General features: G+C 60.4%; 444 protein-coding genes, 7 tRNA genes and 1 other RNA gene (1 of these 452 running past the window's edge). 228 read left to right on the top strand and 224 right to left on the bottom strand.

The genetic code is table 11. The features are described 5' to 3' along the window. Window positions 1-303 precede the first annotated feature (303 nt). The gene (locus tag R1W01_RS06545; protein WP_317275162.1) at window positions 304-771 is read right to left on the bottom strand and encodes an Lrp/AsnC family transcriptional regulator; all 468 of its coding nucleotides are present in this window, start codon (window positions 769-771) and stop codon (window positions 304-306) included. 140 nt (window positions 772-911) lie between these two features. On the opposite strand from R1W01_RS06545, the gene R1W01_RS06540 reads away from it, so the two are divergent. The 4 genes from R1W01_RS06540 to R1W01_RS06525 are packed head-to-tail and all read left to right on the top strand — an operon-like array spanning window position 912 to window position 4264. Continuing rightward, the gene (locus R1W01_RS06540; protein WP_317275161.1) at window positions 912-1946 is read left to right on the top strand and encodes a zinc-dependent alcohol dehydrogenase family protein; all 1035 of its coding nucleotides are present in this window, start codon (window positions 912-914) and stop codon (window positions 1944-1946) included. A gap of 3 nt (window positions 1947-1949) precedes the next feature. After that, window positions 1950-2750: a pyrroline-5-carboxylate reductase gene (gene proC, locus R1W01_RS06535; RefSeq protein ID WP_317275160.1), complete on the top strand. Its 801-nt coding sequence runs from the start codon at window positions 1950-1952 to the stop codon at window positions 2748-2750. Then, on the top strand, window positions 2747-3073 hold the full coding sequence (locus R1W01_RS06530; protein ID WP_317275159.1) for a hypothetical protein: 327 nt from the start codon (window positions 2747-2749) through the stop codon (window positions 3071-3073). The genes proC and R1W01_RS06530 overlap by 4 nt, the downstream gene beginning before the upstream one ends. Window positions 3074-3079: 6 nt before the next feature. Then, window positions 3080-4264: an aromatic amino acid transaminase gene (locus tag R1W01_RS06525; protein WP_317275158.1), complete on the top strand. Its 1185-nt coding sequence runs from the start codon at window positions 3080-3082 to the stop codon at window positions 4262-4264. Between the two features lie 874 nt (window positions 4265-5138). Here R1W01_RS06525 and R1W01_RS06520 read toward each other — a convergent pair. The 3 genes from R1W01_RS06520 to R1W01_RS06510 form a co-directional block, all read right to left on the bottom strand. Beyond that, the gene (locus tag R1W01_RS06520; RefSeq protein WP_317275157.1) at window positions 5139-5837 is read right to left on the bottom strand and encodes an HNH endonuclease signature motif containing protein; all 699 of its coding nucleotides are present in this window, start codon (window positions 5835-5837) and stop codon (window positions 5139-5141) included. A gap of 224 nt (window positions 5838-6061) precedes the next feature. Further along, window positions 6062-7780, bottom strand: a complete 1719-nt coding sequence (gene herA / locus R1W01_RS06515) for an anti-phage-associated helicase HerA (RefSeq protein ID WP_317275156.1) — start codon at window positions 7778-7780, stop codon at window positions 6062-6064. A 23-nt stretch (window positions 7781-7803) separates the two neighbouring features. Next, window positions 7804-9084 (bottom strand): SIR2 family anti-phage-associated protein, encoded by a 1281-nt coding sequence (locus R1W01_RS06510; protein WP_317275155.1) that lies wholly within the window; start codon window positions 9082-9084, stop codon window positions 7804-7806. A 602-nt stretch (window positions 9085-9686) separates the two neighbouring features. Between R1W01_RS06510 and R1W01_RS06505 the strand changes: the two genes are divergently transcribed. Continuing rightward, window positions 9687-10097, top strand: coding sequence for a DUF6634 family protein (locus R1W01_RS06505; RefSeq protein WP_317275154.1), 411 nt, complete (start codon window positions 9687-9689; stop codon window positions 10095-10097). A 643-nt stretch (window positions 10098-10740) separates the two neighbouring features. Here R1W01_RS06505 and R1W01_RS06500 read toward each other — a convergent pair. The 5 genes from R1W01_RS06500 to R1W01_RS06480 form a co-directional block, all read right to left on the bottom strand. Beyond that, window positions 10741-11100, bottom strand: coding sequence for a helix-turn-helix domain-containing protein (locus R1W01_RS06500; protein ID WP_243612694.1), 360 nt, complete (start codon window positions 11098-11100; stop codon window positions 10741-10743). Then, window positions 11097-11294: a type II toxin-antitoxin system RelE/ParE family toxin gene (locus tag R1W01_RS06495; RefSeq protein WP_317275153.1), complete on the bottom strand. Its 198-nt coding sequence runs from the start codon at window positions 11292-11294 to the stop codon at window positions 11097-11099. The genes R1W01_RS06500 and R1W01_RS06495 overlap by 4 nt, the downstream gene beginning before the upstream one ends. Window positions 11295-11409: 115 nt before the next feature. Further along, the gene (locus R1W01_RS06490) at window positions 11410-13281 is read right to left on the bottom strand and encodes a hypothetical protein (protein ID WP_317275152.1); all 1872 of its coding nucleotides are present in this window, start codon (window positions 13279-13281) and stop codon (window positions 11410-11412) included. Between the two features lie 324 nt (window positions 13282-13605). Further along, a tRNA-Asn gene (locus R1W01_RS06485) sits at window positions 13606-13680 on the bottom strand. A 79-nt stretch (window positions 13681-13759) separates the two neighbouring features. Beyond that, complete coding sequence (locus R1W01_RS06480) at window positions 13760-14674, bottom strand: MBL fold metallo-hydrolase (protein WP_297755300.1); 915 nt, start codon at window positions 14672-14674, stop codon at window positions 13760-13762. A 39-nt stretch (window positions 14675-14713) separates the two neighbouring features. Between R1W01_RS06480 and R1W01_RS06475 the strand changes: the two genes are divergently transcribed. Continuing rightward, complete coding sequence (locus R1W01_RS06475) at window positions 14714-16033, top strand: ATP-binding protein (RefSeq protein WP_297755297.1); 1320 nt, start codon at window positions 14714-14716, stop codon at window positions 16031-16033. Between the two features lie 24 nt (window positions 16034-16057). Here R1W01_RS06475 and R1W01_RS06470 read toward each other — a convergent pair. Then, window positions 16058-16134 (bottom strand) — tRNA-Ile (locus R1W01_RS06470). Window positions 16135-16242: 108 nt separating this feature from the next. Between R1W01_RS06470 and purM the strand changes: the two genes are divergently transcribed. The 3 genes from purM (at window position 16243) to rnd (ending at window position 19131) form a co-directional block, all read left to right on the top strand. Further along, window positions 16243-17289 (top strand): phosphoribosylformylglycinamidine cyclo-ligase, encoded by a 1047-nt coding sequence (purM, locus tag R1W01_RS06465; protein WP_243612699.1) that lies wholly within the window; start codon window positions 16243-16245, stop codon window positions 17287-17289. Further along, window positions 17286-17882: a phosphoribosylglycinamide formyltransferase gene (gene purN, locus R1W01_RS06460; RefSeq protein WP_297755291.1), complete on the top strand. Its 597-nt coding sequence runs from the start codon at window positions 17286-17288 to the stop codon at window positions 17880-17882. Before purM ends, purN begins: the two co-directional genes overlap by 4 nt. 91 nt (window positions 17883-17973) lie before the next feature. Further along, window positions 17974-19131 (top strand): ribonuclease D, encoded by a 1158-nt coding sequence (gene rnd / locus R1W01_RS06455; protein WP_297755288.1) that lies wholly within the window; start codon window positions 17974-17976, stop codon window positions 19129-19131. 18 nt (window positions 19132-19149) lie between these two features. On the opposite strand, the gene R1W01_RS06450 is transcribed toward rnd, so the two are convergent. Continuing rightward, window positions 19150-19656 carry a hypothetical protein gene (locus R1W01_RS06450; RefSeq protein WP_297755285.1) on the bottom strand — a complete coding sequence of 169 codons (507 nt, stop codon included), beginning with the start codon at window positions 19654-19656 and terminating at the stop codon, window positions 19150-19152. Window positions 19657-19779: 123 nt separating this feature from the next. Between R1W01_RS06450 and R1W01_RS06445 the strand changes: the two genes are divergently transcribed. Next, on the top strand, window positions 19780-20190 hold the full coding sequence (locus tag R1W01_RS06445; RefSeq protein ID WP_297755282.1) for a SufE family protein: 411 nt from the start codon (window positions 19780-19782) through the stop codon (window positions 20188-20190). A gap of 6 nt (window positions 20191-20196) precedes the next feature. Here R1W01_RS06445 and R1W01_RS06440 read toward each other — a convergent pair whose 3' ends face one another. From R1W01_RS06440 to R1W01_RS06400, 9 genes are all read right to left on the bottom strand, one after another. After that, window positions 20197-20418: a ribbon-helix-helix domain-containing protein gene (locus R1W01_RS06440; protein ID WP_243612703.1), complete on the bottom strand. Its 222-nt coding sequence runs from the start codon at window positions 20416-20418 to the stop codon at window positions 20197-20199. Next, window positions 20415-20594, bottom strand: a complete 180-nt coding sequence (locus tag R1W01_RS06435; protein WP_243612704.1) for a DUF4169 family protein — start codon at window positions 20592-20594, stop codon at window positions 20415-20417. The genes R1W01_RS06440 and R1W01_RS06435 overlap by 4 nt, the downstream gene beginning before the upstream one ends. Then, entirely contained in the window at window positions 20594-21988 is a 1395-nt protein-coding gene (gene fumC, locus R1W01_RS06430; RefSeq protein ID WP_297755278.1) for a class II fumarate hydratase, read from the bottom strand. Before fumC ends, R1W01_RS06435 begins: the two co-directional genes overlap by 1 nt. Window positions 21989-22092: 104 nt before the next feature. Next, entirely contained in the window at window positions 22093-22566 is a 474-nt protein-coding gene (locus R1W01_RS06425; protein ID WP_243612706.1) for an SspB family protein, read from the bottom strand. Between the two features lie 63 nt (window positions 22567-22629). Continuing rightward, window positions 22630-23892 carry a chromate efflux transporter gene (chrA, locus tag R1W01_RS06420; RefSeq protein ID WP_297755274.1) on the bottom strand — a complete coding sequence of 421 codons (1263 nt, stop codon included), beginning with the start codon at window positions 23890-23892 and terminating at the stop codon, window positions 22630-22632. A 77-nt stretch (window positions 23893-23969) separates the two neighbouring features. After that, a complete protein-coding gene (locus R1W01_RS06415; protein ID WP_297755271.1) occupies window positions 23970-24395 on the bottom strand; it encodes an ester cyclase in 426 nt (141 codons plus the stop codon). 78 nt (window positions 24396-24473) lie between these two features. Next, window positions 24474-24825, bottom strand: a transfer-messenger RNA (tmRNA) gene (ssrA, locus tag R1W01_RS06410). 122 nt (window positions 24826-24947) lie between these two features. Next, on the bottom strand, window positions 24948-25124 hold the full coding sequence (locus tag R1W01_RS06405; RefSeq protein ID WP_317275151.1) for a hypothetical protein: 177 nt from the start codon (window positions 25122-25124) through the stop codon (window positions 24948-24950). A gap of 34 nt (window positions 25125-25158) precedes the next feature. Continuing rightward, on the bottom strand, window positions 25159-25893 hold the full coding sequence (locus R1W01_RS06400; protein WP_297755268.1) for a FadR/GntR family transcriptional regulator: 735 nt from the start codon (window positions 25891-25893) through the stop codon (window positions 25159-25161). A gap of 207 nt (window positions 25894-26100) precedes the next feature. Here R1W01_RS06400 and R1W01_RS06395 point away from each other — a divergent pair, with 207 nt between their 5' ends. The 15 genes from R1W01_RS06395 (at window position 26101) to R1W01_RS06325 (ending at window position 39123) form a co-directional block, all read left to right on the top strand. Then, window positions 26101-26619: a DinB family protein gene (locus tag R1W01_RS06395; protein WP_297755265.1), complete on the top strand. Its 519-nt coding sequence runs from the start codon at window positions 26101-26103 to the stop codon at window positions 26617-26619. Window positions 26620-26690: 71 nt separating this feature from the next. Continuing rightward, complete coding sequence (gene acuI / locus R1W01_RS06390; RefSeq protein ID WP_297755262.1) at window positions 26691-27686, top strand: acryloyl-CoA reductase; 996 nt, start codon at window positions 26691-26693, stop codon at window positions 27684-27686. Window positions 27687-27759: 73 nt separating this feature from the next. Beyond that, the gene (locus R1W01_RS06385) at window positions 27760-28185 is read left to right on the top strand and encodes an HIT family protein (RefSeq protein WP_243612713.1); all 426 of its coding nucleotides are present in this window, start codon (window positions 27760-27762) and stop codon (window positions 28183-28185) included. Between the two features lie 195 nt (window positions 28186-28380). Continuing rightward, window positions 28381-28815, top strand: coding sequence for a hypothetical protein (locus tag R1W01_RS06380; RefSeq protein ID WP_297755259.1), 435 nt, complete (start codon window positions 28381-28383; stop codon window positions 28813-28815). A gap of 111 nt (window positions 28816-28926) precedes the next feature. Beyond that, window positions 28927-30150: an aminotransferase class V-fold PLP-dependent enzyme gene (locus R1W01_RS06375; RefSeq protein WP_243612715.1), complete on the top strand. Its 1224-nt coding sequence runs from the start codon at window positions 28927-28929 to the stop codon at window positions 30148-30150. 78 nt (window positions 30151-30228) lie between these two features. Continuing rightward, entirely contained in the window at window positions 30229-31437 is a 1209-nt protein-coding gene (locus R1W01_RS06370) for an SAM-dependent methyltransferase (protein WP_297755253.1), read from the top strand. Next, window positions 31437-31886: a TrgA family protein gene (locus tag R1W01_RS06365; RefSeq protein ID WP_243612717.1), complete on the top strand. Its 450-nt coding sequence runs from the start codon at window positions 31437-31439 to the stop codon at window positions 31884-31886. Before R1W01_RS06370 ends, R1W01_RS06365 begins: the two co-directional genes overlap by 1 nt. Before the next feature lie 5 nt (window positions 31887-31891). After that, window positions 31892-33016 carry an NUDIX domain-containing protein gene (locus R1W01_RS06360; protein WP_297755249.1) on the top strand — a complete coding sequence of 375 codons (1125 nt, stop codon included), beginning with the start codon at window positions 31892-31894 and terminating at the stop codon, window positions 33014-33016. A 54-nt stretch (window positions 33017-33070) separates the two neighbouring features. Next, the gene (locus tag R1W01_RS06355) at window positions 33071-34105 is read left to right on the top strand and encodes a cysteine synthase A (RefSeq protein ID WP_297755246.1); all 1035 of its coding nucleotides are present in this window, start codon (window positions 33071-33073) and stop codon (window positions 34103-34105) included. An 8-nt stretch (window positions 34106-34113) separates the two neighbouring features. Continuing rightward, a complete protein-coding gene (locus R1W01_RS06350) occupies window positions 34114-36456 on the top strand; it encodes a DUF3772 domain-containing protein (RefSeq protein ID WP_297755243.1) in 2343 nt (780 codons plus the stop codon). After that, window positions 36453-37172 (top strand): alanyl-tRNA editing protein, encoded by a 720-nt coding sequence (locus tag R1W01_RS06345; protein WP_243612721.1) that lies wholly within the window; start codon window positions 36453-36455, stop codon window positions 37170-37172. Before R1W01_RS06350 ends, R1W01_RS06345 begins: the two co-directional genes overlap by 4 nt. Before the next feature lie 52 nt (window positions 37173-37224). Next, window positions 37225-37314 (top strand) — tRNA-Ser (locus tag R1W01_RS06340). A 374-nt stretch (window positions 37315-37688) separates the two neighbouring features. Further along, the gene (locus tag R1W01_RS06335) at window positions 37689-38276 is read left to right on the top strand and encodes a YgiT-type zinc finger protein (RefSeq protein ID WP_317275150.1); all 588 of its coding nucleotides are present in this window, start codon (window positions 37689-37691) and stop codon (window positions 38274-38276) included. Window positions 38277-38440: 164 nt separating this feature from the next. Continuing rightward, window positions 38441-38740 (top strand): HigA family addiction module antitoxin, encoded by a 300-nt coding sequence (locus R1W01_RS06330; protein ID WP_317275149.1) that lies wholly within the window; start codon window positions 38441-38443, stop codon window positions 38738-38740. 5 nt (window positions 38741-38745) lie between these two features. After that, a complete protein-coding gene (locus R1W01_RS06325) occupies window positions 38746-39123 on the top strand; it encodes a hypothetical protein (RefSeq protein ID WP_317275148.1) in 378 nt (125 codons plus the stop codon). Between the two features lie 135 nt (window positions 39124-39258). On the opposite strand, the gene R1W01_RS06320 is transcribed toward R1W01_RS06325, so the two are convergent. The 4 genes from R1W01_RS06320 to R1W01_RS06305 all read right to left on the bottom strand — a co-directional run bounded on the left by R1W01_RS06320 (window position 39259) and on the right by R1W01_RS06305 (window position 42431). Further along, the gene (locus R1W01_RS06320; protein WP_317275147.1) at window positions 39259-39654 is read right to left on the bottom strand and encodes a hypothetical protein; all 396 of its coding nucleotides are present in this window, start codon (window positions 39652-39654) and stop codon (window positions 39259-39261) included. Then, a complete protein-coding gene (locus R1W01_RS06315) occupies window positions 39651-40967 on the bottom strand; it encodes a recombinase family protein (RefSeq protein ID WP_317275146.1) in 1317 nt (438 codons plus the stop codon). The genes R1W01_RS06320 and R1W01_RS06315 overlap by 4 nt, the downstream gene beginning before the upstream one ends. After that, window positions 40964-41416, bottom strand: coding sequence for a DUF2924 domain-containing protein (locus tag R1W01_RS06310; protein ID WP_317275145.1), 453 nt, complete (start codon window positions 41414-41416; stop codon window positions 40964-40966). The genes R1W01_RS06315 and R1W01_RS06310 overlap by 4 nt, the downstream gene beginning before the upstream one ends. 340 nt (window positions 41417-41756) lie before the next feature. Then, the gene (locus tag R1W01_RS06305; protein WP_317275144.1) at window positions 41757-42431 is read right to left on the bottom strand and encodes an XRE family transcriptional regulator; all 675 of its coding nucleotides are present in this window, start codon (window positions 42429-42431) and stop codon (window positions 41757-41759) included. Window positions 42432-42533: 102 nt separating this feature from the next. Between R1W01_RS06305 and R1W01_RS06300 the strand changes: the two genes are divergently transcribed. From R1W01_RS06300 to R1W01_RS06195, 22 genes are all read left to right on the top strand, one after another. Beyond that, window positions 42534-43205, top strand: coding sequence for a hypothetical protein (locus tag R1W01_RS06300; RefSeq protein WP_317275143.1), 672 nt, complete (start codon window positions 42534-42536; stop codon window positions 43203-43205). A gap of 277 nt (window positions 43206-43482) precedes the next feature. Then, complete coding sequence (locus R1W01_RS06295) at window positions 43483-43707, top strand: helix-turn-helix domain-containing protein (protein WP_317275142.1); 225 nt, start codon at window positions 43483-43485, stop codon at window positions 43705-43707. Next, entirely contained in the window at window positions 43704-44033 is a 330-nt protein-coding gene (locus R1W01_RS06290) for a hypothetical protein (RefSeq protein ID WP_317275141.1), read from the top strand. Before R1W01_RS06295 ends, R1W01_RS06290 begins: the two co-directional genes overlap by 4 nt. 23 nt (window positions 44034-44056) lie before the next feature. Next, entirely contained in the window at window positions 44057-44542 is a 486-nt protein-coding gene (locus R1W01_RS06285) for a hypothetical protein (protein WP_317275140.1), read from the top strand. Then, entirely contained in the window at window positions 44539-45402 is an 864-nt protein-coding gene (locus tag R1W01_RS06280; protein ID WP_317275139.1) for an ATP-binding protein, read from the top strand. The genes R1W01_RS06285 and R1W01_RS06280 overlap by 4 nt, the downstream gene beginning before the upstream one ends. Then, entirely contained in the window at window positions 45392-46120 is a 729-nt protein-coding gene (locus tag R1W01_RS06275) for a hypothetical protein (protein WP_317275138.1), read from the top strand. Before R1W01_RS06280 ends, R1W01_RS06275 begins: the two co-directional genes overlap by 11 nt. Next, window positions 46117-46350: a hypothetical protein gene (locus R1W01_RS06270; protein ID WP_317275137.1), complete on the top strand. Its 234-nt coding sequence runs from the start codon at window positions 46117-46119 to the stop codon at window positions 46348-46350. The genes R1W01_RS06275 and R1W01_RS06270 overlap by 4 nt, the downstream gene beginning before the upstream one ends. Before the next feature lie 164 nt (window positions 46351-46514). Further along, window positions 46515-46715, top strand: coding sequence for a DUF6511 domain-containing protein (locus R1W01_RS06265; RefSeq protein ID WP_317275136.1), 201 nt, complete (start codon window positions 46515-46517; stop codon window positions 46713-46715). Between the two features lie 10 nt (window positions 46716-46725). Next, window positions 46726-47499: a hypothetical protein gene (locus R1W01_RS06260; RefSeq protein WP_317275135.1), complete on the top strand. Its 774-nt coding sequence runs from the start codon at window positions 46726-46728 to the stop codon at window positions 47497-47499. Next, window positions 47496-48779: an ATP-dependent RecD-like DNA helicase gene (locus R1W01_RS06255; protein ID WP_317275134.1), complete on the top strand. Its 1284-nt coding sequence runs from the start codon at window positions 47496-47498 to the stop codon at window positions 48777-48779. The genes R1W01_RS06260 and R1W01_RS06255 overlap by 4 nt, the downstream gene beginning before the upstream one ends. 14 nt (window positions 48780-48793) lie before the next feature. Then, window positions 48794-49099, top strand: a complete 306-nt coding sequence (locus R1W01_RS06250; protein ID WP_317275133.1) for a hypothetical protein — start codon at window positions 48794-48796, stop codon at window positions 49097-49099. Continuing rightward, window positions 49096-52038, top strand: a complete 2943-nt coding sequence (locus tag R1W01_RS06245) for a toprim domain-containing protein (RefSeq protein ID WP_317275132.1) — start codon at window positions 49096-49098, stop codon at window positions 52036-52038. Before R1W01_RS06250 ends, R1W01_RS06245 begins: the two co-directional genes overlap by 4 nt. Window positions 52039-52190: 152 nt before the next feature. Next, window positions 52191-52679 (top strand): hypothetical protein, encoded by a 489-nt coding sequence (locus R1W01_RS06240; protein WP_317275167.1) that lies wholly within the window; start codon window positions 52191-52193, stop codon window positions 52677-52679. A gap of 5 nt (window positions 52680-52684) precedes the next feature. Continuing rightward, entirely contained in the window at window positions 52685-52888 is a 204-nt protein-coding gene (locus R1W01_RS06235) for a hypothetical protein (RefSeq protein ID WP_058122440.1), read from the top strand. Continuing rightward, entirely contained in the window at window positions 52878-53303 is a 426-nt protein-coding gene (locus tag R1W01_RS06230; protein ID WP_317275131.1) for a DUF6362 family protein, read from the top strand. The genes R1W01_RS06235 and R1W01_RS06230 overlap by 11 nt, the downstream gene beginning before the upstream one ends. 134 nt (window positions 53304-53437) lie before the next feature. After that, window positions 53438-53692, top strand: a complete 255-nt coding sequence (locus R1W01_RS06225; protein WP_317275130.1) for a type II toxin-antitoxin system CcdA family antitoxin — start codon at window positions 53438-53440, stop codon at window positions 53690-53692. Continuing rightward, entirely contained in the window at window positions 53680-53970 is a 291-nt protein-coding gene (locus tag R1W01_RS06220) for a CcdB family protein (RefSeq protein WP_317275129.1), read from the top strand. The genes R1W01_RS06225 and R1W01_RS06220 overlap by 13 nt, the downstream gene beginning before the upstream one ends. Window positions 53971-54471: 501 nt before the next feature. Beyond that, a complete protein-coding gene (locus R1W01_RS06215; RefSeq protein ID WP_317275128.1) occupies window positions 54472-54696 on the top strand; it encodes a transcriptional regulator in 225 nt (74 codons plus the stop codon). Beyond that, window positions 54693-55076 carry a type II toxin-antitoxin system death-on-curing family toxin gene (locus R1W01_RS06210; RefSeq protein ID WP_317275127.1) on the top strand — a complete coding sequence of 128 codons (384 nt, stop codon included), beginning with the start codon at window positions 54693-54695 and terminating at the stop codon, window positions 55074-55076. The genes R1W01_RS06215 and R1W01_RS06210 overlap by 4 nt, the downstream gene beginning before the upstream one ends. Before the next feature lie 180 nt (window positions 55077-55256). Further along, window positions 55257-55790, top strand: a complete 534-nt coding sequence (locus R1W01_RS06205; protein ID WP_317275126.1) for a hypothetical protein — start codon at window positions 55257-55259, stop codon at window positions 55788-55790. 451 nt (window positions 55791-56241) lie between these two features. Next, window positions 56242-57573: a site-specific DNA-methyltransferase gene (locus R1W01_RS06200; RefSeq protein ID WP_317275125.1), complete on the top strand. Its 1332-nt coding sequence runs from the start codon at window positions 56242-56244 to the stop codon at window positions 57571-57573. Between the two features lie 97 nt (window positions 57574-57670). Beyond that, window positions 57671-58102: a VanZ family protein gene (locus R1W01_RS06195; RefSeq protein ID WP_317275124.1), complete on the top strand. Its 432-nt coding sequence runs from the start codon at window positions 57671-57673 to the stop codon at window positions 58100-58102. Window positions 58103-58126: 24 nt separating this feature from the next. On the opposite strand, the gene R1W01_RS06190 is transcribed toward R1W01_RS06195, so the two are convergent. From R1W01_RS06190 to R1W01_RS06170, 5 genes are all read right to left on the bottom strand, one after another. After that, window positions 58127-58396, bottom strand: coding sequence for a DUF3489 domain-containing protein (locus tag R1W01_RS06190; RefSeq protein WP_317275123.1), 270 nt, complete (start codon window positions 58394-58396; stop codon window positions 58127-58129). A 92-nt stretch (window positions 58397-58488) separates the two neighbouring features. Continuing rightward, a complete protein-coding gene (locus tag R1W01_RS06185; protein ID WP_317275122.1) occupies window positions 58489-58890 on the bottom strand; it encodes a hypothetical protein in 402 nt (133 codons plus the stop codon). A gap of 15 nt (window positions 58891-58905) precedes the next feature. Next, window positions 58906-59253 (bottom strand): hypothetical protein, encoded by a 348-nt coding sequence (locus R1W01_RS06180; protein WP_317275121.1) that lies wholly within the window; start codon window positions 59251-59253, stop codon window positions 58906-58908. 102 nt (window positions 59254-59355) lie between these two features. Continuing rightward, entirely contained in the window at window positions 59356-59640 is a 285-nt protein-coding gene (locus tag R1W01_RS06175; RefSeq protein ID WP_317275120.1) for a hypothetical protein, read from the bottom strand. A gap of 11 nt (window positions 59641-59651) precedes the next feature. Beyond that, window positions 59652-59834: a hypothetical protein gene (locus tag R1W01_RS06170; protein ID WP_317275119.1), complete on the bottom strand. Its 183-nt coding sequence runs from the start codon at window positions 59832-59834 to the stop codon at window positions 59652-59654. A gap of 24 nt (window positions 59835-59858) precedes the next feature. Here R1W01_RS06170 and R1W01_RS06165 point away from each other — a divergent pair, with 24 nt between their 5' ends. The 9 genes from R1W01_RS06165 to R1W01_RS06125 all read left to right on the top strand — a co-directional run bounded on the left by R1W01_RS06165 (window position 59859) and on the right by R1W01_RS06125 (window position 67757). Then, window positions 59859-60149: a hypothetical protein gene (locus tag R1W01_RS06165; RefSeq protein WP_317275118.1), complete on the top strand. Its 291-nt coding sequence runs from the start codon at window positions 59859-59861 to the stop codon at window positions 60147-60149. 3 nt (window positions 60150-60152) lie between these two features. Then, window positions 60153-60650 (top strand): hypothetical protein, encoded by a 498-nt coding sequence (locus R1W01_RS06160; RefSeq protein ID WP_317275117.1) that lies wholly within the window; start codon window positions 60153-60155, stop codon window positions 60648-60650. Beyond that, window positions 60556-62619, top strand: coding sequence for a terminase gpA endonuclease subunit (locus R1W01_RS06155; RefSeq protein WP_317275116.1), 2064 nt, complete (start codon window positions 60556-60558; stop codon window positions 62617-62619). The genes R1W01_RS06160 and R1W01_RS06155 overlap by 95 nt, the downstream gene beginning before the upstream one ends. Before the next feature lie 5 nt (window positions 62620-62624). Further along, the gene (locus R1W01_RS06150; RefSeq protein ID WP_317275115.1) at window positions 62625-64247 is read left to right on the top strand and encodes a phage portal protein; all 1623 of its coding nucleotides are present in this window, start codon (window positions 62625-62627) and stop codon (window positions 64245-64247) included. Further along, window positions 64244-64504 (top strand): hypothetical protein, encoded by a 261-nt coding sequence (locus R1W01_RS06145; RefSeq protein ID WP_317275114.1) that lies wholly within the window; start codon window positions 64244-64246, stop codon window positions 64502-64504. The genes R1W01_RS06150 and R1W01_RS06145 overlap by 4 nt, the downstream gene beginning before the upstream one ends. Then, window positions 64501-65847, top strand: coding sequence for a S49 family peptidase (locus R1W01_RS06140; RefSeq protein WP_317275113.1), 1347 nt, complete (start codon window positions 64501-64503; stop codon window positions 65845-65847). Before R1W01_RS06145 ends, R1W01_RS06140 begins: the two co-directional genes overlap by 4 nt. Before the next feature lie 16 nt (window positions 65848-65863). Further along, entirely contained in the window at window positions 65864-66235 is a 372-nt protein-coding gene (locus R1W01_RS06135) for a head decoration protein (protein WP_317275112.1), read from the top strand. Window positions 66236-66350: 115 nt separating this feature from the next. Beyond that, window positions 66351-67382 carry a major capsid protein gene (locus R1W01_RS06130; protein ID WP_317275111.1) on the top strand — a complete coding sequence of 344 codons (1032 nt, stop codon included), beginning with the start codon at window positions 66351-66353 and terminating at the stop codon, window positions 67380-67382. 81 nt (window positions 67383-67463) lie between these two features. Further along, complete coding sequence (locus R1W01_RS06125; protein WP_317275110.1) at window positions 67464-67757, top strand: addiction module antidote protein; 294 nt, start codon at window positions 67464-67466, stop codon at window positions 67755-67757. 9 nt (window positions 67758-67766) lie between these two features. Here the strand turns inward: R1W01_RS06125 and R1W01_RS06120 are convergent, their stop codons facing one another. Further along, window positions 67767-67949 (bottom strand): hypothetical protein, encoded by a 183-nt coding sequence (locus R1W01_RS06120; protein WP_317275109.1) that lies wholly within the window; start codon window positions 67947-67949, stop codon window positions 67767-67769. Window positions 67950-67975: 26 nt separating this feature from the next. On the opposite strand from R1W01_RS06120, the gene R1W01_RS06115 reads away from it, so the two are divergent. The 29 genes from R1W01_RS06115 to R1W01_RS05975 all read left to right on the top strand — a co-directional run bounded on the left by R1W01_RS06115 (window position 67976) and on the right by R1W01_RS05975 (window position 93161). Beyond that, a complete protein-coding gene (locus R1W01_RS06115; protein WP_165809763.1) occupies window positions 67976-68389 on the top strand; it encodes a hypothetical protein in 414 nt (137 codons plus the stop codon). Next, window positions 68386-69198, top strand: a complete 813-nt coding sequence (locus tag R1W01_RS06110) for a hypothetical protein (RefSeq protein ID WP_317275108.1) — start codon at window positions 68386-68388, stop codon at window positions 69196-69198. The genes R1W01_RS06115 and R1W01_RS06110 overlap by 4 nt, the downstream gene beginning before the upstream one ends. Before the next feature lies 1 nt (window position 69199). Then, window positions 69200-69739, top strand: a complete 540-nt coding sequence (locus R1W01_RS06105; RefSeq protein WP_317275107.1) for a phage baseplate assembly protein V — start codon at window positions 69200-69202, stop codon at window positions 69737-69739. Window positions 69740-69752: 13 nt separating this feature from the next. Further along, window positions 69753-69965: a hypothetical protein gene (locus tag R1W01_RS06100; protein WP_317275106.1), complete on the top strand. Its 213-nt coding sequence runs from the start codon at window positions 69753-69755 to the stop codon at window positions 69963-69965. A 9-nt stretch (window positions 69966-69974) separates the two neighbouring features. After that, window positions 69975-70400: a GPW/gp25 family protein gene (locus R1W01_RS06095; RefSeq protein ID WP_317275105.1), complete on the top strand. Its 426-nt coding sequence runs from the start codon at window positions 69975-69977 to the stop codon at window positions 70398-70400. Continuing rightward, window positions 70397-71284, top strand: a complete 888-nt coding sequence (locus R1W01_RS06090) for a baseplate J/gp47 family protein (RefSeq protein ID WP_317275104.1) — start codon at window positions 70397-70399, stop codon at window positions 71282-71284. Before R1W01_RS06095 ends, R1W01_RS06090 begins: the two co-directional genes overlap by 4 nt. A 10-nt stretch (window positions 71285-71294) precedes the next feature. Further along, entirely contained in the window at window positions 71295-72554 is a 1260-nt protein-coding gene (locus R1W01_RS06085; RefSeq protein WP_317275103.1) for a phage tail protein I, read from the top strand. A gap of 3 nt (window positions 72555-72557) precedes the next feature. Then, window positions 72558-74864, top strand: a complete 2307-nt coding sequence (locus tag R1W01_RS06080) for a hypothetical protein (RefSeq protein WP_317275102.1) — start codon at window positions 72558-72560, stop codon at window positions 74862-74864. 22 nt (window positions 74865-74886) lie between these two features. Further along, window positions 74887-75057, top strand: coding sequence for a hypothetical protein (locus R1W01_RS06075; protein WP_317275101.1), 171 nt, complete (start codon window positions 74887-74889; stop codon window positions 75055-75057). A gap of 4 nt (window positions 75058-75061) precedes the next feature. After that, window positions 75062-75868 carry a hypothetical protein gene (locus R1W01_RS06070; RefSeq protein ID WP_317275100.1) on the top strand — a complete coding sequence of 269 codons (807 nt, stop codon included), beginning with the start codon at window positions 75062-75064 and terminating at the stop codon, window positions 75866-75868. 40 nt (window positions 75869-75908) lie between these two features. Then, a complete protein-coding gene (locus R1W01_RS06065; RefSeq protein WP_317275099.1) occupies window positions 75909-77156 on the top strand; it encodes a hypothetical protein in 1248 nt (415 codons plus the stop codon). Between the two features lie 11 nt (window positions 77157-77167). Beyond that, window positions 77168-77704 carry a phage major tail tube protein gene (locus tag R1W01_RS06060; RefSeq protein WP_093321578.1) on the top strand — a complete coding sequence of 179 codons (537 nt, stop codon included), beginning with the start codon at window positions 77168-77170 and terminating at the stop codon, window positions 77702-77704. A gap of 8 nt (window positions 77705-77712) precedes the next feature. Beyond that, window positions 77713-78030 carry a phage tail assembly protein gene (locus R1W01_RS06055; RefSeq protein ID WP_317275098.1) on the top strand — a complete coding sequence of 106 codons (318 nt, stop codon included), beginning with the start codon at window positions 77713-77715 and terminating at the stop codon, window positions 78028-78030. A gap of 108 nt (window positions 78031-78138) precedes the next feature. Next, window positions 78139-80577 carry a phage tail tape measure protein gene (locus R1W01_RS06050; RefSeq protein ID WP_317275097.1) on the top strand — a complete coding sequence of 813 codons (2439 nt, stop codon included), beginning with the start codon at window positions 78139-78141 and terminating at the stop codon, window positions 80575-80577. Next, the gene (locus R1W01_RS06045; RefSeq protein WP_317275096.1) at window positions 80577-81008 is read left to right on the top strand and encodes a phage tail protein; all 432 of its coding nucleotides are present in this window, start codon (window positions 80577-80579) and stop codon (window positions 81006-81008) included. The genes R1W01_RS06050 and R1W01_RS06045 overlap by 1 nt, the downstream gene beginning before the upstream one ends. After that, window positions 80996-81223 carry a tail protein X gene (locus R1W01_RS06040; RefSeq protein WP_317275095.1) on the top strand — a complete coding sequence of 76 codons (228 nt, stop codon included), beginning with the start codon at window positions 80996-80998 and terminating at the stop codon, window positions 81221-81223. The genes R1W01_RS06045 and R1W01_RS06040 overlap by 13 nt, the downstream gene beginning before the upstream one ends. 12 nt (window positions 81224-81235) lie before the next feature. Then, window positions 81236-82321 carry a hypothetical protein gene (locus R1W01_RS06035; protein WP_317275094.1) on the top strand — a complete coding sequence of 362 codons (1086 nt, stop codon included), beginning with the start codon at window positions 81236-81238 and terminating at the stop codon, window positions 82319-82321. An 18-nt stretch (window positions 82322-82339) separates the two neighbouring features. Beyond that, complete coding sequence (locus tag R1W01_RS06030; RefSeq protein WP_165809745.1) at window positions 82340-82651, top strand: phage holin family protein; 312 nt, start codon at window positions 82340-82342, stop codon at window positions 82649-82651. A gap of 73 nt (window positions 82652-82724) precedes the next feature. Next, on the top strand, window positions 82725-83657 hold the full coding sequence (locus tag R1W01_RS06025; RefSeq protein WP_317275093.1) for a TIGR02594 family protein: 933 nt from the start codon (window positions 82725-82727) through the stop codon (window positions 83655-83657). Further along, window positions 83657-83887 (top strand): hypothetical protein, encoded by a 231-nt coding sequence (locus R1W01_RS06020; RefSeq protein ID WP_317275092.1) that lies wholly within the window; start codon window positions 83657-83659, stop codon window positions 83885-83887. Before R1W01_RS06025 ends, R1W01_RS06020 begins: the two co-directional genes overlap by 1 nt. Further along, the gene (locus R1W01_RS06015) at window positions 83884-84141 is read left to right on the top strand and encodes a hypothetical protein (protein WP_317275091.1); all 258 of its coding nucleotides are present in this window, start codon (window positions 83884-83886) and stop codon (window positions 84139-84141) included. Before R1W01_RS06020 ends, R1W01_RS06015 begins: the two co-directional genes overlap by 4 nt. A 163-nt stretch (window positions 84142-84304) precedes the next feature. Continuing rightward, entirely contained in the window at window positions 84305-84766 is a 462-nt protein-coding gene (locus R1W01_RS06010) for a hypothetical protein (protein ID WP_317275090.1), read from the top strand. Further along, a complete protein-coding gene (locus R1W01_RS06005) occupies window positions 84763-85470 on the top strand; it encodes a hypothetical protein (RefSeq protein ID WP_317275089.1) in 708 nt (235 codons plus the stop codon). The genes R1W01_RS06010 and R1W01_RS06005 overlap by 4 nt, the downstream gene beginning before the upstream one ends. Before the next feature lie 12 nt (window positions 85471-85482). Further along, window positions 85483-87972, top strand: coding sequence for a LamG-like jellyroll fold domain-containing protein (locus R1W01_RS06000; RefSeq protein ID WP_317275088.1), 2490 nt, complete (start codon window positions 85483-85485; stop codon window positions 87970-87972). Window positions 87973-88037: 65 nt separating this feature from the next. Beyond that, entirely contained in the window at window positions 88038-90587 is a 2550-nt protein-coding gene (locus tag R1W01_RS05995; RefSeq protein WP_317275087.1) for a LamG-like jellyroll fold domain-containing protein, read from the top strand. A 13-nt stretch (window positions 90588-90600) separates the two neighbouring features. Then, window positions 90601-90900 carry a hypothetical protein gene (locus tag R1W01_RS05990; protein ID WP_317275086.1) on the top strand — a complete coding sequence of 100 codons (300 nt, stop codon included), beginning with the start codon at window positions 90601-90603 and terminating at the stop codon, window positions 90898-90900. Window positions 90901-90903: 3 nt separating this feature from the next. After that, on the top strand, window positions 90904-91530 hold the full coding sequence (locus R1W01_RS05985; RefSeq protein ID WP_317275085.1) for a hypothetical protein: 627 nt from the start codon (window positions 90904-90906) through the stop codon (window positions 91528-91530). After that, window positions 91527-91874 carry a hypothetical protein gene (locus R1W01_RS05980; RefSeq protein WP_317275084.1) on the top strand — a complete coding sequence of 116 codons (348 nt, stop codon included), beginning with the start codon at window positions 91527-91529 and terminating at the stop codon, window positions 91872-91874. The genes R1W01_RS05985 and R1W01_RS05980 overlap by 4 nt, the downstream gene beginning before the upstream one ends. Window positions 91875-92609: 735 nt before the next feature. Next, window positions 92610-93161, top strand: a complete 552-nt coding sequence (locus R1W01_RS05975; RefSeq protein WP_317275083.1) for a hypothetical protein — start codon at window positions 92610-92612, stop codon at window positions 93159-93161. 38 nt (window positions 93162-93199) lie between these two features. On the opposite strand, the gene R1W01_RS05970 is transcribed toward R1W01_RS05975, so the two are convergent. From R1W01_RS05970 to R1W01_RS05960, 3 genes are read right to left on the bottom strand one after another with little or no spacing between them, the layout of a single operon-like run. After that, window positions 93200-94384 (bottom strand): DegT/DnrJ/EryC1/StrS family aminotransferase, encoded by a 1185-nt coding sequence (locus R1W01_RS05970; RefSeq protein ID WP_317275082.1) that lies wholly within the window; start codon window positions 94382-94384, stop codon window positions 93200-93202. Window positions 94385-94387: 3 nt separating this feature from the next. Then, window positions 94388-95035, bottom strand: a complete 648-nt coding sequence (locus R1W01_RS05965) for an acetyltransferase (RefSeq protein ID WP_317275081.1) — start codon at window positions 95033-95035, stop codon at window positions 94388-94390. Further along, window positions 95032-95628, bottom strand: coding sequence for a sugar transferase (locus tag R1W01_RS05960; RefSeq protein ID WP_317275080.1), 597 nt, complete (start codon window positions 95626-95628; stop codon window positions 95032-95034). The genes R1W01_RS05965 and R1W01_RS05960 overlap by 4 nt, the downstream gene beginning before the upstream one ends. A gap of 119 nt (window positions 95629-95747) precedes the next feature. Here R1W01_RS05960 and R1W01_RS05955 point away from each other — a divergent pair, with 119 nt between their 5' ends. The 3 genes from R1W01_RS05955 to R1W01_RS05945 are packed head-to-tail and all read left to right on the top strand — an operon-like array spanning window position 95748 to window position 96894. Further along, on the top strand, window positions 95748-96011 hold the full coding sequence (locus R1W01_RS05955) for a hypothetical protein (RefSeq protein ID WP_317275079.1): 264 nt from the start codon (window positions 95748-95750) through the stop codon (window positions 96009-96011). Further along, entirely contained in the window at window positions 96008-96742 is a 735-nt protein-coding gene (locus tag R1W01_RS05950; RefSeq protein ID WP_317275078.1) for a hypothetical protein, read from the top strand. Before R1W01_RS05955 ends, R1W01_RS05950 begins: the two co-directional genes overlap by 4 nt. Before the next feature lie 2 nt (window positions 96743-96744). Next, window positions 96745-96894, top strand: coding sequence for a hypothetical protein (locus tag R1W01_RS05945; RefSeq protein ID WP_317275077.1), 150 nt, complete (start codon window positions 96745-96747; stop codon window positions 96892-96894). A gap of 173 nt (window positions 96895-97067) precedes the next feature. On the opposite strand, the gene R1W01_RS05940 is transcribed toward R1W01_RS05945, so the two are convergent. The 15 genes from R1W01_RS05940 to R1W01_RS05870 all read right to left on the bottom strand — a co-directional run bounded on the left by R1W01_RS05940 (window position 97068) and on the right by R1W01_RS05870 (window position 116527). Continuing rightward, window positions 97068-98318, bottom strand: coding sequence for a glycosyltransferase family 4 protein (locus R1W01_RS05940; protein WP_317275076.1), 1251 nt, complete (start codon window positions 98316-98318; stop codon window positions 97068-97070). A gap of 4 nt (window positions 98319-98322) precedes the next feature. Next, on the bottom strand, window positions 98323-100137 hold the full coding sequence (locus tag R1W01_RS05935; RefSeq protein WP_317275075.1) for a glucosamine 6-phosphate synthetase: 1815 nt from the start codon (window positions 100135-100137) through the stop codon (window positions 98323-98325). A gap of 232 nt (window positions 100138-100369) precedes the next feature. Next, the gene (locus R1W01_RS05930) at window positions 100370-101413 is read right to left on the bottom strand and encodes a glycosyltransferase family 4 protein (protein ID WP_317275074.1); all 1044 of its coding nucleotides are present in this window, start codon (window positions 101411-101413) and stop codon (window positions 100370-100372) included. A gap of 71 nt (window positions 101414-101484) precedes the next feature. Further along, window positions 101485-103353, bottom strand: coding sequence for an asparagine synthase (glutamine-hydrolyzing) (asnB, locus tag R1W01_RS05925; RefSeq protein WP_317275073.1), 1869 nt, complete (start codon window positions 103351-103353; stop codon window positions 101485-101487). 361 nt (window positions 103354-103714) lie between these two features. Continuing rightward, complete coding sequence (locus tag R1W01_RS05920; protein ID WP_317275072.1) at window positions 103715-104914, bottom strand: hypothetical protein; 1200 nt, start codon at window positions 104912-104914, stop codon at window positions 103715-103717. A 107-nt stretch (window positions 104915-105021) separates the two neighbouring features. Continuing rightward, window positions 105022-106290, bottom strand: a complete 1269-nt coding sequence (locus R1W01_RS05915; RefSeq protein WP_317275071.1) for a lipopolysaccharide biosynthesis protein — start codon at window positions 106288-106290, stop codon at window positions 105022-105024. Window positions 106291-106293: 3 nt separating this feature from the next. Beyond that, window positions 106294-107403, bottom strand: coding sequence for a DegT/DnrJ/EryC1/StrS family aminotransferase (locus R1W01_RS05910; RefSeq protein ID WP_317275070.1), 1110 nt, complete (start codon window positions 107401-107403; stop codon window positions 106294-106296). Next, complete coding sequence (locus R1W01_RS05905; RefSeq protein ID WP_317275069.1) at window positions 107373-108254, bottom strand: hypothetical protein; 882 nt, start codon at window positions 108252-108254, stop codon at window positions 107373-107375. The genes R1W01_RS05910 and R1W01_RS05905 overlap by 31 nt, the downstream gene beginning before the upstream one ends. 27 nt (window positions 108255-108281) lie before the next feature. Further along, entirely contained in the window at window positions 108282-109220 is a 939-nt protein-coding gene (locus tag R1W01_RS05900) for a Gfo/Idh/MocA family oxidoreductase (RefSeq protein WP_317275068.1), read from the bottom strand. Window positions 109221-109224: 4 nt separating this feature from the next. Further along, window positions 109225-110553, bottom strand: a complete 1329-nt coding sequence (locus R1W01_RS05895; protein WP_317275067.1) for a nucleotide sugar dehydrogenase — start codon at window positions 110551-110553, stop codon at window positions 109225-109227. A gap of 61 nt (window positions 110554-110614) precedes the next feature. After that, window positions 110615-112033: an FAD-binding oxidoreductase gene (locus tag R1W01_RS05890; RefSeq protein ID WP_317275166.1), complete on the bottom strand. Its 1419-nt coding sequence runs from the start codon at window positions 112031-112033 to the stop codon at window positions 110615-110617. A gap of 61 nt (window positions 112034-112094) precedes the next feature. Next, entirely contained in the window at window positions 112095-112454 is a 360-nt protein-coding gene (locus R1W01_RS05885) for a MarR family EPS-associated transcriptional regulator (RefSeq protein ID WP_317275066.1), read from the bottom strand. 453 nt (window positions 112455-112907) lie between these two features. Beyond that, window positions 112908-114005, bottom strand: coding sequence for a plasmid partitioning protein RepB C-terminal domain-containing protein (locus R1W01_RS05880; protein WP_317275065.1), 1098 nt, complete (start codon window positions 114003-114005; stop codon window positions 112908-112910). Window positions 114006-114025: 20 nt separating this feature from the next. Next, the gene (locus tag R1W01_RS05875; protein WP_317275064.1) at window positions 114026-114904 is read right to left on the bottom strand and encodes a ParB N-terminal domain-containing protein; all 879 of its coding nucleotides are present in this window, start codon (window positions 114902-114904) and stop codon (window positions 114026-114028) included. A 72-nt stretch (window positions 114905-114976) separates the two neighbouring features. Then, a complete protein-coding gene (locus R1W01_RS05870) occupies window positions 114977-116527 on the bottom strand; it encodes a recombinase family protein (RefSeq protein WP_317275063.1) in 1551 nt (516 codons plus the stop codon). Window positions 116528-116742: 215 nt separating this feature from the next. Between R1W01_RS05870 and R1W01_RS05865 the strand changes: the two genes are divergently transcribed. The 3 genes from R1W01_RS05865 to R1W01_RS05855 all read left to right on the top strand — a co-directional run bounded on the left by R1W01_RS05865 (window position 116743) and on the right by R1W01_RS05855 (window position 118333). After that, on the top strand, window positions 116743-117255 hold the full coding sequence (locus R1W01_RS05865) for a transcriptional activator RfaH (protein ID WP_317275062.1): 513 nt from the start codon (window positions 116743-116745) through the stop codon (window positions 117253-117255). A 61-nt stretch (window positions 117256-117316) separates the two neighbouring features. Beyond that, the gene (locus R1W01_RS05860) at window positions 117317-117919 is read left to right on the top strand and encodes a DUF433 domain-containing protein (RefSeq protein WP_317275061.1); all 603 of its coding nucleotides are present in this window, start codon (window positions 117317-117319) and stop codon (window positions 117917-117919) included. 24 nt (window positions 117920-117943) lie between these two features. Continuing rightward, complete coding sequence (locus R1W01_RS05855; RefSeq protein WP_317275060.1) at window positions 117944-118333, top strand: DUF5615 family PIN-like protein; 390 nt, start codon at window positions 117944-117946, stop codon at window positions 118331-118333. A gap of 979 nt (window positions 118334-119312) precedes the next feature. Here R1W01_RS05855 and R1W01_RS05850 read toward each other — a convergent pair. The 10 genes from R1W01_RS05850 to R1W01_RS05805 form a co-directional block, all read right to left on the bottom strand. Further along, window positions 119313-119936 carry an HAD family hydrolase gene (locus R1W01_RS05850; RefSeq protein WP_297755238.1) on the bottom strand — a complete coding sequence of 208 codons (624 nt, stop codon included), beginning with the start codon at window positions 119934-119936 and terminating at the stop codon, window positions 119313-119315. A gap of 97 nt (window positions 119937-120033) precedes the next feature. Next, a complete protein-coding gene (locus R1W01_RS05845) occupies window positions 120034-121179 on the bottom strand; it encodes an iron-containing alcohol dehydrogenase (RefSeq protein ID WP_297755236.1) in 1146 nt (381 codons plus the stop codon). A gap of 41 nt (window positions 121180-121220) precedes the next feature. Beyond that, on the bottom strand, window positions 121221-122597 hold the full coding sequence (locus R1W01_RS05840; protein ID WP_297755234.1) for an aldehyde dehydrogenase family protein: 1377 nt from the start codon (window positions 122595-122597) through the stop codon (window positions 121221-121223). A 5-nt stretch (window positions 122598-122602) separates the two neighbouring features. Then, window positions 122603-123967 (bottom strand): glutamine synthetase family protein, encoded by a 1365-nt coding sequence (locus tag R1W01_RS05835; protein WP_243612725.1) that lies wholly within the window; start codon window positions 123965-123967, stop codon window positions 122603-122605. Beyond that, on the bottom strand, window positions 123955-124722 hold the full coding sequence (locus R1W01_RS05830) for an N-formylglutamate amidohydrolase (RefSeq protein WP_297755229.1): 768 nt from the start codon (window positions 124720-124722) through the stop codon (window positions 123955-123957). Before R1W01_RS05830 ends, R1W01_RS05835 begins: the two co-directional genes overlap by 13 nt. Continuing rightward, window positions 124722-127166 carry an FAD-dependent oxidoreductase gene (locus R1W01_RS05825; RefSeq protein WP_317275059.1) on the bottom strand — a complete coding sequence of 815 codons (2445 nt, stop codon included), beginning with the start codon at window positions 127164-127166 and terminating at the stop codon, window positions 124722-124724. The genes R1W01_RS05830 and R1W01_RS05825 overlap by 1 nt, the downstream gene beginning before the upstream one ends. Beyond that, the gene (locus R1W01_RS05820) at window positions 127163-128062 is read right to left on the bottom strand and encodes a choline kinase family protein (protein ID WP_317275058.1); all 900 of its coding nucleotides are present in this window, start codon (window positions 128060-128062) and stop codon (window positions 127163-127165) included. Before R1W01_RS05820 ends, R1W01_RS05825 begins: the two co-directional genes overlap by 4 nt. Then, window positions 128059-130062 (bottom strand): ABC transporter permease, encoded by a 2004-nt coding sequence (locus R1W01_RS05815; protein ID WP_317275057.1) that lies wholly within the window; start codon window positions 130060-130062, stop codon window positions 128059-128061. The genes R1W01_RS05820 and R1W01_RS05815 overlap by 4 nt, the downstream gene beginning before the upstream one ends. Continuing rightward, on the bottom strand, window positions 130059-131054 hold the full coding sequence (locus tag R1W01_RS05810) for a quaternary amine ABC transporter ATP-binding protein (RefSeq protein WP_411028146.1): 996 nt from the start codon (window positions 131052-131054) through the stop codon (window positions 130059-130061). Before R1W01_RS05810 ends, R1W01_RS05815 begins: the two co-directional genes overlap by 4 nt. 127 nt (window positions 131055-131181) lie before the next feature. Then, window positions 131182-132123: an ABC transporter substrate-binding protein gene (locus R1W01_RS05805; RefSeq protein WP_243612731.1), complete on the bottom strand. Its 942-nt coding sequence runs from the start codon at window positions 132121-132123 to the stop codon at window positions 131182-131184. 211 nt (window positions 132124-132334) lie between these two features. On the opposite strand from R1W01_RS05805, the gene R1W01_RS05800 reads away from it, so the two are divergent. Next, window positions 132335-133105, top strand: coding sequence for a DeoR/GlpR family DNA-binding transcription regulator (locus tag R1W01_RS05800; protein ID WP_243612732.1), 771 nt, complete (start codon window positions 132335-132337; stop codon window positions 133103-133105). Window positions 133106-133113: 8 nt separating this feature from the next. Continuing rightward, window positions 133114-133890: an inositol monophosphatase family protein gene (locus tag R1W01_RS05795; RefSeq protein WP_317275055.1), complete on the top strand. Its 777-nt coding sequence runs from the start codon at window positions 133114-133116 to the stop codon at window positions 133888-133890. Between the two features lie 65 nt (window positions 133891-133955). Here the strand turns inward: R1W01_RS05795 and R1W01_RS05790 are convergent, their stop codons facing one another. Continuing rightward, window positions 133956-134885, bottom strand: coding sequence for a phosphotransferase (locus tag R1W01_RS05790; protein ID WP_317275054.1), 930 nt, complete (start codon window positions 134883-134885; stop codon window positions 133956-133958). A gap of 9 nt (window positions 134886-134894) precedes the next feature. Beyond that, window positions 134895-137318 carry an FAD-dependent oxidoreductase gene (locus R1W01_RS05785; RefSeq protein WP_317275053.1) on the bottom strand — a complete coding sequence of 808 codons (2424 nt, stop codon included), beginning with the start codon at window positions 137316-137318 and terminating at the stop codon, window positions 134895-134897. Between the two features lie 176 nt (window positions 137319-137494). On the opposite strand from R1W01_RS05785, the gene R1W01_RS05780 reads away from it, so the two are divergent. The 3 genes from R1W01_RS05780 (at window position 137495) to R1W01_RS05770 (ending at window position 140470) form a co-directional block, all read left to right on the top strand. Further along, window positions 137495-138478 carry a GlxA family transcriptional regulator gene (locus R1W01_RS05780; RefSeq protein WP_317275052.1) on the top strand — a complete coding sequence of 328 codons (984 nt, stop codon included), beginning with the start codon at window positions 137495-137497 and terminating at the stop codon, window positions 138476-138478. Between the two features lie 50 nt (window positions 138479-138528). After that, entirely contained in the window at window positions 138529-139278 is a 750-nt protein-coding gene (locus tag R1W01_RS05775; RefSeq protein ID WP_243612737.1) for a DeoR/GlpR family DNA-binding transcription regulator, read from the top strand. A gap of 184 nt (window positions 139279-139462) precedes the next feature. Continuing rightward, the gene (locus R1W01_RS05770) at window positions 139463-140470 is read left to right on the top strand and encodes an NAD-dependent epimerase/dehydratase family protein (protein WP_317275051.1); all 1008 of its coding nucleotides are present in this window, start codon (window positions 139463-139465) and stop codon (window positions 140468-140470) included. A gap of 12 nt (window positions 140471-140482) precedes the next feature. Here R1W01_RS05770 and R1W01_RS05765 read toward each other — a convergent pair whose 3' ends face one another. Genes R1W01_RS05765 through R1W01_RS05755 form a run of 3 tightly spaced genes read right to left on the bottom strand, consistent with a single transcriptional unit; the run spans window position 140483 to window position 142862 of the window. Next, window positions 140483-141613 carry a DegT/DnrJ/EryC1/StrS family aminotransferase gene (locus R1W01_RS05765; protein ID WP_317275050.1) on the bottom strand — a complete coding sequence of 377 codons (1131 nt, stop codon included), beginning with the start codon at window positions 141611-141613 and terminating at the stop codon, window positions 140483-140485. Between the two features lie 5 nt (window positions 141614-141618). Continuing rightward, on the bottom strand, window positions 141619-142269 hold the full coding sequence (locus tag R1W01_RS05760; protein WP_317275049.1) for an acetyltransferase: 651 nt from the start codon (window positions 142267-142269) through the stop codon (window positions 141619-141621). Then, window positions 142266-142862 carry a sugar transferase gene (locus R1W01_RS05755; RefSeq protein WP_317275048.1) on the bottom strand — a complete coding sequence of 199 codons (597 nt, stop codon included), beginning with the start codon at window positions 142860-142862 and terminating at the stop codon, window positions 142266-142268. The genes R1W01_RS05760 and R1W01_RS05755 overlap by 4 nt, the downstream gene beginning before the upstream one ends. Before the next feature lie 118 nt (window positions 142863-142980). On the opposite strand from R1W01_RS05755, the gene R1W01_RS05750 reads away from it, so the two are divergent. The 3 genes from R1W01_RS05750 to R1W01_RS05740 are packed head-to-tail and all read left to right on the top strand — an operon-like array spanning window position 142981 to window position 144286. Further along, complete coding sequence (locus R1W01_RS05750; RefSeq protein ID WP_317275047.1) at window positions 142981-143244, top strand: hypothetical protein; 264 nt, start codon at window positions 142981-142983, stop codon at window positions 143242-143244. After that, complete coding sequence (locus R1W01_RS05745; RefSeq protein WP_297758888.1) at window positions 143241-143969, top strand: hypothetical protein; 729 nt, start codon at window positions 143241-143243, stop codon at window positions 143967-143969. Before R1W01_RS05750 ends, R1W01_RS05745 begins: the two co-directional genes overlap by 4 nt. Beyond that, window positions 143966-144286, top strand: a complete 321-nt coding sequence (locus tag R1W01_RS05740) for a hypothetical protein (protein ID WP_297758890.1) — start codon at window positions 143966-143968, stop codon at window positions 144284-144286. The genes R1W01_RS05745 and R1W01_RS05740 overlap by 4 nt, the downstream gene beginning before the upstream one ends. A 105-nt stretch (window positions 144287-144391) precedes the next feature. Here R1W01_RS05740 and R1W01_RS05735 read toward each other — a convergent pair whose 3' ends face one another. Then, a complete protein-coding gene (locus tag R1W01_RS05735; protein ID WP_297758893.1) occupies window positions 144392-145366 on the bottom strand; it encodes a glycosyltransferase family 2 protein in 975 nt (324 codons plus the stop codon). A 199-nt stretch (window positions 145367-145565) separates the two neighbouring features. On the opposite strand from R1W01_RS05735, the gene R1W01_RS05730 reads away from it, so the two are divergent. From R1W01_RS05730 to R1W01_RS05715, 4 genes are read left to right on the top strand one after another with little or no spacing between them, the layout of a single operon-like run. After that, window positions 145566-146999 carry a lipopolysaccharide biosynthesis protein gene (locus R1W01_RS05730; RefSeq protein ID WP_297758896.1) on the top strand — a complete coding sequence of 478 codons (1434 nt, stop codon included), beginning with the start codon at window positions 145566-145568 and terminating at the stop codon, window positions 146997-146999. Window position 147000: 1 nt separating this feature from the next. After that, window positions 147001-148575, top strand: coding sequence for a GMC oxidoreductase (locus tag R1W01_RS05725; protein WP_297758899.1), 1575 nt, complete (start codon window positions 147001-147003; stop codon window positions 148573-148575). A 48-nt stretch (window positions 148576-148623) separates the two neighbouring features. Beyond that, on the top strand, window positions 148624-149658 hold the full coding sequence (locus R1W01_RS05720) for a glycosyltransferase (RefSeq protein ID WP_297758902.1): 1035 nt from the start codon (window positions 148624-148626) through the stop codon (window positions 149656-149658). Window positions 149659-149665: 7 nt separating this feature from the next. Continuing rightward, window positions 149666-150517: a glycosyltransferase family 2 protein gene (locus R1W01_RS05715; RefSeq protein WP_243612749.1), complete on the top strand. Its 852-nt coding sequence runs from the start codon at window positions 149666-149668 to the stop codon at window positions 150515-150517. Here the strand turns inward: R1W01_RS05715 and R1W01_RS05710 are convergent. Together R1W01_RS05710 and R1W01_RS05705 are read right to left on the bottom strand one after the other, a co-directional pair. Continuing rightward, window positions 150480-151487: a glycosyltransferase family 2 protein gene (locus R1W01_RS05710; protein WP_297758906.1), complete on the bottom strand. Its 1008-nt coding sequence runs from the start codon at window positions 151485-151487 to the stop codon at window positions 150480-150482. The two genes, R1W01_RS05715 and R1W01_RS05710, sit on opposite strands and share 38 nt — an antisense overlap. Before the next feature lie 21 nt (window positions 151488-151508). Next, window positions 151509-152993 (bottom strand): NAD(P)/FAD-dependent oxidoreductase, encoded by a 1485-nt coding sequence (locus R1W01_RS05705; protein ID WP_297758908.1) that lies wholly within the window; start codon window positions 152991-152993, stop codon window positions 151509-151511. A gap of 188 nt (window positions 152994-153181) precedes the next feature. Between R1W01_RS05705 and R1W01_RS05700 the strand changes: the two genes are divergently transcribed. Further along, complete coding sequence (locus tag R1W01_RS05700; RefSeq protein WP_243612752.1) at window positions 153182-154153, top strand: UDP-glucuronic acid decarboxylase family protein; 972 nt, start codon at window positions 153182-153184, stop codon at window positions 154151-154153. Window positions 154154-154194: 41 nt separating this feature from the next. Here R1W01_RS05700 and R1W01_RS05695 read toward each other — a convergent pair whose 3' ends face one another. Next, a complete protein-coding gene (locus R1W01_RS05695) occupies window positions 154195-155286 on the bottom strand; it encodes a hypothetical protein (RefSeq protein ID WP_317275046.1) in 1092 nt (363 codons plus the stop codon). 323 nt (window positions 155287-155609) lie between these two features. On the opposite strand from R1W01_RS05695, the gene R1W01_RS05690 reads away from it, so the two are divergent. The 5 genes from R1W01_RS05690 to R1W01_RS05670 all read left to right on the top strand — a co-directional run bounded on the left by R1W01_RS05690 (window position 155610) and on the right by R1W01_RS05670 (window position 162885). Further along, a complete protein-coding gene (locus R1W01_RS05690; RefSeq protein ID WP_297758914.1) occupies window positions 155610-156122 on the top strand; it encodes a transcription termination/antitermination protein NusG in 513 nt (170 codons plus the stop codon). Window positions 156123-156210: 88 nt separating this feature from the next. Then, window positions 156211-157641, top strand: a complete 1431-nt coding sequence (locus tag R1W01_RS05685; RefSeq protein WP_297758917.1) for a hypothetical protein — start codon at window positions 156211-156213, stop codon at window positions 157639-157641. Beyond that, on the top strand, window positions 157634-160030 hold the full coding sequence (locus R1W01_RS05680; protein ID WP_297758920.1) for an acylphosphatase: 2397 nt from the start codon (window positions 157634-157636) through the stop codon (window positions 160028-160030). The genes R1W01_RS05685 and R1W01_RS05680 overlap by 8 nt, the downstream gene beginning before the upstream one ends. Before the next feature lie 405 nt (window positions 160031-160435). Beyond that, the gene (locus R1W01_RS05675; protein WP_317275045.1) at window positions 160436-162400 is read left to right on the top strand and encodes a nucleoside-diphosphate sugar epimerase/dehydratase; all 1965 of its coding nucleotides are present in this window, start codon (window positions 160436-160438) and stop codon (window positions 162398-162400) included. After that, on the top strand, window positions 162397-162885 hold the full coding sequence (locus R1W01_RS05670) for an NUDIX domain-containing protein (RefSeq protein ID WP_279391764.1): 489 nt from the start codon (window positions 162397-162399) through the stop codon (window positions 162883-162885). The genes R1W01_RS05675 and R1W01_RS05670 overlap by 4 nt, the downstream gene beginning before the upstream one ends. Before the next feature lie 10 nt (window positions 162886-162895). Here R1W01_RS05670 and R1W01_RS05665 read toward each other — a convergent pair whose 3' ends face one another. The 16 genes from R1W01_RS05665 to R1W01_RS05590 form a co-directional block, all read right to left on the bottom strand. Further along, the gene (locus tag R1W01_RS05665) at window positions 162896-163717 is read right to left on the bottom strand and encodes a cell envelope integrity protein TolA (protein ID WP_297758927.1); all 822 of its coding nucleotides are present in this window, start codon (window positions 163715-163717) and stop codon (window positions 162896-162898) included. 2 nt (window positions 163718-163719) lie between these two features. Next, the gene (locus R1W01_RS05660) at window positions 163720-164100 is read right to left on the bottom strand and encodes a biopolymer transporter ExbD (protein WP_317275044.1); all 381 of its coding nucleotides are present in this window, start codon (window positions 164098-164100) and stop codon (window positions 163720-163722) included. Window positions 164101-164106: 6 nt separating this feature from the next. Then, window positions 164107-164484: an ExbD/TolR family protein gene (locus R1W01_RS05655; protein ID WP_297758932.1), complete on the bottom strand. Its 378-nt coding sequence runs from the start codon at window positions 164482-164484 to the stop codon at window positions 164107-164109. 5 nt (window positions 164485-164489) lie between these two features. Continuing rightward, window positions 164490-165161 (bottom strand): MotA/TolQ/ExbB proton channel family protein, encoded by a 672-nt coding sequence (locus tag R1W01_RS05650; protein ID WP_243612762.1) that lies wholly within the window; start codon window positions 165159-165161, stop codon window positions 164490-164492. A gap of 162 nt (window positions 165162-165323) precedes the next feature. Beyond that, on the bottom strand, window positions 165324-166109 hold the full coding sequence (locus R1W01_RS05645) for a heme ABC transporter ATP-binding protein (RefSeq protein ID WP_297758935.1): 786 nt from the start codon (window positions 166107-166109) through the stop codon (window positions 165324-165326). Window positions 166110-166113: 4 nt separating this feature from the next. Continuing rightward, entirely contained in the window at window positions 166114-167169 is a 1056-nt protein-coding gene (locus tag R1W01_RS05640; RefSeq protein ID WP_297758938.1) for a FecCD family ABC transporter permease, read from the bottom strand. A 24-nt stretch (window positions 167170-167193) separates the two neighbouring features. Then, window positions 167194-168063: a hemin ABC transporter substrate-binding protein gene (locus tag R1W01_RS05635; protein WP_297758941.1), complete on the bottom strand. Its 870-nt coding sequence runs from the start codon at window positions 168061-168063 to the stop codon at window positions 167194-167196. Further along, the gene (locus R1W01_RS05630) at window positions 168060-169112 is read right to left on the bottom strand and encodes a hemin-degrading factor (RefSeq protein WP_297758944.1); all 1053 of its coding nucleotides are present in this window, start codon (window positions 169110-169112) and stop codon (window positions 168060-168062) included. The genes R1W01_RS05635 and R1W01_RS05630 overlap by 4 nt, the downstream gene beginning before the upstream one ends. 224 nt (window positions 169113-169336) lie before the next feature. Next, entirely contained in the window at window positions 169337-170887 is a 1551-nt protein-coding gene (locus tag R1W01_RS05625) for an acyl-CoA dehydrogenase family protein (RefSeq protein ID WP_297758947.1), read from the bottom strand. Between the two features lie 3 nt (window positions 170888-170890). After that, the gene (locus R1W01_RS05620) at window positions 170891-171355 is read right to left on the bottom strand and encodes a DUF3237 domain-containing protein (protein WP_317275043.1); all 465 of its coding nucleotides are present in this window, start codon (window positions 171353-171355) and stop codon (window positions 170891-170893) included. Beyond that, window positions 171355-172227: an amidohydrolase family protein gene (locus R1W01_RS05615; RefSeq protein WP_243612768.1), complete on the bottom strand. Its 873-nt coding sequence runs from the start codon at window positions 172225-172227 to the stop codon at window positions 171355-171357. Before R1W01_RS05615 ends, R1W01_RS05620 begins: the two co-directional genes overlap by 1 nt. A gap of 15 nt (window positions 172228-172242) precedes the next feature. Then, on the bottom strand, window positions 172243-174060 hold the full coding sequence (locus R1W01_RS05610; RefSeq protein ID WP_297758952.1) for a feruloyl-CoA synthase: 1818 nt from the start codon (window positions 174058-174060) through the stop codon (window positions 172243-172245). 3 nt (window positions 174061-174063) lie between these two features. Beyond that, window positions 174064-174546: a MarR family winged helix-turn-helix transcriptional regulator gene (locus tag R1W01_RS05605; RefSeq protein WP_297758955.1), complete on the bottom strand. Its 483-nt coding sequence runs from the start codon at window positions 174544-174546 to the stop codon at window positions 174064-174066. Between the two features lie 4 nt (window positions 174547-174550). Continuing rightward, entirely contained in the window at window positions 174551-175318 is a 768-nt protein-coding gene (locus R1W01_RS05600; protein WP_297758957.1) for a crotonase/enoyl-CoA hydratase family protein, read from the bottom strand. A gap of 11 nt (window positions 175319-175329) precedes the next feature. Beyond that, window positions 175330-176094, bottom strand: coding sequence for an SDR family NAD(P)-dependent oxidoreductase (locus R1W01_RS05595; protein WP_297759181.1), 765 nt, complete (start codon window positions 176092-176094; stop codon window positions 175330-175332). 145 nt (window positions 176095-176239) lie between these two features. Beyond that, window positions 176240-176656 carry a MarR family transcriptional regulator gene (locus R1W01_RS05590; protein WP_317275042.1) on the bottom strand — a complete coding sequence of 139 codons (417 nt, stop codon included), beginning with the start codon at window positions 176654-176656 and terminating at the stop codon, window positions 176240-176242. Window positions 176657-176819: 163 nt separating this feature from the next. Here R1W01_RS05590 and R1W01_RS05585 point away from each other — a divergent pair, with 163 nt between their 5' ends. Further along, a complete protein-coding gene (locus R1W01_RS05585) occupies window positions 176820-178733 on the top strand; it encodes an FAD-binding monooxygenase (RefSeq protein ID WP_297758963.1) in 1914 nt (637 codons plus the stop codon). Window positions 178734-178769: 36 nt separating this feature from the next. On the opposite strand, the gene R1W01_RS05580 is transcribed toward R1W01_RS05585, so the two are convergent. Beyond that, a complete protein-coding gene (locus R1W01_RS05580) occupies window positions 178770-180434 on the bottom strand; it encodes a sulfatase-like hydrolase/transferase (RefSeq protein WP_297758966.1) in 1665 nt (554 codons plus the stop codon). Window positions 180435-180609: 175 nt separating this feature from the next. Between R1W01_RS05580 and R1W01_RS05575 the strand changes: the two genes are divergently transcribed. From R1W01_RS05575 to R1W01_RS05565, 3 genes are read left to right on the top strand one after another with little or no spacing between them, the layout of a single operon-like run. Then, window positions 180610-181794: a M24 family metallopeptidase gene (locus tag R1W01_RS05575; RefSeq protein WP_297758969.1), complete on the top strand. Its 1185-nt coding sequence runs from the start codon at window positions 180610-180612 to the stop codon at window positions 181792-181794. A 40-nt stretch (window positions 181795-181834) separates the two neighbouring features. Further along, window positions 181835-183013: an acetylornithine deacetylase gene (argE, locus tag R1W01_RS05570; RefSeq protein ID WP_297758972.1), complete on the top strand. Its 1179-nt coding sequence runs from the start codon at window positions 181835-181837 to the stop codon at window positions 183011-183013. 17 nt (window positions 183014-183030) lie between these two features. Next, entirely contained in the window at window positions 183031-183891 is an 861-nt protein-coding gene (locus R1W01_RS05565) for a YihY/virulence factor BrkB family protein (protein ID WP_243612777.1), read from the top strand. Here R1W01_RS05565 and cls read toward each other — a convergent pair. Then, window positions 183886-185289, bottom strand: a complete 1404-nt coding sequence (cls, locus tag R1W01_RS05560; protein ID WP_297758976.1) for a cardiolipin synthase — start codon at window positions 185287-185289, stop codon at window positions 183886-183888. The genes R1W01_RS05565 and cls overlap by 6 nt on opposite strands. Before the next feature lie 157 nt (window positions 185290-185446). On the opposite strand from cls, the gene R1W01_RS05555 reads away from it, so the two are divergent. Further along, entirely contained in the window at window positions 185447-187042 is a 1596-nt protein-coding gene (locus tag R1W01_RS05555) for an AMP-binding protein (RefSeq protein ID WP_297758979.1), read from the top strand. Window positions 187043-187235: 193 nt separating this feature from the next. Here R1W01_RS05555 and R1W01_RS05550 read toward each other — a convergent pair whose 3' ends face one another. From R1W01_RS05550 to R1W01_RS05540, 3 genes are read right to left on the bottom strand one after another with little or no spacing between them, the layout of a single operon-like run. Continuing rightward, window positions 187236-188318: a methyltetrahydrofolate cobalamin methyltransferase gene (locus tag R1W01_RS05550; protein ID WP_297758982.1), complete on the bottom strand. Its 1083-nt coding sequence runs from the start codon at window positions 188316-188318 to the stop codon at window positions 187236-187238. A gap of 10 nt (window positions 188319-188328) precedes the next feature. Further along, window positions 188329-189255: a methylenetetrahydrofolate reductase gene (locus R1W01_RS05545; protein ID WP_297759184.1), complete on the bottom strand. Its 927-nt coding sequence runs from the start codon at window positions 189253-189255 to the stop codon at window positions 188329-188331. 26 nt (window positions 189256-189281) lie between these two features. Continuing rightward, a complete protein-coding gene (locus R1W01_RS05540; protein WP_243612781.1) occupies window positions 189282-189578 on the bottom strand; it encodes a virulence factor in 297 nt (98 codons plus the stop codon). A gap of 233 nt (window positions 189579-189811) precedes the next feature. Here R1W01_RS05540 and R1W01_RS05535 point away from each other — a divergent pair, with 233 nt between their 5' ends. Both R1W01_RS05535 and R1W01_RS05530 read left to right on the top strand, forming a co-directional pair. Then, entirely contained in the window at window positions 189812-190924 is a 1113-nt protein-coding gene (locus R1W01_RS05535) for a Ppx/GppA phosphatase family protein (RefSeq protein ID WP_243612782.1), read from the top strand. 78 nt (window positions 190925-191002) lie between these two features. Then, complete coding sequence (locus R1W01_RS05530) at window positions 191003-191719, top strand: RlmE family RNA methyltransferase (RefSeq protein ID WP_243612783.1); 717 nt, start codon at window positions 191003-191005, stop codon at window positions 191717-191719. Here R1W01_RS05530 and R1W01_RS05525 read toward each other — a convergent pair. After that, on the bottom strand, window positions 191716-191916 hold the full coding sequence (locus R1W01_RS05525; RefSeq protein ID WP_317275041.1) for a hypothetical protein: 201 nt from the start codon (window positions 191914-191916) through the stop codon (window positions 191716-191718). The genes R1W01_RS05530 and R1W01_RS05525 overlap by 4 nt on opposite strands. Before the next feature lie 248 nt (window positions 191917-192164). Between R1W01_RS05525 and R1W01_RS05520 the strand changes: the two genes are divergently transcribed. The 4 genes from R1W01_RS05520 to R1W01_RS05505 are packed head-to-tail and all read left to right on the top strand — an operon-like array spanning window position 192165 to window position 195992. Then, entirely contained in the window at window positions 192165-193031 is an 867-nt protein-coding gene (locus tag R1W01_RS05520; RefSeq protein ID WP_243612785.1) for an FAD binding domain-containing protein, read from the top strand. After that, window positions 193028-193507 carry a (2Fe-2S)-binding protein gene (locus R1W01_RS05515; RefSeq protein ID WP_243612786.1) on the top strand — a complete coding sequence of 160 codons (480 nt, stop codon included), beginning with the start codon at window positions 193028-193030 and terminating at the stop codon, window positions 193505-193507. Before R1W01_RS05520 ends, R1W01_RS05515 begins: the two co-directional genes overlap by 4 nt. Then, entirely contained in the window at window positions 193507-195741 is a 2235-nt protein-coding gene (locus tag R1W01_RS05510; RefSeq protein WP_243612787.1) for a xanthine dehydrogenase family protein molybdopterin-binding subunit, read from the top strand. The genes R1W01_RS05515 and R1W01_RS05510 overlap by 1 nt, the downstream gene beginning before the upstream one ends. 5 nt (window positions 195742-195746) lie before the next feature. Then, window positions 195747-195992 (top strand): MoaD/ThiS family protein, encoded by a 246-nt coding sequence (locus R1W01_RS05505; RefSeq protein ID WP_243612788.1) that lies wholly within the window; start codon window positions 195747-195749, stop codon window positions 195990-195992. Between the two features lie 57 nt (window positions 195993-196049). Here the strand turns inward: R1W01_RS05505 and R1W01_RS05500 are convergent. Continuing rightward, window positions 196050-196139, bottom strand: a tRNA-Ser gene (locus tag R1W01_RS05500). A gap of 121 nt (window positions 196140-196260) precedes the next feature. On the opposite strand from R1W01_RS05500, the gene R1W01_RS05495 reads away from it, so the two are divergent. Next, complete coding sequence (locus R1W01_RS05495; RefSeq protein ID WP_297758992.1) at window positions 196261-197106, top strand: DUF2059 domain-containing protein; 846 nt, start codon at window positions 196261-196263, stop codon at window positions 197104-197106. 2 nt (window positions 197107-197108) lie between these two features. Here R1W01_RS05495 and R1W01_RS05490 read toward each other — a convergent pair whose 3' ends face one another. After that, complete coding sequence (locus tag R1W01_RS05490; protein ID WP_243612790.1) at window positions 197109-197480, bottom strand: GFA family protein; 372 nt, start codon at window positions 197478-197480, stop codon at window positions 197109-197111. Window positions 197481-197756: 276 nt separating this feature from the next. Between R1W01_RS05490 and R1W01_RS05485 the strand changes: the two genes are divergently transcribed. The 7 genes from R1W01_RS05485 to R1W01_RS05455 all read left to right on the top strand — a co-directional run bounded on the left by R1W01_RS05485 (window position 197757) and on the right by R1W01_RS05455 (window position 203436). Next, window positions 197757-198392, top strand: a complete 636-nt coding sequence (locus tag R1W01_RS05485) for a 50S ribosomal protein L21 (RefSeq protein WP_243612791.1) — start codon at window positions 197757-197759, stop codon at window positions 198390-198392. A gap of 25 nt (window positions 198393-198417) precedes the next feature. Continuing rightward, complete coding sequence (gene rpmA / locus R1W01_RS05480; protein ID WP_243612792.1) at window positions 198418-198687, top strand: 50S ribosomal protein L27; 270 nt, start codon at window positions 198418-198420, stop codon at window positions 198685-198687. Between the two features lie 83 nt (window positions 198688-198770). Further along, window positions 198771-199364, top strand: a complete 594-nt coding sequence (locus R1W01_RS05475; protein ID WP_243612793.1) for a LysE family translocator — start codon at window positions 198771-198773, stop codon at window positions 199362-199364. A 13-nt stretch (window positions 199365-199377) separates the two neighbouring features. Then, the gene (locus tag R1W01_RS05470; protein ID WP_243612794.1) at window positions 199378-199917 is read left to right on the top strand and encodes a GNAT family N-acetyltransferase; all 540 of its coding nucleotides are present in this window, start codon (window positions 199378-199380) and stop codon (window positions 199915-199917) included. A 79-nt stretch (window positions 199918-199996) separates the two neighbouring features. Next, the gene (gene obgE / locus R1W01_RS05465) at window positions 199997-201043 is read left to right on the top strand and encodes a GTPase ObgE (RefSeq protein ID WP_243612795.1); all 1047 of its coding nucleotides are present in this window, start codon (window positions 199997-199999) and stop codon (window positions 201041-201043) included. Then, entirely contained in the window at window positions 201031-202137 is a 1107-nt protein-coding gene (gene proB, locus R1W01_RS05460) for a glutamate 5-kinase (RefSeq protein WP_297759000.1), read from the top strand. The genes obgE and proB overlap by 13 nt, the downstream gene beginning before the upstream one ends. 33 nt (window positions 202138-202170) lie before the next feature. Then, a complete protein-coding gene (locus R1W01_RS05455) occupies window positions 202171-203436 on the top strand; it encodes a glutamate-5-semialdehyde dehydrogenase (RefSeq protein ID WP_297759003.1) in 1266 nt (421 codons plus the stop codon). A 6-nt stretch (window positions 203437-203442) separates the two neighbouring features. Here the strand turns inward: R1W01_RS05455 and R1W01_RS05450 are convergent, their stop codons facing one another. Further along, window positions 203443-204045, bottom strand: a complete 603-nt coding sequence (locus R1W01_RS05450) for a histidine phosphotransferase family protein (RefSeq protein ID WP_297759006.1) — start codon at window positions 204043-204045, stop codon at window positions 203443-203445. Between the two features lie 32 nt (window positions 204046-204077). Between R1W01_RS05450 and R1W01_RS05445 the strand changes: the two genes are divergently transcribed. The 5 genes from R1W01_RS05445 (at window position 204078) to tsf (ending at window position 207905) form a co-directional block, all read left to right on the top strand. Beyond that, window positions 204078-204269 carry a DUF3553 domain-containing protein gene (locus R1W01_RS05445; RefSeq protein WP_297759008.1) on the top strand — a complete coding sequence of 64 codons (192 nt, stop codon included), beginning with the start codon at window positions 204078-204080 and terminating at the stop codon, window positions 204267-204269. Between the two features lie 113 nt (window positions 204270-204382). Further along, window positions 204383-205162 (top strand): GNAT family N-acetyltransferase, encoded by a 780-nt coding sequence (locus R1W01_RS05440; RefSeq protein WP_297759013.1) that lies wholly within the window; start codon window positions 204383-204385, stop codon window positions 205160-205162. Further along, window positions 205159-205992, top strand: coding sequence for a lysophospholipid acyltransferase family protein (locus R1W01_RS05435; RefSeq protein ID WP_297759016.1), 834 nt, complete (start codon window positions 205159-205161; stop codon window positions 205990-205992). Before R1W01_RS05440 ends, R1W01_RS05435 begins: the two co-directional genes overlap by 4 nt. A 190-nt stretch (window positions 205993-206182) precedes the next feature. Next, window positions 206183-206956, top strand: coding sequence for a 30S ribosomal protein S2 (gene rpsB, locus R1W01_RS05430; RefSeq protein ID WP_297759020.1), 774 nt, complete (start codon window positions 206183-206185; stop codon window positions 206954-206956). Between the two features lie 73 nt (window positions 206957-207029). Then, the gene (gene tsf / locus R1W01_RS05425) at window positions 207030-207905 is read left to right on the top strand and encodes a translation elongation factor Ts (RefSeq protein WP_243612803.1); all 876 of its coding nucleotides are present in this window, start codon (window positions 207030-207032) and stop codon (window positions 207903-207905) included. Between the two features lie 375 nt (window positions 207906-208280). On the opposite strand, the gene R1W01_RS05420 is transcribed toward tsf, so the two are convergent. From R1W01_RS05420 to R1W01_RS05360, 13 genes are all read right to left on the bottom strand, one after another. Then, the gene (locus R1W01_RS05420; protein ID WP_243612804.1) at window positions 208281-209045 is read right to left on the bottom strand and encodes a LuxR family transcriptional regulator; all 765 of its coding nucleotides are present in this window, start codon (window positions 209043-209045) and stop codon (window positions 208281-208283) included. Next, the gene (aroQ, locus tag R1W01_RS05415; protein WP_243612805.1) at window positions 209042-209488 is read right to left on the bottom strand and encodes a type II 3-dehydroquinate dehydratase; all 447 of its coding nucleotides are present in this window, start codon (window positions 209486-209488) and stop codon (window positions 209042-209044) included. Before aroQ ends, R1W01_RS05420 begins: the two co-directional genes overlap by 4 nt. A gap of 139 nt (window positions 209489-209627) precedes the next feature. Beyond that, entirely contained in the window at window positions 209628-210896 is a 1269-nt protein-coding gene (locus tag R1W01_RS05410) for an FAD-binding oxidoreductase (RefSeq protein ID WP_317275040.1), read from the bottom strand. 111 nt (window positions 210897-211007) lie between these two features. Then, window positions 211008-211697 carry a phosphate regulon transcriptional regulator PhoB gene (phoB, locus tag R1W01_RS05405; protein ID WP_243612807.1) on the bottom strand — a complete coding sequence of 230 codons (690 nt, stop codon included), beginning with the start codon at window positions 211695-211697 and terminating at the stop codon, window positions 211008-211010. Between the two features lie 24 nt (window positions 211698-211721). Beyond that, complete coding sequence (gene phoU / locus R1W01_RS05400) at window positions 211722-212435, bottom strand: phosphate signaling complex protein PhoU (RefSeq protein ID WP_243612808.1); 714 nt, start codon at window positions 212433-212435, stop codon at window positions 211722-211724. Between the two features lie 14 nt (window positions 212436-212449). Next, a complete protein-coding gene (gene pstB / locus R1W01_RS05395) occupies window positions 212450-213247 on the bottom strand; it encodes a phosphate ABC transporter ATP-binding protein PstB (RefSeq protein ID WP_243612809.1) in 798 nt (265 codons plus the stop codon). Between the two features lie 17 nt (window positions 213248-213264). Beyond that, window positions 213265-214629: a phosphate ABC transporter permease PstA gene (gene pstA, locus R1W01_RS05390; RefSeq protein ID WP_243612810.1), complete on the bottom strand. Its 1365-nt coding sequence runs from the start codon at window positions 214627-214629 to the stop codon at window positions 213265-213267. Beyond that, complete coding sequence (gene pstC / locus R1W01_RS05385) at window positions 214626-216122, bottom strand: phosphate ABC transporter permease subunit PstC (protein WP_243612811.1); 1497 nt, start codon at window positions 216120-216122, stop codon at window positions 214626-214628. The genes pstA and pstC overlap by 4 nt, the downstream gene beginning before the upstream one ends. An 87-nt stretch (window positions 216123-216209) precedes the next feature. Then, window positions 216210-217238 (bottom strand): substrate-binding domain-containing protein, encoded by a 1029-nt coding sequence (locus R1W01_RS05380; protein ID WP_243612812.1) that lies wholly within the window; start codon window positions 217236-217238, stop codon window positions 216210-216212. Window positions 217239-217366: 128 nt separating this feature from the next. Further along, on the bottom strand, window positions 217367-218401 hold the full coding sequence (locus tag R1W01_RS05375; RefSeq protein WP_243612813.1) for an ATP-binding protein: 1035 nt from the start codon (window positions 218399-218401) through the stop codon (window positions 217367-217369). Between the two features lie 151 nt (window positions 218402-218552). Continuing rightward, window positions 218553-219074, bottom strand: a complete 522-nt coding sequence (locus tag R1W01_RS05370; RefSeq protein ID WP_243612814.1) for a gamma carbonic anhydrase family protein — start codon at window positions 219072-219074, stop codon at window positions 218553-218555. Further along, entirely contained in the window at window positions 219074-219715 is a 642-nt protein-coding gene (gmk, locus tag R1W01_RS05365; protein ID WP_297759036.1) for a guanylate kinase, read from the bottom strand. Before gmk ends, R1W01_RS05370 begins: the two co-directional genes overlap by 1 nt. Before the next feature lie 9 nt (window positions 219716-219724). Further along, window positions 219725-220615 (bottom strand): YicC/YloC family endoribonuclease, encoded by an 891-nt coding sequence (locus tag R1W01_RS05360; RefSeq protein WP_297759038.1) that lies wholly within the window; start codon window positions 220613-220615, stop codon window positions 219725-219727. A 204-nt stretch (window positions 220616-220819) separates the two neighbouring features. Here R1W01_RS05360 and R1W01_RS05355 point away from each other — a divergent pair, with 204 nt between their 5' ends. Further along, window positions 220820-221431 (top strand): PAS domain-containing protein, encoded by a 612-nt coding sequence (locus R1W01_RS05355; protein ID WP_297759041.1) that lies wholly within the window; start codon window positions 220820-220822, stop codon window positions 221429-221431. Between the two features lie 76 nt (window positions 221432-221507). Here the strand turns inward: R1W01_RS05355 and R1W01_RS05350 are convergent, their stop codons facing one another. Next, window positions 221508-222875, bottom strand: coding sequence for a class II 3-deoxy-7-phosphoheptulonate synthase (locus tag R1W01_RS05350; protein ID WP_243612818.1), 1368 nt, complete (start codon window positions 222873-222875; stop codon window positions 221508-221510). A 159-nt stretch (window positions 222876-223034) separates the two neighbouring features. Between R1W01_RS05350 and R1W01_RS05345 the strand changes: the two genes are divergently transcribed. Continuing rightward, window positions 223035-224039 carry a GlxA family transcriptional regulator gene (locus tag R1W01_RS05345; RefSeq protein ID WP_243612819.1) on the top strand — a complete coding sequence of 335 codons (1005 nt, stop codon included), beginning with the start codon at window positions 223035-223037 and terminating at the stop codon, window positions 224037-224039. Here R1W01_RS05345 and R1W01_RS05340 read toward each other — a convergent pair. After that, window positions 224036-225118 carry a PQQ-dependent sugar dehydrogenase gene (locus R1W01_RS05340; RefSeq protein WP_297759044.1) on the bottom strand — a complete coding sequence of 361 codons (1083 nt, stop codon included), beginning with the start codon at window positions 225116-225118 and terminating at the stop codon, window positions 224036-224038. The two genes, R1W01_RS05345 and R1W01_RS05340, sit on opposite strands and share 4 nt — an antisense overlap. A 169-nt stretch (window positions 225119-225287) precedes the next feature. Here R1W01_RS05340 and R1W01_RS05335 point away from each other — a divergent pair, with 169 nt between their 5' ends. The 5 genes from R1W01_RS05335 (at window position 225288) to R1W01_RS05315 (ending at window position 230501) form a co-directional block, all read left to right on the top strand. After that, a complete protein-coding gene (locus R1W01_RS05335; protein ID WP_243612820.1) occupies window positions 225288-226472 on the top strand; it encodes an ABC transporter substrate-binding protein in 1185 nt (394 codons plus the stop codon). A gap of 93 nt (window positions 226473-226565) precedes the next feature. Continuing rightward, window positions 226566-227348 carry an ABC transporter ATP-binding protein gene (locus R1W01_RS05330; protein WP_243612821.1) on the top strand — a complete coding sequence of 261 codons (783 nt, stop codon included), beginning with the start codon at window positions 226566-226568 and terminating at the stop codon, window positions 227346-227348. Window positions 227349-227396: 48 nt separating this feature from the next. Further along, entirely contained in the window at window positions 227397-228104 is a 708-nt protein-coding gene (locus R1W01_RS05325) for an ABC transporter ATP-binding protein (RefSeq protein WP_243612822.1), read from the top strand. 88 nt (window positions 228105-228192) lie between these two features. Next, window positions 228193-229203 carry a branched-chain amino acid ABC transporter permease gene (locus R1W01_RS05320; protein WP_243612823.1) on the top strand — a complete coding sequence of 337 codons (1011 nt, stop codon included), beginning with the start codon at window positions 228193-228195 and terminating at the stop codon, window positions 229201-229203. After that, on the top strand, window positions 229200-230501 hold the full coding sequence (locus tag R1W01_RS05315; protein ID WP_297759049.1) for a branched-chain amino acid ABC transporter permease: 1302 nt from the start codon (window positions 229200-229202) through the stop codon (window positions 230499-230501). Before R1W01_RS05320 ends, R1W01_RS05315 begins: the two co-directional genes overlap by 4 nt. Before the next feature lie 65 nt (window positions 230502-230566). Here R1W01_RS05315 and R1W01_RS05310 read toward each other — a convergent pair whose 3' ends face one another. After that, on the bottom strand, window positions 230567-232144 hold the full coding sequence (locus tag R1W01_RS05310; protein WP_411028145.1) for a helicase HerA-like domain-containing protein: 1578 nt from the start codon (window positions 232142-232144) through the stop codon (window positions 230567-230569). Window positions 232145-232562: 418 nt separating this feature from the next. On the opposite strand from R1W01_RS05310, the gene R1W01_RS05305 reads away from it, so the two are divergent. After that, the gene (locus R1W01_RS05305) at window positions 232563-233144 is read left to right on the top strand and encodes an invasion associated locus B family protein (protein WP_243612826.1); all 582 of its coding nucleotides are present in this window, start codon (window positions 232563-232565) and stop codon (window positions 233142-233144) included. A gap of 71 nt (window positions 233145-233215) precedes the next feature. On the opposite strand, the gene R1W01_RS05300 is transcribed toward R1W01_RS05305, so the two are convergent. The 4 genes from R1W01_RS05300 to R1W01_RS05285 are packed head-to-tail and all read right to left on the bottom strand — an operon-like array spanning window position 233216 to window position 237458. Further along, complete coding sequence (locus R1W01_RS05300) at window positions 233216-234424, bottom strand: beta-ketoacyl-[acyl-carrier-protein] synthase family protein (protein WP_243612827.1); 1209 nt, start codon at window positions 234422-234424, stop codon at window positions 233216-233218. 27 nt (window positions 234425-234451) lie between these two features. Next, a complete protein-coding gene (locus R1W01_RS05295; RefSeq protein WP_243612828.1) occupies window positions 234452-234709 on the bottom strand; it encodes an acyl carrier protein in 258 nt (85 codons plus the stop codon). Between the two features lie 31 nt (window positions 234710-234740). Then, the gene (lpxD, locus tag R1W01_RS05290; RefSeq protein ID WP_297759058.1) at window positions 234741-235832 is read right to left on the bottom strand and encodes a UDP-3-O-(3-hydroxymyristoyl)glucosamine N-acyltransferase; all 1092 of its coding nucleotides are present in this window, start codon (window positions 235830-235832) and stop codon (window positions 234741-234743) included. Window positions 235833-235859: 27 nt separating this feature from the next. Then, window positions 235860-237458 carry a murein L,D-transpeptidase gene (locus R1W01_RS05285; RefSeq protein ID WP_297759060.1) on the bottom strand — a complete coding sequence of 533 codons (1599 nt, stop codon included), beginning with the start codon at window positions 237456-237458 and terminating at the stop codon, window positions 235860-235862. Between the two features lie 316 nt (window positions 237459-237774). Between R1W01_RS05285 and R1W01_RS05280 the strand changes: the two genes are divergently transcribed. Next, window positions 237775-238341 (top strand): YcbK family protein, encoded by a 567-nt coding sequence (locus tag R1W01_RS05280; protein ID WP_243612831.1) that lies wholly within the window; start codon window positions 237775-237777, stop codon window positions 238339-238341. Between the two features lie 349 nt (window positions 238342-238690). On the opposite strand, the gene R1W01_RS05275 is transcribed toward R1W01_RS05280, so the two are convergent. From R1W01_RS05275 to R1W01_RS05170, 22 genes are all read right to left on the bottom strand, one after another. Continuing rightward, the gene (locus R1W01_RS05275) at window positions 238691-239353 is read right to left on the bottom strand and encodes a cytochrome b/b6 domain-containing protein (protein ID WP_243612832.1); all 663 of its coding nucleotides are present in this window, start codon (window positions 239351-239353) and stop codon (window positions 238691-238693) included. After that, window positions 239346-240968, bottom strand: coding sequence for a tetrathionate reductase family octaheme c-type cytochrome (locus R1W01_RS05270; RefSeq protein ID WP_297759066.1), 1623 nt, complete (start codon window positions 240966-240968; stop codon window positions 239346-239348). The genes R1W01_RS05275 and R1W01_RS05270 overlap by 8 nt, the downstream gene beginning before the upstream one ends. Before the next feature lie 125 nt (window positions 240969-241093). After that, window positions 241094-241735 (bottom strand): ChrR family anti-sigma-E factor, encoded by a 642-nt coding sequence (locus R1W01_RS05265; RefSeq protein ID WP_243612834.1) that lies wholly within the window; start codon window positions 241733-241735, stop codon window positions 241094-241096. Beyond that, a complete protein-coding gene (locus R1W01_RS05260) occupies window positions 241732-242316 on the bottom strand; it encodes a sigma-70 family RNA polymerase sigma factor (protein WP_279391765.1) in 585 nt (194 codons plus the stop codon). Before R1W01_RS05260 ends, R1W01_RS05265 begins: the two co-directional genes overlap by 4 nt. Before the next feature lie 108 nt (window positions 242317-242424). After that, on the bottom strand, window positions 242425-243300 hold the full coding sequence (gene rfbA / locus R1W01_RS05255) for a glucose-1-phosphate thymidylyltransferase RfbA (RefSeq protein WP_297759070.1): 876 nt from the start codon (window positions 243298-243300) through the stop codon (window positions 242425-242427). Continuing rightward, the gene (gene rfbD, locus R1W01_RS05250; RefSeq protein WP_297759072.1) at window positions 243297-244148 is read right to left on the bottom strand and encodes a dTDP-4-dehydrorhamnose reductase; all 852 of its coding nucleotides are present in this window, start codon (window positions 244146-244148) and stop codon (window positions 243297-243299) included. Before rfbD ends, rfbA begins: the two co-directional genes overlap by 4 nt. Beyond that, entirely contained in the window at window positions 244145-245197 is a 1053-nt protein-coding gene (gene rfbB / locus R1W01_RS05245; protein WP_297759075.1) for a dTDP-glucose 4,6-dehydratase, read from the bottom strand. Before rfbB ends, rfbD begins: the two co-directional genes overlap by 4 nt. Then, the gene (rfbC, locus tag R1W01_RS05240; RefSeq protein WP_297759078.1) at window positions 245194-245760 is read right to left on the bottom strand and encodes a dTDP-4-dehydrorhamnose 3,5-epimerase; all 567 of its coding nucleotides are present in this window, start codon (window positions 245758-245760) and stop codon (window positions 245194-245196) included. The genes rfbB and rfbC overlap by 4 nt, the downstream gene beginning before the upstream one ends. 69 nt (window positions 245761-245829) lie before the next feature. Beyond that, window positions 245830-246747, bottom strand: coding sequence for a heparin lyase I family protein (locus R1W01_RS05235; RefSeq protein ID WP_297759079.1), 918 nt, complete (start codon window positions 246745-246747; stop codon window positions 245830-245832). 200 nt (window positions 246748-246947) lie between these two features. Continuing rightward, window positions 246948-247024, bottom strand: a tRNA-Arg gene (locus R1W01_RS05230). Between the two features lie 97 nt (window positions 247025-247121). Next, complete coding sequence (locus tag R1W01_RS05225; protein WP_297759082.1) at window positions 247122-248138, bottom strand: methyltransferase; 1017 nt, start codon at window positions 248136-248138, stop codon at window positions 247122-247124. A 120-nt stretch (window positions 248139-248258) separates the two neighbouring features. After that, entirely contained in the window at window positions 248259-249479 is a 1221-nt protein-coding gene (locus R1W01_RS05220; RefSeq protein WP_297759083.1) for a cysteine desulfurase, read from the bottom strand. Then, window positions 249479-250060: a Yip1 family protein gene (locus tag R1W01_RS05215; RefSeq protein ID WP_243612842.1), complete on the bottom strand. Its 582-nt coding sequence runs from the start codon at window positions 250058-250060 to the stop codon at window positions 249479-249481. Before R1W01_RS05215 ends, R1W01_RS05220 begins: the two co-directional genes overlap by 1 nt. After that, the gene (locus R1W01_RS05210; protein WP_243612843.1) at window positions 250057-250542 is read right to left on the bottom strand and encodes a YIP1 family protein; all 486 of its coding nucleotides are present in this window, start codon (window positions 250540-250542) and stop codon (window positions 250057-250059) included. The genes R1W01_RS05215 and R1W01_RS05210 overlap by 4 nt, the downstream gene beginning before the upstream one ends. Further along, window positions 250542-251837 carry a Fe-S cluster assembly protein SufD gene (gene sufD, locus R1W01_RS05205; RefSeq protein ID WP_297759087.1) on the bottom strand — a complete coding sequence of 432 codons (1296 nt, stop codon included), beginning with the start codon at window positions 251835-251837 and terminating at the stop codon, window positions 250542-250544. Before sufD ends, R1W01_RS05210 begins: the two co-directional genes overlap by 1 nt. After that, complete coding sequence (sufC, locus tag R1W01_RS05200) at window positions 251837-252592, bottom strand: Fe-S cluster assembly ATPase SufC (RefSeq protein WP_297759090.1); 756 nt, start codon at window positions 252590-252592, stop codon at window positions 251837-251839. Before sufC ends, sufD begins: the two co-directional genes overlap by 1 nt. A gap of 45 nt (window positions 252593-252637) precedes the next feature. Further along, window positions 252638-253249 (bottom strand): hypothetical protein, encoded by a 612-nt coding sequence (locus R1W01_RS05195; RefSeq protein WP_243612846.1) that lies wholly within the window; start codon window positions 253247-253249, stop codon window positions 252638-252640. Further along, a complete protein-coding gene (locus R1W01_RS05190) occupies window positions 253250-253570 on the bottom strand; it encodes a heavy metal-binding domain-containing protein (protein ID WP_297759093.1) in 321 nt (106 codons plus the stop codon). It lies immediately after the preceding gene. Next, window positions 253567-253773: a hypothetical protein gene (locus R1W01_RS05185; protein ID WP_243612848.1), complete on the bottom strand. Its 207-nt coding sequence runs from the start codon at window positions 253771-253773 to the stop codon at window positions 253567-253569. The genes R1W01_RS05190 and R1W01_RS05185 overlap by 4 nt, the downstream gene beginning before the upstream one ends. Before the next feature lie 30 nt (window positions 253774-253803). Then, window positions 253804-255327: a Fe-S cluster assembly protein SufB gene (gene sufB / locus R1W01_RS05180; RefSeq protein WP_243612849.1), complete on the bottom strand. Its 1524-nt coding sequence runs from the start codon at window positions 255325-255327 to the stop codon at window positions 253804-253806. Window positions 255328-255344: 17 nt separating this feature from the next. Beyond that, a complete protein-coding gene (locus R1W01_RS05175) occupies window positions 255345-256388 on the bottom strand; it encodes a cysteine desulfurase family protein (RefSeq protein WP_297759098.1) in 1044 nt (347 codons plus the stop codon). Beyond that, on the bottom strand, window positions 256385-256846 hold the full coding sequence (locus R1W01_RS05170; RefSeq protein ID WP_243612851.1) for an Rrf2 family transcriptional regulator: 462 nt from the start codon (window positions 256844-256846) through the stop codon (window positions 256385-256387). Before R1W01_RS05170 ends, R1W01_RS05175 begins: the two co-directional genes overlap by 4 nt. A gap of 158 nt (window positions 256847-257004) precedes the next feature. Here R1W01_RS05170 and R1W01_RS05165 point away from each other — a divergent pair, with 158 nt between their 5' ends. The 6 genes from R1W01_RS05165 (at window position 257005) to typA (ending at window position 261499) form a co-directional block, all read left to right on the top strand. Next, entirely contained in the window at window positions 257005-257661 is a 657-nt protein-coding gene (locus R1W01_RS05165) for an alpha/beta hydrolase (protein ID WP_297759101.1), read from the top strand. Between the two features lie 9 nt (window positions 257662-257670). Continuing rightward, on the top strand, window positions 257671-257901 hold the full coding sequence (locus R1W01_RS05160) for a hypothetical protein (protein WP_243612853.1): 231 nt from the start codon (window positions 257671-257673) through the stop codon (window positions 257899-257901). Beyond that, window positions 257898-258479, top strand: coding sequence for an HD domain-containing protein (locus R1W01_RS05155; protein ID WP_297759105.1), 582 nt, complete (start codon window positions 257898-257900; stop codon window positions 258477-258479). The genes R1W01_RS05160 and R1W01_RS05155 overlap by 4 nt, the downstream gene beginning before the upstream one ends. A gap of 116 nt (window positions 258480-258595) precedes the next feature. Continuing rightward, window positions 258596-259216, top strand: a complete 621-nt coding sequence (locus tag R1W01_RS05150; protein WP_297759107.1) for a YitT family protein — start codon at window positions 258596-258598, stop codon at window positions 259214-259216. A gap of 66 nt (window positions 259217-259282) precedes the next feature. Further along, window positions 259283-259618 (top strand): DMT family transporter, encoded by a 336-nt coding sequence (locus R1W01_RS05145; protein WP_243612856.1) that lies wholly within the window; start codon window positions 259283-259285, stop codon window positions 259616-259618. Window positions 259619-259678: 60 nt separating this feature from the next. Then, window positions 259679-261499 (top strand): translational GTPase TypA, encoded by a 1821-nt coding sequence (typA, locus tag R1W01_RS05140; protein WP_243612857.1) that lies wholly within the window; start codon window positions 259679-259681, stop codon window positions 261497-261499. Window positions 261500-261610: 111 nt separating this feature from the next. Here the strand turns inward: typA and R1W01_RS05135 are convergent, their stop codons facing one another. The 3 genes from R1W01_RS05135 to recA form a co-directional block, all read right to left on the bottom strand. Next, window positions 261611-261898, bottom strand: a complete 288-nt coding sequence (locus tag R1W01_RS05135; RefSeq protein ID WP_243612858.1) for a DUF1330 domain-containing protein — start codon at window positions 261896-261898, stop codon at window positions 261611-261613. 78 nt (window positions 261899-261976) lie between these two features. Further along, complete coding sequence (alaS, locus tag R1W01_RS05130) at window positions 261977-264649, bottom strand: alanine--tRNA ligase (RefSeq protein ID WP_297759116.1); 2673 nt, start codon at window positions 264647-264649, stop codon at window positions 261977-261979. Window positions 264650-264809: 160 nt separating this feature from the next. After that, a complete protein-coding gene (gene recA / locus R1W01_RS05125; protein ID WP_243612860.1) occupies window positions 264810-265892 on the bottom strand; it encodes a recombinase RecA in 1083 nt (360 codons plus the stop codon). A gap of 194 nt (window positions 265893-266086) precedes the next feature. Between recA and R1W01_RS05120 the strand changes: the two genes are divergently transcribed. After that, window positions 266087-266683: a gamma-glutamyl kinase gene (locus tag R1W01_RS05120; RefSeq protein WP_243612861.1), complete on the top strand. Its 597-nt coding sequence runs from the start codon at window positions 266087-266089 to the stop codon at window positions 266681-266683. Here R1W01_RS05120 and R1W01_RS05115 read toward each other — a convergent pair. From R1W01_RS05115 to guaB, 3 genes are all read right to left on the bottom strand, one after another. After that, window positions 266665-269037, bottom strand: a complete 2373-nt coding sequence (locus R1W01_RS05115) for an ATP-binding protein (RefSeq protein ID WP_297759119.1) — start codon at window positions 269035-269037, stop codon at window positions 266665-266667. The two genes, R1W01_RS05120 and R1W01_RS05115, sit on opposite strands and share 19 nt — an antisense overlap. Before the next feature lie 99 nt (window positions 269038-269136). Then, window positions 269137-270291, bottom strand: a complete 1155-nt coding sequence (locus tag R1W01_RS05110) for an RsmB/NOP family class I SAM-dependent RNA methyltransferase (protein ID WP_297759122.1) — start codon at window positions 270289-270291, stop codon at window positions 269137-269139. Further along, window positions 270291-271739: an IMP dehydrogenase gene (gene guaB / locus R1W01_RS05105; RefSeq protein WP_243612864.1), complete on the bottom strand. Its 1449-nt coding sequence runs from the start codon at window positions 271737-271739 to the stop codon at window positions 270291-270293. The genes R1W01_RS05110 and guaB overlap by 1 nt, the downstream gene beginning before the upstream one ends. Window positions 271740-271985: 246 nt before the next feature. On the opposite strand from guaB, the gene R1W01_RS05100 reads away from it, so the two are divergent. Both R1W01_RS05100 and R1W01_RS05095 read left to right on the top strand, forming a co-directional pair. Beyond that, on the top strand, window positions 271986-274037 hold the full coding sequence (locus tag R1W01_RS05100; RefSeq protein WP_243612898.1) for an ASKHA domain-containing protein: 2052 nt from the start codon (window positions 271986-271988) through the stop codon (window positions 274035-274037). 106 nt (window positions 274038-274143) lie between these two features. Next, window positions 274144-274217: transfer RNA gene (locus tag R1W01_RS05095), tRNA-Gly, on the top strand. 8 nt (window positions 274218-274225) lie between these two features. Here the strand turns inward: R1W01_RS05095 and pgi are convergent. Genes pgi through zwf form a run of 3 tightly spaced genes read right to left on the bottom strand, consistent with a single transcriptional unit; the run spans window position 274226 to window position 277980 of the window. Then, complete coding sequence (gene pgi, locus R1W01_RS05090) at window positions 274226-275848, bottom strand: glucose-6-phosphate isomerase (RefSeq protein ID WP_297759125.1); 1623 nt, start codon at window positions 275846-275848, stop codon at window positions 274226-274228. An 18-nt stretch (window positions 275849-275866) separates the two neighbouring features. Further along, on the bottom strand, window positions 275867-276538 hold the full coding sequence (gene pgl / locus R1W01_RS05085) for a 6-phosphogluconolactonase (RefSeq protein WP_243612866.1): 672 nt from the start codon (window positions 276536-276538) through the stop codon (window positions 275867-275869). Further along, window positions 276535-277980 carry a glucose-6-phosphate dehydrogenase gene (zwf, locus tag R1W01_RS05080; RefSeq protein WP_243612867.1) on the bottom strand — a complete coding sequence of 482 codons (1446 nt, stop codon included), beginning with the start codon at window positions 277978-277980 and terminating at the stop codon, window positions 276535-276537. The genes pgl and zwf overlap by 4 nt, the downstream gene beginning before the upstream one ends. A 170-nt stretch (window positions 277981-278150) precedes the next feature. On the opposite strand from zwf, the gene R1W01_RS05075 reads away from it, so the two are divergent. From R1W01_RS05075 to R1W01_RS05065, 3 genes are all read left to right on the top strand, one after another. After that, window positions 278151-279092 (top strand): radical SAM protein, encoded by a 942-nt coding sequence (locus tag R1W01_RS05075; protein ID WP_297759130.1) that lies wholly within the window; start codon window positions 278151-278153, stop codon window positions 279090-279092. A 99-nt stretch (window positions 279093-279191) separates the two neighbouring features. Further along, window positions 279192-281924 carry a DNA gyrase subunit A gene (gyrA, locus tag R1W01_RS05070; RefSeq protein WP_297759134.1) on the top strand — a complete coding sequence of 911 codons (2733 nt, stop codon included), beginning with the start codon at window positions 279192-279194 and terminating at the stop codon, window positions 281922-281924. A gap of 259 nt (window positions 281925-282183) precedes the next feature. Continuing rightward, window positions 282184-282717 (top strand): hypothetical protein, encoded by a 534-nt coding sequence (locus R1W01_RS05065; protein WP_243612871.1) that lies wholly within the window; start codon window positions 282184-282186, stop codon window positions 282715-282717. 5 nt (window positions 282718-282722) lie between these two features. On the opposite strand, the gene R1W01_RS05060 is transcribed toward R1W01_RS05065, so the two are convergent. The 3 genes from R1W01_RS05060 to R1W01_RS05050 form a co-directional block, all read right to left on the bottom strand. Beyond that, window positions 282723-284198, bottom strand: a complete 1476-nt coding sequence (locus R1W01_RS05060) for a carboxypeptidase M32 (RefSeq protein ID WP_297759139.1) — start codon at window positions 284196-284198, stop codon at window positions 282723-282725. A 3-nt stretch (window positions 284199-284201) separates the two neighbouring features. Further along, window positions 284202-285350 carry a heme A synthase gene (gene ctaA / locus R1W01_RS05055; RefSeq protein ID WP_297759142.1) on the bottom strand — a complete coding sequence of 383 codons (1149 nt, stop codon included), beginning with the start codon at window positions 285348-285350 and terminating at the stop codon, window positions 284202-284204. 87 nt (window positions 285351-285437) lie between these two features. Then, window positions 285438-286184, bottom strand: coding sequence for an RNA methyltransferase (locus R1W01_RS05050; protein WP_297759187.1), 747 nt, complete (start codon window positions 286182-286184; stop codon window positions 285438-285440). A 204-nt stretch (window positions 286185-286388) separates the two neighbouring features. Between R1W01_RS05050 and R1W01_RS05045 the strand changes: the two genes are divergently transcribed. Genes R1W01_RS05045 through R1W01_RS05030 form a run of 4 tightly spaced genes read left to right on the top strand, consistent with a single transcriptional unit; the run spans window position 286389 to window position 289615 of the window. Then, on the top strand, window positions 286389-287009 hold the full coding sequence (locus R1W01_RS05045) for a thiamine phosphate synthase (protein ID WP_297759145.1): 621 nt from the start codon (window positions 286389-286391) through the stop codon (window positions 287007-287009). A 23-nt stretch (window positions 287010-287032) separates the two neighbouring features. After that, window positions 287033-287926: a PfkB family carbohydrate kinase gene (locus R1W01_RS05040; RefSeq protein WP_297759147.1), complete on the top strand. Its 894-nt coding sequence runs from the start codon at window positions 287033-287035 to the stop codon at window positions 287924-287926. After that, the gene (locus tag R1W01_RS05035; protein ID WP_297759150.1) at window positions 287923-288864 is read left to right on the top strand and encodes a pseudouridine-5'-phosphate glycosidase; all 942 of its coding nucleotides are present in this window, start codon (window positions 287923-287925) and stop codon (window positions 288862-288864) included. The genes R1W01_RS05040 and R1W01_RS05035 overlap by 4 nt, the downstream gene beginning before the upstream one ends. A 52-nt stretch (window positions 288865-288916) precedes the next feature. Further along, complete coding sequence (locus R1W01_RS05030; RefSeq protein WP_243612877.1) at window positions 288917-289615, top strand: DUF502 domain-containing protein; 699 nt, start codon at window positions 288917-288919, stop codon at window positions 289613-289615. Here the strand turns inward: R1W01_RS05030 and R1W01_RS05025 are convergent. Both R1W01_RS05025 and R1W01_RS05020 read right to left on the bottom strand, forming a co-directional pair. Beyond that, on the bottom strand, window positions 289608-290648 hold the full coding sequence (locus tag R1W01_RS05025; RefSeq protein WP_297759155.1) for a patatin-like phospholipase family protein: 1041 nt from the start codon (window positions 290646-290648) through the stop codon (window positions 289608-289610). The genes R1W01_RS05030 and R1W01_RS05025 overlap by 8 nt on opposite strands. A gap of 63 nt (window positions 290649-290711) precedes the next feature. After that, on the bottom strand, window positions 290712-291485 hold the full coding sequence (locus R1W01_RS05020; RefSeq protein WP_297759158.1) for a 3-hydroxybutyrate dehydrogenase: 774 nt from the start codon (window positions 291483-291485) through the stop codon (window positions 290712-290714). A 321-nt stretch (window positions 291486-291806) separates the two neighbouring features. Between R1W01_RS05020 and R1W01_RS05015 the strand changes: the two genes are divergently transcribed. Then, entirely contained in the window at window positions 291807-293621 is a 1815-nt protein-coding gene (locus R1W01_RS05015) for an extracellular solute-binding protein (RefSeq protein ID WP_411028144.1), read from the top strand. Here R1W01_RS05015 and R1W01_RS05010 read toward each other — a convergent pair. The 3 genes from R1W01_RS05010 to R1W01_RS05000 form a co-directional block, all read right to left on the bottom strand. Continuing rightward, window positions 293618-294970, bottom strand: a complete 1353-nt coding sequence (locus R1W01_RS05010) for a cytochrome P450 (RefSeq protein ID WP_297759161.1) — start codon at window positions 294968-294970, stop codon at window positions 293618-293620. The genes R1W01_RS05015 and R1W01_RS05010 overlap by 4 nt on opposite strands. Continuing rightward, window positions 294967-296184, bottom strand: coding sequence for a hypothetical protein (locus R1W01_RS05005; RefSeq protein ID WP_297759164.1), 1218 nt, complete (start codon window positions 296182-296184; stop codon window positions 294967-294969). The genes R1W01_RS05010 and R1W01_RS05005 overlap by 4 nt, the downstream gene beginning before the upstream one ends. Before the next feature lie 71 nt (window positions 296185-296255). Continuing rightward, window positions 296256-297011 carry a cytochrome c biogenesis CcdA family protein gene (locus R1W01_RS05000; protein ID WP_243612883.1) on the bottom strand — a complete coding sequence of 252 codons (756 nt, stop codon included), beginning with the start codon at window positions 297009-297011 and terminating at the stop codon, window positions 296256-296258. Between the two features lie 93 nt (window positions 297012-297104). Here R1W01_RS05000 and R1W01_RS04995 point away from each other — a divergent pair, with 93 nt between their 5' ends. Further along, complete coding sequence (locus R1W01_RS04995) at window positions 297105-297329, top strand: sulfurtransferase TusA family protein (protein WP_243612884.1); 225 nt, start codon at window positions 297105-297107, stop codon at window positions 297327-297329. A 173-nt stretch (window positions 297330-297502) separates the two neighbouring features. On the opposite strand, the gene R1W01_RS04990 is transcribed toward R1W01_RS04995, so the two are convergent. The 7 genes from R1W01_RS04990 to purC form a co-directional block, all read right to left on the bottom strand. After that, window positions 297503-300289, bottom strand: a complete 2787-nt coding sequence (locus tag R1W01_RS04990; RefSeq protein WP_297759168.1) for an Rne/Rng family ribonuclease — start codon at window positions 300287-300289, stop codon at window positions 297503-297505. A gap of 624 nt (window positions 300290-300913) precedes the next feature. Then, window positions 300914-302248, bottom strand: a complete 1335-nt coding sequence (locus tag R1W01_RS04985; RefSeq protein WP_243612886.1) for a sigma-54-dependent transcriptional regulator — start codon at window positions 302246-302248, stop codon at window positions 300914-300916. Between the two features lie 8 nt (window positions 302249-302256). After that, window positions 302257-304014, bottom strand: a complete 1758-nt coding sequence (locus tag R1W01_RS04980; protein WP_411028143.1) for an ATP-binding protein — start codon at window positions 304012-304014, stop codon at window positions 302257-302259. A gap of 37 nt (window positions 304015-304051) precedes the next feature. After that, window positions 304052-304720: a phosphoribosylformylglycinamidine synthase subunit PurQ gene (gene purQ, locus R1W01_RS04975; protein ID WP_297759172.1), complete on the bottom strand. Its 669-nt coding sequence runs from the start codon at window positions 304718-304720 to the stop codon at window positions 304052-304054. 12 nt (window positions 304721-304732) lie between these two features. Continuing rightward, complete coding sequence (locus tag R1W01_RS04970; RefSeq protein ID WP_243612889.1) at window positions 304733-305776, bottom strand: alcohol dehydrogenase catalytic domain-containing protein; 1044 nt, start codon at window positions 305774-305776, stop codon at window positions 304733-304735. A 3-nt stretch (window positions 305777-305779) separates the two neighbouring features. Further along, window positions 305780-306010 carry a phosphoribosylformylglycinamidine synthase subunit PurS gene (purS, locus tag R1W01_RS04965; RefSeq protein WP_243612890.1) on the bottom strand — a complete coding sequence of 77 codons (231 nt, stop codon included), beginning with the start codon at window positions 306008-306010 and terminating at the stop codon, window positions 305780-305782. Between the two features lie 93 nt (window positions 306011-306103). After that, complete coding sequence (gene purC, locus R1W01_RS04960) at window positions 306104-306868, bottom strand: phosphoribosylaminoimidazolesuccinocarboxamide synthase (RefSeq protein ID WP_243612891.1); 765 nt, start codon at window positions 306866-306868, stop codon at window positions 306104-306106. Window positions 306869-307027: 159 nt separating this feature from the next. Between purC and R1W01_RS04955 the strand changes: the two genes are divergently transcribed. The 4 genes from R1W01_RS04955 (at window position 307028) to R1W01_RS04940 (ending at window position 310854) form a co-directional block, all read left to right on the top strand. After that, a complete protein-coding gene (locus R1W01_RS04955; RefSeq protein ID WP_243612892.1) occupies window positions 307028-307342 on the top strand; it encodes a DUF1476 domain-containing protein in 315 nt (104 codons plus the stop codon). Between the two features lie 138 nt (window positions 307343-307480). Beyond that, window positions 307481-309364 carry a phosphatidylglycerol lysyltransferase domain-containing protein gene (locus tag R1W01_RS04950; protein ID WP_297759175.1) on the top strand — a complete coding sequence of 628 codons (1884 nt, stop codon included), beginning with the start codon at window positions 307481-307483 and terminating at the stop codon, window positions 309362-309364. Between the two features lie 34 nt (window positions 309365-309398). Beyond that, window positions 309399-310412: a betaine--homocysteine S-methyltransferase gene (gene bmt, locus R1W01_RS04945; protein ID WP_317275039.1), complete on the top strand. Its 1014-nt coding sequence runs from the start codon at window positions 309399-309401 to the stop codon at window positions 310410-310412. Window positions 310413-310599: 187 nt separating this feature from the next. Beyond that, window positions 310600-310854, top strand: coding sequence for a hypothetical protein (locus R1W01_RS04940; RefSeq protein ID WP_243613743.1), 255 nt, complete (start codon window positions 310600-310602; stop codon window positions 310852-310854). A gap of 7 nt (window positions 310855-310861) precedes the next feature. Here R1W01_RS04940 and R1W01_RS04935 read toward each other — a convergent pair whose 3' ends face one another. Further along, the gene (locus R1W01_RS04935; protein ID WP_297756007.1) at window positions 310862-311956 is read right to left on the bottom strand and encodes a PA0069 family radical SAM protein; all 1095 of its coding nucleotides are present in this window, start codon (window positions 311954-311956) and stop codon (window positions 310862-310864) included. A 203-nt stretch (window positions 311957-312159) separates the two neighbouring features. Here R1W01_RS04935 and R1W01_RS04930 point away from each other — a divergent pair, with 203 nt between their 5' ends. Then, window positions 312160-312858: a corrinoid protein gene (locus tag R1W01_RS04930; protein WP_243613745.1), complete on the top strand. Its 699-nt coding sequence runs from the start codon at window positions 312160-312162 to the stop codon at window positions 312856-312858. A 75-nt stretch (window positions 312859-312933) separates the two neighbouring features. Further along, window positions 312934-313572: a DUF1638 domain-containing protein gene (locus R1W01_RS04925; protein WP_297756008.1), complete on the top strand. Its 639-nt coding sequence runs from the start codon at window positions 312934-312936 to the stop codon at window positions 313570-313572. A 4-nt stretch (window positions 313573-313576) separates the two neighbouring features. Here R1W01_RS04925 and R1W01_RS04920 read toward each other — a convergent pair whose 3' ends face one another. Beyond that, window positions 313577-314263 carry a hypothetical protein gene (locus tag R1W01_RS04920; RefSeq protein ID WP_297756009.1) on the bottom strand — a complete coding sequence of 229 codons (687 nt, stop codon included), beginning with the start codon at window positions 314261-314263 and terminating at the stop codon, window positions 313577-313579. 96 nt (window positions 314264-314359) lie between these two features. Further along, on the bottom strand, window positions 314360-314983 hold the full coding sequence (locus R1W01_RS04915) for a helix-turn-helix domain-containing protein (protein ID WP_243613748.1): 624 nt from the start codon (window positions 314981-314983) through the stop codon (window positions 314360-314362). Between the two features lie 65 nt (window positions 314984-315048). Here R1W01_RS04915 and R1W01_RS04910 point away from each other — a divergent pair, with 65 nt between their 5' ends. The 4 genes from R1W01_RS04910 to R1W01_RS04895 all read left to right on the top strand — a co-directional run bounded on the left by R1W01_RS04910 (window position 315049) and on the right by R1W01_RS04895 (window position 318873). Beyond that, window positions 315049-316572 (top strand): class I adenylate-forming enzyme family protein, encoded by a 1524-nt coding sequence (locus tag R1W01_RS04910; RefSeq protein WP_297756010.1) that lies wholly within the window; start codon window positions 315049-315051, stop codon window positions 316570-316572. After that, window positions 316569-317210, top strand: a complete 642-nt coding sequence (locus R1W01_RS04905; protein WP_297756011.1) for a DsbA family protein — start codon at window positions 316569-316571, stop codon at window positions 317208-317210. The genes R1W01_RS04910 and R1W01_RS04905 overlap by 4 nt, the downstream gene beginning before the upstream one ends. Continuing rightward, entirely contained in the window at window positions 317207-317596 is a 390-nt protein-coding gene (locus R1W01_RS04900; protein WP_297756013.1) for a potassium channel family protein, read from the top strand. The genes R1W01_RS04905 and R1W01_RS04900 overlap by 4 nt, the downstream gene beginning before the upstream one ends. A gap of 68 nt (window positions 317597-317664) precedes the next feature. Beyond that, window positions 317665-318873 carry a multidrug effflux MFS transporter gene (locus tag R1W01_RS04895; RefSeq protein ID WP_297756014.1) on the top strand — a complete coding sequence of 403 codons (1209 nt, stop codon included), beginning with the start codon at window positions 317665-317667 and terminating at the stop codon, window positions 318871-318873. Between the two features lie 126 nt (window positions 318874-318999). Here the strand turns inward: R1W01_RS04895 and mfd are convergent, their stop codons facing one another. Further along, complete coding sequence (gene mfd, locus R1W01_RS04890) at window positions 319000-322452, bottom strand: transcription-repair coupling factor (protein WP_297756015.1); 3453 nt, start codon at window positions 322450-322452, stop codon at window positions 319000-319002. Between the two features lie 18 nt (window positions 322453-322470). Continuing rightward, window positions 322471-322995 carry a component of SufBCD complex gene (locus R1W01_RS04885; protein WP_243613754.1) on the bottom strand — a complete coding sequence of 175 codons (525 nt, stop codon included), beginning with the start codon at window positions 322993-322995 and terminating at the stop codon, window positions 322471-322473. Window positions 322996-323110: 115 nt separating this feature from the next. Between R1W01_RS04885 and hemB the strand changes: the two genes are divergently transcribed. Continuing rightward, a complete protein-coding gene (gene hemB / locus R1W01_RS04880; protein WP_243613755.1) occupies window positions 323111-324112 on the top strand; it encodes a porphobilinogen synthase in 1002 nt (333 codons plus the stop codon). A 113-nt stretch (window positions 324113-324225) separates the two neighbouring features. Further along, complete coding sequence (locus tag R1W01_RS04875) at window positions 324226-324789, top strand: YSC84-related protein (RefSeq protein WP_411028142.1); 564 nt, start codon at window positions 324226-324228, stop codon at window positions 324787-324789. Between the two features lie 72 nt (window positions 324790-324861). On the opposite strand, the gene R1W01_RS04870 is transcribed toward R1W01_RS04875, so the two are convergent. Further along, window positions 324862-325734 (bottom strand): NAD(P)-dependent oxidoreductase, encoded by an 873-nt coding sequence (locus tag R1W01_RS04870; RefSeq protein ID WP_243613757.1) that lies wholly within the window; start codon window positions 325732-325734, stop codon window positions 324862-324864. A gap of 81 nt (window positions 325735-325815) precedes the next feature. On the opposite strand from R1W01_RS04870, the gene R1W01_RS04865 reads away from it, so the two are divergent. Then, window positions 325816-328278 carry a penicillin acylase family protein gene (locus R1W01_RS04865; protein WP_297756016.1) on the top strand — a complete coding sequence of 821 codons (2463 nt, stop codon included), beginning with the start codon at window positions 325816-325818 and terminating at the stop codon, window positions 328276-328278. Window positions 328279-328336: 58 nt separating this feature from the next. Here R1W01_RS04865 and hflX read toward each other — a convergent pair whose 3' ends face one another. The 4 genes from hflX to trkA form a co-directional block, all read right to left on the bottom strand. Beyond that, window positions 328337-329608, bottom strand: a complete 1272-nt coding sequence (hflX, locus tag R1W01_RS04860) for a GTPase HflX (protein ID WP_297756017.1) — start codon at window positions 329606-329608, stop codon at window positions 328337-328339. After that, window positions 329608-329847 (bottom strand): RNA chaperone Hfq, encoded by a 240-nt coding sequence (gene hfq, locus R1W01_RS04855; RefSeq protein WP_008204623.1) that lies wholly within the window; start codon window positions 329845-329847, stop codon window positions 329608-329610. Before hfq ends, hflX begins: the two co-directional genes overlap by 1 nt. 130 nt (window positions 329848-329977) lie before the next feature. Continuing rightward, window positions 329978-331495, bottom strand: a complete 1518-nt coding sequence (locus R1W01_RS04850) for a TrkH family potassium uptake protein (RefSeq protein ID WP_297756018.1) — start codon at window positions 331493-331495, stop codon at window positions 329978-329980. 7 nt (window positions 331496-331502) lie between these two features. Further along, window positions 331503-332879 carry a Trk system potassium transporter TrkA gene (trkA, locus tag R1W01_RS04845; protein WP_243613761.1) on the bottom strand — a complete coding sequence of 459 codons (1377 nt, stop codon included), beginning with the start codon at window positions 332877-332879 and terminating at the stop codon, window positions 331503-331505. 144 nt (window positions 332880-333023) lie between these two features. On the opposite strand from trkA, the gene R1W01_RS04840 reads away from it, so the two are divergent. After that, complete coding sequence (locus R1W01_RS04840; RefSeq protein ID WP_243613762.1) at window positions 333024-333488, top strand: hypothetical protein; 465 nt, start codon at window positions 333024-333026, stop codon at window positions 333486-333488. A gap of 2 nt (window positions 333489-333490) precedes the next feature. Here R1W01_RS04840 and R1W01_RS04835 read toward each other — a convergent pair whose 3' ends face one another. The 5 genes from R1W01_RS04835 to dusB all read right to left on the bottom strand — a co-directional run bounded on the left by R1W01_RS04835 (window position 333491) and on the right by dusB (window position 340709). Then, a complete protein-coding gene (locus R1W01_RS04835; RefSeq protein WP_297756019.1) occupies window positions 333491-334897 on the bottom strand; it encodes a sigma-54-dependent transcriptional regulator in 1407 nt (468 codons plus the stop codon). Further along, entirely contained in the window at window positions 334890-337151 is a 2262-nt protein-coding gene (locus tag R1W01_RS04830; protein ID WP_297756020.1) for a sensor histidine kinase NtrY-like, read from the bottom strand. The genes R1W01_RS04835 and R1W01_RS04830 overlap by 8 nt, the downstream gene beginning before the upstream one ends. Before the next feature lie 106 nt (window positions 337152-337257). Further along, window positions 337258-338622 (bottom strand): sigma-54-dependent transcriptional regulator, encoded by a 1365-nt coding sequence (locus R1W01_RS04825; protein ID WP_243613765.1) that lies wholly within the window; start codon window positions 338620-338622, stop codon window positions 337258-337260. Between the two features lie 3 nt (window positions 338623-338625). Further along, window positions 338626-339711 (bottom strand): two-component system sensor histidine kinase NtrB, encoded by a 1086-nt coding sequence (locus tag R1W01_RS04820; RefSeq protein ID WP_243613766.1) that lies wholly within the window; start codon window positions 339709-339711, stop codon window positions 338626-338628. Further along, window positions 339708-340709, bottom strand: coding sequence for a tRNA dihydrouridine synthase DusB (dusB, locus tag R1W01_RS04815; protein WP_297756021.1), 1002 nt, complete (start codon window positions 340707-340709; stop codon window positions 339708-339710). The genes R1W01_RS04820 and dusB overlap by 4 nt, the downstream gene beginning before the upstream one ends. A 230-nt stretch (window positions 340710-340939) precedes the next feature. On the opposite strand from dusB, the gene R1W01_RS04810 reads away from it, so the two are divergent. From R1W01_RS04810 to R1W01_RS04795, 4 genes are all read left to right on the top strand, one after another. Beyond that, on the top strand, window positions 340940-342070 hold the full coding sequence (locus R1W01_RS04810) for a bifunctional 2-C-methyl-D-erythritol 4-phosphate cytidylyltransferase/2-C-methyl-D-erythritol 2,4-cyclodiphosphate synthase (RefSeq protein WP_297756022.1): 1131 nt from the start codon (window positions 340940-340942) through the stop codon (window positions 342068-342070). Next, window positions 342067-342549 (top strand): phosphatidylglycerophosphatase A, encoded by a 483-nt coding sequence (locus R1W01_RS04805; protein WP_243613769.1) that lies wholly within the window; start codon window positions 342067-342069, stop codon window positions 342547-342549. The genes R1W01_RS04810 and R1W01_RS04805 overlap by 4 nt, the downstream gene beginning before the upstream one ends. Then, window positions 342549-343016 (top strand): CinA family protein, encoded by a 468-nt coding sequence (locus R1W01_RS04800; RefSeq protein ID WP_243613770.1) that lies wholly within the window; start codon window positions 342549-342551, stop codon window positions 343014-343016. The genes R1W01_RS04805 and R1W01_RS04800 overlap by 1 nt, the downstream gene beginning before the upstream one ends. 165 nt (window positions 343017-343181) lie before the next feature. Further along, a complete protein-coding gene (locus tag R1W01_RS04795) occupies window positions 343182-344363 on the top strand; it encodes an ammonium transporter (RefSeq protein ID WP_317275038.1) in 1182 nt (393 codons plus the stop codon). A gap of 119 nt (window positions 344364-344482) precedes the next feature. On the opposite strand, the gene R1W01_RS04790 is transcribed toward R1W01_RS04795, so the two are convergent. Next, on the bottom strand, window positions 344483-345775 hold the full coding sequence (locus tag R1W01_RS04790; RefSeq protein ID WP_297756026.1) for an MmgE/PrpD family protein: 1293 nt from the start codon (window positions 345773-345775) through the stop codon (window positions 344483-344485). A 35-nt stretch (window positions 345776-345810) separates the two neighbouring features. Further along, window positions 345811-346263, bottom strand: a complete 453-nt coding sequence (locus tag R1W01_RS04785) for a type II toxin-antitoxin system RatA family toxin (RefSeq protein WP_243613773.1) — start codon at window positions 346261-346263, stop codon at window positions 345811-345813. Between the two features lie 70 nt (window positions 346264-346333). Here R1W01_RS04785 and hpt point away from each other — a divergent pair, with 70 nt between their 5' ends. Together hpt and R1W01_RS04775 are read left to right on the top strand one after the other, a co-directional pair. After that, window positions 346334-346873, top strand: a complete 540-nt coding sequence (gene hpt, locus R1W01_RS04780) for a hypoxanthine phosphoribosyltransferase (protein WP_243613774.1) — start codon at window positions 346334-346336, stop codon at window positions 346871-346873. Further along, entirely contained in the window at window positions 346870-347058 is a 189-nt protein-coding gene (locus R1W01_RS04775; protein WP_243613775.1) for a hypothetical protein, read from the top strand. The genes hpt and R1W01_RS04775 overlap by 4 nt, the downstream gene beginning before the upstream one ends. A gap of 182 nt (window positions 347059-347240) precedes the next feature. Here R1W01_RS04775 and lipA read toward each other — a convergent pair whose 3' ends face one another. Next, window positions 347241-348194 (bottom strand): lipoyl synthase, encoded by a 954-nt coding sequence (gene lipA, locus R1W01_RS04770; RefSeq protein WP_297756029.1) that lies wholly within the window; start codon window positions 348192-348194, stop codon window positions 347241-347243. 248 nt (window positions 348195-348442) lie between these two features. Further along, window positions 348443-349552: a DUF6456 domain-containing protein gene (locus tag R1W01_RS04765; protein ID WP_317275037.1), complete on the bottom strand. Its 1110-nt coding sequence runs from the start codon at window positions 349550-349552 to the stop codon at window positions 348443-348445. A 224-nt stretch (window positions 349553-349776) separates the two neighbouring features. On the opposite strand from R1W01_RS04765, the gene R1W01_RS04760 reads away from it, so the two are divergent. Then, window positions 349777-350079, top strand: coding sequence for a DUF6477 family protein (locus tag R1W01_RS04760; protein ID WP_243613778.1), 303 nt, complete (start codon window positions 349777-349779; stop codon window positions 350077-350079). Window positions 350080-350085: 6 nt separating this feature from the next. Here the strand turns inward: R1W01_RS04760 and R1W01_RS04755 are convergent, their stop codons facing one another. The 3 genes from R1W01_RS04755 to R1W01_RS04745 form a co-directional block, all read right to left on the bottom strand. Continuing rightward, window positions 350086-351627: a trimethylamine methyltransferase family protein gene (locus R1W01_RS04755; RefSeq protein ID WP_297756031.1), complete on the bottom strand. Its 1542-nt coding sequence runs from the start codon at window positions 351625-351627 to the stop codon at window positions 350086-350088. Between the two features lie 152 nt (window positions 351628-351779). Continuing rightward, window positions 351780-353228, bottom strand: coding sequence for an SH3 domain-containing protein (locus R1W01_RS04750; protein ID WP_297756032.1), 1449 nt, complete (start codon window positions 353226-353228; stop codon window positions 351780-351782). A 181-nt stretch (window positions 353229-353409) separates the two neighbouring features. After that, window positions 353410-354162 (bottom strand): hypothetical protein, encoded by a 753-nt coding sequence (locus tag R1W01_RS04745; protein ID WP_297756033.1) that lies wholly within the window; start codon window positions 354160-354162, stop codon window positions 353410-353412. Window positions 354163-354295: 133 nt separating this feature from the next. Between R1W01_RS04745 and guaA the strand changes: the two genes are divergently transcribed. From guaA to R1W01_RS04680, 13 genes are all read left to right on the top strand, one after another. Beyond that, window positions 354296-355855 carry a glutamine-hydrolyzing GMP synthase gene (gene guaA, locus R1W01_RS04740; RefSeq protein ID WP_297756034.1) on the top strand — a complete coding sequence of 520 codons (1560 nt, stop codon included), beginning with the start codon at window positions 354296-354298 and terminating at the stop codon, window positions 355853-355855. A 40-nt stretch (window positions 355856-355895) separates the two neighbouring features. Next, complete coding sequence (locus R1W01_RS04735) at window positions 355896-356654, top strand: class I SAM-dependent methyltransferase (RefSeq protein ID WP_297756035.1); 759 nt, start codon at window positions 355896-355898, stop codon at window positions 356652-356654. 147 nt (window positions 356655-356801) lie between these two features. Next, window positions 356802-357527: a class I SAM-dependent methyltransferase gene (locus R1W01_RS04730; protein ID WP_297756036.1), complete on the top strand. Its 726-nt coding sequence runs from the start codon at window positions 356802-356804 to the stop codon at window positions 357525-357527. Next, complete coding sequence (locus R1W01_RS04725) at window positions 357520-358053, top strand: hypothetical protein (RefSeq protein ID WP_297756037.1); 534 nt, start codon at window positions 357520-357522, stop codon at window positions 358051-358053. The genes R1W01_RS04730 and R1W01_RS04725 overlap by 8 nt, the downstream gene beginning before the upstream one ends. A 97-nt stretch (window positions 358054-358150) precedes the next feature. Further along, window positions 358151-359017 (top strand): DMT family transporter, encoded by an 867-nt coding sequence (locus R1W01_RS04720; protein WP_297756038.1) that lies wholly within the window; start codon window positions 358151-358153, stop codon window positions 359015-359017. Window positions 359018-359153: 136 nt separating this feature from the next. Beyond that, window positions 359154-360452: an outer membrane protein transport protein gene (locus tag R1W01_RS04715; protein ID WP_297756039.1), complete on the top strand. Its 1299-nt coding sequence runs from the start codon at window positions 359154-359156 to the stop codon at window positions 360450-360452. 108 nt (window positions 360453-360560) lie between these two features. Then, the gene (locus tag R1W01_RS04710) at window positions 360561-361475 is read left to right on the top strand and encodes a DMT family transporter (protein ID WP_297756040.1); all 915 of its coding nucleotides are present in this window, start codon (window positions 360561-360563) and stop codon (window positions 361473-361475) included. A gap of 153 nt (window positions 361476-361628) precedes the next feature. Next, entirely contained in the window at window positions 361629-362501 is an 873-nt protein-coding gene (locus tag R1W01_RS04705; protein ID WP_297756041.1) for an ATPase, read from the top strand. Window positions 362502-362533: 32 nt separating this feature from the next. Continuing rightward, a complete protein-coding gene (gene metA, locus R1W01_RS04700) occupies window positions 362534-363457 on the top strand; it encodes a homoserine O-succinyltransferase (RefSeq protein WP_243613789.1) in 924 nt (307 codons plus the stop codon). Beyond that, window positions 363447-364400 (top strand): alpha/beta fold hydrolase, encoded by a 954-nt coding sequence (locus tag R1W01_RS04695; RefSeq protein ID WP_297756042.1) that lies wholly within the window; start codon window positions 363447-363449, stop codon window positions 364398-364400. Before metA ends, R1W01_RS04695 begins: the two co-directional genes overlap by 11 nt. 42 nt (window positions 364401-364442) lie before the next feature. Then, complete coding sequence (ppk2, locus tag R1W01_RS04690) at window positions 364443-365312, top strand: polyphosphate kinase 2 (protein ID WP_297756043.1); 870 nt, start codon at window positions 364443-364445, stop codon at window positions 365310-365312. After that, a complete protein-coding gene (locus R1W01_RS04685) occupies window positions 365305-365925 on the top strand; it encodes a TetR/AcrR family transcriptional regulator (protein ID WP_243613792.1) in 621 nt (206 codons plus the stop codon). Before ppk2 ends, R1W01_RS04685 begins: the two co-directional genes overlap by 8 nt. Window positions 365926-365938: 13 nt before the next feature. Beyond that, window positions 365939-366721: a hypothetical protein gene (locus R1W01_RS04680; RefSeq protein ID WP_297756044.1), complete on the top strand. Its 783-nt coding sequence runs from the start codon at window positions 365939-365941 to the stop codon at window positions 366719-366721. 155 nt (window positions 366722-366876) lie between these two features. Here the strand turns inward: R1W01_RS04680 and rpsI are convergent, their stop codons facing one another. From rpsI to R1W01_RS04660, 4 genes are all read right to left on the bottom strand, one after another. Then, complete coding sequence (gene rpsI, locus R1W01_RS04675; RefSeq protein WP_243613794.1) at window positions 366877-367362, bottom strand: 30S ribosomal protein S9; 486 nt, start codon at window positions 367360-367362, stop codon at window positions 366877-366879. Window positions 367363-367365: 3 nt separating this feature from the next. Further along, entirely contained in the window at window positions 367366-367827 is a 462-nt protein-coding gene (gene rplM, locus R1W01_RS04670) for a 50S ribosomal protein L13 (protein WP_243613795.1), read from the bottom strand. Window positions 367828-368034: 207 nt separating this feature from the next. Further along, a complete protein-coding gene (locus R1W01_RS04665; RefSeq protein ID WP_297756364.1) occupies window positions 368035-369009 on the bottom strand; it encodes an SLAC1 anion channel family protein in 975 nt (324 codons plus the stop codon). A 234-nt stretch (window positions 369010-369243) separates the two neighbouring features. Beyond that, on the bottom strand, window positions 369244-369672 hold the full coding sequence (locus R1W01_RS04660; protein ID WP_297756045.1) for a PaaI family thioesterase: 429 nt from the start codon (window positions 369670-369672) through the stop codon (window positions 369244-369246). Between the two features lie 18 nt (window positions 369673-369690). On the opposite strand from R1W01_RS04660, the gene R1W01_RS04655 reads away from it, so the two are divergent. The 3 genes from R1W01_RS04655 (at window position 369691) to gluQRS (ending at window position 373130) form a co-directional block, all read left to right on the top strand. After that, on the top strand, window positions 369691-370515 hold the full coding sequence (locus tag R1W01_RS04655; RefSeq protein WP_297756046.1) for an enoyl-CoA hydratase: 825 nt from the start codon (window positions 369691-369693) through the stop codon (window positions 370513-370515). Window positions 370516-370914: 399 nt separating this feature from the next. Next, complete coding sequence (trmFO, locus tag R1W01_RS04650; RefSeq protein ID WP_243613798.1) at window positions 370915-372255, top strand: methylenetetrahydrofolate--tRNA-(uracil(54)-C(5))-methyltransferase (FADH(2)-oxidizing) TrmFO; 1341 nt, start codon at window positions 370915-370917, stop codon at window positions 372253-372255. Beyond that, complete coding sequence (gene gluQRS / locus R1W01_RS04645) at window positions 372252-373130, top strand: tRNA glutamyl-Q(34) synthetase GluQRS (protein WP_297756047.1); 879 nt, start codon at window positions 372252-372254, stop codon at window positions 373128-373130. The genes trmFO and gluQRS overlap by 4 nt, the downstream gene beginning before the upstream one ends. 57 nt (window positions 373131-373187) lie before the next feature. Here the strand turns inward: gluQRS and hisI are convergent, their stop codons facing one another. Further along, on the bottom strand, window positions 373188-373547 hold the full coding sequence (gene hisI, locus R1W01_RS04640; RefSeq protein ID WP_243613800.1) for a phosphoribosyl-AMP cyclohydrolase: 360 nt from the start codon (window positions 373545-373547) through the stop codon (window positions 373188-373190). 66 nt (window positions 373548-373613) lie between these two features. Here hisI and R1W01_RS04635 point away from each other — a divergent pair, with 66 nt between their 5' ends. Then, the gene (locus R1W01_RS04635) at window positions 373614-374063 is read left to right on the top strand and encodes an iron-sulfur cluster assembly scaffold protein (protein WP_243613801.1); all 450 of its coding nucleotides are present in this window, start codon (window positions 373614-373616) and stop codon (window positions 374061-374063) included. Between the two features lie 218 nt (window positions 374064-374281). Here the strand turns inward: R1W01_RS04635 and R1W01_RS04630 are convergent, their stop codons facing one another. The 5 genes from R1W01_RS04630 to R1W01_RS04610 form a co-directional block, all read right to left on the bottom strand. Further along, window positions 374282-374404 (bottom strand): hypothetical protein, encoded by a 123-nt coding sequence (locus tag R1W01_RS04630; RefSeq protein ID WP_279391812.1) that lies wholly within the window; start codon window positions 374402-374404, stop codon window positions 374282-374284. Between the two features lie 110 nt (window positions 374405-374514). Beyond that, on the bottom strand, window positions 374515-376605 hold the full coding sequence (gene recG / locus R1W01_RS04625; protein WP_297756049.1) for an ATP-dependent DNA helicase RecG: 2091 nt from the start codon (window positions 376603-376605) through the stop codon (window positions 374515-374517). Further along, the gene (gene ligA, locus R1W01_RS04620) at window positions 376602-378827 is read right to left on the bottom strand and encodes an NAD-dependent DNA ligase LigA (RefSeq protein ID WP_297756051.1); all 2226 of its coding nucleotides are present in this window, start codon (window positions 378825-378827) and stop codon (window positions 376602-376604) included. Before ligA ends, recG begins: the two co-directional genes overlap by 4 nt. A gap of 89 nt (window positions 378828-378916) precedes the next feature. Continuing rightward, window positions 378917-379636: a response regulator transcription factor CtrA gene (gene ctrA / locus R1W01_RS04615; protein WP_243613804.1), complete on the bottom strand. Its 720-nt coding sequence runs from the start codon at window positions 379634-379636 to the stop codon at window positions 378917-378919. 95 nt (window positions 379637-379731) lie between these two features. Continuing rightward, on the bottom strand, window positions 379732-380010 hold the full coding sequence (locus R1W01_RS04610; RefSeq protein ID WP_297756052.1) for a DUF1153 domain-containing protein: 279 nt from the start codon (window positions 380008-380010) through the stop codon (window positions 379732-379734). Between the two features lie 121 nt (window positions 380011-380131). Between R1W01_RS04610 and mnmA the strand changes: the two genes are divergently transcribed. After that, a complete protein-coding gene (gene mnmA, locus R1W01_RS04605; RefSeq protein ID WP_297756053.1) occupies window positions 380132-381274 on the top strand; it encodes a tRNA 2-thiouridine(34) synthase MnmA in 1143 nt (380 codons plus the stop codon). A gap of 3 nt (window positions 381275-381277) precedes the next feature. Here mnmA and lpxB read toward each other — a convergent pair whose 3' ends face one another. From lpxB to pyrH, 13 genes are all read right to left on the bottom strand, one after another. Then, window positions 381278-382426, bottom strand: coding sequence for a lipid-A-disaccharide synthase (gene lpxB / locus R1W01_RS04600; RefSeq protein ID WP_317275036.1), 1149 nt, complete (start codon window positions 382424-382426; stop codon window positions 381278-381280). Beyond that, the gene (locus R1W01_RS04595) at window positions 382426-383229 is read right to left on the bottom strand and encodes an LpxI family protein (RefSeq protein ID WP_297756057.1); all 804 of its coding nucleotides are present in this window, start codon (window positions 383227-383229) and stop codon (window positions 382426-382428) included. Before R1W01_RS04595 ends, lpxB begins: the two co-directional genes overlap by 1 nt. A 3-nt stretch (window positions 383230-383232) precedes the next feature. Then, window positions 383233-384030, bottom strand: coding sequence for an acyl-ACP--UDP-N-acetylglucosamine O-acyltransferase (gene lpxA / locus R1W01_RS04590; RefSeq protein WP_243613809.1), 798 nt, complete (start codon window positions 384028-384030; stop codon window positions 383233-383235). Between the two features lie 5 nt (window positions 384031-384035). Next, on the bottom strand, window positions 384036-384500 hold the full coding sequence (gene fabZ, locus R1W01_RS04585; RefSeq protein ID WP_243613810.1) for a 3-hydroxyacyl-ACP dehydratase FabZ: 465 nt from the start codon (window positions 384498-384500) through the stop codon (window positions 384036-384038). Between the two features lie 67 nt (window positions 384501-384567). Then, a complete protein-coding gene (locus tag R1W01_RS04580; protein ID WP_243613811.1) occupies window positions 384568-385134 on the bottom strand; it encodes an OmpH family outer membrane protein in 567 nt (188 codons plus the stop codon). Window positions 385135-385137: 3 nt separating this feature from the next. Then, window positions 385138-387489 (bottom strand): outer membrane protein assembly factor BamA, encoded by a 2352-nt coding sequence (gene bamA / locus R1W01_RS04575; protein ID WP_297756062.1) that lies wholly within the window; start codon window positions 387487-387489, stop codon window positions 385138-385140. A 197-nt stretch (window positions 387490-387686) separates the two neighbouring features. Next, entirely contained in the window at window positions 387687-387821 is a 135-nt protein-coding gene (locus tag R1W01_RS04570) for a hypothetical protein (protein WP_279391813.1), read from the bottom strand. A gap of 105 nt (window positions 387822-387926) precedes the next feature. Then, entirely contained in the window at window positions 387927-389273 is a 1347-nt protein-coding gene (gene rseP, locus R1W01_RS04565; RefSeq protein ID WP_297756064.1) for an RIP metalloprotease RseP, read from the bottom strand. A 21-nt stretch (window positions 389274-389294) separates the two neighbouring features. After that, window positions 389295-390464: a 1-deoxy-D-xylulose-5-phosphate reductoisomerase gene (gene dxr, locus R1W01_RS04560; protein ID WP_297756066.1), complete on the bottom strand. Its 1170-nt coding sequence runs from the start codon at window positions 390462-390464 to the stop codon at window positions 389295-389297. Then, the gene (locus tag R1W01_RS04555; protein WP_297756068.1) at window positions 390464-391228 is read right to left on the bottom strand and encodes a phosphatidate cytidylyltransferase; all 765 of its coding nucleotides are present in this window, start codon (window positions 391226-391228) and stop codon (window positions 390464-390466) included. The genes dxr and R1W01_RS04555 overlap by 1 nt, the downstream gene beginning before the upstream one ends. Continuing rightward, on the bottom strand, window positions 391225-391950 hold the full coding sequence (locus R1W01_RS04550; protein ID WP_297756070.1) for an isoprenyl transferase: 726 nt from the start codon (window positions 391948-391950) through the stop codon (window positions 391225-391227). Before R1W01_RS04550 ends, R1W01_RS04555 begins: the two co-directional genes overlap by 4 nt. A gap of 21 nt (window positions 391951-391971) precedes the next feature. Continuing rightward, on the bottom strand, window positions 391972-392535 hold the full coding sequence (frr, locus tag R1W01_RS04545; RefSeq protein WP_243613816.1) for a ribosome recycling factor: 564 nt from the start codon (window positions 392533-392535) through the stop codon (window positions 391972-391974). A 60-nt stretch (window positions 392536-392595) separates the two neighbouring features. Further along, window positions 392596-393330 carry a UMP kinase gene (pyrH, locus tag R1W01_RS04540; protein ID WP_243613817.1) on the bottom strand — a complete coding sequence of 245 codons (735 nt, stop codon included), beginning with the start codon at window positions 393328-393330 and terminating at the stop codon, window positions 392596-392598. Between the two features lie 110 nt (window positions 393331-393440). Here pyrH and miaA point away from each other — a divergent pair, with 110 nt between their 5' ends. The 6 genes from miaA to R1W01_RS04510 all read left to right on the top strand — a co-directional run bounded on the left by miaA (window position 393441) and on the right by R1W01_RS04510 (window position 401046). Beyond that, window positions 393441-394313, top strand: a complete 873-nt coding sequence (gene miaA / locus R1W01_RS04535; protein WP_297756365.1) for a tRNA (adenosine(37)-N6)-dimethylallyltransferase MiaA — start codon at window positions 393441-393443, stop codon at window positions 394311-394313. Between the two features lie 183 nt (window positions 394314-394496). Continuing rightward, window positions 394497-395279: an AraC family transcriptional regulator gene (locus tag R1W01_RS04530; protein WP_297756073.1), complete on the top strand. Its 783-nt coding sequence runs from the start codon at window positions 394497-394499 to the stop codon at window positions 395277-395279. Between the two features lie 483 nt (window positions 395280-395762). Continuing rightward, window positions 395763-396848, top strand: a complete 1086-nt coding sequence (locus tag R1W01_RS04525) for an ABC transporter permease (protein ID WP_243613819.1) — start codon at window positions 395763-395765, stop codon at window positions 396846-396848. Between the two features lie 12 nt (window positions 396849-396860). Continuing rightward, window positions 396861-398321: an ABC transporter permease gene (locus R1W01_RS04520; RefSeq protein ID WP_297756075.1), complete on the top strand. Its 1461-nt coding sequence runs from the start codon at window positions 396861-396863 to the stop codon at window positions 398319-398321. A gap of 101 nt (window positions 398322-398422) precedes the next feature. Further along, complete coding sequence (locus tag R1W01_RS04515) at window positions 398423-400510, top strand: ABC transporter ATP-binding protein (RefSeq protein ID WP_243613821.1); 2088 nt, start codon at window positions 398423-398425, stop codon at window positions 400508-400510. Between the two features lie 185 nt (window positions 400511-400695). Next, complete coding sequence (locus R1W01_RS04510) at window positions 400696-401046, top strand: antibiotic biosynthesis monooxygenase family protein (RefSeq protein ID WP_297756077.1); 351 nt, start codon at window positions 400696-400698, stop codon at window positions 401044-401046. A 12-nt stretch (window positions 401047-401058) separates the two neighbouring features. On the opposite strand, the gene R1W01_RS04505 is transcribed toward R1W01_RS04510, so the two are convergent. Beyond that, window positions 401059-402219: a cytochrome-c peroxidase gene (locus R1W01_RS04505; RefSeq protein WP_411028141.1), complete on the bottom strand. Its 1161-nt coding sequence runs from the start codon at window positions 402217-402219 to the stop codon at window positions 401059-401061. Between the two features lie 92 nt (window positions 402220-402311). Then, on the bottom strand, window positions 402312-402896 hold the full coding sequence (locus tag R1W01_RS04500; protein WP_297756367.1) for a lytic transglycosylase domain-containing protein: 585 nt from the start codon (window positions 402894-402896) through the stop codon (window positions 402312-402314). A 233-nt stretch (window positions 402897-403129) separates the two neighbouring features. On the opposite strand from R1W01_RS04500, the gene ssb reads away from it, so the two are divergent. Beyond that, window positions 403130-403654 carry a single-stranded DNA-binding protein gene (ssb, locus tag R1W01_RS04495; protein ID WP_243613823.1) on the top strand — a complete coding sequence of 175 codons (525 nt, stop codon included), beginning with the start codon at window positions 403130-403132 and terminating at the stop codon, window positions 403652-403654. A gap of 88 nt (window positions 403655-403742) precedes the next feature. Continuing rightward, on the top strand, window positions 403743-404825 hold the full coding sequence (locus R1W01_RS04490; protein ID WP_243613824.1) for a site-2 protease family protein: 1083 nt from the start codon (window positions 403743-403745) through the stop codon (window positions 404823-404825). A 170-nt stretch (window positions 404826-404995) separates the two neighbouring features. On the opposite strand, the gene aroB is transcribed toward R1W01_RS04490, so the two are convergent. Next, window positions 404996-406111 carry a 3-dehydroquinate synthase gene (aroB, locus tag R1W01_RS04485; protein ID WP_297756080.1) on the bottom strand — a complete coding sequence of 372 codons (1116 nt, stop codon included), beginning with the start codon at window positions 406109-406111 and terminating at the stop codon, window positions 404996-404998. After that, window positions 406108-406659 carry a shikimate kinase gene (locus tag R1W01_RS04480; RefSeq protein WP_243613826.1) on the bottom strand — a complete coding sequence of 184 codons (552 nt, stop codon included), beginning with the start codon at window positions 406657-406659 and terminating at the stop codon, window positions 406108-406110. Before R1W01_RS04480 ends, aroB begins: the two co-directional genes overlap by 4 nt. A 145-nt stretch (window positions 406660-406804) precedes the next feature. Between R1W01_RS04480 and R1W01_RS04475 the strand changes: the two genes are divergently transcribed. The 7 genes from R1W01_RS04475 to R1W01_RS04445 all read left to right on the top strand — a co-directional run bounded on the left by R1W01_RS04475 (window position 406805) and on the right by R1W01_RS04445 (window position 413942). Continuing rightward, window positions 406805-406960 (top strand): hypothetical protein, encoded by a 156-nt coding sequence (locus R1W01_RS04475; RefSeq protein ID WP_243613827.1) that lies wholly within the window; start codon window positions 406805-406807, stop codon window positions 406958-406960. A gap of 3 nt (window positions 406961-406963) precedes the next feature. Continuing rightward, window positions 406964-408499, top strand: coding sequence for a hypothetical protein (locus tag R1W01_RS04470; protein ID WP_243613828.1), 1536 nt, complete (start codon window positions 406964-406966; stop codon window positions 408497-408499). A gap of 5 nt (window positions 408500-408504) precedes the next feature. Continuing rightward, on the top strand, window positions 408505-409464 hold the full coding sequence (locus R1W01_RS04465; protein WP_317275035.1) for a site-specific tyrosine recombinase XerD: 960 nt from the start codon (window positions 408505-408507) through the stop codon (window positions 409462-409464). A 92-nt stretch (window positions 409465-409556) separates the two neighbouring features. Next, window positions 409557-410864 (top strand): HlyC/CorC family transporter, encoded by a 1308-nt coding sequence (locus R1W01_RS04460; RefSeq protein ID WP_243614592.1) that lies wholly within the window; start codon window positions 409557-409559, stop codon window positions 410862-410864. A 148-nt stretch (window positions 410865-411012) separates the two neighbouring features. Beyond that, window positions 411013-411912, top strand: a complete 900-nt coding sequence (locus R1W01_RS04455) for a DMT family transporter (protein ID WP_243614596.1) — start codon at window positions 411013-411015, stop codon at window positions 411910-411912. A 218-nt stretch (window positions 411913-412130) separates the two neighbouring features. Beyond that, complete coding sequence (gene eno, locus R1W01_RS04450) at window positions 412131-413405, top strand: phosphopyruvate hydratase (RefSeq protein ID WP_243614591.1); 1275 nt, start codon at window positions 412131-412133, stop codon at window positions 413403-413405. 108 nt (window positions 413406-413513) lie between these two features. Next, window positions 413514-413942, top strand: coding sequence for a cupin domain-containing protein (locus tag R1W01_RS04445; RefSeq protein WP_297756086.1), 429 nt, complete (start codon window positions 413514-413516; stop codon window positions 413940-413942). On the opposite strand, the gene R1W01_RS04440 is transcribed toward R1W01_RS04445, so the two are convergent. Then, window positions 413939-415045, bottom strand: a complete 1107-nt coding sequence (locus tag R1W01_RS04440; RefSeq protein WP_297756088.1) for an anhydro-N-acetylmuramic acid kinase — start codon at window positions 415043-415045, stop codon at window positions 413939-413941. The genes R1W01_RS04445 and R1W01_RS04440 overlap by 4 nt on opposite strands. Window positions 415046-415108: 63 nt before the next feature. On the opposite strand from R1W01_RS04440, the gene tyrS reads away from it, so the two are divergent. The 4 genes from tyrS (at window position 415109) to R1W01_RS04420 (ending at window position 418508) form a co-directional block, all read left to right on the top strand. Then, window positions 415109-416353, top strand: coding sequence for a tyrosine--tRNA ligase (gene tyrS / locus R1W01_RS04435; RefSeq protein ID WP_297756090.1), 1245 nt, complete (start codon window positions 415109-415111; stop codon window positions 416351-416353). 218 nt (window positions 416354-416571) lie between these two features. Further along, window positions 416572-417327, top strand: coding sequence for an SDR family oxidoreductase (locus R1W01_RS04430; RefSeq protein ID WP_297756092.1), 756 nt, complete (start codon window positions 416572-416574; stop codon window positions 417325-417327). Between the two features lie 151 nt (window positions 417328-417478). Continuing rightward, window positions 417479-417844: a VOC family protein gene (locus R1W01_RS04425; RefSeq protein WP_243614585.1), complete on the top strand. Its 366-nt coding sequence runs from the start codon at window positions 417479-417481 to the stop codon at window positions 417842-417844. A 43-nt stretch (window positions 417845-417887) separates the two neighbouring features. After that, window positions 417888-418508 (top strand): hypothetical protein, encoded by a 621-nt coding sequence (locus R1W01_RS04420; protein WP_297756094.1) that lies wholly within the window; start codon window positions 417888-417890, stop codon window positions 418506-418508. A gap of 158 nt (window positions 418509-418666) precedes the next feature. Here R1W01_RS04420 and R1W01_RS04415 read toward each other — a convergent pair whose 3' ends face one another. The 3 genes from R1W01_RS04415 to R1W01_RS04405 all read right to left on the bottom strand — a co-directional run bounded on the left by R1W01_RS04415 (window position 418667) and on the right by R1W01_RS04405 (window position 421808). Then, window positions 418667-420478 carry an ABC-F family ATP-binding cassette domain-containing protein gene (locus R1W01_RS04415; RefSeq protein ID WP_297756096.1) on the bottom strand — a complete coding sequence of 604 codons (1812 nt, stop codon included), beginning with the start codon at window positions 420476-420478 and terminating at the stop codon, window positions 418667-418669. Window positions 420479-420530: 52 nt separating this feature from the next. Next, window positions 420531-421268 (bottom strand): GNAT family N-acetyltransferase, encoded by a 738-nt coding sequence (locus tag R1W01_RS04410; protein ID WP_243614582.1) that lies wholly within the window; start codon window positions 421266-421268, stop codon window positions 420531-420533. An 87-nt stretch (window positions 421269-421355) separates the two neighbouring features. Continuing rightward, window positions 421356-421808 (bottom strand): outer membrane protein assembly factor BamE, encoded by a 453-nt coding sequence (locus R1W01_RS04405; RefSeq protein ID WP_243614581.1) that lies wholly within the window; start codon window positions 421806-421808, stop codon window positions 421356-421358. Window positions 421809-421892: 84 nt separating this feature from the next. On the opposite strand from R1W01_RS04405, the gene R1W01_RS04400 reads away from it, so the two are divergent. From R1W01_RS04400 to R1W01_RS04365, 8 genes are all read left to right on the top strand, one after another. After that, complete coding sequence (locus tag R1W01_RS04400; protein ID WP_297756099.1) at window positions 421893-422453, top strand: YceD family protein; 561 nt, start codon at window positions 421893-421895, stop codon at window positions 422451-422453. A gap of 151 nt (window positions 422454-422604) precedes the next feature. Beyond that, window positions 422605-422811 carry a 50S ribosomal protein L32 gene (gene rpmF / locus R1W01_RS04395; RefSeq protein WP_243614579.1) on the top strand — a complete coding sequence of 69 codons (207 nt, stop codon included), beginning with the start codon at window positions 422605-422607 and terminating at the stop codon, window positions 422809-422811. 23 nt (window positions 422812-422834) lie between these two features. Further along, window positions 422835-423941, top strand: coding sequence for a phosphate acyltransferase PlsX (gene plsX, locus R1W01_RS04390; protein ID WP_243614578.1), 1107 nt, complete (start codon window positions 422835-422837; stop codon window positions 423939-423941). Next, window positions 423938-424912, top strand: a complete 975-nt coding sequence (locus tag R1W01_RS04385; RefSeq protein WP_243614577.1) for a beta-ketoacyl-ACP synthase III — start codon at window positions 423938-423940, stop codon at window positions 424910-424912. Before plsX ends, R1W01_RS04385 begins: the two co-directional genes overlap by 4 nt. A gap of 97 nt (window positions 424913-425009) precedes the next feature. Then, window positions 425010-425312 (top strand): integration host factor subunit alpha, encoded by a 303-nt coding sequence (ihfA, locus tag R1W01_RS04380; RefSeq protein ID WP_243614576.1) that lies wholly within the window; start codon window positions 425010-425012, stop codon window positions 425310-425312. 15 nt (window positions 425313-425327) lie between these two features. After that, complete coding sequence (locus tag R1W01_RS04375; RefSeq protein WP_297756102.1) at window positions 425328-426155, top strand: MerR family transcriptional regulator; 828 nt, start codon at window positions 425328-425330, stop codon at window positions 426153-426155. Window positions 426156-426215: 60 nt separating this feature from the next. Beyond that, window positions 426216-426292: transfer RNA gene (locus tag R1W01_RS04370), tRNA-Pro, on the top strand. 64 nt (window positions 426293-426356) lie between these two features. Beyond that, on the top strand, window positions 426357-427433 hold the full coding sequence (locus R1W01_RS04365; RefSeq protein WP_297756104.1) for a 2'-deoxycytidine 5'-triphosphate deaminase: 1077 nt from the start codon (window positions 426357-426359) through the stop codon (window positions 427431-427433). Between the two features lie 9 nt (window positions 427434-427442). Here the strand turns inward: R1W01_RS04365 and R1W01_RS04360 are convergent, their stop codons facing one another. The 7 genes from R1W01_RS04360 to R1W01_RS04330 form a co-directional block, all read right to left on the bottom strand. Beyond that, the gene (locus R1W01_RS04360) at window positions 427443-427658 is read right to left on the bottom strand and encodes a hypothetical protein (protein WP_297756105.1); all 216 of its coding nucleotides are present in this window, start codon (window positions 427656-427658) and stop codon (window positions 427443-427445) included. 94 nt (window positions 427659-427752) lie between these two features. Further along, window positions 427753-428430, bottom strand: a complete 678-nt coding sequence (gene scpB, locus R1W01_RS04355; protein ID WP_243614572.1) for an SMC-Scp complex subunit ScpB — start codon at window positions 428428-428430, stop codon at window positions 427753-427755. Continuing rightward, a complete protein-coding gene (locus tag R1W01_RS04350; protein ID WP_243614571.1) occupies window positions 428423-429220 on the bottom strand; it encodes a segregation and condensation protein A in 798 nt (265 codons plus the stop codon). The genes scpB and R1W01_RS04350 overlap by 8 nt, the downstream gene beginning before the upstream one ends. Continuing rightward, window positions 429213-430217 carry a beta-N-acetylhexosaminidase gene (gene nagZ / locus R1W01_RS04345; RefSeq protein ID WP_297756109.1) on the bottom strand — a complete coding sequence of 335 codons (1005 nt, stop codon included), beginning with the start codon at window positions 430215-430217 and terminating at the stop codon, window positions 429213-429215. Before nagZ ends, R1W01_RS04350 begins: the two co-directional genes overlap by 8 nt. After that, a complete protein-coding gene (locus tag R1W01_RS04340; RefSeq protein ID WP_297756111.1) occupies window positions 430214-431110 on the bottom strand; it encodes an SPOR domain-containing protein in 897 nt (298 codons plus the stop codon). Before R1W01_RS04340 ends, nagZ begins: the two co-directional genes overlap by 4 nt. An 81-nt stretch (window positions 431111-431191) precedes the next feature. Continuing rightward, entirely contained in the window at window positions 431192-432937 is a 1746-nt protein-coding gene (gene argS, locus R1W01_RS04335; RefSeq protein WP_297756113.1) for an arginine--tRNA ligase, read from the bottom strand. 58 nt (window positions 432938-432995) lie between these two features. Further along, window positions 432996-434189 (bottom strand): deoxyguanosinetriphosphate triphosphohydrolase, encoded by a 1194-nt coding sequence (locus tag R1W01_RS04330; protein WP_411028140.1) that lies wholly within the window; start codon window positions 434187-434189, stop codon window positions 432996-432998. A gap of 71 nt (window positions 434190-434260) precedes the next feature. Between R1W01_RS04330 and R1W01_RS04325 the strand changes: the two genes are divergently transcribed. Further along, window positions 434261-434584, top strand: coding sequence for a HesB/IscA family protein (locus tag R1W01_RS04325; protein ID WP_243614567.1), 324 nt, complete (start codon window positions 434261-434263; stop codon window positions 434582-434584). A 47-nt stretch (window positions 434585-434631) separates the two neighbouring features. On the opposite strand, the gene R1W01_RS04320 is transcribed toward R1W01_RS04325, so the two are convergent. From R1W01_RS04320 to R1W01_RS04310, 3 genes are read right to left on the bottom strand one after another with little or no spacing between them, the layout of a single operon-like run. Continuing rightward, window positions 434632-435567 carry a DMT family transporter gene (locus tag R1W01_RS04320; RefSeq protein WP_297756115.1) on the bottom strand — a complete coding sequence of 312 codons (936 nt, stop codon included), beginning with the start codon at window positions 435565-435567 and terminating at the stop codon, window positions 434632-434634. Next, window positions 435567-436640: a DUF6902 family protein gene (locus tag R1W01_RS04315; RefSeq protein WP_297756117.1), complete on the bottom strand. Its 1074-nt coding sequence runs from the start codon at window positions 436638-436640 to the stop codon at window positions 435567-435569. The genes R1W01_RS04320 and R1W01_RS04315 overlap by 1 nt, the downstream gene beginning before the upstream one ends. A gap of 60 nt (window positions 436641-436700) precedes the next feature. After that, complete coding sequence (locus tag R1W01_RS04310; protein ID WP_297756119.1) at window positions 436701-437144, bottom strand: DUF6749 domain-containing protein; 444 nt, start codon at window positions 437142-437144, stop codon at window positions 436701-436703. Between the two features lie 392 nt (window positions 437145-437536). Here R1W01_RS04310 and xth point away from each other — a divergent pair, with 392 nt between their 5' ends. Next, entirely contained in the window at window positions 437537-438340 is an 804-nt protein-coding gene (xth, locus tag R1W01_RS04305) for an exodeoxyribonuclease III (RefSeq protein WP_297756121.1), read from the top strand. 6 nt (window positions 438341-438346) lie between these two features. Here the strand turns inward: xth and R1W01_RS04300 are convergent, their stop codons facing one another. The 3 genes from R1W01_RS04300 to R1W01_RS04290 form a co-directional block, all read right to left on the bottom strand. Next, entirely contained in the window at window positions 438347-438994 is a 648-nt protein-coding gene (locus R1W01_RS04300; protein WP_297756123.1) for a MarC family protein, read from the bottom strand. Window positions 438995-439175: 181 nt separating this feature from the next. Continuing rightward, complete coding sequence (locus R1W01_RS04295; RefSeq protein ID WP_297756125.1) at window positions 439176-439640, bottom strand: GNAT family N-acetyltransferase; 465 nt, start codon at window positions 439638-439640, stop codon at window positions 439176-439178. A 3-nt stretch (window positions 439641-439643) separates the two neighbouring features. After that, window positions 439644-440039, bottom strand: the final stretch of a protein-coding gene (locus R1W01_RS04290) for an FAD-dependent monooxygenase (RefSeq protein WP_297756127.1). Its footprint extends 777 nt past the window's final position; 396 of the gene's 1173 nt are visible here — the last part of the coding sequence; the start codon falls outside the window, past its right edge; its stop codon occupies window positions 439644-439646.

Raw genomic sequence — 440039 nt, 5'->3', positions numbered from 1 at the left:
GATGCCTCAATCCGTTTGAAATGTGATGCCTTGAGTTCTGAAGCTTGACGGACAACGGCTCACCTTTTGACAAGATAAGTTCATGAAGGTGGAATATGTTAACCAAGCAAGGCGCGGTAAAACTCTCGACCCAAAAGACGACTTTGAGGTTGATCTTCGGATGCTGCCGTCGCAGCCCGCATACCGGACCTTGGTCGAGATCACAGCATTTCTGGATGTCTGATGACTGCTATGCGGGACGAAGCGGCCTTTCGATGTGTCTACACGAATGTCCGCTGTGGGAAGGCGCGTTGCAAAACGCTGCTAAACGCGAACGGGAAGCTTGCTCGACGCCTTCATTTCCTTCAGTGAAAGATTCGAGCGAATGCTGGTCACACCGGGCAAGCGCCGCAGCGTGCTGTCGACAAAGGCGCTGTAGTCGTCCAGATTCCGCGCGACCACGATCAGCAGGAAATCGTCCTCGCCGGTGGTGTTGTGGCAGGCGAGAATATTGGGCGTGACCTCGATAATTCGTTGGAACTCGGCGGTCGCGGCCTGATCGTGCTCTGAGCAGCTCAGCTGAACGAAGGCCATGACGCCGAGCCCGAGCTTTCTGCGATTGAGGTGGGCTTGGTAGCCCTCGATGATGCCCGTCTCTTCCAGTTTCTTTAGCCGTCGCCAACAGGGGGTTTCGCTCATGTTCAGGTGCTCAGCCAGTTTGGCGTTGGTCATGCGCCCGTCGCTTTGAAGCAGTTCGAGAATCTGTGCGTTGACTGTGTCGATGCTGGACAAGGGAAGAGTATCCTCAATAACCCCTCACATTGAGGGCTTTCTGCTCAAATTAACCACATAAAAGGGCAGAATGGCAAGGTAATTTCCCCGTCACGTGATAGCTTCCACTCAACCAGTCGATAAAGCCGAAAGATCCTGCCATGAAAGCTGTCCTGTTCGAGAAGTTCCAAGAAGCCCCCAAAGTCGTGAACGTGGCGGACCCTGCGCCCGAAGCGCATGGGGTCGTCCTCAAGGTCGAAGCCACTGGTGTCTGTCGCAGTGACTGGCACGGTTGGATGGGGCACGACAGTGATATCGAGCTTCCTCACATCCCCGGCCACGAACTGGCCGGTGTGGTCGAGGCGGTTGGCAAGGACGTGAAAAATTGGAAGGTGGGAGACCGGGTCACGGTGCCGTTTATCTGCGGTTGCGGGTCATGCAGCGAATGTCATGCCGGTCATCAGCAAGTGTGTCTGCATCAGGAGCAGCCGGGCTTCACCCACTGGGGCAGTTTCGCGGAATATGTGCCGATCCATCAGGCTGACCTGAACGTGGTCGCTCTGCCAGAGGCGATGGACTTCGCAACCGCCGCAAGCCTGGGCTGCCGGTTCGCCACGTCCTTTCGCGCGGTGATTGATCAGGGCAAGGTCAGTGCGGGCCAATGGGTTGCCGTGCATGGCTGCGGTGGCGTTGGTCTGTCCGCTGTGATGATCGCCAGCGCGGCGGGGGCGAATGTGATCGGGGTCGATCTCGACCCGGCGAAACTGGCGCTGGCCAAGGAGCTTGGTGCGGTCGCGGCCATCGACGGCAAAGGCGACGTGGTCGAGGCGATTAAGGAGATCACCAAGGGCGGTGCGCATGTCTCTCTGGACGCGCTTGGCCATCCCGCCACAATGACCAACTCGATTCTCTGCCTGCGGCCACGGGGCAAGCACATCCAGGTGGGTCTGATGTTGGGAGATCACGCGGCCCCGGCTGTGCCCATGCCGAAGATCGTTGGCCAGGAGATTGAGTTGCTTGGCTCCCACGGGATGCAAGCCCATCGCTATGGAGCGATGCTCGACATGGTCGAAAGCGGCAAGCTGAACCCAGCCCGGCTGGTCGGCGACAAGATCGGCATCGACGCGGCCCCGGAGGCGCTGATGTACATGGACAAGTTCCAGTCCGTCGGCGCGACCGTCATCACGAGCTTCTGAGCAATGAACAAGGTTGCATTCATCGGCGGCGGCAACATGGCGTCAGCCATCATTGGCGGCATGATCGCCAGTGGATGGGCGCCCTCACGGATTACGGTTGTCGACCCGAACACGGATCAGCGGGACTGCCTGTCAGTACAGCATGGCGTCGCGACGACAGGCGATGTGGCCGACGCCACTGCCTCTGACGTCATTGTGTTGGCCGTCAAACCTCAAGTCATTGCTGCTGTGGCAAAACAGATGGACGTAGACCTGTCTGATAAGCTGATCCTCAGCATTGCCGCCGGGGTTACGATTGCATCGCTGGAAGGCCTCTTTGGACCGGTGGCCATCGCTCGCACCATGCCCAACACGCCAGCCCTGTTCGGTCTGGGGGCGACGGGGCTTTACGTCAATGACCGCGCGTCCGAAGCGCAGCGTGTAGCGGCGAAAGGCATCATCGAAGCCTTCGGCATTTGCGTCACGGTCGCGCGTGAAGACCTTCTGGACGCTGTCACGGCCGTGTCAGGCAGCGGCCCGGCCTATTATTTCCTGATGATCGAAGAGATGATCAGGGCAGGCACGGCCCTGGGTTTGCCCTCGGAGGATGCCAAGGCGCTGACCCTTCAAACAGCACTTGGCGCTGCCACCATGGCCACCAAGGGAGATGCGCCAGAGGTCCTCCGAGCCCGTGTCACATCGCCCAACGGGACAACCCATGCGGCCATTGTCTCGATGCGGGAGGACGGTTTTGGGGACGTGGTCGCCAAGGCAATGACCGCCTGCCGCGACCGGGCCGTCGAACTGGGGAAGGCAGAGCGATGATCATTCGATGGTGGCGCGCCGTCGCCGGATCTCAGGCCGTTCTTGACCAATACGCGGACCATTTGGAACGGACGACATTCCGGGAAATGGCTGAATTGCCCGGCCATCTGGGCGCATCTTTGGCCGTCAAGGTGAATGGGACCGACTATGAACTGGTGGTGACCAGCTTCTGGTCCGATCTCGCCTCGGCGGGACATTTTGAACAGGGGGCATTCGACGATGCCGTGGTCAAGCCGAGTACCCAGAAGCTTCTGAAATCCTTTGAACTGAAGGTCGAGTATTTCGAGACGCTGGTCACCACGGGGATTTTGGAGAAGGGCTGATGCAGAATGTTTGAACAGGTTGAGGACTACCCCGTCGACCCCATCATGATCGGGGCCGACTATTTTGCAGCCGATCCCCGCAAGGACAAACTCAACCTGACCGTGGGCATTTATCAGGATGCCCATGGCCAAACGCCTGTTCTCGAAGCCGTCAAGCTGGCTGAACAAAAGCTGGTCGAGACCCAGACCAGCAAATCCTACCTCGCCCTGACGGGGGACGCCGACTATTGCCGCGTGCTGGGGCAAGAGATCATGGGCGATGCCTTGGACGAAGGCTGGGTGTCCGCACAGACCTCCGGTGGCGCCGTGGCCCTGCGAGTCATGGCGGACCTGTTGGCGCAGATGCCCAAACCGCCCACCGTCTGGCTGCAAACCCCGACCTATGGCAACTATGTTCCGATCCTGGCTGCGGCCCATGCGCGGTTCGCGCAGGTGCCGTACTACGACCGGCTGAAGGCTCAGATCACCTTTGACCAAATGCTGGACGGGCTGAAGGCCGCCCGTGCGGGCGACGTATTTCTGATGCAGGGTGTCTGCCACAACCCAACCGGCGCCGACATGACCGCAGAGCAGTTCGACGCGTTGCTTGATCTTCTGGAGGCACGCGGGATCGTCCCTTGGATCGACCTTGCCTATCTGGGGTTCGCTCAAAGCTGGGACGCCGATTGCAACATGGTCCGCAAAATCGCCGCGCGGTTTCCCGAATGCATCGTCTGCATCACTCTTTCAAAATCTTTCGGCGTTTACCGCGACCGGGCAGGCGCGCTGTTTGTGAAGACGCGCGCGGGCGACCGGGACCGAATACACCGCGCCGTGTCCGCGATCGTCCGCTCGGGCGCGTCCCACGCGCCGGATCACGGCCCATCGTTGGTGCGCACGATCTTGCAAGATGAGCGTCTCAAAAAGCTCTGGCTGGCCGATCTGGACCGGATGCGTGCCCGCGTCGTTGCGGTGCGCCAACAGATTGTCGAGACCGAACGCGAACTCCTTGGCAAAAATCAGCTCGCATACATCGCGAAGCAATCTGGCATGTTCTCACTGTTGCCTTTGACCGATACTCAAGAGACAGCCCTGACAAGAGATCATGGCATCCATGTCGTGAAAGGCGGGCGCGTGAATGTCGCTCGATTGGGGGCGGATGACATCATGAAGCTGATCGTGGCGATCTCAGACGTGACGTCCGCCAAGTAACGTTTGGCTTGCAGCAACAACGGTCAGCCAGAAAAAAATCTGGCCCGTCAACAAGGCAAAGCAGACGCTCGCATGAGCTGCAGCATCAGTCACTCTGGGCTCTGAGCCGACGTCAGAGGCGGCGCAGCATGTTCGGCAAACTGTGTCGTGATGACCTCAGTACTTCCGGCCCAACCCTGGTATTCGTTGCACGCGGTACTGCGGCGCTGCGGCACCCACACAGAGGCCAGTGCTCTACTACTTTATTCGTGGATTTTTCTGTTGCACTGGATTGCAGCGCAAAGTGTCGATCGCTAGATATATGTTATTCGAAATTGAGGTCGTAAGGTTAGAGTAGTTAATAATTGTGAATGACGAGCCAAGTGAAAAGTCTAGGGCAATCGCAAGAATGCGTGAGGACTATGAGCAAAGGGATGCTGATCGCCCCCAGCTTTGGAATCTTTCAAGGAGCTTATTGGACAGGCCTAGACTGGCGATAGGCTTTATTCGTTCTTCGAGCGCTAATTCAATACCACTAAAGTGTTGTCAGTGGTGCTTTTCACGCTCTTCACTATCCAGACATCATCATCAGTATAACCTCGACTGCGCGCCAGTCTGTGTGACAGCACTTTGTGAAAATTGTCATAAGAAAGCTGATGCTCACCGCAGGAGCATGATGTCTATCAATAAATCTTCGTGGAAATCACTCCATCCGCGGAACGGAGATTTTCAAGTTAGGCAGCCAATAATTGAGGGTTAGAACGGGTGACAGCTGCAGCTAAAAGCAGCGTAGCAATTGCTTTCGCAACGCTTTCATGAAGCGGACACACTTGGCCCATATCCGCCATTGCCCATAGCCCAAAATGCTGCATTGCAGCTTACGCAAAGCAGCCGTTCACTTAACCGCAGATATCAAGCTCATCCGCTTCTTTAGGGCCGTTGCAACCTCTGACTTCACTTCAATCTTTGAGATGTGCTCAGATAAACTATTTCCGTTATAAATGCCGTAGTCCTTTCGCGCAGTTTCTTCGACGCTGATCCTCCAGTTCTCAGAATCAAGAATAATACTTCCAGCGTCAAATAGTCGATGTAGGTCTGCTCGGAGAGGGATACCATTCCAAGCCTCATCCCCACCACCGCACCATACAGGTATGATGTGCGCGGCCTCCAATACTGCCAAGGTCTCGCATCCAGAAATCAGACAACGCGCACCAAACATCTCGAACACCTTACGTCGAAACTTAGCTTGCCATGGTCGCTGCCAGACGTCGGCTAATCTGCGTTGCCGCTCTGCTGCGATCTCAGCCTCGTTGCTCGCATTTTCGATCAGTTGAAACCCAAGTTTCTCGAAGTACCTTCGAAACACGTTTGTGATAGGGTTATCGGTCATGGGATTTCCGGCGAGCTCGTTAGCAAGACGACCTAATGGCTTCACAGGATAAGCCACACCTTCATGCATTAAGAAACCGGTACTGGACTTTCGCATCTGCCCATTTGGCTTGGGATAATTTTCATACAGCCAGGCTTGCCCTTCGGCTTTCACACGCTCGATGGCCTCTTCGGCTTGATTGCGATCAAAGGTCAATTCGGTCATCTTATCAGTATCATCCTTCAAACTTGCTGATCCTAAAACTATCGTAACGTTGCTCTGGGGATAATCCCTGAGCGAAGGCTACTTCGACCCTTAGCGGACGCTCATCTTCGCCTGATGATGCTGCAGCGCGGCCCGTCGAAGATGCCGTTCGCTGCAAGCTCAAAATCACAGCACAAGCGGACTCACACTCGCCGGGTCAAAACTGCCTAAAAGACAAGCCATTCTCATGCCTTCAGCCCCAAATGTTCACGGGCATCTGCCCACTTGTTGAATGGAGCGTCACTTGATTTCGGTGTGGGTGATGCCGTCGGAGCGATAATGCTTACGGGCATTCTTAGGCTCTCACCGAAGGCAACAGCGTTTTGCCGTGCAAGGCCAGAAATTCTTTTCACATCTCGTCTGTCGGCCCATTCGCTCGATGCTTGAACTGCCGCCAAGTCTCTATCGGACGCCAGCCGAAATGAAACCCAATTCCCGCATTGGGAAAGAACGGTTTGAGATATCTCTGATGGACGTTGAGTGCTCAACCAAAGCGCCAATCCAAATTTCCGACCTTCCTTTGCCAGTCGCTCATAGGCCAAAGAACTGCCAGTGTCGCTTTCCCCGACACCCACAGGTCTTAAATAGTGGTGTGCTTCCTCCAACACCAAAAGAGTGGGGACTTTCTTGTCTTGGCCACGCTCAAAAATCTCGAACGCGAAAAGCTCCAACAAAGAACCCAGGATAAACGGCATCAGGTCGTGAGCCACCCGTCGCAGATCAACGATGTGAACTCTCCAGTTTGAGTTCTCATCGCCGAATATGTTTGCCACTAATTCAGAGGCCTCGCGCCGCCAGTCGAGCGGTGCCATTCGGGGCGCCCCAGCCGTATCAACTATGGCTGAGAACATCGGATCTTCAACAAACCTATGGATGCGGTTTACCAGCGGGGCAACATTCCCATATTGAAATGCGTTTCGTTCCCAGCCATTCCTGCCGTTTGTCAGCGAGTAGCTTTCCGCAACCAATGGGCCCAAAGCTTTCATTGGGGGCCACACAGTCACTTCTTTTGCAGTCTTGTCCTGTAGTGCCGAAATCCGCTGCTGTGCCTGCGTTGCATTTCCACTTCGACAGTCATCGAACAAGAATGGTGTGGTATCAGTTGTTATTCCGACACCACTACCGGCATCGATCCATTTGACCCGATTGAGCGATTCCAAGGCGAACATCAGTGCTGGCCTTTGCGTCTTTTCGCTTGGCATTAGCAGCCTTTGAAGGCCGTGCCGCCCAAGCGCAAAGTAGGGAATTTTCAGGCCACCTTCTCCGAGCTTTGTTGTTCTGATCCAGCCTGGCTCTACGTTTTCTGAGAAGGCCTGCTCATACTCACCGTTAATATCAAATATGACTGTCCGAGAGCCTGGAAGCTTAACAATCTGCTGGAGTATAGCGGCTGTAAAACAGCTTTTTCCCTGTCCTGAACTCCCGAGAACAGCTACGTGTTTACTTATTAGGCTTTGAATGTCCACGTGGACTGGAGCTCCGCTGCGTAACTCATTTCCCAAGTGAATCGATGTAGGCGCGTTGTCGTCGCGACCGAGAACTGTCTTTTCCTCATCCGCGACAAGCGGATAGACCATTGCCCCTAAAGCGGGGGTAGACAGTGAGTCAGACACAAATTCGAGCTTAGCGGTTTTTCGGGTGAGTTTTCCCACGACAACGCCAACAACATGGCGCAGGGGTTCAGCCGAAAGCGAGCTTTTTCCCATGGATCGGCGATGAACCTCATTTGGTTCAGCAAAACTGATCGAACGAACCCGCAGCAACAGCAAGCGGTCGCCTGCATCAATACCCAAAAGGCTGCCAATCTCCGCAACCATCGACACACCATGTGAATGCCCCGCGACCATCCCCCGGTGGTGATCCAAGACGTTGAGAGTGATTTCCGCTCCGTCAATCCGAACCACGTACCCAATTGGTGAACGACCTATCACAATGAACCACCTTCATTTGGGTTCGTGGCTGCACCGAGTGCCTTTAGCCTTTCTTGAAGCTGGCGAAGATCTTCGTTGTAGATTGAAGGCTCAGGAAGGTGTTCGACGAAACTCCCAAAATAGGCATCCCCCCCACCACCTACGAATGTTACCCGCGGGCTTTGTAGAGAAAGCAGTTTTTGCGCCGCTGTTGGAAGTTTAGACACGTCTTCCAACCCAGAAAACTCGGGGAGATAGACAACCAACTGGAAAGTCGGGTTGAGCAACGCTGACAAAAGTAACCTGTTGATATGTTCGTCTCCAAAGCCATACCCTGAGACTAAAAGGGCGGACTGTGGACGAGACAGAAACTCAGAGTATCTGCGAAACAGCTCCCCTAGCACGAAGCCAACAGTTTGAATGTACTTCGCGGCGCTAGGGAGAACTGTAAAGGCAAGCTTATCTGTGTCGCCTTTTACGAAGGACTGGATTTCCCCCTGCGCTTCAGTCGCTTGAATTTCATAGTACTGCCCGGAAACTTCCTTCCATGTCAGAGAGCCATGGAGTTTGGCCAAATAGACATTGTAAGACCCAAACTGCGCCTCTCCCTTTGCCTGAACATTCCGAAACCCTAGATCAAAGCTCTGGGGGGTGAAGCGGCGAGAATGGAGGCCCAAGAAGCCATTGAGGACATTCAAATCAATTGAGTCTGCCGCCCACTCAATGGCGAGGTCATAGTTGGTGGTAAACAGCCAAGGAGACGATTGCCCCGGCTGTCTGGCGGACGTTAGGCGCTGCAAAAGTAGCCGGTGAGCGGACAGCCTGTCCTCGCTGTGCGCGACGCCCTCTGGAGTGTTCCACCAGCTTTCGTCCAGAAAAGACGCTCTTACCAATGCTCGATAGATCGCAGCACGAGCCTTCTTTCCCTCAACTTTCTCGATTGAGTCTGCCCGTTCCCACTCTGCCAAAGCAATTGCCAAGGTGTCCAAAAGGTTCTCAACATTTGGTGGTGCAGTTTGAGATACGCCGGGTGGCACCGGGACGGGTTGAGGCACACCGGGCGGCACTGGGGTGGGTACAAACTGATTACGGCAAAGCCACTGGTATTCGCTTGGAGACGATGACTTAAAGTCTTCCCAAAGTTGGGCCATGGTCTTCCCGCCGCATCCTACGGACGCGCCTGCCCCAAGCAAAACACCTATATTTTCCATACGTAGGAGGGTTGCCAAATGCGCCGTCAATTCAATCTCATCACTGAGAAGAACGTTACCTCTATATGCTATCAAATGAATTCCCATCTATTCTAGTTTTCAAAAGCGCTTCTAACGCGCCCCAGAAAAAGACCCACTCTGACAAATCTACCTCAAATTATCCCGATTGGCACTATGCGAATGGCTGCTATCGAAGTGCCCGACGACGTTGTTTGCATCCGCAGCCAATGACTGCTTCCCGCCCATGCTGTTGAAAAAGTCTTTGTTGCAGCGCGGTGTCCGTCCTGAATGTTGACGCTATATGATGTCCAAGGCCTCTGACGAAGGATCAATCTTCCTATCATTTTTCGGAGGCAATCATCTCTCGTTTAGATTTCCCGTCAGATAGCTGACGTTAGGGGTATCTCCGATAGTCAAGACATTTTTGGCAATGAAGCTTCGATTGTTTTGACAGATGCTTTCAATAGTTTCTTTTTCGCAATTTTCCTTTGTCTTGGATTGCTTGAATTAGCGGCGTGAGTTCTGCCTTTGTTCTTAAATTTTCGCAAAGATGCTTCGTGTCGCGCGTGCATACATTGTTAGGCATATGGCGCTTCCTGTCTCCTTGCCCATGTTGCACAGTTCACATTTTACCTATTCCGTCCCGTGAAAATCTGATGGTGCGACGGCCTGAGCAGTTCGCATGAAGCATGGAGGGGGCTACTTTGGCACGACGGTATACGGCTGAGCTTGTTTCTCTATATAATCAAGCTCTTGATGCAGTGGAGCAGCGCGAAAAGTTTGACTTGGGGGCAGCTCCGGTTCTGACAGGGTATGTGCCCGTAAAAGTGGCATCCGGTCGGATCTTCATGTTTGGAAATGCCACCGACCACCCAATTTTAGGGGATACATTGATCTCCACATCCGATCTTGTCTGGCTCGAACATGATGCCAAGATCGCACGCACAGTGTCGCGATTTTACAAGCTTGAAGAGAAAGCCGATTTTCCAACTGGAAGCCTCGTCTCGGCCGGGCATCTCTGGGGGCGCGTTCTTGGTGACGAAGAACTCGAGTACATGCTCCGAGATAAGGCAGCACTATTTCGGAAACTCATGAACTAGGGTACAGCCGGTATCTCGTGATTTCATAAAGATTTCCGGCGCGACGAAAGCCGTGAGGCACCATTGGAAGAGATCTTAAGATGAGATTCTCGCATTGACCGCAAGCATGACACAGATCTTGCGATTGCTGAATGCCACTGGTCCGTACTTCGCTGCGGAGCAGCAATATTTACGTTGGAGCGATGAGGAGTCTAACGGGCAGATTAGGGTCTTGGTTTCAATTGAAAAGGAAGTCGGGGAATTCATCCGATTTCGGAGCTTTGACATCCGGACCTCAGGACTGAATATAGCAAGATATCAGCCGTCGAGCCCATGGATCATGTTTCATAATAATATCAAGCCACTGGCACTATTTCAGCATTTTAGCATCGACAGAAATTTTGGTCTCTACAATTCCGACGCTCAGCTTCTCAGTGAATGGGTCTATGCGAATAGATCTGGTCAGGTGCTCTTCAGATCGTGTCGAAACATAGGTAAGCTTTGATCCGCTTGGTTTCGTTCAGCCAGTTATGCATAATATGAGGACCCGAAGGGGAGCAGGGCAAACCAATCTGTAAACATATCCCCACCCGGAAAGCAAACAGGGCCGCGCAAAGCGCGACCCTAGGACGTTTAGTGTTCTGAAATTCAAGGCATATCGGGATCAGACGTCCACAAGAAGTCTCTCCTTCTCGTTCCGAACAAAATAGCGAGGATCCTGATGAGAGGCGACTTTCTTGAAGCCGATTTCAACATCCCGATTCAATCGAACCATAAACGACAAGAGCTTTTCCAGAGAAAACCCATGAAGTTTTCCGTTCTGCAGAGCAGAGACTTTTGGCTGTGGAACCCCGAGAATCTCAGCTGCTTGTCGTTGATTCAGGTGGCGATGATGAACAATAGAGTTGATTTGACCCGCGATCGTGGCTTTAAGTTTTAGCTCAGGCGCATCATCGAGCCCCAGGTCAGCAAAAACATTTCCGCTGCCAACTTCGATCTCAAGTTCTTCCGCGACATCAGTCATGCTTTTTTCCTCAGTTGTTCTTTCACTTGCTTTAGGCGACGCTTTACCAGATCAGTTTCAGATTTCGGGGTCTTTTTCCCGGTTTTAGACTTCTTTTTGAACGCGTGAAGCACATACAAATCATCCCCGAGCTTCACTGCATAGACGGCTCGACAGGTTGCAACAACCTTGGCGTGCTCTGTGCTGTTGCTCACCTTAAGTTACGTCTTGATGCTTTCCATCATCCTAATTCAGTCCTTTCGATTGATATTCAACGTTTCGAATGATGGGGCGTGAACTCGGTTTACCCCCCCGTAGGACGCAACGTCATCACATCAGTCGAGGCAGCTTCTCGATTGCGTCCCGCTTCACATGGAGTGGCGTCTCGTCGCGATAGGTAGAGGTGTTGATGGACTCATCGCCTTCGCTATGGATGTGACCCACCAGATCCGTACGCGTGACATCAAGCACGTCGCCACAATGCAGGAGCGTGTGATTTACGTAGTGGCGCAGACTGTGGATGCACAGTTTGCGGCGATTCCCCTTGAGCGCAATTGTCATTGCTTTCCGCCACGCATCGTCAAAACGTTCGCCGAACTTCTCAACGGACAAGGCGAGGTCTTCGGTCGGTGACCGCTTACTGCCTTTGCGTGGGGCAGGGACGACATCGGGGAACAGCAGCGTGTGACCCTTATGGGCAGTGGATTCGGCGTATTCCATGATGCCCAGGTCTATCAGCTGCGAGTGAATGGGCACCATGCGAGTCAGCTTGTCAGCCTCATCACAGTCCGCAGCTTCGCCTTTGATACCACGGTAAACGTTTGACTGAATCACGAAGGTCGGGATGTCGTCGATGATCTGTACATCGGTGGCCAGCATCCCTGCGATCTCGGCCCGTCTTGCGCCAGTGTAAGCCAAAATGAGCGGAATCCAGTATTTACCATCTTGCACAAGAGTTGTGCCTGCCTCGTGGCGGCGTCCGGCTGAACGCGCGCCAGTCCAAATGGGGTGGGAGAACAACTGACGTGCCTCGTCGGCGCGGAAAACGGCGCGGGACTTATGCTTGTTCCGCGATGACTTCTTCTTGGGTTTCAACCCCGAGATCTCCAGCTCTGGAAGCGGGTTGCCCTCCGCTCTTGCGCGGGCAATCAGCAGCTCAATGGATTTCACATGGCGCCGCACCGTGCTCGAGTCGAGGCCGCGCTCATTGGGCGGCAGATGCTTGGCGTTCAAATACACCTCGTCAATCGTGCGGTGCAGATCCTTTGCTGAGCGCAAGAAGTTCTTCGGAAACTTCTGCAAGCTGTCGGACCAGTGGGTCAGATGCGCTTGCTTGATTTCTGTGACCTTGGAAATGCCGGTGATAAACATGAAACGGCGAATGTCAGATCCGCGCTGCTTAGCGACATCCTTGCTCATTTTGTTTTCGACCGACGTGCGCCAGAAGATATGGGCGATGTCGTCAGACCAGGTATCGGGAGTTGCCGTCAATGCGTCATCCCGGGCATCAGAAAAATAATTTTCAAGTTTTTTCATTGTCTTGCAGGTGTTCTTTGAAGCACTTTTTGAAGTGCGCTCAACCTGTGGTGATGGCGGTTCGGGACTCGAGATGACCGTCCCAGCGGGTGTTTCTTGGGGCTCAATCTCAGGCGGCGGCGCTTTGTCATCCGAGGCGCATTCAGGCGAGGGAGTCTGCAGTGCCACAGGCGTTTCCTCGTTGGGCTCCATGTGGCGCGTTTGTTCGGTGTCGGGGAGGTGTCCCGCCTGAACCGACTGAAGCGCGCGCAGGCGGGCCCGAAAACGCTCGGCCCGTAGCTGCGCGATATGTTCCTCGTCGTTGAGGGTCTCACCGGTGAGGGACGAATAAGTGGAAAGCAGGTCCTCCTGTGTCTGTTTGGACAGTGCCTTGCGGCTTTCAGCTTCATAAAGATGTAGGGCCGTCTCCAGTGTCTCCTCGTCCCACTTGGGATCAATCTTCTCGACCGGAAGCTTTTTGCGAATGCCCTGCTCAAGGAAGCTCTCATAAATGATAGGCAGTACGGACAATGAGCGCTCATTATCTGCGGAGAATCTTCCCTTCATCCGCGCAAAGTTAATCTGACGGTTCAGGTCGGAAACGCATTTCCTGAGATAATGTTCAAAATACCTGGACACGATTTTGTCAGGTAGCGCAGGCGTTAACAGTACAAAGCTATCGAACATTTGGTCGAACTCCAACTTGAGGCGTTCAAGCCATGTATGCGCAAGATTTCGATCTGTCGTCCCCAATGCCAAAAAAATTGGAGAACGAAATGTGGATAGCCCTGGGATCCGCCGACGGAAGTAAAACCGATTCCGTTTGCAGTAGAGATATTTTTGCTGTGTCAAAGTTGACCTCGGTGGTGAGGCCATCGCGAGTTTAGCTGTCTACAACCAATGCTCTGTGAGACTTTTGTGAGACGCCAGTGAGACGAATCCAAGTTAGAAATCGAAAGTGAACGGAGCTACTTTCTTTTTCTCATCCATATCAACACGTTAGGGTGTGTATGGCTCCGGCGGTAGGGATCGAACCTACGACCAATTGATTAACAGTCAACTGCTCTACCGCTGAGCTACGCCGGAACATGGGGCGTGATATAGCGGTGGTTTTTTCCGAGGTCCAGAGGGTTTCGTTACATTTTTTTCGTTTTTTTCGGATCGATCAGATCTGTTCGAACACAGCCTCGGATTCGAGATCACCTTGGCTCTGGATGCGGTTTTTCCCAACAAGATCAACGAGGTGAGCGAAGACGTTGCGTGTTGCGGCCCCCATGAGGGCGGTCGGCGTATCGGTATAGATATGACAGGCAAGGTCATAAGCCCGTGCAGGGCCGGATTCGAGCGCCTTGAGAATCTCTGCCTCTCGCATTTCTCGGTGTTCAATCAGCCATGCAAGCCGCTCCGCCGGGTTCTCTATCGGCGCACCATGCCCGGCATGAAACACCTGCCACTCCCTCGCTGCGAGTTTGCGGCATGACTCCATGAAATCTGTCAGATCACCATCTGGGGGCGACACCAGAGAGCTTGCCCAGCCCATGACATGATCCCCGCAGAAGCAGACATCCTCCATGGCAAAGGACACATGGTTTCCAAAATGGCCAGGCGTGTGGATCGTTTCGAGCGCCCAATCGTCTCCTGAAACAATCTCTCCATCCGCAAGCGTGTGGTCTGGAACAAACCCCGCATCGATACCTTCGCCACCGCCGGCAAGCCCGCGCTCGGCGAGATCCTGCATAACGGGGCTTCGGCCCGCGAAGGCGTCCCCAAAAGCAAAGACCGGTGCTCCCGTGGCCTCTGAAAGGGGCCGCGCCAATGGCGAGTGATCCACATGCGCATGAGTGACCAGAATATGAGTGATCTCTTGTCCAGGAGCCACCGCATTGAGAATTGCATCAAGATGTGTCTTGGAGTCAGGTCCGGGATCTACGACGGCGAGGCCGCGCGCTCCAACAAGATAGGTATTTGTACCCCGAAACGTCATCGGGGAGGGATTCGGAGCCAATAGACGCCGCAAGCCTGAGGAGATCTCCTCGGCGATCCCGATGGGTGGGTCGAATTTCAGGATTTCAGGATCCATGGGCTTTCCTTCCGTTCACTCTCACGGCAAGGTTTACGCATGTTCTTTCAATGGCTCAAACGCTATATGCCGCGCAGTCTCTACGGACGGGCAGCCTTGATCCTGATCCTGCCAGTGGTCACGCTGCAGCTTGTGGTGTCCTTTGTCTTCATCCAAAGGCATTTCGAAGGCGTGACGGAACAGATGACGCGGTCTGTTTCGCGAGAGTTGGTCCTTTTGCTCGACATGGTAGAGGCTAGCGGGGAGGGGCGAGAAGGCACCACGCAACTCGCGATGCTCTCGGATGCTCTCGAATACCATGTCGAGATCGGCGCGCTTTTGCCGCCCGGAAACCAACGGCGCTGGTATGATTTTTCAGGATTGGTGGTGATCCGGACGTTAAACGATCTTGTACCTGCTATTCGTGGTGTGGAACTACCTGACAACAGGATTGTTCGGGTCTACGCCGCGACCGGACAGGGGCCAACAATGTTCGAGTTTGACCGCCTTCGACTATCGGCGACCAATCCGCATCAGCTCTTGGTGAACATGGTCTTCTTCGGCGGACTTATGACCCTGATCGCCTATGTCTATCTTCGCAATCAGCTTCGCCCTGTGACGCGTTTGGCTGCCGCAGCCGAAGCATTTGGTCGTGGGCGGCATGTGCCGTATTCCCCGACAGGAGCGATCGAAGTGCGTGCGGCAGGCAATGCCTTTCTCGACATGCGCGCACGGATTGAACGGCAGATCGAACAGCGGACCTTGATGCTCTCCGGGGTCAGTCATGACCTACGTACTCCACTTACTCGGCTCAAGCTTGGCCTAAGTCTCTTAGATCGAGAGGATGCCGAGCCTCTTGAAAAAGATGTTGAAGACATGCGGAGACTCTTGGATGAGTTTCTCAGCTTTGCCCGCGGCGCCCACGAAGGGGAGCCTGAAAAGGTTGATCCAGTGGCACTCGTTCGAGAAATCGTCGAAGACAGCGCGCGCGGAGGACGAGACGTGACATTTGCGCCGGTCGAAGGAGATGGGGAGGGGCTTGTGTCCTTACGTGTTGTCGGGATCAAAAGGGCGGTTGAGAACCTGATCGGAAATGCCGTGCGTTATGGCACGACGGCCCGTGTGTCCCTTCGTCTTTCAGACAAATCCCTGCGCATTCGTGTTGAAGATGACGGCCCCGGCATTGCCGTCGAAGACCGTGAAGAAGCTGTCAAACCTTTCGCGCGCCTTGAACCTGGACGCAATCAGAACCGCGGTATGGGCGTGGGTCTCGGTCTATCGATCGCGGCGGACGTGGCACGGGCGCATGGCGGGGTCTTGCGACTTGGCGAGAGCGAGGCACTTGGCGGACTCTGCGCGGATATCGTCATCGCGCGGTGACGGCGGTCGAATCGCAATGGAAACTGGTAGGCCCGGCAGGACTTGAACCCGCAACCAAAGCGTTATGAGCGCTCTGCTCTAACCAATTGAGCTACAGGCCCTACCTTAACGCTCTTTTGCTAGCAGAAGGCGCGCCCGCGTCAAGGGTTGGCGTTGCCTCCGAGACAGCGATGGTCTAGTGCCTCTTCAAGCCAGAAATGGAGTATGACATGAGCGACGGCAAGAATGGCATCACCTACGCGGATGCAGGTGTGGATATTGATGCGGGCAATGCGCTCGTTGACCGGATCAAGCCTGCGGCCAAGCGCACATCGCGCTCGGGCGTGATGTCCGGTCTCGGCGGGTTTGGCGCGCTATTTGATCTCAAGGCAGCAGGTTATGAAGATCCGATCCTTGTCGGCGCGACCGACGGTGTCGGCACCAAGCTCCGGATCGCGATTGATACCGGAAATGTCGATGGGGTTGGGATAGATCTCGTGGCCATGTGCGTAAACGACCTTGTGTGCCAAGGCGCGGAACCGCTCTTCTTTCTCGACTATTTCGCGACCGGCAAACTCGAGACCGAGGTGGCCGCGCGGATTATCGAAGGGATTGCTGAGGGCTGTGTGCAGTCGGGCTGCGCCCTGATCGGTGGGGAAACGGCGGAGATGCCGGGCATGTATGAGGCCGGGGATTTCGACCTCGCTGGGTTTGCTGTTGGCGCGATGGAACGCGGTACGGACCTTCCGGTCGATGTTTCCGAGGGTGATGTGCTGCTTGGACTTGCCTCGAACGGTGTGCATTCGAACGGCTATAGCCTCGTGCGCAAGCTTGTTGAGGTGTCTGGCCTTGGCTGGGACGATGACTGTCCCTGGGCTGAGGGCACGCTTGGGGCCGCGCTTCTTGCGCCGACTCGTCTCTATGTCAAACAGGCGTTGGAAGCGGTGCGCGCTGGCGGTGTAAATGGGCTGGCCCATATCACTGGTGGCGGTCTGACTGAAAACTTGCCGCGGGTTCTTCCCGAGGGCCTTGGCGCAGAGATCGACTTGGGTGCTTGGGAGCTTCCGGCCGTCTTCAAGTGGCTGGCGCAAACTGGTGGCATGGCTGAGTCGGAGCTTCTCAAGACTTTTAACTGCGGCATTGGCATGATCCTCGTTGTCAAAGCGGAACGTGCGGATGCTTTGGCCGATCTGCTTGAAAAAGCCGGCGAAGATGTTTCGCGCCTCGGCACGGTCTCGGCAGGCGAGGGTATGCGCTACGCAGGCGCGCTCCTGTGAAAAAGCGCGTCGCGATCTTCATTTCCGGCGGCGGCTCCAACATGGTGCGCCTCATCGAGGATATGCAGGCTGGCGATCATCCGGCTGAACCAGTGCTGGTTCTGGCGAACGATGCAGATGCAGGTGGGCTTGCTAAGGCGGCGGCGCTCGGTGTGCCGACAACTGTCGTTGACCACCGGCCCTTCAAAGGGGATCGCGTCGCTTTTGAGGCCGCGCTTCAGGCCGCTCTGGTAGAGGCTCGGCCTGACATTATCTGCCTTGCAGGGTTCATGCGTGTCCTGACAGAGGCGTTTGTCGCGCCTTGGGAAGGCAAGATGCTGAATATCCACCCTTCGTTGCTGCCAAAATATAAAGGGCTGCATACCCATGCTCGCGCCCTTGAGGCGGGGGACGCAGAACATGGGTGTTCCGTTCATCTTGTGACTCCTGCTCTCGACGATGGTCCGATCCTAGGACAGGCACGTGTCCCGGTCCTTGAAGGCGACAGCCCGGACGACCTCGCCGCGCGTGTTCTGGTGCAGGAGCACAAGCTCTACCCTGCGGTCCTTCGGCGGTTCGCGGCAAATGATCTGCGTCCCGTCCTTCTTCCCTAGAACGGCGTTTCGCACCTATTTGCAATTCCCGCGCATTCGCCGTAGTTCTTTGGAGCAGGGAGCGAGCAATATACATAGAAGAACTCCGCGTATGAAAACACTGACGACGACTGAGGAACTGGCACAGTTTTGCGAACTGGCGCGCACGAAACCCTATGTCACGATCGACACCGAATTCCTCAGAGAGCGGACCTATTTTTCAAAACTCTGCCTGATCCAGATGGCTATTCCGGATCATGAGGGCGATGATGCGGTTCTCGTTGACCCGCTTGTTGGCGATCTCTCTCTCGAGCCTCTCTATGATCTCTTCCGCGATACCTCCGTGGTGAAGGTCTTTCATGCCGCGCGGCAGGATCTCGAGATTTTCTTTGTCGAAGCCAAGGTCTTCCCTGATCCTCTTTTCGACACACAGGTTGCCGCGATGGTCTGTGGCTTTGGTGAGCAAGTGGGCTATGAGACCCTCGTGCGGAAGATCGCCAAGCAAAGCCTCGATAAGTCGAGCCGCTTTACAGATTGGTCGCGCCGCCCATTGACCGAGGCACAGCAGAAATACGCCCTCGGAGATGTGACGCACTTGCGCCGGATCTACGAGTTCTTGGCAGATAAACTTGAAGAGACAGGCCGCGCTCATTGGGTCGCTGAAGAGCTTCGTGTTCTGACCAATCCCGAAACCTACACCGTGCGTCCGTCCGAGGCCTGGAAACGGGTCAAGACACGTACAGTGACACCGAAGTTTCTTGCCGTTGTGCGTGAGCTCGCGCGGTTCCGTGAGGGGTATGCGCAGAGCCGCAATATCCCCCGCAACAGGGTCTTCAAGGATGATGCGCTTGTAGAACTGGCATCCACCAAACCCAAGAATCTTCAGGACTTGGGGCGCTCGCGTCTCTTGTTGCGCGAAGCACGTAAAGGTGAGATCGCCGAGGGAATCCTGAGCGCGATCAAGAACGGTGTGGAGTGTCCCGCAGACGAGATGCCGACACCCGATAAGACCCGCGATAAGTTGCAGGTCAATCCAGCGCTCGCTGATCTCTTGCGGGTTCTGCTCAAGGCGCGCACTGAAAGCTCGGGGGTCGCGGCAAAGCTCATTGCGACGGCGGCAGATCTCGATGCGATCGCAGCAGGACTGCGCGATGTACCCGCATTGAGCGGGTGGCGCCGTGAGGTTTTCGGTGATGAAGCGATTCAGCTTTGCGAAGGCAAGATTGCCTTGGCCGCGAAGGGCAACAACGTGAAGGTTGTGCCGCTCTAATCAGAGCTGCGCGGCGTCTTAGCGCCGCGCCTGCCGGGCGTTGCTCTGGGAATAGACCTTGATCACCCGGACGCCTTCGAGTTGTTGGTTCGTCAGCTTGTGGCCAACGATCAAACGCCGCGCCGATGCCGGGCCCACCGGATAGCGCGGGTTCTGAACCGCTTTCATATCATAGCTCAATACGCCCTTGACCGGCTTGCCTTCATTGCGTGGATCAAGCTTGATCGCGTAGCCACCTTGCACTGTCCCAGTGCCGGTTGCCCGGATTATGGCACCGCCCGGCGTGCGCTCTACGCGCAGCTCATCCACACTCGCGACTGGTGTTCCAAGATAGCCCGGGTCCGGTCGCTTCCCAAGAAGACCAGGACCTTCTTGCGGAATAAGCGGGTTCTGTTTGGCTCTTTCTTCCTCGGTCAGCGCAACCTCTTCACTGCCCCCGAACCAATTGAACGGGTTGAGACGGCTGGAACAGGCGCTGACACCAAGTGCAGCGATGAGGAAAAGAATCGTGACGGAATTGCGCATCAGCTCGACCTCTTAGCGTTTGTTATGGGTTAGCGGATTGAGCGCCGCTTGAAAAGCACCAAGCGGGGCTGGACCTTTTGCAAAGACGGTTCTAACTCATGGAAAAGCGATTGGGAGAGCAAGATGGCAACTGCGGCATTCGAGGAAATCGTCGAAGATTTCGAGTTCATCGAAGATTGGGAAGATCGCTATCGGCACGTCATCGATCTTGGAAAGGCGATGGAGCCGCTCGACGATGCACTTAAGGTGCCCGCAACCAAGGTTGATGGCTGCGCCTCACAAGTCTGGCTTCATCCTCGGATCGAGGCCGGGGTCTTCAGTTTCGAAGGCGATAGCGATGCGGTGATCGTGCGCGGTCTGATCGCCGTCTTGCGCGCACTCTACAATGACATCCCAGTCGTCAACGTCGGCAAGGTAGATGCGCGGGCAGAATTTGAACGCCTTGGCCTCAACGAACACCTGTCATCGCAACGTTCTAATGGACTCCGCGCTATGATCGAAAGAATCCGCTCCGTGGCTGCTGAAGCGGCTTAGGTCGGATCAGTTCGCATCCCGGTAGTAGCGAAGAACATAGAGACGTATCGCGGTCGCGAGGCCCGTTTCTATATCCCGCTCTGCATCAATTTGTGCCGCCAATTCGTTGATTGCCAAGGTTTTCTTGTCAGCGATTTCACGAAACGCACGCCAGAAGTCATCCTCCAGTGAGACACTAGTGCGGTGGCCGCGCAAAGTCAGAGAGCGTTTGATCGGTCGCGCGCTCATGGCTCGTCGCGCTTGTTGCCATCGAGATGGGCTTTGGCCTTTGCAGCCTCTGATTCATCCCGAGCGCGTTCCGCTTTGGTACGCCCGAATTTCACGGAATTTTCCTGAGCACGGGCCTTCTTGGCGGCCCGCGCTTTTTCTTTTCGAAACCGGTTCAGGTTAACCGGATCGGCCATTAGTCCTTGGGACCAATCATTTGTTCGGGACGCACGACCTTTTCGAAGGTCTCTTCGTCCACAAAGCCAAGCGCAATGGCCTCTTCCTTGAGGGTTGTGCCATTCTTGTGGGCAGTCTTCGCCACTTTGGTCGCGTTGTCGTAGCCGATCGTGGGTGCGAGCGCGGTCACCAGCATGAGCGATTCCTTCATCAGCTTCTCGATGCGCGGCTCATTGGCCTTGATACCGAGGAGCATACGCTCGGTGAAGCTATCTGCTACATCGCCCAGAAGCTGGATCGACTGCAGCAGGTTGTAGCTCATCATCGGATTGTAGACGTTGAGCTCGAAATGGCCCTGCGATCCCGCGAAGGTCATTGCGGCGTTGTTGCCCATGACATGCGCAGCGACCTGGGTCATGGCTTCTGCCTGGGTCGGGTTAACCTTGCCCGGCATGATCGACGAGCCAGGTTCGTTTTCCGGCAGGATCAGTTCGCCAAGCCCGGAGCGCGGGCCCGAGCCAAGGAAGCGGATATCGTTGGCGATCTTGTACATCGCGCCCGCGACAGTCGCGAGAGCGCCAGACATAAAGACCATCGCATCATGCGCGGCAAGCGACTCGAACTTGTTCGGGGCGGTGACAAAGGGCAGGCCGGTGATCTCGGCCATATGCGCAGCAACGGCTTCGCCCCAACCATTTTGGGTGTTGAGCCCGGTGCCGACGGCTGTGCCGCCTTGCGCGAGTTCGTAGATCCCCGGAAGCGCCGCTTCCACGCGCGCAATCCCCTGACGGATTTGGTGTGCGTAGCCGGAGAATTCCTGACCCAGGGTGAGCGGAGTCGCATCCTGCGTGTGGGTGCGGCCGATTTTGATGATGTCTTTGAATTCCTCGGACTTCTGCTCAAGCCCTTCGGCGAGTTTCTTCAGGCCCGGCATGAGCACGTCACGCACGGACATCGCCGTTGCGATATGCATTGCAGTGGGGAAAGTGTCGTTTGAGGACTGGCCCATGTTGCAGTGATCGTTGGGGTGGACCGGGTCTTTGGAACCGATAACACCACCAAGGATTTCGATGGCGCGGTTCGCGATCACTTCGTTGGAGTTCATGTTCGATTGGGTTCCCGAACCTGTTTGCCAAACAACAAGCGGAAAGTTGTCATCGAACTTGCCTTCGACCACTTCACCCGCGGCCTGGATCACGGCATCAGCGATTTTCGCGTCGAGCTTGCCCGTTGCCTTGTTTTCCATGGCGCAAGCCTTCTTGATCACGCCGAGCGCGCGGACGATCGCCACGGGCTGTTTTTCCCAGCCGATGGGAAAGTTCATGATCGAACGCTGGGTCTGGGCGCCCCAATACTTGTCTGTAGGAACCTCGAGCGGGCCAAAGCTATCGGTTTCGGTGCGGGTCTGGGTCATCGGTCGTGCTCCGTAACATTTGTCAGCCCGTGTCATAGAGAAACGGGGGCAGAAATCAATACAGTATACCGTTGGATACCGGCGCCTGCGACGGTGCAACGCGCCTAGGTCTTACGGAAACTATCCAGACTCACCACATCGGCGTCCTTGTGCGTTTCCTCAGCTTCGTCCACGTCGAGAGGCTCTTCGGGCGCGACCTCTAGGTCATCCTCTCCCTCATCCTCCTCTTGAGTCTCAAAGCGCAGGCCGAACTCGACAGATGGATCCACGAAGGTCTTGATTGCATCGTAGGGAATATAAAGGGGTTCGGGAGAGTCGCCGAAGTTCAAAGTCACGGAGAAGCCTTCGTCACTGACTTCTAGGTTCTCGTACCAATGCTGCATGACAACGGTCATTTCACCAGGGTAGCGATCCATCAACCAGTCTGCGATCCGAACATCTGGGTGGTGGGTGTCGAAGGTGATAAAGAAATGATGTTCACCGGGTAGACCATTGGCCTCGATGTCTTTCAACACCTCTTGGATGAGGCTGCGCATGGCGCGGTGCATCAGATTTCCGTAGTCGATCGTGCGGGTCATTGAGAGGCCTCGGTTTAGCTGTCTTCACCATAAGAGATTCGGCGGGAAACAAAAGATGTGCGATCAAAAAACCATAGGCACGACGAGAGCAAGGCCGGTTGCGACACAGGCGAGGACAAGAAGTGTGCGTAGCAGAGACTGTCGGAGCCAGAGGAACAGGAGCGCCGCAAGGCCGGTTAGGGCCAGCGGGACAGGACGCAGCGAAGCCAATTCCGGCAGCAAGCCAAAGCCCGTCTCGTGCAGTGTTCCGAAGAGAAGATGCAGCGCGAACCAGAGGCTCAGGTTGGCAATGACACCGAGCACCGCGGCGGAAATGGATTGAAGCGCAGCGGTAAGACGCGGTTGTGCAAGGAGGGTCTCGACATAGGGCGCGGCGGCGAAAATCCATAAGAAACAAGGGATAAACGTGACCCACAGGGTAAGGATGCTGGCTGCGATAGCCATACGCCAGCCCCCTTCGAGATAGCCGGCAAGTTGGCCTGTGAACTGTGTCACGAGGATAAGCGGGCCGGGGGTCGTCTCAGCCAAGCCGAGCGCGTCCATCATCTGCGATGTGTCGAGCCAGCCGTGGTCTTGCACGACCGCTTGCACCATGTAAGCAAGAACGGCGTAGGCACCGCCAAAGGTCACCACGGCGAGCTTGGAAAAGAAAAGGGCGATGTCGGTCAGGAAGGTATAGCCAAGCGCATAGCACAGAACGATAGGTGCGACCCAGAGCGCGCCCCAAAGAAGAACCGTGCGCAGAAGGCGGCTTGTCGATGTCGCGGGAGGCGGCACGGGTGCCGACTCGGGCTCGCTGCGCGTCACGGCTCCGAGAAGAGCCGCGAGAAAAATCACCGCCGGGAAAGGCAATAGGCCGGTATAGAGGGCAAAGAACGCAGAGATTGAGATAGCAATATTTTTCTTTGAAGTCAGAACCTTGGCACCAAGGCGCGCAAGCGCTTGTAAGACGATCGCGACGACGGTGGCCTGCACGCCGAGAAATGCTGCAGCGACAAGCGGCAAGGATCCGAAAGCGATATAGAGCGCGCCGAGAAGGGCGATGGTCAGCGCTCCTGGCAACACGAAGAGGCCGCCACCGATGAGGCCACCAGGCACGCCGCGCAAGCGCCAGCCAGAATAGGTTGCGAGCTGCATCGCTTCCGGGCCGGGCAGAAGCATGCAGAACGACAGCGCGCCGAGGAACTGTTTCTCCGAGAGCCATTGGCGGTCATCGACGAGTTCACGATGCATCAGGCTGATTTGGGCCGCGGGGCCGCCGAAAGACAAACAACCGATGCGTCCAAAGACACGGATCAGGTCGGAGAGGGGCGTAGGCGCAGACATGTCCAGCAACGACCACGCCGGGGCGATTCCTGCAAGGGTTAATGAAACCTTACGACGTCGCGCGCCTCCCGAAACAACTAACCGATCCTCTGGCCCGTGAGGCAGAGAGCGAGAGAATTGGGGGGGAGGAGGCCGATTTGTTCGAAGAAGGCCATGAAATCGAAGCTGTTGTAGGTTTCGACCATCTTATTTTCGCGGAAACGCGCAAAAAGTTGGCCGGAGCCGACCACTGGCTTGCCTGTGGCGCTATCGGTGACGCGCATGGAATAGAGCGCGGCGGCCCAATCGCCGTCTTCCATGACCTTGTCGAGGGCAACATGCACATCCTCGACCATTGCGAGAAACATCGGCACCAATTCGCGAAATTCGTTCGGACCGACCTGCATCTCAGGTAGGAGTCCGGCGGCGTGGGTCTCGGGGCAGAACATCTCGTCAATGGCATCGAGATCGCCCTCGACCCAAACGCGGCGAAACCAATCCTCAAGAATCCGTTTCTTTGTCATGGGGTTACAGCCCTTTTCGCATGTCATCTGCGAAACAGGATAGGGGGCAAGCCTGACGAAACAGTTAAGGGAAATGGAAGTGCAGGCTTCTGTTGCCAGGTGCCTGCGAACCCCGCCTGACCTTGCTAGAGATCAGGACTTAAAGTTCGGTTTTTCCAACAGCTTACGCTGCGAGAGCAACCGGAGCACGATTGTCATTTGCAATTGTACAGTTTTCGCCGGTAACGGTGGCAGACAGCCGAGACAAAGCTAACCCCTTTAGACGTTCGTCGATCCTATTTCGGCCCCAAGTCCTTCAAATGAAAGGGTTATTGGTGGAGCCGCCGGGTACCGCCCCCGGGTCCGATCCGCTTATTACGAGCGCGTTTATGTCCATAGTCCCCGAAGAGACAGATCATAAATAGGCAAGCATCGCACCGGATTCAAGGGATTCGCGGCGGGAGTGTTAACGCCGAAACCCCATGGCGGTATCACGTCGGTATTACGTCGGTATTGCATATGTGCGAGGGGCTTAGAGGCGAGTGTGAAGGATGCGCGCGGTGGGGTAAGGGGTTAACGAAATCTTTTGAAGATTTCGGGCCCTTTTCTTTGAAAGACCACGTGCCAGCCGACAAAGCGGTCGATGTCGCGGGCCTTGCGACGGATCACGCCGCCATCACGCGCCGCGCGGGACGAAAAGAGATCGCGTAGCCAAAGGTACGCGTCGAGAGGGGAGCGTCTCTTGTGCATGGGATGATTGTCCACGCGATTGGGAAAGCCCGGATTAACCTTGCTTGGCCCGCCGTGCCGACATCGCTTGGTCACCAAGCGCCAGTGTATAGGTCGCGAGCTCTGCCAGGGCCGTATCGGCAGCGGCGGCGTCCTGAGCTTCTAGGGCATCTGCGATACGGGTGTGCAGCCCGACAATCTCTTCACGCGAGCGGGCGGTGAAGGTGATCATGTTCATCAGCGGTTGCATCGCCTCGACCGCGCCAGCCAGTTGGTAGGAGAGGACCGGGTTGGCCGCGCCATCGACCAACGCACGATGAAAAGCGACGTCACTATCACAGAAGCTCTCATCTGACAGGCCGGGCTGGGCCTGACGGTGAATTTCGGCGCGCATGGTCGCAAGGTGGTCGGGACTTCGGCGCGCGGCACAAAGTGGGGCGCAAGCGCGCTCAAGCGCGAAACGGGCCTCGCAGGCGGTTTCGAAATCGACCGCATTCATCGACAACAAGAGCGTCGAGGTTGTCACGTGATTGGCGTAGGCCTCTTCATAAGAGAGGTGCCGCACGAAGGCCCCGCCCGTGGCGCCGCGCCGTGTCCGGATCAAATTCTGCGCGGCCAGCCGTTTCAGCGCTTCTCGCACGGTCGAGCGGGACACCTCGAATTGATCCGCGAGTTCGGCCTCGGAGGGCAGGCGATCATCAACGGACATTTCACCCGACAGGATCGAATCGCGGATCGCCTTGGCGATCTGGGCAGAGAGATCTTGGGGTTTGGAGGCGTCTGTTTTCATTTGTCTGACATTTAGTGTTTGATCGCAGTTTAAATGTCTGACAATTTAATCGCAAGACATTCGAGTCGGGCCACGACCCATAGCCACGCGGCGATGACGGGGCTTTTCAAACGCGTCAGAAGCGCGTTTTCTGGGGCGAGGCCGGACTTGGGTGTGCAAGGGATGTGCGGCCGTGACGTGGCGGAGAGAGTTGAAAGGACCAAAAGAATGATCGACCGCGATTATTGCCGGATGATGGCGCGCTACAACGCATGGCAGAACGAACAGGTTGCCGAAGCGGCAGAGGGATTGCCAGACAAGGCGCTGCGTGAGGATCGGGGGGCGTTCTTTGGATCGATCCTCGGCACTCTCAATCATCTTTTGTGGGCGGACCTGTTGTGGATGGCGCGGTTTGATGGCGGCGCACGTCCCGAGGGCGGGATCAAGGACAGCGTGACGCTTTGTCCGACGCTCGCGACGTGGAGTGCGGAGCGATTTCGCACCGACGGGCGTATTCGTATGTGGGCCGACAAGGTGCGGGCGATCGACTTAACGGGGGATCATAGCTGGCACTCTGGGGCGCTTGGGCGCGAGGTCAGCAAGCCGATGGCGCAATGCGTGGTGCATTTCTTCAACCACCAGACGCATCATCGCGGGCAGGTGCATGCGATGCTTACGGCGGCGGGATGCAAGGGGATCGGGGACACGGACCTTATTTTCATGCCTGAAGCAGAAAGCTGGCTCTGACCGGGGACACCTGCGACGAGCATATTTTACCAAGATGAAGGCCGGGATGGCCCGGTCGAAAGGAGAGAGACATGTTCAAGGCGCTTGTGGTCAACAAGGACGAGGACAGCGGCAAGACATCGGCGGCGGTTGAGGAAATCTCGGTCGATGACCTGCCGCATGGCGAGGTGCTGGTCGCGGTGGATTTTTCCACGGTCAACTACAAGGACGGGCTCTGCATCGGGCCGGGGGGCGGGCTTGTGCGCAAGTATCCGCATGTGCCGGGGATCGATTTTGCCGGCACGGTCGAGGAGAGCGCGGACGATCGCTATAAGCCGGGCGACAAGGTTGTCCTGACTGGCTGGCGCGTGGGAGAGGCCCATTGGGGCGGCTATGCCCAGAAGGCGCGGGTGCTGGCCGATTGGCTTGTGCCGCTGCCTGCGGGGCTTGATACACGCGCGGCGATGGCGGTGGGCACGGCCGGATTGACGGCAATGCTCGCGGTGATGGCGCTTGAGGATCAGGGGCTCAAGAAAGACCACGGTCCCGTGCTTGTGACGGGGGCTGCGGGCGGTGTCGGCTCGGTCGCGACGGCGATCCTTGCAAACCTCGGCTATGAGGTGGCGGCGGTCACTGGGCGGCCCGAGCAGGAAGCCTACCTGCGCGAGCTTGGCGCGGGTCAGATCGTGGCGCGCGAAGAGCTTGAAGAGGTGACGCGCAAACCGCTTGAAAGCGAAATCTGGGCCGGTTGTATCGACGCGGTGGCCGGTGCGATGCTTGGCCGGGTGTTGAAACAGATGAAATATGGCGGGTCCGTCGCGGCGATCGGCCTTGCGGGCGGGGCGGCGATTGAGGGCGCGCTCATCACGCCGTTCATCCTTCGGGGGGTGAACCTTCTTGGCATCGACTCGGTCATGCAGCCCTATGACAATCGTGTCCGCGCCTGGCAACGCATTGCCAGCGATCTGCCGATGGACAAGCTTGAGGCGATGATTCAGCCGGCAACGCTTGCGGACTTGCCGCAGCTTGGCAAGGATATCCTCAAGGGGCAGGTCAAGGGCCGCGTTGTGGTTGACGTCAACGCCTGATCGGCCGACAAACGAGACCGGCAAGGCGCGCGCGCTTTGCCGGTTCTTGCAATCTAGCCGGAAGAGGCGCGCCATGAGCAGCTATGACAGCGACAACATCTTTGCCAAGATTCTGCGTGGGGAGATCCCGAGCGAGAAACTCTATGAAGATGACGAAACCTATGTGTTCATGGATATCATGCCGCGCGCGGACGGGCATTGTCTGATCATTCCGAAGACGCCCTGCCGCAATATGTTGGACGCGAGCGACGATCAGCTCACGGCCTGCCTGCGCACGGTGCGGAAGATGGGCCATGCGGTCATGGCGGCGTTTGATGCGGGCGGCGTTACTGTGCAGCAGTTCAACGAGGCGCCCGGCGGGCAGGAGGTCTTTCACCTGCATTACCACGTCTTGCCGCGTCATGAGGGCGTCAAGCTGCGTCCGCCGGGGCAGATGGCGGATTTCGATGTGCTTAAGGCACAGGCCGACAAGATCCGTGCTGCACTCGAGACGCTTTGAGTTTTTTCGAATTATATTCGAAAAACAGCATCTATTTGATCTAGATCATGTTGCCCGCCGCGTTTGGCGGGCAGTTTCGTATCTGTAAGGTGCATCTGGAAAGCATGTTTCCTCCGCAATCCTGACAGCTTGCCGGGTGCGCCTTACGTATCTTCCCCACGACACCGAAACGTCAGACAGATACAGGACCTGGATATGAAGCGATTCCTTACCGCCCTGGCCCTTACGGCCATGACCGCAGCCAATGCCGCCTCGGCAGACGATCAAAAAGATCTCGTCACCATTCTCACCGCGCCGGAGCCGCAGACGCAGCTCATGTCGATGGTGCTTACCATGCAGGCGGTGCAGCAGGGCGCGGCGGCGCATATCCTGCTATGCGGCCCAGCCGGTGATCTTGCGCTCAAGGATGCGCCAGAAAGCGCCACGGCGGGCCAACCACCAAAAAACATGAGCCCGCAGGGCCTGATGCAGATGATCATGAAACAGCCGGGCACGAAGGTTGAGGTCTGCGCGATCTATCTTCCGGGCAAGGGCGTTGGGCCGGATGTCCTGCTTGATGGGATCGGTGTCGCGAAACCCGGTGAGATGGCGAAAGCCGTGCTTGAGGCCGATGCGTCGATGAGCTTCTGAGCACGGGTCACGCGTTTTCCTTGCGAGGGGCGGTCCATTGGGCCGTCCCTTTTTCGTGAGCCGTGACGGATCGGGCTTGACCTCTGGTATGGGGCTGGCAAAGTCGCAGCCATGGATCTTGATATCGACTTTGTGCGCGGGCAGTTTCCCGCCTTGCAAGAGCCCTCCCTTGCCGGGCAGGCCTTCTTTGAAAATGCTGGTGGATCATATACTTGTGCGCCAGTGATTGACCGTCTCACGCGGTTTTACCGGGAACGTAAGGTGCAGCCCTATGCGCCCTATGAGGCCTCGCGCCTTGGCGGTGCCGAGATGGACGAGGCGCGGGCGCGAATGGCGGCGATCCTTGGGGTTGAGACCGAGGAACTGTCTTTTGGACCGTCGACGACACAGAACACCTATGTGCTTGCCCAGGCCTTTCGCCAATGGATGAAGCCGGGCGATGCAATCATCGTCACCAATCAGGATCACGAGGCCAATACCGGACCATGGCGACGGCTTGCCGATGAGGGGATCGAGATTCGCGAATGGCAGATTGATCCGGAGACCGGGCATCTTGACCCTGAACAGCTTGGCGAGATGCTCGATGACCGGGTGCGGCTCGTGTGTTTTCCGCATTGCTCCAACGTCGTGGGCGAGATCAACCCGGTGACAGAGATCACGGCGCTGGCCCATGCGGCGGGGGCGTTTACCTGTGTCGATGGCGTGTCCTATGCGCCGCACGGTTTTCCGGATGTGGGCGCGACCGGGGCGGATATCTACCTGTTCTCGAGCTACAAGACCTATGGCCCGCATCAGGGGCTCATGGTGATCCGCAAGAACCTTGGGATGATGCTTCCCAATCAGGGGCATTATTTCAATGCCGAGACGCTCTATAAGCGGTTTACGCCTGCGGGGCCGGACCATGCGCAGGTCGCGGCCTGTGCCGGGATGGCGGATTATGTCGATAGGCTTGCCGATCATCACGGGATCACGGCGACGACGCCCGCGGGGCGCGGGGCAGCCGTGCATGACCTGATGCGCGCCCATGAGGAGCGTCTCTTGCAGCCGGTGCTTGACTACGCCGCAGCCAAGAACTCGGTGCGCCTTCTCGGCCCGCAAGACGCCGGAGCACGGGCGCCGACGGTGGCGCTTGCCTGCGCGCACGCCGGGGAAGAGCTTGCGCGCGCGCTGGCAAAGCACGGGATCATGGCGGGCGGGGGCGATTTCTACGCCAACCGGGCGCTTGAGGCGCAAAAGGTCGACATGGCGAAAGGGGTGCTGCGGCTCAGTTTCGTGCATTACACCTCGGAGGCGGAGATCGCACAATTGCTCGAGGCGCTTGACGCCGTGCTCTGAGGGCCAAGATGCAAAACTCTTGCTCGGGCGCGACATTCTGACCTAGCATCCTTCTCGAGAGACCAAGAGGAGGGTGCGATGGTCTTTACGACGACGGACGGGCAGGACGATCTACCGCGCTATTTCAGCAATGTCTTCGAGCTCGCAACGAAGATCAGGCGGGGGCGGATCGACTTTGTCATGCCCGACGGTCGCTGTTTTCGCGCCGAGGGGATAGAGGCGGGCCCGGTTGCCGAACTTCGGGTGCATGACGAGGATACATTTGCGCGGCTTGTGCGCGAAGGCGATCTTGGGTTCTGCGATGCCTATATCGAAGGCGGCTGGAGCACCCCGGATTTGCAGGCGTTTCTCGATTTTCTACAGGCCGACAATGATGTGCTCTATGACGGGTTCCCGGGAATGTTCTTTGTTCGTCTTTACGAACGGATGCGCCATTGGATGAACCGTAACACCAAGGATCAGGCCAAAAAGAACATCTCCTATCACTATGATCTCGGCAATGATTTCTATGCGCTTTGGCTCGATGAGACGATGACCTATTCCTCGGCGCTCTTTGAGACCGGTCAGGAGAGCATGGAGGCGGGGCAAGAGGCGAAGTACGCCTCGATGATCGACCAGATGGGGGCGCAACCGGGGGATCATGTGCTCGAGATCGGCTGTGGCTGGGGCGGGTTCGCGGAATACGCGGCAAAGGAGCGCGGGCTACGGGTCACAGGGCTGACGATCAGCGAAGAACAATTGAAGTATGCGCGGGAACGCATTGAAAAAGCAGGGCTTTCCGATCTGGTCGAGTTTCGCCTTCAGGACTATCGCGACGAGACCGGACAGTATGATGGGATCGCCAGTATCGAGATGTTCGAAGCCGTGGGCGAGCAATACTGGCCTGCCTATTTCAACACTGTGCGTGAGCGGCTCAAGCCGGGCCGCAACGCGACGCTCCAGATCATCACCATCACCGAAGAGCGGTTTGAGATCTATCGCAAGGGCGTTGATTTCATCCAGAAATACATCTTCCCCGGCGGCATGCTCCCAAGCCCCGGCGCGCTTCGTGAGGAGATCGGCAGGGCGGGGCTTGATCTCGTGCGGTCGATCGAGTTCGGAGAAAGCTATAGCCAGACCTTGCGGCGATGGCATGAAACCTTCAATGCGCGGTGGGATGAGGTGCAGGCGATTGGCTTTGATGACCGATTCAGGCGGATGTGGAATTTCTACCTGACCTCTTGCGCTGCGGCGTTTCACAGCGGAAACTGCGATGTGACCCAGATTACAATTCGAAGGCCCGCCTGATGCCTACAGGACCGAAACTCGTTGGTGCCGTGTGTCTTGCCATCTTGGCCGCTCTTGTGGCCGAGCTTACAAAGCAATCCATCCTCGCGGAACGCAGCATGAGTTTCGGCTATTTCACCCCGGTAAGCGCGCTTGTCGGGGGTTTTGTCGGTTGGCGGTTTCTTGGCGGCACGCGGCCCGAGGCAGGCCTGGCCCCGACCTTGGCGCATGGGTTCTCGGCGGTGATCCTGATGCTGCTGCTCGGGTTGTTCGTCTTTGGGTGTTACGACATGTTGATGAATGCGCTCGACCGGCACTATCGCGACGTGGCGCAGGCGCTGCGTGGGATCATTGATTTCGCCATCGAATATACGCCGTTCCTCATGCGCTATGACATCATCGTTGTGCTTTTTGGTGGGGCGTTGGTGTCGGGTGTGCTGACAGGGCTTGCGCGGCGGCACTGGAGATAGGTTTCATGACATCGCTGTTTTTCTACGGGACGCTGCGCCACGTGCCGCTGTTGTCCATTGTCCTTGGCCGCCCGGCAGAGGAGATCGCGCTTTGGCCTGCGATGCTTGAGGGCCACGCGGTGCATGCGGTTGTGGGCGAGAGCTTTCCGATGCTTGTCGAAGGTGGGGATGGAGCGCGGGGGCTCTTCGTGGAGGGCTTGAGCGCGGAAGACCTGACGCGGCTGCGATTTTATGAAGGCGGGTTCGACTATGATGTCGAGACGCGCGTTGTGGCGACGGAGAGCGGGCCACGCGAGGCAGATGTTTTTATTCCTCCCAATGGGTTGCGGGCTGATCCTAAACTTTGGTGTCTTGACGCTTGGGTGGCTGAATGGGGGGAGATGACGCTACACGCGGCCCGCGAGGTCATGTCTTATTACGGTGAGGCGAGCGCGCAGGACGTGGCGCGGCGGTTTGCGATGATCCGCGCCCGTGCCGCGGCAAAGGTCAATGCGCGGCAGGGTGCGCGCGGCCATAGCCCGTGTGGCTTCACAGATAACGACGTGGAGGTTGCGAACGTCACCCGCGCTTATGTCGATTTCTTTGCGCTCGATGAATATGATCTTCGTTTTCGCCAATACGCGGGTGGGCAGAGCGAGACAGTCAAACGCGCGGTCTTTGTCGCGACGGATGCCGTGATCGTGTTGCCCTATGATCCGGTGCGCGACCGGGTGCTCCTAGTCGAACAGTTCCGCTCGGGCCCGTATGGCCGCGGCGATCCGCGCCCTTGGCAGCTTGAGCCGATTGCCGGGCGGATCGACGCGGGCGAGACCGCAGAAGCAACGGCGCATCGCGAAGCCGAGGAGGAGGCGGGTTTGACGCTTCGGACATTGCATGACGTGGCGCATTGCTATGCCTCGCCGGGATGTTCCACGGAGTTTTTCGATATTTTCGTCGGGATAGCCGATTTGCCGGATGATGTCGTCGGGGTCTCGGGGCTCGAAAGCGAGCAGGAGGATATTCGATCATACCTGTTCAGCTATGACTCCTTGATGGAGCTTGTGGATCGCTTCGAGGCGGTCAATGCGCCGCTGGTTCTGGCGGCGCTTTGGCTTGCACGTCATCGTGAGCGGTTGCGTGAGACGGCTTGAGTTCGCCTGACCCGCGTCTTACACAAGATTCAGGATAAGTTAAGGAGCGCACCCATGCAGTATGCCGCCGATCTCGCCGCCGCCGTGGGGAACACCCCATTGATCCGCCTCAAGAAGGCCAGTGAGGCGACCGGGTGCACCATTCTAGGCAAGGCGGAGTTCCTCAATCCGGGCCAGTCGGTCAAGGATCGGGCCGCGCTCTATATCATTCGCGATGCAGTGGCGCGCGGCGATCTGAAACCGGGCGGTACGATTGTGGAAGGCACCGCCGGCAATACCGGGATCGGTCTTGCGCTTGTCGGTGCGTCAATGGGGTTCAAGACGGTGATCGTCATTCCCGAGACGCAAAGCCAGGAAAAGAAGGATATGCTCCGCCTCGCTGGGGCACAGCTTGTCGAGGTTCCCGCAGCGCCTTACAAAAATCCGAACAATTACGTTCGCTACTCTGGGCGTTTGGCGGCGAAACTTGCAAAAACAGAACCAAATGGCGCAATCTGGGCAAACCAATTCGATAACGTCGCCAATAGGGTGGCCCATATCGAAACCACCGGGCCGGAAATCTGGGAACAGACCGGCGGCAAGGTCGATGGGTTCGTCTGTGCAGTTGGGTCGGGCGGCACGCTGGCGGGTGTTGGCATGGCGCTGCAACCAAAAGGCGTCAAGATTGGTCTTGCCGACCCGATGGGTGCCGCGCTTTACAGCTATTACACGACAGGCGCCTTTGCTTCTGAGGGGAGCTCGATCACCGAGGGGATCGGCCAGGGGCGGATCACCGCGAACCTTGAAGGGTTCACGCCGGACATGTGCTATCAGGTGCCCGATGATGAAGCCCTGCCGGTGGTCTTTGATCTACTGAGCGAAGAGGGGCTTTGCCTTGGTGGATCGTCTGGCGTGAATATCGCCGGGGCGATCCGCATGGCCAAGGAAATGGGGCCAGGGCATACGATTGTGACCGTGCTCTGCGACTATGGTACGCGCTATCAGTCGAAGCTCTTCAACCCGGCGTTCCTCAAGGAAAAGAACCTGCCGGTGCCGGATTGGCTTGATGCGACCCCAGCGGCCGTCCCGCAGGTCTTCGAGGAAAGCTGAGGTCTGGCATGGCAGTCTTGCGTCGGGTTCTTGGAAGTCTGTGCGTCGTTTTGTTGCTGGGCGTGCAGGCCGTGTTGGCCCAAGACGACAGTGCGCAGCCGGATTTTGCGGAATGGGAACGGGTTTCTGAGCGCGCGGCCGAAGCGATAGAGGCGGGGCGGGCCTCGGAAGTCGCGATGGATTCCCTGCGCCAACAGCTTGTTGATTGGCGCAGCGAGTTCCGAAATGCGCAGAGCCGCTACTCCGTCGCCGCAAACACCACGCAAGCCAAGCTCGACACACTTGGACCAGTGCCGGAGGGCGGCGACAGCCCGGAAGTGGAAGCCGAGCGCGCCCGGCTCGAAAAGGTGCTTGCAGAAGCCCGCGAGCCAGTGTTGCGGGCCCAGCTTGCCGAGACAGAGGCGACAGAGCTGATCGAGGGGGTCGATTCAGTCGTGCAAGGGCGACGCACGGCACGGCTCTTGGAGCGTGGGCCGACACCGCTCAACCCGGTGCACTGGACCGGGGCGCTTCTGGCGCTGCAACAGACCAATACGCTTATCCTCAACGAATTGCGCACGGCGTGGGATTATGAATGGCGCACAGGCGACCTCCAGAAGAACCTGCCACGGGTGATCGCGCTTTTGATTGTCGGGGTTGTCCTGATCCTGTTCGGGCGCCGCTGGACCGAGAACGCCCAAGCGCTTGTGCGACGCGATCAGATGTCGGGGCGGCGTTGGATTCTTGGGCTCGCGGTATCGTTCGGGCATCTTGTGCTGCCGCTTGCCGGTGTGATGATTTTGGTCGAGGCGTTCTATGCCAGCGATCTTGCAGGCATTCGGGGCGATATCATCCTGTCGATCCTGCCGGAAGCCGCGTTTGTCCTGTTATTTCCAATCTGGCTTGGCCGTCGGGTCTTTCCTTATGAGAGCGAAGATGGGTCTATCCTTCTTTTGAACGACGAACATCGCCGGGAAGGTCGGGCGCTTTCGGTGGCGACGGGGATCATCCTTGCCTTCTCGCTTTTGCTTCAGGCGATTTCAGGCTTCGAAACCTGGACGGCGGGAACGCGGGCGGTGTTGATTTTCCCGCTGATCGTGTTGGCGGCGGGCGTCATGGTGCGGATGGCGCGTCTTTTGCGGGTGCATATCAGCGGTCGCGACACCGACCTAAGCGAGGAAGATATCCCCGGCGCCAACCTGCAGCTTATGCGGCTTGTCGCGCTTGGTTATCAGCTTGCTGCGGTGCTTGGGGTGCTTCTCGCGGTCGCTGGCTATAGCAGCGCGGCTGTGGCGCTCGTGTTTCCGACCATCTACACGCTGCAATTCCTTGGGTTCCTGGTGATCCTGCATCGCGGGTTGGTGCGGGTGTTCTCGGTCTTGGCGGGCTTGAGTGCGGAAACCGGCGAAGGGACGCTTTGGTCGGTGTTGCTTGGCTTTGCCATTTCGATAGCGGCGGTGCCTGTGGTGCTCTTGATCTGGGGTGCACGCAGCCAGCAACTTGCCGAATGGGCGGCGCTGATCGGGCAGGGGCTTCGGGTTGGGGAAGTCACGATTTCGCCAATGCAGCTCGTGATCTTCTTTGCGGTGTTCGGGATTGGCTATGCGATCACGCGGCTCTTGCAGGGGACGCTCAAGAACTCGGTCCTGCCACGCACTAAGATCGACGTCGGGGGGCAAAATGCCATTGTCTCCGGCGTCGGATATGTCGGCCTCACCATTGCGGCGCTGATTGCGATTCATAACACCGGGATCGACCTCGGCTCGATCGCGCTTGTCGCCTCGGCACTTTCGGTTGGCATCGGTTTCGGCCTGCAGACCATCGTGTCAAACTTCGTCAGCGGTATCATCCTGTTGATTGAGCGTCCCATCGCCGAGGGCGATTGGATCGAGGTGGGCGGGCAGATGGGCTATGTGCGCGATATCTCGGTGCGCTCGACCCGGATTGAGACCTTCGACCGCACCGATGTCATTATCCCAAACAGCGACCTCGTTGCTGGTACGGTCACCAACTACACGCGTGGGAACACCGTGGGCCGGGTCATCGTGCCGGTGGGCGTTGCCTATGGCACCGAGCCGCGCAAAGTCGAGGCCATCTTGCTTGAGATCGCGCGGGCACATCCGATGGTGCTTGCCAATCCAGAACCCTATGTGGTGTTCCAAGGGTTCGGTGCGAGTTCGATGGATTTCGAGATCCGCGCCATCCTGCGGGATGTGAACTGGGTTCTGAATGTGCGCTCCGAAATGAACTACAAGATCGCGGAGCGGTTCATGGAAGAAGGGATCGAAATTCCCTTCCCGCAACAGGATATCTGGCTGCGCAATGCCAAGGCGCTGCGCACGGACGAAGATGAGGGGAAAGACGACGCATGAGCGAGCTGCTTTTTCGCGAGGACGCGTATCTGCGCGACGCTGAGGCGCGGGTCACGTCCCATACGGCCGAAGGCGGGATCGTGCTCGACAAAACGGTGTTCTACCCCACGGGCGGCGGCCAGCCGGGCGACAGTGGCAAGCTTCGCTGGGCGGGTGGCAGTGTGTCGATCGCGACGGCGGTCAAGGCCGGGCACGACGACGTGGCGCTTGTTCCGGCAGAGCCCGTGCCCCTGCCTCCGGTAGGGGCCGTGGTCCAACAAGAGATCGATTGGGAGCGACGGCATCGACACATGCGGGTCCACACGGCGCTGCACCTGCTGTCGGTGGTCATTCCCTTGCCTGTGACCGGTGGCAGTATCTCAGCCGAGAAAGGCCGGCTCGATTTCAATATGCCAGACGCCCCGGACTCTCCCGAGGCGCTTCAGGAGGCGCTCAACGCGCTGATTGAGCGTGATCTCGTTGTGCATGAGAAATGGATCAGCGCCGAAGAACTCGCCGCCAATCCGGGCCTTGTGAAGACCATGTCGGTACAGCCCCCGACGGGGAGCGGCGATGTGCGTCTCGTGGCGATTGGAAAGGGGGCGCGACAAGTCGATTTGCAACCCTGTGGCGGCACGCATGTCGCGCGGACCTCAGAGATCGGCGGGGTCCGGATCGGCAAGATCGAGAACAAGGGCCGGCAGAACCGCCGGGTAAATCTCCATCTTGAGAATTAAAGCGTTTTGCCTCTTGCAAGCCCCTGCCGGGTAACGTTAAAGAGCGCAGCACGGAGCGGTGGCCGAGTGGTCGAAGGCGCACGCCTGGAAAGTGTGTAGGCGGGAGACCGTCTCCAGGGTTCGAATCCCTGTCGCTCCGCCACTTGCCAAAGAAAAACCTTTCTCTTTGGTAAGCGGGCGCGAAATTTTCCCCTATATTCAAAGGCCTTAGCAGGCATTGCATTTACCTCGCACGTGCTGTGGGTTGCCGTATCCTCTCTCTATAGGCCGATATTCTCCGCAGCGGGTAACACAAGAATCGCGCTACATTCATGCTAATTAATTGAAAATGCTTAACTTTATGGCGCGCTGTAGTTCCTTTCGCTGGCAATGTCGCGATGGCAATCTGGTGCTAGCATCGAACTTTTTTCTAGGGCACCTGCTATCAAGCTTCATAATAAGCATATGAAAATACTTGCATTTTTGCTGACCTTATTCATCCTGAGGACGGGGTGAGTTGCAAGAGGGACCCGCGCGATGACAGCCGAAGACAAACCACCTACTTCATCTTTCGATCCTGCGGATTTCCTAGAGAACGGTGATGCCATCCTGGGGTATTTGACCGACGCCTTGGCCAGCGGTGATCCTGCTTTCATCGATGATGCTTTGGACGTGTCGGTCCGTGCGGCAAGACGGCTGGGCCCGATCTCGGCGACAAATTTGCTCCCCTCTGATTATGAAGCGTTTTTTGCCGGGTTGGGCGCAGGTGCTGAATTGGGTGAGGAATTGCAGAGTGCTGTTGCCAGATTTCGAGCCCGCACAGTTTCCGTTGCGACCGACGACGCAGACCTGTTCAAAGAGCGAACGTGCCCATCCTGCGGTGCGCGAATGCTGCGCGATGTTCGCGACATGACCTTGGAGCACCGAGGTCGGTCGGCCATCATCGGGATGCCCGGATGGTACTGCGTTGAGTGTGGTGAAGGTGTGCACTCCGGTGATGAAATGGTCGCGTCGGATGCCGCGCTGGCGCGGTTAAAAGCCGAGCTCCAACGGGCCTTTTCCGCTGATGAGCCTACCTTCCAAGCGCTCGATGCAGGACAGATTATCGATCGAAACAGGAAATAGGTGCATGCGTGAAAATGGATGCCGCGGTGCTGGAACAATCCTTACAACGGTCTGCGCGCCCTAAGGGAAATCTATCTCAGCGGCGGAATTGGCGCAGCGGATTTCTGATCCTCAAAGCCTCGAAAAATACGACGCATAAGCAATATCACTAAGGAATACGGAAAATGATTTTGAGAGATCAAAAACGCTGCCCAACGCATCCGGGTGAGTTGCTGCGGGATGATGTTTTGCCATGCCTGGACTACAGCAAGACACAGCTTGCCAAAATGCTGGGCATTTCTCGGCAACATTTCTACGACATCTTGAATGAAAAGAAGCCCGTCAGCGCACCCGTCGCCGCGCGCTTGGGGAAGATGTTCGGAAATGGATCGTTGTTCTGGATCCGGATGCAGGGTGCGCATGACGCCTGGCATGCCGAGCGTGAAATTGATGTAAGCCAGGTGCCGACATTGGACGTCGCGTGACGTTGATGTTTGAATTCGAGATTGTGATCAGTTTTCCCGATGGAAAGCCTGACGAGGCTGCGGTGCTGGACACATTGTTTCAAGCAGGGCTGGATGACACGATTGTTGGGACTGGCCGGCCGGATGTGATCGCACTCAGTTTCAAACGCAATGGCCCCAACTTGGAGCAAGTCCTTACGGCTGCTGTGGCGCAGATTATGGCCGCCTTCCCATCAGCTTCGGTACAGATTGTGGACTTGGCTGTGCTTGGCGACGTAAAGGGCAAGGCCGAAGTCATCCGCCGAGTTCGCGCAGCTGCGGTACAGAAGGCAACGGCTGGCGACGATGCTGCTGCCAGTCAGGACTTTTTGTACAGACCTGATGGCTTGCCATGGTCGGCTTAGGCCAACCAGAAGAACATGCGGAGAATACCGGCGACAATCTCCGCAATTTATGCGGACATTGTCTTGAGCACGCCACTCATCAACGGTTCGCGCCGAACGGCATCGGTTGGCCCACGTCCACGCGGACGGCCGGGTTCATGGCATATCGTGGTAGCCAAGCTCCCAGCGTTGCTCGGCCCACATCGGCGTGAAGGGATCGAGCAACTCACGAAGGGTTTTGTTGGGGTTCCGTCCTTTCAGGATTGCCTCGACGATGTCGGGCGCCAGAGTTGTTAGCCGCATGGTGCGGATCATGTAGGAGGCTGGAATTTTTTCGTACTCAGCCAGGTCTTTGATCGACGCAAAATGCCCTTCGTCAACAAGCCGTTTCCAACGATGCGCCCGCGCGAGCGATTTTATCAGCGCGTTGTCCAGTTTCGGCGGTGGTGTGGCAAAATCTGGCAGGACCATCTCTTTGCGACCGCCGCGCCGTTTGAGCTTGAAGGGAATGGTCAGTGTGATGGTCTCGGCTGTGGTAGACTTTTCTGTCATGCTGCGTCCTTTCTGGGGAGAGTTCGGGATTTTAGGTCCTGGGCAAGGTGGCAAAGGCCGTCGACGCGCAAGTGCACTTTCATATCCGTCTCGGAGACGTCGATGTGATCGATCAGGATCGAGGCAATGCGCGCTTGTTCGGCTGGGAAGAGTTCGCTCCACAGCGGGTCAAGGCTTTTGAGCGCAGCGTGGATATCCTGCTCGCTGCAGGCCCGCTTATCGTCTGCAGCATTGCGCCAGGACTCGGCCACGATTTCAGGTTGCCGGAACACTGCACGAAGCTGCGCGGTGACGCTGGCTTCGATTTCACCGGCGGGGATGCGCCCCACCGGACAGCTGCCAGCACCGTGCTTCAAGATCGTCTGGCTGACATAATACCGATAAAGCCGGTTGCGCTTGCGGGTGTGGGTCGGCGAAAACATCGCGCCGTCAGGTCCGCGTATGAGGCCTGACAGCAATGCAGGGGTCTGTTTACGGGTGCTGGCGGCGCGAATGCGCGGGTTTTCACTATTGATCGCGCGGGCCTTTTCCCAGGTTTCCATGTCGATGATGGGTTTGTGCAGGCCGGGATAGGTCTCGTCTTTGTGCACGATCTTGCCGATATAGATCGGGTTGGTAAGGATCCTGTGGGCATAACTATTGCTAATTGGATTCCCTTTTGGCGTCCTCAAACCGCGTTTTTCTGCCTCTTTGGCAACGAGTAGGGTCGAGCCGAGGCTGATGAACCGTTCAAAGATCCACCGCACATCCGCGGCTTGGGCTTTGTTGATTTCAAGCCTGCGGTTGAGACAAACGTAGCCATATGGTGGGACGCCGCCCATCCACATGCCCTTTTTCTTCGAGGCGGCAACCTTGTCGCGGATGCGCTCTGCGGTCACCTCGCGCTCAAACTGGGCGAAAGACAGCAGGATGTTCAGCGTCAATCTGCCCATCGAGGACGTGGTATTGAACGATTGCGTCACGGAGACGAAGGTCACGTTATTTCGCTCGAAGGCCTCTACCAGTTTGGAAAAATCCATCAGTGAGCGTGAGAGGCGGTCAATCTTGTAAACCACGACCACATCAACCAACCCATCCTCGATATCGGCCAGCAGTTGTTTTAGCCCGGGCCGCTCCAATGTGCCGCCCGAGATGCCGCCGTCGTCATAGTGTTCACGAAGGGCGACCCAACCCTCCGAGCGCTGACTGGCAATGTAGGCTTCACAGGCTTCGCGTTGGGCGTGAAGCGAGTTGAATTCTTGCTCGAGGCCTTCCTCGCTGGATTTGCGCGTATAGACCGCGCAGCGCATCTTTCTTGGTGCTGGTTTTGTCATTTGCGCTTCCTGTAATTGTTGAGGCCAAAAAACACGGGGCCGTTCCAGCGTGTGCCGGTGATGGCCCGTGCAATGGCGGATAGGGATTGATACGGGCGGCCTTGCCATTCGTAGCCATCGGTGGTGACCGTCACGACGTATTCCTCACCCTGCCATTCACGGATTAGGCGGGTGCCTGCGATGGGCTTGAGGTCGTGACGAATGCGCCTTTTGGCGGAATTGTCGCCGTCCCATTTCTCGGCCAATTCTTCGAGCCGTTTTCGGGTCTCTGGTTTCAGGCCGCCATAAGCGAGTTCCTGGATACGATAGCTCAGACGCGTTTCCAGGTAGCGCCGGGTGAAGGGCGGTGGCTCCGTTCCCATAAGGTCGCGCCAAATTTCGCGCAGTTCGGTGGGCGTCTTGATTTTGAGGGCGGCGACGCGGGCGTACACGGGATCTTCTTTGGTCATGGGACCTCCTTGTGAGTTGGTTCCGCATGAACGCTCCGCGTGCCTGGAAAGTGTAGAGAACTTTCTCTCTTATTTTCAGTGTGTTGGCTAATTTTTCGCGCTCGCAGCCGCAAATATCCAATCGCAAGGATCTTGCACAGTTCAGCGCGCCGCTCGCGCGGTGTCATTTTCGTGGGATGCAAGGAATTAGCCGCTGCCAGCGGCGCGAAGATATCGTCGTACATTTTGGGTTCTCTCAGATTTGTACGCTGAGAGAACCGTTCTGTTTTCACTTATTCAAGCAAAAACAATGGCTTGTCGTCTTGTGTCGGTTTGTGGCGCCTCATGTCGGCAGGCTGAATTAGACCCGACGGCCGTACCACCGAATCCGGCCAACGATATTGACCTCGTCGAGAAGGCATTCATAGGGCGAGTAGTTGGGGTTGTCGGAGGTGACGCGGATGCGCGGAGGGTCGCTAGACGGAATGTGCTCGATCCGCTTGGCCATCAGCCCCATGCCGTCATGCAGGACGAAAAGCCCTGGCGGATAGGGCGACTTGCGCCCCATATCGACCAAGATCGTATCCCCATCATTCAATGTGGGCACCATGCTGTCCCCAGTGACGCGCAGGATCCGGAGGTTTTTTGGGTTGGCCTCCAACTCATCTTCAATCCAGGACAAACGGAAATGGTAGAGTTTGCTGGCCTGCTCATCCTCGGAATGGACGACCGTGCCCCCACCCGCAGAAGCCTTCGCCTTGACGCCAGAAATGCCGACGAAGGTCGTGTCCGGAGAATAGATCTTGGGGGCTTCGCCCTCTATCGTGCCATCACCGTCGATCAGCCAGTCAACATCGACCTTCAAGACGTCCGCAACCTTCTGCAGCTTGGCGCGGCTCGGCCGCACAGACTTGCCGCGAATGATGTCGTAAATGAAGGATCGGTTGAGCCCTGAAGCCTCTGCCACCGCTGCTGGCGTCATATCAAGCTGGAAAGCCCGCGCTTTCAGCCGCTGCGCGATGTTCGTGACGATCATAGTTATCCCCAGCCTTTTGTGGACTAAGTAGGATATCTATTCTGTTGAAAGTGGACAGTCAAACAGATAAGAACAATATGTGAACAAAGGGGGCTGCCGCCAGTGTTGATTCCACGAGACTATTTCACCCTACAGGAGGTTTTGGCGGACTGGGGCATCTCTGAGTCCGAGCTGGGCTATGTCGTGGAGATGGGTCAGCTGACTTTGTCGGTTCGTGTCTACGGCTCCTTCATAGTTGCCGATCGAAAAGACCGCCCCGGTCGGTGTAACCCTGACTTCGAGGGGGTAGTGGATCTGGAGCGGCGTGACGCGATGCGGGTACTGCGCAAGCAAGCCTGTTCTGTCTCGTCCTTTGTGCAAAACGGTGGAAACGTGACGACGTCTGAGGGCGCTGTGGATTGGGTTGTCTATCGCGACGCGCTGCTTGTCCGCGCCGCTGAGCGCGAGCATTTCGAGGCAACGATCATGGCCACCGGTGCTCCCCATGCCAATGATTATGATCGGTTTTTGTCGTTTTATCTTAATGGGCAGCACTACCTCTTTACAGACATGCAGGCGCGCGCTTTGAACTATTTGTTCATCTGCGCCATCACGGGTGACCCAGAGCAGCGCGGTGCTCAGATCTTGGCGGCGGCAGGGTCGGCTTCCTTGAAACTCAGCTATTTGTTTTCCAGCCGGAAGGGGTGGCGCGACATCGTGCACCCCGTCGCGAAGCGCCGAGGGTATTATATGATCGAACCTGCCTTGGTGGTGACGATGCGCGTCGGCCCCTGATACCAAACCTCCCGCTGAACAGGCCCGCGTAAGGCGGGCTTTTTTTTGCCTTGTGCGCATCATGATTCGATTTTGGCGCTCATTGAGTAGCCCCCTTCGGTCGGTGTTCGGTCGGAGCTTGGTTGGTGAATGGTTGGTGTTGGGTTGGAGCTCCGACCTAAAATTTTTTGGGTGTTGATTTTCCAACAAAATTTATTTTCGGTCACCGACCATTCATGCCACGACCTCCAACCCAAGGGTTTGGCAAGTTGCCCTCATCAACTCGATGAGGACCGCTATGGAGCAAGATCATACCCTATTAAGCACGAAGCTCTTGTCTCGGCGCTGGAACATTGCGCCGCGCACCCTGGAACGTTGGCGCGCCGAAGGTCGTGGCCCGCAGTTCGTCCGGATTGGCCGGCATGTGCGCTATCGCCAAACTGATATCCAGGCCTTCGAAGCCAAGCATATCGAGGCCGCTGGGCCAGCGCCGACCCTGACTATTGTTGGGTGCGCCGCATGATCGTGCATATCCCATCCAGTTCGACCGCAGTTTCGGAAATCACGCTGATGGCGTGGGTTGATGTTGCCGAGCCGGGCGCGCGCCTGGTCTATCACCGTGGGTTTCTGGTGGTCGACACCACGCCCAATGTCTCCACGCTCGGCAAACCCGCACTCGAAGATCTGCGCGCCACGGCCAACGCCGCATACCGGCTTTCTGAGCTTGGCCGTATCCACCTTGTCCAGGAACGCCTTGGTCCGGACCGGTTCGCCTATCTCGCCATCGCCCGCCCGCATAAGGGCGCCGTTCCCTCCGCATCCGTGAAGCAGCTCGCGGAAGCTGCCTGACCCATCCCCGAAAAGGAGCCCCTATGACCTATCCCGAAAACACCCCGAGCGTGGATGACATGCTCAATATGCCCACTGGCGATCTGGCGCAGATGCCGGTCGAGTTGCTGGCCGCCCTTCAAGGCGAGCTTGATCACGCGAGCAAACAGTTGAAGGCAGCGACTGCGCGGTTCAGCTCCGCCCTCGAGGTGCGCTACGCCACCCGCGCGGCCGAAGCCCGCCGGGCTTGCGGTAAGGATACCGGCACGGTGCGCATCGTTGATGGCGACTACACCGTGGTGGCCGACCTGCCGAAGCGCGTCGACTGGAGCCAGGAGAAGCTTGCGCAGATTGCCCGGAACATTGCCGACAGCGGCGAGGACCCGGCCGAGTTCATCGACACCAAGCTGACCGTCTCTGAGCGCAAGTACAATGCGTTGCCTGGTGCCTGGCGTGACGGTTTCGAGCCTGCGCGCACGGTGAAGGTGGGCGCGTTGAAGATCACCCTTTTGAAGGGGGACACAGTATGAGCCTTCGCATCCTATCTGCCGATGAACGGCTCGCAGAAGCGCAGGGCAAAACCACTCTTGCGGTTTTTGGGCCCAGTGGTGGCGGTAAGACAACCCTGCTGACCACCATGCCCGCAGACAAGACAGTCTGCGTTGATTTTGAAGCTGGCCTCAAATCAGTTCAACACTGGCGTGGGGATAGCCTACCAGTTCGGCGCTTTGCTGATGCTGTGGATATCGCTTGTTTGATCGGCGGCGCAAATCCAGCTGCGCAGCCCGATGAGCACTTTTCTGAAGCCCACTATAATCATCTTCGAGCACAAAACCCCGAGCTGGCGGCACGGTTGGATGCCAAAAGCATCGTCTTTGTGGACAGCATCACAGATCTGACCCGTCAGGCGATGGCCTGGGCCAAGACCCGGCCAGAGGCGCTGTCGGACCGCACGGGTAAGCCGGATACGCGGGGCGCCTATGGCCTGCTGGCGCGTGAAGTCATCGGGCTCTTGAAGCATCTGCAGCATGCGCCCGGCAAGACGGTGATCTTTGTAGGCATCCTCGAGCGGCTAACCGATGAGATGAACCGCACCATCTGGCAGCCGCAGATGGAGGGCGGCAAAGCCGCGCGCGAGCTGCCCGGCATTGTCGACCAGGTGATGACGCTGAGCCTGTTCAGCCGGGAAGAGGCGCCCGACGGCGGCGTCACATGGCGGCATGATCCGGACAAAGGCCAGGAGCGCCGCCTTGTCTGCCGCTCCGGCAATCCCTGGGGCCTGCCCGCCAAGGATCGTTCCGGCCGTCTGGATACGACCGAGCCGCCTGACCTGGGCGCGCTGCTCTCCAAAATCAATCAACCCCTGAAAGGACAATCCGATGACCTTTGACATGAACGATGTGGCGCCGCAGCAAGCCGGCGACCTAATCCCTGACGGCACTTTCGCCAAAGTGACCATGTCCATCCGCAAAGGTGGCGTGGACGGCATGAGCGAGGTTGATCGCGGCCTTCTCAAATCCTCGAACCAGCCCGGCAGCGATGTGCGGATGGTGGATGCCGAATTCACGGTGGCCGAGGGGCCCTTTGCTCGGCGCAAATTTTGGCAGAATTTCACGGTCCAGGGCGGCAAACTCGACGAGCAAGGCCAGTCTGTTGGCTGGAAAATCTCCAAAAGCCAGTTCCGGGCGATGATCGACAGCGCGCTTGGGCTGAACCCGGAAGACATGAGCGATGCTGCCAAGGCCAAACGCGTGCTGCGCGGTCTTGCTGATCTCGATGGCATCACCTTCGTGGCCAAGATCCAGATCGAGCCGAACCGCAACCCAGCCTACAAGGATGCCAATAAGCTCGACCATGTGGTCCTGCCCACCGCGCCTGAATGGCAAAAAGTCATGGCAGGGGAACAGGTCCCGGCGCAGCCGTCAAACCGTCCACGCCCTGCAGCTGCGGGGCCAGTATCCGCATCGCCGGCTTGGGGGCAATCGCAGCCCGCCAGCAGCGCTTCGACACCTGCTTGGTCGGCCGGGTCAGGTCAATCCAGCGGTCAGCTTGCAGCACCTTCGGAAGCAGCCAAACCCGCTGGTGGCCCAGCCTGGTTGAACCCGTGAGCCCGGATGAATGGCAGGCGCATGTCACCACGCAAGCGGCCCTCGCGATGGGGCGCTGGTTGGAAGCGCGGGGGCGGCTCGACCGCCCCATCGCCACCCTCACGCGAAAGGATCTCGAATGCATGGCGTCAAACGCGATCAGCCGCTTCATCGTTCTGGCCTCGGAACGCAGGACAAGAGGACCCGATCCCGAGGAACTTGCAGCACTCGACCTGCTGCTCATGGGGTGAGCCGTGCTGAACTGGCCCGCTGTGTGCCTTGCGCGCTGTGCGGCCGGGAAGCCCGGGGCTTCGGCTACTGCCACCAGCTGCGATGGGATCGCCACCCGTATCACCGATTTTGTTCGATGGCCTGCCTCACCGTGGGCAGCGCCATCGCCCGGAGGAACTTTGGAATGATTGATAAGACCGACATGGAAATCCGCGCGATCCGTGCGGCGCGGCGCGATCTGGCCGAGGCGCTGACGGAGATGGGGCTGATGAATGCCTTCTTCGACCGCTCGGCCGAGGACATCGATCGGCTGATCGAGGCCTGCGTATACGGGTTTCAAGGGGCGATGCAGCGCCAGTCTGATGCCGGCGCAATACCGTTTTGAGGAATTGGGAATGCTCGACCTAAACCACCAATCTGGCTTCGTCTACGGTCGCAGGAGCACGGACCCTGTACCGCTCGGGGCAAGGATCAATGCCCATATCGATGCCGCACTTGTGGCTGAACGCGATGCCCAACGTCCCCGCGACTATCTTGGCGCCAGCCGTATCGGTGAGCCTTGTGCGCGGCGACTTGTTTATGAATTCACCAAAACACCGGTTGATCCTGGCAAGGAATTTGCTGGCCAGACTTTGCGTATCTTCGAAGCCGGCCACGTTTTCGAGGATTTGGCCATCCGTTGGTTGCGAGCGGCCGGTTTTGACCTGCGCACAGAAAAACGCGGCGGTGGCCAATTTGGATTTGAAACTGCAAGCGGGCGCATCCGTGGCCATGTCGACGGTGTCATCGTTGGCGGCCCCAACGTTGAAATTCCCTGGCCAGCGCTTTGGGAGCACAAGGCGCTCAAGGCCTCGAGCTGGAACGACACGGCCCGAAAGGGCGTGCGCGTGTCGAAGCCCGTCTATTTCGCGCAGATGCAGATTTACATGGCCTACATGGCGCTTGATGCCGCGCTGTTCACTGCGTTGAACAAGGACACCTGCGAGATTTACCACGAATATGTGCCGTTCGACGCCGCTGAGGCACAGGCGCTCTCGGATAAGGCTGTCCAGGTTCTGCGCGCGGCCGATGCCGGTGATCTGCTGCCGCGGATCGCATCCCATGCCGATTTCTACCTCTGCCGTTTCTGCCCCTTCAGCCTGCGCTGCTGGTCGGAGGAACGGCCATGAACATCACCGTTTCTGAGGCGCAAGCGAAGGCCATTTCCACAATTCGGGACTGGTATCTCAACCGCCGGCATCAGCAGCAGATCCTGCGGGTGTTTGGCTATGCCGGGACCGGGAAGACCACGATCACGAACTTGGCCATGCAGGCACTTGGCCTAGAGCCGATGACGCCCGGAGGCTTGGGCGGCGTGCTCTTTGCCGCCTTCACCGGAAAGGCGGTGCTTGTCATGACGCGCAAGGGCACACCGGCGCAGACCATTCACAGCCTGATCTATCGTCATTCCGAAGCCTCGCCCGAAGAAATCGCGCGCGTGACAGAGGAACTGGTGGCGCTGGAGCGCGACCTGTCGCGCATGGCGCCGGCGGAGCGTGGCTTTGCCCAAGCGCAGATTGCCCAGCTGAAACTCCGCCTCGACCACATCCATGAGCCGCAATTTGTTCTGAACCCGCAATCTGACCTGCGCGATGCCGATCTCTTGGTGCTTGATGAGGTGTCGATGGTGGGCAAGCAGATGGCAGAGGATCTTCTGGCCTTCGGAAAGCCCATCCTGGTCCTGGGCGATCCCGGGCAATTGCCACCCGTCGGTGAGGAAAGTTTTTTCACCGATGCTGAGCCGGACGTCATGCTGACGGAAATCCACCGTCAGGCGGCTGACAGCCCGATCCTGCGTGTGGCCACCATGGCACGTCGCGGTGAACCCATCCCATTCGGCGCTTTCGACGAGAATGTTTGGAAGATGTCGCAGCGCGACGTGATGCCGGGACAGCTGCTCAACGGTGGGCAGGTGATCTGCGGCAAGAACGCGACGCGCCGCCGTCTCAATACGGCGATGAAACGGGCTGCCGGGTTCGGCGCGGACTACCCCACGGGGGCGGGCGAAAAGATCATCTGCCTGCGCAATCGCAATGATCTCGGCCTGATCAATGGGATGTTCTTGAAGCTCACCGACGTGCGACCGCATCCGCATAATCCGCGTGCCTTCCGTGCCGAAGTCCAGACCGAGGACGGTCTCGCGATCCCGGGCGAGCAGGAGTTCTGGCGCGGCGAATATGACGACCATGTTGTCTTTGACCCAAACCGCAACCGTCATGAATGGGCAACGCGCCGCGGTCTGATCGAGAGCAGCTGGGGCTACGCGATCACCTGTCACAAGGCCCAAGGATCCTCCTTCGGCACGGTCATCGTCTTTGACGAGGGCTTCGGTCGCAGCGCCGAAGAGTACAACCGCTGGCTCTACACCGCCATCACCCGGGCCGAACATGGCCTGCTGATCCTGTCATGAAAGGAGTGTCTCAAATGCAAAAGCCATCTCGAGATCCGCGTTCGCCTGCAGAACAAGAGGCGAGCCTGCAAGCCATTGCCACGCGAACCGGTACCTCTGTCGAAGAATTGCGTCAACTTGAGCAGGCCTTGAGAGAGATACCGATCGATCGTTACCTCGAAGGGTGTTTTGGTGAAAATCACGGTGCGTTTTACGATCCGCGCGAGGACCTCTGGATTGTTCCCAACCACGCGCATGATGGGCCTGGTTTTGCGTTCACCGCAATCCGGAGCGACCGCAGCTGGTTTGCCGGCGTTGTACCCCCGGGGGTATTCCAATGAGTGCGGTGGTTATCGATCTCAACGATGTGATCCCAAACTATACTGAGGCACCGCGCTTTGATCTCGACCTGATCGTGCAGCGTTTGCGCGAAACCGCCGAGACCTGGGTGCCGCGTTTGTTTCCGAACGGCAAACGTGTCGGTGATGAATGGCGGCTGGCCAATATCCGCGGTGATGCCCCGCGTAACACCGGCTCTTGTGTCATCGCCCTGCGTGGCCCGCATGCCGGCGACTGGATTGATTTCGACGGGAATGCAGGTGGCGGGCCGATCAACACGATCGAAGAAGGGACAGGTCTGACCGGTCGTGATCTCATCATCGAGGCGGCGGACATGACAGGCGTAAACGCTGGGGCACCGGCGCGTCAGGCGCCCGTGGTCACGCCCGGGCCTAAGCGCGACCCGGCGCAGGAGATCGCGCACATCCTCTCGCGTGCCGTGCCAGTCGCGGACAATGCCGCTGCGACCTATCTCGCCGGTCGCTCACTGACCGTGCCCCACGAGTCCGATCTCCTGTTCCACCCAGATCTGACCCACTGGGAAACCAAGACCGGCTACGCTGCGTTGCTGGGCCAAGTGCGCGATCGCAGCGGCCAGATCATCGGACTGCATCGCACCTACCTCGTTTCGGATGGGAACGAAGTGCGCAAAGCCCCGATTGCCAAGCCCAAGATGATGTTGGGCCGCATTGCAGGCGGCGCGGTTAGACTGGCCGCGATCGGCAAAGACGGGCGTGTCGCGCTCTGTGAAGGCATAGAAACCGGTCTGGCGGTGATGACGGCTTGCCCAGACCTGCCGGTCTGGGCCACGCTCTCCACCTCCGGGCTTGAACAGGTGGAATTGCCGCCGGCGGCTCAACGCGTGCTGATCCTTGCCGATCATGACGCATCGGGCGCCGGGTTGCGCGCGGCTGAGGCGAGTGCTCGCCGCCTACGCGCTCAGGGCCGCGATGTCGCCATCGCAATCCCGCCTGAGGAAGGCGAGGACTTCAACGACATGTTGCTAAGAGCCGGTTCATCAGTCGTCGCTCAGCTCATCGCGGCCACCGAACAGGAGGTCGATGCCGAGGCCGTTCTGCAAATTGGTCAGCATCGGCCGTTGAATTACCAAGGCACTGGCAATGACATCCCCGTCCTGCGCGCTGACGAGGGCGATCTTGGTCGCGCTGTGGCGCAGGTCTGGAGCGTGGTCATGGCCTCGAACCGCACGCCTTGGGTTTTCCGCTTTGCCGGGCAGCCGACCTGGGTGGTGCCCGATGACGAAGGCCGACCCGTCGCCACGATCCTGAATGAAGAACGCCTGCGCCACATGCTGGCGCGCCTCGCCCGCTGGGTCCGCGAAAACGCCAAGGGAGATTTGCTGCCTGCGCCGCCGCCGGTGGCTACCGTCAAATCGGTACTCGCCACGCCTGACCCTGCGCTGCCGGTGCTGACAGGTATCGTGAACACGCCCGTCTTCGGCCGCAGCGGCACGCTGATCACGGCGCCAGGCTATCACCCAGATGCGCGGCTGCTTTACGTCCCGGCACCGGGCTTCACCGTGCCAGACATCCCGAAGCGCCCCACAGAGGCAGAGATCGCCGCGGCGCGCGAGCTGATCTGCGACGACCTCTTCGGGGACTTTCCCTTCACTGGCGTGGCGGAGCGCGCCCATGTGGTGGCGCTGCTGCTTCTTGGCTTCTTGCGCGGCATGGTCGACGGGCCCACGCCGCTGCATTTGATCGAGAAGCCAACGCCTGGCACTGGGGCCACTCTGATGGTTGACGCCGTGGCCACCATCCTGACCGGCACCGGTGCCAGCGTCATGACCGAGGGACGAGACGACGAGGAATGGCGCAAGCGCGTCACCGCAAAGCTGCGCCAGATTCCCTCGATTATCCTGATCGACAACCTGCGGGCCAAGCTCGACAGTTCTGCCGTTGCAGCCGCACTGACCGCTCCCTTCTGGGAGGACCGCGTGCTTGGGGCCTCGGAAATGACCCGGTTGCCGATCCGTTGTCTGTGGATCGCCACCGGCAACAACCCCGAGTTCTCCAACGAGATGGCCCGCCGCCTCGTGCGCATCCGGCTCGATGCGAATGTCGAGCGCCCCTGGCAGCGTGCTGGCTTCCGACATCCCGATCTCATGGTCTGGATCCGTGCCAACCGTGCACGCATCGTGGCCGCGTGCCTGACGCTTTGTCAGGCTTGGATCGCCGCGGGCAAACCACGCGGCAGCAAGACCATCGGGTCCTATGAAAACTGGGCACAGGTCATCGGGGGCGTGTTGGAGACGGCCGGCATCCCGGGGTTTCTTACGAACCTCGAGGATATGATGGCCGCCTCCGACAGCGAGGGTGCGGGTTGGAGCGCATTCATCGCCGCCTGGTGGGATCGGTTTGGGACGGCACCGGTCGGGTCTGCAGACTTGTTCGATGTTGCAATAGCCTGCGACCCGACACCGCCAATGAGCGGTAATAACCATCACGCTCAGAAAACGGCTTTCGGCATGTCGATTTCGCGCATGCGGGATCGGGTGTTCCGGCTCGAAACACGCGCCGTTCGGGTCCGGAAAGCTGGCGTCTTGCACAAAACGATCCGGTGGCAACTTGAGCTCTGTGATGTTGAGCCGCCGTCAAATGCAGCCAATCAACCTGAAGTTGGGGGGCCTTTGCCCTCAGGTGGGGGCCTCGAAAAGCAAGGCCCCCACAGGCAACATGCTGAAAACAATGATAAATGGGGGCCTTGGGGGGCTTGGGGGCCTATTTCGACCCCTTCGCACACGCGCATGCGCGCGCACGCGCACGATGGGGATGACCCGGAAAAAGGCCCCCAAGGCCCCCCAGCCCCCCAAAGCGATGAAAAAACAGAAGCTTACATGTGGGGGCCTAGGTGGGGACCTCAAAATGAAGGTCCCCCAAGGCCCCCACGCCCCGATTGGCTGAAGGATCTCGACCCATGAGGCCCCCAGCTTTCCAATTCAATCCGACGACGGCGGCCGGTACCGCCAAGCATCAACCGCCGTCGTCTTCCACCCGAGCAGCCCACCAGAAAAGGAGACCACACATGGCTGACCTGACTCTCGCCAGCGCCGATGTCGGCGCAACCCCGAAAATGCCGATGCCGGCGGAACCTTCACGCACGATCCTTGCGCTTGACCTCGGCACCACCACCGGCTGGGCCATCCGTGGCTTCGATGGCCTCATCACCAGCGGCACCGTCAGTTTCAAGCCGGGCCGTTACGACGGCGGCGGCATGCGCTACCTGCGCTTCACCAACTGGCTGACCGAGATCGACAGGCTGTCCGGTCCGATCGAGGTGATCTACTTTGAAGAAGTGCGTCGGCACGTGGGCACTGACGCAGCCCACGTGTTTGGAGGTCTGCTGGCGGTTTTGACCAGCTGGGGGGAATTACGCGGTGTGCCCTACCAAGGCGTACCAGTTGGCACGATCAAGAAATTTCTGACGGGCCTGGGCAATGCGAACAAGCAGGCCATGATCGATGCGGCGCGCATGCGTGGCTTCAGTCCGACCGATGACAACGAGGCGGATGCCATCGCAATCTTGCTCTGGGCGATTGAAACGCAGGGAGGGCTGGCCTGATGGGCATGCGCTTCACTCCCAAGGGGTACGGCGGCAATCGCCGTGACCCTGACCAGGTCAAGCGCGATGGCTGGCACGAGCAGCACATGCTCGCGGTCTCACTTGACGATCATCGGCTCACCTGGCCGGAACGCGAACTGGTTCGTCAGCTGGGCGAAAAACTCTATGGCAAGCTGCCAGCCGTAAAGGAGGTACGTCATGGCCGATGAATGGACACGGGCAATGGTAGCCGACCGACTGGACCTTGCTGCCGACGTGATGCGCTCCATGCCACCGGTCCGCCCGCAGGGTTACGTTAGCGCCTGGCCGGAATACGTCTCAACCTTCGCCGATCAGGTCGAGCAAGAACCAAAGATGAAAAAGCCTCTGCCATCGCCGCGGATGATCACGCAGGCGGACGAGGCGATGCTTTGGCTGCGGTGGGTGGACAAGGACATCGGTCAGATCCTCTGGGCGCGCGCCAACCGCGACGCCTGGAAGAAGATCAGCTGGCACCACGGCATCAGCCGATCAGCTGCTAATCGGCGGCACGAGTACGGGCTGGCCGTGATCGTCTGGAAGCTCAACGGCCGGACCGTGCCGCGCAAACGGTCGATGGAGTTCGTGATTGAGCAAACAGTATGATGCTGGGCGCCGTGCTGGGCTGGCGCGGCGCCTCAAATAACACAGACTTAGCAGCGGAAGTGGCTGCTTGTTACAGAGCTTGCGCCACACCCTTTGGCGGTATATCCTTGCGGTATATTATGGAGTGGAGCATCATGACAGCTGTTGCCAAACGAAAGACGTCTCTCACGCTTGATGCAGCTGCGCTGGACAGCGCGAAGGAACTTGAAATCAACGTATCAGCTGTTGCCGAGGCGGCCCTTGTAAAGGCAATCGTAGAAGCTCGGCAGCAGCGTTGGCTTGAAGAGAATGCCGATGCATTCGCAGCGCAAGCCAGCTGGCACGAGCAGAATGGGCATCCTCTCGCAGAAATAATTTCTGGGCCCGGAGGCTCATCTTGGACCAGCTAATGCGCTTCGATGTTGCGGAGTACAAAGGTGTTCCCATGGTCGTGGTCGAAAGTGACCTGTTGCCGCCGGACCCCTCGGTCGTCGTGATCCCTCTTTTGTCTGATTACCCAGCCGTTCGGCTACTAAATCCTGAGATCGTGTATGCTGGCCGCAGGTTTGTTCTTGCAACCCGTTTGATTGTGGCGGTGCGCCGGGCAAGTTTGCGCCGTACTGGAAATATTGCAGAGCAAGGGGATCAGATCACGCGCGCGATTGACGTGTTGATGGCGGGCGTTTAGCCCATTTTGCGTGACAATGAACTTTCGGGAGCCACCATGGAGCTTTTCGTGGTCAAGACCCGCATCGGTAAATTTGGCAAGTCTGACTGAGTAACGCTGTAGGCTTGACCCCTTCAGGCACTTGCGTGAGGGTAGTGGCTTGGGCGCCGTCCTGCTGGGCGAGCGCAGCGCCTCAGTTCGTGACCTCAGTCTGACGATCCAGATCGATGCCTTCAACCGGAGCTGAGCTTAGCAGGCTTTTGAAGGTCTTTGCAGGAACAGCTGTTAAGCCCGGCTGCTCTGGCGCCGCATCACGGCTTTGAGAACGCTGCGCTCGGCTGGTCGTAAGGGGCCTATCGTTCATCGCGGTTCCTATCACATGGCTGGTAAACGGTCGCACATACTGCCGCTGATTTGTAGTTCTTCTTGCAGGCTTGGGACCGAACATCATGGGCGGCGACATTGACACTGCTCGGGCTTGACGTTATAATGCTTGTTATAATTTCTTGATGGGAGCCTGTCATGCAACCCCTGAAACTGACTACTATCGGCAATTCCGTCGGTGTCGTGCTGTCAAAAGAATTATTGGCGAAGCTTCGTTCCGGCAAAGGGGACATGCTCTATGTCACGGAAACCCCTAATGGGATTGAGCTGAGCCCTTACGACCCCGAGTTTGCTCAACAGATGGAACTTGCTGAAGAGATCATGCGTGAAGACCGTGATGTCCTGAAAAAGCTTGCCAAATGAAGGAACCAATTTGGCTACGGGCAGATGTCTTGATCGCTGCGCACCGGCGACAACTTGCGGAACACTGTGGGCTCGATGGTATGCGTGACGAAGGCGCGTTTTTGTCTGCGCTCGATAAGCCGCGTAATCTATTTGCTTATGGCCAGCCCGCGCCAGACTTGTATGCGTTGGCCGCTGCTTATGGGTTCGGTCTCGCGCGCAATCACCCGTTCGCAGATGGAAATAAGCGGACCGCTTTGATTGCTATGCGACTATTTTTGAAGGTCAATGGGGCAGAGTTCAACGCGCCTGCTGAAGAGAAATACCGTATGATTGTCGCATTGGCCGCGGGTGAATTTCTGGAGAGCGAAGTCGCCGACTGGCTTCGAAACTCTTCCTGACGCGGCAGGTGGGCTTGCGCAGTTGATGATGACTGCGGCCAGTTGACTCCTGGTCGCTCTGTCAACCCCTATTGTTCCAGCGGGACATTTTTCAGCGGGACATCGGAAGGCGAGACATCCACTGAGTGAGAGGCTAAATAACGGATATACTCGGTGTCGTGTGCGTGGGAGGCAGGGTCCGTGAATGTCATCATCCGCGACCTCGATCAGACCCGCATTCACTTCGAAGCCGCGGTCGCCCGACTGGGCGAACAGGCAGCGACACGGGCCTTCAATCGTGCGCTGAACAGCGAAGGCAGCAAGGTCCGCACCCAAGTGCGACGTGCCCTGCGGCAACAGACCGGCGCGAAGGCCGCGCTCATCAATCGCGAGACGCGCTCGATTCGGTCGACGTTCTCGAACCTGACCTACACGATCGAGGCCCGAGGCGACTATCTGGGCCTGTCGCATTTCAGCCCACGACAGTTTGCCTACGGCGTGCGTGCCAAGCCCTGGGGGCGCTGGCAGCGGTTCGAGAGTGCTTTCCTCGTTGGGTCGCTTGCGGGCAACGCCTTCGTGCGCGAGGGGAGTGCCCGGCTGCCGATACGGAAAATGTTCGGCCCAGCCATCCCGAAAGAGATGGTGCAGGACGCAACACGCGACGCATTTGAGGCTGCGCAACCCGATGTGCTGGCCGAGGCCACGCGTCAAATTGAGCAGCTTTTGGACGTGTGACGGCCGAGCGGGACAAAAAAGGTGAGTCTTTCCAATGGCAACAAGAAAAGAAAACAGCGGGACATTTATTTGTTGGACCGCGAGTCTTGGCCGCGATAAAACACTTGCAAGGGCCAAATCAGCGTGCTGACCGGCTACGACAGAGACAGACGGGGGACCCCTTGGGTCCCTTCCTAGAGAAAGTTCGATGCGGGGCCGCCGCCTCGCGATAATTGAGCGTTTTTTCTCGTTTCAAAAATCCATTTCGCTTCGTTTCAAAGAGGGTCCGCCTCAATGAAATCAAGGACCTAGGTCCCGAATTGGCGAAATGCCCCCCCCTGAAACCCACTTCGTTTCGCGCAAGCTGACCACCGCTCAGACGCGCCGAAACCCAATAAAACATGGACGTTTCGCTTGCCGCGAACCGAAATGCCCCCCTGCGGTTCGTTTCGGTTCAGCGGGGCGTTGCCCCATGTCCGACAGGTATCCGATGACAGCCCAATCCAAAATCACCCCGCAGGCCTGGCCCGCGGCGCAGGTCGAGATGTGGCAGGTGGCCGATCTTGCACCTTATGCGAAAAACGCCCGCCAGCATCCGCCGGAGCAGATCGATCAGATCGCCGCATCGATGGAGCGGTTCGGCTTTACCATCCCGATGCTGGTGGCCGAGGATGGCACGATCATCGCAGGCCACGGCCGGTTGATGGCAGCGGCCCAGCTGGGACTGGCCGAGGTGCCGGTGATGGTGGCCCGTGGCTGGTCGGAAGAAGACCGGCGGCTCTACACGCTCGCTGACAATCGCCTAGCGGAAATCGCCGAGTGGGACCCGGAGATGCTCCGCATCGAGATTGGGGAGTTGCGCGAGGATTTCGGGATTGAGGATATGTCGCTGATCGGTTTCAGCGCCGAGGACCTGGCGGAAATCCTGCCCGACGCGCTGATCGACACTACAGGCGGCCTGACGGACCCCGACGATGTGCCGGAGGTGCCCGAAGCGCCGGTGACGCGGCCGGGCGATCTCTGGGTGCTGGGCAAGCACCGGCTGCTCTGTGGCGACAGCACGGTTGCCACCGACGTGCAAAAGGTGCTGGGCGATGTGAAAGCCGACCTCTGCTTTTGCGATCCTCCCTACAACGTGGATTACGCCGGCGGTGTCGGTGCCGAAAAGGCCGGCAAGGGGCGGCGGATCAAGAACGACGCCCTGGGCGAAGGTTTCGGGCAGTTCCTCTACGATGCCTGCGTGCTGATCAACGCGCACACCGACGGCGCAGTCTACATCTGCATGTCGTCCAGCGAGTTGCAGACACTTCAATACGCGTTCAAATCCGCTGGCGGCCATTGGTCGACCTTCATCATCTGGGCAAAGGACCGGTTCACACTGGGTCGCGCGGACTACCAGCGGCAATACGAGCCGATCCTCTATGGCTGGCCCGAAGGTGTGAAGCGCCACTGGTGTGGTGATCGCGACCAGGGCGATGTCTGGAACATCGAGCGGCCCCACAAGAACGATCTGCATCCGACGATGAAGCCGGTGTCCCTGGTCGAACGCGCGATCCGAAATTCAAGCCGCAAGGGTGATCTGGTGTTCGATCCTTTTGGCGGCAGTGGCACCACGCTGATCGCGGCCGAAAAGACAGGGCGCCACGCGTCTCTGATCGAGCTCGATCCGAAATACGTCGATGTGATCGTGCGCCGCTGGCAGGAGTTCACGGGCGAGACCGCCGTGCTGGAAAGCAGCGGCCAGAGTTTTGATGCACTGAACTCCGGCGAGACCTTGCCTGTTGATGCCAAAATGGACGGCTGAGCGGGCTACGCCATTGACACTCCATGCGATTATCGCGCTGATGGGCATTCACCCAGAGGAGCGATGTGTGGCGCGAGGGCAAACAAAACTGAGACGAATGACGATCGGGGGCGCGGTGACAATCGTTCTCGCAGTGGTCATTGCCGTGCTCACCCTGGCGCCGATGCCGTCTGGCGGCCCTGCGGGGTCGGACAAGATTTACCACGTTCTGGCATTTGCCTGCCTCGCATTCCCGCTGCCGCTCGTGCGGCCGCGGCTTGTAGTCTGGGTTATTCTGGGCGTCATTGCCTACGGTGGTATGATCGAGATGATCCAACCCTTCTTTGGCCGGCAGGCCGAATGGGCTGATCTCGTCGCAGACGGGATTGGTGCCATCCTCGGGGCGACCGTTGCGCGTCAGCTTGGACTATGGCTTAGCAGGTCAAGTGGACTGAACGACAAAGACGACCCCATGACCGCGGCATGGCTCGCCGAGGATGCCGCTCTAACCGGCGACGGTTTGCAGCCATCGCGTTCGAGGTCGAAATAAACAGCACGAGCGAGGCGGCGTCGATCAAGATAATCGATAAACCCGCCCGCGCTCATCTTCCTTCTCGGACGTGATGGTCAGCCCGCGCTTTTTCTTCAGCGCGCCGGACATGGCACCTCTACAAGTATGGGACAGCCAGCCAGTCGCTTCGACCAGCTCTTCGATGGTGGAGCCTTCAGGGCGTGACAGCATGTCGATCATGATTTGCTGTTTGGTGACACGAGGGCCTTTGGGGGCCTTGGCTTCTTCCTCTGCAAGCGCTTCGGGGTTTGTGGTCTTTGCGGCCTTTGCCATGATCTTCTCCGGCAGTTCGGCGCGGCAGCATGCAACGCCTTCTACTGCCGAAAGCCCGCCACGCGGGCGGGCTGGATCGGTTTGGCGCTGGTTCAGTGCTGCTCGTCCATGCTGGCGGTGACGGCGAAATGCTGAACCCAGCCCGTGAGGTAAGGCAGATCGGCGGGTATCCCGTCGTTGCGCTCTGTCGCGCGGCTGATGCGCCAGTCCTGCCATTTTGCAATTGCGGCGGCGATCGCGGCTTCGCAATCCGGTGCACCGCACTGGAGCGCGCCCACCACCTCGTCCGCGAAATGTCGCCCCGATCGGCTATCAAGGAAGTCGCGAATGCCGATCATCTCTTCCTCGGAGCTGGCGTTGACGGCTTGGGCGATCAGCCGGCTAGCGAGGATCCAGACCTCGCCCGTGCGCCTGTCGCGCTCCGGGCAGGTGGTCAGGGTTCCAAAGAACCCGTAATCGGTGTTGCGGCTGGGATGGACGGTGGCGGTGGTCATAGGTCAATCCTTGGTTCAGGCCGCTGTTGCGGCTTCCAGCGTGGCGATGTGCTGGCGCAGTGTTGTGGCCTCATCGCGCGCAGTATCGGCCCAGAAGGCGATGCGGGCATTGCAGGCGGCGGCTAGCCGTTCTGCGTCCTCGCGGGTGAAGCGGTTGACCTTGTGCGCGCTGCCATGGCCGCTGCAGGTGGCACGATGCTTCTTGCCCTCGGGCGTCAAGGTGAAGGTCAGCGGCCCGAAATCGTCTATGACGATCCAGTTGTGCGAGGCGATCGTGGCGCAGCCAGTTGGGGCCAGCAGGCGGTCAATCTCATCTGCGCGGGTGCGAAAGTCGGCGATCAGGGTGGCGGTGGGGTTGGTCATTGCGGGCTCCGTGGACTGTGTTGCGTGTCGTTCTGTGAGGTTAGAGTCGCTCCGCTGCGCCGAAAAGTGTAGCAAAAACAGCGTTCTATTGTTGCTAATTGATCATTCGGCGTGGTCCGTAAAATCGACCCAGCCACTGTCTTGCCAGATGTAGAGATGCGAGAGCTCGCAGGTCGGTCGTGGCAGGATGCTGGGCGCGCGGGGCGGATCAAAACAGTCCAATTCGTCAGCCCGAACTTGTCGGATTTCCCGAGCGGCGAGGATGTCCTCAGGCGTCCAGGCCGCCAGCGCGGGCAGCATGTGGGCGGGGTAGCCGTCGTAATGAATATACACATGGGCCCATTCTTCGGGCCCAGTCTGGATTGCGATCTGTGCGCGGGTGCTCATCGTCGGGTCCCTCAGTTCGGCTGGTCGATCATGGCGAGGATCGCGACGGCCATGCCGCCGAGGTACTCGCTGCGGCGAAAGACAATCTCGTCGATGTGGTTGGCATCCGTGATGGCCGGATCGACCTCCAGGTCGGCAGCCATATGCGGCAGGAGTTTGTTGGCGGCGGCGTTGTAACGTTCGGCGATGGTCATGGGCGAGGTCCTTGGGTGCGTCGTTTGCGTCAAGGAATCTTCGCTCTGAAGGCTGAGTATATCCACTATAATCGCAGCAATTACATGGCTTTAGAGGGCCGCATGGCGCAATCAAAACGCGGGTCGCTGATCGAGGCTGTGACCAACACGGTGGTAGGCTACGCGTTGGCGGTTGCCACACAATTCGCTGTGTTTCCGGCCTTTGGGTTGCGCGTCGGAGTGGTCGAGAACCTCGGTCTTGGGCTGATCTTCACAGCTGTATCGCTGGCCCGGGGATACGTCCTTCGCCGGCTGTTTAATCGCTGGAGGCTCTGAGCCATGTCAGACGGCAAACCCCGAGGCCAAACCATCACGGTATCCCAAGCCGCAGCCCTGCTGGGCCGATCGGACCGCTGGGTCCAGGGCCTTGTCAAATCCGGCTACATGGATCGGGCACAGCGCGGGGAATACACTCTGGTGGGCGTCATTCGCGGGGCGCTGGCCTATTACGAGGACCAACTCTCCAAAAACAACAAGGCCGCTGTGGCAAGCAGGGCTACGGAAGCGCGCACGCGCGAGATTGAACTCAGGATTCAGGAACGCAGCCGGGAACTGATCCCGATGGAGGATGCAAAGGCCGTGGTAGGCGAGATGGCGGCGCTGGTGCGGGCGGAGCTTGCCGGGCTTGCCGCGCGGTACACGCGCGATATGGAGGCGCGGCGCGCGCTCGAAGAGGTGATCGATGGCGCGCTTGAACGTGTTGCAGGGGCGGCCGACAAAGCAGGCGCAGCTCTGGTCGCTGGCAGCGGCGATCTGGAGGCCGAGCGAGAAGCGTGACCCGGCGCCTTGGGCCGCGGCACACCGGATTTATCCAGAAACCGCCGGTATTCCCGGCCCCCGTGATCCGGGGCTAACGCCCTACATGATCCCGTGGTCTGCGGCGGTGCATCGCGGTGGTTATCGCCGGGTGGTGGCGGTGACTTCGGCACAGTCGGGCAAGACCGACAGCATGCTCGATATCATCGGCGCGCGGCTCGATCAGCGCCCGGCGCCGATCCTCTATGTGGGCCCAACGAAAGAGTTTCTGACCGACCAGTTCGAACCGCGGCTGATGGCGTTGTTGGATGAGGCCGACACGCTGGCGAACAAGGTGGTGCGCGGCCGCCGGATGAAGAAAACTCTGAAGCATGTGGCAGGCGTGCGGCTGCGTCTGGCGCATGCGGGCTCCTCCACGGCCCTGAAGTCCGACCCGGCCGCGCTGGCGCTGATCGACGAATACGATGAGATGATGGCCAATGTGAAAGGCCAAGGCGATGTTCTTGGCCTCGTAGAGGCCCGCGGCGAGACCTATGCCGATTTTGTCACGGCGATCACCAGCACACCAGCGCGGGGCCTCGTGGAAATCGAGCCGGATGATACGAGTGGCCTCGAGTTTTGGGCACGATCAGCACCGGACGATCTCGAAAGCCCGATCTGGAAACTCTGGCAGGAGGGGACGCGACATCACTGGGCCTGGCCGTGCCGGCATTGTGAGGAGTTCTTCATTCCGCGGTTCAAGCAGCTACGCTGGCCCGACCGCGCGACGCCTGCGCAGGCCAAACAGGTCGCCACACTGGAATGTCCGCGCTGCGGTGGTCAGCATTCTGAGGCCGATAAGGTCTGGATGAACGCGCGCGGTGCAATGGTGGCGCCGGGGCAGACCGTCGCGCTGAGAGATGATGCGCCTCATGTCGTGGGCGCGCCCACCGACAGCTCGACCCTGTCGATGTGGACATCGGGGCTCTGCTCGCCCTTCGTCACTTGGGGTCAGCGCGCGGAAACCTATCTGACGGCGCTACAGTCGGGTGATCATGACCGAATCCAGACGGCAATGAATGCGGGCTTTGGCGAATGCTACGCCATGACCGCCTCGGGCGATGTGCCGGACTGGCAAGAAATCATGGAGCGCCGCCAGCCCTACCGGCCGGGGGATGTCCCTGCAGGTGGCCTGCGCCTCGTCATGGGCGTCGACGTGCAGAAGTTTAGCCTGGTCTATGTGATCCGGGCTTTCGGGGCGCGGGGCACATCCTGGCTGATCGACAATGGTCAGCTTTATGGGCCCACGGAGGATGACGATGTCTGGTCGGCGCTGGCGGATCTGATGCTGACGCCGGTGGGCGGCATGCAGATCGAGAAGGTGTTTGTTGACTCCGGGTTCCGGCCAGATAAGCCGGAGCTCGGAAATGAGCACAAGGTCTATGAGTTTTGCCGGCGCTACAGCTGGCTGTGTGCGCCGACCAAAGGGAAGGATGTCCAGAGCCCACCGTATCGGGTCTCAAAAATCGAGGTGAAGCCTGATGGCAAGAAGGCACTCTATTCGATCGATCTGGTGACGCTCTCGACGGATTTCTTCAAGTCGTTGGTGATGTCGCGCATTCGCACGCCGGCCGATCAGCCGGGGGCGTTTCATGTCCATGAGTCGGTCTCGGAGGATTACTGCAAGCAGCTGACCTCAGAGGCACGTGTCGTGGCTGAGGGCAAGCCCGTCTGGGTGAAACGCTCGCGCAACAACCACTTTCTCGATTGCGAGGCGCTCTGCGCGGCCATCGGCTTCACGCTGAACGTCCAGCGGATCCCGGAAGGTGTGGAACGCAAAACGGCCCTCGAGGCCGCAGTGCCCGACGGGCATGACCCAACCTTGGTGAGCGCGCCGGAGCCTGATCGATCAAAGGCGCCGCCGCCGGCATCGCGCTCCTCCCCAGGACGCGGCGGCAGCGGCGCTCTGCGCGGGCGGTTTGCCCGCCATGGCAGCAGGCTGAATGGATAACGCACATGTCCGTGATCGCAAAGTTGAAAGACCTGCTGGCCGAGGCCCTGCCTCAGCCAGCGGGGCCGGAGGGAATGAGCCTCCCCAGACCCTCCGGCAAATACATGCGCGGCGGGCGGGGCGTGACCTTTGCGGGTTGGAAGCCGGCTTTGCGCGAGGCCCAGGATGATATTGGTGAGGCCTGGGACGATGCCGCCGCGCGGGTCAACGACCTTCTGCACAACAGCGGCTGGCTGGCCGGCGCGCTGGAACAATGTGTGGCCAACACCGTCGGTACCGGGCTCCAGCTGAAAGCACTGCCGGAGAACGAGACTTTTGGCTTGACGCCAGCCCAAGCCTCGGACTGGGCCAAAACGGTCGAGCGTCGCTTTGAACTATGGGCGCGCAATGCTCAGGAATGCGATATCCAAGGCCTTCGCACGTTCGGGCAGATGCAGGCCGCTGCCTTCCGCTCCTGGCTCGTGACGGGCGAAATCCTCGCCGAGCTGCCCTGGCGCAAGCGGCCGTGGAACCGTTACGGCACCAAGGTGCGCTTGCTGCCGCCGCAGCGCCTATCGCGCAAGACGGAAAGCATGCGGCGGCTGATCAACGGGATCTATACGGATGCCGATGGCATGCCGGTGGGTTACCGCGCGATCCGCAAGGACCTGTTCAAACACGACGTGGAATATGACGTGCGCGCCCGCGATGCCGCGGGCCGGCCGCGTGTGATCCATATCTTCGAGGGTGCACCTGGCACGCATCGGGGCATCTCACCTCTGGTGCCGGCCCTGCAGGTGGCGCGCCAGTTTGACCAATTGGCGGATGCCACGCTGATGGCGGCGATCGTGCAGACGCTATTTGCGGTGACCATCACTTCAGATGAACCGACGGAACAGGTGCTGCAGGGCCTGCTGACGCCACAGGAACAGGCTCAGATGCTGGCGCAAGGCATCTCGCCGATGGAAGCCTATATCGAAATGGTCGCGGGCTACTATGACGGCAGTACGCTGGATGTGGGGATCAATGGCCGCTTGGCCCACCTCTTTCCGGGACAGGAGCTGAAGTTCCACACGAGCAACCATCCGTCATCAGATTACGCCGCCTTCTCGATGCATCTGCTGCGAGAACTCGCGCGGTGCCTGGGGCTGACCTATGAAAGCGCCACGGGCGACAATGTGGGCGCGACATACTCGTCGCTGCAGGCGGCAACGACAGAGATCTTCGCCATCACCAAGGCGCGGCGGCGCAACATCATGGCGCCGTTTTGCCAGCCGATCTACGAGGCCTGGCTGGAAGAAGAAATCGAGGCGGGCAGTTTGCCATTCCCGGGCGGCATTGCCGGCTTCCTGGCCAATCGCACGGCGGCGTGCCGCGCAGAATGGCGCGGCGATCCAAGACCACAGGCTGATGATCTCAAGAAAGCCAAGGCGCACGAGGTGTGGAAACGGCTCGGCGTGATGTCGGACGCGATGATCTGCACCGATCTTGGGGCGGATGTGGACGATGTCTACCAGCAACTCGCCCAAGAACAGGCGCTGCGGGCGGAATACGGCCTCCCCGAGCCGCAGATGATGGGCGCGCAGGGCGGTGGCCCGAATGCGGCCGCAGATGGACAGGACGACACAGGCGATGAGGCCGAGGCATGACGATCAGCATCGATGAAGCGGATCCTTGCGCCGCCGCTGCCAACCTTCGTCAGATCTATGTCCGGCTTGTCGCCGGCGAAGGGGCCATGGAAGTGCGCTTTCGGGCCGGATCAAACGGCGTGGAACGCTCCGTCACCTATCACAGGGCGCATCCCGATCGGCTTTTGGCGGTCATTCGCGGTTTTGAAGAACAATGTGCCCAACTGCAGGGCCGCGGGCCACGGCGCTTTGCGCTTGGAACAGGAGGGATGAGGTGACGGAACCGTCCGACATCAAACAGACGGCCGTCGCTGCAGCGGGACCGTCTCTCGCGCAGATTGCGGGCCGCGTTCTGAACCGGCCGCTGCTCCTGCACCCAGACAAAGCCGATCTGATCCTGCACGTGCTGCAGGGACGAATTGGTATTGAGCCGCTGCAAGCCATCACGCCGGATACCAACCGCTTTGTCGGCACATACCGCCGTGACAATGGCGGCGTCGGGTCCATGCGCGTGGAAAACGGCGTCGCCATCTTGCCGATCGTGGGCAGCCTCGTGAACCGCGGCGCCTGGATTGGGGCGAGTTCGGGTCTCGTGTCCTACGAGGGCATTGCCGCGCAGCTGCGCGAGGCGGAAGCCGACCCTGATGTTCGTGCGATCCTGATGGATATCGACAGTCCGGGCGGCGAGGCGACAGGCATGTTCGCCGCGGCCAAGCTGGTGAGCGCGGTCAATAAGACCAAGCCAGTCGTGGCCTTCGTCAACGATGTGGCAGCCTCCGCCGCCTATGGCATCGCCAGCGCAGCCTCGGAAATCATCGTCTCGCCCACGTCCATGGTCGGCTCGATCGGTGTGGTGCTGACCCATCTCGATCGCTCGGGCGAACTAGAGGACCGCGGCGTGAAGCCGACGCTCATCCATGCTGGTGCCCACAAGGTCGACGGCCACCCATTTGGACCGCTGTCAGATGCTGTCCGCGCAGACCTGCAGGCCGAGGTGATGAAAATCTATGACCAGTTCGTGGGTCTCGTGGCCGAAGGGCGCACTTGCCGGATCAGCGCGGACGCAATCCGGGCGACGGAAGCCCGGACCTATCTTGGAGCCGATGCCATCGCCCAGGGCCTCGCTGACCGTATGGCCAGCCTCGAGGAGGTGATCGCCGCGCTCTCGCAACCGCCCTCCGGGGCAAGTCCCCAGAGAAAGGGAGGATCTATGACAAAAACACCCCAAAGTGAGGCGCAGCAGGGCGATGTCTCTGCCATTAGCCCGGCCGATCTGCAGGCAGCTGTCGAGGCAGCGCGCGCCGAGGCCCATGCGGCTGGTGTCACCGCCGGAAAGACGGAGGCCACAGCGCGCATCAAATCCATTCTGACGGCGCCGGAAACGGAGGGCCGTGAGGCGCAAGCGCTCGTTTTGGCGCTCGAAACCGAAATGACGGCAGCCGACGCGGCAAAGGTGCTGGCAGCATCGCCAAAAGCCAACGCCTCCGCCTCCATCGCTGCTCGTGCCGCGCGAGAGGCCGAACTCGGGGCCGAAACCCCGGCCGATCATCGCAACCGATCTGAACGCAATGCGGCCGGGTGGGCGAAAGCCATTACCCAGGCCAATGCGCGTTTCAGCTGAATAGGAGAGGCAGTCCATGACCGTTCTCATCGAAGGCCGGCATCCCGGCGAATTCCTGATGGCTGAGGCCAATGGCCAGCGCTCTCGGGAAAACATCACCATTGCCAGCGGCGCAGGCATCATCGCCCCTGGCACCGTGCTCGGCAAAATCACCGCGACCGGCAAATATCTGGCCAGTGCCGTCGGCGCGACCGATGGCAGTCAGACTGCCGGGGCAATCGCGCTCTACGGCTGTGACGCCACCGCTAGTGATGCTGATATCGCTGCCATCACGCGGGACGCCGAGGTCAACGGAAAGATCCTGACCTACCATCCGGACCGCGATCAGTCGGCGGAAAAGGCAGCCGCCCAAGCCGATCTCGCGGCTGTCGGGATCATCGTGCGGTAACCACCGCCAACTGTCCCCATTCCTTACATTTTGAAATCGATCGCCTGCGCCCACGGGCAGCGGGGCGATCTCGCGTGGCCAGTCACTGGCGCGCCGACGCAATAAAGGACCTCCCATGTCGATCCTCAACATCTTCAGTCAGGACGCCTTCAGCGTCATGCGCCTCACGGACGCGCTTCGTGAGATCAAATACACCCCGTCTCGCATCGGCCAGATGGGTCTGTTCCAGACAACCAGCATCGACACGCTCGACATTGCGATCGAGAAGGACAAAGAGCAAAACCGCATGTTGGTCTCGGCCAGCCCACGCGGTGGGCCTGGCCAGACCTTCGACAAATCGAAGCGCGCCGTGCGCATGCTCAAGGTGCCGCATTTTCAGGTCGATGACGCGATCTATGCCGACGAAGTGCAGCAGGTCCGCGCCTTTGGCCAAGAAGTGGCCGTCGAGCGGCTGCAGCAGAAAATCGCAGACCGAGCAGCCGAGGCGAGCCAGTTCTTCGCGCTCACGGAAGAATACCACCGGCTGAATATTCTCAAGACCGGCCAGCTGCTCGATGCCGATGGCTCGGTCCTCTTCGACTATTTCACTGAATTCGGCGAAAGCCAGCAGGCTGTGGTCGATTTCGACCTCGATAATGCCAGCGCCGCCGATGGGGCACTGCGCAAGAAATGCGCGGGCGTCATCCGCCAGATGGCCGGCATCCTCGACGGGCTGCCCTATACGGGCATTATGGCGCTTTGCGGAGACGCCTTCTTTGACGATCTCATCGCCCATCAAGAGGTGCGCGAAACCTACAAGGGCTATGCGGACGCTGCCTCGCTGCGCAACGCCTATATCAATGCAGGCAATTCCGGCATCTACGGTGCCTTCGAGTTCGGCGGCATCACCTGGATGAACTATCGCGGTGGGCAAAATGTCGGCATTGACACCGACAAATGCCATCTCGTGCCCTCGGGCGTGCCTGGGCTCTTCCGCACAGTCTACGCTCCGGCGGACTACATCGAGACGGTCAACACGCCTGGCCAGCGCCTCTACGGCAAACAGTGGGAAATGCAGAACGGCAAAGGCGTGAACCTCGAGTTCCAGATGAACGCGCTGCATTACTGCACACGCCCGCGGGTCCTGATCCCCGGTAAGCGGACGTGATCCAGCAGGACCGGAAGAGGCGTTGCGTTTGAATGACATCCAGAGCAACGTAATGCTGGCCGCACCGCAGAAAGCAGCAATATGCCTCACGAAATCACGGACTGGGACATTCAGGAACATCTGCTGACGCGTGTCGAGCAAGACGCTTATCTGGAGGCTGCATTCGATGATGGTGACGCTCTGGTGATCATCGCGGCCATCGGCGACGTAATCCGTGCACGCGGCCCCGAAGGCATAGCGGAACAAGTTGGTATGAGACCTTCTGAGATGCTCGAGGCATTTCGTGATGGGAATGACCCGCCATTTTCACTGGTATTGACGGTAGTCAGAGCCCTTGGCTTTCAACTCGGGGTCTGCCCAACCAATAATGCCTGACGACGGCTGTCAGCCTTGGGTCTGCTTATCGTTCCATCCGCTGAAGTTTCGCGCTTCATAGGCTTCCACCGCGGCCACCAATTTTTCAAGCCTGACTTCGTCGGGTGAATCGGGGGCGGCGTGCCATAGCCCTTCGATCTGGTGAAGGGCCTGTCGATGCTTCTCGGCGGTTCTGATGGGCGTGTCTTCCATCTGCATTTCCTTGTGACGGTGATATCATGTCTCTTTTCAATGACTTGGATGCGTATGCCAGCGATGCAGTCAATGGAGTTTTCGCCGAACCGGCCCTTCTGCGCCCGCGTGTGTCCACGCAATACGCGGAACGGACCGCCGATCCAGACCGCCCCGAGGCAATGACCTATGGCATCTTCTCGGCTGGCCCGGTGCAGGAGGACCTCCGTGGCCAAGCGCGTGGTGGGCAAATGTCGGGCACGACCAAGCTGTCGGCCGCGGCTGCCGAGTTCTGGTTCGCAAAGCCGCAGATCGATCAGCTGCCCTGGCTGCCGATCACCGGCGATGTCCTCATTCTGACGGCCCGTAGTGGCCAGCCGATCTATGCAATCTCAAGGGTTGCTACATCAGATCTGGGCGATTTGACCCTGATTCTTGTTCGAGAGGATGAAACCTCATGAGCCTGAGCCGTCTTGTTATGCGGCTGGCTGCGGCCCGCGCGCTCCGGGAGCGAACCCTTGCGGGCGCGCGTGTGTTCGACAGCGCGGTCGATCCAATTGATCAGACGATCGCCGAAAACCGCCAGCCACTTCTGGTGCTGACCACGGATGAACACGAGGCCGACATTACTGGTCGCGATCTTGCTGGGGGCGCGCAACGTTGCGATCTGATCATCGAACTTGCCATCGCCGCGCGGGTCGAGGTGCCTGCCCGTGACGGTCAGGGCGGCCAGATCACCATCGCCATTCCGCACACAGATGAGGGGATGGAACTGACGCTCGACATGATGGAGCATCAGGTCATCACCTCGCTGACGCGCGATGACAGTGCCTGGGCGCGCGCCTGGATGAAACTGGTCCCCCGCGTGTCCCGGCGGCTTTCACGTCGCGGTGCCTCGTCCGAAAACGGTGTGCGCTTCGCCGCCCGTCAACTGGTTTTGACCTGTGATCTCGTTGATACGCCAACGGTGGGGGCAGATATTCCGCCCGGCACCGCTTGGGGCGAGGTCCTTGCACTGATGGAGGCCGATCAGACGCTAGCGCCAATTGCGGCCATGCTGCGCGAGCAGATCGAAGGCGAGAGCCTCACCGATTGGGCGCGCACGGCGCAAATGCTGGGTGTACCACTGGAGGTCATGGATCAGCTGGGCGTTTTGCCCACGCTCGATAACCAGGGTCATGCCGTGACCATGGATGCGGTCATCTTCGACGAGGAAGGCGAGCGCATCACGTTGATCGATGCGTCAATGACTGCGGCTGAGGCGATCTGACATGGCGATCCGCGAATTGGTGGAATTGGCCGCGCGCATCGCCGAACTCGAACGCCGCTTCTCGGGCATGATGCGGCATGGCACTGTGGCCGAGGTTGATACCGAGACCCAACGGATCCGGCTGGACTTCGGCCCTGCGCATGGAACGTCGGGGCGGTTTTTGTCGCCGTGGATCCCCTATGCACAATTCTCGGGCGCCCTGCGGGTCCACACGCCACCTAGCGTCGGGCAACAATTCACCGCGATGTCGCCTAATGGCGATTTCCAGCAGGCAGTCGCCGTTCCGTTGTCTCATTCAAATGCCAACCCGTCACCCTCGACGGCGGTGGACCAGAACGTGCTTAGTTTCGGCGATGTCACCGTGACCTTGGCTGAAGACAGCCTCGAGATTGCCGTTGGCGGTGTGCGTTTCAAGGTTGACGGCGCCAACGTTGAAATCACCGGCGGCGAGGTCCGCCACAACGGAAAGAATATCGGCGACAGCCATATCCATAGCGGCGTGTTGTCCGGGCCTTCGGTCACGGGCACCCCCGCAAACTGAGAAGGACGATCCCATGCCACGTTTCGCCATCACCGAAACCGCCGGCCGCTTTGTGGCGGGCCAAACCAACACGGGCGTTGGGACGATCCTGACCCTCACCGAAAAACAGGCCGAACACGAGGTCCGCCTCGGTTCTCTGCGTGCACTGGATGTCAAACCAGTCTCAAAGGCCACGAAGCCTGCAAAACCCACCACAAAACCCGACGCTCCCGAGGCAACAGAGTAACCCTGAACCATGGCCAGCCGTTCCCCCAATCCGTCGGTCGGGCTGAATGCCGCGACAGGCCGCATTTTGGAGGGCTGGCCGCATGTGGTTCAAAGCCTGCAGGATATCTTCACCACACGGTTCGGCAGCCGGGTGATGCGGGAATGGTATGGGTCTTTCGTGCCGCATCTCCTGGGGCGCACAATCAGCCCCAATGAGGTAACGCCCTTTTTCGCGGCGGTGACCTCGGCCATCGAGCAGTTTGAGCCGCGCTACCGGGTCACCCGCATCCAGGTGGTCGAGGTCACACGCGCGGGTGCCTTGCACGTCTTTCTCGAGGGTGAATATCGGCCTCGGGCCATGTTTGGCGATTACACCGTGGAGGGTGCGCGGCGCATCGATGCCTATGCCAATCCCGATGGCGTCCTGATCGAAACCCGCGAGGCCCTCACATGAGCCGCTTTACCGCCATCAATCTGGCCGGTCTGCCGCCGCCTGATGTGATCGAGACACTGGACTACGAGACCATCGTCAGAGAGATGCGTGACGATCTGGTTGCGCGATTTCCCGACATCGCCGGCGTCATCGATCTTGAAAGCGAGCCTGCGCGGAAGCTCATCGAGGCTTTTGCCTACCGCGAGATACTTCTGCGCGCGCGGATCAATGATGCAGCCCGGTCTGTGCTGTTGGCCTCGGCCTACGGGTCGAACCTGGATCACCTGGCGGCTCTCTTTGCCACAGCCCGGATGCAGATCGAGGACGAGACCGGGGCGTTGGTTTCTGAAGACGATGCGCGCCTGCGTCGACGCGTGCAGTTGGCCCCGGATGCATTCTCGGTTGCGGGACCCGAGGGGGCTTACGTTTATCACGCCCTCAGTGCCGCCCCATGGGCGCGGGATGCCACGGCGATCATGACAAAGCCGGGTCGGGTCCGTTTGACGATGTTGCGCGCGGGCGATGACCCAGTACCGAGCCTCGAAGAACGCGAAACCGTCCGTCTGGCGCTCATCAATAATGACGTCCGACCGCTCACTGACATGGTCGAGGTCCTGGGGCCGACTGTGCATCTGGTCACGATCAACGCAACATTGACGCTTTATCCTGGCCCTGACGGCAATCTGGTGCGCGATCGCGCGGTTGCCGCTCTGACCACTTGGGTGGAAACGAACCGGATGTTGGGCATGAACCTGCGCCGCTCAGCCATATTCTCGAAGCTGCACCAGGAAGGTGTGCATTCGGTGGATTTGATTTCGCCAGCGGCTGACCTCGTTCTGGGGCCGACCGAGGTCTACGCCGTGGAGTCTATCACCATCACGGTCGCGGATCTGCGCGACGCGTAGGAGCGCCGCGATGGCCCAAGAAACCTTGCTGCCCGACAACGGAACGGCCTTCGAGGAGGCCGTCGATCTCACCGGGGCGCGTATCGCTGATCTGCCGATTGGCCTTCGCCAACTGGTCCAGCCCGCGGCGTTTCCGGCGCCCCATTTGCCTTGGCTGGCCTGGGGCCTATCGGTCGATCTCTGGGACAAGGATTGGCCGGAGGAGAAAAAACGCGCCCGGACGGCTCGTTCGCTGCCGTTTCACGCGATCAAAGGCACCCAAACCGCCATAGCCGAAGCGCTTGCGGTCACGGGCGCCGAGGCGCTGCGCTTCATCGTGCCGCCGGCCAAGACCTATCTGTCAAAGGCGCTGACCGAGACGGAACGCGCGGCCTATCTTGATCGCTTCGCGCAGTTGAGGATCTATCCCTTCATCGCGCGGGGTGTTTCCGGCCGGAACACCCGGTTTCTGTCGGCGCCGGATGGCCCGGGAACGGCTTTCGCGGGGCCAAATAATCCGGTCTCGATTGCTGAGACCAAATACATTCGCACGGCCAAGCTCTATGACCGGGGCGGGGAAACCGCTCTGACGGTTCGCACCGTGACCCCAGAACGCGTTGGGGACTTCAACGCGATTGAGTATGACGAGGTGGTGCTGGCGCCCAAGCCCACGGCGGCCATTCATCTTGGCGACCGGCCGAAAGCGCAGGCGTTTCTGATCGACGACATGGGGGTGCGCCAGCGGATCGTTCGCATCCCACGTGACGAGACCTACAGCTATCGGCTGGGCCGGGAACAATACACAACAGTCCTGCCCAAGGGCGATCTGATCGATGTCCGTCCGCAGCAGGTCGCTGAACAACACCCGCAGCAGGCGACGTCCCTGTTTCCGGGTGGCCCGGGGCAGCGTGTCTCTGGCGCCTGCCTGCCCGAAACAATCGCCTGGCGGCATCTCTATGATCGCTGGCACATTCACGACCCGGATCGCGTGCTCGATGAGCGCAAACGCTCGACCCATCTGGGCTACACCCGTCTTGGGATGCCGCCCTATACGGCTGAGGTGCTGACCCGCATCACGGGGAAGCGTCATCCGCGCACAGCGGGCCGGTTCGTCAATGGCTATGTCGTGGCTGCCAGCACCAAGCCGGTCGACGATGCGCGTGCGGCGGTGATGGTCGCCAAATCGCTCCGGGACAAGGTCCTGATCAACACAAAGACCTGGCGCGTGCCGCGACCGGGCGACCGCCGCGCTGTGGGGGATATCACGCTCGGCGCATTGACAGAGGTTTGAGGCATGGAACGCACCGTCATCTACCGCGATCGGCAGGAGCTGCAATCCGCCGATCTCAACAACATGCAGGATTTCGGGCGCGCCTCGATGGATCACATCGTGCGCGATGCGCTTGAAGCCGGCAAAGCCTATTCGGGGTTTTCTGCCACGAAAACCGCGGCCACGGAACTCACGCTCTCCGCAGGCCGGCTCTACGCTGGTGGCGCCGTTTATGCGCGCAGCGAGGACATTATCGTTGATCTCTTCAACGTGCTGCCACTGGTGACCCGCAAACGCGTGGCGATCGTCAGCTTCGGCCAAGAGGTCGAGACCGATATCCAGCCGCGGGATTTCCTGATCGACGCGCAAACGGGCACCACAGAGCCGCAGTCCGTGGCGATGGAAAGCCTGCGCCGCGCGGAGATTTCCACGGTGGCAGGCACCGAAGGGCCGGACCCGAGCTATCCGGCGACAGATGCAAATGTCACGGTTATCGCCTATGTGCTCCTCGACACTTCCGGCGTGGTGGCCATCGAACAGTGGCAGGCCACGCAACTGCCGAACCTGCGCAATATTGCAAACCGCACAATCGCGCTCGAAAACTGGCGTGGCCAAATCAGCGGTCAGGTGGACACGCTGCGCACGGACCTGTCTGCGCTGGCGGATCGCTTGGCAGGCTATGCCACCAAGGCCGAAATCGTCGAACTGACCGAACAGCTCGATGAGCTGCGTACCGAAGTCTATGCGCCGGGCGCCTATATCTACTACGGCACCAACCATTTCCTGACAGCGGAGGGGTCGAACGTTGATCACCCGGATTTCGATGCCGTGGTCGAGGAAGGCATTCGCTTCCCGCGGGCTGGGGCGGAAACCTCAGAGCTCGCGCTTCTGAACCCCAACAATGTCTATATCGCCAATAACAGCGGCTTTGTTCTGCCCAAATACGCTCATGGCGTCCGGCTTGATCTGACGGGCTACGCCTCTGAAACCCGGCTTGCGCAATACACCTTCGAGACCACAGACATCCGCCAGCTCACGCGCGCCCGCACGCGGCGGCGCTATGGCAATTCCATGGTGGTTTGCACCAATAGCCGCTGGTGGCGTCAGGGCACCTATGATCTCGCGGGCAATGTCTTCCGCCGCGCAGGCGAGACCTGGGAGGTCACCAATGGCCTGCCGGACCGCATGCCCAACGGCGCGCGGGTGCCCAATGGCAATGTGCACTGGATCCGGGTGCGGCGTTTCTGGATCGACACCTATGAGGAGCAATACTGGGACCGCGTGACGACCACGGCCACGATCAATGGCCAGCAGGTGGCGCAGACCTTCCTGAACTCCCAAGACGGCTGGCTGAGCCAAGTGGGGCTCTACTTCTCACGCAAGGCCGCGGCCGGTGATGTGACGGTTCTGGTCACCGAGACCGCCTTCGGCATGCCTGATCTGTCCCGGGTCATCTCGCGCACGACCCTGCCGGTTCTGGATATTCAGGTGGGGGCGATTTCCACAGAAGTGGGCCTGCCGTCGCTGGTGGAAACCAAGCTGCCAATCACACCGACCTTCCTGACGGCGGGGCGTCGCTATGCCATCGTGCTGGTCACCACCGGTGATCACTATGTGGCCATGACCAATACCGACAACGGGGTGGTGCAAGGCACCTTCTTTGTCTCAACCGATGGCGCCTTTTTCGCGGGTAATCTCGTCGATGACATGAAGATGCGGCTTTACTTCGCGCGGTTTGAGCGCACCCGGCTCTCGGTTGAACTGACGGCCCTGCAGCTGGCAGGCGGCATTCTCGATCTCGACGTGCTGCACCCGGGCGTGACACCGCCCGCCTGCCGAACCGATATCGAGGTGCAAGTGAACGGGGCCTGGGTGGCGCTTGATGGCGAGGCCAACGGTCCTGATCTATCTGGGCTGCCCGGCATTCTGCCGCTGCGAGTGACGCTAACGGGCACCACCGACCTGATGCCTGGCTTTGGATTGACCGGCTCGCAGGCTGTCGCCACGCGCCCCAAGACGGCCTTTACCTGGTTGTCCGAGGCGCGCACGCTTGGCTCGCCCACAACCAGCGTCAAGGTGGTCACCGACCTGCAGCATTTCGAAGAGGCAAACCACGATTGCACCATCACCTTGCTGACGGGTGCGGGTCTCACCGGCACTGAGGCGGCAGATGTGGTTGAAGACGTGGTCTTGGCTGATGGTACGGTGCGGCGGACCTCGATTTTCAATGTGACCTCGGTCAGCACCTATGCGGTCAAGATTGTCGGCTCGACCGTCAGCGCGGCCGTGCCGTTTCTCGTCAGCGAATTGATCGAATACGCGCAAAGCTAATACCAGCAAGGAAACACGCCTCATGGCCTCCAAACCGACCCATTACCGGGTGACGGTGAACCGTCCCCTTGAATTTGCCGGCGTCCAGTTTCGGCCGGGCGCGCGCTATACCGTCACGGCGGCAATCTTCGACAGCTTATCGGCAGATCATCCCGAGGCCATCGCGACATCTGAGCCGCTGAAGAAAGGCTGATGCCATGCTGAGGTTTGAAGACCTACGCGTGCGCGACAATCAGGATCTCGATCGGGACTTCTTCAACCGCCGCTATCGCCTGATTGCCGAAAGCCTTGCGGATTTGAACACGCAGCTCGCGCAGATTGGCACGGCGACCGACAATCTGGTCACGCTGGGCCTGACTCGGGTGAATGAGGTGCTGGGGCCCGCGCTGGCCACAGCATCTGCCGCCGCAGAAAACGGGTTTCTGGTGGCCACGTCCTCGACGCCGCTGACGCTCACGGTGGGGCTCGAGACCACCTTTGAGATCGATGACACACCGGCACGCGCGCTTTTCGCACCCACGCCCTATGTGGTGATCTCCCGGGGTGGCACTGACAGCTTGAACGACTGGGCAGTGTTTCGGGTGGCTGCTTATGCGCGCGGAAACGGCGGGCTCGCGGGTGAGGTTATCGCCATGCACGGCGAGATCGGCGCTGCGGAACACAATGACTGGGTGATTTCCGCAAGCGCGGGTCTCGCCACGGCCCTGATCGAGGCCGCCGCCAATGTGGCCAATACGCTGCTCCTGGCGCAGCAGGCAGCTCAAGATGCGGCCGATGCCGCGGCCGTGGCTGAAAGCGTTCTGGCAAACGGCCCGGTGTCCTCGGTGAATGGCCAAACCGGCACGGTGGCGCTCGGGATCGGCGATATTCCGACGCTGACCGCTCAGCTCGCCAGCAAGGCGGCCAGTAGCCATGGGCATACGATTGCCCAGGTTTCAAACCTGCAAAGCACACTCGATGCCCTGCAGGCGCAGATCACCACGGTGGATGGCGGGTCCTACTGACCAGCACCTTTTGCCCTGACATTTTTGAGGAGGGACAGCCATGTCCGACCCAACTTTCGGGATTTCGATCACACGGATCGACAATGAGCCGCGCCCACCGGTCTGGAGCGATATGTCGGTGGTCGGCATCATCGGCACTGCGCCGGATGCGGATGCATCGGTTTTTCCCGCCGATGACCCAGTGTTTCTCTATTCCGACGATGCCGCCAAGCTGACCGCGCTCGGGGACGCGGGCACGCTCAAAGACGCGCTGGTTCTGCTCAATGCGCAGCTTGGCGAATTCCAAGTCGCCGCCAAGGTGGTCCTGGTTCGTGTTGAGGAAGGTGTCGATAACGCGGCGACGATCGCCAATGTCGTGGGCGATGGTGCGCTGACGGGCCTTTCTGCCTTCCGACGCGCAGGGCCCGAGATTGGCATGATCCCGCGGCTCCTTTGCGCACCGGGGTTCACCAGCCAGCGCACAGGGGCTGAGGCAAACCCGGTTTGCGCGGCCTTGCCGCCCATCTGCGAAAAGCTCCTCGCCCATGCTGTGGTCGACGGCCCGGCTACCTCCGAGCAGGACGCCATTGACTGGCGCGAAACCATCTCCTCGTCTCGCCTCATTCCCGTCGATCCGGCGGTGAAGGTTTACGCCGAGGGTGTGAGTGTGGTCCAACCCGCATCGCCCGCCATCATCGGCATCGGCGTCCGCCGTGACCACGAAAAGCAAGGCAGGCCTTTCCACTCTTGGGCCAACCAGCCGGTGCAGGGGATTGTCGGACCTTCGCGCCCCATCAACTTCTCGCTGACCGATGGCGCGACTGAGGGACAGCGACTGCTCTCGGCGAATATCGGCGTCATCCTGAGGGGCGAAATGGGCGTTGAAAGCGCCATTGGCCAGGGTGGCTTCATCTTTGTTGGCACCGACAATGCCGGCGAGGATGATCTCTGGCGGTTTTATAACGTCACCCGCGGGCGGGACTTTATCCACCTGATGCTGCTCCGGACCCTGCGGTTTTATCTCGGGCGTTTTAACGTCACCGGCCAAACCATCCAGGCCATCCTGAACACGATGGAAACGGGGCTCCGCAACCTCAAGGCCGATGGCGACATTCTGGGCTTTGAGCTGAAGTTCACCCGCGATCAGAACACGCCGGAAGAGCTGCGCCAGGGCCGCTTCACCGTCAGCTTTGCGGCCGAGGAGGCGCCGGTGCTGCGCTATCTCGGCATTCAATCCGCCCGCTACCGCCCGGCGCTCGATGCGCTTCTGGATGACCTGCTCGCGCAGGTCGGCACCATCACCGGCTGAGGGAACACAATATGAGTAATATCTACATCATGGAAGCCGCAAACCTCTTTTGCGGCGATGAGGACCCGACGGCCTCGAAGCACCTGACGCTGACCGAGCTGCAGCTGCCCAATCTGCAGGAAAGCTTTCAGGATTATCACCCGGGCGGCTCGCGGGTGCAGATCGAGGTGGCCGTCGGCATTCAGAAGCTTGAAGCGAGCTTCAAGCTGGCGGGCTGGGATCCAGATCTTCTGACCCAGTTCGGGCTTGGCGCTGCCTCGCGCAAGAAGTTCACCGCCTATGGCTCGATCCGCTCAAAACGGACGGGCGAGGCCATCGAGGCCAAAGCCGTGCTTGAAGGCCGGCTTGGCGCGGCAAACCCCGAAGCCTTCCAGCGCGGCGAAATGCAGGGCTTTGATTATTCGATCTCGGAAATCCTGCATTACGAGCTGCATTTTGGCGGGGTCGAGAAACTCTACTGGGATTTTTTCACCGCAGATTGGCGCGTGGATGGAACCTCCCAGAACGCGGATGAACGCAACATCCTGCGCATTCCCAACGGATTTTGAGAGGGCCCATGCCTCAGCATCGCAATAAACGCCTACCGCTCACGGCACCCATCACCTTGGGCGATCAGACTCTGACAGAGATCAGCGTTAAGAAACCGAAAGTGAAGGACCTCAAGACCCTGCAGGACGCCCTGGCCGGGATTGAGGATCAGTTGGAACAGGGCATTCTGATGGCCGCTGTTTTGACGGATCTGCCGCGCGAGGCGATAGAAGAGATGGACACGGATGATTTTACCGCGATCTCCGAGGTGATCGCGGGTTTTTTCCCAAAGGGCACGGCATCCGCGACTGGCGCACCATCACAGCCGAAACTGCCCACTGGCTGAACACACCGATCACCGATCTGATGGACATGGACTGGCCGGAGCTGGTGCTCTGGCATGCCGAGGCCCGACGTTTGGCGCGCGCCGCAATACCGAAGTGAACCGAACCCCATGGCAACGCTGACCTCCCAGTTGGTGATCGAGCTTCTCGATCGCGTGACGAGCCCTGCACGCCAGGCTGCCAGTGCGCTAGCCGGCATTTCCTCCCGCATCCGGGAAAACAACGGTCTGCCGATGACGTTCGGGGATCGGCTTAATGCTGCGATCACGCGCAATAACCGATCCCTTGCGGCTGCGCGGGGTGGCTTGGTCGATGCGGCCGCCAGCTTCTACGCATTGCGCGAAGCCATCGGCGGTCCGATCGCGGCGGCGTCCGCGTTTGAAAGCGCCATGGCTGATGTGCGCAAAGTGGTGGATTTTCCGACGCCGGAGGGCTTCAGCCAGTTCCAACAGGATCTCTTTGCCCTCTCGCGCGACATTCCCATCGCCGTAACGGGCCTCGCGGAAATTGCCGCTGCCGCGGGCCAAGCAGGTATTGCCGGGCAAGACCTCATTCGCTTCACCGATGCCGCCGCGCGGATCGGCGTGGCTTTCGACATCAGCGCCGATCAGGCGGGGGCCTCGATGGCCAACCTGATGACGGCCTTGGGGCTGACGATTGACGAGACGGCCTCCCTGGCAGATGCCATGAACCATCTCTCAAACAGCCAGGCCTCTAGTGCGGCCGATATTCTTGATGTGGTCCGCCGCGTTGGGGCGCAAGCGACGCTGTTTGGATTTTCGGCCGAAGAGACTTCAGCCTTTGCCTCGGCGATGCTGGCGGCCGGCGCCCAAAGCGAGGTCGCCGCGACAAGTTTCCGAAATATGGGGGCGGCCTTGACACGCGGGTCCGCAGCCACGCGGGCGCAAAGGGAGGCGTTCCAAGAGCTGGGGCTTGATGCAGAAGCCGTCGCGCGGCGCATGCAGGAAGACGCGGTGGGCACGACGCTCGATGTGCTGCGCCGCATCAGCCAGATCCCGCGCGAGCAGCAGGCGGCCATCTCAAGCCAGCTCTTTGGCAATGAGGCGCGCGCCTTGGGCCCGCTCCTGACCAACCTCGGCCTTGTGGAAGACACGCTTGGCATGGTGGGCGACCGCGCGAATTACGCTGGATCGGCCTTTGCTGAGTTCGAAGCGCGCAACAACACGTTCCAGGCCAATATGCAGCGCTTTCAGAACGTGCTGACCGAGCTGCAGGTCAACATTGGCAATGCGCTGATGCCCGCGATCACGTCTCTGGCGGAGGCGATCACGCCGCTGATCCTGCGGATCTCGGAGCTGGCTGCGGCCTATCCCGAGGTGACGCTCGCCGTGGTGGGGGCCACCGCGGCAGTCATCGCTTTCAAAGGCGCGATGGCGGCGCTGCAATTTGCCGGCCTCTTGGGCCGCGGCGGTGTGCTGTCGATGATTGCCGCCGGTTACAACACGATCGGACGTGCGGCTATTGGCGCGCGAACAGCCGCCACAGAAATGATCGGGCTGCAATCGGCTTTGGCGTCGATGGGCGGACAGCCCCTCGGGACACTGGGAAGACTGCGCGCCGGCTTGACTGGGGTTGCGCTCGCAGTCCCAGGTGTTGGAGCGCTGTCCTCTGGCATTGCCGCCATCGGGGCGGCTGTGGCAACGATATCGGCACCGGTTTGGGCGACTTTTGCCGCTGTGGCTGCGGTCGTTGCTGCGGCAGGCTTCACGATCTACCGCTACTGGGATCGGATCACGGCAACATTGTCTGGCGTCGGCCAAGCGATCTCCGAACGCCTGCAGGGCCCGTTGGACTGGCTCGGCGAAAAGCTCAGCTTCTTGACGCCGATCACCGAGGCCATTTCTGGCGCCTTCTCGGGGCTCGGGTCAGCCCTCGGGGCGGCGGTGGATGCGATCACCGGGTTCTTCAGTTCAGGGCTTTTCGAGCAGGAGGTGCTCTCCGAAGAGGAGCAGGCCCGCATTGCGCAGAACGCGGCCAATCTGACCGGCCGGATCATCGATGTCTTTGCCGGGCTCGTCACTGGGCTTTACGACAAGGGGATTGAGGCGATCCAGGCACTCTGGGACGGGATGGTCGCCAAGTTCGAAGAGCTGATTGCCTGGATCCGGGGTATCCCAAGCCGCATCGTCGAGGCGATCGGCAATATTGATCTGACGAACATCATCCGCTGGCCCTCGATGCCGGCCTGGCTCGGCGGTGGGAATGAAGCCCCAGCCGTGGCAGTGGATGAATTTTCCGGGGTTGATGGGACACGCGCTGCTGGCGGGCCGATCTCGCGCGGTGGGACTTACCTTGTGGGCGAGCGTGGGCCGGAACTCATCACCGCCAATCGCAATGGCTATGTAAACCCAGCGGGAAGCATGGGCGGTGCGGGACCAGTGGAGGTCTCGGTGAATGTGCCGATCACCATCACCGGCGCGACAGCGGATCCTCAGCAGCTTGCGGCAGAAATCACCCGCCAGTTGCGCGATCAGATCCGCGAAGCCTTCCGGGGTGTTTATGCTGATACCGGGCTGAGGTTTGCCTGATGCTGATGATGCTCGGACCCGTCCAATTCGAAATCCTGCCTTTCAACACTGATGGCTATAGCCACGGCACCGAGGCCGGCTTTGCCGAAAAGCCCGTGCTCGGAGCGCGGCCCATCCTCGAATATGTGGGCGAAGGCCCGGAAAGCTGGACGATCAAGGCGCGCCTCTATCCAGAAAAGTTCGGCGGCATGGGCCAGCTGACGCTTTTGTCGCAAGCCCGCGCCTCGGGGCGCCCGCAATATATGATGCGCGGCGATGGGGTCTTGATGGGCTGGGTCAACATCCTCTCGGTGACCGAGGGCGCCTCCTATCTGGGGCGCAATGGCGTCGGCAAGGTGATCGATGTCGACATCACCGTGAAACGGGCCAGCGCGCCAAGTGCGGGGGCGTTCTTCTCTCTTCTGGCGGATGTGCTCCTATGGACCAAGTGATCGAAACCGTGACCGTGGAAGGCGACGGGCTGACCGTGTCGGTGATCGTCTGGCGCCGATTCAAACGGCCCATGCCGGGGCTCGTGGAGGCGATCTATGATCTGAACCCTGGGCTTGCCGACCTTGGCCAGACCCTACCGATGGGCACGAGCTTTGACATGCCCATTCCGATCCCGCGGGAGCAGCAGGTTCTAGATCCGATCCGGCTTTGGTGAGGAAGCCTGCCCATGTCAAAACGCGCGCTTTTCAACGTGACCGTGGCGGGCACGAATATCACCACGGCGTTGATGCCGGTCCTATTGGGCCTGCAAGTCTCGGACAAGGTGGGCACCCATACCGATAGCGCAGATCTCGAGATTGATGACACCGATGGTCGGATTGTCCTGCCCAAGATCGGCGCGCCTGTGTCGATTGCGCTTGGCTGGGACAGTGAGGGCCTTCGTGTCGTCTTCGAGGGCACCGTCGATGAGTTGAAATCCTCCGGCACCCGCAGTGCGGGACGACGGCTTCGCTTCACGGCCAAGGGCATGGATACGACAGGTCGGGCCAAAGAAGGCCAGCAGCGTCATTGGGATGGGGCGACGGTAGAGACTATCCTGCTCGATGCGGCAACGCATGCCGGGATCACGGAGATCGAGATCGATCCGAAGCTGCGCAACCTGACCCGCGGCTATTTCGAGATGCGCGATGAAAGCCTGATTGCCATGGGCGAGCGGCTCGCTCGAGAAATCGGTGGCAACTTCCGCGTCACCGGCGGGCAGATCGTGCTCTCAAAGCGGAATGCCGATTATGCGGCCGCCATTGCCGCAACCTGGGGCCAGAACCTGCACAGCTGGGACATCGCCCCGAAGCTCGGCCGCCCGCAGTTCGGGGCAGTCCGTGGGCGCTGGTATGACGTAGAGGCGGGCGCCTGGCAGGTTGTCGATCGGGCAACAGGCGTCGATCTACCAAGCATCTACGCTGACCGTTTCGCCCGAGCGGGAGAGCAGGAAACCACCCAACAGGGCGAAAGCGATGCCGCCACGACGGCTCGGGATGCTGGCGAAGGCGCGGTGGTCATCGAAGGCAATACGGCGGCGGTGCCGGATGGGCTTTGCACCGTGTCCGGCACGCGGCCTGGCGTGGACGGGTCTTATCGCATCGAGGCTGTGACCCACACGCTGACCCGTTCGGGGGGCTTTGTCACCACGCTGGAGCTGAAGCAGCCGCAACAAGGCGCGGGTACAGATGTGAGGCTTGAGACCACCGCACCGGTGGCGCCAAGCGCGAATGTGCCGCCCATCATCGATCCGGATGCAACCGGGCCGTTCTGAGACCAAGGAGGCAGGCAGATGCCGGACAACAGTTTTATCGAAACCATCAACCACCTTTTTGGCGGCGCCATCACCACCCTGATCGGTGCCTTCACCGGCAGGCTCATGTGGCATTCCGGAGAGGTGAAACTTGGCAATCGCCGCTTTTTCGGCAAGGAACTCCTTTGGGAAATACCAGTGGCCGTGGGCATGGCGCTCATCGGCGATGCGGCGGCAAATTACATTGGTCTGACCCAGCCGGTCTCAACCGGGTTCGTGGCGACGCTCGCCTATCTCGGCCCGCGCGGCGCCGAAAGCCTGCTCTGCGCCTGGATTGGCCGCAAGAAATAACATCCGCTTAGCATCAAACTTCCGACCGCACGCCGTCATTTGGGGCGGCGTTTTCTTTTGCAAGGAGGCTCGTATGACCCCTTTTGAAATCGCCCAAGGCTACATCGGCACCACCGAGGGCCCCGGGCCTGAAGACAACCCGGCCATCATGGCAATGTACGCCTCGGTCGGCCACGACTGGGTGGAACACGACTCTGTCGCTTGGTGTGCAGCCTTTGTCGGCCATTGTCTGGAAAAGGCGGGGCTGCGGTCAACCCGACGCCTGAACGCGCGCTCTTATCTGGACTGGGGCATTCCCGTGGACCTGGCGGACGCCCAAGAGGGCGACATTGTCGTCTTCTCGCGCGGTTCAAAATCCTGGCAGGGCCATGTGGGCTACTTCGTGAAGATGGCGGGCGCTATGATTGAAGTGCTGGGCGGCAACCAGTCCGATGCCGTCAATATCCAGCGCTATGCTAAATCGCGACTACTCGGGGTGCGGCGCGCGGGGAATGTGGCACCGGCCGTGACGCTGTCGGTGCGCGATCTGCAGGCACGTCTCAAAGCGCTTGGCTATCACGAGGTGGGTCAGGTTGATGGTCAGATCGGGCCTCGCACCCGCGCGGCGATCCTGGCGTTTCGCGATGATCAAGGTCTGCCGCTGGTGCCGATCATCGATGTGGCACTGACGAAGGCCCTGACCAGCGCAGAGCGGCGAGCGGTCACGCCGGAACGGGCCGCGGGCGTGCCAGAAGGCAGTCGCATTATCACGGCGGCGAATGCCCAGGTGGGGCTTGGCGTTCTGGGTGCTGCAGGATCTGTGGCCGCGCAGATTGCGCCGGCGCTGACCCAAGCGGAAGAGGCGCGCGATACCGCCGAACGAGTGTTGGATCTGTTTGGGCTGACGGATGCCTTGCAAGTGGCATTGCCCTGGATCGGGGCGGCTGTGTTCATCGGCGTCATCTTCTACGCCCTGAAAGCCCGCAATGCCCGGATCGAAGATCATCGCAGTGGGAAGACGCCGTGATGTGGGTCTTGATCCTTTCCATGTGCACGTTGATCGGCGGGGTTCCAGCCTGCGGGTCCGATATTCATCCCGTGGCGATGCGCACATTCGCTGAGTGCGAGGACGCCGCTGTCCTCTCCCATGACCATATTCGGGCCGCCGCCGAGGCCGACAATGTCACCGTGCTGTCGCTCGACACCCATTGCTTCACAACGGCGGGCCTGCCGATCTCAGCGGAGGGCGGGGAATGATCACGATCCTCACCGCCTTCCTTTCCCGGATTGGCCGCAAGGCTGCCTTTTGGGGCACGATCGCATTCGCGATTGGCGCTGCGCTTTGGGTCGCGTTTCGGCGCGGCCGTCTGGAGGCTGAAGCGGAATTCATCATCCGCCGAACCGATGCCCGGATCCGATCCCTGCAAACAGCGAAAGAGGTGTCCCATGAGGTGCAAAATGCTGATCGTGTTGATCTTGAGCGCCGCCTTGACCGCTGGATGCGCGATTGATCCGACGCGCGATCGCGATGCCTGCGATTGGGCTGCCCCCATCAGACCATCTCGTGCCGATGTGCTGTCTGAGGGCACACTGGCCCAGATCGTCACCCATAATGAAATCGGCGCGCGCCTCTGCGGCTGGCGGCCCTGAACCGTGAAATCCTCGAGGTGATCTGTGGACGGGATCAAGTATGACCTGACCCTGGATGCCTGGACCATGGTCGCCTTCAATGCCTCCGCTGCGCTCGTGGTGCCGCCACTCGGTGCCCGGATCTGGGGTCAGGTGGCACCGGAGGAAGAACCGCCTGACGACGGCGGATTTGCGATCCGGGGAATGCGTCTGATCCGAGGCATCGCGCCGTTCGAAGCCCTCTGGCTGCGCGCGGACTGCGCGTCGGTCACCGTCACCGTTTATCAAGGAAACAGCATGTCCGGTGTCGTCTATTTTGGGAGATCGCCGTTTCGACTGCGCGCCCATGGCCCCGTCGAAATCGAGGTGCCCTACGTCCCGCAGATCCTCGATGGCGGTGCACCCGATACCGATTACGCAGGCCTTGCCGTCATCGACTGCGGTGGGGCTGCTGCTGACCCCAGTCTTCGCACCATTGATGGTCGCATTCAGGGAGAAACCCCATGACTTCCACAGTCTTTGCCAAAATCCAGATGCGCCGTGGCACGGCGGCCGAATGGAGCGCCGCCAATCCGATCCTGGCCGAGGGTGAATTTGCTTTCGAGATTGATACGGGCATCACCAAAGTGGGCGACGGTGCGTCGGACTATGCAACCCTGCCGGCCTATGCGACTTACAGCCAGATGCTGGCGGCGCAAGAAGCGATCGAGGCTGGGCAGGCGCAGCTTGCAACCTTCAACAGTCAACTGACGGCGGCACAGAATGCCGCGACCACCTCGGTGGCCAAAGCATCAGAAGCCTTTGTTTCGGCTGGGAATGCCAAGGGATCGGAAGATGCGTCTGAAGTGAGCGCATCGCAAGCGGCACAGAGCGCAATTGATGCCGCGGCGTCTGCTGTGCAGGCAGCCAGTTCCGAGACCAATGCCGCGGGGTCTGAACAGGCGGCTGCGGCTTCCCAAGCGGCATCTTTGTCGAGTGAACAAGCTGCCGCTCAGAGCGAAGCCAATGCCGCTGCTAGTCAGGGTACGGCCTCTGCCGCGGCCGCCGTCGTGCAGCCGCTCGCCGAGGAAATCGAGGTGATCGCGACCAACATTGGCACCGTGCAGGACGCGGCTGGACCACTGACCAACATCCAAACCGCTATGTTGGAAATGGCAACTGCGTTCGTCAATTCGCAGACGCGGTATGTCTCCGCCGTCGCCTTTTCGTAAGGAGCCCCGCCCGTGACAGTTCAACAGCAAGTGGACGCCCTGACGGCCTCGGTCGACAATCTGAAGGGGGCCGTGGTCTCCAAGACGGCCACCCTTGATGCCTCGGTTACCGACGCGCAATCTGCAACCGCGCAAGCGCAGGCTGCCAAGGTGACTGCGCTTTCTGCTCGCGATCAGGCTGGGACCTTCAAGGATGCTGCATACAGAGCGGCGCAGTCGGCCGCCTCGGGTGTTGCCTATCAGGACCTTTCTGCCGTCGCGCTCACCAAGGCGGTCACGGCTGTCGATGTGTTCATTTATGACACCTCGAAAGACAGCGACGGCGGCGCATGGCGGCATCGCTGCGCCGGCACGAGCTGGTATCGGGAAGAGTTGAATACATATAATAGAGGCTCGCGACGCGAATTTCCTGCGGTAGCTGTGATCGTCGCTGACGAAAGCTTTGTCACAATCTACGACGGTGATGATCCTTCCCATCCTCTTTGGATGCGGTTCGTTCTCGGATCAAACAACTTCATTTATACGGGCCCAACGACTGCTGTCGCAATGTTCAATGGTATTCTCGCTGTCGGGGTCGCTGGCTCCGGCGGCGGGCTCTGTTTGGTTGGCTTTCCTCAAGACAAAAGCCTCGTATCACTGGATTATTCGTCAAACAATTTTGCGATTCGTGGTGTTGGCATTGCAGGCCGCAACGGTGGCGGCTCAAGGGTTCTGGGCGCCAACCGGCAATATTTATCCGGAATCGTGAACCGGGCGGTCAACGATGTGGCCATGACTGTGCTGCCGAATGCCCCGATCGATCCCGCCTCAAAGCTGCCATTGGCTACAATTGCCGTCGCAACGGCTGGTGGCGTTTCGATAATCACCGACCGCGGCGAGGTGCATCACCTCTCATATTATTCAATGGGACATGCCAATCACGTCTCATTCTTCGGATCACTTCTATATTTTACCTATGGAACGACGGCGACGACGAGCGGAAATCCGATGGTGATCGATGTCGCCAATCTCTCAACCGACCGAACCGACGTGAACGGGGCCAACTTGGCCTACGTGATGGGCCACGTTTACGGGTTTAACTCACCGAGCATTTGGCCTGCCTTCAAAGATAATGGCGCAAGGGCTGCGGTTCTTTTGTCTTCGAACAGTCTTGCACGCGGTTGTACCGGCGCGCTGACCTTGATGCACTTCGGTGACGTTCCTGGGGCAAAATCCGACGGCAGCATGGTGGCCTACATCGCCGCAAACTACACCACTGGCTGGATGCCTGGGGATACTAAAGGGGCTTGGCTCGCAGACACGGATGATAGCGATCTCGTTGCCAGCGGCGAGCTGGTTGCGAACGGCACCTTCGATGTCGATACGACTGGATGGACTGTACTTGACGCAACAGCTTCCGTAATTTCCGGTGCTGTGCGTGTAACCAGCACAGCAGCCTACGGACGGCTTTCACAGGTCGTGCCCACGGAAGCAGGAAATACGTATTGCGTGACAGTGGATCTGATCGGCGGATCCGCGTCGTCGGGAAGCGTAATTACCGGTGGCACATACACAACGAAAAGCGTGGGCTCGAAGTTGGTTCATTACTTCAAGGCCACAGGTTCTAACACGACTGTTTCCATCCAAGTGCAAAGCGCGGATGTTGGTCAATATGTCGACTTCGACAACGTCTCCGTGAAACTCGCGGACGCCGACCGTTCTGTGAACAACAAGGGCCTCGTCATCAATGGCACTGTGACCCGCGAGCCCGTTTCGCAAGGCGCTGAGCTCGTCGCATACAGCGGATTCTCCGCCGCCAACTATTTTGAGCAGAATTATACTGGAGCTTTCGACTTTGGGACCGGCGACTTCTCCGTGATGGCGTGGGTCAAGACCACAGGCAGCGGTTCATTTGCGCTGCTGCAAATCTCAGACCGCCTTGGAGTAAGCTATGGCACAAACCACATGGTTTTTTGGGCCTTAGGCACGAGCGGTGAATTGCGCGTCAGGTTCGGTGTCGGCGCCAATTCAATGAGCCGAAATATCCCGTTTACCTTTGGCGACGCAGTATGGAGGCATGTTGCCTTCGTGAGGCGGAACGGGGTTCTGAACACATATGTCAATGGCATGTCGGTTGATTCAGTGGCCGCATCATCGTTCGATTTTTCCTTTGGCGCCGACTATTTTCTGAATGTCGGCCCATACTGGTTCAACGGGGTGTTTTCCGGAGGGACGGCCGCGCATCTTGCCCTCCTTCGTGTATCATCCACTGCGCCGGCCAACGATCAAATTCGCCAGATCTACCGGGATGAGAGGCCGCTATTCCAGGAAAACGCCGCGTGTACGCTCTATGGGTCCGTGGATGTCACGAGAGCAATCGCGCACGACCCCGATACGGGGCTTTTGCATGTCGGCACTACTGAAGGCCGTTCAGTGTTCAAAGGCCTCAGTCGGGTGGCGCACAGCACGTCGGCGGTGACGACCGCGATAGCGGCCAGTGGTGATCTTGTGGTCCAGCAGTAGTTTGGCGCTGTTGCGCCAATCTGATTGCTCCGTCCCAGCCTATTTCCCCTTTAAAGGACAGCGACATGACCCTCATGAGTTCGATTTCGAAGCTGACCACCTCAGTCGACCAATTGACCGGCGAGACGAACCTTACGCAGGCGCAGCTAGATGGGAAAGTGGCGCAGGCCGATGCCGAGATCGTCGCCGCGCAGGCCGAGCAGATGGCCACCGAGGCCTACCGGGATGAGGCGGCTGCCCATGCCGCGACCGCCGCGACCCACCTTGCGAATGTGAAGGCAGGCGTGAGCTATCAGAGCATCGGCGCGATGCTCGCCGAGAAGGCCGTGACCGCCGTGGATGTGTTCGTCTACGACACGAGCCTCGACAGCGACGGGGGGGCTTGGCGCAAGCGGTGCCAGCACACGAGCTGGTATAACGAGCCCCTTAACACGGCCACGCGCGGGGCGCGGCGTGAGTTCCCTGCGGTTGCCGTGATCATTGTCGAAAGCAACAAGGTCACCATTTACGACGCGGACGATCCATTTTTGCCGCTTTGGTGGTCCGTCAGCGGCACTACGGCAAACTCTGGGAGAAGCCTCTTTTACGCAAATTCCCTCGATTACAACGGTGGTCGGGCGTCCGTGGTGGCCAGAGATGGAAAGATCGTTCTCGGCATTCCTTATCCCAATACAAACGGCGGTTTGCGGGTCCTGGATTTTGTAGCGGATCGTGCTGAACGCCGTGTTGCCTCTCCGTCGCAAGCGTACAGCGGTTATCTCGTCCCAATGACCGCCCTGCAGACCGCTCCAGTTGACGGTGCGTTTGCGGGCGGGTTGCTGAATGACACGGTAAATGACGTCGCGATTGCAGTACTACCAGACGCGCCTCGCGATCCCGACACGGGCCTGCCGATGCCAACAATCGCTGTGGCAACGGCCGCGGGCATCAGCGTCATAAAGGACGACGGCAACGTCTGGGATATCACTGACACGTCAGGCGCAGATTACAGCGCCTCCGCCTCGGTTGTTTTCCTGCCAAGCAACCAGCTGCGGTTTTCGCAGCAGTTGACGCAGAGCCGTAAGGTTTCATCAGTCAATATCCCGAGTTCGGACAGAGACATCTATTTTTGGCGAACCGGCGGCGAAGGCTTGAACGCTGACGATGGTTTGACTCTGTGGGGCTCGCAGGCAACGTCCGGCTCCGGGATCCTGTATGGTGAAATGGCCCATCTCGGTGAAAACGCAGGCGGCCCTGCGCGATTGGCTTCTGACGGATCAATCGGCACGTCCCTTGGTCTGACCAGAACCCACAACAATTTGGCAAATCCTGCGGGCAGCATGGTGGCCTATGCGTCGTCGCACTACGCCACAGGCTGGCTTCTGGGAAATATCACGGGGGCGTGGTTGGCTGATACGGACAGCTCAACTCTCACCGAATCTGAACTGGTCGCAAACGGGGCATTTGATGTTGACCTTGACGGCTGGACCGCCACCGGCGAGGGCACCTTATCGATCGTTTCGGGTGCTATGCGCGTCCAAAATAATGATCCGTTTTCGGCGGGGTCGAGCCCCGCGGGCGTCTATGCTCTGAATACGGTTCCTGGCCAGGCATACACCGTTGCATTTGAGGTCGTTGGAACCTCGACTGGCAATTCCGGTGTTGGGCTGTCTGCCAATCCCAGCGGGACAACGCGTGAGCTTGCCGAGATTTCCGGTGCGGGGGTTGGCACATATCACCTGCATTTCATTGCAAAAACCGAGACCACGTATCTCAAGGCCTTCTCGTGGTCCATTTCAGCTGGGGCCTTTGCCGACTTTGACAACTTTTCGGTGCGTCTGGCCGTTGCTGATCGTTCAGTCGCAAAGCAGAATTTGATCGTAAACGGTTCGATCACTCGGTCTTTTGTGGTTGAGGGCGCCAATCTTGTCGCATTTTCTGGCTTTTCTGCAACGAGTTACTTTGAGCTGCCCTTCGACAACTCGCTGGATTTTGGAACGGGGGATTTCTGCGTGATGGGGTGGGCGAATACGGCCGATCCCTATGCCACCTTCGTTCGTCTTGGAGACAGCTCGAGCGGAGCCCCCAAGATTTTTGTCGGCACATATCCACAGCCAACCGCTGGCAATCTCGAGGCCTATATTCTCGGCGCGCCAAGCCTGCGTCCAAATGTGTTGACGCCGACCGGCTGGTTTCATTGGGCATTGGTTCGGATTGACGGGCAGGCGACGCTCTATGCCAATTCGGTCCCTTTGGTGAACGTTGCGTCTGTCGCAGATCTCTCGTTGGCAGGAACGGAAACTCTGCGAGTCGGCGTGCGCCACGATGGAAACCAGTCCCTGGACGGGCCTGGCGGTATTGCGCTCTTGCGCATATCTGGCAATGCCCCGACGCCAAACCAGATCGTAAAAATCTATGAGGATGAGCGGCGGCTGTTCCTTCCGGGTGCGCAGTGCACGCTGTTCGGCACCTCAGATGCTGTGACCGCGCTCGCCCACGATCCCAAGACGAATCTGCTGCACGTCGGAACCAGCCAAGGCCGCAGCGTGTTCGACGGCCTCGTTCGCGTGGCCAACACCGAAACCCCGGTCGGGACGGCGGTCAGTACCGTCAACGGCTTGGTCGTAGAAGAATAAGGAGGACTGACAAGTGACAGTCTATATCGAGAAACCAGCTCAGAATCTGCGCGAAGAACTCTCTGCGCTTCGGGCAAAGGTCGCTGCTGGCGTCGCGCAGGAGGCCTTCTGGCTTTCCGGAACCGGCGCGCAGACCGCCTTTGCGCTGCCGCGCGGGTGGAAGCCCAAGTTCGTCTATGTGGATGGCGCGCTACGGCGCCCAGGCACGGGCGAGGATTACACCGTCATCTTCGATGGGTTCATCCACACGATCACTTTCGCTGTGGCACCTGCCAATGTGGACGTGGGCGTGATCTGCGTGTGGGAGGCCTGATACATGACCGTTTTCATCAAGAAGGGCGACGCGCCCCTTTCGGTGCGACAGGCGACCAAGCGCGGTATGGCTTATGTTGCGGCGGAGCTGGCACAGGCCGGTGCGCGGACGGGCGACGAAGAAATTCTTCGGGTGATCCCGCAGGAGAATTTGCCAGCCAGGTTATTGGATGTGGTGAAGGCTCTGGGTCACGTTTCCTACGAGGCCTTCGCGCTTGGCTGGGAGGCTGACAATTTAGTCAACGGCGCAAACAACCTGTTCAACCACCAGCTCGCCGCCTACCGAGCGGCGCAGGCGCGTCTGGCGCGTTACCGGCTGGCGGACGGTCGGCCCGAGGTCACGGAGGAGCGGCAAGTTATCGACGAACAAGGCACCCCTCTGTTTCACGAAGCGACCGGAGAGCCGCTGATGGAGACCGTCGTTGCGCAGGCGGCGATTGACCCAATCCCGATGGAAATCGATCAGCCGCTCTATGACGAGACGACCGGCGAGCAAACCGGCAGCATTATGGTGCCCAACCCGGATGCTGAACGAGATGACGAGCAACGCACAGCAGCGCAAACAGTCATCGATCAGACCCCCGCAGAAGTTATTCAATTTGCGGACCCTGATGCGGAGCCAACGGCATGACATCCCGAGTCCTTAGCAAACGGTCGGCAGTTCCGGGCAAGGTGCCGACAACCGCCCAGATTGACCTCGGTGAGCTGGCAATCAATACGCGGGACGGTAAGCTGTTCCTCAAACGCGATAATGGAAACGGAGCCTTCACGATTGTCGAGGTCGGATCGCCGAAGGCTGTGGCATCCAACCTCGGGCTTGGCGCCTTTGCATATGGTGCGGTGGGCGACTGGACCGTTGCGGCAGATGCCAACGGCACCCTGCGCTTTCTGTACGGCGGTATCGCGCGGATGCGCCTGGATCCTGATGGGAATCTCACCGTTTCTGGCGATATCACCGCATTCGGAGCACCTTGATCATGGCATTAGCAGCATCTGGGGCATTGGCGCTTTCTGCAATTTCCACCGAGTTCGGCGGCAAAGCCGAGCTCTCCCTCCGCGCATATTATCGCGGCGCCGGGCAAGTTCCGGCTGTAGGATTGCCGAACTTGGACATACCGACAAGCGGAGCGATATCATTCTCTGCTTTCCGGGGCAGCGCCCGGACGACGCTCGTCGACTACGAAATGATCGGTGGAGGCGGCGGTGGTGGGTATGGCGTTGAAGATGGAACTTCTTCGGGTCGAGCAGGATCTGGAGGGGCGACAATTATCACGGTAACCGGTCGCCCAGCGGTTTCGGCTGCCGGCGGGCTTGGTGGACTGAACGGACAAGCCCCGCGATTAGGCAATAATGGTGCTGGGACGGTTTACGGTCCTGGTGGCATCGGCGGTAGTGTGAATGCACCAGGCTCTGCGGCCGCCGCGTCGTCATATGGTGCGGGCGGAGGTGGCGGAGGAGGTGACAACCCGTCCACATATGACTCTTCCGGTGCTGGGGGCTTCGGGGGCGAAGCTGGGACACGTCGGACAGGCAGTATCACCGCAGATTATGGCGCTGAGGTCGATGTCACTATTGGTGCGCGTGGTACCGGAGCTCCTGCCGGATATCGTGGTGGTGACGGTGCTCCCGGGTACGCACGGCTGACGTGGGACGGCAAGTCGGCAGCATTCACGTCGAGTGTCACTACCACGATCAACTGATGGAGCGAACATGGCTCTTCTCAACATCAACGCCTTGGCGGGATTCTCCCCGGCCCTAGATGCGCTCACCAATTGGCAGCGTGCTTCGCTTGTCGAGGTGGTTTTCTGCTATCGGCTCGGCGTGCTCTCTGCCACGGCAGTGTTCAACGACGCAGAGGTTTTTCGTGAGGTCGCGGGACACATCCCGGACAAGATTGCCGAGGCAAACACCCGGCGTTACGGCGTGGACTTGGAGAGCCGCTCAACCGGGCAGCTCCGTTTCTATGTCGATGGGGATGTGCCAGAAGCGGTGCTATTGGGGTTCACCTATGCAGCTATTGGTAAGCTCGCAGAGTGGAAGCGCTACCGGCGTGATCCAGACAACAAGCACAGTATTCTGATTGACCGATACGACGCTGAAAGCCGTCTGATTTCGGTCGGTGAGGTCGAACGCGCTAGTGGCCCGGAGTTATGGAAGGGTCCGGCAAGCCTGCCTCAAAAGGCAATAGCAGCCGGGATGAATGCGATCTTTCTTGCCAAAGAAGCCAAGGATCAGAGCTATCTCAGGCTATTGCCTGCGTAAGCCAAACTGGCCTATTCGCGACTGGCGGGCCGGGGTATTCAGCGTCCTTTATCAAGGAGCGCTGTGACCCGCTCAATCACCTCATCCTGCAGCTCATCAGTCATATCGCTGCCCGAAGGTAGACAGAGGCCGTTGGCGAAAAGCCGCTCGTCGACGCCAGCGCCGTGGTAGGGTGCACCCGCATAAAGCGGCTGCATATGCATCGGTTTCCATAGCGGACGGGACTCGATCTGGTGTTCCAGAAGCATGAGGCGTATGTCTTCGCGCCTGACGCCGGTCTCGTTAGGGTCGATGGTCAGAGCTGTGAGCCAGCGGGTTGAGTGCAGCCCGTCGGGTTCCGGCATGAAGACGATGCCGGGGCGGGAGAGAGCGGCCTTGTAGCGTGCGAAGATTTCGCGGCGGCGGACGACGCGGGCGTCCAGCACCTCCATTTGCCCCAACCCGATGGCGGCGCAGATGTTGGACAGACGGTAGTTGTAGCCATAGGTCGAGTGCTCGTAATGCGGGGCCGGGTCGCGCGCCTGGGTGGCGAGGAAGCGTGCCTGATCGGCCCAGTCCTTGTGCTTGGTCACCAGCATCCCGCCGCCCGAGGTGGTGATGATCTTGTTGCCGTTGAACNTCACCAGCATCCCGCCGCCCGAGGTGGTGATGATCTTGTTGCCGTTGAACGATAGGATCGCGGCATCCCCGCCGGTGCCGGCCTTGCGGCCGTTTTTATAGGAGGCGCCAAGGCTTTCGGCACTGTCAACGATCAGGCGCACGCCGTATTGCGCCGCAAGGCCTTCAAGCATGTCGAGATCGGCAGATTGCCCGTAGAGGTCGGTTGGCACGATGGCCTTGGGCAGGCGGTTTTCAGCGGCAGCTTTGGCCAATTCATCGGCCAAACGCTCGGTGTCGATGGTCCAGCTATTGGGATCAAGATCAAAGAATCGCGGGGTGGCACCCAGATAGTTGACCGGAAAGATACCGCCGGCAAAGGTCATCGACGAAATCCAGACCTCATCCCCCGCACCGACCACGGCTATGCGCAGCGCAAGATGCAAGGCGGCAGAGCCCGACGACAGGCCGACGCAGTGCACATCTTCCTCGAGGTAGTCGCGCACAGAGGCCTCGAAGGCATCGAGTTGGGGCCCGAGCGGGGCGACGAAGTTCGACGCAAAAGCCTCGGCCACGCGGCGCTCCTCATGGCCGGACATATGGGGGCGGGACAGGTAGATACGCATGGATCAGTCCTTGATAAGTGGTTTGGCCGGATTGCCGACGACAGTCACGCCGGGCGGCACGTCGCGGGTGACGACCGCACCCATGCCGACAATGGCACCAGCGCCAATTTTCAGGGGCTTGTCGGGCTTACCTTGACGAAGAACTGCGCCCGTCCCGATATAGGCATGCTCTTCGATATGGACATTGCCATTACACATCACGCCGGGCGCAAAGGTCACAAAATCACCGATCACGCAGTCATGCGCGACGTAAGAGTAAATGTTAGCATGGAAGTGGCGGCCGATAGTGGCATTCGATGTGATCGTCGTAAAGCCACATAAGATCAGCCCTTCCGCAATGGGCGACTCGTCAAGGGCCATGCTGTTTTTTGCCCGTACAGCGATGAAATCCAAGCCCGCCATCTCACATTTCGCGGCAAGTTTTTCGCGAACTCCACCGTCGCCAATGGCTAAGGTGATCGCTCGGGTCTTGGCTGGATGGCCGAGAAATTGCTCGAATGTCATGCACTTGTGGCCATTCACGATGTCTGCTACAACGGAATCATCTACAAATACGCATTCGGCCTCAGGATCATTGGCCACTTGCACTCGCAGCAAAGGCATGACTTCCCGCCCAAAGCCGCTGGCACCATAGACACCGTACAAATTCATCTTTTCTCTCCCGTGAACTTTGACATAGTGGCCTCCCCCGCCGCTGAAATGCCGTCGCGCTTGATCACCTTGCGAATGGTCAGCCAGATGATCTTCAGATCCAGCCACAGGCTGAGGTTATCAACATACCAGACATCAAGCGCGAATTTCTCGTCCCAAGATATCGCGTTTCGCCCGTTCACCTGCGCCCAGCCGGACACGCCGGGGCGCACCTCGTGGCGGCGGGCCTGTTCGGGGGAATAAAGAGGCAGGTATTCCATCAACAGCGGACGCGGGCCAACAAGGCTCATGTCGCCCTTCAGCACGTTCCAAAGTTCAGGTAGTTCATCGATCGAGCTGGCCCGCAGGAATCGGCCCAATTTGGTGAGCCGCTCAGCATCGGGCAGGGGGCGACCATCGGCGTCAATTGCGTCACGCATGGTGCGGAATTTGATCATCTGAAATGGTTTCCCGTGGCGACCGGGCCGGGTTTGTTGGAATAGGACAGGCGATCCCATCTCGCGTTTGATCATTACCGAAATGACAATCAGAATTGGGGAGAAAACGATCAGCCCAACACTTGCGCCCAAAATATCCAATGCACGTTTTATCAATTAGTGAACTCCTAACACTCCAAACGGTCTATCAACCCGAACGAAGCCTTTCTGAGTGAACTTTCGCTGAACTTCAATCGTGGGAGCCGACATGCTCCCCTCAGCGAAAAGGCTTCCGCATGAACCCCTTTGCCCATCGTGCCCGTTCCATTCAAGGCCCCGCGACCGACGCGCTTCCGGTGACACCGGATGATGCGACCGACCTGTCCATGACTGCCATCGCCCTCTATGTCGAGACCGGTGGCACGGTGGTGGTCGACACCGTCGCCGGGGAAACCCGCACCATGGCCGTGGCCGACTTCTCGATCCTGCCCCTGGGCACCACCCGTGTCCGGGCCACCGGAACGACAGCGACGGGCATTCATGCGCTGGTGCTGGCATGAAGGTCACGACCGACCTGTCCGTGACCTCTCTGCGACCGCGACAAAGTGGGATTTGGACCCCATCTTTGCTGTTCGACGGCGGTGAGCAGGGTGCCTGGTTCGATCCATCGGATCTATCGACCTTGTTCCAGGATGCTGCCGGAACAATACCCGTCACTGCTGACGGGGACCAAGTCGGCCTCATCCTTGACAAAAGCGGCAACGGTAACCATGCGATCCAGTCCATCCCGGCCACACGCCCAAGCTGGCGCACAAATGGCAACGTGGCCTGGTTCGAATTCGACGGCGTCGATGACCGGGTGTCGATTAACCCCATAGGATATGCGTCGGGTAGTTTCGGTCTTTGCATCGGGTTGAGCTACCTCGCGTACACGCCGAGCACCAAGTATGGCAGTTGGCGATCTCTTCACATTGACGGGCCATATATCGGAGCTTCACATCCAACAAGCGTAGGGGACATCCATAGTGTTGCCGCGGTGGCGGAGCTTGATGGAGAGCCGGCATCTGGCTCGCGTCATCTGCTCTATGCGCAATTGCTTAAAAAGCGGATTGCGACGGCTACGGGGATTCCTGCCGCTGCCTTTGCCGATAATACTTGGCAGTTCAGCGGTTACTCCTCGCCTGGATCGCCGCCCGCGAGAGTTTATGGTTATGTCGAATCCGAAGCTCTGATTGCTGCGAATGTCGCAATGGTCCGGCTTTGGATGGCGAAGCATACGAAGGGGGCGTGACAATGAAATCTCTAATGATCCTGGTGCCGGAACCGCAACTTGCTGAAACCAACGCCATGCTCCACGATCTGGGGTGGCCTGAGGACAATTTCACGGTCGCGCTGTCGGTTACCGGCGCGGCGCCGATAACGCATTACGGCTTGCGCGCCTAGGTGGACGCCGCCTTCTGCAACGCGATTGACCAAGCGCTAGCGGAGAAACCGGACCTGACCGCAGCGTTGATCATCAACACCTGTTCTGACAAGAACCGGCATCAGCAGTTTCCGTCGGTCGTTGCGGCCGCCGGATTGCAGCTGATCCTGTCTCAGGTCGATTTAAGCGCCTATTACGCCCCGTGCTTGTCGTCTGCGTCCGGGGTGTCGATACCAAGATACCGCAGATACTGTACAGCGAGGGAGTCAAACCGACGGTTTTGAAGGATCCATTCACGCCCGTGCACGCCGATCTTCGCGCGCTTAGCGGAAGACATGGCAGCGTATCGCTCGATTTCGGCACGCAGCGCCGCGACATCCTCGGCCGGGACGAACGTGCCGCATTCCGCCTCGTTGATCATTGACGGAAAGCCGGTGTAAGATGCAACAATTGGTTTGCCCGATAGCATGTAATCGATGACTTTGTTCAAGGATTGTCCGAAACGCAGCATCGGCGATTTGTGAACCGCAAAATAAAGCAGATCGACACGGTCGAGGAGTGATTGAACAGCCGCTTTGGGAACTCCGGGCGCAAAGCTCAGATTTGGCAGATCTGCGGTCATTTCCATGAATTTTTTCTTTAGGTACCCTTCCCCGACGATCAAGAAATGAATGTCAGATCGCGCCTTCATTTGACGCGCACATTCAAGCAGGGTCTCAAGCGCATTGTCCGCACCGATTGATCCGGCATGGCACACAAGAAACTTACCCTCTGGCAAATACTGTTCGGCATATCCGGGCTGCAAGGGCTGTGCCGCCTCGAGCAAAGCGGGGTCCACGCCTTGCGGGATGCAAGCAACCGGCACCTGTGACCCGGAAACTTCGACGACATGCTCTTGCAGATTGGGCATCGTGCCGACGATTAGGTCGGCACGCCTGTAGCCGAGACGCTCGACCCAGCCAAGAAAACGAACCGCAGGATGGCGCGGACTCATCCCGCCTGCGACGACAAGGATCATCGGCCAGATATCGCGGATCTCGAACACCAGCTTGCAACCGTAACGCTGCCGCAAGCGCAGCCCGTTGAAGATTGTCAGCAATGACAGGCTGGATACGATGACAACATCTGGGCGAGGCATGTCCCTATCAGGCATCCGCCAAACCTGCCATTCGAAGTCGAACCAACTCAGTATTCGCTTCGGTGACCGCGCCCCTTGATATTGTCGGGTCCGCAACCAGCACACGTCAACGCCATCGACGGTTTCAAACAGTCTGGGCCCATCCAGCCGTGGCGGGGTCGCTAGGTGGTTGGAGTCTGACGTCACCAGCACAGCCCGGTGCCCAAAACGCGCGAATTCTCGCAGGATCAGGAACCCGCGTGCACCGACCTTCGCGTTGCGTGGCGGGACAGCGTATTTCGATAGATACCAGATCGTTTTGGACACACGCCTATTCCTCGTATAGCCGGGGAATACTGTTGATCACAGTCACCACTTCGGTAAAATCCATGCCAATTGCGTCCAGATACCACTTGATATTCGGGTAGCGCGGTTGATTTTCGTCGCGCACGCGCACCAAGGCCTCTTCGCGCGTGAGTTGACCTTCGCGGATTTGATTGCTGCGGAAGGTGTCGTGCTCGGTGAAACCAGCCACTGTGTAATATATGTAGTTGTAGAGCGCCGCCGTACCGTCACCGATGCGCCATGTGGTGCTGGTGTCTGGGGCCTTCTCCCAGTCATACATCGCTAGGGTCTGATCAACGAGCTTCTCTTCCCATGTCCAATAGTCGAAGATGTGGAAATAGTCGCTCTTTTTCATGAAGCTTCGATAGTATTCCCCCGACAGAGTGTCCCAAAGCGAGCTGTTGAAATAGCCCGGGCTTTTCAGCATCGCCTGAAAACGCAGTTTTTGATAGCGCAACTGCTTTCGCGTATCACTGATGTAGACTTTGTCTTCTTCGAAATCCGGTGGGATACCGAGGAAACCGGCCTTGAAATGCGTCACCTCGAGCGGGCTGGTGCCCCACAGGTTGATGTCGATGCCGGTCTGCTTCTTGATTGTCTCGACATGGCGAAAGAAATGCTTGTCGCCGGCTGTGAGGATGCTGACCATCCCCAGGTGCGGGGATTTCAGCCAGGCCTTGAGATTCATCGCAATGTTGTCGCGTTTTTTGGCGATGTCGTCCGCGACGATGATGTTCTCGACGCCGAGTTCGGCGCACATCCGGCTGATGTTTCGGCGCCCCAGATCGGTCACCATGCCCCAGTCATAGGTATAGGTGATCGGCTTCATCTTCAGTTCGTTGACGATCAGGTGCAGCCCATAGCAGCTGTCGCGCCCGCCCGAGAATGGAACAATGCAGTCTGGTCCATGCTCACGGCGATAGGGCTCCACCAGCTTGAATAGCTCTTCCTTTGGCTTCGGCTTGTTCCGCTGCTTGTAGTTATGGCAATAATTGCAAACGCCCTCATCGTCGAAGCGGATGAAGGGCATGGTCTCGGGCAGAATGCAGCGCGTGCACCTCTTCAGTTCCGGCTGAGGGTAGACCAGCAGAGCCTCTTCTGCCGAGTTGAAAACCAGATCAGGGATCAGGTTTTTCGCACGGCTCTTGTGGTCCTCAATCGAGATGTCCTCATGCGAAGGGATGTCCAGGATAACTGTGTCATAGACCTGATCCACATCAGAACAGCCAATCTGGTTCAGGGCGAAAGACTCTGACGCAAACGCCGTCGCGCCGTTCCTTGTTCCAGTGTAAAGGCTGCCATTGTTGGAAAACAGCAGCAGTTTTCCCAAACGAGGGACTGCCAATGCGCACGACACGGTGCCACGACACTCTTCGAGCACTTTTGCACCGATCTCTTCAACGGCACCGCCCGCGTCCAGATGATCGGCAGCAATCGCGGCGATGACTTCGCTATCGACCTGCAGTTCGCGAGTTTTGTTCAGCTTCGACCAAATGGCGCCGTAGTTCACAACGATTCCATTGTGGATCACGATGATTCCGTCGCGGACCACAGGCTGGTTGTCGGCAAGCCCGTTGGTGACCAGACGGCTATGCCCCAATACTAGATGAGTATCGCCAATCGTTATCTTTTTCAGCAACTTGCGGATTTCGAAGTCCGCGCGCTGAACCTCGTAGTTGGCTCCACGCGCGACCACGAGGCCGCTAGAGTCACGCCCACGTTGTTCGGCGTGATGCGCTAGTATCGACAGGGCATCTGGTTTCGTTGCCGCATTCGAAACTATGCCAAATATTCCACACATGCTGTTTATCTTTCTGTTCTATTGGTGGCGCGCTGCTGATGCTGGCGCGCGCGTTAAATGCCCGTGTTGATCGCATCCATTCATGGCACCCGTTTGGTTTTACGCTGGACAAGTAGCGAAACTTGCCACTGGCAACCAACTAGATGCGAAAACCCGTGCCTGCCCCGGCAACATTGGGCGGGTCGTCCAGGGGGGAATGGCGACCCGCCTCTGCAAGTGTATACACACCTCGTCAAGGACGCTCGAGCTCGCGGTAAAGGGCGATCAGTTTCTCTTCCTCCGTCTGCCAGCAGTAGGTTTCCAGGGCCGCTTTCTTGCCATTTCTGCCCATTCTCTCAGCGTCCTCAGGGTTGCGCGCCAAGTAGTCCATCGCTTCCGCGATCTCTTGCGGTTTCAAGGGATCCACGATCATCCCACAATCACAGGACTCGATGATTTCTTGCCAGAGCGGGAAATTGGAGGAAATCACCGGAATCCCCGCCAACATGTATTCAAACATCTTGATCGGCAATGCATCCTTGAAACTGGTGGTAGGGTGTAGCGTGACGAGTCCCGCGATCGAGCGCGACAAGACACCTTTGACCTCCTCGTGATCTATCTGTCCCAAATAGTCGATCTTGTCCCAAGACCTCAAAGAACTGACCTCCTCGAGTACGCCTGGTTCGGTGAATTGCCCCGCCAGAAGCAGCTTGGTGCCAGATTCAGCAAGGTCGACCGCCTGGGAAATCTCCAAGATTCCCCTAGCTTTACTAATTGTGCCAATGTAACAAACGTGATGCTTTTCCATGTTCGGTGTTTCATTTGAAAACGGCGCGCTGATTTTCGGATAGTTCCGTATTTCTTTCACGCACCGAGTGTATTTTTCGAACCGCGCCTTGGTCGAGGGTGCCACGACCACCACGCTGGCAAAGGCTTTCGCTCCACAGAACTCTACCGCGCCTGCGATCCACGCCACGCTTTTTCGCAAAGGAGGAGAAATCCAGTGTTTCGTTAGGATGTCTTTAGTGACGTCTTCATGCGCGTCATAAATGACTTTCTTACCAATTGCCGTAAGCGCAATGCCCACTGGAATTAGCTCAATATCATGGAAATGATAGATTTCGGCATTGACACGTCTCGCATGTTTCCAACAACGCCAGGTCTTGCGAAAAATGCGAGCCAAACGACCCGTTTCTTCAGGCAGAGGGTGCACAGTAACGTTCAACTCGCGCGCCTTGAGAACATCGGTGTGATCCGCTGATATCACCAGATGGGTCTCAAAACCGGCCGCGGCCAACGAAACGCATTCCTTGTGGAAAATCCGACTGTCCAATCCACTATGAGCCGAGGATAGGTGACAAACTCTTGTCATGTGGAGATACCTCTGTTGCTTTGAGGGCGGCGAATTGGCTCGGTCAACCATGCCAGCATCAGTGCTTCGTCCAAGAGTTTTTCGCTATTTGTCAACGCCTCATCCGAAAAAGTGGTGTTGAGTTCGACCTTCTTGATATAGGGTGATAACTTGGTCCTATTTCCATCGATCCGATCCCTCAGACTCTGCCCCAATCCCTGGGCGATCCATGGGGCCGTAACGTCAAACCCTCGCTTTTTTCGATTCAGGCGGATCGCGTCAGGAACTAGCCCCCCGACAATGTCTCGCAAAGCCTTTTTCCCAAAGCCATTTGCGATCTTCATTCTTGTCGGCAACGCCAAGGCGAGATGAACCAGGCGGTAATCCATGAAAGGCAATCGCGACTCGACACTGTTTCCCATTGAGTTTCTGTCTTCGTATCGAAGCAACGGTGGCACGCTCCACTGAAGAACATCGGCGATTTGGCGGTCCTGTAGGCTGATACCTTTGTGCCCCCAAAGATTGGCAGTTTGCGGCGCCCAATCCAGCACTTTGAAACCAGTCTCAGTCTTTGGATTGTAACGATTGAGTGCGTTAAGGTAGGTCTTAGCGTCATTGGCTTCGTGAATTAGCATTCGCGACAACGACCATAGCAACCGAAAGGCTTCGACCGCATCCTTTCTTGCGATCGCGGCGCGTGCCGCGATCAGCCCGAATTTACGATAGCCTGCAAATATCTCGTCGCCGCCTTGCCCGCCGAGAACAACCTTGAAGCCGTCGTCGCGAGCCGCGCGATAAACCGAATTCTGAGCCAAGGCGCTGAGACTCGGGAAAGGTGCCTCTTGGTGTGTTAGGGTGCGTTCCAGCAACGCGTCGATGGATGAGGTGGTCATCTCGGGCCAGACAAATCGCACAGACGTGCCCGTTTTTCTTGCAAATTCTTCAACCACAGGGGCTTCAGATGTTTTGTCAGAAGGGGTGCCGAACGAAAAACCGACCAATTGCTCTGAATGAGACGCGGCAATCGCGGCGATCGCGCTGGAGTCGACCCCACCGCTCAACGACACCGCGACGGGCACATCACTGCGTAATCTAAGTGCAACGGAATCTTTTAGTGTTTCCAAGCAGAGGTCCAGGATATCTTCGTCTGATAGCTGCAACAGTTCCTTTTCAGCTTGTGTGACCTGTTGCTTCAGGTTGTACCACCGCCCAGTTTCCGTCCGAACGCGACCTTCATGAATATTGGCCTTCAGCCAGGTTCCGGCCGCAAGGCAATGAACACCTTCAAAGGGTGTATTCTCGGAATTCGACTCAAATGCCCAATAATACAAACCGAAGGCGCAGTAATCGGAATTGACTTCGGCTCTCAGGTCTTGAGCGACCGCCGCAACAGATGAGGAAAAGATAACCCCGCCTTTGCTATCCATGCCCCAATAAAGCGGTTTAACGCCAAATCTGTCCCGAACGAGCCACATTTCTCCGGTTTTCTTTTGCACAGCGGCGAATGCAAACATCCCATTCAGGCGGTGTAGCGCATCGACTCCCCATTGCGCCCATGCTTTTAGTAACACCTCAGTGTCGCCAGCGCTGGTAAACAACCAACCCATCTGCTTCAGCTCTTCGCGGATCTCGACATAGTTGTAGATTTCCCCATTGTAAGAGATCACCCAGTCGCAATCCGGGTCTGACATCGGTTGGTTTGCGTGCTCAGACACGTCGATGATGCTTAGTCGTGTATGGCACAACTCGATGAATGCACCGTTTGCAGTTAGGCTTTCTATTCCTACCGCATCGGGGCCTCTGGCCTGAATGAACGCAATCGCTGTCTCACATCGTTCTCTATTGTTGCTTTTCGATGCGTGAAAAGTTCCGAGAATACCACACATTCCATTTTGCCCTTAGGTTCGTTCAATTCTTGTTTTCATTTGTTGAGACGCGAGATCTCACGGTGACCTTGAAGTTACTTTTTAGCGTTTGGTATGCGGGATAGGGTTGATAGTTGTTCCAGCCCCCCGGTTCAACCAGACGCCTGGGTTCTCGGTTGTCGCCCTCATGAACTCGCGGGGCGTTCTCAATCACAGGCCGCAATGTGAATGGTCTTGGCAATAGTCTTCGATCCAGTTGCCAATCAAGGTCGACACGATTTCGCATCTGGCTGTTGGTTCGAGCGTGGCTATGCTCGCATGAACCCACAGCCAGGCCTGTTTGTTTGTGGGCCCTTGGCCGGCGTGCAGCAGGATCTTAGGCTCAAGTATCAAGTGCAACACCTGAGGCTCGACGACGAACGAGTAAGATGAAGCCCGTACTCGCATAGAAAAATATGAAGGAAAAAGCTAGCCACGATCCCAGAATATCACCGCTCTTCATACCCACCAAGACTGAGTAAAATCCGAAATAATTCAACGCCCCAGCACTTCTTCCTCGTACCAGACCGACAAAAAACAAGATGATTACGAGAGCTGTGATTGGCACACCCCAGGTTAGCAAGGCCTCCAATAGGATGTTGTGAGGATACAATTCCGGTGGATATTGGTAGTGGCTTTGGAATGCCCCGAAACCACATCCAAAAAAGAAGCAGCGGTTATCATTGAGCAAGAGGTCTATAGCTTGTGAGAAAAGTACGTCTCGAAGCCCATAGTCGGAATTCAGAAAAATTACGAGAAAGCGTTTGTATATCTCGAGATCATCTAGAAAACCGAGATCGGCAAACGTAAAAAAGGTAGCAATCAACAATATCGCTACCAAGCCCAACACAATACCTCGGAGGCCACTGTGAAATGTAATATGGAGGGATGCAACCAACAGAAAAAGTATCTCTCCGCGACCGCCGCCCAATAGAGATATTAATACAAAAACAAAGAATAACACCAGCATAGCAGATTGATGAGCTCGACCAGCCGATGCTTTCAACAGAAAAAGACTGGATAGTGCAGCTATCCCGAAGAAAGAGGAGGTTCCCTGATTATACGTGACTTGGCCGCCCTCTACGTAGATGTCATAGACAAAATAGGGCGGGAAATCGAAAACTATTGCTCCCGTGATCGCAAGAAACGCCAAGATTAATATCGCGAACCAAATCTGATTTATGGCGACTTTGGATCGATTCTCTTCTTCAGCGCTGACAGAGTAGAAGAAGATGCCGAAAAAGATGATTAGGAATGATTGAAAAAAATATGGGATCGAATATGATGAAGATCCCTGCAAGGCGGTGACGATAAGGCCATAGGCAAAAAGAAAGACAATCAATGCAAGCGAAAATAGGTTCGAGGTTCTCGCCTTGCCGCGAAGATGATAGATGGCAAAAAAAACGACCGCTAGTGCAAGCAGTCCGGTTCTTAGGATTGGGAACAGCATTAACGACGCCGCACTGGCTGAAGCTTGCCCAATAGTAGTGGCTGCCAAGAAGGCAGAAACGCCCAGGTGCATATGGCGCTTGATTCTAACCATTTCGAACTACCAGCGTTTCTATTGGCTTGATGATAACACCTGGAGTCACACGTCTTTTCCCTCTGTAACACAGAAAGATGATTTGATTTTGTCACTGCGGTTTCCGCTCATCTTCTCGCCTTCAGAATAACGAGAATGGCGCCGACATAAAGCGCATAGAAAAGTGCTCCGCTAATAGCATAGATTTCAGATATTTGAGCTGGAGCCATGGATATTGCAACAAAAACAGATCCGACGCGGATGGCGAAGCCTACAAATTGAAGGGCCATGGCCAGCTGAAATTTTCCGACTATATACAACACGACAGACATTGGAGATGACGCAAGTTGGAGTATGAACCAAGGCACCATCCATGACATCAAGATCCCTGCACGCGACCAGTCCGCGCCGAAGATGAGTGGGAAAACGAATGGTGACACGATCCCTGTTAGAAACAGCAGTGGGCCGGCCACCTTTATCAGGGCCCACATGGTCTTCAATGTGAACGGCACCAACGTACCCTCGCGCAGCCGATCTGGCGCTTCTGCAATATATACTTGCGCGACCGAACTTCCGACAAGAGCCATCGGCGCCCCCATCACGGTCATGGCCAGGAACAAGAACCCCGCCTCAGAGCCGACCGAATTTGCTGAGATCAACAACAGCGGGACCTGTATGCCACCCACATTGAGCAATGCTTCCGGAACCGAGTATCTTGGATAACTACTGAAGGCGCGCATCTGCTCGCGCATTCGCATCGTCGTTACCTTGCCGATTATGTCGCTGTCGCGCCGAAACAGTCTTTCGATCAGGGCGACGGCCCCCAAGCCACCATAGACCATATGTCCGAACAGCAACCCGAATGATGAGCTCCAGATCACTCCGATCCCTGCCTGCGTTGCGACACCGCCGATGGCTCGGGTTACCCGAGTTCGCGTAATCAGGCCAAAATCGCGTCGCCGTGTGGTCCAGTATTGCAGTGCGTCATAGGCCCCGGCCGCGAATACGCCTGCTGGGATCATCCACAGATAGGGCAAAAGATCAGTCTGCCCCAGCAACTGCACGCTGGCTTCGGGCCAAAAGATCACCGGAATGCACAGGAGCAGTGAAACCACCGTGATAGACGACAGCGCAACAGCAAGAAGCGTCATTGCGTCGTCGTCTCGCTCGGCGATTGGAATGGCCAGATTATACCTCAACGCCGCGACAACGCTGAGAATACCAATTACAGCAACATATACCGCGAGCAGTTCAAACCCTTCAGGGCCATAAAGCCGGGTCAGCAGCGGCAATGCCAGCAGGCTCAGGCCTTGAGCAAACACGGTTGAGCTCGAGAGCAGGGCAACATTGCGAAGGAACGAACCTTTAGGCATCACCGCATTCAACCGAACGATCATCGATTAAGCCTCGGCCAGCTTCATGCAGATATCTGAAATTGCAGCTGACGTCAGATAAGGATGCATTGGCAGGCTCATGACCTCGTCGGCGGCCTTGTCGCCCACCGGCAGCACCGCACTTGCGTCGGCCACGGCGGGCTGGCGGTTCAGGGGCAGCGGGTAGTGCACAGCGGTCGGGATGCCGGCGGCCTTCAGCGCCTCTTGCACGGCGGGGCGGTTCTGGACCCGCACGGTGTATTGCGCCCAGGCGCTGGTGTTGCGCGCGGCGATGCGGGGAGTAACGATCCCGGAATTGCCAAGCGCCGCGCCATAGGCATCGGCCACCTTCTGGCGCGCGGCGATTTCATCGTCGAGGATCGCCAGCTTGGGCAGCAGGATGGCCGCTTGCAGCGTGTCCAGACGCGAGTTCACGCCGACACGGACGTGGTAATAGCGCTTTTCCTGACCGTGGCGGGCAATCTGGCGGATCACCTTGCCCAATTCCGGGTCCGAGGTGAAGATCGCGCCGCCGTCGCCATAGCAGCCCAGCGGTTTCGACGGGAAGAAGCTGGTGCAGGCGATGGTGGAAAGGTTGCAGGACTTGCGGCCCTTGTAGCTGGCACCGAAGCTTTGCGCCGCGTCCTCGATCACCGGCAGGCCGTGCTTTTCGGCGATGGCGTTGATGGCGTCGAAATCGGCGGGCTGGCCGTAAAGCGAGACCGGAATGATCGCCTTGGTGCGCTGGGTGATCGCGGCCTCCAGCAGCGCCGGGTCCATGTTGTAACTGACCGGGTCGACATCGACGTAGACAACCCTGGCCCCCAGCACGACGGCGGCCTCGGCCGTGGCGATGTAGCTGAAACCGGGGGTTATAACCTCATCGCCCGGCCTGACGCCCAAGGCCATCAGCGCGATTTGCAGCGCGTCGGTGCCGTTGGCTACGGTGATGCAATGGGCAGCGCCAGTATAGGTGGCCAGCTTGTCTTCCAACTCGGCCACTTCGGGGCCCAGGATATACTGGCCATGCGCCAGAACCCCGGCAATCCCGGCCTCGATTTCGGTGCGCAGCCGGTCCTGCTGCGCGGCAAGGTCAATGAAAGGGATCATTTCAGTGTTCTCATAAATGAAATCCATTTCCGGTGGCTCACAGCGAAGTTGCCTGTCACGGTTTCATTTTCCGCGACATTTCGAGTTACGACTGCTCCAATAGTGATTTTCGCACCATTTTCGATTGTTATGCCGTTGCTTATGGAGACGTTTGGCCCAACAAAGACACCATCTCCGATGTCCACGCGGCCTGATATTTCAGCGCATGCGGCAATTCTTACGTTGCGGCCAGCTGTGCAGTCGTGCGCGAAATGCACCTGGCAATCTAGTTTGGTACCCTCTCCAAGTTGAGTGAAGCCGCCGAAGGTGGATCTGACGATTGTGCATTTGGCTTGAATGTCAACGTGGTCCGCCAAATAAACCCCACCTGATTGCCGGACGACTTCATAGGGATCTTTGGTCGTGTCCACCTCAAATGCTTCTGTCGAAACAATGCTACCCGGACCTATTGAGCAGTGTTTACCAATAATGCTGCGCTCAAGAATTACGGCATTCGGGTGAACAATTGTGCCTTCGCCGATTTCAACATCTTTCGGAGCCACATAAGCCGTTTCATGGACAATAGCACCAGGGTGAATGCGACTTTCAAAATGGTTCCATTGAAATCCGTCAATAGATGAAAGGTGTGACTGTAATGCAAGTGCCGTTCCAAGTGGATTGTTGCTAATCGCAAGGCCACAATTTTCGGGAACTTTTTCTGATAAGTTCTCGGTGGTGATGATTCCAGTTGTGCCACCGGCAGCAATTGCTTCGTCTATGTGAAACGACTTTGAACAAGGAACGATGCGCTTGTCGAGCCGGGTGAGTACTTTTCCAACGTATGAAAATTCACAATTGCGCCTTACGGTGAGCCCGAACTTTCCATGGACATCCTTCAAGTGGAGGGTTCTGCCGCTAAACATTGTCTATGCCTTCACGAAGGGATGGGTCAGGTCGCCCACCGGTGCGATCGGAGCATTGCGGATGGTCGAGACGGTCTCGATGGCCACGCGGTTGTCCTCGACCCCGAAGCCGCCACCCGACAGGATGTCTTCGTAGATCTTGGTGTGCAGCTCGGTGAAACCGTCCGAGAATTCCAGGTTCTCTCCATCGGCGATCACCGCGCGGAAGGTGCGTTTGCCCTTGGCGCGTTCCTCGGCGGGGACGTCGTTCACATCCAGCGACAGGAACCAGCGGACGCGGGCGCGTTCGTATTCCAGATAGCCGGCCGCCTTGGTCGGCGTGTTCAGGTGGACGATGTTTTCCTGGACCTTGCCGTAGACGAAATGCAGCATGTCGTAGAAATGCACACCGATGTTGGTGGCAATGCCGCCCGACTTCTCGGTCACGCCTTTCCAGCTTTTCAGATACCAGTTCCCGCGCGAGGTGATGTAGGTCAGGTCGACATCGACCTTTTCACCTGTAGGCATCTTGGCCACGCGGTCGCGCAGCGCCAGGATCGCCGGGTGCAGGCGCAGTTGCAGGATGGTGTGGATCTTGCGGCCGGTGTCCGCCTCGATCGCTTTCAGCTCGTCGATCTGTTCGGGGTACAGCACCAGCGGCTTTTCGCAAATCGCATCCGAGCCCGCCCGCAGCGCCCATTGCATATGGGCCGAGTGCAGGAAGTTGGGCGAGGCGATGGACACGTAGTCCAGCCCGCGCCCGGCGCGGCGCTCGGCGTTCACATGGGCGTCGAACAGTTCGAAATCGGTGAAGAACTGCGCTTCGGGGAAGTGGCTGTCGATGATCCCGACCGAGTCGTTCACATCCATCGCTGCGACCAGCTCGTTTCCGGTGTCGCGGATCGCTTTCATGTGCCGGGGGGCGATATAGCCTGCGGCACCGATCAGGGCAAAGTTCTTCATGGTCTCAAGCCTTTACAATGTTTTCCGCCGGAGCGCGATAGACCCCGCGGCTGTCGATGACGACCTGCGCGTTGGCGCGGATCATGTCGTAGTCGAATTTCGCATGGTCGGTGGTTAGCACCACGGCGTCATAGCTGGCGATGGTCTCGGGCGTCAGAGCGACCGAGGACAAGTCGAACTTGTGCTCGCGCATTTTCGGGAACACCGGCACATGCGGATCCGAATAAGCGACCTCGGCCCCGGCGTCGCGCAGCAGTTCCATTACCTCGACCGAGGGGCTTTCCCGCATGTCGTCGACATTCTTCTTGTAGGCAATGCCCAGCACAAGAACCTTGCTGCCCATTAGCGATTTACGGCGTTCGTTCAGAGATCTGACCACTTTGCCAACAACATATTCCGGCATGGCACGGTTGATTTCGCCTGACAACTCAATGAAGCGAGTGTGCAAACCGTATTCGCGTGCTTTCCAGGTCAGATAGAATGGGTCGATTGGAATACAGTGACCACCCAGGCCCGGACCGGGGTAGTAGGCGGTGAAGCCAAAGGGCTTGGTGGCAGCTGCGTCGATCACCTCGAAAATGTCGATGCCCATGCGGTCCGCGACGATCTTCATTTCGTTGACCAGACCGATATTTACGGCGCGATGGATGTTTTCCAGCAACTTGGTCATCTCGGCGGCCTTTGTGGAGGTCACCGGAACGATCCGGTCGATGGCCTGCCCATAAAGCGCTTTGCCAACCTCGAGGCAGGCCGGGGTGTGGCCGCCGACAACTTTGGGAATTGTGTTGGTGGTGAAGTTGGCATTGCCGGGATCTTCGCGCTCCGGCGAGTAAACAAGGAAGATATCTTCGCCGACGGTCAGACCGCCTGAAGACACCCGCGGGAGCAATTCTTCCTCGGTAGTTCCAGGGTACGTTGTGCTTTCTAGTGACACAACCTGGCCTGCGCGAAGATAAGGTACGAAGGATTCAGTGGTTTCAGTTACAAAACTCAGGTCGGGTTCACGATACTTGTTGAGCGGTGTGGGCACGCAAATGATAAGTGCGTCTGCTTCCGAGGTTCGGCTGATGTCTGCGGTGCACTCCATGCCCGCAGCATTGGCCGCCTTGATTGCCGAGGCCGGGATGTGTTCGATATCCGATTGCCCGTTATTGAGCAGATCGACCTTCTTCTGATCTATGTCGAACCCCAGGACTTTGTAGCCCAGCTGGGAAAAGCGCAATGCAAGAGGCTGACCAACGTACCCCATACCGATAATGCCGATAATAGCCTTTCGGCTCGTGAGCTTTTCGATCAGTTCGGCAGCAACTGTATCGTTAGACTTATCCGTCATTTTGATCCTTTCCGGCATTTGGAGCCATATTCACTATCACTGGGACATTTGATAGCGGTTTTCACTTGTGAACCCGTCTGCTTGGTGTTGCGACGATCACGCCAGGATTGAAGTTACCTTTCTCGTCGAATGCAGACTTCAGCCGTGCCATCAGCGCACGTTCAAGTGGATCGCGTAGTTGATCGGCGAGGGCCACCTTGGCGCGCCCCAACCCATGTTCAGCGGCAAAACTACCGCCCATTTCGGTCGCCAGCCAACCCAACCGAAGTGCGAAGGTTTCCTCCAGACCAAAGAAGCCCTTTTCTCCGAGTGGTGGAGACAGGTTGTAGTGAACATTCCCATCGCCAAGATGGCCGAAGGGATTGATCCGAACGCCGTCGAGAATGGTTTGGCACTCCGAAGAAGCGCGTTCGAGAAAATCAGCAAGGAGCTGCGGCGGCACGGACAGGTCGTGCTTGAGTTGGGCGCCCTCACGGCGCTGGCCTTCGGGCTGTTCTTCCCGGATGCGCCAGAATGCGTTGCGCTGCGCCTTTGACATTGCGATCGCACCATCGACGACCAGCCCGATGCTGAAACAGTATTCTAAGATTTCGGAAAAAATGGCTTCGATCGGGACTTGGGGCGATCCGGCGCCGGCCTCGACCAGAATGTAGAAGGGGGACCGTTGCTGCAAAGGAAAGCTCAGGTCCGGGATGTTGATCAAGGCCATGTCCAGACCGACGTCCGAGAAGAACTCTAGCGCGCTCAGGAACTCGCCCGCTTTCGCGCGGCACTGCGCGGCAACTTCGATCGCGGCGGCCATGTCGCGCACCGCCAGAAGACATGTGGTTTCGGCGATCGGGGTGGGAACCAATTTTAAAACCGCCCGCGTGACAACCCCCAGCGTGCCTTCGGCTCCGCAAAAAAGTTTTCTAAGCTGATAGCCGGCATTGTCTTTCTGAACCCGGCGCATGCCTTCCCAGACGGTCCCATCGGGCAAAACAACTTCAAGACCCAGCACCAAGTCCTGCATCATCCCGTGCCGGAATGCGTGGCTGCCCCCGGCGTTGGTGCCGATCAAGCCGCCGATCTGTGCGCTGCCTTCGGCACCGATGTGCAACGGGAACATGAATCCGCTTCCGTCAAGCTGCTCATGCAGATTTGCCAGGACTGCGCCTGCCCCGACCGTGATGGTTCCACCAGCCTTGTCGACTTCACCGATCTTGTCCATGCGAGAAAGCGACAGGATCACGCCGCCCTTGCTTCCCACAACAGCGGCGCCTGCCAGCGAAGTGTTCCCGCCCTGTGGAACGACCGGAACCTCGACAGCGGCACACAGCTTGAGAACTTCGGAAACTTCCGCGATCGACATCGGTCGTGCGACGCCAAGAGGAAGCTCTCCGAACTTGTTCAGCCAGTCTCGGTGCCAAGCGGCGCTGTCCGCGGCGCCAATCCAGCCCTGTCCACCCAGGAGAGAGGCAAGTTTGTCTTCGAGATTCATGGCCAACAAAGGATTACTCGTGCTTCAACCAAATCTGCCGAAACCACCACAATTCCCATGCTCAATCAGCGATCCGTCTCTCAAGGTCTTCGCTTGCTTTTCTGAGCTCCTCGATCTCTTCCCTCAAAGCCTCGTATTCTGCCATCTTCCGCACCAAAAACGCTCGCGTCAGTGCTGCCTTCCGCGCGATACCTTTCGGCGTCAAAACGTAGGCATACCGGCGCTTGTCTTCGGCGGCGGTGAAATTCCCCAACTTCACGAGTCCTTTATCGATTAGGGCATTCAAAACGTAATGGATCCCGCCGACACTGACGCCGACCGCGTCCGCCAGCTCACGCTGAGACATTTCTGGGTTCTCTTGCAGAAGGCGAAGCACGCGAAAATGCGTGTCCTCCTGCAGCTTGGTGCGCTTGCTGGTCATTTTTGGGATCTTCTCAGGCTACCGCACAAGGACTGCCCGGAGGGCGCCTTGTTGGATGCAAAGGAGATGATGAGAATAGTTTCCGCATCGTTCGGATTTGAGCGGTAGCAAATGCTGCGCGTGCGAACAAGAGGGAATTTCAGAATTTCAATAGGTTTTCGTCACTTTGGACGATGAAGAGGCCACCAACCCGCGTATGCAGGCCCAACCAGAGAGGGGCCTCACTCACGCTGAGGGAAACGGCGGGGCTTCAAAAGCGCCACCAACAAATAGCCTAAATATGTGACAAGCTCATAACTGAACGACTTCGCCAGCACAAGGCTGGTGTATCACCGCCGCTGATTGTCGGCACCGAGCGGGGCGTGGCGGCTGCCCCATGAGACTCGGCCCCATGTCGCCCGGAAATAAGTCAATTTGGCAGATGTTCTGGAATCAGACCCCGGGCCGAGCCCATCACCCGAGTTGGCCATCCATTCCCGAGGCCGACGCCGCGTCACTGTTGTCTTCCGCCAGTTGAGCTTGTGCTGTCGCTTCGGTGGCGCTCGGACCATCTTCCCGCTCGGCCTGTTCCACGGCCTCCTCCATGCTGACCGTGTTCAGCACCAATTCGAACTGCTCGAGGATCTCGGACGCATGCCGTGCCACGTATGACCTCACGGCATCATTTTCCATCAGCTTTTTCAGGTAACCCTTTGCGACGACGAGGTTCAGTAGTTCAGACCCGTAGTTTTCCTCAGCATGTTTGTACTTTTCCTGCACCTGACTCATCTCGCGTTCGAGCTTGACGATCTGTTCCAGCGGATCGCCCTTCGGCTGTTCCAGCTGCGGTGGCTTGTAGTCCGTGCGCTGTTCCGACGGCGTGGCCTTCAGGAGGGCGTCCGCATGTGCGGAGGTGATGGTGTTCGCCGCGATCATCAACTCGACCGCCTCAATCTGTCGAGCTGCTTTCATCTTGCGCAGGTGCCGAGTCACATCCGGCGTGAACTGGTGGTCCTGCAGCAGTTCCACCGCCTTGGGGCAGATCCCGTGCAGCAGATTAATCCGGCTGTTGATGGTTGATAGGTTCACATTGAACGCCCGCGCAAGCCGCTCCTTGCTGACGCCTTTGTCAATCGCGCGGCGCAGCATGTAATGCTCCTGCACCGTCGAGAGCCGGTTAATCCGGTGATTGTAGGTGTAGGTCTCAAAATCTTTGGCGATCAGGCAGGGCGCCGTATGCTGACCCAGCTCTTTCAACGCCAGCACCCGCAAGTTTCCATCGAGCAGCAGAAACCCGACCGCCTCAGGGTCCGGCTTGATCACTGACAACGGTTCGATCAGGCCGATTTCTCGGATCGATGACACGATCTGCTTGAACTTGCGCGTGGTCATCACGCCGTCTGGCACCTTTTTCGAGGGCATGAGCTCTTCAAGAGGGATCTGGAAGGTTTCCAGATCAAAACCGAGCGTCAAGTTCAGCGGGGCCTTGGGATAGGGCGCGTCGCTGTCGTCGGTGTCGGCCTGGGGAAAGGCCCCTGGGTAAAGCGGTTTCACGGTGCTAAGGTCATTCATGGGATCATCCTTTTCGGAGTTCAGGCAGTTTCAATGCGGTCGGCAAGGTATTTCGGCAGGCTGTCGAGGCCTTCCGCGCGCAAGAGCGTCACGAAGTGCTCGTCGGCAAAGAGGCGTTTCAGCCCTTGGACCACCAGAAGCAGTTGCTGATGCGCGTGATCGGCTTTCAGCATCAGTTTGTGCTGACGGGCGACCTCGCGCTGGTAGGTCTTGACCAGCGAATGCGCCGAGTTCGGCAGCTTCGGGCGATCGCCTCCGGTTTTGGGGCCCTTTTCGCGGCGCTTTTCGATCAGCCGCTTGGCATCCGTGATTTGGTGCCCTTTCAGCTGGCCGGTCTTGTAGGCCTCTTCCAGCATGTCGCCGAGGTTTTCATCGTCGTGCTTGGCGCGGGCGATCTCCAGCGCGGTGGTCAGCGGGATGGTTCCGTTCTGCACGGCTTCAATCAGGCGCTCCTCCCCCTTTTCCAGCAAAAAGACGATGTCGCGGACGTATTTCTCTGACAAACCCGTGCGGGTAATGATGTCGTCGATGGTGTAATCCCGCGCCAACAGAAGCTCGATGTCGGCCAGGATCTCCAGCGGGCGGTGGCCTCGCCGGGCGATGTTTTCGGCCAGCGACATGATGAAAGCGTCTTCATCCGTCACATTGACCACCAGCGCCGGGATGTGGCTTTCACCCAGAAGGCGGAAAGCGTTCAATCGCCCTTCGCCGCAGACCAACAAATAGGCGGCCGCCCCATCAGCGCCCTCGCGCTCCGTCACCGTGATCGGCTTTTTCAGGCCTATGGAGCGGATGTTTTCGACGATCTCCTCGAAGACCTTCATGTTGCGGTCCCGGGAATTCAGGACCTCAATCCGGTCGATGGGGACGAGCGTGACGCTTTCGGGTGTGTCAGTCATCATGGGTGCGGTTTCCTTCTTCGATGTGGATGTTCATGTTTTGTGCTCTCGATGATTCCATCATCCCGATCCTCATCCCCATTTCCGGCGAATGCCGACCCGCTCGGCCATGCCGTAGAAGAATCCAAGGTCCTCGAACCGAAAGGCTTCGAAGGCGATGCTGGTGCGGTTGCAGAGCCGGATTTCCTGTCGGGGCAGATCGAGCCAAGGCAGCAGGTAGTAATCGAGCTCTTCGCGGTTGTCGGGATCGAGCCGCACCGCCAGCGTGACGTCGGCCTGATAGCGCATCGGGTCAAAGCGGATCCGCCAGCGCAACCGCCCGTCGGCCTGTGGCTGGCAGCGCGCCAGAAGCAAGCTGACGACCATCTCATCGTTGATGGTCAGCAGATCGGTCTTGGGATCACGCGCCACCGTGCCGCCCACCTCCGCGATCGCGGCCTCTGTGCGGGCGATGATCTCCGGATGCATCCCGCGCAGGCGCTTGTTCAGCGCAATGCGCTCCTGATCCCGGTCCGAGCGATAGCCAATCATTTCATAGGCCCGTGCGAGCGAACCAAACCGGTTCCGATAGGCCGAAGATGAGGGCATGTCCGGCGTCTGGTCGATCAGCACCCCGGAAAGCTGGCCGGCGTCTGCGTAAAGCCGTTTCAGGTGATCCAGCAGTTCCTCGTCTGACAGGCGTGCAGACCGCGACGTGATGACCTCCTGCGCCGTCAGGAAGAACTCAAGCGGCACGATCCCCTCAAAGGCGCCTTCCTTGCGCACCCACATGTCGGGCGGGTTGTCCACATGCAGCTTCTTCAGCTTAAAGGATGACCGGTTATAGACGTTGTTGCCGATGTATTTCTCATTGGTCAGAACCGTGCGCACCGTGCCGGAAGTCCAGGGCCGATCCAGATCGGTGGTCACGCCTTCTTCGTTCAGGCGGTCTGCGATCTCGCGGAAGGACAGGTCCTCCTCGATCAGCCAGCGATACATCTTGTTGACCCAGGCCACTTCCTCGTCGGGCCCGGGCATCAGTATGACGCGGTCCGTCTGCAGCGACTTGTGCTCTCCGCGTTTCAGCTCGCCCTTGATCTCGCCGCGCTCATTTACCAGCACTCGGCGCAACCCGAAGCCGGCCGCGCCGCCTTGGCGGAAGCCCAGCTCTATCAGGCGGCACTGGCCAGCGAAGACCTTGACCGAGAGCTCCCGGCTGTATTCGCCCGCCATGGCGCGTTTGACGCCCTTGACGATGGTCGAGACGGGCGAGCCATCATTCTCGAACTGCTCGGCGCAATAGGCGACGTTTATGCCGGCGCGCTTGCAAATGTATTCGTAATAGGCACTCTCGTCCGCATCTTGGAACCGACCCCAGCGGCTGACGTCATAGACCAAGATCACGTTGAAGTCGGCTGCGCCGGATTCCACATCCGCAATCAGCTGCTGCAGGGCTGCACGCCCGCCGATGGAAAGGCCGCTCTTACCGTCATCGGCATAGGTCTTGATGATCTCGATGCCGCGCTTCTCGGCATATTCGCGGATCTTGTCGGACTGATTGTGGGTGGAATACTGCTGGTGTTCCGTCGACATGCGCACATATTGCGCCGCCCGAAACTCGGTAATCTCGCCACTTCCGTCCAACTCAGCCTCCGATCCGTCTTCAAGTCAGTCGGACGTTTGCGTGGGTGGCAAAACGTATCAAGTTGATAGTTCGAGATTATCGCATTATTTCAATGCACTGCGGTCAGATTTTGCAGTTCTCTTCTGACAATTTCAAAGCACTGATGGGATTCCATACTTGCATTCGTTCGCAATTGAGCGATATCCCTTCATCATTGAATTGAGTGAGTTGCAAAATGACTTTCCATGATCGCGGGACAAGCTGGTTTCTAGCTCAGCTGAAGCCGAACTGCGCAAACATTGCCGATAAGAACCTGAAGCGGCAGGGCTTTGGAACCTTCCTTCCTATGGAAGAAGAGACCCGACAGAGAAACGGCAATTTCACCACTGCCATGCGGCCGTTGTTTCCTGGCTACATCTTCGTGGCCTTCGATGTTGCCCGCGGGTTCTGGCGCACCGTGAATTCGACATATGGCGTCACACGACTGGTGAGCTTCGGCAAGGAGCCGACAGCCGTGCCGTTGGACCTTGTCTCACAGCTCATGCTGCGTTGCGACGCGAAGGGCAAGTTGCTGCCGCCGAAGCTCCTGAAACCCGGCGATCAGGTGACCCTGACCAAGGGGCCGTTTGCCAATTTCGTAGCGGAGGTGGAAAAGATCGCACCGGACCGGCGCGTTTGGGTCCTGATGGAGATCATGGGTGCTCAGACGCGGGTTGCAGTTGGGGCGGATCACCTTCGGGCAGTGTGAGGGCGCCCCAGCCTTGACATGCGCCCCTAGACCTTATATCTTCCCCTGGAAGGGAAAGATTATGGCAACAACAGCACACATCGACGATCTCACTGTGAACGAGGCCGCCCATCTTGCAGGTGTTTCAGTCCGCAAGGTTGAGAAGTCGTGCGAAGAAGGCATCGTGCACAAGAAGAAATACACGGGGTATCTGGTAAAGCGTGAGGTGTATCACGTGCCCGCGGAAACCGTGGTCTATACAGCCGCCCTAAAAAACTGTGCAAACATTTCCCCGAACAAGACTTTCAAAAAGCGTCTGTGGCGGTTCCTTCGGACATCTCGTAGGCTTGAGGGCTCCTTCGGAGTTGCGGACCTTGGTGAAGGCCTACTGCTTAATCTTGACGCCATCGCCGGCACGGAATGGTCGCTCGCTCGTTCCTACATGGCCGCAAAGAATAAGTATCTATCAAGCGATCCTGAAATTCTTGGTGGCGAGCCCGTAATCAAAGGGACGCGAATTACATGCCGCTCTGTGAAGGGCCGTGTTGATGCCGGTGACACGCTTGACGATCTCGTTGAGGATCACGAGGGTGAAATCCCGAAAGAAGTCTTCGAGGTCGCGCTGACTTACGCAAATAGCCATCCCGTTCGCGGAAGGCCTGGAGCTGGAAAGCCGTGGCGCTGAAGTGAAATAGGAAAGCGCACGAACTTGCAGCTATTTATTGACGAGTGCTTATCGCCGAAGGTGGCCCTCGAACTGATTGAAATCGGGCATTACGCGGTTCATCCACGAAATCAAGGCGGCATGGGCGAACCGGATCATGCCGTCTTGGCGAGGGCGACGCGCGAAAACCTTGTGATCGTGACCGAGAATGCAAGGGATTTTCGAGCCTTGGTCGCTCGAGAAGAAATTCATCCGGGGATCATCATTATTCCCTGCACCTCCCGTGAGAAGTCGAAAGCCTACCTGTTGTCGGCGATCGATTATCTTGCTGAGCGTGGCGACCCAGATGATGTCATGGTGAACCATGTCTTGGAAGTTGAAGAAGATGCGCAGGGTGGGATTACGATGAAGTTGTATCCCTTGCCGGCGACGTAAAACGGTTGGCTGTCAGACCTGTTCGAACCGGATAACTTTCGAACCCTGATCGGCTTCAATGATTACAATAACTTAAGGGGTGGAGAGGATCCGATCCTAGGCCCATTCCCTCCCAAACCGCCATGAGCCGACATGAACCGACACTGGCCGACATGGAGTACATTAATCGAGCCGAGACTCGCTGCGTTGGCGCAATAAATAATATATTACTTACAATAACTTAATAGAATTTTTCGCCGATTTCAAGTCGTTGATAAAATGTTGCAATGCTCGGGTAGAGAATGTTTGCATCCCGTCCGCCTGTTTCGGGAAATTCACGAGCGCGCGGTGCCTTTGCAGCCATTTAGTACATTCTGATAGATTGCCGTGAGCAACATCAACGTATTGTTTCTACTCATAAATACGCATTGACCGCCATGAGCCGACATAGGGGGTAGAGAGGGTTCGCGGCGGGTGACTCCCCCTCCGCCATTTTCCACCTTTCGCAGTCAAGGTGCCGTGCAGGCGCGGATCGCCGCACGAATTTCGTCGCTTGGGTTTTTCAAAGAAGACCGGATTGAGGTGGGCAGGGCAATCTCGTAGCGTTCTGCCATGGCTAAACTCTCCTCATTTAAGCAATTAGGAACCCGTCCCGAGATCATCCGTTTGGTGGTAAATCACTCAGGTGAGAACGCGCGATGCTGCGCTTCCGACGGTTCTTCCATCTACGACCTATTCAGCTTGGAGCGCAGTCATTCTTCTAGGTCAAATAATAGGCAGCAGCACCGGCGTACTTCTTGAGAGGGCGGGCGTCTTGCGGGGTGACCCAATCGTTGTTTTGGCAAAAGAGACTGTTTCGCATTGGCCTGATGGCACCTTGCAACCTCGTTTTCCGTGGTCTTGCAGGCGATTGCGGCCGTTTGCCGGAAATCCCTCTACTGAAACCGGAGGGTTTGGGGGCGCGGCTAGGATGTTTCGAACCAGTATGACGTCGATCAAATCAGCCTGTGTGAGACCAAAGCTGCATTGCGATGGCTTGGATCTCATCCGGAGACCCAGCCATGAAAGTGGCGCCTTGAGACAGGAGTTTTTCTGGCGACTGCCACCCCCAAGTGACACCGATGGAGGCAATGCCTGCGGTGGCGGCCGCTTTGACATCACTCACCCCGTCACCCACCAGAGCAATGGGCCTGAAGTGCCCCTCACGTCGTAACAGCATGATCTTTTCGGCCTTGGTTCCGGGCTCGGAGCGAGAAAGAAGGACGGAAATGCAGTCCGTGATGTCATTGGCTGTGAGAAAGCGTTCGATGAACCCTTTTGGGGAGGCCGATAGAATGCCCACAGGTATCTCTGTCGAGATGTTTTTCAGTGTGTCGATGATACTGGCAAAGGCCGGTGCGGTATCACTCCGTTCTTCAAGAAGCTTGGTGGCATCGGCGGCGAAGCCAGCGGGGCAAAGCCCAAGCGTTTCGGCGAGTGCTTCGAACGTAACATGTTCAAGCTCGGCAAAAGGGTTGGCTGGCAGGTTGCCCTGATACCCCTGACACCGCGCGGCACGGGTGCAAATGTCAGTGTAGATTTGCAGAGAGTCCGCCATCACGCCATCGAAGTCGAACAGAAGCATCTCTTGATCCGTGGTGCCGGGAATATTGTCTCACGGCGGGAAGCGGGGGATACTGCGCAGGCTCTCCTGGCCTGCGCAGTGTCTTTTTTGTCGTCACTCAGAGAGCGGCTTCGAACAGGGCCGTGACATTCATCTCGGTCAGCTCGATCGGATTGCCGCCACAGCTCGGGTCGGTCAGTGCTCCGGAAACGAGCGCTGGAATCGCGTCTTTGGTCACGCCCATCTCGGATAGCTTGCGCGGGATGGCCATGGAGTCGTTCATGGTCTGCACAAAAGCGCGGAACCCGTCGAACCCTCCGTCGATGCCGAGATAGGCCGCCGCCAAGTCGAACCGGTCGGCAATTACGGGCGCATTGAACTCAAGCACCGCCGGCATGCACACCGCGTTGGTGGTGCCATGATGGGTGTTAAAGTGCGCCCCGATCGGGTGGCTCATCGCGTGAATGGCGCCGAGGCCCTTCTGAAACGCCGTCGCCCCCATCGCCGCGGCACTCATCATCTGTGCGCGTGCTTCAAGGTCGTTGCCATCCTCGTAAGCGCGGGGCAGATACTCTTTCACCAAACGCATCCCCTCGAGGGCGATACCCTGACTCATCGGGTGGTAATGCGGGCTCGAGAACGCTTCGACACAATGGGCAAAGGCGTCCAGACCCGTCCCTGCAGTGATGAACTTCGGCATACCCACGGTCAGTTCGGGATCGCAGATTACGACACCCGGCAAGACTTTGGGGTGGAAGATGATCTTCTTGGCGTGGGTTTCGGAATTGGTAATCACGCTGGCGCGCCCGACTTCCGAACCGGTCCCTGCCGTGGTCGGCACAGCGATGATCGGAGCAATGACATCCGCATCTGCGCGCGTCCACCAATCGCCGATATCCTCGAAATCCCAGATTGGGCGGGTTTGACCGGCCATGAAGGCCACCATCTTGCCCAGATCGAGGCCCGAGCCGCCGCCGAATGCGATAACCCCGTCATGGCCGCCAGCGTTGTAGGCCACAACACCGGCTTCGAGATTGGTTTCGTTCGGGTTCGGATCCACGTCGGCGAACAGACCGCGACCAAGCCCTGCGGCCTCCATGATGTTGAGGGTGTCCTGCGTGATTGGAAGATCGGCCAGACCGCGATCCGTGACAAGCAGAGGATTTTTCATGCCGAGGGCCGCGCAGGCCTCCGGCAGTTCCTTGATCCGGCCGGCGCCGAACTTGATGTTGGTCGGGTAAGACCAGTTTCCAACAAGAGACATGTGGTGTTTCCTTTAATATCCCAGAGACCCGTGACAGGGGCTCAGGCAGTGACTTTCTTGAGGTGGTAGCTCTTGGGGCGGGTCAGGTTGTGATACCCGATGACCGAGAGCCCCCCACCACGGCCGGTGTTCTTGCAACCGGTCCAGCACAGTCCCGGATCAAGATAATCGGCGCGGTTCATGAAGACCGTGCCGGTTTCGATCCGGTCTCCCACACGCGCGGCACGGTCGATATCGCGGGTCCAAAGGGATGCGGTCAGCCCGAACTCGCTATCGTTCATTAGCTCGATGGCTTCTTCGTCGGAGGCCACTTTCATGATGCCCACAACCGGTCCGAAGCTCTCCTCGCGCATGACGCGCATGTCGTGCGTGACATTGGTCAGGATCTGCGGCGTCAGGTAGGCCCCGCCGTCATCCGCGGGCATGGTGTCGATATGGGGCACGGCGCCAGCGGCGACGGCTTCGTCGATCTGGGCACGCACTTCCTTCGCAAAACGCGTGTTGGCCATCGGGCCGATTGTCGTATCGGGGTCCAGAGGATTGCCCAGTTTCATCGCTTGCACGATCGCCACGGCCTTGTCGACAAAGGCGTCGTAGAGGCTTTCGTGCACATAGATCCGTTCAATCCCGCAGCAGCACTGTCCGGAATTGAACATGGCCCCGTCGATCAGCGTATCTACGGCGGCCTCTAGGTCGGCGTCGTCCATCACATATCCCGGATCCTTGCCGCCCAGTTCCGTACCAACTCCGGTAAAGGTGCCTGCTGCCGCATGTTCCATAGCGCGTCCGCCACCGACGGAGCCGGTGAAGTTCACGAAGTCGAACGCGTTGGCCGAGATAAGGTCGGTTGTCACGTCATGATCGAGAAAGAGGTTTTGGAACACGTCGGTCGGAACGCCAGCCGCGTGGAAAGCAGCCGCCATACGCTCGCCCGCCAACAGCGTCTGGGAGGCGTGCTTCAGGATCACGGTATTGCCCGCGATTAGGGCCGGTGCCACCGTGTTGATCGCAGTCATGTAGGGGTAGTTCCAAGGCGCGACCACAAACACAACGCCATGCGGCAGACGTTTGATATAGCGTTTGAACGTGTCGTCCTCGCCCACTTCGATATCCGCGAGCGCTTCCTCTGCAATGGTCGCCATGTGGCTTGCGCGTTCCTCGAAGCCGCCAAACTCGCCACCATAGCGGACGGGGCGGCCCATCATATGGGCCAGTTCCGGCACGATCTCGTCATTCATAGCGCCAACGGCGGCCACACCGTCCATCACCAGCTCGGTCCGTTCTGCGAGAGACCGCGCTGCCCATGCCTTTTGTGCGGTGCGCGCGCGGACCACCGCGTCGGTCGCCGCCTCAAGCGAAAGGGTCGGACGTTCGGCGAAAACCGATCCGTCTATCGGGGAGATACATTTCAATGTCATTTGTGTCAGGCTTTCTCAAACCCGCGCGCGACTTCCCAGTCGGTCACGACGCGGTCATATTCTTCTTGTTCGACTTCAGCGGCACGGGTGTAGTGATCTACCACCCAATCACCCAAGGCAGTGCGTAGCATGTCCGACTTGCGCAGGGACTCGGTCGCGGCGCGCAGGGTATAGGGCACATCGGCGACATCCTGCATGGAGTAGAGGTCACCGGAGACCGGCTCGGGGCACGCAAGGCCTTCTTCTATCCCGGCCAACCCGGCGGCCAGTTGGGCAGCGCAGGCGAGGTAGGGGTTAATGTCCGATCCCGGAATACGGCACTCGATCCGCACACCCTTGGTATCTTCTCCGACAAGACGGAAACCAGCAGTGCGGTTGTCAACGGACCAAGCGCTTTTCGTGGGGGCGAAGGTGCCGGGCACAAACCGTTTGTAGCTGTTTACATATGGCGCCAAGAACACCATGCCGTCGGCGGCATATTTGATCAGTCCCGCCACGTAGCTGCCCATGAGGTCGGACATGCAGCGCGGCTTGTCCGCATCGTAAAACACGTTCTCGCCATCCCGGAACAGGGACTGGTGAATATGCGCGGCGCTGCCGACCTTGTCGTGGTGCCACTTGGGCAGGAAGGAGGCGGCATGGCCTTTCTGGTCCGCGATTTCCTTGATCGCCTGCTTGGAGACCGTGTGTTGATCGGCGGCCAGAAGCGCGTCTGCATACCGGATGTTCAGTTCTGCCTGACCAGCCTCGGCCTCGCCTTTTGTGTTTTCGACCGGGACGCCCGCTTCGACGAGCAGATTGCGGATCGGACGCATCACGTGCTCTTCTCGCGAGGTCTGGAGGATGTGGTAGTCCTCGTTATATCCACCCAGCGTTTCAAGATCACGGAACCCGCTCTTGCGGATTTCATCATAGCTTTTCTCGAACAAGAAGAATTCCAGTTCGGTCGCCATATAGGGCGTCAGCCCCATGGCTTGTGCGCGCGCAACCTGTTTCTTGAGAATCTGGCGGGGCGAATGGGGGACGGGTTCGTGCGTGTGGTGGTCGATAACATCACACAGCACCATTGCGGTGCCGTCGAGCCATGGAACACGGCGCAGCGTGCCAAGATCGGGTTTCATGACATAGTCGCCATAGCCCGCCTCCCAGCTTGTGGCTGCGTATCCGTCAGGCGTTGCCATTTCCAGATCGGTTGCCAGCAGGTAGTTGCAGCAATGGGTTTCCTTGTGCCCGCTTTCGAGGAAATTCGAGACGTGAAACCGTTTGCCCATCAGTCGACCTTGCATATCGACGAGGCAGACTAGGACGGTGTCGAGCGTCCCGGCCTTGGCTTCGGACGTCAGGGTGTCCAGAGAAATCAAACCGGACATTGGCCAGCCTCCTTGTTCTTCGTAAGTGCGAGCGCTTTCAGCGCGTCGATAATGAGCGCCCCGGTATCAGTAGCGACGAGGTGTTGTTGCAGCGGTGTTGCGATCATGTCGTTGCGATACTCCAGCATGACGTTGAGCCATTTCCTCGGAAGCGCGTGGTGCTTGAGGGTATGGGTGACCCCATCTTCGGGGCCGTAGGGTTCATTGCGCGCGACCTTGAGGGAGGTGTGGTCGTGCGCCAGGTCGAGCATTTTGTCGGCAAGGGCGGTGTCTTCGTCGTTGAGGATTCCCAATTGGACCTGGCGGGGCTGGCCGTGAAAAACCGGTGTAAAACTGTGCACCGTGACCAGAACGCCGGAGGCTCTCTGATCCAGCATCTCCGAGACGGCCTTTTCAAAGGGCCGGTACACCGTGTCGATGCGCTCGGCCCGTTGCTCTTTGGTCAGATCGCGGTTGCCCGGAATGTCGTAGATCTCTGACACTTCGCGGATGGCCGTATCTGACTCGGGCGGGCGGTTGCAGTCGTAGACCAGCCGGGAGACAGCCGATGCGACAAGAGGCGCGTCCAGTATGGCCGAGAGTTCCCGCGCCACACCATAGGCGCCGGGGTCCCAGGCCGCATGGCTGTTGGCTGCGTCCTTCGTCAGCCCCAGCCCGCCATAGCGGGCTGGTATATGCTGTGAGGCATGTTCACACACCAGAACGATGTCTGACGTGCCGGAGCCATTGAAAATGATAACGGGGGTGTCGTCCATCAGACCTTTACCCGCTCCATTTTGGGATCGAACAGGGGGGCAAGCGACACGGTACAGGGGACGCGCACGGTTGCGACCTCGAGTTCATAGTCACCGTCGAGAATATAGGCCCGGTCGAGCCCCTCGTCACAACGCACGTACCCCATGGCGATCGACTTACCGATCGTGTGGCCGTAACCGGCCGAACTGATGTAGCCGACACGCTCGCCATTGCGGTAGATGGTTTCACGCCCCGATAGGATAACATCGCCCTCTGTCGTAAAGGTGGCGAGCATCTTCTTGAGCTTGCCTTGACGCTGTTCTTCCACCGCTGCGCGGCCCTTGAAGGGAATGTCTTTCTTCAACTTGACCGCCCAGCCCAAGCCGGCCTCGTCTGGTGTGTGGTCCGGCCCGATATCGGACGGCCAGGCACGATACCCTTTCTCAAGCCGCAAGGTTTCGATCGCGCGGTATCCCGCGTCGATCAGACCATGTTCCGCACCGGCGGCGTGCAACGCTGCGTAGACGGTCGTGGCGTATTCGACCGGCAGGTGAAGCTCCCAGCCCAACTCGCCGACATAGGTCACGCGCAGAGCGTTGACGGGACATCCGGCGATGCCGATCGTCTTGGCCTTGCCGAACGGGAAGGCCGCATTCGACACGTCGTCGTTTGTCACGGCCTGCAGGATATCTCGCGCTTTGGGCCCCATGAGGGAGAGGACCGCATAGGACGAGGTGACATCGACGAGCTGGGCGTTCATGCCGTCGGGGATGTTCTTGGAAATCCAGTCGAAATCGTGCGTGGCATAGCCGGTCCCTGTGACAATGTAGTATTCATCCTCCGCGACACGAACACAGGTCAGGTCACATTCGATACCACCTCTGTCGTTCAGCATCTGGGTATAGATCAACGATCCGACAGGCTTGGCCACGTCATTGGACGCAATCCAGCTCAGTGCGGCTTCGGCATCCGGGCCTTTCAGTGCGAATTTGGCAAAGGATGTCTGGTCGAACAGAACTGCGGCATTTCGGCAGGCGTTGTGCTCTCGGCCGACTGGAACGTGCCAGTTCGGGCGCTCGAACGTGTAGATGTCCCGCTGTTCCTCTCCGGCGCTTGTGTCTGCGTACCAGTTGGGTCGCTCCCAGCCGAGCTTTTCCCCGAATACGGCACCCTTGGTGTGCAGCGTATCGTAGAGAGGCGATTTCCGGCAGGGACGGCCGGAGTCGTGCTCTTCGGACGGCCAAGCCATCGTGTAGTGTTTGCCATAGGCCTCGATCGTGCGGGTGCGGATCCAGTCATCGTCAAAGTGCGGGCGCCCAAAGCGGCGGATATCGACGGGCCAGAGGTCGAACGGCGGTTCGCCTTTGGCGACCCATTCCGCCAGTGCCATGCCTGCACCGCCACCGGCGGCGATACCATATGCGTTGAAACCGGCGCCCACGAAGAAGTTCTTCAGTTCGGGCGCTTCGCCGAGGATGAAATTGCCATCCGGGGTAAAGCTCTCGGGGCCGTTGACCAGTTCCTTGATGCCTGCGGTTTCCAGCGCTGGCACGCGGCCGAGGGAGAGCTCCATCAGCTGTTCGAAATGGTCAAAGTTGCTATCCAGCAGTGTGTAGTGGAACCCTTGAGGGATTCCGTTGGTGGCCCAAGGGATCGGGTTTGGCTCGTAGCCGCCCATCACAAGGCCGCCGACTTCTTCCTTATAATAGGTCAGGCGGTCGGGATCGCGCAGGGTCGGCAGGTTGGAGGGAACGCCCTCGATCCGTTCGGTCACCATATACTGGTGCTCCATCGGGACGAGCGGGACATTCACACCGACGGATTTCGCAAAGGTCCGTGTCCATTGACCACAGCAGGCGATCACGATCGGGGTTTCGATGCGGCCCTTTTCGGTTTCGACGCCCTTGATCACACCTTTTTCGATATCGACGGAAGTCACTTTAGTGTCTTCGAAAATCCGCGCGCCGGCCATGCGTGCGCCCTTGGCCAATGCCTGCGTGATATCCGAGGGGTTGGCCTGACCGTCGGTCGGCAGATAAGCTGCGCCGATGACGTCGTCGATTGTCATCAGCGGCCAAAGCTCCTGCGCCTCTTTCGGGGTCAGCAGTTGCATGTCGAGGCCAAAGGAATGGGCTGTGGTGGCCTGACGTTTGACTTCGGTCCAACGCTCGGGATTACAGGCCAGTCGCAGCCCGCCGTTCATCTTCCAGCCCGTGCCCAGACCTGTTTCCTGTTCCAGCGAGTTGTAGAGATCGACAGAATAACCCAGAAGCTGGGTGATGTTCGCGTTCGAGCGCAACTGGCCCACAAGGCCTGCGGCATGGAAGGTCGTGCCGGATGTCAGCTTCTTGCGTTCGACAAGAACCACGTCCCAACCCAACTTGGCCAGGTGATATGCGGTCGAGCAGCCAACGATCCCGCCGCCAACGATGACGGCTTGTGCAGTATTAGGGAAATCGCTCATTTTGATCCTCTTTGGGAGTAGTATTCAGAAAGGGCCTGCCTGTAGCGGGCCAGGTTGTCAGCGGTGTAAGCGGCATAGTCGAAGTCGATCTTCGAGGTGATTTCCGAGACCATGCTCCACATGGTCTCGCGCAGCAGGGAGGCGCATTTCATCGCGCCATAGCTGTTCATCAGGTCCCGATCCGATGGTGTGCCGAAATAGGTTTCCAGCATCAGATGCTCGGCGTCAGGAGATAGGCCACAGTTGGTGGCGAGACCACCAAGGTCGAAGAGGGGCGAGTTGAAACCGCCGTAGTCCCAGTCGATGAGCCATAGCCTGTCCTCGGCACGCAGGAGGTTTGATGGAAGCAGGTCGTTATGGCCGAGAACAAGGTCGACCTTGCCAACGGCCTTTTCCAGCGCCTGGGCCTCTAGCATCAGTTCGGCCAGAAGCGGGGTATGGGGCGATGTGTTTTCCGACAGGAACGCCGCATAGTCGTGCAGCACGTGGAACACCCAAAATGTCAGAACCGGACCGCGGACCTTTTGGGTCACGTCGCGGTGCAGGGTTCGGATCAAACGGACGGCCTGCTGCAACGTGTCGGTGTCATGCAGATCGGCGGCCTCGAGCGGTGTCGACGGGATATAGTCAAGCACCAGAACACCGGGGGCGGTGTGATGGATCGCGGGCGACAGGCCACAGGCATGAGCCGCGCGTGAGATGGCCAGTTCATTGAAGCGCATCACGCCGTGTTCGGGAATGTCCTCGCCGAACCGGACCACGTATTCGCCGGCTTCGTCTGACACTCTCAAGTTGATGTTCGTGATGCCGCCACCGAGTTGTGATATCTGCGGTGTTCCTTGCCAACAGGGCAGGGCGCGAGCGGTTTCAAAGGCGCGATCGAGTATAGAGGTCATTTGATCCCCAACCTTTCCTGCGAGTTGCGAGCGAGCGCCGTGACGATGCGATCGGCGATGATGGCGATGAAGGCTACTGAAAGTCCGGCAATGATCCCTTGGCCCGTGTTGGCTTTGGTCAGGGCGATATAGACCTCTTGACCAAGGTCACGAGTGCCGACCAGCGCGGTGATCACGAGCATGGACAGGGCCAGCATAATGGTCTGGTTCAGCCCCAGCAGCAGCGACGGTGCAGCCAGCGGCAGCTTGATCCGCAAGAGCAGCTGGCGTTCCGTGCAGCCCGACACCTTGCCGGCCTCAATCAATTCGCTATCGATTGAGCGGATACCATGGGCCGCATAACGGACCGCCGGGGCGAGGGCATAGAGGACGACGGCGATCATCGCCGAGAAGTCACCCACTCGGAACAGCATGACCACCGGGATGAGGTAGACGAAGCTTGGCAGGGTCTGCAGTGTGTCAATCAGCGCACCGATGACATTGTTGGCACGTGCGCTCTGTCCGGCCCAGATGCCAAGCGGGATGCCGATCACGCTGGCGATGAGGACGGAGACGGAAACCAGATAGACGGTGATCATCGCTTTGGCCCAAAGACCGTTTGCGGCAATGAAGAGGGTCATCAAGGCCGATATCAGCCCCAGCTTCCAGCCGCCGAGGCGACCGGCGGCGATCCCGACGACGAGAATGCCCCAGATCCACGGGATGCCGGCGAAAAAGCGCTTCACAGGCAGCAGGAGGCTGGTCAGGAAGAATGTTTTGATCGCTTCGAACGTGTCGAAGAAGGTGATGTTGATCCACTCCATCATTGTGGTCCAGATCGAGCCGGTGTTGATGGTGACGGCTTCGGGCAGAACGCGGAAGGCAGGCACGTAGAGGCTCAGAAGTGTGGTCACGACAGTCAGGCCAAGCGCAGCACTGGTCAGCGGATAGCGCAGGTAGAAAGGGTGCGCCGGGTCAGGGCGGGGGCGCACACGCCGGATCGCGAAAGCCTGGCTGACGCGATCCAGCGCGATTGCCATGACGACGATGGCCAGACCAGCCTCGATTCCGCCGCCGATGTCCAGGCGCCGTAGCGAGGTCAGGACGTCGTAGCCGAGACCGCCCGCACCGATCATCGACGCGATGATCACCATGTTGAGCGACAGCATGATGACCTGGTTCACCCCGACCATCAGGGACGGGAGCGCGGTCGGCACCAGCACTTTCCACATCAGCTGACGCGGTTTGCAGCCGACCATGCGCCCTGCCTCAATCACCTCTTCGGGAACCGTCTGAAGGGCCACGGTAGAAATCCGCACCATGGGGGGCATGGCGTAGATCACGGTGGCAACGAGGGCCGAGACCGGACCGAAGCCGAACAGGAAAAGGATCGGGACGAGATAGGCGAAGACGGGCACAGTCTGCATGAGGTCGAGCACCGGGCGCAGGGTCCGCTCGAACCATGGGTGACGATAAGACAGGATGCCGAGCATCAGGCCGCCAGCCACCCCGATCGGCACTGCGATCAGGACCGAGGCGAGCGTGACCATGGCGCTTTCCCATTGGCCGAAGATCGCGAGATAGGCAAAACACAGGGCGGCGAGCCATGCCAGAGCCTTGTTCTTGGCATAATATGCCAGCGCCGCCATCGTTCCAATGATCGCAATCCAGCTGATGGAGGGAGCGATTTCGATGGCTTGTTGCCCCTGGCCGACAGAAAATCCATCAATCAGCAGGGATCGCACCATTTGATATGGCAGCTCGATGACGGCTGCGATGAAGCGTGTCAGGTCACGGAAAGAGAAAAAGCCGAAATGGGCCTCTTCAACCAGCCACGACATGGCGCTGGAGATCCAAACATCCAAAGGCAATTCGTACTGCTTTGGAAAGCGGATGATCCAGCGCGCATCCAACGCCTTGTAGAGGGCAAAGGACCAGGTCGACAGCGCCCACGTTACAAGAAACAGAGGGAGCCAGAAAAGACGGGGTCCGGACGTCAGGAATTTGAACAGCCTGCTCATTCCACGCCCCGCCCGATCATAACGTCAATAGCGGCGCGTGCGTCGATGGTGCCGATCGGCGCCTGATCCTCATTCAGAACGCGGAACGGCAGAGAGGCTTCGTCCAACTGATGGACGGTGTCCGCGACTGTCAGGTGGCCAGGAAGATCGCCGGCATATTCGCCATCGGGCACACCCGGTGACATGATGGATTCCAGGCGCATGACCTTGGCGCGGGGAATATGGCGCGTGAATTCCTGCACATAGGGCGTGGCCGGATTCATCACCAGATTTTCCGGCGTGTCGATCTGCTCGATACAGCCATCTTTCATCACGGCAATCCGGTCTGCCAGTCGAATGGCCTCGTCGAAGTCATGGGTGATGAAAACGATAGTCTTGTGCAGCAAGGATTGGAGGCGCAGGAATTCGTCCTGCATTTCCCGACGGATCAGGGGATCAAGCGCCGAAAACGGTTCGTCGAGGAACCAAAGGTCGGGGTCTGCAACCAATGAACGGGCGATGCCGACACGCTGCTGCTGGCCTCCCGACAATTGGCGAGGGTAATGGTCTTCGCGCCCTTTCAAGCCGACGGTCTCGATCATCTGGCGCGCGCGGTCTTCGCGGTCTTTCCGGGAAACGCCCTGAATTTCCAGCGGGAAGGCGGCGTTTTGCAAAACGGTGAGGTGGGGGAGCAGTGCGAAATGCTGAAACACCATGCCCATTTTCTTGCGACGCACGTCAATCAATTCGGCGTCGCCCATGGTCAGAAGATCACGGCCTTCGAAGTTGATCTCGCCCGCCGTGGATTCGACCAGACGTGACAGGCAGCGCACAAGTGTGGACTTGCCGGAGCCGGACAGCCCCATAATGACAAAGATCTCGCCCTCGTAAATCTGGACGTTGGCGTCACGCACCGCGCCAACAGAGTGCGCCTTTTCGAAATCGTCAGAGGTCGGTGCGCCATTGTGTTGTTCAAGAAAGGCTTTGGGCTGCGGCCCATAAATCTTCCACACGCCGCGGCACTCCAGTTTTACGGAACGCTCCATATTTACCTCGGGGTTGGGCCGGTTTCGGCCTGTATTGTAGGAAAATGTGGGGAGAAGGCGCGGGGAGTGGGGCGCCTTCTCCGGTGGGCTAATTTTACTTAACCCAGGTCGACCACGTGGCTTCGTTGGCGGTCATCCATTCGGCGACGACGCCCTCGATGCTTTCGCCCTCCAGATCGACTTTGCCGACGAGGGAGCCCATCGTGTCATTGTCGATGTTGAAGGCGTTGATTGCATCTGCTGCACCCGGCCATTTCTCTGCGACGCCGGACCATGCGACTTTCCAGATGGGGCCGGTCGGCTTGCCACAGTCATATGCTGCGTTCGGGTTCACGCCGACGGATGGGTCGTTGTAACATTCGGAAGAATAGGGCGGAAACTCGACGAATTTTCCGTCATATTTGGCTGTTGCCCAGTGCGGCGAATAGATCCACAGGACAATCGGGGCTTTCCGCTGGTAAGCGGATTCCAGCTCGGCAAAAAGCGCCGCGTCGGTGCCCGCGTGAACCACTTCGAAATCCATGCCCAGAGCCTCGACGCGTTCGTCATCAAAGCCGCCCCATGTCACGGGGCCGCCGAGGTAACGGCCCATGGGCGCGGTCTCGGGGGTTGCGAATTCCATGGCGCAGTCATTGAGTGCTTGCCAGTCGGGCAGGCCGGGGCAGACCTCTTCCATGTAGGCAGGATACCACCATTCCTCGATGGCTTTCATGCCGCTCGGGCCCATGTTGACCACTTTGCCCGTGCCAAAGGCTTCGTCCATGGCTTCGCGACCGGTGGTTTCCCAGATTTCCATGGCGACATGCAGGTCACCGGTTTTCAGGCCCGCAAACTGCGCGATGTAGTCAGCCTGGACGTATTCGACATTGTAGCCCGCTTTTTTCAGGACTTCGCCCATGATGGTGGTGGTGATGATCTGGCCGGTCCAGTCATGCGTGGTGAGCTTGATCGGGTCGAGGGATTCAACGTCTGCAATCGCCCCCGAGGCCGAAAGGGCCGCCAGAAGTGCCGCGGAATATGTGGTTAATTTTGTCATGATCAGCCTCCGAGCTGTTGGTTTTTTGGGTTTTGCAAATCCAGTTGTCTGAAAGTGCGGTATTGCGTTGATGGTTGGTCACATACCAACAAAAAGCAACAAAAAAAGTTCGATAAAGTTGTAAACCCGAAAAAATATGTGGAATTATGTCGATAAAAGAAGCTTAATGTTGGGAAAGCCACGTTGCTGACCGCCAAATTGGAGAAGAATCATGGAGACACGGGTAAACCACCGACAGAGAGCTATCCTGACGGAATTGCACCAGTCCGGCGGTTCAATGCGGATTCATGCACTGGCCGAAGCTCTGCAAGTGACCGAAGAAACGGTTCGCAGGAACCTCAAGGTGCTGGCCGATGATGGGGTGGTCGAGAGAATGCACGGTGGTGTCCGCCTCATGAACGACAGCGCTGAGGCTGATTTTAACGCGCGCTACCGCGAGAACCCGGTCGCCAAGCAGCGGATTGCCCAGCATGTGGCCAGCATGTTGCCCAACGATGTGTCGTTGTTTCTCGACATCGGAAGTACGACAGCCCATATCGCCGATGCGCTCCGCGATCACCGTCGTTTGGTGGTGGTCACGAACTCTGTTTATGTGGCCTTTCGCCTCGCCACGCGGAATGAGAACCGTGTCTTCCTCGCCGGTGGCGAGCTGCGCGGGCATGATGGTGGTGCATTCGGTGCGGATGCCATGGAATTTGCGGCGAACTTCAATACCGACTACGCCGTACTGTCTTCCGCCGGGATCAGTGAAAAAGGGTTCTTCCTGTATGATCTGGAGGAGGCGCGGTTCTCGCGTCTCATCATGCGTCAGGCCAGCACGCGTATCATTGCGGCCGATTCAAGCAAGTTCGGCCGTGTCGCACCCGTTGATATCGGTCATCCCGAACATGTCGATTACCTGATTTGTGACAAGGAACCGCCCAAGGCAATTGTCTCGGCGGCTCTTGGCGATTGGGGCACCGAGATTCAGATAGCCAAATAGGAGAAATGATGAACACCCCGTTGGAAGAAATCGGCACGATCGCTGAGAAAATCTCGCGCGAAGCAAGCGCGATCCCGATGGCCCATTTTCGCGCAGCGCTCGATATCGATGCAAAGGCCGATGATAGCCCTGTGACCGTGGCGGACAGAAAGACGGAGGCTTACATTCGCGACGCCCTGCAAAGCGCCTTTCCCGATCACGGGATCTTTGGCGAGGAATACGGCATCTCGGGCTCGCTCGACGGAGAGACCTGGATCATCGACCCGATCGACGGAACCCGGTCGTTCATCACCGGGTCGCCATTGTTCGGTATGTTGCTGGGGTTTCTGGCTGAGGGATGTCCCAAGCTCGGGCTGGTCCGGATGCCGGCGTTGGACGAGACATTTGTCGGATTGGCGGGCAGTGGGGCGACGTTGAACGGGGCCGCCATACATTGCCGCCAGACCCGGACACTGAGCGAAGCGATGATTTACCTGAATGAAGGTGAACGACTGGCGGGGATGAATCCGGAGCTGTTCGGACGGCTGTGCCGCAGCGGACATACACGGCGTATGGCCTATGATTGCTATCCCCACGCGCTTGTGGCGGCGGGGCAGATTGATGCCGTAGTGGATTGCGGACTCGAGCCTTACGATTATCTGCCGCTTGTCGGACTCATCGAGGCTGCTGGTGGCGTGATTACGGACTGGCAGGGCAGAGACCTGACCCTCGACTCTGATGGCAAGGTGGTGACTGCGGCGACGCCCGAGTTGCTTCAGGAGATGCTCGAGCTGATCAACGGCTAAATGAGAAAGGGCGCCGGAGAGATTTCCGGCGCCCTTCTTCTATTCTTATAAATGGGAAAGTCGCGTCAGCCAGCCGTCACCGCCGCGACGTGGGCCGGGAAATCTTTGCCATTCATGAGTGTCTTGCAGCGGTCGAAGCGTGTGGTGGCATAGGCCCAGAAATCTTCGGCCGGGTTGTCATCGGCGTGCTGGATCAGGCCCCATAGCGTCCAAAGCAAGTCGCACATGGCTTTGTAGATGACGACGCGCCCTTTTTCCGCCGCAGTGGGCTCGCGTCCGAAATAGCCGCGCAGCAATTCAGCCTCCTGCGCATCGTCCATTTCGGCTTCGACAGACAGGTCACCAACGTCCCACAGCGGGTCGTTCATGCCGGAATACTCCCAATCGACGATCCACATCGCGCTGCCATCATCGAGAAAGTTCTCGCAAAGCGGATCACAATGGCAAGGTGCAAGGCGGGCGGGGTTGGCATCCAGTGCCTCCTTGACCGGATCTGCCGCCTTGACCACGGCATGATATCCTTCGGGAAGATCGACATCCTTGGTGGCCAGAACCTTGAGATATTCCTCGATCATCGCAAAAAGTTCGAACCGGAAATCAAAGCTTTCACCCGATTGATGCAGCTTGGCCAGTGCTTTGCCGGCGCGTTCCGGGGCCCCGTTTCTTTCCTTGAACAAGGCGGGTGTCATCGTCTCGATGTTCTCGATTGCGGTTGAGACCATTTCACCGGAGGCGGCGTTGGCCCAGAGGACCTCGGCCGAAATGCCGGCGCGCCAAGCCGCTTGGGCGTTGGTGATTTCAACGCCGCGGTCGATGTATTCATTGGTCCCGTCTCCGGGAATGCGCACGATCACGCGCGCGTCCGAGGTTTCGACAAGATGGACAAGATTGGTCAACCCGCCAAGGCGTGTGATTTTGCATTGTTCTGCCGAGACGCTCTCGAAGCCGGGTGTCTTCCGCAAGGTGGACAGAACGGTTTGAGTGTATTCGTACATGAGCGCTCCTTAGGCTTTAAGCTTTTCATTCTGAGGGTCAAACACCGGCCCGTCGACCTTCGTTATCGCGTGTCGCTCGCCGAACACCTCGATTTCAAATTCTGTTTCATCACACAGCGCTTTTTCAAGGTAGCCGAAGATGATGGTTTGCCCAACCGAGTAACCGAACCCGGCGCTTGTCGCGAGGGACACTGTTCGGCCATCGTGAATGATCGTTTCGCCGCCATAGAGGGGCAATTTCGTTGCTGTGACAAAGGTGCAGAGCTTCCTATCCGGCCCTTCGGTTTTCTGCTTTTCAAGAACACCGCGGCCGAGAAAATCACCTTTGGCCTTGAGATGGACCCGGAAACCGAGCCCCGCCTCGATGGGGGTGTAGTCGGGGGAGATATCGCCGGACCAGTAGAGATACCCTTTTTCCAGTCGCAGGGAATCGATGGCACGATAGCCGACATCGCGAATGCCATGGGCTTCTCCCGCGGCGCGCAAGGTTTTGTAGACGTGGGCTGCAAATTCAGTTGGAACATGCAATTCCCAGCCAAGTTCACCGACGAAGCCAATGCGAACAGCACGTACCGGTGCGCTGCCCACGGTGATATTTCGGGCGGTACCGAACGGGAAGGCTTGGTTCGATACATCCTGTTCGCAGACCGCTTGCAGCACATCACGCGCTTTGGGTCCGCAGATGTTGATCACGGCCCGGCCCGAGGTGACCTCGATCAGATGCACCGAGCCGTCTTTGGGCATGTTGCGGCGGATCCAGTCTTCGTCATGCGTTCCGAAGCCTGATCCTGTCACAAGGTAGAAATGGTCGGGCCCTAACCGGGTAATCGTCACGTCGGCCTCGATGCCACCGGTTTCGTTACAGAACTGAGCGTAGATCACTGTGCCATCGGGCTTGTCCATGTTGCAGGCGGCAAGGCGCTGCAGGAGATCGAGGGCGCCGGGGCCGATGATTTCGAACTTGGCAAAGCTCGACTGATCGATAAGGGCGACGCCTTCGCGCACCGCTTTATGCTCTTCAGCTGCGAACTTGTGCCAGCCGGGCTCGAGGAAATCGAGCTGATCGACCGGTTCGACACCTTCAGGCGCGAACCAAAGCGGTCGCTCCCATCCGTTCTTCGAGCCGTAGACAGCACCGTTTTTCTTGAGGATGTCATAGAGGGGAGAGAGACGCAGGTTTCGCGCGCTTTCATGTTCCTGTCCCGGATAACGCATTTTGTAGTGATGGGCGTAGTGCTCGACTGCGCGCGGATACATAAAGGACTTGGTACCATGATGCGGACCAAATCGACGGCAATCGAGAGGCCAAAGGTCGAGGCTTGGGCGCCCTTCGGTGATCCATTCGGCGATCATTTCGCCAGCGCCGCCGCCAGCGGCGATTCCGTAGAGGAAGCCGGTCGCCATCATAAGGTTATCAAAGCCCGGCGCCCAACCCAGAACGAAGTCGCCGTCGGCAGAATAAGGGATCGGGCCGTTGATCACAGAGCGGATGCCGACCTCGTTCAACACGGGGGTCACTTCGGCTGCAAGCTCTGCGAGGGGCCCGAAGCGGTCGAGATTGTCCGGTAGAAGCTGACGCACGAATTCGCCGGGAATGCCATCGTCTCCAAAGGGTAGGGTGCCTTCTTCATAGCCGCCGATCACAAGGCGTCCCCCCGCATCGGGCTTGTAGTAGACAAGGCGTTCAGGGTCGCGCAGGGTCGGCAGCCCCTTGACCAGCTCGATGTCCGGCAGCGGCTCGGTCACGATATACTGGTGTTCCACCGCGCAAGCCGGCACGTGAATCCCCAGTTTTTCACCGAGTTCGCGGCTCCACATCCCAGCGGCCATCACGATGGTTTCGGCTTCGTAATCGCCCTCGCTGGTCATGACTTTGGTGATGCGGCCGTCTTTGACTTCGAAATCTAGAACCTTCACGCCTTGACGAATTTGTGCGCCGTATTTTCGCGCACCTGCGGCGATGGCCTGGCAGAGGCTGGCGGGATCAACATGCCCGTCCGAGGGGATGAAGGCCGCGCCCTGGAGCCCGGTATCGTCGATATAGGGAAACAGCTCTTTGGCTTCTTGCGCCGTGATCATTTCCATTTCCAGATCGAAGCTCTTCGCCATCGTCGTCAGGCGCTTGGCTTCAAGCAGTCGTTCGTTCGTCGCGGCCAATCGCAGGCTGCCGACTTTCTTCCAGTCGAACGCCATGCCGGTTTCTTCTTGTAGCCGGTCATACATGGCGACCGACCGTTTCAGCATACGGGTGGTATTGCGCGACGAGCGCAGCTGTCCGACAAGCCCCGCCGCGTGCCAAGTGGCGCCTTCTGTCAGGGATGCCTTCTCAAGAAGAACAACGTCCTTCTCGCCATTTCTTGCTAGGTGATATGCGGTGGAGCATCCGATGATACCTCCGCCAATGATGAGATGCTTTGCCGAATGGGTGGTCATTTCCGATTCCTCACTGAATTCGGAAGTAGACTGACACAAAACCAACAAAAAACAACAAATAATGTGGATAAATGTTGATGTGGGGTTGGAATTGGCGCAGGATGCCTTTCAATCTGGCGTCTAACTCGGGCTCCAGAGACCAATTCTGTGTTGGAACAGACCAAAGGAGGTCGCTCATGGAACACCCTGCTCGGAATTCCTTCAGTTCAGGCGCGCAACCGGTGCAGCCGATTGTACAGGATGTCGTTATCGTTCTCGGCGAGGGAGCGACACTCGCGGATTGCAGCGCGGTTACCCAGCCGATGCATACAGCCAACTCGGTTTCAGGTCTTGTGCATTTCCGCTGGCACTATGCGTCGCTTTCGGGAAGGCCTACGAAGCTCGCCTGCGGTGCCGAACTGGCCTGTAGTACCGACATGAACCAGTTGCATCGAGATACCCTGGTCGTGCTGAACTGGGGAAGAACACCTTCGGAAGAGGAAAAGAAGCTAATTTCATGGCTGCGCCGTCAATACCGTGTGGGTAACAGGTTCATTCTGTTAGGAAACTCTGTTTTCACCATGGCCCGAGCCGGTTTGTTGAGCGACATTCCCGTTGCTGTTCATTGGGAGTGGATGGACCCCATGCGAGAGCTGTTTCCCGATGTCGACTCGGTCGATCAGCTCTATACGGTTACGCCGCGTATCTGTGCCAGCACGTGCAGCGATGCGGCGACAGAAATGATGGTCGGCCTGATCGAGGCACGTCATGGGCGCGATGTCTCATATGATGTTCAGGGGCAGCTTAACCGGCCGGCATGCCGTCCTCCGAGCACTCCCCAGAGAATCCCGCTGGCCCGCAAATACGGGTCTCGCAACCAGATTTTCCTGTCCGTGGTGGAACGTATCGAGAGGAGCTACGAAGAAGACATCTCGGTTCAAGATCTTTGCCGCGAATTCAACATCTCCAGACGGCAACTGGAACGGCTTTTCGCCAAGAAAACCGGGACATCGCCGTTCAGATTCATCAAGGATCATCGCCTGCGCAAGGCACAGAAACTCTTGCAGGTGACAAACATGAGCGTTTTGGAAGTTGCCCTCGCTTGCGGGTTTCCGTCTGATTCCTGCTTCAGAAACGCTTTCAAACGCAAATTCGGGGTAACACCAACACAGTTTAGCTGAATTTCCGTGCCGTAGTTGCGCCCGGTGTTGGATTCTGGAAAATAGCAACCATGGCTAAGTATGATCAAGAAATCCTCAACGCTGTCGCTTTGCGTGGTACTATGACAGTCACGGAATTGGCAGAAATGCTGGATGTTTCGGATCAGACGATCCGCCGGATCGTCAAGCCTCTGGTTGCCGATGGAAAGGTCGAAAAGGTACACGGCGCCATCGTCAGCGTCGAAAACCCCACGACGGCGCCTTTCCAGATCCGGATGCAACACAACCGCGATGCCAAGGCGCGCATCGCAGCAAAAATTGCGGAGCTTATTCCTGACGGGGCGTCGCTCGCGATTGATGCGGGATCAAGCTCTGGTTTTGTTGCTCAAGCCCTACAGATGAAGCAAGACCTCACGATTGTGACCAATTCCGCTTTTGTGGCCAGCAACCTCTCCATGACTAAGGGCAATCGAGTGTATTTTGCCGGAACGCAATTACGTGATTATGACGGCGCCTCCTACGATCGAACGGCATTTGACACGATCGGTCGAATGCAGGTCGATTTCTGTATCGCAACCGCGGCGCAGGTTCACCCGGAGCGGGGTTTCCTGATGAGTGAGCAATGCGAGGCCGATATGGTCATCGCGATGGCACAGATTGCGGAGCAGGTCATTTTCGCCGTCGATCACAGCAAAATGCACACGGAAGGCACCTCCGGTTTGATCGCGGCAGAGAATGTCTTTGGGTCTTCTTGGATGGTGACGGATCGTATCATCGACGACGACCGCTATGCAGAGTTGACCAGAGTCATAACGATCTGATCTTGCGGGCAAAGGCTGGCGCTATTGGTCGCAAACGGAGACGGGTTCCCATTCATTTGTCGCTCCGCCATTCTCTTCGGCAAGAAATCGAACCCTCTTGCCGCAAGTGTGGGGACTCTGTCTCGACACGCGTTAGGGCCTGACTTAGGGTCGGCAGCGTATCATCAGGGTTCTTAGTCAAGACATGTCACACAAACGCGTATTCATCACTGGCGCTGCGGGATTTATCGGGTTTCATCTTGCACAGCGGATGTTGAAGGATGGCTGGGAAGTCATGGGGTTCGACGGTCTGACGCCTTACTATGATCCCAAGCTCAAGGAGGCGCGGCTCTCTATTTTGCAAGCGCAGGAGCGTTTCCTCTTTGAGGAGGGGATGCTTGAGGATGAAGGGGTATTGACCCGGCTTATCGCGGAGTTTCGGCCCGATGTGATCGTGCATCTCGCGGCGCAGGCAGGCGTGCGGTATTCGATTGACGCGCCACGCTCCTATGTGACCTCAAATCTCATCGGCACCCACGAGATCCTCGAGGCGGCACGGGCCTGTCCGCCAAAGCACCTGATGATGACCTCGACCAGCTCGGTCTACGGCGCGAATACCGAGATGCCTTATGGCGAGACGGATCGAGCGGTGCACCCCAAGAGCTTTTACGCCGCGACGAAGATCGCCAATGAGGCGATGGCGCATTCCTACGCACATCTGTTTGCGATTCCGACGACGATGTTCCGGTTCTTCACGGTCTACGGGCCATGGGGCCGGCCGGATATGGCGCCCTTCAAGTTCACCAAAGCGATCCTAAACGGCGAGGCGATCGACGTTTACAATCATGGCGATATGCAGCGCGATTTCACTTATGTTGAAGACCTCGTGGAAGGCATTCTGCGCCTTTCCGCGACCATTCCAGGCACAGAGCCGGTCGGCCCCATGGACAGCCTTTCCCCCGTCGCGCCGTTTCGCACCGTGAATATCGGCAATGGGTCTCCTGTGCAGCTTGGCGCGTTCATTGAGGCAATCGAGGCGGCAACCGGGCGCACGGCGGAACGCAACCTCATGCCGATGCAGCCAGGAGATGTGCATGCGACATGGGCCGATGCGCGGTTGATCGAGGCGCTTGTGGGCGCGTTGCCGCGCACTGATATACGCGATGGCGTCAAATCTTTCGTCGATTGGTATCGCGGCTGGAACGACCGTTAGGCGCGAGGGGCGCTATGCGCCATCCAACAGGCGCGTGATCCGGTCGATCACCTCATCCTGCTGAGCATCGCTCATATCGCTGCCCGAGGGCAGGCAGAGGCCATTCGCGAAGAGCGTCTCATCGAAACCTGTGCCGTGATAGGGCGCTCCGTCATAGAGGGGTTGCATGTGCATCGGTTTCCAAAGCGGACGCGATTCGATCTCATGCTCGAGGAGTGCAAGGCGGATGTCTTCTCGGCCAACGCCAGTCTGATCCGGGTCGATGGTCAGCGCCGTAAGCCAGCGGGTCGAGAAAAGGCCGTCCGGTTCCGGCATGAAGGCGATGCCGGGGCGGGTGAGCGCGGCGGCGTAGCGGGCGAAGATCTCGCGGCGGCGGGCGACGCGGTCATCCAGCACTTCCATCTGGCCTAGGCCGATGGCCGCGCAGATGTTGGAGAGGCGGTAATTGTAGCCATATGTCGAGTGTTCGTAATGCGGGGCGGGGTCGCGGGCTTGGGTCGCGAGGAAGCGCGCCTCGTCGGCCCAGTCCTTGTGCTTGGTCACCAACATGCCGCCGCCGGAGGTCGTGATGATCTTGTTGCCATTGAACGAGAGGATCGCGGCATCGCCACCGGTGCCGGCCTTGCGGTCTTTGGTGTAGGTCGCGCCGAGGCTCTCGGCGCTGTCGACGATCAGGCGCACGCCATATTGCGCGGCCAGCGCCTCGAGCGGGTCGAGATCGGCAGATTGGCCATAGAGGTCTGTTGGCACGATAGCTTTGGGCAGGCGGTTCTCGGAATCGGCCTTGGCAAGCTCTTCAGCAAGGCGCGTGGTGTCGATGGTCCAGCTTGTCGGGTCGAGATCGAAGAACCGTGGAGTCGCGCCGAGGTAATTCACCGGGAAGATGCCACCTGCGAAGGTCATCGAGGAAATCCAGACCTCGTCTCCGGGCCCGACACCGGCGATGCGCAAGGCCAGATGAAGCGCGGCAGAGCCGGACGAAAGGCCAACGCAATGCAGATCTTCGCCGAGATAGTCCGCGACGGCGGCCTCGAAGGCATCGAGTTGCGGCCCGAGGGGGGCAACAAAATTCGATGCGAACGCTTCTGCGACACGTGCCTCTTCATGGCCGGACATATGCGGGCGGGACAGGTAGAGGCGCATGAGGGTCAGTCCTTGATGAGCGGTTTGGCCGGATTGCCGACAACGGTTGCACCGGGCGGCACATCGCGAGTCACCACAGCCCCCATACCGACAATCGCCCCGGCACCGATGGTGAGCGGTTTCTCCGGTGTCCCTTGGCGTAGGATTGCACCGGTTCCTATGTAGGCATGGTCTTCGATATGGACGTTTCCGTTGCATTTCACGCCCGGCGCGAAAGTGACGAAATCTCCGATCACGCAATCATGGGCGACGTATGAGTAGATATTTGCGTGAAATTGACGGCCAATTTTGACATTCGAAGTGATGGTCGAAAAAGGACACAAGATTGAGCCTGTTGCCAGTTCAACCTTGTCCATAATAAGCGCGTTCGTGGCTTTCACATCGAAGGGCAAAATGCCTTCGGCGATACATTTTTTCTCGAGCGTCTCACGGACCACACCACTCGCGATTGCGATCGTGATCGCTCGCCTCTCGGCAGGTTGCGCGCAGAAAGCCTCGAATGTCATGCACTCATGGCCATTGATGGCGTCGTCATGACCCGCGTCATCCACAAAGACACAACGTGCCTGTTTCCTGTCACCCAGTTGTGCAAGCAGCACCGGCATCACTTCGCGTCCGAAACCGCTTGCCCCATAGACACCAATCAGTTGCGTCATGACCCGGGCCCCTCAAATCTTGACATGGTGGCTTCGCCTGCTGCTGAGATCCCTTCGCGCTTGACCACTTTGCGGATGGTCAGCCAGATGATCTTGAGGTCGAGCCAGAGGCTGCGGTTGTCGACATACCAGACATCGAGAGCGAATTTCTCGTCCCAGGAGATGGCGTTGCGGCCATTGATCTGGGCCCAGCCGGTCACGCCGGGACGCACGTCATGGCGGCGGGCTTGCTCGGCAGAGTAGAGCGGTAGGTAGTCCATCAGGAGGGGGCGCGGGCCGACAAGGCTCATGTCGCCCTTGAGGACATTCCAGAGTTCCGGAAGTTCATCAAGCGAGCTTGAGCGCAGGAAGCGGCCAAGCGGTGTCATGCGTTCAGAATCGGGCAGGGGGGTGCCGTCGGCATCCACCGCATCGCGCATGGTGCGGAATTTCACCATCTGGAAAGGTCTGCCATCGCGGCCTGGGCGGGTCTGTCGAAACAGCACCGGCGCCCCCATTTGTCCACGAATCTTCCAGGCGACAAAGGCAAGGATCGGCGAGAAGAGAAGCAATCCGAGGCCAGCACCGAGAATATCGAGACCACGTTTAAACAATGAACAAACTCCTAATCGTACGTTTGCGCGATCAACCTTTACGCAGCCTTTCTGCGGGAAATTGCCCTGAACTTCAATCGCGGATGCAGCCAGTATCCCCTAGTCGTGAGGATTTTTCATGAACCCTTTTGCCGATCGCGCGCGTTCCATCTCGGGTCCGGCCACGGATGCCCTTCCGGTTGTGCCGGATGACAGCAACGATCTGCCCATCGTGGCGATCGCGCTTTATGCGGAAAGCGGCGGAACCGTCGTTGTCGATACCGTTGCAGGCGAGACCCGATCCATCGCCGTGGCGGATTTCTCGATCCTGCCATTGGGCGTTCGTCGCATTCGAGCGAGCGGAACATCGGCGGCGGGTCTTCATGCACTGGTTCTCGCATGAAGACGCTGTGCGATCTTTCCATAACATCGGCGCGCCATCGGCCGCGTCACATCTGGGATCCCAGCGCGCTTTTTCAGGTCGCGCGGCTTGGGGCTTGGTATGATTTTTCCGATCTCTCGGTGCTGTTCCAAGACGCGGCCGGCACGATCCCGGTGACCTCTGATGGTGACCCTGTGGGATGTGTTCAGGACAAATCCGGCAACGGCCATGACGCGGTGCAAGTCACTCCCGCCGCGCGACCTACATGGCGCACGAATGGCAGTTTGTGCTGGATCGAGTTCGACGGCGTTGACGACCACATGGTCATCCCAGCCATTGCCTATACGGCGCCGATGACCGCGTGCCTTGGGCTACAGCGGTTTGCAGAAGGCAGTTGGAGCAGCTTTCGAAGCGCAAAGGTGATCCCGCCCTATATCAATACCGGATCCGCGACCCCGAGCAGCACGGGGGCGGTGACAAACTCTGCGGGAGGGAGCGACCGTGTTGACGGTGTCGTGTCGAGCTATAACCGGCAAGAGCTCTACACGGCGCTTTTGACACCGCGCGTTGGCACCGCGTTTGCCAATACCAGCACCAGCCTTCACGCGGAGGGCACTTTCTTCTGCTATGGCCATATACGTGCCAGTGGCAAGGTCTTTGGCTATGCGGAGTGGGACGACGCCAATCTTGCCGAGGTCGCTCAGGTCGAACACTGGATGGCGAAGAAAACAGGAGTGGTCCTATGACGAAATCCATCGCGGTCCTGACGACGGGCTCGGCCTTGGCCGCCGCCAACGCGCTTTTCGCCGAAAATGGATGGGGCGCAGATAATTTTCTCGTCTCACTGAGCGCTTCGGGCGATGCGCCTCCAACCCATTTTGGCCTTCGGGCAAGCGTCAACAGCGGGTTTGCCTCAGGGCTTGCTGACGCGGTTGCCGCCGATACGGAGCTTTCGGCGCATATCACGGTGGACGTTCGCGCGGATACGGATCGACAAGGCCATTTCGCGGCTTTGCTGCACGCAGCAGGATTGCAGCGGATCGAGCCCGCGCCAGAAGGCTAGAGCTTGGCAGTGTCCGCGCCCCAGGCGTGTGCAGGGTCGACAGAGAACAGACATGGCGGTGCAAAAAGCTGCCATGTCTACACGCATTTGAGGCCGTGAAAGGGTCTAAGACGCAGGTGCTCTTTGGAGGGCCGCCTCATCGGAATAAACGTTACGCCAGCGTTGATATTCCATTTCCGCAAACAAGTGGCCAGAGTCACCCGCTCCAAGAGCATAGCCGACGCCTTCGCCAGCGGCACTGACCGCGAGAAAAATGGCAAGATGCGGGAAGCAGCGAAACAGTTCACGCCCATGTCCGCCGCGGATCGCAGTCCAAGAGATCGAAATCAGGCGTTTGACAAAGATGAGCGGCGCCGCAGCTGCAAACGCCAACCGATGAAGCGAGGACCAGGTTTCACGTCGGCTTGCAGCAAACATGCGGCCTTCTGCGAAATGCAGGGCGAGAGAAGCACGGAAGAACGAGTAGTTCATATGTGCGACTTCGATCTCTGGGTCGATCCAGAACTTATAGCCTTTCTTGCGCAGATCATTCTGCAGCACCCATTCTGCCTCGAGCATGTTCGCAAGATCGTCGCCATAGGTGAGTAGCATCTCGCGGTCATACGCGGAGTTATGTCCGGCGATATAGGGCACGAATTCTGCTTTGGGTGCGTGCATCCACATCCCGTACTCAATCATCAGCGATGCCCAACTTGCCGCAGTGCGGGGATTGGCGTTCCGCATGACCGGTCCAATAGCCGCGGCGTAGGCGTGGTGGCTGACAAGGCGTTCTGCCCAGCGATCGGAAAGGGGAAAGGCATGGTCCTCTGAAAAGATCACCACCGCCCCTTGCGCCGCACGGATGCCTTCGGCTCTGGCGCGTGCCGAGCTCGACAAATCATGACCAATGACCTGAAAACGCGCGAAGTCTTGTAGGTCGAGGGCCTCGATGGAGGCGACCAATTGCGGTTTCGCGACGATGATCAGTTCCAGTTCCTGCACGATGCTCTGCGTCTTTAGCCGAGACAGGAGGCCATGGAGCGCTTCGGGGCCATCTCCTGTTACACAGATCACACTCGCGGTGATGGGGGTGTCGGGCATGCGCGTTCCCTTTTCTTACCTGTTGAACGCAATCCGAGTGAACGCGGATCGCGATTTGCGACTGAGGGTAAACCCAACCTATGCCAGACGCGACCCCAGAACGCACAAAGGTTCGTCACGCAGCGCATGGACCAGAGGGCGGGGAAAGGTTAACACCGAAGGGGGGCACCGCAGGTGACCTCGTAACGAGTCGGAAAGCATGTCGGTTCTGAAAACCTATAGACCGGGGGCGCTAAGCGCTTTGTTCTCGCAAGGGGCAAGCGCATTGGGCGGGTTTCTCGCTTTTCTATTTCTGGCGAACATGCTCAGCAAAGACGATTTCGGCGCTTACTCCTTCGCCTTTAACGTTATGATTTTGTTCTCGATTCTGGCAACACTCGGGTTTGATCGCACGCTTCTCTTGCACCTTTCACGCGATGGCGATCCGCGCCAGCCAATGCGTGGCTCGGGCCTATTGCTTAGAACGCTTGGCGGATCAGCCTTGGCGTCTGTGGGTTTCATGGCCTTGATATGGGGCGTTTCCACCCCACTCGCACAAGCGATGCAGTCCGAGGTGGTGCAATGGTGGCTCGCGGCGCTCGCGCCGGTGGTCCTGCCGATGGCGGCTTTGCTTCTTCTCAGGGCGTGGTTTCAGGCCAACCACCGGTTCGCGATTGCAGCGGCGATGCCGGGAGTGGCAGACTTCCTTCGCGCCATGCTGATCGGCGTGGCTTTTGTGGCCGCAACCGGGAAGATCGGCGTAGCTCTGGCTGTCGTCGCAGCATTCACATTTCCCATGGTCGCGCTCATGTTGGGGGCGCGCAATGCGCAACGCAGCAGCGGCTACCGGCTTACGCGGGAAGACTTGTCACGCGGAATTATTTATGCATTTCAAAGGATTACCGAGGCCGGCCAGAACCTCTTTGATGTCATTATCATTGGTCTGGTGGCGAGCGATGCGACAACGGCGGAATTCGCATTGGCGGCCCGGTTGGCGGTTTTGACCGATATCGGGCGGCAAGCGGTGCATCCGACCTTCCTGCCACGTGCCCGGCTTCATCTTACCACAGGCGATCAGACCAAGATCCGCAGCGAGTATGATTGGGTGCGTTTCCTGTCTCTCTTGGGGGCATTGGCCGTAGCAGTGTTCATGCTCATGTTCGGCCCGATGATCCTCATGCTGTTCGGCGGCTATGAGGCAGCCTTTGGCCCGCTTGTCCTCATGGTTGGCGGATATGTTGTCACGGCGGCTGGTGGGCCGCATCTTGGTTTTCTCACGATGACCGGGGAAGTCCGTCTTCCCGCCCTGATCCGGGTCGGCGGGGTCGTCCTTACAGCAATTGGTATCGTGATCGCTGTGCCTCAAATTGGGGCGCTCGGGGCTGGGTTTGCCATTCTTTTGGCCTTGATTGCCGTCAACATCGCCGCGCTTGCCGCGCTTTGGTGGATGACTGGATTCAACGGTGTATCTCTGCGCGTGCTGGGCTTCGCGCTCGTCGCGGTTTTGACGCTGTGTGCTGTGGCGTTGGATTGGATGGCACCGATCTTTGGCGGTATGGTGGTTGTTGTTGTTGGGCTTTGCCTTGCGGAGAGTGAGTTAGCCGGTCTGCGAATGGCGCTTCGACGACTTCGCAGCAGGCGCGGGGGAGTTTAGAGTGTTTCGCGACGCAAGTAGTGTCGAACCGGGCGCGGTACTGGACGCTCAGGTGGCGATTGTCGGAGCCGGCCCGGCGGGGATTTCGCTTAGTCTTGCCCTCGCGAAATCAGGTGTGTCGGTTCTTCTTATCGAGAGTGGCGGGGAGCGTCCGACAGAAGAGAGCGACCTCCTGAACCAAGGCACATCGACGGTCGCGGGATATCCGTTTATGGCCTCTCGGGCGCGGGCCCTCGGAGGGTCTACGACGCGTTGGTATGGGGCGTGTGTTGAACTCGATCCGACGGACTTCCAAGCCCGTGATTGGGTGCCATTCAGTGGCTGGCCCATCTCAATCGAACATCTTAATGGCTACATGGCAGAGGCGCGTCGGTTCTTCGGCCTATCAGACACCACGCCAGATCACTTACAATTTGAAACAGAGGCGCAGTTCGGACCCGATCTTCAGGTCCGGGCCGTCTGTCATAGCGATCCTCTCGACATTGGGAAAGCCTATCAATCGGCCTTGCAAGGTTCCAAGAACATCCTTTGCCTAATGCAAGCGACTGTCTGCAAGATCTTACAGAATGAGGCGGGGCAGGTGGATCACCTCGACGTGCGCAGGCCCGATGGGGAGCGCTTTCAAGTGCGCGCCACACGCTTTGTCCTTGCAACCGGGGGGCTCGAGATCCCACGGCTGCTTCTTGCGTCGCGTGATCGCGATGAAAGAGGGGTCGGCAATGAACATGATGTGGTGGGCCGCTACCATATGGAACACCCGATCCGTTCGGTCGGTGTTCTGCCAATCAAGAAGCAATCGGCGGCAGCACGGTTCCTGTCAGACCGCCATCACGTCCACGACAGGGCGGTCGAGATTAAGCTTGGCCTCTCAGCGGCAAAGCGAGAGCGCCTGAAACTTCTTGACCTCCACGCACGGTTCTACCGCCTGCATCCCCTTGAAACCGATCCCGCCGTTGCGGCGGCCAAGAGAGTGCTTCCTGCCTTGCGCGGCAAAGAGAGCGTAGGAGAGTTGCGCCGTTATATGAAGACGCATGGCTTTGGCTCGGCCGCAAAACTTATGCGCTATGGGCTTTGGCATTTCGACAACAAGGTGCGCGCAGGGGCCTCCTTTGATCATTTGCGCCTTTTGGCATTTCTCGAGCAAGAGCCGGACCCGGAAAACAGGATTGTCCTATCGACCCGAAAAGATCGCTTTGGCACGCCTTTGCCGCATCTTGTCTACCGTGAGAGCGCCCATTTTTGCGACAGTGTGGAACGCTCTCTTGAGGCGATAGCGCAATTGCTCGAGGAGGCCGGGTTCGGGCGGCTCCGGACCGATCGAACCACGTTGGACGCGCTGCGCCACTATGAGAGCTACGGATTTCACCCAATGGGTGCGACGCGGATGTCAGAGACCCCTAATATGGGCGTGACAGACGCCAACTTGCGCATTCATGGAGTGCCCAATCTTTTTGCAGTTGGGAGCTCTGTTTTTCCAACGGGTGGCGCGGCTAATCCGACGCTGACCGTGGTGCTGTTGGCGTTGCGTTTGGCAGACCACTTAACTAGGCTCATTGAAGCGAGATCCGTTCGATAGCAGCAGGCGATCGGACGGTTCGTTTGGCTATTGCGCGTTGGGAGTAAGATGTCGTCTCACCCGGACATTTCGATCTTCATGATCACCGACGACAGCTATGCGAAATGCGCGCGCACGATCTCTTACCTGAAGCAACAGACCATTGTGGACCGGATTGAAATGGTCATTGTGGGGCCGTCTCTTGAGGAGATGCAGCCGGACTTTGACGACCTCCAGGACTTCCACAGCTACAAGATCGTTGAGATGGGAGAGATTCCTTGGGTCGGCGTGGCTGCGGCGCGAGGCTTCAAGGAGGCCTCGGCAGATTACGTGATCTACGCCGAAGAGCACGATTTTCCACCCGACAACTGGGCAGAGGTTGTGCTCAAGGCATTCGAGAGCGGGGGATATGACGCTGTCGGCTGGGGGATGCTTCCGGCCAATCCCGGGCTTGTCGCCTGGGCCCATATCTATGGCCAGTTTGGTGATGCGGTTGCGCCGCTCGAGTCAGGGCCTGCAGAGCGGCTTGGGCCACATCACGGTGCGTACCGGCGCGAGACCCTATTGGAATATGGCGAGGATTTGCCTTATGCGTTCGGCAATGAGGGGGTTCTTTATCCGGATCTCATCCGACGGGGAAAGACGCTTTACCTGACCGGTGAGACGGTGACGGAGCACACGCAGATTTCCAACTTCACTGACTATGCGCGCCTCGAGTTTATTGGCATGCGCATTTATGCCGCATCACGAATGCGCGTAGAGAAATGGCCGATTTGGAAGCGGGCGCTCTATATCGCGGGCAGCCCCCTAATCCCGTTCCTGCGGCTATGGCGCAGCTTGGGCCATATTCGACGCACCAAACGCAGCAGGGACCTTCTGCCGCAGGCCGCATTCGTCATCCTTGCCGTGAACATCGCTGGCGCACTCGGAGAAGCGATCGGCTATGCGATTGGCGCAGATGATCAAGGACGGGCAGAACGCATGCAGATCGAGCTTGATCGCTATTCCTTCGTGAATGAGCAGGACCGGGCCGGGCGAGCGCGCTTTGCCAGCGGCAAGACCGTACAAGAGACTGACGCAACACCCCCTCAACAAGGCAGCTAAGACACCTATGTCTGTTTCAATCATTATCCCGAGTTTTAATCGTCCCGATCGCCTGAGAGGGTGTCTTGAAGCGTTATCGCGTCTCGATGGTGGGCCATATGAAACCATCGTGGTTGATGATGGCAGCCCAGAGCCGCTGGCCCCGATCTGTGCGGAGTTTGGAGATACCGTACAGTGTCTTCGACAGGAAAACGCAGGTCCGGCAAAAGCGCGCAATGCCGGAGCCGCGGCGGCGACAGGGGATTTCCTCGTCTTTACAGACGATGATTGCCGCCCAGAGCCGGGCTGGGTCACGGCGTTGCTTGCGGCGCAAGGTGGCGCGGAGGATGCGCTTATCGGGGGATATGTGGTCAATCTTCTTGAGGACAACATCTATGCGACGGCGAGCCAGACGCTCTGTGATTTCCTCTATGATTACTTCGAGGCGAGCGAAGGGAATACGCCCTTCTTCACCTCAAACAACATCGGCTGCGCGCGGAGCGGATTTCTCAAACTGGGCGGGTTTGACGAGACTTTTCCGCTTGCCGCGGCTGAAGATCGGGATTTCGGTATGCGCTGGCGCGAAGAAGGCGGGCGTCTGGTTTATGCCCCGGATGCAGTTGTCGGCCACGCACATGAACTAAGCTTTCGCCGCTTCATGCGTCAGCATTCCAACTATGGAAAGGGTGCGCGGCATTTGCATAAAGTCCTCGACTCGCGCGAAGCCGAAGCGGTCAAATTCGAAGGGCTTAAGTTCTATGTGAGGCTGCTCAGCTACCCTTGGACCGGAGACAGGCAGATGCGGTTGCAGCAGACCTTTCTCATGTTCCTGTCACAGGTGGCTATGGTCGGGGGCTACATGAGGTCTCGGCTCGGCTAGCGTGTTGGCGCCGCCGCTTTGAAAGGCGCACTTCTGCCACCCCGAGAAGTGCGGCGATATAGTGGACCGCATGGAACCCGATAGAGGCCAACGCGAGTGCCGGGCCGCCCTTGGACCACAGCAGGCGAAAGAACCGCTGGTTGATCGCGACGAATGCGATGAGCAGGGCTGCGAAAAGCAAGGGCGCTGCGCTCACGAAGGCCGACATCACCACGCTTACCAACAAGAGAAGCACCAGAAGCGCGTTGGCCCGGTTCTTCAATGAGGTGTTGAGCCGCCCCATGCCGATACGTCCGTCTGCGAGGAGGCGCGCCCATGGCACGGCGCGGCCTTTCCAATCGGTCATAAACATGGACAGGAGTGTCCACCCCTTGAGATGTGTGCCTTGAATTTCGGGGGCAAGGTCAATGCGCCCCCCTGCAGCGCCGATCCTCAGACCGAATTCCACGTCTTCCAGGTAGCGTAGCTTGGGGTCAAACCCGCCCAACTTGGCAAGCATGGAGCGAGTGACAGCACCAAGGCCGGTCCAGAAAGTCTCGGCCTTGCCTGCACTGATCTGGTGGGTGTGGTGGTGTAGGAGATTACGGTATCGGCTTACAAGGTGTGGGCCGGACGGCGCGTCATCATAAGAGCCAAACAGCGCATCTGGTGCGGCCTCTTGCGCGAACGCAGCAAGGATTTTCGCGCGCGTTCCCCGGCAGACAGCCACATCAGAATCCACGAAGAGGATGATCTCGGATTGCGTCGCTGCGGCCCCAGTGTTGCGAGCCACGCCGGGACCGCCTTGGCGCTCTCTACGGATCACGGCGACACCGCGCTCCTTGGCCAATGCACCAGTTTGGTCAGTGGATGCATCATCGACGACGGTGATGCTTTCCGGGGCAAATCCATCCGCGAGAAGGGCATCAATGCAGCGGCCAAGATGATTGGATGCATCATAAGCAGGAATAATGACGCAGAGATCTCTCACGAAGGCGCTCCGTACATACAACTATTCGGCAGCGATATCGCGCTGCGCGTCCTTCTCAACTTCGAAATCCTCGTGGTAGGAGCGCTCTGTATTGACCTCCCAGACATCATGCCTTGCCCCCATGATATTGCGCGCGGCATACATCGCAGAAAGCATAGAATGGTCTTGGTTGTTGTAGCGATGCAGGCCTGCGCGCCCCACAGTCTGAAAGTTCTCGAGCGTCTTCAGCCATGCAGAAATGATCTCAAGCGCCTCGCGGTAATCGCTATCATACACGGGATAGGCCTTCAGCTGACGCACGATCGCGAAGTCGGTCACGGCCTCGGCTTTGGCCAGTCCGAGCGCTTCGAGCTCTTTCGCCGCAAGATCGCGCAGAGCGGTCTCGTCCATTTCCCAAAGTGCGTCGCCTTGGTTGCAGAAATACTCCATGCCAATCGAAGAGGTGTTCGGGTCTGCGAGCATATCAGGAGACCATGCCCGGAAATTCTGAATGCGTGCGACATTCACGTCAGGGCTATGAATGTAAATCCAGTTGTCCGGAAAAGGATCCGGATGATCGAGACAAAGCGTTACGATGAGGAAGTCTCGATAGCGCAGCTTCTCGGCCGCGGCGACCACGTCAGGAGGCGGGGGCGGATCGAAAGCAAAGATCAAGTCCCGGAGCGGCATGCTGTTGATGAAATCATCGCCTTCAATCACAGAGGTTTCAACGGCCTTGCCGTCCTCGCTCCACGTTCGGGTCTCGACAGATGTCACGCGGGTGTCAGACCGCTTGATGCGGGTGACTTCTCGGCGCATCTGCACTTCGCCGCCAGCCGCGCGCACGCGATCTCGCACAAATTCCCACATCATACCGGGGCCGAGGCGGGGATACTGGAAGCGCTCGATCAAGGTCTTGGTGTCGTTCGCCCCGGAAATCGCATTCCAGACAGCCTTGGGCAAGGAGAGGTTCTGAATGCGTTGTGCGGCCCAATCCGAGCGGATTTCGCTCGGGTCGACACCCCAGACCTTGCGCGTGTAGCTTTGGAAGAAATGCATATAGAGGCGTCGACCGAAGCGGTTCGTCACCCATTGTTCGAACGTGTCTTCCTGCTTGGAGGGGCGCACTCTCCAGCGGATGTAGGACAAGAGGATGCGCACCGCCTCGACAAGACCGATATTCCGCAAGGCATTGAAGAGTTTCAGGGGATAAGAAAAGAACTTGTCCCGGTAAAAAATCCGGCTCAGGCGATCGACCTCGATAAAATCGTCCTGCATCACCTCGTGCCACATCGCCTCGACCTCTGGCACCTTGGTGAAGAAGCGATGGCCACCGATATCAAAGCGATTGCCGTTTTTTTGCTCGGTGCGGGAAATACCGCCAACCATATCGGAAGCTTCTAGGACGACCGGGATCGTCGGAGCGCCGATTTTCTGCAACTCATAGGCAGCAGTTAGCCCGGCAGGACCTGCGCCGATAATAATCGTACGCGACGCCGGCCTGTCTCCGGTGAACGGCTCATTCATAAGGTTTCGATCCCCTTCATTGCTCGAACACTAATCGCAGCATCCGGGCCTTGTCCACAGCCAAGGGCCGCAGATTTTTCGAATGTGTGACAGGAGGTTGAAGCAGGGCTGTATCCCCTGCATAGTCCTGAGAAGAAAACACCAATCGGGATGGGCAATCCCGATTTGACGGGATGGGGTGGGGGCGCATGGCAAGACTTTATGACAGCCGAAAAAGGGTAATGGTCACTGGTGGAGCGGGCTTTATCGGTTCGCACTTGATCGACCGGTTGATCCAGGAAGGGCATGAAGTCCTGTGTGTCGATAACCTCTTTACCGGAACCAAGCGCAATATCGACCATTTGCATGGCAATCCGCGCTTCGAATTCCTGCGCCACGACGTGACATTCCCGCTCTATGTCGAGGTGGATGAGATCTACAACCTCGCGTGCCCGGCGTCACCGATCCACTATCAATACGATCCGGTTCAAACGACCAAGACCTCTGTGCATGGGGCAATCAACATGCTTGGTCTCGCGAAACGGCTGAGCTGTCCGATCTTTCAAGCCTCGACTTCGGAGGTCTACGGCGACCCACATCAGCACCCGCAAACCGAAAGCTATTGGGGCAACGTGAATCCGATCGGGCCGCGATCCTGCTATGATGAGGGTAAGCGTTGTGCCGAGACCTTGTTCTTTGACTACCAGCGCCAGCATGGTCTCGAGATCCGAGTGGCGCGTATTTTCAACACCTACGGGCCCAGGATGCATCACGCTGATGGACGCGTCGTGTCGAATTTCATTGTTCAGGCGTTGCGTGGCGAGCCGATTACACTCTATGGCGATGGTAGCCAGACGCGCGCTTTCTGCTATGTGGACGACCTCGTCGAAGGCATGATCGCAATGATGCAGGCGGGACAGGAGGCGAGCGGGCCGATCAACCTTGGCAATCCGGTGGAGTTCAGCATTGCAGAGCTTGCCGAACAGGTGGTTGCCCTTGTGGGGTCTCGGTCGGAGATCGTCTACAAGCCCTTGCCACAGGACGATCCAACCCAACGCTGTCCCGATATCTCACGGGCGCAATCGCTCCTAAACTGGCAACCGGTCACCACGTTGGAGACCGGCCTTCACAGTACGGTCGGGTATTTTCAAACATTGCTTCAAGAACTTGAAAGCGCCTAGCGAGGCAGCATCGCAATACCCCAAAGGCATTCGATGCGCAGCTAAAACAGGCCCGCGATCAGTTCGATCGGCATGCCCCAGTCCAGCCCAAAGACATGTTTCGGCGCCCAAACTATGCCGAGCACGAGGAGCAGGAGCGACGATGCCGTAGGGATGGTCTTCGTCTGTCGGATGCGTCCACGCAGAAGCATTAGGGCGAACAATAGTAAGATCGGGGTCACGTGCATGACTGTTTGCCGGCCCCAATCAAGGCCGACGGAGTAGAGCGGCAGGATCGGGAGGACCGATAGGATGATCGGCCAGAGCATTGTGCGTGTGCCGTTTGTACGGCCAAGTAGGTAGAGCAGCGGCAATAGAAGGCCGGGGTAGATGATGAGGTGCCACGCGCCATAGCCTCTGCCGTAGGCGCGTTCTGCGACATAGTCGACGGCTGATCCGGCATTGTCCGCCGTGACTCGGATCGCATCTTTGCAGAAGCTTTCGTTCAGACCACGGTCAAGCAATGGCTGACACACGTCCATCGCAGAAGCGATCCCGGAGAACCGAATGGGATACCATGTGTGGAAGGCGGCCCACGGTAGAAGGAGCGCAGCCGTGACGATCCATTGCGGGGTAGCGCGGCCCAAGACGATCCACGCCATGAATAAGAACATCGGCGTCATCATCGCATTCGCGATATGGCCGCTCACACCGAAGGCAAAGAGCAGGCTTGCAAAAGCGACAACCCAACGGTCCCGGCTTGGGGTGCCGGTCGAGAAAAGCAACAGCGCCATCGCGGCGTAGGTGATCATCTCTTTGCGCGCTGTTCCATAGGGATCGGCGGCCCAAAACAGGAGACAGAATCCGGGAGAAAGCAACAGAAGTGCTGTGAGGCCGGGGAATGGCGATGCCCAAAGGGCACGCAGAACACCGAGTGTAATTGCGGTCGCAAGACTACACTGTAGGAGAATTGCGACGCTTAGTGGTGAGACATGCAGCGTATCAGAGATGCGCAGTAGTGCCGAACCAAACAGGCCGCGTCGCACATGCACATTTTCGGCATTGATCAGCCAATCCGCCGTATTCCAAGAATGTCCACCCATCAGGTAGTGGCCCCGAAAAATCATCAGGATTGCCACAAGGGAAACGATCATGACGAACGCCACGAAAGCGCGGATGTAGCGCTCCGAGCGATCAGGCCCATACCAAGTTTGCGTTGATTCGAAAGGATTTCTCATTGTGTCAGTAAGGCTTGAACCGACGGAGGAGACAAGGCTTGCGCCGCTGGCGAGGCGCGCTTTGGATTTCGGTGGCTTCACCGTGGTGTCATTCGTTAGGTGCTAAGTTCAGTGAAAGCATCTCGCGCAGGCTTGGTCGCCTTGTTCATGGAACCTTCATACGCCTTCCGGGAGAGTTCGCTTGCAATCGTTCGTCTTTGAGCGATATGTCTGCGCCTAGGTTGTTGTAGGGTTTGAGTATGAAAGTTCGCGAGTGTGGCAAGAGTTGGTTTCTGGCGCAGATCAAGCCGAACTGCGCAAGAGTAGCCGAGAAGAACCTCGCACAGCAGGGGTTTGCAACGTTTCTTCCGATGCAGGAACAGACCCGCCAGACCGCTAGTAGGTTCATAACCACCCTGCGACCGCTGTTCCCGGGCTATATCTTTGTGCGTTTCGATACTGCGAAGGGCCTGTGGCGTAAGGTGAATTCGACCTATGGGATTACACGGCTGGTCAGCCTTCGCGGAACGCCGACCGCGGTGCCTGATGAAGTGGTTTCGGAACTCATGGTGCGGTGCGACGATCAGGGAAAGCTCGTCCCGATCGCGGATTTCGCGCCAGGTGACCGCGTTTCCGTCAACAAGGGGCCTTTTGCCGATTTTGTCGCAGAGGTCGAGACTGTTTGCCCGGATCAACGCGTCTGGCTGTTGATGGAGATCATGGGCGGACAGACGCGCGTAGCCGTCGATGCAAATCAGCTTCGAGCTGGCTGAGAAAAACAGCGCAGTATTCAGATTTCGCTTGGAAATTTCGCTGAAATGTCTTTGCATTGCGAGACATGAGAGAGACTGAATTTGCATAATGGTAGATACGCTCAACGCTTTGACGCATTGCGCCTCGAACGGGCTTGATTTCGGTCGCGTTTTTCGCAGCCAGTTCGTTCTTTCCGAGCGCAACGATATTGAAATTCCCGAATGGCAGACAAAACAGATCGGCGCGTGGCGTTTTCAGCATTGTCCTGATCTCCCAGTCAGCGAGCTTTGCGCGGCAGATGGCACAAATGTCGGCTATGTCGCTGGTATTGCGGTCGATCCGCAAGGGCAGGTGGTTGATCGCCCGCAGATCCTCCAGAGCAGTCCCGATGATGTCGCTTTCTGGGACGATGTGGAACGATATGTGATTGGCCTTGCGGGGCGCTATGTGGTTCTCGCACTGCATGGCGCGACACCGCGACTATTCACCGATCCCGTTGCGGATTATGGCGTTGTGTATGATCCGGAGAGCCGTCTTATCGCGTCTTCTCTGACGCTGGCGCTGCAACGACCGATACATCCTAATCCGATCTTTCCATGGGCCGAGATCAGGGAAGCCAAGAAGCAGTATTCCCTTGGCCATACGCGCGATTTCTATGTGAAGCGTCTTCTTGGAAATCACTATCTCGGACTACATGATTTTCGCGCGCGTCGCTTCTGGCCACGTGAAGATAGCGATCTCGAAACCCGCCCTATGGAGCAGACAGACGCGATTGTAGACGCAATTCATGCCCGACTCTCCCAGAACATCCGTGCGCTGCTTACGATCGGGAATTGCATTCTGCCGCTCTCGGGCGGCCGGGACTCTCGCTGTCTTCTAGGGGCGGCGATGGAAGATATCCACAAAGCGCAGTTCATTTTTTCATGGCGATTTCACAAACAATCCGGGCTTGATACGGAAACCGCGGCAAGGATTTGTGCGCGGCTAGGTCTTGAACATAGGGAGTTCAAATTCCAGAAGGCGAGTTTTGAAGATCGACAGCGGTTCTTTCTCGCCAATGGCTATGCGACGTTTGGGCCCGAAGTTAAGACGCTGGCGATCCATGAGCAAATACCGGAGAACCTCACCATTCTGCGCGGGAACATCATGGGGATCTTGCGGGCGACCAACTGGGCGCGACAGCGTGAAGGGGAGCTTAACATTGACCATGGCGTCAAGCGGCTTCGCATCTACGGGGCCGGCGTGACCGAGCGACCGTTCCAGCTTTGGCATCATGCCTTCTTGGAATGGCACGAGACCCTTCCGCCACAAGGCAAGAACAAGGTGCATGACCTTGCATGGCTCGACATCACACTGCCGCATACGCAAGGGGCGCGTTGGCATGGGTTTCCACAGCATTTCTATATGAACCCATTCTGCGATCGGCAGTTGTTGGCGCTTTCTATGCAGCTTCCGCTCGAATTGCGTCGCAATGATGAAGCCTACAAGGCCTTGCTGGATCGTACCATTCCAGACCTAAAGGATATTCCCTTTGTCTGACCGACCCACTGAGGCAGGGCAGGAGACCCATCATTTCCTCGTCTATGGCAGGGTGCAAAAGGTCGGATATCGCAATTGGGCCATGAGCCGGGCTCAGGAAATCGGGCTTACGGGGTGGGTGCGCAACCGGCCCGATGGGCGGGTCGAGATCATGGCCAGCGGTACGGCACGGCAATGCACCACGTTCGAGACCTTACTCGCCAGGGGCCCAAAACACGCAGACGTGCGCCGCGTTGATGCTCGCCGCGCCAAGCCGAAAATCTTTCAGGCGTTCAGCCGAAAGGCAACCGGGCCAAGAACATCTGAAGAGATCAGCGATATCATATCGACACTCGATCCAGAATATCTCGCAGCGTGCCAGAAGGCCTATGATGGCTTGCCTCCGGACAGCCGGCGCATGAACCGGTTTCCAAAGAAGCAAGGAAACTGGCGATTTGGTCAGATCGATAAGGCCGCGGAAACATGCGGTTTGAATTTGGTGCACTTGGGTCCCAATGCGCCGCCAAGCCTACTATGTCGTGCGGGAGACCGGACCTTTGGATTGGATGTCACGCGGCCGTCTTGGGTGTTGCCGCTGACCGAAGAACTAAGCAATAACAAGTTCTTGACCAAGGTTCTTCTCGAAGGCCTTAACGTCCCGGTTCCCACCGGAGAGATTTGCCGCACCAAAGAAGAGGCCCGTGCCGCCTTTGCGCGGATAGACGGCGCGGCTGTTGTCAAACCAGTCTTCGGAACAGAAGCAAAAGGCGTCACGCTCAACATCAATAGCGAACAAGCTTGTGAGCGTGCGTTTGCCCACGCACAAGCGGAGGGGACGAAGGATCTCGTGCTGGTCGAGGACTATGTGCGCGGAGTTGATCTACGGCTCTTGTTGCTCGGGACCACGCTCATCGCGGCATATCTGCGCCTGCCTGCGCATGTGGTGGGCGACGGGACACAAAGCATTTCCGAGCTGGTGGACGAGAAGAACGCCGCGCGCCAATCCTTGCCGTCGACACAGGAGAGCCAACTCCTCAAGCTTGGTCTTCGGCAGCGGCGTCTCTTGTCTCTACAAGGCTACGCGCCAGAGGATCGCCCCGCGCCGGATCAGATCGTGCTTCTTGGTGTCTCTCCGAATTACATCGAGGGGGCGGACCTGCTTCCGATTACGGATCAAATTCATCCGGACGTGGTCGCGCTTGCACGGCGCGCCGCGGAAGCAATTGATCCGAAGGGGTTCTGGGGTGTGGATATCCTCACCGAAGACTTCACAAAGCCACAGCATGAGGCGAAATCCGTACTATGCGAGGTCAATAGCCGTCCTGTCGGCGGCGTGTTCCGTTACGCCACGCATGGGACGCATGTGCATTTCTTCGAAGAGGCGTTCAAGACTGTCATGGCCACGCCAGATGTCTTTCGCCCCGGTGAGGCCAAGCCGCCACTCGAGGTTCGCACGGCACCCAAACCAAACATCGAGGACCGGTTTGAGCAGCAGGTGGCAAACGTCGTCACTAAGATGCGCCCTGATGTTTTTCCGCTGACCCGGGATATCCTTGTTGAGCGCGAAGAAAAGGCCACATCGTTCTACCTCTTGAATCCGAACTCGAGTTTTGCGCGTGGTGCGCTTGCACCTTGGCGTTGGTTGGCGCTGCGCGAAGAGCTTGCTCGAGAAGGCGTTCCTGTGGCCCGAATTCTGGATGCGCAGGACGCTAAACCTTTGGTGAGGAACAACGAGACACCTCTTGGGCGCGCTTTCCTGACACTGGCACGCAGCAAGATGCGCACTCTCTGGGTTGAGGATGCGGAACGTCTTGCAAGTCTTGAACGGGACAATCCGGGCTGGCAGATCAGTTTGGAGACCTTTGAAACACCAAGCAGTTTTGAGGTCGCGATATTGGGTGGGCAGGCGTCCGCAGCAGTTAGGATCGACCACGATCCGCACTTCGCGACCGGAAAAGACACAACCGAAGACCTCCTAGCGCAAGCCGTGCTACAGAGACGCGGAGACATCCCGCTCAAACCACGAGAGTTTCGCCGACAGTTGCGAGATGGCCAAACCATCGCGCCAAAGGATACCCCGCTTGCCCAGCCACAGGCGATTGCGCGGATGGCTGGCACAATTCAGGTCCATGAAGTGATCCCCAGCGATTTGCGCGGGATTTGCGAGACACTAACGAAGCTATTGCCGGGTTTCGCAATTGGGACGGCGGTCTTCCGACTTGGTCGCGACGCCCAATGGGCGCTCTCTGAGCTGCGCGCTGGTATTGATACGAGGCCGTTCCTCCGGCCAGACAGCGGCGGCGCCTTGGATTTTGCGCGATTGCAGGCGGGATATGCATTGGCCAACCCTGTACGCTACGATGTGGCCTTGTCTCTCGATCTCCTGCAACAAGCGTCCGGATCGGCCTAGTTCTTGTGAAATCCGCGTCGAAACTGCGTCAAATCTGCGCCACGCCTAGACCGTTTCAAGGGCTGCTTCATTTCTGTGCATTCCATGAAAGCAAAATGGCTATGCGCATTTGTAACGTGCGGTTAACCAGGCGCTGGATAGATTCCTTGGTAGAGCGAAGGCCACTAAGTCTCGACCGTGCCTCATGATATTGGACGACCTTTACTGGCGGGCCTTTGATCTTCTGACGCCGTTCGCGAGAGCCGAGAAAGCAACCTGCACCGAAACGACGCAGCAGAAGTTGGCCGATGACCGCAGAGATATTTGAGCAGCGTGGAAGTTTTATTGTTCCTGTCACACCAATACTGTAGGTTGTATGCGCAACAATTGCTTGGCGGCCCTTTCAACGAGTGAGGTTTTTTAACCATGTCGGACGTCACCAGTTTTCTCGCAGGCTTGAGCCGCAGAAGTAAGATCAAGCTGCAACTCATATCTGACGCAATGTTGGTCATAGTGTCGTTCTTCGGGGCAATGGCGCTCCGCCTTGAAAGTTTTCATTTCCTTTTGGACATCGGCATTCTTGGAACGGCCTTCCTGACGGCGCTGTTGACGCTCGCCGTTTTCAAGGCCTGCGGCCTATATCGGGCGCTTGTGCGCTACGTGACCGGCAAAGTGCTTGTGACGGTTGGGAAGGGTGCGTTGATTTCCGCGGTCCTCCTATATGTATCGAGCCTCATTCTTGACGCGGGCATTCCGCGCTCTGTGCCCTTCATGCATGCGGTGCTGGTTTTCCTGACGGTAGGCGGACTGCGCTTTTTTGCGCGGCAGTTCTTCAGGAACCCCGAACAGGTCGGCAAACGCCCTGTGATCATCTATGGCGCGGGTGAAGCAGGGCTGCAGCTTTTGAATTCGCTGTTTTACGGGCGCGACTATCAACCTGTCGCGCTTGTCGATGACAATGAGCATCTGCAGAATCTCACAATCGGAGGTTTGCATGTCTATGCACCCTCCGATATCGAACGCCTCGCGAAGAGTCGCGGGGCGAAGGTCATCCTTCTGGCGATTCCCAGCATGAGCCGCCAGCGTCGGCGCGAAGTAGTCGAATCCCTTGAAGACCTGCATCTCGAGATCAAGACGATCCCGGGCATTTCCGAGATTATCAGCGGCAAGGCCAAGATCTCTGAACTTCGCACCGTCACCGCAGAAGACCTTCTTGGCCGCGATCCCGTGGCCCCGGATCCGGAATTGTTGAGCCACACGATCGACGGCAAGATTGTCATGGTTTCGGGGGCAGGTGGCTCGATTGGCAGCGAGCTTTGCCGACAGATCCTGACCCAGAACCCACACACGCTCGTTCTCTATGAGATGTCCGAATTCGCGCTTTATGCGATTGAATCCGAATTGACCGAGGCGGCGAAACGTATGGGGTATCAAACGCGCATCGTGCCGATTCTTGGATCTGTGCAGCATGCCCGCCGTCTTGATATGGCGATCAAGACCTTCGGTGTGCAAACGATCTATCACGCAGCTGCCTACAAGCACGTGCCGCTCGTCGAAGAAAACGTCATCGAAGGTGTTCGGAACAACATATTTGGCACGCTCGAGATCACACGCGCGGCGCGCAAACATGGGGTCGAGAATTTCATCCTCATCTCAACCGACAAAGCGGTGCGTCCAACAAATATCATGGGATCGACAAAACGCGTCGCGGAACTGATTTGCCAAGCGCAGGCGCGGGAGACGAGCACCACCGTCTTTTCCATGGTCCGTTTCGGCAACGTGTTGGGCTCTTCAGGGTCTGTGATTCCGCGTTTCAGTGCGCAGATCGAGGCCGGAGGCCCGGTTACGCTTACACACCTAGATATCACCCGGTATTTCATGACCATTCCCGAGGCATCTCAGCTTGTCATTCAGGCTGGCGCCATGGCGAAGGGCGGCGATGTGTTCGTTCTCGACATGGGCGAACCGGTCAAAATCCTCGACCTAGCCATGAGCATGGTGAAGCTACATGGCCTCACGCCTTATCTCGTAGAAGACGTCGCACAGATCGCACCGGAGAATGGCGATATACCGATCTGTGTGACAGGGCTTCGCAAGGGCGAAAAGCTCTATGAAGAACTGCTGATCGGAAACAATCCGTCTCCGACGAGGCACCCTCGGATCATGACGGCTTCAGAGGTCTCGCTTCCGATGAAAGACTTGGCCGCCGTACTTGATCGTCTCTTGGCGGCGTGCACGAACTTTGATCTTCCTGAGATCATTGCAATCTTCCATGAACTGCCGGTGGACTATCGCCCTTCCCATGATGATATCTCTGATCTAATTTGGTCCGAGGGTATCTCGGTGCCCGCACAGACACATCTAAAGATCGTAGAAGCCGCCAATTCATGACCTCACTCACTCAATCGCGTCGCGGGCTTGGAGGTCGGCTCGCGGGCCGATTGCTGCACTGGTTCTTTCTCACAAAGCGTGGACTGACTATTGGGGTCCGTGCGGTTGTGCGTTGTCGGGATGGAAAATTCCTCTTATTGCGCCACACATACCTGCCGGGCTGGCACTTTCCGGGAGGTGGGGTCGAGCGGGGAGAGACCGCCGAAACAGCGCTTGGCAACGAGCTTTTTCAAGAAACCGGCCTACGACTTGCGCAGAAACCAGTGTTGCACGGTGTGTTCTTCAACAAGGGTGTGAGCAAGCGGGATCATGTCCTGGTGTACCTCTGCGAAGTGCAGGGAGAGGCGCCGACGAAGGCTTCGAGCATCGAAATCGCTGAATACGGTTTCTTCGCAGCGGACGAACTTCCGCAAGACATTGATCCGGGCACTGCCCGACGCATCCGTGAGATCGCAGAAGGAGCAGAGCGCCACGAAGCTTGGTAAGCGACGAAGCCTAGCGTGATTTGATGGGCAGTCGGAAAGACTGAGTCGTGAGGTTCAGCCCGGCAGGCGCTGCGGGAAACCGGCCCGCTTTTCGGACAGCGGCCAAGGCGATCTTGTCGAGGCGCGCATTGCCAGAGCTTTTCGCAAGCGACACACCGCGAAGCGTTCCGTTGCTCGCTACTGTAATGGTCACGATCGCTGTTCCGCGACCTGCACCGCGCGGTGTGCTGCGGGCGATCTTGGCCCTGATCTGACCGCCCCAGCGTGACAAGAGAGACGACCTTTGTGCCTTGCTAAGTGTGGCAGTGTTGGATTTCTGACTGTTGCCCCGCGCCGCGCCATCGCCGCTGCCTTCGGCGCGTTTCGCATTGACCTGCGCCGCTTCCTTGGAGGCCTGTTGTTTCGGTTTGGGCTTTGGCTTTGGGGCCTCTGCTTTCTTCGGTTTGGGAGTCGGCTTGGGCTCGGGTTTCTTTGGCGGCGCCGGATTGGCAATCGGCACAGGCGGCGCGTCTGGGCGTTGCGGCATATCTGGCAACTCGAGCAAAGGCGTGGCCTTAGGGGGCGCCTCCTGTAGCGGTTGCGGCGAGATGGGGGCGCTCTGCGGCGCATCCGGCATCTGCATCGCGGTCTCAACAACTTCAACCGTTTCTGGCGGACGATCCCATGTCTCGACCATTCTCTGAATACTGGCGGATGACGGATTGATGGTCAGAAGGGACTCGCCGCCTGCTCCGGCACTCGACTCACCCGTTTCGGCCTCTGGCGCCCAGATCGCCAGATGCGCCACGGTTGCAATCGCGAGGAAAGCGGAAGCTTCGGCAATCACACGCATAGCTACCTCGACGAGGAAATGAGTTTAACGTTGCGCACACCTGCAGCGGCCAGACGCGGCAAGAGAGAGGCAATGCGGCTTGCATCAACGGCTTTGTCAGCACGGATCAAGAGCGGTTCATTCTCGCCAAGCGTCGCAAATCCAGCAAAGACATCGTCATCCTTCAGATCGCCATATACGAGGTTGCCGTCGGCAGAGATATAGAGAATGTGTTGGCCCTCTGCCGGGGTTTCAGCCGTGGACTCCGGGGGGGTGATATCGAACGGATCAGGCGGGGTAATCTGTGCCGTCATCAGAAAGAAGATCAACAGCAGAAAGACGACATTGATCATCGGCACGATACTTTCGCGCATGGGGCGTTTGGCTGGCCTATCCAAGATCATCAGCGTTTACTCCACCAAAACCAGCGTCTCATAGCCCGCCTCAGCAAGGCTTTCCATGACACTCACGACACGCTGCAAATCGGCTTTGTCTTTGGCGCGCAGGATGATTACGTCATCATGCGACAGCATCAAGGCACCAAGTTCAGGAAGGAGCGTTGCCAGCTCCATCTCCACCCCGTTGAGACGCACCGCATCAGGAAGGATGTCGATCAAGCGCGGCGGGCCTTCATACGGGGTTTCCGAAGACGCGCTCAGGGGCAGGTTGATCTCAACATCATGCCCAAAACGCGACGCCAGCATAAAGAAGACCAGCAGCAGAAAGACCACGTCAATCATCGGGGTCAGGCTGGGCTTGCGTCGCCGACGTGGAGGGCCGAGATGCATCGTCCTTACTCCGCCGCAGCCGAGTGGTTTTGCGCGTTGCGTTTGGGACGGCGGGTCAGAACACGGGTGATTGCGTCCTCCATATCCCCCTGAGCACGGTCTGCAACGCTTTCAAACCATGTCAGCGCGACACCCGCCGGGATCGCAACGGCCATACCTGCCGCGGTTGTCAGCAGTGCCTCCCATATACCGCCTGCCAATGCAGCGGGATCAGCGCGAGACCCCGCTTCTTGTAGGGTCTGGAAGGCCGTTATCATCCCCATCACGGTCCCGAGAAGACCAAGAAGGGGTGCCGTTGTCGCGATCAGCTCCAGTGCGCGCAACCCGGTGCGCGCCTCGGTCAGCTTGTTCCGAGCGACACGTTGGATTTCTTCGCGCGCTTCGGCATCGTTGAAACGGTCATCGAGCTCGGTTTCGATTGCGGCGCGCGCGACCACGGCGCGCAAGGATTGGCGATTGCCCAAGATCGCCCGTGCCGTGGCGACATCGCCATTTTCCCACGACTGCACCGCCGCCTCGGTATGGCGTCCGGCCCATGCGCCCAGCAACATCAGGCGCCAGATCTTCCACAGGATCAGAGCCAAGGTTAGAACGGACAGCGCCGCGATGGCCCAGATTGCTGGTCCACCCTTGATGAGAAACTCCTGAACATTCGTCCAGCTCGCTATCAGGTCCATAAGGATCCCTCCGAAATCTGGCCCTCATCGGACCGGTCTTGGCACGCACCCAATCGGTTCGGCGTACGGGTTCATACATGTTCCGGCGCCATATGAGGCATTGGCCTCTGCTCACGCAAGTCCGCGATTGGGACAGGAGACAGCAAACCGGAGTTTAATCGGTCATTCCGCCGCCATCTTTGCCGCATGAGGCAATATGAAGGTACCTTGCGACGGCGCCGAATTGACCCGGACGTCACAATGATATGCACGGCTCAGGAGGGCGTTGTTAAAGACCTCCTCTGAGGCGCCCTGTTGCAGGATACGCCCTTCGCTGACAAGCGCCACGCTATCGGCAAACATCGCAGTGAGGTTGAGATCATGCATGACAGCGACGACCCCACCACCCGCAGCGGCATAGTCATGCGCGATCTGCATGACCTGAAGCTGGTGACCGATATCAAGGGCCGATACGGGTTCATCAAGGAAAAGCCAGCGGGGTTCGCCGTCTTCGACCGGCGACCAGACCTGGGCGAGGACACGGGCGAGTTGCACTCGCTGTTGCTCGCCGCCAGAAAGCTCTTGGTAGAAACGCCCCTCAAAGCCTGAAAGGTCCACTCGGGCGAGCGCGCGGTGAATCAGATCGGTGTTGCCGGCGGAAACCCCGCGACTCAGGCCAAGTCTCACGACCTCGATCACAGTGAAAGGGAAGGCGAGGGGGGTGGCTTGGGGCAATACACCGCGCATCGCGGCAAGCTCCCAGGGTTTCAGGCGCGCGATGTTCTCGTTGTTGAGCCGGACCTCCCCCGCGTAGACCGTCTCACCCGTCAGCGCACGCATCAGAGTCGTTTTGCCCGATCCGTTTGGCCCCACAATCGCTGTCACTGCGCCGGGCGCGGCATGGAAATCAATCCCGTGCAGGATCCTATGCGGTCCGTAGCAGACCGAAATATCCGTAGCGTCTAGCATTGCGTTACATATCCAACAGGCCGCGCTGACGCAGCAGAATCCAGAGGAAGAAGGGCCCACCCAGGGTCGCTGTAACGATCCCGATAGGAAGTTCAGCAGGCGCGATGATAACTCGGCTGATCACGTCCGCGATGAGAAGAAGTGCCGCACCAAGAAGCGCGGAGTTCACCAGAAGATAGCGATGATCCGGCCCGACCATCAGACGAAGCAGATGCGGCACGACGATGCCGACAAACCCGATGCCACCCGCAACCGCAACGGCGGCCCCAACCGCACCGGCAACCATCAAGATCGCGGTGTTTTTTAATCGCTGAACCGAAATTCCGATATGGGATGCAGCCGCTTCTCCTAGGGCGAGCGCATTGAGATCGCGCGCAAGGAAAGGCACAATCGCCAGTGCAAGAAGGATCAACGGTGCAGCCGCGATGACCTTGGTCCATGTTGCGCCAGCCAATGACCCCATGCCCCAGAAGGTCAGTGTCCGAAGTTGTGCATCGTCCGCGATATAGACAAGGACACCCTGCAGCGCCCCGGCAAGCGCACCTAGTGCGATCCCGGCAAGAAGCATGGTTGCGACAGAGGTGCGGCCCCGACGGGTCGACACCTTATAAAGAAGGATCGTGCTCAGCCAACCGCCAACGAACGCGGCGACAGAGACTAGGTAGTAGCCGAACATCGCGGCAACCGTTGCCGGGAGAAGTCCTCCGAGCACGATTGCGACAATCGCACCGAGACCGGCACCAGCGCTCACACCGACAAGGCCCGGATCGGCAAGCGGATTGCGGAACAAACCCTGCATTACCGCGCCCGACACCGCAAGCGCAGCCCCGACGAGGATGCCCATCACGGTGCGAGGCAGGCGGATATCCAGAAGTACGATACGATCCCGCGCAGAAAGCGCCTCGCCATTGGCGAGCCCAATCAAAGCGTCCCAAAGAGAGGTGCCCGATGCGCCAATCGCAAGGCTAAGCAGTGCGGCGGCAAACAGGACGAACACTAGCGCAAAGGAAAGCGCACGGGCCTTTTGGCTCCGGTCGCCGGCGAGTGCGGGATCCGGCATGACATGTGTCAGAAAGGTCAAGGATCAGCTTCCGGCTTGGTTCAGGGCGGTTGCGAGGCTGGTCACGGCTTCTGCTGTTCGAACGGAGAAACCGAGCATCATCATCCCATCGAGGCGCACCACGGCATTGTTCTGTCCCGCAGGGGTTGCCGCGAGGGCCGGGTTGGAGAATATCTGTTCATTGGTGATCCCCATCGGACCAGACCGTTCCATCAAGAGGATGACATCGGCATTGCTTGCCAGAATGGCTTCTTCAGTGATCGGCTTGTATCCGTCAAAGCCGCTCGCTGCGTTGACTGCCCCGGCGAGTTCAATGATGCCTTGCGCAGAGGAGTTCTGTCCGGCTGCCATCACACGCCCATTGGCCAGTGACAGGATAAAGAGGACGCGTTTTTCGTCGAGGCCTGCTGTCGCCGCTTTGGCTTTGGCGAGATCGTTGCGCACCTTTTCAGAAAGCGCGGCGCCTTTCTCCGGCACGCCAAGCGCCTCGGAAACGGCCGTGATCTTGGCAACCACAGCATCGCCGGTAAAGCCTTCGGGGATTTCGACAACAGGAATGGCCGCTTCTTGCAGGATATCCATCGCTTCCGGCGGACCGGCCCCCTCGAGGCTAATGATCAGATCGGGATCGACGGAAAGAATGCCCTCGGGCGAGAGGCGACGAATATATCCGATATCAGGAAGTTCCCGCGCGGCTTCCGGGTGGTTCGATGTCGTATCGCGCGCCACGAGGCGATCTTCTTCGCCGAGCGCAAAGACGATCTCTGTGATCGCGCCACCCACCGCAACGATGCGGTTCGGCTCTTCCTCGGCCTGCGCAGAAACCGCGAGGGCGGCTGCGAAAATGCCCCCGATCGGAGCACGGAAGCTTCTCAAGATCTGAAAAAATGTCATGCCGGGACATCCTCTTTAAGGGTTTCCAACTCGGCAATCATGTCATTCCATCGGCCAGCGCCTTCATCGTCCCGCAGCACACCGAAGAACTGAGCGATAAGACCTCCTTCAGCGTCAAACGCCTCCACAGAGATCGCGTCCCCCGCCCGCGTGGCCTTGGTAACAGCGTAAACCTCGGCGATGTGATCTTTGCGCAGATGCATATCGAAACCGGGATCAAGCACATTGATCCAAGGCCCCATATCGACGATGCGATGCACCGGTCCAGTATGAATTTCGATACACCCCATGTTGCCGACGAAGACCATGATCGAGATCTCGCGCTCGGCCGCGCGATGAAGAAGCGTTTCGACGGCGTCGTTGCCGAGCCGGCGTGCATAGGGTTCTCCCGCGACACGGTAGGCCCCAAGCCGGTTCATCTTGATGCGACGGGTCATCATCAGGAATTGATGCGTGTCGGTGATCTTGTCCCATTCGCTGCGCAGGCGGTCAGCCTGATCTGGGGTGCCCTTGGCGCCTTCGGTCGGCTTGCGGGGGGAGACGGTCAGAGTGTCGGACTGGTCCTCGATCTTTAGCTCTTCGACCACGGGCGCCCAGGCGTCCGCGTTCGAGCCTTCGCGCAAAAAGACCTTGTGAACCGCATCACCCGCCGCGTCGAAGACCTGAATCGTGCGGCGCATTCCGCGGTCGGTTTCCTGTTCGATGGCAAATCCATGGACCCAGTGTTTCGGGAACATGCGCAGGTCGATATCTTCATTGACGACAAGCGCGGCATGTTCACCAGGGCGAAAACCATCGTACACACCGACTTTCTCGATCACGCAGCTTTCGTTGCGCGTCAAAGCCATGACCTCGCCGAAGCGATTTAGCGCGGGCATGATCCGGTCCATATCTGCGGTGATTCTCGTCACAGTGTCGCCCACGTGCGCGGCGACGAGCTGCGCCTCGGAAATTCCGAGTTTGTCGGCGAGATCGCGGTCGCGCATCTTTGGGTTCTCGGCGCGAGCGGCCTTGATTTCTGTTGCAGTCCTGACGTTTGCCTCTTCCAAGGGGCTCTCCTTCGCGCATTGTTTTGGAATGTGCATCTGGCTAGCGCCCACGGGGACACGATCGCTGGATCAGCAGGCGCAGCTATGGCGCCGAATTTCGACAAAAATAGTCGGCTTTATTTTGGAGTGCAAGAGGCCGTCTCACCAAACCCAACCCGAGGTTCGCATTTCGTGCGGGAACGCCTTCGTCCTATGCAACATCCTTGGTTTCTTGGCGCGCGCCGTTAGAGACGACCTGCCATGAATGCTGAAACTCGTGAAATCCGAGAAGGGTCAAGGTGCTGAGCAGCAGCCCCCTCGATTCTCGCCCAAAGGCAAGAAAGCAAGGCGTCAATCGTCACCAGCATAAAGGCATGCGCGCCCGCTGAAGGATCCGCTTGGTCGCAAGTCTCTTGTCGTGCTGTGCGCCATTTTTCAAGCCACGACGACACGGCGACTGAGCCGGATGTTTCTGCTTCTTGACTAAGGAAAGCGTCAAAGGCATCCGCGGGCGCGCCCTGGGCAAGCCGTGTCGCGAGCATTCGGGCATGTATTCCATTCGCGCCCTCGTAGATCGCTGTAATCCGGGCGTCGCGATAGGTCTGTTCGACCCGGTATTCGCGCAGATAGCCGTAGCCACCGAGGATCTGAATTCCCAGATCAGCGGCTTTCATACCCGCTTCGGTGCAATAGACCTTGGCCACCGGCGTCAGGAACTCTACGAGGTCGGGGTTGTCGCCCGCCTCCATGGTGACACAGGCCAGATGCGCCATGGCGCGCGCGCCGAGGGCAAGGCTATCGATCTCGTCCAGCATCCGACGGACGTCTGCGTGCTGATCAAGTGTCACAGGCGCACCATCCGCTCCACGTCCCTGCACACGATCCGCGGCATATGCGCTCGCGATGTCATGCGCGCGTGCGGCGTGAGCAACGCCTTGCAGGGCCACATCCGCGCGCGCATGGTTCATCATCGTGAACATCGCCATAAGGCCTTGCCCTTCGGCACCGATAATTTCGGCCTCTGCGCCGTCAAAGGCGAGTTGGCAGGTCGGTGATGCGTGCAGGCCCATCTTCTCTTCGATGCGCGTCACGGAAACAGCATTGCGGGTGCCATCGCGGCGTTCAGACGGGCAGAGGAAGAGAGACAAGCCCTTGACACCATTGTCGGATGTGCGGGCGAGGACGAGGTGCAGAATATGCTCGCTCATGTCCTGATCGCCTCCGGAGATAAAAATCTTCTCTCCGGTGATGGCCCAGCCATTCTCTGTTTCTTCCGCGCGGCAGCGCACACGGGCGAGATCCGATCCGGCCCCTGGTTCGGTCAGGCACATGGTCGCCAAGGTAGCACCCGATGCAAGGGGCGGGATATGGCGGCTCTTCTGGTCTTCGGTGCCAAACCGCAGAAGCGTGCGCACCGCGCCAGGCACGAGGCCCGTTACCATCTGCAGGCTATGATTGGCCCCAGAAAAAATCTCTGAGGTGACAGCGAGCATCAGCGCACCAAGACCCTGACCGCCATAGGCCTCTGGCACGGTCAGGCTCGGCCAACCCTGTTCGGCATAGGCCTTATAGACCGCGCCAAATCCATCCGGCATGCGGACGCGGCCATTTTCAAGCGCGCAACCTTGCAGATCACCTGGCTCATCCAAAGGCGCTATCTCGCCTTCGGCGAAGGCAGCAAAATGGCCGCCAATCTCGGCAGTAAACTCCGCGTCGAACTCTGGTAGGGCAGGGGCGCCGGCCACATGGATCAACGAGAACAGGATATCATCAAGCGGGGCCTGAAACGGTTTCATGGTTTACAGAACCTTGTAGTAAGCAATTTCAACAGCTGAGGCGCGCCGAATTCCGGCACAGACGAAAAGCGTATGGTTGACCCAACCATAGCGCGCATCGCCTGTCTCAAGGCGGGCCGCGGTGCGCATGTAGTAGGTCGAGGGATCGACGTCTTCTCCAGCGGCAAGCCGGGCGAGAACGTCTGGGGGCCCGTGGCGCGTGCCAACATTAACGATCTCGATCAATGCGCCATCCCCGGTCTCGACCGCATAGCGCGTATCGAGATGGGCCGCGCCATCCTCGAAGATTGTCTGCCAATCGGCGCCAAGGTTGAGGATCTTGCCGGTCAATTCCGGGCCAAGCGCCTCGCCGCCGGTGATCGGAATGATCCGACGCATCCCCGCACGTCCCCGGCCCATCTCCAACGGGGCCGCAAGGTCGACGCGCAGGGTAAAGCTATGGGCGAGCGAGGGGACGGGAATCTGCATCATTCAAATCCAAGAAGACGCGCAGCGTTGCCCTTGATGATATCCGGGCGCAACTCGTCCTTGATGTTGATCTGCTCAAAATCCGAGAGCCAACGTTCCGGCGTGATCATCGGCCAGTCCGACCCGAAGAGTACCTTCTTGCGGAGAATCGAATTGCAGTATTTCACAAGGATCTCCGGGAAATACTTCGGCGACCAGCCGGAGAGGTCGATATAGACATTCGGCTTGTGCTGGGCGACCGAGAGCGCCTCTTCCTGCCATGGGAAAGACGGATGGGCGAGGATGATCTTGAGGTCGGGGAAATCGACGGCCACGTCATCCATATACATCGGGTTCGAGTATTTGAGGCGCATGCCGTTGCCGCCGGGCATGCCCGAACCGACCCCAGTCTGCCCGGTATGGAAAAGTGCAATGCCGCCTTCTTCCTCGATCGCCTCGTAGAGCGCATACGCCATGCGGTCATTGGGATAGAAGCCCTGCATGGTCGGGTGGAACTTGAACCCCTTGATGCCGAAATCGCGGATCAGGCGCTTGGCTTCGCGCACACCCATCTTGCCTTTCCAGGGGTCGATGGAGGCAAAGGGGATGAGCACATCGTCATTCTCGGCCGCGAGCTCAGCCACTTCCTCGTTCTTGTAACGGCGATAGCCAGTTTCGCGTTCGGAATCGACCGGGAAGATCACCGCGGCAATGTTCTGTTCGCGGTAGTGGGCGGCGGTTTCCGGGATGGTCGGCGGGTGCGACCAGGGCGCGCGGAAATACTTGGCCATCGTGGATTGCAGATCGTCATACCCATCATCCGCATGGCAACCGCAGGGTTCTTCAGCGTGCGTATGAATGTCGATCGCGCGGACCTTGGAGATATCTACCATTTGTCCAACTCCTTGTTATATCGTGATGATCGCCGGATCGGCGTCGTCATAGAGCCGCTCAAGAAGGTCTTTGCGGCGCGTGAGGACTTTTCGGAAGTTCAGGTTGCCCTTGGCGGTCATCTCGCCCTCGGGCATCGAGGCCGGTTCGCTGAGCACAATCGCGCGAGAGATCTTGGTCGAACTTCCCGAGATTTCGCGAGCGCGCTCGGCAAGGCGGCGATGAATCTCACCCTGCAAGAGCTTGCACCGATAAGCACCGTTGTCATCCGTGAGATCGAAGCCTTCGCGCTTGAGTTCGGCCACGTCAGGGAACACCATGACACCGATCTGGTTTCGGTCGGCTCCGGTGATGACAAGGTCGGTCGCAAGCGGTGCGAGACAGGCCAGCATGTCGATCCGAAGCTGTGCTGCGCGCACCCATGTGCCGGTCAGGAGCTTGAAGTCTTCCGAGATACGCCCGTCAAACTTCATGCCGCGATCAATATCGTCCGGATCGACGAAGACCATAGCATCGCCGGTGACAAAGAACCCTTCCTCGTCAAACGCCTCTGCGGTCTTATCGGGGTTCTGGAAATAGCCGGGCATGACATTCGGGCCTTTCACGCGCATCTCGCATCGCATGTCCGCGTCGGGAATCAATTTAAGCGTCACACCTGTCATCGGAACACCGACGACGCCGGAGCGGTCTGTAGGTTCTTGCTGCATCATGGTGGCGGGCGCGGTTTCGGTCAGGCCCCAGGACGACGTCATAAGAGGCACTTCACCTTTCACCTCCATCGCCATCGCTTCGAACCCTTCCCAGACATCCTGTGGCAGAGAAGCGCCTGCATAGAAGATCAGGTCGAGATCGGCGAAGAAACGTTGCCGGAGCGCCGTATCCTCGCGCAAGGCAGCAAGCAGCATGCCAAAGCCCACAGGCACGTTGAAGACAAGAGAACCAGTGACCATCGAAAGGTTCTCCAGCGTGCGCTCGAACAGGCCTTTGACGGGTTTGCCGTCATCGACATAGTAGCTGCCGCCGTTGGACAACATCATGTTGAAGTTATGCGAGCCGCCAAAGACGTGGTTCCATGGTAGCCAATCGACAACACGCGGCGGACGTTCCCGCAAGAAGGGCAGGGAGTCTGCAAGCTGCGTCTGGTTCACGCACATCATGCGCTGTGTCGTCATCACACCCTTGGGTGCCGAGGTCGAGCCGCTTGTCATCAGGATCTTGGCCACGGTGTCGGGCGTGACCTTGGCATGGGCCGCGGCGAGATCGACGCCCGCATCGCCTTTTAGCAGATCTGCGAACGGCGTGACTTTGCCATTCTGACCCGGTCTGCTCGCGACCACCTCAATCCCGTTCAAGGCATCGAGCGCCAAGGCTTCGCCGTATTGGTCAGCATCCACGACATAGGCCATTTTCGGACCGACAAGTTCGATCGCGTGTTGCAGACGGCCATGCGCGCCATGGATGAGTGAGTATTGTTCGGCGACCGGAGCTGTGGGAACGCCGACATATTGCGCCGCCAAAGAAAGAAGCCCGTGATCGACGCCGTTACCAGACATGATCAAGATCGGAGTATCCGGCCCCATACCGCGCGCAAGAAGCGAAGCCGCAATCGCCTGCACCTTTTCGAGGGTGGCACTGTAGCTTTCTTCGCGCCAGCCAGCGCCGCTTCGCTCGGCAATAAAGACCCGGTCAGGTGCTTCATTGGCCCAGTGGCGCAGCCAGTCAGCGGTTTTCTCAGCAACGGGGCCGAGCTCATAGTTCGAGCGCAACAGGATCGTCCCATCGGGGCGATCTTCGCGCGCTACGGAATGCTTGAGAAATTGCGAGGTGCGTTTCACGTCCTATCCCCTCCCTTGGCGTTTCTCGATGTGTTTCATCGCCGCGATCATTGACTTGATCGCGTCCTCCTCCAGCCCCTCCAGAAGCTGATCTTCATGCGCCGTCACAGCCGCAACGGCCTTGTCACAAAGCTGACGCCCCGCGAGGGTCACATGCAGCGCATAGGCCCGTCTGTCTGTCGGGACGCGGTCGCGTGTGATCAACTCACGCCGCTCCAATTCGTCGATAATGACGACAAGGTTCGGGCGCTCGATATCCATTGCATCGGCAAGCTGCGACTGACGCAGGCCTGGATTGTCGGCAATCAGGACCAGCGCCGTATAGGTCAACATGCGCAACTCAAAGGGGTTGAGCGTCTCAGCGAGATCCGCTTGGATCACGTTGAAGGCGCGCTTCATGTGATACCCGATGAAACGCCGCAGTGTCGCATCGCTGACCTTGGTCAGGTCTGGGGCGACCGTGTCTTTTGAAACAGGTTTCGCCATGGTCTTAGCGGAATTTCGGCGCACGTTTTTCAAGGAAAGCCCGCAGGCCTTCCTCTGCATCCGGCGTCGTTTGCGATAGGGCGGCGGCGAGGGATTCCGTAAACAGCCCATCAGCCTGAGACATGTCATTGATCCGCGCAATCGACTGGATCATCAGGTAGTTTGACAGGGGCGCGTTGCGCGCGATCTTGCCCGCCAACGACTGGGCCATTGCCATCGCCTCTCCATCACCGACCGAGTAATGCGCAAGGCCAAGCGCGAGGCCTTCATCGGCGCTATACTTGCGCCCAGTAAGCATCATCTCGGTCATGCGATCCGCTCCGAGCAGGCGCCCGACCCGCGCTGTCGCACCACCGCCCACAAAGATCCCACGCCGCCCTTCCGGCAGTTGGAAGATCGTCGAAGCTTCGGCAATACGCACATGGGTCGACGCGGCAAGTTCAAGCCCGCCACCGATCACCGCTCCGAACATGGCCGAGACCACGGCAAGGCCGCCGAATTGGATCTTGTCCATCACGGTATGCCAATGGCGGGAATGATAGAGGTTCTCTTCGGCCGAGCGATGCACGTGCTCGGAAAGGTCAAGGCCCGAACAGTAATGCCCCTCAATCCCAGTCAGAATGACGACGCGCACATCTTTGGGCGGCGCAGAAAAGAAGCCATCCAACGCCACGAGAAGCTCTTCGCACATGGCGTTGCGCTTGCCCGGACGGTTCATGGTCAACGTGGCGATCGGACCGTCGATGTCGATCTTGAGGATATCAGTGGCCATCGTGGCTCTCCTTATCGCGGCGGCAGGCGCACTGCGCCGTCCAGACGGATGGTGGTTCCATTGAGGAACGTATTGGTGATGATCTGCTCCGCCAGGAGCGCGTATTCATGCGGCGTGCCAAGGCGCGGCGGGAAGGGGATGTTCGCGGTAATCTTCTGGGCAATCTCTTCGGGGAGCCCCTCCATCATCGGGGTATGAAAGAGCCCCGGCGCGATCGCCATGACACGGATACCCGATTGCGCGAACTCACGCGCGGCGGGAAGACACATGGAGGCGATGGCCCCCTTGGACGCTGCATAGGCCGCCTGCCCAAGCTGACCATCCTCAAAGGCGACAGAGGCAGTATTGATGATGACCCCGCGCTCCTGCGTGTCGAGTGCGTCCAGCTCGGCCATGCGGCGCGCACCGTGACTCATGACGTTATAAGTTCCGAAAAGATTGACCTTGAGCGTCCTCTCAAAGACATCGAATGAGAGCTTTCCCTCACGACCGACGATCCTGGCAGCCATACCAATCCCGGCGCAGTTGATGACGATCCGAGGAGCACTTCCGAATCTCTTTGCCGCAGCATCAAACGCAGCGCACACCGCCGCCTCGTCGCTCACATCGGTCTTCACGGCCAGCGCGCCGATCTCGGACGCGACTTCCTCCGCGCGCTCGATGTTGAAGTCGACAATTACCACCTTCGCACCTTGCGCTGCGAGATGGCGTGCCGTGGCTTCGCCAAGCCCGCTTCCACCGCCGGTGACCAATGCAACCTGATCCTTGATATGCATCTGCATTTCCTCCTCTTCGCACACGTTCTCTCAAACAAGAGTAAGAACGGCGCCAAATGCTGATTTCCAATAATGATTATACTTCATAACTAAATTGTCGAGAGAAATGATTTGAGAGATATCAGTATCTTAGAGAAATACCACGTCAGTCTTCGCGATGGGCATTCGTGGCTTTCGCTGCAAGAGACAGGAAGGTCTCACGCTCTTCATCGCTTAGCCCGCGCAAAATATCGGTTTGCATTTCGCGCACGATCGGAAAGACGTCATCCACCATTTTCCGCCCCTCCGTGGACAGGAAAACTTCCCTCGCGCGGCGATCTCGTTGGCTCACCTTGCGCACAACCAGCCCCTTTTTTTCGAGCCGATCAATGACCCCTCCAATCGTCGCGCGATCATAGGCAATAAGCGCAGCGATACGGGCCTGATCTACGCCAGGATTTGCACCGATCGCGTCCATTGCAGCGAACTGAACGGGCGTCAGATCATGGCCGGCACGCTGCGCATGGGCCGAAAAAACATGGGTCGCGATTTGGTGCAGCCGCCGAATCAAATGGCCGGGCATCGTCTGAATTTCCATGAGAAACCTTTAGCATTTTTTCAAATCCTCGCGCAATTACAGTGTGTTGCTGACAGTAGTGTGCACACTCATTAATTTGTTGACCAATATTTGTAAGTATAGTTATTATTTTTGCCAAGGCAGTCGCCAAACAGATCGGAGGACCCTCATGCAATACCATTTGAACGGCTTCACACCCGGCCATCCGGACGTATCACCCGCAGCTTCAACCGCTGCACGTCATCGAGGCGCCAATGGTCTGCCGGAAAAAGTCGACGTTTTGATTGCCGGGTGCGGACCGGCAGGCCTTTGCCTTGCGGCGCAGCTTTCCCAATTCCCAGAAATCTCGACCATGATCGTCGAACCGAAGCAGGGCCGTATGGAAAAGGGGCAGGCGGACGGGATCAACGTTCGGTCGATGGAGATGTTTCAGGCCTTTGGGTTCGCTGACGCGGTGAAACGCGAATCCTATTGGGTCAATGAGACGACCTTCTGGGCGCCAAACCCTAGTGCCCCTGGAGAAATCAAACGCGTAGGACGCGTTCAGGACGTCGAGGACGGGATTTCGGAAATGCCCCATGTCCTCATCAACCAGGCGAGGGTGCATGATTTCTACCTCGACATCATGTCAAATTCCGCCTCGCGTCTCGAGCCGGACTATGGGTTGAAAGTTCTCGACCTCACTGTGGATGCAGAAGCGGAAGACTACCCCGTAACCGTTACCCTTGAGCGCACCGATCCAGAGCGCGCCGGCCAGACCGAGACCGTGCGCGCCAACTATGTTGTCGGTTGCGATGGCGCGCGCAGCAATGTGCGCAAATCCATCGGCGGTGCATTGCACGGCGACGCCGCGCATCAGGCGTGGGGGGTAATGGATGTGCTTGCCGTCACGGATTTCCCGGATTTCCGCATGAAGGCGATCATTCAGTCGCAAGGCGAAGGAAGTATCCTCGTCTTGCCACGAGAGGGGGGCTATCTCGTGCGGCTCTATGTCGAACTCGACAAACTGCACGAGAATGAGCGCGTCTCTGAGCGCGGACTTGGCATTGACGACATCATCGCGAAAGCCAAACGCATTCTTCAGCCGCACGCGTTCGACGTGAAAGATGTGGTTTGGTGGTCGATCTACGAAATCGGCCACCGTCTCACCGACAAATTCGACGACGTGCCTGCCCAAGACGTTGCAACACGCGCGCCACGTGTCTTTACCGCCGGGGATGCCTGTCACACCCATAGCCCGAAAGCCGGGCAGGGGATGAATGTCTCGATGGGAGATACGTTCAATCTAGGCTGGAAGCTGATCTCTGTCCTGACAGGCCGCGCTGCGCCGGACCTCCTTCATTCCTATTCCCGCGAGCGTCAAGCCGCGGCGCAGGGGCTGATCGACTTTGATCACCAATGGTCCCGCGTCGTCGGTGCGCGCCCGGACGAGGCGGACAGCGACATGCCCCTAGTGCAGAAGAAATTCATTGAGGGTGGTCACTTCACCGCCGGCCTTACTGTAAACTATGAGCAATCCGCCCTCATTGGCGGCAAGGAATGGCAGGGGCTGGCATCGGGGTTCGAGATCGGGATGCGGTTTCATTCCGCGCCAGTTATCCGCCTTGCCGACGCAAAGCCGATGCAGCTTGGCCATGCGGTGACGTTTGGGCGTCGTTGGTACGTGTTCGCGTTCGCCGGAGAGGACGACCATGGACAGGAAGACGCCCCTGTCTCGAAGCTTTGTAGCTTCCTCGAGACGAGCCCAGATTCACCGATTTCCCGTATCCGCAAATCAGGCGAAGATATCGACGCGATGATCGACGTGCGCGCCGTGTTCCAACAAGGCTTCCGCGACTTGGATCACACCAAGATGCCCTCGCTCTTGCGACCGATGAAAGGCCGCTTTGGCCTCGTGGATTATGAGAAAGTGTTCTGCTCCGACCTCAAGAGCGGCGAGGATATCTTTGACCTGCGCAATATTGATCGCGCCAAGGGCTGCATGGTTGTCGTGCGTCCGGATCAACATGTGGCGCATATCCTACCGCTCGAGGCACATCAGGATCTGGCCGCGTTCTTCGAGGGAATTTTTCTCCCGAAGTAACCACTGCGCGCTCTGACCTTGGGAAGGTGCGCTGCGTCAGGAGCGCGCCTTCATATTAGGTGCCTTGCGACCGCGATATTTCACCGTGAGATCAAGCGGCACGTCATTTTCGTCATAGACGCCAATGATAACGCCGCGCCCGCCGGATTTCCTGCGCATCTCCAAGAGTTGTTCTTCGCTACGGGTCGTGCGCTGTGATTGGCGACGGGTCCAGGCAAAGAGTTTGTCATACATTTCGGCGATGACCTCCGCGTGCGGGTCACTGTCACCTAGGTCGTAGAATTCCTCCGGATCGGCCTCGAGGTCGAAGAGCATCGGGCGATAGCCGCCTTCAAAGTGGATGAGTTTCCAGCGTTCGGTCGCGACCATGAACATCACCGCATCACGCACCGGGATGTCGTTCTTATCGGCCACAGGCGACGCGGAATAGTCATACTCGCAGATCACGTAGTCCCTCTGTGTATCTGCCGTTTCGCCGCGCACGATCGGCAATAGGCTTTCACCCTCGAGGATATGCAAGGCAGGGGCACCACCCGCGACCTCCACGAAAGTCGGAGCGAGGTCTATGCTCTCGACGAGCGCATTGCAGACCGTTCCACGCGTTGCATCGGCCTCGGGTGAGGGATCATAGATGATGAGCGGCACCTTGATCGCTGCGTCTTGGAAAAAGGTCTTTTCGCCCATCCAGTGATCACCCAGAAAATCGCCGTGATCGGAGGTCAGGACGATCATTGTGTCGTCCATGCGCCCTGTGTCTTCCATCCAAGCAAAGAGACGTCCCATTTGGTCATCTGCCTGTTTGATAAGGCCCATATAGGCGGGGATCACCGCGTCGCGCACGTCCTGGCGGGAAAACGCCTCGCCAACCTTGGTTTCCATAAAGGCCTTGAAGATCGGGTGCGGGTTCTCCCGTTCACGCTCGGACCGGCTCACCGGAGGGACATGCTCTGGCCCATACATTGAGGCATAGGGTTCGGGCACGATATAGGGCCAATGTGGCTTGATATAGGAAAGGTGACAGCACCACGGGCCGTCATGGCCGTCCATAAACTCCATGCCGCGCCCAGTCAGGTAAGGTGTCTCGCTATCAGGTTCTGCGATATTGGCGGCCTCAGCGCTATTCTTCAGGAACCAGCCCGAGAGCACGTTGCCATCCTCGTCAAGGCCGGAATTCGCGAAGTCATGCCAAGGGTTGTCGCTCTCATAACCTTTTCCACGAAGCCACTCATTGTAGGATTTGGCACCGTCAGGATCATAGAACCCCTCCGGTCCCTCCGGAAGCATGCCGTCATCCCGCTCAAACACGTCAAAACCGCATTCGGCAACCCGCGCACCAATAAGGGAATCCGGCTCAAGCCCGAGACGCGCCATGCCCTCTGCATCGGCGCGCATGTGGGTCTTGCCAACCAGATAGCACTCCATACCCACCTTGCGCAGGTGATCGCCCATCGTCATCTCGCCAACTTTGAGCGGGATGCCGTTCCAACTTGCCCCATGAGAATGCACGTAGCGCCCGGTATATGTGCTCATCCGGGAGGAGCCACAAATCGGCGACTGGATATAGGCGCGGTTAAAGCGAACGCCCATGGACGCCAACCTGTCGATATGCGGGGTTTCAAGATGCGCATGTTTATAGCAACTTAGATAGTCCCAACGCAGTTGATCGAACATGATGAAAAGAATGTTCTTCGGCGCAGACACGGTCTTTTAACTCCCCATTTTTTCGGGAACAGTAGCCCGGAAAATGGGCCAACGGAAATGGCTGGGCCGCGATTCTTTTTTGACGTTTCCCCGACGGCGCATGTCGGGAATGAACGCGCAGGATTCGGTTTCCCGCTTCAGTTTGCCCGGATACACCAAAATGGGAGACAGGATCATGCCGGCAGGTAAGGCCCCTTTTTCGCTTGCAGAATATGACCGCCGTTTGGCAAAGACGCGCGCCGCGATGGCCAAGGCAGGGCTCGATGCCATCTTTGTCACAGACCCCTCGAACCAAGCCTGGTTGACGGGTTATGACGGTTGGTCCTTCTACGTCCATCAAGGCGTGATCGTTCCAATGGAGGGCGAGCCCGTCTGGTGGGGGCGCTACATGGATGCGATGGGCGGTCTGCGGACCTGCTGGATGGCCGAGGAGAATATCGTTGGCTACGCGGACAACTATGTACAATCGACCATACGCCACCCGATGCAAGATCTTGCCGGTCACCTCAAGCGCCTCGGTCTTGAGACAACACGGATCGGTGTCGAGATGGAGAACTACTATTACTCTGCGAAGGCTCATGCGGTCCTGACCGAAGAGCTGCCCAGTGCGACACTTATAGACGCCACGGCACTTGTGAACTGGCAGCGGCTCGTGAAGTCCGAAGAAGAGATCGGCTTTATCCGCAAGGCGGCACGGATCACGGAGAAGGTCATCCATACCGCAATCGAGCGGGCAGAACCGGGCTTGCGCAAGAATGAACTGGTCGCCGACATCTATCACGCGGGGATCGTCGGCGTGGACGACGACTGGGGCGATTACCCGGCCATTGTTCCACTGACGCCCTCGGGGCTTGATGCGACGGCGGCGCACCTGACCTGGAATGGTGATGCCATGCGCGCTGGTGAAGCGACCTTCTTTGAGCTTTCGGGCTGCTATCGCCGCTACCACGCACCGCTTTGCCGGACGATCTATCTTGGCACGCCGCCACAGGATATGCTGGATGCCGAAAAGGCCCAGCTTGAGGGGATTGCCGCAGGCCTCGAGGCCGCGCGCGCAGGCAATAGAACCTCGGATGTCGCAAATGCCTTCCTTGCAGTGCTTGAAAAACACGGCATCAAGCGCGAAGGTCGTATGGGGTATCCGATCGGGCTGAGCTATCCGCCGGACTGGGGCGAGCGCACCGCGTCGATCCGCACCGAGGATGAAACCATTCTCGAACCGGGCATGACCTTCCATTTCATGCCGGCGCTATGGATGGAGAGCTGGGGTCTGGAGACCACCGAGACCATCCTGATTACCGAAGACGGCCCCGCCGAGACGCTTTGCGATGTGGACCGCAAGCTGTTCGTGAAAAACTAAAAGGCGCTCCGCCAAGGCGTGGTGCTCCGGGAATGCACATATGACGATAATGACCGTGTCCAAGACGTTGCTTGAAGAGGCCAAGGCGCTTCTGGGTGAACTGATCGCCTTCGAAACCGTATCGAGCGCGAGCAATCTCGACATGATCGCCCATCTCGCGCGGCACCTGCAAGAAAGCGGGGCCGACGTCGAGATCCTGCATGACGAGACCGGCACCAAGGCCAATCTCTTTGCCACAATCGGACCGCGCAAGGACGGCGGAATTGTCTTGTCTGGACATTCCGACGTCGTCCCGGTTCTGGATCAGGACTGGACCAGCGATCCGTTCCGCATGGAAGAGCGCGACGGCAAGCTCTATGGCCGCGGCACCTGCGACATGAAGGGATTCATTGCAGCGGCCGTTGCGATGGCACCTTTCTACGCGGCGCTGAACCCAACGCGCCCGATCCATTTCGCCTTTACCTATGACGAGGAAGTCGGCTGCTTCGGAGGGCAGGCGCTTGCCAATAGCCTCAAGGAGCTTGGACTTAAACCGGCGGTGGCGATTGTGGGAGAACCGACCTCGATGCGGATCATCGAGGGGCACAAGGGCTGTTACGAATACACCACCCGTTTTACCGGCCTCGAAGGCCACGGCAGCGGACCGGAACGTGGTGTCAACGCGGTCGAATACGCCGTGCGCTATGTCTCCAAGCTCTTGGAACTTAAATCAGAACTTCAGGCTCGCGCGCCCAAGGAAAGCCGCTTTGATCCGCCTTGGACAACGATCAACACCGGCTCTTTGGTCGGCGGCGTGGCCCATAATGTGATCCCCGGCAAGGCCCAGATCGAATGGGAGATGCGCCCGGTGCAGCGTTCGGACGCGGATCATGTCAAATCCGTCCTGGCGGCCTTTTGCGATGAGGAACTCCTGCCGCAGATGCGCGCCGTCTGCCCGGACGCAGGTATCGAAACCGAGGTCATCGGAGAGGTCGATGGGCTTGAACCAGTCGACCAGAACGAGGCGCGCGATATCGTCATGGAGCTCACTGGTGCCAATGGGGCCGATCTCGTGCCGTTCGGTACCGAAGCAGGTATCTTCCAAGGCCTCGGCATGAATGTTGTCGTCTGCGGTCCTGGCTCGATCGAACAGGCGCACAAGCCTGATGAGTTCCTTGAGGTTGAGCAACTCTCGCAATGCCTCGCGATGTTGGGTAGGCTCTCGCATAAACTGGTCTGACCCAAGAGGCAGCAGATATGCAGATCTTCGCAACGGCGCTCTGGGATGCGCTCAACCGGTTCCTCAACAAGGGTGGCACGGTGCGGGCGAGTCATGTCGCGCTCTCGATGATGCTTGCGATCTTTCCCTTTTGCCTCCTGGCCTTATCGCTTGCCGGCGTCGTGAGCCGGATCGGCCTGACCGGGTCCGAGACCGAGTTGGGCGATATCCTCAACCTCGTGTTCGGGTCGTGGCCTGACACGATTGCCGACCCCATCGAAGGAGAGGTGCGCGCGGTGATGGAGACCAGCGATGGATCAATCATCACGCTTGGTGCCTTGCTGACCATTCTTTTTGCCTCGAACGGGTTCGATGCGATCCGCATCGCTGTCAGCGAGGCTTATCATGACCGGGATCCGCGCCCCCTCTGGAAGCGCCGACTTATCGCCGCCGGGTTCGCAGTCGGCGGGGCATTGTTGGTAACAGTCTCGGGGCTTTTTGGTGTGGTGATCCCGGTCTATGTGCGACTTGTCTCGGAGTACGCGCCGATCCTGCATCTTGATATCGTGACCCATGAAACGGTCGTATTTTGGCTCACGAGTTTCGTGCTTCTGGCCGGTCTCGTGGCGATCCACAAATGGCTGCCGGGCGTCAAACGTCCTTTGAAAGCGATTTTGCCGGGGGTCATCCTCACGGTGGTTCTCTGGGTCATCATCGCCTATGGATTCGATTTCTACGTGCGCAATTTTCCAACTTATTCCGTAACTTACGCAGGGCTCGCCGGGGTCATTGCGGCTCTGGTCTTCATGTACCTGATGTCCGCGGTGCTTGTCCTCGGAGCGGAATACAACGCGCGCCTTGGCGAGATTGCACAAGCCCGCAGGCGCCAAAGCTCATAAGAGCGGCGAGAACAGCCGCGCCACCGGGGCAAGGAGGCGAATCCAAAGCGGCTGAGCCGAAAGGGGCTTAGTCAGGGGCGTGCTCTTGTCGAAGTCAGCCTTGAGCATCTCCGCCACGGCGCTGGCCGCTTCCCTATCAAAGATCAGGGCAGTGGCTTCGAAGTTCAATCGGCAGGACCGGCTGTCGAGGTTGATTGTCCCAACCGAGGCTATCTGGTCGTCCACCACCATAGATTTCTGGTGCATAAACCCGGTGTCATAGAGATAAATCCCCACACCAGCCTCGCGCATCTCGTCAAAGCAAGCGTATCCGGCAAGGAAGGTGGCCCAGTGATCGGCCCGCGCAGGCACCAAAATCCGCACATCAACGCCTCGCATGGCCGCGACTTTGAGAGCCGACATCACATCACCCTCGGGGACGAAGTAAGGGGACGCTATCCAAAGGCGCACCTGTGCCATCTGCGCGGCCGTACAGAAGTAGAGCGTCCCGGTTTCAAACTCATCGGCAGGGCCGCTGGCAAGGAGGAGGGCGTCCTTGTCGGCAGCGGCGGTTCCCGCCTCCCAGTTCAGGTATTCGAACAGGCTTTCATCCGTGGCCCAAATCCAATCCTCGCAGTAGACCAGTTGAAGCTGCGACACGACTGGCCCATGAAGCACGCAGGCGGTATCGCGCCATGGTCCCATCGCCCCGTGGCCAAGGTATTCGTCTCCGACGTTGAGACCGCCGATAAAGCCCTGTTTTCCATCAACAATCACGCATTTTCGATGATTGCGGAAATTGATCTGGCGGCGGTTGCTCGGCCCGCGCAGGGCGTTGCTATCGAGGATGCGGATACCGGCCTTGGTTAGTCGCTTGAGATAGGCGCGTGTGAGGCGTGAGGAGCCAATCGCATCATAAAGCACATAGACACGCACCCCACGTGTGGCGGCTTGGCGCAGGCGCTCTGCAAGCGCGGCGCCGATCTCATCATCGCGCAAGATATAGAACTGCAGAAGGATATATTCATCTGCGGCGTCTATCATATTGAAAATACGCGAAAATGTCTCTTCCCCATCAATCAGGAGCTCAAAGTCGTTCCCCGACAAGACCCGCGAAGCTGCGAGCCGCTCAAAGGCGGGAAAGGGTGCGGGGTTTCCTTTCGGCGGAAAAAGCTGGCGGGCCTGTTCTATCCCGTCGAGCACACGCTGCGAGGCACGGCGGGCCACGACATAGCCAAGATGTTTACGATGGCCGAGAAAGAGGTAGCTGATCACCGCGAGGTAGGGCGCGGCAAGAAGGAAGACGACCCAAGCCACGGCCCCTTGTGGGGTTCGGGCGCTACGCATGGCACGCATGGCAAAGATCACCGCGACGACCTCGAGGAGGATCAGGGCAAAGAGAGAGAGACTTGCCGTCAAAGGGGGCTCCCGGGCGATGGTTCTCTCAAAGCCTAGCCCCTTCCCGACGCGGTTGCAAAGGCGGGGCGACGCAACGACGAATGCGGCAGTGATTGCGCGCGCAAGAGAAGGCGCTATGCTCCCCTCCGAGGAGATTAGAAGAGGGAGGGAAGCTTTCATGCAGAGCAGCATCGGGGCGTTTTTCAAAGAAAAATCAGAGCATTACCGGAAGAACGAATTTCTTGCCGTGCCTGCAGATGCAGGCCGCGCCTATCACCCTGACGGCTATGCGATCAGCTATGAAGAGGCCGGCCAGCGTGTCCAGCGCTGGCAAGACAGGCTACAGCGCGCTGGCTACGGCTTTGGCGACCGGGTCGCGGTTCTTCTTGGCAATCGGCCCGAGATGATGCTCTTGAAGCTTGCTCTCAACGGTTTGGGGATGAGCTGGGTGCCTGTAAACCCGGACTATCGGCCAAACGAGGTGGCGTACCTTCTTGATGACAGCCGGGCTTCGCTCGCCATTGCCGCGCCGGAACTTGCCGCTCTGATGCGCGACGGGATCGCGGAGGCGGCGCGCGACGTGGCGATGGTGGAGATGTCCGAAGATCTGCCGGACCTGCCGCTAGGGACGGGCGGCGCCGAAGGCGTCATCGATGGGAGCACGGAGGCGAGTCTGATCTACACCTCTGGCACGACCGGACGGCCCAAGGGCTGTATCCTGAGCCATGCATACGAGCTCGATATGGGGCGATGGTATGCGACGCGCGGCGGGTTGATCGACTTTCGAGATGGTCAGGATCGTATCTACAATCCACTTCCACTTTTCCACGTAAATGCCGGAATTATAACGTTTTATTGCGCGATCGATAAAGGCAACTGCCAGATTATCCCAGAGAGGTTTCGGGCCAATTCCTGGTGGCGCGAGCTTTCGGAAACAGGGGCGACCGTGGTGCATTACCTCGGCATCGTGATCCCGGCCTTGATGAACCTGCCCGAGAGTCCGTGGGACCACACCCACAAGGTGCGTTTTGCCGTGGGGGCCGGGGTTGAACCGACGTTGCATCGGCCGTTTGAAGAGCGGTTTGGGTTCCCCTTGATCGAGGTCTGGGGCATGACCGAGATGTGCCGCATCCTTGGCGACAACCACGAACCCCGCCAGATCGACACCCGCGCCATGGGGCGACCGTCTCCGGGTCTCGAGGTACGCGTGGTCGATCAGGACGACAATGAGGTGCCCCGAGGCACCCCCGGCGAGATGACCCTGCGCTATAGCGCCGAGGAGCCACGGCGCGGATTCTTCTCGGGCTATCTCAATCTGCCGGAGGCGACGGAAGAGGCGTGGAAGGGCGGTTGGTTTCATACAGGCGACACGGTCGTGATGGATGAGAGCGGGATGGTGTTTTTTGTGGATCGCAAGAAAAACATCATACGGCGCAGTGGTGAAAACATTGCTGCGGCCGAGATCGAAGCCTGTTTGCAGGAGCATCCCAAGGTTGAAAGGGTGGCTGTTTTGGCGGTCGAGGACGCGATGCGGGACGAAGAGGTCATGGCCTGCGTAACCGTCACGGGCACCACAGATGCGGCGATGGCGGACGACCTTTTTGCGTGGTGTTTCAAGCGGTTGGCCTATTACAAGGCGCCCGGCTGGATTCGGTTTGTGGACGAGATTCCAGTAACTGGAACCCAGAAAATCCAGAAACACGCGATGTTTGCCGAAGGGCAAGACCCGACCGAGGGGGCACATGATTTCCGTCCTCGCAAGAAGCGGGGTTAACGGCGAATCTGACCCTGAAACGGGGGGCGGTATCACGTCGGTATTTTGTCGGTATTGCGTCGGTGGAGAGCGCGGATTGTTCCGGGTAACCGAACGTGCGGTGGTTAATCTTCTGAGAAACAAAAAGAAGAGGGCAAGCGGTCATGCGACCAGCTTGCCCCCCTGTGATGCTTAGCAGTACGTGAACGCCAGATCAGGCGCGGCGACGACGGCCCCCGGTGCGCCCACCACGGCCACGGCCTTCCTGACCGGGTTTGGCGGGCTGCTTGTTGAAGGAGATCCAAGCGGCGCCACCATCGTCGTTGTTGGTCAGCAGGTTGGCGGCGCGGATGGCCTCCATTTCCTTGCCGGCGCGCGCCTTGGTCGAACCCATACCGAACATCTGCACGAAGGCTTCGTCGTCCATATCCTCGGGCAGGATGATGCCTGCGGCCTGAACCTCAGCCTTCTTCTCGGCAATCTTGGTGGCGTTGATCGGGAGCGCGACCGGGTTCATGATCGCCGAGGTCATGCCAGTGGCCATGGCCATCGGCAGGAAGGCGTTGTTGACGCCGTGACGGTTCGGCAGACCGAAGGAGATGTTCGACGCGCCACAGGTGGTGTTCACGCCGAGCTCGTTGCGGAGGCGACGGTTCAGTTCAAAGACCTGAAGGCCAGCGGTGGCCATGGCGCCGATCGGCATGACGAGCGGGTCGACCACGATGTCATGCGCGGGGATGCCGAAATCGGCGGCGCGCTCGACAATCTTCTTGGCGACGGCGAAGCGGACCTCGGGATCTTCCGAGATGCCGGTGTCGTCGTTGGAGATCGCCACGACCGGGACGTTGTATTTCTTGACCAGCGGCAGAACCACTTCGAGACGCTCTTCCTCGCCGGTGACGGAGTTGAGGAGGGGGCGGCCTTCGGCGGCTTCGAGACCAGCTTCGAGAGCGCCGGGCACCGAAGAGTCGATGCAGAGCGGGCAGTCGGTCACGGCCTGCACGCGTTTCACGAGTTCGCGCATCAGGTCGGGTTCGACGAAGTTGTTGTCGGCGTAGCGCGGGTCTTCGGCCATCTTGTTGGAAAAGACAGCGCCCGAGTTGATGTCGAGCACGGTGGCCCCAGCGGCCACCTGTGCCAGAGCATCAGCTTCGACGCGGGAGAAATCTCCACGCTCAAGCTCTTCGTTGAGGATCTTGCGACCCGTGGGGTTGATGCGTTCGCCGATAACGGTGAACGGCTGGTCAAACCCCATGATCGTGGTTTTCGACTTCGATTCGATGATTGTACGGGTCATTGGTCGTCCTTCAGGAAGCGTTTGCGGGCGTGGTCGAAGAGCCGCCGTTCTCGATGGCCCAGGTGGCGTTGGTCTTGATACCGCCAAGCGGGAAGAAGTGCACCTTCTCGATGTTGAAATCCGGGTTCGCGGCTTTGTGGGCGGCAAGCTCGGCAATCACGTCGGTCGGCTCGTAGGGCAGGAGCAGCTTGGAGACATCCATGGCGCGCTTCTGAAGCACCTTGAGCGAGGGGCCGACGCCACAGGCGATGGCAAATTTGATCAGGGTCTGCAGCTTGGCCGGACCGGCGATGCCGATATGGATCGGCAGGTCGATACCCGCGTCCTTGAGGCTGTCGGCCCATGCGATGATCGGCTTGGCGTCAAACGCGAACTGGGTCGCGAGCGCCATCTTGGCATCGGTGGTTTCCGAGAATTTCTGTTTCCAGCGCAGGGCATCCATGACGTTGGCCATGCTGCCGTCGGGATCGATGTCCTTGTTGCCTTCCGGGTGCCCGGCGACGTGCAGGTTGGTGAATCCCGCCTTGTCGAAGGCGCCGGTCTCGAGGAGCTGCATCGAGCTGTCGAAATCGCCGTGGGGCGTGTCGACGCCACCGGCAAGCAGGAGCGCCTGTTTCACGCCAGCTTCGCCCTGATACATGGCGATCCAGTTCTCGAGCGTCGCCTTGTCCTTGATGATGCGCGCGGGGAAGTGCGGCATCACCGGATAGCCTTCGTCGGCGAGACGCTTGGCGGTGGCGACCATTTCCTCGATGGGCGTGCCTTCGATATGGGCGATGTAGACGCGCGTGCCTTCGGGCAGCAGGTCGCGGAAGTTTTCAACCTTGGCGGCCGTGCGCGGCATGACCTCGATCGAATAGCCTTCGAGGAAGGCAACGACGTCGGCAGAGGCGCCGATGGGGCCTTCGGTCTTTTTCCTGAAATTCAGCAGTGCCATCATGGCCTCCCAGAGTGATGCGCGGGTCATGCCCAGCCTTCGTTGTCGATCAGCGCCTTGAGGCGGTCCTGATCAAATTCCGTATCGAGACGGGCCGCTTCGGCCTCGGCCACGTCAGCCGCCTCGCCCTCCACCGGGTAGGGATCTGCCTTGCGCCATTCAGCCAGGTAAGCGTCGGCATCCTTGGCGCCGATCTTCATGGCCGCACGGTCAATCGCCTGTTCGAAACGCTCGGGGAGCTGTTTCTTGGCGCCACGACGCCCTTTGCCCACAATCACTTGGGCCGGGATATCGCGCCAGTAGACGACAGTCACATCAGGCATGGTTTGATTCCTTCCGGTTAACGCATTCTTCCTAGGACAGCGCGCCCGACGGACAGTGCACGTTTTCGACAGAACACTCGTCAAGTGCGACGCGCACGCTTGTAACGGAGCCAAGACAGAGAGGCACACGCATATTCTTCATGTTCATGATGAGGGGAAGCTGCGGTGTTGCTATTGCGCGGGCGCCGGGGAGTGACTAGGTTTGAGGTAACTCGAAATGGAGGGCGTGACTGATGGCGCCCAAGCGTCCCAAAGGTGCGGGCGCATTCCCGAAACCGGTTGAGAGCCCCGCGCCGAAACCGCCCGATCCCAGCGAACTTTATGCCGCGCTGGATCTGGGCACCAATAGTTGCCGCATGTTGATTGCCCAGCCAAAGGGCAATCAATTCCATGTGGTCGACAGTTTTTCGAAATCCGTGCAACTCGGGGCAGGCCTCGAGAGCACCGGGCGTCTTTCGCGCGGCTCGATGCGGCGCACGGTGCAGGCGCTTCGGATTTGTCAGCAGAAACTCAAACGTCACAAGGTCAAGCGGATGCGGCTTGTCGCGACGGAGGCCTGTCGGCGGGCCAAGAACGGGCGCGATTTCATGCGTCAGGTGACTCGCGAGACGGGGCTGCGGCTCGACATTATCAAGCCCGAAGAGGAAGCGCGGCTCGCGGTGATTTCCTGTGCGCCGCTGGTCAGCATGAAGACCGAGCAGCTATTGGTGGTGGATATCGGGGGCGGCTCGACCGAGCTGGTCTGGATCGACCTCAAGGCGGTGCCGCCGCGCGAGCGCCCGAACGCGATCATGCGGCTGCATGCGGGGTTCCATGATCTTGGCAGCCCGTTCCCGGCGGCCAAGGTGGTGGATTGGATCTCGGTGCCGTTGGGTGTTGCGACGCTTCGGGATCAGTTTCAGGACGTGGAAGACGATTCCGCGCGGTTTGCGCTGATGAGTTGGTTCTTTGAAGAAAACCTTGCCGAGTTCGCCCCCTACAAGGAAATGCCGCCGAGCGAAGGGTTTCAGATCATCGGCACCAGCGGCACGGTCACCACGGTCGCGGCCTCGCATCTTGGGTTGCGCCGCTATGACCGCACCAAGGTCGACGGGCTTCGGATGACGACGGAACAGATCGACAAGGTGATCCGCAGTTATCTTGACCTTGGGCCGCAGGGGCGGCGGCAGGATCCGCGGATCGGCCAGGATCGTCAGGCGCTCATCATGTCGGGCGCAGCGATTTTGCAGACTTTGATGCGGTGCTGGCCGACGGACCGGCTTTCGGTGGCGGACCGGGGGCTGCGCGAGGGGCTTCTTTATGCACAGATGAGCGCCGATGGCGTGCTTGAGGGCACGCCCTATTGACGGGGGCGCCAAGTCTTCTAGAAGACTTGGCCCGGGCAGGATTTTCCAGAAAATCCTGAGACGCGAGAGGATAAGACCATGGCGAAGACACCGAGCGGCAAGAACACATCGGGGCGCGGACAGCGCGACCTGACCGTGAAGGTCAAGACGGCGCGGGGGCGCAAGCTCTCTTCGACGCGGTGGTTGCAGCGTCAACTTAACGATCCTTATGTGAAACGCGCGCAGGCCGAGGGCTATCGCGGGCGCGCGGCGTTCAAGATCATGGAGCTGGACGACAAGTATCGCTTCCTCGTGCCCGGTGCGCGGGTTGTGGATCTTGGCTGTGCGCCCGGTGGTTGGTGTCAGGTCGCGGTGAAGCGGGTCAATGCGCTGGCCGAGAAGCCGGGCAAGCGGGTCGGCACGATCCTCGGCGTCGATCTTCAGGAGGTGGAGCCGATCGCGGGCTGTGAAATCCATCAGCTCGATTTCATGGAAGATGACGCGGATATTCAGGTCAAGGAGTGGCTTGGCGGCAAGGCGGATGTGGTCATGTCGGACATGGCGGCGGCCTCATCGGGCCATAAGCAGACTGACCACTTGCGGATCATGGCGCTTTGCGAGGCGGCGGCCTATTTCGCCTTTGACGTGCTCGACGAGGGCGGCACCTTTGTGGCCAAGGTTCTGGCCGGGGGGGCAGAGGGCGAGTTGCAGAAACTGCTCAAGCAGAAATTTACCAAGGTCGCCAATATGAAGCCACCTTCGAGCCGCTCGGATTCTTCGGAGAAATTCGTCGTCGCGACCGGGTTCCGGGGCTAGCCCGCACGGCGCAATGACTGACAGGCGAGATCGCGAAACGCCGTGAGCTTGGCCGCGGTGAGCGGCGTGTCTTCTTCCGGTCCAAGGCGCGGGGGGCAGGCCTCATGCGCTTGTTCATCCTGACGAATCAATTCGAACAGACGCGCGTGGCGTGGAGGTTGGGCAGGTACAAACCTGTCCCGCATGACATGTTGCATGGGCAGCGATCCCGAAATGGCAAGTGACGCGAGCAGACGCGATAGGCCGTAAAGATCGGTTAAGAGCAGGGCAAAAAGGGCTCTGAAATGTGCCTTTTTCAAGGAAACTGCGGTGATGCCCGCCAGCGTCCGGCAAGGAATTGCCCAAAATGTCGCATTCGCACTCGGCAAGGCGGATATGGCGCGTTACACTTTTGCCAGAGCGTGCCCCGACGGGTGTGAACGGGGCGCCATCACAAGGAGTTTCCATGCGCTATCACAAGCCCGCGTCTTTCGCGCAAGCCATTGATATCGCCAGCACATCCGAAGGGATCACACGGTTCCTCGCCGGTGGCACGGATGTGTTGGTACAACTGAGAGCAGACATCGTCTCGCCGGATGATCTTATCGACATCAAGCATATTTCCGGGGTCCGCGAGATCACCAAACGCGCCGATGGCGGCTATGATATTGGCATTGCCGTGAGTGGCGCGGAAATGAGCGAAGACGACGTGCTCATGGCCGATTGGCCGGGGCTCGTCGAGGCAATGGACCTGATCGGATCGACTCAGGTGCAGGGGCGCGCGACGCTTGTCGGCAATCTTTGCAATGCCTCTCCGGCGGCGGATTCCGTGCCTGCGATGATCGCCGCGGGGGTGACGCTCACCGTCGAGGGACCGACCGGCGCACGCGAGGTTGCGGTCGAGGATATCCCGACCGGACCAGGCAAGACAGCGCTCGAAAAGGGCGAAATGATCACCAAGGTGCATGTCCCGGCGCGCGGCGAGAACGCGGGCGATGCCTATCTGCGGTTCATCCCACGCACCGAGATGGATATTGCGGTTGTGGGCTGTGGTGTGAACCTGCGCCTCGAGGGCGACACGATCACCGAGGCACGCGTCGCGCTTGGTGCCGTGGCCCCGGTCGCGGCACTGGTGCCGGAGGCGGCCAAGGCGCTCATCGGCACGACGCTTGACGAGGCCGCACTTGCTGCACTGGCCAAGGCGGCGCAGGAGGCCTGCAACCCGATTGACGACAAACGCGGCACGATTGCCTTCCGCACGGACGTGGCCGGTGTGTTGGCGCAGCGTGCGGCAAAGATCGCCTATGCGCGGGCGAAAGGAGAGACGAAATGAGCTTGGTTCATGTGACCACGAAAGTGAACGGCGACGAGGCGGAATTCCTGTGCGAACCGCGTGAGACGCTTCTTGACGTGCTGCGCGACCGGCTTGGTCTCACGGGATCGAAAGAAGGCTGTGGCACCGGCGATTGCGGGGCGTGCAGCGTTACAATCGACGGGCGGCTTGTGAGCTCGTGTCTTGTTCTTGGCGTCGAGGCCGAGGGCAAGGAGATCGCGACCATCGAGGGCATGGCGCAGGGCGAGGCCCTGCACCCGCTTCAGCGCAAGTTCATCGAACATGCGGCGCTGCAATGCGGGTTCTGCACGCCGGGCATCCTTGTCGCGGCAAAATCGCTTCTCGAAAAAGACCCGGACCCGAGCGAGGAGGACATCCGCTATTGGCTGGCGGGGAACCTCTGCCGCTGCACGGGGTATGACAAGATCGTGCGCGCCGTGCAGGACGCGGCGAAAGAAATGCGGGAGGGCGTGTGATGGCCTTTGATCAGGAAAAAGACCAGTTCCGCGTGCTTGGCACGCGACCGGACCGCCCGGATGGGCTCGACAAGGTGACGGGCAAGGCGCGCTATGGCGCGGATATGTCGGCCTCGGGAATGCTGCATGGCGCTATCGTGCGCAGCCCGCATGCGCATGCGCGTATCGTTAAGATCGACGCCAGCAAAGCGCTGGCCATGAAGGGGGTGAAGGCCGTGGTGACGCGGGCCGATTTCCCGGATGGGCAGAAAGGCGAAGACTGGAACATCATGGAAAACTGCATGGCGGGCGAACGGGCGCTTTATGACGGGCACGCGGTCGCAGCCGTTGCGGCGACGACGCCGTGGCTTGCCCGCGATGCGGCCAAGGCGGTCGAGGTCGAATATGAGATTCTGCCGCATGTGACGGATGTCGATAAGGCCATGCAAGACGGCGCACCGGTGATCCGCGAGGGCGCGGCGAACTATTCGGTGCCAGAGGGCATGCATCCGAATGTCGTCCGCTTCATCGAATTCGGCCATGGCGATGTGGAGAAGGGCTTTGAAGAGGCCGATGTCGTCATGGAGAACTCCTATACGACCGAGGCGACGCACCAGGGGTATATCGAGCCGCATGCCTGTCTTGCACAGATGGGCAGCGACGGGCGCGGCGAACTTTGGTGCTGCACCCAAGGGCATTGGTTCGTGCGGCGCATGTCGGCGGCCTGCCTTGGGATCGAGGTCAGCAAGCTGCGGGTGACGCCTTCGGAGATCGGCGGCGGCTTTGGCGGCAAGACGACGGTGTTCATCGACCCGGTGGCCTTAGCGCTTAGCCGCAAGGCGGATCGGCCGGTGAAGATCGTGATGAGCCGCGAAGAGGTTCTGCGTGCGACAGGCCCGACAGCGGCGGCAAGCATGGACGTCAAGATCGGCATGACCAAGGACGGCAAGATGACCGCCGGCAAGGCCGTGTTCCGTATGACGGGTGGCGCCTTTCCGATGGCGCCGGTGGATTCGGCGCTGGCCTGTGCCTTTGCCTGCTATGACCTCGAGAACGTCCAGCACGAGGGCTATGACGTGATGTCGAACCGCCCGAAACAGGCGGCGTATCGCGCGCCGGGTTCGCCCATGGCGGCGTTCGCGGTCGAGAGTCTTGTCGACGAGATGTGCCGCGAGCTGAAGCTTGATCCGCTTGAGGTCCGCCTCAAGAACGCGGCCAAAGAAGGGACGAAATCGAGCGCGGGGCCGACCTATCCGCGGATCGGTCTTGTCGAGACGCTCGAAGCGGCCAAGGCGCATCCGCATTTCACGGCGCCACTCGGACCTAATCAAGGGCGTGGGATTGCCTCTGGGTATTGGATGAACTGGGGCGGGGAAACCTCTGTTTCCCTTGCACTTTCCGAAGATGGCACCGTGACGGTTTCGGTCGGCACGCCAGATATCGGCGGCTCGCGCGCATCCGTCGCGATGATGGCGGCCGAGGCGCTTGGCGTCGAATATGAAGACGTGCGCGTCAACGTGGTCGAGACGGGTGCGCTTGGCGTCAACGAGCCGACACATGGCAGCCGTGCGACCTTTGCCACCGGGCTTGCCACGATCGAGGCCGCGACGCAGGCAAAGAAAACGCTCTGTGAACGCGCGGCGGCAAAATGGGGCATCGACGCCGAGGCGGTGATCTGGGAAGACGGCTGTGCCAAGCCCTCGGGGCCGAACGCCGGCGAGTTCCCACCGCTCAGCATTGGCGAGATCTGCGCCAAGATGGGCCGCACAGGCGGGCCGATCTCTGGCCACTTTGAAGCCACGCCGATGGGCTTTGGCGGCAGTTTCGGCACCCATATCGTCGATGTCGAGGTGGACCCCGAGACCGGGCACACAAGCGTCGTGCGCTACACGGTGGTACAGGATGCCGGGAAAGCGATTCACCCGTCCTATGTCGAGGGCCAGTTCCAAGGTGGCGCGGCGCAGGGCATCGGCTGGGCGCTGAACGAGGAGTATATCTATGGCGAGGATGGGCGGCTCCAGAACCCGATCTTCCTTGACTACCGCGTTCCCGTAGCCTCGGACCTGCCAATGATCGATACGGTGATTGTCGAAGTGCCGAACCCCGGCCATCCCTATGGTGTGCGCGGCGTCGGGGAGACAGGGATCACGCCACCGCTTCCGGCGATTGCCAACGCGGTCGCGGATGCAACGGGTCAGCGGCTTCGCGGCTTGCCGGTTTCGCCTCCAAAAATCCTCGCGGCGATAAAGGGTTAGAAGACATGGTTGACGTGACACTCTGGTCCAGCATGCGGCGTTTTGCCGACGGGCAAGAGACCGTCAGCGTCGCCGGAAACACGGTTGGCGAGGTTCTGCAGAACCTCGTCACCAGCTATCCGGGCCTTGAGCCGGTGATCGAAGACGGCGCCTCGCTTGCCGTGAATGGCGAGTATGCGGGTGACAGCCTCCAGATGGAAATCAAAGAGGGCGACGAAGTCTTTCTGCTTCAGCGGGTCAGGGGCGGATAAAAGGCCATAACCGACCGCTCTTAGGCAGTCGTTTTCTTGAACCATGTCAGGAAGTTATGGCGGAGAGACAGGGATTCGAACCCTGGGTCCCCGTGAAGGGACAACGGTTTTCGAGACCGCCCCGTTCGACCACTCCGGCACCTCTCCGCGGGGGTCTGTGGAGGCGTCGTTTAATGATCTTTCGCAGGGGGTGCAAGGGGGGTTTTGACATTGTTTGAGAATTCCTGTGCGATAGGCTCATTCAAGCTCTGAACGGAGGGTAAGACACATGATGCAACGGGTTTTCCTTGGACGCCTTCTGTCGCTTGGGGTCGTGAGTTGTTTCACCCTTGCGATCATGGTCTTGCCGGCGCGTGCCGCGGACCGGGCCAATATTGAAGCGTTTCTCACCACGACGGGCTTTGATGTGGCAATCGAGTCCATCGCGCTCTCGGCGGAAAGCGCGCCAGAGATGCTTGGCCTCGATGCGAGCGATTTCGGCATTGAATGGAAACGCGTCTCGGAAGAGGTCTTTGACCCGGCGATGATGCGGGAGCGGGCGATGGATATCCTTGAGGAAACGCTTGAGGATGATCTGCTCGACCACGTGGCGGCCTTTTATGCGAGCCCGCTTGGCGCGGAGCTTGTCGCGGCGGAGAACGATTCGCATATGGCAGACGAGGACCACAAACGCGAAGCAGGCAAGGCGCTGGTTGCGGAGATGGTGGTCGACGGGGCGGGGCGGATCGACCTGCTTGAACGCATGAACCATGCCATTGACCCCAATGACGTTGGCCCGCGGGCCGCGCAGGAAATCCAAATCCGGTTCTTGCTCGCCGCGTCCTATGCCGGGGTGATCGAGCTTCGGATGGACGAAGCCGGATTGCGCGCGGCCTTAAAGGAAAGCGAAGGCGCGTTGCGGCGCGACATGGCGGCCTCGGCCCTTGTCAGCGCGGCATATACCTATCGCGCGTTCTCGGATGAGGACATCCGGACCTATGCCGAGGCGCTTGAAGACCCGCGTATGCAGACGGTCTATGAGCTCATGAATGCGGTGCATTACGACATTATGATCAACCGCTTTGAAGCGCTGGCCGGGCGCATGGGCGATCTGAGTCCGGGCGAAGAGCTCTGACCCTAGCCGCGATTGCGTCGGAACCGGTCGGTCACGGGGAAGGGCGGTAGCCAAGTCTCGCGCCGCTCGGTCCATGTTTCATAGTCAGGCAAGAAACGATCGGGTTCATCAAGCGCTCCGAGATGGATTTCGACCTCATCGCCCGTCCGGGCAAAGACAGATGAGCCACAGTGCGGACAAAAGGCGCGGCCCTCATAGGCGCGCGTCTCACCGGTGATCGTTACTGCGCGCGCGGGAAAGATCGCGGCAGCGTAGAATAGGGCGCCATGATGTTTGCGACAGTCGAGACAATGGCAGATTCCGGTACGATCCGGCGCACCATGGGCGACAAAGCGTACCTTGCCACAGAGACATCCGCCTTCGACCTGTTCCATCGGCTTTTCCTTCGACTTCTCTCATGGGGCAGTCTATAGAGACGGGCGCGTTTTGCCATCCATCGTGCCGGCTGCGGAAAGCGGTAAGTTATCCCTTGACAGTCGGGCCGATGCAAAGGATAAGCGCGCAATCCGGCGTAAGGACCTCCTTGCGCCGTGTTTTGTTGAAACTACGTCCGGGCCAGATTGCCCACAAGGACGCGCGGTTCGAGGCGGCAACAGCCACAAACACCCGGATGGGGGCCACAGAACGCGGCAAACGCAAAGGAATAGGGCATGTTCGCAGTCCTCAAGACCGGCGGCAAGCAGTACAAGGTACAGGCAGGCGATATCCTGCGTGTCGAAAAACTGGCTGCAGACGCTGGCGAAAAAATCCAATTCAACGACATCCTGATGCTCGGCGGTGACAAGACCGTTGTAGGCGCGCCGCTTGTTGATGGCGCCGCTGTTCAGGCTGACGTGATCGACCAGATCAAAGGCGAGAAGGTCATCAAATTCGTCAAGCGCCGTCGTAAGCACTCGTCGAAGCGCACCGTGGGTCACCGTCAGAAACTGACCCTCGTGAAGATCACCGAGATCCTCGCATCGGGTGCCGACAAGTCCGGCGTCAAAGCCGCTGTGGGCGCTGGTTCGGTTGCGGGCGTGGCTGTTGCCGCTGCTGCTCCGAAGAAAGCCGCTAAGAAGCCCGCTGCCAAGAAGGCAGAGGCTCCGGCCGGCGCGGACGACCTCAAGAAGCTCTCGGGTGTTGGCCCGGCGCTTGAGAAGAAATTGCTCGAAGCAGGCGTGACCTCCTTCGCGCAGATCGCGGCCTGGACCGACGCGGATGTTGCCGAGTTCGACGAAAAACTGTCGTTCAAAGGCCGCATCGAGCGCGAAGGCTGGGTTGAACAGGCCAAAGAACTGGCCAAATAAGCCGTAGAAACAGGAGACAAGCGATATGGCACATAAAAAAGCTGGCGGTAGCTCCCGTAACGGACGCGACTCTGCGGGTCGTCGCCTCGGCGTCAAGAAATACGGTGGCGAAGTCGTCATCCCTGGCAACATCATCATGCGTCAGCGCGGCACCAAGTGCTGGCCGGGCGAAGGTGTTGGCATGGGTAAAGACCACACCATCTTTGCGACCGTCGAAGGCAACGTGAAGTTCCACAAAGGCCTCAAGGGCCGCACCTTTATTTCGGTTCTCCCGGTGGCGGAGGCCGCTGAGTAAGCCGACCTTAAAGGCCATGTGACATTTAGGGGATCGGCGTCAAAGCCGGTCCCTTTTTTCATTTTGAGCAGGAGCCACGCGATATGACAGTGGCTGTCGTGACATTCACCGCATTTGCCGCGAGCCAGATCGCGACGCCGGGGCCGGCCAATATGGCCCTGATGGCGACGGGCGCGCGCTATGGGTTTGCCGCAGCCTTGCCGTTTGTCGCCGGGGTGGCGCTTGGCAAGCAGCTCATCATCTGGCCGATCGGGTTCGGGTTGATGTCGCTTGCGCAGTCGGTGCCGATCCTGTTCGAGGCGCTGAAATGGATTTCGGCGGCGTATATCTGTTGGCTCGCTTGGCGGGTCGCGCATCTGCGGCTCGCGCCGGATGGGGCACAGGTGGGTGACGCACCGGGGTTTCGCGCCGGGCTGATCGTGCATCCCTTGAACCCCAAGGCCTGGGCGATGATCGTCACGGGGTTTGCCAATTTCGTGACCCCCGGCACGCCGGTCTTGCAGGCAACGGCCACCATCGCCATCTGTCTTCTGGCCTGCCAGATGGTGTTTCACCCGATCTGGACCTTTGCCGGGGACCGGATTGCGCGCCTCGTCGCAGGGCGTCCGGCAGAAAAGTACCTTATGAGAACACTGGCTGCGTTGACCGTGGCCTCGGTTCTTTATGTGTTGTTTTGAGGAGGGCACACATATGAAACACGATACGATCGTGACCCAACCCGTGATCGAAACCGACCGGTTCGCACTGCGCCCGGTCCGGCGATCTGATGAAGGGTTGATCGCGCTTTATGCAGGGGACGAGGAGGTCGCCCGCAACACATCGTCGATCCCGCACCCGCTTCCGCCGGGCAGCGTCGAGGCGTTTATTCAACGCGCCCAGTCTGAGGACCGGATCGAGGACGTCTGGGTCATGGATGGCAGCGCCGCGAATGGCGCCGAAGTCATGGGCGTGATTTCTCTCAAGCGCGTGGACACCGGCAAAGCCGAGATCGGCTACTGGGTCGCGTCGGCGTTCTGGAACACAGGTTTGGCCTCGGAGGCGGTTGCGGCGCTTATCAAGGCGAACCCGCTTGAGCTTGATACCATCTATGCCACGGTGTTTCAGGACAACCCGGCCTCGGCCCGTGTCCTGACCAATACCGGGTTTCAATACTTGGGCGACGCGGAAACGTTCTCGATCGCGCGGGATGCGACCGTCCCGACATGGACGTATAGTCTGAAACTGGATTGAGGCAGGCCTCGCTTGACGTTATCAGGCGAGGCAGACCTTCTCACATAAAGCGGCCCACATGGGCCAAAGGACCAAAACGATGAAATTCCTCGACCTCGCCAAGGTATATATCCGCTCCGGTAGCGGCGGGTCGGGATGTATCTCGTTCCGGCGTGAGAAATATATCGAGTATGGCGGCCCCGATGGCGGCGATGGCGGGCACGGCGGCAACGTCTGGGCCGAGGCAGTCGAGGGGCTGAATACGCTGATCGATTTCCGGTATCAGCAGCATTTCTTTGCCGAGAATGGCCGCCCCGGTATGGGCGCGCAGCGCACGGGCAAGACGGGCGAGGATATCGTCCTGCGCGTGCCGGTCGGCACCGAAATCCTTGATGAGGATCAGGAGACGCTTCTTGCCGACCTGACCGAGGTCGGGCAGCGGGTTCTCCTTGCCAAGGGTGGCAATGGCGGTTTTGGCAACCTGCACTTCAAGACCTCGACCAACCAGGCGCCACGCCGGGCCAATCCGGGGCTTGCAGGCGTGGAGCGCACCATCTGGTTGCGCCTGAAGCTTATTGCGGATGTGGGGCTTCTCGGGCTTCCTAACGCGGGCAAGTCGACCTTCCTTGCCGCGACGTCGAACGCGCGGCCCAAGATCGCGGATTATCCCTTTACCACGCTGCACCCGAACCTTGGGGTTGTCGGTGTCGACAACGTGGAGTTCGTGGTCGCCGACATTCCCGGCCTGATCGAGGGCGCGAGCGAGGGGCGGGGGCTTGGTGATCTGTTCCTAGGCCACGTCGAACGCTGCGCGGTGTTGTTACATCTCGTAGACGGCACGAGCGGTACCCCGATCGAGGACTACCAGACCATCATTCAGGAAATCGAAGCCTATGGCGGCTTCCTTGCCGAAAAACCGCGGGTCACGGTTCTAAACAAGATCGACACGCTCGACGAGGAAGAACGCGAATTCATCAAGGAAGAGCTTGAGGCGGTCACGGATGGCCCCGTCATGCTCATGTCGGGCGTGAGCCGCGAAGGCACAACCGAAGTGCTGCGCGCGCTTCGGGCTCAGATCGACGCGGACCGGTTGCGGCAGAAGAAGGACGCCGCTGGCGAGGAGGAGGACGCGCCTTGGCAACCCTGAGCGGTGCGAAACGCGTTGTTATCAAGATCGGCTCGGCGCTTCTCGTCGATGCCACATCCGGGGATTTGCGCCGCGATTGGCTCTTGGGGTTGGCTGAGGATGTGGCTTGGCTCAAGGGGCGAGGCACAGATGTTGTCCTCGTCTCCTCCGGCTCTATCGCGCTTGGGCGCGCCGCGCTTGGCCTGCCGCGCACGGAACTGACACTCGAGCAATCGCAGGCGGCTGCGGCGGTCGGGCAGATTCGGCTTGCGCGGGCCTATGAAGAGGCGCTCGCGCCGCATGGGATCACCACCGGGCAAGTGCTTGTCACACTTGAGGATAGCGCCAACCGGCGCCGGTATCTCAACTCACGCGCCACGCTGGAACAGCTCTTGGGCCTTGGCGTCGTGCCGATCGTCAACGAGAATGACACGGTGGCGACGGATGAAATCCGCTATGGCGACAATGACCGTCTCGCGGCGCAGGTGGCGCTCACGACCGGGGCGGATGCGCTCGTGCTGTTGTCGGATGTGGACGGGTTTTATTCGGACAACCCGATGGTCAACCCGAAGGCCAAGCGGTTCGACATCATCGAGGCGATCACGCCGGAGATCGAAGAGATGGCGGGCGAGGGCACCTCGGGCCTATCCAAGGGCGGCATGATCACCAAACTTTGGGCCGCGAAAACCGCGACGGCGGGGGGCTGTGCCATGGCGATCACGCTTGGCAGCGTGATGCGGCCGATCACGGCGCTGGAGGCAGGTGCGGCGGCCACGTGGTTTCGCGCGCAAGGCACGCCACAACTGGCCCGGAAGCGTTGGATTTCCTCGATGAAACCGCAAGGCACGATCACCGTCGATGCGGGCGCGATCACGGCGCTTGGCTCTGGCAAGAGCCTTCTGGCCGCCGGGGTGCGCGCCGTCGAGGGCGACTTTGGGCGCGGTGATCCGGTGGCGATCCACGGGCCGGACGGGCACAAGCTTGGCCAGGGGCTCGCGGCCTATGCGGCGGGAGAAGCGGCGGCGATCAAGGGCTGTCACTCGTCACAGATCGAAGAGATTCTCGGCTATCCGGGGCGCACGGCGCTTATTCACCGGGACGACATGGCGCTTTGAGGCGCAAGAGCATTGAACACGAAGGACCAGATGATGACGGACATCACAGATATTCCCGCCCTGATGGCAGAGATTGGCCAGAAGGCCAAAGCCGCAAGCGCGGAGTTGGCCTTTGCCCCGGCAGAGGCCAAGACCAAGGCGCTTGAGGCGGCGGCCGAGGCGGTCTGGGCGCGCCGGGCCGAGATCATCGAGGCCAACGCCAAGGACATGGATTTCGGGCGCGAGAAGGGGCTTTCCGACGCGATGATGGACCGCCTGATGCTCGACGAAGGGCGTATTCAGGGGATCGTGGACGGCCTGCGCGCCGTGGCGGCGCAGGATGATCCGGTCGGCGAAGTCCTGACCGAATGGGACCGCCCTTCGGGCCTTCATATCAAGCGCGTGCGCACGCCGCTTGGTGTTGTCGGGGTGATCTATGAGAGCCGTCCGAATGTCACTGCGGACGCGGGTGCGCTCTGCCTCAAGTCGGGCAACGCGGTGATCCTGCGCGGTGGCTCGGAGAGTTTCCATTCCTCGGGTGCGATCCATGCCTGCCTTGTCGAGGGCCTCAAGGCGGCGGGGCTGCCGGAGGATGCGATTCAGCTTATTCCCACGCGGGACCGGGCGGCGGTTCAGGAACTTCTGACCATGGTCGATACCGTGGACGTGATCGTGCCGCGCGGGGGCAAGGGGCTTGTCGGTCTCGTGCAGCGCGAGGCGCGAGTGCCGGTTTTCGCCCATCTCGAAGGGATCGTGCATATCTATCTCGACGCCGATGCCGACCCGGTGAAGGCGCTCGATGTGGTGATTAACGCCAAGACCCGGCGGACCGGGATTTGCGGCGCTGCAGAATGCCTTTTGATCCATGAGAGCCTTGTCGACACGATCGGGCAGGGCGTCTTGCGCGCCCTTCTGGACAAGGGTGTGCGGGTGCATGGCGACGACACGCTTCAGAAGATCGAAGGCGTGATGGCCGCGACGGACGCGGATTGGGGCAAGGAATACCTCGACATGGATATCGCGGCCAAGGTCGTTGGCGATGTGGATGGCGCGATTGCTCATATCCGGCAATACGGATCAAACCACACCGATTGTATCATCACGGAGAATGACGCCACGGCGGCGCGGTTCTTCCAGCGGCTCGATAGTGCGATCCTGATGCGCAACGCCTCGACCCAGTTCGCCGATGGCGGCGAGTTCGGCATGGGCGCGGAGATCGGTATCGCGACCGGAAAGATGCACGCGCGTGGCCCGGTGGGGGCCGCACAACTTACGAGCTTTAAATACCTTGTCGAAGGCGACGGCACCATCCGGGGCTAAAGCCGGTCAGAAACTAAGCGTGATCCGATCTTCTGCGCGGGTCACAGCGAGCCTGCGTTGCAGCGTTTCAATGACACAGGGCAGAAGTCCAAACTCGACCTCATTCGGGGTCAGCCCTTCTGGCGGCAGGCCGGTTTCGATCGCCTGCCAGCTGCTTTCTTTCAGGGTCAGCGTGTCGGAGAGCGCCACCACCTGCCAGATACCAGACGCCTGCCGAAGGATGCTCAACACACCACCGCGGCCAAGTGCCGTCTCGGCGCAGAGCAGGGCCAGGAAAACCGCACGCAATTCGGGACGGGCAACGGCGCCTTCGACGAGCCAATCAAGGGAAATCCGGCTCTCGTGATAGCTATCGGCGAGGATGGTGCGGATTTCCAGTTCGGGGACAAGCTGATTGCCGGAGGCAAGGCCAAAGGCAATCCGGAAAAATCGGATACGTGCGGTGGCGTTGCTGACACTGCCGGAGATGAGGCCAATCTCGGGGCCAGTGGCATCGCCAGACATTGTGATGAGTTCGAGGCCGTTGCCAATAGCGCCGACCGGCGAGATGAGATCATGGCAGATCCGCGACCCTACCAGCGCCGCGAGATCTGTATTAGGGTTGGGCATAAGTCGGGCCTTGCATAATAGGATTTGAGAAAATGGATGATCTAAATGCGTTTCTTGAACCGGGAATGCTTGTGCGCCACCCGGATCGTCCGGATTGGGGCACCGGGCAGGTCCAATCGAATATCGGCGGCAAGATCACGGTTAATTTCCGTGAAGAAGGCAAAGTCGTCATAAACGGCTCCAGAGTAATGCTCTTGCCAGTCATTGAAAATGAGAGTGATTGACGTAAAGTTAACACAACTCCTGATTGTCTACCAGCGCGCGCCCTGTCGCACGATGTTGCCAATTGTCACACCAATGCCTAAAACGCGGAAATTCCACTTTGCAGTCGGACAAGATGGCCAGCCAAGATCCTGATTTCACGTTGAAACTTGCCGAGACGCCGGAAGAGCTCATGGCGGCGCAGCGGCTGCGCTACCGGGTTTTCATCGAAGAGCTTGGCGGGGCGGGCGCGTTGGTCGATCACGAGGCGCGGCTCGAGAAGGACCGTTTTGATCCGCATTTCGATCACCTGATCCTCATAGACAACGCGCTTGACGTGCCGGAGATCGACCGGGTTGTCGGCGTCTATCGGCTCTTGCAAGACACACAGGCGCGCGAGATTGGCCAGTTCTACGGCGAAGATGAATATGACCTGACGGTCCTGAAGGAGAGCGGGCGCAAGCTCTTGGAACTTGGCCGGAGCTGTCTGTTGCCGGACTACCGGGGTGGGGCGGCGATGTTTCATCTCTGGAATGGGCTCGCGGCCTATGTGTTCGAGCATGAGATCGAGGTTCTTTTCGGGGTCGCGAGTTTCCACGGCACAGATATCGAGGCGCTCGCCGGGCCGCTCTCGCTTTTGCATGCCCGCCACCTCGCGCCAGAAGACCTTCGGGTGCGGACGCAGGCCGCACATTTTCAGCCGATGGACCTCATCCCCGAGGACCAGATCGACCGCCGCAAGGCGATGCTCGCGGTGCCGGCGCTGATCAAGGCCTATCTGAGGCTTGGCGGCTTCGTGGGCGAGGGGGCCTATGTCGACCATGCGTTCAACACGGTCGATGTGTGCCTCGTGATGGATACGGAGCGTATGAACGCGAAGCAAAAAGCGATCTATACGAAAGGCCTTGAGACGTGAACCAGACCTGGACCGGCGAAGACAGCTATCCGCAGGACCGCCCGATCACGGCGATGGGTTGGCTGCGCGTGGTGGTTCGCGGCGCGGTCTTGATCGCGTTGATCTCGGTCTGTCTCGTCGGTCTCTTGCTGATCCGTTTCGTGGAGAAGCCGGTGCATGGGCTGCATCGACCGTGGACCCCCTTCATCACGCAGTTTGTCTGTCGCAATGCGCTTCGGATTCTCGGGATCGGGTTTCGGAGCGAAGGTACGCTGATGACGGGGCCGGGCGCGGTTGTCGCCAATCATAGCTCTTGGCTCGATATCTTCACGCTGAACGCGCGCAAACGCATCTACTTTGTCTCCAAGGCAGAGGTGGCGGATTGGCCGGGGATCGGATGGCTCGCCAAGGCGACGGGGACGGTCTTCATCAACCGGAATCCGAAAGAAGCGCAGGCACAGAAGGTGCTATTTGAAGAGCGTCTTCTGGCTGGGCACAAGCTCTTGTTCTTTCCGGAAGGCACGAGCACGGATGCGATCCGCGTGCTGCCGTTCAAGCCGACGCTATTTGCGGCGTTTTTTTCGGACGAGCTTCGCGACAGGCTTTCAGTGCAGCCGGTGACGGTTCTTTACCATGCGCCTGAGGGCGAGGATGAACGCTTTTACGGCTGGTGGGGCGACATGGGGTTTGGGCCGCATGTGCTCAAGGTTTTGGCGCAAGGGCGGCAGGGGCGCGTCGAGGTGATCTACCACACGCCGCTCAAGGTTTCCGAGTTCGCCAACCGCAAGACACTTGCCTTGGCCTCGGAAGAGGCGGTGCGCGGCGCGCATAGCCTGGCCATAAAGGGGTAGGGCGCAGTTTTGCGTGGATTGGCCCGTTTATAGGCTTGCAACCCTGCCCAGCCTTGCGTATATGCGCGCGTATTCAAACCCGCAGGCGAGGTTTGGGTTGCTCCGGGGAGACATCCCGGACAGTCCGCCGGTTGGAGCATCCGCTCTCAATTGACCCCGCCAAGGCGTAAACCGGAAAAGGAAAACAAGCATGGCTCTTCCCGAGTTCTCCATGCGCCAGCTGCTCGAAGCAGGCGTTCACTTTGGTCACCAGACTCAGCGTTGGAATCCCCGTATGGGCGAGTTCATCTATGGCTCGCGCAATGGCATCCACATCATGGACCTCACCCAGACGGTCCCGATGCTCGACGCCGCGCTGAACGTGATCCGCGAAACCGTCGCGAATAACGGCCGCGTTCTTTTCGTCGGCACCAAGCGTCAGGCCGCAGCGCCGATCGCAGACGCAGCCGAGAAATGCGCACAGTATTACATGAACCACCGCTGGCTCGGTGGCACGCTCACCAACTGGAAAACCGTTTCCCAGTCGATCAACCGCCTGAAGGAAATCGACGAGAAAATGGCGAACGGCGCAGAAGGCCTCACCAAAAAAGAGCGTCTCGGCATGGAACGCGACCAGGCGAAGCTTCAGGCCTCGCTCGGCGGGATCCGCGAAATGGGCGGTGTTCCGGATCTTCTCTTCGTCATCGACGTGAAGAAAGAAGCGCTTGCCATCGCAGAAGCCAACAAGCTCGGTATCCCGGTTGTGGCCGTGGTTGACACCAACTGCTCGCCCGATGGCGTAGACTACATCATCCCGGGCAACGACGACGCGGCACGCGCCATCGCGCTCTACTGCGATCTGGCCTCGCGCGCAGCCCTCGACGGCATGTCGGCCCAGCTTGGCGCCGCAGGCGTTGACCTTGGCGCGCTCGAAGAAGCTCCGGTGGAAGAAGCCGTGGCCGAAGACGCCGCAGCCGAAGCGTAAGCGTTACAGAACTGACACGGGGGCAGGGTAAGCCCGCCCCCGACAACTCTTTAGAACATCGAGGAGAGCCAAGATGGCGATCACAGCAGCAATGGTAAAAGAACTGCGCGAAATGACCGGCGCAGGCATGATGGACGCGAAAAAGGCCCTGACCGAAACCGACGGTGACCAGGAAGCGGCCATCGACTGGCTGCGCACCAAGGGTCTCGCGAAAGCCGCCAAGAAATCCGGCCGCACCGCAGCTGAGGGCCTCGTGGCCGTCAAGGTTGACGGTGGCAAGGGCGTGGCCGTCGAGGTCAACTCGGAAACCGACTTTGTCGGCAAGAACGCTGACTTCCAGAAAATGGTTGCAGGCATTGCTGATGTTGCGATCACCGTGTCCGACGTTGAGGCGCTGAAAGCGGCCGAAATGAACGGCAAGACCGTCGCAGACGTTGTGACCGACGCGGTCGCCACCATCGGCGAGAACATGTCGGTACGCCGCATGGCGAGCGTCGAAGGCGACATCGTGACCTCCTACATCCACAACCCGGCCGCAGACGGCATGGGCAAGATCGGCGTTCTCGTGGCGCTCAAGGGCGGCGACGAAGGGTTCGGCAAGCAGGTTGCCATGCACATCGCAGCAGCCAACCCGCAGGCTCTCTCGGAAGCGGATCTTGATCCGGCAGTTGTCGAAAAAGAGCGCTCCGTGCAGATCGACATCGCACGTGAATCCGGCAAGCCCGAGCAAGTCATCGAGAAGATGATCGTTGGCCGCATGAAGAAATTCATGGCCGAAGTGACCCTGCTTGGTCAGGACTTTGTCATCAATCCCGACCTGACCGTGGAAGCCGCGGCCAAGGAAGCCGGTGCCGAGATCGTGGGCTATGTCCGCATGGAAGTCGGTGAAGGCATCGAGAAGAAAGAAGAAGATTTCGCAGCAGAAGTGGCCAAGGCCGCTCAGGGCTAACGCCTGAACGCACGCGAAACGAGGGACAACGCCGCTCACATTTCGTGGGCGGCGTTTTCTTTTGTCTGGTTGGCGGATTGCCAGGCTTGGAAACGAAAAAGGCGACGCCGCCGGGGAAGGCAACGCCGCCGAAATCGAGCTCCCCTGTGCATGGGGATGGGGAAACCCGAACGTCGACCCGAAAGCGAAAATACACTCCGGGACCGACAACCGGACTGAAACCGGACAGCCGCAAGAGCCTCGGAATGGCGAGGGTTACAGCCATAATGTTCCAAGGCTAAAGCCACCACTCACGGAACAGTCTCTAAATGCCTGATTGACGCAAGGTCACACAAGTAAGGGAAACCTGACTTTTGACGCTTTCTTGCGTCAGGTCTAACTTTCTGGCTTGTAAATCTGCTTTAGAAACGAGGCCTTGAGCAGCGCCTGCGCCGTGGTTTCCACGTCGAGCGCTTCCCGTGCGAGGCGCAGGTGCTTTTCGACGGTCGCCGGCGTGCGGTCAAGCAAGGTCGCGATGTCTTGGATCGTCTTGCCATCGCCAACCCATTCGAGCACCTCGCGCTGGCGTCCGGTCAGGGCGCGGCGCGGGTGTTCATAGGGTAGGGAGAGGATCTTGAGATGGGCGATCTGGCTCGAGAGCTCGATGAACCGGCCATGTTCCTGCCAGATCTCATCCACCTCGTCCTGTGTCATCCCAAGACGCGCCGTCAGCGCGAGCGCGCCCTTGGCCCGCGAGGACACCGTCGGAAAGCTGATCGAATAGCCCGCGGTGACCCCCATGCTCAGGTTGAAATCGCTCACGGCGAGCTCAGTGGGCGACAGCGCGCCCGCGGCGCGCCGCTCAGCCATCCAGCGCCAGCTACAGGCCCCGGTGTTGTGCAGGCACCAATGCATCATCGGACCGTTGAAATAGAGCCCATCTCCCAGGAAGGCGTTGAGATAGGCGGGATCGTGGTTCGACAGGATGGTGAAATCATCCACATCGCCAAGCGAGGCGTCCGTGCGAAATCCGGTATAGCCATAGATCAACCGATCAAAGCCAAAGGTGGCCATCATCTCGGTGTGCATAGACCAAAGTGTTTCTTGCGACCGTGCCTCGGTCAGTGCTTCGATATAGTCGAGAGAAGCGTCTGGTGTCATGCGGGCGATTGCTCGAGATGCGCCTTGAGGGCATCGAGCGCGAGGATATAGCCATGCGCGCCAAAGCCGCAGATCTGTCCGACCGCCACCGGGGCGATATAGGATGTGTGGCGGAAATTTTCGCGCGCGTGGATATTCGAGAGGTGGAGTTCCACCACGGGCAGTTCGACCGAGGCAATCGCATCCATCAGAGCGATGGATGTGTGGGTATAGGCACCGGCGTTGAGGATGATCCCGTCATGCATGCCTTTGGAGGCGTGGATCGCATCGACCAGCGCGCCTTCGTGGTTGCTCTGGGCGCAGATCACAGAGAAACCGGAGGCTTCGGCATGGGCGGCGCAGGCGGCTTCGATATCAGCGAGCGTCGTGGAACCGTACACCTCGGGCTGGCGTTGGCCGAGAAGATTAAGGTTGGGGCCGTTCAGGACGAGTATAGAAGTCATGTTGTCCTCAGTCGTTCATTTGACCATATCGCCAGTGTTCTTGCGCTGTCTAGCGTCAAGTTCCTCATTTCCAACATCAATTTGGATTGCGGGGTGCCGTATCTGTAGGTGTTTTATTTACATAATACGGATTATAGGATTAACCTAACACCCGATCCGCCATATGGATGAGCCGCGCCCCGCTTTCGTAATATGCCGTGCGCGTACCACAGAACCGTTCACTATACTGTTCCAGCACCGGTAGCGGCAGATCTTGATCTGACCCGCTCAACACCGCCGCGGCCGCGAGACGCCCAAGCCGTGTGCCAGGTGCGATGCCGCGCCCGGAGAAGCCCATGAGGCTCATCGCGTTGGGACCGAAGCGGATCGCCTTTGGCACATGGTCAGAGGTCATGGCGATATTGCCGACCCAGAAATGCGCAATCTCCTGCCCTTCCAAGGCCGGATAAAGCCGCGTGAGCGCTTTCAAGGCCCAGGCGCGATGCACAGCATGGCCAAGCCCCTCGGGATTGCCCATTGCGCCAAAGATCAGCCGTCCTGCCGTGTCTCGGCGCAAAGACGACATGATGAGCGCAGTGTCCCAGCACCCCTCACCACCGGCAAGGATCGTCTCGCCAATGCGCTTTGGAAGCGGTTCAGTGGCGAGTTGAAAGAACGAGACCTGGGTGCTGCGCGCCTCTTGCACGCCATCGATCCCAAGATGGTAAGCATTTGTTGCCAATAGACAATTCTTGGCTCGGACTGTGCCATGCGCGGTCGTCGCGTGCCATAACCGGCCGTCATGGGCCAGCGCCTTGACCGGGCTTTCGGTAAAAATCTCCGCACCTGCGTCTTGTGCGGCGCGGGCAAGGCCTTGGACATAGGCGAGCGGCTGCACTGTCCCTGCCCTGCGGTCATGCAACGCGCCGTGATAGGCATTTGTGCCGGTCCGGCGCGCGGTCTCGGCGGCGTCGAGCAGTGCCACCGGCGCTTGCCGTGCTTCTTGTTGTGCAAGGCGCATCTCGAGGTCTCTTAACCCACGTGGTGCATGGGCGAGATGCAATGTGCCATTCCGCGTCGCTTCGCATTGGATGCCGTGCCGTGCGATCAGGTCAAACACTTCGTCCGGCGCTCCGGCAAGCGCGTGGTTGAGCGCCTGCCCCACCTCGGCCCCCATCACCGACTCGACCTCATCGGGCGGTAGCCAGAGACCCGCGTTGACAAGGCCCACATTGCGCCCCGAGCCGCCATGCCCGATTGAATGAGCTTCGAGAAGCGCGACGGAGGCGCCCGCCTCGGAGGCGGCCAGAGCCGCTGAACAGCCTGTAAAGCCGCCACCAATGACAAGAAAATCAACATGAAGGTCGCCCTTCAAGCACTTGTATTTTCGCAATTCTTTGCTGCTACTGCGCCAGAGTGAGCTATCCATGTGCGGCGCTCCGATCTGGTGTAGAAAACTGATTTTGAATGAGGTCAGGCATCAGGGAACTCCCGGCGTGGTTCCCGGAAGTTAGCCCCCGATTTCAATCAGATGCAAGCCTTAGCCGAGCGCGTAGCCCGCGCCGCGCACCGTGCGCAGCGGATCATCTCCGCCATGCTTGCAAAGCGCCTTGCGCAGCCGGCCGATATGGACATCCACGGTGCGGCTATCGACATAGATGTCGCGCCCCCAAACCCGATCCAGAAGCTGTTCCCGGCTCCAGACGCGGCCCGGTTTTTCCATGAAGGTCGACAGCAGACGGAATTCCGTCGGACCGAGCTTTAGCGGCTTCTCATCGCGGGTCACGCGATGGGTTTCAGCGTCGAGGATGATATCCTCGTATTCCAAACGTTGGCCCACCGCGGCGGGGCGCACGCGGCGCAGTTGGTTGCGGACGCGCGCCATCAGTTCCATGACGGAATAGGGTTTGACCACATAGTCGTCCGCCCCGGTTTCAAGCCCCCTCACCCGGTCGACCTCTTCCGAGCGCGCCGAGAGCATGAGCACAGGAATGCCCGCGGTTTCGGATTTGGTCTTCAGACGGCGGCAGATCTCGATCCCCGAAATACCCGGCAGCATCCAGTCGAGCACGATGATATCGGGCACGACTTCTGCGACGAGCAGAAGGGCCTCTTCGCCGTCGCCTGCGCTCACCACCTCGAAGCCTTCGGCCTCGAGGTTATAGGTCAGAACATCGCGTTGTGCAGGCTCATCCTCGACGACGAGAACGGTGGGGTGATCTTTGGCCATCTTACTAGGTCGTCCGTACTGGTATTATTCCGTCGTGTGCAGCGCAGGGTCATAGTGATCCTCGCGCGGGCGGTTGTCTTCGGGCAGTTCACCGGTCACCAGGTAGATCACCTGTTCGGCGATCGAGGTCACATGGTCCCCCATGCGCTCGGTGTTCTTGGCGATGAAATGCAGATGCATACAGGGCGTGATGTAGCGCGGGTCTTCCATCATGAAGGTGAGGAATTCGCGGAACAGCGCATTGTACATCTGGTCGATGTCGCGGTCGCGCTCGAGGATGTCACGGGCCAGCTCAGCGTCGCGCTGAATATAGGCGTCGAGCGCATCCTTGAGCATGAGCTGCACTTCGCGGGCCATGCGGCGCAGCGCCCCGCGCGCACCTTCGACCGGTGCCATATGCACGAGAACCGAGGTCCGTTTGGCCATGTTCTTGGCATAGTCGCCAATACGCTCGAGGTTGCCCGCAATCTTCAGCACCGAGAGCGCGACGCGCAGGTCGATTGCCGTTGGTGCGCGCAGCGCGATCAGTTTGATACACTCGTCATTGATAAGCTCTTCGAGCTCGTCGATGGCCTTGTCATTGTTGCGCACCTGCTCGGCCAGTTCCTCATCGCGGTTCTTGAGCGACTTGGACGCGTCGAGGATAGCTTCTTCGACCAGACCACCCATTTTCATGATATGGGCCTGGACCTTTTCGAGATCCGCATCAAAGGCGGAAACGATATGTTTATCGTTCATCGGTAATGGCTCCCTTAGCCGATACGGCCAGTGATGTAGCTTTCGGTGCGCTCATCACGGGGGTTGGTAAAGATCGTTCCGGTGTCGTCGTATTCCACGAGGTTGCCGAGGTGGAAGAAGGCGGTCTTCTGGCTGACGCGGGCGGCCTGCTGCATCGAGTGGGTCACGATGACAACGGAATACTGCGCGCGCAGTTCGTCGATGAGTTCTTCAACCTGAGCCGTGGCGATGGGGTCGAGTGCCGAGCAAGGTTCATCCATGAGGAGAACTTCCGGCTCGGTCGCGACCGCACGCGCGATGCAGAGGCGCTGTTGTTGGCCACCGGAGAGGCCGGTGCCGGGCGCATGCAGGCGGTCCTTGACCTCGTCCCAGATTGCACCGCGGCGGAGCGATTTTTCGACGATCACGTCGAGGTCGGCCTTGTTCTTCGCGAGGCCGTGGATACGCGGGCCATAGGCGATGTTGTCATAGATCGACTTGGGGAACGGGTTCGGTTTCTGGAACACCATGCCCACCTTGGCGCGCAGTTGCACCGGGTCGACCTTTTTGTCGTAGATGTCCTCGCCATCAAGCAGGATATCGCCTTCGACACGGCACACATCGATTGTGTCGTTCATGCGGTTCAGGCAGCGCAGGAAGGTCGACTTGCCACAGCCCGAGGGGCCGATGAAGGCGGTGACGGTCTTGTCTTCGACCTCGATATCCACGTCCTTGATGGCGTGCGTCTCGCCATAATAGACCTGAACCTTGTTGGCGGAAATCTTGATGTCTTTCTGGTCCACGTTGGCCCCCGGGTTCGGTGCGTCGTACATTGGTTCGTTTTCCCGTCTTACCAGCGGCGCTCGAAGCGGCGGCGCAGGAGGATGGCGATGATGTTCATAGTGATGAGGAACACCAGCAGGATGATGATACCGCCCCAGGCACGTTCATAGAAGGCCGGGTCGGCGCGTTTGGCCCATTCGTAGATCTGGGCTGGCATGGCGGAGTTGGGCGAGACGAAGCCGTCCATGACGCCTTCGGGGTAGTTCGAGGCGATGAAGCCCACCATCCCGATAAGGAGAAGCGGCGCGGTCTCACCAAGAGCTTGGGCCAAGCCGATGATGGTCCCGGTGAGAATTCCCGGCGCGGCAAGCGGCAGCACATGGTGAAAGACCGATTGCATCTTCGAAGCCCCAACCCCAAGCGCGGCGTCGCGGATCGAGGGCGGCACAGCCTTGAGTGAGGCGCGGGTCGCGATGATGATTGTCGGCAAGGTCATCAGCGTCAGCACGAGGCCACCAACAAGCGGCGCCGATTGCGGCAGGTGCGCAAACTGGATGAAGACCGCGAGGCCAAGGATACCGAAGACAATCGACGGCACGGCCGCGAGGTTGGAGATATTCACCTCGATCAGGTCGGTCCAGCGGTTCTGTGGCGCGAATTCCTCGAGGTAGATCGAGGCGGCCACGCCGATCGGCAGCGACAGGCCCAGCACGACAAGCATCATGAAGAGCGACCCGAGCATCGAGACCCCCATGCCGGCAGCTTCGGGACGGGTATCCGAGGCGTCCGAGCCGGTGATGAAGGACCAGTTGAAGGTCTTTTCGATGACACCAACCTCGAGCAGCGCGTCGACGAGATCGAGATGCGCCGCGTCGATGTTCTTGTCGCGGGCAATCGACTCGCGGGTGACACGGCCCTTGAGGTAGCCATCGACACGGCTCGACGCGAGGAAGCGGAATTCGACCGTTTCACCGATCTTGTCGGGGTTGGCGATCACGTAGTCACGTAGCTGGGCAGCCGCAGAGGCCGACAGGATCGGCTTCATGTCCTTGCCTTTGGACAGCGGCGTTTCGGCACCGCTTTGGTCTACTGCGCTCAGGAGACCGTTTTGCACCAACGGGCTATAGCCGAAGGTCGAGACCTTCTTGATATCCTCGAGATTGCGATTGCCGTTCTTGTCGAGCTTGCTTTCGAGCAGCTCGACCTGAACCGACACAAAGGTCTGGCTAAAGGCCTGCGCGCCGTTGGTGATAATCGCCCACAGCAGCACGAGCAGGAAAAGCAGCCCCGTGCCGACGGCCAGAACGCCGTAGAACTTAAAGCGAGATTCGGCGGCATTGCGGCGTTTGGTGCGCGCGTCCTGCTGAAGGAGCGAGCCCTTCTTGGAGCCGGACGGCTGCGGCGCGGCGGTACCTGCGGTTGCGTCACTCATTCGTACTGCTCCCGGTATTTGCGCACGATATAGAGCGCGAAGATGTTGAGACCGAGCGTGACGATGAAGAGCGTCATGCCCAAGGCAAAGGCGACCAGAGCTTCGGGCGAGGCGAAATCGGCGTCGCCCGTGAGCTGGCTTACGATCTTGGCGGTGACCGTGGTCATCGCGTCAAAGGGATTGAGGCTCAGGCGGGCCGCGGCCCCTGCCCCGAGGACAACGATCATCGTCTCACCAATAGCGCGCGAGGCCGCCAGAAGAATGGCGCCGACGATCCCCGGAAGTGCGGCCGGAAGGACCACCTGACGGATGGTTTCCGATTTCGTCGCGCCAAGGCCGAGCGAGCCATCCCGCATGGCCTGCGGCACGGCGTTGATGATGTCGTCAGACAGAGACGAGACGAAGGGGATCAGCATGATCCCCATCACGAGACCGGCGGTCATGACGGCCGTGCCGCCCTGCATCCAGCCAACGCCGAGCATACCACCCTCACCGAAGATATCGACCAGAAGCGGCCCGACCGTCAGCAGCGCGAAGAGACCGTAAACGATGGTCGGGATACCGGCGAGCACCTCGATCAGCGGCTTGGCGATGGCGCGGGTATGCGCCCCGGCATATTCCGACAGGAAGATCGCGGCAAAGAGACCAATCGGCACCGCAACAGCGAGCGCGATCAGAGAGATATAGAGCGTGCCCCACAAAAGCGGCAGGATACCGAGCTTTGACAGCGGGTTGCCATCGCTATCAGTGCCGCCGCCGAAGGACGGAAGCCACGTCGGCTCAAAAAAGAAGCTCGTCACCGGGTAGAGGCGGAAGAACTCGACCGTGTTGAAGATAAGGGACAGCACGATGCCGACCGTGGTCAGGATGGCGATGGTCGATGCCATGACCAGAAGCGACTTGATGGCTGATTCAACCACGTTGCGCGCGCGGAAATCCTTGTGGCTGCGGGCCCACGCATAGGCGAGCCCTGCGAGGGACAGGCCGATGGCCGCAATGGTCAGGAAAAGCGTGTAGCGCCCACTGAGGACGCGGTAGCGTTGTGCGGCCTTGAGCACTTCCGGGCGCACGTCGGAGCCAAGCGCAACGCCGACTTCGCCAAGGCGTTGACGAATGTCGGAAAACTCGGCGCGGATCGACCCGGCCTGTTCCTGTGTCATCGCGCCGGCGGTGACGGCGGCATCAAGGCCATCCGCGACGCGCCGCACATCTGCCATGACGAGGCCGATGCTCGAGCCTTCGGAGACCGCTTCGGCGGGGATCATGTGAGACACCTGGCTATTGATGACCAGCGGCTGCACCAACAGCCAGATCACCAGCAGGAGAAGCGACGGCACCGTCGCAGCAAGAAAGACATGCGCCCCGTAATAATTGGGGAGTGAATGCAAGTGACGAGCATCACCATCCGCAGACGCCAAGGCGCGCATCCGCCCCAAGACATAGCCCGCGCCCCCAAGCGCAAGCACGACAGCAACGATCCAAAGCACAGGCATAAGCGCCCCTCTTGTTTCTTGGAAAAGGTTCTAAAAGCAGAAGAAGGACGGCGCGAAACCCACGCCGTCCCTGGTAAGGCGATGGCCTTACTTCATGGTCTCTTCAGCGGAAACAGCCGCCTGAGTTGCCGCGAGTTCCGGGTCCGACACGAGGCCATACTCGGAGAGCGGGCCATCGGGGCCTGCGATCTCGTCTGCAACGAAGAACTCAGCATACTCTTTGAGGCCCGGGATCACGCCGATATGAGCTTTCTTCACGTAGAAGAACAGCGGGCGGGACACAGGGTATTCGCCGGTCGCGATGGTTTCGGTCGACGGAGCAACGCCACCCATGGTCGCAACTTTGAGCTTGTCGGTGTTGTTCTCGTAGAAGGCGAGACCGAAGACGCCGACACCGTTCGGGTTGGCGTCGATGCGTGCGAGGGTTTCGGTGTAGTCGCCGTCGATGTCGACCGACACGCCGTCGGTGCGCACTTCGTAGCAGGCTTTGCCAGCGGCTTTCTTGTCGCCACCGTTCTCGGCCATGTAGATGTCGAATGCGCCAGCTTCTTTACAGCCTTCAACCATCACTTTTTCTTCGAAGACTTCACGGGTGCCGTGCTTGGTGCCCGGGATGAACGCGGCGATGTCTGCGGCGGGAAGGTCGCCGTTGAAATCGGCCCACTGCTTGTGGGTGTTCTCGACGAGCGCGCCGTCTTTGACAACTTTCGCCGACAGAGCGTTGAAGATGTCGACCGGCTGGAATGCGGTGTAGGCCGGGCCGTTGATCTGCGATGCGAACACGATGCCGTCATAGCCGATGCGGACTTCGATGATGTCGGTCACGCCAGCTTCGGCGCAGGCTTTGACTTCTTTGTCCTTGATCTTGCGCGATGCGTTGGCGACGTCGATAGTGTTCTCGCCCACGCCTTCGCAGAAGCGCTTGAGACCTGCCGAGGAGCCACCGGATTCAACAACCGGGGTCGGGAAGTCAAAGTTTTCACCGAAGGCTTCGGCAACGATCGACGCGTAGGGAAGAACGGTCGAGGACCCGGCGACCTGAACCTGGTCACGAGCGGCAGCGGTGGTGGCGACGGCTGCGATAGCCAGTGCCGATGCGGTCAGTTTGACGGACATATGATTAACTCCATTGGTGTTGACCGTCTGAGCATGACGGTCTCAGCGGGGAGCTACGGACCCGGCGCGAACCTTTTGTGACACCAACGTAACGCTTTTATGACACCCGAGAGCGAGGCGCAGATTCTTTAGCTGAGCGGCAGGATCACCGTGAAAACCGACCCCTCTCCTACCGTGCTTTCGACGGCCAAACGGCCACGATGGCGGTTGAGGATGTGTTTCACGATGGCGAGGCCCAGCCCCGTACCGCCCATCTCGCGCGAACGGTGAGAATCGATGCGATAGAATCGCTCGGTCAGGCGCGGGATATGAGTCGGGGCGATGCCGGGCCCTGTGTCTTCTACGCTGATGCGTAGGACCGGCACGCGCAACACGTGGTCGTGGGGCGATTTGGCGATGCGCAGCGTCACCTGCGTGCCTTTGCCGCCGTATTTGAGCGCGTTCTCGATCAGATTGGTGAACACCTGAAAGAGCTGATCGGAATCAGCCGCGAGCTTGTGCGGTTCCTCGGGGGCATCGAAGATCAGCGCGCCGCCGACCTCCTCGGCCACGGGTTCGAGATTGCGCACGGTCGAGCGGATCAGTTGCACAAGGTCCACCATGGTGGTCGGGCGCACCCGCGCCTCTTCCTCGACCCGGCTTAGCGACAGCAGATCCCCAACAAGACGGTTCATCCGCCCGGCTTCGGCCGCCATGGTCGACAAAAAGCGATCCTGAGCCTTCTGGTCGCCGCGCGCCGGGCCTTGCAAAGTCTCGATAAAGCCAAGGATCGCGGTCAGTGGCGTGCGCAATTCGTGGCTCACATTGGCGACGAAATCACGCCGCATCTGATCGGCTTGCTTGAGGTGCGTGGTGTCATTGAAACACAGCAGACAGCCATCAATCTCTCCCCCCTGCACGCGGCTCAATGTGACCTCGTAGCGGATTTCATGCGGACCGTCGGTATGATGATAGATCGCGCGCTGCGCGGCACCCGAGGCAAGGCAGGTCTCAAGCGCGGACCCAAGCGACGGCTGACGAAATACGAGGACGAAGGGGCGCGTTTCTTTGGCGTTCGGATTGAGCGCAAGCGCCCTGTCATTGGCGCCGACAATACGCATTTGCGTCTCGACGAAGACCGCGGGCATGGGAATGGCGTCGAGAAAGGACTGGACGGATTTCATGGATGTCTCACACGCAAGATATCGTTGCGCGCAAGAGTTTCCGAGCCGGTGCGTTTTGTAAACGGTTTATTCAGCGAGCGGGTGTTTATCAGACACTCCATGCAAAACCAAAGACTTACATGGAGTATCTAATTTAAAATCTAGTTGGGGATCACACCTGCTTTAGCCCGGCGCGAAAGCGGCGCATGTTTTCCTGGTAGTGTAACGCGCTTGCCCGCAGGCCTTGAATCGCGGCCTCGTCGAGTGTCCGAACGACCTTGCCCGGCGCGCCCATGACGAGCGCACCATCGGGGATTTCCTTGCCCTCGGTGACAAGCGCCCCTGCCCCGATCAGGCAGTTCTTGCCGATCTTCGCCCCGTTCAGAACCGTCGCGCCCATGCCGATGAGGCTATTGTCGCCAATGGTGCAGCCGTGCAGCATAGCCTTGTGCCCAATCGTGCACCCCGCGCCGATGGAGAGCGGGAAACCCAAATCTGTATGCATGACGGTGTTTTCCTGCACGTTGGACCCCGCGCCAATGCGAATCTCTTCGTTGTCGCCGCGCAGCGTCGCGCCAAACCAGACCGACGCCCCCTCTTCGAGGACAATCCGCCCGATCAAATTTGCATCGGGCGCGACCCAGCTATCCTCGGCGATCTCGGGGCGCACCCCGTCAAGCTCATATATCGGCATCAGGACATCTCCTCGAATTCAGTTTGTAGCGTGCGCACATGGTCTTGCAGCATTGGCTGTTGTTCACGGCGCATACGTTCGGCCGTGATGATGGTCTTGAGCTGGGCCTCGGTCGCGTCGAGATCGTCGTTGATCAGCACATAATCATAAGCGCCCCAGTGGCTTATCTCGTCCCAGCTTTTGTTCATGCGCCGCGTGATGACCTCTTCGCTATCTTGGGCGCGGGTCACGAGACGGCGATGCAATTCCTTGATCGAGGGCGGCAGGATGAAGATCGAGAGCGCGTGTTTGCCGAGGTCGGAGTTGCGAATCTGCTGTTCGCCTTGCCAATCGACATCAAAGAGCACGTCATTGCCGGCGTCGATCGTCTCTTTGACAGGGCCCGCCGGAGAACCATAGAAATTGCCGAAGACATGCGCATGTTCGAGCATTCCGCCATTGCCCACTTCGCGCTTAAACGCCTCTTCGGAGAGAAAGAAATACTCGCGCCCGTGCTCTTCGCCGGGGCGCGGTTTGCGCGTGGTGGCAGAGATCGAAAACCGCAACCCCGCGTCCCACTGCATCAGGCGGCGGGCGAGTGTCGATTTCCCAGCACCGGAGGGCGAGGACAGGATGATAAGAAGGCCGCGTCGGTTGGTCATGTCTGTCCCCTACTCTACGTTCTGAACCTGTTCACGCATTTGGTCGATCACCGCCTTAAGGTCCAGCCCGATCCGCGTCAGCGCGACGGATTGCGACTTGGAGCAGAGCGTATTGGCCTCGCGGTTGAACTCTTGCATGAGGAAATCGAGTTTGCGGCCCACCGGACTTCCGCCTGCGAGGAGGTCACGCGCTGCATCCACATGAGCGCGTAGCCGGTCAAGCTCTTCCGTCACATCCTGTTTCACGGCAAGCATGGCCAGCTCTTGGGTGATGCGGGCCTCATCGACGTTATCGGCATTCTCGAGCACGCGGGCGAGATTGGCTTGCAGCGTGGCGCGGGCCTCGCCCTTGCGCGCCTCGGCTTCCTTCGCGGCAGCTTCGGTCAGCCGGGCGATCTGACCGAGTTGATCCTTGAGCACTGAATCGAGCGCCTCACCTTCGGCCCGGCGCATGTCTGCAAAAGCCCCGAGAAGATCGGGCAGGTCTTTCAAGAGCGCCTCGCGCAGGGCTTTGGTGTCGGTCTCGCGTGCTGTGACGTCAAGGATTCCCCGCAAGGAGAGAAGATCGCTCGCCTTGGAAGGCGCGAGTGTAACGCCCTGTTCGGCGGCATGGTGTTCCACAGCTGCAAGCGCGGTGAGCACGGGGGCAAGCTGCGTTTTGTTGAGCGCAAGAGAGGCCTCTTCCTCGCCCTTCTGCAGGCGGAGAGAGAGGTTCACCGAACCTCGGTCAAGCGCCTTGGTCAATGTCGCGCGCACGGCGGGTTCCAAGCCTTCGACCCAATCCGGTACACGAAGGCGCAGATCAAGCCCCTTGGCATTCACGCTGCGCAAATCCCAGACCCAGTCGAAACCGAGGGCTTCGCCCTTCATCGTGGCAAAGCCCGTCATCGAATTCAGCACATGCGCCTCCCATCTTTCCTTTTGTCACCTAAAGCCATTGCAGGGGGGCGTGCAAGCCATCGCCCTGACCGCGTCCGGGGCAACGGTTAACCATTCCTGACGAAAGAGCGCCGTATTTGCCCTTAATGTGAGATGATTTTTCTGTGGTTTGGAGAAAAGAGTCGCTGGCCTGCCCCTGTGGGCCAACGGCGGGAGATTGGGGAAATGTTTGGACAGAAAAGATCGGGCGGGTCCGAGGGCACATCGCTACGGGCCTTTGCCCCGATAAACCGGATCGAGGCCTATTGGCAGGGCCTCCGCGATGGGACCGCGGGCGGATTGGGCCTTCCGACGCGCAGCGAGATAGATCCGCGGGGCATCGGGCACGACCTGCGACATGCTTTTGTGCTTGAGCGCATTGGGCCTGACCTTTGCCGTATCCGCGTGTCCGGTTCTGTGCTGAGCGAGGTGATGGGATGTGAGGCGCGTGGCCTACCTTTTTCGCGCGCCTTCGACACTGCCTCGCAGGCGAGCCTTGCGCAGGTGGTAGAAGCGGTTTTTCGCGGCCCGGCCACCGCACGCCTGACGCTCCGCACAGCGCGCCGCGGGCTGCACCCCGGCGGTATTGGTGAAATTCGTCTCTTGCCGCTGGTGGATCGTGACGGCGCGGTGTCGCGGTTGCTTGGGGCGATTGCCTTTGCCGGGCGGGTATCGCCAGTGGCGCAGGCGGTTACACTTAGCGGCTCTTTCGGTCGAACCTTGCGGTTTGATCCCCACGCGGGACAAATGCGCGAGACCCAAGTGCCATATCTCAGGCTGGTGGCCACAGAGGCCTAGAGCAAGAAAGAAAAGGCGGATTGCCCTACAGAACAATCCGCCTTCCCTATTACTTTCAAAGCTTTAAGCGGTCCTATTAACCCGCTGCAACCTGGCGTGCTTCGCGCAAGTCCGACAGTTCCTCGGCCACGAGGAACGCCAGCTCGAGCGATTGCGACGCGTTGAGGCGCGGATCGCACGCCGTGTGGTAGCGGGCCGAGAGGTCGCCCTCGGTTACCGCCCGCACGCCGCCGGTGCATTCGGTCACATCCTGACCGGTCATCTCGAAATGAACACCGCCGGGGATCGTGCCCTCGGCTTTGTGCACGCCAAAGAACTCGCGCACTTCGCGCAGCACGCTGTCGAAGGGACGCGTCTTGTAGCCGCTGGCCGATTTGATCGTGTTGCCATGCATCGGATCGCACACCCAAAGGACTTTCGCACCCTCTTCCTGCACCGTCTTGATGAGACGCGGCAGATGCTCCGAGACCTTGCCCGCACCGAAACGCGCGATGAGCGTCAGACGGCCTTCTTCGTTTTCGGGGTTGAGCTTGTTCAAGAGAACCTTGAGGTCTTCCGAGGTCATCGACGGGCCGCATTTGAGGCCAATCGGGTTCAAAACGCCCCGGCAGAATTCAACATGCGCGCCGTCGGGCTGACGGGTGCGGTCGCCGATCCAGATCATGTGGCCCGAACCAGCAAGCCAGTTGCCGGAGGTCGAGTCGAGACGGGTGAGCGCCTCTTCATATTCAAGAAGCAGGCTCTCGTGGCTTGTATAGAAATCCACGGTCCGCAGTGCAGCAGACGACGCCGAGTTGATGCCCGCCGATTTCATGAAATCGAGCGCGTCGGAAATCCGGTTCGCCATATCGCGGTATTGCGTGGCTTTTTCGCCTTCGGTGAAGCCAAGCGTCCAGCTATGAACCTGATGCACATCAGCATAGCCCCCGGTCGAGAACGCGCGCAGGAGGTTCAGCGTTGCGGCGGCCTGAGTATAGGCCTGCAGCATCTTGCGCGGGTCCGGAATGCGGGCATTCGGGGTGAAGTCCAGCTCGTTGATGATGTCACCACGGTAGCTCGGCAGTTCAACACCATCGACCGTCTCGGTCGGGGCGGAGCGCGGCTTGGCAAATTGGCCCGCCATGCGCCCGACCTTCACCACAGGCACCTTGGCACCATAGGTCAGGACCATGGCCATCTGCAGCATGACCTTGAATGTGTCGCGGATCGCGTCGGCCGAGAATTGCTCAAAGCTCTCGGCGCAATCGCCGCCTTGAAGAAGGAACGCCTCGCCGCGTGCGGCGGCCCCGAGATCGGCCTTCAGGCGGCGCGCCTCACCGGCAAAGACGAGCGGCGGATAGCTGGCAAGCTGGGCCTCCACGGCCTTCAGCGCGTCCTCATCCGTATACTCAGGCATCTGGATCCGCGGTTTGTTCCGCCAGCCAGATTTTACCCATTCTGCCATTGTCTTTGCTCCGGTCTATATCTCCATGAATGGCCCTTATACAAAACCACTGCCACAAGGACCATATCTGAATTATCGCTCTTGACCTTGGTGTCGTGAAAAGCGCTAACATCACCGGATCAGCGAAATGGACCCAGCAATCAGCAAGGATTCGTGCCTATGGCCCAGCCGGCAAGATCAGGCGAAACCACAGAAACCCACACGAAGCCCATCCGCTTTGTGTTTGTTTTGCTTGATAATTTTACTCTTTTGTCCTTTGCCTCTGCACTGGACTGCCTAAGGCTGGCCAATCGGAACACCGCGACCCCACGCTATGAATGGATCCTTGTCGGAGAAGGCGGTGACACGGTCTCCTGCTCGACGAATACCGAGTTCAAGCTCGATGACGACCTGATTGAACTGCATCGTGATGATCGCGTGATGCTGTGCGGCGGGATTGAAATCCAGAAGGCCACGAGCAAACGACTCATCTCCTGGCTGCGGCGTGAGGCCCGAAAAGGAATCAAGATCGGCGGTCTGTGCACCGCGGCCTATGTCCTTGCCAAGGCAGGGTTGCTTGATGGTAAGAAGGCCACGATCCATTGGGAAAACCAAGATAGTTTCTCGGAGGATTTTCCGGAGGTCGACCTGAGCAAGTCTGTCTACAAGATCGACGGCAACCGGATGACCACGGCGGGCGGCACCTCGTCCATCGACATGTTCCTCCAGATCATCTCGGATGATTTCGGGGAAGATATCGCCAACTGGGTCGCGGATCAGCAGATTTACTCCTCGATCCGGACCGATCAGGATACTCAACGTCTTTCCGTGCCGACACGGATCGGCGTGCGTCATCCAAAGCTCAGCCAAGTGATCCAGATGATGGAAGGCAATATCGAAGAGCCGATCAGCCCCTCGATCCTTGCCAAGGACGTGGGCATGTCCACACGCCAGCTTGAACGGTTGTTCAGACGCTATCTCAACCGGTCGCCGAAGCGCTACTACATGGAGTTGCGGCTCCAGAAGGCGCGCAACCTGCTGATGCAAACGGATATGAGCGTAATCAATGTGGCGCTGGCCTGTGGTTTTGCCTCGCCCTCGCATTTCTCGAAATGCTACCGCGCGCATTATGACACCACGCCCTATCGCGAGCGTGGCAGTCAATCGACCCGCCTTTCGATCTAGTTCGGGACAAGCCGGTAAATCGTGCCGCGTGGCTCGGAAAGGAAATAGAGGGTTCCGTCCGGCCCCTCGCGCACATCACGCACGCGCTCTGTCTCGGAAAGTTCGATTTGTGCAATTTCTGAGAGCGGTTTTCCCTTCAGGACTGCAATATAGTCGTATTTCAGACTGCCGACGAGGATTGCGCCGCGCCAGTCGGGGATGCTTTTGCCGCTATGGAACGCCATGCCAGAGGGCGCGATGGACGGATCCCAGTAGAATACAGGCTGCGCCATACCGTCCTTGGCGGTGCCTTCCCCAATCTTGAGACCGCTATAGTGTCGGCCATAAGAAATCACCGGCCAGCCATAGTTGGTGCCGGGGCGAATACGGTTGACCTCATCGCCACCGCGCGCGCCATGCTCCACGGCCCAGAGATTGCCATCAGAATCGAGCGCCGCGCCCTGCGGATTGCGGTGGCCATAGGTCCAGATTTCCGGCTCTGCGCCATCTTGTCCGACGAAAGGATTGTCGGCAGGCACAGATCCGTCGCGGTTGAGGCGCACGATACTGCCATTGTGGCGCGTGAGGTCTTGCGCCGAGGGGCGATCCCCACGTTCTCCGATGGTCACGAAAAGCGTGCCGTCCGGGGCCTCGACGATCCGACTGCCGAAATGGCGCCCACCGCTCGATCCAGGGGTCATCTCAAATAGGATGCGGCCTTTTTCCAGCCGCGTCCGCCCCTCGGGCAATAGCGCACGATAGAGCGCCGTGCCGAGGCCACCGCGCTGGGGTTTGGAATAGCTTAGGAAGATTTCCCGGCTTTGCAGAAAATCACGCGGCACGAGCACATCGAGAAGACCGCCCTGCCCGCGCACCCTGATATCCGGCAGGCCGGCGATCTCTTCCCGGCTGCCATCGGCCATCACATGCCAAAGCGCGCCGGGCCGTTCCGTCACAAGCATCCCTCCGTCCGGCAGGAACGCAAAGCTCCAGGGCTCTACGAATCCCTCTGCGACCGGCTCGGCACGCAGGCTCGGTGCGGTTTGCGACAGGGCCGCAATCGGGGTGAAAATCAGGACAAGCAGGGCAATCAAACGCATCTCGGGCTCCTTTCAAAGGCAAGGGGTCTTCGACTTTTCTTCAAATATAGGGCATCCGCCCCAATTTGCTTTCTTTCCTTTGCGCGACGTCCCGCTCAAGCCCCCTTTTCTTTTGAAAATTCCGCGCTAGGCTACGTCCGGATAACAACACTATTTTGGGAGTGAACCGATGAAAAAACTGCTGATGGCATCTGCTGCCACCGCACTTATGGCTGGCGCTGCGTCGGCCGAGGACATCAAGCTTGGCGTGATCCTTGGCTTTACCGGCCCGATCGAATCCCTGACCCCGGCAATGGCTGGCGGTGCAGAAGTCGCGATGCAAGAAGTCACCGAGTCGGGCAAACTGCTCGGCGGTTCGACCGTAACCCCGGTGCGCGCTGACTCGACCTGTATCGACGCGGGCGCGGCCACCGCAGCCGCGGAACGCCTGATCACCAGCGAAGGTGTCAAAGGTATCATGGGCGCCGACTGTTCCGGTGTGACCGGCGCGGTTCTCGCCAACGTCGCCGTGCCGAACGGCGTCGTGATGATTTCGCCCTCCGCAACCTCGCCCGCGCTCTCGAGCGCCGAGGACAACGGCCTGTTCTTCCGCACCGCCCCGTCGGATGCGCGTCAAGGTCAGGTTCTCGCAGAGGTACTGATGGAGCGCGGCTTCAAGTCGGCAGCGATCACCTACACCAACAACGACTACGGCAAGGGCCTTGCAGACAGCATCGCCGCCGCATTCGAAGGCGCTGGCGGTGAAATCACCACCGTGGCGGCACACGAAGACGGCAAAGCCGACTACTCGGCCGAAGTTGGCGCACTTGCGGCAGCCGGCGGCGATATCCTCATCGTTGCGGGCTATGTTGACCAAGGTGGCCCCGGTGTGATCCGTGCTGCGCTCGACACTGGCGCGTTCGACACTTTCGCCCTGCCCGACGGCATGATCGGCTCGGCGCTTGAAGAAGCGTTCGGCGACGAGATCGAAGGCTCGATTGGCACGGTTCCGGGCAGCGAAGCGGCGGATGCTTCCATGGTCAAGGAAAAGGTCGCCGCCACTGGCGCGGATGCCTCTGGCCCCTATGTTGGCGAAAGCTATGACGCCGCGGCGCTCATCATGCTCGCCATGCAGGCGGCTGGGTCGTCGAACTCCTCGGACTACGCTGGCAAGATCATGGACGTGGCCAACGCACCGGGCGAGAAGATCATGGCCGGTGAACTCGACAAGGCGCTCGAGCTGCTCGCGAACGGCACCGACATCGACTATGTCGGCGCAACTGCGGTTGAACTGATCGGCCCCGGCGAAGCCGCAGGCGGCTACCGTGAGATCGTCATCGAAGGTGGCAAGATGACCACGGCGCAGTACCGCTAAGTCAGCGCTTGAACATTGGAGCAGCCCGGAGTATCCGCTCCGGGCTGTTTCGTATAGAAAAGACGCGGAAAACGCGCTTTCGGGGGAAAAGACATGATCGTTGTCGAGGACGTGCACAAGCATTTCGGCGGGTTTCACGCGGTGGATGGCGCAAGCCTTTCGATCGAGCCGGGCTCTATCACCGGGCTGATCGGGCCGAATGGCGCGGGTAAGACCACCCTGTTCAACGTGATCGCAGGCGTGCTCAAGCCGACCTCTGGCCGTGTCACCATGGCGGGCGAAGACATCACCGGACTGCCGCCGCACGAACTGTTCCACAAAGGTCTTCTGCGCACGTTCCAGATCGCGCATGAGTTCTCTTCGATGACCTGCCGCGAGAACCTGATGATGGTGCCGGGCGCGCAATCGGGCGAAAAGCTCTGGAATACCTGGTTCGGTCGCAAGCGCATTGCCGATGAAGAGCGGGCCCTGCGTGCCAAGGCGGACGAAGTGCTTGAGTTCCTGACCGTGGAACACCTTGCCGACCACAAGGCCGGGCAGGTTTCGGGCGGCCAGAAGAAACTACTCGAGCTTGGCCGCACGATGATGGTCGATGCCAAGATTGTCTTTCTCGACGAAGTGGGCGCAGGCGTGAACCGCACCCTACTCAACACCATTGGCGACGCGATCCTGCGGCTCAACAAGGAACGCAACTACACGTTCGTTGTCATCGAGCATGACATGGATTTCATCGGCAAGATTTGTGACCCTGTCATCTGTATGGCCGAGGGCAAGGTTCTTGCCGAGGGCACATTGGCTGAGATCAAGGCCAATGAACAGGTGATCGAGGCCTATCTCGGCACCGGCCTGAAGAACAAAGACATGATGGAGGCCTGATCCGGCCCCGTCTTCCGTGACACGGATCATTCAAGAGGATTGCATAGTATGAGCTTTCTCACAGGCGCCAATATGACCGGCGGGTACGGCAAGGGGCCGGATATCCTGCATGACTGTACGGTGGCCGTCGACAAGGGCGAAATCGCCGTGATCGTCGGACCGAACGGCGCCGGTAAATCCACCGCCATGAAGGCCGTGTTCGGGATGCTCAATATCCACTCGGGCCATGTGACGCTTGATGGTGAAGACATCACCAAGCTCAGCCCGCAGCAGCGTGTGGTCAAGGGCATGGGCTTTGTCCCGCAGACCCAGAACATCTTTACCTCGATGACGGTCGAGGAAAACCTCGAGATGGGCGCCTTCATCCGCACCGACGATTTCTCGGACACGATGGCACAGGTTTATGACCTGTTCCCGATCCTCAAGGAAAAGCGGCATCAGCACGCAGGCGAGCTTTCTGGCGGTCAGCGCCAGCAAGTCGCCGTGGGCCGGGCGCTGATGACCAAACCGAAGGTCTTGATGCTCGACGAACCGACAGCGGGCGTCTCGCCTATCGTCATGGACGAGCTGTTCGACCGGATCATCGAGGTCAGCCGCACAGGCATTCCGATCCTGATGGTCGAGCAGAACGCGCGCCAGGCGCTCGAGATCGCCGACAAGGGCTATGTGCTCGTGCAAGGGCGCAACGCTTATTCCGGCACCGGCAAAGAACTTCTGGCCGACCCGGAAGTGCGCAAGTCCTTCCTTGGCGGGTGATCCAAATGACACGCTCTGACACCTCTCAATTCGGCCGCGCCCCGCGCGGCGGCACGGAACCGACCCACTCACCAGCGAGGTCAGCTTGATGGACTTTCTCAACGGCTTTGTCGCCCTCTCCAACTTTGTGCTGATCCCCGCGATCGCCTATGGCAGCCAGCTTGCGCTTGGCGCGCTCGGTGTCACCCTGATCTATGGCATCCTGCGGTTCTCAAACTTTGCCCACGGCGACACGATGGCCTTTGGCTCGATGATCGCAGTGCTCGTGACCTGGTGGTTTCAGGGCATGGGCCTTAGCCTCGGGCCGCTTCCGACGGCGCTTCTTGCCCTGCCCTTCGCGATCCTTGGCACCATCGCGCTTTTGCTCATCACGGACCGGACCGTCTATCGCTTTTATCGGGCGCAGAAGGCCAAGCCGGTGATCCTCGTAATCGTGTCGATGGGTGTGATGTTCATCATGAACGGCCTCGTGCGGTTCATCATCGGACCGAACGATCAGAAGTTCCTCGACGGGGAGCGCTTCATCATTTCGGTGCGCGAATTCAAACAGATGACCGGCCTGCGCGAAGGTCTTGCGATCAAGACCACCCAAGGCCTAACCGTCGTCGTAGCCGTGATCTGTGTTATCGCCCTGTTCTGGTTCCTGAACCGCACGCGCACCGGTAAATCCATGCGCGCCTATTCCGACAACGAGGATTTGGCGCTCCTGTCGGGGATCAATCCAGAGCGCGTGGTGATGTATACGTGGATGATCGTCGGCGCGCTCACCGCCATTGCCGGGACGCTCTACGGTCTCGACAAGACTTTCAAACCCTTCGTCTATTTCATGCTGCTGCTGCCGATCTTTGCCTCGGCCATCGTCGGCGGCCTTGGCAGCCCGCTTGGCGCCATCGCGGGTGGCTTCATCGTCGCCTTCTCGGAGGTGACGATCACCTATGCTTGGAAGAAGGTTCTCACATATTGGATGCCAGAATCGCTCGAGCCTGACGGGCTCGTGCAGCTTCTGAGCACGGACTACAAATTCGCGGTGAGCTTCGTGATCCTGATCGTCGTGCTCCTGTTCAAGCCCACCGGCATTTTCAAGGGGAAATCGGTATGAGCGATACGGTCAAAAATACCCTTCTCTTCGCCTGCATGGCGCTGCTCATCCTTGGCACAGGCTTTGTGCAGAGCTGGAACAGCGCGTTGTTCATCCTCAACATGGGCCTGATCTCTGCGATCATGGCTTTGGGGGTCAACCTTCAATGGGGCTTTGCCGGCCTGTTCAACGTCGGTGTCATGGGCTTTGTCGCGCTTGGTGGTCTGGCCGTTGTCCTGACCTCCATGCCGCCCGTGGGCGAGGCTTGGGCCGCTGGCGGTCTGCGCGTCCTTGGCGGGCTGGTGATCGGCGCGGCGACCATCGTCGGTGCAGTGTTCCTCAACAAACGCCTTTCGGGACGTGCGCGCCTCCTCGGCTTGCCGCTCTTCCTGATCGTGGGCTTCTTCGTCTATCGCTTTGTCTTTGACCCGGCAGTCGAGGCCATCGAAGCGGTGAACCCGGCAGGCACGGGCTATCTCGGCGGGCTTGGCCTTCCGGTGCTCCTGGCTTGGCCGATGGGCGGTCTTCTCGCCGCAGGCGCAGCCTGGCTGATCGGCAAGACCGCGCTTGGTTTGCGCTCGGACTATCTTGCCATTGCAACGCTCGGCATTGCGGAAATCATCATTGCCGTTCTCAAGAACGAAGACTGGCTTGGCCGCGGCGTGAAGAACGTCAACGGCCTGTCCCGCCCCGTGCCCTATGAGATCGACCTCCAGAAAAGCGAAAGCTTCATCAAGAGCGCCGAAGGCTTCGGGCTTGATCCTGTCACCGCCTCGACCCTCTTCGTCAAGCTTGGCTACTCTGTCCTGTTCACCATCGTGCTGGTGGTGATTTTCGTCATGGCGCAGGCCGCTCTGAAGAGCCCCTGGGGCCGGATGATGCGCGCGATCCGAGACAACGAAGTGGCCGCCGAAGCGATGGGCAAGAACGTGACCCGACGCCATTTGCAGATCTTCGTTCTGGGGTCGGCCGTCTGCGGGATCGCAGGCGCCATGCTGACCACGCTCGATGGTCAGTTGACCCCCGGCACTTACCAGCCGCTGCGCTTTACCTTCCTGATCTGGGTGATGGTCATCGTCGGAGGTTCCGGCAACAACCTTGGCGCAGTGCTTGGCGGATTCCTGATCTGGTGGCTTTGGGTCGAGGTGGAACCGCTCGGGCATTGGGCGATGGAATTCGTGACCTCCGGCATGGCCGAGGATAGCGCGCTTCGCAACCACCTGATCGACAGCGCCGCGCATATGCGCCTGTTGACGATGGGTGTGATCCTGCTGCTCGTCCTGCGCTTTAGCCCACGCGGACTCATCCCAGAAAGATAGGCCGAGGCGCGACAAAGAAAGGCCCGCTCAAACGAGCGGGCCTTTTTGCTTGCGTTGGGATTTGATCAACGGCCCCGAAACAGCCCACCTAAGATTCCGCGCACGATCTTGCGCCCGGTGGTGCCCGTGAGTTCTTTCATCACCATTTTCCCCATAGCCTCGCCAAAACTATCGCCCCGGCGGGTGCTGCGCGACGTAGGGCGTGTCACCCGCGTTCCGGAATAGCGCCGCCCTGCGCTGTATTCGCGCGCAGCCGTCTCCATCTCCTCTTCTCGGGCCTCTGCCGCTTCGGCCTCTGCAGCGGCCTTCTCGGCGCGCTCCTTGAGCATCTCATAGGCAGAGCGGCGATCCTTGAGCGCCTCGTATTTTCCGGCCACAGGAGAGGCGTTGATAACCGTCTTGCGAAGGCTCGGCTCGATCGGGCCAAGACGCGAGGACGGCGGACGGATCAGCGTGCGTTCGACGATCCCCGGAATACCCTTCTTCATCAGGAAGGACGTGACCGCCTCACCGACCCCAACCTCACGGATCGCGGTTTCTGTGCTGAAACGCGGGTTTTCGCGATAGGTCTCGGCAGCGAGACGCAACGCCCGCCGATCCCGCGCGGTAAAAGCGCGGAGGGCATGCTGCACACGGTTGCCAAGCTGGCCAAGGATATCCTCGGGAATGTCGTCAGGGTTCTGTGTCACGAAATAGATACCGACCCCCTTGGAGCGGATCAGGCGCGCCACCTGTTCAACCTTATCGACGAGCGCCTTGGGCGCACCGTCGAACAGGAGATGCGCCTCATCGAAGAAGAAAACAAGGCGCGGCTTATCCGGGTCTCCGACCTCGGGCAGTTCCTCGAACAGTTCGGACAGGAGCCAGAGCAGGAAGGTTGCATAAAGCCGTGGCGACCCCATGAGCTTGTCCGAGGCGAGGATATTGATCCGCCCGCGGCCATCAGTATCCGTCCGCATGATATCCGACAATTCAAGCGCGGGTTCACCAAAGAGCTTCGCACCGCCTTGGTTCTCGAGCACGAGAAGCCGACGCTGGATCGCGCCGATCGAGGAGACCGAGACGTTGCCATATCGCAGCGAAAGATCGTCCTTGTTTTCACCGACCCAGACCAGAAGCGCCTGCAAGTCCTTGAGATCAAGAAGCGGCAGCCCCTCTTCATCGGCGAGCCGGAAGGCAATGTTGAGGATACCTTCCTGCGCTTCGGTCAACTCCATCAGCCGGGACAGGAGAAGCGGCCCCATTTCGGCGACGGTCGTGCGAATCGGGTGGCCTTGTTCCCCGAAGAGATCCCAGAACGTGACTGGAAAACTCTCGTACCTATAGTCGTCAAACCCGATCTTACCGGCCCGATCCATGAAGGCCTCGTGCAGCTTAAACTCGGCGCTGCCCGCATCGGCGAGACCCGAGAGATCGCCTTTCACATCCGACAGGAAGACCGGAACGCCCGCCTTGGAAAAACCTTCGGCCAAGATCTGAAGCGTGACCGTCTTGCCGGTGCCTGTCGCCCCCGCGACGAGGCCATGACGGTTGGCATATTCGAGTTTCAGCCCCTGTTTGGTGCCATAGTCTTCTCCGCCGCCACCGACAAAAATTGCGTCTTCCAAATACTTGCTCCTTGTAATCAGACCGCCGTTCCGCATCAAAAATACATTGTTAACCCCCTCGTGCCAGTATTGATTTCGTTCTGATCGCTGCGGTGATCGCAAAGAACGGTTTTCCTCCCTGTTGGACTTGGCCGCCCCTTTCTTGGAGCGGCCTTTTTTCAGGCTAAACATACGGAAACCCGTGTATTTTTTCCTGTTGACGGGTCGTTGAATTCTTCGTAGCGTTCACGACAGAAAACAAGTCGGCCAGTCCGACGGGGAGTGAAATGGGGAGGGAGCCGCAAGGCTCCTTCTTCTTTTTCGCGGGGTCGATTTCCGAATTGCCGCGCAGGCCCGGAACCCTTGAAGCGAAAAACCGCCCTCTGTGACCATTTTGCAAAGGGCTTTGCCTGACAAGCGGTTACGGGCATGGTAAGCGATATCTGACTCGCATACACAACGACGGGAACTCGAGATGTCCAAGCACGTTAAACCCCTTTTCGCCGCCGCACTGATCGCACTGGCTGCTCCGCTTTCGGCGCAGGTGGGCTCTCTCTCGGATGGCTCCATCATGGAAGGCCAAGCCGCCGCTCCGGCCGCAAAGCCCGGTGAAGAGGTCAGCTCCGAGAAGATCGGTGCGTGGGATTTGCAATGCGCCAAGACGGGCCCCGAGCCGCGCCCCTGCCGCATGTATCAGCTCCTGACCGACTCCGAGGACACACCGGTGATCGAGATGACCATGTATCGTCTTCCCGAAGGTGCCCCGGCAGCGGCTGGCGCGACCTTTGTGGCACCGCTCAACACGCTCCTGACGGCTCAGCTCGCGGTCGCAATCGATGGTGTTCTGGTACAGCGCGTACCGTTCACGCTCTGCTATGAAGCCGGGTGTGTTGCGCGCATGTTCATGTCGCCGATCGAAGTTCAGGCCTTCCAGAACGGCAAATCCTCGACGGTCTCTCTGGTTCCGGCGCTGGCCCCCGATCAGGTGGTGTCGGTGGAAATGAAACTCGATGGTCTGAAAGCGTCCTTCGAGAAGGCGAACCCCGTCAATCAATAATTGATCAAAGACCGATCAAACATAAACGCCGCTCTCAATAGAGCGGCGTTTTTAGTTTCCGAGATAGCCGCCTAGACCTTGCGCAGCGCAATCACCGCGTTCAAGCCGCCGAAGGCAAAGGCGTTGGACAGCGCCACATCGACCTTGGCCTCGCGCGCCTCGTTCGGCACCACGTCGAGTGCACATTCCGGATCCGGTTCTTCATAGCCAATGGTCGGCGCGATCACCCCGTCGCGTAGCGCCATGATACAGGCCAAAAGCTCGACCGCGCCGGTGCCGCCGATCAGGTGGCCGTGCATGGACTTGGTCGAGGAGATCATCAACTCGTCTGCGTGCTGGCCGAAGACATCCGCCACCGCGGCGCACTCGGTCTTATCATTCGCGGCCGTGCCCGTGCCATGCGCGTTGATATAGCCGACTTCCTCGGTGTTGATCCGGCCATCGGCCAGCGCCCCGGCAATGGCGCGCGCGGCGCCTTGCTTGGATGGCATGACGATATCTGAGGCGTCCGATGTCATGGCAAAGCCGACGACCTCGGCCAGAATCTCGGCTCCACGGGCGCGCGCGTGATCGTATTCCTCGAAGACGAACACCCCAGCCCCTTCGCCCTGTACCATGCCGTTGCGGTTGGCCGAGAACGGACGGCAGGCGTCCTTGGACATGACGCGCAGGCCTTCCCAGGCCTTGATCCCGCCAAAGCACAGCATGGATTCCGCCCCACCAGTGATCATCACAGGCGCAGCGCCCGCGCGCACGAGTTGAAAGGCCTGGCTCATAGCGTGGTTCGAGGACGCACAAGCCGTTGCAACGGTAAAGCTCGGCCCCTTGAGATTGAACTCCATCGAGATATGGCTCGCGGCGGCATTGTTCATGAGCTTCGGCACCACGAAGGGATGCACGCGGTTCTTGCCGTCCTCATAGACCGAGCGGTAATTCTCGTCGAGGGTCTGCATACCGCCGCCCGATGTCCCGAGCACCACGCCACAGCGCGCCGCAAGATCCCCGGAGAAGGACAGGCCCGCCTGCCCGATCGCCTCGCGCGCCGCGACAAGCGCGAACTGCGTGAACCGGTCGTAAAGGGCGATCTGCTGGCGATTGAAAAGGCCTTCGCTTTCAAAGCCCCGCACCTGCCCGCCGATCTTGATCGCAAGGCGGTCCACATCGCGCACGTCCAAAGGTCCGATTCCGCAGCGCCCGTCTTTCATGGCGGAAAACGTCTCGGACACGTTGTGGCCAAGCGCATTGATCGTGCCAGCCCCTGTGATGACGACCCGTTTCATCCTATCCCCTCCACTTGCAGGCAGATGTCACGATTGGTCTGCGATGAGTTTGTCGATCCCGGCCACGATCGAGGCCACCGAAGAGATATCGAAGTCGCTATCGCTTGGATCATTGGCATTGAAGGGCACAGAGATATCAAAGGCCTCTTCGATGGCAAAAATACTTTCCACGAGACCGAGGCTATCGATCCCGAGATCTTCAAGCGTGCTGTCCATGGTCACGTCCGAGGGGTCGAGAACGGCTTGCTCCGCAATGATTTCGATCACCTTGTCCTTGACGCTCATTTGTCTTCCTTTCGCCAATACTGGCTGTCATTTAGTCCTTCGTCTCCAACTTGGAAACGGTTTTTTGCAGTGCCGCGAATTCTTTGAGAAGCCGGGGCAAACGCCGGAGACCCTTATACATCTCCAAATGTGACTCCATCTTGACAGCCGGGTATCCGAGGACCACCCGTCCCGCTGGCACCTTGGAGAGCATCTTGGAGGCGCCACCCGCGATCACATTGTCGCCGATGGTGGTATTGTCGCTCACGCCGCATTGCCCGCCCATCACGACATTGCGGCCGATCTTCGTCGAGCCAGCCACGCCCACCTGCCCGGCAAGCAGCGTATCATCGCCAATCTCGACATTGTGGGCAATGTGCACGAGGTTATCGAGCTTCACGCCATTGCCGATTTTTGTGTCGCGTACCGTGCCGCAATCAATACAGGTATTGGCGCCGATCTCGACATCATCTCCGATGGTGACAGAGCCGAGGCTATGGATACGGGCCCAGGACTGCGATTTGACCTCGCCCTGATCGCCGAGGGTTTCGCGGGCGGCTTCGACGCCGGATTTCTCGGGCGTGACAAAGGAAAACCCGTCAGAGGCGATGCGCGCGCCCGGCTGGGCGATGAAACGCGCACCGATTGTGGCGCGGGCGCCGATCGACACCATTTCGCGCAGATAGGCCTTTTCCCCAAGCGTCACATCCGCGCCGATGACACAATGCGGCCCGATCAAAGACCCGTTGCCGATCCGGGCGCGCGGGCCCACGACAGTCAGCGGACCGATCGTCACGCCTTCGCCGATCTCGGCGCTGGGATCGATGACCGCACTTGGATGAATACCGGTGCCGAAATGCTGACCGGGGTCCATGATCGCGGAAAGCCCGGACATGGCAAAGCGGCCGCGCGGCGAGGTGATCGCCGCCTCAAGGCCAAGCGCCTGCCAGTCAGCACCGGGCCATAGCATCGCAGCGCGTGCCCGGCCCTTGCTCAGCCCTTCGGCGTATTGTGGATTGGTCACCAACGCGAGGTCATCCGAGCCTGCCGATGCTGGCTCCGAAACCCGGCTCACGATCAGTTTGGTGTTGCCAAAGGCCTCCGCCCCAAGGGCGTCGGCAATCTCTTGGATAGTATGGGCCATGTGTCCCCCGCGAATTGCGGGCAATACCTACCCCTGAACCGAGCGCAAAGCCACCCCTTCATTCACCATCGCCTGCCAGATCTTGGCATCGCGACCGTAAACGTCACGGCGGTATTGCACCGGGCCCTTCGCATTGGTGAAGGCGGTTCGGTAGATGATATGCACCGGGATCGGTTTTTGCAGGTCAACCTGCGTTTCGCGGCCCGTCTTGAGCGTCGAATGGAAGAACCCTTTGGGATCGCTTTCCTGACGTGCGAGCAGCGCATAGGCGAACTCGAACGGCTTTTGCAGACGGATACAGCCATGGCTGAAGGCACGCACTTCGCGCGCAAACAAGCTCTTGGACGGCGTGTCGTGCAGGTAGATGTTGTGACGGTTCGGGAACATGAACTTCACCAGACCAAGCGCGTTGCGAGCGCCCGGGGGTTGTTTGATATCAAACGGGAAGTTCCGGGTGCTGAACTGGGTGAAATCCACCGCACCACGATTGACCACGCGCCCGCGTCCGTCGATCAGCTTGAGATAGCTGACCGCGTTCGGATTGCGCTGCAACATCGGCAGGTATTCCTTGGTCGCGATCGAGCGCGGGACGTTCCAAGTCGGGTTGATGACCATATGCTCCATCACGTCCGAAAATTCCGGGCTGCGATGGTCGTGGCGGTTCTTGCCGACAACAGAGCGGGTCATGAACGTCACACGATCATTGTCGACGATGCGAGCGTGGAAATCGGTCAGGTTCACGAGAACATGACGCTCGCCGCGCGGTTTGTTGAGCCAGCGTTCGCGCTCCATCGCCACCATGACGGACTTGAGCCGGTCCACGGGAGAGCGGTTGATCTCGGAAATGGTCGACTCTCCGGCAACGCCATCCGCTTCAAGCCCATGATCAAGCTGAAACGCTTGCACGGCCTTCTCCAGCACAGAGTCATATTCCGCGGTGGCGCTACGTCCCAGGTAGCCGAGCGCCACGAGACGATCGCGCAATGCGACGACCGCCGTGCCACGATCTCCGGGCTCGAGTTTGCGCGATTTGACCTCAGAGCCCCACCCTCCGGCAGTCGCTAGGTGTTCAAGACGCATCTTCTCTTTGAAGAGACGGACATACTCGGGCGTGCGCGGCGCAAGGCCACGCATGTAAGAATTCGGCTCGGAAGCAAGAAGGTTAGTGAGATAGCCGCGCCGATCACGACGCGGCGAGTCACGCTTGATGCCATCGTCAAGTTGGGTCGGAACGAACATGCCGGTCTGGAGGTCGCGGGCATAGCTCAGGAAAGCCTTGGAAAGCGCGACTTCTGCCATGCCGAGCGCGCGGGGCGTGTGCGCGGCGCGCAGTTGACCATAGAGCGCATCAAAATCGTAGCGGGCCACGGGAAGCCCATGGTCATCCGCCGTCTCGATGGCCTTCAGAAGCGCTTGTCGACGGGCAAGGTCATCGGCATCGGTGCCGGTCCAGATCGGTTGATAATTGGTGTCGCGGTAGAAGCCTGCGATGTCGGCGTCGCGGGCGGCGGCTTCGGCGACGGCTTGCTTGAAGGCGGTCACTTCGGCTTGGGCAGAGGGCACAAACGCCCCGGTCGCAACCGTAAAGGCAAGGCCCGCTACGGTAAGAAATCGGCGAGTAATCATCCTAGGCATCGAAATAAGCTCTCTCTGTCTCGGCAGTCCACAACATGCTGACCCAGTGTGCCGATTTGCATCGGGCTGTCTATTCACAGTTTCATCAAATCCTCACATCTGATGCAGGGAGGTCGCAGTTTCCCCTTAAGGGGATTGAAACGCATTTCAGCAAAATTCCGCCCAAATCCTTCATATAAAAGGAAAGGTCGGAAATGAACGCTTGGTCGCCGAATCGTCTTGTGGCATAAAACGCGCATCTGGGGATGGATATGATGATCGCGAATAATCGCGGCTTGACGAACGAGACGGGACAGGCATTCGACCAATGAGTGACTCAACGCTGAATTTCACGCGGCGCGGCCTCTTGCGCGCCTTTGCGGCAACCACGGTAGCAGCAGCCCCCACATTCTCCCACGCGGCAGGTTTCCTGCGAGGCTCCGGCGATATTCGCCGGATCCGCATGTATTCCGCCCGCACCGGAGAACGCATGGACACGATCTATTGGATCGAGGGCGAGTACATCAAGGAAGCCGTCAACGAAATCAATAGCTTCATGCGTGACTGGCGCACCAACGATGTGAAGAAAATCGACCTGCGCACCATCGATATCATGGCCGCATCGCACAACCTTCTCGACGTGCACGAACCCTATATGCTCCTGTCGGGCTACCGCAGCCCACAGACCAACGCGATGCTGCGCTCGCGCTCTCGCGGGGTGGCAAAGAACTCGCTGCACATGAAGGGCCAGGCGGCGGATTTGCGTCTCGCGAATCGCTCGGTCAACCAGATGGCCAAGGCGGCCCTTGCCTGTCACGCGGGCGGTGTTGGGCGCTACTCGGGCTCCAATTTCGTCCATATGGATTGCGGCCCGGTCCGCAGCTGGGGCCGGTAAAGCCAAAAACCTTAAGCTTGTCTTAAGAGATATGAACCGAATCGACCGGCCTCATCGTGAGAGCCGGTTTTTTCTTTTGGATCAACACGTTGCAGCGCGGCACGGCGCCAAAGTTCCGATGTCGGTATCACGTCGGTATTGCGTCTGTATTGCGTCAGCGCGGCGCGAAACCGCCGAGCCCCTTGCCCTGCCGCACGGTCCATGAACGGACACAGAGCTCCGTCCTTCTGCCAGACATGGAAAAGGCGCCGCAGGGGCGACGCCTTTTCTTGAGAGGGAGGCTCCAAGGGAAGGAAGAAAAGAGCCTCCGGTCTCTGCCGAAGAAGGGAACTGCGATCCCCCTCCTCCGTCAGCTCTCGATCGGTTTGAGCCGACCGGGTTCGTTTGTCTCGAGATAGGCCTCCTGCTCGGGCGTGAGGTCGATCTCGTCATAGCCGGTGACCATCGGTCTCACATGTTCGCGGAAGCCATGGCCCACGGTGAGCAAGTAGATATGCACGATGATGAAGGCACCAATCACGTAGGCCGCGAAAAGATGCAGGTTCGCGATCAGGGTAATCGCCAGCACGCTATTGCTATCGGCCCAGAAATTATAGGTCAGGTAGAGCAGCCCCGTGACCCAGATCGCCGGGAAGATGAACCATTTCAGGACAAAGTAGGTCGCGGCCTGAAGCGGGTTATGCTTGCGCCAGAAGATCTTTTCATAGGGGTGCTCTTCGCCCTTGAAGACGCCGTAGGCGTAGAAGCGGGCGACCGAGACCATGCCTTCGATCTTGGGGATGAACTGACGCCATGTGCCCGTGGTGAATAGCCAGAAGGTCGCGAAAATCCACAAGCCAAGCAACGCCAGCGCCGCCATCGTGTGTAGCATGACCGCCGGGCCGAAGGGGATCAGGGCATGCACCCCGTTGAGCCCCATGCCCGTCACCATCAGCGCCATGATGAGAAGCACCTGCATCCAATGCCAGAGGCGTTCGAAGCGGGGGTAAACCTTGACGATACGCTTAGTCATGATGGCCTCCTTCGGTTTTGCGCGAGAAGATACGGATGAGCGCGTGCGCCGCGACACCCAACAAGGTCAGAAGGATCAACGCCTTACCCAGAAGGCCGACCGGCCCGTTGGTATTGGTGCCGGGCATGAAGACACCCGCAACATTGGCAAGGCGGCCATCCTGCTGGTGACACTCGACGCAATCCACGGCGTTTTCGGCCGGGGCGACCATGTGGGTGATCGGCCAGTACATGTAGGTGTCGACGAAATCGAACTCGCCCGAATAAGGCTTGTTCGCAGCTTTCATGCCCGCATCAATCGCCTTGCCCCAATCGAAATTGGTCCAGAAGGCGGTGTCGGTCGTCGGCCCCCAGACATGGGTATAGACGAGGTTGTTGTTGACCTTGTCATAGGCCTGCCGGCCTTCCATGCGCTTGAAGGGCCAGATGCGCGAGGTGCCGTCTTCGCGGTCACCATGGATGCGGTTGACCTCGACGGTGTTTGTCGGGTCGATCTTGCGATCATAGGTGGTGTATTCCACCTGCCCGTCGAACCATGCGTAATAGGGCGTGGCGTCTTCCTGATAGGCGAAATTGCCCTTGGTCGACATATAGGTGTGCATGTGCTTGCCCTTCGAAGAGGTAAAGTTCTCTTCGCTGAACGGTTTGCCGTTCTCGTCAAGCTTGCCCGCAGTGGACCAGTCCCACATGGATTTCGTCGGCACACCGCCACGGGCGTATTCCGGAATGTGACAGGACTGACAGGCGAGCGTGTCGGTATGGTCGTTGAGCTTCAGACCCTTGATATTGGTCGGGTGCGGTTCTTGACCGTGGCAGGATTGGCAGGAGGCCGCATGTCGCGCCTCGCCCGGTTTGCCGGTGCCATGCGGATCGGAAGCCAGCACGTTATAGCGCGATCCGGCCCATTGGTGACGGTCCGAGACGTGGCAATCGGCGCAGACCATGCCCTCGCCGCCCTCTTCAACCGAGGACATATGCACGTCGACATCATGGGTCGGGTTGTAGAGCGCCGACGACAGATCGCCGTGTTTCACGTTGTCGCCGCCACCGCCATAGAAGTGACAATTGCCGCAGTTGTCGCGGTCGGGCATGCCGACGCTCATCGCCGCTTTCTTGAGGTCTACGGCCCAGGCCTTGGCCCCGGTGATGGTCTTGCCCTTGGCCTCCATCGGTGGGTGGCCCGCCCCGGTGGCCAGCTTGGTATATTGGTCCGACTTGTCGTGACAGACGAGGCAGTCCTTTGCGTTGGCCTGTTGCGGCGGTTCCTGGCTCATGTCGTCCCAGCCATAGCCGGCGTGACAAGAGGTACAGCGCGGTTCATTGCCCGCGACCGAGCCGCAGAAGGCGTTGATCACGTTCTTCTTGCCAAGGCGCTGGCCGGTTTCGGGGTGCTCGTAATCCCACTTGAAGTGGATCGAGTGCATCATCTGATCGTCGGCCTCGGTATGACACTCGAGGCAGGCTTCGGTCACTTCCGGGCCCGATTGGAAATCCTTTTGCAGGCTCAGGAACTTGGAGTGATCCGCCGTGGACTTGCTCACCTCATCCTGTGCCATGGCGAGCGTGGCGGATGAAAAGGCTATGGCAAGGCCGAATACGGCCCTTTTGAAATACATGACGTCTCCTCCCTGGCGTCGGCTGGGACTTTGCGCGTTCCCATTAGGTAAACACACACTCGGGAGACATCTTTGACATATATCAATTTTGCGATGTTAAGCGCCGCACAGGGCGAGATTCGCCTTCAGATGCGGAAGAATGGCTGAAGCAGGCGCGGCACAAGGCTCTTGAAGCGCAGGCGCGCATCGGTCGCGGCAAGGCAGATGCAATCCGGGCCGGGATCGGCGACCGGCGTATGTTCGAGCGCGTCATGCCCGATCTCGACATCGCCGCGTCCGAAACGGCCCTCCTCGTCCGAGAAGCTCCCCTGCAGGACGAGGGTCATCTCAAGGCCGTTGTGGCCGTGTTCCGGCATCGCACGGCCGGCAGGGATGTAGAGCAGGCGCAAGGAGTCCTCGGATGTGTCGCGCAGGATCGCCTGTTTGACGCCAAAGCCGAGCGATTTCCACGGTGCCTGCCCGTCGGGACCAAGAAGCGCGGCGACGGGGCCGGGATAGATGCCGTTGCGCCGCGGCGGGGCGGGTTCGACGGGCGCAGGTGCATCAAGCATATCAAAGAGCCGGTTGCGCAGATCTTCCGAGACGGCCTCTTCCTTTTCGACCTCGAGAAGCGCGCCGCCAACGGCCTCATGCGCGGCCAGTGCGGCGCGGCATTCAGCACAGAGCGAGATATGCGCCGCGACCACGACCGCATGAGCCTGCGGCAAGGTGCCAGCGGCATAGGCGACAAGAATCTCGTCGGGGATATGGTGCGCGATCTCGGTCATGACGGGCGCATATCCTTCAACTCATGGCGCAGTTTGTCGAGGGCCAATCGAATCCGCGACTTGATCGTGCCGAGCGGTAGCCCGGTCTCGGCCTGAATCTCGCTATGGCTCAACTCGCCGAGATAGGCGCGTTCGACCATCTCGCGTTGATCGGGTTTGAGCCGGGAAAGCGCCTCGCGCAGGCCCGCGGCCTCTTGTTCAAGAGCCACCACCTGCCCCGCATCGGGCGCGGTGTCTTCCTCGGCCAAGAGCATCTCTGGTTCGGGACGGCGTTCCTTGCGGAAGCGGTCGATCTGTTGGTTGCGGGCGATACGGTAGATCCAGCCAGACACCTGCGCCTGTTCGGGATCGAACTGATGGGCGCGGTGCCAGACCTTGATCATCACGTCCTGCACAATGTCCTCGGCCTCGGCCGCGCTGGCCCCGCCCCGGATCGCGAATCCTTTCAGACGCGGCGCGTAGTGATCGAAGAGACAGGCAAAGGCCTCGCGGTCTCGCGTATCGCGCACCGCAAGCATCCATACTGTTTCCTGCGTGGGCGTTTGTGTCGTTTCGTCAGGCACGCTCGTGTCGTCTTTCATGGCTGCGCATCAAGACCCGCGCGGCCGATTGCTTCCCCCGAGCCTAGCCCGCCGCGGTGCAGCGGGCCAAGCAAATTCGTGGGTCAGAGGAAAATCTCCGCAGCGGCGTCATTCGTGACAGAGGGATTCAAGGTATCGCCCATAGCTGTTCTTGTGAAACAGGGCAGCGCGCTCTTGCAGGTGGGCGCGATTGATCCAGCCCGCGCGGAAGGCGATTTCATCCGGCGAGCCAACCTGTTGGCCTTGGCGTTCGGTCAGGGTTCGGACAAAGTTCCCGGCATCGAGCAAAGAGGCATGTGTACCGGTATCAAGCCAGGCATAGCCCCGTCCCATGATGCGCACCGATAGCGCGCCGTCGGCAAGGTAGCTTTCGAGAAGTGTGGTGATCTCCAATTCACCACGTGCCGAAGGTGCAACCTGTCGCGCCCGCTCCGGGGCACTTCCATCGAGGAAATAAAGCCCCGTGACCGCATAGTTCGAGGGCGGTGTCGCAGGTTTCTCGACAAGGTGGCGCACATTGCCTTCGGCATCGAAATCCACCACACCATAGCGTTGCGGATCAGCGACCCGATAGCCAAAGACCGTCGCCGCCCGGCCTGCCTGATCCGCTTCTTGCAGCAGCTCGGGAAAGCCGTGACCAAAGAAGATATTGTCGCCCAAAACCATCGCCGAAGGCGCGCCCTCGAGGAATTCCTCGGCCAGAAGATAGGCCTGGGCAAGGCCATCGGGGCTTGGCTGTTCGATGTAGCTTAGCGAAAGGCCCCACTGGCTCCCGTCGCCAAGCGTGTCGATGAACTGCTGCTGATCCTGAGGCGTGGTGATGATCGCAATCTCTCGGATCCCGGCCAGCATCAGCGCGCTGAGTGGGTAGTAGATCATCGGCTTGTCATAGATCGGCAAAAGCTGTTTCGAGACGCCCATCGTGATCGGGTAGAGCCGCGTGCCGGAGCCACCAGCCAGAATGATCCCCTTGCGTTGCGTCATGTTTCGCTCTCCAATTCCTTGAGCACCCTGTCCAACGCCGCGCGCCAGTCGGGCCGTGCGATGGCAAAGACCTCGTAGAGGCTCTGACAGTTCAGCCGCGAATTCAATGGGCGCATGGCAGGCGTCGGATAGTCGCGTGTCGGGATCGGCGTAAGCACCACCTCGCGCCCGGCGCAGTGAAAGATCGCTTCGGCAAAATCGCACCAACTGACCTCCGGCGCGCCACTCAGGTGATATATGCCGCTTTTCTTTTTATCATCAGCTAATTGCACTGCGATACTCATGCAAGTTTCGGCAATGGCGCGCGCCGGGGTCGGGCCGCCGATCTGGTCCGAGACAACACTCAAGCGATCGCGATTGCCCGACAGGCGCAGCATGGTCTTGACGAAATTCGCCCCCTGCGCCGAGAACACCCAAGAGGTGCGCAGGATCGCATAGCGCCCGCCTGCGGCGACAACCGCACGCTCGCCCGCCAATTTGGACCGCCCATAGGCGTTTTGCGGCGCAGTGGGATCGTCCGGCCGCCACGGCACCTCGCCTGCGCCAGAGAAAACGTAATCCGTCGAGATGTGCACAAAGGGAATATCAAGTGCCGCGCAGGCCTCGGCCATAGCCCCCGGTGCATCGCCATTGATGATGGTCGCAAGCGCCTCGTCCTCTTCGGCGCGGTCGACGGCGGTATAGGCGGCGGCGTTGATAGCGGCGCGCGGCGCATGGGCGCGGATCGCGGCGGCGCAAGCGGCAGGGTCGCTCAGGTCCGCCTCGGTTCGCGAAAGCGCAACCACCTCGGGGAAGCGGCGCAATTCGGTCGCGACCTGACCGTCATGACCAAAGACGAGCACCGTCATGGCGCGCCCGTCCCGAGGCGTTCGCCCACGCCCTTACGGTCTAGGAGCGGACGCCACCAGGCCTCATTGTCGAGATACCATTGCACCGTGCGCTCCAGCCCCTCATCCAGCGTCACCGAGGGCCGCCAGCCAAGCTCGGATCGCATCCGGTGCGGATCAATCGCATAGCGTGCATCATGGCCGGGGCGGTCGGCGACGAAGGTGATGAGGTCGCCATAAGGGCCATCCGCGCGCGGGCGCAGGCGGTCGAGGATCGCGCAAATGCTCTTTACGAGGTCGAGATTGCTGCGCTCATTCTCGCCACCGATATTGTAGCTCTCCCCGACCCGGCCCTTTTCGACCACATGCAAAAGCGCATCGGCATGGTCCTCGACATAAAGCCAGTCACGGATATTGGAGCCATCGCCATAGATCGGCAGCGGCTTGCCTGCGAGCGCGTTGAGGATCACCACCGGGATAAGCTTTTCCGGGAAATGATAGGGGCCATAGTTGTTCGAGCAATTGGTGAGCAGCACCGGCAGGCCATAGGTCTCGAACCATGCGCGCACGAGGTGATCCGAGCTTGCCTTGGAGGCAGCATAGGGGCTGCGCGGGGCGTAGGGCGTCTCTTCAGTGAACTTCTGCGCCGGATCGGGCGGCAGGGAGCCATAGACCTCATCGGTCGAGATATGGTGAAAGCGAAAGCCTTCGGGTCGCCCCTGCCTCTCCCAGTAGCTGCGCGCGGCCTCGAGCATGGTGTAGGTGCCGGTGATATTGGTGTCGACGAAGGCGGCGGGGCCGTCGATCGAGCGATCCACATGGGATTCCGCGGCCAGATGCATGACGACCTCGGGACGATGGGCGGCGAAGATCCGATCCAGCGCAGCGCGGTCGCGGATATCGGCCTTCTCGAAAACATAGAGCGGGCTATCCGCGACGGGCGCGACATTCTCAAGACAGGCGGCATAGGTCAGCGCGTCGAGATTGACGACCTCATGGCCCCGCGCCACGGCAAGGCGCACCACAGCGGAGCCGATGAACCCCGCCCCGCCCGTCACAAGAATCTTCATACCGCGCCCTCCCATCTGAAGGGGCTTTGCAGATCGGCCAGCGGAGGCGCGACGGCGTCCTTGTCGCTTAAGGTCGCGTCGCCCGAAAGCGGCCAGTCGATGCCAAGCGCCGGATCGTTCCACAGAAGTGCGCCTTCGGTCTCGGGCGCGTAATAGTCCGAGCATTTATAGACGATTTCGCTATTTGGCTGGAGCGTGGCGAAACCGTGGGCGAACCCAGCCGGGATGAAAAGCTGCGCGCCCGTCTCGGCGCTGAGCTCATAGCCGACCCATTGGCCGTAGGTCGGACTTCCCTGCCGGATATCAACGGCCACATCGAAGATTGCTCCGCGCCCACAACGCACGAGCTTGGCCTGCGCATGGGGTGGCGCCTGAAAATGCAGGCCGCGCACCGTCCCCACGTCGGTAGAGAGGGAATGGTTGTCCTGCACGAACTCGAGGTCGATGCCGATCTCGCGATAGGCGCGACGGCTATAGGTTTCGGCAAAGACCCCGCGATGATCGCCAAACCGGCGCGGCGTGATCAGGAGAACGCCGGGAAGCGTCGTCTCTTCATGGTCCATAGCTGCTCTTCCACGGTTTTCCCAAGGTGTAACGCCCTTTGCCGCGCCGGGCCATGGTTTTGATCCGCCCTAGTCGACAGGCTTTCCACCTCTTTCTTCGATCATGCGCACATCGACAGCTTCGCGGCTGCCGCCAAATCGCATCTCATCGTAGAACACGACTTGTGTTGGCAACTCGACCCCCCATTCGTAGTTGAACGGCTGCGATGCTGCGCTCTTGGATGTCTTGCTGCCACCGGTGCTTACGGCATGATTGTCGTTGAACGCCTTTGCCGAGACGGCCTGCGTCTTGCGGCGATCGAGCCAACGGCTCACATAGCTATTGTAGACGCCATACTTGAGATAAAGCTTTCCCTTGCTTTCATTGAGCATGCGCTGGGTGACCATGGTGCGTGACCGACGACAAACCTGTTTGCCATCCAGATACATGAGAAAACTCGGTCCCTTGGGCGAGAGGCTATAATCGGCAAAGATCGTCACATCGATCCATTTGCCGCGTAGCCTTGAGACACGTCCGACCGTACAACCGCCCTCATCCCCGAACCACATCATCGCCTTGCCGTCGCGCATGTTGAAATGCCAAAGCGGCGTGCGCCATCCCTGCATCTTCATTTGGCCCAGGGTGGTATTCGCGGGTCCAACATCAACAAAGTCCGATTGCAAGAAGAAGGACCACCCGTACCAAACCTGCTGACCGACGCGTTGAATACGGTTCTTGGGGTCTTCCTTGCGCTCAACGCGCTGACGATCATTGGTGCAATCGTCCCAGTATTTATTGCCACCACAGTCGCCATGGCGAAGCTCAAACCGTTGAGCACGCCGACCAAGACGTGTGTGCTCGCGGATACGCGTAAAACCGTATCGCTTGTTTGCACTGACCTCTTTTTCTATTCGGGTCATGCCAAGAATGGATTTGCCGTTATCCGCTGCGATGGCCGGAAGCGCCATGGCAGTGATGATCGCTGCAGAAGCAAGAACACGTCTCATGTCTATCAATACCTCGTCGAAATCACTGGTCCTGACTTTAGGCATCGGACCAGAAGCGCACAAGTTTCTCGCAATCCGTGAAACGGCCCGCCAGCTCGGGCGCATCGGGGGGCGTTAGGGAAACAGGCGCTCCCGCCGAACGCGCGCCACGTTTCAAGGCGCGAAAAAGTCCGAAACACATCAACAGTATAAGAGAAAAGTGGCGCACCTTAGAGGATTCGAACCTCTGGCCTCTGCCTTCGGAGGGCAGCGCTCTATCCAGCTGAGCTAAAGGTGCGTCTTGGGCGGGGTATATCCAGAGGCGCGCGCTGCCGCAATCGGAAAAATCACGCCTGGTTGGGGTTTCCGGCGCACAGGGCGCGGCGTGGCCTTGGTCAGCCGGGCTTCTGGCCGACGGCGAGCATGGTCATCTCGGGGATCATTTCCGAGACACTTACCCCATCAAACCCTTTCTCGGTCAGAGCCGCCTTGAGCCAGCCCTTATCAAGCGAGACGGCGCGTGGGGTAAAGGCGGTGTGTTGAAGCTGCCAGAGCGCGGCGAGCTTGGGGCCGTCGCGGCTTTCCTCGACGACGAAATCATGCACGAGGAGCCGCCCGCCGGGGTTGAGACAGGCATAGGCCTGCGCCAAGAGGCGATCATGGGTTTCACCGGGCACGCCGGAGAAGAGATAAGACATCAGGATCAGGTCTTGCCCGCCCGGCCAGTCGGTCTCGAGCGCGTTGCCCTCAATGTAGGAAATCCGCTCGGAGAGGCCTGCCTCGGCGACATAATCCCGGCCAAGCGCGGCCACGTTGGGAAAATCGACGATGGTCGCGGAAAGCCCTTCGACCGCGTGACAAAGCGTGATGGCAAAGGCCCCGGTGCCGCCGCCCACGTCGAGCATGGTCTTGGCGCCAGAAAGGTCCATCGACTTCACAAGTTGGCGCGCCGGGCCGAGGGAACCCGCATGTTGCGAGGCCGAGTAGAGCCGCGCCTCGTCTGGGTCCGAGAACCATTCCGCATAGGAGGCCGTCGCCTCGGGCGGCAGACGGTTCATCAGCGCATCATCAATCTGGTCGAGAAGGCCATACATCTGGCGCCCCACCTGTAGGCGCAGGTAGTCGCCAAAATCGTATTTCGCGCCCTTCACAAGGAACATCTCCGCCGCCGGACCATTGGCGAACTTGCCTGCCTCTACCGTCACAAGGCCAAGCCCCGCCAGTGCCGTCAGAAGCGTCTCGGCGCGGTCGGCATCGAGGGGGACGAAATTGGCCAGTTCCCGCGCGCTCATTGGTCCCTTCTCGGAGAGCTGCGAAAAGGTATCCGCCTCAAGCGCCGCGAAAAGCGCCTTGGATCCCATGAACCCGAAGGCGATATCGGAAATCTGGTCGGCGGTGGTCAGGGCGGTCATACTGGTCTCCTTGCTGATTTAGCCGGAGACTAGCCGCCGCAGGTGAGAATGGCCAGAAAGCGACATGAAGAAGTCGCTTTCTGACGTCATGTCAGGCTGAACGCCCGTTTTCGCGGCAAATCAGGCGAAAAGCTCGTGCGCCAGTTCAAGCGCGTCGATCAGCGTGTCGACCTCTTCGGTCGTGTTGTAGAGGCCGAAAGAGGCGCGGCAGGTGGCCGAAACGCCCAAGTGATCCATCAGGGGACCGGCGCAATGGTGGCCCGCGCGCACTGCAACGCCCTTCTTGTCAAGAATGGTCGAGATGTCGTGCGGATGCCCTGCCCCGTCGAGCGTGAAGGAAAAGATCGCCGCCTTGTCAGAGGTCGTCCCCTGCACCTGAAGCCAATTGAGGCCGGTGAGACGCTGCATGGCATAGTCGCGCAACCCCGCCTCATGCGCGGCGATGTTCGCCATCCCGAGATCCATCATGTAATCGAGCGCGACGCCAAGGCCGATGGTTTGAACGATGCCCGGCGTGCCAGCCTCGAACATCATTGGCGGGTCGTTATAGACCACAGCGTCCTTGGAGACTTCCTTGATCATGTCGCCACCGCCAAGGAAGGGGCGCATCTCGGCCATGCGCTCGGATTTGCAATAGATCGCGCCAGAGCCGGAGGGACCATAGAGCTTGTGCCCGGTGATGGCATAGAAATCGCAGTCGAGATCCTGCACATCGACGGGCGCGTGCACCGCGCCTTGCGACCCATCGACGAGGACCGGCACGCCCTTGGCATGGGCGCCTGCTGCAATCGCCTTTACGTCGACCATCGTGCCAAGCACGTTGGAGCACTGAGTCACGGCGACAAGCTTTGTCTTGGGGCCGATGGCGTCGATCACGGCCTGCGGATCAAGCGCACCCGTGGCATCCACGTCGACCCACTTGAGCACAACGCCTTGGCGTTCGCGCAGGAAATGCCAGGGCACGATATTGGCGTGGTGTTCCATCACCGAAAGCACGATCTCATCGCCCGGCTCCATGCGCGGCATGGCCCAGCCATAGGCGACCATGTTGATCCCCTCGGTGGTGCCGGAGTTGAGCACGATCTCATCTTCGCTCGCGGCATTGAGAAAGCGCGCGATGGTGCCGCGCACGGACTCATATTTGTCGGTCGCAAGGTTCGACAGGTAATGCAGCCCGCGATGCACATTGGCATATTCGTTGGCATAGGCATTGGTGATCGCGTCGATCACCACCTGCGGTTTTTGCGCCGAGGCCCCATTGTCGAGATAGACCAAGGGCTTGCCGTTGACCTCACGCGAGAGGATCGGGAAATCGGCGCGGATTTTCGCGATGTCATACATCAGTTCACTCCAGTCACCGCCACGCCCAGAAACGAGAGCGTGAGGGAAAGCATCATGACAAGGGCCACCATGGTCAGGATCACGTTCATCACCGCCTTGCCGATAGAAGCATAGGCTTGGGCGACATTGACGAACTGGATCAAGATCCAGATGCCGTAGATTCCCGCCCCGAAGGCCAATAGCGCGCCGATGAAGGGGGCAACGAGGCTCAGGACAATCGTCACCACCTGCACCGCGACGCGCATGATCTGAAGCCAGGCGATCATGGCCAGAATGTCACCAAAGCGCGCCTTGCCGTCGAGGATACGACCGCTCCAGTAGAGCGCGACAACAGACATCGCCACCGCAACGAACATCGTCAGGGCAACGCGCCAAGGCACGCTCAGAAAAACAAAGGGCATGGCGTTGGGCGCCGGGAACATGGCGCTCATGGCAAAGAACAAAAGCGTGTTCAGAACCGTGGCGAGGCCTAGCAGCATCCAGCCCGTGTTGGGCGCGATATCAAGCGCCACGATGCGCCGCCCTGCCCCGGCCGGGTCAAAGATCGTTTCGCGAAACAGGTTCTTGGCGAAATCCATCATGCCGGTGTTCTCCCTGCTTGTTGAAGCCCTGCGATCCAGAACCATCCGAAGACAAGAATCCAGATCAGACCGACGACACTCAGCGCGAGTCCCGGACCGGCAAACCCCGCCACAAGACCGTTCAGAAGCACGAGCGGCGACGCCGCCAGCAAGGCCCAGAAAAGCGCGATGCGACTGCCATAGCCTCCGCCTTTCCAGCCCAGAACCCCGAGGATCACCCCAAGGAGCCACGAGAGCGTATAGAAGGCCAAGGGCGCGATGAAGATCCAGCCGAGCAGCGAGCCGCCCAAGAGCGGGTTCAGCTCTTTGTCTTCAAGATGCGCAATGCGCGCAAGACGCGGCCAACTCGAGATGAAGAACACCACACAGGCCGCCATGAGGATCACGAGCGCGCGGTCTTCGCGCGCGCCCGTGGCGAGATGACGTGCCACGACAGGCTGCGGTCCACGATAGCTGACCGCGATGTCGCGCAGAACCGACATCAGCCCTTGCGCCGCCGCGTGAGCCACGCATCGAGACGCGACACGATCTCTTCGGCCAGCGCCTCGTCCTCGATTTCCTCAACCGCTTCGGCAAGGAAGGCGAGCGTCAGAAGGTCGGTGGCGATGCCTTCGGGAAGACCGCGCGAGCGCAGGTAGAACAGCGCCTCATCGTCGATCGCGCCCGAGGTGGAGCCGTGCGAACAGGCCACGTCATCGGCGTAGATCTCAAGCTCTGGCTTGGCGTAGAACTGGCTATCGTCGTCGAGAAGGAGCGATTGGCTGATCTGGTAGCCGTCGGTGCGCTGGGCCTTGTTCTTGACGAGGATCTTGCCCTGGAACACGCCGGTCGCACCGTTGCGCAGCACCTTTTTATAGACCTGACGGCTTTCGCAATTCTCGGCGTCATGGGTGATGAACACCGTGTCGTCGTGATGGAAATCACCGTCACCAAGACAGGCGCCTGCCACATGGGCCACCGCGTCATCGCCCGTGAGTTCGAGGATCGCTTCGTTGCGCGTCATCTGGCCGTTGACCGTCAGGGTGAAGGATTTGAACGTGCTTTCGGCGCCGAGACGACCAAAGATATGCGTCACAGCGCGGCGTTCATGATCGCGACCTTGGGCGCGCACATGATGAAAGCCTGCCTTGTCGGCCACATCCACCTCAAGCACCTTGTTGAAACGCGCCGCCGCCGGACCATTCTCGAGAAGGGTGAAATCCGCACCTTCCTCAAGCTTGATCACGTGGTGGAGCATCGCATCAGAAACCTCTGATTCATGGACATAAATCAGGCTCACAGGGCGCGAGACCTTGCCGGTGACGCGGATCACGACACCATCATAGGCAAAGGCGGTGTTGAGCGCCGCGAGCGGGCGCTTGACCGGATCCTGACCGTTGGTTTCAAGCGTGCCATAAAGGTCTTTGGCCCAGTGAATGTCCTTATCAGCCACGTCGCTCAGGCGTTCGATGGTAAAGCCCTCGCCCTCGAGCGGGTCAGAGAGGTCACTGCTGAAGACGCCATCGACAAAGACGACCTTGAGACGATCGACCGTATCGAACACCGGCGCCTCTTCGCCATGATCGAACACCGCCGCCGTGGGGGCTTCGGGTTGGATCAGCGTGTCGGGACGGGTGTATTTCCAATACTCGTCCCGGCGTCCCGGCAGACCAGCGGCCCGCACGCGCGCCAGAGCGGCTTCGCGCGCTTCGGCAAGCCAAGGCGCGGACTCGGGAAGGTCAAGCGTTGCAAGGCGCGCTTCGGTGGCGTCCATTTTCTGTTGCGTCACGGCAGCCATCACGCGGTCTCCGCAAGAATGTCGGCATACCCGTTCTGTTCCACCTCAAGCGCGAGCTCGGGGCCACCGGTTTTGACGATGCGGCCATCGGCCATGATGTGCACAACGTCCGGTTTGATGTGGTCGAGAAGACGCTGGTAGTGGGTGATGACAAGGAAGCCACGGCCCGCATCGCGCAGCGCGTTCACACCTTCGGAGACAAGCTTCATTGCGTCCACGTCGAGGCCCGAGTCGGTCTCGTCGAGGATGCACATCTTCGGCTCGAGCATCGCCATCTGAAGAATCTCGTTGCGTTTCTTCTCACCGCCGGAAAAGCCGACATTGACCGGACGCTTGAGCATCTCGGCGTCAATCTTGAGCGTCTTGGCTTTCTCGCGGATGAGCTTGAGGAAATCGCCGGCGCTGATCTCGTCTTCGCCGCGCGCCTTGCGTTGTGCGTTCACCGCGGTGCGCAGGAAGGTCATGTTGCCGACGCCGGGAATTTCAACCGGGTATTGGAACGCCAGGAAAAGGCCCGCCGCGGCGCGCTCTTCCGGCTCCATGTCGAGCAGGTCTTCGCCCTCAAGCGACGCTTCGCCGCCCGTCACCTCATAGCCGTCACGGCCCGAGAGCACATAGGACAGCGTCGATTTACCCGAGCCATTCGGGCCCATGATCGCATGCACCTTGCCAGCCTCGACTGTGAGGTTGACGCCTTTGAGGATTTGCTTGTCCTCTTCTTCAAGTTTGACCTTCAGGCCTTTGATCTCAAGCATATTTCTGCCTTTCGCGCGTTTACTGTGCTGCTATCGGAGCAGCCGTCAGAAGGATTTCGTATAAAGCGTCAGAATCTCGGTCAGATCCTTTCGCGGGAGGTCTGTTGGGGTGATGTCAAAACGGGCCATGCGGCCCTTGATTTCTACCGGTTCGAGCCAGCGTTCGACCCGCGTATACTGTCGCCGACCGACATAATCGTCGAACAAGAGCGTCACGGGCTTCTCGGTCCTGAGCATCGTGGTGACAAAGCACGCAGGCCGGAACCGCCCATCCACGAGCACAAGATCCGGGGCCTCGAACCCCTCGAGATCCCAGATACCGTTCGGGTAGCGGTGATACTTGCGCCAAGCGGTTTCATTTTCGGGTTTGCCCCATTTGCCGACCTTGCCGATATTGGAATAGTGCAGCGTCACTGGCGACGTCATGCCCGCATGATCGAAATAACGCTGCATCATGGCACACCAGTGTTTGCTGGACTCGACCGAGAAGATGCGTTTGCCTTCCATCTCGGAGCCCATGACGGTCGAGCCGCCGGAGCCGTATTCAAGGATGACATTCGCGGCCTCATAGTGACCACGCACCCAATCGGCAACGTCCTTCGGAAAGGTGAGTTGCGGGCGGTCGATGATCTCTGGAGTGTTATCCTTGGGCGCCATCTAGATCTTCTCCACGCTCACGGCGGTGCCGCTCGCTGACACCATCAACATGGACTGGCCGACCACCTCATAGTCGAGATCAACACCGACCACGGCATTGGCCCCGACCGCCGTGGCGCGCTCTTCAAGCTCACGCAGGGCCGTGTCGCGGGCGTCCTGAAGCTTGCTCTCATAAGCGCCGGAACGACCACCGACAATATCGGTGATCTGGGCAAACACATCACGGACCACATTGGCCCCCATGATCGCCTCGCCCACAACGATGCCACGGTAGGCGGTGATGGTGTGGCCCTCGATGCTGTTGGTGGTGGTGACGATCATTGGCCAAACCCCAGGTAGGTGACGAGCATATGCACCGCCATGGCAAGAAAGCCGACAAGCGCCGCGGTGATGAACACGGAATCCGCCACCAACGCCTTGGAGTTGCCGCGTTTCTTGGCAATGGACAGCCCGACAAGCGCGCCGAGCGTGACGCCCGCGCCAATGCCTGCCGATTGCTGCATCAAGTGGTGGAGGGTTTCCATGATCTTCCTTTCCCGCAGGTTGGGGCCCTTTTAGCCGACGGACCCTTCGAGCGAGATCGCCACAAGTTGCTGGGCTTCCATGGCGAATTCCATGGGCAGCGCCTGAAGCACTTCCTTGGCAAAGCCGTTGACGATGAGCGCCACGGCTTCTTCCTCGTCCATGCCCCGCTGGCGGCAGTAGAACATCTGCTCGTCATCCACCTTGGACGTGGTCGCCTCGTGTTCACAACGCGACGAGTTGTTGCGGATCTCAATATACGGCACCGTGTGCGCCCCGCATTTGTCACCAATGAGAAGCGAGTCGCATTGGGTATAGTTGCGGCTCTCCTTGGCCTTGGGGTGCATCGACACGAGACCGCGATAGGTATTTTGCGACTTACCCGCCGAGATGCCCTTAGAGACGATCCGGCTCTTGGTGTTCTTGCCAAGGTGGGTCATCTTGGTGCCGGTATCGGCCTGCTGGTGGTTGTTGGTGATGGCGATCGAGTAGAACTCGCCCTGGCTCTCGTCACCGCGCAGGATGCAGGACGGGTATTTCCAAGTCACGGCAGAGCCGGTTTCGACCTGCGTCCACATCACCTTGGCCCGATCACCGCGGCAATCGGCGCGTTTGGTGACGAAGTTGTAGATACCGCCCTTGCCGTTCTCGTCGCCGGGATACCAGTTCTGAACGGTGGAGTATTTCACCTCGGCATCTTCCTCGATGATGATTTCCACCACTGCGGCGTGAAGCTGCGAGGTGTCGCGCTGGGGCGCGGTGCAGCCTTCGAGATAGGACACGTAAGAGCCCTTGTCGGCGATGATGAGCGTGCGCTCAAACTGGCCGGTGTTCTCGGCGTTGATGCGGAAATAGGTCGAAAGCTCCATCGGACAGCGCACGCCCGGCGGCACATAGACGAACGAGCCATCCGAGAACACGGCCGAGTTCAGCGTCGCATAGAAGTTGTCCGACACCGGCACGACCGAGCCGAGGTATTTCTTCACAAGCTCCGGGTGGTTTTTGATCGCCTCGGAGATCGAGCAAAAGATCACGCCCGCCTCCTGAAGCTCTTTCTGGAAGGTGGTGCCAACCGAAACGGAATCGAACACCGCATCGACGGCAACCTTGCGGCCCTCTGCGGGCGCGGCATCGGCGCCTTCGACACCGGCAAGGATCATCTGTTCCTTGAGCGGAATACCAAGCTTTTCATAGGTCGCGAGAAGCTTGGGATCGACCTCGTCGAGGGATTTCGGCTTTTCTTCCATGCTCTTGGGACGGGCATAGTAATACTGGTCCTGGAAATCGACCTCGGGGTAATCGAGCATCGCCCAGTCCGGCTCTTTGAGCTGCACCCAGCGTTGATAGGCCTGAAGGCGCCATTCGGTCATCCACTCCGGCTCTTCGTTCTTGTCCGAGATGAGGCGCACGATATCCTCGGTCAGCCCTTTCGGGGCATATTCCATCTCGATCTCGGTTTCCCAGCCGTATTTGTATTTGCCACCGACTTCGCGCACGGCGTCGACGGTTTCCTGGTCGACCCCTTCCTTGACTTGCGTCTGGTCCATACTGGCCATGGTGTTCTCCTGTTCGCTTACGCCGCGCGGGCGCGGTGTTTCCTGAGACGTTCAAGCCAGGCTTCTGCAAAGCCGAGCACGTCCTGTTGCTTCGTCTCGGGGCCAAGCGAGACGCGAATTGCGCCAGCCGCCGTGGCCTCGTCATATCCCATCGCGCGCAAGACCCGGCTTGCCCGCACTTTTCCGCTGGAACAGGCAGAGCCCGCAGAAATCGCGTAGCCCGCAAGATCCATCTGCATCACCTGTGTCTCGCCTTTCCAACCCGGAGTCGCGAGGCAGAGCGTGTTCGGCAGGCGCGTTGCGCCCTTCCCTACGAAAATGGTGCCATCTGCCTCGGCTGCAAGGGTGTCTTCCAGCAAATCACGCAAGGATGCAACCTCATCCCAAACCCCATCGGCCAGATCGCGCGCCGCAGCCGTCGCAGCGGCGGCAAAGCCGGCCGCGCCGAGGATATTCTCGGTGCCTGCACGGCGGCCCATCTCCTGCCCACCGCCCTTGAGCTGGGCCGCGAGATCGGTGCCGCGCTTGACGATGAGCGCGCCAATCCCCTTGGGACCGCCAATCTTATGCGCCGAGGCGAGCGCCATGGTCGCACCGGACCAATTAAAGGCCACCGGCAGCTTGCCAAAGCCCTGCGTCATATCGCTCACGGCAAGGCCCTCGGGCAGGGTTTGCACCACGCCGGTCTCGGAATTGGCGAGTTGCAGCGCGGTCTGGCCCGGATCGGTGACCTGCACCTGACCCTGCCCGTCAACGGCAAGATCATCCGTGATCCACGCATCCACCGCATCATGCTCGATCCCGCCGCCATGCAGGCCCCGCCCCGCAAGTGCCAATGCCGCCGCCTCGGTCGCGCCGGAGGTAAAGACCACATCCGCGCCGTCCGCGCCAAAGGCGGTCGCGATTTCGGCGCGGGCCTTCTCAAGCAGGGCCTTGGCCGCACGGCCCTCGGCATGAACAGACGACGGATTCCCGACCACATCCATCGCCGCGATCATCGCGGCGCGGGCCTCTGCGCGCAGCGGCGCCGTGGCGTTATGGTCGAGATAGGTCCGCATCAATCGGCATCCACCACGGCAAAAATGTTCGGGATCGCCGGGCACGGCGCGAGATCGTTCTCAATCACATCCGACAGGCGCGTCTGATGCAGGAACACATATACATGCGCCGAAAGCCCTTCCCAAAGACGGTTGGCCAGTGACTGCGCGCGCGAGCCGGACGAGCCGCCCGTCGCCCCTGCGCCGGTATGCAGCGCCGAGACGGTTTCATCGACCGCCGCAAGCACATCAACGATGCGAATTTCCGACGCCGGGCGCGCAAGTCGATACCCGCCCCCCGGGCCGCGCACCGAATCCACAAGCGCGGCACGACGCAATTTTACGAACAACTGTTCAAGGTAGGGCAACGAGATGTTCTGGCGTCCGGAAATCTCGGCCAGCGTCACCAGCTTGTCGCCTTTCTGCAGCGCGATATCGGCCAGCGCAACGACAGCATAACGCCCTTTGGTTGAAAGTTTCATGCGGCACCCCCCGCGAATAGATTGACGTTGCGCGTCGCAAGGCATACATCGCTTGCACCGCAACCGGTGAAAACCGGCCAAGTTAGAATTGTTCTAAAGTGACCAAGCATATTCGTCAAGAATAGACTCGGCACGACGCGCAGGAGACACGGACGCCCATGCCCGAGGTGATTTTTCCCGGACCCGAAGGACGGCTTGAAGGCCGCTACCATCCGCAAAAGGAAAAGGACGCACCAATTGCCATCGTGCTCCATCCGCACCCGCAATTTGGCGGGACCATGAACAACAAGGTTGTCTATAACCTGCACTACGCGTTTTTCAACATGGGCTTTACCGTGCTGCGGTTTAATTTCCGCGGTGTCGGCCGGAGCCAGGGCGAATACGACCAAGGCGTCGGAGAGCTCTCGGATGCGGCCTCGGCGCTGGACTACCTTCAGTCGATGAACACCAACTCCAAGCATTGCTGGGTGGCTGGGTTCTCCTTTGGGGCTTGGATCGGCATGCAGCTCTTGATGCGTCGCCCCGAGATCACCGGATTCATCTCGGTCGCACCGCCTGCGAACATGTACGATTTCTCGTTCCTCGCGCCCTGCCCGTCCTCGGGCCTTATCATCAACGGCACCGCCGACCGCGTTGCGCCCCCGGCGGATACGGAAGCTCTGGTGAGCAAGCTGCACGAGCAGAAAGGCATCACGATCACCCACGAACAGATCGACGGCGCCGGGCATTTCTTTGAAACCGAAGACTACATGGACACGATGGTGGGCAATGTGACGGACTACGTCAAACGCCGCCTGACCGAAACCTCGCGCTAAGGGAGCGGCATGGCCTATTACGACGATATCGCCAACCGCCTTGCCCTCGACGTGATCGAAGCGCAGAAAGCCACAGGCGATCTGCAACTCATTCAGGACATCACCAACACCATCGAGGCCACGTCCTCGACCCTGCATGAGGCCTTCATGACGGCGGTGCGCGTCCATACCGCCGAGGAACGCGCCCGCAAACAGCTTGAGGACCGGCTCAAGGCCAAGGGATTCGAGCTCAAGCGATGAGCGACCGGCTCGACGCACAGCTTGCCTTCCTCGACGAGGCCGACCGACTGAAATCCGTGCTGCGCGCCTCAACGCTTCTGGACCGGTCGCGTAAGGAAAACTCTGCCGAGCATAGCTGGCATATCGCGCTCTACGCGATGATCCTTGCCGAACATGCCAACCGCCCCGTCAATATCGACCGGGTGATCCGCATGCTTCTTTTGCATGATCTGGTCGAAATCGACGCCGGCGACACCCCCATTCATGGCGCCCATGACGCGGCAGCGAAAGAGGCCGAGGAAATCGCCGCGGCGGACCGCCTCTTTGCGCTCTTGCCCGAGGATCAGGGCGCGGAGTTGCGCGCGCTCTGGGATGAATTCGAAGCAGGCGAAAGCGACGACGCGATCTTTGCCCGTGCGATCGACCGGGCGCAGCCCTGCCATGGCAATCTGATGACCGGCGGCGGATCGTGGATCGAATATGACGTGACCGAAGAGCAACTCGAGGCCCGCGTCGGCACCAAGGTCAAGCGCGGCGCGCCTGCACTTTGGGATCATATCCAGCGCCGTGTGCGGGCATGGTTTGCGGACAACAGGTAGAAATACCTCACCTTTTCAACTGCCTAATGATCACTCCTAAAGCGCGACACTTGGCAGCAGCCGTGTGACGCCGCGCCTTCTGGACAAACCTGGCCCGCGCGGTAAGAACCGGGCGCATGGCATTTCTTCTCGAAACACCCCCCGCCGATCGGCATTCGAAGTTCGAAGACCTTCAGGGCCTCGTCACCGGCACGCTTCTCATGGCGCTCTCGGTGCAGTTCCTGCAAGCCTCCGACCTCATCACCGGACAGGTCGCGGGCCTCTCGCTCCTCGTCTCTTATTGGGGCGGCTGGAGTTTCGGTGTGGTGTTCTTCCTCATCAACCTGCCCTTCTACGCGGTCGCGATCTACCGGATGGGCCTTGTCTTCACGCTCAAAACCTTTGCCGCGGTCGCGATCCTCACCGGCTGGACCTTCCTTTTGCCGCAGGGCATGAGCTTTGCCTTTCTGCATCCGCTGGCTGGTGCGGTCCTCGGCGGGGTGAGCGCGGGTGCAGGCCTTCTCATCCTGTTTCGCCACGGCGCCACGCTTGGCGGGGTCGGGATTGTCGCGGTCTGGCTTCAGGACACGCGCGGTATCAAGGCGGGCAAGGTGCAGCTTGGCTTTGACGTTTGCGTCTTTGCCCTCGCCCTTGCCCTCTTTCCGCTGGTGACGGTGGTCTATGCGCTCATCGGCGCCGCAGTCACCAATCTCGTGATCCTCACCAACCACCGCCGCGACCGCTATATCGCGCGCTAGAGCCTGCGGATTGCGCCAAAGGCCGCGACAGGCTAGGACCGTCTCAGACCCGACGGGAGACGCGCCATGGCCAAGGTCTATGCCATTCTTATGCTCGCCGTTCTAAGCGAGACCATCGCCACCTCGGCGCTTCATGCAAGCCAGCAGTTTACCCGGCTTTGGCCCTCGGTGATCGTTGTCATCGGATACGCGATTTCCTTCTACCTCCTGAGCCTCACACTCAAGACACTGCCGGTCGGCATCATGTATGCGATCTGGTGCGGCCTCGGCATCGTCTTTGTCGCCATTATCGGCTATTTTGCCTTTCAACAGCGACTCGACCTGCCCGCGATCCTCGGCATCGGGCTGATCCTGTGCGGCATTGTGGTCATTAACCTGTTTTCCGAAAGCGCAGGCCATTAAGGGGCTAGCCTTTTCCGTGTCCGCGCTATAGGCGAAGCTCGAACAGGAAAGGCATATCTGATGGACCTTCGTAATATTGCGATTATCGCGCACGTTGACCACGGCAAGACGACCCTTGTCGATGAGCTTCTGAAACAGTCCGGCGCGTTTCGCGAAAACCAGGAAGTGGCCGAACGGGCCATGGACAGCAATGATCTCGAGCGCGAACGCGGGATCACCATTTTCGCCAAGCCGACCTCGGTCGAGTGGAAAGACACGCGGATCAACATCGTCGACACCCCCGGCCACGCCGATTTCGGCGGCGAAGTCGAGCGCATCCTGTCGATGGTCGATGGCGTTGTCCTGCTCGTCGATGCCGCCGAAGGCCCGATGCCGCAGACCAAATTCGTGACCTCCAAGGCGCTGGCGCTTGGCCTGCGCCCGATTGTGGTCCTCAACAAGGTCGACAAGCCCGACGCCGAACCCGACCGCGCGCTGGACGAGTGTTTTGACCTCTTCGCCTCGCTCGATGCCAACGAAGATCAGCTCGACTTCCCGCATATGTATGCCTCGGGCCGCAATGGCTGGGCCGATGCCGAGCTGGACGGGCCGCGCAAAGACCTGCACGCGCTGTTCAACCTCATCGTGAACCACGTGCCCGCGCCGAAACAGGTCGCGCACCAAAAAGACGATTTCCGTATGCTGGCGACGACGCTTGGCTCGGATCCCTTCGTGGGCCGCATCCTGACCGGCCGCGTCGAGAGCGGCACGCTCAAGGTTGGCGCGACGGTGCAGGCGATCTCGCGCATTGGCCAGAAGATCGAGCAATTCCGCGTCACCAAGATCCAAGCCTTCCGTGGCCTTGCCCAACAAGACATCGAAGAAGCTCAGGCCGGCGACATCGTGTCCATCGCGGGCATGTCCAAGGCAACCGTGGCCGATACGATCTGTGCGCTGGCCGTCGATACGCCGCTTGAGGCACAGCCGATCGACCCGCCGACGATCACCGTCACCTTCGGCATCAACGACAGCCCCCTTGCGGGCCGTGATGGCAAAAAGGTTCAGAGCCGCGTGATCCGCGACCGCCTCTACAAAGAGGCCGAATCCAACGTCGCAATCAAGATCGCCGACACGCCGGGCGGCGAGGCTTTTGAGGTTTCGGGCCGTGGCGAACTCCAGATGGGCGTTCTGATCGAGAACATGCGCCGCGAAGGTTTTGAGCTTTCGATTTCGCGCCCGCAGGTCATCATGCGCGAAGAAGACGGCCAGAAGATGGAGCCGGTCGAAGAGGCCACCATCGACGTGGACGACGAATATTCCGGCGCAGTGATCGAAAAACTCACCGGCGCACGCAAAGGCGAGCTTGTCGAGATGCGCCCCGCAGGCGCAGGCAAGACCCGCATCATCGCCCATGTGCCGTCGCGCGGGTTGATCGGCTATCACGGCGAATTCCTCACCGACACGCGCGGCACCGGTGTTCTCAACCGCGTGTTCCACGGCTGGACCCCCTATAAGGGCGCGATCCCGGGCCGTCGCGCTGGCGTGCTGATCTCGATGGAAGACGGCGAGGCCGTGGCCTACGCACTCTGGAACCTCGAAGATCGCGGCAAGATGATGATCGGCGCACAGGAGAAGGTCTATCAGGGCATGATCATCGGCGAACACAGCCGTGAAAATGACCTCGAGGTGAACCCGCTCAAGGGCAAGAAGCTCACCAACGTGCGCGCCTCTGGCACGGACGAAGCGGTGCGCCTGACGACGCCGATGACGCTTAGCCTCGAAGAGGCCATCGCCTATATCAACGATGACGAGCTTGTCGAAGTCACCCCGAACAGCATCCGCCTGCGCAAACGCTATCTCGACCCGCACGAACGCAAGCGCATGTCGAAGGCGCAGGGATAAGAAAATCTTCTAGAAGAGTCTGCCTCTGGCCTCTTTTCTAGAAAAAGTGACACCATGAAAAAGCCCCGGATCAATGATCCGGGGCTTTATTGTTGCCGTGTAAGGCGTTGTTTATTCGTTTATTTCCACAACCATGAGCTCACGCTCAGAAGCATCGCGCGCATGGCTCAACGCTTGTTGGTAGTCGTCGCTATTGTAGCAGTCGACCGCCGCCTCGACGCTCGGGAACCGCGCCACGACATTGCGCGGCCGTTCCTGTCCCTCAAGCTGTACGAAACGGCCACCGCGGGCAATGAAATGCCCGCCATGTTTGGCAATCGCCGGTCCGGCCAATTCGGCATATTTGCCATAGGCCTCGGCGTCGGTCACGGTCACATGGGCGATCCAGAGTGCGGGCATCGGGTATCCTCCGAGTTAGAGATTTTCCGACAGTGTAAATCCCCTGCCGGAAAACCCAAGCCCTTATTGACCAAATGGTCAGCCAGCGATCACCGCCTCGGCAGCGGCAATGGCCGCATCTGAATTGGTCGAGTCCTTTGCGCCGCCCTGCGCCATGTCGGGACGGCCACCGCCGCCCTTGCCGCCAAGCGCCTCAACCGCCGCCTTGACGAGATCGACCGCCGAGACGGTATCGGTCAGGTCATCGGTCACGCCCGCAGCCACGGCAACCTTACCGCCATCATCGGCGATAAGCAGCACCGCGCCGCTCTCAAGGCGGGTCTTGTGCTCGTCGATGAGCGGGCGCAGGTCTTTGCCGGACACGCCGGTCAGAAGCTGGGCGAAATATTTGACGCCGTTCACGTCCTTCGCCTCTGCGCCGCCGCCCTGCCCCGCGCCACCGGCCATCGCCAGCTCGCGGCGCAACTGCGCGACCTCGTTTTGAAGCGACTTGCGTTCATCCAGAAGCGCCTTCAGTCGATCCGCGACATCCGCCGGCTGCGCCTTGAGCGTCGCCGCAACCTCAGCCATGCGGTTGGCCTGATCCTCAAGATAGGCAAAGGCCGCCTCGCCCGTCAGCGCCTCGATCCGGCGCACACCCGCCGAAGACGCGCTATCGCCCAGAAGGACAAACACGCCGATATCGCCGGTCTGTTTCACATGTGTGCCGCCACAAAGCTCGATCGAATAGGTGTTACCATCGAACCCCTTGCCGGTATTGGCGCGCCCCATGGACACGACCCGCACCTCGTCGCCGTATTTCTCGCCAAAGAGTGCCTGCGCCCCGATCTCGCGCGCGTCGTCCGGCGTCATGATCCGGGTTTCCACCGCGCTGTTCTGGCGAATATAGGCGTTCACATCGGTCGCAACCTTGTGAATTTCCTCGGCCGAAAGCGCCTTGGCATGGCTGAAGTCAAAGCGCAGGCGGTCGGCCGCATTGAGCGAGCCGCGCTGTGCCACGTGATCGCCAAGCGTCTCGCGCAGCGCCTCATGTAACAGGTGCGTCGCCGAGTGGTTCGCCCGGATCGCGCCACGGCGGCTATGGTCAACCTCCATCAGCACCGGATCGCCCTTGGAAATGGTGCCGCGCGCAACCGTGACCTTATGCGCCAAAAGCTTGCCATCCGCGAATTTCTGCGTGTCCGCGACATTGGCAACCTCGTCGCGGTTCTCAAGGCGGCTCACGATGCCGGTATCGCCAACTTGGCCCCCGGATTCGCCATAAAACGGCGTCTGGTTCATCACCAGCCAGCCTTCGCCCCCCTCGGCAAGCGTATCCACCCGCGCGCCATCGGCGATGATCGCAACGACCTGCCCCTCGGCGCTTTCGGTGTCGTAGCCGAGGAATTCGCTCGAACCCTGCTCTTCGGCAATGTCGAACCAGATCGCATTGTCCGCCGCATCGCCCGATCCGGACCAGGCGGCGCGCGCCTTGGCTTTCTGCTCGGCCATGGCCGCGTCAAACCCGTCTGTATCGACCGCGCGGCCCTTCTCGCGCAGCGCGTCCTGCGTCAGGTCAAGCGGGAAGCCGTAGGTATCATAAAGCTTGAACGCCGCTTCGCCCGGCAGCGGCGCATCTTCGGCCAGCCCGTCAAGCTCGTCATCCAGAAGCTTCAAACCGCGATCAAGCGTCTGCTTGAACCGGGTTTCTTCAAGTTTCAGCGTCTCTTCAATCAATGCCTGCGCGCGACCAAGTTCCGGATAGGCTTGCCCCATCTGGCTTACGAGCGACGGAACGAGTTGATGCATGACCGGGTCTTTCGCACCAAGAAGATGCGCGTGTCGCATGGCGCGCCGCATGATCCGGCGCAGCACATAGCCACGGCCATCATTGGACGGCATCACGCCATCGGCAATCAGGAACGAGGTCGAACGCAGGTGATCCGCGATCACCCGATGATGCACATTCTTGTCGCCAAACGGATCGGTCGAGGTCACGCCCGCCGACGCCTCGATCAGCGATTTAAACAGGTCGGTGTCATAGTTGTCATGGCTGCCTTGCAGAAGCGCGCCAATCCGTTCCAGCCCCATGCCGGTGTCGATCGACTGCATGTCGAGATCGACCATAGAGCCGTCCTCGAACTGTTCGTTCTGCATGAAAACGATGTTCCAGATTTCGATGAACCGGTCGCCATCCTCTTCCGGGCTGCCCGGAGGGCCACCCCAGATATGATCACCGTGGTCATAGAAAATCTCGGTGCAGGGACCGCAAGGACCGGTCGGGCCCATCTGCCAGAAGTTGTCGGAGGTCGCGATGCGGATGATCCGGTCTTCGGGCACACCGACCTTTTTCCAGATTTCAAACGCCTCGTCATCGGTATGGTAGACGGTCGTGTAGAGCTTCTCTTTCGGAATATCGAATTCCTTGGTGATGAGCTCCCATGCAAACGGGATCGCCTCTTCCTTGAAATAGTCACCAAAGGAAAAGTTGCCGAGCATCTCGAAGAATGTGTGGTGACGCGCGGTATAGCCGACATTGTCGAGGTCGTTGTGCTTGCCCCCGGCGCGCACGCATTTCTGCGCCGTGGTGGCGCGCACATAGTCGCGCTTATCGACCCCGGTAAAGCAGTTCTTGAACTGGACCATGCCCGAGTTCACGAACATCAGCGTCGGGTCATTGCGCGGCACGAGCGGGCTCGACGGCACGACCTCGTGACCCTGCTTGGCAAAATAGTTGAGAAAGGTCGACCGGATGTCGTTCAGGCTTGGCATGTGCGGCGTCTCTCGCGTGTGTTTTCAAGGCGTTTCAAGGGGGTTTACTCCCCTCAAACGCCCCTGTCCACAGCACTTGCACCGCGCCAGAGCGGTGCCGCCAAAGAAAAGGCCGCCCCGCTGAACGGGACGGCCCTTGTCAGTGTCGCAGGCGAGAGGCTCAGGCCTCGTCTTCCATCAACGAGTCATTGTCCTCGACCCCTTCGGGCATGTCGAAATCAAGCCCGTGCGCGGCGCGGATCTTGTCTTCGATCTCATAGGCCACTTTCTTGTTTTCCTTGAGGAAACCCTTGGCGTTCTCGCGGCCTTGGCCGATGCGTTCATCGCCATAGCTATACCACGAGCCGGATTTTTCGACGACGCCCGCCTTGACCCCAAGGTCCAAAAGCTCGCCCGTCTTGGAAATCCCTTCGCCATACATGATGTCAAATTCGACCTGCTTGAAAGGCGGTGCGACCTTGTTCTTGACGACCTTGACGCGGGTGGCATTGCCGACAACCTCGTCGCGGTCCTTGATCGCGCCGATCCGACGGATATCGAGGCGCACGGAGGAATAGAACTTGAGCGCGTTGCCGCCCGTCGTGGTTTCCGGGCTGCCGAACATGACGCCGATCTTCATCCGGATCTGGTTGATGAAGATCACCATGCAGTTGGAGCGCGCGATGGAGCCGGTGAGCTTGCGCATGGCCTGGCTCATCAGACGGGCCTGAACCCCGACCGAGCTATCGCCCATATCGCCTTCGAGTTCCGATTTCGGGGTCAGCGCGGCGACCGAGTCGACCACCACCATGTTGACCGCGCCAGAGCGGACCAGCGTGTCGGTGATCTCGAGCGCCTGCTCGCCGGTGTCGGGCTGCGAGATCAGCAACTCGTCAAGATCAACGCCAAGCTTCTTGGCATATTGCGGATCGAGCGCGTGTTCGGCGTCGACAAAGGCGCAGACGCCGCCCTTTTTCTGTTCCTCAGCGATACAATGCAGCGTCAGCGTTGTCTTGCCCGAGCTTTCAGGACCATAAATCTCGATGATGCGGCCCTTGGGCAACCCGCCGATGCCGAGCGCGATATCAAGGCCGAGCGACCCGGTCGATGTTGCCTCGATTTCCTGCGCCGGATTGTCGGCGCCGAGCTTCATGATGGAGCCCTTGCCGAACTGGCGTTCGATCTGGGCCAGGGCGCTGTCGAGCGCCTTTTGTTTATCTGCGGATTTCTTGCTGCTCATCTCGAAAAGTTCTGCCGTTGCCATTGCGTCGCTTCCTTATTCCATAGACCGCCGAAGGCGGCAATGATCGCGTTTGTTCTTGCCTTGTTCTCACATTGTATGAGATCAAAAGGAGAACATTTCAATAGAAATTTATGCAAAACAACTTTTGCCGGAACCGGTTAAGGAGTAGTTTACAAGCAGAAAAAACGAATAATTGAGTGATTTGAGGCGTATAGATGCTTGTCTTTTGGAACGAGAAACTCGTCTTCCTGTCGGTTCCCAAGACGGGAACAACAGCGATTGAAAAGGCGCTTGCGCCGCGGGCGGCGATGGTGATCTCGAATCCCCCCGAACTCAAGCACGCGCCGGTCTATCGCTATAACCGGTTTTTCCGCCCCATGTTCGAGAAGGCCTGTCGCGAGGAAAACATGGAAACCATGGCGGTGATGCGCGAACCGATAAGCTGGCTCGGGAGCTGGTATCGTTATCGCCAACGCGATTTTCTCAAGGGGAAGGCCAATTCGACCTTCGGCAAGAGCTTTGACGAGTTCGTCGATGCCTATTGCAAGGGCGACAAGCCCCCCTTTGCCAATGTCGGCAGCCAAGCGAAATTCCTCGAACCGCGCCCCAATGGCACCAAGGTCACGCATCTGTTCCGCTACGAGGATCAGGACCGGATCATCGGGTTCCTCGAAGATCGCCTCAACACCAAGATCTCGCTCGGACAGGAAAACGTCTCGCCGCGCATGGCGCTTGAGATTTCGCCCAAGGTCGAGGCCAAGCTGCGCCGAAAATGCGCCGAGGAATTCGAACTTTACGAGAGTATTTCCTGAGTCTCCGGCATCGGCTCGGGCGGCGCGGGTCGTGGCAGGTCCGGTGGCGTGTCCGGCACCGGCTCGGGCAACTGCGCCAGCACCAGGCTCGTAAGGTCGGTGAGCGAGAACGGCTTGGGCAGAAAGACCGACTGCGAGATTCGCGCCTGCTTGTCGGCAAAGCTCTCCTCGGCATATCCCGACATGAAAACGACCTTCACGTGTGGCCGCGACTTGCGCGCCTTGGCGACCCAGCTTGGCCCGTCCATGCCCGGCATGACCACGTCCGACACAAACAGATCGATCACCAGATCGGGATCGTCGAGCAGCTCCAGCGCCTCTTCGCCCGACCCGGCCTCGAGCACGGTAAGCCCGCGCAGGCGCAAGGCACGCGAGGCAAAGCTGCGCACCGGGGCCTCGTCCTCGACCAAAAGCACAACACCACCCTTCGGCGCTGCGATCCGGGTATCCTGCCCACTTGGTTTTTGCGGGATGGCAGCATCGTAGAGGTCATGTTTGGGGAAGATCAGGGTAAAGCACGTCCCCGCCCCCGCCTCGCTATCAACAAAGATGTAGCCGCCGGTCTGTTTCACGATGCCATAGGCCGTCGACAGACCAAGCCCAGTCCCCTCGCCCGTGCGCTTGGTGGTAAAGAAGGGTTCGAACACCTTCTGAAGCTTGTCGGGCGGGATGCCGACGCCCTCATCCTTGACCCGGACACAGACATAGTCCCCCGGCGGCACCGTGGCACGGTCGCGTTCGAGCGGATCGCGCAGGCGCAGCCGTTCGGTCTGGATCGTGACCTCGCCGCCGTCGGGCATGGCGTCGCGCGCGTTGACCACGAGGTTCATCAACACCTGCTCAAGCTGGCGCTTGTCGGCGCGCACGGCTTCAAGCTTTGGGTCGTGAATGAGGCTAAGGCGGACCTTCTCGCCCACGAGCCGATTGAGCAGATGCGTCAGATCGGCCAGCGTGTCGCGCAGGTCAAGCACCTCGGGGCGCAGGTTCTGCTTTCTCGAAAAGGCCAGAAGCTGCCCGACAAGCGCCGCCGCACGGTTGGTGTTCTGGTTGATCTGCATAAGGTCGCCGTAGTCCGGGTCGCCCTGATCGTGTCGCAGCAAGAGAAGATCGCAATGCCCCGAAATCGCGGTCAGCAGATTGTTGAAATCATGCGCAACCCCCCCGGCAAGCTGCCCGATGGCCTGCATTTTCTGGCTCTGGACGAATTGCGCCTCGAGTGATTTCAGCTCGGTCGCGTCGCTTAGGACGGCGATGAGCACGATCTCCCCCTCTTCGACCGCGCGGCTCAGGTTGACCTGAACAAAGACCTCGCGGTCCTTGCGCGTCAGGCGCAGGAATTCCGAATGATGCTTGCCATGGCCCGCCGCCGCCTCGGCGAGCCAGTCCTGGATCGACCGACCAAGCCCCTCCATCAGGGTTGAAATCTCCGTGTCGCGACCGGCCGGAAGGTGCACCAAGTCGCGCGCCGCGCGGTTGGCGCTGCGCACCCGACCATCAACAGCGATCTTCAACAGCGCCACAGGAAGGCCCTCGAACTGCGCCTCGCCGCCCGCCGGGGTTGGCGCGTCGGTCGGCAAGAGATAGATCTCGCGGCGTCCGGCCCCGATGGAGAATTCGGCCACGAGGCAATGCTGGCCGCCGCGTTCTGTCACCACGGTATTGATCTCGCCGACCCGTGGACCATCGTCGCCAAAAACATCGCGCAGCGCGGTGCGCCGCCCGCCGATCACATCGCGCGCCGCGGCATTCATGAACAGGATCGCACCCTTGGCGCTTACGGTGAGCATCGGCAGGCGCGGCACCCCGGCGCTTTCCCGCTCGGCAAGCGATACCTCGCGCGCGATCTGCCATTGAAAATACCCCTTGGGAAGCCGCGTGACATGAAGGTCAAGCCGCCCATCACGGCGCGGAATCGCCTCTTGCGCGCTGCCGTCCTGCGCGGCGCGTTGCAAAAGAGTTGCGACAAGTGCCTCGGCATCGGCCACCTCACGCTCAAGGCAAGCCGCGAGCGTCCCGGCCCCATTGGCCGAGGTCGTACCAGCGCGGTTCGCGGCGAGGACGTCACCGCTGCGATTGCTTAGGTATTGTTGGTGCGGGCCAAGCGCCACCATCGCGCCAAGCGCCTCGGACAGAAGCCGTGCCGTGCGACGACGCCACCGCCCCACGACCCAACTCAGCCCACCGGCGCAAAGGATGACAAGACCACCGACCGCCAAGATCAAACGCAACTCGTCATGGACGAGGAGCGCTGCACAGAGAAACAGCGCCGCCGCCAGGCCCCAGAGCAATCCCGAACGCACTTCACGACGCACGACCTGCGTCTCGCAACCAGAGTCCAGTGCCGTAAGCGCCACCGCGGCCCTCCTATGCCAATCCTTGCCCAAGCATCAGGCGAAAAGATTAACACCGGATTAAGCTGAAAACTACTTAAAGTTGAAATCTATGATCGACAATCACGCTCGACGCAACTGCGCAACAAAGAAGCCGTCACAGCCATCGGCCAGCGTCCAGTGTCGCGAGAGGTCAAGCTGCCAATCCGGGTGGTCCGCAAGGAAGGCATCGACCTGCGCGCTATTTTCTTCAGGCAAGAGCGAACAGGTCGCATAGACGAGCCGCCCCCCCTCGGACACCAGCCCCGCTGCCTCCCGAAGGATCGCCGCCTGCACCGGCAAAAGCGCCGCGAGATCGGCTTTGGAAAACCGCCATTTCGAATCCGGTGTGCGTCGCCATGTGCCACTCCCGGAACACGGCACATCGCAGAACACGAGGTCATAAGGCGCCTTGGCCCGCACATCCGGCACCTCAAGACAGGCCACAGTCACCCCGGCCCGTTTGGCGCGGTCTGGCAGGTCGCGCATCCGCCGCGGCTCAATATCATGGGCAAAGAACATGCCCTGACAGCGCCCTGCCATGGCCAGCGTCTTGCCCCCGCCCCCGGCGCAATAGTCGAGCACGCGCGCACCATCCGACAGGGAAAGCGCGGCAATCGCCGCTTGGCTCGATGCGTCCTGCAATTCCACCAGACCGTCGCGATAGGCCGCGCTTTGCGCCACGCGCCGCGCGCCTTCCGTGACTTCGAGCGCGGTCTCGGCCAGCGGCGAGGTGACGGTCTCGATCCCGTCTTTCTGCAATGCTATGGCGGCTTTTTGCGGTGTCGTCTTGCGCAGGTTCACGCGCAGAAAGACCGGGGCACGATGGCGCATGGCCTCCGCATTGGCTGCGAAATCCTCTCCGAGCGCCGCTTCCAAGCGCGGGATGATCCAGTCCGGCAAATCCGGCACATCGCTGGCCGCAGTGAAGATCATTTCTGCGCCTTCGAGCGGTGCCGGGGCATAGGGCGCGCCGGTAAACAGAGTCGCCGGGTCCACGCCTTTCGCGCGAAGCAGCCCGATCATTAACTGGCGTCCGCTGGTACCACCACCGAGGCTGGCCGCCCGCCATTTTTGCCGCAACACGTCATAGACATGATCGCGCACGGCCGCCCGGTCCTTGGACCCGGCAAAGCGCGACGCGCGCGCCCAACGGGTCAGAACCTGCTCGGCAGGGGCCCCTGCGAGGATCTCGTCAAGGCACTCTGCCGCCGTCTGAACCCGTGCCGCCGGTGTCATCAGCCGATCCGGTAGTTCGGGCTCTCGCGGGTGATCTGCACGTCATGCACGTGGCTTTCCTTGAGGCCCGCGCCGGTGATCTTCACGAACTGAGCGTTCTTGCGCATGTCTTCCACGGTGGCATTGCCGGTATAGCCCATCGCTGCGCGCAGACCGCCGACAAGTTGGTGGATGACCGCACCCGCCGCGCCTTTATAAGGCACTTGCCCTTCGATCCCTTCCGGCACAAGCTTGTCGCTCGCCGCGTCTTTCTGAAAGTAGCGATCCGCCGAGCCGCGCGCCATGGCACCAAGGCTGCCCATGCCGCGATAGGATTTGAACGAGCGGCCCTGATAAAGGATGACCTCGCCCGGGCTTTCGTCGGTGCCCGCGATCATCGAGCCGACCATGGCACAGGACGCGCCCGCCGCGATGGCCTTGGCAAAATCGCCCGAGAACTTGATACCGCCGTCGGCGATCACCGGCGTGTCACCGGCCGCCCCGGCGCAATCCATGATCGCAGTAAGCTGTGGCACTCCAACGCCCGCCACCATCCGCGTGGTACAGATCGAGCCCGGCCCGATGCCGACCTTGACCGCATCCGCGCCCGCATCAATGAGCGCCTTGGTGGCCTCTGCGGTCGCCACGTTGCCCGCGATCACCTGCACGGCATTCGATTGCGCCTTGATCCGTTTCACCGCTTCGATGACGCCCGCAGAATGGCCATGCGCCGTGTCGACGACAACGATATCCACGCCCGCATCGACGAGCTGCTCGGAGCGTGCGAACCCGCTATCGCCAACCGACGAGGCCGCGGCGACACGCAAGCGCCCAAGATCATCCTTACAGGCTGTGGGGTTCAGAACCGCCTGTTCCGTGTCCTTGAGCGTCAATAGCCCGGTGAGCTTGCCCTTGCCGTCGGTGACCAGAAGTTTCTCGATGCGACGCGCACGCATCAGGCTCTTAGCCTCTTCGCGGTCCGCCGGTTCCTGAAGCATGGCGAGGTTTTCGGAGGTCATCACCGCGCTGACCGGCATTTCGTCCGACGTCGCAAACCGCATGTCGCGGTTGGTCACGATGCCGACCACATGGCCCTTTTCGTCGACCACCGGGAAACCGGTAAAGTTATACCGCTCCACCAAGGCCTTGGCGTCACCAATGGTCTGATCGCGGCGCAGGGTCACGGGGTTGTAGACGATGCCGGACTCAAACCGTTTGACCCGCCGCACTTCGCGCGCCTGCGTCTCGGCGTCGAGGTTCTTGTGGATCACCCCCATGCCGCCCGCCTGTGCCATGGCAATCGCCATGCGCGACTCGGTCACCGTATCCATGGCCGAACTCAGAAGCGGGATATTGAGCGCGATGCTCTTGGTCACGCGCGTCCGCGTATCCGCCGTCGTCGGCAGCACTTCGGACGCCGCCGGAACAAGAAGCACATCGTCAAAGGTAAGGGCCTCACGAATCTTCATCACACATCTCCTAGGATGACCTCGTTTGGCGCTTCCCTATTACATGGCTGGACCCCGTGCGAAACCCCCAATTTCACCACGCGCCGCAATCCAGCAGGTTCTGACGCCCCGCGCAGCCGCCACATTGTGCACCGAACAGGCAGACGTGCCGCAAGCGGACAAGATCATGCCGCACCTTGCCTTTCCCGTCGCGCCACGCCAGTTATTCTGACATGCGCGCGAACAAGGAAAACAGGTAGCATGACGATGAGCGACCAGAGCAGCGATCCCCTCGTGATCTTCACCCCCTCGGGCAAACGCGGACATTTCCCGGTCGGCACGCCCGTATTGACCGCTGCGCGACAGCTCGGGGTCGATCTTGATTCCGTGTGTGGCGGTCGCGGCATCTGCTCCAAATGCCAGATCACCCCCTCCTATGGCGAGTTCTCCAAACATGGCGTGACCGTCAAGGACGATGCACTTTCGGAATGGAACGCCGTCGAACAACGCTATGACGACAAACGCGGCCTCGCCAAGGGCCGGCGTCTGGGATGTCAGGCGACGGTGCAAGGCGACGTGGTGATTGACGTGCCCCCCGAAAGCCAGGTGCACCGCCAGGTCGTGCGCAAGGCCGCCTCTGCGCGCGAAATCATCATGGATCCCGCGACGCATCTCTATTTTGTCGAGGTTGATGAGCCCGACATGCACGAGCCCACCGGCGATTTCGAACGGCTCGAGCGTGCGCTGCGCGAACAATGGCAGATCGAAGAGATTTCCGCTGACCTCACCCTGCTCTCGCGTCTGCAAGAAGTGCTGCGCCGGGGCAAATGGTCGGCGACCGTCGCGCTGCATCAATCCCATAAGGACGAGATCCCGAAACTGGTCGAGATATGGCCCGGTCTGACCGAAGACCGTATCTATGGCCTCGCCATCGACCTCGGTTCGACCACCATCGCCGCGCATCTCTGTGATCTGCGCAACGGCGAGGTCAAGGTCTCATCCGGCGTCATGAACCCGCAGATTCGCTTTGGCGAAGACCTGATGAGCCGGGTTTCCTACGCGATGATGAACCCCGGCGGCGAGGTCGAGATGACCACCGCCGTGCGCACCGCGATCAATGGCCTCACGGAATCCATCGCCACCGAGGCCGGCATCCGACCGTTCCAGATCCTTGAAACGGTCTTTGTCTGCAACCCGGTGATGCATCACCTTCTCATGGGGATGAACCCGGTCGAGCTTGGCCAGGCGCCCTTTGCGCTGGTGACCTCGGAATCGATGTCCCTGCCCGCCCGCGACCTTGACCTCACCGCGATGAACCCCAACGCACAGGTCTATGTCCTGCCCTGCATCGCGGGCCATGTCGGGGCCGACGCCGCCGCCGTGACGCTTGCCGAAGCGCCGGACAAATCCGAAGACCTCGTGCTTGTCGTCGATGTCGGCACCAACGCGGAAATTCAACTTGGCAACAAGAGCCGCGTCCTTGCCTGCTCCTCGCCCACTGGCCCGGCTTTCGAGGGCGCACAAATCTCCTCAGGCCAGCGCGCCGCCCCCGGCGCCATCGAGCGGATTGAAATCAACCCCGAGACCAAGGAACCCCGCTTCCGCGTCATCGGCTCTGACCTCTGGTCGGACGAGGACGGCTTTGACCTCGCCATCGCCACCACCGGCATCACCGGAATCTGTGGCTCTGGCATCATCGAGGCCGTCGCCGAAATGCGAATGGCCGGGCTTCTCGACTCGCGCGGCCTCATCGGGTCTGCCGCGCAGACCGGCACCGAGCGATCCGTCCCCGAGGGGCGCACCCATGCCTACCTGATCCATGACGGCACCGCCGAAGGCGGCCCCAAGATCATGGTGACCCAAGGCGATATCCGCGCCATTCAACTTGCCAAATCCGCGCTTTACGCTGGCGCGCGCCTCCTGATGGACGAGATGGGCGTGGATAAGGTCGACCGCGTGGTCCTCGCCGGCGCGTTCGGCGCACATATCTCGACCAAACACGCCATGGTGCTTGGCATGATCCCCGATGCGCCGCTCGACAAGGTGACCTCGGCGGGCAACGCTGCGGGCACCGGCGCGCGGATCGCGCTCTGCAATGTCGGCGCGCGGCGCGAGATCGAGACCACGGTGCGCAAGATCACCAAGGTCGAGACCGCGATCGAGCCAAAATTCCAAGAGCATTTCGTCAACGCCAACGCCATCCCGCATGCCACCGATCCCTTCCCGGAGCTGGCCAAGGTGGTGACCCTCGCCGATCTCGACTTCAATACGGGCGGCGGCGGTGAAGGCGGCGGGCGTCGTCGGCGGCGCCGGGGCTAAGGCGCACCACCGCGATACGGACGCAATACCGACGTGATACCGACGTTGGTTTTTCGTCCATTTCGCTTGACGCGCCCCGGCGGTTTGACTACCTCAGCGGTCGAGCGCGGGTATGGTGAAAAGGTATCACGCGAGCTTCCCAAGCTTAAGTTACGGGTTCGATTCCCGTTACCCGCTCCATCGCTTCCCTAGCCTTTTCGACAGGTCCGGATATAGTCCAACAGCGCCGCTGTGGACCCGCTCGCCCCTTGCGGCAGCGCCCCGCCCTCAACCGCCGGGATCAGCCCGCCTGCAAGCTCTTTGCCAAGCTCGACACCCCATTGATCATAGGGGTTGAGACCAAGGATCACGCCCTCGACAAACACCCGATGCTCATAAAGCGCGATGATCTGGCCAAGGACAAACGGGGTCAGTTTCGGATAGAGCAACGTGGTCGAGGGGCGGTTGCCTGAAAAGACCTTGTGCGGCGCGAGCGCCTCCGCCTCATCTTCACTCTTTCCCTTATCCATCAACTGTTTACGCGCCACTTCCAAACTCCGCCCCTGCAACAGGGCCTCGGACTGCGCAAGGCAATTTGCCACCAGCGCATCATGATGCGCCTGTAGCTCCGGTTCGTGCCCCTCGGCCCCAAGCAGAAACTCGCAAGGCACAATATCGCGGCCTTGATGGATCAATTGGAAAAAGGCGTGCTGTCCGTTCGTGCCCGGCTCACCCCAGACGACCGGCCCACCGCCATGCGGCAATGGGGTGCCATCCGTCCCGACGCTCTTGCCGTTCGATTCCATCTCAAGCTGTTGAAGATAGGCCGGAAGCCGCGCCAACCGTTGCTCATAGGGAATCACCGCGCGAGTCGCATAGCAACAGAATTTCTGATGCCAAAGCCCCACCAGCGCGAGCAGGACCGGCAGGTTCTCCGCCAAGGGCGCAGAGGCGAAATGCGCATCCATCGCAGCCCCCCCCTTGAGGAATGCCTCCCAATCCTCTTCCCCCACCGCCAACATCACAGCAAGCCCGATCGGGCTCCAGACCGAATAGCGTCCACCGATGTATTCGCCAAAGCCAAAGACGTTTTCGTCTTTGATTCCAAAGCGTTTCGTCTCGTCCAATGCGGTCGAAAGCGCCACAAACCGATCCAGCGGCGCGTCACAGCCTGCCGCCATCCAGCGCAGCGCCGTGCGCGCATTCATCATCGTCTCGAGCGTCGTAAAGGTCTTGGAGGCGACGATCACAAGGGTTGTTTCGGGATCAAGCGGTTGCAATGTGTCATGGATATCGGCGCCATCCACGTTCGACACGAAATGACACCGCGGCCCATCCGCATAGGGCGCAAGCGCCTGCGCCACCATGGCCGGGCCAAGGTCTGAGCCACCGATACCGATATTGACCACATCGGTGATCCGCGTGCCTCCTCCGGGCCACTCCCCGCTCCGCACGGCGTTCACGAACCGGACAAGCCGGTCATGCGTTGCCCGCGCCTCGGCGATGACGTCGTGATCCTCAAGCAGGATCGCGCCGTCCGGTGCACCTGCCGCCATGGCCCGCAACGCGGTGTGCAACACTGCCCGATCCTCCGTGCGGTTGATGCGGACACCACTCATCATCGCCTCGCGCCGCGCCACCACACCTGCCTCTTCCGCGAGCTTCAGGAGCGTTGCAAGACATTCTACATCAAGGTTCGTCTTGGAGAAATCAAAGTGCAGCCCGTCCACATCAAGGGAGAACGCCTCTGCCCGCGTCGGGTCTGCGAACAACACTTCAGAGATCGAGCGTGTCTTGACCTTGCCGTGCAATGCTTGAAGTTTTGCCCACATATCTTTGTTTTACAAACCTTATTCTGACCAGTGTATCTTCGCATCCTGCAAGATGACCCGGATCGGTGCCTCTTGCGGCGGCAAATGCCGTGCCGCCTCGATCGCGTTGCGTTTTTGTGCCCCGGTGATCAAGACATGTTTGGAAAGCGCCCCATCAAGAATCCGCGCCGAAAGCGACAAGCGCGTTTCCTCAAGGTCTGCACGACGGATCGGCACAAGGATCGGCGCCTTGGCCGCAAGCGCCTCTTCCAGCCCGTCCGCGCCGGGAAAAAGCGATGCCGTATGCATATCATCCCCCATCCCCAGAATGGCGACGGCAAGCGGCAGTTCCGGCGCGATCATTGATTCCAACTCGGCCAGAACCTCTTCTGGTTCATGCGCCGGGGTATAGAGCGGCAGGAACCGGGCCTTCGCCGCACGATCCACAAGAAGCCGATCCTTGATCAGGCGCGCATTGGAGCGCGGGCTGTCTTCCTCCACCCAACGCTCATCCGTTGGCACCACGTCGACCCGCGCCCAGTCGATATCTGCCGCACAGAGCGCATCAAAAACAGGCCCCGGCGTCGTCCCGCCCGGCACAGCAAGGCAGACCCGCTTTTCATGGTGAAGCGCCTCGGCAAGTTCATCTGCGATCTGGTTGGCAACGTCGATCGCCATCATATCGCGGTCGGAATAGGGTGTGATCTTCATGGATGGATCCCCCGCCATTCGCGCCGATCCCGCCGCGTGAGTTGCACCGCGCCATCCGGCCCTGTGGTAAAGGCGTCATAGGGTTTCGGCACGTCACCGCGCGATTCCCAGCCGCGGATGATCGGATCGGTCCAGGCCCAAGCCGCTTCAACCTCGTCATTGCGCATGAAGAGCGTCTGATTGCCCCGGATCACATCGAGGATCAGCCGTTCATAGGCATCCGGCGCATCGGCCCCATCCCCAAGCGCCTCGGCAAAGCTCATGTCGAGCGGTACGTCAATCAGGCGCATGCCCCCCGGCCCCGGCTCTTTGATGGTCACATCAAGGGTGATACCCTCATTGGGCTGAAGCTGGATCGTAAGCTCGTTATTGTGCCGCCCGGCATCGGGGCCAAAAATCGAATGCGGCGCGTCTTTGAACACCACGGTGATTTCGGAAGAGCGCGTCTTGAGGCGCTTGCCCGTGCGCAGGTAGAACGGCGTCCCCGCCCATCGCCAATTGCTCACATGGCATTTCAAGGCGATGAAACTCTCGGTCTTGGAGCGTTCATTCTCAACATCTTCGCGGTAGCCCGGCACACCATCGGCAGCCGTATACTGCCCGCGCACGATATGGTGTGGCTCTACCGGGTCGAGCGCGCGGATCACCTTGAGCTTTTCGTCGCGCACGGCGTCGGGGTCGAATTTCGCAGGCGGCTCCATCGCGATGAGACAGAGAAGCTGCATCATGTGGTTCTGCATCATATCGCGCATCGCGCCCGCGTTCTCGTAATAGGCCGCGCGGCCACCAACCCCGACCGTCTCGGCCACGGTGATCTGGATATGGTCGATATATTGCGCGTTCCAAAGCGGCTCGAAAAGCATATTGCCAAATCGCACCGCCATCAGGTTCTGGACCGTTTCCTTGCCGAGGTAGTGGTCGATCCGGTAGATCTGGCTTTCGCCGAAATGCCGGGTCAGCACCGCGTTGAGCGCCCGCGCTGTCTCGAGGTCATGGCCAAAGGGCTTCTCGACCACGATCCGTGAATGCTCATCCGCGAGCCCATGCGTCTTGAGATTGGCGGCGAGGTCGGCAAAAAGGCTCGGCCCCACCGAGAAATAGAAGGCCCGCACACGCCCCGGCACCATCTTTTCCTTAAGTGGCTGCCAGCCTGTCTCTCCGCGCGCATCAAGCGCGACATAGTCGATCCGATCAAGGAACCCCTCGAGCGTTCGACCGCCGCGCGCAACGCCCGCCTCCTTGAGTGCGACGCGCACCACCTCGAGATACTCCTCGCGGCTCAACGCGCTCCGCGACGCACCAATCAGGCGCGATTCGCCCGGCATCTGTCCGGCACAAAAGCGTTTGAACAGCGCCGGAAGGATCTTGCGCCGCGCCAAATCGCCTGTGCCACCAAAGATGACAAGGTCGAAAACCTCTACCGGGACAGTGCGTGGGGCCATGAATCCATTTCATCCTGTGCAGTCCGCAGCAACGCTCAGGCGCGGCTTTGGCGTGTTCTTCAACTCTAACAGCCTTATGCTGCATCACAACTATGTCACTGATGGGGAAACCTGTTTCAACGCCAATGCTTGGTTGCTAGCACTATTGTGAGTGAGGAAAGGTAGGCACGATGAAAGACCAAGCAAACCTCGGAAAATTCGCGGATCCCCATGTCACGGCGGATGGAGACACCCGCGCACATGTCCCCCTAAGCCGCCCCGAGACGCTCTGGTTCAATACCGGCACGCTCTGCAATATCGAATGCGAGAACTGCTATATTCTCTCGTCACCGACCAATGACGCGCTGGTGTATCTGCGCAGCGACGAGATGCGCCCCTATCTTGACGAACTGGAAGAGCGCGACTGGAAAGTGCGCGAAATCGGCTTTACCGGCGGCGAGCCCTTCATGAACCCCGACATGATCGACATGGCGCGCATGGCGCTCGAACGGGGCTATGACGTGTTGATCCTGACCAATGCCATGCTGCCGATGATGCGCCCGCATGTGAAAGCGGGCCTTCTCGAGCTGCACAAAGATTTCGGCGACAAGCTCACGCTGCGAATTTCGCTGGATCACTGGAGCGAGGAAAACCACGACGCGGTGCGCGGCGTTGGCGGGTTCAAGCGCACGCTTGAGGGCATGTACTGGCTGCGCGACAACGGGCTGCGCATGACCGTGGCTGGCCGCACGATCTGGGAAGAAAGTGAGGCCGAGTCGCGGGCTGCCTATGGCCGTCTTTTTGCAGAGCACGGTTTCGCAATTGACGCGATGCACCCCGGTGAAACGGTGCTTTTCCCTGAAATGGATGAAAGCGTCGAGGTGCCCGAGATTACTACAGCCTGCTGGGGCATCCTTGGCAAAGCGCCGGAAGACGTCATGTGCGCCTCGTCACGTATGGTCGTCAAACGCAAGGGCGCGGCGTCCCCTGCGGTCATTGCCTGCACGCTCCTGCCTTATGAGCCAGAGTTCGAAATGGGACGGACGCTTGAAGAGGCCGAAGCACCCGTGCAACTCAACCACCCCCATTGCGCCAAATTCTGCGTCCTTGGTGGCGCCAGCTGTTCCGCCTGACGCTGCGCTGTTTGTCCGGCTGTAGCTTGCCCCGAAATCTGGTGGCTGCTATAAGCATGACAACAATATGAAGAGCGCCAGACAGAAGCGAGCCGTTACGTGAGCGATACACCGGAAACCCCTGAAAACGAAGAAGAAACCGGCCACGCGTACATGCCGCATGATGGCCCCTCGATCACGATCGAGGAGGAAATGCGCAGTTCGTATCTCGACTACGCCATGAGCGTGATCGTGAGCCGTGCGATTCCCGACCTCCGCGACGGTCTGAAACCGGTGCACCGGCGCATCCTTTACGCCATGCACGAGACCAATAACGCGCATGACAAACCCTATCGCAAATCGGCCCGCCCGGTCGGCGATGTCATGGGTAAATACCACCCCCATGGCGACAGCGCGATCTACGACGCCCTTGTGCGCATGGCGCAGGATTTCTCCATGTCGCTGCCGCTTCTCGACGGTCAGGGCAACTTCGGCTCCATGGACGGCGACAACGCCGCTGCCATGCGCTACACCGAGGTCCGCATGGACAAGCCCTCGGCCTTTCTTCTGGCCGATATCGACAAGGACACCGTCGATTTTCAGGACAACTATGACGGCAAGGACCGTGAACCGACGGTCCTTCCGGCGCGTTTCCCCAATATGCTCGTCAATGGCGCGGGCGGTATCGCCGTCGGCATGGCAACGAATATCCCGCCGCATAACCTTGGCGAAGTCTGTGACGCAACGCTGGCCCTGATCGAAGAGCCGGACCTGACGAGCGAAGACCTGATCGAGTATATCCCGGGGCCTGATTTCCCAACCGGTGGGATTCTCCTTGGCCGCTCCGGTGCGCGTAAGGCGTACCTCGAGGGGCGCGGAAGCGTCATCATCCGCTCCAAGACCCATGTCGAGGAAATCCGCAAGGATCGCTACGCCATCGTCATCGACGAGATCCCCTATCAGGTGAACAAGGCCGCGATGATCGAAAAGATCGCCGAACAGGTGCGCGACAAAAAGATCGAGGGCGTCGCCCATGTGCAGGATGAATCCGACCGTGTCGGCGTGCGCGTGGTGGTCGAACTCAAACGCGATGCCACGCCGGATGTGGTTCTGAACCAGTTGTTCCGCTTCACGCCGATGCAGACCTCCTTTGGCTGCAACATGCTGGCGCTCAACGGTGGCCGCCCGGAACAGCTCACGCTGCGCCGCTTCCTTACCTCCTTCATCGACTTCCGCGAGGATGTCGTCGCCCGGCGCACCGCCTATGACCTGCGCAAGGCGCGCGAACGCAGCCATGTGCTCTGTGGTCTCGCCGTCGCGGTTTCCAACGTCGACGAGGTCGTTGCCACGATCCGTTCTTCGGCGGACGCCGCAGAAGCGCGCCAAAAGCTGATGACCCGGCGCTGGCCGGCGGCAGATATCGCCGCCTATATCCGTCTCATCGACGATCCGACCCATACGATGAACGACGACGGCACCTATAACCTCTCCGAGACGCAGGCCCGCGCGATCCTCGAACTGCGCCTGCAACGCCTGACCCAGATCGGCGTCAAGGAGGTCACGGACGAACTTGAAGAACTGGCAGGTAAGATCAAGGAATACCTTGAGATTCTCGGGTCTCGCGAACGGATCATGGGGCTGATTGCCGATGAACTTCGTGAGGTGAAAACTCAATTCGCCGTGCCGCGTCGCACCGAGATCGTCGACTGGTCTGGCGACATGGAAGACGAAGACCTGATCGAGCGCGAGGATATGGTCGTGACCGTGACCTCCGGCGGCTATATCAAGCGCACCCCGCTCGCCGATTTCCGCGCCCAGAAACGCGGCGGCAAGGGGCTCTCGGGCGGCACGCTCAAGGATGATGATGTTGTGACGACGCTATTTGTCGCCAACACCCATACCCAGCTCCTCTTCTTCACCACCGAGGGCATGGTCTACAAGCTCAAGACTTGGCGCCTGCCGCTCGGCGGGCGAACCTCCAAGGGCAAGGCGATCGTAAATATCCTGCCGATCCCACAGGGCGTCTCCATCGCTGCGATCATGCCCGTGGATGTGCCGGAAGATGACTGGTCTGACCTGCAAATCGTGTTCGCCACCTCGGCGGGCAACGTGCGCCGAAACGCACTGTCGGATTTCACCAACGTCATGCGCAACGGCAAGATCGCGATGAAGCTCCCCGAGGGGATCGAGCTCGTGAACGCGCGGATCTGTAGCGAAGACGATGATGTGATGCTGGTGACGCAATCGGGCCGCGCAATCCGCTTCCCGACAACCGAAGTGCGCGTCTTCAAGGGCCGCGATTCGACCGGTGTACGCGGGATTCGCCTTGCCGAAGAGGATCGCGTGGTTTCCATGTCGGTGATCCGTCACTTCGAGGCGAGCGCGGATGAACGCGCCGCCTACCTCAAGATGCGCCGCGCCGTGGCCGGTGTAACAGAGGACGAAGGCGACGAGGATGATATCGCCGTCGAGGGCGCGATCAGCCCGGAACGCTATGCCGAAATGTCTGCCGCAGAGAACCTGATCCTGACCATCACATCCGGCGGCGCGGGCAAGCTCTCGTCGAGCCATGACTACCCGGTTCGCGGCCGTGGTGGCCAAGGTGTGGCGGCGATGGATAAGGCGATGCGCGGCGGCGTCCTCGTGGCGTCCTTCCCGGTCGAGCTTGTCGACCAGATCATGCTTGCAACCTCCACCGGCCAATCAATCCGCGTTCCCGTCGAAGGCATCTCCTTCCGCTCGCGCTCGGCTGGCGGCGTGCGCGTCTTCAACACCAGCAAGGGCGAAGAAGTCGTCTCGGTGGCTTGGATCGCGGAACAGGGCGACGACGAGGATGGCGACGCAGAAAGCTGATCGCCGCATCCGGCCGACAGAGACATTGGAAAAAGCGGTCACATCGTTGTGGCCGCTTTTTTCGTTTTCCGGAGAATTTTCAGAGATCTTTTCGCATTTTGGCCCCATTCCGCCCACATTTGCGTGATGGAACAGAGGGTGGAGTTCCACGCCCTCTCGCACCGGGGCTTGTCTCGCACCAAAGGATCGGCCGGAAAGACAGACTATGCACATGCGCGCCCAGGCGAATAAACCCTCGTTTCAGATCAAGGATCGCTTGATGCGTGTGCTGGTGGCCTCTTATCTGATGGCGGCGAGCGTCGGCATTGCCCCCGGCCCCGACCTTGTGCCGATCTTTGCGCAATTCATGCCCCTCACATGGGCGACGATGGCCGGCACGGCGATGCTGTTCCTTCTCGCCTATGCGATGATGGCGGGGATATGGCTCCGGATCACCATTCTGGCGCTTGCGATCATCCATGTCGGCTCAAGCTTCATGGAGAATTTCATCTTCGCCCAATCCCCCGATCTCGGGACCATGTGGCAGGATGTGGTGGTGCTCTGCGCATTGATGCAAAGTCTGATCCACCTCACCAACCGGGAATTGCGCGCCTCTTCCATTGTGCGTCGCAAGAAACATGTGCGCCGACTCGAGGCGGGCGATCCGCTTGGCCGGCTGCGGCCCGATGGTCTGCCCGAACGTGTGCAGACCCCACCGTTGACCACGCCGCCCAAGCCGAAACCCGAGAAAGCCAAAACGCCCGCGCCGCAGAAGACGGCGCAGGACGACGATATCGTCAATATCTTCGCCTGATCCGGTCAGAGGCCGTAAAGCGCGGTGAATTTCGTCTCAAGATAAGACAAGAGCGGCTCTGGCGACGGGACCATACCGCTGGCGTCTTCGATGGTTTGCGCCGGGGTCTTCAGCCCACCGTGCCGCTGTACATTCTCGCGCAGCCACGCCGTCGCAGCCCCGGTATCCCCCTTGGCCAGACGCGCATCAAGGTCCGGCACGTCCCGCCGCAGCGCCTCATGCAGGCAGCCCGCGTAGACATTGCCAAGGCTGTAGGTCGGGAAATACCCGAAAAGGCCCACCGACCAATGCACATCCTGCAAGACCCCGTTTGAGGGCTTATCGACGCGATAGCCGAAATCCGCTTCAAACCGGTCATTCCACGCCGCTTCGAGATCGTCCACCTCAAGATCGCCGCCCATCAGCCCACGCTCCAGGTCGAAGCGCAGCATAACATGCAGGTTATATTGCACCTCGTCGGCCTCGGTGCGGATATAGCCGCGATGCACCGCGTTGACCGCCCGACAGAAGGCATCGGCATCCGCAACACCAATATCGCCAAACACCGCACGCATCTCGTCAAAAAGCCAGCCGGTAAAGGCGCGGCTGCGACCAAGCTGGTTCTCGTAAATGCGGCTTTGGCTCTCATGTACCCCCATCGAGACCCCCTGCCCAAGCGGCGTCAGCGCATAGGCATCATCAATCCCCTGCTCATAGCAGGCATGACCGACTTCATGGATCGTCGAGTAGAAACAGTTGAACGGATCGTCCGCGCTGGTGCGGGTGGTGATGCGCACGTCATGGCCAGAGCCGGAAGAGAACGGATGCACCGCCTTGTCGATCCGCCCCATGTTCAGGTCATAACCGAATTGCTCGGCAAGGCGGCGGGTCAACGCCATCTGGGCGTCTTCTGGAAAAGCACCGCGAAGCTTTGGTCCCGGCCCCTTCTCGAGCACCGCCGCCCGCAATGCAACGAGACGCGGGCGCATGGCGTCGAACATTGCCTGCAACGTGGCCGCCTTCATCTCCGGCTCATAGTCGTCGATCATCGCGTCATAGACATCGCCGCCATCTGCGAGCGCCTGCCCTTCCTCACGCTTGAGCCGCACAACCTCTTTCAGAACCGGCAGGAACGCCGCCACATCCTCTGCGGCGCGCGCTTCGGCCCATTGCCCCTGTGCCCGACTCGTGACCCGCGCGATCTCAGTCGCGAGCGCCGCCGGCACCTTGCGCGCGCGGTCATAGGATTTGCGGATATGGCGCATCTGCGCCTGACCAACCGCATCAAGCGTTGCGTCTTCGATCTGACCGAGCCACGCGCCAAGGCGCGGATCGGTGCGCCGGGCGTGCAACACGCTCTGCATCGCCGCCATTTCTTCGGCCCGCTGCCCGGCCGAGCCGCGCGCCATCATGGTTTCCTGATCCCAACCGAGCCGACCGGCCACCTGCCCCAACGCCTCGGTCTGCTGTTGGAACGCCATCAACTCATCATATGCAGTCATCGGTTAGCCTTCTCGGATAGAACGTGTGACGGGGTAATGCGACAGGAACCGTGCCCGCAGGATCAGCACCCAGACCACGACCGCCATCACCTGATGCACAATCGCGATATGGACCGGCGCCGCATAAAGCACCGTCGCAATCCCAAGCACGACTTGCACAAGGATCGCCGCAATGACCGTATTGAAGGCAAATTGCGTCCCCGCATGGGCCGAGGCCCGCCCCCGACGCCAGACGACCACTGCAAAGATCAGGAACAGATAGCCCCAGATACGGTGAATAAATTGCACAAGGCCCGGATTTTCAAAGAAGTTCTTCCAAAGCGGCTCGATCATGAAGGGTTTGGGCGGAATGACCTGCCCGCCCATGAGCGGCCAATCGGTATAGGACCGCCCCGCGTCGATCCCGGCAACCAGCGCGCCAAGGATGATCTGCACGAAGGCCGCATGCAAAAGACCGGTGGAGAGCGAGAACAGCTTCGCCTCCTTGCCCCGCCGCGCCTGCATCAGGTCACGCTCTTCGCGCCCAAGCAGGAAGACATACCATGCAATGAAGCCGAGAATGATGAACGCGAGGCCTAGATGCGTCGCAAGCCGATAGGATGCGACCGAGGTCATGCCCTCGCCCGATGTCACGCCCGAGGCAACCATCCACCAGCCCACGGCCCCCTGTAGCCCGCCAAGCGCCCCAATGAGGAACAAACGCCCGGTCCACCCGGTCGGAATCTTACGCGCAAGGGCAAAGCCCGCAAAGCCAAGCGCCCAGACAAGACCGATCACGCGACCGATCTGACGATGCCCCCACTCCCACCAATATATTTGTTTGAAATCTGCAAGAGTCATCCATTGATTCTGGATCTGCCACTGATCTATTTGTTTGTATTTATCAAACTCTGCCTGCCACGCGGCCTCGTTCATCGGCGGCATAGCCCCAGTGACGGGGCGCCATTCGGTGATCGAAAGCCCGCTATCGGTCAACCGCGTGAGCCCCCCGACTGCGATCATCACCACGACCATCGCAAACAACACCATCAGCCACGCTCGAATGCCGCGCCGCGCGCCGCGATGGCCTTTGTCGATCACGCCAACCGCTTTTGAGCTAGACGGGCTGCCGCTGTCGTTCACGTCTTCGAAAATGCTGCGTTTCTGGCTCATCCTGGCGTCCTTGTCCCAGTTCTGCTGAGGAGATCACGGGGGGAGATTAGGGCGGCCCCCGCCCGCCTTCAAGGCGTGGCGCGCGGTTTAGTCGCCGCGTTCCTTCCAGCGCACCATTTGCCGCATGATGCCATGCAGCATCTGCACATCCGCCCGGGTGAGGCGCATCCGGCTCCACATGTTGCGCAGGTTGATCTTCATGCCCTCGGCCTTCTCCGGCGGGAAAAAGAACCCAGCAGTCTCGAGCCGGTCTTCGTAGTGGGTCTGAAGTGCCGCCATCTCGGCATGGCTGGCCCACTCGGTCTTGGCCATATCGACGTGCTCCGGTGCGGCATCGGTCACGCCGCGCTGCCATTCATAGGCTGTCAGCAGCACACATTGCGCAAGGTTGAGCGAGGCAAACTCCGGGTTCACCGGCACGTTGATGATCGCATTGGCCCGCGCGATATCGTCGTTCTCAAGCCCTGCGCGCTCCGGCCCGAACAATACGGCAACCTTTTCGCCCGCGGCGATCTTCTCATGCGCCATCTGCATCGCGCGCTCCGGCGTCACCACCGGCTTGGTGAGGCCCCGCGCCCGCGCCGTCGTGGCAAAGACATAGTGGCAATCCTCAAGCGCCTCATCCGTTGACGCACAGAGCCGCGCCTCGTCAAGAAGCCGCCCCGCGCCCGAGGCCATGGCGATCGCCTTCTGGTTCGGCCAGCCATCGCGCGGCGCCACGACGCGCATCCGGTCGAGGCCGAAATTCCACATCGCCCGCGCCGCGCCGCCGATATTCTCGCCCATCTGGGGGCGCACGAGCACGAAGGCAGGCTGGGGTGTCGGGCTGGGCATCGTCATCTCCATGAAAAATCCCTCCGCTCTTAGCCCTGCCCCGTTTGAGAGACAACCCGCCCGCTCTTCCTCTTGCCGCAAATGTCCCCGCCGGAGGCCTCCAATCTCTTGCACAAAGCCTCCCAAGATGCGCTCCAAAGACATAGCCAAGCTTCGTTTTCCACGGTATAGCATCGGGATGACTGCCAAGAACGGAGCCCGAAGATGGCCGAAACCGAGCTTCCCCAAATCTACCTCATCACGCCGCCCGAATTCGAACTCGGCCGGTTCCCGGATCAGCTTGCCCGCACCCTCGATTCCACCGAGATCGCCTGCGTCCGCTTGGCGCTTGCGACGCGTGATGAAGATCGGATTTCCCGTGCCGCCGACGCCCTGCGCGAAGTCACCCATGCCCGCGACGTGGCACTGGTGATTGCCGAGCATGTGATGCTTGCAGAACGGCTCGGTCTTGACGGGGTACACCTGACGGATGCGGCCCGTTCCGTGCGCAAGGTGCGCAAGGATCTCGGCGATGATGCCATCGTCGGCGCCTTCTGTGGCACCTCGCGTCATGACGGCATGAACGCGGGCGAAGCGGGGGCGGATTACGTCTCTTTCGGACCCGTCGGCGCAACGCCGCTCGGCGACGGAAGTCGCGCCGAACATGAACTGTTCGAATGGTGGTCGATGATGATCGAACTGCCCGTGGTCGCAGAAGGCGCGCTTGATCTCGAGATGATCCGCACCCTCGCGCCGGTCACGGATTTCTTCGGCATTGGCGAGGAAATCTGGCGCGCGGATGACCCGGTGGCCCAGCTTACCGCCTTTCGCGACGCGTTCGGCTAACCCCCAAGAAGGGCGCGCGCGACATGGCCCATGACTCGGATATCCTCTGCATCGGCTCCGTCCTCTGGGACGTGATCGGACGCACGCAAGTGCATATGCGCAAAGGCGGCGACGTGCCGGGCCGTATTATCCGTCTGCCTGGCGGCGTGGCGATGAACATCGCCATGACCCTGTCGCGCTTTGGACTGCGCCCCGGTCTGCTGACGGCGATTGGCCGCGACCGCGAGGGCGAAGAGCTTCTGGCGGCGGCGCGGGGCATGAACATGGTGACGGATCATGTCTATCGCTCCGATGACTTGCCGACGGATCAATATATGGCCATCGAGGGCGCCAACGGCCTCGTCGCCGCGATTGCCGATGCCCATTCCCTCGAGGCCGCAGGTGACAGGATCCTGCGCCCGCTCGCCAACGGCATACTTGCCAGCCCCGAGGCCCCCTATCCCGGCTTGATCGCGCTTGATGGCAACCTGACGCTGGCGCTTCTTGAGAAGATCGCCACCGATCCGCTTTTTGCCCGCGCCGACCTGCGCGTCGCACCCGCGAGCCCCGGCAAGGCAACCCGCCTCCTGCCTTTCCTGACCCACGGGCGCGGCATGCTCTATGTCAATCTCGAAGAGGCGGGCCTGCTCTGCGAAGCGGCGTTCGAGACCTCCGAGGAGGCCGCCAATGCTCTCGTGCGCCGTGGTGCGGAACGGGCCCTTGTGACGGACGGCGGGAACCCCGCCTCTGACGCCACGGCGCAAGGCGTGGTGAGTCAAACCCCGCAGGATGTGCTTGTGACCCGCGTCACTGGCGCAGGTGATACCTTCATGGCCGCCCATATCGCCGCCGAAGCCTCGGGCAGCGACCGCACCCAAGCGCTCGACCGCGCCCTCACGGCAGCGGCGCATTACGTGTCTGGAGGCGACGCCAAATGATCCCTCTCACCTTCTCCGCCGACGTATCCGAGGCGCGCGCGACCGGTGCGCCGATCGTCGCGCTTGAAAGCACCATCATCACCCACGGCATGCCCTGGCCGCAGAACCTCGAAATGGCCCAAAGCGTCGAGGCCGAAATCCGTGCCCATGGCGCAACCCCGGCGACAATCGCCGTGATCGACGGCACGCTGCATATCGGCCTCGAGGCGGATGCGCTTGAAACCCTCGCCCGCACCGAACACGCCGCCAAGCTCTCGCGCGCCGATCTCGCCGTTTGCATGGCCGAGGGTGGCACGGGCGCGACCACCGTCGCCGCGACCATGATCGCCGCGCATTATGCCGGGATAGACGTTTTCGCCACCGGTGGCATCGGCGGTGTGCATCAGGGCGCGGAGACAAGTTTCGACATTTCCGCTGATCTCTCGGAACTCGCCCAAACCCCCGTCAGCGTGGTGTGCGCTGGGGCCAAGGCCATTCTCGACCTGCCAAAGACGCTCGAAGTGCTGGAAACAAACGGCGTGCCTGTAATCGCCTATGGGCAGGACAGCTTTCCCGCCTTCTGGTCCGCCACCTCGCCGCTGCCTGCGCCTTTGCGCATGGATGACCCGGCGACGATGGCCCGCGCGCACCTCATGCGCGCCGCCCTTGGCCTTCCCGGCGGGCAGTTGATCGCCAACCCGATCCCGCAGGCGGATGAAATCCCGGCCGAGACCATGGCCCCCCTGATCGCCAAGGCGAACGCCGAGGCCGCCGCCCAAGGCATCACCGGCAAAGCCGTGACACCCTTCCTGCTCTCGCGCCTGTTCGACCTCACCGAAGGGCGCTCTCTCGAGGCCAATATCGCGCTCGTGCTGAACAACGCCCGGCTTGCGGCGATAATCGCCCGCGAAATCACCACTCTGCGGAAAAGAGCAGCACCAGAAGCGCTCAGCCGTTGATCCTGCCCGCAACACCGCCTAATTATGCGGGGCAATAGCGCTGGAACCGCCCATGACGACCCCCTTTGACGACGATCCACATCCCGTGCGCAAGCCCGGTCCCTTTGCCGGGCTTCGTGCCTCGTTCCTGACCGGCATCGTCGTGATCGCGCCTGTCGGCCTGACGATCTGGCTGATCTGGACGATGATGGGCTGGGTGGATGGTTTCGTCCTGCCTTTGGTGCCGGATCGTTTCAACCCCGAGAAATATATCGGCATCAACCTGCGCGGTGTCGGGCTGATCATCTTCTTCCTGTTCACGATCATCGTTGGCTGGATCGCCAAGGGGCTGATCGGACGTTCGCTGATCCGTTTTGCAGAAAGCCTTGTCGACCGCATGCCGGTCGTGCGCTCGATCTATTCCGGCGCCAAGCAAATCGCCGAAACCGTCTTTGCCCAATCTGAGCGCAATTTTGAGAAGGCCTGCCTGATCGAGTACCCCCGCCGCGGCATCTGGGCCATCGGCTTTATCTCGACCGAGGCCAAGGGCGAAATCGCGCGCCACGCGCATGGTGATGGCCAGATGGTGAGCGTCTTTGTCCCGACAACGCCGAACCCGACCTCTGGCTTCCTCTTGTTCTTCCCGCGCCATGACGTGATCGAGCTCGACATGTCGGTTGAGGACGCGGCGAAGCTGGTGATCTCGGCAGGGCTGGTCTATCCCAACCCCAAAGACCCGAGCAAACCCGCCGAGGGCAAAAAGTCTAAGTGAACATTTCCTGAAGGTTCACCGACCCGCGCGCACCAAGGTCATCCTTGTGCGCCGCAAGGAATACCGTCGCCGCTGCCTTGCCCGCCTCTTTCAATTCCGAAAGGATATAGGGCGTCGGCATGGATTTCGTTGCCACCGACAGATCATTCATCAGCGCATCATCCGAGATCATGTGCAGCTTGACGTTCTTCATCTCGCCCTCGGCAATCGCCCCTGAGGCGATCAGGCGCTGCACGAAGGAGATTGACCGCAACTCGCCCAAGAGCGCCGCGTTGAAACTGATCTCGTTGATCCGGCTTTGAATCTGCTGCGGCGTGACGGGCTTCTCCGTCCGCTCAAGCGGATTGATATTGATGATGACGATATCGTCCGGCAGCGCTTTGTCATAAAGCGGGTAAAGCGCCGGATTGCCGGTATAGCCGCCATCCCAATAGGCCTCTGGCTCGCCCGTCTCTGCATCGGGGATTTCGACCGCCTGAAACATTGTCGGCAAGCAGGCCGAAGCCAGGATCGCGTCGGTAGTGATCTCATCGCCCGTAAAGACCCGCGCCTTGCCGCTACGCACGTTGGTTGCGCAGATAAAAAGACGCGGCCCCTGATCTGCACAGACCTCGTCATAGTCAAAGGCATCGACCACCGGGCGCAGCGGATTGCTATAAAACGGCCCATAGGCATAGGGCGAGACAAGCCGCGCCATGGTCTCTGCCACGGAATATTGAAGCGAGTATTCCAAGGCCCGTGCCACATTGGCCGCGCCGGGTCCGAAATTCGTCATCCAGTTGACGAGGCGCATATCGCCAATCGCCCCCATCCGCGCCCAAAGCGCCTCGAGATTGGCAATCGCGCCCTCTGGCCCGCCCTCAAGGAGACCGGACTTCACCGCCGCGCCATTGAGCGCACCCGCCGATGTGCCCGACATGCCCGCGATCTCGATATCCGGGTCGCGCAGGAGCACGTCCAACACGCCCCAGGTAAAGGCCCCATGCGCGCCGCCCCCCTGAAGGGCGAGGTTGATGCGTTTCTTTGCTGTCACGGCATCCTCTCGGCCAACCGGGCCGCCCGCCACGGACGGCCCAACCCTTGCAGATAGGTGGGCTTAGAGCGCGGTCCAGCCGCCATCGACGCTGATCGTCGTGCCGGTGATCTGCGCCGCCGCGTCCGAGCAGAGAAAGACGGTCGTGCCGCCAAGCTGCTCAACGGTGGCGAATTCCTTCGACGGCTGGCGCGTGAGCATCACGTTCTTCACCACCTCTTCGCGCGTCATGTCATATTCGCGCATCGTGTCGGGGATCTGCGCCTCGACAAGCGGCGTCAGAACATAGCCCGGACAGATCGCATTACAGGTGATCGGCTCCTGCGCGGTCTCAAGCGCGACGGTCTTGCTCATCCCGACAACGCCATGCTTGGCCGCGATATAGGCCGCCTTGTAGGGCGATGCCGTCAGCCCATGCGCCGAGGCGATGTTGACGATCCGGCCCCAGCCCCGCTTGCGCATATGCGGCAGCGCCGCAGCCATGGTGTGAAAGTTCGAGTTCATGTTGATCGCAATGATCGCGTCCCATTTCTCGACCGGGAATTCGTCAATCGGGCTCACATGCTGGATCCCTGCATTGTTGACGAGGATATCGCATCCCCCCGCGGTCTCGATCAGGGCGCGGCACTCGTCGCCCTTGGACATGTCGGCCTTGATGTAGCGCGCGGTGATGCCGAATTCTTTGCCGATCGCTTCGGCCAGCGCGTGATCTTCGTCCGAATCGGTGAAGGAATTCAGAACCACATCCGCCCCGGCCCGCGCCAGTTCGCGCGCGATTCCAAGGCCGATCCCGGAATTGGAGCCGGTGATGATTGCGGTTTTTCCTGCGAGTGTCATGTCATGCCTCATTCGTCTTGCGTTCGCGCACACCCTAACATGCTGCGCTCGCAAAATAAGGGGAATAGCGGCGCTTGCGTATTCTTACGGAGGTCTGCGCGAGGACTGAGCCACAGAGGCAAACTCAGGCCAAAAAAAACCCCGGCACAAGGCCGGGGTATAGTCATTGAGGCAGGTTTCATACAGGCAAGAAACCTATCGAGCAGTGCCCCCTTTATAAGCAATCTCACGCCGACCTCCAAGCCAAAAGTTTGAAATCACTGGAATCCCCGGGTAGCTTGAAGCTCAATAAAAACAAAGCCGAGCGGGATTGTTCCGGATATGGAGCCAGTGAGTTTCCTTCGAAAGCGGTGCAAAACCGCCGCCATAGCCCTTCTTTGCTTGAGTCACGGCCTGCATGCCGAACCAAGCCACGGCATCGCTATGTACGGAGACCCGGCCCTGCCGCCTGGTTTCGCGTCTCTTCCCTATGCCAATCCCGACGCCCCCAAGGGTGGCAGAATCGTCACGGGGAACACCGGTGGATTCGATTCGCTCAACCCGTTCGTGCGCAAAGGCACCGCCCCCTGGCAGCTCCGATTCTTTACCCACGAATCGCTGATGGGGCGAAGCTGGGACGAACCGTTCACGCTTTATGGTCTGCTTGCCGAAACCGTCGAGACCGCGCCAGACCGCTCTTGGGTCGAGTTCACCTTGCGCGAAGAGGCCCGTTTCTCCGACGGAAGCCCCGTCACCGTCGAGGATGTGATCTGGTCTTTCGAGACGCTCGGCACCCGCGGCCACCCCCGTTACCTCTCGTTCTGGACCAAGATCGACAGCATTGAAGCCACCGGCCCCCGCTCCGTCCGCATCACCTTCAACACCGAAGACCGCGAACTTGCCCTGATCGCGGGCTTGCGCCCGATCCTCAAAAAGGACCAGTGGCAGGACAAGGACATCACCGAAGCCGCGCTCGACGAGGTGCCGATCGGCTCCGCCCCCTATACGGTGACGGACTTCGAAGCCGGCCGCCACGTGACCCTTACCCGTGATCCCGACTATTGGGGCAACGCCTTGCCGCTCCAACGCGGTATCGCCAACTTCGACGAGATCCGTATCGACTTCTACGGCGATGGCGACGTCCTCTTCGAAGCGTTCAAGGCAGGCGAGATCGACTATTTCCGCGAATTTAATGCCGAGGCCTGGGCCAATCACTATGATTTCCCCGCCGTCGCCTCGGGCGAGATCGTGAAATCGGAAATCCCGCATGGCAAACCTTCGGGTATCACCGGCCTCGTGATGAACACCCGCCGCGCGCCGTTCGATGATATCCGCGTGCGCGATGCGCTCCTGCACGCCTTCAATTTCGAGTTTATCTCCGACACGCTGACCGGCGGACGCCAACCGCGTATCACCTCCTATTTCTCCGGCTCTGCTCTGGCCATGCAGGATGGCCCCGCAAGCACCGAGGTCGCCGCACTCCTTGCGCCCCATGCCGAGAGCCTCGCGCCCGACGTCCTCAAGGCCTACACCCTACCCGCCTCCAAGGGCGGCACGCGCAACCGTGGCAACATGCGCAAGGCGATGGCCCTCCTTTCCGAGGCAGGCTACGAAGTGCGCAACGGCGTGATGACCGACGCGAGCGGCACGCCGCTCCGCTTTGAAATCCTCCTGCGTCAAGGCGACAAACAGGACAAAGCAATCACGGATATTTACCGCAAGTCCCTAGAAAAGCTCGGGATTTTCGTTGATGTGATGGAAGTCGACAACGCGCAGTATATCCAACGGATCAATAGCTTCGACTATGACATGACCGACTATCGCCGCGCGATGTCCCTGTCGCCCGGCAATGAACAGGCGCTCTACTGGGGCAGCGACGCCGCCGCGCAAGAAGGCTCGCGCAACGTCCCCGGCATCCGGTCCGCCGGGATCGACGCCATGGTCGCCGCGCTCACCAACGCGAAATCGCCCGAAGAGTTCCAGACCGCCGCCCGCGCCCTCGACCGCGCCCTGACGACGGGCCGCTACGTGATCCCGATCTGGACATACGCCGTGGGCCGCATCGCGCACAAAAGCCGCCTGCACTACCCCGAGCGCCTGCCGCTCTATGGCGACGGCGTGGAATGGCTTCCGGGTGTCTGGTGGTCCGAAGATTAACGCGGCGTGAGCCGGAGCCAGATCCCGTCTTTTGACCGCACCGTGAGATAGGCCACCGGCACAGGCTCCGGCCCCACCGCCTCAATACGGAACTGCTTGAGGATCATCGAGAGCAACAACGGCCCCTCAACCATGGCAAACCCCGCCCCGGTGCAGACGCGCGGTCCCTCCGAGAAGGGCATATAGGCGTCCCGCGCGCATTGTCGGCCATTCTCCGTCTCCCATCGCGTCGGATCAAACCCGTCCGGATTGTCCCAGAGCCGCTGATGCCGATGCAAGTGCCACGGCGACAGAACCATCTGGCTCCCGACCGGGATATCGCGCTCTCGGAACCGTTCCGGACAGGTGCTCTCGCGCACCATCATCGGCACCGGTGGATAAAGGCGCAGCGACTCGCGGAACACATCCCGGCTCACCTTGAGGCGTTTCATCACTTTGAAATCGCATTCCCCAAGCACCTGCGCTTCTTGTGCCACCTTCTCCTGCCACTCCGGGAAGATCGCCATGAGATACAGCGTCCAAGCCAGCGCCGAGGCGCTCGTCTCATGCCCCGCAAGGAAGAAGATCGCCACCTGATCGACCATATCCGCCGCCGAAAGCGTCTCGCCCGTCTCCGGGTCGCGCGTGGTCATGATCTTGGTGGCAAGGTCATCCGGCGCCGTGCCCGCCTCGATCTCCGCCATCCGCTCATCCGTGAGCTGCTTTATGAGCCCCCGGATCATCTTGGCCGACGCCTTGGTGCGCCGCCGATGAAACCGCGGCATCCATTTCGGCAGTTTCAGGAAGGCCCCGATATTGAGGATCGGCTGACTACGCTGGTAGTCGCGGAACTCTTCGAATACCCGCCCTGCAACCTCATGTTCGATCGGGATCGAGAACAACGTGCGAAAGATCACATCCGCCGCCGCATGGCTCGCCTCTGCTTCGATCTCGACCGGCGCGTCGGCCATCCGTTGAAGCCGCGCCACCGTCGCCGCACCCGCGTCCCTCATCGCCGGGAACGTATCGCGCAACCGCCCGCCCTCAAAGGCCGGGTCAATGATCCGCCGCTGTTGCTTCCAAACCTCCCCGTTGGTGAGGAACACCGAATTGCCAAGCAAGGGCCGCAGCCCCTCGCTGATCCGTCCGCTTTTTGGGAAATCGTCCGGCCGCTCCTTGAGCACCGTTTTGATAAGCCGCGCATCGTTCAGAAGGTATGAGCGAAAGAACGGCGTGCGAAACTCTGCCATCCATGCGCGGTAAAGCCGCTCGGGCTGCGACGACAAAAGGTCGGCCCGAAACAGCATCATGTATTTCAAGAGCGAGACTTTCGCGGGCCGTGATGGCGGCTTTGGTGGCATCCGTGTCATGGGCGCACTCCCCGGAACTTGTTCACCGGGCGTTCAATCCGGCTCTTGGATGGGGCGCGTTCCTCAAATCGATCTGCCAACGTCATTGGCCCCGCTGTAATGCGGAAATAGTCATAGTCTCCGGGCTGATCGAAGGCACAGAGATACTGAAAATGAAGCCGGAAAAACCGCCAGCGCAGCGCCTTCCAGCGTTCTGGACTAAGGGTTTGGGTAAAGGCCGCCGAAAGCACCAGCGGCCAGCGTTTGCCAGAGCGCGGCGCAACGCCGGTGACGCTCACCGGATCACAAAGCGCAAAGGCACAGCCATCGCCCGGCGCCGTCACATCCACCCATGTCAGCTCGTCCCGCGTGCAGAGATAGGCCAAATCCGTGCGCAACCGGTGCGCCTTGGGCAGAAAGGACACCATCGGCACCACCTGACCAAGCGACAGAAAGCCAAGCGCCGGGCCATTGTCCGGCACCCGCCCGTCGCGGATCATATCGGCCAAGATCGACACCGCGAGATGCGCCCCCGAGGAATGGCCAACGACAAGCACCTCGTCATAACCCTCCCCAAGCGCCTGCGTGATGCGGTCGGCAAATTCCGCCATCCGCGCCTCAAGCTCGGACGGATGCGCCCCCTGCCAACGCGCCGAATAGGCATAGTCATGCATCAGGTAATAGGCGAAGAACTTGTTGTCCCGCCGCCGGAACCACTCGAGGAGAAGCGGCACAATCAAAAGCCCCGCCCAACCGGCCCATGCGGGCGCAACCATGGTGATCGCCCGCCCAAGACCGTAAGCCGCCATGAGCGCCAGCCCAAGCTGCACCAGAAGAAACACCACCGGATAGAGTGCCGCGATCACCGGTCCCTTGCGTAGCCGCATCAGCCGCCAGAGCACGCCCGTGCCGATATAGGTCCACGCCGTGCGCGCCAATTGCAGGTAGGTGCCGGGGATAGAGTTCGACATGCTGTCGCGCACGATGTCGGACCAGACGAGCACCTCGACATCCGTCTGTGCGGCCGCGCCGTCCATCTCGCCCGCGACATGCCAACCATAAGGCCCACCCGTCGTCTTCGCCGACAGCGTGATCTCATAGCCGGAAATCGCCGCCTGCGCCGCGCCTTCCTTGCGATAAAGCTCACGGTAGCGACGCGGGTGAATGGGATCGTAGCCGGGAATATAGAATACCCGACGGCGCTGCACCTGTCTGTGATGGCTCTCTTGGCCCATGGCTCACCTCGTTGGCCGGACTGTAGCCCTGCTTTTCGGCGCAAGTAAGACCAAACAAGGCCGCCTTTGGATCAGCCGAGTGTCGCCAGCGCCGGGAAGGTCTCCAAGAGCCAGTAGCTCAGGCTCGAGAAGGCACCAGTAACAAGCATGACCCCGACAAGAAGCAAAAGAACGCCCATGATCTTCTCAATCAGCCCCATATGCCGCTTGAGCCGGTTCATCACCCCCATCGCCCGCGTCAGGAAGATCGCCGCAAGCAGAAACGGAATGCCAAGCCCCGCCGCGTAAACCCCGAGGAGAAGCGTGCCGCGCGCGACCGAGGCCTCTCCTGCCGCCAGCGACAGGATCGCCCCAAGCTGCGGCCCGATACAGGGCGTCCAGCCAAAGGCAAAGGCAAGGCCAAGCACATAAGCCCCAAAGGCCGACCCACCCCCCTCGCCCGCATCGATCCGCGCCTCGCGATCCAGAAAGGGAATGCGGAAGACATTGAGGAAATGCAGGCCGAAGATGATCACCACGACGCCGGAAATCCGCGCGAAAAGAACCTGGTTCTGTAAGAAAAACGCGCCAAAAGCCGAAGCGGTGAAGCCGAGGAAAAGAAACACCGTCGACAGGCCCAGCACAAAGAACAGAGCCGCAAAGATAACCTGCCGCCGCGCCGCACGCTCCTGTCCTGTCATATCGGCCATAGAGACCCCGCTCATATAGGCAAGGTAAGGCGGCACGATCGGCAGCACACAGGGGCTCAGGAACGAGATGACCCCGGCAAAAAGCGCGACGAACATTGCAGGCAGAAGCCCTGCGTCGATGATATCGATTCCAAACATACTTCCCACTTAATCCATCGCTGCGCCGCCGTCACCTGCCCGTCATGTCACATCCTTGTGGACAGCCCGCCGCCTCGCGCATATGTGACTGGCATGACTGAAGAGATCGACGCCATCGGGCTGATCTGCCCCCTGCCCGTCCTGCGATTGCGCAAGCGGATGAAGCCCTTGCCCGCGGGAAGCCGTGTGCGCCTCCTGGCCAGTGACCCCGCCGCCGTGATCGACGTGCCGCATTTCTGCGCCGAGGCGGGCCATCACCTGCTCGAACAGAGCCAAGACGGCGACACCCTCATCTTCGTCATCGAAAAATCTGCCTGACGCAGGCGCGATCTCCCCCTCTTCACCTTTGCGAAAATACTCCCGCCGGAGGCATCTGACCGGGCCACAGACGGCACCTTCTGCAAAGGGGCCCGCCCGCACCACAAGCACCAAAGGAAAAGCCCGGGGGTCGATCCCCCGGGCTTTTCCATCTTGTTTCTTAAAGATAAGGCCTAGCCTTTAGACCACCAGCCACGGCGTTTCGGCTTGGGCTTGGCCGGCGGTGTCGGCTCTTCTGCAACCGCCACCTCTTCGGCCTCCGGCGCTTCAGGCGCCTCCACGGCGGCGTCTTCCGGCGCCTCTTCGGCCGGCTCTTCAACCACGGGCTCAACCGGCGCAGCCTCTGCCTCGGCGGGCTCCTCCGCAACCGGCGCGGCCTCTACAGGCTCCTCGGCCATTGGCGCGGCCTCGGTGGCGTTGCTCGGCATCTCCTCGGAGGTGTCGGTGCTGTCGGTCTCGCTTGTGGCGTCCCCGGTGTCCTTGCCGGTCTCTGCATCGGCTTCAGCAGCGTCACCAGCCTCCTGCGATCCGTTCTCTTCGCCGTTCTGATCGTCAGACTTGCGGCGGCTGCGGCTGCGCGAACGGCGGCGACGGCGCTTCTTCGGCTTCTGTTCGCCCTCGTCCGTCGACGGGGTTTCCACAGTCTCCTGCGTGACCTCTGCCTCTTCCTCGCTGTCAATCTCGCTCATCAAGGCAGCATCGGCAGACACCACAGGCGCGCTTGCCTCAGAGACGGAACGGGTCGCAGTCTTGAACTTCTCAAGCGAGAAATCGGGCGACACAAGATGCGCATCCCCTTCAATCCGCACCGAAAGCCCATAACGCGCTTCGATCTGCGCCACGTGCTCGCGTTTTTGGTTCATGATATAATTGGCGATATCAACCGGGCATTTGACCAGAACCTCGCGGCTGCGACGGCGTGTACCCTCTTCCTCGATCTGGCGCAGGATCGACAGCGCAAGGTTGTCGTCCGACCGGATCAGGCCGGTGCCATGGCAATGCGGACAGGGCTGGGTTGTGGCTTCGATCATGCCGGGGCGCAGACGCTGACGGCTCATCTCCATCAGACCAAAGCCCGAAATCCGCCCCACCTGAATGCGGGCGCGATCGGTCTTGAGCTTGTCTTTCATGCGCTTTTCGACGGCGGCGTTGTTCTTGCGCTCGTCCATGTCGATAAAGTCGATGACGATCAGGCCCGCAAGGTCACGCAGGCGCAGCTGACGTGCGACTTCTTCCGCCGCTTCAAGGTTGGTCTTGAGCGCGGTTTCCTCGATCGAGCCTTCCTTGGTCGCCCGGCCAGAGTTCACGTCGATGGCAACAAGCGCCTCGGTGACACCGATGACGATATAGCCGCCCGACTTGAGCTGTACGGTCGGGTTGAACATCGAGCTGAGATAGCTCTCGACCTGATAGCGCGCGAAAAGCGGCAGCGCGTCATGGTAGTTCTTCACGTTCTTGGCGTGGGACGGCATGATCATCTTCATGAAGTCCTTGGCGATGCGGTAGCCGCGCTCGCCCTCGACCAGAACCTCGTCGATCTCGCGGCTATAAAGATCGCGGATCGAGCGTTTGATAAGGTCGCCTTCCTCGTAGATCTTCGCAGGTGCGATCGACTTGAGCGTCAGCTCGCGGATCTGCTCCCACATGCGCTGAAGATATTCGTAGTCGCGCTTGATCTCGGTCTTGGTGCGCTTGGCGCCCGCAGTGCGCACGATCAGACCCGCGCCCTTCGGCACGTCCAGCTCGCCCGCGATCTCCTTGAGCTTCTTGCGATCCGCCGCGTTGGTGATCTTGCGGGAAATCCCGCCGCCGCGCGCCGTGTTCGGCATGAGCACACAGTAGCGGCCCGCCAGCGAAAGATAGGTCGTCAGCGCAGCGCCCTTGTTGCCACGCTCTTCCTTGACCACCTGCACCAGCATGATCTGGCGCACCTTGATGACCTCTTGGATCTTATAACGACGCGGGCGCGGTTTGCGCGGCGGACGCAGTTCCTCGTGGTCATCATCATCGGCGACGGACTCGATGGTCTCGTCCTTCTCGGCCGCGTCCGACTTGCGCGACTTCGACCGAGAACTGGTCTTGCGCGACGTGGTTTTCTTCTTCGGCTTCTTGTCTTCGCCCTCGTCCTCAGACACGGCGACCGGTGCAGTCTCGCCAGCGTCTTCCGCTTGGGCGGCTTCTGCCGGGGTGTCCTCTGCCGGGGCTTCTGCTGCGCGCTCGGTGTCCTCACCAGTCTCAGGATCGCGCGTCGCAAGTGCGTCTTCGCCTTCGGTCGACATCGCCATGGTCTTGCCAGTGTCGTTGTCGTCCTCGGCATCCCCCTCGGCAGTGCCCTCGTCGGACGCTTCCTCAACAGGAGCGTCTTCCGCGGCCGCCTCGACGGTCTCTTCCAAAGCGTCTTCGGTGGCCTCGACCGCCTCTTCGGGCTCCTCGACCGGCGTGTCTTTCACGAAATCGACCGGCGCGTGCCCTTCGAGCGTGTCTTCGCCCGCATCTTCGCCAAGGTCGATGGTCTCCATCCCTTCGATGGTCTCGGTCGTGTCGGCCGCCACCTCGGGCTTGGCCGTCTCGTCCTTATCCTTCGACCGCGACCGCGATCGGCTGCGCGACCGCGAGGAGCGCGAGGGTTTCTTGGTCTCTTCTTCCTCGTCGCGGGCCTTCATGGCTTCTGCATAGGCGCGCTCTTCTTCGAGAAGCGCCTCACGATCCGCGACCGGGATCTGGTAGTAATCGGGATGAATCTCGGAGAACGCGAGGAACCCGTGCCGGTTTCCGCCGTAATCCACGAAGGCCGCCTGAAGCGACGGCTCAACCCGTGTTACTTTTGCGAGATAGATGTTTCCTGCAAGCTGGCGCTTGTTTTCGGATTCAAAGTCGAACTCCTCAACCTTGTTTCCGTCGACCACCACGACGCGGGTTTCCTCCGCGTGGGTGGCATCGATGAGCATTTTCTTTGCCATGTAAGATGTCTTTCGGCACCAGACAGCGCGCCACCTCCCCTTCGGGAAAGGTGTCGGTCGGTCGGGTGATATCTTGAGGCGAGCGGTTCGGCGCAGGCGGCGGTCGCAAGCGCACCATGGGCAAAAGCCCCTGTGCCTGCGTTTCTTCGTGCCTGTGCGCGTTGCATCGCGTTTCTTCTCCGGCGCATGAGACGGACCGTGCCATCCTTGCGCCCATTTGTATCCCGCGAGCCCTGTCGAGGGTGTCGGGACGGTTCGTGCCGAGGTTTTGTCATTCCATGCGGCGGTATCGGTCTGTGCTGCAAGAGGTGCTTTGCCGATCGTCGTCCTATGCGTCGACCCCAGAAGCTCCAACTCCCGCATACAGCGAATCTTTGTCACGCGGTTTCCGAATGCGCCCATAGGCGACAAGACGGACCTGCGTCCCTATATCAGTAGTGATGCATGGGCGGTTAGACAACACGCAAATTGATCGAAAGGTCATTTTCGCCCCTCCGAAGGGCAAATCATGTCCCAAAAAGGCACATTTAGACCAAACTTCCACCAAAGCGGGCCCCGTCTCGCGCGGCCCACGTCAAAGGGTGTCCTTGCAAAAAGCCGGTCAAACGGCGCCTCTCGGTGCCCCTAGAGGTAGTCCGCCCGCTGCAATCCGTACTTGGCCATCTTCTCGTTGAGCGTCCGGCGCGGCAGGCACAATTCCTCCATCACCGCCGCGATCGAGCCCTTGTGGCGGCGCATCGTGTTGTCGATGAGCATCCGTTCGAACGCTTCGACATATTCCTTGAGCGGCTTGCCCTCGGTGGTCATCAGCGGCTGCATTTCCTCGTGATCGTTCATGAGAAGCGAGGCAATCGTGCCCTCGCCCCGCCGGCTCTGAAGCACAGCGCGTTCGGCAAGATTGATGAGCTGACGCACGTTCCCCGGCCACGGCGCTTGCAAAAGCTGCGCCGCCTCCTGCGCGCTGACCTTCGGCGCGTCACACCCGTAGTCATCCGCAAACTGCTCTGAGAGCCGCGTGAACAGAGTCAGGATATCCTCGCCCCGTTGCCGCAGCGGCGGCACGGTGATCTTCAAGGCGGCAAGGCGATAGAAAAGATCAGGTCGAAGTGCATCTTCGCAGGTCCGGTCCTGCTCTTGCATGTTGGAAATGGCGATGATCCGGGTCTCGGCAGGCGCGCCCTGTTCGTTGATCACATTGAGTAATTTCGCCTGAAGTGCGTCCGAGAGCGTCTCCACATCTTCCAACACAAGCGTCCCGCCGCGTGCTTCCTCAACCGCGGGCAACTGGCTGTCTTCTGGCTGCATCGGCCCGAAAAGCCGCCGCGACAAGGCCTCTTCCTCATAGGCGCCACAGCTTATCAGAACGAATTTCTTCCCGGCCCGGCTGCCCACCGCATGAAGCGCGTGCGCCACCAGCGTCTTGCCGGTGCCGGTCTCCCCATCAATGAGCACATGGCCATCCGCCTGCCCAAGGTCGAGGATATCCTCCTTGAGACGCTCCATCACCGGGCTGGCGCCAATGAGTTTCTTCATCAACTGCCCGCCATCGGACAATTCCCGGCGCAGCGCGCGGGCATCAAGCGTCATCCGCCGTGCATTGGTCGCCTTCTTGGCAAGCTGGCTCATCCGGTCGGGGTTGAACGGTTTCTCAAGGAAATCATACGCCCCCACGCGCATCGCCTCGACCGCCATCGGCACATCGCCATGACCGGTGATCATGATCACCGGAAGCGCCGAATCCGCACCCATGAGCTTTTTCAGGAACTGCATCCCGTCCATGCCCGGCATACGAATATCCGAAATGACAATCCCCGGATACTCTGGCCCAAGCGCCTTGAGCGCGTCTTCCGCGCTGGCGAATGTCTCGGTGTCATACCCCGAAAGCGCAAGCCATTGGCTGATTGACTGGCGCATATCCTGTTCATCATCGACGATCGCGATTTTCATACCCTGGGCCATTGTTATTGTTACTCCGCTGCCTCGATATCTTCACTCAAGATAGGAAGCTGCACTTCGAATACAGCCCCCCCATCCTGACCATTGCGCGCCGAAAGCCGACCGCCGAGGTCGCTGACGATCCCCGAGGAGATCGCGAGCCCGAGACCGACGCCATCGCCGGGCTGCTTGGTGGTAAAGAACGGTTCGAACAGGTCATCGAGGTTCTCAATCCCCGGACCATTGTCGCGCACCGTGAGTGTCGCTGTCTCGCCCGCGGCGAGGATGATCTCGATTTCCGGATCGGTGACGCTTTCCGTCGCATCAAGCGCGTTGCGCAACAGGTTGATGATCACCTGTTCAAGCCGCACCCGATCCCCCATCACCCGCACATCGTCGTCCGGCACGATCCGGCTGATACGCACATGGCGTTGTTTGAGCTGCGGCTCCATCATCGACAGGGCCGAGGCCAGTGCCTCGTTGAGCGCCACAGGCGCGAAATCATCGCCGCCTTTGCGCGCATAGGACTTGAGCTGCTTGGTGATCGAGCCCATCCGCTCAATCAGATCGTCGATCCTCTGGAACGACGAAAGCGCCTCTTCCGGCCGGTTGCGCCGCACAAGAAGACGCGCGCCCGCAAGATAGGTCTTCATCGCCGCGAGCGGCTGGTTCAACTCATGGCTGACCGCCGCCGACATCTCGCCAAGCGCCGCGAGCTTCGAGCTTTGCGCCAGCGATTGTTCGGCCACGGCAAGGCTCTCCTGCATCCGCTCCCGCTCGGCGATTTCCCGCTGAAGCCGCAGGTTCAGCGCCCGCAGGCCTGCCGATTCCTGTTGGAAAATCGCCATGCGAAGCGCGGTCTTGCGGCTCAGAAGATAGAAGGCCAGCGCCACAAGGATCGCAAACCCCATAATCTCGAGCGCCAGAACCGCGTTCACCTTCTCGCGCACGCTGGTGTAGGTCGTGAAGGACGTCATCCGCCAGCCGCGGAAGGGAATCCGCGCATCCTCGCGCATCACGCCCTCGCCCTGGATATAGGCATCCGCCGGGATTTGCGTCCAATCCGTGGTCGCCTGAAGGGCGCGCTCAATGGCCCCCTCTGCGGGCTGTCGCGCCAAGGCCTCCGCCTCCGTCAGCCCACGCCAGCGTGGTTCGGTCGCAAGGATGATGACGCCCTCGCTATTGGTCACGAAAAGAGCGTCCGAAATACCGGCCCAGGCGCGCTCGAACTGTTGCAGGTCGACCAGAACGGCAATCACGCCAAGCGCCTGCCCCTGCGCCTCGATCCGGCGCGCATAAGTGAACTGAAACGCGCCGCTTTGCCCACGTTCCAAGGAGAAAACCGTTACGTTCGACCGCATCGCCGTCAAATAGAATTCCGCATCACGGTAGTTGCGACCGATCTCCGTGCGCTCGGTCGAGGCCACAGCCCGCCCATCCGCGTCCAGCATCACGAAAGACGCGGCCCCGATCTCTTCCACATAGGAAATAAGCCGCGCCGTCGACTGCGAGAAATCGCCCGTATCGAGCGCAGTGATAAGCGCCGGGTCCTTGGCAAGAAGTTGCGGCACGATGGCGTTGCGGCGCAGCTCGGCCATGAGGTTGCCCGAGTAGAGCGCAAGGCGCAATTCAGCCCGGTTGCGGGTATTGGCTGTGAATCGATCTGTCAGAAAGGAGTTGGTGATCCAGATGGTCACGGACGCCGCGACCAACAGCACCACAAGCGCCACGCGCGCGCGCCATCCCGGCGCACGTCCCGGCTCGTTCGAAGGGGGCGGCATGGCATCCATGACGCCCAGATTACGACGCCCCGCTTGGGGCCTCAAGTCACGCCGTGGCGAGTTGGTCCAAGAGCGAGCGGAACATTGCCACCCCATCGGTGCCGCCATGGCCATCATCCGCCGCCCGTTCCGGGTGCGGCATCATGCCAAGAACGCGACGGTTCTTGGAAATCACGCCCGCGATATCGGCGACCGACCCGTTGGGGTTGTCGGTATAGGTAAAGGCGATGCGCCCCTCATCCTTCAATTGCGCAAGCTTTTCGTCGGTGACGAAATAATTGCCGTCATGGTGTGCAATCGGAATATCGATCTCTTGGCCGACCTCATAGCCCGCCGTGAAGGGCGTTTCCGCGTTCTCGACCCGAAGGCCCACGGTCTTGCAGATATACTTCAGCCCCGCATTGCGGCGCAGCGCACCCGGCAGGATCCCGGTCTCTGTCAGGATCTGGAACCCGTTACACACGCCAAGCGCATAGCCGCCGCGCTCGGTATGAGCGATGAGCGATTTGCAGATCGGCGAATTGGCCGCGATCGCGCCACAGCGCAGATAGTCGCCAAAGGAAAAGCCGCCCGGCACCCCCACGATATCAAGCCCCTCGGGAAGCTCCGTGTCCTTGTGCCAGACCATAGTGACATCCGCACCCGCGCGCTCAAGCGCCACGGCAAGGTCACGGTCACAGTTGGAACCGGGAAAAACGATAACGGCAGCACGCATCTTGGCTTACTCCTAGGTCTCGAAATCAGTGATCACCGCCACGCCCGGAGGCGCGGGGCGGTCAAACGCGGCAAGCTCATCGCTCGCCTGTGAAAGGGCAATCCGGCGGGTCACAAGCGGCGCAAGGTCCACATGTCCCCCGGACAGAAGGTTAAGAAGCGATGGATAGCGCCAACTTGGCATGCCACGCGTCCCCATCACGTTAAGCTGCCCGGAATAAAGCACATCCATCGGCAGGGTCATACTGGCATGATCGCCCGCAGGCATGCCGATCTGCACCATCCGGCCAAGCTTGCGCAAGCTGCGCATCGCGGTTTTCGTCGTCGCTTCGACGCCAAGCGCCTCGACGGCCACATGCGCCCCGCCGCCGGTGATCTCGCGGATCGCCTCGGCCGCATCGCCCGTCGCGGCGTTGACAACCGCATCCGCGCCCATCTCGCGCGCATACGTCAGCTTGTCCTCGACCACATCAACCACCACGACCCGCGCGCCAAGCGCCCGGCCCAGCATCAACGCCGAAATCCCGACACCGCCGCCGCCGATCACGGCCAGCCATTCGCCCGGCTTCAACTCGGCCCGCCCGACAAGCGCCTGCCACGCCGTGGTGACACGGCATCCCAAGGCGGCTGCGATTTCCGGCGCCATCGTCTCGGGCAGCGCGGTCAGGTTCGCATCCGCATGGGCCACCGCGACATATTCCGCGAACGCCCCATCGCAGGTAAAGCCCGGCAGGACCTGATCGGCACAGATCGTCTGATGCCCCGCCGCGCAATCCGGGCATTGCCCACAGGCAAGGATGAACGGCGCAATGACCCGGTCGCCCACGGCCCACCGCGTCACACCCGCACCCACCGCGACAACCTCGCCGCAATATTCATGCCCCGGCACCATCGGCAGCCGCACATCCGGGTCCGCGCCCGTCCAGCTATGCCAGTCCGACCGGCACACGCCACAGGCCAACACGCGCAGCACAACACCCCCCGCCATCGGCGTCGGGTCCGGCAATGTGGTCACCTCGAGAGGGGCTCGGAACCCTGTGAGATGGGCCGCGCGCATGGCTTAGCCAAGCTCGATCTTGTAGCTTTCGATCACCGTATTCGCGAGGAGCTTTTCGCACATCTCGGTCACGGTCGCCTCGGTGGTGCCCTCGGCCAGGTCCAGCTCGATCACCTTGCCCTGGCGCACCCCTTCGACCCCGTCAAAGCCGAGCGAACCAAGCGCGTGACGCACCGCTTCGCCCTGCGGATCGAGAACCCCGTTTTTCAGCATCACATAGACACGCGCTTTCATCTGTCTTCTCTCCGGTCTGGCCAATCCCGAAGCCCCGGCTTCATCTTGGCAATAATACTCAAAATCCCCCGCCCGAACCTCGGGCGTACGGGCTTAGTTGACGAGCGTCGGCTTCGATCCGCTGCCGCCGGTGCCTTTCGGCATCACGCCAAGGCGCCGCGCCACTTCTGCATAGGCATCGGTCAGATTGCCAAGATCGCGGCGGAACACGTCCTTGTCGAGCTTACGGCCCGTCTCCATGTCCCAAAGCCGGCAGCTGTCGGGGCTGATCTCATCGGCCACCACGAGGCGTTGAAAATCGCCCTCATAGATGCGGCCAATCTCGATCTTAAAGTCGATGAGCTTGATGCCGACGCCATACATCACGCCCGACATATAGTCATTGACGCGCAGGGCGAGGCCGAGAATGTCGTCCATGTCCTGCTGACTGGCCCAGCCAAAGGCCGCGATATGCTCTTCCGAGACCAGCGGATCGCCAAGCGCATCATCCTTGTAGCAATATTCGACGATCGGGCGCGGCAGTTGCGTGCCCTCCTCGATCCCGAGGCGCTTGGAAAGCGACCCGGCGGCGAAATTGCGCACGATCACCTCAAGCGGGATGATCTCGCAGGAACGCACAAGCTGTTCGCGCATGTTGAGGCGCTTGAGGAAGTGGGTCGGTACACCGATCTGGTTGAGACCGGTCATGAAATACTCGCTCAGGCGGTTGTTGAGCGCACCCTTGCCGTCGATCACGTCCTTCTTTTCCGCGTTGAACGCGGTGGCGTCATCCTTGAAGTACTGAATGATCGTACCCGGCTCCGGCCCCTCGAAAAGAACCTTGGCCTTGCCCTCGTAAATCTTCTTGCCACGCGCCATCTGGGATCGCTTTCTGTTGCTGCGGGGCCGACTCCCCACTTGTCAGCGCCCTCTTAATCCATGGCTGTCATTGTCGCAAGCACAGCCAACCTCTTGCAGCGATACACAGACCTGTGCAAGAAGGACGCAACGCCAACATTTGCAAAGGGATTGATGCGGATGAGCACCTTTGACGACCGTGAAAACGCCTTCGAAAACAAATATGCCCATGACGAAGAGATGAAATTCAAGGCAGAAGCACGCTGCAACAAGCTGCTTGGCCTCTGGGCTGCCGAAATGCTCGGCAAATCGGGTGAAGAGGCCGAAACCTATGCCCGCGACGTGATCATCGCGGATTTCGAAGAAGCCGGCCATGAAGACGTGGTGCGCAAGGTTGCGGGCGACCTTGAGGGCAAGGCCGACGCCGACACCATCCGCGCCAAGCGCGAAGAGCTGCTGCTCGTCGCCAAGGACCAGGTGATGAAAGAGGTCTGAGCCTCTCTCACACCACCCCACCTTCTAGAAACGCGCTCCTTCGCTTGGGGCGCGTTTTTTCGTGACAAATTGATGCGTTAAGTGGCGCTTCATGGCTCTCCCCTAGCCTCCTTTCTGGGAGTCACCGGGGAGAATCCATTGCATCGAGATCAGACACGCGCCATCGCGCGCCCAGCCCTGCGCAAACTGCTGCGCCCCTTTCTGAGTGCGGGCCTTCTGCTCGCCTGTGCCGCGCTGCTGTCGGCCCGCCTCGAAGGGCTCGATCTGGCCGCACTGCGCCGGGCTTTTGGCGGGGTCACACTGGACCAATGGGGTCTTGCCGCGCTTGCCACGGGGCTGAGCTTTCTTGCTGTGGCGCGCTACGATGTCATCGCGCATCGCCATTTCGCGACCCATTGCCCGGCCCCCCGCGCCGCGCTCGCCGGGGCCAGCGCCATCGCCTTGGGCCAAACCCTTGGCGCGGGCGTCGTGGTGGGTGCCTTGGTGCGTTGGCGCATGGTGCCGGGATTGTCGCTGCCGCTGGCCGCGCGCCTGTCGCTTTTTGTCGCGCTGAGCTTCCTTGCCGCGCTTCTCGTCACGATCGCACTTGTCCGCCTCGCCGTCCCCACCGCGCCATTGCCCGCCGGGGTGGCTGTTCTGATCCTCGTGGCGGCTCTGGCGCTTGTCGGAACCGCCTTCTTCGCCCCGACGCTTTGGATCGGACGTCACCGCCTGACGTTGCCAAGCCTGCCTGCGCTCTGGGCGCTCTGGCTGTTCTGCTGCCTCGATACCGGCCTCGCCGCGTTTGCCCTCCATTGCCTTCTACCGGCGGAGGTCGCGCTTTCCTTTGCCGCCTTCTTCCCGGCCTTCCTGCTCGCCCTCGGTGCGGCGATCCTGTCCGGCACGCCCGGCGGCGTCGGCCCGTTCGAACTCGCGCTCTTGGCGCTCCTGCCTGCGACACCCGAGGCCGACCTGATCGCCGCGATCCTCGCCTTTCGCATCCTGTACTACGCCTGTCCGGCCCTAATCGCGGCGGCGCTTCTTTTCCGCCGCCCCGATGCGGCCCCCGACGCCCCACTTACCCCCCCCCGCCCGACACCAAGCGCGCGGGCGGAACTTGGCGTTTTGCGCCAGAACGGCGGCGCCATGGTCGAGGTTGGGCGCGGAACCTGTGGTCTTGTCGCCTCAGGACAGACCCTTGTCGCGCTGTTCGATCCCTGTCACGCCCACATTGGCCAACTCGCTGCGCCCCTTCAGCGCAAAGCGCGAGCGCAGAACCGCATCGCCTGCGCCTACAAGATCACCGCGCGCCACGCCGCCCATGCCCGCCGCGTTGGCTGGGCCGTGCTTCATGTCGCCGATGAGGCCGTGATCGACACCGCGCGCCATGACCTGCAAGGCCCGACCCATCGCCAGTTGCGCCGCAAACTCCGCCATGCCGAGGCCGCCGGTCTTGTGATCGTTCAGGGCGGGCCGCTCCCGATACGGGCGATGACCGCGGTCGCCGCCGCGTGGGACGCTACGCACGGCCCCGCGCGCGGGTTCTCCATGGGCCGCTTTGATCCGACCTATCTCCGCCATCAAATCGTTTTCCTTGCTTGGCAGGGCAAGACGCTGCTTGGCTTTATCTCGCTTCATCGCGCCGGTCACGAATGGTGCCTAGACCTCATGCGCGCGCGCGCCGACGCCCCGGATGGCACCATGCACGCCCTTGTCCACGCCGCAATCCTTGCCGCGCGCGCCGCGGACGTGCCCTGTCTCTCGCTCGCTGCCGTGCCTGCAAAAGCCCCTTTCGCGCGCCCCATCGAGACCCGCTTGCGCCGCCTTGTCGATCGGGCCTCCGGCGGCACGGGCCTGCGTCAGTTCAAGACCTGCTTTGCCCCCCGTTGGCAGCCGCTCTACATGGCCGCCCCGACAGGGGCCCACCTCGCCCTTGCCGCTTGCGATCTCGCCCGCACCATCCGCGCCGCGCCGACGCCCGGCGCCCCACCGCTTCATAATCAACATGAGGAAAAACCCATTGCTCCCGTGGGTGTCTCGTGACATTCCTGCGCGCGACAATTGAGTGGAGACTCCGATGAGCGACGCACTGAGCAAGATGCTGGCAACCCGCGACTGGATCATGGCCGATGGCGCCACCGGCACCAATCTCTTCAACATGGGCCTTGAATCCGGTGACGCCCCGGAATTCTGGAATGAGACCCATCCCGACCGCATCAAGAAACTCTACAGCTTTGCCGTCGACAACGGCTCCGACCTGTTTCTGACCAACTCCTTTGGCGGCAACGCCTCCCGCCTCAAGCTCCACAATGCCGGCCACCGCGCCCGCGAACTCTCGCGCATCTCGGCCGAACTGGGCCGCGAAGTGGCCGATGCGGCGGGGCGTCCCGTCATCGTCGCCGGCTCTGTCGGCCCCACTGGCGAGATCATGGAACCCGTCGGCGCGCTGTCTCATGCCGCCGCCGTCGAGATGTTCCACGAACAGGCCGAGGGCCTCAAGGAAGGCGGCGCCGATGTGCTCTGGCTCGAAACCATCTCGGCCCCCGAGGAATACCGCGCCGCCGCCGAGGCCTTCGCGCTTGCCGATATGCCCTGGTGCGGCACCATGAGCTTTGACACTGCCGGACGCACCATGATGGGCGTCACCAGTCAGGACATGGTGCAGCTTGTCGAGAGCCTGCCCAACCCGCCGCTCGCCTATGGGGCCAACTGCGGCACCGGCGCTTCCGACCTGCTGCGCACCGTGCTCGGTTTTGCCGCCCAAGGTGTCGAACGCCCGATCATCGCCAAGGGCAACGCCGGCATCCCGAAATATGTCGATGGCCATATCCACTATGACGGCACGCCCGCGCTCATGGGCGATTACGCTGTCATGGCGCGCGATTGCGGCGCGACGATCATCGGCGGCTGCTGCGGCACCATGCCGGAACACCTCGCCTCGATGAAAGAAGCGCTGGAAACCCGCCCGCGCGGCCCGCGCCCGACGCTCGACCAGATCACCGCCGCGCTCGGCCCGTTCTCCTCGGCCAGCGACGGCACGGGCGACGACGCCGCCGCGCCCGCCCGCCGGAGCCGCCGCCGTCGCGGCTAAAGCGCCCAGAAAATGTACATGAAGTGGCCGGTTCCAAAGGGGACCGGCCTTTTTCGTCGGGCCAAATGGTCGCAATTTGACCTAGATCACGGCCCCATCCCTCGGCTGACCCAAAGTAAACATATCTGCTTGCACGGGGGCTGGCACCGATGCTGGCCCCGCCTTTGACACCGAGAGGGAGAAAGACATGAGTATCCTTTTTGACAAGATGACCCCCGCCGCCCGCGAACTGGCCGAACACAAGCTGCGCGCCGAAGGCATCCTTGCCCCCGATGCGCCGCTTGAATACGCATTCGAGGTGCTGCCCAACGAACGCACCGCGCTTGAAAAGGCCCGCGAGGCCTATGACACAAAGATCGCCGCCTGCGTGGATGACGAAAGCCTTGCCGCCATGGCGATCGAAAAGGCCCGCTGCGTCCACCGCGAGCGCGCCGCGCTTTAGACGCCGCCTAGAACAACGCTGGTTGTTCTAGTGTGCCAAGCGGCACCTCGAACCGGTCACAGGCGAGCGTCGGAAGGCGTTCGGCAAGGCCTTCTTTCTGCATGGCAAGCCGCGCCCGCGCGGCGATCATCTCGGCATATGGCCCTTCGCCCCGCATGCGTTTGCCGAAAGCAGCGTCATAAGCCTTGCCGCCATGCATTTCGCGCACCCTTGCCATGATCCGCGCCGCACGATCCGGAAACGCCTCGACAAGCCACTCTTCCCAAAGCCCCGCAACCTCGCGCGGCAGGCGCAACATGATCCAACTTGCCGCCCGCGCCCCGGCCTCTCGTCCGGCGGCAAACACCGCCTCGATCTCCGTATCGGTCAACCCCGGCACAATCGGCGCCATCATGACACGCACCGGAATTCCCGCCTCTGCCAAGGCCCGGATCGTCGCAAGCCGGCGCGCGGGCGCAGGCACCCGCGGCTCCATCGCCCGCGCGATCCCCGCATCAAGCGTCGTCACCGACACCCCCACATGCACAAGCCCCTCTGCCGCCATCGGCGCAAGGATGTCGATATCGCGCTCAATCAGGCTCCCCTTGGTGACGATGGCAACCGGGTGGCGAAAATCGCGCAACACCTCGAGACAGGCGCGCATGATTCCCTGATCGCGCTCCACCGGCTGATAGGCGTCTGTATTGGTGCCGATGGCAATCGGCGCGACGGTGTATCCCTTCCGGCTCAAGGTCTTGCGCAGGATCTCTGCCGCATTGGGCCGCCCGATAAGGCGGGTCTCGAAATCGAGCCCCGGCGACAGGCCAAGCCACGCATGCGAAGGCCGCGCAAAACAATAGACACAGCCATGCTCACAGCCGCGATAAGGGTTCACCGACCGATCAAAGGGGACATCTGGCGATGTGTTGCGCGTCAGGATGCTGCGCGCCGCCTCTAGCCGGAGATCGGTGCGAAACGCCGCCCGGACTTCGGGAATGTCCCATCCGTCCCAGCTTTCCTCGCGCGAAGGTTCAAACCGGCCGCTGCGATTGCTCACCGCGCCGCGCCCACGTCGCCTTTCCGTCCCGATTGGGGCGGGGCTGTGTCCTGTCCAGTCTTGCATGCCTCAAATTTGGAACAAAAAGAGAACATTTGCAAGCAACCTCACCATGTCCATGAGGACATTTCACACAGCACCCGCCATTTTGTCGCTATAAGTCGGTCTCAGCATGAGCCATGTCGCAATTATGACAGTCCGATTCCGTCAAAATTTGCATCTCTGCATAAGTTACATACCGGCGGGGGCCGGCGAAAAGAGGAACGCCCATGTCCGAAGAAGAAGACATCATCCTGTCCGAACTCGACGATGAAGAACTTGTCCAACAGATGTTCGACGACCTCTACGACGGTCTCAAGGAAGAGATCGAAGAGGGCGTGAACATCCTGATCGAACGCGGTTGGGCACCCTACAAGGTGCTGACCGAGGCGCTCGTGGGCGGCATGACCATCGTCGGCGCAGACTTCCGTGACGGCATCTTGTTCGTGCCCGAAGTGCTTCTGGCCGCGAACGCGATGAAAGGTGGCATGGCCATCCTGAAGCCGCTTCTCGCCGAAACCGGCGCGCCGCGCGTTGGTAAGATGGTCATCGGCACCGTCAAAGGCGACATCCACGACATCGGCAAGAACCTTGTGGCGATGATGATGGAAGGCGCTGGCTTTGAGGTCGTCGACATCGGCATCAACACGCCGGTCGAGGAATATCTCGAGGCGCTCGCCGCAGAAGAGCCCGACATCCTCGGCATGTCCGCCCTGCTGACCACCACCATGCCCTACATGAAGGTGGTGATCGACACGCTGGTGGAACAAGGCAAGCGCGATGACTATATCGTTCTCGTGGGCGGCGCGCCGCTCAACGAGGAATTCGGCAAGGCCATTGGCGCAGACGCCTATTGCCGCGACGCCGCCGTGGCTGTGGAAACCGCCAAGGATTGGGTCGGCCGCAAACACAACCAGATGAACGCCTGATCCGGCATCCCCGGTCAAGGCGACAGGCCCGTCCGCTCATGCGCGGGCGGGCCTGTTTCGTTTCAGGAGGACGCGATGAAAGCGCCATCGGACGAAACCCTGACCCGTGAAGGGCTCGACCTCGACACAGGGGCCGCCTCCGTTCTGGTGATCGCCTGCGGTGCGTTGGCCCGCGAGATCATCGCCCTGCGCGACGCCAATGGCTGGGATCATATCGCCCTGACCTGCCTGCCCGCGATCCTCCACAATCATCCCGAACGCATCACAGACGCTGTGCGCGCCGCCGTGGCCGAGCATTGCAACACCTATGAGTCGATCTTCGTCGCCTATGCCGATTGCGGCACTGGCGGCACGCTACAGGCCGCCTGCGAAGAGATGGGCGTCGAGATGATCCGCGGCCCGCATTGCTATGCCTTCTTCGAAGGTCTCGACCGCTTTGCCGAGATTGCCGAGGACGAGTTCGACGCCTTCTACCTCACGGATTTCCTCGTCCGCCAGTTCGACGCCTTCGTGTGGAAACCCATGGGCCTCGACCGCCACCCCGAGCTGCGCGACATGTATTTCGCCCACTACCGCAAGCTCGTCTACCAGGCCCAGACCGACGATGCCGCGCTAACCGAAAAGGCCCGCGCCTGCGCCGACCGCCTCGGCCTGGACTTCGAGCGCCGCTTTACCGGCTACGGCGATCTGGAAACCGCGCTCCGAGACGTTTGAGGCGTCAATCCGCGTCCATATAGACTGCACCGCCGCAGACGATATCCTTGCCCGCACGGTTCGCGATCTCCGTCCGCAATGCCGCTTCGTTCTTGAAGGTCAGGTCAAAGGTGATCTGCGGCACGCCGTTCGCATCCGTTGGCGCGCCCACAGAGAGAAGCTCTTCCACCGCCGCCTTCGCGTGATCAATCACTTCGGCATCGTAAAGAAGAAGATCGCGCGTGCAGGCGTTGACCTCGTCCTGCCGCGCCTTCGCGACGGGACGCATGTTCTTTTCCTCGTCATACAAAGCGATCTTGCTGACAGCCTTGTCGGTCTCGGAAATCACCTCACCCACACCAAGCACCTTCAGGGCCGGGAGCGTCCCCGACAGATGTGTGCCATCCGGCGAATAAGGCTCGCCAACGCCGTCAATCGCGTCCCAATCGAACCCGGTGAAATCAATCCCGACATGGCTCTTATAGATCCACTGCATCAGGAACACGGCATTGTTCGAGGTCCCAAGCCCCTCCTTCACGACGATGACGGAATTGGCCGACCGGTTCTCGGCAACCTGTAACACGCTCTTGAGCGTCGGCTTCTGGACCGTGGCGACAAATCCCACGTCCATATCATTCTGTTTCAAATCATAGACATAGAAACCAAGCCCGCCCAAGGCGATACCAAGCACAACGATCAAAATACGTTCCATTGCGTTTCCCTTCCAAGAACTTGCGTTCAAATCCTTCCGAGAGACTACAACGAAAACGACCGATCTCTACTTAAAATTGTGCAAAAACTGCGCCTGTCAGACCAGCGACGTCACCCAGAGGATCGTCGCATCCTCGTCCGAGACCGACACCACGTTATGGCCCATCGAGGCATCGTAATAGGCGCTGTCGCCGCGGCGCATTTCCACCGGCTCGTAGAACTCGGTGAAAAGCCGCACAACCCCGGTCAGCACATAGAGAAATTCCTCGCCATCATGGCGCACCCAGCCGTCGAAATCCTCCATCGACCGCGCCCGCACCCGCGCACGATAAGGCAGCATGGATTTCTTGGTGAGCGTCTCGGCCAGAAGCTCGTGCTCATAGGTCGTTGTCGTCTGCTGCACGCCCTCACCGGTCTTGACCACCGACATGCGCCCGTTGACCTGCGCCTTGCGCGGCGGCGTAAAGAGTTGTGGCACAGAGATATCAAGCCCCACAGCCAGCTTCTTCAGCGCCTCATAGGTCGGCGACATCTGCCCGTTCTCGATCTTCGAAAGCGTCGACCGCGCAAGCCCCGCCTCGCGCGCCGCATGTTCGAGCGTCCAATTGCGCTCTTTGCGCAACTCGCGCACGCGCTGCCCGAGGTCAAGCGGCTCGGCCAACTCCTGCTGCCCGCTTTCGCGTGCCACACGGATAAGGCTCTTGGGGTCTCTGTCTGTCATGGACAGCACTTATAGCGCCACCGCCCCCCCTTGCAACCGCATCCCTGCGGGCCTACCAAGACGCCATGCAGTCCCTCTTCGACCAAGGCGCATCCGCCCCCGCCCCCACCTCATTCAACATGGCCGCCCATGTGCTGGCCCATGCCGAACGGCTTGCTGACAAACCCGCGCTGATCGTGATGGGCATGGATGGGGCCGACACATGGAGCTACCGCGCCATGGAAGCCGCCGTGCGCGGCACTGGCACGGGGCTATTGCAGGCGGGTCTGAAACCGGGCGACATCGTGCTGATGCGCCTCGGAAATAATGTAGAATTCCCCATCGCCTATCTCGGCGCGATTGCCGCCGGTCTCGTCCCAGTGCCGACCTCCTCGCAACTGACCGCGCCGGAAGTCGCCAAGATGGTGGCCGAATTGTCCCCCGGCGCGATCCTGCGCGACCCCGAGATCGCCTGCCCCGACACGCCGGACACGCCGCAGATCGACACCGCCGCGCTTGACGCGATGCGCGCCCTGCCGCCCTGCGCCTATGACATGGGCGACCCCGACCGCCTCGGCTATATCATCTATACCTCCGGCACCTCCGGTAGCCCCCGTGCCGTCTGCCATGCCCACCGCGCCATCTGGGCCCGCCGCATGATGCACGAGGGCTGGTACGGGCTGCACGAAGAAGACCGCCTGATGCACGCGGGCGCCTTCAACTGGACCTTTACCCTCGGCACCGGCCTGATGGACCCGTGGTCCGTCGGCGCCACCGCCCTGATCCCTGCCAAAGGCGTGGCCTTCGACGCGCTTCCGGGGCTGCTCGCAGCACACAAGGCGACGATTTTCGCCGCCGCCCCGGGCGTCTATCGCAAGATCCTCTCCGATCACCCCGACATTCACCTCCCCGACCTGCGCCACGGGCTGACCGCCGGGGAAAAACTGTCGGAGACCACCCGCGAGGATTGGTTCGAGGCCACGGGCACCGCCCTTTATGAGGCCTACGGCATGTCGGAATGCTCGACTTTCATCTCGGCAAGCCCCTCCGCCCCGGCCCACCCGCACACGCTTGGCCGCCCCCAAGACGGCCGCCGCATCGCGATCCTCGACGAGGACGGCACCCCCGTGCCGATCGGCGAAGAAGGCGTCATCGCCGTCTCGCGCCGCGATCCCGGCCTCATGCTCGGCTATTTCAACGCCCCCGAGGACACCGCCGCGCGCTTTGTCGATGATTGGTTCCTGACCGGCGACCGCGGCACCATGGCCGAGGATTTCTATATCTCTTACGCCGGCCGCAACGATGACATGATGAACGCCGGCGGCTTCCGCGTCTCTCCGCTCGAGGTTGAATCCGTGCTCTCGCGCCACCCCGGTATCGAGACCGTCGCCGTCACCGATGTGGAGATCAAAGCCGACACCCGCATCATCGCCGCCTTCTACACCGGCCCCGCCGCCCTCGACGAAACCGATCTGGCGGCATTTGCCGCCGAGCGCCTCGCGCGCTACAAACAACCGCGGCTTTTCCGTCACATGGAGACGCTGCCCACGAACCCCAACGGCAAACTCAGCCGCCGCACCCTGCGCGAAACCTTCAAGGCCAATTCATGATCAAACTCGACATCCTCTCCGATCCGATCTGCCCCTGGTGCTACATCGGCAAGATCCGCCTCGAAAAGGCGCTGGCCGAGGTCAAGGATCATCCCTTCGCCATCGAATGGCACCCGTTCCAACTCAACCCCGACATGCCGCGCGAAGGCATGGACCGGCGCACCTATCTCGAGGCGAAATTCGGCGGCAAGGAAAACGCCGTCAAAACCTATGCCGAGATCGACGCCCATGCCCGCCAGGAAGGCATCGAGATGGACCTCGCGGCCATCGCCCGCACGCCCAACACGCTCGACGCCCACCGCCTGATCCACTGGGCCGGGATCGAGGACAAACAGGGCGCCGTCGTGGATGCCCTCTTTGCCGCCTATTTCGAACAGGGCCGCGACATTGGCGACGCCGAAGTGCTCTGCGACATCGCCGATAGCGCAGGCCTCGACGGGGCGGTGACCGCGCGCCTCCTGCAAACCGATGAGGACGTGGACCTGATCCGCCGCCGCGATGCCCATAGCCGCGAGATGGGCGTGTCCTCGGTCCCGACCTTCATCGTCGCCAACCAGCACGCCGTCCCCGGTGCGCAGCCCACCGATCTCTGGCTCAAGGTGATCGGCGAATTGAAAGAGCAACAGGCCGCAGAATGACGCCCGGAGAACGCCTGTTCCAACTCCTCCTTCTGATCGCGCCCATGATCGGCGCGGGCACGGTGTTCTTCCATTTCGTGGAAGGCTGGAGCTGGATCGACTCCTATTTCTTCTCCGTCATCACGCTCTCAACTGTCGGCTATGGCTCGCTCGTCCCCGCGACGGTGCTCGGCAAGATCGGCACCACGGTCTTTATCTTTTTCGGGCTTGGCATCTTCGCCTATGTGATCCAACAATTCGGCAAGCTTTCCGCCGAACGTCAGGCCGCCCACTCCGAATGGCTCATCGCCCGGCTCGGCCATCACAAGGCCCCGGCAGAGCCGCATGCCGACAACGCCGATACCGAGCCCGGCCCCGACCAGCATCCGCCCGCCGCCAACCGCTAGGGCAACCCGCTTTTCCTCTTTCCACGTGCCGGGCGATCCGTCTCCCGGTGTTTTCCGAGTCTCCGCGCATGTCCCAGCTTCCGATCTCCCGCACCGAATTCATCGCGCTCTGCGCCATGATGTTCGCCACCATCGCGTTTTCCATCGACGCGATGCTTCCTGCCCTGCCCGAGATCGGCCGCGAGCTCAGCCCCGACAACCTCAACCGCGCTCAGCTCATCATCACGAGCTTTGTGCTCGGGATGGGCATCGGCACGCTCTTCGCAGGCCCGCTGGCCGACGCCTTCGGACGCAAGCCCGTGCTGATCGCAGGGGCGCTCCTCTATTCCGTCTGTGCCTTCCTCGGCTGGCAGAGCGATAGTCTCGAACTGGTCCTCGCCGCGCGGCTTTTCCAAGGCATCGGCGCCGCCGGTCCCCGTGTCGTCACCCTCGCCATCATCCGCGACCTGTTCGCGGGCCGCGAAATGGCCAAGATCGTCTCCTTCGTGATGATGGTCTTTACCCTCGTCCCCGCCATCGCCCCGACGCTCGGCGCCGGCATCATCGCGCTCAGTAGCTGGCGCGGCATCTTCTTCGCCTTCATCATCTTCTCGATGATCTCGATCCTCTGGCTCGGGTTGCGCCTGCCCGAACCGCTCGCCCGCGAAGACCGCCGCCCCCTGCGCCTCGCGCTTCTGTGGTCGGGCCTCATCGAGATGATGCGCCTGCCCGTGGTGCGTGCCTCGGTCATTATCCAGTGCTTTAGCTTCGCCGTCCTCTTCGCGACCATCTCCTCGGTCCAGCAGATCTACGACATCACCTTCGGACGCGGCGACGAGTTTCCCTATTGGTTCGGCGCTATCGCGCTCCTGTCCGGCTCGGCAGGCTTCATCAACGCCCGCGTCGTGATGCGGCTCGGCATGCGCTATATCGTGACCTTCGCCCTCGGCGCACAGGTGCTCTTGTCGTCCATGATGATCCTTGCCGACATGACCCTCCCCGTCGGCACGTTGCTCTTTGCCGTGTTCCTCGTCTGGAAAACCTCGATCTTCTTTCAGGTCGGCCTCTCGCTCGGCAATCTCAACGCCATGGCGATGGAGCCGCTCGGCCATATGGCCGGCACTGCCGCCTCCGTGATGGGCGCCATCGCGACGGTCTGCGGCGCGGCGCTCGCGGTGCCGATCGGCCTCGCCTTCAACGGCACCCCCCTGCCGCTGGCCATGGGGGTCTGTGCCTTTTCCATCGCGGGGTTCTCCGTCATCCTCTGGCTGCGCCGCGCCGAAGAGCACGGCACCTGAGCCACGCGCGCTTGCGCGGGGCCCAAACCGCTTGCCCGCCTGCGTTAACCAGAACGGTGCGTTAACCCATCCCGACAGACGCAATACAGATGCAATACCGACGTTATACCGACGTCGGTATTGCCGTTAATTTTTCTTGGCTTTCGTCTTCTCTGCGACGAGTTTTTCCGCCAGATCACGGGCAATCGCAAAGGCGCCCTTGATCTTGTCGCTGTCCTTCTTCCAGTCCCGCCGCACCACGATCTTGTTGTCCTTGACCTTGGCCAGCCCCTTTTGGTTCTGGATGAACTCCACGAGCCCCTGAGGCGAGGCAAACTTGTCGTTGTGGAACTGGATCGTCGCGCCTTTCGGCCCACCGTCGAGCTTGGAAATCCCGGCGCGTTTGCACATGTCCTTGATCCGCACGATAAGGAGCAAGGTATTGACTTCCTTCGGCAATTTTCCGAACCGGTCGATCAGTTCCGCGGCAAAGCCTTCCAACTCGACCTTGCTATGCAGCCCGCTCAGGCGACGATAGAGCCCAAGGCGCACATCGAGATCCGGCACATAGGCCTCGGGGATCAGGACAGGCACACCAAGGTTGATCTGCGGCGCCCATTGATCATCCGCTTCCGTGAGCCCCTCCATCTCGCCCGCCTTGATCTTGGCAATCGCTTCTTCAAGCATCGACTGGTAAAGCTCATAGCCCACATCGCGCATCTGACCCGATTGTTCCTCGCCAAGGAGGTTGCCCGCCCCGCGAATATCAAGGTCTTGAGATGCAAGGGTAAATCCGGCCCCAAGCGTGTCGAGAGAGCCAAGCACCCGAAGCCGTTTCTCCGCCGCAGGGGTCAGTTTCGCGCGCGGTTTCGTCGTCAGATAGGCATAGGCCCGCGTTTTCGAGCGGCCCACCCGCCCCCGGATTTGATAGAGCTGCGACAGGCCAAACATATCCGCGCGATGCACAACCATCGTGTTCGCCGTCGGAATATCGAGGCCGGATTCAACGATCGTCGTCGCCAGAAGCACGTCATATTTGCCATCATAAAAGGCGTTCATGCGGTCATCCAACTCGCCCGCCGCCATCTGCCCATGCGCCACGACGAAACTGACCTCCGGCACATGATCGCGCAAAAACGCTTCGATATCAGGCAGATCGCTGATCCGCGGCACGACATAGAAACTCTGCCCGCCCCGGTAATGCTCCCTTAACAGGGCCTCGCGTATGGTGACCGCGTCGAACTCGCTGACATAGGTGCGAATGGCAAGGCGGTCGACGGGCGGCGTGCCAATGATCGACAGATCGCGCACGCCAGAAAGCGAAAGTTGCAAGGTCCGCGGGATCGGCGTCGCCGTCAGCGTCAACACATGCACGTCCGAGCGCATCTGCTTGAGCCGCTCTTTATGCGCGACGCCGAAATGCTGTTCCTCGTCGATGATGAGCAGGCCAAGGTTCTGAAACTTGATCGACTTCGCGAGGAGAGCGTGCGTGCCAATGACAATATCGACCGTCCCGCGGGAAATCCCTTCGCGCGTCTTCTCGGCTTCTTTTGCCGAAACAAAGCGCGACAAGGCCCTGACTTCCAAAGGAAAACCACGGAAACGCTCTTTGAACCCCTTGGCATGTTGCCGCGCCAAAAGCGTCGTCGGGGCGATCACCGCAACCTGCATCCCCGCCATCGCCGCGATGAACGCCGCGCGCATCGCCACCTCGGTTTTGCCGAACCCCACATCGCCACAGACAAGCCGATCCATCGGCGTCCCCGACCCAAGATCCGTTAGCACGTCCTCAATGGCGCGCAGCTGGTCATCGGTCTCGGTATAGGGGAAGCGCGCCGCAAACTCTTCCCAGGCATGATGCTGCGGCTCCATGACCGGCGCTTTGCGCAGCGCCCGCTCCGCCGCCACCCGGATAAGCCGGTCCGCCATCTCGCGGATACGTTCCTTGAGCTTGGCCTTCTTGGCCTGCCATGCGCCGCCGCCAAGCCGATCCAGAAGCCCTTCGTCATGACCATATTTCGAGAGCAGTTCGATATTCTCAACCGGTAGGTAGAGCTTTGAATTCTCTGCATATCCAAGGCTGAGACATTCATGTGCCGCGCCCGCCGCCGTGATAACCTCAAGCCCGTGATAGCGGCCAATCCCGTGGTCCACATGCACCACAAGGTCGCCCGGCGCGAGGCTCTGCGCTTCCGTAAGGAAATTCTCCGCCCGCCGTTTCTTACGCGGCGCCCGGATGAGACGGTCGCCAAGCACGTCTTGCTCGGAAATCACTGTGAGGCCCGGCGTCTCAAATCCGTGCTCCAACGCCCAAACCGCGAGGTATAGCCCGCTCTTGCCAATGCGGGTCGCATCCGTGACGGCAATCGTCTCGGCAAGCCCCTCATCCTCGATCAGCCCCATAAGCCGCTCGCGCGCGCCTTCCGAATAGGAGGCGACAAGCACCGGCCCCTCGGGAAGCTTCTTTCGAATATGATCCGCCAGCGCTTTGAAAAGGCTTATGTTTTCTTGTTGCCGCTCGGGCGAGAAGTTGCGCCCGATGCGCCCACCGGCATCAATCGCGCCGGGACCAGAGGCCTGCGGCAGCGGCTTGAACTTCAACAGCCGCCGCTCCGCAACCGCCGACTCCCACGCATCGTCTTCGATATAAAGAAGCTCGGGCGGCACGGGCTTATACACCGTATCGAGCCGCGCTTTCTGGGCTAGGGCAAGACGGCGGGTCTCATACTGATCCTCGACCATCTCCCAACGCGCAAGACGCGCTGCATCTACTTGATCATCCACGGAAATTACCGCGTTCGGCACATAATCAAACAGGGTCTCGAGCCGTTCATGGAAGAACGGCAACCAGTGTTCGACGCCCTGATGCTTGCGCCCGGCGCTGACCGCCTCATAGAGCGGATCATCGGTGCCCGCCGCGCCAAACTCGATCCGGTAATTCTGCCGGAACCGCCGGATCGCCGCCTCGTCAAGGATCACCTCCGAAACAGGTGCCAACTCCACGAGGTCGAGCTTCTCCGTCGTCCGCTGTGTCGCCGGATCAAACCGCCGCGCCCCGTCAAGCACATCACCAAACAGGTCGAGCCGCACAGGCCCGCCCTCGCCCGGCGGGAAGATGTCGATGATGCCGCCCCGGATCGCATAGTCCCCGGGCTCCATCACGGTCGGCGCCTGCACGAACCCCATACGCACAAGGAACCCCCGAAGCGCCGCTTCGTCGATCTGATAACCCACTCGCGCGGTAAACGCTGCCTCGCGCAGAACCTCGCGCGCCGGGATCTTCTGGGTCGCGGCGTTGAGCGTGGTCAGGAGAATGAACTTCTCCGGCATCCCGTGAACAAGCCCCGCCAGCGTCGCCATCCGCGCCGCCGAGATATCGGCATTGGGCGACACCCGATCATAGGGAAGGCAATCCCAGCCCGGGAAATGCACCACCGGCATATCCGGACGAAAGAACGCCAGCGCCGCCCGCAGGCTCGCCAATCGCTTGTCATCGCGCGCGACGTGAAGCACCGGCCCGCCGGATTTCTCTACCTCGTCAAGGATCAGGCGGGCGTCAAACCCCTCGGGGGCGCCGCCGACGGTGATGTGCTGTGTCATTGCGCGTTCCTGGTCGGATCAACCGAAGGGCGAAGAATGGAAGTTCATGTACATGCCCCATAGGGACGTGACGAAAATAGACGCCATGCCAATGAGTTGCACGTAGAGTCTGTGCCGGGTGAGGCGTTTGCGCAAAAGCTCGCCGCTGGCCTCTTCCTGTTGAATACGCGACGCCGTCGAGAGGCTGATCATCCCGACGAGCGACATCGGGAACAGCAAAAGGAACACCGCTTGTGCAAACTCGATCCCAAAGATGAACCCCGTCACCGCAAGCCCGGTGAGCAGGAAACAGGCAAAGGACAAGAGCCAGAGCCCCGACACCCGACCGATATAGAGAAGGCGGTTGGTATTGATACGCACCATGTCCTCGAGATCAATCTCGGTTTGCCCACCCGCGCGCTTGGCCCGCAGAACCATGTCATACGGCACACCAAGCACCCAATGACTTGCCGAGGACCACATCACGGCAAGCGCAATCCAGAACCAAAGGTTCGAAAAGCTGCGCATGTCGATGACTTCGAAAACAAGTTGATGCCAGTTCAAATCTACGGCCTCTATCAAACTGCGCCCTGACATAGCGCGGCTTTTCGGCAATTCCTAGCCTTGAGAAAGCAGAAAATCCATGGCACCTGTTTCAGACGCCAAGATGAGGACGATTATGAGCCATTCGCCAGCCGCTTTCCCCGCCGCACGCCTGCGCCGCACCCGTCAATCCGCTGCTCTGCGTGGACTCGTGCGCGAGAATACGCTGAGCGTAGAAGATCTGATCTGGCCGGTCTTTGTGCGTGACGGTGAAGGGGTCGAGGAACCCGTGGCCTCCATGCCCGGCGTGGTGCGCCGCTCGGTCGACAAGATCGTCGAGGCCGCCCGCGAAGCCGCCGATCTTGGCATCCCGGCGATCTGCCTCTTTCCCTATACCGACCCCGCGCTCAAGACCGCCGATTGCGCCGAGGCGTGGAACCCCGACAACCTGTCCAACCGTGCCACCCGTGCAATCAAGGCCGCCGTGCCCGAGATCGCAGTGATGACCGACGTGGCGCTCGACCCCTATAACATCAACGGCCATGACGGGTTTGTACGCGACGGTGAAATCCTCAATGACGAAACCGTCGAGGCCCTTGTGAAACAAGCGATGAGTCAGGCCGAAGCCGGCGCGGATATCATCGGCCCCTCCGACATGATGGACGGCCGTATCGGCGCCATTCGCGAGGCGCTCGAAGCGGGCGGGCATTCCAACGTCATGATCCTCTCTTACGCCGCCAAATATGCCTCGGCCTTCTATGGCCCCTTCCGTGACGCGGTTGGCGCCTCGGGGGCGCTCAAGGGCGACAAGAGCACCTATCAGATGGACCCCGGCAATTCCGACGAGGCCCTGCGCCTCGTGGGGCGCGATCTTGATGAGGGCGCGGATATGGTCATGGTCAAACCCGGCATGCCCTATCTCGACATCTGCCGCCGCGTGAAAGACCGCTTTGGCGTGCCGACCTATGCCTATCAGGTCTCTGGCGAATACGCGATGATCGCGGGCGCGGCCCAGAATGGCTGGATCGACGGCGACAAGGCGATGATGGAAAGCCTCTTGTGCTTCAAACGCGCGGGCTGTGACGGTATCCTGACCTACTTTGCCCCCGCCGTGGCGCGCAAACTGGCCAAGCAGTAACCCGCCGAACAGACGCGTGTTGCTAGTGACAGCGCGCGGCGCTGCACGTATACTCGCGCGCAAGAAGCCGGAAAAACCGGCAAACCCGAGCAGCATCAGTGAACAGGCTTAGCATGACACACATGAACAGACGCAATTTTACCCTCGCCGGTCTCGCCGGTCTGGGTCTCACCACCGCCGCCTGCGGCAATGGTGTCGGAAGCAACGGCGCGCAAGAGATCGACGCCCGCGTCGACAACACGCTGAACTACCTCTATTCCAACTACCCCAACTCGCGGGATCTCGCCGATAAATCGGTCGGTATGCTGGTCATGCCTGTCGTGACCGAGGCGGGCTTTGGCTTTGGCGGTGGATATGGCCGTGGGGCGCTGCGTGTCGATGACATCACCGTCGATTACTACTCGGCCACCAAAGGCAGCTTCGGCCTTCAGATCGGGGCCCAGCAATATGCCCACGTGCTTTTCTTCATGACCGAAGGGTCGCTCTCGGAATTCCGTCGCTCGAGCGGCTGGGCCGCCGGGGCAGACCTCAAATATGTGGTCTCAGACGAAGGCGGCATCCTCAAGGCCGACACCACCACCGTGCTCGCTCCGGTCATCGCGGTGATCTTTGGTCAGGCAGGCCTGCACCTCGGCGCAACGCTTGAAGGCGTGAAATATAACCGCATCATCCCCTGATCGCGGCGCAAGGCCTCAATGCAAAACGGCGCCTCGCGGGGCGCCGTTCTTCGTTTCCAAGGCCTCGCGGTCCTAGCCCATCTCGCGCAACCGCTTGATAAGGCTCGAGGTATCCCAACGCCCACCGCCAAGCTTTTGCACGTCTTTATAGAACTGATCGACCAGCGCCGTCACCGGCAGGCTCGCCCCCGTCTCATCTGCCGTCGAAAGGCAAATTCCAAGATCCTTGCGCATCCAGTCAACGGCAAAGCCATGCTCGAAATGATCGTCGGCCATTGTCTCGTGCCGGTTGACCATCTGCCAACTCCCGGCAGCACCGCCTTGGATCACATCCACGACCGCGCGGATATCAAGCCCTGCCTTCTCGGCAAAATGAAGCCCCTCCGAGAGCCCCTGCACAAGGCCCGCGATACAGATCTGGTTGACCATCTTGGTGAGCTGCCCTGCGCCGCTCTCGCCAAGGCGCTTGATCGTGCGGCCATAGGCCTGCATCACCGGCTCTGCCGCATCATAGGCCGCCGTATCACCGCCGCACATGATGGATAGGATGCCATTCTCGGCCCCCGCCTGCCCGCCCGAGATCGGCGCATCGACAAAGGCGATGCCTTTGGCCTTGCCCGCCTCGTAAAGCTCGGCCGTGACCTTGGCCGAAACCGTGGTGTGATCGACGAGGATCGCGCCCTCGCCCATCCCCTCAAATGCGCCATCCGCGCCTGCACAGACCATGCGCAGATCGTCATCATTGCCGACACAGGTCATGACGAATTCCGCGCCCGATGCTGCGTCCTTCGGCGTGAGGGCCATCGCCCCGCCATGTTCCTTGACCCATGCCTCGGCCTTGGCGCTCGTGCGGTTATAGACGGTGACCTCGTGGCCCTTGGCCTGTAGATGTCCCGCCATCGGGTATCCCATCACGCCCAGACCGAGAAATGCGACTTTTGCCATTTGGTTTCCCTCCCCAAGTTCTTGTCATAGTCTTTGTCCTGCCCCAAGACAGAGATGGCAAGACGAAATCCGGGAATCGACATGAGCAACCTGTTTCAATGGCTGGTGCGCCTCGCTGGTGCGCTTCTTATTCTCGCGGCCCTTGCCGTGGGGCTGGTCTATTACCTCGCCTCCCGGTCCCTGCCGACCTATGACAAGACACTCACGACCCCCGGCCTCTCTGCCCCGGTCGAGATCGTGCGCGACAATGCCAACGTGCCGCATATCTTTGCCGAAGCCGACGAGGACGCCTTCTTTGCGCTTGGCTATGTCCATGCACAAGACCGCCTCTGGCAGATGGTCACGCTGCGCCGCACGGCACAGGGGCGCCTGTCGGAGCTTTTCGGCACCTCTACGCTCAAGATCGATACGCTTTTGCGTCGCCTCGATATCTACCCGCTCTCGGTGCAATCCGTGCAGGCGCAGGATGACCGCGCGCTTGCGGTGCTGCGGGCCTATGCGCGCGGCGTCAATGCCCGCATCGACGAGATCAACCGCGATTCCCTTGGGCGTGGTGCGCCAGAGATGTTCCTCTTCCCGTCGGCCATTGCACCGTGGCAACCCGCCGATTCCATCGCCATCCAGAAACTCATGGCGCTGCAACTCTCCGGGCACCTGTCCGAAGAAGTGCTGCGCGCGCGCGTGTCCCTGCTTCTGCCCGACGAGGCCCGCCTCTCCGACATCCTCCCCAACGCACCTGGAACCGGGGTCGCAGCACTGTCGGATTATGCCTCTCTGGTCCCCGGCGCACCGCGCTATGCCGCCTCCGAGCCGCAGATCGACACCCCTCTCTCGCCTCTGCCAAGACGCGGGCTGGCCGGCGCCTCAAACGCTTGGGCGGCAGCGGCCAACCGCTCTGCCACCGGTGGCACGCTCTTGGCCAACGATCCGCACCTCGGCCTCTCCGCGCCCGCAATCTGGTATCTCGCCCGACTTGATCTGGACCACGGCGGCGTCATCGGCGGGACAATCCCCGGCATGCCCGCGGTTCTCGCGGGCCGCACCGACACGCTCGGCTGGGGGCTGACCTCGTCCTATCTCGACGATCAGGACGTGTTCATCGAAGAGGTGAACCCCGACAACCCCGAGGAATACCGGACGCCCTCCGGCTTCAAACCCTTCGTGACCCGCAAATCCATCGTCACGGTGAAAGACGCCGCGCCCCTGACGCTGACCCTACGTTGGACGGACAACGGCCCGGTTCTGCCCGGAAGCCAGTTCGACCTTGGCACCATCACCCCCAAGGGCCATGTCGCGGCGCTTGGATGGACCGCGCTCTCGGCGCGTGACACCTCGATGAGCGCCGCAATCAACCTGATGTATGCGGGCAATGTCGAAGACGCGATCGCCGCCGCCGAACCCTACCTCGCGCCCTCGCAGAACCTGACGCTCGCCGACCGCGACACCATCGCGCTCAAGACCATCGGCGCCATGCCACGACGCGACGATGCCCATCAAAGCATGGGCCGCCTGCCGTCGCTCGGATGGCGCGCCGAGAACCGTTGGCGCGGCCGTTTACCTTATGCCTCCAACCCACAGTTCCTTGCACCGCGAGGAGGCATCGTCGGCAATACCAACAACAAGATCGTCGACCGACCCTTCCCGCTGCATGTCTCCTATCATTGGGGCGACAGCCAGCGCATCCAACGCTGGCAACGGCTCATGCAGGGCCGTGAAGTGCACACCCGCGATAGCTTTGTCGAAGCCCAGCTCGACACCGTGAGCTACTCTGCCCGCGCGCTGCTACCGCTTGTTGGGGCAAACCTCTGGTTCACCGGTGATGCGGCCCCCGACGGCACGCCCGAACGCCAACGCCAACGCGCCCTTGCCCTGCTCGCTGAATGGAACGGCGAGATGAACGAACACCTACCCGAGCCGCTCCTCTATGCCGCATGGATGCGCGCCCTGCAAAAACGTCTGATCCAAGACGATCTCGGCCCCTTGGCCGAGGAATTCCTGCATGTAGAACCGCTCTTCATCGAACGCGTCTTCCGCGACGTAGACAATGCCTCAAGCTGGTGCGACGTGATCCAAAGCGCGCCGGTCGAAAGCTGCACCGACATGGCCCGCCTGGCCCTTGATGACGCGCTGATCTGGATCGACGAGCGCTATGGCAACCAGATCGAATCCCTGCGCTGGGGCGATGCGCACCAAGCCACCCATGACCATCAGGTGCTGGGCGAACTGCCGCTCTTGCGCCATTTCGTGAACATCCGCCAATCGACGAGCGGCGGTGACAACACGCTTCAGCGCGGCCGCACCAATGGCACCGACCCGGACCCGTTCCTCAATGTCCATGCCGCAGGCTATCGCGGTGTCTATGACTTCGCCGATCCCAATAGCTCGCTCTTTATCCTGTCGACCGGGCAATCGGGGCATTTCCTGTCGCGCTTCTACGACGACATGGCCCAACTCTGGCGGCGGGGAGAATACGTGCCCATGTCACTTGATCCGGCACTGGCACGTGCGGCTTCGGTCGGTGTGACGACACTTTTGCCAAAATAACGCGGACAAGCGCTTTCGAAATCGCGTGTGCAAGGGTTCTCAAGAAACCTTGCCCCGCTCAGAGGGTTTCGAAGGTCCGTGCCTGACGTGCGGTCCAACGGACAGTCAGGTGGAACCCCTCCTCGTCCTGCTGTTCTTCCTCAACGACGCCCTCCTTAAAGAGCCAGGCGCGCTTCTTGCCATCGGCGAAATCGAGCGTGATCTCGGCAAGGCTACGCTCGGCATCAAGCGTCCCTGCAATCGCCGCGAACAGCGCCTCCAGCCCCTCACCGGTGAGCGCCGACACCGCAAAAATCGCATCGTCACGGCCTGCACGGGTGCGCATCGCCTCTTGCCGGTCCGGCTCAAGAAGGTCGATCTTGTTCCAGACCTCGATCTGCGGCGTGGCCTCATTGACTCCCAGAGAGCCCATGATGTCATTCACATCCGCCGCCTGAATATCCGTCTCCGGGTGGGCGATATCGCGCACATGCAGGATCAGATCCGCCGACAACACCTCTTCCAATGTCGCCCGGAACGCCGCGACAAGCTCTGTTGGCAGGTCCGAAATAAACCCAACCGTGTCCGACAAGATCACCTCCGGCCCGTCCGGAATCTGCACCGCACGCATCGTCGGGTCGAGCGTTGCAAAAAGCATGTCCTTGGCCATGACATCCGCGCCCGTCACCCGGTTGAACAGAGTCGATTTTCCGGCGTTGGTATATCCGACAAGCGCGACAATCGGGAACGGCACCTTGGCACGCGCCTTGCGGTGCAACTCGCGCGTTTTCACGACCTTGGCCAGCTGACGACGCAACCGCACGAGTTGGTCATCAATGGCGCGTCGGTCGGCCTCGATCTGCGTCTCGCCGGGGCCGCCCACAAACCCGAGCCCACCGCGCTGGCGCTCAAGGTGGGTCCAGGCGCGGACAAGCCGCGTGCGCTGATAGGACAGCGCCGCCATCTCGACCTGCAACACCCCCTCGCGCGTGCGCGCCCGGTCCGAGAAAATCTCAAGGATAAGCCCCGTCCGGTCGAGGAGCTTCACTCCCCAGGCCTTCTCGAGGTTGCGTTGTTGAACTGGCGTCACAGGCCCGTCGATCAACACGAGGTCGATCTCGTTGGCCTTGAGCACAGCCTTGATTTCTTCGATCTTGCCCGACCCGAAAAGCATCCCCGGATGCGGCTTTGGCAGGCGCACGGCATTTGATCCGATCACTTCGAGATCGGGCAGCGCCACGGCAAGAGAAACCGCTTCTTCCAGCGCGTGCACCGCCTCCCGACGTTGATCGGAGCCGGTGATGTCGGGATGCAGAACCCAGGCGCGCGTCACCGGGCGGTCATGCTCCATCAAGAGGCGTCTTCACCTTCATAGAGGCTGATCGGCTGGGCCGGCATGATGGTCGAGATCGCATGCTTGTAGACAAGCTGGCTCTGGCCATCGCGACGCAGCAGCACGCAGAAATTGTCAAACCAGGTGATCACACCCTGCAGTTTGACCCCGTTGATGAGGAAAATCGTCACCGGAACCTTGGTCTTGCGGACGTGGTTCAGAAATGCGTCTTGGAGATTTTGTCGATCCGATGCCATTACGTTTTTGCCTTTGTTTATCGTTGGGTGCGTCGGTTTTTGCGTCAAAGCGCTTCAAGTATGGAGTGCGATTCGCCGAGTTTCCAGCCCCAAAAGTGGAATTAGCGGCAAATCTTACCCTCGGGGCGTGTCATTTTTGCCAGAGCTCTGGCGACATGAGCGCCACAATCGCCAATGTTTCAAGGCGGGCCACCACCATCGTCGCCGCCAGAACAAGCTTCACCGCGTCGCTTTGCGCCGCAAGCTCGATGGGCGATTCCGCCGCCACAGAGATCAAAGGCCCCGTTGTCGTCAGCGCCGCAATGGTCAGGACAAACGCATCTTCAAACCCGACACCGAGGAAGGCAAGCACCGCGCTCACCACGGCGATGGAGATCGCGAACAGCATGAAAACCACCCAAGCGATCTGCGCCCCCTTGCGCCGGATGCGCCGCGCGTCCGACCGCCGCCCAACAACGACCGACGGATGCACAAGCCTCTGTATCTCGCCATATCCCTGAAGATAGAGCGCATAGACCCGGAGAAGCTTGACGCCGCCTGCCGTGGTGGCCACGCCACCGCCGACAATGGCAAGCCCCATCAGGATGATCCCCGGCGTCGACAGGCCCGACCATTCCTGCGCGGCCTGCCAATCGGTGCTCTCAAATCCGGTGGTGGTCAAGAAACTCATCACCGTGAACACCGCCCCCCACGCGGCCCGAAGCGCCGCTCCGATATTCTGGCTGTCTTCGAATTCATACGCGCCAAGGAAATGCCGCAGGAAAAGGAAGCACGGCACAAGCACAACGATCAGCACCCCGAGACGGAACTCATAGTCGCGCCAAAACGCATCGCGCCGCACGGCGCCTGTCTCGTTGGAGAAGGTGCTGCGTGACAGGGCAAAGACCATGAAGGCAAAAAGCATCACCTCGCCGCCGATCCCCGCCTGTGCGTTCTCAAGCCCGCCCACAGGCGATATGCCGCTCGTCGAAAGCACCGCCATGGCGTGCATCAACCCGCCAAGCGCCTGCGACCCCATGATCATCAAAAGCACCCAGAGCACCAACGTCAGCCCCGCATAGATCGGGATCAGCGCTTTGGCCGCGCGCGCAAGACGCTTGCGCGGGTCGGCGATGATGCGCGGCCCGTGCTGTGTCTCATCGGTGCCCGGATCGGCCTGCGCTGTGACCTCAAAACCGCCAAGGTTCAAGGGCGAGAAGATCGCCACCGCGGCAATCCACATCAACAACCCGCCGAACCAAGCCACGATCCCGCGCCAAAGGTGCAGCGACGGCGAGAGCCGGTCTGGGTTGTCATAGAGCGTCGCCCCCGTCGTGGTCAGCGAGGACACCATCTCGAAATAGGCGTTGACATAGGTCGTCGTCGCCAGCCCCTCGTAAAACGGCAAGGCAAGAACCGCTGGCAGCACTGTAAATGCGAGGAACAACGCCACCAGATGATCGACGCTGCGCGGCGCCTCGCGGGTGTGGCTCATGGCCAGCGCGATCAGCCCAAAGACAAAAAGAACAAGCGTGCCGGAATAGAAAAAGCTACGCGCCTCGTGCAGATCATGAAGCACCCCGGCATAGATCGCCGGCACATACATGACGATCCCCGATAGCCCGAAGAGCAAGAGGAACAGTGGCAAGCGTGACAGCGACGACAGCATGACCGGCCTAGAAGAAGTCGATGGAGACCTGGAACAGGCGCTCCACTTCGGGCACATCCGCCGCCAGTGCGAAAACGGCGATCACATCGCCCTCTTCGATCCGCGTGCCACCGGTCGGCTTGAGGATTTTATCGCCCTTGCGGATCGACCCGATCAAAACGCCTTCCGGGAAATCAATGTCACGCACCTGTTTGCCAGAGATGGGCGAGGTCGACAGAACCTCCGCCTCGATGATCTCGGCCTCGGCATCTCCGATGGAATAGACGTCGCGCACCCGCCCATGCCGGATATGGCGCAGGATCGAACTCACCGTGGTGGCGCGCGGGTTGATATAGGCATCGATTCCGAGCGGCGACATAAGCGGCACAAGGGTCGGATCGTTGATCAGCGTGATCGCCATCGGACAGCCCCGCGCCTTGGCCCGCACCGCCGTCAGCAGGTTGACCTTATCGTCATCCGTCACCGCAAGAACCGCGTCCGCCCGGTCGACACCGGCCTCGGCGAGCATCTCAGAGTCGAGACCGTCGCCATGCAGGACAATGGTGCGCTCCAACGCCTCTGCCGCGCGTTCCGCGATCTTGCGGTTGCGCTCGATGACCTTGGCGCGAATGCGTGTGGTATGCGCCTCAAGGCGCTGCGCCACCATAAGCCCGACATTGCCGCCGCCCACGAGAAGCACGCGGTCCTGTTTCTTCTGCGTCTTGCCAAACACCTCCATCGTGCGGCTGGTGTCTTCGCTGGCGGTGAAGACATAGATTTCGTCACCGACGAAAAGCTGATCCTCCGGTTCAGGGGCAAAAAGCGTGCCGTTCCGGCGCACCCCGACGACCACCGCCCGCAGGGTCGAAAACAGGTCCGACAACTGGCGCAGCGCCGTGTTGACGACAGGACAATCCTCGTCGAGCTTCAGCCCAAGCATCTGCACCTTGTTGTCGAGGAAACTCTCCGTATCGAACGCCGCGGGCGTCGCAAGCCGCTTGATTGCCGCCTCGGCCACCTCAAGCTCGGGGCTGATCACAACATCAATTGGCATGTGATCGCGCCGGTAGAGATCGGAATAGATCGCATCGAGATAGGATTGGCTGCGCAACCGTGCGATCTTGCGCGGAATGGCAAAGACCGAATGCGCCACCTGACAGGTCACCATGTTGACCTCGTCGGAATAGGTCGCGGCAATGATCATGTCGGCATCGCGCGCGCCCGCCTTGTCGAGCACATCCGGGTAGCTTGCAAAGCCCGAAATCCCCTGCACATCAAGCGTATCCGTCGCCCGCCGCACAAGATCAGGGTTGTTGTCGACCACTGTCACATCGTTCTTTTCCCCGGATAGATGGCGGGCGATCTGCCATCCGACCTGTCCGGCGCCACAGATAATGACCTTCATGGGATACCTCTCGGGCTGTCAGGGTTTTGGATGCCAGAGGTCGCGGCCAAGGTCAAATACTACCGATGCCGCAGGCCTGCGCGACAAGCCATTGACGCCACGCGCGCCTTGTCGTTTCCTAGTCCTCGAAAAGGAATGCCCCCCATGCCCCGCGCCATTCGTGCCAAACCCGTCTTCTTCTGCGCTCTCCTCGGCCTCGCCGGGGCGTGTGTCAATATGAACACCTACTACAAGACCGGCACGACGATGGAGGCAATTTCCAAGGACGATCTCGCCTGCGCAAGACAGGCCGACATCGACGTGCCGCCGCGCATCATCGTCGAAAACCATCCTGTCTATGGTCCGCCGCCGAAACCCGGCGCGCCGCCGGTTCTGCTCTACTGGCGCACCGAGTATATCGACATCAACGAAGGCCGTCGGGCCCGCGCCAAGGCACTCTGCATGGCCGAGGCAGGCTATGATCGTGTCTCGATTCCCTATTGTACCGATGAACAGATCGACGGCCGCGCCTTCCGGCCACTGGCCAAGACACCACCGCTCGACGGCTCAATCTGCGCCGTGCGCCGCGATGGCAAACGGCTGCTGATCGACCTCGACAAACCTCTCTAGGCTTATTCCTCTTCCGTCGCCTCGACACGGGCAACCCGCGCCCCTGCCTTGGAAGTCGTCACAACCCCAAGCGACTTTAGCTTGCGGTGAAGCGCGCTACGCTCCATGCCGACGAAATTGGCGGTACGGCTGATATTGCCGCCAAAGCGGTTGATCTGGGTCAGGAGGTACTCCCGCTCGAACGCCTCACGCGCCTCGCGCAGCGGCAGGGTCGCCAACGCCCCAGAGAGCACCACACGGTCGCTTTCGACCTGTTCGCCGCTCTCGCCCGGCAACTCTCGGCTCTCGATCGGCCCAGACCCATCGCCAAGGATCAACACCCGTTCGATCAGGTTCTTAAGCTGGCGCACGTTGCCCGGCCAGGACATGGTCTGCATCAAGGCCTCCGCCTCACTGCTCATCTCGCGCAGCGGCAAGCCTTGGTCCTCGTGCAACACGCCAAGGAAATGCTCTGCCAAGAGCGGGATATCCTCGCGCCGCTCCTCAAGCGACGGCACCGCGATCGGCACCACGTTGAGACGATGGAAAAGCTCCTGCCGGAACCGCCCCGCCTCGATTTCCGCCTCGAGATTGCGGTTCGTGGACGAGATCACCCGAAGATCGACCCGCACCTTGTCGCTGCCGCCAACCCGTTGAAATTGTTGATCGACAAGCACCCGAAGGATACGCGTCTGCGCGCCTTCTGGCATATCGGCCACCTCGTCGAGATAGACCACGCCACCATTGGCCTGCTCAAGAAGCCCCGGCTCCACGCCGCGCTCGCTGCTTTCGCGTCCAAACAGCATCTCCTCGACGCGATCCGGCTCCACGCCCGCACAATTGACGCTCACGAACGGCGCGCTGGCACGGTTGGACTGCGCATGAATATAGCGCGCTGCCGCCTCCTTGCCGACGCCCGCAGGCCCGCTGAGCATCACCCGACCATTGGATTTCGTCACCTTGTCGAGCTGCCCGATCAGGGTGCGGAAGGCCGCGCTTTCGCCGATCATCTCGCCCGGTTTGCTATCCTGACGGCGCAACTCCTGGTTCTCGCGGCGCAGACGCGACGTTTCCATCGCACGCCGGATCACCACCAGAAGCTGATCGATATTGAACGGCTTCTCGATGAAATCATACGCGCCCTGTTTGATCGCCGCGACTGCGATCTCGATGTTGCCATGCCCCGAGATGATGACGACCGGCACATCCGGATAGTCCCGTTTCACCGTCTTGAGGATGTCGATGCCATCCATATTGCTGTCTTTGAGCCAGATATCGAGGATCAGAAGCGCAGGCTGCGCGCTTTCGACTTCCTTCATCGCCTGATCGGAATTCCCCGCCAGCCGCGTGGTATAGCCTTCATCCTCGAGAATATCCGAGATCAGCTCCCGGATATCGCGCTCGTCGTCCACAATTAGAATATCACTCATCTCTGTCACCTGTCTCAACATCTGCTCCGGCCACACCTGCTTCAAGCGGCAGGCACACAACGGCCATGGCTCCGGGACGATCCGTCCCGCCAAACAGCGGCGCATCTTCAAGCGAGAGGCTGCCACCATGTTCTTCGATAATTTTCTTCACGATCGGAAGGCCAAGGCCCGTCCCCTTGTCGCGTGTCGTCACGTAAGGCTCAAAAAGCCGCGCCCGATCTTCCGGCAGGCCGATACCATTGTCGGCAATACGGATCACCGCCGCCTCATCCCGCGCCTCACATGAGATATGGATCTCGGGGCGGTGGCCTTCTGGTGCGCCTTTTTCCTGAAGGCTTTCAATAGCCTCCCCGGCGTTCTTAATCAAATTCGTGAGCGCCTGCGAGATCATCGTCTCATCATATTCCGCCGGAAGCGGGCCCGCGACGATATCGGTCTCGAACGTCACATCCGGTTGCCCTGCCTCCTGCAAGAGCACGCACCCGCGCAGTGTCTCGACCACATCGCCATGCCGCCGATCCGGCTCTGGCATGCGCGCGAACTTCGAAAACTCGTCCACGATCCGGCGCAGGTCATTGGTCTGGCGCACGATCACATCGGTCATCTGCTCAAGCTTCTCGCCCTCGTCGCCCACGCGGGCGCTGAACTTGCGCTTGATCCGCTCAGCCGAAAGCTGGATCGGTGTCAGCGGGTTCTTGATCTCATGCGCGATCCGCCGCGCCACGTCGCCCCAGGCCGCCATACGCTGTGCAGTGACAAGGTCGGTCACATCGTCAAAGGCAAGCACATAGCCCTCAAGCTTGCCATCCTCGCCACGGCGTGTCGCCATCCGCACGAGAAGGTTCTCGATGCGCCCTGCTCGGCTCACCCGAACCTCGCCCTGCACGGTTTCCGCCGCATCTTCAACAAGACGCTCAAACATCGGTCCGAACTCCGGCACAGCCACCGTGATCGCCATCGCCTGATGATCGTCCGACCAATCCAGAAGCCGCTCAGCCGACCGGTTGACGAACGAGACCCGCCCATCCGGGTCAAGGCCAACGACACCCGAAGTCACCGAAGACAAGACCGAGTCAAACAGCCTGCGCCGCCGTTCGATCTGACGCGTGTTCTGCAACAGCGCCTCACGCTGGCCCTTAAGCTGTCGGGTCATCTGGTTGAAGTAGCGGCCCAGCATGGCAATCTCGTCGTCGCCATCTTCTTCGACCACCCGCACGTCAAGATCGCCCGAACCGACCCTCTGCGCGGCTCCGGTGAGCCGCCCAACCGGTCGTGCCAACCGCTCGGCAAACCACATCCCCATCCAGATCGCCGCAAGGATCAGGATCACCGCAAAGCCAAGGTATACAAGCCCGAACTCGAACAAGACCCGCCCGCGCTCTTCCTCAAGCTGGGTATAGAGTTTCGCCGTTTCCCGCGTCTCATCCAAAAGCGAAAAGATGCTGCCGTCCACTTCACGACTGACATACAAGAGCCGGTCCACGAAGGCTTCGAGCCGCACAAGCGCGCGCAGCTCATTGGTGTCCCAGTCGCGAATAACAAGCGTTTCGCCCGCATTGGCCGCCGCAATCTGCTCCTCGGTCGGTCGCTCGAAATGGAACAGGTAGGAATTCGCGCCCCGGGCCCGAATCTCTCCCGTGCCATCAATCACATAAGCCTCTTTTAGACCGCGCTGAATCTGACCCTGTCCGCTCGACAGGAGGACGCGAATATCCCCCGAGGTCAGGAAGAAGGACGATTGCCGTTGCCGATTGAGGAAATCCGCCAGAACCTCCGCATCCGTCGTCAGGTCGCGCACGTGTTCCTGTTCATAGGCCTGCGCCGCCGAAACCGAGTTGCCGACAACCCGGCTGACCCGCTCCGAGAACCAGCCCTCAAGCCCGATATTGACCGTCAGCCCTGCAAACACGGCAACAGTGACCGTCGGCACCAGCGCCAGAAGCGCGAACGCCCCCGTAAGCCGCAGGTGCAGGCGAGAGCCGACCGATTGCGCTCGGCGCGAGGCGATCATCCGTGCCACCCGCTGCGCCACGAGCGCCGCCACGGCAAGCACATACACAAGGTCGAGCATCAGGACGAGCCGCAGCGCCCCAGAAGACGATCCCCGGTTCATTGGCCCAAGCACAAGGAAGGTCGCAAGCGCAAGGCACGGGCCAAGCAGCACGAGCCCAAGCGTCGCGATGTTCTGCACCCGCCGCTGGCGGCGCAAACGCGTCAGCCGCGTCCAATGGCTCGTTCTTGTCCGGGAGCTCACCCGACACCCCAATTGCTTGATGGCCGCCAAAATCGCGGCATACCGCCGTTTTATCCCCGCGCCACCGCTAAAACTGCGGCAGATCGGTCACTCTATTGTGGCAGTTTTACATCAACTTCCGCCGTCTTGTCACCTGAATATCGAGATCGGTGATCTTTTTCCGGAGCGTATTTCGGTTGATGCCAAGGAGATCCGCGCATTTCGCCTGATTGCCGCCCGTCGCATCAAGCGCAATCTCGATCAGCGGCAATTCGATCTCTTTCAAGATCCGCGCATATAGCCCTGCCGGCGGCAACATCTTGCCATGCAGATCGAAATAGCGCCGCAAATGCCGCGCCACCGAGGCCGAAAGCTTCTCGGTGTCTTCCCCGCCAAGAAGCGGCCCGACTTGCGGCTGCGCGCCAAGCACGGATTCCGCCTCGGGCCGCGTGATTTCTTCCGAGCGCGCCGTCAGCACGAGCCGTTTGACTGCATTCTCAAGCTGGCGAACGTTGCCAGGCCAACTATAGGCGCGGAACAGCTCCATCGCGTCCTCCGAGAAGAGCCGCATCTGCGCCCCGTCCCGCTCGGCCCGTGTGAGGAAATGCTCGACCAGCAGCGGGATATCATCAACCCGCTCGCGCAGGGACGGCACGTGAATCGTCGCACCGTTCAGCCGGTAATAGAGGTCTTGACGCACGTTGCCCTTGTCCATCAGGTCGCCAAGGTCGCGTTGCGAGGTGGCCATGAACCGCGGGCTATGCTCGCCCGGATTGTCGATCATCCGCACGATCCGCGCCTGCACCTCGTCATCGAAATCTCCGATCTCATCGAACAACACCGTGCCGCCCTTGGCCTTGGCCAGAACCCGGCTCGGCCCCTCGAGATCGCTCAGGTCCGCCGCGTTGACAACCACGAACGGAAGCGTCCGACGATCCGAAAAATCATGAATTTCCCGCGCGATAAGCGATTTGCCCGTGCCACTTTCGCCGGAAATCAAAACCGGCAGGTCGGTGTTCATCACCCGCGCCACAAGACGGTATAGCGCCTGCATGGCCGCCGTGCGCCCAACAAGCGGCAATTCATCCGGGCGATCGTCCTCGATCTGCGGCGCAGACGGTGCGCGGCGTTTCAATTCAAGCGCCTTGGAGGTGCGCTTCATCAGATCCGGCAGGTCGAACGGTTTCGGCAGGTAGTCATAGGCTTCCGCCTCGGCCGCCTGAATCGCCGTCATGATGGTGTTCTGCGCCGAAATCACGATCACCGGCAGGCCGGGCCGGTCTTCGGCAATCTTGGGCAACATCTCGAGCCCATTGCCGTCCGGCATCATCACATCGGTGATCACCACGTCGCCCTTGCCCTCTCCGACCCAGCGCATAAGCGTGGTAAGCGACGAGGTTGCGTGGACCTTACATCCCGCCCGCGTCAGCGCCTGCGTGAGAACGGTGCGGATCGTGCGATCGTCATCTGCAACAAGAACGGTGCCGTCCATGGGTTAACTCTCCTTGGATGATGTCGTGCGTTCACGCGGAACACGCGGAAGGGAAATACGGAAAACGGTGCGTCCGGGAACGCTATCGACAGTGATAAGCCCGTCATGGTCCGAGATGATCTTGCTCACCAATGCAAGGCCAAGCCCGGTGCCATTCTCGCGCCCCGAGATGAACGGATCGAACACATCGCCCTTGATGTCCTGCGGCAGACCCGGACCATCGTCGATCACCTCGACCTGAAGTGGCAGAGGCTGGCCCGAGCCATCCGACCGCCGCATCCGGAACGAATGTTCGTAATAGGTATGCAGGCGGATCGTCCCGCTGCCTTCTGCCGCCTCCGAGGCGTTCTTCAGAAGGTTGAGCACCACCTGTAACAACTGATCCGCATCGCCAAGCGCAAGCGGCAGCGACGGGTCGTAATCCTCAACGATCTTCATATGCGCGCCAAACCCGACAAGCGCCGAGCGTCGCGCCCGATCAAGCACATCATGGATATTGACCGGCTTCTGCTGCGGCGGCGACAGGTTGCCAAACTGTTCGACCTGCTCAAGAAGCTTTACGATCCGGCGGCTCTCCTCGACGATCAGGTCCGTAAACTCGAGGTCATCCGCCTCAAGGTTCATCGACAAAAGCTGTGCCGCGCCGGTAATGCCTGCCAGCGGGTTCTTGATCTCATGGGCCAGCATCTCTGCCATGCCGATCGCCGACTTGGCCGAGGATTTGACCCCGTGAGAGCGCGTCATCCGCCCCGCCAATTCGCGCGAGGTGATCAGGAAAAGCATATAGCCCGGCTTGTTGCTCACCGGTGCGATCTTGAGGTTGCCCTGAATCGGCGGCCCCTCGCCCGTACCGATATCGGCATCATTGACGAAAAGCGGTGTGCCATGATCGCGCGAGCGTTGCAGCGCGTTCTCGAGCGGCGCATCGACCGTGACCTTGTCCCAGACAGGCACCCCCCGCATCGACTTGGCAGAAGCGTTCAGGAAGCTTTCCGCCGCCGGGTTGATATCCTCGATAAGCTCGTCCGGATCGACCAGCAACGCCGGAACCGGCAGCGAATTCCAAATCGCTTCGTCGAACTCACTCATGCCACTTGCTTCCTATTTCCTGCATCCCGAAAGGCCTCCGGCAAGCGCGCCAGAACCTCTTTCGGATCACGACATGTCTGGATCAGGCGACGCAGGTCGCCCGGTGTGCCCGCGTCGTCCATGTACCAACCCAAATGTTTGCGCGCGACGCGCAGTCCGAGATCTTGCCCGTAAAACGCCAGCATCGCCTCGTAATGTTCCGCCACCATCTCGGCGCGCGCCTCGCCCTCTGGGATCTCCGGCGCCTCCGCTCCAAAAAGATCGGCGGCAATCTGCGCCAGCGCCCAAGGACGCCCCTGCGCCCCGCGCCCGACCATGACGCCATCCGCGCCTGATGCCGCGAGCGCGCGTTGCGCGGTCTCGGTATCCACGATATCGCCATTGGCAATCACCGGGACAGTCACCGCCTGCTTGATCTCGGCAATCGCCGCCCAATCCGCCGCGCCCTTGTAGAACTGACAGCGCGTGCGCCCGTGGATCGTCACCATCTTCACACCCGCGCCCTCGGCGCGCCGCGCCAATTCGGGCGCGTTGCGCATCTCATCGTCCCAGCCAAGCCGCGTCTTCAGTGTCACCGGGATCGACACCGCCTCTACCACCGCCTCAATGAGGCTGAGCGCATGGTCTAGGTCTTTCATCAACGCCGACCCGGACGCCCCCGCGCCGCTCGCGCTGGTCACCTTCTTTGCCGGACAGCCCATATTGATATCGATGAGCGTCGCGCCATTGGCCTCAACCTGCCGCGCCGCCTCGGCCATCCAATAGGCATCGCGCCCGGCGATCTGCACCGAGGTATTGGCGCTCTCAAACCCAAGCTCCGCTTTCTCGCGCACGCCGGGCTTCTGCTGCACCATTTCTTGGCTCGCCACCATTTCTGATACGACCAACCCCGCGCCAAACCGCGAGACGAGGTCGCGGAACGGACGATCCGTGATCCCGGCCAACGGGGCGAGGAAGACGGGGGGTGTTAGCCTGAGTTGTGCGACTTCTACGGTCACTTGCCTATTCCTTGTGCAATATCTCGGTGCTAGCCGACTCGGGGGGGATGCTCAATCTTCGCACATCCGATTTTGAGGCGGAATTATGCACCTGATGAAAAAATAGGCAAATTTCCAGTCCCTTTCCGCGCACTCGCCCGCCGATGGAGCAGAAGTTCACGCAAGCCGGATCATCGGAACGTGGCATTTGGGCAATTCAGTTTCGCACCAAAACAGGCTAGAGAGACGTCATGAAAACCGCCGCCCTTATCGTCGCCGCCGGACGCGGCACCCGCGCTGGCCCCGGTGCGCCGAAGCAATGGCGTCCGCTGGCCGGTCGGCGCGTGGCCGACTGGACCGTCGCCGCTTTCGCCGCCCATCCGGCCATCGACCTGATTCTCGCCGTGACCCACCCCGATGACGCCGCCGAAGCCGCAACGCTCGGAGTCGAAACGGTCGATGGCGGGGCCACCCGCGCAGACTCCGTCCGCGCCGGTCTCGAAGCCCTCGAAGGGCGCGGTATCACCCATGTGCTGATCCATGACGTCGCGCGCGCCGGGATCACCGCGACGATCATCTCCGACGTTCTCGCCATGCTTAAGACCTCTCCCGGCGCAGCTCCCGCGCTTCCCGTCACCGACGCCCTCTGGCGCGGCACAGACGGCACCGTGTCAGGCACCGAGGACCGCTCCGCGCTCTACCGCGCCCAAACCCCGCAAGGGTTTCACTTCGATGCGATCCTTGCCGCGCATCGCGCCCATCCGGGCAATGCTGCCGATGACGTCGAGGTCGCCCGCGCCGCGGGGCTTGACGTCACCATCGTGCCGGGCAATGAAACCAACCTGAAGATCACCGCGCCCGAGGATTTCGCGCGCATGGAAAAGAGCTTACGAGGCGCAATGGATATCCGGCTTGGCAATGGTTTCGACGTGCACGCCTTTGATGACGGCGGCGATCACGTGACGCTCTGCGGCGTGCAAATCCCCCATACACGCGGCCTCAAGGGCCACTCCGACGCCGATGTGGGCATGCATGCCGTGACCGACGCGATCTATGGCGCGCTGGCGATGGGCGATATTGGCCGCCATTTCCCACCTTCCGACATGCAATGGAAAGGCGCCGACAGCGCGATCTTCCTCGACCATGCAGTCAAGCTCGCCGCCGAACACGGGTTCTCGATCTCCAATATCGACTGCACCCTGATCTGCGAACGCCCCAAGATCGGCCCCCATGCCGCCGCCATGACCAACCGCATGGCCGAGATCATGGGCCTTGAGGCGGCGCGCATTTCGATCAAGGCCACCACAAGCGAAAAACTCGGCTTCACAGGCCGCGAAGAAGGGATTGCGGCGCTCGCCACCGCAACATTGGTAAAAGCATGAGCAGACAGATTTCCATTTTCTTCGGCGTCGGCCTCCTGCCTTGGGCACCCGGCACATGGGGTTCTCTCGCGGCCCTGATCCTCGGCTGGGGGATCGAGCGTTACCTGGGCTTCTGGCCCCTCGTCCTCGCCACGCTGATCGCCATCGTCGCGGGCTTCTGGGCCTGCAAGGTGGAACTTGCCGACCGCCCCGGCGACGACCCTTCCGAGATCGTCATCGACGAGGTCGCGGGTATGTGGCTCGCCATGCTGTTTCCGGCCTACGGGTTCTACATGCGCGACATGTCCATGGTCTGGCCCGGCCCGATCGCGGCCTTCCTCTTCTTCCGCCTCTTCGACATCAAAAAGCCATGGCTCGTGGGCAAGGCAGATCGCCGCCACGATGCCGTGGGCGTCATGCTCGATGATCTTTGGGCCGGGGTCTTTGCCGGGATCGCCACGATCATCGCCGCCGCCATCTACCACATCTTCCTGATCTGATGAGCCTCGCCGCAGAGACCCTCGCCGCCGCCCGCGCCCGCGGCTGGAAGATCGCCACCGCCGAAAGCTGCACCGGCGGCATGGTCTCGGCCGCGCTGACGGATGTGCCCGGCTCCTCCGACGTGGTCGAGCGCGGCTTTGTCACCTACACCAATCTCGCCAAAACCGAGATGCTTGGCGTGCGCGAGGCAACCCTTGCGACCCATGGCGCGGTCTCCGAAGAGGTGGCCCGTGAAATGGCGCTCGGCGCGCTGGTCAATTCCGATGCTGACCTCACCGTCTCCATCACCGGTATCGCTGGCCCCGGCGGGTCCGAGTTCAAACCCGAGGGGCGCGTCTGTTTCGGCCTCGCCACCCGCGCGGGCTGCAACACGGAAACCGTCGAGTTCGGCGCCTTGGGACGCGCAGAGGTCCGCACGGCCGCACGGAATCATGCCCTGACCCTCCTGCGCGACGCCGCATCCTAAAGCCGCCCGCAATTTAATCTCACACCACGCATTTGCGCCACTTTTTTAATCAAAGCGCAAATCGCCCATGTTTTGCGCACCCCTGCACGCAATTGCATCTATGTTTTGCACGTTCTTTCCGCTTTCTGACGCGAAAACCAACAGAAAAACGGAAAGGAAGGGACAATGAACGGAGCGGATACCGCCTGGATCATCGTGGCAACGGCCTTGGTCCTGTTCATGACATTGCCCGGACTGGCGCTGTTTTACGGCGGCCTCGTCCGGGCGCGCAACGTCCTCAGCGTCTTCATGCAGGTCTATGGCATTGCCTGCCTGATGAGCATTCTCTGGCTCGCCTTTGGCTATACCATCGCCTTCGGCCCCGGCGAGACCGGGCTCTGGGGCGGGTTGGCCAAGATGTTCCTCATGGGCGTCACCGCCGAGAGCCTCTCGGGCACGCTCCCTGAAGTGCTGTTCTTCGCCTTCCAGATGACCTTCGCCATCATCACCCCGGCACTCATCGTCGGTGCCTATGTGGAACGGATCGGCTTTGGCTTTGTCCTCCTCTTCTCCGGCCTCTGGATGCTCCTTTGCTACGCACCCGTGGTGCACTGGATCTGGGGCGGTGGGATGCTCGCTGATGGCGGCCTCTTCGGCGAAACCGGCGTGCGTGACTTTGCGGGCGGCATCGTTGTCCACGAAACCGCAGGCATCGCCGCTCTTGTGATCGCCGTCTTCCTCGGTCCGCGCAAGAACCGTACCACACCCCCGCATGCGCCGGCCTATGTCTTTATTGGCGCAGCGATGCTCTGGGTCGGCTGGTTCGGCTTCAACGGCGGCTCGCAGCTTGCCGCAGATGGCGGCGCGGCCATGGCCCTCACCGTGACCCATATATCCGCCGCAACCGCGTCCCTGTCTTGGGCCCTGTGGGAGAAGATCAAATACGGCAAAGCCTCGCTCGCCGGCATCGTCACCGGCACCATCGCAGGCCTCGCTTCGATCACCCCGGCCTCTGGCTTTGTTGGCCCGATCGAAGCGCTGATCATCGGCGCTGTGGCCGGTATCCTCTGCCAGGAAGCCGTGAACCTGATCCGCAACACGCTCGGCATTGACGACACGCTCGACGTCTTCGCCGTGCATGGTGTGGGTGGCATCTTTGGCACCATCATGATCGCCGTCTTCGGCGCAGGCACCTGGGCGGCCCAGCTCGGTGGCCTCGCCGTGGTCGGCATCTTCACGCTCGTCGTCACCGTCGTGCTGGTGAAGCTCTGCGGCCTCATCACCCCGCTGCGCGTTGATGCCGAGACCGAGGTCAACGGCCTCGACCTCACAGTGCATGGCGAACGCGCCTACGACATCGTGTCCTAGCCACGCGCTTCAGCGGAACGACAAAGGGCGGGCCTCAGCGGGTCCGCCCTTTTCCATTGCCCTGCGCCCGCCGCCCCGTCAGGCCGCCTTCGGCGAGAGTATTTTTCCAGAGAAGAAGATCAGGGTGCCAGCGCCCGGCCAATCGCCTCTGGGCTGGCCGCCGCCTCGATCAACGCCCAAAGCGCGCCCGTGCGGTCCTCACCAATGAGCGCCTCGGCCTTTGCCATAAGCCGCGCCGCACGATCCTCAAGGCGCATCGGTGCGTTGAGATCATGCGCCGCCTCAAGCACCGTGCCATCCTTGAGCGTGATCCGCACCCGCGCCTCTGTCTCTGCCAGCGCCTCATCCGCAACCACGCTCACGCAATCGCGCAAGGCGCGGAGCGCAGGGTCGGCGCACATCTCGGCCGAATAGCTCGCGAGCGCCGCCGTCGACACCCCCGAAAGCGCCATCGCCGCGACCATCCGGTAAGAGAACTTTGCCCCAAGCCCGGTCTCCGGCGCGGGCTGGTTGCAGACCGTCATCCAGCGCGGATGGGTCGTAATCTCCACCGCCTGAACCTCCTCCGGCGCAGGCCGGTTCATGCCCCCAAGCGCCTCGAGCGTCGCATGCAGCCCGTGGCAACAGGCGTGGAACTTGTGGCTGATCCCGTCAAAAAGCCATGTCTCGCCAAGCCCGGCGAGGGCGCTGTCATTGGCCTCGCCCGCATGCGTCGGTCCAAAGCCTTGCGCGCATTCAAGCCCCTCAGGGTTCGGCACGAATCCCTTGGCGACCAAGAGCACCGCCTCGACCCCGTTCGCCGCCGCAAGCCCTGCGTTATAAGGCTTGCCCATCGTCCCGAACTGCGATTTCAGCCCCGAGGCTCGCGTCGCCACAAGGCCAAGCGCCGCCGCGCTTTGGCGTGCGTCAAATCCGAAAAGCCGCGCTCCCGCCGCCGCCGCACCAAAGGCGCCCGCCGTGCCGGTCTGGTGAAATCCGGTCTGATAGTGGCTCCGCCCGAGCCACACGCCAACCCGCACCGAGGCCTCGATCCCGACAAGCGCAGCCTCCTGAAGCGCCGCGCCCGTCGCCCCCGCCCCCTCAGCGAGCGCCAGCGCAGCCGGCATCACCGCGACCGATGGGTGCCCGATATGGGCAAAATGCGTATCGTCATAGTCAAGTGCATGGGACGTCGCCCCATTGACCAGCGCCGCCCCCCGCGCCGGCACCCGCTCGGCGGTGCCAAAAAGCGACGCCTCGCCAAGCCCGCCTTCCTCGCAGACCATTTCGCGACAAATCCGGGAAACAGGCTCCGTCGCCCCGGCAATCCCGCACGCGGCCCAGTCGAGCATCGACAGGCGCAGCATCTGCCGCGTCTCTTCCGGGGCTTCTGGGGCTTGGCTGATGAAAGCGGCAAGCGACTCGGTCAACATGGGCGTCCCTCCTGAGATCAGGAGGCCACCATAGCTTACGCCTGCGCGCCGTAAAGATCGGCGGCGCGTTTCTCAAAGGCGCGCACGATCCGGTGCATCGCCTCGTTGAAGACAACCCCGATCACCCCTTGCAGGATCGCGTTCTTGAACTCGAAATCGACAAAGAACGACACCTCGCAACCGCCCTCTACATCCTTGAAATCCCATGTGGACTTGAGGAACTTGAACGGCCCGTCGAGGTACTCCGTGTCAATGCTCATCTCCGCATCCCGCAACAACACCCGACTGCCGAACCGTTCGCGGAACACTTTGAAGGAAATCACCAGATCCGCCAGCATCAGCCGCGCCTCACCCTCCGGCGTCACAGAGCGCACCCTTGCCGCCGCGCACCAAGGAAGGAACTTCGGATAAGAGGCCACGTCTGCGACGAGGTCATACATCTGCTTTGCCGTATAAGGCAGCGTGCGGGTCTCAGAGTGGGTCGGCATGTCGCCCCGTTTTCGCGTGGACAGTGGGCGTCCATTTCGTATGCTCAACGCGGAAAATCAAGGGGGTGTCATGCCAAAGCGTCCATATGTCATCGACCAGATGATCTCGGCCAAGTCCATCGCGGCCCGGATCGAGGAACTCTCCGACGAGATCGAGGCCGAGTTCGCCGATACCGACAAGCTCGTCGTTGTGGGCCTGTTGCGCGGGTCTTTCGTCTTCATCGCCGATCTGGTGCGCGAGCTGAACCTCGACGTCGAGGTCGACTTTCTCGAGGCGTCGTCTTACGGCAATGCCATGGAATCGAGCCGCGAGGTGCGCATCCTCAAGGATCTGCGCGGCGAGATCGAGGGCCGTGACGTGCTGGTGGTCGAGGATATCGTCGACACCGGCTTTACCCTCTCGCATGTGCTCCACATCCTCACGGCCCGCAAACCGCGCAAACTGCGCACCATCGCGCTTCTCGACAAACCCTCGCGCCGTGAAACGGATGTGAAGGCCGACTGGACCGGCTTTGAAATCCCGGATGAATTCGTGGTCGGCTATGGCATCGACTATGCCCAGCACAACCGCAACCTGCCCTTCATCGGCAAGGTCCGCTTCACCGAATGAGGTTCCCGACCCGCCAGCTCCTGCGTATGACGCGATGGGCGCGCAACCCGCCCTCGACGCGGCGGGTCCTCCTCTTCTTCGCGGTGCTGGCCGCCTGCCTCGCGCTATTTGCAATAGAACGTTTCATCGGCTGGCCCGATTGGCTCACCCCGAACATGACCCCCAAGGGCCGTATGTTCAAATAGCGCCGCCCCCTGTCTTCCTCTTGCCAGAAATATCCCGGGGGGCTTGGGGGGCTGGCCCCCCAATTCAACATGAGGTTCTCGGGGGGGGCAATTGAAATCGGGGGTCTGGGGGCTTGCCCCCAGCCACGCCCAACGCTTTCGAGGCGCAGCCCCGCTGCGCCGCGAAAGGGGCGGGAGCGCCCCTAGTTCTTGGAGAGTTTCGCCATCCGCGCATCGCGCAGTTTCGCGAAATCATCGCCTGCATGGTAGGAGGACCGGGTGAGCGGCGTCGCCGACACCATCAGGAACCCCTTGCCATAGGCCGCTTTCTCATAGCCTGCGAATTCTTCGGGCGTGACGAACCGATCCACCGCGTGGTGCTTCGGTGTCGGCTGAAGGTACTGGCCGATGGTGAGGAAATCGATATCGGCGGCGCGCATGTCTTCCATGACCTGATGCACCGCCTGTTTGTCCTCGCCAAGCCCGACCATGATGCCCGACTTGGTGAACATCGTCGGATCGATTTCCTTCACCCGCTGCAACAGGCGCAGGGAATGGAAATACCGCGCGCCGGGGCGCACTTCCGGATAGAGGCCGGGCACGGTTTCGAGGTTGTGGTTGAACACATCCGGCTTCGCCGCCACGACCACCTCAAGCACCTCGGGCTTACAGCGGATGAAATCCGGCGTCAGAATCTCGATCGTGGTGCCGGGGCTGCGATGGCGAATGGCGCGAATGGTCTGGGCGAAATGCTCTGCCCCCCCATCTTCAATATCGTCGCGGTCCACCGAGGTGATGACCACGTGGTTGAGGCCAAGCTTCTGCACCGCATCCGCAACGCGGCCCGGCTCGAACACGTCAAGATCTTCGGGCGGCTTGCCTGTCGCGATGTTGCAGAAGGTACAGGCGCGGGTGCAGACCTCGCCCATGATCATCATCGTGGCGTGGCCCTGGCTCCAACATTCGCCGGCGTTCGGACAGCCCGCCTCTTCACAGACCGTGACAAGCTTGTGCTCGCGCATGATCTTGTGGGTCTGGCGATAGCCTTCGCCCATCGGGGCTTTGACGCGGATCCAGCTTGGCTTCTTGGGCTGGGCATTGTCAGGACGGTGCGCCTTTTCGGGGTGGCGTTCCTGGGGAATCTTGAGATCACGCATGCGAGGTCTTTCTTCGCTCATTTGGTCCCGTCTAACACAGAAACGCAGCGCGCGCCCTGTCGCATTCCGGGACCCGGGTCTTCGCCCCTGACATAGCGTAAAGCGATCCGGAGCGAAAGACACCGCGCAAAAGCGCGTCGAGGACTGGCAAAAGGCGGCGCAGCCGTTCCGACAAACACCGCCTCCATCGCTCGCTGTTGGCTCAGAACCTCAGGCGATATCCCTTGCCGCCGCTCTTCGCCGCGCGCTCATCCGATCATCGGCCCCGCGCCATCCTTTTGCGATCGGTAGTGCTCACAAAGCCGAGTGAGCGCAATGCGCAGCACGATCTTGCCGGACCGGGCCGACCAGCCAAGGCGCTTTTCCGTTCGCTCAAGCCCCTCAAGGAAACAGCAACACCGAAGCGCCACATCCGCCAAGCCCTCGCCCAGATCAGCCAGCGCTGCCTCGACCCGCCCCCGCGCCAGATCCGGCAGGGCGCTCCCGCGCGGGCCGCCCGGCCCCGCGTCGCCCGCAATCAGCGCGAGCCAATCCTGAGGCGTGATCCCGCCCATCTGTGCGATCTCGAAATCTTCACGAAGCCGCTCTCCGGCCGCAACCTGCGCCGGGCTGAGAAAGGGCGTGCCGGCCCGGTCCCGCCGCCGCGCCAGCGCAACAAGCGGCGAATCCGCAGTCGAAAACCGCGCCCCGACAATCGCCTCCCCCGCCTCGTCCAACCCCTCACCTAGATGCGGATTGGCAAAGCCCGCCTGGGCCTCGGCAAAGCCTGTGGCACGGTTCTCCTGCGCCGCCAAAAGCCGGTTCAGCGACGCCCGCCCGGCCGCCGTGACGTGATATCGCGAGATCCGCCCCGGTTGTGGACACGCGATCCAAGCCTGAAGCGCCATTGCCTCGACAATCTCGGGATCGACCGTGGCCGTGCGCGCCGCAACCTCCGCATCCTCGCGCACCACCACCGCTTTCTCCATATCCTGCGCCACCGCGAGCACCGCCCCCGGCTCACAGAGATGGCGCAGCACCCGTCGTGCTTCACGTTCGAATTTTGGCGTGTCCGGCATTGCACCGGGTCCGGCATTGGCTTGCATGAGGGCCATCTCCTCGTCTGTGGGAAGGCGTGCCGCGGGAAGGAACAATTCCGCGAGCCGGTCGAGCACCCGATCCACCAAGGGATCATCCCGACGCGTCTCGATCTTGCGGACCTGCCGCAAGACGGTCGACGGATGAAGCGCCTCGCGACGCCCAAGCTCACGCAGAGACCACCCCAGAGCCGTATGCGCCAAATAGCGTTTTGCTTCGTCCGGCACCCACCCCGGCACCTTCGCTGATCCGGTCTCCATACGCATCCGTTCGAGCCCCATACTGGTCAGTCATTCGCCCGTAGTTATCCACAGACTTTTCCCTAAAATTGTTCACAACCTAAGCACGAACCCTTACCCAGTGGTTAACATTCGCTCGGTAGGTCCATGATTGTTTCTCATTTATGAACAATGCCAAAATCCCGCGAACGCTGTATTTCTCGATCCGCAACACCCCCTAGGGTTGTGTCATGCAAGAGACATCACGCGACTGATGGAGATATGCGATGCAAGATATCCTGACCCGACTGAACGCCCTGCGCCGTCCCCGCCTGTTGATCCGCGCCGCCCGTGCCGGGGTGGATGACTATATGCGCGCGCCACATCTCGCGCGCCTGTTGGGCTATGGCCAAAAGGCCCCGCGCAGCGGACCGGCGCTGATGCGCCTGATGGAGATGGAAGCAGAGGTCAACGCCCAGCGCACAAGCGGCGATGCCGCCTATTCGCTGGTGCGTCATGTCGATCTCTTGATCGCGATGTTGGCCGAGGCCCGCTTGCTGCGGGCCACGCGGCCGGATTTGCCGAGCTGAGGCGCTTTACATGAAGGCGTCGGGCACCGACGCCTTTTTCTCGGCGACATAGGCGTGGAGCGCGGCCTCGACGGCCGGGTCCATCGCGGGCTTTTGGTAGGCGTCGAGAAGCTTCTTGACCCGCTCGCCCGCAAGAACCTGCGTATCGCGCGCACCTTCTTCTTCCCATGTCTCGAAGGGCTTGTAGTCAAGCACTTCCGAGCGCCAGAAGGCCTCTTTGAAATTCGCCTGCGTGTGATCGCATCCAAGGTAATGGCCGCCCGGCCCCACCTCGCGGATCGCGTCCATCGCCTGCGCGTTCTCATCAGAGGCCACGCCCTGCGCCATTTTGTGCAGCGTGCCAAGCTGGTCGGCATCCATGACGAACTTTTCAAAGCTCGACACGAGCCCGCCTTCGAGCCAGCCACAGCTATGCAGCATGAAGTTCACGCCGCCCATGAGCACCGCATTATGGGTATGCGCGGTCTCGTAGGCTGCCTGTGCATCCGGCAGTTTCGAGCCGCAAAGACCACCACCCGACCGGAACGGCAGGCCAAGACGCCGCGCAAGTTGCCCAGCGCCATAGAGAATCTGGCTCGCTTCCGGGGTGCCAAAGGTCGGTGCGCCCGAGTTCATGTCAATCGAGGTCACGAAGGCCCCAAAGATCACCGGCGCGCCGGGACGGATAAGCTGGCTATAGGCCACACCTGCAAGCACCTCGGCCAGAACCTGCGTCAGCGTCCCCGCAACCGAGACCGGCGCCATGGCACCGCCCACGATAAAGGGCGAAATGATGCAGGCCTGATTGTTCTGCGCATACACCTCAAGCGCGCCCATCATCACCTCGTCAAAGGTCAGCGGCGAGTTGATGTTGATGAGCGAGGTCATCACGGTGTTTTCCTGTACGAACTCTTTGCCGAACAGGATCTCGCACATCTCCACGCTATCACGCGCCCGGCTCGGGTCGGTCACAGAGCCCATGAACGGCTTGTCCGAAAGCGTCATATGCGCAAGCAGCATGTCGAGGTGGCGCTTGTTGACCGGCACATCGGTCGGTTCGCAAACCGTGCCGCCCGAATGGTGAAGCCACTTGGACATATAGCCAAGTTTCACAAACTTCTCAAAGTCATCCATGGTGGCATAGCGGCGACCGCCATCAAGGTCGCGCACGAAGGGCGGGCCATAGACCGGCGCGCAAACGAGGGTCTTGCCACCGATCTCGACATTGCGCGAAGGGTTGCGCGCATGCTGCACAAAGGAAGACGGCGCCGTCTTGCAAAGCTCACGCGCCATGCCACGCGGAATGCGCACGCGCTCTCCATCGACATCCGCCCCGGCCTGACGCCAACGCGCCAGTGCGGTGGGGTTCTCGACAAAATTCACGCCAACCTCTTCAAGGATGGTCTCGGCGTTGTATTCGATGATCTCGATCGCTTCCTCGGTGAGGACTTCGAACAGCGGAATATTGCGCTCGATATACTTCGCCGCCTCGATCTTCAGCGTGCCGCGTTCGGCCCGTCGTGCCGCACCGCCACCACCGCGTGCCCGTCTGCGCCCTGCTTCTGCCATATCGCGTTCTCCCCGTGGATCAGAATCTTGACGATTCTATACCCCGCACCCGGCCTCGCCCCGCCGCAGGATAACGGCGATCAAGGGAGGAAAACGACATAAAGGCCGAGATCAGGCGCCATCACCACCACCAGATCAAGGCGCAGGTGCCGTTAGTCCTCTTTCCAACGCAGCTGATCGAGCCCCACCTGCGCGCGCGACCACTCGACCAAACCACCGTATTCGAGGCTGGCTTTCTTCTCCGGGTGCTGGTCTGTCCAACGATTGCAATGAAGCCACATGGTGCAGCCGCGCCAATTCGCCTTCTTCACCTTCCCGCTCGCCGCATCTGGACGCCAGCCTTGGCCCAGCGCATCTGTCAGAAACCCATGCGTGCATTCGTAATACTCATGCCCCCACGATAGCTTTTCGATGGATTTCAACCGGATAACGAGGCCAATCCCATCCCGGATTTCCCAGCCACCGCGCCACCGCGCGCCATAGCCCGGTGTTGATCCCCGAATGACCGAGCCCCGCGCAATCGCCGCGCCATTGCCATAGAGGATCGTATCGGTGCTGTTGGCCGGGAACTGCCGCCACACTGTCGTACCACGCCCCACAAAGTCGACCGACACAGGGTTCACGTATTTGACCTCATACGGGTCATTGAGCAGACTCTTGCGCTTGACCTCCATCTCGGGCGCATAAACTTGCGGCGGATAGGCGTCCAATTCGGCCGCGTCACAGAATTGATCCCCGTCCCGCGTCTCATTGACGATAAACGTCTCTCCCCGCCCCGTCGGGGCCGCGGGGGCCGCAGCAACCGGCGCGGGCTTTGGCGCCGGTGCCACCGAAGGCCGCGCCTTTGCGACAGGCACAGATGGCGCGGGGGCGCGCCCGCCTTGACTGCGCAGCGCATCAATCGCCTTGCGTGACCCCTTGAGGCTCAGGCGCATGGTCTTGAAACTGTTGGACTGATAGCTCGCCCGCGTCTGATAGCGAAACGCGATATCCCGCCCCGATTGGAACGCCTCAAGCGTCTGGTCCAGCGCCCCCGCCGGAATCGGAACCCGCACCTGCGCGCTCGCGATGCCATCACCGCCCTGATATTCGGTCATACAGGCCCGCCCGTAACAGCCATTGGCAGCGATCTCGCGCTCACGGCCATCGGAAAAGGCGATGCTGGCCCCCATGAAATGGATCATCGGATCATCGGAATCGCGAAAGAACCCGTAGTAATAGCCCCCTGTCTCCTGATCCCGCCCAAGGAACACCTGCGCGATCAACACCCCGTTCTGACGCAGATCCCAGCTCGCTTCGCCGTCTCTGGTCACCCATCCCCCGGCGACACCGGAACGCGCCGGCGCGGCGGGCCGCATGTATTGGCGATAGGACCACCCCACGACGCCGCTCGGCAGAACCACGTTCGACCAATTGCCGCGCCGCTCCACTTCCTCGACCCGAAGCCCATTATCCATCCGCTGTAACACACGATAAGACGTCCCCGGCCCACTGCGCAGGTTGAGCCAGCCATCCTTGGGATCATCCACGATCAACGTCTCCGCCCGCCCCCCGGTGGCAAGCGTCAGGAAAAACAGCCCCAAAACCAATATACGTTTCATCTGCAATCCCCTTCTGAAAGGCCAATCATAGCACAATGCGCCATCGAAGCGCGCGCAGACAAGGCAGAGGCATCTCGCGCGCGCACTTCCCACACCGAAGCCGCAGGATGTCTCGAGGTCAGCTAGGTTTTGGAAACCGAATTAATTCAGTCACTTGTGCGTCAAAGTAACCGAGAATACCTCACTGCCAGAGTCGAGCTCTGATCTCTTCACCAACCCGGACATAGTCGATATTCTTGACGCCCCGGGCCACAGGATGCGGTATGGAAAAGAAAACAGTGTGCTCGTTCTGAGCCCGTTGGATGTTTCGCTCGCCGTCGAGCCTCGCAAAGCCAGCTCCTACGCAATTAACGACATCATCCCAGAAGCGCTGATACGTCGAACCATAGAAAATCACTGCCTTGGGGCGATGCTCCCTCACCAAGGCCTCTAACGCTTTGACCCGTTTGGGAGCAATCTTCGTGAGGTATTCTTTCCTGCTTTGCAAACACTCCAACCCGCTGGCCGCGACGACATGCCCCCATTTGGCTGTTGAGGGCGCGGGCAATGGCATCAACTCAATAAAACAAGTCTGGATGGGTTGAGTAGCTGACCGGCCCAGAACGTCAATCTGGAAATCTCGGGCTGTTTCCGTATCGGTCTTCTCACCATAGGCTGCGAGATAGGCACGGATGAGTTTTGCCCATGTGCGTTGCAGCTTCGCACCGCGCCGAAAAAGGCCCGTTTTCCCTTTATCAAGAATGGCCTCGTGGAACCCGGCCGCGTCATCAAGTTTCTTCTCGCCACGATCGGACCAAGTAAGTATGCGCCGCTCAAAATCCTCTTTGGTGTTGTCGCAAGCTTCCTCCATTCCAACGACCCAGATCGGAGCGGTGAAATCGCCATAGCCCCAGTAATCGCGTATGAACTTCTTAAGTATCTGTGGTTTGATCATCGTCCCGCTCACTGCAACGATAACTCATCGCGTTCGATAGGTGGATGCTATGTGACAACCCAAAGCATGTCACCCACCGCCCCACAACGCAATCTCTCTTGCCGACTCGCGTCCAATTCCTTAATCGGCTGGCATGAGTGACACATCCCACGCCCGCCTTCTCATTATCGACTTCGGTAGCCAGGTAACGCAGCTCATCGCGCGTCGCCTGCGCGAGTTGAACGTCTATTGTGAAATCCACCCCTATCAGAACGTCACGATGGACATGGTCCGCGAGATGGCGCCAAAGGCGATCATCTTCTCCGGCGGCCCCGATAGCGTGACCCGCGAAGGAAGCCCGCGCGCCCCGCAGGAGATCTTCGACTACGGCGTGCCGATCCTCGGCATCTGCTACGGCCAACAAGTGATGATGCAGCAACTGGGTGGGCGCGTGGAATCCGGGCATGGCACCGCCGAGTTCGGTCGCGCCTATGTCAAAGAGACCCAGAAACTCGACCTGCTCGAGGGCTGGTATCAGGACGGCGACGAACAGGTCTGGATGTCGCATGGTGACCACGTGGCGGAAATCGCGCCGGGCTTTGAGGTCTACGGCACCTCGCCGGGCGCCCCCTTCGCCATCACCGCCGACACCAAGCGCCATTTCTACGCCGTGCAGTTCCACCCCGAGGTGCACCACACCCCGAACGGCGCAAAGCTCTATGAGCAATTCGTGAAGCTCGCCGGGTTCAAGGGCGACTGGACCATGGGCGCCTACCGCGAAGAAGCCATCAAGGCGATCCGCGAACAGGTGGGCGACGCGCATGTGATCTGCGGTCTCTCTGGTGGCGTCGATAGCTCGGTGACCGCGATCCTCCTCCACGAAGCCATCGGCGACCAACTGACCTGTGTCTTCGTCGACCATGGCCTCCTGCGCAAAGGTGAGGCCGAAGAGGTCGTCACCATGTTCCGCGACAATTACAACATCAAGCTGATCCACGCCGACGAGAGCGATCTCTTCCTTGGCGAGCTTGAGGGCCAGTCCGACCCCGAGACCAAGCGCAAGATCATTGGCAAGCTCTTCATCGATGTGTTCCAGAAACATGCCGACACGATCGAAGACGCCACCTTCCTCGCCCAAGGCACGCTCTACCCCGATGTCATTGAATCGGTGAGCTTTTCCGGCGGCCCCTCTGTCACGATCAAATCGCACCACAATGTCGGCGGCCTGCCCGAGAAGATGGGCCTCAAGCTGGTCGAGCCGCTGCGCGAGTTGTTCAAAGACGAGGTCCGCGCCCTTGGCCGCGAACTCGGCCTGCCGCAATCGTTCATTGGCCGTCACCCCTTCCCGGGACCGGGCCTTGCCATCCGCTGCCCCGGCGAGATCACCCGCGAAAAGCTCGACATCCTGCGCGAGGCCGATGCGGTCTATATCGACCAGATCCGCAAACACGGCCTCTATGACGAGATCTGGCAGGCCTTCGTGGCGATCCTGCCGGTCCGCACCGTTGGCGTGATGGGCGACGGGCGCACCTATGACTATGCCTGCGCCCTGCGTGCCGTGACCTCCGTCGATGGCATGACCGCGGATTACTATCCGTTCTCCCATGAGTTCCTCGGTGAAACCGCGACCCGGATCATCAACGAGGTCAAAGGCATCAACCGCGTGACCTATGACGTGACCTCGAAACCGCCGGGCACCATCGAGTGGGAGTAATCCCCACCCGAATCTCTCCTACACCGGGCGCAGCCCGATGATGTCGCGCAACACAGGCGCGGTGCGGTGCTTCCTGTTTCAACTCCGGTGCCGCGTGCCCCTGTGGGTGATCGGTCGCGGGACGATATTGGTGCTGCGCGAGCGCCTGACCCATCGCGGCGCCCAACGGCAAAAGGCCGAGGCCGCGATGGCCGCCTTTCGTTCCTGTCGCGACCGCCACGCCTTCGATACCGATTGGTTTAGCGCCAATATCCCCCTTTGGCAGCGCCTGATCGCAGAGGAAGGCCTTGCCACACGCCCCGATCTGGCCTGTCTCGAAATCGGAAGCTGGCAGGGGCTCTCTGCCCTCTACACACTGACCGCCCTCCCCCACGCGCAACTGACCTGCGTCGACACATGGCAAGGCGCAGATGAGCATCAGGACGATCGCTTTGTCTGTCCCACCATCCTAGCCAGCGTCGAACAGCGCTTCGATGAAAACCTCGCCCCCTTCCGCGACCGCATCACCAAGGTCAAATCGACCTCCGCGGCCTTCTACGCGCAAACCCCGCCCGGCCCCCGATATGACCTGATCTATGTGGACGGCGCACATCACCGCGATGATGTCATGGCCGATGCGATCCACTGTTTCGACCTGCTGAAACCCGGCGGCGTGATGATCTTCGACGATTACTGTTGGCAACATTACGAAAAGCCTGCCGACAATCCCGCAGGCGCGATCAACGCCTTCTTGCGCCGCAAACGCGCCGAGATCGCCCTGATCGGGTACGGGCCACAGGTTGCGATCCGCAAGACATAGCTCCGAACAGCGGCGCAATCATCGCTTGCCGCACCTGCACCCGGCCTCTAGTCTCATACGTCAAAGACATTTCACGGAAAGACCATTGCTTCATCTTGCCTTTCGATCGCTGACCCGGACCTATTCCCCGAAGAGCGACACCCCCGAATGACCTTCCTGGACAAGCTCACCCAGAAATGGCGAAACCGCTCGGATCTCGCAAAATACCGCGTCCATGCCCACCCAAAGACCTATGATTGGAAGTGGGAGGAAAAGGGTTTCAACCGCATCGCGCTCGTCAATCACCTCCTGAGCGCGACCCAAGGCGCACAGAGCGCCTATCTCGAGATCGGCTGCGCCAGCAATAGCCTGTTCAACTCCGTCGCCTGCCTCGACAAGACTGGCGTGGACCCGGCCTCGGGCGGCACCCACCGCATGACCTCGGACGCCTTCTTTGCCGCGAATACCCGCCGCTTCGACGTGATCTTCATCGACGGTCTGCACGAATACGCCCAAGTGCGCCGTGACGCCCTGAACGCGTTGGCCGTCCTGAAAGACGGCGGTTGGATCGCGTTCCACGATTTCCTTCCCGCCGACTGGCAACAACATCACGTCCCCCGCCTGAGCCCCGCTTGGACCGGCGATTGCTGGAAACTCGCGGTCGAACTGCGCGAGGCCACGGGCCTTGCCTTTCGCATCGTCGAGATCGACCATGGCGTCGGCCTGATTCAGAAAACCTCTGACACCCTCCACATTCCCGACCTCTCCGAAAGCCTCGCGCCCGCCCAATTCGACCGCTTCGTTGCCGAACTGGACAGCCTGCCTCTCTGCAGCTTCCAAGACGCCATCGCCTTTGTGGGCAATACCCCGATCAAAAGGGCTGCTCATGTATAAGAACATCTTCGTGCTCTGCACCGGTCGCTGCGGAAGCACGACCTTCTCCAAGGCCTGCGCCCATCTGACCAACTACTCCGCAGGCCACGAGACCCGCACCCACATGCTCGGCGCCGCGCGCCTTGCCTATCCCGCGTTCCATATCGAAGCCGACAACCGGCTAAGCTGGCTGCTCGGGCGCCTTGATGCGGCCTATGGTGACAATGCCTTCTATGTGCACCTCGAACGCGACCGCCGTGCCACCGTCAAAAGCTACGCCAAGCGCAAGGGTGGGATCATCTCGGCCTACAAAGGCGGTGGTATTTTGCTGCATTGCAAAGAAACCGACCGCGAGAAACTCGCCGAGGACTATGTCGACACCGTGACCGAGAACATCCGCCACTTCCTGCGCGACAAGACCCACAAAATGCCATTCCGCCTCGAATACGCCCAAGCGGACTTCAATCGCTTCGTGCGGCTGGTCTCGGCCGAAGGCGATCTCGACCGCGCCCGCGCCGAATTCCACGTGCCCCACAACGCGAGCTGACCTCGCCCGCGGCATTTTCCGGGCACCGGTGGTTTTGCCCTTTTGTTTCCGCGCTTGCTGACACAAACTGCGCGCCGAAACCGCGAGAAAGACCCCGATGTCCGATACGTTCAAGGCCGCGCTCTGGATGAGCGGCGCCATTCTCTCCTTCTCATCCATGGCCATCGCAGGCCGCGCCGTCTCCTTTGAACTCGATACGTTTGAGATCATGATGTATCGCTCTTTCGTCGGCGTGGTCATCGTCCTCATCGTCGCCAGCCTCGCCGGAACCCTGAATCAGGTCAGCCGCGATAAGCTTGGCCTGCACCTCTTTCGCAACATCTCGCATTTCGCCGGTCAGAACCTCTGGTTCTACTCGATCACCGTCATCCCCCTGGCCCAGGTGTTTGCGCTCGAGTTCACCTCGCCGATCTGGGTCTTGGTGCTCTCTCCCCTGATCCTCGGCGAACGGCTGACCCCGATGCGCGCGCTCGCCGCGCTGCTCGGCTTTATCGGTATTCTGATCGTCGCCCGCCCCGGTGTCGGCACCTTCCACCACGGCCTCGTGACCGCCGCCATTGCCGCCATCGGCTTTGCAGGCTCGATCATCCTGACCAAGAAACTGACCCGCACCGCGACGATCACCTGCATCCTCTTCTACCTGACCACGATGCAGGCGGTGTTCGGCATCCTGTTTGCAGGTTTCGATCTCGACATCGCCCTGCCCTCGGCCTCAAGCGTCCCTTGGCTGATCCTGATCGGCTGTGCCGGGCTGCTGGCGCATTATTGCCTGACCACGGCGCTCTCCATCGCACCGGCAACCGTCGTCGTGCCCATCGACTTCATCCGCCTGCCCGCCATCGCGATCATCGGCATGCTGCTCTATGAAGAACCGCTCGATATCTTCGTTTTCCTCGGGGCGGTGCTGATCTTCGGCGGCAATTACCTCAACATCTGGTTCGAAACACGCCCGCAAAAAGCGTGACAAAAAGAGCACATATACAGCAAAAAGAATAAATAAACTCATCTTTCGTATGTATCTATTACCGCCTTACGTTGGGTGACGAGTTGACGGATAGCCTCCCGGTTCGGTTCCTTTTCCGCACTAGGGAGGAAAAATAATGACGCGAAACAAACTCGTACTTGTCGCCATGGCGACATCAACTCTTGCGCTCTGCGCGGGACAGACCATCGCCGGGGGGCTCGATCGCTCCGGCCAAAGCACAAGCGCTATCTTCAACGAACCCGGCACCGCAAGCCTGTCCTACGGCAGCGTGCAGCCCTCGGTTACCGGCACGGACGCGCTCGGCAATAGCTATGACGTCGCCGAGGACTATCAGGTGACAACCCTGTCCTACACCGGCGCCTTTTCGGACAAACTCACCTATGCGCTGATCATCGATCAGCCCTATGGCGCCAATGTCAGCTACGGCAACAGCCCCCTGACCTCGGTGCTTGGCGGCACCATGGCCGACCTCTCAAGCGATGCCGCGACCTTCGTCGCCCGCTATGCGATCACCGATCGTTTCAGCATCCTTGGCGGCGTGAGTATCGAAGGCGTGCAAGGCAACGTGAGCCTGAATGGCCTCGCCTATCAAACTGCCATCGCAACCTCGGCCGTCACCTCGGCGTTCAACTCGGTCCTGCCCAATGTGCTGCCCGATCTCACAAGCACCGTGCTCAACGCGGCCCTCGCCGGAAGCGCGACGGCCCAAGCCGCCATTGATACGCTCTACGGCCCCGGCACCTTCGCCTCGCTTGCCGCTCAGGTCGGCACTGCAGCTTCCACCTTCGTCAGCACCGGCGGCTATAAGTTTGCCATGCAGAACGATACGTCCATCGGCTACCTGATCGGTGCCGCCTACGAGATCCCCGACATCGCCCTGCGCCTTGCCGCCACATACCGCTTCGAGACAGAGCACAGCGCCAGCACGACAGAGAACCTGCTCGGCATTACCCAGAACGGCACCGTCGACTATGTAACGCCACAGTCGTTCAACCTCGACTTCCAGACAGGCATCGCCCAGAACACCCTTCTGACCGCGAATTTTCGCTGGACCGATTTCTCCTCGGTGGACGTGGTGCCCGATTTGCTCGGCAATGACCTCGTCAACCTCGAGAACGCGCGGCGCTTCTCGCTCGGGATTGCCCGACGCTTCTCTGACTCCTTTGCCGGGTCCGTCTCGATCAGCTACGAGCCCGACACCCATAGCGCGACCGTCTCGCCGCTTGGGCCGACAGACGGGCTCTATGGTCTGACCATCGGCGGCCGCTACACCCACAAAAACATCAATATCACAGGCGGGGTGAACTATACGTGGCTCGGTGACGCCAATGCCGGTGTCGCCGGTGTGCCCGTGGCCTCCTTTAACGACAACCATGTGATCGGTGTGGGCCTGAAGGCGGAAATCACCTTCTGATCCAAGCCACAGTCGAAAACATCCGCCCCCGCGCTTTCCGGCGCGGGGGCTTTGCTTTGCGCAGGAAACGGGTCGTGTCGCCCCAACCCTTGCCGCTACACCTGCCCCATGACCCAGATGTCCCTCTCTCCCCGCGCATGGGCCGAGCTGTTCCTGCTCGGCGCGATCTGGGGTGGCGTTTTCCTCGCCGCCCGCCTCGCCCTGAACGAAGTCGGCGTGCTGACCGCCGTGGCCCACCGCACCGTCTGGGCCGCGCTCACCCTCTGGGGCGTGGTGCTTTGGCTGCGCCTGCCGGTACCAACCTCCCCCCGGCTCTGGGCCGCCTTCGCCATCATGGGGCTCCTGAACAACCTCATCCCCTTCACCCTCCTCAACTGGGCACAGCTTCATATCGAAAGCGGCCTCGCCTCGATCTTCAACGCCACCACAGCCGTCTTTGGCGTGCTCGTCGCCGCCGCGATCTTCGCGGATGAAAGGCTGACCCGGCAGAAACTGCTGGGGGTCACGCTCGGCTTTCTCGGTGTCGCGACGGCCATCGGCCTCGAGAACCTCGCCCGCTTCGACCCGCGCGCCCTTGCCCAATGGGCAGCCCTTGGCGCAACCCTCTCTTATGCCGTCGCCGGGGTCTGGGCACGCAAGGCGCTCTCTGGCCTCGCGCCCCAGATTGCCGCCGCGGGGATGCTCACCTGCTCCGCCCTAGTTGCCCTGCCGCTCGCATGGATCGTCGATGGCCCGCTGACCCTTGCGCTCTCCCCTGTGACATGGGGCGCGCTGGCCTATTACGCGGTGATCGGCACGGCGCTCGCCTACCTGCTTTACTACCGCGTCCTCGCCATGGCCGGGAGCGGCAACCTCATGCTCGTGACCCTCCTGATCCCGCCCTTCGCCATCGCCCTTGGTGCGCTCGTCCTTGGCGAGGCTCTGGCCCCGCGCGCCTATTTCGGCTTCGCCCTCCTCGCGCTTGGCCTCCTCGTCCTCAATGGCCGATTGCCCCTTCCAAGACGGCGCGCTCTGCCGCGTTAACCGGGACGGTGTATAAACGACTCGCCACAGACCCAATACAGACGCGATACCGACGCAATACCGACGTTGGATATCTCGTTAACCCAAATCCCGTTTGACCCCTTCGCCCCTGCCCGCTACCACATTGCAAACACTCACGAGGGACAGGCCCCGATGATCTATCAAAGCGCGCAGGACTGGCGGGACGCCGAGCAGAAGAAGGTGCTTCTCTTCGGCATGTCTGGCCTTGGAAAAACACATGTTTCCAACACCTTGCGCTCTCAAGGCGATTGGTTTCACTATTCCATAGACTACCGTATCGGCACCCGCTACATGGGCGAACACATCACGGATTCCTGCATTCAGGCCGCGATGGAGCACCCCTACCTGCGCGAAATGCTGCTGCGGGATGCGATCTATATCGCCCCCAACGTCCACACCCACGACCTGACCGCCGTCTCCACCTACCTCAGCAAACCCGGCAACCCCGACAAGAACGGCCTGCCCATCGACGAATATCGTCGCCGTCAGGATCAGTTTAAAAACGCGGAAATTCATGCACTTATGGACACCGAGCATTTCATTGACCGGGCCCGCAAAGTCTATGGATACAACCATTTCATCTGCGACACGGGCGGTTCGATCTGCGAGTGGGTCGACCCGTCGAACCCCGCCGACACCATCATGACCGAGCTTTCGGCCCAGACGCTTATGGTCTGGATCGAAGGCTCCGATGCCCATACCGAGGAACTCGTGCGCCGCTTCGACGCCGCGCCGAAACCGATGGCGTATCAGCCTGAGTTCCTTTCGCGTGCGTGGTCGGAATATCTCAATGAATTCAAAGTCCAAGAAGACGCGGTTGATCCCGATCATTTCATCCGCTGGACCTATGCACAGGCGCTTGCCCATCGCCAACCGCGCTATGCGGCGATGGCCAACTGGGGCGTGACCGTCTGTGCCGAAGAGGTCGCCGCCGTCCAAAGCGCTGTCGATTTCGAAGACTTGATCGCCAAGGCCCTTGATCGCCGCACCGAAACCCCTACCTAACCCTCTGCAATCCAACAAGAAGTTCAGAACCCATGCCGATAAAACTGCCCTCCGACCTGCCTGCCTATGACGTGCTCTCGCGCGAAGGCGTCATGGTCATGTCCGAGGATCAGGCTGCCCGGCAGGACATCCGCCCGTTGCGGATCGGCCTTTTGAACCTCATGCCCAAGAAGATCCAGACCGAGAACCAATTCGCCCGCCTGATCGGGGCCACCGCGATTCAGATCGAGCTTTCCCTGATCCGCATGAGCGAGCACAAACCCCGCAATACCGGGGCCGATCACATGGCCGAATTCTACCGTCCTTTCAACGAGGTAAAGGCCACGGGCGAGAAATTCGACGGGTTCATCATCACTGGCGCGCCGATCGAACACCTTTCCTTTACCGATGTCACCTATTGGAAGGAACTGTGCGAGGTTTTTGAGTGGACCAAGACCCATGTTCATTCGACGTTCGGCGTCTGCTGGGGCGGCATGGCGATGATTAACTACTTTCACGGGGTCAAGAAACACATGCTCGACGCCAAGGCCTTTGGCTGTTTCCGGCATCGCAACATGGACCCCGCCTCGCACTACCTGCGCGGTTTCTCGGATGATTGCGTCATCCCTGTGAGCCGCTGGACCGAGATGAAACAAGGCGAGATCGATGCGATCCCGGCCCTCAAGACATTGTTGTCCTCCGATACGGTCGGCCCCTGCCTCGTTGAGGAACCGGACCGCCGCGCGCTCTATATCTTCAATCACTTTGAGTATGATAGCGACACGCTCAAACAGGAATATGATCGCGACGTGGCCGACGGCACCCCGATCAACGTCCCTGCAAACTACTATCCGGACGACGATCCGACAAAACCTCCGCTCAATCGCTGGAGAAGTCACGCGCACCTGCTATATGGCAATTGGATCACCGAGATCTACGAAACAACGCCGTATGACATGAGCGAGATTGGCCATTAAACTCCTGATTTACCTTGTTATTCTCCTTGCGCTCTTTGCCGCGCTGACGCTCTACCTTGCCAAGCGGCACGAACGCCGCGCCGAGGCGAGCCACCCGCCCGAGGGCCAATTCGTGACGATTGACGGCCACCGCGTGCACGTCGTCGTGCGCGGTTCTGGCCCCGATCTCGTGCTGATCCATGGCGCGAGCGGCAGCACCCGCGACATGACTTTTGAGCTCGTCGGTCATCTTGAGGATCGCTACCGCGTCTTGGTCTTTGATCGCCCCGGCCTCGGCTATACCGACCGCATCAACAGCACCGGCGCGACGATCACCCAACAGGCCGACCTCCTGTCGCGCGCCGCCGCAGAACTTGGCGCCAAAGCCCCCATCGTCATGGGCCAGAGCTATGGCGGCGCTGTGGCGCTTGCATGGGCCGTGCACTACCCCGAACGCATCTCGGCCCTCGTGCCCCTCGCCGCTGCTTCGGGCACATGGGAAACAGGCCTCGACGCCTTCTACCGCGTGACCTCGCACCCTTGGCTCGGCCCGCTCGCGATCCCCCTCATCACCGCCTATGTGAGCGACGACTATGTGGCGGGCGTCATGGAAGGCATCTTCACGCCACAGGCCGTCCCCGAGGGCTATAGTGCCTACTTTGGCCCCGGACTGACACTGCGCCGCAAGACCCTGCGCGCCAACGCCCTGCAACGCGCCAATCTCCTCGACGAAATCGCCGCCCTCGTGCCGCGCTACGGCGAGATCGAGGTGCCGACCGAAATCGTCCATGGCGACTCTGATCCCACCGTCCCCGCCTGGAACCACGCCGAACGCCTCGTGGCCCGCATTCCCGGCGCAACTCTGACGCTCCTGCCCGGGATCGGCCACATGCCCCAGCACGTCGCCGCCCCCGAGGTCGCCGCCGCCATCGACCGCGCCGCCGCGCGCGCCGGATTGCACTAATCCGCCCTGAGCGCCATATTGGGTCAAAACTGGAGAGGTTTCATGGAGCTGCCCTTCGACGGCGCGATTAGCGACTATTACGAGAACCACGCCCCCGATGTTGTGCGGGACGCGATCCGCGACGCGGACAAGAAGGATATCCTCGACGGCGACTACCCGCATACCACCCCGATGCGCGGCAAGGACTACGACAAGGAAATCGAGGCGCTTCAGGTCGAACTGGTCAAGCTGCAACGCTGGGCCAAGGATAGCGGCGCCCGTGTTGCCATAGTGTTCGAGGGCCGTGATGCTGCCGGAAAAGGCGGCACAATCAAACGCTTCCGAGAGAATCTTAATCCTCGTGGCGCGCGCGTCGTCGCCCTCCCCAAACCGACCGACGCAGAACAGACGCAATGGTATTTCCAACGCTATATCGACCATCTGCCCTCGGGCGGCGAAATCGTCTTCTTCGACCGTTCTTGGTATAACCGGGGCGTCGTCGAGAAGGTCTTTGAGTTTTGCACCGACGACCAGCGCGATCATTTCTTCCGCCAGGTGCCGGATTTCGAGTCGATGCTCGTCGATGAAGGCATCCACCTGTTCAAGTTCTGGCTCAATGTCGGGCGCGCCGAACAGCTCCGCCGCTTCCTCAAACGCGAATCCGACCCGCTCAAGCAATGGAAGCTGAGCTGGATCGACGTGGAGGGCCTCAAACGTTGGGACGCCTATACCAAGGCCATCGGCGAGACCCTGACCTTAAGCCATAGCGTCGCCGCGCCCTGGACCGTGATCCGCTCTGACGACAAAAAGCGCGCCCGCCTCATGGCCATGCGCAGCGTGCTCTCCGCCCTGCCCTATGACCGCAAGGACGAGGCCGCGATTGGCGAGATCGACGCGAAAATCTGCGGCGGCCCCGAGATCTGGAATGGCTAAGAAACGCGGCTACCATCACGGCAATCTGCGTCAGGCCCTCGTCGAGGCGGCCTTGATGCTGATCGAATCCAAGGGCCCCACCGGTTTTACCCTCTCTGAGGCCGCGAAACAGGCGGGCGTCACCCCCGCCGCCGTCTACCGTCATTTCGAAGGCCGCGAAGACCTCATCGCCGAGGCCGCGCGACAAGGCTACGAGATTTTCGCCGATGTGATGCAATACGCCTATGACAAGGGCCAACCCTCCGCGCTTGCCGCGTTTGAGGCCACGGGCCGTGCCTACCTCGCCTTTGCCCGCAAATACCCCGGCCACTACATCGCCATGTTCGAAAGCGGTATCTCCGTCAATCGCACCCCGGAACTCGCCGCCGTCTCGGCCCGCGCCCGCGGCGTGCTTGAGAAAGCCGCCGCCGATCTCTCGGAGCATATCCCGCCGGAAAAACGCCCCCCCGCCGCGATGTTCTCGGCCCATATCTGGGCGCTGAGCCATGGCGTCGTCGAATTGTTCGCCCGCAACTCTCCGGGCACCCAAGCGCCCTTCCCGCCCGAAGATCTCCTTGAGACGGGGATTGGCGTCTACCTGCGTGGCCTCGGCCTGATCGCACCGGACCGCTGAGAAAGGCCCCCCCATGCCACGGCTGTTCCAAAGCGAATTCACCTACCCCAACGGGTTTGCCGACCTCGCCGAGGATGTCCCAAGCCGCCGCCTGCCGTATCCAGAGATGGAAGACACTCTACGCTCGGTCTCCGCACCGGGTTGGGACGCGCTGGCCAAGACACGGGCACAGGCGCCCGCTCCGTCCGCCTTCCCCGAGACCGCGCCAACGCCGAAACCCGCCCCCCAAAAATATCTCGAACTGCGCCGCGAATTCGACGGCCAACCAGAGCTTCTCGCGCTGCATGCCCTGACCATCGCCGCCGCGCGTCGCGCCGATCCGCCCGAAATCGCCCGCGCCCTCTTTCTCGAGATGTGGCAGGATCACGCGCCCTTCCTTCTCGATCACCTCGACCGCCGCTGGCAGCTTTCCGCGCTCCAAACCTTTCGCGATTTCGGCACCAACGAAGACCAACGCCGCGCCGCCTCCGAATTGACCGTGTTCTTTGCGCTCACCAAACTCTACGAGACCGAACGCCTCTATAGTGGCGAAAAGGCCAAGAGCCCCTTCTCCCTCGACACGCGCGCCCGTGGCGGGTTGCCGATGGGGCTGACGGGCTATTCCATGCGTGCCGGGGATCTCGACCGCACGCTCCTCGGCATGCTCTGGCAAAGCGCCGAGGCCGATCCGGTCCTGCGCCCGCTCGCCTGTCGCCTGCTGACCGACCTCAACCGCGACCGCAGTAGCCTCTTCCGTCGCCTACGCCTCATGCGCCGCGACTGGAAGCGCCGCCACAAGGGTAAGCGCGACCGCTAAGCTCTTCCTCTTGCCGGAAATATCCCCGCCGGAGGCAGATCGCATGCAAAGCATGCTCATAAAGCGCGCGCCTTGGCGCGCACCGCTTAATACCCTCAACCAAACGAAAAAGGGCCGCCCGAAGGCGACCCCTGAAATCTCGTATCTCGGAAGGCTTAACGCTTCGAGAACTGGAACGAACGACGGGCTTTGCGCTTACCGTATTTCTTACGTTCCACCACGCGGCTGTCGCGGGTCAGGAAGCCAGCGGCCTTGAGCGGCGCGCGCAAGGACGGTTCGTAAAGCTGAAGCGCTTTCGAGATACCGTGCTTGACGGCACCGGCCTGACCGGTGAGACCGCCGCCTTTGACGGTGGCGTAGACGTCGAATTCGCCTTCCACACCGGCAACCTGGAACGGCTGGCGCAGGATCAGCTGAAGCACGGGACGTGCGAAGTACTTGTCCTGGTCCTTGCCATTGACGACGACCTTGCCCGAACCGGGCTTGATCCAGACGCGCGCAACGGCGTCTTTACGTTTGCCGGTCGCGTAGGAGCGGCCGAGTTCGTCACGAACGGGTTCACGCGGAGCTTCGATATCAACGATGGTTTCGCCACCGGCGACCTCGTTCAGCTCTTCAAGCGAGTTGATTTGATCAGCCATTGATTAGCTCCGGGTGTTCTTCGAGTTCATGGATTTGACATCCAGCACTTCCGGCGACTGCGCCTCATGCGGATGCTCGGTGCCGGCATAGACACGCAGGTTGGTCATCTGCTTGCGCGACAGGCGGTTGCCCGGAAGCATGCGCTGAACCGCTTTCATGACCACGCGCTCGGGGTATTCGCCCTCGAGAAGCTCGCCCGCGGTGCGCGACTTGATGCCGCCCGGGTGGCCAGTGTGCCAGTAATAGTTCTTGTCCGAACGTTTCTTGCCGGTGAGCTGGACCTTGTCAGCGTTGATAACGATGACGTTGTCGCCCATGTCCATGTTCGGGGTGAAGGACGCCTTGTGCTTGCCGCGCAGGCGCATGGCAACGATCGAGGCAAGACGGCCCAGAACAACGCCCTCGGCGTCGATCAGGATCCATTTCTTGTCGATGTCTGCCGGAGTAGCAGAAAAGGTTTTCATGTGAGTCTACCTGACTTTTGGTTGACGGATGCGCAGGAAACCAGCGCACCTGAATTCGATGGGCGGGTTATAAAGGGGCCACACGCACAGTCAAGCGCACAAAACGCGAATTAATCACGCAATTTCAATGGCTTGAAAATTAGGTATCATTTTACCCCACAAAATACCCCCGCAAAACCACGTCTCGCAGGGGATTTCTGTGCCGCGTCACTCGGGGACACAGATTTCCTTGCGGCTGATGGCAAGCACGGTGCGGATGACCAGTTTGACCATCACCCCCGCCAACACCACAAGGAGCAGCGTGCCAATGACCACATGCGCCTCCGATCCGGTCTTGCGCGCAAACAGGAACGACGCGATCGTCATCGCCGCAATCGGAAAGCTAAGCGCCCACCAAGGCAGCGCAAAGGGCAACTTGGCAAGCTTCGGCACCTGAACAGCGATCAGGATGGTGAAAAGATACCCGATATTGAGCAGGATGCGCGCGAACGGATCAATCTCGCCTGTCAGGTTCACATAGGCAAGGAACGCAACGGCGGGCGGCGCGATGAGGATGACGAGCGTCGGGAAAAGCTTGCCGGGGATCGGGTTGTGAAAGATGAGACGGTTAAACACCAGCGTCAGCAGAACCACCCAGAAGATCATGCCTGTCGAGAAGAACAGCCATGAAAGCTCGACATAGCCAAGCTGCGCCCCCGCGACGGGAACAACCACGTTGCCCACTGCCGGGATGAACCAAGCGGGCGTCAACTGCCCAACCTCAAAGGCCCGGTGGCTGATCCAGCCCGAGACCACCGCAACAGTCAGAATCCCCTGAAGCGCCGCGCCGATCATCCAAAGCCCCCGTGCCGTGTCCGGAAAATGCGACAGCATCGCCGTCGAGATCAGAAGAATCGAGATCGACACCGCCGGGAAAAAGGCAAGGCGCACCGGGTGCTGCCACTCATGCACCACAGCCTGCGGATAGAGGATGGCCTTGGCGATATAGAGGACGGCAATGACGCAGAAGGCCGCGATCCCAGTCCACATCGCCACCGTCGAGGCCGTGCCAAGGCTCGGGTAGACATGTGCCCCCGCATGAAGCGCGAGCGTCAGGCCCATCAGGCCCATGACCACCGCGAAGAACGGCACAGGAAAGTGCTTGAGCCGCGGCTCGGTTTCAGAAGCGTCTGTCAGGGTCATATCTGTCACGGGAACTCATCCTTCTCACATGAGGCCCCCCGTCTCGCACAGAGCGGGGTCACTTGCGTTGACACATATCAATTTTTGAATAGAAAGATATATCCAAAATGTCGCAAACGACATTCCACGCCCCGCGCGTTGCGTTCATCCGACCATTTGCAAAGCCGCCACGGACGCAATACCGACGGAATACCGACGTGATACCGAACGCTGTTTTCACCCTTCTAGATCGCGTTAACCCGCGCGATTGGGAGGGATCGAATAGGTCATGGTCGAACGCGCCACCGGCGCCTCAACCCCTTCGGAATAAAGAAGAATATCCACAACCGAGAGCGTCCGACCAAGCTTTAGAAGCGTCGCCTTGGCGATGATATCCTTGCCTGCCTCGGGCTTGCGCATGAAATCGAGCGAACAACTCGTCGTCACCGCCAAAGCCACCCTCCCGATCTGCCCCATCGTGGCCACATAGGCTGCCACATCCGCAAGGCTGAACATGCTCGGCCCCGAGACCGTGCCGCCGGGGCGCAGGTGTCGATCCTGCACCTTGAGCCGCATCACGCACCCCGTCTCATCAAGGGATTCCACGGCGAAATCGTCGCTCACCTGCGGGAATATCCCCTCAAGATAGGCGCCCATTTCTTCTGCGGTCATTTTTGCGGACATGTCTTTCCTCCCGTCGGCTTGGCGTTTAAGTTTGCCGCAAAGCCGGAGGAGAACAAGATGGCAATTTTCGAACGTCGCGACGTTAATTCGATCGCGTATCTCAAGATGAATTCCCCCGAGCGGCTCAACGCCCTCTCCGACGAGATGCTTGCAGCGATGCAAGAGACGTTCGACTCTCTCAAGAACGACACTTCTGTGCGCGCTGTGGTGCTCTCGGGCGAAGGCAAGGTGTTCTGCGCCGGGCATGACCTCAAGCAGATGACCGCCGGGCGACAGGCCGAAGATGGCGGAAAGGCTTATTTCAAAGACCTTTTCGACCGTTGCGCCCGCATGATGATGACGGTGCAATCCATCCCGCAACCTGTCATTGCCCAAGTCCACGGCATCGCCACCGCCGCCGGCTGTCAGCTCGTCGCGACCTGCGATATGGCCGTTGCCGCGGAGGGCACGAAATTCGGCGTCAACGGCGTCAACATCGGCCTGTTCTGCTCGACACCGATGGTCGCCCTAAGCCGCAATATCCCGCGCAAGAAAGCCTTCGAGATGCTCACCACAGGTAAGTTCATCCCCGCCGACGAGGCCGAGGCGCTTGGCCTTGTGAACAAGGTTGTGCCGCATGACGCGCTCGAGGCCGCGACCTCGGAGCTGGCCGAGACCCTCGCCGCCAAGCTTGGCGCCGCCGTGCGTATCGGCAAAAGCGCCTTCTACGAACAGGCCACGATGACCACCGAAGAGGCCTATGCCTACACAGGCGATGTCATGGTTGAGAACATGCTCTACCGCGATACCGCCGAAGGGATCGCCGCATTCCTCGAGAAACGCCCGCCGAACTGGGATCAATAAGCCACGTTTCGCCGAAGAGAACGGTGTTTTTCCAAATGGACGATGCACCCGCTCTCGGAAACGGGTAACGATTGCGCGGCGACACGCGGCCCCCAAGCCCGCGTTGATCCTGCGCGATGCCCGAGGGGCTTCATTGACTTACCTCGCTGCTCTGACGGCATCGCGCGCACTTCCCAAGGATTGTTTACACTTTCGGCCTAGAGTGTTTCGCAGCGCGCCGTATTTTCGCTCTGTGACGAATCCGCAGGTCATGGCACATAGGCGCCAGACGCTGAACGGGTCGTCTTTCTCTTGGCATGTCCCTCCAACCGCGCCTTTCGCGCGACGATAGCGCCACGGAAGACGGCCCGTTAACTGCGCCCCCTTCCCAAAACCGCGCGCCTGCCCTATGTCCGCCCCATGACACAGGAATTGCATATCGTTGGCGGTGGCATGGCGGGCTCCGAAGCCGCATGGCAGGCCGCCCAGATGGGTATCGACGTGGTGATCCACGAGATGCGCCCCAAGGTCGAGACCTTCGCTCACCGCACCGGCAACCTCGCCGAGATGGTTTGCTCCAACTCGTTCCGCTCGGATGACGACGAACAAAACGCCGTTGGCCTCCTGCATTGGGAAATGCGCGCCGCGAATAGCCTCATCATGGCCACGGCGGACAAACATCGTCTGCCTGCAGGAGGCGCGCTCGCCGTAGACCGCGATCCCTTCGCCGAAAGCGTGACCGAAGCCCTCCTCGCCCTGCCCAATGTGCGCGTCGAATATGGCGAGATCGACAGCCTGCCAACCGAGGGCCACTGGATCATCGCCACCGGACCGCTGACCTCCGCAGGGCTCGGCGCCGCGATTCAGGCCGAAACCGGTGCCGAGCGCCTGGCCTTTTTCGACGCCATCGCCCCTATCGTCTATGCCGAAAGCATCGACATGGACGTCGCCTGGCTGCAATCACGCTATGACAAGGGCGAAACCGAAGAAGAGCAAAAGGCCTATCTCAACTGCCCGATGACCAAGGATCAATACGAGGCCTTCATCGACGCGCTTCTCGCCGCCGACAAGACCGAGTTCCACGAGGGCGAGACCGCGGGTTATTTCGACGGCTGCCTGCCGATCGAGGTCATGGCCGAACGCGGCCGCGAGACCCTGCGCCATGGCCCGATGAAGCCCGTGGGCCTCACCAATGCGCATAGGCCGGACGAAAAAGCCTATGCCGTGGTCCAACTGCGTCGCGATAACGCCTTGGGAACGCTCTATAATATCGTCGGCTTCCAGACCAAGATGAAATACGGCGCCCAGACCGAGGTGTTCAAGATGATCCCCGGCCTCGAGAACGCCTCCTTCGCGCGGCTTGGCGGCATTCACCGCAACACCTTCATCAATTCGCCGACGCTTTTGGATGACCAGATGCGCCTGCGCTCCAAGCCCCATATCCGTTTTGCCGGTCAGGTGACGGGCGTCGAGGGCTATGTCGAAAGCGCCGCCATGGGCCTTCTCGCCGGACGCCTCGCCGCCGCCGAAATCCTTGGCCAGTCACGCGAGACCGCGCCGCTCAACACCGCCATGGGCGCGCTCGTGCATCACATCACCGGCGGCGCCGAGGCCAAGACGTTCCAGCCGATGAACGTCAATTTCGGCCTGTTCCAACCGGTCGATGGCCTCAAAGGCGGCCGCCGGGGCCGCAAGGACCGCTACAAGGCCTATACCGACCGCGCCAAGGCCGAATGGACGGAGTGGCTCGCCACGCAATGAGAACCCGCTTCGCCCCCTCGCCCACCGGCCCCTTGCATTTGGGCCACGCTTACTCGGCGCTCCTCGCGCATGACATGGCAATGGAGCACGGGGGCGAATTTCTCTTGCGGATAGAAGATATCGACCAGAGCCGCTGCCGTCCGGAGTGGGAAGAACAGATTTACGACGATCTGCGTTGGCTTGGCATTCACTGGGAAACTCCCGTCCTACGCCAATCGGACCGTGGCGCAGCATATGACGTCACCCTCGATGAATTGTGGGAGCGCGACCGTATCTACCCGTGCCACTGTTCACGCAGAGACGTTGCTGAGGCGGCTAGCGCACCTCAAGAAGGCGCTCCACTATTTGGACCAGATGGTGTCGTCTACCCAGGCACGTGTCGCATAACTCATGCTTCGACGCTAGGCTCGCGCCCCAAAAGCAGCACTCTTCGCCTGAATATGAAGCTTGCCGCGGCTTGGACCGGCGACAGCCATGTTGGCTCAGACTTGTATTACTTTTGCGAAGAGGGACATGGTCCAAATGGTGAAAATGGTTGGATCAATTTCACCGCAGAAGATCTTATCGAGGGAGTCGGCGACATTGTCATAGCGCGCCAAAACATGGGCACGTCCTACCACCTCTCTGTCGTCCTCGACGACGCCGCCCAAGGCATCACCCATGTAATCCGTGGTGAAGACCTCTTCGAGGCGACCAAGATCCACGTGATCCTCCAACGCCTCCTCGGCCTACCGACACCGGCCTACCACCACCACCGCCTGATCCGCGACGACACCGGCAAGCGCCTTGCCAAACGCGACGACGCCCGCGCCATCGCCAAATACCGCGCGGACGGTGCAACCCCCGAAGACATCCGCCGCCTCGTGGGTCTCTGATCCCGCTCTTCTTCTCTGGAAAAATACTCGCGCCGCAGGCACGGCCCGAGAGGGCCGTTACGCCATCGGCGACATCAACTCGACCGTCTCACCCTCGCGCACCGCCCGATAGAAACAGGAGCGGCGGTTGGTGTGGCAGGCCGGTCCCGTCTGGTTCACCAAAACGAGGATGCAATCCTCATCACAGTCATAGCGGAAGTCGACCAACGCCTGCACATGGCCGGAACTTTCGCCTTTGACCCAGAAACTCTGCCGCGAGCGGCTCCAGTACGTGACCTTGCCGCTCTCGAGCGTGCGCGCCACGCTCTCGGCATTCATCCAGGCCATCATCAAGACCTCTCCGCTGTCGGCATCCTGCGCGATCGCTGGGATGAGGCCCGCTTCGTTGTATTTGAGCGTCGCCGGATCAAAAGCCATGGTCGATTTCCTTTGCATCTGCCTACCGGGCCTCTATCTAGACAAAATGTGACGAAGGGAACAGGCATGTCCGGCGAAACCGATCTCATCAATCTCTACTCCGGGCGCATCCTCGCGCTCGCCGCCGCAATTCCGCACACGGATCGTCTTGCCAATCCGCAGGCGACGATCAAAAAGCGCGCACCGCTCTGTGGCTCGACCGTGACCGTGGATGTGACACTCGAAGAAGACGGACGCATTGCCGAATTCGGGCAGGATGTGAAGGCCTGCGCTCTGGGACAAGCCGCCGCTTCCGTGGTCGGGGCCAATGTGATCGGCCGGACCCGTGCCGAGATTGAGGCCACCCGCGACGCCTTGCGCGCCATGCTCAAGGAAAACGGCCCCACCCCGCCCGCGCCCTTCGACGGTCTCGAAGTCCTGCGCCCGGCGCGCGATTTTGCCAACCGTCACGCCTCGATCCTGCTCGCAATCGAGGCCACCGCCGAAGCTATGGCCGAGGCAGAGGCCGCCGCCTGAGCCAATCGTTAACCATCCCCGGATAAAAAAACCGCCGCACTTCCGTGGGGAAGGCGGCGGCAAAGTCGCGTTTTCGCGAGGGACCCGGGCAGCGTCCGAAGGGGAGTGAGGCACCCTTCAAAAGACGTGGGACAGGCAGTGTCGGTCTTGGGCATCCAATTGGGGACAGGATACGACCGGACGACACCCGGCGCGATCACGCGGGCAGAAAACCGGGGTTACGAGACGCCGGGCACATGCAGCGCCACAAGCATCATCACGACAAGGGCCACGCCCCCAAGCGCATCCTGAACAAGCGTTGCGCGGGAATTGCGGATCACGGTGCGGATCTGGGTCATCATGGGGCGTCTCCTGCTCAATATCGTGTTCTGTTGCTTATTTGTTCTCATATCCTTAACGACCTGTAAAGAACTTTTTGAGAACATTTGCGAACAAAATGGAACAGGTGGATCTAACCCACTGAAATTAAACGGATCGCCCGATCTTGTTCCATGAGCCATAGAAGAACACGCACCGCCGCGCCGCGCGCGCTCTCTAGCGTCTGATCGTCAGACAACAGTTTGCGCGCATCTGATTGCGCGATTGCCATGAGCGCCGATTGGCTCTCGAGATCGGCAACCCGGAACCGCGGCACACCCGATTGCGCGGTCCCGATAAGGTCGCCCGCACCGCGCATCTCGAGGTCCACCTCGGCGATGCGGAACCCGTCCTCGGTCTCGCGCATGGTCGTCAGGCGGCGTTGCCCGCTCTCGCTGAGCGGTGCTTGATACATCAGGAGGCACGTCGAGGCCTGCGTGCCGCGCCCAACCCGGCCCCGCAACTGATGCAGCTGCGCAAGACCGAAGATCTCGGCCCGCTCAATGACCATGATCGTCGCATTGGGCACATCAACCCCGACTTCGATCACCGTCGTCGCCACGAGAACGGACGTCTCCCCCTTCTCGAACGCGGCCATCGCCGCGTCCTTTTCGGCGGGTGGCATCTGACCATGTACTAGACCCACGACCCCCTCGCCAAGAGCCGCGCGCAACCGCTTGAACCGTTCTTCTGCCGCCGTGAGGTCGAGGTTCTCGCTCTCATCCACAAGCGGACAGACCCAATAGGCCTGTTTCCCCTCGGCCACCGCCTTGCGCAGGTGGTCCACTACCTCGTCGATCCGCCCTGTCGAGATCAGCGCCGTCGAGATCGGCTGTCGCCCCGGCGGCTTCTCGTCAAGGATCGACACATCCATATCGCCATATTGCGCCAGCGCGAGCGACCGCGGGATCGGCGTTGCGGTCATGACAAGCACATCTGCCCCCTCGCCTTTTTTGCCAAGCTCGAGCCGTTGGCGCACGCCAAAGCGGTGCTGTTCGTCGATGATCGCCAGGCGCAGGTCCGCGAAATGCACGTCCTGCTGAAACACGGCATGCGTGCCGACAAGCACGTGAATATCGCCCCTCGCAAGGGCCGCGAGTTTTGCGCTGCGCTCCTTGCCCTTGTCCCGCCCCGTGAGGATCTCAACCACCACGCCGGCACTTTCGGCCAAGGGGCGCAGGCCTGCAAGGTGTTGACGCGCAAGGATTTCCGTCGGCGCCATAAGGACGCCCTGTCCCCCAGCCTCGACCGCCACCAGAAGCGCCATGAAGGCCACAAGCGTCTTGCCCGCGCCCACATCGCCTTGCAAGAGCCGGTTCATCCGCAGCGGAGCGCGCATGTCCGCCGCGATTTCTTCGATCGCCCGGTCCTGTGCCCCTGTGGGCTTATACGGCAGCGCAGCGCGCACCTTGGTCTGCAACGCCCCTGTCGCCTCGCTGATAACCCCCTTGGCCCGTTGCAGGCGCGCCCGCGCCAGCGCCAACGTCACCTGATGCGCAAACATCTCGTCATAGGCGAGCCGCTCCCGCGCCGGTGCCGTCGCCGCAAGATCCGCTGCCCCCTGCGGCGCATGGGCCAAACGCAGCGCCTCGGCCCAATCCGGCCATTTCGCTCGCGCCTTCTGGCCCGGGTCGATCCATTCTTCAAGATCCGGTGCCTTTGCCACGGCCGAGGTCGCTGCCTTGCTCATGGTCTTGAGCGTCACGCCCGAAGTCAGCGCATATACGGGTTCATAGGCCGGGATTTCCGCTGCTTCTTCGACAGGCAAGACATGATCCGGATGCACCATCTGCGGCACCCCGTCGAAGAGTTCGACCCGCCCCGAAACCAGTCTTTCACTGCCTTCCGGCAGCACCCTCTGAAGATAATCGACACGCGCGTGAAAGAACACGAGCTGAAACGCCGTGCGCGCATCTTCGACCGTAATGCGATAAGCCCCGCCGCGATTGCGCGCCGGTCGATGCGCGCCGATGCGCACCTTGACCGTCACCACATCCGGCAGTGTCGCTTCGAGCACCGACTCCCGCCGCCGCCGATCCACCCCGGAATAGGGCAGTGAAAACAGGATATCACGCGGCTTCTCGATGCCGATTTGCGCCATATGTTGAGCAATCTTCGGCCCCACCCCGTCGAGCGTGGTCAGGTCCGCAAACAGCGGAAACAGGATCTCCGGCCGCGTGCTCATAGCCCCTCAATCAGGGCGAGCCAGCCGTCTTCATCAATCGTCTCGACCCCAAGATCAGCGGCTTTCTTCGCCTTCGACCCAGCCCCAGGCCCGGCCACAAGGAGGTCGGTCTTGCTTGAGACAGAGCCCGAGACCTTAGCGCCAAGCGCCTCGGCCCGCGCCTTGGCTTCGGCCCGCGTCATCTTTTCAAGCGTGCCGGTAAAGACCACAGTCTTGCCTGCGACCGGGCTTTCCTTGGCGGGCGCCGCCGGTGCTTCGATTTCAAGCTTATCAACCAAGCCATCAATCGCCGCGCGTTCGTCAGGGTTGGCAAGCGCATCCGAAAGCGAAAGCCCAACCGTTGCGCCGATCCCGTCAATCCCGATCAGGTCGTCCCACGCGGTCCATGCCGCCTCTGGCACCGCCATCTCGGCCATCGCCGCCTCCCGCGTCTCCTTGATCCGAGCGCGCCGTCCTTCGTCTGCGGCCGCCACGCGCTCGACCTCCACAGCCTCTTCGCCAGCCCGATGCGCAAGCGCCGCGGGACGTGCAGTATCCACCGCCTTGGCCAAGACCGGCCAGTCGCCGAAATGCAGCGCAAGATCTTTCGCCGCAACCTCGCCGACATGGCGTATCCCAAGGCCAAAGATCATCCGCGCAAAGGCGATCCGCCGCTTGTCCTCTATCGCCGCAAAGAGCTTCTCCGCACTCTGCGCGCCCCAGCCATGGCGGTTCTTAAGCCTATTGAGATTGCCCGCGTCCCGGTCTTTCAGCGTAAAAATATCCGCAGGGGTACGGATCGGCAGGTCAGGATCGTCATAGAACATCTCGATCTGTTTCGCGCCAAGACCGTCGATATCGAACGCCTTGCGCGACACGAAATGCTTGAGCTTTTCCATCGCCTGCGCCGGACAGATGATCCCCCCGGTGCAGCGGCGCACCGCATCACCCTCTTCCCGGATCGCGTCCGAGCCACATTCGGGACAGGTCGTCGGGAAGGCGTAAGGCACGGCCCCTTCGGGCCGTTTGGCGAGGTCCACATCGGCCACTTTCGGGATTACATCACCGGCGCGGTAGACCTGCACCCAATCTCCGATGCGGATATCCTTACCGCCCCGGATCGTCTCGCCTTTGCTGTCGCGGCCCTGAATGTAATCCTCGTTATGCAGCGTCGCGTTGGAGACCACCACGCCACCGACCGTCACCGGATGCAATCGCGCCACCGGGCTAAGCGCACCGGTGCGCCCCACTTGGATGTCGATCGCCTCGAGCCGGGTCCAGGCAAGCTCGGCCGGGAATTTATGCGCCACGGCCCAACGCGGTGTCGTCGCACGAAAGCCGAGCCGTGCCTGAAGATCGAGGCGGTTGACCTTATAGACCACGCCATCGATGTCATACCCAAGGGTCGCGCGCTTTTCCTCGATCTTGCGGTAATGCGCGATGAGGCTTTCCGGCCCATCGCAGATCGCAGTCAGGGGATTGACGACAAAACCAAACTCGGCCAGCCGCTCGATTGCGCCCATCTGCGTCTCTGCAAGGGGAGCGGAAAGTTCGCCCCAGGCATAGGCAAAGAAACGCAACGGCCGCGCGCGGGTGATCCGCGCATCAAGCTGGCGCAAAGAGCCGGCTGCGGCGTTGCGCGGGTTGGCGAAGGTCTTGTCGCCCGCCTCGGCCTGCCGCACGTTCAGCGCCTCGAAATCCGCGTGGCTCATGTAAACCTCGCCGCGCACCTCTAGCACCTCGGGCGCCCCCGCAATGTCCTGTGGGATATCGGCAATGGAGCGGGCGTTCTCGGTCACATTCTCGCCGGTCGTCCCGTCCCCGCGCGTCGCGGCGTGGACAAGCGTTCCTTTTTCATAGCGCAGCGACAAGCTGAGCCCGTCGATCTTAGGTTCCGCAGTGAAATCAAGCGATGCATCCGGAGTGACGCCCAGGTATTTGCGAATCCGCGCATCAAACTCTGTGACATCCCCGTCTTCGAACGCATTGCCAAGAGAGAGCATCGGGATCGCGTGGGTGATTTTGCCAAAGCCTTCGGACGGGGCCGCGCCAACCTGATCGCTTGGGCTATCGGCGCGTTTGAGCGCCGGAAAGGCCGCCTCGAGCGCCGCATTGCGCAGTTTCAGCGCATCATATTCCGCGTCCGATATCTCCGGCGCGTCCTCGCGGTGATAGGCTTGGTTCGCCCGCCCAAGTAGCTCGGCGAGCCGGGCCAACTCTGCCCGCACTTCGGTCTCGCTCATTTGCGAAATGTCGCTCTCACCCGTCACCGGCGCACTCCCTGTCACTTTATCTCAAGTGATAGGGCCGCCGCCGCGCGACGTCCAGAGGCTCAGGCGCGCAGGGCGAGTTGTTCCGGTGCCCCCTGACCAACCGGCGAGGGATCGCGCAGCACGTAGCCGCGCCCCCAGACCGTCTCGATATAGTTCTCGCCGTCGGTCGCTTCGCTGAGCTTCTTGCGCAGCTTGCAAATGAAGACGTCGATGATCTTGAGCTCTGGCTCGTCCATGCCGCCATAGAGGTGGTTGAGAAACATCTCCTTCGTGAGCGTCGTGCCTTTGCGCAGGCTCAGAAGCTCAAGCATCTGGTATTCCTTACCGGTAAGATGCACCGGCAACTCGTCGACTTCGACGGTCTTGGCGTCGAGATTGACCGAGATCTTTCCGGTGCGAATAATCGACTGCGAATGCCCCTTGGAGCGGCGCACGATGGCGTGGATGCGCGCAACAAGCTCTTCGCGGTGAAATGGCTTGGTCAGGTAGTCATCGGCGCCAAAGCCAAAACCCTTGAGTTTACTCTCGGTGTCATCCGCCCCCGACAGGATCAGGATCGGCGTCTCCACACGGGCAAGCCGCAATTGGCGCAAGACCTCGTGCCCCGTCATGTCCGGCAGACCTAGGTCGAGAAGGATCAGGTCGTAATCATAGAGTTTCGCAAGATCGACCCCCTCTTCTCCAAGGTCCGTGGCATAGACGTTGAGATTGGCATGGGTGAGCATCATCTCGATGCTCTTCGATGTCGCCGGATCATCCTCAATGAGAAGCACACGCATGACAATTTCCTCACATCTTTGTTCCGTGGTCGCCATGACCCTGACGAAAAATGGTTAACCCACGGTTACCATGCAAAGAAAACTAGAACATCAACCTATGGTTGTCGATATTTTTGCACATTGGTCGCCTTGAGTGCGTCCACGCCGTATCGTCCAGCCGCACGAACCCATTCCTCGAACTCCTCGTCGCTCAGGCGGTAGCGCTCGAGTGCTTCCTTGCGCGACATCAACCCATAGGCCACGCCCCAGACGACAGCCGCCTTGCGCGACGCCACCCAGCGCTTGGTGTTTTCCGGTGGCAGATCGGCGCGCGACATCACGCGCCCATTCTGCAGCGTGACCGTCCTCGGCCCCTCAACTTTCTTCAGATACATACCCATACCCTCATCGCAATGCCGCCATGCTGACCGGTCGAGTTTAACAGCGGGTGAAACTGCCCCTTGAGAGTAGTTAGGATTTTCCTATATTCTCGACGACTTCTGTAAGGAGAGTCGCATGGCCCTTGATCGCAACATCGAACTGAATTCCCTCGGCTTTGCCAAACCGCCGAGTGAGACCCGCGTGGTTGTCGCCATGTCGGGCGGCGTGGATTCCTCTGTCGTCGCGGCCAAACTGGCGGACGAGGGCTATGACGTTGTGGGTGTCACCCTGCAACTCTACGATCACGGCGCCGCGCTCGCCAAGAAGGGCGCCTGTTGCGCGGGGATCGACATTCACGATGCACGCCGCGTGGCCGAGGAGAAGGGCTTTCCACATTACGTGCTCGACTACGAGAACATCTTTCAGGACGCGGTGATTGACGAGTTTGCCGAGAGCTACCTCGCGGGCGCAACGCCCGTACCCTGCATCCGCTGCAACGAGCGGGTCAAGTTCAAGGACCTGCTTGAGACCGCCAAGGATCTCGATGCCGATTGCATGGCGACGGGCCATTACATTCAGCGCAAGATGGGCGAGAATGGCCCCGAACTGCACTCGGCCGCGGATGCGCGCCGGGATCAGAGCTATTTCCTCTTTTCCACCACCCCGGAACAGCTCTCTTACTTACGCTTTCCGCTTGGCCACCTGCCCAACAAGGACGCAACCCGCGCCCTTGCGGCGGAATACGGTCTGGCCGTCGCCGACAAGCCCGACAGCCAAGATATCTGCTTCGTGCCCAATGGTGACTATGCCTCGGTCATCGAGAAACTGCGCCCCGGCGCGGCGGAACCGGGCGAGATCGTGGACCACGAAGGCAATGTGCGTGGTACGCATAACGGCGTGATCCACTACACGATCGGCCAACGCCGTGGCCTCGGCATTGGCGGTCTCAGCGAACCGCTCTACGTGGTGAAGCTCGACGTGGATACCAAACAGGTCATCGTCGGCCCGAAATCCATGCTCGCCACCCGAAAGATCCCCGTGCGCGAGATCAACTGGCTTGGGGATGACCCATTCGAGAGCCGCGCCGAATGGCACCTCTCGGTCAAGGTCCGCTCGACCCACCCCCCGCGCGAGGCAATCATCCGCCCCACCGGGCCAACCACCGCCGAGGTCGAACTCCTCACCCCCGAGGAAGGCGTCTCTCCCGGTCAGGCCTGCGTGTTCTACGACAATGAGAGCAGCCGCATCTACGGCGGCGGCTGGATCTGGCGCGGCTAACCCCTAGCCCGCCAGACCGTCAAACACCGCCCGCGCCGCGCGCAGGCCCGGCGCCTCTGCGCCAAGGCCAAGGCGATCCATCGTGACCGACATGGCATCTTGCTGCAAATCGGGCTGATCCAACACGTTGAGAAGCGCGGGCGCGATGTCGTCGGGATGGAAGGCCGGGCCAAGGAACTCTGGCACGACGCGCGTTTCCGACACCAGATTAACCAAGGTCACCGTATCAATGAGCGCCGCCCGGCTCATGATCTGCCAGGAAAGCCAGCTCATGTCATAGGCGATGACCATAGGCGTCGCGCTCGCCGCCAGTTCGAGGGACACCGTGCCCGACGCCGCAAGCGCCACATCTGCGGCCCGAAACGCCGCGCGCTTGGCCTCTTTCGCATCCTGCGCCGTCGGGTCGAGGATCACGGGCGCCACCGCCCAATCCTGCGCCAAGTGGCGGACCTCCTCCAAGACCGGCCCCGCCGCCGGTAGCACCACGCGCAGATCGGGGCGTGCCTCGACCAGCCTTGCCGCCACCGCGCCAAAGCCCGGCATCAACCGCGCCACCTCACTCCGCCGCGATCCCGGAAGCGCAAGCAGGACAGGCGCATCGCCAATTCCCTGCGCGTCGCGAAACATCGCCACCTCCGCGTCGCTTGCAACCGGCTCTGACACGACGGGATGACCCACGAAATCACAGCGCAGCCCCACCGCCTCGAGATAGGGCGGCTCAAACGGCAAGAGCGCGAGCACCTGATCGACCACACGCGCCATCTTCTCCGCCCGTTTTGGCCGCCATGCCCAGACCGAGGGCGCCACGTAGTGCACGATTCGAAGATCGCTCTTCGCCTTCACTTCTTTCGCCACGCGCAAACAGAAATCCGGGCTGTCGATGGTGATAAGCACATCCGGCGCAGCAGCGATGACCGCCTCTGCCGTCTGATGCATCCGACGCTTCAGGTGGCGATACTTCGGCAGCACCTCGGCAATCCCCATGACGCTCAACTCGTCCATGGGGAAGAGGCTCTCCATACCTTCCGCCTGCATGAGCGGCCCGCCCACGCCTTCGAATTGAACCTCCGGACAAAGCTCTTTCAAACCCGCCATGAGCGCCTCGCCGAGGCGATCCCCCGACGGCTCTCCGGCAATCAGGAACACCCGCATCAGAGCACCCGTGCGAAAAGGAAAAGCCCGCTCTCCTCGAGCGCCGTGCGCGTCGCGTCGCGGTCAATCAAGACGACCTTACCCGCAGAGACCACGATCCCATCAAGCCCCGCTCGGGCGGCGTTGCGGATCGTCTCGGGCCCCACGGCAGGCATATCAACCCGCAGGTCCTGCCCCCGTTTCGGCGCCTTGACGAGCACCCCACCCTTGCCGCGACGCAGGTGGTCCGGCGTGTCGCCCACGAACCGCAAGAGCGCATCCGTGCCCTGCAAGGTCTCGATCCCGAGGCATAACCCCCCGGCGACGACCGCCCCCTGCCCGACATCAAGCGGAGACAGCGCGAGAAGGATATCCATCGCCTTGGAGGCATCCTGAAGCTGCGCCTCGCTTGGCTCCGGACCGGCAAAAAGCCCTTCCTCGACGGTGAGCCCCGGCAGCACCTCATGCGCGCCAAGCACTTTGAAGCCCTGTTCCTCGAAAATCGCGATGATGAGGCGCAGGATCGCATCGTCGCCGCCCTGCAACGCCGCCATCAGGCGCGGGGCAAGCTGCATCATCGTCTGGTCGAACTGTGACGGGTCAAGCGGCGGGCGGGCCATTGCACCGGCAAGGACAACCTCCGTGACGCCTTCTGCCTTGAGCGCCTCGAACAAAGCACCCATCTTCTCGAACCGATGTTCCGCCAAGGGCGGCTGCATCGCGTGCGCCACCCCGTGGAACACCACGCGCACCGCGTCAGGGTGCGCCGCCGCGATCATCACGGGCAGCCCGCCTCCCCCCGACAGAATGGCCAGCCGTCCCATGCCTCAGCCCGGTGTCAGGAAAGAACGGTCGGTCTGACCAAGCACGAAATCGACGATTTCCTGCACATAGTCGCTATCGAACTCGTCGCCCATGCGCCGCGCGCGCTCTTGGAATGCGCCCTCGCCCTGCGCCAGCATCTGAAACGCGGCACGCAAGGCGGTGATGTCACTACGCGCCACACCGCGCCGCTTCAACCCGACAAGGTTCAACCCATCAAGCGCCCCTCGCGGCCCTTGAACAAGGCCATAGGGGATCACGTCATTGGTCACCATCGACACCGCGCCAATAATCGCGCCCTTGCCGATGCGGACGAACTGGTGAATACCCGAAAGCCCGCCGATGATCACGTCATCCTCGATGATGCAATGGCCCGCCACGGCAGAGTTGTTGACGACAATCACCCGGTTGCCGATCTGCGCATCATGCGCGATATGACAGCCCGCCATGAACAACCCGTCATCCCCGATCACCGTCACGCCGCCACCGCCCTCGGTGCCGGGGTTCATCGTGACATGCTCGCGGATACGGTTGCGCTTGCCGATGACGAGCCGCGAATGCTCGCCGTTGAACTTGAGATCCTGCGGAATCTCTCCGATCACGGCAAAGGAGAACACGACCGACTCTGCGCCGATCTCGGTATCGCCCTTGATGACAACATGCGACTTGAGCTCAACGCCCTCGTGCAGTCGTACCTCTGGCCCGATATGACAGAACGGACCAACGACACAGCCCGCTGCGATCTCCGCACCGTCCTCGACAACCGCCGACGCGTGCACCTTCGCCTGATCTGAAATCGCCATACGGCTCACTCCTTCGGCAGGTCCATCATCGCGGTAAACTCGGTCTCACAGGCCATCTCGCCATCAACCGTCGCCACGCCGCTGAACTTCCAAACCTTGCCGCCCGGTTTCCCGCGCACCGTGGTCAGGCGCATCTCAAGCCGATCTCCCGGCACCACCATGCGGCGGAATTTGCATTTATCAATGGACATGAAATAGACGAGCAATTCTTTGTCCGCCATATCAAGCGCGACGCCCACCATCACGGCCGCCGTCTGCGCCATCGCCTCGGCAATGGTCACGCCGGGCATGATCGGTTTGCCGGGGAAGTGGCCTTGGAAATGCGGCTCGTTCATCGTGACGTTCTTGATGCCCGTCGCCGAGCTATAGCCATCGATGTCCACAACCTTGTCCACGAGGAGAAACGGGTAGCGATGCGGGATGATCCGCTGGATCAGGTCGATATCTGCGGTCTTCAAGCCTTCAGACATGGGGCTCTCCTCGGTGGTCATGTTACTGGATAAGCCCTAGCAATCCCCGCCTGTTAGGGCAAGCGGATCAGCGGTCCTTCGCGAGGTCCGCACCATCGCCGATCGCATCATCAAGGCGTTGAATGGCGATATCCGTGATGTCGATTGCATTGGCCGAAAAGAGCACACTGCGCCGCTCAAGGATGACGCCTGCCCCGGCTTCGCGCATCAGGTCGATCAACACGGGCTGCGCCGCGCGGATGAACACACCGCGCTCTGCATCTCCGCTCTCAACAATCGCGCGTGCCTTGCCATCCTGCAATTTGCGGATCTGCTGCACCCGCGCATCAAAGGAATCCGCGAGGGTGCGAAACTTGTCCGCCTCCATCTCTTCGCGCAGCTCCGTCAGACGTTGTTCCTCGGCGACGAGCTCCGACTCCATCTTGCGGTTTTCTTCAAGAAGCACCGATTCCTCGGCGGCAATCTGCGCCGCAACACGTTTGCCAAAGGCGGATTCCGCAAAAAGCCGGTCGGATTCGATGGTCAGGATCGGCGCTTGCGGCACCGGCCGCGCCTCCTGCGCCAGAGCGGCAAAAGCCGCGCCCCAAAGGAGCGCGGCCGCCAGAACAAGGTGCCGAAACAGCGCTTGCGGCATGGATCAGAACTCGGCGCTGATCGAGAAGTTGAAGTTCTGCTCTTGGTCGAAGGCTTCTTTCTTGAGCGCCTTCGAGAAGTCGAACCGCAGCGGCCCCATCGCCGTGTCCCAGAAGAGCGAGAACCCGACCACGTGGCGCAGGGTCATGTCTTCATAGATGACATTGGCCGAGGTGTTGTCGAGGCCCCAGAGCGAGCCGACGTCATAGAACACACCGCCGCTGACTTTGTACTCTTCAGGCAGACCAATGGGGAATTCCGCCTCAAGACGCGCCACGGCGTAGTACTGACCGCCAAGACCATCGTCCTGGGTCGCCGTCAGGCCACGTTCGCGCGGACCGATGCCAAGCGGTTCAAACCCGCGCATCATCTGGTGCGTCAGCTGGTAACGGTTGGCAATCCGGCTCGATCCGGTGAGCGAGTGCAACCCGCCCACGTTGAAGCTCGCACGCAGGGTCACTTCCTCTTGCAGGATCTTGGTCTCGGCCGAAACCTTCGCGTCTGTGGCGATATATTCGTAGTCGCCGCCAAGCACGCCAAAGTCCTGCCCGAACTCGAGGCGAATGCCGCTATTCGGGTCAAGGCCGACACCGCGCGTGTCAAAGATATACTTATAGCCGATCGAGCTTTCCCAGATATCGCCCCGCGCGGCTTCCGCGTCGAGCAGCGAACCCGCGATCGCATTCGCCGGGGCCACTTCCATCGCGAGGTTCCGGATACGATAGTTCAGCGCAAGACGACCATATTCGCTCACCGGGAAGCTCAGAGAGGGCGAGAACACACCAAGCGTGTTGGCCCAACGCGCCACATCCGGATCGCTTTCCTTGTAGGAGAACCGCAGGCCAAGCGCGAGGTCACGGCCAAGGAAGGCTGGCTCAATGAAGTTGAACCCGTAGTCGCTGATTTCCGACGCCGTCGAGAACGAGAACCCGACCGTCTGGCCACGCCCAAGGAAGTTGCGCTCCGAGAAGCTGATGACAAGGCCGACACCCGAGTCCGTCGAGTAGGTGCCGCCGAACTTGAGCGAGCCCGTGGGCTTCTCCTCGACCGCCACATCCACAACAACCTGATCCGACGAAGACCCTTCACGCGCGTTGACTTCCGCCGTCTCGAAGAAATCGAGCGCCCGGATACGTTCCGCGCTTTCGCGGATTTCCCGGGCGTTGAACGGATCGCCTTCAGCAATGCGGAATTGCTGGCGGATCACGCGGTCAAGCGTCGTGGTGTTGCCTTGAACATCAATGCGCTCAACGAACACACGCGGGCCACGCACGATGGCAAACTCGACATCAAGCGTCAGGTCGCGTTCGTTGCGGGTCACACGCGGGTCCACGCGTACAAAGTCATGCCCCTCCTTGAGCGCAAGACGCTCGAGACGGGCGATGGAGTTCTCAACGATCAGCGGCGAATAGACGACACCCGGCTTAACCTTGAGGTTCTCACGATAGGCATCGGCATCAATTGCCGCGATCTCGCTGGTTGTGGTGATCTCACCAAAGCGGAATTGCTGGCCTTCCTGCACGTTGAACGTGATGAAATAGGCATCGCGATCCCGCGCAAGTTCGGCGTTGACGCCGGTGGTGCGGAAATCGACATACCCGCGCGACAAGTAGAAGTCGCGCAGGACTTGCTTGTCGAACTCGATCCGGTCTTCCACCAGCGTGTCGCGCTTGATCAGCGCACGCAGGAGGCCTGCCTGTTTCGATTCAAGCACGCGGCGCAGGCGACGGTCGGAATATTGGCGGTTGCCGACGAAACCGATGCGCTCGATCTCGGTAATACCGCCTTCGAACACTTCAAAAATCAGGTCGGCGCGGTTGTCGCTCTGGCGGATGATCCGCGGGGTAACGCGCGCGGCAAGGCGGCCTTCCTGGGAATAGGCCTCTGCGATACGGGCGGCGTCACGTTCGGCAACGTTGGGGTTCAGCACGTGGCGCGATTTCGACTCGACCAGCGACTCGAGCGCCTCATCCTTGAGCCGCTCGTTGCCTTCAAAACTGATGCGGTTGATCGTGGGATATTCGACCACCTTGATATCAAGACGGCTGCCACGTGGTGTCATCTCCACCGACTCGAACAGGCCGCTCGACAAAATGCGTTGGTAGGCATCGTTCAGCCCCCCCGCGCTCAGGGTCTGGCCGCTCTTGATTCCGGCATAGTTGAGGATGGCCGTGGATTCGATCCGCTGGTTCCCTGTCACATTAAAGGAATTGAAGCGGTATTCCTGCGCATCTGCTGCCGAAGGCAGACCGAGCAAAACGCCTGAAAGAAGAAGAAAAACAACGACGTGAAGCGCGCGAACGGCCGATTTTGCAAATGCGACTGCCCCGGTCACGGTTTGGAGGTAATTGGTCATTCCCAAATCCTGCTGACATCCCAGTTGAGACGTGACTAGCCGGAAAGGGCTGATATGTCAAAACGCCATTGCGAAACAGGCGCTTCGCCGCATGCAATCGGGCAAGAAAACGACACCTTGGAACGCGTTCGTGGCCCGCAGACCATGAATATCTGCGGGCCACACCACGGGGAAACGGAGGGACGTTCAGGAACGGATCACAACAACCCGAGCGAGAACATATAGGCTCCCGCTGTCAACGCGATCAGAATCGCCGTTGGAAAAAGGACGCGGTCCCAGTTGATGTCGATCAGAAGGCTCAAGGCCCGGTAACCGTGTTCGATGGTATGCATGACTTTCGTCCCTGCTTATCGTGGCTCTCTAGGACCAAAGCTACGCAAGGAATCGGGCAGGAATGGGGCAGCATCGTGAAAGCACCATGTCGCCCCTTCGTCCCCTTAGGGGCAAAACAGGTCGTTGGTTATGCCAAAGAACATCATGCCAAGGACGATCGTCAGTCCCATCATCATCAGCACATTCACCACCTTGTCGCTCGGCGGGCGGCCCGCGACGGCCTCGTAGGCGTAAAACACAAGGTGCCCGCCATCGAGCATCGGAATCGGGAAGAGGTTGAGCATCCCGATCGCCGCCGATAGCACTGCGATGAAGTAGATGAAGCTCTGCGCACCTTGGCTCGCCATCGCGCCCGAGGTCTGGGCAATGCCGACCGGGCCGGTAAGATTACAGGTGCTGATCGCGCCGGTCACCATATGGTACAGGCCCGAAATCGACCCCTCGATGATCACGCCGGTCTGCACCACCCCGCCCCAGATCGCCTTGACCGGACCAAGCGCCTCGGTGGCTGGTTCAAAGGCAAGACCGCCGCCAATGCCGATCCGCCATTGTGTCTGGAAGCCGCCTTCGGGAAGCGGTTCATCGACGCGACGCGGAGTGAGGGTAAAGGCCTTGGTCTCGCCCTCGCGCCAAACGTCAAGCGCCAGCGGTTTGCCCTCGCCCGTCTCAACCGCCTCTTTCAGCTCTGAGAACCCGGCAATCGCGCGCCCGTCGATACCGGTAATCACGTCACCAACCTCAAGGCCCGCGCCATAGGCCGCCGATTTCGGCGCAAGGTGCAGCACGATCGGAGGATAGGGATAGGGTCCGCTGACCGCTTGTTCGCGGCCATCGCGTTCGACCACGTATTCAAGCGGTGTCGTCACGGGAATGGCGCTCGCAAAGGCGTCAAAAGCTTCTGGCGCATCAAAGGACGGCACGGCCAGACCCGCGATCTTGCGCACCTCGTCACCTTCACTGAGTTCATAGGCCGGCGGCGGCAGGTCGCGCAACTCGCCCACGGCGAGCGTGTCGCCGATTTGGCCACGGCTCATGAACACGGCAGCGAACACAAGCGTCGACAGGATAAAGTTGAAGATCGGCCCCGCGGCGACGGTCGCCGTGCGTGCCCAAAGCGGTGCGCCATGCATCGTGTGGCGCAACTCCTCTTCGTCGAGACCCTGCATCGCATCGGCATCCTTGCCCGACGCAGCATTGGCATCGCCCTTGAACTTCACATAGCCGCCAAGCGGAATCGCCGCGATCTGCCATTTGGTGCCGCGCTTGTCATAGCGTGAGAAAAGCACCGGCCCGAAGCCGAGCGAGAACACATCCGCGCCAATCCCAGACCACCGCCCGACGATGTAATGGCCATATTCATGGATCGCCACGATGATCGAAAGAGCGACCACAAAGGCGATAATGATCCAGAAAGTGCTGCCAAATCCGTTGAGCAGTCCAAGAATATCCACGTGCGAACCTGTTCTTTTTTGTTATTGCCACTCGGCCATGACCTGATCGGCCGCCTGACGTGCCAAATGGTCTGTCTCGCGCACTCTATCAAGGGTCATTTCGGCATTTATGAGGCGCGCATCGGACGAGAGCCTGTCGAGAACCGACTCAACCACCTCTGCCATCTGAAGAAATCCGATCTTGCCCGCAAGAAAGCCATCCAGTGCGCGTTCCTTCGCTGCGTTGAACACCGCGCCGCTCAAACCGCCTGCCTCAAGCACCTCATGCGCAAGCCTGAGCGCCGGATAGCGCTCCGTATCGGGCGCGCGAAAGGTCAACTGCCCGAGCTTCGCAAGGTCGAGCCGTTCGACCGGCAGCGCCCGTCGCTCCGGCCAGTGCAGCGCATATCCGATCGCATGGCGCATATCCGGCGGCCCCACATGCGCCATAAGCGCCCCGTCGTTGAACCCGACAAGCGCATGGACCATCGATTCCGGATGCACCAGCACCTCGATCATCCCATGCGGACAGCCAAAGAATTCCTTGGTCTCGATGACCTCTAACGCCTTGTTGAACATCGACGCGCTATCAATGGTGATCCGCTGGCCCATGTCCCAATTCGGGTGGCTCGACGCCTGCGCCGGGGTGGCCTTGGCCATTTCCTCGAGGCTCCATTCCCGGAACGCCCCGCCACTCGCGGTGATGATGATACGTTCGACCGCGTCGAAATCTTCGCCCACAAGCCCCTGAAACACCGCCGAATGCTCGCTGTCGACCGGCAAGACACGGCCCCCATGCGCCTTCGCCGTGCCCATGATAAGAGACCCGGCGGTGACAAGGGACTCCTTGTTCGCCAGCGCCAGCGTCGCCCCCTGCTCAAGCGCGCGCAGTCCCGGCACAAGCCCCGCCGCGCCGACAATGGCCGACATGACCCAATCCGCAGGGCGCGTCGCTGCCTCCTCGATGGCATTGGCCCCTGCCGCAGTGGCGATTCCCGTTCCAGCCAACGCAGCGCGCAGATCGCCGAGAAGCTCATCATGCGCCGTCACCGCGATCTCCGCGCCAAGTCGGCGCGCATCCTCTGCCAGCCGCGCAATATTGCGCCCACCGGTCAAGGCCACCACGTCATAGGCCTCGGGATCGCGCGCGATGAGGTCGATCGTGTTCTGTCCGATGGACCCCGTCGCGCCGAAGATAGAAATCTTCCGCATCAGGGTAGCCCCACTGCCGATCCCACGATCATCACGAAAAGCGCCGCGCCCATCATGGCGTCAAACCGGTCGAGCAATCCTCCGTGTCCAGGGATCAGGTTCGAGCTGTCCTTGACGCCGGTATGGCGCTTGATCGCGCTCTCTGCCGCATCGCCCATCTGCCCGGCAAAGGCGGTCGCCACGCTCAAAAGGACAAGCGGCAGCCCGCCAAAGGCCGCCCCGACGATCCCCGCCGCGACCCAGCCGCCAACGGTGCCGGACCATGTTTTCTTGGGCGACACCTTGGGCCAGAACTTCGGACCACCCACAATGCGACCGACGAAATACCCCGCCACGTCACTCGCGATGACAACCGCGACAAGCCAGCCGACCCACATCATCCCATGTTCGACCCGCAACCCGATCAACCCGTAACAGGCCAACATCAACGCCGCAGCGTAAGCGCCGTAAATCAAACGATCTTTATGAAGTTGTGTCGCGCCCACGATGGCCGGTGCGATCAACACCGGAAGCACCGCTTCACCGGGGATCAGCGTCGCGCCCCAAAGCGCGGCCGTGGTCAACAACCCCATTGGAACCGCCATGCGCTCCCGATCCGGCCCGAGCATCCGGCTCAGTTCCCAGATCATGCCACCACCGATACAGGCCACGAGAAGCGTGAACCAAAGCCCCCCGGCCCAGACACCCGCAATGCCCACCGCCACCATCACGATGGCCGACAGGATTCGCATCGGCAGGTCGCCCCACTTACCAGCGGCGCTCATGCCTTCACCCCGCCAAACCGCCGATCGCGTCCGCCATAGGACGAGACGAGGCAATGGAATTCGTCCTTGGTGAAATCCGGCCAGAGCGTGTCGATGAATTCGTATTCCGCATAAGCCGACTGCCACAGCAGAAAGTTCGAAATCCGCGCCTCTCCACTGGTCCGGATGACGAGATCCGGATCGGGCAACACATGCGTATCAAGGTATTTCGGCAGGGTCTCCGTATCCACATCCGCAGGATCAAGCCGCCCCGCCGCCACATCCTCGGCCAGACGCTTGGTGGCACGCGCGACCTCGTCCCGCCCACCATAATTCAATGCGATGGTGAGGTTTGTGCCGGTACAATGCCCGGTCAACTCTTCCGCCTCATCCATCAGTGCGCTGAGCTTCTCATCAAGACGCACCCGGTCACCGATAAACCGCACCCGCACATTCTGACGCACGAAATCCTGCATTTCCTTCATGATATAGCGGCGGAAAAGGCTCATGAGCCCCGCCACCTCAATCTGGGTGCGTTTCCAGTTCTCGGTCGAAAAGGCAAAGATCGTCAGATACTTGACCCCGTTCTCCGGGCAAGCCTCGACAATCTCACGGACCCGACGCGCCCCGGCATGGTGCCCAAAAAGGCGTGGCCGCCCACGCGCCTGCGCCCAGCGGCCATTGCCGTCCATGATGATCGCCACGTGGCGGGGACCGCCGTTATGCTTTGCTTCGGTTCCCACCTACACGGCCTCTTTTCTGGTTCAGACCTGCATGATCTCGGATTGCTTGGTCTCGAGCGCCTCATCCACCTTCTTGATGTAGGTGTCCGTCAGATCCTGAACCTCGGTCTCCCAGAACTTCTGGTCATCCTCTGAAATCCCGTCGGCCTTGGCTTTCTTGACCTGATCCATGCCATCACGACGCACGTTGCGGATCGCGACGCGGGCGTGTTCGGCATATTGCGCCGCCACACGGGCAAGCTCGGCCCGGCGCTCCTCGTTGAGTTCCGGGATCGGCAGCATGATGATGGTGCCGTTGGTCTGCGGGTTGATGCCGAGCCCGCTGTTCATGATCGCCTTCTCAACAGGCCCCACGAGCGATTTGTCCCAAACATTGATCGTGACCATGCGCGGCTCGGGCACGTTGACCGTGCCGACCTGGTTGATCGGGGTTTGCTGGCCATAGGCTTCGACGGTCACCGGCTCAAGCATCGAGGCCGAGGCACGCCCCGTGCGCAGCGAGGCGAATTCCGTTTTCAGCGCGCCCATGGCACCCTCCATGCGGCGGGTGAGATCGTCTGTATCGAGTTCGAAATCTTCGGACATGGCTTTTCTTCTTCTTGCTGCGGCCCGGTTCGGGCCGGTTTCTTTCCTACCCTAACGGTCTCAGCCGACCTTTGTATAGGTGCCCTCTCCGGCGAGAATTCCCTTGAACCCTCCCGGTTCGTCGAGGCCAAAGACGATCAGTGGCAGGTTGTTATCTCGCGCCAGCGCAATCGCGCTCGCATCCATCACCTTGAGCCGCTTGGCAAGCACATCGTCATAGCTCACCTCGTCATAGCGCACCGCGTCGGCATGTTCTTTCGGGTCTTTGTCATACACCCCGTCGACCCCATTCTTGCCCATAAAGATCGCCTCACAGGCCATCTCATTGGCGCGCAAGGTCGCGGCGGTATCGGTGGTGAAATAGGGGTTCCCGGTGCCGGCGGCAAAGATACAAACCCGCTTTTTCTCAAGGTGGCGCACCGCACGGCGACGGATATAGGGCTCGGCCACTTCGTCCATGCGAATGGCGCTGATAACCCGCGTGAACACCCCAACGCCTTCAAGCGCCGACTGCACCGCCAGCGCGTTCATCACCGTGGCAAGCATCCCCATGTAATCCGCCGTGGTCCGTTCCATCCCCTGCGCCGAGCCGGACAGCCCGCGAAAGATGTTGCCGCCACCGATCACCATGCAGATCTCGACGCCCATATCGTGCACGGATTTGACCTCTTGTGCGATCCTCTGAACCGTTGGCGGGTGCAGGCCAAACCCCTGATCTCCCATCAGCGCCTCCCCCGAAATTTTGAGCATTACGCGTTTGAACGCTGTCTTCGGGGCGGGGGCGGCGTCGGTCATGTTGCACTCCGTCTGCGCGAGGAATTAGGATCGCGCGCAAAATGTCGGAAAACACGGGCGGGTTCAATGCGCGATATCAACTTGAAGACAAACAGGCGGATTTTTCCGCAATGACCCTGCCCTTCGACATCGCCCCGGATCGCCCCGTCTTGATCGCAGGCCCGACCGCCAGCGGCAAAAGCGCCCTCGCCCTCGAGATCGCCGAGGCACAGGGCGGTGTCATCATCAATGCCGACGCGATTCAGGTCTACGACAATTGGCGCGTGCTGACAGCGCGCCCCTCGGCCGAAGACGAATCGCGTGCGCCGCATGCGCTCTATGGGCATGTGCCGCGCGACGCTGACTATTCCGTCGGCCATTGGCTGCGCGAGGTCGCGCCGTTCCTGCAAGGTGGCCCCCGCCCGATCATCACCGGCGGCACCGGCCTCTATTTCACTGCGCTCACCGCTGGCCTCGCCGAAATCCCGCCGACGCCGCCCGCCATCCGGGCCGAGGCCGACGCCCGCGTGGCCGAAGCGGGCTTTGAAAGCCTGTTGGCCGAGCTGGACTCCGAAACGGCGGCGCGAATCGACCGCCTCAACCCGATGCGCGTTCAGCGCGCTTGGGAAGTGTTGCGCGCCACGGGCCGTCCGCTCGCCGCGTGGCAAGACGAAACCCCGCCCCCGCTCCTGCCCGAGGCCGACTGCACCGCAATCCTCTTCGATGTCGAACGTGACTGGCTCAACGCGCGTATCGCCCGCCGGTTTGAACAGATGCTTGACCACGGTGCGCTCGACGAAGCCCGTGCAAACCTTGACGATTGGGACCCCAAACGCCTGTCCTCCAAAGCCATCGGTGCGCCCGAACTGATCGCGCACCTGCGCGGTGAAATCTCGCTAGACACGGCGGCCGAACAGGCCACCATCGCCACCCGCCAGTTTGCCAAACGGCAACGCACGTGGTTCCGCTCCAAGATGCATCGCTGGGCGAGATTTCGCCCGTAGCGCGGAAACCCGCCGGTGTCGCCCTTGCCGGTTTCGAACCTTTCTGTCATGGCTTTGGCTGACATGGCTGAAGATACTGTACATATTCCATCATTCCTCAAGCGGTCCCCGGAAGCGCGACAACCGTTTGCGCCGCGACAAGAGACCTATCCTCAGCCGCCAGAGACCCCTCTGCCGCCGCAAGTGAACGCGATTCAGGTCCATACCCTGTCGCAAATGACGGTCGGGGGAAGCTGGCAACTCGAACAGTTGCACCTGCGCGATCACCACCTCTTTCTCTGGATCACCCGAGGTCAGGGACGCATCCTGTTGCACGGGCTGCGCCGTGGGTTCGGCGCTCACAACGCGATCTTCGTGCCTGCGGGCAAACTCTTTGCCATGGAATATGGTCGTCAGGTCCAAGGCCAGGCTCTGCTGATTCCCGATGACGGCCGGGTGATCCTGCCCGACCGCACCCATCAGCTCCGCGTGCAGGATGGCCTCGCACAGGCCGAACTCACCGGCCTCTTTGACGACCTGCGCCGCGAATTGACCGAGGCCCGCCCGCTTCTCGCCGAAGCAATGACTGCGCTGGCCTCCATGGTGTCGATCTGGCTACGACGCCAGATGCTCAGCGCGGGCGCGCAACCCCGCACAAGTGCCGCCGAACGGATCGTGCGCCGCTTTAGCGACCTGCTGTCCGATGATTTCCGATCTGGTAAATCCATGGCGACCTACGCCGAAGAGCTCGAGATCACCCCGACACATCTGACCCGAGTCTGTCGCCAATGCGCCGGGCTGACCGCGGCCGACATGCTCAATCAAATGGTTCAGCATGAGGCCCGTGTGCTCCTGACCCGCAGCGATCTCCCGGTTCAAGACATTGCCGACTATCTCGGATTTGGCTCGGCGGCCTATTTCTCGCGCTTCAGCCAACAGCACTTCGGCGCCTCCCCGACGCAATTGCGCAAATCGAGCAGCCGCTGATTCATCGACGCTGTGCGCGGGGTTTCCCTGCCCAACAGGAAGCGCCCCTTAGAGGCGCCCCAGCCGGAAAACTCGGTGCATCGCGCAACCATTTCGTCTGTTTCCGACACCACCGATGTCGTTTTTTTACACCAGAATGACGAGACTGACCGTTGACGTGGCAAGGAATCTGTTGCCGAATAGCCCTCAACGGCAGCATTTGACGCGTCCAATTCGGCCCTGTCTCCGCTGACCGATATAATAAATCAGGCCACCAAATCGGCCACACCTGCCAACGGGGACCATATGACGCCAGCTTTCGCCAGCGCGCCAGCGCATGACAAATCCGAAGACCGCAGCCTGCGTCCGGATGCGAAAGCGACCGTCCCTTCCCCTGACAACTGACAACCTGCAACGCCGCGCCTCGCGGGGCGGCGCTGTGACGTGCCTAGCTGGTCCGGGGCCTTCCCGGACTGAAACCGACACAAGACCAACGGGGGTCCGATGGGACTATTCATCCTGAGACGGGTCGCGATGATGATCGTTACGGCGCTTTGCCTGACCTACATCGTCTTTTTCATGACCAACCTCTATCCCAACCTTGAGAAACTGGCCAAATCGCAGGGCAACTTCCGCATGTCCGACGAAGCCGTCGCAAGCTATCTCGGTGACCGCGGCTATCTCGAGCCCACGCCAATCAAATACGCCCAATGGCTCGGTCTGTTGCCCGGCTACAAAACGGTGCGCGACGATGGCACGATTGTCGGTAAATGCGCCCGTCCCGGCGTCGCACCCGAAGACACCCCGCGCTTCTGCGGCGTGCTTCAGGGCGATTGGGGCTTCTCCACGGTCTCCAAGGAACCTGTCGCGGATGTGCTCGGCAAACGCCTCGCCAATACGGGCAAGCTGATGTTCTGGGTCATGGTGGTCATGGTGCCCTCGGCCTTGATCATCGGCGTGCTCGCGGGGATGCGTGAGGGTAGCGGCACCGACCGTTCTCTCTCGACGATTTCGATCCTCTCGACAGCAACGCCAGAATACGTCTCGGGCGTGATCTTCATCGCGTTGCTCGCCTCGACCCGCTACGGCCTCGGCCCGATCCTGCATGATGCGGGCATTATCGAAGCCAAGGCGCTTTTCAAGGGCACGGCGAAATCCGCCATGGATGACGCCAACCTGCGCAACTTCACCCTGCCGGTCCTGACCGTCGCCCTTTACGGCATGGGCTATATCGCCCGCATGACCCGCGCCTCCATGGCTGAGGTGATGACCGCGCAATATATCCGTACTGCCCGCCTCAAAGGCGTGAGCTTCCGCAACATCGTGATGAAACACGCGCTGCGCAACGCGCTGATCGCGCCCTTTACCGTGATCATGCTGCAATTCCCGTGGCTCTTGAACGGCGTGGTGATCGTGGAGACGCTGTTCTCCTATTCCGGCTTCGGCTGGCAACTCGTCAACGCCGCCGGAAACAACGACATCGAGATGCTTCTCGCGGTCTCCGTTGTCTCCGTCGCCGTGGTGCTCGTGACCCAGCTGATCTCGGATATCGGCTATGTCTATCTCAACCCGCGCATCCGCATTTCTTAAGGAGAGTCGACCATGGAACCATTGACCTGGACTGGCTCCCTCGGAGCGCTTCTCAACCCGGTTTTTCAGAGCATCGCGGTGATTTTCATCGGTGCGATCATCCTGCAAATCCTCGCCTCTTTCATCTTCCGTGCCGCGCCGGTCACAACCAACGCGGATGGCACGCTCACCTCCGGCAACGGCCCGATCGAGATGATCACCAAAGTCTCGAAATATAGCCTCTACGGGCTGCTCGGCCTCTGCCTGATCTTCCTGCTTGCCGGGATCGTCATGCCCTTCGGCAAAGCCGGGATCATCGGGGCGGTCTCTGCCCGCCTCGCCCCGGTTTGGGTGGCGCTTTTCGTGACCTTCACCCTGTCGATGGTCTACAAGCGCAAGCTCGGGCTTTACGGCAAGCTGTTTGACTCCCTGATCGGCATGATCGGCTTCGGCCTTGTCATGTTCTGGGTCTACACAGCAGTCTTCACCGGCGTCTTCGACATGATCGCCACACATGACTCCCTGGCCCAGCTTTCCGGCATGAAGAACAAGCTCCCCGGCACGCCGGTGCGCGGCGCCGATCCAGAAACCTGCGGCCATGCCTGCTGGTATCTCTTGGGCGGTGACAACCTCGCCCGCGACGTGTTCTCGCGCATGGTGGATGGCTCTTGGATCGTGGTGCGCATCGCCCCGCTGGCGACGCTCTTTGCCTTCATGGTCGGCATCACGCTCGGCCTTCCGGCAGGCTATTTTGGTGGCAAACTCGACACCCTGCTGTCGTTCCTCGCCAATCTGATCCTCGCCTTCCCGGTGATCCTGCTCTTCTACCTGCTGGTGACACCCGAGATCGTCGCGACAGGCATCCCGTCTTTCATGGCGATGGTGCTCTTTGTCTTCCCGATCATCTTTGTCGCCGTTCTCATCAACTCGCGCTACTACACCCGCCCGCGCCTGCGCACGCCGCTGCTTGCGGGGATCCTCGCGGTGCTGGTCTGGATCTACTTGTCGCTGATCTCGGCGCCGGGGACCGTGCTGGCCTTCCTGCCGGAGTCGCTTGATCTCTTCAACATTCCCGGCGGCATCCTTGTGGTCTTCGTCTCGGTGGTCTTCGTCAACGCCCCCACGGTGTTCCGCATCGTGCGCGGCCTGACACTCGACATTCAGACCCGCGACTACGTCGCCGCCGCCCAGACCCGTGGCGAAGGTCCGTGGTACATCATGCTCTGGGAAATCCTGCCCAACGCACGCGGGCCGCTGATCGTCGATTTCTGCCTGCGCATTGGCTACACCACGATCCTGCTTGGCACCTTGGGCTTCTTCGGCCTCGGCCTGCCGCCTGAGAGCCCGGACTGGGGAACCACGATCAACGACGGGCGCAAGCTACTGTCGATCTACCCCCACCCGGCCCTCGTGCCTGCCTTCGCCCTGCTGAGCATGGTGCTCGGCCTGAACCTCTTGGCCGATGGCCTGCGAGAAGAAAGCCTGCGCGACTGATACCCGGGAACGCGGCCCCCCGCGTTCCCAGAGTATTTCGACCAAGATGAAGAACAACAGGGGCCAAGAACGCCCCACCGCCCCAACAGGGAGACCGGAACATGAGTAAAATGGCAGACTACGACGGCCCGATCCTCGAGATCGACAAGCTGTCTATCTCCTTCTTCACCCGCCTGCGTGAAATCCCCGCGGTGATGGACTTCTCCGTCAACGTGATGCCCGGCGAAGCCGTTGGCCTTGTCGGTGAATCCGGCTGTGGCAAATCCACCGTCGCCCTCGGCGTCATGCAAGACCTTGGCAAGAACGGCCGCATCGTCGGTGGCAGCATCAAGTTCAAGGGCCGCGACCTTTCCGAGATGAGCGACGCCGAACTGCGCGATATTCGCGGCAACGAGATCGCCATGATCTATCAAGAACCCATGGCCTCGCTGAACCCGGCGATGAAGATCGGCAAACAGCTCATGGAAGTGCCGATGATCCACGAAGGCGTCTCCGAGGAAGAAGCCTATAAACGCGCCCTCGAAGTCGTCACCGACGTGAAACTCCCCGACCCCGAGCGCATGCTGAAAAGCTTCCCGCACCAGCTCTCGGGCGGCCAACAACAGCGTATCGTCATCGCTATGGCGCTGATGTCCAAGCCCTCGCTTCTGATCCTCGACGAACCCACCACCGCGCTTGACGTGACGGTTGAGGCCGCCGTGGTCGAGCTGGTGAAGGATCTCGGCAAGAAATACGGCACCTCGATGCTCTTCATCTCGCACAACCTCGGCCTCGTGCTCGAGACCTGCGACCGCCTCTGCGTGATGTATTCCGGCGAAGCGGTGGAGCGCGGCTCCATCGAGGACGTGTTCGACCACATGCAGCACCCCTATACGCAGGCGCTGTTCCGCTCGATCCCGCTCCCTGGTGCCGACAAGAACGCCCATCCTCTGGTCGCCATCCCCGGGAACTTCCCGCTGCCCCACGAACGCCCGCCCGGCTGTAACTTCGGCCCGCGCTGCGACTATTTCGAGGCCGGGCGTTGCGACGCGCAGGCGATCCCGATGTATGACGTCCCCGGTTTTGAGCGCCACTCCACGCGCTGTGTAAAATTCGAAGAGATCGACTGGGACGCGCCGATCCAAGTGGGTGAACAGAAAGAGAAACCCGAAGTCGGCAAGGTCGTCCTCAAGATGGACAACCTCAAGAAGTACTATGAGGTCGCGGCCAACGCGCTCTTTGGCGGCGGCGAAAAGAAGGTCGTCAAAGCCAACGAGACCCTCTCCTTCGAGGCCCGCGAATCTGAGACCCTCGCCATCGTGGGCGAGTCCGGTTGCGGCAAGTCGACCTTCGCCAAGGTGCTGATGGGGCTTGAGACGGCGACCGAGGGCGAGATCCTGCTCGATGGCAACAACATCGAACAGACCCCGATCCAAAAGCGCAACACCAAGACCGTCGCCGACGTGCAAATGGTGTTCCAGAACCCGTTCGACACGCTCAACCCCTCGATGACCGTCGGCCGCCAGATCATGCGCGCGCTGGAAATCTTCGGCATTGGCGACACCGAAGCAGACCGGCGCAACCGGATGCTCGAACTCCTTGACCTCGTGAAACTGCCGCGCGCCTTTGCCGACCGCATGCCGCGCCAGCTTTCGGGCGGCCAGAAACAGCGCGTCGGCATCGCCCGTGCCTTTGCTGGCGGCGCGCGCATCGTGGTCGCGGACGAACCGGTCTCGGCGCTCGACGTGTCAGTGCAGGCCGCGGTGACAGACCTCCTGATGGAGATTCAGCGCGAAGAGAAGACCACCCTCCTCTTCATCTCGCATGACCTCTCCATCGTGCGCTATCTCTCGGATCGCGTCATGGTCATGTATCTCGGTCACGTGGTGGAACTCGGCACCACCGATCAGGTCTTCACGCCCCCCTACCACCCCTATACCGAGGCGCTCCTGTCGGCCGTGCCGATCGCCGATACCTCCGTCGAGAAAACCCATATCGTGCTCGACGGCGATATCCCCTCGGCCATGTCGCCACCTCCCGGCTGCCCATTCCAGACACGCTGCCGCTGGAAGGATCAGGTGCCGGGCGGTCTTTGCGAGAAAGAGGTGCCGCCGGTGCGCGACCTCGGTGATGGCCATCAGGTCAAATGCCACCTCGCCGAAGACATCCTCGCGCGCATGGAACCCGTCATCAAGATCGCCGCTGAGTGATCCATGGGGGCGGCGCACACCGCCCCCTCTTCCTCTTGCCCGAAATATCCTGGGGTGAATTGGCCCTGTTCAGGCGCATGTCCGAGAAGCTCAAAACCGGTTCCCACTATTGAGCGACATGCCGACTGCGGCCAAGAGGGGCAACGCCCCTTCCCTGCCCGCGCCTCCTGCTCTACGCTGGCCTCATGTCCCAAACCAATTCCCGCTTCGCCCCGCTCCCTGACCCGCCCTATTACGCTGTGATCTTTACCGCAGAGCGCACCGACGGCGATTTCGGCTATGGCACCATGGCCGATCACATGATGGCGCTGGCCGAACGCCAGCCCGGCTATATCGGCGTCGAAAGCACCCGCGACGAAGAGGGCTTAGGCATCACCGTGAGCTATTGGAAAGACGAGGACAGCATCCTCGCCTGGAAAGCCGAGGCCGAACACCTCGCCGCCCAGACCATGGGCAAGACCCGCTGGTATCGCCACTACACGCTCCGCGTCGCCAAGGTCGAACGCGCCTATAGCGGCCCTGAAGGACGCCTCTAACGCGCGCGCTGCTCACTCCTCGAGCAAATCCTCATAGCGCGCATCGGTCAACGTCTTGAGAAACGCCACCAGCGCATCGACCCGTTTATCCTCAAGCGCCGGTCCCGTCTCAAGCTCCTCCATCGACAGCGTGCCATCGACTTCCGGCGCGCGCCATGGCTGGCCTGTTTCCGGGTTGATCTGGCGCGCCTCCGCCTTGGAGTTGTACTTGTTGTAGAACAGGATCACCGTACGCAGGTCCTCGAAGACACCGTTATGCATATACGGCCCCGTCACCGCGACATTGCGCAGGGTCGGCACCTTGACCTTGCCCTTATGCGCCGGATCGTCCACCCCCGGATGCGCCAAAAGCCCCTCATCGACAGCCCCCTCCGGAACCCCATTCACCGCCCGCGCGCCGACGTTCACAGGCGTGCCGATGTTATGGTATTCGTTGTTGGTAAAGGTCTCGCGCGGATCAACCGCGCTCTTGCGAAGCTGATGGCAAAGGTTGCAATTGGTGAACTGCTGCGAAAAGAACAACAGCTTGCCAAGCTCTTCTTCCTGCGTCAGCACCGCTTCGCCACGCAAAGAGCGGTCATATTTGGAATCGAACGGCGCAAAGAACTCGGTGCGCTCAAACGCGGCAATCGCCCGCGTCATGCCGCGATAGGCGACGTCCACGTCGCCCATCACGCCCGCGCCGAACAGCGCCTCAAAACTCTCGACATAGTCTGGCTTTTCCATGAGACGCGCCACGACACTCGCCTTGTCCGGCATCCCCATCTCGATCGGGTTGAGCGGTGGCCCCCCCGCCTGATCCTCAAGCGTCGCCGCCCGCCCGTCCCAGAACATGCCGCCCACATAGGTGCCATCGGCCTGTTGGTGAAACGGCGGCACAAAAGCGGCATAGCTCGCCGTCGGCGCGCTGCGATCGCCAAGCGAAGCCCCATCATCACCAAGCGAAACAGCCTTGCCGGCCGCCGTCGGGCGTGGATCGACAAACCCGTAATCCGGGTTGTGACAGGTGGCGCAGGCCTGCGTGCGATTGGCCGATAGGTCGGTATCAAAGAAAAGCGCCTCACCAAGCGCCTCGAGGCTGTCGTAGGGCTGCGCCCCGACGCCCGTCGCACCCGCGCCCATCAGAAGCGCCGCGCCAAGAACCGCGCCCAAACCCTGTCGTATCACCCGCATCTCCGAACCTCTCAACTCTCGGCCATCACAGCGCACAGCTAAGCCCCCGCCATGGCGCAGGCCTTGACCGATGTCAATTCCGAGTAATTTAATCAGCTACCCCAGATCACCCGCACATAATTGCGGGTTTCCTTGTAGGGCGGCACGCCGCCGTGACGGCGCACAGCCTCCGGCCCGGCATTATAGGCCGCCAACGCAAGCCGCCACGACCCGAAATCGCGATACTGCTGCGCAAGGTATCGCGCACCCCCGTCAAGGTTCTGCGCCGGGTCAAGCGGATCCACGCCAAGCTTGCGCGCCGTCGCTGGCATGAGCTGCGCAAGGCCAAGTGCGCCCTTGTGCGATTGCGCCCGCGCGTTCCAGCCCGATTCCTGCTGCACCAGCTTCAGGAAAAGATCGACCGGCACCCCGTGCCGCATCGCCGCCTCTTGCGCCATTGCAAGATAGGGACCGTTGTATTTGCCTTGAAAACTGCCATCGCCCCATTTGGTCGGGGTATAGATCGGCCGCGGCGTCAGCCGGATTTCGGTCTTGGTTTCCGCCCGTTTGCGCTTGTCGATGACTGAGGTCTGCGACCGGAACACGCCCGACTTGGACTTCGATTTGAGAAAATCCGCCTGCGCCGGCAGCGCCAGCAAAACCGTCACAATCACAAGTCCAGAAAAGCCTGCGCGCATCATGCAAACGCACCCCATTTGCCCATCGTGCGATGCTCTTAGCGAAAAAAGCGCCCGAATTCCAGCTTTTCCGCCGCCCAAGGCCAACACCCGACACGCCCCAAAGCGGATTTCCCCGCCCGCGCACCCCCGCCAAGCAGAAATTTTGTTGGCTTTAGGCTTCCATTAACCGGGATGGGATGGTCTATGCTGGCACGAAACCTGACAAAGATTCTAAAAATGGGGGGTGCCACATGGCCGGTTCCGTCAACAAAGTCATTCTCGTCGGCAACTTGGGCCGCGACCCGGAGGTCCGCACCTTCCAGAACGGTGGCAAAGTGTGCAACCTGCGCATCGCCACCTCCGAGAATTGGAAAGACCGCAACACCGGTGAACGTCGTGAACGCACCGAATGGCACTCGGTCGCCATTTTTCAGGAAGGCCTCGTGCGCGTTGCCGAGCAATACCTGCGCAAAGGCTCCAAGGTCTATATCGAAGGCCAGCTTCAGACCCGCAAATGGCAGGATCAGTCCGGCGCGGATCGTTACTCGACCGAAGTCGTCCTGCAAGGCTTCGGCGGCACCCTCGTCATGCTCGACGGTCGCAGCGGCGGCGGCGGTGGCGACTACGGTGGTGGCCAGGGCGGCGGCTACGGTGGCGGCGATTACGGCGGTGGTGACTATGGTGGCGGCCAAGGCGGCGGTCAGGGTGGCTACGGTGGCGGCAACCAAGGCGGCGGCGCCCCCTCGCGTGATCTCGACGACGAGATCCCCTTCTAAGCTCTCTGCCTGCACAAAAGCCCTTTAAACCGGGTCTGCCCGCCATATCTCTGACAGGAGACTCCGGCAGCACGCAAGGCAGACCCAAATGGCTTGGTCCTTCTCCATAGGCCGTCTTTTCGGCTCCGACATCCGCATCCACGCAACCTTCTTCCTGTTGCTCTTGTGGATCGGTCTGATGGCCTATGCCGAGGGCGGCCCCGTCGCCGCCCTGACAAGCACCCTCTTCATCCTCGCCCTCTTCGCCTGCGTCGTCGCGCATGAGTTCGGACATGCGCTGACCGCGCGCCGCTACGGCATCCGCACCCCCGACATCACTCTCCTGCCCATCGGCGGCATGGCCCGGCTCGAGAAAATGCCCGACCGCCCGGCCCAGGAGATCCTCGTCGCCCTCGCCGGGCCTGCCGTCAACATGGTGATCTGGGCCGCACTGTCGCTGATCGTTGGCGTCCAGGGGGGCGACGCGCTGGTCTACCTGTCCGAACTGACCCCGACGACGTTCCTCGCCCAGCTTGCCGCGGTGAACCTCTTCCTCGCCGTGTTCAACCTGCTGCCCGCCTTTCCGATGGATGGCGGCCGGGTCTTGCGCGCGCTTTTGCAAACCCGCATGCCCCGCCCCCGCGCCACCGAAGTCGCCGCCCGCGCCGGTCAGGTGGTTGCCCTGCTGATGGGCTTTGCCGCCTTCGCCACCGGAAACATGATCCTGCTGTTGATCGCCGGGTTCATCTTCATCGCGGGCTCCGCCGAGAGCAAAGACGTCTCCATGCGCGCTGCGACCCGCCGCCTGAAGGCCCGCGACGCGATGATCACAAGCTACGAGAGCCTCGCCCCCACCGACCCGCTGCAAACCGCCGCCACGACCCTCATCCGCACGACCCAGCATGAATTCCCCGTGCTCGCCCCGGATGGAACGCTCAAAGGCTTCCTGACCCGCAACGCCCTCTTCGTCGCCATGGCCGAAGACGGCAACGCGATGCGTCCTATCGGCGATCTGATGGACACTGATATCCCGCGCACCCGCCTCGACACACCGCTCGAAGCCGTGACCGACGCCCTCGGCAAGGGCGCGCCCGCCGTGGTGGTCTGTTCCCATGACGACAGAATGCTCGGCTACATCACCCGCGAGAACCTGGGCGAGCTGATGATCCTGCAAAGCCACCGCCCGGCCTAGAGCGCCTCACCTTCAACCCGTGCGATCAGGTTTCTGGCAGAGCGCTTTAGGCCCCGCGCCCTGATCTTCCTCTTGCAAGAAATATCCCCGCCGGAGGCAATTGCGAGGCAGCGGCCCGAAGGGGCGCTGACGAGATATCCTGCGCGCGGCCTTGGCCGCGCACACTAAACCTATCCGCGCGCGGCCAGCGCCTCTTCAAGAAGCGCCTTCACCACGTCGCGTGGCACATCCGCCGTGACGTACGCCGCGCCAATGCCGCGCGCAAGGATAAAGCGCAACTGCCCATCCACGACCTTCTTGTCCTGCGCCATCAGATCAAGAAGACCCTCCGCATCCGGCAAATCGCCTTCGATATCCTTAAGATCGACCTTCATCCCCATCTCGGCAAGATGGGCCCGAACCCGGCTCGGCTCTTCCTGCGCACACAGTCCAAGACGCGCGCTCAACTCAAACGCCAGCGCACAGCCAATCGCCACGCCTTCGCCATGTAACAGACGATCCCCGTAGCCCGTCGCGGATTCCAGCGCGTGACAGAAGGTATGCCCAAGGTTCAAGAGCGCGCGATCCCCCTGTTCGGTCTCATCGCGCGCCACGATCTCCGCCTTCATCTCGCAGGAGCGTTTCACCGCCTGAATGCGCGCCGCCATGTCGCCTGCCGCGAGCGCCGGTCCCTGCGCCTCGAGCCAGTCAAAAAACGCCGCATCGCCCAAGAGACCGTATTTCACCACCTCGCCATAGCCCGCAAGGAAATCGCGCGCCGTCAACGTGCCAAGAACTTCTGTGTCGGCCAGAACCATCGCGGGTTGATGAAACGCTCCAATAAGGTTCTTGCCCTGCGGTGCATTGATCCCGGTCTTGCCACCGACGGAACTATCCACCTGCGCCAAGAGCGACGTCGGAATCTGCACAAAACGCACGCCCCGGCGCAACACCGCCGCCGCAAAGCCCGTCAGATCGCCAATCACCCCGCCGCCAAAGGCCACCACGATATCGCGCCGCTCGACCTTTTCGGCCAAGAGCCATTCCACCGTGCGCTCGAAATGCGGCCAGCTTTTCGTCGCCTCGCCCGCAGGCAGGACAAGCGCCTCCATCTCGATGCCTTCCGCCTTCAGACCCGCACGCAGGGTCTCAAGATGAAGCGCGGCAACATTTTCATCCGTGACAACCCGCACCTGTGGCCGTTTCAACAGCGGCGCGATGAGCGCGCCCGCCTGCCCAAGAAGGCCGGGGCCGATCTGGATATCATAGGCCCGCGCACCAAGCCCCACATGCACCGTTTCCATCATTGTGCGACATCCTCCAATACATCTGGACGGCTCAAAAGCGCCTCGACCACGCGTTCCGCCATTTCTTCAATCGTGAACCGCGCATCTGCCTCAACCGACAGGTCGGCACGGCGATACACCGGCACACGTGCGTCGTAAATCTCGGTCAGGGTTGCCTTGGGATCGGCCGTGCGCAGCAAGGGGCGCGTGTCCTTGTGCTTGACCCGGTTCCACAGGATTTCAAGATCGGCATTGAGCCAGACCGCGACTCCTTTTTCCGAGATCACCGTGCGGTTGCCCTCGGCAAGATAGGCCCCGCCCCCGGTCGATAGGATGCCGCGTTCCTCGTCAAGCAGGCGCTCAATGACCTGCGCCTCCTTGCGGCGAAAGAACGGCTCGCCATCGCGGGCGAAAATCTCGGCGATGGACATATTCGCGGCCTTCTCGATTTCCGCATCCGAGTCGAGGAACGGCACGCCAAGCCGCGCTGCAAGTGCCCGTCCCACCGCGGTCTTTCCGGCGCCCATCATCCCCACGAGCACAACCGTCTTCTTCAGTTTCAGCGTCATCGTTTTCCCGGCCAGCGCATCGCCAAAGACCCTGCATCGGCCAAGCTTCGCGCAAATTCAAACTTTCGCTCCTGAATGACGTGATCTTGTGCAAAAGGCCAGTTATAACTTGAGGAAAATCGGGCAGAACACAGTTGGAGACGGCATGGGCAAACTGATCCTTTTCATCGTTGCGCTACTTTGTATCGCGGCGCTCGGGCTTGTGGGCTATGCCTATCTCGGCCCGATGCTCGGTGCGGATTTCGCCCCCGCACCCACGGAAATCCGCCAGCCCCTGACGCTTAGCCCGGCTGACGGCTGATCCATGCAGCGCCGGTTTGCCTCTCTCGCACCCCTCGCTTTCTGCCTCCTCGCAGGCGCCGTATCGGCCCAGACCTCGGGCGCGGACAGCACGCAAACCGCGCCGCTTTCGGCGATTGACTGGCTGCGGCAAACGCCAACCGTCACCCTGCAACTAAGCGAACCGCCGGTGGCGCAAGGGGTTGAGACGCCGGATATCGCCGTAGATACGCTGGGCGCACCGGGGCGGAGCGGCGTCGGCCTTCTGCCGAGCCACGTGACCGGCCTGCCCGCGACCCTTTGGCAAAATAGCCGCGCCGACAGCCTCGCGCGCCGCATTGCCGGGCTCGACCCCGATCGCCTGCCCGCGATGCAGGCGCTGCTCTATACGTTGCTTCTGGCCGAGACCAACCCGCCGGGCCTGTCCGATGCGCCGCCCGAAACCCTGCTTCTGGCGCGAATCGATAAGCTGATAGAGATGGGCGCGCTTGATCAGGCCGAGGCGCTGGTCGAAGCCGCCGACCCGGCCACCCCGGCCTTGTTCAGCCGCTGGCTCGACATCGGTCTCCTGCTTGGCGAGGAAGAGGCCCAATGCAAGGCGCTGACAGAAACGCCACGCCTCTCGCCCTCTTATGCCGCGCGTGTCTTCTGCACCGCCCGCGCAGGCGATTGGCAAGCCGCAAGCCTGACCCTCGGCACCGCCAATGCACTCGGTCTGTTGACCGACGAAGAAGATGCCCTCCTGTTGCGCTTCCTCGATCCTGACCTCTTTGAAGGTGAACCGATCCTCACCATTCCGCGCGCGGTCACGCCCCTGACCTTTCGTCTTTACGAAGCCATCGGCGAGGCCCGCCCGACCTCTGGCCTGCCTCTGGCCTTTGCCCATGCCGACCTGCGCGAGCGTGCCGGCTGGAAAGCGCGGCTCGAAGCCGCCGAACGCCTTGCGCGCACCTCGGCGCTTTCGGAAAATCACCTGCTTGGCCTTTACTTCGAAGGCAAACCCTCGGCCTCCGGCATGATCTGGGATCGGGTCTCGGCGCTCCAGGCCTTTGACCGCGCCCTGACCAACGGCGACACCACCGCCCTCTCCGATACCCTTCCTGCCGCCTGGGCTGCGATGCAAGCCGTGCATCTCGAGGTGCCCTTCGCCCGCCTTTATGGTAGCCGCCTGCTCGCCCAAGGTCTCTCTGGCACCACGGCGCGTCTCGCACGCAATATTGCGCTCTTGTCGCCCGCCTACGAACTCGCCGCCGCCAAGGGACCGAAAGACTTCCTCGCCGGTCTCGCACGCGGCACCCCGCCCCGCTTGCCCACCAATTCGACCCATCGCGCCATTGCCGATGCGTTCCACGGCGCGGGCGTGCCACAGGACATCTCGACCATGCTTGCCCGCGGCCAGCTTGGCGAAGTGATCCTCGTGGCGATGAACCTGATGGAGGACGGCGCGCTTGGCAATCTTGCCGCGCTGACCGAGGCGCTCGCCATCTTCCGCGCCGTCGGCCTCGAGGACACCGCCCGCCGCGCCGCGCTTCAGACGCTCCTGCTTGACCTGAGGGGTTGAGTCCCATGCCCGATATCTCTGACCGCCGCATGATCGCGACCTTCCTCGACGCCCAAGCCGCCGAACTGGGCGCGTCGGAGAACACGCTGATGGCCTATGGCCGTGACCTTGCCGATGTGGTCGACTGGACCGAGAGCAAGGGCCACGCCCTCCTCGACCTTTCACGGAACGAAATCGAGGCCTACCTCATCCATTGCGAAGCACAGGGTCTTGCCAAATCGACCCGCGCCCGCCGCCTCTCTGCTCTCAAGCAATTCTTCCGCTTCGCCTTCGAGGAAGGCTGGCGCAGCGACAACCCCGCGCTTCTCATCAAGGGGCCGGGCCGCGACAAACGCCTGCCCAAAACGCTCGATATCGAAGACGTGGACCGCCTGCTCGACGCCGCGCGTCACACCGGTCGCAATGAGGCCGACCGCCTGCGCAACACCTGCCTGATGGAACTGCTCTACGCCACGGGGATGCGGGTCTCCGAACTGGTCTCCCTGCCGGTCTCAGCGGCCCGGGGCGATCCCCGCATGCTCCTTGTGCTTGGCAAGGGGAGCAAGGAGCGCATGGTGCCGCTCTCGCCCGACGCTCGCACCGCGCTGGCCGACTGGCTCAAGGCCCGCGACGCCGCCGAAGACGCGGCCGAGACCAAAGGCCATCCGCCTTCGCGCTTCCTCTTCCCCTCGCATGGCAAGTCCGGCTACCTGACCCGCCACCGGTTCTACGCGCTGATCAAGGAACTGGCCGTTGCGGGCGGTGTGTCGCCTGCCAAGGTGACGCCGCACACCCTGCGCCACGTCTTCGCGACGCACCTGCTCGCCAATGGCGCCGACCTGCGCGCGATTCAGACGCTTCTCGGCCACGCAGACATCGCCACGACCGAGATCTACACCCATGTGCTCGACGAACGGCTGCGTGATCTGGTGCTGGATCACCATCCCCTCTCCGAGCAGCGCAAAGCCCCCGACGATCCCGCCTGACCCCCGCCGCACAGGCCGCCCCGGATGGTCGCGGCCCCTTGATTGCGCGGCTGTCGCACCCCATAACCTGTCTGAACGCAAAGGATAGGTATATGGACGTAGCGACCACCACCCTCGATACAAGTTTCTGGATCACGGCCGGGGCCATTCTCGGCCTGCTCGTGCTCTCGGGCTTTTTCTCCGGGTCGGAAACCGCCCTCACGGCGGCCTCGCGCGGTAAGCTGCGCACCCAGGCCGACAAGGGCAATCGCGGCGCCGCCCGCGCGCTCGACATCACCGAGGACAACGAACGCCTGATCGGCTCCGTGCTCTTGGGCAACAACCTTGTGAACATCCTCGCGGCCTCGCTGGCGACCGCGCTCTTTACCCGCGCTTTCGGCGAATCCGGTGTCGCGCTGGCAACCCTTGTGATGACGCTCCTCGTCTTGGTCTTTGCCGAGGTGCTGCCCAAGACCTACGCGATCACCCGCCCCGAAGGCGCCGCCGCCGCCGCCTCGCGCCCTATCGGTATCGTGGTGACGATCTTTGCCCCCGTGGTCTCGGCGGTGCGCTGGTTCGTGCGCCTCGTCCTGCGCCTCTTCGGCGTCCAGACCGACCCCGACAGCCATATCCTCGCCGTGCGCGAGGAAATCGCCGGTGCGATTCAACTCGGCCACTCCGAAGGCATTGTGGAAAAGGAAGACCGCGACCGCATCCTCGGCGCGCTCGACCTCTCCGAACGCGCGATCGAGGAAATCATGCTGCACCGCTCCGGCATCGAGATGATCGACGCCGATGCGCCGCCCGCTGAAATCCTGTCGCAATGCCTCGAAAGCCCGCACACCCGCCTGCCCGTGTTCAAGAGCGAGCCGTCCAACATCGTCGGCGTGATTCACGCCAAGGATTTGCTGCGCGCCATGCACAAACAGGTGACAGGCCCCGAAGGCACCTTCTCCGACCTGACCGAGTTCAACGTGGTCGAGGTCGCCAAAGAGCCGTATTTCGTCCCCGAAACCACCTCTCTGGACGACCAGATGCGCGAATTCCTGCGCCGCCACTCGCATTTCGCCCTCGTCGTCGATGAATATGGCTCGCTTCAGGGCCTGATCACGCTTGAAGACATCCTCGAGGAAATCGTGGGCGAGATCACCGATGAATTCGACACAGACGATGAACCCGAGATCGCCTCAGCCGAGGACGGCACATGGCTCATTGACGGGGCCATGACGATCCGCGATCTCAACCGCGCCACCGACTGGACCCTGCCCGACGAAGAGGCGAACACCGTCGCCGGTCTGGTGATCCACGAGGCCCAGATGATCCCGACGCCTGGACAGGTGTTTTCCTTCCACGGCTTCCGCTTCGAGGTCGTCTCGCGCGAGGCCAACCGCATCACCCAGCTGAAGATCCGCCCGCTCTGAACGGCGCCGGGGCGGGGCGTCCATCACGCCCCGTGATCCGCCGCCCCACGAAATGCCATTCCCGCGCCAAGCGACGGGGCTTGCCAAGGCGGGTCAGTTCGCGTCAAGAAGGTTGTATAACTCAACAAAGGGCGCGCGCATGTCCACGATGAACAATGTGACGGGGATTCTCCTCGTGATCCTATCCATGGCGAGCTTCACGCTCGAGGACATGTTCATCAAGATCATGTCCGAAGACCTGCCCACCGGGCAAATCCTGCTGATCCTCGGCATCGGCTCAGCCACCGTCTTTGCCCTGATCGCCACCGCCAAGGGCGAGAACCTCTTCGCCCGTGCCGCATGGCGTCCCCTGCCTGTGCTGCGCGCCGCCTGCGAGGCTGTCGCCGCCATGTCCTTTGCGTCCGCGCTGGCGCTCGTCGAGCTGTCGACCGTCGCCGCCGTGTTTCAGGCCATGCCGCTCGCCATCACCATGGGCGCGGCGCTTTTCTTGGGCGAACAGGTCGGCTGGCGGCGCTGGAGCGCGATCGCCATCGGCTTTCTCGGCGTCCTCCTCATCATCCGCCCCGGCCTCGAAGGCTTTGACCCCAACGCGCTCTTGGTTCTGATCTCGGTCTTTGCCGTCGCCCTGCGCGACCTCATCACCCGCCGCATTGATAGCGCTGTGTCTTCCTTCGTGGTCTCGTTTCAGGGCTTTGCCTCGCTCATCGTCGTCGCACCCGTGATGATCGCCCTGACACCGGGCGGCGCCGCGCCTGTCGCACCGACCCATGTGCTACAAATCTCTGGCGCCATCCTCTTCGGCGTCATCGGCTACTGGGGCATCGTCACCGCGATGCGCGTTGGCGAAGCCTCGGTCGTCTCGCCCTACCGCTACACGCGCCTCCTGTTCTCGATCATCGCGGGCGTCTTGGTCTTTGGCGACCGCCCCGACCTGCTGACCTTGGTCGGCGCTTCGCTCATCATCGGCACCGGGCTCTACACCTTCCTGCGTGAACGCGCGCTCGCCCGCCCCCTGCCGACCCACGCGCCCGACTTCCCACAAGACTGACCCGGCCCCTTCCTCTTGCCCAAAATATCCCGGGGTGAATTGCCTGCCTTGGCAGGCAAGAGGGGCTGGCCCCTCCCTCCCGCGCGCGCCGTTGGCGCAAACATCGCGGCGTTAGCCCTAACGCCCGGCGCTGCGACCCTGCCAGCCGTTTACAAACCGCCAGCCCCCTGCCAAAAGGCGCGCAAAGACGACATGCATCATCCCAAGGAATGAGACCCATGAGCATCATTATCGACATCCACGCCCGCGAAATCCTCGACTCCCGTGGCAACCCCACGGTCGAAGTGGACGTGATCCTCGAAGACGGCACCATGGGCCGTGCCGCTGTGCCCTCCGGCGCCTCCACCGGCGCGCATGAGGCAGTTGAAAAACGCGACGGCGACAAGACCCGCTACATGGGCAAGGGCGTGCTCGAAGCCTGCGCCGCCGTCAACGGCGAGATCGCCGAGGCGCTGGTCGGCTTTGACGTGACCGAGCAGGTCGCCATCGACGCCGCCATGATGGAGCTTGACGGCACCCCCAACAAGGGCCGCCTCGGGGCCAACGCGATCCTCGGGGTCTCCATGGCCTGCGCCAAGGCCGCAGCGGATTTCACCGCGCAACCGCTCTATCGCTATATCGGCGGCACCTCGGCCCGCGTCCTGCCGGTGCCGATGATGAACATCATCAATGGCGGCGAACATGCCGACAACCCGATCGACATCCAGGAATTCATGATCATGCCCGTCTCGGCCGCCAATATCCGCGACGCCGTGCGCATGGGCTCGGAAGTATTCCACACCCTGAAGAAAGAGCTCTCCGCCGCAGGTCTCGCAACCGGCGTTGGCGACGAAGGCGGCTTTGCCCCCAACCTCGCTTCGACCCGCGACGCGCTCGACTTCATCCTCAAGGCAATCGAAAAAGCCGGCTACACACCGGGCGAAGACATCTACCTCGCGCTCGATTGCGCCTCGACCGAGTATTACAAGGACGGCAACTACGTGCTTGCGGGCGAGAACAAGACCCTGACTTCGGACGAAAACGTCGCATATCTCGCTGCACTCTGCGCCGACTACCCGATCATCTCGATCGAGGACGGCATGGCCGAGGATGACTGGGACGGCTGGGCCAAGCTGACCGAAGTTCTCGGCGACAAGGTGCAACTCGTGGGCGACGACCTCTTCGTCACCAACCCCGAGCGCCTCGCCGACGGCATCGAACGCGGCGTCGCCAACTCCATGCTCGTCAAGGTGAACCAGATCGGCACCCTGACCGAAACGCTGAAAGCGGTCGATATGGCCCACCGCGCGCGCTATACCAACGTCATGTCGCACCGCTCCGGCGAAACCGAGGACGCCACCATCGCCGACCTCGCCGTCGCCACCAACTGCGGCCAGATCAAAACCGGCTCGCTCGCCCGCTCCGACCGGCTCGCCAAATACAACCAGCTGATCCGCATCGAGGAACAACTCGGCGAAACCGCTGAATACGCCGGGGCTTCGATCCTCAAGTAAGCGCCGCGTCGGCAGGGGTTCCACCCCACCACACCAAGATCAAAGCCCCGCCCCGGCGGGGCTTTTTCTATGCTTGCGCCCTGCCGCGACACGCCCCACACTCCCCCCATGACCCTGACCGCCGACGACATCATCGCCCGCCTGAACCTCGCGCCGCATCCCGAGGGCGGCTATTTCCGTGAAACATGGCGCGCCGAGGCGCCAGAGGGCGCGCGCGCGGCGGGCACGGCGATCTATTTCCTTCTGAAAGCGGGCGAACAAAGCCATTGGCACAAGGTCGACGCGACCGAGATCTGGCACCACTACGCGGGCGCGCCGCTGATCCTATCGCTCTCCGCGACAGATCATGGCCCGCGCGCGGACCATGCCCTCGGCCCCGAACTTGCCGCAGGAGAGCAGCCGCAAATCATCGTCCCCACCGGCCATTGGCAAGCCGCCCGCTCCACGGGCGACTGGACCCTTGTCGGCTGCACCGTCTCCCCCGGCTTCGACTTCGCAGGCTTCACCCTCGCGCCACCGGGCTTCGATATCCCCTAGGAAGGCCGGCTCACCGTGCCGCCGCCAACCAAAGCCCGCACGCCCGTCGTGCCGGGGCAGGACGTCGCCATCCCCCGCGCCACGCGCACCGCGAGATAGGCAAAGGCCTGCGCCTCGAGCATGTCACCATCAAGCCCGACCTCCTCGACCGCCATCACCGGACAATCAAGCGACACCCGAAGCATCTCCATCAAGACCGGGTTATGCCGCCCGCCACCTGTCACTAGAACGCGCTCCGGCGGCTCCGGGCAATGCGCCATCCCCGCCGCCACGCCTGCGGCGCACATCGCCGTCAGCGTCGCCGCCGCATCCGCATCCGAAAGCTCGCCCACAAGACCGACCATCTCGGCAAAATCATTCCGGTCGAGGGACTTGGGCGGCATCCGCGCGAAATAGGGCTCGGCAAGAAACAACTCAAGCGCACCGTTCTCCACCGTGCCTTCGCGGGCAATCTTACCATCCTCATCGAAATCCAAGCCCCGCCGCGCGCGCAAAAGATCGTTGAGCGGCGCATTGGCTGGCCCGGTGTCAAAGGCCAAGAGCGCGCCTTCGACCTCCGGTGACGCCACCCTCGGATCCACCCAGGTGATATTCGCAACGCCCCCGAGGTTCAGGAAACAGACAGGCTTTTCCGCGCCAATCCAGCGCGCACAGGCAAAATGAAAGAACGGCGCCAGCGGCGCGCCCTCGCCCCCCATCTCAACATCGGCCGAGCGGAAATCCCACACCACCGGTACGCCAAGGCGCTCCGCCAAGGCCTGCCCGTCGCCAACCTGCAACGTGCCCCGGCCGCGCGGTTCATGCGCCAGCGTCTGACCATGAAACCCGACAAGCGCCACATCCTCAAACCGGCTCAGGACCGCTTCATGCGCCCGCGCGACAACCTCTGTTGCCGCGTCGACCTCTGGCCCGGCCCATTTCCCTAACGCTGCTGCCAGAACCTTGCGTTCCTCCCGGTCATAGGCGCGGTAGTCGCTCTCGCCAAAGCCAAAGATCGCCTCGCCATCCGTCTCGACAACCGCCGCGTCCACCCCGTCAAGCGACGTCCCCGACATCGCCCCAAGCGCCCTGATCCGCTCTTTGCCTGTTTTGGCCTTCATCATGGCCTTTCCCTTTGTCGCAACGCCGCCTATACACGGCCCCGAAAAACATACGGGACCAATGCCATGACCTACCACCCCAAATCGGATTTCATGACCGTCATGATCGAGCGCGGCTTTCTCGCCGACTGCACCGATTATCAGGGCCTCGACGAGGCGCTGATCAAGGGCGTGGTGCCGGGCTATATCGGCTTTGACGCGACCGCAAAGTCGCTGCACGTCGGCTCGCTGATCCAGATCATGATGCTGCGCTGGCTGCAAAAGACCGGCCACAAACCGATCACCCTCATGGGCGGCGGCACGACCAAGGTCGGCGACCCCTCTTTCCGCGCCGACGAGCGCCCGCTGCTGACGCCCGCGCAGATCGACGACAACATCTCCGGCATCAAACAGGTCTTCGCCAAATATATCTCTTACGACGACGGCCCGACCGGCGCCTTGATGCTCAACAACGCCGAATGGCTCGATGAGTTGAACTACCTCGAGTTCCTGCGCGACATCGGGCGGCACTTCTCGGTGAACCGCATGCTCTCCTTCGAGTCGGTCAAATCCCGCCTCGACCGCGAGCAATCGCTCTCCTTCCTCGAATTCAACTACATGATCCTTCAGGCCTATGACTTCCTCGAGTTGAACCGCCGCTATGGCTGCATGGTGCAGTTCGGCGGCTCGGACCAATGGGGCAATATCGTCAACGGCATCGACCTGACGCGCCGCGTCATCGACAAGGAAATCTACGGCCTGACCTCGCCGCTCCTGACGACCTCGGACGGCAAGAAGATGGGCAAGACCGCCGATGGCGCGATCTGGCTCAATGCCGACATGCGCAGCCCTTATGAATTCTGGCAATTCTGGCGCAACACGACCGACGCCGACGTGGGCCGCTTCCTCAAGCTCTACACGGAAATGCCGGTCGAGGAATGCGACCGCCTCGGCGCGCTCGCAGGCTCCGAGATCAACGCCGCCAAAATCATCCTCGCCAACGCCGTGACGACGCTCTGCCACGGGGCCGAGGCCGCCGCCGCCGCCGAAGCGACCGCGCGCGAAGTGTTCGAGAAGGGCGGCGTGGGCGACGACCTGCCGACCCTGACGCTGTCTGCCGACGAATTGCCCGCCTCCATCGTGCAGCTCATCGTCAAATCCGGCCTCGCCAAATCCGGCAAAGAAGCCAAACGCCTGATCGCCGAGAACGGCGCCAAGATCGACGACGCGCCGTTGACCGACGCTGGGCTGATGATCGACGCCGCCGCCCTCGCCTCCCCGATCAAACTCAGCGCAGGCAAGAAGCGCCACGCTCTGGTGCAACTCGGCTAAGGCCTGCCCACATCACGCAACACGACAGGGGGCCATCGCGGCCCCCTTTCTTCTTCTCTGTGACAAATACTCGGGGTGAATTGAGCCGCAGGCTCAAGAGGGGCAACGCCCCGTCTTGCCTTATATATCCGCCCCCGCCCCTAGACAGATACCCCTGCCTCCGGTTATCTGAACGCATGTTCATTTCATGACGACAACGTCACCCGGGAGGAAAGACCATGAAACTCGCTGAAACCTGCGCCGTGATCACCGGCGGCGCTTCCGGCCTCGGGGCCGCCACCGCCCGCCACTTTGCCGAGAACGGCGCAAAGGTTGCTCTCTTCGATCTCAACGAAGACGCAGGAGAAACCCTCGCCAAAGAACTCGGCGGCACGTTTCACAAGGTCAACGTCACCGACGAAGACTCGGTCGCCGCAGGCATTGCCGCCGCCAAAGAGGCCATGGGCACGATCAACGCCTGCGTGAACTGCGCCGGGATCGCCCCCGCCGCGACGACGCTCTCCAAGAAGGGCCCGCACCCGCTCCATACCTTCCAACAGACCATCGACATCAACCTCGTCGGCTCCTTCAACGTCGCCCGCCTTGCCGCCGATGTGATGGCCGAGAACGCCGCCGAATCCGATGGCGCGCGTGGCGTGATCGTCAACACCGCCTCCATCGCCGCCATGGACGGTCAACGCGGCCAGGCCGCCTATGCGGCCTCCAAGGGCGGGATCGTCGGCCTCTCCCTGCCGATGGCCCGCGACCTCGCCCGCTCCGGCATCCGGGTCATGGCCATCGCGCCGGGCATCTTCCTGACCCCGATGCTGCAAGGCCTGCCGCAAGAGGTACAGGACCAACTGGCCGAGGACGTCACCTGCCCCAAACGTCTTGGCGATCCGTCCGAATACGCCCGCCTCGCCGGGTTCATCGTCGAAAACGGCTATCTCAACGGCGAGGTGATCCGCATCGACGGCGCGCTCCGGATGCAATAACCCGACACAGGTCTTTACGAAATCAGAGCCCCCGTTGCCCAACGGGGGCTTTCTTTTGCCTGAAGAACCGCAACGCCACGGTGATCCGCATCGACCGCACGCGCCGCATGGGCTACCCTCCCCAAAGCGGACTGTAAGAAGGCCCCTCACCATGCCTGACCCTCTCACTTGCTGCGGTGTCTACCCGACACTGGCCACACCGAATGTCCCCGAGACCTGCAATTGGTATATCGAGAAGCTGGGCTTCACCCTGCGGTTTCTCTATGGCGAACCGCCGCGTCACGGCGCGATCCTATTGGATCAGGCCTGCGTTCATTTCTGGGAAGGCACCCCACAGCTCGGCGCGAACTGGCTCTATTTCGACGTGAGCGATCTCGACATCCTCTATGCCCGCGCCACGGAAAACGGGGTAAAGATCACCCGTGCGCCGGAAACCTACCCGTGGGGCATGCGCGAGTTCAACGCAGTGGACCTGAACGGCTATCACCTGAGGTTCGGACAAAGCACCGAAACATGACGCGCGTCTTGCGCCGCGGGGCGGTTCAGGGGCAGAGTGCGCCATGCCCCTGCAAAACCGCGTTCAGCCCACCGGAGAGATCCTCGCGCATCCCGCGCGGGGGCGCTTCATGGGCAATCGCGGCATCCTGCACAACGCAGGCCAAGGCCTGAGCCACCGCCGCTGGCGACACAAGGCCTGGGTCTGCTGCCTGCTGTCGTTCAAATCCCGCCGCCGCCCGCTCATGGCCCCCGGCGCCTATACCGAACTTTTCTTCCATGACGAGGCGGTGGCGCTGGCCGCCGGGCATCGCCCCTGCGGCGAATGTCGGCGCGCGGATTTCACCGCCTTCCTCGACGCCGCAGGACACACCGGTCCGGTGTCCGCCTTCGACACCCGCCTGCATGCGGCCCGCGCCATTCCCCGCCGCTTTGCGCAGCGCCGGGTCGAGGCCGACGCCGCATCCCTGCCCGACGGCACCTTCATCCTGACGGGCACCGGCCCCGCACTCCTGTGGCAAGGCGCGCTCCACCCTTTCGCGCCCGATGGCTACCGCGCGCCCCGGCCGTGCCCCTCGGGCCGTGTCACCTGTCTGACCCCGACCCCGACGCTCACCGCGCTCCGCGCCGGCTACCGGCCAAGCGTCGCCCTGCCGCTTCCTCTTGCTGAAAATATCCTGGGGTGAATTGGCCGCGCCCGCGGCCAAGAGGGGCAAAGCCCCTGCAGTGACCGTCGCGCGCCGCCCTTACCGCCGCGCGCCCCGTTCACACCCGTCCAGCGCGCCCCCGCACCGCTGCAATACAGACGCGATACCGACGCAATACCGACGTTGGGATCTCCCCGTTAACCCGCCTCAGCCTTCTCTTCGAGAATCAGCCATTCTTCCTCGGCTTCAGCCAATGCAGCCTGCCGCTCGACAAGCGCCTCTGTGGCCTTCTGGAACTTGACCGGTTCCTTGCTGAAAAGCTCCGGGTCCATAAGGAACTCTTCCAGCTTGGCAATCTCCGCCCCAAGCCGCTCAAGGATCGCGGGAAGCGCCTCAAGCCGGTGTTTTTCGGTAAAGCTCAAACCCTCTTTCAGGGCCTTCTCCTGCTTCACCTTCTCCACCTTAGGCTTTGATTTTGCTTTCTTTTCTTCCGCTTCCTCGTCACCACGCTGCGCCCGGTAGTCGCTCCATCCCCCGGCATAGACCACGGCCCGGCCATGGCCCTCCATCGCCACGGTGGTGGTCGCCACCCGGTCAAGGAAATCCCGGTCGTGGCTCACAAGAAGCACCGTCCCGTCATAGTCGTCGAGCAATTCCTGCAAGAGGTCGAGCGTCTCCACGTCGAGATCGTTGGTCGGCTCGTCGAGGACAAGAAGATTGCTCTCTCGCGCCATCAGCTTAGCCAACAACAACCGCGCCTTCTCCCCCCCCGACAAGCTCCTGACAGGCGCCCTCGCCTGCCGCTCGTCAAACAGAAATTCTTTAAGGTATCCAACGACATGCTTGGGGTTTCCACGGACCATAACTTGGTCCGCCTTGCCCGAGACGCGCATCTCTGGATCGCCGGTGAGACTATCCCAAAGGCTCATCTCCGGATCGAGCTTGGAACGGCTCTGATCAAAGATCGCCGGGAGCAGGTTGGTCCCAAGCGTGACCGTCCCCGCGTCTGGTGCCACCTCGCCCATGAGCATCTTGATCAGCGTCGTCTTGCCAACGCCGTTCGGCCCCACAAAGGCCACCCGGTCGCCCCGCTGCACAGTAAGCGAGAAATCCGTGACGATCCGTTTGTCGTCAAATCCCTTCGCCAACCCTTTGGCATCAATGACTTTTCGACCGGATTTCGGCCCCGCGCTGAGGTCCATCGCCGCCGCGCCTTGGCGCTTGATCATCGACGCGCGCTCCTGGCGCAGGTCTTGCAGGGCGCGCACCCGGCCTTGGTTGCGCTTGCGCCGCGCGCTGATCCCCTCGACGGCCCATCGCGCCTCGGCCTTGATCTTGCGGTCCATCTTGTGACGCTGGATGTCTTCCTCTTCCCAGACCTTGTCGCGCCAGGCTTCGAACGCCTCGAACCCCTTCTCCTGTCGACGCACCATTCCCCTGTCAATCCAAAGGGTTGCGCGGGTCAACGCCCGCAGAAACGCGCGGTCGTGCGAGATCAGGACAAAACCCGCCCGCGTCGTCGAAAGCTCCGCTTCAAGCCAGGCAATCGCCTCGATATCAAGGTGGTTGGTCGGCTCATCGAGAAGCATCAACTCCGGTGCTTCGGCCATCAACTTGGCCAAGGCGGCCCGCCGCCGCTCCCCGCCCGACGCTGTCTCTACCGGGCGCTCAGGATCGAACTTGAGCCCCTCACCAGCGCGCTCGACCTTGTAGGCCTCGCCCGGTTCAAGCCCCGAGGCCGCGAAATCCCCGAGCGTGGAAAACCCGGTCATGTCAGGGTGTTGCTCCATATAGCCCACGCTGACGCCTGGCGGCACGACAATCTCACCCCGGTCCGGTTCCACAAGGCCCGCCATGACCTTCATCAGGGTGGATTTGCCCGACCCGTTGCGCCCGACAAGCGCCACGCGATCGCCCGGCTGCACCACGAGGTCCAGCCCATCAAACACCGGATCCCCCCCGAAAGTGAGGGAAATACCGTTCATCTGCAAAAGGGGTATACGTGCCATAAAAGCGGGCTAAACCGCCCGCCTGTTGCCGTCAATGGGCCACGTGTCTCTCTTAGGCACCGATCGCCCGCAGAAGCTTCTTTCGGCTCGGCGGAATGGCGCGGATCTCAAGACCTGTAAAGACATGCAGCGTGTTCATATGTGTGTCGATCACCGCATGATCGCTGACCCAGCCGCCCATCATCAGGTAGGTCCGAAGCAAGGGTGGCATCCGCATCTGCGCCAGTTTCAGGTTCGGCTTGCGGCGCAGGCGTGCGGCAAACCGGAACACCTTGGGCGCCTTGACCTTCGGCAGCCAGCGTTTCGGCGCAAGGTGGCGGTCGCGCAGCATGGCGAAAGCATCGAAATACTCCTTGGCATCGGTGCCCGTGAATGAGGAACAGCCAAACAGCATTTCAACATTGTTTTCATCCACATAAGAGGTCATCGCCCCCCATGCCACGCGCAGGATATCGGGGTCCGTGACCTCTGGATGAATGCAGAACCGGCCCATCTCGACCATCGGCCCGTCAAAATCGCGCAACGCGCTCAGCTCATAGAACTGAGCTGAGTAGGAGCGGTCGATCTCTCCCCCGCCCGCCAATGGCAGGAAGCGGAAGCAACAGACAAGCTCTCCGCTGTCGCGCGCCTCGACGAGCATGTGGGTGCAGATCGGATCAAACGCATCTGCGTCAAGCCCCGTGGCCTCGACACCGTGAAACGCCATCTGCCGCAGCGCCTGTGCGGCGCGCAGGTCTGCCTCGGTTTCGGCTACACGCACGGCGTAGCGCCCTTTCGACAAAGCGACCATGACAAGGTGCTCCGCTAATCGTTCAATCACGACTATATAGGGAGGAATCCGTAACAGCCAAATGACAGGGCGGCGATGCCCCGCCGGTTAGCTGCTGAAGCCGCCAAAGCTACCGATATTCTTCAGGAGCTGGCCAAGGATGCTCTGGTTGTTGAGATCGTTGTCGGTGATCCGGCGCGCGATCGGCACGGCCTGACCATCTTCGAGCGCATATTCCTCGACATTGCGGACCACGCCGCGATTGTCGAAGGTGATGGCGACGATCCGGCGTTCGACCACCTCGGGCTTGCGCGCCCCGTAGTGCCGCACCCGGCTACGCACATAGTAATAGCCGCTGCTGTCGAGAACCCCAGAGGCCGACGGCGTGCCAACGGTTTCGGCCACGGTATCGCGGGTATCGACGCCGACAGTGATCTCTGCGAGGTCTTCTTCGGTCGGCACATATCCGTGGTTGCGGTATTGCGAGGTACAGGCGCCCAGAACGACCATAATCCCGGCTGCGATCACCGCCGATTTGATACCCTTGCCAACTGCGATCATGACTGCCCTCTTGCCTTGGCCTCTACTGCCTTCTATCCCGCTTACAGAAGGAACGCCTCTGGTTCAAGAATGTAAGCAGGTCCAATGACAACACAAACCGATACCATAGCGCCCCTGCGCGTCGCCGATCTGCCGCAAAACCGTGTCACACGATTCGATTTGGCCCCGACGAACGAGCGCCTGAACGAGATTGCAGAAGACCTCGGCCTTCTTGGTCTGCGCAAATTGCGGTTTCATGGCGAGTTGCGCGCCTCCGGGCGCACCGACTGGCGACTGACGGCGCATCTCGGGGCCACGGTGGATCAGCCCTGCGTGGTCACGCTTGAGCCCGTGCGCACCCGGATCGAAGCTGATATCGAACGTCTCTTCCTCAAGACTCTTGAACTTCCCGAGGAGATCGACGGCGAGGTCGAGATGCCCGAGGATGACACTGTCGAAGAGCTTGGGGCTGAAATCGACATCGAAACGGTCATGCGCGAGGCGCTGGCGCTCAACCTTCCGCTCTACCCGCGCAAAGACGAGGCGGAACTTGGCGAAGCGGTGTTTACCGAGCCCGGCAAAGACGCTATGCGGGACGAAGACGCGCGTCCCTTTGCCGGTCTTGCCGCCCTGCGCGACAAGCTCGACGGGGACGACGAAAAATAACCCTTGCGCATCTGCGGATTCACAGTATTTTCGCGCGCTCATTCGGAATTTAGAGTTGGACTCGGGCGCGCTTTGCGCGTAATGGCTCGGGACGCTCAGGAAATCGGCCGCAATGCATGTCATTGGGCCCCAGTTAATCAAAGGTTGCGACATGGCTGTCCAGCAGAACAAAGTATCGAAATCGCGCCGCAACAACCGCCGTGCTCATGACGCACTTGTTGCAGCAAACCCCAATGAGTGCTCCAACTGTGGCGAGCTGAAGCGCCCGCACCACGTGTGCGCGTCCTGCGGTCACTATGATGACCGTGAGATCGTTTCGATGGTCGACGACATCGACCTGGACGACGACGCGGCATAACGACAAATCGGGACAGCGCCCGCATGACGGCATCGAGCGAAAACGCGAAAGCGGCAGCCGGGCGCACCGTCATCTCTGTTGATGCGATGGGCGGCGATCGCGGGCCGGCAGCAGTGGTTGCCGGCATTTCGCGTTCTGCTAAGAAGAATCCCGACATTGCCTTTATCCTGCACGGGCCGGAAAAAGAGCTGAAAAAGCTCGTCCGGAAAAAGAAGGCCCTCGCCGGTCGGGTCGAGATTCGCGACTGCGACAGCGTCGTCTCGATGGAAGACAAACCGAGCCAAGTCATGCGCACGGGCAAGTCGACCTCGATGTGGTCGGCGATCGAATCCGTGCGCAATGGCGATGCCGACGTGGTGGTCTCCTGCGGCAATACTGGCGCCTTGATGATGCTTTCGGTGGTGCGCCTGCGCAAACTGCCCGGCGTCAACCGCCCCGCCATTGCCGTGCTCTGGCCGTCGCGCTCTGCCTCTGGCTTCAACATCATGCTGGATGTTGGCGCCGATATCCGCGCCGACGAACACGACCTGCTGCAATACGCGCTGATGGGCGCCTCTTATGCCCGCAACGGCATGGAGCTCAAACGCCCCCGCATCGGCCTTCTCAATGTCGGCACCGAAGAGCATAAGGGCCGCTCCGAGCTCAAGCTCGCCCATGACCTGATCGCCCAGAACGCCGACGCCGCAAGCTTTGACTTCGTGGGATTCGTCGAAGGCGGCGACATTCCGGGCGATGTGGCCGACGTGATCGTCACCGATGGCTTTACCGGCAATATCGCCCTCAAGACCGGCGAAGGCACGGCGAGCCTGATTGGATCGCTCCTGCGCGAGGCGTTCAAATTCTCGCCGCTCTCGCGCCTCGCTGCCCTGCTCGCCTATACCTCGCTGCAACGCCTGAACAAACGCATCGACCCGCGCCGCGTCAATGGCGGCGTCTTCCTTGGTTTGAACGGGACCGTGGTCAAATCCCACGGCAGTTCCGATGCAACCGGGGTGTCTGCCGCCGTCAAACTTGCCTTCAAGCTTTCGCAGTCTGGCTTCTCGGAAAAACTCGCCGCGCGGGTTGCATCCGCCATCCGGCTGGACCAAGATGCCCCAGCGTCAGGCGAAGAGAACGGAACCAAATCATGACACGACGCGCCGTTGTCAAAGGCGTTGGGCACTACCTGCCAGAACGAATTGTTCCGAACTCGGAATTTGAAAAGACCCTCGATACCACCGACGAATGGATTCGGACCCGCTCTGGGATCGAACGCCGTCATTTCGCGGCCGAGGACGAAACCACCTCTGATCTCGCCTTCGAAGCGGCCCGGAATGCCCTGAAGAGCGCTGGCATGGACGCCGATGAGATTGACGCGATCGTCGTGGCCACCTCGACACCGGACCTGACCTTCCCCTCCGTCGGCACCATGCTGCAAAAGAAACTCGGCATGACCCGCGGCTTTGCCTTCGACGTGCAGGCGGTCTGTGCGGGCTTTGTCTATGCCCTGACCAATGCCAACGCGCTGATCCTCTCGGGCCAATGCGAGACGGTTCTCGTCGTCGGCGCCGAAACCTTTAGCCGCATCATGGACTGGGAAGACCGCGCCACCTGTGTGCTATTCGGCGATGGCGCAGGCGCGCTGATCCTCAAGGCCGAAGAGGGCAAGGGCGACAATGCGGATCGCGGCGTGCTTTCCGCCGATCTCAATTCCGATGGCCGCTACAAAGAGATGCTCTTTGTAGATGGCGGCGTCTCGACGACCGGCGACTCGGGCAAATTGCGGATGCAAGGCAACGCGCTCTTCCGTCAAGCCGTCGAGAAACTGACCTCGACCGCCCACACCGCGCTGAGCAAGGTTGACCTTGATGACAGCGCCGTGGACTGGATCGTGCCGCATCAGGCGAATATCCGCATCATCCAAGGCACCGCCAAGAAAATGGGTGTGCCGATGGACCGCGTGATCCTCACCGTGCAAGACCACGGCAACACCTCAGCAGCCTCGATTCCCCTCGCCCTTTCGGTTGGGGTTGAACGCGGCCAGATCAAGCAAGGCGACCTAATCGTGACCGAAGCCATCGGTGGCGGCCTGGCCTGGGGATCGGTTGTGCTGCGCTGGTAATCAGCGGCGTTCTGAATGGCTCCTGACAAGCCATTGATATTGACTCGGAAATTCCATTCGCCTTAAGCTTGTCTCTAACGGAAAACCGGGGGGACGGATGAGCGAAAAAACTTTGACACGGATGGACTTGAGCGAAGCAGTATTTCGTGAGGTCGGTCTGTCCCGCAATGACTCTGCCGATTTGGTTGAAAGCGTTCTCAATCACATGTCCGATGCGCTGGTGCGCGGCGAGCAGGTGAAGATCTCGTCTTTCGGCACGTTTAGTGTTCGTGACAAAGCGGCACGCGTGGGCCGCAATCCCAAGACCGGCGAAGAGGTTCCGATCGAGCCGCGCCGCGTCTTGACCTTCCGCCCGTCGCACCTGATGAAGGATCGCGTCGCGGACGGCAACAAGAGTTAAGCAAGGCAAAAACCTATGGGTAAATCTCCAGACGCCTTTCGCACCATTAGCGAGGTCGCGGACTGGCTCGACACTCAGGCGCATGTGCTGCGCTTTTGGGAAAGCAAGTTTACCCAAGTGAAGCCCGTCAAGCGCGCGGGCGGGCGCCGCTATTACCGGCCCGCAGACATGCTGCTCTTGGGGGGGATCAAAAAGCTCCTGCATGACGATGGCATGACCATCAAAGGCGCGCAAAAACTGCTGCGCGAAAAGGGTACGAAATACGTCGCGGGCCTGTCTCAACCGCTTGATGGTGAGGACGACGCGACACCCGAGAGCGATATCGGCTTGACCGAAGTCGCCCCGGCCCCCCTCGAGGAAGAGCGCGGCACCGTACTGAGCTTTGAGCGCCGCGACGAGCCCGAAGAAGAGCCCCCGGCACAGGTCGAAGAGGCCGCTTCTGAGCCCGCCGCGCCTGCCGAAGATCTCGCGCCAGAGCCGACCGAGGCGCCACAGGACGCAGCCCCGGTCGAGGCCACGCCAGAAGACGACGATCTACCCGAAAAGGATATCCCGGCCTTCGTGCAGCGCATGACTCCGAAACCTGCCACAGACGACGCGACAGCGAGTCCCGCAGCGCCCGAGCCGGAAACCGAAACCGCGGCCGCCGCGTCCATGGAGGACGAGATCGCCGAAGAGGATGCGGAGGACGACCAACCACGCGCCTCTGAACCGGGGCCATCTCTCCTTGCCGATATCGCCACGATGACCGGAATCGTGGCGGAAAACCGCGCGGACGCTGCGGCCCAACTCGACCGCCTCACCGCCCTCTGTGCGCGGATCGAAGCCGCCGAAAATGCCTGAGGGACGTTTTCGTTTTTTGACTTGCCCCTGCCCTCAAAATCGCTATGAACACCCCATCGTCGGGCTATGGCGCAGCCTGGTAGCGCGTCCGTCTGGGGGACGGAAGGTCGCAGGTTCGAGTCCTGCTAGCCCGACCATTAAAAACCGCCCGTGGCCCTCTGGGTCCGGGCGTTTTTTGTATGCAGTTCTTGGGAGGACACCATGACCGGCGTATTGCCCAGCCAGACCATCGACGCCATGCTCACGAGCGGTGAAATCATCGCCAAACCGGCCCCGGTCGAGGGTCAGGTGCAACCCGCGAGCCTCGATTTGCGCCTTGGCACGGTGGCTTACCGCGTGCGCGCCTCCTTCCTGTCCGGTGCTGGTCGCACGGTGGCCGAGCGCCTCGACGAGTTCGAGATGCATCAGATTGATCTTACCGATGGCGCGGTGCTCGAAAAGGGCTGTGTCTACGTTGTGCCCCTGATGGAAAGCCTCGCGCTTCCCGAGGATGTCAACGCCGTCGCCAACGCCAAAAGCTCGACCGGCCGGCTCGACCTGCTGACCCGCACCATCACCGATGGCGGGACCGAGTTCGACCGCATCCAATCCGGCTACACCGGCCCGCTTTATGCGGAAATCTGCCCGCGCTCTTTCTCGGTGCTCGTGCGTCCGGGCATGCGCCTCAACCAGATCCGTTTCCGCAAGGGCCAAAGCGTGCTGAGCGACGCCGATCTCTCCGTCCTGCATGATCGCAGCCCGCTTGTGGATGGCGAAGCCGTCATCGACGACGGGCTCGGCTTCTCCGTCGATCTCAAACCCGCCTCCGGCACGCTTGTCGGCTACCGCGCCAAGCCTCATACCGGGGTGATCGACCTCGACAATATCAACCACTATGACCCCGCCGAATACTGGGAAGAAGTCCGGAGTCACGATGGTCAAATCATCCTCGATCCCGGTGCGTTCTATATTCTCGTGAGCCGCGAAGCCGTGCATATCCCGCCCGCCTACGCCGCCGAAATGGCGCCTTATCTTGCGATGGTCGGGGAATTCCGGGTGCACTATGCCGGCTTCTTCGACCCCGGTTTTGGCCATGACGCGGCTGGCGGCACCGGCTCGCGCGGGGTTCTGGAAGTGCGCTGTCACGAGGCGCCCTTTGTCCTCGAACATGGTCAGGTGGTGGGCCGCCTCGTCTATGAGCGCATGGCCGATGTCCCCGAACAACTCTACGGCGCGGGGATTGCGTCAAACTATCAGGGGCAAGGCCTCAAGCTCTCGAAACACTTCAAGACGCCCTAGGCGGCAACGTCAGAACTTGTTCATGCGACGCGCCATACGCGCGGCACGGCGGGCCTGTTTGACGCCCTGTTGCGGGGCGTTGTTGTTCGGACGTTGGTCTTGCGGCGTCGCGCGCCCGGCGCTGTCTTTCTTGTTCAGGGCGTTCATCCCGGCATTCATACCGCTGTTGATCGCCTTACGCAGGAACATGCGCACAACCATGTTGATGATGCGATTGGCATTCATGAGATCGGTTTCCCTCTGCTCGAAGTCTTTTGCGGCATCCTAGACCTCAATTTAGGAGAAACTGTGGCGATTACAAATTTCGCCGCCTCCGACCTCAATCCTCGAAGAGTTCCGATTGCCCTTCGCTGCTTTCCTCTTCGCCCTCATCATCGCGATCCCCAAGCGCCGGCATAGAGCCCGGCGGCGGTCGGCTCTCAAGAAGCCCGGCTGCCCGCAGCTCTTTCAGCCCCGGCAGATCGCGCGCGTTCTCAAGCCCGAAGTGATCCAGGAATTCCTGTGTCACGACGAAAGTCACCGGGCGGCCCGGCGTCATCTTACGCCGCCCAAACCGGATCCATTCCATCTCCAAGAGCTGATCCACCGTGCCGCGCGACACGCTGACGCCGCGGATTTCCTCGATCTCTGCCCGCGTGATCGGCTGATGATAGGCGATAATGGCAAGGGTCTCGATCGCCGCCCGGCTAAGCTTGCGGGTCTCGACCATCTCTTTCTGCATCAGAAACCCAAGGTCCGGTGCCGTGCGCATCGCCCAGGCATCCCCGACCTTTACAACCCTGACGCCGCGCCCCTCGTACCGCTTACGCAGATGCACCAAGGCCTCCGCCGCGTCGCACCCGTGCGGCATCCGGCTATTGAGCTCCTTGATCGTCACCGGCTCGGCACTGGCGAACAGGATCGCTTCGCACATGCGCTCTTGCTCGGCCATGGGGGGCGCCTCAAACAGGCTCTCCTCCGCGACTTTTTCTTGTTTTTCTTCAATATCTTCAGACATGATCTTGATCTTTCTTGCGAACCTGGATCGGCGCAAAGGTCTCGCTCTGGCGGATTTCAACCTTGCCTTCCTTGGCAAGCTCGAGCGAGGCCGCAAAGGTCGAGGCCGTGGCAGACCGGCGCTTCTTTGGATCGCTTTCCCACCCCGCCGGAAGGTAGCTTAGAATATCGGTCCAGTCCCCGGCGAAACCGATCAGCCCACGCATCCGTTCAAGGGCCTCTTCCATGGTAAAGACCGAGTCCCGATCCATCACGAAGGGGCGGAATTCGTCGCGCGTGCGAATGCGCGCATATCCCTGCATCAGGTCAAGCAAGGTCGCCGTATAGGTCACCCGGCGCACCCGCGTGACATCCTCCGGCACACCGCGCTGAAAGAAGTCGCGCCCCAAACGGTCACGCGCCATAAGCTTCGCCGCCGCGTCCCGCATCGCCTGAAGCCGCTCAAGCTGAAACGCGAGATGCGCTGCAAGTTCCTCGCCGGACGGCCCCTCTTCGCTCGGGTCCGGTGGCAAGAGGAGCCGCGATTTCAGGAAAGCCAACCACGCCGCCATCACAAGGTAATCGGCGGCAAGTTCGATGCGAAGTTGTTTCGCCTTCTCGACAAAGCTCAGATATTGCTGCGCCAGATGCAGGATCGAGATCTTGCGCAGGTCGACTTTCTGGGTCCGCGACAGGGTCAACAAAAGGTCGAGCGGCCCCTCGAACCCGTCCACATCGACAATAAGCGCCTCCGCGGCAAGCCGCGCGGCAACCTTGTCCTCCTGAATTGAACCCGTCTCGTCCTCAGACATGCCCTTGCCCTGAAAGAAGGGCTTCAAGTTCGGCAGAGAGCGCCGGAATGTCAACAGGAACTGGCGTGGGGCGCGTGTCGAGAACGGCCTGCGCCCGCCGTTCGGCCGCGCCTTGCAACGCCCCGGCCGCCTCTGCAACCGCGACCATCTCGTCGTAATCGCCATTGCAATGCAGGATGACATCACACCCCGCCGCAATCGACGCCGCAGACCGCTCGGCAAGCGTGCCCGAAAGCGCCTGCATCGAGATGTCGTCGGTCATGATCAGGCCCCCAAAACCGATCTCTTCCCGGATCAGGCCCATCATCTTCGGCGAGATCGTCGCCGGCTGATCGTCAATCGCCTCATAGACAAGATGCGCTGTCATCCCCATCGCAAGGTCATTCAGCGCCCGAAACGGCGCGAAATCGCGCGCCAGTGCCGCAGGCTCCACCGAGACGCGCGGCAGGTCGAGATGGCTATCAGCCCGCGCCCGTCCATGGCCGGGGATGTGTTTCAGAACCGGATACACCCCGCCATCAAGCAACCCATCCGCCACCGCGCGGCCAAGCGCGGCGACCGCCTCGGCATCAAACCCATAGCAGCGGTCCTTGAGAAACGGGTGCGTCCCTTCCTCGGCCACATCGACAAGCGGCGCGCAATTCGCATCCACACCACAAGCCCGCAACTCTTCGGCAATGATCCGATAGCGTAGATACATCGCCCGCACGGCCTCGGCTCCGGCCTGCTCTACAAAGGCAAGCGGCGCGGGCCATTCCCGGCCAAGGGGCGGGCGGAACCGCTGCACGCGCCCGCCTTCCTGATCGATCAGGATCGGCGCTTCGTGGTCGACGCACCCGCGCAACTCATCACAAAGCGCACGCACCTGCGCCGCATCCACGATATTGCGGGCAAAAAGAATAAAGCCAAACGGGCGCACCTTGGCAAAGAAATCCCGTTCTCGCGGCGAAAGGCGTGGCCCCGCGCAGCCAAGGATCACAGCGCCGCGCGCACTCACCGCGCGGTCACCGGGATACAATCCGCGTTTTGCGCCTTCAGCGCCGAACACAGCCGCCGCGCATCGCTCAGATCGGCAAATCCGATGGCGCGGAGGCGGTAAAAGGTCCGCCCACCGCTCTGTGCTTTCTGGATCACGCGGGTCTTGTCGCCAAGGTACTCGCCGAACCGCTTGTGCAACTTGTCCCATTCGCCGCGCGCGATCTCGGCGCTGGCAAAGGCACCAAGCTGAACCATCCGTGTGCCGGCGGCCACGTCGCTCACCTCATTCACGGCAGAGGTATCTGCCCGCGCAACAGTATCCGCCGCAGCCACAGGCGTGGTCGAAAGAGACGCCGGGCGCAGCCTTGGCCGCAAGGACCGGCCAACCCCGCCCGCCACTTTCGGAGCGACCTCTACCTCGGCCTTCGGGGCGGCCACGGCAACCTCTACAGGCTCTGAAAGCGGCGCAACATCATCCGCAATCCGGGCGGCAAATTCTTCGATAGACCCGAGTTCCTCGGTCTTGAGTGGCGGCGGCGCCACGATATCCGGCTGTTTCTCGGTGGTCGCTGGCGCCACGTCCTCATCGCCAAGCTCGATCGGCGCCGGTGCAAGCACGAAACGATCCGCAGGTTTGCCCGCCGATCCCTGCGCCGCAACGGTGTTGACGGCAAGACCCTGGTTTGCCGCTTGTCGCCCACCGGGGTTCTCCGGTTGAATACGCATCGGCCCTTCGACCGCGCGCACCACCGGCACACCGGTCACATCGCGCACCAGAAGCTTGTAGCCCCACACGCCAGCCCCAATCACGAGACCGAGCGACAAGGCCGCTCCGGCCCAGTTCACAAGCGGTGCCAAGGATCGGGTTTCACGTGCGGACTCGTAGTGTCCGGACATCGGAATCTCTGCCATTGTATCGCCTCACTGCCACGGCGATACATTGTCGCCGGGGTCGTCTTGCCTTTGCCTCAACCCCGCGCGACGTGTGGCTTGTTACCGCATCTCCTGCGCCGGAGTTACGCCAAGAATACCAAGACCGGCGGAAATAACAATGGCGACAGAGCGCGCAAGCGCGATTTTGGCCTGCGATGTGGCCGCATCGCCCTCTTGGATAAAGCGCAGCGACGCATCGTCATTGCCCTTGTTCCAGAACCCGTGCAGCTCGCTCGCCAATTCATAAAGGTAGAATGCAACGCGGTGCGGCTCATTGGTGCGTCCCGCGATCTCGACAAGACGCGGCCATTCCGCAACCTTCTTGGCCACTGCGATTTCCGCCTCGTGGTCGAGCTTGCCAAGGTCCGCCGCCATCAACGTGGCATCATCGGCGACAATCCCCGCCTCTTGCGCTTTGCGCAGCACCGAACAAACGCGGGCATGGGCGTATTGGACGTAGAAAACCGGGTTGTCCTTGGACTGCTCAAGCACCTTGTCAAAGTCGAAATCGAGCGGTGCATCGTTCTTGCGCGTCAGCATGACGAAACGTGTCACGTCCGGACCGACCTGCTCCACCACGTCGCGCAGCGTGACGAAATTGCCCGCCCGTTTGGACATCTTGAACGGCTCGCCGTTCTTCCAGAGCTTCACAAGCTGCGTCAGCTTGATATCCAGCGGCACCTGCCCATCTGAAAGCGCCGACACGGCGGCTTTCATGCGCTTGACATAGCCGCCATGGTCCGCGCCAAATACATCAATAAGCGCGTCGAACCCTCTGGAAACCTTGTCAAAATGGTAGGCAATATCCGGCGCGAAATAGGTCCAGCTTCCGTCGGATTTCTTCACCGGGCGGTCCACGTCATCGCCATGATCGGTCGACCGGAATAGCGTTTGTTCGCGCGGCTCCCAATCCTCGGGCGTCTTGCCCTTCGGCGGCTCGAGCACGCCTTCATAGATAAGCCCCTTGCTCTCAAGCGCCTCAAGCGCCGCCTCGATCCGGCCGGTGCCGTAGAGGGATTTCTCCGAAAAGAACACGTCCATCTCGACACCAAGCGCCTTCAGGTCGTCGCGGATCAGGTCCATCATCTTCTCGGTCGCGAATTCGCGCACCTCGGCAAGCCAGACATCTTCGTCCTGACCGACATAGGCATCGCCGACCTTCTCCTTGAGCGCGTCGCCGACCGGGATCAGATAATCGCCCGGATAGGTGCCGTCCTCAAAAGCCACGTCCTGCCCATGCGCCTCGAGATAGCGCAGGTAAACCGACCGCGCGAGCACATCGACCTGCGCGCCGCCATCGTTGATGTAATATTCGCGCGTCACGTCATAACCGACGAAGTCCAATAGGCTCGCCAGCGCATCACCAAAGACCGCGCCCCGAGTGTGGCCCACATGCAGCGGTCCGGTCGGGTTGGCCGAAACATATTCGACATTGACCTTTTTGTTCTCGCCCATGGTCGAGCGGCCGAAATCCGCGCCAGTCTCGAGCACCGATTTCACAAGCCCCTGCCAGAGCGCGGGCGCAAGACGCAAGTTAAGGAACCCCGGCCCCGCCACCTCGGCAGAGGTCACACGGTCATCCGCGGCAAGTTTACCCGCCAGAGCCTCGGCGATATCGCGCGGCTTCATCTTTGCGGGCTTGGCAAGAACCATCGCCGCGTTGGTCGCCATATCCCCATGCGCCGCATCGCGCGGCGGCTCGACCGCCACATTGGCAAAGTCCAACCCCTCGGGCAGCGAGCCCTCGGTCTGCATGGTTTCAAGCGACGCGATAACAAGCGCGCGCATCTCGGTAAAAAGGTTCATCGGAGCGGTCCTCGTGATTTGTCGCGGGTTTATCACTCCCGGCGGTCAGGTCAACCGATCACGCCTTCCCGACAAGCCTCGCATGTTCCTGAAGAGCAAAGCGATCGGTCATGCCAGAGAGGTAATCCGACACGATCCGCGCCAGCCCGGTTTCGCCCCCCGCCGCCGCGATCTCATCCTGCCAGCGATCCGGCAAAAGCTTTGGGTCGGAAAGGTAGAGCGGAAAGAGGTCTTCAACCACCTGCGTCACCCGCTCGCGCATCTCAACAACGGACGGCGCACGATACATGCGCGTGAATAGGAACTTGCGGATCACCTTGAGATCCGACCAGACCTTTGGCGAGAATTGGATCACCGGCGCGCCAAGACCACGTATTTCCTCGACCGACGCCGCCCCGCTCGCCTTGAGGAGACTGCGCGAGGTGTCGATCACATCCGCCACCATGACGCCAAACACCCGCCGCAGCGCCTCATGCCGCCGCCGGATCGCCTCAAGCCCCGGATAGGTCCGATCAACCGCGTCAAACGCCGCGCCCACGATGGGCAACTCGGAAATCTCGGCCTCTGTGAAAAGCCCCGCCCGCAACCCGTCGAGAAGATCGTGGTTGTTATAAGCAATATCATCCGAAAGCGCCGCAACCTGCGCCTCGGCACTGGCATAAGTGTGCAATTCAAGGTCATGCACCGCGTTGTAATCCGCCAGCGCATAGGGAAGCTCCCCCGTCACCGGACCGTTATGCTTGGCAATCGCCTCGAGCGTCTCCCAGGTGAGGTTAAGCCCATCAAACTCTGCATAGTGCCGCTCGCGCGATGTGACGATGCGGATCGCCTGCGCGTTATGATCGAACCCGCCATAGGGCTGCATCAAGGCATCAAGCGCATCCTCGCCCGTATGCCCGAATGGCGTATGCCCAAGGTCATGCGCCAGCGCGACCGCCTCGGTCAGCTCTTGGTTCAACTCGAGCGCCCCGGCAATCGTCCTCGCCACCTGTGCAACCTCGATGGAATGGGTGAGACGGGTGCGAAAACTATCGCCTTCGTGTTCCACAAAAACTTGCGTCTTGTGCTTCAGGCGACGAAACGCGCTCGAATGGATGATACGGTCGCGATCCCTTTGAAAACACGAGCGAAACGCGCTTTCCTCCTCGGCCACCTTGCGGCCCCGCGACAGTGCGGGATCAGAAGCATATGCGGCTTGCGCCTTGGCTGGCATGGTGTCGGCCCCTTCGTCGGTCCTTGTCGCCTGTCTCATGGATTTCTATATTGCAGGCAAACGCCGTTTGAAACCGGTCAATTCCCACGCGCCCTTTCAGGAGCCTCGCCATGAACCTGCCGCCCAAAGTCACCGACCGCGCCTTTGCCCGCCTCGCCGAGATCGGCGCCGCGTCGCAGGGACAGGCCCTGCGTGTCGCCGTCGAGGGCGGAGGCTGCTCGGGATTTCAGTATGAGATCAAGCTCGACAGCCAAGCCGAGGATGACATGGTGCTCGAGGGTCAGGGCGAGAAAGTCCTCGTCGATAGCGTCTCGCTGCCGTTCCTGTCCAACGCTGTGATCGACTTCACCGAGGAACTCATCGGCGCGCGTTTCGTTATCGAGAACCCCAACGCGACAAGCTCCTGCGGCTGCGGCACAAGCTTTTCGATGTAAGAAAGGGGCGCTTTGTGAGCACCCCTTTTACAAACAAAATCAAATGATTACCGAACACTCTTTGCGCGCCGCATAAACTGCGGTCGACGCATCCAACCGGGCATCGGCACACCGCCGGGTTGCATCTGATCATAGACGAGGAACACCCCCGAGCCGATCACGATCGCCACCCCGAGATAGATATGCCCGCCCGGCACTTCGCCAAAAAACACCGCGCCGAGGATCACCATCCAAACGAACTGCAAGTTCATCAGTGGCGTTACCGCATAGGCCGCCAGAAGTCGGAGCGCCACGACCGAGACCCACCGCGCCGCAAAGAGGAAACCCGCATACGCCCCGACCCAAGCGAGATCAGAGAGTGGCATCGGCTTGTAGACAAACGGCAGGGCCAGCGCCATTGCGAGGAATAGCGCGAGGTTCGGATAGAACACCTGCGCGATGGAATTTTTCTCATACCCGCCGATATAGCGCGCGAGGACGAGCGAAAGCGCCCCGCAAAGACAGGCGGCCAGCGCCACCAAATGCCCCGCCGTCACCGAGGCGAGGCCACCGGGAAACAGGCACAGCACGCCCACAAACCCCGCCGCCAGCGCCCCCCAGGCCATCGGCCGTACATGCTCGCCAAGGACCGGCCCCGAGAGCATCCCTGCGAAGAGCGGCATCAAACCAATAAAGACGAAGACTTCCGCAAACGGCAAAAGCCGGAAAGCCTGAAAAAACGCCACCGATCCGACCACAGTCAGGAGCGCGCGAAGCGCCATTGCCCGCGGGCAGGACGTGCGCAGGCTCTGCCCCTGCCCGCGTTTCATCCGTGCCGACACCCATGAGAGCGCCACAACCACCGCCCCGGAAAAGGCGAAAAGCTGTGGCGCGGCATAACCCTTGGCGATGAATTTCGTGATCGCGTCCGCCGACGAGATCATCAGCGTATAAAGAACGACAAGCCCCGTCCCGGCGAGCGCCTCGCGGTTGATCCCCTGCATCACGCCATCCCCCGCGCGCCGCCCGCTCGGGCAAAACCTTCAAAGAACATATCGAATTTGTCGCTGGAATGTTCGGCCCAAGACAGGACCGTCTGCGCATCCTGCGAAAGCCGCTCGATCACCACGGGCCGCATCGCGGTCCAGTCGCCGCTGCGATTGTCGAGCCCATACATGCATTCCGACAACTCCCGGAGCGGCCCCGACACCCCCGAAGCGCGCCGAAACACCATGCCATCCGACGCCATCGCCTTGGCAAACCCGCGCTCTCCCTTGCACCGCATGAGCCAGTTGCACACGAGGTATTCGTGGTAATCGTCTTGCACCGAGGCCTCGTCCGGGCTGAGGACAGTGAACAGATGCGTGTGCCGCACGAGCCATGCCTCCCAGACCTCCGGCACCTCGAAGCCGCCAAAGCGCAACGCGAGACAAATCTCGGCAAGCAGGTCGGCGTTCTGCTCGAGAAAGGCCAGAAGCCCCGCGAATTCAAGCGACAACCGCGTCGCCTCGTCGAGCTGCGGGTCGCGGCGACCATATTCCGACAGGTAGAACACCGCGTGAGTCAACTCATACGCCGCCTTCTTGTTCGGCATTGAAAAACTCGCCGAGCGCCCGATGAACCCGCGCACCCGCTCCTCGAGCCCCCCATCGCCGGGAAGCGGGTCAACCCCGCGCCGCGCCATCAAGCGCCGCGCTTCCAACCGTTGCAGATCCGAGAGCTCGACATGGGCAAAACCCTCTTCTGCGACCCACGCGACAAGCGCGGCCCCCTTGTCCCCCGCCATCCCGAGATCCTCAAGATCAAGGCAGATCGACAACAGGAACCGATAGTACTGCGGGAAAAACCGAAGCCGTTTTTCCACCCCGTCATAGAACCCCCGGTAGGATTCGAGATCGGCCTCATCCAACGCGCTATTCGTGCATTCTAGGATATTGAGAAGCTCCGCGTTTTCCTTGAGCCAGAACACATCATCACCATGGCGGCGATGCGCGGCAAAGCTCTGCATCATTGCCGCATGGCGTTCGGCTTCGGGCCGCACGGGTGCAGGATGGGTAAAGGCAAGGACATTGGTCACGGCGAACTCCCCCGAAAAGATAGGCCGGGGCGCGGCAGCTGCGCCCCGGTCAAAGGTCTCTTAGAGGCCCGATGTGAAAAGCTCGGCACCTTCGCCCGCGTCGGCCTTCGCCACACCCTGCGGCGCGAGCCCCGAGGTGAACATCTGCACGAGGCCGGAGGTGTACATCTCGACACCCTCACCTGTGCTTGCCTCGGCCTGACCGATCGGACCAAGCCCGGACGTGAACATCTGCACAAGACCCGAGGTGAACATCTCAGCCCCGTCGCCCGCCATCGCATCGCGGGCCGCTTCCGGTGCAAGACCCGAGGTGAACATCTGGACAAGACCCGAGGTAAACAGCTCGGCGCCCTCTCCGGCCATCGCGTCGCGGTGCGCCTCGGGCGACAGCCCCGACGTGAACATTTCGGTGGCCACGCCATCATGCAGGCTGGCCTCCGACGGGGGGCCCGCACGGTGCGTTTTCGTTTCGTTAACCAGTTCGACAGACTTTTCAGCGAGCATTTCTAGGATCCCTCCAGTTGAAGTTTGAGCAGGGCAACGCTTGCACGCAAAACGGGTTCCTCCAAACGAAATTTCTCGCTATTCGGGTTTCTGCGCAAAGAAATACCGTAAAGGTTGTACTTCAAATGCCTGAGATTTATAGGATTTTTGAGATTGGCAAGTATGCCATATTTCTGACAAGCTTTCGCCTTGTTTTTGCCCTATTTCGCAGGACTCGCCCCTAGGTTGCGCCGCGACACCCCCTAAATGCACCCGAATCCCTCCGTTCCGACCAGACCGATTCCCCGCCCCGCGCCACCTGTCAGATCTCATCTGCAAAGCGCCCGCACCGCTTGCATGCCCCCCGCGCATGGAGGATACAGGAGGCAGGCACCGACGGAAGGGAACAGGCCATGAAGATCGCGAGCTTCAACATCAACGGCATCAAGGCCCGCGCCCTGGCGCTACCGCAATGGCTCGACGAGGCCGCACCGGATGTGGTGGTCCTGCAAGAGATCAAATCCATCGACGAAAACTTCCCCCGCGAAATCTTTGAAGAGCGCGGTTACCGTGTCGAGACCCATGGCCAAAAAAGCTTCAACGGCGTTGCGATCCTGTCGAAACTTCCCCTCGAGGACGTGACACGCGGGCTTCCCGGCGACGATGCCGATGAACAGGCGCGCTGGATCGAGGCGACCGTGATGGGCGACGTGCCGGTGCGCGTCTGCGGCCTCTACCTGCCCAATGGCAACCCGGTCGAGATCGAAGACGGCGCGCCGAAACCGGGTGGCAAATACGCCTATAAACTCGCTTGGATGCGCCGTATGAAGGCCCGCGCCAAAGCGCTTCTTGCGCTCGAGGAACCCTTCCTCATGGCGGGCGACTATAACATCATCCCGCAGGACGAAGACGCCAAACGCCCCGAGGTCTGGCAGGAAGACGCCCTCGCCCGCCCCGAAAGCCGCGCCGCCTATCGCGAAATCCTCAACCTCGGTTTTACCGAGGCCTTCCGCGCCCGCACGCTCGGCCCCGGTCACTATTCCTTCTGGGACTATCAGGCGGGCGCATGGAACCGCGACGATGGCATCCGCATCGACCACTTCCTGCTAAGCCCGCATTGCGCCGATCTCCTGCGCGATTGCCAGATCGACAAAGAGGTGCGCGGTCGCGAGAAGCCCTCGGACCATGTGCCGATCTGGGTCGAACTGGCGGCCTAAGGGGTCTTACTCGATACCGACGCTCATCGGTGCAAGCTCCAGCACGCCCAGCGCATCCAGCCCCCCAAGAACGGCATCAACCGCGATGGTGGCCAAGATGATCCCCATCACGCGGCTTATGACGCTCGCCCCGGTGTTGCCGATCAACCGATGAATCGCGCTCGCCAAGAGCAAAACACCAAGCGTCAGCAAGAGCACAAGCCCCAAAAGGCCCGCCGTCGTGGCTTGATCTGCAAGCGGTTCTGTATGGTTATCCGTGAGCACAACAATCGCGAGCATCGCACCCGGAGACGCAATCGACGGCATGGCAAGCGGGAAGACCGCGCCAGACAGGTGATCTCTCCCGGCCTCTTCGATCTCGCGCGCAGGTTTGGACTCGCCAAAAACCATCATCATCGCGAACAGGAAAAGCACGACCCCGCCCGCAACCTGAAATGACCCGAGCCGCAATCCAAGCGTCTCGAGAAGCACCTGCCCGCCAACCAGAAACGCAAAGAGCACAAGGCTGGCGATCGCAACCGCTCTAATCGCAAAGAGCCGGTGTAGATGCTTCGGCACGCTCTGCACGGCGAAGAGAAACACCGGAATCGTCCCAATCGGATCAATCACAACCAATAGCGTCACGAATTCACGTGTGAGTGACGTCCAATCCATCAAGCACCTGCCCTATCCTCCGCCGCCCCCTGTGGCATGCGGCCTGTTCGCCGCTCCAACATAGGGCGAGAGGAGAACGGATGAAACCAATTGTCCAGCACGTCAGTCTGCGCGCTTCTCCCTTCGTCACATCGTGGCGATAGGTCCAGTCGAACAACCGCCGTCCGGGTCGAACTGCGGCCTAGAGCGTTTTGCGCATGGCATAGCGCGTGAGCGTGGCACCGTTGCGCGCAATCTCTTCTTTCTCAACGATCTCAAAACCGTGCCGCGCAAAGAACGGCTGCGCCGCGAGGCTCGCATTGGTGGTCAGTTCCGCAATCGCCTGCGCACGCGCCCGTCTCTCCACCTCTGCAAATAGGGCTGCGCCGACCCCTTTGCGGGCGGCGTCCGGATGAACGAACGCGAAATCTATATACCCTGCCTGATCGAGCGTCATGAACCCAAGCGGGCCGCCCTCATCCTCCGCAAAGCAGCCCTCAACCTCAAGGAACACGGATCGCCATGTGTCGAGATTGACCGCCTCTCCGCCCCAGGCACGGCGCTGTTCGGGCGTATAGAGGTTGCGGGTGCCCTCATGCACCGCGGCAAAGAAAATCCGCGCCGCGGCTTCATAGTCCGCCGCCGTGAGGGACCGTATCGACACCATACCCTACCCCTTCGTCACATCGTGACGATAGATCCAGTCGAATTGCTGCATGAGCTTTTTTGGCGCGAGCGTGGACAGCGCGCGCAAGCCCAGATGCGCCCCGAACCGTAGCGGCGGAAAGGCGAGGTGGTATTTCCACGCATTGCCATTGGCCGCCTCGATCACCTTACGCACCCGCGCCTCGCGCCGTGTCTGATAGGCGGCAAGCCCCGCCTCAACGCTCTCCGCCCCGTCAAGCGCATGCGCCAGAACCCAGGCATCTTCCATCGCCATCACCGCGCCTTGCGCCATGAACGGCAGCGTCGGGTGTGCCGCATCGCCAAGGATCGCCGCCCGTCCCTTGTGCCAGACAGGCGCGACCGGATGGCGGAACAGCCCCCAGAACCCCACGCGCTCCAC

This window comes from Shimia sp. FJ5, from assembly GCF_032918335.1.
GTDB lineage: Bacteria > Pseudomonadota > Alphaproteobacteria > Rhodobacterales > Rhodobacteraceae > Shimia > Shimia aestuarii_A.
The sequence above is the reverse complement of the archived record's forward strand: the minus strand, read 5'-3'. Positions and strand labels throughout refer to the sequence as shown.

Excerpts from the sequence above, each read along its gene's own strand:
- R1W01_RS06540 (WP_317275161.1), top strand. The coding sequence starts at position 912 with ATGAAAGCTGTCCTGTTCGAGAAGTTCCAAGAAGCCCCCAAAGTCGTG.
- proC (WP_317275160.1), top strand. The coding sequence starts at position 1,950 with ATGAACAAGGTTGCATTCATCGGCGGCGGCAACATGGCGTCAGCCATC.
- R1W01_RS06530 (WP_317275159.1), top strand. The coding sequence starts at position 2,747 with ATGATCATTCGATGGTGGCGCGCCGTCGCCGGATCTCAGGCCGTTCTT.
- R1W01_RS06525 (WP_317275158.1), top strand. The coding sequence starts at position 3,080 with ATGTTTGAACAGGTTGAGGACTACCCCGTCGACCCCATCATGATCGGG.
- R1W01_RS06520 (WP_317275157.1), bottom strand. The coding sequence starts at position 5,837 with ATGACCGAATTGACCTTTGATCGCAATCAAGCCGAAGAGGCCATCGAG.
- R1W01_RS06510 (WP_317275155.1), bottom strand. The coding sequence starts at position 9,084 with ATGGGAATTCATTTGATAGCATATAGAGGTAACGTTCTTCTCAGTGAT.
- R1W01_RS06505 (WP_317275154.1), top strand. The coding sequence starts at position 9,687 with ATGGAGGGGGCTACTTTGGCACGACGGTATACGGCTGAGCTTGTTTCT.
- R1W01_RS06500 (WP_243612694.1), bottom strand. The coding sequence starts at position 11,100 with ATGACTGATGTCGCGGAAGAACTTGAGATCGAAGTTGGCAGCGGAAAT.
- R1W01_RS06490 (WP_317275152.1), bottom strand. The coding sequence starts at position 13,281 with ATGTTCGATAGCTTTGTACTGTTAACGCCTGCGCTACCTGACAAAATC.
- R1W01_RS06480 (WP_297755300.1), bottom strand. The coding sequence starts at position 14,674 with ATGGATCCTGAAATCCTGAAATTCGACCCACCCATCGGGATCGCCGAG.
- R1W01_RS06475 (WP_297755297.1), top strand. The coding sequence starts at position 14,714 with ATGTTCTTTCAATGGCTCAAACGCTATATGCCGCGCAGTCTCTACGGA.
- purM (WP_243612699.1), top strand. The coding sequence starts at position 16,243 with ATGAGCGACGGCAAGAATGGCATCACCTACGCGGATGCAGGTGTGGAT.
- rnd (WP_297755288.1), top strand. The coding sequence starts at position 17,974 with ATGAAAACACTGACGACGACTGAGGAACTGGCACAGTTTTGCGAACTG.
- R1W01_RS06450 (WP_297755285.1), bottom strand. The coding sequence starts at position 19,656 with ATGCGCAATTCCGTCACGATTCTTTTCCTCATCGCTGCACTTGGTGTC.
- R1W01_RS06445 (WP_297755282.1), top strand. The coding sequence starts at position 19,780 with ATGGCAACTGCGGCATTCGAGGAAATCGTCGAAGATTTCGAGTTCATC.
- R1W01_RS06440 (WP_243612703.1), bottom strand. The coding sequence starts at position 20,418 with ATGAGCGCGCGACCGATCAAACGCTCTCTGACTTTGCGCGGCCACCGC.
- R1W01_RS06435 (WP_243612704.1), bottom strand. The coding sequence starts at position 20,594 with ATGGCCGATCCGGTTAACCTGAACCGGTTTCGAAAAGAAAAAGCGCGG.
- fumC (WP_297755278.1), bottom strand. The coding sequence starts at position 21,988 with ATGACCCAGACCCGCACCGAAACCGATAGCTTTGGCCCGCTCGAGGTT.
- R1W01_RS06425 (WP_243612706.1), bottom strand. The coding sequence starts at position 22,566 with ATGACCCGCACGATCGACTACGGAAATCTGATGCACCGCGCCATGCGC.
- chrA (WP_297755274.1), bottom strand. The coding sequence starts at position 23,892 with ATGTCTGCGCCTACGCCCCTCTCCGACCTGATCCGTGTCTTTGGACGC.
- R1W01_RS06415 (WP_297755271.1), bottom strand. The coding sequence starts at position 24,395 with ATGACAAAGAAACGGATTCTTGAGGATTGGTTTCGCCGCGTTTGGGTC.
- R1W01_RS06405 (WP_317275151.1), bottom strand. The coding sequence starts at position 25,124 with ATGCACAAGAGACGCTCCCCTCTCGACGCGTACCTTTGGCTACGCGAT.
- R1W01_RS06400 (WP_297755268.1), bottom strand. The coding sequence starts at position 25,893 with ATGAAAACAGACGCCTCCAAACCCCAAGATCTCTCTGCCCAGATCGCC.
- R1W01_RS06395 (WP_297755265.1), top strand. The coding sequence starts at position 26,101 with ATGATCGACCGCGATTATTGCCGGATGATGGCGCGCTACAACGCATGG.
- acuI (WP_297755262.1), top strand. The coding sequence starts at position 26,691 with ATGTTCAAGGCGCTTGTGGTCAACAAGGACGAGGACAGCGGCAAGACA.
- R1W01_RS06385 (WP_243612713.1), top strand. The coding sequence starts at position 27,760 with ATGAGCAGCTATGACAGCGACAACATCTTTGCCAAGATTCTGCGTGGG.
- R1W01_RS06380 (WP_297755259.1), top strand. The coding sequence starts at position 28,381 with ATGAAGCGATTCCTTACCGCCCTGGCCCTTACGGCCATGACCGCAGCC.
- R1W01_RS06375 (WP_243612715.1), top strand. The coding sequence starts at position 28,927 with ATGGATCTTGATATCGACTTTGTGCGCGGGCAGTTTCCCGCCTTGCAA.
- R1W01_RS06370 (WP_297755253.1), top strand. The coding sequence starts at position 30,229 with ATGGTCTTTACGACGACGGACGGGCAGGACGATCTACCGCGCTATTTC.
- R1W01_RS06365 (WP_243612717.1), top strand. The coding sequence starts at position 31,437 with ATGCCTACAGGACCGAAACTCGTTGGTGCCGTGTGTCTTGCCATCTTG.
- R1W01_RS06360 (WP_297755249.1), top strand. The coding sequence starts at position 31,892 with ATGACATCGCTGTTTTTCTACGGGACGCTGCGCCACGTGCCGCTGTTG.
- R1W01_RS06355 (WP_297755246.1), top strand. The coding sequence starts at position 33,071 with ATGCAGTATGCCGCCGATCTCGCCGCCGCCGTGGGGAACACCCCATTG.
- R1W01_RS06350 (WP_297755243.1), top strand. The coding sequence starts at position 34,114 with ATGGCAGTCTTGCGTCGGGTTCTTGGAAGTCTGTGCGTCGTTTTGTTG.
- R1W01_RS06345 (WP_243612721.1), top strand. The coding sequence starts at position 36,453 with ATGAGCGAGCTGCTTTTTCGCGAGGACGCGTATCTGCGCGACGCTGAG.
- R1W01_RS06335 (WP_317275150.1), top strand. The coding sequence starts at position 37,689 with ATGACAGCCGAAGACAAACCACCTACTTCATCTTTCGATCCTGCGGAT.
- R1W01_RS06330 (WP_317275149.1), top strand. The coding sequence starts at position 38,441 with ATGATTTTGAGAGATCAAAAACGCTGCCCAACGCATCCGGGTGAGTTG.
- R1W01_RS06325 (WP_317275148.1), top strand. The coding sequence starts at position 38,746 with ATGTTTGAATTCGAGATTGTGATCAGTTTTCCCGATGGAAAGCCTGAC.
- R1W01_RS06320 (WP_317275147.1), bottom strand. The coding sequence starts at position 39,654 with ATGACAGAAAAGTCTACCACAGCCGAGACCATCACACTGACCATTCCC.
- R1W01_RS06315 (WP_317275146.1), bottom strand. The coding sequence starts at position 40,967 with ATGACAAAACCAGCACCAAGAAAGATGCGCTGCGCGGTCTATACGCGC.
- R1W01_RS06310 (WP_317275145.1), bottom strand. The coding sequence starts at position 41,416 with ATGACCAAAGAAGATCCCGTGTACGCCCGCGTCGCCGCCCTCAAAATC.
- R1W01_RS06305 (WP_317275144.1), bottom strand. The coding sequence starts at position 42,431 with ATGATCGTCACGAACATCGCGCAGCGGCTGAAAGCGCGGGCTTTCCAG.
- R1W01_RS06295 (WP_317275142.1), top strand. The coding sequence starts at position 43,483 with ATGGAGCAAGATCATACCCTATTAAGCACGAAGCTCTTGTCTCGGCGC.
- R1W01_RS06290 (WP_317275141.1), top strand. The coding sequence starts at position 43,704 with ATGATCGTGCATATCCCATCCAGTTCGACCGCAGTTTCGGAAATCACG.
- R1W01_RS06285 (WP_317275140.1), top strand. The coding sequence starts at position 44,057 with ATGACCTATCCCGAAAACACCCCGAGCGTGGATGACATGCTCAATATG.
- R1W01_RS06280 (WP_317275139.1), top strand. The coding sequence starts at position 44,539 with ATGAGCCTTCGCATCCTATCTGCCGATGAACGGCTCGCAGAAGCGCAG.
- R1W01_RS06275 (WP_317275138.1), top strand. The coding sequence starts at position 45,392 with ATGACCTTTGACATGAACGATGTGGCGCCGCAGCAAGCCGGCGACCTA.
- R1W01_RS06265 (WP_317275136.1), top strand. The coding sequence starts at position 46,515 with ATGATTGATAAGACCGACATGGAAATCCGCGCGATCCGTGCGGCGCGG.
- R1W01_RS06260 (WP_317275135.1), top strand. The coding sequence starts at position 46,726 with ATGCTCGACCTAAACCACCAATCTGGCTTCGTCTACGGTCGCAGGAGC.
- R1W01_RS06255 (WP_317275134.1), top strand. The coding sequence starts at position 47,496 with ATGAACATCACCGTTTCTGAGGCGCAAGCGAAGGCCATTTCCACAATT.
- R1W01_RS06250 (WP_317275133.1), top strand. The coding sequence starts at position 48,794 with ATGCAAAAGCCATCTCGAGATCCGCGTTCGCCTGCAGAACAAGAGGCG.
- R1W01_RS06245 (WP_317275132.1), top strand. The coding sequence starts at position 49,096 with ATGAGTGCGGTGGTTATCGATCTCAACGATGTGATCCCAAACTATACT.
- R1W01_RS06240 (WP_317275167.1), top strand. The coding sequence starts at position 52,191 with ATGCCGATGCCGGCGGAACCTTCACGCACGATCCTTGCGCTTGACCTC.
- R1W01_RS06235 (WP_058122440.1), top strand. The coding sequence starts at position 52,685 with ATGCGCTTCACTCCCAAGGGGTACGGCGGCAATCGCCGTGACCCTGAC.
- R1W01_RS06230 (WP_317275131.1), top strand. The coding sequence starts at position 52,878 with ATGGCCGATGAATGGACACGGGCAATGGTAGCCGACCGACTGGACCTT.
- R1W01_RS06225 (WP_317275130.1), top strand. The coding sequence starts at position 53,438 with ATGACAGCTGTTGCCAAACGAAAGACGTCTCTCACGCTTGATGCAGCT.
- R1W01_RS06215 (WP_317275128.1), top strand. The coding sequence starts at position 54,472 with ATGCAACCCCTGAAACTGACTACTATCGGCAATTCCGTCGGTGTCGTG.
- R1W01_RS06210 (WP_317275127.1), top strand. The coding sequence starts at position 54,693 with ATGAAGGAACCAATTTGGCTACGGGCAGATGTCTTGATCGCTGCGCAC.
- R1W01_RS06200 (WP_317275125.1), top strand. The coding sequence starts at position 56,242 with ATGTCCGACAGGTATCCGATGACAGCCCAATCCAAAATCACCCCGCAG.
- R1W01_RS06195 (WP_317275124.1), top strand. The coding sequence starts at position 57,671 with ATGACGATCGGGGGCGCGGTGACAATCGTTCTCGCAGTGGTCATTGCC.
- R1W01_RS06190 (WP_317275123.1), bottom strand. The coding sequence starts at position 58,396 with ATGGCAAAGGCCGCAAAGACCACAAACCCCGAAGCGCTTGCAGAGGAA.
- R1W01_RS06185 (WP_317275122.1), bottom strand. The coding sequence starts at position 58,890 with ATGACCACCGCCACCGTCCATCCCAGCCGCAACACCGATTACGGGTTC.
- R1W01_RS06180 (WP_317275121.1), bottom strand. The coding sequence starts at position 59,253 with ATGACCAACCCCACCGCCACCCTGATCGCCGACTTTCGCACCCGCGCA.
- R1W01_RS06175 (WP_317275120.1), bottom strand. The coding sequence starts at position 59,640 with ATGAGCACCCGCGCACAGATCGCAATCCAGACTGGGCCCGAAGAATGG.
- R1W01_RS06170 (WP_317275119.1), bottom strand. The coding sequence starts at position 59,834 with ATGACCATCGCCGAACGTTACAACGCCGCCGCCAACAAACTCCTGCCG.
- R1W01_RS06160 (WP_317275117.1), top strand. The coding sequence starts at position 60,153 with ATGTCAGACGGCAAACCCCGAGGCCAAACCATCACGGTATCCCAAGCC.
- R1W01_RS06155 (WP_317275116.1), top strand. The coding sequence starts at position 60,556 with ATGGCGCGCTTGAACGTGTTGCAGGGGCGGCCGACAAAGCAGGCGCAG.
- R1W01_RS06150 (WP_317275115.1), top strand. The coding sequence starts at position 62,625 with ATGTCCGTGATCGCAAAGTTGAAAGACCTGCTGGCCGAGGCCCTGCCT.
- R1W01_RS06145 (WP_317275114.1), top strand. The coding sequence starts at position 64,244 with ATGACGATCAGCATCGATGAAGCGGATCCTTGCGCCGCCGCTGCCAAC.
- R1W01_RS06135 (WP_317275112.1), top strand. The coding sequence starts at position 65,864 with ATGACCGTTCTCATCGAAGGCCGGCATCCCGGCGAATTCCTGATGGCT.
- R1W01_RS06130 (WP_317275111.1), top strand. The coding sequence starts at position 66,351 with ATGTCGATCCTCAACATCTTCAGTCAGGACGCCTTCAGCGTCATGCGC.
- R1W01_RS06125 (WP_317275110.1), top strand. The coding sequence starts at position 67,464 with ATGCCTCACGAAATCACGGACTGGGACATTCAGGAACATCTGCTGACG.
- R1W01_RS06120 (WP_317275109.1), bottom strand. The coding sequence starts at position 67,949 with ATGGAAGACACGCCCATCAGAACCGCCGAGAAGCATCGACAGGCCCTT.
- R1W01_RS06115 (WP_165809763.1), top strand. The coding sequence starts at position 67,976 with ATGTCTCTTTTCAATGACTTGGATGCGTATGCCAGCGATGCAGTCAAT.
- R1W01_RS06110 (WP_317275108.1), top strand. The coding sequence starts at position 68,386 with ATGAGCCTGAGCCGTCTTGTTATGCGGCTGGCTGCGGCCCGCGCGCTC.
- R1W01_RS06105 (WP_317275107.1), top strand. The coding sequence starts at position 69,200 with ATGGCGATCCGCGAATTGGTGGAATTGGCCGCGCGCATCGCCGAACTC.
- R1W01_RS06100 (WP_317275106.1), top strand. The coding sequence starts at position 69,753 with ATGCCACGTTTCGCCATCACCGAAACCGCCGGCCGCTTTGTGGCGGGC.
- R1W01_RS06095 (WP_317275105.1), top strand. The coding sequence starts at position 69,975 with ATGGCCAGCCGTTCCCCCAATCCGTCGGTCGGGCTGAATGCCGCGACA.
- R1W01_RS06090 (WP_317275104.1), top strand. The coding sequence starts at position 70,397 with ATGAGCCGCTTTACCGCCATCAATCTGGCCGGTCTGCCGCCGCCTGAT.
- R1W01_RS06085 (WP_317275103.1), top strand. The coding sequence starts at position 71,295 with ATGGCCCAAGAAACCTTGCTGCCCGACAACGGAACGGCCTTCGAGGAG.
- R1W01_RS06080 (WP_317275102.1), top strand. The coding sequence starts at position 72,558 with ATGGAACGCACCGTCATCTACCGCGATCGGCAGGAGCTGCAATCCGCC.
- R1W01_RS06075 (WP_317275101.1), top strand. The coding sequence starts at position 74,887 with ATGGCCTCCAAACCGACCCATTACCGGGTGACGGTGAACCGTCCCCTT.
- R1W01_RS06070 (WP_317275100.1), top strand. The coding sequence starts at position 75,062 with ATGCTGAGGTTTGAAGACCTACGCGTGCGCGACAATCAGGATCTCGAT.
- R1W01_RS06065 (WP_317275099.1), top strand. The coding sequence starts at position 75,909 with ATGTCCGACCCAACTTTCGGGATTTCGATCACACGGATCGACAATGAG.
- R1W01_RS06060 (WP_093321578.1), top strand. The coding sequence starts at position 77,168 with ATGAGTAATATCTACATCATGGAAGCCGCAAACCTCTTTTGCGGCGAT.
- R1W01_RS06055 (WP_317275098.1), top strand. The coding sequence starts at position 77,713 with ATGCCTCAGCATCGCAATAAACGCCTACCGCTCACGGCACCCATCACC.
- R1W01_RS06050 (WP_317275097.1), top strand. The coding sequence starts at position 78,139 with ATGGCAACGCTGACCTCCCAGTTGGTGATCGAGCTTCTCGATCGCGTG.
- R1W01_RS06045 (WP_317275096.1), top strand. The coding sequence starts at position 80,577 with ATGCTGATGATGCTCGGACCCGTCCAATTCGAAATCCTGCCTTTCAAC.
- R1W01_RS06040 (WP_317275095.1), top strand. The coding sequence starts at position 80,996 with ATGGACCAAGTGATCGAAACCGTGACCGTGGAAGGCGACGGGCTGACC.
- R1W01_RS06035 (WP_317275094.1), top strand. The coding sequence starts at position 81,236 with ATGTCAAAACGCGCGCTTTTCAACGTGACCGTGGCGGGCACGAATATC.
- R1W01_RS06030 (WP_165809745.1), top strand. The coding sequence starts at position 82,340 with ATGCCGGACAACAGTTTTATCGAAACCATCAACCACCTTTTTGGCGGC.
- R1W01_RS06025 (WP_317275093.1), top strand. The coding sequence starts at position 82,725 with ATGACCCCTTTTGAAATCGCCCAAGGCTACATCGGCACCACCGAGGGC.
- R1W01_RS06020 (WP_317275092.1), top strand. The coding sequence starts at position 83,657 with ATGTGGGTCTTGATCCTTTCCATGTGCACGTTGATCGGCGGGGTTCCA.
- R1W01_RS06015 (WP_317275091.1), top strand. The coding sequence starts at position 83,884 with ATGATCACGATCCTCACCGCCTTCCTTTCCCGGATTGGCCGCAAGGCT.
- R1W01_RS06005 (WP_317275089.1), top strand. The coding sequence starts at position 84,763 with ATGACTTCCACAGTCTTTGCCAAAATCCAGATGCGCCGTGGCACGGCG.
- R1W01_RS05995 (WP_317275087.1), top strand. The coding sequence starts at position 88,038 with ATGACCCTCATGAGTTCGATTTCGAAGCTGACCACCTCAGTCGACCAA.
- R1W01_RS05985 (WP_317275085.1), top strand. The coding sequence starts at position 90,904 with ATGACCGTTTTCATCAAGAAGGGCGACGCGCCCCTTTCGGTGCGACAG.
- R1W01_RS05980 (WP_317275084.1), top strand. The coding sequence starts at position 91,527 with ATGACATCCCGAGTCCTTAGCAAACGGTCGGCAGTTCCGGGCAAGGTG.
- R1W01_RS05975 (WP_317275083.1), top strand. The coding sequence starts at position 92,610 with ATGGCTCTTCTCAACATCAACGCCTTGGCGGGATTCTCCCCGGCCCTA.
- R1W01_RS05965 (WP_317275081.1), bottom strand. The coding sequence starts at position 95,035 with ATGAATTTGTACGGTGTCTATGGTGCCAGCGGCTTTGGGCGGGAAGTC.
- R1W01_RS05955 (WP_317275079.1), top strand. The coding sequence starts at position 95,748 with ATGAACCCCTTTGCCCATCGTGCCCGTTCCATTCAAGGCCCCGCGACC.
- R1W01_RS05950 (WP_317275078.1), top strand. The coding sequence starts at position 96,008 with ATGAAGGTCACGACCGACCTGTCCGTGACCTCTCTGCGACCGCGACAA.
- R1W01_RS05945 (WP_317275077.1), top strand. The coding sequence starts at position 96,745 with ATGAAATCTCTAATGATCCTGGTGCCGGAACCGCAACTTGCTGAAACC.
- R1W01_RS05935 (WP_317275075.1), bottom strand. The coding sequence starts at position 100,137 with ATGTGTGGAATATTTGGCATAGTTTCGAATGCGGCAACGAAACCAGAT.
- asnB (WP_317275073.1), bottom strand. The coding sequence starts at position 103,353 with ATGTGTGGTATTCTCGGAACTTTTCACGCATCGAAAAGCAACAATAGA.
- R1W01_RS05920 (WP_317275072.1), bottom strand. The coding sequence starts at position 104,914 with ATGGTTAGAATCAAGCGCCATATGCACCTGGGCGTTTCTGCCTTCTTG.
- R1W01_RS05915 (WP_317275071.1), bottom strand. The coding sequence starts at position 106,290 with ATGATCGTTCGGTTGAATGCGGTGATGCCTAAAGGTTCGTTCCTTCGC.
- R1W01_RS05910 (WP_317275070.1), bottom strand. The coding sequence starts at position 107,403 with ATGGATTTCATTTATGAGAACACTGAAATGATCCCTTTCATTGACCTT.
- R1W01_RS05900 (WP_317275068.1), bottom strand. The coding sequence starts at position 109,220 with ATGAAGAACTTTGCCCTGATCGGTGCCGCAGGCTATATCGCCCCCCGG.
- R1W01_RS05895 (WP_317275067.1), bottom strand. The coding sequence starts at position 110,553 with ATGACGGATAAGTCTAACGATACAGTTGCTGCCGAACTGATCGAAAAG.
- R1W01_RS05890 (WP_317275166.1), bottom strand. The coding sequence starts at position 112,033 with ATGAATCTCGAAGACAAACTTGCCTCTCTCCTGGGTGGACAGGGCTGG.
- R1W01_RS05885 (WP_317275066.1), bottom strand. The coding sequence starts at position 112,454 with ATGACCAGCAAGCGCACCAAGCTGCAGGAGGACACGCATTTTCGCGTG.
- R1W01_RS05880 (WP_317275065.1), bottom strand. The coding sequence starts at position 114,005 with ATGAATGACCTTAGCACCGTGAAACCGCTTTACCCAGGGGCCTTTCCC.
- R1W01_RS05875 (WP_317275064.1), bottom strand. The coding sequence starts at position 114,904 with ATGACTGACACACCCGAAAGCGTCACGCTCGTCCCCATCGACCGGATT.
- R1W01_RS05865 (WP_317275062.1), top strand. The coding sequence starts at position 116,743 with ATGACTTTCCATGATCGCGGGACAAGCTGGTTTCTAGCTCAGCTGAAG.
- R1W01_RS05860 (WP_317275061.1), top strand. The coding sequence starts at position 117,317 with ATGGCAACAACAGCACACATCGACGATCTCACTGTGAACGAGGCCGCC.
- R1W01_RS05850 (WP_297755238.1), bottom strand. The coding sequence starts at position 119,936 with ATGCTTCTGTTCGACTTCGATGGCGTGATGGCGGACTCTCTGCAAATC.
- R1W01_RS05845 (WP_297755236.1), bottom strand. The coding sequence starts at position 121,179 with ATGTCTCTTGTTGGAAACTGGTCTTACCCGACCAACATCAAGTTCGGC.
- R1W01_RS05840 (WP_297755234.1), bottom strand. The coding sequence starts at position 122,597 with ATGACATTGAAATGTATCTCCCCGATAGACGGATCGGTTTTCGCCGAA.
- R1W01_RS05835 (WP_243612725.1), bottom strand. The coding sequence starts at position 123,967 with ATGTCCGGTTTGATTTCTCTGGACACCCTGACGTCCGAAGCCAAGGCC.
- R1W01_RS05830 (WP_297755229.1), bottom strand. The coding sequence starts at position 124,722 with ATGGACGACACCCCCGTTATCATTTTCAATGGCTCCGGCACGTCAGAC.
- R1W01_RS05825 (WP_317275059.1), bottom strand. The coding sequence starts at position 127,166 with ATGAGCGATTTCCCTAATACTGCACAAGCCGTCATCGTTGGCGGCGGG.
- R1W01_RS05820 (WP_317275058.1), bottom strand. The coding sequence starts at position 128,062 with ATGACCTCTATACTCGATCGCGCCTTTGAAACCGCTCGCGCCCTGCCC.
- R1W01_RS05815 (WP_317275057.1), bottom strand. The coding sequence starts at position 130,062 with ATGAGCAGGCTGTTCAAATTCCTGACGTCCGGACCCCGTCTTTTCTGG.
- R1W01_RS05805 (WP_243612731.1), bottom strand. The coding sequence starts at position 132,123 with ATGACAAAATTAACCACATATTCCGCGGCACTTCTGGCGGCCCTTTCG.
- R1W01_RS05800 (WP_243612732.1), top strand. The coding sequence starts at position 132,335 with ATGGAGACACGGGTAAACCACCGACAGAGAGCTATCCTGACGGAATTG.
- R1W01_RS05795 (WP_317275055.1), top strand. The coding sequence starts at position 133,114 with ATGAACACCCCGTTGGAAGAAATCGGCACGATCGCTGAGAAAATCTCG.
- R1W01_RS05790 (WP_317275054.1), bottom strand. The coding sequence starts at position 134,885 with ATGTACGAATACACTCAAACCGTTCTGTCCACCTTGCGGAAGACACCC.
- R1W01_RS05785 (WP_317275053.1), bottom strand. The coding sequence starts at position 137,318 with ATGACCACCCATTCGGCAAAGCATCTCATCATTGGCGGAGGTATCATC.
- R1W01_RS05780 (WP_317275052.1), top strand. The coding sequence starts at position 137,495 with ATGGAACACCCTGCTCGGAATTCCTTCAGTTCAGGCGCGCAACCGGTG.
- R1W01_RS05775 (WP_243612737.1), top strand. The coding sequence starts at position 138,529 with ATGGCTAAGTATGATCAAGAAATCCTCAACGCTGTCGCTTTGCGTGGT.
- R1W01_RS05770 (WP_317275051.1), top strand. The coding sequence starts at position 139,463 with ATGTCACACAAACGCGTATTCATCACTGGCGCTGCGGGATTTATCGGG.
- R1W01_RS05765 (WP_317275050.1), bottom strand. The coding sequence starts at position 141,613 with ATGCGCCTCTACCTGTCCCGCCCGCATATGTCCGGCCATGAAGAGGCA.
- R1W01_RS05760 (WP_317275049.1), bottom strand. The coding sequence starts at position 142,269 with ATGACGCAACTGATTGGTGTCTATGGGGCAAGCGGTTTCGGACGCGAA.
- R1W01_RS05750 (WP_317275047.1), top strand. The coding sequence starts at position 142,981 with ATGAACCCTTTTGCCGATCGCGCGCGTTCCATCTCGGGTCCGGCCACG.
- R1W01_RS05745 (WP_297758888.1), top strand. The coding sequence starts at position 143,241 with ATGAAGACGCTGTGCGATCTTTCCATAACATCGGCGCGCCATCGGCCG.
- R1W01_RS05740 (WP_297758890.1), top strand. The coding sequence starts at position 143,966 with ATGACGAAATCCATCGCGGTCCTGACGACGGGCTCGGCCTTGGCCGCC.
- R1W01_RS05735 (WP_297758893.1), bottom strand. The coding sequence starts at position 145,366 with ATGCCCGACACCCCCATCACCGCGAGTGTGATCTGTGTAACAGGAGAT.
- R1W01_RS05730 (WP_297758896.1), top strand. The coding sequence starts at position 145,566 with ATGTCGGTTCTGAAAACCTATAGACCGGGGGCGCTAAGCGCTTTGTTC.
- R1W01_RS05720 (WP_297758902.1), top strand. The coding sequence starts at position 148,624 with ATGTCGTCTCACCCGGACATTTCGATCTTCATGATCACCGACGACAGC.
- R1W01_RS05715 (WP_243612749.1), top strand. The coding sequence starts at position 149,666 with ATGTCTGTTTCAATCATTATCCCGAGTTTTAATCGTCCCGATCGCCTG.
- R1W01_RS05705 (WP_297758908.1), bottom strand. The coding sequence starts at position 152,993 with ATGAATGAGCCGTTCACCGGAGACAGGCCGGCGTCGCGTACGATTATT.
- R1W01_RS05700 (WP_243612752.1), top strand. The coding sequence starts at position 153,182 with ATGGCAAGACTTTATGACAGCCGAAAAAGGGTAATGGTCACTGGTGGA.
- R1W01_RS05695 (WP_317275046.1), bottom strand. The coding sequence starts at position 155,286 with ATGATCGTTTCCCTTGTGGCAATCCTGATGATTTTTCGGGGCCACTAC.
- R1W01_RS05690 (WP_297758914.1), top strand. The coding sequence starts at position 155,610 with ATGAAAGTTCGCGAGTGTGGCAAGAGTTGGTTTCTGGCGCAGATCAAG.
- R1W01_RS05685 (WP_297758917.1), top strand. The coding sequence starts at position 156,211 with ATGGTAGATACGCTCAACGCTTTGACGCATTGCGCCTCGAACGGGCTT.
- R1W01_RS05675 (WP_317275045.1), top strand. The coding sequence starts at position 160,436 with ATGTCGGACGTCACCAGTTTTCTCGCAGGCTTGAGCCGCAGAAGTAAG.
- R1W01_RS05670 (WP_279391764.1), top strand. The coding sequence starts at position 162,397 with ATGACCTCACTCACTCAATCGCGTCGCGGGCTTGGAGGTCGGCTCGCG.
- R1W01_RS05665 (WP_297758927.1), bottom strand. The coding sequence starts at position 163,717 with ATGCGTGTGATTGCCGAAGCTTCCGCTTTCCTCGCGATTGCAACCGTG.
- R1W01_RS05660 (WP_317275044.1), bottom strand. The coding sequence starts at position 164,100 with ATGATCTTGGATAGGCCAGCCAAACGCCCCATGCGCGAAAGTATCGTG.
- R1W01_RS05655 (WP_297758932.1), bottom strand. The coding sequence starts at position 164,484 with ATGCATCTCGGCCCTCCACGTCGGCGACGCAAGCCCAGCCTGACCCCG.
- R1W01_RS05650 (WP_243612762.1), bottom strand. The coding sequence starts at position 165,161 with ATGGACCTGATAGCGAGCTGGACGAATGTTCAGGAGTTTCTCATCAAG.
- R1W01_RS05645 (WP_297758935.1), bottom strand. The coding sequence starts at position 166,109 with ATGCTAGACGCTACGGATATTTCGGTCTGCTACGGACCGCATAGGATC.
- R1W01_RS05640 (WP_297758938.1), bottom strand. The coding sequence starts at position 167,169 with ATGCCGGATCCCGCACTCGCCGGCGACCGGAGCCAAAAGGCCCGTGCG.
- R1W01_RS05635 (WP_297758941.1), bottom strand. The coding sequence starts at position 168,063 with ATGACATTTTTTCAGATCTTGAGAAGCTTCCGTGCTCCGATCGGGGGC.
- R1W01_RS05625 (WP_297758947.1), bottom strand. The coding sequence starts at position 170,887 with ATGAAACCGTTTCAGGCCCCGCTTGATGATATCCTGTTCTCGTTGATC.
- R1W01_RS05620 (WP_317275043.1), bottom strand. The coding sequence starts at position 171,355 with ATGCAGATTCCCGTCCCCTCGCTCGCCCATAGCTTTACCCTGCGCGTC.
- R1W01_RS05615 (WP_243612768.1), bottom strand. The coding sequence starts at position 172,227 with ATGGTAGATATCTCCAAGGTCCGCGCGATCGACATTCATACGCACGCT.
- R1W01_RS05605 (WP_297758955.1), bottom strand. The coding sequence starts at position 174,546 with ATGGCGAAACCTGTTTCAAAAGACACGGTCGCCCCAGACCTGACCAAG.
- R1W01_RS05600 (WP_297758957.1), bottom strand. The coding sequence starts at position 175,318 with ATGGCCACTGATATCCTCAAGATCGACATCGACGGTCCGATCGCCACG.
- R1W01_RS05595 (WP_297759181.1), bottom strand. The coding sequence starts at position 176,094 with ATGCATATCAAGGATCAGGTTGCATTGGTCACCGGCGGTGGAAGCGGG.
- R1W01_RS05590 (WP_317275042.1), bottom strand. The coding sequence starts at position 176,656 with ATGCCCGGCCATTTGATTCGGCGGCTGCACCAAATCGCGACCCATGTT.
- R1W01_RS05585 (WP_297758963.1), top strand. The coding sequence starts at position 176,820 with ATGCAATACCATTTGAACGGCTTCACACCCGGCCATCCGGACGTATCA.
- R1W01_RS05575 (WP_297758969.1), top strand. The coding sequence starts at position 180,610 with ATGCCGGCAGGTAAGGCCCCTTTTTCGCTTGCAGAATATGACCGCCGT.
- argE (WP_297758972.1), top strand. The coding sequence starts at position 181,835 with ATGACGATAATGACCGTGTCCAAGACGTTGCTTGAAGAGGCCAAGGCG.
- R1W01_RS05565 (WP_243612777.1), top strand. The coding sequence starts at position 183,031 with ATGCAGATCTTCGCAACGGCGCTCTGGGATGCGCTCAACCGGTTCCTC.
- R1W01_RS05555 (WP_297758979.1), top strand. The coding sequence starts at position 185,447 with ATGCAGAGCAGCATCGGGGCGTTTTTCAAAGAAAAATCAGAGCATTAC.
- R1W01_RS05550 (WP_297758982.1), bottom strand. The coding sequence starts at position 188,318 with ATGACCCGTACAATCATCGAATCGAAGTCGAAAACCACGATCATGGGG.
- R1W01_RS05545 (WP_297759184.1), bottom strand. The coding sequence starts at position 189,255 with ATGGCACTGCTGAATTTCAGGAAAAAGACCGAAGGCCCCATCGGCGCC.
- R1W01_RS05540 (WP_243612781.1), bottom strand. The coding sequence starts at position 189,578 with ATGCCTGATGTGACTGTCGTCTACTGGCGCGATATCCCGGCCCAAGTG.
- R1W01_RS05535 (WP_243612782.1), top strand. The coding sequence starts at position 189,812 with ATGGCGCCCAAGCGTCCCAAAGGTGCGGGCGCATTCCCGAAACCGGTT.
- R1W01_RS05530 (WP_243612783.1), top strand. The coding sequence starts at position 191,003 with ATGGCGAAGACACCGAGCGGCAAGAACACATCGGGGCGCGGACAGCGC.
- R1W01_RS05525 (WP_317275041.1), bottom strand. The coding sequence starts at position 191,916 with ATGCAACATGTCATGCGGGACAGGTTTGTACCTGCCCAACCTCCACGC.
- R1W01_RS05520 (WP_243612785.1), top strand. The coding sequence starts at position 192,165 with ATGCGCTATCACAAGCCCGCGTCTTTCGCGCAAGCCATTGATATCGCC.
- R1W01_RS05515 (WP_243612786.1), top strand. The coding sequence starts at position 193,028 with ATGAGCTTGGTTCATGTGACCACGAAAGTGAACGGCGACGAGGCGGAA.
- R1W01_RS05510 (WP_243612787.1), top strand. The coding sequence starts at position 193,507 with ATGGCCTTTGATCAGGAAAAAGACCAGTTCCGCGTGCTTGGCACGCGA.
- R1W01_RS05505 (WP_243612788.1), top strand. The coding sequence starts at position 195,747 with ATGGTTGACGTGACACTCTGGTCCAGCATGCGGCGTTTTGCCGACGGG.
- R1W01_RS05495 (WP_297758992.1), top strand. The coding sequence starts at position 196,261 with ATGATGCAACGGGTTTTCCTTGGACGCCTTCTGTCGCTTGGGGTCGTG.
- R1W01_RS05490 (WP_243612790.1), bottom strand. The coding sequence starts at position 197,480 with ATGGAACAGGTCGAAGGCGGATGTCTCTGTGGCAAGGTACGCTTTGTC.
- R1W01_RS05485 (WP_243612791.1), top strand. The coding sequence starts at position 197,757 with ATGTTCGCAGTCCTCAAGACCGGCGGCAAGCAGTACAAGGTACAGGCA.
- rpmA (WP_243612792.1), top strand. The coding sequence starts at position 198,418 with ATGGCACATAAAAAAGCTGGCGGTAGCTCCCGTAACGGACGCGACTCT.
- R1W01_RS05475 (WP_243612793.1), top strand. The coding sequence starts at position 198,771 with ATGACAGTGGCTGTCGTGACATTCACCGCATTTGCCGCGAGCCAGATC.
- R1W01_RS05470 (WP_243612794.1), top strand. The coding sequence starts at position 199,378 with ATGAAACACGATACGATCGTGACCCAACCCGTGATCGAAACCGACCGG.
- obgE (WP_243612795.1), top strand. The coding sequence starts at position 199,997 with ATGAAATTCCTCGACCTCGCCAAGGTATATATCCGCTCCGGTAGCGGC.
- R1W01_RS05455 (WP_297759003.1), top strand. The coding sequence starts at position 202,171 with ATGACGGACATCACAGATATTCCCGCCCTGATGGCAGAGATTGGCCAG.
- R1W01_RS05450 (WP_297759006.1), bottom strand. The coding sequence starts at position 204,045 with ATGCCCAACCCTAATACAGATCTCGCGGCGCTGGTAGGGTCGCGGATC.
- R1W01_RS05445 (WP_297759008.1), top strand. The coding sequence starts at position 204,078 with ATGGATGATCTAAATGCGTTTCTTGAACCGGGAATGCTTGTGCGCCAC.
- R1W01_RS05440 (WP_297759013.1), top strand. The coding sequence starts at position 204,383 with ATGGCCAGCCAAGATCCTGATTTCACGTTGAAACTTGCCGAGACGCCG.
- rpsB (WP_297759020.1), top strand. The coding sequence starts at position 206,183 with ATGGCTCTTCCCGAGTTCTCCATGCGCCAGCTGCTCGAAGCAGGCGTT.
- tsf (WP_243612803.1), top strand. The coding sequence starts at position 207,030 with ATGGCGATCACAGCAGCAATGGTAAAAGAACTGCGCGAAATGACCGGC.
- R1W01_RS05420 (WP_243612804.1), bottom strand. The coding sequence starts at position 209,045 with ATGACACCAGACGCTTCTCTCGACTATATCGAAGCACTGACCGAGGCA.
- aroQ (WP_243612805.1), bottom strand. The coding sequence starts at position 209,488 with ATGACTTCTATACTCGTCCTGAACGGCCCCAACCTTAATCTTCTCGGC.
- R1W01_RS05410 (WP_317275040.1), bottom strand. The coding sequence starts at position 210,896 with ATGGATAGCTCACTCTGGCGCAGTAGCAGCAAAGAATTGCGAAAATAC.
- phoB (WP_243612807.1), bottom strand. The coding sequence starts at position 211,697 with ATGGCCAAAGATCACCCCACCGTTCTCGTCGTCGAGGATGAGCCTGCA.
- phoU (WP_243612808.1), bottom strand. The coding sequence starts at position 212,435 with ATGAACGATAAACATATCGTTTCCGCCTTTGATGCGGATCTCGAAAAG.
- pstB (WP_243612809.1), bottom strand. The coding sequence starts at position 213,247 with ATGTACGACGCACCGAACCCGGGGGCCAACGTGGACCAGAAAGACATC.
- pstA (WP_243612810.1), bottom strand. The coding sequence starts at position 214,629 with ATGAGTGACGCAACCGCAGGTACCGCCGCGCCGCAGCCGTCCGGCTCC.
- pstC (WP_243612811.1), bottom strand. The coding sequence starts at position 216,122 with ATGCCTGTGCTTTGGATCGTTGCTGTCGTGCTTGCGCTTGGGGGCGCG.
- R1W01_RS05380 (WP_243612812.1), bottom strand. The coding sequence starts at position 217,238 with ATGTCCGTCAAACTGACCGCATCGGCACTGGCTATCGCAGCCGTCGCC.
- R1W01_RS05375 (WP_243612813.1), bottom strand. The coding sequence starts at position 218,401 with ATGAAATCCGTCCAGTCCTTTCTCGACGCCATTCCCATGCCCGCGGTC.
- R1W01_RS05370 (WP_243612814.1), bottom strand. The coding sequence starts at position 219,074 with ATGCCGATATATGAGCTTGACGGGGTGCGCCCCGAGATCGCCGAGGAT.
- gmk (WP_297759036.1), bottom strand. The coding sequence starts at position 219,715 with ATGACCAACCGACGCGGCCTTCTTATCATCCTGTCCTCGCCCTCCGGT.
- R1W01_RS05355 (WP_297759041.1), top strand. The coding sequence starts at position 220,820 with ATGTTTGGACAGAAAAGATCGGGCGGGTCCGAGGGCACATCGCTACGG.
- R1W01_RS05350 (WP_243612818.1), bottom strand. The coding sequence starts at position 222,875 with ATGGCAGAATGGGTAAAATCTGGCTGGCGGAACAAACCGCGGATCCAG.
- R1W01_RS05345 (WP_243612819.1), top strand. The coding sequence starts at position 223,035 with ATGGCCCAGCCGGCAAGATCAGGCGAAACCACAGAAACCCACACGAAG.
- R1W01_RS05340 (WP_297759044.1), bottom strand. The coding sequence starts at position 225,118 with ATGCGTTTGATTGCCCTGCTTGTCCTGATTTTCACCCCGATTGCGGCC.
- R1W01_RS05335 (WP_243612820.1), top strand. The coding sequence starts at position 225,288 with ATGAAAAAACTGCTGATGGCATCTGCTGCCACCGCACTTATGGCTGGC.
- R1W01_RS05330 (WP_243612821.1), top strand. The coding sequence starts at position 226,566 with ATGATCGTTGTCGAGGACGTGCACAAGCATTTCGGCGGGTTTCACGCG.
- R1W01_RS05325 (WP_243612822.1), top strand. The coding sequence starts at position 227,397 with ATGAGCTTTCTCACAGGCGCCAATATGACCGGCGGGTACGGCAAGGGG.
- R1W01_RS05320 (WP_243612823.1), top strand. The coding sequence starts at position 228,193 with ATGGACTTTCTCAACGGCTTTGTCGCCCTCTCCAACTTTGTGCTGATC.
- R1W01_RS05315 (WP_297759049.1), top strand. The coding sequence starts at position 229,200 with ATGAGCGATACGGTCAAAAATACCCTTCTCTTCGCCTGCATGGCGCTG.
- R1W01_RS05310 (WP_411028145.1), bottom strand. The coding sequence starts at position 232,144 with ATGCGGAACGGCGGTCTGATTACAAGGAGCAAGTATTTGGAAGACGCA.
- R1W01_RS05305 (WP_243612826.1), top strand. The coding sequence starts at position 232,563 with ATGTCCAAGCACGTTAAACCCCTTTTCGCCGCCGCACTGATCGCACTG.
- R1W01_RS05300 (WP_243612827.1), bottom strand. The coding sequence starts at position 234,424 with ATGAAACGGGTCGTCATCACAGGGGCTGGCACGATCAATGCGCTTGGC.
- R1W01_RS05295 (WP_243612828.1), bottom strand. The coding sequence starts at position 234,709 with ATGAGCGTCAAGGACAAGGTGATCGAAATCATTGCGGAGCAAGCCGTT.
- lpxD (WP_297759058.1), bottom strand. The coding sequence starts at position 235,832 with ATGGCCCATACTATCCAAGAGATTGCCGACGCCCTTGGGGCGGAGGCC.
- R1W01_RS05285 (WP_297759060.1), bottom strand. The coding sequence starts at position 237,458 with ATGATTACTCGCCGATTTCTTACCGTAGCGGGCCTTGCCTTTACGGTT.
- R1W01_RS05280 (WP_243612831.1), top strand. The coding sequence starts at position 237,775 with ATGAGTGACTCAACGCTGAATTTCACGCGGCGCGGCCTCTTGCGCGCC.
- R1W01_RS05275 (WP_243612832.1), bottom strand. The coding sequence starts at position 239,353 with ATGACTAAGCGTATCGTCAAGGTTTACCCCCGCTTCGAACGCCTCTGG.
- R1W01_RS05270 (WP_297759066.1), bottom strand. The coding sequence starts at position 240,968 with ATGTATTTCAAAAGGGCCGTATTCGGCCTTGCCATAGCCTTTTCATCC.
- R1W01_RS05265 (WP_243612834.1), bottom strand. The coding sequence starts at position 241,735 with ATGACCGAGATCGCGCACCATATCCCCGACGAGATTCTTGTCGCCTAT.
- R1W01_RS05260 (WP_279391765.1), bottom strand. The coding sequence starts at position 242,316 with ATGAAAGACGACACGAGCGTGCCTGACGAAACGACACAAACGCCCACG.
- rfbA (WP_297759070.1), bottom strand. The coding sequence starts at position 243,300 with ATGACGCAACGCAAGGGGATCATTCTGGCTGGTGGCTCCGGCACGCGG.
- rfbD (WP_297759072.1), bottom strand. The coding sequence starts at position 244,148 with ATGACGGTGCTCGTCTTTGGTCATGACGGTCAGGTCGCGACCGAATTG.
- rfbB (WP_297759075.1), bottom strand. The coding sequence starts at position 245,197 with ATGAAGATTCTTGTGACGGGCGGGGCGGGGTTCATCGGCTCCGCTGTG.
- rfbC (WP_297759078.1), bottom strand. The coding sequence starts at position 245,760 with ATGGACCATGAAGAGACGACGCTTCCCGGCGTTCTCCTGATCACGCCG.
- R1W01_RS05235 (WP_297759079.1), bottom strand. The coding sequence starts at position 246,747 with ATGAGACGTGTTCTTGCTTCTGCAGCGATCATCACTGCCATGGCGCTT.
- R1W01_RS05225 (WP_297759082.1), bottom strand. The coding sequence starts at position 248,138 with ATGACCGCCCTGACCACCGCCGACCAGATTTCCGATATCGCCTTCGGG.
- R1W01_RS05220 (WP_297759083.1), bottom strand. The coding sequence starts at position 249,479 with ATGTATGACATCGCGAAAATCCGCGCCGATTTCCCGATCCTCTCGCGT.
- R1W01_RS05215 (WP_243612842.1), bottom strand. The coding sequence starts at position 250,060 with ATGATGGATTTCGCCAAGAACCTGTTTCGCGAAACGATCTTTGACCCG.
- R1W01_RS05210 (WP_243612843.1), bottom strand. The coding sequence starts at position 250,542 with ATGTCGGTTCTGCGCGACATCGCGGTCAGCTATCGTGGACCGCAGCCT.
- sufD (WP_297759087.1), bottom strand. The coding sequence starts at position 251,837 with ATGGCTGCCGTGACGCAACAGAAAATGGACGCCACCGAAGCGCGCCTT.
- sufC (WP_297759090.1), bottom strand. The coding sequence starts at position 252,592 with ATGCTTGAGATCAAAGGCCTGAAGGTCAAACTTGAAGAAGAGGACAAG.
- R1W01_RS05195 (WP_243612846.1), bottom strand. The coding sequence starts at position 253,249 with ATGGCGCCCAAGGATAACACTCCAGAGATCATCGACCGCCCGCAACTC.
- R1W01_RS05190 (WP_297759093.1), bottom strand. The coding sequence starts at position 253,570 with ATGATCGTCACCACCACCAACAGCATCGAGGGCCACACCATCACCGCC.
- R1W01_RS05185 (WP_243612848.1), bottom strand. The coding sequence starts at position 253,773 with ATGGAAACCCTCCACCACTTGATGCAGCAATCGGCAGGCATTGGCGCG.
- sufB (WP_243612849.1), bottom strand. The coding sequence starts at position 255,327 with ATGGCCAGTATGGACCAGACGCAAGTCAAGGAAGGGGTCGACCAGGAA.
- R1W01_RS05170 (WP_243612851.1), bottom strand. The coding sequence starts at position 256,846 with ATGAAACTTTCAACCAAAGGGCGTTATGCTGTCGTTGCGCTGGCCGAT.
- R1W01_RS05165 (WP_297759101.1), top strand. The coding sequence starts at position 257,005 with ATGCCCGAGGTGATTTTTCCCGGACCCGAAGGACGGCTTGAAGGCCGC.
- R1W01_RS05160 (WP_243612853.1), top strand. The coding sequence starts at position 257,671 with ATGGCCTATTACGACGATATCGCCAACCGCCTTGCCCTCGACGTGATC.
- R1W01_RS05155 (WP_297759105.1), top strand. The coding sequence starts at position 257,898 with ATGAGCGACCGGCTCGACGCACAGCTTGCCTTCCTCGACGAGGCCGAC.
- R1W01_RS05150 (WP_297759107.1), top strand. The coding sequence starts at position 258,596 with ATGGCATTTCTTCTCGAAACACCCCCCGCCGATCGGCATTCGAAGTTC.
- R1W01_RS05145 (WP_243612856.1), top strand. The coding sequence starts at position 259,283 with ATGGCCAAGGTCTATGCCATTCTTATGCTCGCCGTTCTAAGCGAGACC.
- typA (WP_243612857.1), top strand. The coding sequence starts at position 259,679 with ATGGACCTTCGTAATATTGCGATTATCGCGCACGTTGACCACGGCAAG.
- R1W01_RS05135 (WP_243612858.1), bottom strand. The coding sequence starts at position 261,898 with ATGCCCGCACTCTGGATCGCCCATGTGACCGTGACCGACGCCGAGGCC.
- alaS (WP_297759116.1), bottom strand. The coding sequence starts at position 264,649 with ATGCCAAGCCTGAACGACATCCGGTCGACCTTTCTCAACTATTTTGCC.
- recA (WP_243612860.1), bottom strand. The coding sequence starts at position 265,892 with ATGGCAACGGCAGAACTTTTCGAGATGAGCAGCAAGAAATCCGCAGAT.
- R1W01_RS05120 (WP_243612861.1), top strand. The coding sequence starts at position 266,087 with ATGCTTGTCTTTTGGAACGAGAAACTCGTCTTCCTGTCGGTTCCCAAG.
- R1W01_RS05110 (WP_297759122.1), bottom strand. The coding sequence starts at position 270,291 with ATGACACCGGCGGCACGGGTTCAGACGGCGGCAGAGTGCCTTGACGAG.
- guaB (WP_243612864.1), bottom strand. The coding sequence starts at position 271,739 with ATGAAGATTCGTGAGGCCCTTACCTTTGACGATGTGCTTCTTGTTCCG.
- R1W01_RS05100 (WP_243612898.1), top strand. The coding sequence starts at position 271,986 with ATGAGCGACCAGAGCAGCGATCCCCTCGTGATCTTCACCCCCTCGGGC.
- pgi (WP_297759125.1), bottom strand. The coding sequence starts at position 275,848 with ATGTGGGCAAAACTTCAAGCATTGCACGGCAAGGTCAAGACACGCTCG.
- pgl (WP_243612866.1), bottom strand. The coding sequence starts at position 276,538 with ATGAAGATCACACCCTATTCCGACCGCGATATGATGGCGATCGACGTT.
- zwf (WP_243612867.1), bottom strand. The coding sequence starts at position 277,980 with ATGGCCCCACGCACTGTCCCGGTAGAGGTTTTCGACCTTGTCATCTTT.
- R1W01_RS05075 (WP_297759130.1), top strand. The coding sequence starts at position 278,151 with ATGAAAGACCAAGCAAACCTCGGAAAATTCGCGGATCCCCATGTCACG.
- R1W01_RS05065 (WP_243612871.1), top strand. The coding sequence starts at position 282,184 with ATGCGTGTGCTGGTGGCCTCTTATCTGATGGCGGCGAGCGTCGGCATT.
- R1W01_RS05060 (WP_297759139.1), bottom strand. The coding sequence starts at position 284,198 with ATGACTGCATATGATGAGTTGATGGCGTTCCAACAGCAGACCGAGGCG.
- ctaA (WP_297759142.1), bottom strand. The coding sequence starts at position 285,350 with ATGAGCCAGAAACGCAGCATTTTCGAAGACGTGAACGACAGCGGCAGC.
- R1W01_RS05050 (WP_297759187.1), bottom strand. The coding sequence starts at position 286,184 with ATGCCCAGCCCGACACCCCAGCCTGCCTTCGTGCTCGTGCGCCCCCAG.
- R1W01_RS05045 (WP_297759145.1), top strand. The coding sequence starts at position 286,389 with ATGGCCGAAACCGAGCTTCCCCAAATCTACCTCATCACGCCGCCCGAA.
- R1W01_RS05040 (WP_297759147.1), top strand. The coding sequence starts at position 287,033 with ATGGCCCATGACTCGGATATCCTCTGCATCGGCTCCGTCCTCTGGGAC.
- R1W01_RS05035 (WP_297759150.1), top strand. The coding sequence starts at position 287,923 with ATGATCCCTCTCACCTTCTCCGCCGACGTATCCGAGGCGCGCGCGACC.
- R1W01_RS05030 (WP_243612877.1), top strand. The coding sequence starts at position 288,917 with ATGACGACCCCCTTTGACGACGATCCACATCCCGTGCGCAAGCCCGGT.
- R1W01_RS05020 (WP_297759158.1), bottom strand. The coding sequence starts at position 291,485 with ATGACACTCGCAGGAAAAACCGCAATCATCACCGGCTCCAATTCCGGG.
- R1W01_RS05015 (WP_411028144.1), top strand. The coding sequence starts at position 291,807 with ATGGAGCCAGTGAGTTTCCTTCGAAAGCGGTGCAAAACCGCCGCCATA.
- R1W01_RS05010 (WP_297759161.1), bottom strand. The coding sequence starts at position 294,970 with ATGACACGGATGCCACCAAAGCCGCCATCACGGCCCGCGAAAGTCTCG.
- R1W01_RS05005 (WP_297759164.1), bottom strand. The coding sequence starts at position 296,184 with ATGGGCCAAGAGAGCCATCACAGACAGGTGCAGCGCCGTCGGGTATTC.
- R1W01_RS05000 (WP_243612883.1), bottom strand. The coding sequence starts at position 297,011 with ATGTTTGGAATCGATATCATCGACGCAGGGCTTCTGCCTGCAATGTTC.
- R1W01_RS04995 (WP_243612884.1), top strand. The coding sequence starts at position 297,105 with ATGACTGAAGAGATCGACGCCATCGGGCTGATCTGCCCCCTGCCCGTC.
- R1W01_RS04990 (WP_297759168.1), bottom strand. The coding sequence starts at position 300,289 with ATGGCAAAGAAAATGCTCATCGATGCCACCCACGCGGAGGAAACCCGC.
- R1W01_RS04985 (WP_243612886.1), bottom strand. The coding sequence starts at position 302,248 with ATGGCCCAGGGTATGAAAATCGCGATCGTCGATGATGAACAGGATATG.
- R1W01_RS04980 (WP_411028143.1), bottom strand. The coding sequence starts at position 304,014 with ATGGATGCCATGCCGCCCCCTTCGAACGAGCCGGGACGTGCGCCGGGA.
- purQ (WP_297759172.1), bottom strand. The coding sequence starts at position 304,720 with ATGCGTGCTGCCGTTATCGTTTTTCCCGGTTCCAACTGTGACCGTGAC.
- R1W01_RS04970 (WP_243612889.1), bottom strand. The coding sequence starts at position 305,776 with ATGCGCGCGGCCCATCTCACAGGGTTCCGAGCCCCTCTCGAGGTGACC.
- purS (WP_243612890.1), bottom strand. The coding sequence starts at position 306,010 with ATGAAAGCGCGTGTCTATGTGATGCTGAAAAACGGGGTTCTCGATCCG.
- purC (WP_243612891.1), bottom strand. The coding sequence starts at position 306,868 with ATGGCGCGTGGCAAGAAGATTTACGAGGGCAAGGCCAAGGTTCTTTTC.
- R1W01_RS04955 (WP_243612892.1), top strand. The coding sequence starts at position 307,028 with ATGAGCACCTTTGACGACCGTGAAAACGCCTTCGAAAACAAATATGCC.
- bmt (WP_317275039.1), top strand. The coding sequence starts at position 309,399 with ATGAGCGACGCACTGAGCAAGATGCTGGCAACCCGCGACTGGATCATG.
- R1W01_RS04940 (WP_243613743.1), top strand. The coding sequence starts at position 310,600 with ATGAGTATCCTTTTTGACAAGATGACCCCCGCCGCCCGCGAACTGGCC.
- R1W01_RS04935 (WP_297756007.1), bottom strand. The coding sequence starts at position 311,956 with ATGCAAGACTGGACAGGACACAGCCCCGCCCCAATCGGGACGGAAAGG.
- R1W01_RS04930 (WP_243613745.1), top strand. The coding sequence starts at position 312,160 with ATGTCCGAAGAAGAAGACATCATCCTGTCCGAACTCGACGATGAAGAA.
- R1W01_RS04925 (WP_297756008.1), top strand. The coding sequence starts at position 312,934 with ATGAAAGCGCCATCGGACGAAACCCTGACCCGTGAAGGGCTCGACCTC.
- R1W01_RS04920 (WP_297756009.1), bottom strand. The coding sequence starts at position 314,263 with ATGGAACGTATTTTGATCGTTGTGCTTGGTATCGCCTTGGGCGGGCTT.
- R1W01_RS04915 (WP_243613748.1), bottom strand. The coding sequence starts at position 314,983 with ATGACAGACAGAGACCCCAAGAGCCTTATCCGTGTGGCACGCGAAAGC.
- R1W01_RS04910 (WP_297756010.1), top strand. The coding sequence starts at position 315,049 with ATGCAGTCCCTCTTCGACCAAGGCGCATCCGCCCCCGCCCCCACCTCA.
- R1W01_RS04905 (WP_297756011.1), top strand. The coding sequence starts at position 316,569 with ATGATCAAACTCGACATCCTCTCCGATCCGATCTGCCCCTGGTGCTAC.
- R1W01_RS04900 (WP_297756013.1), top strand. The coding sequence starts at position 317,207 with ATGACGCCCGGAGAACGCCTGTTCCAACTCCTCCTTCTGATCGCGCCC.
- R1W01_RS04895 (WP_297756014.1), top strand. The coding sequence starts at position 317,665 with ATGTCCCAGCTTCCGATCTCCCGCACCGAATTCATCGCGCTCTGCGCC.
- mfd (WP_297756015.1), bottom strand. The coding sequence starts at position 322,452 with ATGACACAGCACATCACCGTCGGCGGCGCCCCCGAGGGGTTTGACGCC.
- hemB (WP_243613755.1), top strand. The coding sequence starts at position 323,111 with ATGAGCCATTCGCCAGCCGCTTTCCCCGCCGCACGCCTGCGCCGCACC.
- R1W01_RS04875 (WP_411028142.1), top strand. The coding sequence starts at position 324,226 with ATGACACACATGAACAGACGCAATTTTACCCTCGCCGGTCTCGCCGGT.
- R1W01_RS04870 (WP_243613757.1), bottom strand. The coding sequence starts at position 325,734 with ATGGCAAAAGTCGCATTTCTCGGTCTGGGCGTGATGGGATACCCGATG.
- R1W01_RS04865 (WP_297756016.1), top strand. The coding sequence starts at position 325,816 with ATGAGCAACCTGTTTCAATGGCTGGTGCGCCTCGCTGGTGCGCTTCTT.
- hflX (WP_297756017.1), bottom strand. The coding sequence starts at position 329,608 with ATGGAGCATGACCGCCCGGTGACGCGCGCCTGGGTTCTGCATCCCGAC.
- hfq (WP_008204623.1), bottom strand. The coding sequence starts at position 329,847 with ATGGCATCGGATCGACAAAATCTCCAAGACGCATTTCTGAACCACGTC.
- R1W01_RS04850 (WP_297756018.1), bottom strand. The coding sequence starts at position 331,495 with ATGCTGTCGTCGCTGTCACGCTTGCCACTGTTCCTCTTGCTCTTCGGG.
- trkA (WP_243613761.1), bottom strand. The coding sequence starts at position 332,879 with ATGAAGGTCATTATCTGTGGCGCCGGACAGGTCGGATGGCAGATCGCC.
- R1W01_RS04840 (WP_243613762.1), top strand. The coding sequence starts at position 333,024 with ATGCCCCGCGCCATTCGTGCCAAACCCGTCTTCTTCTGCGCTCTCCTC.
- R1W01_RS04835 (WP_297756019.1), bottom strand. The coding sequence starts at position 334,897 with ATGAGTGATATTCTAATTGTGGACGACGAGCGCGATATCCGGGAGCTG.
- R1W01_RS04825 (WP_243613765.1), bottom strand. The coding sequence starts at position 338,622 with ATGGACGGCACCGTTCTTGTTGCAGATGACGATCGCACGATCCGCACC.
- R1W01_RS04820 (WP_243613766.1), bottom strand. The coding sequence starts at position 339,711 with ATGAGTGAGTTCGACGAAGCGATTTGGAATTCGCTGCCGGTTCCGGCG.
- R1W01_RS04810 (WP_297756022.1), top strand. The coding sequence starts at position 340,940 with ATGAAAACCGCCGCCCTTATCGTCGCCGCCGGACGCGGCACCCGCGCT.
- R1W01_RS04805 (WP_243613769.1), top strand. The coding sequence starts at position 342,067 with ATGAGCAGACAGATTTCCATTTTCTTCGGCGTCGGCCTCCTGCCTTGG.
- R1W01_RS04800 (WP_243613770.1), top strand. The coding sequence starts at position 342,549 with ATGAGCCTCGCCGCAGAGACCCTCGCCGCCGCCCGCGCCCGCGGCTGG.
- R1W01_RS04795 (WP_317275038.1), top strand. The coding sequence starts at position 343,182 with ATGAACGGAGCGGATACCGCCTGGATCATCGTGGCAACGGCCTTGGTC.
- R1W01_RS04790 (WP_297756026.1), bottom strand. The coding sequence starts at position 345,775 with ATGTTGACCGAGTCGCTTGCCGCTTTCATCAGCCAAGCCCCAGAAGCC.
- R1W01_RS04785 (WP_243613773.1), bottom strand. The coding sequence starts at position 346,263 with ATGCCGACCCACTCTGAGACCCGCACGCTGCCTTATACGGCAAAGCAG.
- hpt (WP_243613774.1), top strand. The coding sequence starts at position 346,334 with ATGCCAAAGCGTCCATATGTCATCGACCAGATGATCTCGGCCAAGTCC.
- R1W01_RS04775 (WP_243613775.1), top strand. The coding sequence starts at position 346,870 with ATGAGGTTCCCGACCCGCCAGCTCCTGCGTATGACGCGATGGGCGCGC.
- lipA (WP_297756029.1), bottom strand. The coding sequence starts at position 348,194 with ATGCGTGATCTCAAGATTCCCCAGGAACGCCACCCCGAAAAGGCGCAC.
- R1W01_RS04765 (WP_317275037.1), bottom strand. The coding sequence starts at position 349,552 with ATGGGGCTCGAACGGATGCGTATGGAGACCGGATCAGCGAAGGTGCCG.
- R1W01_RS04760 (WP_243613778.1), top strand. The coding sequence starts at position 349,777 with ATGCAAGATATCCTGACCCGACTGAACGCCCTGCGCCGTCCCCGCCTG.
- R1W01_RS04755 (WP_297756031.1), bottom strand. The coding sequence starts at position 351,627 with ATGGCAGAAGCAGGGCGCAGACGGGCACGCGGTGGTGGCGGTGCGGCA.
- R1W01_RS04750 (WP_297756032.1), bottom strand. The coding sequence starts at position 353,228 with ATGAAACGTATATTGGTTTTGGGGCTGTTTTTCCTGACGCTTGCCACC.
- R1W01_RS04745 (WP_297756033.1), bottom strand. The coding sequence starts at position 354,162 with ATGATCAAACCACAGATACTTAAGAAGTTCATACGCGATTACTGGGGC.
- guaA (WP_297756034.1), top strand. The coding sequence starts at position 354,296 with ATGAGTGACACATCCCACGCCCGCCTTCTCATTATCGACTTCGGTAGC.
- R1W01_RS04735 (WP_297756035.1), top strand. The coding sequence starts at position 355,896 with ATGTCGCGCAACACAGGCGCGGTGCGGTGCTTCCTGTTTCAACTCCGG.
- R1W01_RS04730 (WP_297756036.1), top strand. The coding sequence starts at position 356,802 with ATGACCTTCCTGGACAAGCTCACCCAGAAATGGCGAAACCGCTCGGAT.
- R1W01_RS04725 (WP_297756037.1), top strand. The coding sequence starts at position 357,520 with ATGTATAAGAACATCTTCGTGCTCTGCACCGGTCGCTGCGGAAGCACG.
- R1W01_RS04720 (WP_297756038.1), top strand. The coding sequence starts at position 358,151 with ATGTCCGATACGTTCAAGGCCGCGCTCTGGATGAGCGGCGCCATTCTC.
- R1W01_RS04715 (WP_297756039.1), top strand. The coding sequence starts at position 359,154 with ATGACGCGAAACAAACTCGTACTTGTCGCCATGGCGACATCAACTCTT.
- R1W01_RS04710 (WP_297756040.1), top strand. The coding sequence starts at position 360,561 with ATGACCCAGATGTCCCTCTCTCCCCGCGCATGGGCCGAGCTGTTCCTG.
- R1W01_RS04705 (WP_297756041.1), top strand. The coding sequence starts at position 361,629 with ATGATCTATCAAAGCGCGCAGGACTGGCGGGACGCCGAGCAGAAGAAG.
- metA (WP_243613789.1), top strand. The coding sequence starts at position 362,534 with ATGCCGATAAAACTGCCCTCCGACCTGCCTGCCTATGACGTGCTCTCG.
- ppk2 (WP_297756043.1), top strand. The coding sequence starts at position 364,443 with ATGGAGCTGCCCTTCGACGGCGCGATTAGCGACTATTACGAGAACCAC.
- R1W01_RS04685 (WP_243613792.1), top strand. The coding sequence starts at position 365,305 with ATGGCTAAGAAACGCGGCTACCATCACGGCAATCTGCGTCAGGCCCTC.
- R1W01_RS04680 (WP_297756044.1), top strand. The coding sequence starts at position 365,939 with ATGCCACGGCTGTTCCAAAGCGAATTCACCTACCCCAACGGGTTTGCC.
- rpsI (WP_243613794.1), bottom strand. The coding sequence starts at position 367,362 with ATGGCTGATCAAATCAACTCGCTTGAAGAGCTGAACGAGGTCGCCGGT.
- rplM (WP_243613795.1), bottom strand. The coding sequence starts at position 367,827 with ATGAAAACCTTTTCTGCTACTCCGGCAGACATCGACAAGAAATGGATC.
- R1W01_RS04665 (WP_297756364.1), bottom strand. The coding sequence starts at position 369,009 with ATGACCCTGACAGACGCTTCTGAAACCGAGCCGCGGCTCAAGCACTTT.
- R1W01_RS04660 (WP_297756045.1), bottom strand. The coding sequence starts at position 369,672 with ATGTCCGCAAAAATGACCGCAGAAGAAATGGGCGCCTATCTTGAGGGG.
- trmFO (WP_243613798.1), top strand. The coding sequence starts at position 370,915 with ATGACACAGGAATTGCATATCGTTGGCGGTGGCATGGCGGGCTCCGAA.
- gluQRS (WP_297756047.1), top strand. The coding sequence starts at position 372,252 with ATGAGAACCCGCTTCGCCCCCTCGCCCACCGGCCCCTTGCATTTGGGC.
- hisI (WP_243613800.1), bottom strand. The coding sequence starts at position 373,547 with ATGGCTTTTGATCCGGCGACGCTCAAATACAACGAAGCGGGCCTCATC.
- R1W01_RS04635 (WP_243613801.1), top strand. The coding sequence starts at position 373,614 with ATGTCCGGCGAAACCGATCTCATCAATCTCTACTCCGGGCGCATCCTC.
- R1W01_RS04630 (WP_279391812.1), bottom strand. The coding sequence starts at position 374,404 with ATGATGACCCAGATCCGCACCGTGATCCGCAATTCCCGCGCAACGCTT.
- recG (WP_297756049.1), bottom strand. The coding sequence starts at position 376,605 with ATGAGCACGCGGCCGGAGATCCTGTTTCCGCTGTTTGCGGACCTGACC.
- ligA (WP_297756051.1), bottom strand. The coding sequence starts at position 378,827 with ATGAGCGAGACCGAAGTGCGGGCAGAGTTGGCCCGGCTCGCCGAGCTA.
- ctrA (WP_243613804.1), bottom strand. The coding sequence starts at position 379,636 with ATGCGTGTGCTTCTCATTGAGGATGATCCGGCGACATCGAAGAGCATC.
- R1W01_RS04610 (WP_297756052.1), bottom strand. The coding sequence starts at position 380,010 with ATGTATCTGAAGAAAGTTGAGGGGCCGAGGACGGTCACGCTGCAGAAT.
- mnmA (WP_297756053.1), top strand. The coding sequence starts at position 380,132 with ATGGCCCTTGATCGCAACATCGAACTGAATTCCCTCGGCTTTGCCAAA.
- lpxB (WP_317275036.1), bottom strand. The coding sequence starts at position 382,426 with ATGCGGGTGTTCCTGATTGCCGGAGAGCCGTCGGGGGATCGCCTCGGC.
- R1W01_RS04595 (WP_297756057.1), bottom strand. The coding sequence starts at position 383,229 with ATGGGACGGCTGGCCATTCTGTCGGGGGGAGGCGGGCTGCCCGTGATG.
- lpxA (WP_243613809.1), bottom strand. The coding sequence starts at position 384,030 with ATGGCGATTTCAGATCAGGCGAAGGTGCACGCGTCGGCGGTTGTCGAG.
- fabZ (WP_243613810.1), bottom strand. The coding sequence starts at position 384,500 with ATGTCTGAAGGCTTGAAGACCGCAGATATCGACCTGATCCAGCGGATC.
- R1W01_RS04580 (WP_243613811.1), bottom strand. The coding sequence starts at position 385,134 with ATGCCGCAAGCGCTGTTTCGGCACCTTGTTCTGGCGGCCGCGCTCCTT.
- bamA (WP_297756062.1), bottom strand. The coding sequence starts at position 387,489 with ATGACCAATTACCTCCAAACCGTGACCGGGGCAGTCGCATTTGCAAAA.
- R1W01_RS04570 (WP_279391813.1), bottom strand. The coding sequence starts at position 387,821 with ATGCATACCATCGAACACGGTTACCGGGCCTTGAGCCTTCTGATCGAC.
- dxr (WP_297756066.1), bottom strand. The coding sequence starts at position 390,464 with ATGCGGAAGATTTCTATCTTCGGCGCGACGGGGTCCATCGGACAGAAC.
- R1W01_RS04555 (WP_297756068.1), bottom strand. The coding sequence starts at position 391,228 with ATGAGCGCCGCTGGTAAGTGGGGCGACCTGCCGATGCGAATCCTGTCG.
- frr (WP_243613816.1), bottom strand. The coding sequence starts at position 392,535 with ATGTCCGAAGATTTCGAACTCGATACAGACGATCTCACCCGCCGCATG.
- pyrH (WP_243613817.1), bottom strand. The coding sequence starts at position 393,330 with ATGACCGACGCCGCCCCCGCCCCGAAGACAGCGTTCAAACGCGTAATG.
- miaA (WP_297756365.1), top strand. The coding sequence starts at position 393,441 with ATGACCCTGCCCTTCGACATCGCCCCGGATCGCCCCGTCTTGATCGCA.
- R1W01_RS04525 (WP_243613819.1), top strand. The coding sequence starts at position 395,763 with ATGGGACTATTCATCCTGAGACGGGTCGCGATGATGATCGTTACGGCG.
- R1W01_RS04520 (WP_297756075.1), top strand. The coding sequence starts at position 396,861 with ATGGAACCATTGACCTGGACTGGCTCCCTCGGAGCGCTTCTCAACCCG.
- R1W01_RS04515 (WP_243613821.1), top strand. The coding sequence starts at position 398,423 with ATGAGTAAAATGGCAGACTACGACGGCCCGATCCTCGAGATCGACAAG.
- R1W01_RS04510 (WP_297756077.1), top strand. The coding sequence starts at position 400,696 with ATGTCCCAAACCAATTCCCGCTTCGCCCCGCTCCCTGACCCGCCCTAT.
- R1W01_RS04505 (WP_411028141.1), bottom strand. The coding sequence starts at position 402,219 with ATGCGGGTGATACGACAGGGTTTGGGCGCGGTTCTTGGCGCGGCGCTT.
- R1W01_RS04500 (WP_297756367.1), bottom strand. The coding sequence starts at position 402,896 with ATGCGCGCAGGCTTTTCTGGACTTGTGATTGTGACGGTTTTGCTGGCG.
- ssb (WP_243613823.1), top strand. The coding sequence starts at position 403,130 with ATGGCCGGTTCCGTCAACAAAGTCATTCTCGTCGGCAACTTGGGCCGC.
- R1W01_RS04490 (WP_243613824.1), top strand. The coding sequence starts at position 403,743 with ATGGCTTGGTCCTTCTCCATAGGCCGTCTTTTCGGCTCCGACATCCGC.
- aroB (WP_297756080.1), bottom strand. The coding sequence starts at position 406,111 with ATGATGGAAACGGTGCATGTGGGGCTTGGTGCGCGGGCCTATGATATC.
- R1W01_RS04480 (WP_243613826.1), bottom strand. The coding sequence starts at position 406,659 with ATGACGCTGAAACTGAAGAAGACGGTTGTGCTCGTGGGGATGATGGGC.
- R1W01_RS04475 (WP_243613827.1), top strand. The coding sequence starts at position 406,805 with ATGGGCAAACTGATCCTTTTCATCGTTGCGCTACTTTGTATCGCGGCG.
- R1W01_RS04470 (WP_243613828.1), top strand. The coding sequence starts at position 406,964 with ATGCAGCGCCGGTTTGCCTCTCTCGCACCCCTCGCTTTCTGCCTCCTC.
- R1W01_RS04465 (WP_317275035.1), top strand. The coding sequence starts at position 408,505 with ATGCCCGATATCTCTGACCGCCGCATGATCGCGACCTTCCTCGACGCC.
- R1W01_RS04460 (WP_243614592.1), top strand. The coding sequence starts at position 409,557 with ATGGACGTAGCGACCACCACCCTCGATACAAGTTTCTGGATCACGGCC.
- R1W01_RS04455 (WP_243614596.1), top strand. The coding sequence starts at position 411,013 with ATGAACAATGTGACGGGGATTCTCCTCGTGATCCTATCCATGGCGAGC.
- eno (WP_243614591.1), top strand. The coding sequence starts at position 412,131 with ATGAGCATCATTATCGACATCCACGCCCGCGAAATCCTCGACTCCCGT.
- R1W01_RS04445 (WP_297756086.1), top strand. The coding sequence starts at position 413,514 with ATGACCCTGACCGCCGACGACATCATCGCCCGCCTGAACCTCGCGCCG.
- R1W01_RS04440 (WP_297756088.1), bottom strand. The coding sequence starts at position 415,045 with ATGATGAAGGCCAAAACAGGCAAAGAGCGGATCAGGGCGCTTGGGGCG.
- tyrS (WP_297756090.1), top strand. The coding sequence starts at position 415,109 with ATGACCTACCACCCCAAATCGGATTTCATGACCGTCATGATCGAGCGC.
- R1W01_RS04430 (WP_297756092.1), top strand. The coding sequence starts at position 416,572 with ATGAAACTCGCTGAAACCTGCGCCGTGATCACCGGCGGCGCTTCCGGC.
- R1W01_RS04425 (WP_243614585.1), top strand. The coding sequence starts at position 417,479 with ATGCCTGACCCTCTCACTTGCTGCGGTGTCTACCCGACACTGGCCACA.
- R1W01_RS04420 (WP_297756094.1), top strand. The coding sequence starts at position 417,888 with ATGCCCCTGCAAAACCGCGTTCAGCCCACCGGAGAGATCCTCGCGCAT.
- R1W01_RS04415 (WP_297756096.1), bottom strand. The coding sequence starts at position 420,478 with ATGGCACGTATACCCCTTTTGCAGATGAACGGTATTTCCCTCACTTTC.
- R1W01_RS04410 (WP_243614582.1), bottom strand. The coding sequence starts at position 421,268 with ATGGTCGCTTTGTCGAAAGGGCGCTACGCCGTGCGTGTAGCCGAAACC.
- R1W01_RS04405 (WP_243614581.1), bottom strand. The coding sequence starts at position 421,808 with ATGATCGCAGTTGGCAAGGGTATCAAATCGGCGGTGATCGCAGCCGGG.
- R1W01_RS04400 (WP_297756099.1), top strand. The coding sequence starts at position 421,893 with ATGACAACACAAACCGATACCATAGCGCCCCTGCGCGTCGCCGATCTG.
- rpmF (WP_243614579.1), top strand. The coding sequence starts at position 422,605 with ATGGCTGTCCAGCAGAACAAAGTATCGAAATCGCGCCGCAACAACCGC.
- plsX (WP_243614578.1), top strand. The coding sequence starts at position 422,835 with ATGACGGCATCGAGCGAAAACGCGAAAGCGGCAGCCGGGCGCACCGTC.
- R1W01_RS04385 (WP_243614577.1), top strand. The coding sequence starts at position 423,938 with ATGACACGACGCGCCGTTGTCAAAGGCGTTGGGCACTACCTGCCAGAA.
- ihfA (WP_243614576.1), top strand. The coding sequence starts at position 425,010 with ATGAGCGAAAAAACTTTGACACGGATGGACTTGAGCGAAGCAGTATTT.
- R1W01_RS04375 (WP_297756102.1), top strand. The coding sequence starts at position 425,328 with ATGGGTAAATCTCCAGACGCCTTTCGCACCATTAGCGAGGTCGCGGAC.
- R1W01_RS04365 (WP_297756104.1), top strand. The coding sequence starts at position 426,357 with ATGACCGGCGTATTGCCCAGCCAGACCATCGACGCCATGCTCACGAGC.
- R1W01_RS04360 (WP_297756105.1), bottom strand. The coding sequence starts at position 427,658 with ATGAATGCCAATCGCATCATCAACATGGTTGTGCGCATGTTCCTGCGT.
- scpB (WP_243614572.1), bottom strand. The coding sequence starts at position 428,430 with ATGTCTGAAGATATTGAAGAAAAACAAGAAAAAGTCGCGGAGGAGAGC.
- R1W01_RS04350 (WP_243614571.1), bottom strand. The coding sequence starts at position 429,220 with ATGTCTGAGGACGAGACGGGTTCAATTCAGGAGGACAAGGTTGCCGCG.
- R1W01_RS04340 (WP_297756111.1), bottom strand. The coding sequence starts at position 431,110 with ATGGCAGAGATTCCGATGTCCGGACACTACGAGTCCGCACGTGAAACC.
- argS (WP_297756113.1), bottom strand. The coding sequence starts at position 432,937 with ATGAACCTTTTTACCGAGATGCGCGCGCTTGTTATCGCGTCGCTTGAA.
- R1W01_RS04330 (WP_411028140.1), bottom strand. The coding sequence starts at position 434,189 with ATGAGACAGGCGACAAGGACCGACGAAGGGGCCGACACCATGCCAGCC.
- R1W01_RS04325 (WP_243614567.1), top strand. The coding sequence starts at position 434,261 with ATGAACCTGCCGCCCAAAGTCACCGACCGCGCCTTTGCCCGCCTCGCC.
- R1W01_RS04320 (WP_297756115.1), bottom strand. The coding sequence starts at position 435,567 with ATGCAGGGGATCAACCGCGAGGCGCTCGCCGGGACGGGGCTTGTCGTT.
- R1W01_RS04310 (WP_297756119.1), bottom strand. The coding sequence starts at position 437,144 with ATGCTCGCTGAAAAGTCTGTCGAACTGGTTAACGAAACGAAAACGCAC.
- xth (WP_297756121.1), top strand. The coding sequence starts at position 437,537 with ATGAAGATCGCGAGCTTCAACATCAACGGCATCAAGGCCCGCGCCCTG.
- R1W01_RS04300 (WP_297756123.1), bottom strand. The coding sequence starts at position 438,994 with ATGGATTGGACGTCACTCACACGTGAATTCGTGACGCTATTGGTTGTG.
- R1W01_RS04295 (WP_297756125.1), bottom strand. The coding sequence starts at position 439,640 with ATGGTGTCGATACGGTCCCTCACGGCGGCGGACTATGAAGCCGCGGCG.